320 protein-coding genes, 1 tRNA gene, 1 other RNA gene, 1 pseudogene, 2 riboswitches and 1 other annotated feature (1 of these 326 only partly in view) are annotated in these 333,563 nt (G+C 41.4%); of the genes and pseudogenes, 78 read left to right on the plus strand and 245 right to left on the minus strand.

Going from position 1 to position 333,563, the window contains the following annotated elements:
• On the minus strand, positions 1-719 hold the 5' portion of the coding sequence (locus M2369_RS04380) for a helix-turn-helix transcriptional regulator (protein ID WP_259253419.1). 220 nt of this gene lie to the left of the window's left edge; 719 of the gene's 939 nt are visible here — the first part of the coding sequence; the start codon lies at positions 717-719; its stop codon lies off the left edge, out of view.
• 83 nt (positions 720-802) lie between these two features.
• On the opposite strand from M2369_RS04380, the gene M2369_RS04385 reads away from it, so the two are divergent.
• Positions 803-1,447 (plus strand): FMN-dependent NADH-azoreductase, encoded by a 645-nt coding sequence (locus tag M2369_RS04385; RefSeq protein WP_259253420.1) that lies wholly within the window; start codon positions 803-805, stop codon positions 1,445-1,447.
• Positions 1,448-1,525: 78 nt separating this feature from the next.
• Here M2369_RS04385 and M2369_RS04390 read toward each other — a convergent pair whose 3' ends face one another.
• The 24 genes from M2369_RS04390 to M2369_RS04505 form a co-directional block, all read right to left on the minus strand.
• Positions 1,526-3,385, minus strand: coding sequence for an alpha/beta fold hydrolase (locus M2369_RS04390; protein ID WP_259253421.1), 1,860 nt, complete (start codon positions 3,383-3,385; stop codon positions 1,526-1,528).
• Positions 3,386-3,442: 57 nt separating this feature from the next.
• Positions 3,443-4,009, minus strand: coding sequence for a TetR/AcrR family transcriptional regulator (locus tag M2369_RS04395; RefSeq protein ID WP_259253422.1), 567 nt, complete (start codon positions 4,007-4,009; stop codon positions 3,443-3,445).
• Between the two features lie 578 nt (positions 4,010-4,587).
• The gene (locus M2369_RS04400; RefSeq protein ID WP_259253423.1) at positions 4,588-6,339 is read right to left on the minus strand and encodes a DUF2075 domain-containing protein; all 1,752 of its coding nucleotides are present in this window, start codon (positions 6,337-6,339) and stop codon (positions 4,588-4,590) included.
• A gap of 3 nt (positions 6,340-6,342) precedes the next feature.
• The gene (locus M2369_RS04405; protein WP_259253424.1) at positions 6,343-6,681 is read right to left on the minus strand and encodes a nucleotide pyrophosphohydrolase; all 339 of its coding nucleotides are present in this window, start codon (positions 6,679-6,681) and stop codon (positions 6,343-6,345) included.
• 308 nt (positions 6,682-6,989) lie between these two features.
• On the minus strand, positions 6,990-7,136 hold the full coding sequence (locus tag M2369_RS04410) for a hypothetical protein (RefSeq protein ID WP_259253425.1): 147 nt from the start codon (positions 7,134-7,136) through the stop codon (positions 6,990-6,992).
• A 328-nt stretch (positions 7,137-7,464) separates the two neighbouring features.
• Complete coding sequence (sufB, locus tag M2369_RS04415) at positions 7,465-8,862, minus strand: Fe-S cluster assembly protein SufB (RefSeq protein WP_007500362.1); 1,398 nt, start codon at positions 8,860-8,862, stop codon at positions 7,465-7,467.
• A gap of 17 nt (positions 8,863-8,879) precedes the next feature.
• A complete protein-coding gene (gene sufU, locus M2369_RS04420; protein WP_008347017.1) occupies positions 8,880-9,326 on the minus strand; it encodes a Fe-S cluster assembly sulfur transfer protein SufU in 447 nt (148 codons plus the stop codon).
• Positions 9,316-10,536 carry a cysteine desulfurase gene (locus tag M2369_RS04425; RefSeq protein ID WP_008347019.1) on the minus strand — a complete coding sequence of 407 codons (1,221 nt, stop codon included), beginning with the start codon at positions 10,534-10,536 and terminating at the stop codon, positions 9,316-9,318. The genes sufU and M2369_RS04425 overlap by 11 nt, the downstream gene beginning before the upstream one ends.
• The gene (gene sufD, locus M2369_RS04430) at positions 10,536-11,849 is read right to left on the minus strand and encodes a Fe-S cluster assembly protein SufD (RefSeq protein WP_008347022.1); all 1,314 of its coding nucleotides are present in this window, start codon (positions 11,847-11,849) and stop codon (positions 10,536-10,538) included. Before sufD ends, M2369_RS04425 begins: the two co-directional genes overlap by 1 nt.
• Positions 11,850-11,867: 18 nt before the next feature.
• Positions 11,868-12,653: a Fe-S cluster assembly ATPase SufC gene (gene sufC / locus M2369_RS04435; RefSeq protein ID WP_007500355.1), complete on the minus strand. Its 786-nt coding sequence runs from the start codon at positions 12,651-12,653 to the stop codon at positions 11,868-11,870.
• Positions 12,654-12,864: 211 nt separating this feature from the next.
• Positions 12,865-13,002, minus strand: coding sequence for a YuzK family famiily protein (locus M2369_RS04440; RefSeq protein ID WP_162835676.1), 138 nt, complete (start codon positions 13,000-13,002; stop codon positions 12,865-12,867).
• Between the two features lie 215 nt (positions 13,003-13,217).
• Positions 13,218-13,586 (minus strand): carboxymuconolactone decarboxylase family protein, encoded by a 369-nt coding sequence (locus M2369_RS04445; RefSeq protein WP_003212803.1) that lies wholly within the window; start codon positions 13,584-13,586, stop codon positions 13,218-13,220.
• A gap of 309 nt (positions 13,587-13,895) precedes the next feature.
• On the minus strand, positions 13,896-14,717 hold the full coding sequence (gene metQ / locus M2369_RS04450) for a methionine ABC transporter substrate-binding lipoprotein MetQ (RefSeq protein ID WP_007500351.1): 822 nt from the start codon (positions 14,715-14,717) through the stop codon (positions 13,896-13,898).
• 14 nt (positions 14,718-14,731) lie between these two features.
• The gene (locus M2369_RS04455) at positions 14,732-15,400 is read right to left on the minus strand and encodes a methionine ABC transporter permease (protein ID WP_025207943.1); all 669 of its coding nucleotides are present in this window, start codon (positions 15,398-15,400) and stop codon (positions 14,732-14,734) included.
• Positions 15,393-16,418: a methionine ABC transporter ATP-binding protein gene (locus M2369_RS04460; protein WP_024719778.1), complete on the minus strand. Its 1,026-nt coding sequence runs from the start codon at positions 16,416-16,418 to the stop codon at positions 15,393-15,395. Before M2369_RS04460 ends, M2369_RS04455 begins: the two co-directional genes overlap by 8 nt.
• 155 nt (positions 16,419-16,573) lie before the next feature.
• Positions 16,574-16,682: riboswitch (SAM riboswitch) on the minus strand.
• Positions 16,683-16,784: 102 nt separating this feature from the next.
• The gene (locus M2369_RS04465) at positions 16,785-17,126 is read right to left on the minus strand and encodes an SCP2 sterol-binding domain-containing protein (protein WP_008347033.1); all 342 of its coding nucleotides are present in this window, start codon (positions 17,124-17,126) and stop codon (positions 16,785-16,787) included.
• 120 nt (positions 17,127-17,246) lie between these two features.
• Entirely contained in the window at positions 17,247-17,549 is a 303-nt protein-coding gene (locus tag M2369_RS04470) for a thioredoxin family protein (RefSeq protein WP_007500346.1), read from the minus strand.
• Between the two features lie 11 nt (positions 17,550-17,560).
• Positions 17,561-17,905, minus strand: coding sequence for a toprim domain-containing protein (locus tag M2369_RS04475; RefSeq protein WP_008347035.1), 345 nt, complete (start codon positions 17,903-17,905; stop codon positions 17,561-17,563).
• A 127-nt stretch (positions 17,906-18,032) separates the two neighbouring features.
• Positions 18,033-18,269: a YusG family protein gene (locus M2369_RS04480; protein ID WP_008347037.1), complete on the minus strand. Its 237-nt coding sequence runs from the start codon at positions 18,267-18,269 to the stop codon at positions 18,033-18,035.
• Between the two features lie 44 nt (positions 18,270-18,313).
• Entirely contained in the window at positions 18,314-18,697 is a 384-nt protein-coding gene (gene gcvH / locus M2369_RS04485) for a glycine cleavage system protein GcvH (RefSeq protein ID WP_008347039.1), read from the minus strand.
• Positions 18,698-18,763: 66 nt separating this feature from the next.
• Entirely contained in the window at positions 18,764-19,120 is a 357-nt protein-coding gene (locus M2369_RS04490) for an arsenate reductase family protein (RefSeq protein WP_008356673.1), read from the minus strand.
• Between the two features lie 110 nt (positions 19,121-19,230).
• Positions 19,231-21,012: an acyl-CoA dehydrogenase family protein gene (locus M2369_RS04495; protein WP_046344434.1), complete on the minus strand. Its 1,782-nt coding sequence runs from the start codon at positions 21,010-21,012 to the stop codon at positions 19,231-19,233.
• A gap of 14 nt (positions 21,013-21,026) precedes the next feature.
• Complete coding sequence (locus tag M2369_RS04500) at positions 21,027-22,202, minus strand: acetyl-CoA C-acetyltransferase (RefSeq protein WP_058336902.1); 1,176 nt, start codon at positions 22,200-22,202, stop codon at positions 21,027-21,029.
• Between the two features lie 12 nt (positions 22,203-22,214).
• The gene (locus tag M2369_RS04505) at positions 22,215-24,602 is read right to left on the minus strand and encodes a 3-hydroxyacyl-CoA dehydrogenase/enoyl-CoA hydratase family protein (protein ID WP_056408314.1); all 2,388 of its coding nucleotides are present in this window, start codon (positions 24,600-24,602) and stop codon (positions 22,215-22,217) included.
• 199 nt (positions 24,603-24,801) lie between these two features.
• Here M2369_RS04505 and M2369_RS04510 point away from each other — a divergent pair, with 199 nt between their 5' ends.
• Genes M2369_RS04510 through M2369_RS04520 form a run of 3 tightly spaced genes read left to right on the plus strand, consistent with a single transcriptional unit; the run spans position 24,802 to position 25,561 of the window.
• A complete protein-coding gene (locus M2369_RS04510) occupies positions 24,802-24,939 on the plus strand; it encodes a YuzL family protein (protein ID WP_008347049.1) in 138 nt (45 codons plus the stop codon).
• A gap of 10 nt (positions 24,940-24,949) precedes the next feature.
• Entirely contained in the window at positions 24,950-25,201 is a 252-nt protein-coding gene (locus tag M2369_RS04515) for a hypothetical protein (RefSeq protein ID WP_060698253.1), read from the plus strand.
• 12 nt (positions 25,202-25,213) lie between these two features.
• Positions 25,214-25,561 carry a spore coat protein gene (locus tag M2369_RS04520; protein WP_259253426.1) on the plus strand — a complete coding sequence of 116 codons (348 nt, stop codon included), beginning with the start codon at positions 25,214-25,216 and terminating at the stop codon, positions 25,559-25,561.
• A 31-nt stretch (positions 25,562-25,592) separates the two neighbouring features.
• Here M2369_RS04520 and M2369_RS04525 read toward each other — a convergent pair whose 3' ends face one another.
• The 3 genes from M2369_RS04525 to M2369_RS04535 all read right to left on the minus strand — a co-directional run bounded on the left by M2369_RS04525 (position 25,593) and on the right by M2369_RS04535 (position 27,340).
• A complete protein-coding gene (locus M2369_RS04525) occupies positions 25,593-25,844 on the minus strand; it encodes a YusU family protein (RefSeq protein ID WP_017359282.1) in 252 nt (83 codons plus the stop codon).
• 73 nt (positions 25,845-25,917) lie between these two features.
• Entirely contained in the window at positions 25,918-26,748 is an 831-nt protein-coding gene (locus M2369_RS04530; RefSeq protein ID WP_008347057.1) for an ABC transporter ATP-binding protein, read from the minus strand.
• A 145-nt stretch (positions 26,749-26,893) separates the two neighbouring features.
• Positions 26,894-27,340, minus strand: a complete 447-nt coding sequence (locus M2369_RS04535; RefSeq protein WP_171465740.1) for a YusW family protein — start codon at positions 27,338-27,340, stop codon at positions 26,894-26,896.
• Positions 27,341-27,453: 113 nt separating this feature from the next.
• Here M2369_RS04535 and M2369_RS04540 point away from each other — a divergent pair, with 113 nt between their 5' ends.
• A complete protein-coding gene (locus M2369_RS04540) occupies positions 27,454-28,296 on the plus strand; it encodes an oxidoreductase (RefSeq protein ID WP_081105448.1) in 843 nt (280 codons plus the stop codon).
• Between the two features lie 244 nt (positions 28,297-28,540).
• On the opposite strand, the gene M2369_RS04545 is transcribed toward M2369_RS04540, so the two are convergent.
• Positions 28,541-29,911, minus strand: coding sequence for a S1C family serine protease (locus tag M2369_RS04545; RefSeq protein WP_007500327.1), 1,371 nt, complete (start codon positions 29,909-29,911; stop codon positions 28,541-28,543).
• A 337-nt stretch (positions 29,912-30,248) separates the two neighbouring features.
• Between M2369_RS04545 and M2369_RS04550 the strand changes: the two genes are divergently transcribed.
• Positions 30,249-30,923 carry a response regulator transcription factor gene (locus tag M2369_RS04550; RefSeq protein ID WP_017359278.1) on the plus strand — a complete coding sequence of 225 codons (675 nt, stop codon included), beginning with the start codon at positions 30,249-30,251 and terminating at the stop codon, positions 30,921-30,923.
• Positions 30,920-32,251: a HAMP domain-containing sensor histidine kinase gene (locus M2369_RS04555; protein ID WP_017359277.1), complete on the plus strand. Its 1,332-nt coding sequence runs from the start codon at positions 30,920-30,922 to the stop codon at positions 32,249-32,251. The genes M2369_RS04550 and M2369_RS04555 overlap by 4 nt, the downstream gene beginning before the upstream one ends.
• 20 nt (positions 32,252-32,271) lie before the next feature.
• Here the strand turns inward: M2369_RS04555 and spxO are convergent, their stop codons facing one another.
• On the minus strand, positions 32,272-32,436 hold the full coding sequence (spxO, locus tag M2369_RS04560; RefSeq protein ID WP_096881830.1) for an anti-adapter protein SpxO: 165 nt from the start codon (positions 32,434-32,436) through the stop codon (positions 32,272-32,274).
• A 192-nt stretch (positions 32,437-32,628) separates the two neighbouring features.
• On the opposite strand from spxO, the gene M2369_RS04565 reads away from it, so the two are divergent.
• Positions 32,629-33,507 (plus strand): TetR/AcrR family transcriptional regulator, encoded by an 879-nt coding sequence (locus tag M2369_RS04565; RefSeq protein ID WP_017359276.1) that lies wholly within the window; start codon positions 32,629-32,631, stop codon positions 33,505-33,507.
• A 113-nt stretch (positions 33,508-33,620) separates the two neighbouring features.
• On the opposite strand, the gene fumC is transcribed toward M2369_RS04565, so the two are convergent.
• Complete coding sequence (gene fumC, locus M2369_RS04570) at positions 33,621-35,015, minus strand: class II fumarate hydratase (RefSeq protein WP_017359275.1); 1,395 nt, start codon at positions 35,013-35,015, stop codon at positions 33,621-33,623.
• An 87-nt stretch (positions 35,016-35,102) separates the two neighbouring features.
• Entirely contained in the window at positions 35,103-35,270 is a 168-nt protein-coding gene (locus tag M2369_RS04575) for a YvzF family protein (protein ID WP_017359274.1), read from the minus strand.
• Between the two features lie 113 nt (positions 35,271-35,383).
• Between M2369_RS04575 and M2369_RS04580 the strand changes: the two genes are divergently transcribed.
• The 4 genes from M2369_RS04580 to M2369_RS04595 are packed head-to-tail and all read left to right on the plus strand — an operon-like array spanning position 35,384 to position 39,413.
• On the plus strand, positions 35,384-36,808 hold the full coding sequence (locus M2369_RS04580) for a spore germination protein (RefSeq protein WP_008347079.1): 1,425 nt from the start codon (positions 35,384-35,386) through the stop codon (positions 36,806-36,808).
• Positions 36,795-37,889 (plus strand): GerAB/ArcD/ProY family transporter, encoded by a 1,095-nt coding sequence (locus M2369_RS04585; RefSeq protein WP_008347081.1) that lies wholly within the window; start codon positions 36,795-36,797, stop codon positions 37,887-37,889. The genes M2369_RS04580 and M2369_RS04585 overlap by 14 nt, the downstream gene beginning before the upstream one ends.
• The gene (locus M2369_RS04590) at positions 37,886-39,007 is read left to right on the plus strand and encodes a Ger(x)C family spore germination protein (RefSeq protein WP_041507750.1); all 1,122 of its coding nucleotides are present in this window, start codon (positions 37,886-37,888) and stop codon (positions 39,005-39,007) included. The genes M2369_RS04585 and M2369_RS04590 overlap by 4 nt, the downstream gene beginning before the upstream one ends.
• Positions 39,008-39,044: 37 nt before the next feature.
• The gene (locus tag M2369_RS04595) at positions 39,045-39,413 is read left to right on the plus strand and encodes a hypothetical protein (protein WP_259253430.1); all 369 of its coding nucleotides are present in this window, start codon (positions 39,045-39,047) and stop codon (positions 39,411-39,413) included.
• Positions 39,414-39,455: 42 nt separating this feature from the next.
• Here M2369_RS04595 and liaR read toward each other — a convergent pair whose 3' ends face one another.
• From liaR to M2369_RS04630, 7 genes are all read right to left on the minus strand, one after another.
• Positions 39,456-40,091 carry a two-component system response regulator LiaR gene (gene liaR / locus M2369_RS04600; protein WP_007500305.1) on the minus strand — a complete coding sequence of 212 codons (636 nt, stop codon included), beginning with the start codon at positions 40,089-40,091 and terminating at the stop codon, positions 39,456-39,458.
• Complete coding sequence (gene liaS, locus M2369_RS04605) at positions 40,088-41,152, minus strand: two-component system sensor histidine kinase LiaS (protein ID WP_007500303.1); 1,065 nt, start codon at positions 41,150-41,152, stop codon at positions 40,088-40,090. Before liaS ends, liaR begins: the two co-directional genes overlap by 4 nt.
• The gene (gene liaF, locus M2369_RS04610) at positions 41,149-41,913 is read right to left on the minus strand and encodes a cell wall-active antibiotics response protein LiaF (protein WP_007500301.1); all 765 of its coding nucleotides are present in this window, start codon (positions 41,911-41,913) and stop codon (positions 41,149-41,151) included. Before liaF ends, liaS begins: the two co-directional genes overlap by 4 nt.
• Before the next feature lie 30 nt (positions 41,914-41,943).
• A complete protein-coding gene (gene liaG / locus M2369_RS04615; RefSeq protein ID WP_045034575.1) occupies positions 41,944-42,813 on the minus strand; it encodes a LiaG family protein in 870 nt (289 codons plus the stop codon).
• 111 nt (positions 42,814-42,924) lie between these two features.
• Positions 42,925-43,590: a stress responsive protein LiaH gene (gene liaH, locus M2369_RS04620; protein ID WP_039168185.1), complete on the minus strand. Its 666-nt coding sequence runs from the start codon at positions 43,588-43,590 to the stop codon at positions 42,925-42,927.
• A 15-nt stretch (positions 43,591-43,605) separates the two neighbouring features.
• Positions 43,606-44,001 carry a hypothetical protein gene (locus M2369_RS04625; protein ID WP_135009695.1) on the minus strand — a complete coding sequence of 132 codons (396 nt, stop codon included), beginning with the start codon at positions 43,999-44,001 and terminating at the stop codon, positions 43,606-43,608.
• A 369-nt stretch (positions 44,002-44,370) separates the two neighbouring features.
• Positions 44,371-44,937 (minus strand): cob(I)yrinic acid a,c-diamide adenosyltransferase, encoded by a 567-nt coding sequence (locus M2369_RS04630; RefSeq protein WP_259253432.1) that lies wholly within the window; start codon positions 44,935-44,937, stop codon positions 44,371-44,373.
• A 189-nt stretch (positions 44,938-45,126) separates the two neighbouring features.
• Between M2369_RS04630 and M2369_RS04635 the strand changes: the two genes are divergently transcribed.
• A complete protein-coding gene (locus M2369_RS04635) occupies positions 45,127-45,873 on the plus strand; it encodes an SDR family NAD(P)-dependent oxidoreductase (RefSeq protein WP_039168189.1) in 747 nt (248 codons plus the stop codon).
• A gap of 232 nt (positions 45,874-46,105) precedes the next feature.
• On the opposite strand, the gene pdxA is transcribed toward M2369_RS04635, so the two are convergent.
• From pdxA to M2369_RS04735, 20 genes are all read right to left on the minus strand, one after another.
• Entirely contained in the window at positions 46,106-47,110 is a 1,005-nt protein-coding gene (pdxA, locus tag M2369_RS04640) for a 4-hydroxythreonine-4-phosphate dehydrogenase PdxA (RefSeq protein ID WP_138826415.1), read from the minus strand.
• Positions 47,086-48,432 carry a four-carbon acid sugar kinase family protein gene (locus tag M2369_RS04645; RefSeq protein WP_138278990.1) on the minus strand — a complete coding sequence of 449 codons (1,347 nt, stop codon included), beginning with the start codon at positions 48,430-48,432 and terminating at the stop codon, positions 47,086-47,088. Before M2369_RS04645 ends, pdxA begins: the two co-directional genes overlap by 25 nt.
• A gap of 25 nt (positions 48,433-48,457) precedes the next feature.
• Positions 48,458-50,242: a sigma-54-dependent Fis family transcriptional regulator gene (locus tag M2369_RS04650; RefSeq protein ID WP_160758010.1), complete on the minus strand. Its 1,785-nt coding sequence runs from the start codon at positions 50,240-50,242 to the stop codon at positions 48,458-48,460.
• A gap of 147 nt (positions 50,243-50,389) precedes the next feature.
• A complete protein-coding gene (locus M2369_RS04655) occupies positions 50,390-51,565 on the minus strand; it encodes a sialidase family protein (protein ID WP_259253433.1) in 1,176 nt (391 codons plus the stop codon).
• Positions 51,565-52,968 (minus strand): sodium:solute symporter family protein, encoded by a 1,404-nt coding sequence (locus M2369_RS04660; RefSeq protein ID WP_144679190.1) that lies wholly within the window; start codon positions 52,966-52,968, stop codon positions 51,565-51,567. The genes M2369_RS04655 and M2369_RS04660 overlap by 1 nt, the downstream gene beginning before the upstream one ends.
• Positions 52,969-53,039: 71 nt before the next feature.
• Positions 53,040-54,212, minus strand: a complete 1,173-nt coding sequence (locus M2369_RS04665) for an iron-containing alcohol dehydrogenase (protein ID WP_259253434.1) — start codon at positions 54,210-54,212, stop codon at positions 53,040-53,042.
• 4 nt (positions 54,213-54,216) lie between these two features.
• Entirely contained in the window at positions 54,217-55,119 is a 903-nt protein-coding gene (dapA, locus tag M2369_RS04670) for a 4-hydroxy-tetrahydrodipicolinate synthase (RefSeq protein WP_144666013.1), read from the minus strand.
• 180 nt (positions 55,120-55,299) lie between these two features.
• Positions 55,300-56,586: a heme ABC transporter ATP-binding protein gene (locus M2369_RS04675; RefSeq protein ID WP_259253435.1), complete on the minus strand. Its 1,287-nt coding sequence runs from the start codon at positions 56,584-56,586 to the stop codon at positions 55,300-55,302.
• Complete coding sequence (locus M2369_RS04680) at positions 56,583-57,641, minus strand: FecCD family ABC transporter permease (RefSeq protein ID WP_259253436.1); 1,059 nt, start codon at positions 57,639-57,641, stop codon at positions 56,583-56,585. The genes M2369_RS04675 and M2369_RS04680 overlap by 4 nt, the downstream gene beginning before the upstream one ends.
• Positions 57,607-58,557 carry an ABC transporter substrate-binding protein gene (locus tag M2369_RS04685; protein WP_159145106.1) on the minus strand — a complete coding sequence of 317 codons (951 nt, stop codon included), beginning with the start codon at positions 58,555-58,557 and terminating at the stop codon, positions 57,607-57,609. Before M2369_RS04685 ends, M2369_RS04680 begins: the two co-directional genes overlap by 35 nt.
• Before the next feature lie 171 nt (positions 58,558-58,728).
• Positions 58,729-60,120: a glycoside hydrolase family 28 protein gene (locus M2369_RS04690; protein WP_259253441.1), complete on the minus strand. Its 1,392-nt coding sequence runs from the start codon at positions 60,118-60,120 to the stop codon at positions 58,729-58,731.
• 20 nt (positions 60,121-60,140) lie between these two features.
• Positions 60,141-61,634 carry a UxaA family hydrolase gene (locus M2369_RS04695; protein ID WP_259253443.1) on the minus strand — a complete coding sequence of 498 codons (1,494 nt, stop codon included), beginning with the start codon at positions 61,632-61,634 and terminating at the stop codon, positions 60,141-60,143.
• Positions 61,631-63,082: a tagaturonate reductase gene (locus M2369_RS04700; protein WP_159159976.1), complete on the minus strand. Its 1,452-nt coding sequence runs from the start codon at positions 63,080-63,082 to the stop codon at positions 61,631-61,633. The genes M2369_RS04695 and M2369_RS04700 overlap by 4 nt, the downstream gene beginning before the upstream one ends.
• Positions 63,083-63,140: 58 nt before the next feature.
• Entirely contained in the window at positions 63,141-64,151 is a 1,011-nt protein-coding gene (locus M2369_RS04705) for a LacI family DNA-binding transcriptional regulator (RefSeq protein ID WP_217967838.1), read from the minus strand.
• Between the two features lie 67 nt (positions 64,152-64,218).
• Complete coding sequence (gene uxaC / locus M2369_RS04710; RefSeq protein ID WP_144666030.1) at positions 64,219-65,655, minus strand: glucuronate isomerase; 1,437 nt, start codon at positions 65,653-65,655, stop codon at positions 64,219-64,221.
• Between the two features lie 136 nt (positions 65,656-65,791).
• The gene (locus M2369_RS04715; protein WP_024719802.1) at positions 65,792-67,546 is read right to left on the minus strand and encodes a HAMP domain-containing sensor histidine kinase; all 1,755 of its coding nucleotides are present in this window, start codon (positions 67,544-67,546) and stop codon (positions 65,792-65,794) included.
• A 3-nt stretch (positions 67,547-67,549) separates the two neighbouring features.
• Positions 67,550-68,272 carry a response regulator transcription factor gene (locus tag M2369_RS04720; protein ID WP_017359250.1) on the minus strand — a complete coding sequence of 241 codons (723 nt, stop codon included), beginning with the start codon at positions 68,270-68,272 and terminating at the stop codon, positions 67,550-67,552.
• A 178-nt stretch (positions 68,273-68,450) separates the two neighbouring features.
• On the minus strand, positions 68,451-69,266 hold the full coding sequence (locus tag M2369_RS04725) for an ABC transporter ATP-binding protein (RefSeq protein ID WP_017368048.1): 816 nt from the start codon (positions 69,264-69,266) through the stop codon (positions 68,451-68,453).
• 21 nt (positions 69,267-69,287) lie between these two features.
• Entirely contained in the window at positions 69,288-70,310 is a 1,023-nt protein-coding gene (locus tag M2369_RS04730; RefSeq protein WP_007500263.1) for a FecCD family ABC transporter permease, read from the minus strand.
• Positions 70,311-71,363, minus strand: a complete 1,053-nt coding sequence (locus M2369_RS04735; protein WP_008347113.1) for a FecCD family ABC transporter permease — start codon at positions 71,361-71,363, stop codon at positions 70,311-70,313. It abuts the gene before it with no gap.
• A gap of 259 nt (positions 71,364-71,622) precedes the next feature.
• Here M2369_RS04735 and M2369_RS04740 point away from each other — a divergent pair, with 259 nt between their 5' ends.
• Positions 71,623-72,561, plus strand: a complete 939-nt coding sequence (locus tag M2369_RS04740) for an ABC transporter substrate-binding protein (RefSeq protein WP_159145111.1) — start codon at positions 71,623-71,625, stop codon at positions 72,559-72,561.
• A gap of 37 nt (positions 72,562-72,598) precedes the next feature.
• Here M2369_RS04740 and M2369_RS04745 read toward each other — a convergent pair whose 3' ends face one another.
• The 3 genes from M2369_RS04745 to M2369_RS04755 form a co-directional block, all read right to left on the minus strand.
• On the minus strand, positions 72,599-74,008 hold the full coding sequence (locus tag M2369_RS04745) for an amino acid permease (protein ID WP_035701368.1): 1,410 nt from the start codon (positions 74,006-74,008) through the stop codon (positions 72,599-72,601).
• Positions 74,009-74,200: 192 nt separating this feature from the next.
• Positions 74,201-74,379, minus strand: a riboswitch (Lysine riboswitch).
• A 122-nt stretch (positions 74,380-74,501) separates the two neighbouring features.
• A complete protein-coding gene (sspJ, locus tag M2369_RS04750; protein WP_008347117.1) occupies positions 74,502-74,645 on the minus strand; it encodes a small acid-soluble spore protein SspJ in 144 nt (47 codons plus the stop codon).
• Between the two features lie 82 nt (positions 74,646-74,727).
• Positions 74,728-75,156: a MarR family winged helix-turn-helix transcriptional regulator gene (locus M2369_RS04755; RefSeq protein ID WP_007500254.1), complete on the minus strand. Its 429-nt coding sequence runs from the start codon at positions 75,154-75,156 to the stop codon at positions 74,728-74,730.
• A gap of 170 nt (positions 75,157-75,326) precedes the next feature.
• Here M2369_RS04755 and M2369_RS04760 point away from each other — a divergent pair, with 170 nt between their 5' ends.
• The 4 genes from M2369_RS04760 (at position 75,327) to modB (ending at position 79,348) form a co-directional block, all read left to right on the plus strand.
• The gene (locus M2369_RS04760) at positions 75,327-75,818 is read left to right on the plus strand and encodes a metal-dependent hydrolase (protein ID WP_008347118.1); all 492 of its coding nucleotides are present in this window, start codon (positions 75,327-75,329) and stop codon (positions 75,816-75,818) included.
• 122 nt (positions 75,819-75,940) lie between these two features.
• On the plus strand, positions 75,941-77,791 hold the full coding sequence (locus tag M2369_RS04765; protein ID WP_259253465.1) for an LTA synthase family protein: 1,851 nt from the start codon (positions 75,941-75,943) through the stop codon (positions 77,789-77,791).
• 115 nt (positions 77,792-77,906) lie between these two features.
• A complete protein-coding gene (gene modA / locus M2369_RS04770) occupies positions 77,907-78,683 on the plus strand; it encodes a molybdate ABC transporter substrate-binding protein (RefSeq protein ID WP_259253466.1) in 777 nt (258 codons plus the stop codon).
• On the plus strand, positions 78,683-79,348 hold the full coding sequence (gene modB / locus M2369_RS04775; RefSeq protein WP_024719810.1) for a molybdate ABC transporter permease subunit: 666 nt from the start codon (positions 78,683-78,685) through the stop codon (positions 79,346-79,348). The genes modA and modB overlap by 1 nt, the downstream gene beginning before the upstream one ends.
• Positions 79,349-79,566: 218 nt before the next feature.
• Here the strand turns inward: modB and M2369_RS04780 are convergent, their stop codons facing one another.
• The 7 genes from M2369_RS04780 to M2369_RS04810 form a co-directional block, all read right to left on the minus strand.
• Positions 79,567-80,412 (minus strand): aldo/keto reductase, encoded by an 846-nt coding sequence (locus tag M2369_RS04780; protein ID WP_041507765.1) that lies wholly within the window; start codon positions 80,410-80,412, stop codon positions 79,567-79,569.
• 68 nt (positions 80,413-80,480) lie between these two features.
• Positions 80,481-81,350: an ROK family protein gene (locus M2369_RS04785; RefSeq protein ID WP_041091905.1), complete on the minus strand. Its 870-nt coding sequence runs from the start codon at positions 81,348-81,350 to the stop codon at positions 80,481-80,483.
• Between the two features lie 63 nt (positions 81,351-81,413).
• Complete coding sequence (locus M2369_RS04790; RefSeq protein WP_193803847.1) at positions 81,414-83,429, minus strand: Na+/H+ antiporter; 2,016 nt, start codon at positions 83,427-83,429, stop codon at positions 81,414-81,416.
• Between the two features lie 316 nt (positions 83,430-83,745).
• Positions 83,746-84,357 carry a trimeric intracellular cation channel family protein gene (locus tag M2369_RS04795; RefSeq protein WP_041507768.1) on the minus strand — a complete coding sequence of 204 codons (612 nt, stop codon included), beginning with the start codon at positions 84,355-84,357 and terminating at the stop codon, positions 83,746-83,748.
• 148 nt (positions 84,358-84,505) lie between these two features.
• Positions 84,506-84,919, minus strand: coding sequence for a disulfide oxidoreductase (locus M2369_RS04800; RefSeq protein ID WP_007500241.1), 414 nt, complete (start codon positions 84,917-84,919; stop codon positions 84,506-84,508).
• The gene (locus M2369_RS04805; RefSeq protein ID WP_017359241.1) at positions 84,916-85,602 is read right to left on the minus strand and encodes a DsbA family protein; all 687 of its coding nucleotides are present in this window, start codon (positions 85,600-85,602) and stop codon (positions 84,916-84,918) included. The genes M2369_RS04800 and M2369_RS04805 overlap by 4 nt, the downstream gene beginning before the upstream one ends.
• 146 nt (positions 85,603-85,748) lie before the next feature.
• Positions 85,749-87,848 (minus strand): heavy metal translocating P-type ATPase, encoded by a 2,100-nt coding sequence (locus tag M2369_RS04810; RefSeq protein ID WP_310503959.1) that lies wholly within the window; start codon positions 87,846-87,848, stop codon positions 85,749-85,751.
• Positions 87,849-88,270: 422 nt separating this feature from the next.
• Between M2369_RS04810 and M2369_RS04815 the strand changes: the two genes are divergently transcribed.
• From M2369_RS04815 to M2369_RS04825, 3 genes are read left to right on the plus strand one after another with little or no spacing between them, the layout of a single operon-like run.
• Positions 88,271-89,014: a metal ABC transporter ATP-binding protein gene (locus tag M2369_RS04815; protein ID WP_019743627.1), complete on the plus strand. Its 744-nt coding sequence runs from the start codon at positions 88,271-88,273 to the stop codon at positions 89,012-89,014.
• Complete coding sequence (locus tag M2369_RS04820; protein WP_007500236.1) at positions 89,014-89,886, plus strand: metal ABC transporter permease; 873 nt, start codon at positions 89,014-89,016, stop codon at positions 89,884-89,886. Before M2369_RS04815 ends, M2369_RS04820 begins: the two co-directional genes overlap by 1 nt.
• Before the next feature lie 13 nt (positions 89,887-89,899).
• Complete coding sequence (locus M2369_RS04825) at positions 89,900-90,838, plus strand: metal ABC transporter substrate-binding protein (protein ID WP_039168265.1); 939 nt, start codon at positions 89,900-89,902, stop codon at positions 90,836-90,838.
• Positions 90,839-90,875: 37 nt separating this feature from the next.
• Here M2369_RS04825 and M2369_RS04830 read toward each other — a convergent pair whose 3' ends face one another.
• Positions 90,876-91,424: a hypothetical protein gene (locus M2369_RS04830; protein WP_017368056.1), complete on the minus strand. Its 549-nt coding sequence runs from the start codon at positions 91,422-91,424 to the stop codon at positions 90,876-90,878.
• A gap of 88 nt (positions 91,425-91,512) precedes the next feature.
• Between M2369_RS04830 and M2369_RS04835 the strand changes: the two genes are divergently transcribed.
• Complete coding sequence (locus tag M2369_RS04835; protein WP_039168270.1) at positions 91,513-92,121, plus strand: TetR/AcrR family transcriptional regulator; 609 nt, start codon at positions 91,513-91,515, stop codon at positions 92,119-92,121.
• A 13-nt stretch (positions 92,122-92,134) separates the two neighbouring features.
• Here M2369_RS04835 and M2369_RS04840 read toward each other — a convergent pair whose 3' ends face one another.
• The 10 genes from M2369_RS04840 to M2369_RS04885 all read right to left on the minus strand — a co-directional run bounded on the left by M2369_RS04840 (position 92,135) and on the right by M2369_RS04885 (position 103,201).
• The gene (locus M2369_RS04840; protein WP_039168273.1) at positions 92,135-93,067 is read right to left on the minus strand and encodes a response regulator; all 933 of its coding nucleotides are present in this window, start codon (positions 93,065-93,067) and stop codon (positions 92,135-92,137) included.
• On the minus strand, positions 93,064-94,380 hold the full coding sequence (locus M2369_RS04845) for an ATP-binding protein (protein ID WP_259253497.1): 1,317 nt from the start codon (positions 94,378-94,380) through the stop codon (positions 93,064-93,066). The genes M2369_RS04840 and M2369_RS04845 overlap by 4 nt, the downstream gene beginning before the upstream one ends.
• A gap of 117 nt (positions 94,381-94,497) precedes the next feature.
• On the minus strand, positions 94,498-95,943 hold the full coding sequence (aspA, locus tag M2369_RS04850; protein WP_035701391.1) for an aspartate ammonia-lyase: 1,446 nt from the start codon (positions 95,941-95,943) through the stop codon (positions 94,498-94,500).
• A gap of 16 nt (positions 95,944-95,959) precedes the next feature.
• Positions 95,960-97,237 (minus strand): cation:dicarboxylate symporter family transporter, encoded by a 1,278-nt coding sequence (locus M2369_RS04855; RefSeq protein WP_007500222.1) that lies wholly within the window; start codon positions 97,235-97,237, stop codon positions 95,960-95,962.
• A gap of 242 nt (positions 97,238-97,479) precedes the next feature.
• Positions 97,480-97,677: a hypothetical protein gene (locus M2369_RS04860; RefSeq protein WP_056702742.1), complete on the minus strand. Its 198-nt coding sequence runs from the start codon at positions 97,675-97,677 to the stop codon at positions 97,480-97,482.
• Positions 97,674-100,115 carry a heavy metal translocating P-type ATPase gene (locus M2369_RS04865; protein ID WP_173408266.1) on the minus strand — a complete coding sequence of 814 codons (2,442 nt, stop codon included), beginning with the start codon at positions 100,113-100,115 and terminating at the stop codon, positions 97,674-97,676. The genes M2369_RS04860 and M2369_RS04865 overlap by 4 nt, the downstream gene beginning before the upstream one ends.
• An 84-nt stretch (positions 100,116-100,199) precedes the next feature.
• Positions 100,200-100,406: a copper chaperone CopZ gene (copZ, locus tag M2369_RS04870; protein ID WP_017368060.1), complete on the minus strand. Its 207-nt coding sequence runs from the start codon at positions 100,404-100,406 to the stop codon at positions 100,200-100,202.
• Between the two features lie 83 nt (positions 100,407-100,489).
• Positions 100,490-100,795 (minus strand): metal-sensing transcriptional repressor, encoded by a 306-nt coding sequence (locus M2369_RS04875; RefSeq protein WP_008347647.1) that lies wholly within the window; start codon positions 100,793-100,795, stop codon positions 100,490-100,492.
• Between the two features lie 97 nt (positions 100,796-100,892).
• Complete coding sequence (locus M2369_RS04880; protein WP_041507774.1) at positions 100,893-101,348, minus strand: DUF6376 family protein; 456 nt, start codon at positions 101,346-101,348, stop codon at positions 100,893-100,895.
• 254 nt (positions 101,349-101,602) lie between these two features.
• A complete protein-coding gene (locus tag M2369_RS04885; protein ID WP_058336929.1) occupies positions 101,603-103,201 on the minus strand; it encodes a histidine kinase N-terminal 7TM domain-containing diguanylate cyclase in 1,599 nt (532 codons plus the stop codon).
• 239 nt (positions 103,202-103,440) lie between these two features.
• Here M2369_RS04885 and M2369_RS04890 point away from each other — a divergent pair, with 239 nt between their 5' ends.
• Entirely contained in the window at positions 103,441-103,677 is a 237-nt protein-coding gene (locus tag M2369_RS04890) for a hypothetical protein (RefSeq protein ID WP_259253507.1), read from the plus strand.
• 52 nt (positions 103,678-103,729) lie between these two features.
• Here the strand turns inward: M2369_RS04890 and M2369_RS04895 are convergent, their stop codons facing one another.
• The 8 genes from M2369_RS04895 to M2369_RS04930 form a co-directional block, all read right to left on the minus strand.
• Positions 103,730-106,003, minus strand: coding sequence for a CDP-glycerol:glycerophosphate glycerophosphotransferase (locus M2369_RS04895; RefSeq protein ID WP_259253508.1), 2,274 nt, complete (start codon positions 106,001-106,003; stop codon positions 103,730-103,732).
• Between the two features lie 430 nt (positions 106,004-106,433).
• Positions 106,434-106,797, minus strand: a transfer-messenger RNA (tmRNA) gene (ssrA, locus tag M2369_RS04900).
• Between the two features lie 181 nt (positions 106,798-106,978).
• Positions 106,979-107,449 carry an SsrA-binding protein SmpB gene (smpB, locus tag M2369_RS04905; RefSeq protein ID WP_008347658.1) on the minus strand — a complete coding sequence of 157 codons (471 nt, stop codon included), beginning with the start codon at positions 107,447-107,449 and terminating at the stop codon, positions 106,979-106,981.
• Between the two features lie 139 nt (positions 107,450-107,588).
• Complete coding sequence (rnr, locus tag M2369_RS04910; RefSeq protein WP_024719828.1) at positions 107,589-109,928, minus strand: ribonuclease R; 2,340 nt, start codon at positions 109,926-109,928, stop codon at positions 107,589-107,591.
• Between the two features lie 19 nt (positions 109,929-109,947).
• Positions 109,948-110,694, minus strand: coding sequence for an alpha/beta hydrolase (locus tag M2369_RS04915; RefSeq protein WP_008347663.1), 747 nt, complete (start codon positions 110,692-110,694; stop codon positions 109,948-109,950).
• Positions 110,695-110,817: 123 nt separating this feature from the next.
• Positions 110,818-111,051, minus strand: a complete 234-nt coding sequence (gene secG, locus M2369_RS04920) for a preprotein translocase subunit SecG (RefSeq protein WP_003212746.1) — start codon at positions 111,049-111,051, stop codon at positions 110,818-110,820.
• Between the two features lie 187 nt (positions 111,052-111,238).
• A complete protein-coding gene (locus M2369_RS04925) occupies positions 111,239-111,529 on the minus strand; it encodes an AbrB/MazE/SpoVT family DNA-binding domain-containing protein (RefSeq protein WP_008347666.1) in 291 nt (96 codons plus the stop codon).
• Between the two features lie 37 nt (positions 111,530-111,566).
• Positions 111,567-111,800 carry a helix-turn-helix domain-containing protein gene (locus M2369_RS04930; protein ID WP_008347669.1) on the minus strand — a complete coding sequence of 78 codons (234 nt, stop codon included), beginning with the start codon at positions 111,798-111,800 and terminating at the stop codon, positions 111,567-111,569.
• 154 nt (positions 111,801-111,954) lie between these two features.
• On the opposite strand from M2369_RS04930, the gene M2369_RS04935 reads away from it, so the two are divergent.
• The 3 genes from M2369_RS04935 (at position 111,955) to catR (ending at position 113,294) form a co-directional block, all read left to right on the plus strand.
• On the plus strand, positions 111,955-112,359 hold the full coding sequence (locus M2369_RS04935) for a helix-turn-helix domain-containing protein (RefSeq protein ID WP_007500204.1): 405 nt from the start codon (positions 111,955-111,957) through the stop codon (positions 112,357-112,359).
• Positions 112,360-112,489: 130 nt separating this feature from the next.
• On the plus strand, positions 112,490-112,891 hold the full coding sequence (locus M2369_RS04940) for a helix-turn-helix domain-containing protein (protein WP_024719831.1): 402 nt from the start codon (positions 112,490-112,492) through the stop codon (positions 112,889-112,891).
• 82 nt (positions 112,892-112,973) lie between these two features.
• Positions 112,974-113,294 (plus strand): catDE operon transcriptional regulator CatR, encoded by a 321-nt coding sequence (gene catR / locus M2369_RS04945; RefSeq protein WP_007500199.1) that lies wholly within the window; start codon positions 112,974-112,976, stop codon positions 113,292-113,294.
• An 81-nt stretch (positions 113,295-113,375) separates the two neighbouring features.
• Here catR and M2369_RS04950 read toward each other — a convergent pair whose 3' ends face one another.
• The 4 genes from M2369_RS04950 to M2369_RS04965 are packed head-to-tail and all read right to left on the minus strand — an operon-like array spanning position 113,376 to position 116,833.
• Complete coding sequence (locus tag M2369_RS04950) at positions 113,376-114,065, minus strand: ABC transporter permease (RefSeq protein ID WP_008347676.1); 690 nt, start codon at positions 114,063-114,065, stop codon at positions 113,376-113,378.
• Positions 114,066-114,086: 21 nt separating this feature from the next.
• Positions 114,087-115,004 (minus strand): osmoprotectant ABC transporter substrate-binding protein, encoded by a 918-nt coding sequence (locus M2369_RS04955; RefSeq protein ID WP_259253513.1) that lies wholly within the window; start codon positions 115,002-115,004, stop codon positions 114,087-114,089.
• A gap of 13 nt (positions 115,005-115,017) precedes the next feature.
• A complete protein-coding gene (locus tag M2369_RS04960; protein WP_024719832.1) occupies positions 115,018-115,671 on the minus strand; it encodes an ABC transporter permease in 654 nt (217 codons plus the stop codon).
• Positions 115,672-115,684: 13 nt separating this feature from the next.
• A complete protein-coding gene (locus tag M2369_RS04965; RefSeq protein ID WP_056702777.1) occupies positions 115,685-116,833 on the minus strand; it encodes a betaine/proline/choline family ABC transporter ATP-binding protein in 1,149 nt (382 codons plus the stop codon).
• 269 nt (positions 116,834-117,102) lie between these two features.
• On the opposite strand from M2369_RS04965, the gene M2369_RS04970 reads away from it, so the two are divergent.
• A complete protein-coding gene (locus tag M2369_RS04970) occupies positions 117,103-117,639 on the plus strand; it encodes a GbsR/MarR family transcriptional regulator (RefSeq protein ID WP_017359221.1) in 537 nt (178 codons plus the stop codon).
• A gap of 54 nt (positions 117,640-117,693) precedes the next feature.
• Here M2369_RS04970 and M2369_RS04975 read toward each other — a convergent pair whose 3' ends face one another.
• Positions 117,694-118,329 carry a MarC family protein gene (locus tag M2369_RS04975; protein ID WP_024719834.1) on the minus strand — a complete coding sequence of 212 codons (636 nt, stop codon included), beginning with the start codon at positions 118,327-118,329 and terminating at the stop codon, positions 117,694-117,696.
• Between the two features lie 118 nt (positions 118,330-118,447).
• On the opposite strand from M2369_RS04975, the gene M2369_RS04980 reads away from it, so the two are divergent.
• Positions 118,448-118,912 (plus strand): hypothetical protein, encoded by a 465-nt coding sequence (locus tag M2369_RS04980; protein ID WP_096881867.1) that lies wholly within the window; start codon positions 118,448-118,450, stop codon positions 118,910-118,912.
• Positions 118,913-118,927: 15 nt separating this feature from the next.
• Entirely contained in the window at positions 118,928-119,392 is a 465-nt protein-coding gene (locus M2369_RS04985) for a GNAT family N-acetyltransferase (protein ID WP_017359218.1), read from the plus strand.
• 20 nt (positions 119,393-119,412) lie between these two features.
• Here M2369_RS04985 and M2369_RS04990 read toward each other — a convergent pair whose 3' ends face one another.
• From M2369_RS04990 to M2369_RS05050, 13 genes are all read right to left on the minus strand, one after another.
• On the minus strand, positions 119,413-119,694 hold the full coding sequence (locus M2369_RS04990) for a hypothetical protein (RefSeq protein WP_008347692.1): 282 nt from the start codon (positions 119,692-119,694) through the stop codon (positions 119,413-119,415).
• Positions 119,695-120,060, minus strand: a complete 366-nt coding sequence (locus M2369_RS04995; RefSeq protein WP_045034039.1) for a zinc metalloprotease — start codon at positions 120,058-120,060, stop codon at positions 119,695-119,697. It abuts the gene before it with no gap.
• On the minus strand, positions 120,057-121,454 hold the full coding sequence (locus M2369_RS05000) for a hypothetical protein (RefSeq protein ID WP_061420177.1): 1,398 nt from the start codon (positions 121,452-121,454) through the stop codon (positions 120,057-120,059). The genes M2369_RS04995 and M2369_RS05000 overlap by 4 nt, the downstream gene beginning before the upstream one ends.
• Complete coding sequence (locus tag M2369_RS05005; RefSeq protein ID WP_045034037.1) at positions 121,426-122,193, minus strand: ATP-binding cassette domain-containing protein; 768 nt, start codon at positions 122,191-122,193, stop codon at positions 121,426-121,428. Before M2369_RS05005 ends, M2369_RS05000 begins: the two co-directional genes overlap by 29 nt.
• A gap of 59 nt (positions 122,194-122,252) precedes the next feature.
• Positions 122,253-122,522 carry a hypothetical protein gene (locus M2369_RS05010; RefSeq protein ID WP_017368073.1) on the minus strand — a complete coding sequence of 90 codons (270 nt, stop codon included), beginning with the start codon at positions 122,520-122,522 and terminating at the stop codon, positions 122,253-122,255.
• Between the two features lie 280 nt (positions 122,523-122,802).
• The gene (eno, locus tag M2369_RS05015; protein WP_003212752.1) at positions 122,803-124,095 is read right to left on the minus strand and encodes a phosphopyruvate hydratase; all 1,293 of its coding nucleotides are present in this window, start codon (positions 124,093-124,095) and stop codon (positions 122,803-122,805) included.
• A 30-nt stretch (positions 124,096-124,125) separates the two neighbouring features.
• The gene (gene gpmI, locus M2369_RS05020; RefSeq protein WP_017359214.1) at positions 124,126-125,661 is read right to left on the minus strand and encodes a 2,3-bisphosphoglycerate-independent phosphoglycerate mutase; all 1,536 of its coding nucleotides are present in this window, start codon (positions 125,659-125,661) and stop codon (positions 124,126-124,128) included.
• Positions 125,654-126,415: a triose-phosphate isomerase gene (tpiA, locus tag M2369_RS05025; protein ID WP_017359213.1), complete on the minus strand. Its 762-nt coding sequence runs from the start codon at positions 126,413-126,415 to the stop codon at positions 125,654-125,656. Before tpiA ends, gpmI begins: the two co-directional genes overlap by 8 nt.
• A gap of 30 nt (positions 126,416-126,445) precedes the next feature.
• Positions 126,446-127,630 carry a phosphoglycerate kinase gene (locus M2369_RS05030; protein WP_017359212.1) on the minus strand — a complete coding sequence of 395 codons (1,185 nt, stop codon included), beginning with the start codon at positions 127,628-127,630 and terminating at the stop codon, positions 126,446-126,448.
• Positions 127,631-127,843: 213 nt separating this feature from the next.
• Positions 127,844-128,851, minus strand: coding sequence for a type I glyceraldehyde-3-phosphate dehydrogenase (gap, locus tag M2369_RS05035; RefSeq protein WP_007500174.1), 1,008 nt, complete (start codon positions 128,849-128,851; stop codon positions 127,844-127,846).
• Positions 128,852-128,882: 31 nt separating this feature from the next.
• Complete coding sequence (locus M2369_RS05040; RefSeq protein ID WP_008347711.1) at positions 128,883-129,920, minus strand: sugar-binding transcriptional regulator; 1,038 nt, start codon at positions 129,918-129,920, stop codon at positions 128,883-128,885.
• 288 nt (positions 129,921-130,208) lie between these two features.
• The gene (locus M2369_RS05045) at positions 130,209-131,594 is read right to left on the minus strand and encodes an amino acid permease (RefSeq protein WP_047945706.1); all 1,386 of its coding nucleotides are present in this window, start codon (positions 131,592-131,594) and stop codon (positions 130,209-130,211) included.
• 137 nt (positions 131,595-131,731) lie between these two features.
• Positions 131,732-132,925: an ornithine--oxo-acid transaminase gene (locus tag M2369_RS05050; RefSeq protein WP_259253521.1), complete on the minus strand. Its 1,194-nt coding sequence runs from the start codon at positions 132,923-132,925 to the stop codon at positions 131,732-131,734.
• A 209-nt stretch (positions 132,926-133,134) separates the two neighbouring features.
• Here M2369_RS05050 and M2369_RS05055 point away from each other — a divergent pair, with 209 nt between their 5' ends.
• Complete coding sequence (locus M2369_RS05055; protein WP_144666077.1) at positions 133,135-134,577, plus strand: sigma-54 interaction domain-containing protein; 1,443 nt, start codon at positions 133,135-133,137, stop codon at positions 134,575-134,577.
• Positions 134,578-134,608: 31 nt separating this feature from the next.
• Here the strand turns inward: M2369_RS05055 and M2369_RS05060 are convergent, their stop codons facing one another.
• Entirely contained in the window at positions 134,609-135,346 is a 738-nt protein-coding gene (locus tag M2369_RS05060; protein ID WP_041507789.1) for a FadR/GntR family transcriptional regulator, read from the minus strand.
• A 173-nt stretch (positions 135,347-135,519) separates the two neighbouring features.
• Positions 135,520-136,818 carry an RNA polymerase factor sigma-54 gene (rpoN, locus tag M2369_RS05065; protein ID WP_024719845.1) on the minus strand — a complete coding sequence of 433 codons (1,299 nt, stop codon included), beginning with the start codon at positions 136,816-136,818 and terminating at the stop codon, positions 135,520-135,522.
• A gap of 70 nt (positions 136,819-136,888) precedes the next feature.
• Here rpoN and yvfG point away from each other — a divergent pair, with 70 nt between their 5' ends.
• On the plus strand, positions 136,889-137,104 hold the full coding sequence (gene yvfG / locus M2369_RS05070) for a protein YvfG (protein WP_017359206.1): 216 nt from the start codon (positions 136,889-136,891) through the stop codon (positions 137,102-137,104).
• Between the two features lie 190 nt (positions 137,105-137,294).
• On the opposite strand, the gene M2369_RS05075 is transcribed toward yvfG, so the two are convergent.
• The 13 genes from M2369_RS05075 to M2369_RS05135 form a co-directional block, all read right to left on the minus strand.
• Positions 137,295-138,458 carry a DegT/DnrJ/EryC1/StrS family aminotransferase gene (locus M2369_RS05075; RefSeq protein WP_259253522.1) on the minus strand — a complete coding sequence of 388 codons (1,164 nt, stop codon included), beginning with the start codon at positions 138,456-138,458 and terminating at the stop codon, positions 137,295-137,297.
• Entirely contained in the window at positions 138,455-139,144 is a 690-nt protein-coding gene (locus tag M2369_RS05080; RefSeq protein ID WP_259253523.1) for an acetyltransferase, read from the minus strand. The genes M2369_RS05075 and M2369_RS05080 overlap by 4 nt, the downstream gene beginning before the upstream one ends.
• Positions 139,107-139,700: a sugar transferase gene (locus M2369_RS05085; protein ID WP_017359198.1), complete on the minus strand. Its 594-nt coding sequence runs from the start codon at positions 139,698-139,700 to the stop codon at positions 139,107-139,109. The genes M2369_RS05080 and M2369_RS05085 overlap by 38 nt, the downstream gene beginning before the upstream one ends.
• A gap of 20 nt (positions 139,701-139,720) precedes the next feature.
• The gene (locus M2369_RS05090) at positions 139,721-141,250 is read right to left on the minus strand and encodes an MATE family efflux transporter (protein WP_041507797.1); all 1,530 of its coding nucleotides are present in this window, start codon (positions 141,248-141,250) and stop codon (positions 139,721-139,723) included.
• 28 nt (positions 141,251-141,278) lie between these two features.
• Entirely contained in the window at positions 141,279-142,307 is a 1,029-nt protein-coding gene (locus M2369_RS05095; protein WP_052472204.1) for a polysaccharide pyruvyl transferase family protein, read from the minus strand.
• On the minus strand, positions 142,307-143,335 hold the full coding sequence (locus M2369_RS05100; protein ID WP_041507798.1) for a glycosyltransferase family 2 protein: 1,029 nt from the start codon (positions 143,333-143,335) through the stop codon (positions 142,307-142,309). The genes M2369_RS05095 and M2369_RS05100 overlap by 1 nt, the downstream gene beginning before the upstream one ends.
• Positions 143,336-143,362: 27 nt before the next feature.
• Positions 143,363-144,466, minus strand: coding sequence for an EpsG family protein (locus tag M2369_RS05105; protein ID WP_024719852.1), 1,104 nt, complete (start codon positions 144,464-144,466; stop codon positions 143,363-143,365).
• A gap of 14 nt (positions 144,467-144,480) precedes the next feature.
• Entirely contained in the window at positions 144,481-145,611 is a 1,131-nt protein-coding gene (locus M2369_RS05110; protein WP_041507799.1) for a glycosyltransferase family 1 protein, read from the minus strand.
• On the minus strand, positions 145,604-146,443 hold the full coding sequence (gene epsE, locus M2369_RS05115; protein WP_041507800.1) for a glycosyltransferase EpsE: 840 nt from the start codon (positions 146,441-146,443) through the stop codon (positions 145,604-145,606). Before epsE ends, M2369_RS05110 begins: the two co-directional genes overlap by 8 nt.
• Positions 146,444-146,445: 2 nt before the next feature.
• Positions 146,446-147,585, minus strand: coding sequence for a glycosyltransferase family 4 protein (locus tag M2369_RS05120; protein ID WP_259253524.1), 1,140 nt, complete (start codon positions 147,583-147,585; stop codon positions 146,446-146,448).
• On the minus strand, positions 147,551-149,425 hold the full coding sequence (locus M2369_RS05125) for a polysaccharide biosynthesis protein (protein ID WP_024719856.1): 1,875 nt from the start codon (positions 149,423-149,425) through the stop codon (positions 147,551-147,553). The genes M2369_RS05120 and M2369_RS05125 overlap by 35 nt, the downstream gene beginning before the upstream one ends.
• A 165-nt stretch (positions 149,426-149,590) precedes the next feature.
• A complete protein-coding gene (locus M2369_RS05130) occupies positions 149,591-150,274 on the minus strand; it encodes a CpsD/CapB family tyrosine-protein kinase (RefSeq protein ID WP_008347761.1) in 684 nt (227 codons plus the stop codon).
• The gene (locus M2369_RS05135; protein ID WP_024719858.1) at positions 150,264-150,995 is read right to left on the minus strand and encodes a YveK family protein; all 732 of its coding nucleotides are present in this window, start codon (positions 150,993-150,995) and stop codon (positions 150,264-150,266) included. Before M2369_RS05135 ends, M2369_RS05130 begins: the two co-directional genes overlap by 11 nt.
• A gap of 257 nt (positions 150,996-151,252) precedes the next feature.
• Here M2369_RS05135 and slrR point away from each other — a divergent pair, with 257 nt between their 5' ends.
• Positions 151,253-151,723, plus strand: a complete 471-nt coding sequence (slrR, locus tag M2369_RS05140) for an HTH-type transcriptional regulator SlrR (protein WP_007500131.1) — start codon at positions 151,253-151,255, stop codon at positions 151,721-151,723.
• Between the two features lie 259 nt (positions 151,724-151,982).
• Here the strand turns inward: slrR and M2369_RS05145 are convergent, their stop codons facing one another.
• The 4 genes from M2369_RS05145 to M2369_RS05160 form a co-directional block, all read right to left on the minus strand.
• Positions 151,983-152,207, minus strand: coding sequence for a phage holin (locus M2369_RS05145; RefSeq protein WP_008347764.1), 225 nt, complete (start codon positions 152,205-152,207; stop codon positions 151,983-151,985).
• Positions 152,208-152,352: 145 nt separating this feature from the next.
• Positions 152,353-153,249 (minus strand): iron-hydroxamate ABC transporter substrate-binding protein, encoded by an 897-nt coding sequence (locus M2369_RS05150; protein WP_007500130.1) that lies wholly within the window; start codon positions 153,247-153,249, stop codon positions 152,353-152,355.
• A gap of 16 nt (positions 153,250-153,265) precedes the next feature.
• Positions 153,266-154,267: a FecCD family ABC transporter permease gene (locus tag M2369_RS05155; protein WP_025208010.1), complete on the minus strand. Its 1,002-nt coding sequence runs from the start codon at positions 154,265-154,267 to the stop codon at positions 153,266-153,268.
• Positions 154,264-155,316 carry a FecCD family ABC transporter permease gene (locus M2369_RS05160; RefSeq protein WP_038475387.1) on the minus strand — a complete coding sequence of 351 codons (1,053 nt, stop codon included), beginning with the start codon at positions 155,314-155,316 and terminating at the stop codon, positions 154,264-154,266. The genes M2369_RS05155 and M2369_RS05160 overlap by 4 nt, the downstream gene beginning before the upstream one ends.
• 310 nt (positions 155,317-155,626) lie before the next feature.
• Here M2369_RS05160 and M2369_RS05165 point away from each other — a divergent pair, with 310 nt between their 5' ends.
• A complete protein-coding gene (locus M2369_RS05165) occupies positions 155,627-157,036 on the plus strand; it encodes a polysaccharide deacetylase family protein (RefSeq protein WP_024719862.1) in 1,410 nt (469 codons plus the stop codon).
• 16 nt (positions 157,037-157,052) lie between these two features.
• Here M2369_RS05165 and abc-f read toward each other — a convergent pair whose 3' ends face one another.
• The 3 genes from abc-f to M2369_RS05180 all read right to left on the minus strand — a co-directional run bounded on the left by abc-f (position 157,053) and on the right by M2369_RS05180 (position 161,036).
• Positions 157,053-158,612, minus strand: a complete 1,560-nt coding sequence (gene abc-f, locus M2369_RS05170) for a ribosomal protection-like ABC-F family protein (RefSeq protein ID WP_256688731.1) — start codon at positions 158,610-158,612, stop codon at positions 157,053-157,055.
• Positions 158,613-159,008: 396 nt separating this feature from the next.
• Complete coding sequence (locus tag M2369_RS05175) at positions 159,009-160,175, minus strand: macrolide family glycosyltransferase (protein ID WP_041507804.1); 1,167 nt, start codon at positions 160,173-160,175, stop codon at positions 159,009-159,011.
• Between the two features lie 168 nt (positions 160,176-160,343).
• Positions 160,344-161,036 (minus strand): ABC transporter substrate-binding protein, encoded by a 693-nt coding sequence (locus tag M2369_RS05180; RefSeq protein WP_259253525.1) that lies wholly within the window; start codon positions 161,034-161,036, stop codon positions 160,344-160,346.
• A 350-nt stretch (positions 161,037-161,386) separates the two neighbouring features.
• On the opposite strand from M2369_RS05180, the gene M2369_RS05185 reads away from it, so the two are divergent.
• Positions 161,387-162,289 (plus strand): beta family protein, encoded by a 903-nt coding sequence (locus tag M2369_RS05185; protein WP_259253526.1) that lies wholly within the window; start codon positions 161,387-161,389, stop codon positions 162,287-162,289.
• A 74-nt stretch (positions 162,290-162,363) separates the two neighbouring features.
• On the opposite strand, the gene M2369_RS05190 is transcribed toward M2369_RS05185, so the two are convergent.
• Together M2369_RS05190 and M2369_RS05195 are read right to left on the minus strand one after the other, a co-directional pair.
• Complete coding sequence (locus M2369_RS05190) at positions 162,364-162,945, minus strand: MmcB family DNA repair protein (protein WP_125589577.1); 582 nt, start codon at positions 162,943-162,945, stop codon at positions 162,364-162,366.
• Positions 162,946-163,094: 149 nt separating this feature from the next.
• Positions 163,095-163,170: transfer RNA gene (locus M2369_RS05195), tRNA-Arg, on the minus strand.
• A 253-nt stretch (positions 163,171-163,423) separates the two neighbouring features.
• Here M2369_RS05195 and clpP point away from each other — a divergent pair.
• The gene (gene clpP / locus M2369_RS05200; RefSeq protein WP_024719872.1) at positions 163,424-164,020 is read left to right on the plus strand and encodes an ATP-dependent Clp endopeptidase proteolytic subunit ClpP; all 597 of its coding nucleotides are present in this window, start codon (positions 163,424-163,426) and stop codon (positions 164,018-164,020) included.
• A gap of 55 nt (positions 164,021-164,075) precedes the next feature.
• Here the strand turns inward: clpP and M2369_RS05205 are convergent, their stop codons facing one another.
• Positions 164,076-164,654, minus strand: coding sequence for an LOG family protein (locus tag M2369_RS05205; protein WP_024719873.1), 579 nt, complete (start codon positions 164,652-164,654; stop codon positions 164,076-164,078).
• A gap of 136 nt (positions 164,655-164,790) precedes the next feature.
• Here M2369_RS05205 and M2369_RS05210 point away from each other — a divergent pair, with 136 nt between their 5' ends.
• Positions 164,791-165,132 carry a MazG nucleotide pyrophosphohydrolase domain-containing protein gene (locus M2369_RS05210; RefSeq protein ID WP_039169100.1) on the plus strand — a complete coding sequence of 114 codons (342 nt, stop codon included), beginning with the start codon at positions 164,791-164,793 and terminating at the stop codon, positions 165,130-165,132.
• Between the two features lie 29 nt (positions 165,133-165,161).
• Here the strand turns inward: M2369_RS05210 and M2369_RS05215 are convergent, their stop codons facing one another.
• Together M2369_RS05215 and M2369_RS05220 are read right to left on the minus strand one after the other, a co-directional pair.
• Positions 165,162-166,784, minus strand: coding sequence for a SulP family inorganic anion transporter (locus M2369_RS05215; protein ID WP_041507806.1), 1,623 nt, complete (start codon positions 166,782-166,784; stop codon positions 165,162-165,164).
• A gap of 37 nt (positions 166,785-166,821) precedes the next feature.
• Positions 166,822-167,403, minus strand: a complete 582-nt coding sequence (locus M2369_RS05220) for a beta-class carbonic anhydrase (RefSeq protein ID WP_096881889.1) — start codon at positions 167,401-167,403, stop codon at positions 166,822-166,824.
• A 553-nt stretch (positions 167,404-167,956) separates the two neighbouring features.
• Between M2369_RS05220 and M2369_RS05225 the strand changes: the two genes are divergently transcribed.
• Positions 167,957-168,934, plus strand: a complete 978-nt coding sequence (locus M2369_RS05225; protein WP_041508114.1) for a 2-hydroxyacid dehydrogenase — start codon at positions 167,957-167,959, stop codon at positions 168,932-168,934.
• A gap of 180 nt (positions 168,935-169,114) precedes the next feature.
• Positions 169,115-169,603 carry a ribonuclease gene (locus M2369_RS05230; protein WP_144679154.1) on the plus strand — a complete coding sequence of 163 codons (489 nt, stop codon included), beginning with the start codon at positions 169,115-169,117 and terminating at the stop codon, positions 169,601-169,603.
• A gap of 52 nt (positions 169,604-169,655) precedes the next feature.
• Here the strand turns inward: M2369_RS05230 and M2369_RS05235 are convergent, their stop codons facing one another.
• From M2369_RS05235 to M2369_RS05315, 17 genes are all read right to left on the minus strand, one after another.
• On the minus strand, positions 169,656-170,399 hold the full coding sequence (locus tag M2369_RS05235; protein WP_047945649.1) for an arylamine N-acetyltransferase family protein: 744 nt from the start codon (positions 170,397-170,399) through the stop codon (positions 169,656-169,658).
• A gap of 39 nt (positions 170,400-170,438) precedes the next feature.
• On the minus strand, positions 170,439-170,696 hold the full coding sequence (locus M2369_RS05240) for an HPr family phosphocarrier protein (RefSeq protein ID WP_008348124.1): 258 nt from the start codon (positions 170,694-170,696) through the stop codon (positions 170,439-170,441).
• A 26-nt stretch (positions 170,697-170,722) separates the two neighbouring features.
• On the minus strand, positions 170,723-171,673 hold the full coding sequence (gene whiA / locus M2369_RS05245; RefSeq protein ID WP_008348125.1) for a DNA-binding protein WhiA: 951 nt from the start codon (positions 171,671-171,673) through the stop codon (positions 170,723-170,725).
• 17 nt (positions 171,674-171,690) lie between these two features.
• Entirely contained in the window at positions 171,691-172,650 is a 960-nt protein-coding gene (locus tag M2369_RS05250) for a gluconeogenesis factor YvcK family protein (RefSeq protein WP_008348128.1), read from the minus strand.
• Entirely contained in the window at positions 172,651-173,538 is an 888-nt protein-coding gene (rapZ, locus tag M2369_RS05255) for an RNase adapter RapZ (protein ID WP_024719879.1), read from the minus strand.
• A gap of 39 nt (positions 173,539-173,577) precedes the next feature.
• Positions 173,578-174,042 (minus strand): 8-oxo-dGTP diphosphatase, encoded by a 465-nt coding sequence (locus M2369_RS05260; RefSeq protein ID WP_008348133.1) that lies wholly within the window; start codon positions 174,040-174,042, stop codon positions 173,578-173,580.
• 357 nt (positions 174,043-174,399) lie between these two features.
• Entirely contained in the window at positions 174,400-175,350 is a 951-nt protein-coding gene (trxB, locus tag M2369_RS05265; protein WP_029575420.1) for a thioredoxin-disulfide reductase, read from the minus strand.
• A gap of 234 nt (positions 175,351-175,584) precedes the next feature.
• Complete coding sequence (locus tag M2369_RS05270) at positions 175,585-176,958, minus strand: C40 family peptidase (protein WP_310503961.1); 1,374 nt, start codon at positions 176,956-176,958, stop codon at positions 175,585-175,587.
• Positions 176,959-177,322: 364 nt separating this feature from the next.
• Positions 177,323-178,783, minus strand: coding sequence for a tetratricopeptide repeat protein (locus M2369_RS05275; RefSeq protein ID WP_259253528.1), 1,461 nt, complete (start codon positions 178,781-178,783; stop codon positions 177,323-177,325).
• Between the two features lie 130 nt (positions 178,784-178,913).
• Entirely contained in the window at positions 178,914-179,543 is a 630-nt protein-coding gene (hisIE, locus tag M2369_RS05280; protein WP_259253529.1) for a bifunctional phosphoribosyl-AMP cyclohydrolase/phosphoribosyl-ATP diphosphatase HisIE, read from the minus strand.
• Complete coding sequence (gene hisF / locus M2369_RS05285) at positions 179,540-180,298, minus strand: imidazole glycerol phosphate synthase subunit HisF (RefSeq protein WP_024719884.1); 759 nt, start codon at positions 180,296-180,298, stop codon at positions 179,540-179,542. Before hisF ends, hisIE begins: the two co-directional genes overlap by 4 nt.
• Positions 180,295-181,032 (minus strand): 1-(5-phosphoribosyl)-5-[(5-phosphoribosylamino)methylideneamino]imidazole-4-carboxamide isomerase, encoded by a 738-nt coding sequence (gene hisA, locus M2369_RS05290; protein WP_039169085.1) that lies wholly within the window; start codon positions 181,030-181,032, stop codon positions 180,295-180,297. The genes hisF and hisA overlap by 4 nt, the downstream gene beginning before the upstream one ends.
• Complete coding sequence (gene hisH, locus M2369_RS05295; RefSeq protein ID WP_039169083.1) at positions 181,029-181,667, minus strand: imidazole glycerol phosphate synthase subunit HisH; 639 nt, start codon at positions 181,665-181,667, stop codon at positions 181,029-181,031. The genes hisA and hisH overlap by 4 nt, the downstream gene beginning before the upstream one ends.
• Positions 181,667-182,251: an imidazoleglycerol-phosphate dehydratase HisB gene (gene hisB / locus M2369_RS05300; protein WP_007500075.1), complete on the minus strand. Its 585-nt coding sequence runs from the start codon at positions 182,249-182,251 to the stop codon at positions 181,667-181,669. Before hisB ends, hisH begins: the two co-directional genes overlap by 1 nt.
• On the minus strand, positions 182,248-183,537 hold the full coding sequence (hisD, locus tag M2369_RS05305; protein WP_259253530.1) for a histidinol dehydrogenase: 1,290 nt from the start codon (positions 183,535-183,537) through the stop codon (positions 182,248-182,250). The genes hisB and hisD overlap by 4 nt, the downstream gene beginning before the upstream one ends.
• Positions 183,534-184,181: an ATP phosphoribosyltransferase gene (gene hisG / locus M2369_RS05310; RefSeq protein WP_259253531.1), complete on the minus strand. Its 648-nt coding sequence runs from the start codon at positions 184,179-184,181 to the stop codon at positions 183,534-183,536. Before hisG ends, hisD begins: the two co-directional genes overlap by 4 nt.
• A complete protein-coding gene (locus M2369_RS05315; RefSeq protein ID WP_017368113.1) occupies positions 184,174-185,349 on the minus strand; it encodes an ATP phosphoribosyltransferase regulatory subunit in 1,176 nt (391 codons plus the stop codon). The genes hisG and M2369_RS05315 overlap by 8 nt, the downstream gene beginning before the upstream one ends.
• A gap of 233 nt (positions 185,350-185,582) precedes the next feature.
• Between M2369_RS05315 and M2369_RS05320 the strand changes: the two genes are divergently transcribed.
• Entirely contained in the window at positions 185,583-186,374 is a 792-nt protein-coding gene (locus M2369_RS05320; protein WP_259253532.1) for a C39 family peptidase, read from the plus strand.
• 31 nt (positions 186,375-186,405) lie between these two features.
• Here the strand turns inward: M2369_RS05320 and M2369_RS05325 are convergent, their stop codons facing one another.
• The 7 genes from M2369_RS05325 to hprK form a co-directional block, all read right to left on the minus strand.
• The gene (locus tag M2369_RS05325; protein WP_035389623.1) at positions 186,406-187,047 is read right to left on the minus strand and encodes an NAD(P)-dependent oxidoreductase; all 642 of its coding nucleotides are present in this window, start codon (positions 187,045-187,047) and stop codon (positions 186,406-186,408) included.
• A gap of 87 nt (positions 187,048-187,134) precedes the next feature.
• Positions 187,135-187,563 (minus strand): Rrf2 family transcriptional regulator, encoded by a 429-nt coding sequence (locus M2369_RS05330; RefSeq protein WP_024719891.1) that lies wholly within the window; start codon positions 187,561-187,563, stop codon positions 187,135-187,137.
• A gap of 69 nt (positions 187,564-187,632) precedes the next feature.
• Positions 187,633-188,151, minus strand: coding sequence for an acyltransferase (locus tag M2369_RS05335; protein WP_024719892.1), 519 nt, complete (start codon positions 188,149-188,151; stop codon positions 187,633-187,635).
• A gap of 1 nt (position 188,152) precedes the next feature.
• The gene (ppaX, locus tag M2369_RS05340; RefSeq protein WP_259253533.1) at positions 188,153-188,803 is read right to left on the minus strand and encodes a pyrophosphatase PpaX; all 651 of its coding nucleotides are present in this window, start codon (positions 188,801-188,803) and stop codon (positions 188,153-188,155) included.
• A complete protein-coding gene (locus tag M2369_RS05345) occupies positions 188,800-189,744 on the minus strand; it encodes a nucleoside recognition domain-containing protein (RefSeq protein WP_113766917.1) in 945 nt (314 codons plus the stop codon). The genes ppaX and M2369_RS05345 overlap by 4 nt, the downstream gene beginning before the upstream one ends.
• 16 nt (positions 189,745-189,760) lie before the next feature.
• On the minus strand, positions 189,761-190,585 hold the full coding sequence (lgt, locus tag M2369_RS05350) for a prolipoprotein diacylglyceryl transferase (protein WP_024719895.1): 825 nt from the start codon (positions 190,583-190,585) through the stop codon (positions 189,761-189,763).
• An 11-nt stretch (positions 190,586-190,596) separates the two neighbouring features.
• Complete coding sequence (gene hprK / locus M2369_RS05355) at positions 190,597-191,529, minus strand: HPr(Ser) kinase/phosphatase (RefSeq protein WP_003212943.1); 933 nt, start codon at positions 191,527-191,529, stop codon at positions 190,597-190,599.
• A 176-nt stretch (positions 191,530-191,705) separates the two neighbouring features.
• On the opposite strand from hprK, the gene nagA reads away from it, so the two are divergent.
• From nagA to M2369_RS05370, 3 genes are read left to right on the plus strand one after another with little or no spacing between them, the layout of a single operon-like run.
• A complete protein-coding gene (nagA, locus tag M2369_RS05360; protein WP_041091636.1) occupies positions 191,706-192,896 on the plus strand; it encodes an N-acetylglucosamine-6-phosphate deacetylase in 1,191 nt (396 codons plus the stop codon).
• Entirely contained in the window at positions 192,896-193,621 is a 726-nt protein-coding gene (nagB, locus tag M2369_RS05365; RefSeq protein ID WP_193803867.1) for a glucosamine-6-phosphate deaminase, read from the plus strand. The genes nagA and nagB overlap by 1 nt, the downstream gene beginning before the upstream one ends.
• An 18-nt stretch (positions 193,622-193,639) precedes the next feature.
• Positions 193,640-194,365 (plus strand): GntR family transcriptional regulator, encoded by a 726-nt coding sequence (locus tag M2369_RS05370; RefSeq protein WP_041507821.1) that lies wholly within the window; start codon positions 193,640-193,642, stop codon positions 194,363-194,365.
• A 26-nt stretch (positions 194,366-194,391) separates the two neighbouring features.
• Here the strand turns inward: M2369_RS05370 and M2369_RS05375 are convergent, their stop codons facing one another.
• The 5 genes from M2369_RS05375 to M2369_RS05395 all read right to left on the minus strand — a co-directional run bounded on the left by M2369_RS05375 (position 194,392) and on the right by M2369_RS05395 (position 200,367).
• Positions 194,392-198,246 carry a lamin tail domain-containing metallophosphoesterase family protein gene (locus tag M2369_RS05375; RefSeq protein WP_259253534.1) on the minus strand — a complete coding sequence of 1,285 codons (3,855 nt, stop codon included), beginning with the start codon at positions 198,244-198,246 and terminating at the stop codon, positions 194,392-194,394.
• Positions 198,247-198,340: 94 nt separating this feature from the next.
• Entirely contained in the window at positions 198,341-198,727 is a 387-nt protein-coding gene (locus M2369_RS05380; RefSeq protein ID WP_024423577.1) for a phage holin family protein, read from the minus strand.
• The gene (locus M2369_RS05385; RefSeq protein WP_008348183.1) at positions 198,728-198,922 is read right to left on the minus strand and encodes a PspC domain-containing protein; all 195 of its coding nucleotides are present in this window, start codon (positions 198,920-198,922) and stop codon (positions 198,728-198,730) included.
• A gap of 6 nt (positions 198,923-198,928) precedes the next feature.
• Positions 198,929-200,020, minus strand: a complete 1,092-nt coding sequence (locus M2369_RS05390; RefSeq protein ID WP_076821163.1) for a DUF4097 family beta strand repeat-containing protein — start codon at positions 200,018-200,020, stop codon at positions 198,929-198,931.
• 11 nt (positions 200,021-200,031) lie between these two features.
• A complete protein-coding gene (locus M2369_RS05395; RefSeq protein WP_024719900.1) occupies positions 200,032-200,367 on the minus strand; it encodes a hypothetical protein in 336 nt (111 codons plus the stop codon).
• Positions 200,368-200,564: 197 nt separating this feature from the next.
• On the opposite strand from M2369_RS05395, the gene M2369_RS05400 reads away from it, so the two are divergent.
• Positions 200,565-200,795, plus strand: coding sequence for a hypothetical protein (locus M2369_RS05400; RefSeq protein ID WP_008348188.1), 231 nt, complete (start codon positions 200,565-200,567; stop codon positions 200,793-200,795).
• Between the two features lie 230 nt (positions 200,796-201,025).
• Here M2369_RS05400 and uvrA read toward each other — a convergent pair whose 3' ends face one another.
• The 3 genes from uvrA to M2369_RS05415 form a co-directional block, all read right to left on the minus strand.
• Positions 201,026-203,902 (minus strand): excinuclease ABC subunit UvrA, encoded by a 2,877-nt coding sequence (gene uvrA / locus M2369_RS05405; protein ID WP_039169061.1) that lies wholly within the window; start codon positions 203,900-203,902, stop codon positions 201,026-201,028.
• A gap of 7 nt (positions 203,903-203,909) precedes the next feature.
• Positions 203,910-205,895: an excinuclease ABC subunit UvrB gene (uvrB, locus tag M2369_RS05410; protein WP_259253535.1), complete on the minus strand. Its 1,986-nt coding sequence runs from the start codon at positions 205,893-205,895 to the stop codon at positions 203,910-203,912.
• A 290-nt stretch (positions 205,896-206,185) separates the two neighbouring features.
• Entirely contained in the window at positions 206,186-206,431 is a 246-nt protein-coding gene (locus M2369_RS05415) for a CsbA family protein (protein ID WP_259253536.1), read from the minus strand.
• Positions 206,432-206,715: 284 nt separating this feature from the next.
• On the opposite strand from M2369_RS05415, the gene M2369_RS05420 reads away from it, so the two are divergent.
• The 8 genes from M2369_RS05420 to M2369_RS05455 all read left to right on the plus strand — a co-directional run bounded on the left by M2369_RS05420 (position 206,716) and on the right by M2369_RS05455 (position 217,929).
• Positions 206,716-209,241, plus strand: a complete 2,526-nt coding sequence (locus tag M2369_RS05420; RefSeq protein ID WP_058336969.1) for a PEP/pyruvate-binding domain-containing protein — start codon at positions 206,716-206,718, stop codon at positions 209,239-209,241.
• A gap of 90 nt (positions 209,242-209,331) precedes the next feature.
• On the plus strand, positions 209,332-209,904 hold the full coding sequence (locus tag M2369_RS05425) for a TetR/AcrR family transcriptional regulator (protein WP_008348201.1): 573 nt from the start codon (positions 209,332-209,334) through the stop codon (positions 209,902-209,904).
• Between the two features lie 40 nt (positions 209,905-209,944).
• Complete coding sequence (locus M2369_RS05430) at positions 209,945-211,279, plus strand: MFS transporter (RefSeq protein ID WP_058336970.1); 1,335 nt, start codon at positions 209,945-209,947, stop codon at positions 211,277-211,279.
• A 268-nt stretch (positions 211,280-211,547) separates the two neighbouring features.
• Positions 211,548-212,531 (plus strand): YncE family protein, encoded by a 984-nt coding sequence (locus tag M2369_RS05435; protein WP_144679143.1) that lies wholly within the window; start codon positions 211,548-211,550, stop codon positions 212,529-212,531.
• On the plus strand, positions 212,528-213,214 hold the full coding sequence (locus M2369_RS05440) for a response regulator transcription factor (protein ID WP_025208049.1): 687 nt from the start codon (positions 212,528-212,530) through the stop codon (positions 213,212-213,214). The genes M2369_RS05435 and M2369_RS05440 overlap by 4 nt, the downstream gene beginning before the upstream one ends.
• On the plus strand, positions 213,211-214,629 hold the full coding sequence (locus M2369_RS05445) for a HAMP domain-containing sensor histidine kinase (protein WP_058336972.1): 1,419 nt from the start codon (positions 213,211-213,213) through the stop codon (positions 214,627-214,629). The genes M2369_RS05440 and M2369_RS05445 overlap by 4 nt, the downstream gene beginning before the upstream one ends.
• A 161-nt stretch (positions 214,630-214,790) precedes the next feature.
• Positions 214,791-216,905 (plus strand): ArnT family glycosyltransferase, encoded by a 2,115-nt coding sequence (locus tag M2369_RS05450; RefSeq protein ID WP_259253537.1) that lies wholly within the window; start codon positions 214,791-214,793, stop codon positions 216,903-216,905.
• Between the two features lie 31 nt (positions 216,906-216,936).
• Complete coding sequence (locus tag M2369_RS05455; RefSeq protein WP_144679141.1) at positions 216,937-217,929, plus strand: glycosyltransferase family 2 protein; 993 nt, start codon at positions 216,937-216,939, stop codon at positions 217,927-217,929.
• Positions 217,930-217,977: 48 nt separating this feature from the next.
• Here M2369_RS05455 and M2369_RS05460 read toward each other — a convergent pair whose 3' ends face one another.
• Entirely contained in the window at positions 217,978-219,327 is a 1,350-nt protein-coding gene (locus M2369_RS05460; RefSeq protein WP_008348215.1) for an amino acid permease, read from the minus strand.
• A gap of 75 nt (positions 219,328-219,402) precedes the next feature.
• Positions 219,403-219,627, minus strand: a binding site (T-box leader).
• 91 nt (positions 219,628-219,718) lie between these two features.
• The gene (locus M2369_RS05465) at positions 219,719-220,393 is read right to left on the minus strand and encodes an NAD(P)H-dependent oxidoreductase (protein WP_045033987.1); all 675 of its coding nucleotides are present in this window, start codon (positions 220,391-220,393) and stop codon (positions 219,719-219,721) included.
• Positions 220,394-220,613: 220 nt separating this feature from the next.
• Between M2369_RS05465 and M2369_RS05470 the strand changes: the two genes are divergently transcribed.
• Positions 220,614-220,979, plus strand: a complete 366-nt coding sequence (locus tag M2369_RS05470) for a winged helix-turn-helix transcriptional regulator (RefSeq protein ID WP_017357877.1) — start codon at positions 220,614-220,616, stop codon at positions 220,977-220,979.
• A gap of 8 nt (positions 220,980-220,987) precedes the next feature.
• On the opposite strand, the gene M2369_RS05475 is transcribed toward M2369_RS05470, so the two are convergent.
• The 3 genes from M2369_RS05475 to ctpB form a co-directional block, all read right to left on the minus strand.
• Complete coding sequence (locus M2369_RS05475) at positions 220,988-222,175, minus strand: PDZ domain-containing protein (RefSeq protein WP_024719912.1); 1,188 nt, start codon at positions 222,173-222,175, stop codon at positions 220,988-220,990.
• Between the two features lie 68 nt (positions 222,176-222,243).
• Positions 222,244-222,597 carry a swarming motility protein SwrAA gene (locus tag M2369_RS05480; protein WP_007500014.1) on the minus strand — a complete coding sequence of 118 codons (354 nt, stop codon included), beginning with the start codon at positions 222,595-222,597 and terminating at the stop codon, positions 222,244-222,246.
• Positions 222,598-222,941: 344 nt separating this feature from the next.
• Positions 222,942-224,390, minus strand: a complete 1,449-nt coding sequence (ctpB, locus tag M2369_RS05485; protein ID WP_046344575.1) for a carboxy-terminal processing protease CtpB — start codon at positions 224,388-224,390, stop codon at positions 222,942-222,944.
• Positions 224,391-224,543: 153 nt separating this feature from the next.
• On the opposite strand from ctpB, the gene M2369_RS05490 reads away from it, so the two are divergent.
• Positions 224,544-225,284, plus strand: a complete 741-nt coding sequence (locus M2369_RS05490) for a sulfite exporter TauE/SafE family protein (protein WP_017368130.1) — start codon at positions 224,544-224,546, stop codon at positions 225,282-225,284.
• A gap of 48 nt (positions 225,285-225,332) precedes the next feature.
• On the opposite strand, the gene M2369_RS05495 is transcribed toward M2369_RS05490, so the two are convergent.
• The 5 genes from M2369_RS05495 to M2369_RS05515 all read right to left on the minus strand — a co-directional run bounded on the left by M2369_RS05495 (position 225,333) and on the right by M2369_RS05515 (position 229,888).
• Positions 225,333-226,595, minus strand: a complete 1,263-nt coding sequence (locus tag M2369_RS05495) for a murein hydrolase activator EnvC family protein (RefSeq protein ID WP_041507836.1) — start codon at positions 226,593-226,595, stop codon at positions 225,333-225,335.
• A gap of 114 nt (positions 226,596-226,709) precedes the next feature.
• Positions 226,710-227,600 (minus strand): permease-like cell division protein FtsX, encoded by an 891-nt coding sequence (gene ftsX, locus M2369_RS05500; RefSeq protein ID WP_025208057.1) that lies wholly within the window; start codon positions 227,598-227,600, stop codon positions 226,710-226,712.
• On the minus strand, positions 227,593-228,279 hold the full coding sequence (gene ftsE / locus M2369_RS05505; protein WP_008348229.1) for a cell division ATP-binding protein FtsE: 687 nt from the start codon (positions 228,277-228,279) through the stop codon (positions 227,593-227,595). Before ftsE ends, ftsX begins: the two co-directional genes overlap by 8 nt.
• A 382-nt stretch (positions 228,280-228,661) precedes the next feature.
• Complete coding sequence (cccB, locus tag M2369_RS05510; protein WP_007500002.1) at positions 228,662-228,991, minus strand: cytochrome c551; 330 nt, start codon at positions 228,989-228,991, stop codon at positions 228,662-228,664.
• Positions 228,992-229,039: 48 nt separating this feature from the next.
• Positions 229,040-229,888 (minus strand): YitT family protein, encoded by an 849-nt coding sequence (locus M2369_RS05515; RefSeq protein WP_041091479.1) that lies wholly within the window; start codon positions 229,886-229,888, stop codon positions 229,040-229,042.
• Positions 229,889-230,077: 189 nt separating this feature from the next.
• Here M2369_RS05515 and M2369_RS05520 point away from each other — a divergent pair, with 189 nt between their 5' ends.
• The gene (locus tag M2369_RS05520) at positions 230,078-230,812 is read left to right on the plus strand and encodes an alpha/beta family hydrolase (RefSeq protein WP_041507837.1); all 735 of its coding nucleotides are present in this window, start codon (positions 230,078-230,080) and stop codon (positions 230,810-230,812) included.
• A gap of 17 nt (positions 230,813-230,829) precedes the next feature.
• Here the strand turns inward: M2369_RS05520 and M2369_RS05525 are convergent, their stop codons facing one another.
• The 24 genes from M2369_RS05525 to degS all read right to left on the minus strand — a co-directional run bounded on the left by M2369_RS05525 (position 230,830) and on the right by degS (position 252,899).
• Positions 230,830-232,623, minus strand: coding sequence for a M3 family oligoendopeptidase (locus M2369_RS05525; RefSeq protein ID WP_017368134.1), 1,794 nt, complete (start codon positions 232,621-232,623; stop codon positions 230,830-230,832).
• A gap of 124 nt (positions 232,624-232,747) precedes the next feature.
• A protein-coding gene (gene prfB / locus M2369_RS05530) for a peptide chain release factor 2 (protein WP_096881918.1) occupies positions 232,748-233,849 on the minus strand; the annotation gives its coding sequence in 2 pieces (ribosomal slippage) (positions 232,748-233,776 and positions 233,778-233,849; 1,101 coding nt in all).
• Positions 233,850-233,916: 67 nt separating this feature from the next.
• Positions 233,917-236,442: a preprotein translocase subunit SecA gene (gene secA, locus M2369_RS05535; protein WP_035701569.1), complete on the minus strand. Its 2,526-nt coding sequence runs from the start codon at positions 236,440-236,442 to the stop codon at positions 233,917-233,919.
• A gap of 198 nt (positions 236,443-236,640) precedes the next feature.
• Positions 236,641-237,204, minus strand: coding sequence for a ribosome hibernation-promoting factor, HPF/YfiA family (gene hpf / locus M2369_RS05540; protein ID WP_007499992.1), 564 nt, complete (start codon positions 237,202-237,204; stop codon positions 236,641-236,643).
• Between the two features lie 189 nt (positions 237,205-237,393).
• Positions 237,394-239,079, minus strand: coding sequence for a methyl-accepting chemotaxis protein (locus M2369_RS05545; RefSeq protein WP_024719234.1), 1,686 nt, complete (start codon positions 239,077-239,079; stop codon positions 237,394-237,396).
• A 33-nt stretch (positions 239,080-239,112) separates the two neighbouring features.
• Complete coding sequence (locus M2369_RS05550) at positions 239,113-239,493, minus strand: DUF8042 domain-containing protein (RefSeq protein ID WP_008348244.1); 381 nt, start codon at positions 239,491-239,493, stop codon at positions 239,113-239,115.
• A 13-nt stretch (positions 239,494-239,506) separates the two neighbouring features.
• Positions 239,507-239,848: a flagellar protein FliT gene (gene fliT / locus M2369_RS05555; protein ID WP_008348246.1), complete on the minus strand. Its 342-nt coding sequence runs from the start codon at positions 239,846-239,848 to the stop codon at positions 239,507-239,509.
• Positions 239,845-240,249 carry a flagellar export chaperone FliS gene (fliS, locus tag M2369_RS05560; RefSeq protein WP_008348247.1) on the minus strand — a complete coding sequence of 135 codons (405 nt, stop codon included), beginning with the start codon at positions 240,247-240,249 and terminating at the stop codon, positions 239,845-239,847. The genes fliT and fliS overlap by 4 nt, the downstream gene beginning before the upstream one ends.
• A 17-nt stretch (positions 240,250-240,266) precedes the next feature.
• A complete protein-coding gene (locus M2369_RS05565) occupies positions 240,267-241,781 on the minus strand; it encodes a flagellar hook-associated protein 2 (RefSeq protein ID WP_041507838.1) in 1,515 nt (504 codons plus the stop codon).
• A 17-nt stretch (positions 241,782-241,798) separates the two neighbouring features.
• Positions 241,799-242,140 carry a flagellar protein FlaG gene (flaG, locus tag M2369_RS05570; protein ID WP_007499987.1) on the minus strand — a complete coding sequence of 114 codons (342 nt, stop codon included), beginning with the start codon at positions 242,138-242,140 and terminating at the stop codon, positions 241,799-241,801.
• A 153-nt stretch (positions 242,141-242,293) separates the two neighbouring features.
• Positions 242,294-242,518: a carbon storage regulator CsrA gene (gene csrA, locus M2369_RS05575; RefSeq protein WP_008348252.1), complete on the minus strand. Its 225-nt coding sequence runs from the start codon at positions 242,516-242,518 to the stop codon at positions 242,294-242,296.
• Positions 242,512-242,946 carry a flagellar assembly protein FliW gene (gene fliW / locus M2369_RS05580; RefSeq protein ID WP_259253538.1) on the minus strand — a complete coding sequence of 145 codons (435 nt, stop codon included), beginning with the start codon at positions 242,944-242,946 and terminating at the stop codon, positions 242,512-242,514. Before fliW ends, csrA begins: the two co-directional genes overlap by 7 nt.
• 28 nt (positions 242,947-242,974) lie before the next feature.
• Complete coding sequence (locus M2369_RS05585) at positions 242,975-243,553, minus strand: DUF6470 family protein (RefSeq protein WP_041091473.1); 579 nt, start codon at positions 243,551-243,553, stop codon at positions 242,975-242,977.
• Positions 243,554-243,599: 46 nt separating this feature from the next.
• Positions 243,600-244,511: a flagellar hook-associated protein FlgL gene (gene flgL, locus M2369_RS05590; protein ID WP_008348257.1), complete on the minus strand. Its 912-nt coding sequence runs from the start codon at positions 244,509-244,511 to the stop codon at positions 243,600-243,602.
• An 8-nt stretch (positions 244,512-244,519) separates the two neighbouring features.
• Positions 244,520-246,040 (minus strand): flagellar hook-associated protein FlgK, encoded by a 1,521-nt coding sequence (gene flgK / locus M2369_RS05595; RefSeq protein ID WP_024719239.1) that lies wholly within the window; start codon positions 246,038-246,040, stop codon positions 244,520-244,522.
• 15 nt (positions 246,041-246,055) lie between these two features.
• The gene (locus M2369_RS05600) at positions 246,056-246,538 is read right to left on the minus strand and encodes a flagellar protein FlgN (protein WP_041507839.1); all 483 of its coding nucleotides are present in this window, start codon (positions 246,536-246,538) and stop codon (positions 246,056-246,058) included.
• Between the two features lie 18 nt (positions 246,539-246,556).
• Positions 246,557-246,820: a flagellar biosynthesis anti-sigma factor FlgM gene (flgM, locus tag M2369_RS05605; RefSeq protein WP_003213252.1), complete on the minus strand. Its 264-nt coding sequence runs from the start codon at positions 246,818-246,820 to the stop codon at positions 246,557-246,559.
• Positions 246,821-246,899: 79 nt separating this feature from the next.
• Positions 246,900-247,319 (minus strand): TIGR03826 family flagellar region protein, encoded by a 420-nt coding sequence (locus M2369_RS05610; protein ID WP_017357864.1) that lies wholly within the window; start codon positions 247,317-247,319, stop codon positions 246,900-246,902.
• A 56-nt stretch (positions 247,320-247,375) separates the two neighbouring features.
• On the minus strand, positions 247,376-248,098 hold the full coding sequence (locus M2369_RS05615) for a ComFC family protein (protein WP_259253539.1): 723 nt from the start codon (positions 248,096-248,098) through the stop codon (positions 247,376-247,378).
• Entirely contained in the window at positions 248,059-248,352 is a 294-nt protein-coding gene (comFB, locus tag M2369_RS05620; protein WP_008348267.1) for a late competence protein ComFB, read from the minus strand. The genes M2369_RS05615 and comFB overlap by 40 nt, the downstream gene beginning before the upstream one ends.
• A 64-nt stretch (positions 248,353-248,416) precedes the next feature.
• Positions 248,417-249,796, minus strand: a complete 1,380-nt coding sequence (locus M2369_RS05625; protein WP_159160162.1) for an ATP-dependent helicase ComFA — start codon at positions 249,794-249,796, stop codon at positions 248,417-248,419.
• Positions 249,797-249,915: 119 nt separating this feature from the next.
• A complete protein-coding gene (locus M2369_RS05630) occupies positions 249,916-250,758 on the minus strand; it encodes a DegV family protein (RefSeq protein WP_024719242.1) in 843 nt (280 codons plus the stop codon).
• Between the two features lie 211 nt (positions 250,759-250,969).
• On the minus strand, positions 250,970-251,659 hold the full coding sequence (gene degU, locus M2369_RS05635) for a two-component system response regulator DegU (RefSeq protein ID WP_008348273.1): 690 nt from the start codon (positions 251,657-251,659) through the stop codon (positions 250,970-250,972).
• Positions 251,660-251,723: 64 nt separating this feature from the next.
• On the minus strand, positions 251,724-252,899 hold the full coding sequence (degS, locus tag M2369_RS05640) for a two-component sensor histidine kinase DegS (protein WP_024719243.1): 1,176 nt from the start codon (positions 252,897-252,899) through the stop codon (positions 251,724-251,726).
• A 221-nt stretch (positions 252,900-253,120) separates the two neighbouring features.
• Here degS and M2369_RS05645 point away from each other — a divergent pair, with 221 nt between their 5' ends.
• On the plus strand, positions 253,121-253,789 hold the full coding sequence (locus M2369_RS05645; protein ID WP_017357860.1) for a YigZ family protein: 669 nt from the start codon (positions 253,121-253,123) through the stop codon (positions 253,787-253,789).
• Positions 253,774-254,871, plus strand: a complete 1,098-nt coding sequence (locus tag M2369_RS05650; RefSeq protein ID WP_007499958.1) for an LCP family protein — start codon at positions 253,774-253,776, stop codon at positions 254,869-254,871. The genes M2369_RS05645 and M2369_RS05650 overlap by 16 nt, the downstream gene beginning before the upstream one ends.
• Positions 254,872-254,909: 38 nt before the next feature.
• Here M2369_RS05650 and M2369_RS05655 read toward each other — a convergent pair whose 3' ends face one another.
• From M2369_RS05655 to M2369_RS05725, 15 genes are all read right to left on the minus strand, one after another.
• Entirely contained in the window at positions 254,910-255,977 is a 1,068-nt protein-coding gene (locus M2369_RS05655) for a glycosyltransferase family 4 protein (protein WP_024719245.1), read from the minus strand.
• 134 nt (positions 255,978-256,111) lie between these two features.
• Positions 256,112-257,308, minus strand: a complete 1,197-nt coding sequence (gene tuaH / locus M2369_RS05660) for a teichuronic acid biosynthesis protein TuaH (RefSeq protein ID WP_039169832.1) — start codon at positions 257,306-257,308, stop codon at positions 256,112-256,114.
• Positions 257,309-257,327: 19 nt separating this feature from the next.
• Entirely contained in the window at positions 257,328-258,083 is a 756-nt protein-coding gene (gene tuaG / locus M2369_RS05665) for a teichuronic acid biosynthesis protein TuaG (protein WP_008348281.1), read from the minus strand.
• A gap of 24 nt (positions 258,084-258,107) precedes the next feature.
• Positions 258,108-258,785: a teichuronic acid biosynthesis protein TuaF gene (tuaF, locus tag M2369_RS05670; RefSeq protein WP_024719248.1), complete on the minus strand. Its 678-nt coding sequence runs from the start codon at positions 258,783-258,785 to the stop codon at positions 258,108-258,110.
• Positions 258,786-258,846: 61 nt separating this feature from the next.
• Positions 258,847-260,313, minus strand: a complete 1,467-nt coding sequence (gene tuaE / locus M2369_RS05675) for a teichuronic acid biosynthesis protein TuaE (RefSeq protein ID WP_045033976.1) — start codon at positions 260,311-260,313, stop codon at positions 258,847-258,849.
• A gap of 39 nt (positions 260,314-260,352) precedes the next feature.
• Entirely contained in the window at positions 260,353-261,282 is a 930-nt protein-coding gene (locus M2369_RS05680; RefSeq protein WP_045033975.1) for an NAD-dependent epimerase/dehydratase family protein, read from the minus strand.
• A 14-nt stretch (positions 261,283-261,296) separates the two neighbouring features.
• Positions 261,297-262,634 (minus strand): UDP-glucose 6-dehydrogenase TuaD, encoded by a 1,338-nt coding sequence (gene tuaD / locus M2369_RS05685; RefSeq protein WP_045033974.1) that lies wholly within the window; start codon positions 262,632-262,634, stop codon positions 261,297-261,299.
• Positions 262,635-262,709: 75 nt separating this feature from the next.
• Positions 262,710-263,894 carry a teichuronic acid biosynthesis protein TuaC gene (tuaC, locus tag M2369_RS05690; RefSeq protein ID WP_259253540.1) on the minus strand — a complete coding sequence of 395 codons (1,185 nt, stop codon included), beginning with the start codon at positions 263,892-263,894 and terminating at the stop codon, positions 262,710-262,712.
• Positions 263,891-265,342 (minus strand): teichuronic acid biosynthesis protein TuaB, encoded by a 1,452-nt coding sequence (tuaB, locus tag M2369_RS05695; protein ID WP_205474742.1) that lies wholly within the window; start codon positions 265,340-265,342, stop codon positions 263,891-263,893. Before tuaB ends, tuaC begins: the two co-directional genes overlap by 4 nt.
• An 18-nt stretch (positions 265,343-265,360) precedes the next feature.
• Positions 265,361-266,020 carry a sugar transferase gene (locus tag M2369_RS05700; RefSeq protein WP_008348294.1) on the minus strand — a complete coding sequence of 220 codons (660 nt, stop codon included), beginning with the start codon at positions 266,018-266,020 and terminating at the stop codon, positions 265,361-265,363.
• Positions 266,021-266,218: 198 nt separating this feature from the next.
• On the minus strand, positions 266,219-266,788 hold the full coding sequence (locus M2369_RS05705) for a hypothetical protein (protein ID WP_019743577.1): 570 nt from the start codon (positions 266,786-266,788) through the stop codon (positions 266,219-266,221).
• Between the two features lie 144 nt (positions 266,789-266,932).
• Positions 266,933-268,423 (minus strand): N-acetylmuramoyl-L-alanine amidase, encoded by a 1,491-nt coding sequence (locus tag M2369_RS05710; protein WP_163116073.1) that lies wholly within the window; start codon positions 268,421-268,423, stop codon positions 266,933-266,935.
• 140 nt (positions 268,424-268,563) lie between these two features.
• A complete protein-coding gene (locus M2369_RS05715; RefSeq protein ID WP_259253541.1) occupies positions 268,564-270,054 on the minus strand; it encodes an N-acetylmuramoyl-L-alanine amidase in 1,491 nt (496 codons plus the stop codon).
• 21 nt (positions 270,055-270,075) lie between these two features.
• Positions 270,076-272,184 carry a SpoIID/LytB domain-containing protein gene (locus tag M2369_RS05720; protein ID WP_160757754.1) on the minus strand — a complete coding sequence of 703 codons (2,109 nt, stop codon included), beginning with the start codon at positions 272,182-272,184 and terminating at the stop codon, positions 270,076-270,078.
• A gap of 25 nt (positions 272,185-272,209) precedes the next feature.
• Entirely contained in the window at positions 272,210-272,533 is a 324-nt protein-coding gene (locus tag M2369_RS05725) for a hypothetical protein (RefSeq protein WP_024719258.1), read from the minus strand.
• Positions 272,534-272,715: 182 nt separating this feature from the next.
• Here M2369_RS05725 and tagU point away from each other — a divergent pair, with 182 nt between their 5' ends.
• Positions 272,716-273,639 carry a polyisoprenyl-teichoic acid--peptidoglycan teichoic acid transferase TagU gene (gene tagU, locus M2369_RS05730; RefSeq protein WP_259253542.1) on the plus strand — a complete coding sequence of 308 codons (924 nt, stop codon included), beginning with the start codon at positions 272,716-272,718 and terminating at the stop codon, positions 273,637-273,639.
• A gap of 56 nt (positions 273,640-273,695) precedes the next feature.
• Here tagU and M2369_RS05735 read toward each other — a convergent pair whose 3' ends face one another.
• From M2369_RS05735 to wecB, 5 genes are all read right to left on the minus strand, one after another.
• Complete coding sequence (locus tag M2369_RS05735; RefSeq protein WP_253718737.1) at positions 273,696-274,811, minus strand: CDP-glycerol glycerophosphotransferase family protein; 1,116 nt, start codon at positions 274,809-274,811, stop codon at positions 273,696-273,698.
• Between the two features lie 224 nt (positions 274,812-275,035).
• Positions 275,036-276,199: a CDP-glycerol glycerophosphotransferase family protein gene (locus tag M2369_RS05740; RefSeq protein ID WP_259253543.1), complete on the minus strand. Its 1,164-nt coding sequence runs from the start codon at positions 276,197-276,199 to the stop codon at positions 275,036-275,038.
• Between the two features lie 4 nt (positions 276,200-276,203).
• Entirely contained in the window at positions 276,204-277,229 is a 1,026-nt protein-coding gene (locus tag M2369_RS05745) for a ribitol-5-phosphate dehydrogenase (protein WP_259253544.1), read from the minus strand.
• On the minus strand, positions 277,222-277,938 hold the full coding sequence (locus tag M2369_RS05750) for an IspD/TarI family cytidylyltransferase (RefSeq protein ID WP_058336996.1): 717 nt from the start codon (positions 277,936-277,938) through the stop codon (positions 277,222-277,224). Before M2369_RS05750 ends, M2369_RS05745 begins: the two co-directional genes overlap by 8 nt.
• A 200-nt stretch (positions 277,939-278,138) precedes the next feature.
• Entirely contained in the window at positions 278,139-279,272 is a 1,134-nt protein-coding gene (gene wecB / locus M2369_RS05755) for a non-hydrolyzing UDP-N-acetylglucosamine 2-epimerase (RefSeq protein ID WP_135009622.1), read from the minus strand.
• Between the two features lie 269 nt (positions 279,273-279,541).
• Between wecB and galU the strand changes: the two genes are divergently transcribed.
• Positions 279,542-280,423, plus strand: a complete 882-nt coding sequence (gene galU, locus M2369_RS05760; RefSeq protein ID WP_008343198.1) for a UTP--glucose-1-phosphate uridylyltransferase GalU — start codon at positions 279,542-279,544, stop codon at positions 280,421-280,423.
• A 27-nt stretch (positions 280,424-280,450) separates the two neighbouring features.
• On the opposite strand, the gene tagH is transcribed toward galU, so the two are convergent.
• From tagH to tagD, 5 genes and pseudogenes are all read right to left on the minus strand, one after another.
• A complete protein-coding gene (tagH, locus tag M2369_RS05765) occupies positions 280,451-282,055 on the minus strand; it encodes a teichoic acids export ABC transporter ATP-binding subunit TagH (RefSeq protein WP_259253545.1) in 1,605 nt (534 codons plus the stop codon).
• Between the two features lie 19 nt (positions 282,056-282,074).
• Positions 282,075-282,902, minus strand: a complete 828-nt coding sequence (locus tag M2369_RS05770; protein WP_058336999.1) for an ABC transporter permease — start codon at positions 282,900-282,902, stop codon at positions 282,075-282,077.
• A gap of 131 nt (positions 282,903-283,033) precedes the next feature.
• A pseudogene (tagF, locus tag M2369_RS05775) lies at positions 283,034-284,227 on the minus strand (teichoic acid poly(glycerol phosphate) polymerase); the annotation flags it as partial.
• Positions 284,228-284,262: 35 nt separating this feature from the next.
• Entirely contained in the window at positions 284,263-285,693 is a 1,431-nt protein-coding gene (locus M2369_RS05780; protein ID WP_259253546.1) for an alpha-glucosyltransferase N-terminal domain-containing protein, read from the minus strand.
• A gap of 133 nt (positions 285,694-285,826) precedes the next feature.
• The gene (tagD, locus tag M2369_RS05785; protein WP_008343212.1) at positions 285,827-286,216 is read right to left on the minus strand and encodes a glycerol-3-phosphate cytidylyltransferase; all 390 of its coding nucleotides are present in this window, start codon (positions 286,214-286,216) and stop codon (positions 285,827-285,829) included.
• A gap of 371 nt (positions 286,217-286,587) precedes the next feature.
• Here tagD and M2369_RS05790 point away from each other — a divergent pair, with 371 nt between their 5' ends.
• Both M2369_RS05790 and M2369_RS05795 read left to right on the plus strand, forming a co-directional pair.
• Positions 286,588-287,358, plus strand: coding sequence for a WecB/TagA/CpsF family glycosyltransferase (locus M2369_RS05790; protein WP_045033965.1), 771 nt, complete (start codon positions 286,588-286,590; stop codon positions 287,356-287,358).
• 11 nt (positions 287,359-287,369) lie between these two features.
• On the plus strand, positions 287,370-288,557 hold the full coding sequence (locus M2369_RS05795; protein ID WP_259253547.1) for a CDP-glycerol glycerophosphotransferase family protein: 1,188 nt from the start codon (positions 287,370-287,372) through the stop codon (positions 288,555-288,557).
• Between the two features lie 17 nt (positions 288,558-288,574).
• Here M2369_RS05795 and M2369_RS05800 read toward each other — a convergent pair whose 3' ends face one another.
• From M2369_RS05800 to M2369_RS05855, 12 genes are all read right to left on the minus strand, one after another.
• Positions 288,575-291,205 carry an N-acetylglucosaminidase gene (locus M2369_RS05800; RefSeq protein WP_259253548.1) on the minus strand — a complete coding sequence of 877 codons (2,631 nt, stop codon included), beginning with the start codon at positions 291,203-291,205 and terminating at the stop codon, positions 288,575-288,577.
• Positions 291,206-291,522: 317 nt separating this feature from the next.
• Complete coding sequence (gene manA / locus M2369_RS05805; protein ID WP_110487149.1) at positions 291,523-292,473, minus strand: mannose-6-phosphate isomerase, class I; 951 nt, start codon at positions 292,471-292,473, stop codon at positions 291,523-291,525.
• A gap of 147 nt (positions 292,474-292,620) precedes the next feature.
• On the minus strand, positions 292,621-293,442 hold the full coding sequence (locus M2369_RS05810) for a carbohydrate ABC transporter permease (protein WP_259253551.1): 822 nt from the start codon (positions 293,440-293,442) through the stop codon (positions 292,621-292,623).
• A complete protein-coding gene (locus M2369_RS05815) occupies positions 293,439-294,410 on the minus strand; it encodes a carbohydrate ABC transporter permease (protein WP_259253552.1) in 972 nt (323 codons plus the stop codon). The genes M2369_RS05810 and M2369_RS05815 overlap by 4 nt, the downstream gene beginning before the upstream one ends.
• 57 nt (positions 294,411-294,467) lie before the next feature.
• Complete coding sequence (locus M2369_RS05820; protein ID WP_035702233.1) at positions 294,468-295,736, minus strand: ABC transporter substrate-binding protein; 1,269 nt, start codon at positions 295,734-295,736, stop codon at positions 294,468-294,470.
• Between the two features lie 99 nt (positions 295,737-295,835).
• A complete protein-coding gene (locus tag M2369_RS05825; RefSeq protein WP_243172971.1) occupies positions 295,836-297,257 on the minus strand; it encodes a response regulator transcription factor in 1,422 nt (473 codons plus the stop codon).
• Positions 297,251-298,693, minus strand: a complete 1,443-nt coding sequence (locus M2369_RS05830) for a sensor histidine kinase (protein ID WP_160757760.1) — start codon at positions 298,691-298,693, stop codon at positions 297,251-297,253. Before M2369_RS05830 ends, M2369_RS05825 begins: the two co-directional genes overlap by 7 nt.
• Entirely contained in the window at positions 298,690-299,691 is a 1,002-nt protein-coding gene (locus tag M2369_RS05835; protein ID WP_072367381.1) for a sugar-binding protein, read from the minus strand. Before M2369_RS05835 ends, M2369_RS05830 begins: the two co-directional genes overlap by 4 nt.
• A 70-nt stretch (positions 299,692-299,761) precedes the next feature.
• A complete protein-coding gene (locus M2369_RS05840) occupies positions 299,762-300,217 on the minus strand; it encodes a GNAT family N-acetyltransferase (RefSeq protein WP_259253560.1) in 456 nt (151 codons plus the stop codon).
• A 107-nt stretch (positions 300,218-300,324) separates the two neighbouring features.
• Positions 300,325-300,933 carry a bifunctional 4-hydroxy-2-oxoglutarate aldolase/2-dehydro-3-deoxy-phosphogluconate aldolase gene (locus tag M2369_RS05845; RefSeq protein WP_096881944.1) on the minus strand — a complete coding sequence of 203 codons (609 nt, stop codon included), beginning with the start codon at positions 300,931-300,933 and terminating at the stop codon, positions 300,325-300,327.
• Complete coding sequence (locus tag M2369_RS05850) at positions 300,905-301,921, minus strand: sugar kinase (RefSeq protein WP_259253562.1); 1,017 nt, start codon at positions 301,919-301,921, stop codon at positions 300,905-300,907. Before M2369_RS05850 ends, M2369_RS05845 begins: the two co-directional genes overlap by 29 nt.
• A gap of 86 nt (positions 301,922-302,007) precedes the next feature.
• Positions 302,008-303,018 carry a LacI family DNA-binding transcriptional regulator gene (locus M2369_RS05855; protein WP_058337009.1) on the minus strand — a complete coding sequence of 337 codons (1,011 nt, stop codon included), beginning with the start codon at positions 303,016-303,018 and terminating at the stop codon, positions 302,008-302,010.
• A gap of 257 nt (positions 303,019-303,275) precedes the next feature.
• On the opposite strand from M2369_RS05855, the gene kduI reads away from it, so the two are divergent.
• The 5 genes from kduI (at position 303,276) to M2369_RS05880 (ending at position 308,698) form a co-directional block, all read left to right on the plus strand.
• Positions 303,276-304,103, plus strand: coding sequence for a 5-dehydro-4-deoxy-D-glucuronate isomerase (kduI, locus tag M2369_RS05860; protein ID WP_017368169.1), 828 nt, complete (start codon positions 303,276-303,278; stop codon positions 304,101-304,103).
• A 4-nt stretch (positions 304,104-304,107) separates the two neighbouring features.
• Positions 304,108-304,881, plus strand: a complete 774-nt coding sequence (gene kduD, locus M2369_RS05865; protein ID WP_039165356.1) for a 2-dehydro-3-deoxy-D-gluconate 5-dehydrogenase KduD — start codon at positions 304,108-304,110, stop codon at positions 304,879-304,881.
• A gap of 104 nt (positions 304,882-304,985) precedes the next feature.
• On the plus strand, positions 304,986-306,452 hold the full coding sequence (locus M2369_RS05870; protein WP_061420385.1) for a spore germination protein: 1,467 nt from the start codon (positions 304,986-304,988) through the stop codon (positions 306,450-306,452).
• Between the two features lie 3 nt (positions 306,453-306,455).
• Positions 306,456-307,556, plus strand: a complete 1,101-nt coding sequence (locus M2369_RS05875) for a GerAB/ArcD/ProY family transporter (protein WP_061420388.1) — start codon at positions 306,456-306,458, stop codon at positions 307,554-307,556.
• On the plus strand, positions 307,553-308,698 hold the full coding sequence (locus tag M2369_RS05880) for a Ger(x)C family spore germination protein (RefSeq protein ID WP_061420391.1): 1,146 nt from the start codon (positions 307,553-307,555) through the stop codon (positions 308,696-308,698). The genes M2369_RS05875 and M2369_RS05880 overlap by 4 nt, the downstream gene beginning before the upstream one ends.
• 204 nt (positions 308,699-308,902) lie before the next feature.
• Here M2369_RS05880 and M2369_RS05885 read toward each other — a convergent pair whose 3' ends face one another.
• Entirely contained in the window at positions 308,903-310,300 is a 1,398-nt protein-coding gene (locus M2369_RS05885; protein WP_159160039.1) for a bifunctional glycosyltransferase family 2 protein/class I SAM-dependent methyltransferase, read from the minus strand.
• A gap of 295 nt (positions 310,301-310,595) precedes the next feature.
• Entirely contained in the window at positions 310,596-311,960 is a 1,365-nt protein-coding gene (locus M2369_RS05890) for a sugar porter family MFS transporter (protein ID WP_089374136.1), read from the minus strand.
• Positions 311,961-312,230: 270 nt separating this feature from the next.
• Here M2369_RS05890 and M2369_RS05895 point away from each other — a divergent pair, with 270 nt between their 5' ends.
• Positions 312,231-313,196 (plus strand): LCP family protein, encoded by a 966-nt coding sequence (locus tag M2369_RS05895; protein ID WP_061420397.1) that lies wholly within the window; start codon positions 312,231-312,233, stop codon positions 313,194-313,196.
• 335 nt (positions 313,197-313,531) lie between these two features.
• A complete protein-coding gene (locus M2369_RS05900; protein WP_259253567.1) occupies positions 313,532-314,413 on the plus strand; it encodes a Cof-type HAD-IIB family hydrolase in 882 nt (293 codons plus the stop codon).
• 55 nt (positions 314,414-314,468) lie between these two features.
• Here the strand turns inward: M2369_RS05900 and M2369_RS05905 are convergent, their stop codons facing one another.
• The 5 genes from M2369_RS05905 to pgsB form a co-directional block, all read right to left on the minus strand.
• Positions 314,469-315,692 carry a C40 family peptidase gene (locus tag M2369_RS05905; RefSeq protein WP_259253569.1) on the minus strand — a complete coding sequence of 408 codons (1,224 nt, stop codon included), beginning with the start codon at positions 315,690-315,692 and terminating at the stop codon, positions 314,469-314,471.
• A gap of 107 nt (positions 315,693-315,799) precedes the next feature.
• Positions 315,800-315,970: an extrachromosomal elements maintenance protein EdmS gene (edmS, locus tag M2369_RS05910; protein WP_008343253.1), complete on the minus strand. Its 171-nt coding sequence runs from the start codon at positions 315,968-315,970 to the stop codon at positions 315,800-315,802.
• Positions 315,967-317,133, minus strand: coding sequence for a CapA family protein (locus M2369_RS05915; protein WP_259253570.1), 1,167 nt, complete (start codon positions 317,131-317,133; stop codon positions 315,967-315,969). Before M2369_RS05915 ends, edmS begins: the two co-directional genes overlap by 4 nt.
• A gap of 18 nt (positions 317,134-317,151) precedes the next feature.
• Complete coding sequence (gene pgsC, locus M2369_RS05920) at positions 317,152-317,601, minus strand: poly-gamma-glutamate biosynthesis protein PgsC (protein WP_007497520.1); 450 nt, start codon at positions 317,599-317,601, stop codon at positions 317,152-317,154.
• Between the two features lie 15 nt (positions 317,602-317,616).
• Complete coding sequence (pgsB, locus tag M2369_RS05925; protein ID WP_007497522.1) at positions 317,617-318,798, minus strand: poly-gamma-glutamate synthase PgsB; 1,182 nt, start codon at positions 318,796-318,798, stop codon at positions 317,617-317,619.
• Positions 318,799-319,545: 747 nt separating this feature from the next.
• On the opposite strand from pgsB, the gene M2369_RS05930 reads away from it, so the two are divergent.
• The 9 genes from M2369_RS05930 (at position 319,546) to rbsB (ending at position 328,997) form a co-directional block, all read left to right on the plus strand.
• Complete coding sequence (locus M2369_RS05930) at positions 319,546-321,027, plus strand: spore germination protein (protein WP_259253572.1); 1,482 nt, start codon at positions 319,546-319,548, stop codon at positions 321,025-321,027.
• Complete coding sequence (locus M2369_RS05935; protein WP_061420403.1) at positions 321,017-322,114, plus strand: GerAB/ArcD/ProY family transporter; 1,098 nt, start codon at positions 321,017-321,019, stop codon at positions 322,112-322,114. The genes M2369_RS05930 and M2369_RS05935 overlap by 11 nt, the downstream gene beginning before the upstream one ends.
• Positions 322,104-323,246 (plus strand): Ger(x)C family spore germination protein, encoded by a 1,143-nt coding sequence (locus M2369_RS05940; protein ID WP_061420406.1) that lies wholly within the window; start codon positions 322,104-322,106, stop codon positions 323,244-323,246. Before M2369_RS05935 ends, M2369_RS05940 begins: the two co-directional genes overlap by 11 nt.
• Before the next feature lie 117 nt (positions 323,247-323,363).
• Positions 323,364-324,350, plus strand: a complete 987-nt coding sequence (locus M2369_RS05945; protein ID WP_061420409.1) for a LacI family DNA-binding transcriptional regulator — start codon at positions 323,364-323,366, stop codon at positions 324,348-324,350.
• The gene (rbsK, locus tag M2369_RS05950; RefSeq protein ID WP_259253576.1) at positions 324,347-325,225 is read left to right on the plus strand and encodes a ribokinase; all 879 of its coding nucleotides are present in this window, start codon (positions 324,347-324,349) and stop codon (positions 325,223-325,225) included. The genes M2369_RS05945 and rbsK overlap by 4 nt, the downstream gene beginning before the upstream one ends.
• The gene (rbsD, locus tag M2369_RS05955) at positions 325,222-325,614 is read left to right on the plus strand and encodes a D-ribose pyranase (protein WP_045033953.1); all 393 of its coding nucleotides are present in this window, start codon (positions 325,222-325,224) and stop codon (positions 325,612-325,614) included. The genes rbsK and rbsD overlap by 4 nt, the downstream gene beginning before the upstream one ends.
• Before the next feature lie 15 nt (positions 325,615-325,629).
• A complete protein-coding gene (locus M2369_RS05960; protein ID WP_056408344.1) occupies positions 325,630-327,111 on the plus strand; it encodes a sugar ABC transporter ATP-binding protein in 1,482 nt (493 codons plus the stop codon).
• 1 nt (position 327,112) lies between these two features.
• Positions 327,113-328,066: a ribose ABC transporter permease RbsC gene (rbsC, locus tag M2369_RS05965; RefSeq protein WP_008343271.1), complete on the plus strand. Its 954-nt coding sequence runs from the start codon at positions 327,113-327,115 to the stop codon at positions 328,064-328,066.
• Between the two features lie 13 nt (positions 328,067-328,079).
• The gene (gene rbsB / locus M2369_RS05970) at positions 328,080-328,997 is read left to right on the plus strand and encodes a ribose ABC transporter substrate-binding protein RbsB (protein ID WP_017368181.1); all 918 of its coding nucleotides are present in this window, start codon (positions 328,080-328,082) and stop codon (positions 328,995-328,997) included.
• Between the two features lie 231 nt (positions 328,998-329,228).
• On the opposite strand, the gene M2369_RS05975 is transcribed toward rbsB, so the two are convergent.
• Positions 329,229-329,846, minus strand: a complete 618-nt coding sequence (locus tag M2369_RS05975) for a flavin reductase family protein (protein WP_024718717.1) — start codon at positions 329,844-329,846, stop codon at positions 329,229-329,231.
• Positions 329,847-329,905: 59 nt separating this feature from the next.
• Complete coding sequence (gene alsR, locus M2369_RS05980; RefSeq protein ID WP_061420422.1) at positions 329,906-330,793, minus strand: acetoin biosynthesis transcriptional regulator AlsR; 888 nt, start codon at positions 330,791-330,793, stop codon at positions 329,906-329,908.
• A gap of 150 nt (positions 330,794-330,943) precedes the next feature.
• Here alsR and alsS point away from each other — a divergent pair, with 150 nt between their 5' ends.
• Entirely contained in the window at positions 330,944-332,644 is a 1,701-nt protein-coding gene (alsS, locus tag M2369_RS05985; protein ID WP_061420426.1) for an acetolactate synthase AlsS, read from the plus strand.
• A gap of 44 nt (positions 332,645-332,688) precedes the next feature.
• Positions 332,689-333,450, plus strand: coding sequence for an acetolactate decarboxylase (budA, locus tag M2369_RS05990; protein WP_370529243.1), 762 nt, complete (start codon positions 332,689-332,691; stop codon positions 333,448-333,450).
• Positions 333,451-333,563 lie beyond the last annotated feature (113 nt).

Below are 333,563 nucleotides of genomic sequence, written 5' to 3' on the forward strand. Positions count from 1 at the left end.
TGTTCCGTTAATCGACATTTAAAAGAGATATCATGATAGGTTTTTTCGTACTCGAGCTGCAGTGCTTTTAATGCTTCTTTCGTCAATGTGTCTTTCGTTTCTTCTTCGATCATCATGTCCGTCATACAATCACATCTGTAGATGCCCCACTTTTTATTCTGAACATCATATGCTTCGGTGAACCAAATCCCATTTCGATAAAACAACTCAAGAAATTGTAGCCTGATCCTTTTATGTTCATATTGAGTGTATGTCATCTTCACAATTTGATCTTCCATCATTGCCTGCAATATCAAATCCAAATGATTTTGTTCACTTACTGGCGCAACATGATAGTAATGAATGACATCCAACGTCTCCGTGATCCTTTGTTTTCTCTCATCAGACATTGTAGCAAACAGTTTTTGGCGAATTTGTGAGTAAGACTTTTTAAATGGTGTTGCTGACAACAGATCTAAGGCTTTAAGGGCGAAAAAAATGGCTTGAACTTCATCTATTTGAAAATAGATCGGAACCAATGGAGATTGATTCACGAGCCGATATCCTCCATGTCTGCCATTTTCAACATAAAAAGCTAAGCCCATGGACTCTAGCTCTTCCATATCTCTTAAAGCCGTACGTTTAGAAATGCCGAATTCCGATTCTAAATCCTTTAACTGAAATGAGTATTTATCACTTAAAAAAATAAGCTCTTGGTTTAAGCGTTCTGATTTTTTCATTTGATTTTCCTTCTGAAAAAGGTGACATCTTTTGTCATCTTTATATTTTATACTCAGTTTATCAAAAGAAAAGGAGCATGCATATGAAAACATTCATTATTAACGCACACCCTGATTTCACTCATCGAGAAAGTTATTCAAGTAAACTGCAAACACTATTTTTAAAGCAGTTTAAAGAAAGATTTCCTTATGAGGAACCTACCATTTTACATTTATATGGAACTGAAATTCCCCGTATCGAAAAAGAACAGCTACTAGGTATTTGGGAAAAGCAAGCATCTGAACAATCATTAACAGCTGCGGAGGAAAAAATCGCCGCTGCTTCATCTGCTTTATTGGCCCAATTCAAAGCACATCATCGAATCGTGATTGTATCACCTGTTCATAATTTCAATGTGACGTCACGTATGAAAGATTATATAGATAATATCTTTATTGCTAGAGAAACATTTAAATATACAGAAAATGGTTCAGTTGGTCTGATGACTGACGATTATCGTGTACTTTTGCTTCAAGCAAGTGGCTCAATTTTCACAAATAACGATCGGTACACACCACTGGAATTTTCACATCATTACCTAAAAGAAATATTTCAAAACTTGATGGGGTTTCATCAATTTCATATTGTCCGGGCACAAGGAACAGCGATTTTAGATCAAAAAACTATCTTACAATCTGCATCTGATGATATGACGAAAACCTTTGATGCGTTTTATGCACCTCGTTAATCTCTATTTTTTCAAGACCCAGAACGAAAAATTTTGCTCTCTTGTCATCAATCTTATTTTTTCGTTTTGGGGTGACTCCTATCTGCTAGTACAAATATTATTGATGACTAATGCTGCCGTTTCACTCGGATGGCTAAGAGGGAAATGGTGGCCATACGGAACAAAATCAACCTTCCCAAGATGCGATGGCGCAGAATATCCTCTGTCATACTCCCCCCAAATCATGTGTAAGTTATCCTTTGTAACTTCTTTAAAGTCACCTTGATCGGTTTTCAGTAATAAATGGTTAAGCTGAACCGTCGTATTTAAAATTCTAGGAGAAGTAAAGCTGTTTCTGATTTTTTCAATATAATGTTTAGGGATGCTCTCCGTGCTTTCAAACAAACCATTACTTAATAAATAACGCTCTATCATATTAGGAGTTGCTAATTTTAAAGACCATTTGTTCATCCATTGTGGAACATTTAGCGATTTAGCATTCTTTTTATCAACAGGCGGCTGAAGTAAAGTGGATGAATACTTCTTATCTATGTAGCCTTGTTCCAATGCTTTCAATAGAATAAACGCACCGAATGAATGGCCAATGAGATGTGCACCATTAGCCGCTTTCTCCAATAACTTTTTCACTACATTCAAATAGATATCTAGAAGATGTTTCTCTCGTTTAAAAGGAGAACGCCCCAAACCAGGAAGATCCAAGATCCATACAGGTTGACCTGTTTTCTCATGAAGCTCTTGTGCTAAAGGGAATAAATCTTCTCCATCACTCAATAAACCATGTAATAAAATAAACGGCTTCCCTTCTCCTTGTAATTGGTAAAGGGTGTTATTATCGCATAATGTTCGTTTAAATAAATGTTGGTGCTCACCATTTTGAGCCATCATTCGATAATCTAGATCCGCTACTACAGCAGGGAAAAATGTCATGACACTCGTCTTCTTAAACCAATCTTCTCCCATTATTTTTTTCACTGAAGCATTTGAGAACGTTCGTTTTGTCATAAAATTCAATCCGTCAGAAGGAATGTTTGTGAGTTTACTTACACCACTCTTCATGATAGCTTTCATCAGTGGCAGTGGGACAGAGATGCTAGGTGCCTTCATATTCATACTTTCTGACATAATACTTAATAGTCCAGCAACGTTCTGATCGTGCTCTTTGTCTTCAACAAGTGTATATGTTTGAATAGCCGGCTGCTCCAACTTGAAAACCTGTACAATAAACTTCGCAAACTCATCGTTTGAAATAAGTGGTAACCGATAGTCCTTACCTCCAGGAATCACCGGCATGAGCCCTCTTCGCATACTCTTTACAAGCAAACCCAATCCTGCAATTTGCTCTGTACTCCCTGTTTGACTACTACCAACGACAGTTGGCGGATTAATGACAGAAAGCGGATAACCTACTGCTGATGATGCCTGTTGACGAATATAAAGATCTGCTAAAAACTTTGTTCTCTCATAAGGATTTTTTATTTTCAAGTAATCGTTTCCTTCTTCAAACACGTCGATGGCAATCTTGCTATTTTGATCATCAAAGGGACTCATATAACCGACAACATGAATAAATTGTTGCAAACCCTTCGATTGATGAATACTTTTAGCTAACTCACTAATGTGTTTGGCGCCATTCAAAAAGACAGAAGCTGCCTCTTTACTGGTTGCTTGAATATCCATCGGGCCTCCTGCGTGAATGATCACATCCGTCTTCAATACCCTCTCTTTATCTTCAGGACTTAGACCTAAATCTATTTTCGTCAAATCACCTTCAACAAAGTGCATCACTGACTCTTTTAAAATACCTCTTTCTTGAAAAATGCGTGTTGCTTTACTTTTTGACCTTACTAAAAGAAGAATGTTCACATCCTCTTTCGCTAATTCCTCGACTAATTGCTTTCCAATAAAGCCCGTTCCACCCGTTAAAAATACTGTTTTCATGTGAAATCTCCTTTTTAGTACTAATCAGTACTAATTTGATGTAAAAAAAATGCTTCTTTATCGAAGCAAGTTAAATAAATGATCTGCTGTTTTTGTGATGACAGTGGCATCTTTCAATGTTTCTGAAATAAATAACGCTCCTTCAAGATTTGTCATAAAAAGTGATGCCACCTCATCAATCTGAATCGAATCTCTGAATTCCCCGTTCTCTACACCTTGTTTCAGTAATAGAGAAACTTTCTTTTGTAATCCTGTGAAAAAAAGACCTATTTTTTCTTTTATATGTGTGGCCTGTGCAGGACTTTGAATATAAAGAGTAATAAATGGACAGCCGCCCTTGTACTCTCTCGACTGAACTCCTTGTGATAATTGCTTTAAAAACAGTTGAATACGATCTTCAACTGAAAATTGGGTCTGAGACAGTACGTCATCCATTGCAGATTGATACATGTCAATCCAATAATCAACAACCCCTTCTAATAATTCTTCCTTATTAGAAAAGTGATAATACACATTAGACTTTGACACTTTGCTTACACGAACTAATTCATCCATACTTGTATAAGCAAACCCTTTTTCTAAAAATAAAGTTGCAGCTACTTCAAGTACACGTTTTTGATTCATTAATTTTGCCTTTGTCATAATTAGAACTATACAGTACTAATTTATTTAGGGCAAGTATTTATGTTTATTTAGAAAAAAGTTTGATGCTACAAAAATATAATGGCTTTAATGGGCCTGACTTCACGAACTAAATTAATCTGTCATTCCAGGAAGAACACTGTATACTTCTCCACATTTACATAAAAAAACACAACACCATGAAGGTCTTTAATTAACAAATGGTATCATAACGATATCACTCGAAATTAAATGCCTTCAAAAGCGTTGTGTTTCAATGTCTTTATTAACCGAGTCAAATCAAATTGTTAGTTCTTCCCCTAACCCGTTCGTTCAATAACAATTATTATCTTGATATTACTAAAAAAGAAGAAGACGAACTTAAAAAGTTCGCCTCCTACACTGAAAGGTAATTTCAACATGGCACGAATTTGGCATTGCGTTGCCATTGTCTGAAGTCACATAAAACAAGGATTTTACAGTAAGAACTCACGGTCGCCGCTGTGAGTTTTTTTCATTTTTTTAAGGTGTTCTTATTGAGATAAAGCACCCGTTAGTCAAGCATGCAAAGTATCAGGTACTTATTTAATCTCCAATACTTCCTCCATATACTTTTTAAATGCATCATTTTTCCAGAATCCCAGCCGAATCCCGTCAATTCCTCTAGTCATCAGAATATAGTAAATATTCAACACAAATAAGGTAAATTCATGTGCATTTTCAGGGCTTTCATCGTCTTTGGAGAACTTGCCGTTTACATTATGAAAATTCTCTGGATTGCCAAATAACCGTCCCTTTGCATCGACTTGAAGATCATTGCCGACTAAAACACCGACTTTATTCAAATCGATACCCTGGACTGCAAAGACGGAGCCAATCTGATCCTCAGCATCGGCATCCTCTGAATTAATCCAATTTTCTTGAGTGGAATTCCATCTTCGTTTGATATTTCCTTCATGCCAATGAGTGATTAACGGGTCTTTGCCATCAGCCTGCTTCCAAGGTTCAACTAATCCACCTAGCACGCGGTTTATATGTTGAGGATGAAAATTTCTGTCCTCTTCTACCCAATCAATTAGATTCTTTAAAGGTTCTGATTCAAAATATCCAAAATAAGCATCCTCATCATTATCGTGAAAAACAGCTCTGTTAAAATCAGAGTTAAAATTCGTTTCTTCTTCTAAAAGACCTGTATCCTTATACAAAAGATATTTTATGCCATTTACAAAATCCTCTGAAGTATAGTTCTTGCCTTTTGGAGCTTGGATTCTAAATTGCGTTTTTAAGAATCTCTTTTCAAATTCTGTGGTTGCTTCCTGAAATTGCTCACGTGTCATATTAGCAGGTCGAATAGCTTGCAATACATCATACATTAACACAATTTGACGACCTAATTTCTTTAAACACTCTAAGTGGTTCTCATCCTGGGTAAATCTACCTTTATACACACTATTAAAAATTGGATTTTGCTTTCCAAATTTTCTGGAAAGCTTATGAGATTCGTCAACAATTACAACTTCATAATTTTCATCCGCATTAATTAGTGATGTCGAAGTAGAAATTGTTAGGTTACTGTTGTTCATTCCATATACGCTAAAGATATCCTTTGCCGTTTTAATCCAATTAGGCTGCAAAACGACTGCTATTCGCTGATTAGGTTTTTCTTTCAAGAGTTTAGCGACCAAATGAGTCAGCAATACGGTTTTGCCAGTCCCCGCATCACCATTAATCACAAAGCTTTTATCGGGATTTGATACAATCTCCTTAATATAGCTTTTTTGCTGTTCTGTAATTACTTTGATTGGGCTATACTTGACCAGTGCTGCATTGCGCAACTTCTTTAAAGTCGGTGTGCTTACCCATCCATTAGGGTATAGAACTTTTTCCCAAAAAGGCAAAACCACTTCTGTAGCAACCTTTTCTTGGTCTCGGTAGGTATTGACGCTGATACCCTTATTTACATTAGTAATGTCATCATTGTCATAATGAACTAGTTTCTTTCTAGAGTTTGAATTCTCCGCCATAAAGTAGGTTATTAGCTGGCTTTCGACATCATATAAGGCTGTAGCACCATCTAAATAGACTGACCAAAGAATCATTACTTGGTCAAAATCTGCATTATTAAATCTTTCATCTTTACCATTGTAGTGTTGTTTATTCCGCACCATAAATTGTTTCGTTTGTCCAATGTAAACCTTTTTCGACTTCGAACCTTTATAGATATAAACGACATTCATATTTATAAGAATATTTTGTTGTGACTGGCGAAGTTTATCGAAATCTACTAATTCTCCATTTTTCACTTTCAATGTTATACAGTTGTACTTAGCCATTGCTTAATCCACCTCATCCAGTTCATTATATTTCTTTTTTTGACCAAAGCTTTTAGGAACTGGATATTTCTCAGCATTTTTAATCAATTTTCCTGCGATGATTTCATCAATATCAAATCCCAGATTATCAGCCATCATATAAGAGTAAATCAGCACATCTGCCAGTTCTTCTTTAAGTCGCTCAGGATTTTCTTTGGATTCTTCTGGTGTTTTCCATTGAAATAATTCCAATAATTCATTTGCTTCTAAAGAGATGGAAATTGCCAAATCTTTTTCATTATGAAATTGCCGCCAATTGCGCTCATCTCTAAATTGATTAATCCGCTGCATTGTTTCACTCATATTAATTTCCTTTCATTCCTTTCAGAAAATGTTTCCCCTATCTTGATTATTGAACCAGGTATAGTAGGTTTCTTTTCTAACAATCCTTCAATATTTATGTACATATTTAGTTTATGTTACGAACCTTCCTTCTTCAACTATCCTGTCCCTTTAATTCAATAAAAAGAGCAACTACATAAAATAGCTGCTAAACGATTGGAGGGGGTGTTTTCAATTAAAAATAACAAAAAGCTATTAAAAATAAATGACATATTAGGCTTAAGTCTTTCCGTCTAACTTCTCAAGCCTTTTGAACAAAACATTTTTTATTAACATCCTTTAATTTGGATTTTCGATATTCCATATAATCGGCTGAACGATGAACTTGATAGGATACTAGCCTTTTTCTTGTTTTCTGGTTTCTGCCGATATTGGCGATAATATGCTTTCCATCCTTCTTCAATCATAGTGTACATTGTTATTCCTCCTTTGCCCCCATACTGCCTGAACAGGAATTTATTGAATCAGCCGAATGAGATGGAGAAATCCGGCTACTGACTCTTTAGGCATACTCATGCCGTTCTACTGCTTGAATCAGGTGCAAGCCTTAAATATGCATCAAATCGTTTGGGGCATAAAACCATCAAAACAACTGTCGACACTTATCTTAATATTACTGAAAAAATTGAAGAAGACGAACTAAAAAAGTTCGCCTCCTACACTAAAAGATAATTTCAACCTGGCACAAATTTGGCACGATATGAAATCCTCTCAAACCCCTGATATATAAAGGTTTTTTATTTATTAACCAATAGAACCTTCCATCTCAAACTTAATCAAACGGTTCATTTCAACGGCGTATTCCATTGGCAGTTCTTTTGTGAATGGTTCGATGAAGCCCATGACGATCATTTCTGTTGCTTCTTCTTCAGAAATTCCGCGGCTCATCAAGTAGAATAACTGCTCTTCTGATACTTTCGATACCTTCGCTTCGTGCTCTAATGAAATGTTGTCGTTTAAGATTTCATTGTAAGGGATCGTATCAGATGTTGATTTGTTATCCATGATGAGTGTATCACACTCGATGTTTGAGCGTGCCCCCTCTGCTTTGCGTCCGAAGTGTACGATTCCACGGTATGTGACTTTACCGCCTTGTTTGGAAATCGATTTCGATACGATCGTTGAAGATGTGTTTGGTGCAAGGTGAATCATTTTTGCACCTGCATCTTGGTGCTGACCTTTACCTGCTAGGGCAATACTTAATGTCATACCACGAGCGCCTTCACCTTTTAGGATAACCGCTGGGTATTTCATTGTCAGCTTAGAACCGATGTTTCCATCAATCCATTCCATTGTTGCATTCTCTTCACATACTGTACGTTTTGTCACAAGGTTGAAGACGTTGTTTGCCCAGTTTTGAATCGTCGTATAACGGCAGTAGCCGCCTTTTTTCACGATGATTTCAACAACCGCACTATGAAGTGAGTTTGTTGTGTAAACTGGAGCTGTACAACCTTCTACGTAATGCACGTGTGCGCCTTCATCAACGATGATCAGTGTACGTTCGAACTGACCCATGTTCTCAGAGTTGATTCGGAAGTATGCTTGAAGTGGTGTATCTACTTTTACGCCTTTTGGTACGTAGATGAATGAACCACCAGACCATACAGCCGAGTTAAGCGCAGCAAATTTGTTGTCAGTCGGAGGAATGACTTTTGCCCAGTGCTCACGGAAGATGTCTTCGTTCTCTTTTAATGCACTGTCTGTATCTTTAAACACAATGCCTAGATCTTCAAGATCTTGCTTCATGTTGTGATACACAACTTCAGATTCATACTGAGCAGATACACCTGCTAAGTACTTTTGCTCTGCTTCAGGGATTCCAAGCTTATCAAAGGTTTGTTTGATTTCTTCTGGTACTTCATCCCAAGAACGCTCAGAGCGTTCTGATGGTTTTACGTAGTACGTAATTTCATCAAAGTTTAATGCATTTAAATCTCCGCCCCATTGTGGCATCGGCATGTTGTAAAAGTGCTCAAGAGATTTCAAACGGAAGTCGAGCATCCACTGAGGCTCTTCTTTCATACGAGAAATTTCTTCAACGATCTCTTTTGTCAGTCCGCGCTCTGAACGGAAAATGGAAACGTCTTTATCAGAAAAGCCGTATTTATATTCACCAACATCTGGCATTTTTTTAGCCATCCATTTTCACTCCAATCTTATGATTTGCCGTTATCTTCGGCAGATGCGCCTTTTTCAAGCGCCTTCCAGGATAATGTTGCACATTTGATGCGCGCTGGGAATTTTGCGACTCCCTGCAGCGCCTCAATGTCACCAAGATCAATGGAATCGTCGTATTCTTTTCCTAGCATCATATCGGAGAAAATCTGAGACATTTTCAAAGCTGTTTCAATATCTTTCCCTTTAATCGCCTGCGTCATCATAGAGGCAGATGCCATCGAAATCGAGCATCCTTCTCCTTCAAATTTCGCATCGATGACTTTTTCGTCTTCGATTTTCATCGTGAGACGAATGCGGTCACCACACGTAGGGTTGTTCATATCGACGACAATGCTGTCGTTTAACACACCTTTGTTTCTCGGATTTTTATAATGATCCATAATCACTTGTCTGTACAGTGTGTCTAAGTTTACATTAAAAGACATTCGTAAAATACTCCTTTGTCTTACGGAGCGCTGCCATGAGCTCGTCAATCTCCTCTTCTGTATTGTACAGATAGAAGCTTGCTCTTGCAGTCGCTGATACACCAAGCCATTTCATGAGCGGCTGTGCACAGTGATGTCCAGCACGAATGGCGACACCTTCCGTATCTAGAACAGTTGAGGCATCATGAGGATGGACGTCGTCTAAGTTAAACGTCACAAGTCCAGCTCGGTGCTGCGGTCCGTAAACCGTGGCACCTTCAAGCTCCTTAAAGCGCTCAAGTGCATAAGTCGCAAGCTGATGCTCGTAACGGCTGACTTCCTCCATTCCGATGTCATTTAAGAAATCAATCGCTTTTCCGAGCCCAATTGCTCCTGCAATAATCGGTGTTCCCGCTTCAAATTTCCACGGCAGCTCTTTCCATGTAGAATCATATAGATCCACAAAGTCGATCATTTCACCGCCAAACTCAGCAGGCTCCATATTATTCAAAAGGTCCTTCTTCCCGTAAAGAACACCAATGCCAGTCGGTCCACACATTTTATGCCCAGAGAAGGCGAAAAAGTCGCAATCCAAGTCCTGAACATCAATTTGCATGTGAGGGGTGCTCTGGGCACCATCGACGACGATAATTGCACCGTGATCGTGAGCAATCTTTGCGATGTCTTTAATTGGGTTGATGGTTCCTAATACGTTTGAGACATGTGTGACAGCAACGATTTTCGTTTGATGTGTGATGGTTTGCTTCACATCTTCAAGCGACAGCGTGCCGTCTTCCTGTAACGGAATATATTTCAATGTGGCGCCAGTTGCTTTTGCTGCCTGCTGCCAAGGGATGATATTCGCATGATGTTCCATATGCGTAATGACGATCTCATCGCCTTCTTTAAGGTTTGCTCTAGCATAGCTGATTGCCACTGTGTTCAGTGCGGTTGTTGTACCTCTAGTAAAAATAATCTCCTGGACAGAAGAAGCGCCAATGAATGCACGAACTTTTTCTCTTGCACCCTCGTATGCGTCCGTTGCTTTTGTGCCAAGGGTATGAACACCCCGGTGGACGTTCGAGTTGTAAGACCGGTAATACTCATTCATTGCATCAATGACAACTCGTGGTTTTTGAGATGTCGCTGCACTGTCCAAATACACCAAATCATGTCCGTTCACTTGCTGATGAAGGATTGGAAACTGCTCACGAACGTCTTTGATATTCATTATTTTACTTTCCTTTCAATCACAGAAACGAGCTGCTTTTTAACTCCTTCAATCGGGAGTTCTTTGACGACTGGATTTAAGAAGCCATAAATGACAAGTCTTTCTGCATCTTCTTTGGAAATCCCACGGCTCATGAGGTAATAAAGTTGAATTGGATCAACACGCCCAACAGAAGCAGCGTGCCCTGCTGTTACATCATCTTCATCGATTAAAAGAATTGGGTTAGCGTCACCGCGTGCTTTCTCACTCAGCATGAGAACACGAGATTCTTGCTCTGCATTTGACTTCGTTGCGCCATGCTCGATTTTACCAATTCCGTTAAAGATAGAAGATGCTTGATCCTTCATGACACCATGCTTCAAGATATACCCTTCAGAGTTTTTACCGAAGTGGATGATGCTTGTTGTGAAGTTTTCCGTTTGATTCCCGCGGCCAACAACAACTGATTTTGTATCACCGAATGTACCGTCGCCCATAAGCTTCGTTATGTTTTCAGACACAACGTCTCCATCATTCATCAGACCAAGCGCCCATTCGATTTTACTGTCACGGCCATTTGCCATACCACGTCTATTCACATAGACTGTCACACCTTCTGCAAGGTTATCCACTGCACCGTAAGTGACGCGGGCATTTGCACCCGTGAAGACTTCAGACACGATATTGAAGATCGCTTCTTCTGGTGTTGCCGTACTGATGTAGTTTTCGACATATGTCACAGCACTATGATCGTCTGCTACAACGATGACATGGTTGAACAACGTTGTTTCATCATTTTCATGAAGATAAACGGCTTGAATTGGTGCTTCAAGCTCTACGTTTTTCGGTACATAGAGGAAAGCTCCGCCATTCACTAAAGCAGCATGTAGAGCTGTTAGTTTGTGCTCATCCACTTTCACTGCATCTGTCATGAAATATTTCTTCACTAGGTCTCCATGTTCGCGAATCGCAGTATGGATATCAGTGAAGATCACGCCTTTGTCTTTTGCTTCCGTAGAAAGAGACAAGTATGCTGGCGTTTGATCACGCTGAATGTAGACTGTCTTATCTGTGTCCTCTAAATCAATAAGAGACTTCACTTCTTCAGGAAGCTCTTCTAAAGATCCAAATGGCGCACTTTCGACTGTATGCTGTTTGAAATTGGTTAAATTCCATTTAGAAATATTCGTTTTGTCAGGCTTTGGCATTGGAAGGTCTTCTGCTTTTTCAAGAGCCTGTAAGCGAAGGGAACTCATCCATGCCGGTTCCTGATGCTTCTCGGAGAAGCTTTTGACATAATCTTGATCTACTGATAATTTCGTTTCTAATGTCATCAATAATCCTCCTAACGCTTACGCTTCTTGACCAACAGTTTCGTCTTCAATTCCTAACTCTTTTTTAATCCAGTCATAACCTTCTGCTTCTAGACGCTGCGCGAGTTCTGGTCCGCCAGATTTCACAATACGTCCTTGCATCATGACATGAACGTGATCTGGTGTGATGTAGTTCAATAAACGCTGATAGTGAGTGATCATTAAGCAGCCGAAGCTTTCGCCGCGCATTTTATTAATTCCTTTAGAAACAACTTTCAGCGCATCGATATCAAGACCAGAATCGATTTCGTCAAGAATGGCGATTTTTGGTTCAATCATCATTAATTGAAGAATTTCGTTGCGTTTTTTCTCCCCGCCTGAGAAACCTTCATTTAGGTAGCGCTGTGCCATATCTGGGTCCATTTCAAGGAATTCCATGTTTTCGTCCATTTTGCGGATGAATTTCATGAGAGAGATTTCATCGCCTTCTTCTCTGCGTGCGTTAATAGCCGAACGAAGGAAGTCTGCATTTGTCACACCACTAATTTCAGATGGATATTGCATTGCAAGGAAAAGACCCGCTTGCGCGCGCTCATCTACTTCCATTTCAAGAACATCTTCGCCATCAAGCAAGATGCTGCCTTTTGTCACTTCATACTTAGGGTGGCCCATGATAGCAGCAGATAAAGTAGATTTACCTGTTCCGTTTGGTCCCATTACTGCGTGGAATTCTCCACCTTTTATTTCTAGGTTTACACCTTTTAAGATTTCTTTCCCTTCAATCTCAACGTGCAAGTCCTTAATTGTTAATGTCGAAGCAGTCATATATCGATACCTCCAAAATAATCATTATTCTCAATTTATTCTCATTCTAATTTTATAACAAATTAAAAGTGAATACAACACATTCACGACAAGCGTGAGAGGATGCTCTCAAAATTCTAACAAAAAATACAGGTAGATAAAAGGATTTATGTCGAAAAGACAGTTTTCATAAAGAAAGGACGGGAAACTATTCTCCCCGTCCCTTAGCTATTTAATAGCCTTGTATATTCATTTTTGCGAGCTGCCTTTTCTCATCTCGATAGGACTGCTCTCGTTTATATTCCACTTTCATCCTTAAGTCATGGTCTCTTTCGTACTCTGCATAGCTCATGCCATGAGCTTTATGCATGGCCTTTTCCATCTCGGCGGTATAATCCAATCCCAGTGTACTATGGTCCGAACAAATAATAAACCATTCCCTTCTTTGAGTGTAGCTTCATTGTATCAAAGGCACGCTGCTTCACTCAAAAGGGATATAGCGCGCTATGCTGGCATATTTTCTCACACAACCGGCTGAGAACGACTCAACTCCCTGAGATGGATAAATACCATCTTATCCTTCCCTTAATGCGTCTGTCCTCCAAATTCGTCAATACATTGCTGAACAACTGTGATGCCTTGACTTAGCGCAGCACCGCCGCCAAACGCTGCCGCCACACTGACGACCTCTAGCAAATTCTCTTCTGTTGCGCCTTGATCGAGCGCTCCTTTTGTATGATAGATCATGCAATATTCATCCTGTGCATGAATGCTGATGCCGAGGGCAATCATTTGTTTTTCTTTTTGTGTTAAGGAATCACTCTGAAAGCACTGCTCCGTAAATTCATTGAATTTCTTGCCAAACACCGGCATTTTCTTCTGAAATTCACCCATTGCCGTTTTATAATCCGTCAGTGATTGCTGCATCGATCCGCTCATATGTTGTTCATTCATCTTCATTCCATCCCTTCAGGTCATTTGTTCGTTTTTATTATGAGCGAGATTTGAAAAAATACACAAAAAAACCTCGCTTTGATGAAAGCGAGGTTGCAGATGATTGACAAAGGGCTAAAATGATCTTTATTTTAGCCCTTTGTCTTCTTTTTTCAGCGTGATAGAAAACCTTTGCAGTCTAGGAAGGGCGAGTACCGGAGCAGAGCGAATTTGACATTCGTGAGCACCGGAGCGCAGACCTGACAACGAATGCGAGGGTTTGTCTACACGTTGAAACCTCGCTTTGATGAAAGCGAGGTTTACAAGTTGTTATTCAGATACAGGCAATACTGCACCATCATACTTTTTGTCGATGAATTCTTTGATTTTATCAGAGTGAAGAACTTCCATTAATACCTTGATCTTCTCTGATTTTTCGTCACCTTTGCGAACAGCGACGATGTTTGCATACGGGTTGTTTTTCGTTTGCTCAAGTTCGATTGAATCTTTTTTCGGATTCAATTTATTTTGGATCGCATAGTTAACGTTGATAAATACTGCATCCCCTTCACTGTTTTCATAAGCTTTCGCTGTTAGTTCAGGAGCGATTTTTTTGAATTTTAGGTTCTTCGGGTTTTCTTTGATGTTTTTGACTGTTGCGTTGATTGTATCTACTTTTGGATCAAGCTTGATCACACCAGCATTTTGTAATAGGGCAAGCATACGTCCTTGCTCAGCTACGTTGTTTGTCATGATGATCGTGCCGCCGTTTGGAATATCTTTTACTGATTTGTATTTCTTAGAGTAGATACCGAAAGGCTCAAGGTGAACGGCACCAGCACTCACTAGGTTGTAATCTTTGTTTGATTTATTTTCTTCGTTTAAGTAAGGGATATGTTGGAAAAAGTTCGCATCCACTTCTTTTTCAGCTAATGCTTTGTTGTACATTTTATAATCGCTCAGTACTTTCACTTTTAGATCGTAGCCTTTTTCTTTTAGAAGTGGTTTTGCTTCTTCAAGAATCTCGGCATGTGGTGTTTTTGAAGCGGCAACCGTGATGGTTTTGTTATCGCTTGCGTTATTTGATGAACCGCACGCAGCTAAAATGCCTGCAAATGCTAGAAATAGTGCACTTAAAATCAATTTCTTCATGAATAATTCCTCCCTTAACGTTTATCAATTTTATTTGTAATCAAATCACCGATTATTTGAATGATAAAGACGATGATCAGAATAAACACAGTGGCTACAAGTGTGACATCTGTATTACCAGATTGGTATCCTTCCACATAAGCAAGGTCACCAAGTCCGCCTGCTCCAATTGCTCCTGCAATCGCAGTAGAGCCAATCAGAGCAATCGCTGTTACAGTAATTCCTGAAATAAGGGCTGGCAATGATTCTGGCAGCAATACTTTGAAAATGATTGTTGACGTTTTCGCTCCCATAGATCGTGCTGCTTCAATGACTCCTTTGTCTACTTCACGCAGTGCAATTTCAACAAGACGTGCGTAGAAAGGAGCTGAGCCAATGACAAGGGCTGGTAATGCTGCATTTGGGCCTAATATCGTGCCCATAATTAGTTTAGTAAATCCTAATAATAGAATGATTAATATGATAAAGGGAATCGATCTGAAAATGTTGACGACTGCGCCGATGACAGCATTAATTGGTTTGTTTTCCCACAAACCGCCTTTACTTGTCAAAAAGAGCAACAGCCCAAGAATGATGCCGATAGCAAAAGCAAACGCTAATGCAATGAGTGTCATATAGACCGTTTCACCCGTCGCGTTCCAAATAACCTCTAGATCAACGTTCGGAAACCATTTCTCAAACATGTGTCATCACCTCGATTTCAACCTGTTTGCTTTGGATATAGGCGATGGCTTTTTCAACTTCGTTCTCGTCTCCATTTATATGGATAAAGAGTGTTCCAAACGCGCCTTCCTGCGTTTGAGAAATCTTTCCTTGCAGGATGTTCACATCGACCTTGAAGGATCGAATGATTTCCGTGATCAGCGGCTGTTCGGCAGAATCTCCGATAAAGGACAACCGGACGACCTGACCTTCTTTTACTCTCTCTAGGACGTGCTCGATCGTTTCTTTTGCTTCTTCTGGTTCAGCAAGCTGTTTCACGAATCGTTTCGTCATTTCTTCTTTCGGCTGTCTGAAGACACGTAATACTTCGCCTTCTTCGACAATACGGCCATTCTCCATCACCGCCACACGGTGACAAATTTTGCGAATGACATGCATTTCATGTGTGATCAATACAATGGTGAGTCCTAGTCGTTTATTAATATCGGCTAAAAGCTCAAGGATGGAATCTGTTGTTTGTGGATCAAGAGCAGATGTCGCTTCGTCACATAGCAGAACTTTTGGGTCATTCGCTAATGCTCTCGCAATCCCTACACGCTGCTTTTGCCCGCCGCTGAGCTGAGAAGGATAGGCATTTTCTTTTCCTTCTAAACCGACCAATTTAATCAGTTCGTTTGCACGAGCTCTCCGTTTTGATGTTGGTACACCTGCGATCTCGAGCGGAAACATAATATTTTGTCTCACTGTTCTTGACCAGAGCAAGTTAAAGTGCTGGAAAATCATGCTGATTTCTTGTCTTGCTTTCCGAAGTTTCGCATTCGATACTTCATTGATCCGATTGCCTGCCACTTCAACGATTCCTTCTGTTGGCAGCTCCAGACCGTTTAATAGGCGAATCAGGGAGCTTTTCCCTGCGCCGCTATACCCGATAATTCCGAATATTTCACCTTTATCGATATCCAAGTTGACGTCTTTCACGGCATCAACATTTCCGCTTTTTGAATGATACGTTTTTGATACATTCTGTAAATGGATCACAGTCTGTTCACCTGCTTTCTTGCTGAATCTATAGGTTGCCATCACATACGTTCAATTATTCTTCCGACTGTTATGACGCTAGCCTGACGCCAGGTCAGTAAAAAAGACCTAACTGCAACGCAAGCAGAAAGGCCTTTTATATCAAATACGCCTTTCTCTCATCTTTCAAAGCATTGCGGCTTTGAGTGAATTGGCACCAATTTCAGCTATGCTGACGGTTGCCGGGTTTCATAGGGCACGTCCCTCCACCTCTCTTAATAAGAGAAAATATGTTGTTTTATGTGATGTTCATGTTTTTACTAACGTAGAATATCATGCTATCTGAGATATGTCAACGCTGTAAATCGCTAATTTCCAAGTAAACGACTACGTTATCATTTTTCGAAAAAAACCGTTCGTCAGCCAAAGTACTGCTTCTAGTCGAAGAAGTGCTCGAAATGAGCCTTTCACTTTCACTTGTCCTCTGCTGATCAGCTGCTGTAAGGACATGTCTCCATCTAATAATTGCAAAATCTCTTTTCGCTCACCATAAAAGATGAGATCCGATAACTCAATTGCAGGTAGTTTCTTCACTTCACCACGTTCATCCACAATCAATGTACAAGAGTCCGTTTCCGCCTCAAATGTAATCTTCAAGGATGATGATGAGAGCAACGGCTTTAACAATAATCGCTGCCCCGCACTTCCATGGGCTTTCACATTTTCCACATGTATAACCTCCCTGTCATTTGGTTATACATAACATTTCTCTACAAACATCGGCTTGTCCTTTATAAATAGCTCGACAAATTTTCAAATGAATTGCTTGAAATATGACAAAAAACCGCTTTATTTAGCGGTTTCAATCATTTCGTGAAGATATGGAACGGAGTGAAAGGCATAGCCTTTTTGCACGATTTCACCCTTTTTAAACAGGAGAAAGCAAGGGACACTTTCGATCTCAAATGCTTTCGCAAAACTTGGCGAGTAATTTAAGTTATTCTCATAAAAAGGAACTTCCGGCTGCATGGCATCAACCACTGCCAGCATCTTCTTTGCCAGCTGGCATGTTCCGCAAAATGGTGTATATAAGTACAAAAGAAATAAATCGTCCTCTATCTCCTTGAATTCATGCTCTTCAATCTCTTTCATATACGTCACCCTTATAAATATTTCGAATGAACATCAATGTTTGCAGCTAATAGAATAGATGCAATGTGGGCTGACGGTGAAGCGGCCACTTCGCGGTACGTTCTGTCGACAAAAAGATGCAGTGCTTCAGGGAATTCTTTTCGAAATTGCTTCCGCAGTTTGTCGCCAGCATCGTCACTGTCTGCTAATATGTAAACGTCTTTCCCGAATAAATCGTCCACAAGCTGATCCAGCTTCGATGTACTGATCGTGCCATTGGTGCAAATGATGGTAACAGGTTCACTTATGACTTCTTTTAGCTTCTGTTTATCTGATTTACCTTCTACAATGATGACCTTTTCTATCTCGACATTCATCACGATCACCCGGCCCTTTTGACGTTGATTCACTTCTTCCTTAGATTACAATCTTTCATTCAGGTTGTAAAGATTGGGCAATTGATCAACAAAAAGACTGCAGCACTCACTGCAGCCTTATCTGTGATCAGCACCAGCCATTTTCATCGTCACAATCTACATATTTTTCAGTCCCATGGGTCAATGTATCTGACAGACGATAAAAACGGTTTTGATCATAGGAATAACCTGATTTTAATTCATATTGATTTTCACTAATCATCGTACCAATCTCTTCGTTTTGATGGTAAAGCACCATGCCGCTCTCTTTGAATCGTCCAGTGACATGCTCTGTTATATCCACCTGTTCTTTTTGAAAAGACAAATTGGACACCCCCCATAAAGGTAGAGTGTCCAATTTCACATGAATTAGTCTTCTTTTGTCATTTCTTCATATTGCTCAGCAGTCATTAAGTTCTCGATTTCAGATGCATCCGCTGGCTCTACTACGATCATCCAAGCTTTTTCGTATGGAGAGTCGTTGACGAACTCTGGGCTGTCATCAAGCTCATCGTTTACTTCAACGATTGTGCCGTTAATCGGTGCGTATAGTTCAGAAACTGTTTTGACTGATTCTACACTTCCGAAAGGCTCGTCCGCTGTAATTTTGTCTCCTACTTCAGGAAGCTCAACGAACACGATATCACCTAGCTCAGATTGAGCAAAATGCGTAATACCGATACGCACCTTATCTCCTTCTACTTTGACCCATTCGTGTTCTTCTGAATAACGTAAATCTTTTGGTGTGCTCATTTCATACCCCTCCAGTCTTTTCTTACAATCTATATTGAAGATACCACAATCTGAATGAAAGTTACATCATTTCCAGACGCTTTTAAATGTATCTTCATTAAATCCAACTGTCACTCGTTTGCCGTCTGTTGTAATTGGACGCTTGATCAGCATTCCGTTAGACGCAAGTAATTCAAGCTGCTCGTCCTCTGACATTGCAGGAAGTTTATCTTTCAGTTGCAGCTCTCTGTATTTCTGACCGCTCGTATTAAAAAATTTCTTCAGCTCTAAACCGCTTTTTTCGTAAAGGGCTTTTAATGTTTCTTTATCAGGCGTCTCTTCGACGATATGTATGCTGTTGATGTCTTTATTGTGTTCTTCCAGCCATTTCTTTGCTTTTCGGCATGTACCGCAAGATGGGTATTCGTAAAAATCTAAAGCCACCATTTTCACCTCCTGCAAATAGTGACAACATTTTATCACAAAACATATGAAAAACCTAAATGTATGCTTACAAAAAGGTGCGACATGATATCCGCACCTTTTCAGCCGTCTTATACGATATATTTCTCTGCTTCAAAGATTCGTTTCGCCACTTCGCGCTTTTTGGCGATGACATTCATTGGCGTGAATCTTGTCAGCTTGCGAAGGGCTGACAGACTCATACGGAGTGAATCTCCTTCTTCCATGGCAATCAATGATTCTTTCGCATGAGCTTCAATCTTTAAAAAGGCTTCCTGCGTGAAAATTTGTGTATACGCAAGCTTTTGTGCATTTTTTTCTGTGCCTGATGCTGCGATTGCTTTTTCCGTACGCAAGACCGCCGACTCAGCAGCAAAGAGTTCATTGACGATATCTGCTATATTCACAAGGATTTCTTGCTCTTTGTCTAATGCTTTCCCATATTTCATCGCAGCCATACCTGCCACCATCAAGGCGATCTTTTTCGCATGGGCAAGTAAGTATTTCTCTTGATCAAGCGGCTGATCACCCGGCTCTTCCGGCATCATCATCATCAGCTCTTCCTGTAGGGTTTGCGCTTTTTGAAGAAGCGGAAGCTCTCCTTTCATCGCTTTCTTCAAGAAGGTGCCTGGCACAAGCAATCGGTTAATTTCGTTCGTTCCTTCAAAAATACGGTTAATTCGTGAGTCGCGATAGGCTCTTTCGACTTCGTATTCTTGCATGAAACCATATCCGCCGTGAATCTGCACACCTTCATCCACAATATAATCGAGCGTTTCAGAGCCAAGCACTTTACAAAGAGAGCATTCAATCGCATATTCTGCAATGGATTGCGCAATTTGTTTCCCATCCTTTTGCTCCTCGTCACTTAACAGACCCATTCTTTGTTCAAATAACCCGACTGTGCGGTATACAGCACTTTCCATGGCATAAAGCTTTGCCGACATGTTGGCTGCTTTTTCGCCAATTAAGCTAAATTGAGAAATTGGTGTTTTAAACTGCTTGCGCTGATTGGCATACTCTGCCGATAATTGAATGACTCGTTTTGATGCTCCGATTGTCCCTACAGCCAGCTTATAGCGTCCAATGTTCAAAATGTTAAAGGCAATGACATGACCTCTGCCTGCTTCACCAAGCAAATTCTCCTTTGGCACTTCGGCATCTTCAAGGATTAACGTTCTCGTCGATGACCCTTTAATGCCCATCTTTTTCTCTTCAGGTCCTGTTTTGACTCCAGGAAAATCCTTTTCTACGATGAAAGCAGAGAAGTGTTCACCATCAATCTTCGCATACACGACAAACACATCGGCAAATGCGGAGTTTGTGATCCATTGTTTTTCCCCATTGAGGACATAATGTGTTCCAGCTTCATTCAGGACTGCCGTTGTTTTCGCACCTAGCGCATCAGAACCTGACCCTGGCTCTGTTAGGGCATATGCCGCAATTGTTTCTCCAGAGGCGAGTCCTGGCAGGTACTTTTCCTTTTGCGCTTGATTGCCGAACAGCACGATCGGCAAAGAACCGATCCCGACATGGGCGCCGTAAGAAAGAGAGAAGCTGCCTGCTCTTGCAAATTTTTCAGTAATGATGGCTGAGCTGATTTTATCTAGCCCAAGCCCGCCAAATTCCTCAGGAACATCCGCACCAAGCAGGCCAAGCTCTCCAGCCTTTTTCAAGAGACGAACAGAATGCTCGAATTCATGATTTTCAATTTGATCGATGTGCGGAACGACATCTTGTAAAATGTAATCTTCTGTTGTTTTCCCGATCATTTGATGTTCATCAGAAAAATCCTCTGGTGTAAAGATATGCTCATAATTCGTCTCATCTATTAAGAAACTGCCACCCTTTTTTACATCTTCCATTGCTTTCATCCTGTTTTCCCCCTTTAGATCAATTCAAAAATGCCTGCCGCTCCCATGCCCCCGCCGATACACATCGTCACAATACCAAATTGTTCATTTCGCCGTTTCATTTCATGAATGAGGGACAGCGTGAGTTTCGTTCCTGTACAGCCTAGCGGATGTCCTAATGCAATGGCGCCGCCGTTGACATTTACCTTCTCTTCATCGATCCCTAAATGACGAATGACTTGAATCGCCTGAGAAGCAAATGCTTCATTTAATTCAAACAGCCCGATGTCCTTCAGCTCTAGACCAGCGATTTTCAACGCACGCGGAATGGCTTCAACCGGCCCAATTCCCATGACTTCAGGTGGTACACCACCAACAGCAAACGCTCTGAACTTGGCGAGCGGCTGAAGAGAAAGAGAAGATGCTTTTTCGCGATCCATCATCATGACACATGCCGCTCCATCACTCGTCTGCGAAGAGTTTCCTGCAGTCACTGTGCCTTTTGTTGAGAAGGCAGGTCGTAACGTTGAGAGAACCTCCTCTGTTGTGCCCGCTCTGACACCTTCATCTTGTGAGAACGTAAATTGGCGTTCTTCTAGTTGATTTTGCTCTCCTACCCGTCTTTCTGTCACATCAACGGGAACAATTTCATCTGAAAATTTCCCTTCTTGAAGTGCCTTTGCTGCCTTTTGATGGCTCCTCACCGCAAAAGCATCTTGATCTTGCCTTGTGACCTGATACTTTTGCGCCACTTGCTCCGCTGTGTGGCCCATGCTCATATAGTATTCAGGCGCTTGCTCTGCCAAAAGAGCGTTTGGACGAATGGAGTGACCCATCATTGGGACTTGCGACATCGATTCGACGCCTCCGGCCAAAATGGTTTCTGCCTGCCCAAGCATAATTCGTTCACCTGCATAAGCAATTGACTGCAGACCAGAAGAGCAATAGCGGTTAATGGTGATAGCAGGTACTGTATATGGCAAACCTGCTAACGCCCCAATATTCCGGGCCACATTCAGCCCTTGCTCTGCTTCTGGTGTCGCACATCCGATGATTAAATCATCGATTGTTCCATCATAATCACCGGCACGCTTTAGCGTTTCTTTTACACACAATGCGCCCATATCATCAGGTCTGACATATTTTAATGATCCCTTTTTGGCTTTCCCTACTGGTGTTCTTGCGCCAGCTACAATCACTGCTTCTCTCATTTTGACTCCCCCCTAGTTACGTAAAGGTTTTCCTTTAACAAGCATGTGCTGCATGCGTGCCTGAGATTTGACTTCCCCTACAAGACTTAAAAAGGCTTCTCTTTCAAGCTCTAATAAGTATTGTTCATCCACCTCTGTACCAAATGGCAATTTGCCGCCAGAAATGACATGCGCTAGTTTTTTCGCAATGGTCATGTCATGGTCTGAAATGTATCCAGACAATCTCATGTTTTCAGCAGCCAGCACCATTGCTGCGTAGCCTGTTTCCCCCATCACGGGCACCTTTCGCTTCAGAGGTGCACGATAACCCGCTTCATCAAGAGAAAGAACGAGTTGTTTCGCATCATGGATTAAATGATCACCATTCATGCTGATCCGGTCATTCACTCGGAGCATCTTCATATCACGCGCTTCCTCTGCTGATGTAGATACCTTTGCCATCGCAATGGCTTCAAAGGTTTGTAGCGTAGCATCTTGGATTGCAGTTGCTGATGGCTTTTCCGCTCCTTGCAGATGGCGAATATAGAGTTCTTTGTTTCCGCCTCCGCCCGGTATGAGTCCGACCCCCGCTTCGACAAGCCCCATATACGTTTCACTGGACGCTTGGATAGCGGCTGCTGGTAGACAAAGCTCCGTCCCTCCGCCAAGTGTCATACCAAATGGTGCAGCCACAACTGGACGGTCACTATACTTCACCTTCATCATCGCCTGCTGGAACCTGCGAATGACAAAATCAATTTCAAAGAAGTTGTCGTCCTGTGCTTCCATTAAAATTAAGGCGAGATTCGCACCAACACAGAAGTTCTTTCCTTGGTTACCGATGACCAGCCCTTTATAATTCTTTTCCGTTTCATCTACAGCACGATTGATCATATCAATGACATCAAGCCCAATGGCATTACTTTTCGAATGAAATTCAAGCAAGGCAACATCATCCCCGATATCGATCAAGCTTGCACCTGTATTTTTAAAAATGACATCGTGTTTCTTTTTCAATCTAGCTAACGAAATATTCTTTTCGTTTCCCTTTTCCTGTTCATAAGCACCATTCTGATAAAATGCACGGTCTCCTTCGGCATTTTCTTGATAGAATGTGTCATGTCCTTGTGAAAGCATATCTCGCACCCAGGTCGGGATGCTGTGCCCTTCCGCTTCCATTCGACTGACGGCTTTTTTCACGCCAATCGCATCCCACAGCTCGAACGGGCCATGCTGCCAGCCAAATCCCCATTTCATGGCGTTATCGATGGACTGAATATCATCCGCAATGTCGCCTTTTAGATGAGCTGAATAAAGAAGAACAGGTGCGGTCATATTCCAAAGCAATTGCCCAGCACGGCCATCTTGATAAATAAGCGCTTTCAATTTCGCTTTTGTCCCCTTTTGCTGCTTGGCAATGTCAATGCCCGGATCCTTTAGCTTTGTCCGTTCTCCGTATGTGAGTGTGACAGGATCAAGCTCTAAAATGGTCTTTCCGTTTTTTTGATAAAATCCTTGCCCTGCTTTGCTGCCGATCCACCCTTTTTCGAGCATTCTTTCCATAAACTCAGGCAGCTGAAAAATATCTTTTTCCTTTCCTTCTACCTGTTCATACACATTGCGGGCTACATGAGAAAATGTGTCGAGCCCCACCACATCAAGTGTGCGGAAGGTCGCACTTTTCGGTCTGCCAATAAGAGGACCTGTGACAGAATCGACCTCTCCGATCGTGTATTTGTTCTCAAGCATTTCACGCACTGTGACAAGAAGCCCATAAGTGCCAATTCGGTTGGCAATAAAGTTCGGTGTATCTTTTGCTTCGACCACACCCTTGCCAAGTACATCTTCACCAAATGTTTTCATATATGAGAGTACTTCTGGATCTGTTTCTTGAATAGGAATTACTTCTAACAGCTTTAAATAACGAGCTGGGTTAAAAAAGTGAGTGCCTAAAAAGTGGCGTTTAAAATCAGCTGATCGGCCTTCTGCCATTTTTTCAACAGAAATACCGGATGTATTGCTGGATACGATGCTGCCTTCTTTGCGGTGTTCGTCGATGAGAGAGAATACGTGTTGTTTAATGCTGAGCTTTTCAGTGACGACTTCAATGATCCAGTCAGCATCGTGTAATAAGGAAAGGTGATCTGTGAGATTTCCGGGTGTGATGTATGATAGGTTTTTGGCTGAAGTAAGAGGTGCTGGCTTTTGCTTTAACAATTTTTTCATTGCGTCTTGGCTTAATCTATTCCGAACACTAGGGTGATCAAGCGTTAGCTTTTTTGCCGTTTCTTCCTTTGTCAGTTCATGTGGCACAATATCTAGCAATGTTACTGGTATCCCGATATTGGCTAGATGTGCAGCAATGCCTGAGCCCATGACACCTGAACCAATGACAGCCGCCTTGCGAATATGTTTGCCCATAAATATCCCCCTAAACATTTTGAATGAACAGTCATTCATTTTTTGTCCAAAAAAAAGCAATGCCTCTTTCTTTATCTTAAAAGATTTTCCGAAACAGTTCAATAGCAGATTTCAAAAATTTACACATTCTCATGCGTCTTTCTTTACAGCGTATGAATTAAAGACGAGGGGGAATTGTAAGAATGGAGGTGATGTCCACATGTCTCGTTTGCAAAAGAACCCATCAAAAGCAGGCGTAAGTGCTGCAAGTGTGAAAGGAAACGCAGGTCCATCACAAGAAGCAGACCTAGGCGGTAAAAAGACCAGTCAAAATCAGCAATATAAAAAGAAATCGTAAGGAGGAACACATCTTGAACAACCAGCAAATGAATATGCCCCCACAGGTAATTTCAGTAAAGGATTCCTTGTACCTAGAGGATATGCTGAACTGGAATTTGATCGCGATGAAAAAGGCCCACTTTATGGCCGAGCATTGTCAGGATCAAACATTGAAACAAGAACTCAATCAAGTTGGTCAAATGCACCATCAGCATTACACACAAATACTTCAACATTTAGGCAGCTCAGGGCAAGGCCAGTCTTCTGGCTTTATGCAATAGGAGGTAACAGACATGGAACAGCAAAACCAACAAAAAATCGGGAATCCACAAACGCCGGTTCCAACAACGACAAACATGAACGATCGCGACTTGGTCACAGACCTTTTGTCGACTGAAAAATATATGACAAGCGGATATAACACAGCGCTCAATGAATTCAGCCATGAATCTCTTTACCAAGATATTCAGCGAATTGCGCTAGAAACACAAAAAACGCAAAGACATTTATATGATGTCATGTTCAAATATGGCTGGTACTCTGTCGAAGCCGCTGACCAGCAGAAGCTCCAGCAGGCACATCAGAAGTTCCAGCAAACACTGACAGATCAATCACCGTACGGATCATCACCCATGTCATAAAGAAAAACTGCCAGCTCGTACTGGCAGTTTTTTAACGGTCTTTATTGGCACGATGAGCTTCATTTAATTGCTTGATCCGCTGAATCGTTTCTTTGATGTCTTCTTTTGCCTCTGGATACGTATCATTAAAATGCTTGGCTAAAGGCGGCATGCTTTTGGCAATATGAGAATAGATGATCCACTGCGAGACATCTCTTTTCAGTTCCTCATTCGTTTCACCAAGCAGCAGCTCTGTATATTTATCAAGCAGGCCTTCGAGCTTTTCATCTAATTCATTTCCCATTTGTATTCCGCTCCTTTTTTTCAGAAAAAAGCCTGACTCTGCGTGTAACAGATGTCAGGCTTTTCACATACGATTATCTTGCAGCAAGAAATGTCTCAGCTTGTGCCTGTTGGACAATACAGCGTCCTCTGCCGTGCGGAATACATAACGGTGTTCCGAATAAAGGATCTGTTGTTACTTGGCAGTTCATATCAAAGACATTTTTCACAAGATCACAGTTAATGACAGTTTCCGGTCTTCCTTCTGCATAAATTGACTTGTCTTTAATGGCCACAAGGTGATGTGCATATCTGCAAGCGAGATTGAGGTCATGCAGAACCATGACAATCGTGCGCTGCTCTTTTTCATTTAAATCAAAAAGAAGATCCAGGATTTCAATTTGGTGCGTCATGTCTAAATACGTTGTTGGCTCATCTAATAGAATAATATCCGTCTCCTGTGCCAATGTCATCGCAATCCATGCACGCTGCCTTTGTCCACCTGATAATGAATCAACCGTTCGATCAGCAAGGTCTTCCATCTTCGTTGACTTCAGTGCACGATTTACCGCTTCTTCATCTTGCTTTGACCATTGCTTCAGCCAATTTTGATAAGGATATCGCCCTTGCTTGACGAGTTGATGTACCGTTAACCCTTCTGGCGCTTCCGGTCCTTGCGGAAGAATGGCGAGCTGTTTCGCCACTTCCTTTGTTGGTAATTTGGCAATGGAATGACCTTCAAGCAGGACAGAACCACCCATTGGCTTCATGAGACGGGCCAAAGAGCGAAGTAGCGTGGATTTACCGCATCCATTGCTGCCAATAAATACTGTGATTTCACCCTTAGGGATTGACACATTTAGTTCGTCTATGATCATTGTTTCTCCGTAACCTAAGCTTAAACCTTCAGTAGAAATGGCACTCATTCCGCTCAAACGCTCCTTTTCTCATCCAAATTTTTTATATTGAATATCGTCTATGTAGACGTCAAAGATCACTTATCTCAATTTAGTGTATCAGATTTAAGTGATCTTGAAAATCATTTTCAATTAAAAAATGAGAAAGTCTCGTTTACTTTTTCTTTTCGAATGCACGTTTTGTCCCATCTTCGAGCTTGATATCGACTCGTATCCGCTGATAATCATCATCTAAATTAAAAGCAGATAATAATTCATTGACATATGTTTCATTCAGCTTTGCACTAGGAATCGACATATCATTGAGCTTCATCTTCATTTCACGTAAAGCTTCTTCCCCTTCATAGCGGACACCATTCATATGATCTCGAATTAGTGCTTCTTCTCTTCCACCAGCTTGACGATAGGTAGCTTCATATAATTCGCTTTTTTGTCCATATTGTACGTGCAATTGCAAATGCTGAAATGGCAGTTCCTTCATTTGAACAGCTGACAGACTTTCAGCTTCTGCTTCATGTGGATGTTGTATTGGTTCGATTGAACGACAGCCAGACAGCATAAAGAACAGCACTCCTAGCAGTCCCGCCTTCTTCCAGCACATCATGTGTTTCCTCCTATTTCATAGCATCGTTTTTTATTCTTCTCCAAGCCCCTTTTCGTTATTCAATAAAACAGCAGACTATGGTAGATTAAAACAAAAAGGAGAACCGGATGATGAATAAAACAGCCATTGTGACTGGTGCCAACAGCGGTTTCGGAAAGCTCATCACATTGCGTCTTGCTCAGCAAGGGTACACTGTGATTGCTGGCGTAAGACAGGAAACCAATGCGAAAAAGCTTGCCGAAGAAGTAAAGAACGCCGCTTTATCCGAATCGATACATATTGAAGCATTAGATGTAACAGATACACAGTCCATTCAAGCATTTCAAAAAAGGCTTAATGCCTATGCTCCCATTCACCTGCTTGTGAACAATGCGGGAACGGCCTATGCTGGTTTTGCTGAAGAGGTGCCTGTTGATCAGTACCGTGAGCAATTTGAAGTGAATGTCTTTGGTGTGATGGAAATGACACAAGCAGTCCTTCCGTTGATGACGAGCGGTGCAAAAATATTGAATATGAGCAGTATCAGCGGACTCATGGGAATGCCCGCACTCTCTCCATATGTATCGTCAAAGTTTGCGCTAGAGGGCTATACAGAGAGTTTGCGAATTGAACTTGCTGCGTTTGGCATTCAAGCCGCTTTGATTGAGCCGGGTTCTTTCAAAACGAACATTTGGAACACCTCCATGAATGAGCAAATGACACCGCCCGTAGCAGGTTCTAAATACACAACTATTTATCAAAACATGATGTCCTATATAGAGGCGCAAAAAAACAACTATGGAGATCCCGGTGAAGTTGCAGAGCTTGTGGTTTCGCTTGCAGAGAAGAAGCGGCTAAAGAAGCTAAGGTATCTTGTGGGGAAAGGTGTTCGGCTTTCATTCATAGCAAAGCAGCTCCTGCCTTGGAATGTATGGGAAAACATTATTTTACGGACACTATCTTCAAAAAAATAGGCACAAAAAAACAGGTGGATCGATTATCCACCTGTCAGCGTGTAGACAAACCCTCGCATTCTTTGTCAGTCCTGCGTGCTGGTGCTCACGAATGTCAAATTCGCTCCGCGCCAGTACTCGTCCTTCCTAGACTGCAAAGGCTTTCTATCACGCTGAAAAAAAGAAGACAAAGGGCTAAAATAAAGTTCATTTTAGCCCTTTGTCAACAATCTAACAGGTGGATCGATTATCCACCTGTTTTCTTTTATTCGTTATCAGACTGCCCAAGGGTAATATCAAGATTTTTGTTCTTTCCATCACGAATGACAGTCATTGTCGTTTTATCGCCAATTTTTGTTTCTTTATAAAGGATTTCTTTCAGTTGTGAGCTGTTCGCTACATCTTTTCCTTTGAACTTGATGATGACATCTCCAGACTTCAAGCCTGCTTTTTGTGCAGGAGATCCTTTTGAAACATCTTTTACATAAATGCCTTTACCGATTTGTTTATCAAATAGGCCAAGTGTATTTTCCTGATACGTTTCAGGCACTTGCTCAAGGTCAATCATTTGTACGCCAAGGTAAGGACGTTCGACTTTTCCATTTTTCAACAGCTGATCTACGATCGGTTTTACATCGTTACTTGGGATCGCAAATCCGAGTGATTCTACTCCGCTTTCGCTAATTTTCAAGCTGTTGATGCCGATGACTTGACCGTCTGTATTGATCAGCGGACCGCCACTGTTTCCAGGGTTAATGGCTGCATCTGTTTGAAGCACATTCATCTCAACAGTTCCAGATGATGTATTGGCTTCAACGGTACGATCGAGACCACTAATAATCCCTTCTGTTACTGTACCAGAGAACTGTGCACCGAGCGGGTTCCCGATTGCGATGACTTTGTCCCCAGCACGAAGCTTAGAAGAATCTCCAAAGCTTGCAACTTTATCAATGCCGTCAGCATTTATTTCCACGACAGCTAAATCTGTCATTACGTCACTGCCGACAAGCTTCGCATCTTTTGTTTTTCCATCGTATAGTGTGACCTTTAATTTATTGGCACCCTCGACTACATGGTTATTTGTGATAATGTATGCTTTTTTGCCATCTTTTTTGAAGATGACACCAGAACCCGTTCCAGCTTCTGCTTCAGTTGAATCACCGCTAAGACCGAACGAGTTTTGTGTAGATTGATAGTTTGAGACCCCTACAATCGTCGGCTCTAAATCTTCTACCATATCAGCAACATTCGTCGCATTGGTGATTTGTTTTGTTGAGAAATTTTCAGATGAAGCCGGTTCGCTTGATGCTGTTTGGGTTTGAGTGTTTGCCGCTGTATCTTGTGACTGCGGTAAAAGCGGTGTAATGCCAAGCACAAGACCGCCTCCAATAATCCCTCCAAGAATAGGACTCAGCCATGCAGCCTTCCGTTTTTTCTCCTTTTTAGACGAACGGTCATCAATCACTTGAGGAGATCCGTTTGTCACCCTCTCCTGAGAGGCAGATGCTTCGTTTTCATGGTGGTGAAAAACGAGTTCTTTCTCTTTTTCTGGTTCTTCTATTTGTTTCTCATTCTCTTGATGTGCGTGTTCTTGATCATTCATCTTTTTCTCTTCATCTTCTCTTCGGAAATCCATCGCTTGCACTCCTTTGCATCATTTTCATGAAATGCTTCATTCATATGTCTAGACAGGACTCATGTCCTCTTAATGGCAATATCATTGAAAAATTCTTTATGACAATATGTCAAATTATATAATACTTATTCATAGAAAAAAAGCAAGGTGTGCACATTGGTGAAAAGCACCTATTCATTAGCCTTTTGTCTATGCCCTTTTTTCCCTTGAGCTTATCATAAACAAACATTATGGGATAATGATGAGAAGAATATGTGAAATTGTGAAAAAAGCGTGTGATTGTTGACATGCCGCCTTTGTATCCCGTTATAATGACGTTGAGAGGATGTGGAAGACTTTGTCGTACACCATTTATTTAGTTGAAGATGAGCAGAATTTAAATGAACTGTTAACCAAATATTTAGAGAGTGAAAATTGGAATGTGTCCTCTTTTTTAACCGGAGAAGCGGCACGCGAAGCAATGAACAAGCCCCCGCATCTATGGATTTTAGATATTATGCTGCCTGATACAGACGGCTACACACTCATTAAAGAAATCAAAGCAGCCTCGCCTGACGTACCGGTCATTTTTATTTCGGCACGTGATGCAGATATTGATCGTGTGCTTGGCTTAGAACTCGGGAGCAGTGATTATATTGCGAAACCCTTTCTTCCGCGCGAGCTGATCATCCGTGTGCAAAAGCTGCTGGAGCTTGTATATAAAAACAGTGACACACCGCAGCAAAGCGTCACACCCGTTTCTTCCTATATCATTCATGAGGACGTAAGAGAGGTGTATGAAGGAGATCAGCTGATTAACTTAACGTCTAAGGAATTTGATTTGCTGCTCTTATTTACCCATCATCAAGGACATGCCTTTTCCCGGGAAGATATCCTCGTCAAGATCTGGGGGCACGATTACTTCGGGACAGATCGTGTGGTCGATGATCTTGTCAGACGGCTGCGCAAAAAAATGCCTGACTTAAAAGTCGAGACCATTTATGGATTTGGCTATAGGATGCTAAAAGGATGAAGAACAAACCACTCGCTTTTCAAATTTGGGTTGTCATCTCTGGCATTTTACTCACCATCTCGATTGTCCTGATCATTTTATTTTCAAATACATTACGCAGCTTCTTTACGAATGAAATTTATAAAAACATCGAAAACGAGCAGCAAGTGTTAACAGAATACCCTCTGAATCGAGACGGCTCACCAAAGTCGACACCAGAAAACCGCTCGGTTCAGCACATTCTGATTCCGTCAGATGAATTAAATCAAATGGCTCAGTTTTTCCCGCATGCCTTTATTGAAAAAGTGCAGTCCTTTGTTAAAAAACAAAAAAGCGCAACAAAACGCTATTCTGAAGAAGTGAATGGTCAGCATATCTTTTTTGTGATCAAAAAAGTCTCAACAGGCAATACACAATATATTCTCTTGTCATATGCACCCGATTCTTATCGAGATGACTTGTCCTTTACACTGTTTAAACAGCTGATTTTCATCTTAGGAACGGTTATTTTACTAAGCTGGATTCCATCGATTTGGCTCGCCCGCTACTTATCACGTCCAATTGTCGCGTTTGAAAAGCACGTCAAGCGCATTGCACAAGAAGACTGGGACGATCCTGTGATTGTTGACCGGCAAGATGAAATTGGCAAACTGGGGCATACGATTGAAGAAATGAGACAAAAGCTCATTCAAAAGGATGAAACAGAACGAACGCTTTTGCAAAATATATCACACGACTTAAAAACACCTGTGATGGTCATCCGCGGTTATACGCAGTCTATTAAAGATGGAATTTTCCCTAAAGGAGATCTTGAACAAACGGTGGAAGTGATTGAAGGCGAAGCGGAAAAGCTTGAGAAGAAAATCAAAGATTTGCTGTATTTAACAAAGCTTGATTATTTATCAAAACAACATCCGGCGCATTCTCCCTTCCTTGTGAGTAATACAATGCTGGAAGTGGTTGACCGTTTACGCTGGTCGAAAAATGAATTGCAGTGGAACGTGGACTTAGATGATGAGGCTGCACTTGAAGGCGATCCAGAACAATGGAGCAAACTATTTGAAAATGTATTAGAAAATCAACTTCGCTACGCAAAAAGTAAAATTGATATTCATATGAAGCAGGAAGAGGATCAAATTCGCATCGTCATTCGTAATGATGGCCCTCCAATTGAAGAACACATGCTATCCAGCCTATACGAACCTTTTAGTAAGGGAAAAAAGGGCGAATTCGGCATTGGATTAAGCATTGTCAAACGAATTCTTTCAATGCATCAAGCGTCCATATCAATTGAAAATGATGAACTAGGTGTACGCTATACGATCACTGTTCCAAAGAAGAGGCTGTAGGTTTTACACCGCAGTCTTTTTTAGATGAATGAATACCCATTGAAATCACGGTATGTGGCTTTGATTTTCTTGCCAGCTTGATACATCCATTTCTTTTCAATGGTTGTCTCTTTCGGCATTTTGACTTTTTCTACTTGAATTCCTTTTGTTTTCAAGCGTCTAATCATATCATCAATTTCTCTCATGGAACATCATCCTTTCACATTTTTTGACCGGTTGGTCACCTTACTTTATAATATAAAGAATTACACTGTAAAAAACAAGTTACAATCTGATTAATTTTTGAAAAGTTTTGTCGTTTATGACCGATAAGTCACATCTCTTTGCGCACGTTTCCTAAGACATTTGTCTCTCGGTAAGAAAGGATGACATTCATATTGAAAAAGAAAGAAAAAATGATTATTGAGGCTGGTATGAAGTTATTTGCCAGCAAAGGCTATAATACAACGTCTGTTCAGGAAATTGCAGATGAATGCCACATGTCAAAGGGTGCGTTTTACCTTTATTTCAAATCGAAGGAAGCACTGCTTATTTCGATCTTGCATTACTATTACGATAAGGTATTTACCCGGATTCACGAGGTTCAAACAGAGGGCGGCACACCAAAAGAGGCCTACCGGAAACAGCTCACTGTCTATTACGATAATATTTTGCAGCAAAAAGATTTTATTAAAATGCAGCTAAGCGACAGGGCGCTCCCATTGAACGAAGAAACGCAGCAGCTCGCAAAGCAAATTCGACTTGCGACGATTCAGTTACACATTGATAACATTAAGCAAGTGTATGGAGATGCAGCCATTCCTTATATGGCTGATCTATGTTTAACGATTGAGGGCATGAGTCACGTTTACTTTGAGCTTGCCATATTATATGATTTTCAACTCGAAGCAGAGGAGCTTGCCGCAACAATGATTCACCGTATCGATGATCTAATGGGCGGTATGATGAAGCGAAATGACCATCCACTCATTTCTGTGGACCAAGCAAGCGACTGGTTCGGCCCTATTTATGAACGATCATTTGACCCGCTCACAGAATCACTATTAAAAGAATTAAGAGAACTGGCAGAAGCACATTATGAAGTGAAAGACGAGCCAGATTTATTTGAAGCGCTTGGCATTTTAGAAAATGAGTTAAACAAACAAAAACCAAGACAAGTCATCGTCAAAGGCATGCTTTACCAATTGAAATTATACACACCACTTCAGCCGGTCTCAGGCTCCTTATTACGCATTCTAAAAGAAGATCATTTATAAAACCCAGGGCTTGGTTGCCCTGGGTTTATGATTGTGACAAACAATCAAACTTCTTTTCTGTGATTTCAGGGAGTTTCCATAAAAAAACCAGAGGCACAGAGGCCTCTGGTGTCTTATTTTGCTTTCGGTGTCACCATTTCTTCTGGTTTCACAAACTCTTCAAACTGCTCTTCTGTTAATAGTTCTAATTGAAGGGCAGCTTCTTTTAGTGTTAATCCTTCTTTGTGCGCAAGCTTCGCAATTTTCGCTGCATTTTCATATCCGATGTGTGGGTTGAGTGCCGTCACAAGCATCAATGAATTGTTTAGGTTTTTCTCGATCGTTTCTAGGTTTGGTTCAATTCCAACGGCACACTTGTCATGGAATGAGTTCATACCGTCAGCAAGCAATTCAACTGACTGCAGGAAGTTATAGATGATGACCGGCTTAAATACGTTCAGCTCGAAGTTTCCTTGGCTTGCGGCAAAACCGATCGTTGCATCATTCCCCATGATTTGTGCGGCAATCATTGTTAAAGCTTCACTTTGAGTTGGGTTGACCTTTCCTGGCATAATGGAGCTGCCTGGCTCATTTTCAGGAATGATCAATTCACCAATTCCGCAGCGAGGACCACTTGCAAGCCATCTCACATCATTGGCAATTTTCATTAAGTCAGCTGCAAGTGCTTTAAGCGCACCGTGTGCATATGTGATTTCATCATGGCTTGTCAGCGCATGGAATTTGTTTGGTGAAGAATTGAACGTTTGACCTGTTAACTGGCTGATTTCTTCTGCCACGTATTTACCAAACTCAGGATGTGCGTTAATTCCCGTACCAACAGCTGTTCCGCCAATGGCAAGTTCTCTCATTTTTTCAGTAGATTCTAAAATCATTTCTTTTGAACGATCAAGCATGTACACCCAGCCGCTAATCTCTTGGCCCACTGTAAGAGGTGTTGCATCTTGCAAATGCGTACGGCCAATTTTCACGATCTCTTGGTATGCTTTTGCTTTCTCATCAAGAGTCGCTCTTAACTGGTCAATCGCAGGCAATAGCTTTTTGTACACAGCTAAAACAGCTGCCACGTGCATAGCCGTTGGGAATGTATCATTTGAGCTTTGGCTGCGGTTGACATCGTCATTCGGGTGAATGCTGAATTCACTATTTTTATCTTTCAAGTAAGCAGTTGCTCTATTTGCAACGACTTCGTTCATGTTCATGTTACTTTGTGTTCCACTTCCTGTTTGCCATACAACAAGCGGGAAATGCTCGTCATACTTTCCACTGATGATGTCATCACATACAGCAGCAATCGCTTCTGCTTTTTCACTTTCTAAGTTGCCTAGACGTTCGTTCGCAATCGCTGTGCTACGTTTCAAAATTGCAAACGCATTCACAACTTCCTTTGGCATTTTCTCAGAACCGATTTTGAAATTTTCTTTGCTTCGTTGTGTTTGTGCACCCCAGAACTTGTCCTGTGGCACCTTGATTTCGCCCATTGTATCTTTTTCGATTCTAAATTCTGTCATTATGTATCCCTCCATAGCTTCATCACTCAACTCTATTCTATACAAAAAACGAAAATCCTTTAAGCGTTTTCAATTAAAATTTTATCTTTATTTTAATTTTAGTTCAATATAAACACGAACATCTTTGGAATATTTGTATTTTGGATTTGTTTTTCCGTAATCTTTTGACGTATAAGTCACCTCATAATGCTTGTCAAACGACTGTAGAATAAGGTCGATCTCCTCTTTTGTTCCTGCTAAACGAATTTGCGCCATCTTCTTTCCTCCAACACCGTGATTCTTTCATATACCACAAAATAATGTAACACAGAATATTGTTTTTTCAAGCAGGTAATGCTAAGAAAAAGAAATTGAGGTGGGTGATCCATTTGAATCAAACTCCATTGAAAGAGCACTTATACGATAATCTCTCTGTCATTCTCCCTCAGTTAAAGGACATGGATGATTTGATCCATGAGAAAAAAACATTGCCTCATGGACAGGTTGTCTACTATTTATACATTAAAGAAATGAACGAAGCGATGCAGATTCAAACCTTCTTAAAGCTGCTATTGCAAGATCATGCCTCTCTAACAAAAGAGAAGCTAGAATCCAATTTATCGATGATGACTACCCGTACGGTAAAAACCTCTGAAGAACTAGTAGATGCTATTTTTCAAGGACATTGTGTCGTACTGATTAATGGATTTCAGCACGCTTATATTTTAGAAACACATGGAACGAAGAAACGCAATTTAGGAGATGCTACATCTGAAACCGTCGTAAGAGGACCAAAGATTGGTTTCATTGAAGATATCAACACGAACTTAGCTCTCGTCAGACAGCGTTTGAAAAATCCTGATCTCAAAACAGTAGACATGAAAATCGGCGAAAAGAAATACACCCAAGTATCGATCATGTACATTGACGGGATCGTTGAGCCCTCTGTTTTAAAAGAGGTAAAAAAGCGTCTCAAACAAGTCACCATTGATGATATACAAGACTCTGGCGTCCTTGAAGAGCTCATTGAAGACAATGTGTATTCTCCTTTTCCGCAAATTCAAAACACAGAACGGCCTGATAAAGTGGCATCTGCTTTAAACAATGGGCGCGTCGCCATCTTTGTCGATCATTCGCCTTTTATCTTAATTGTGCCTGCTTCCCTCGCGACGATTATGCAGTCACCTGATGATTATTATGAAAGATGGATCGCCGCCTCTCTTATTCGTTTGCTACGTTTTACGTCCATCTTTCTCACATTGTTTTTATCAGCCATTTATATTGCCCTTGTGTCCTTCCATCAAGGTCTTTTGCCCACAACTTTAGCTATTTCCATATCAAGCACACGAGAGAATGTCCCCTTTCCTCCTATTGTGGAAGCACTCATCATGGAAATGACCATTGAGCTGCTGCGAGAGGCTGGGTTAAGGCTTCCTAATCCACTTGGACAAACAATCGGACTTGTGGGCGGTGTTGTCATTGGGCAGGCAGCCGTACAAGCCCATATCGTCAGCTCCATTATGGTCATTATTGTCAGCGTCATTGCACTTGCATCCTTTACCTTTCCTCAATATGGAATGGGGATATCATTTCGTGTCCTTCGCTTTGTATCCATGTTTACTGCAGCTGCATTCGGTTTATATGGACTTGTCCTGTTTATGCTCGTCTTACTCACTCATTTGACAAGACAAAAAAGCTTTGGCACCCCATATTTTTCACCAGATTTTGTGTTCAGTTATAAAAATGAGGACAATTCCATCATCAGATTGCCTTTGAAAAATCAAAAGAAAGGGGAACGACATGGTCAATCATAAAGAGTCGATCACAAGCTATCAGGCAAGTGCCATTATCGCCAATACCACGCTAGGCGCAAGTATGATGATTCTGCCAAGATCAATGGCTCAAGCTGCGCCTACACCTGACGGCTGGATTGCACTCTTACTCATGAGTGTGATATACATTGTGTTCATTTTTGTCAATGTGCTCATGATGAAAAAGGTCTCCTTTTCTTCCTACTATGACTATACAAAAGAAGGACTTGGGAAATGGATTGGCTCACTTGCCAACCTGTTGATTATTATTTACTTTCTCGGCGTTGCCAGCTATGAAGTGCGAGCCATGTCTGAGATGGTGAAATTCTTTCTACTTCAAAACACACCTGTAGCCGTGACGATGATCAGCTTTATTTTGGTTGGTTTTTACCTTGTGATTGGAGGGATTGGTGATTTTGCCCGACTGTGCCCTTTTTTTCTGATTGTCACACTCATCATCTTATTTGTAGCCTACGGACTTAGTGTACAAGAGTTTAAGCTCGATAACCTACGGCCAGTTTTAGGAGAGGGCATTTCCCCTGTTTTCAATTCCTTGAATGCTTCGGCCATTTCGTTTGTCGGCATTGAAATGATGCTTTTCATGCCTGCCTATATGAATACGCAAAAACACACTTTTGCATATGGCTCCATCGGCTTTTTGATTCCTGCGATCATCTATATTTTCACCTATATTCTTGTGGTTGGTGCGCTCACGGTGAAAGAAACGGCGACTCTGACGTGGCCGACCATTGCCTTATTTCAATCATTTGATATTCAGGGGATTTTTATTGAACGGATTGAATCCTTTTTGCTGATTGTTTGGCTTGTCCAGCTTTATACGAGCTTTGTAGGATATACGTTTTTTGCTACGATAGGAGTCATCAAATTGACTAAATTCCCTAAAAAAATCGCGCTCGCCTTGATGGGCATTGTGATCTTCTTTGCCGCTCTTTTCCCAAAAGATGTTGATACGGTCCGAGACTATTTAACCTACGTAAACAACTTGTTCTTTCTTCTATTTGGTATACTCCCGTTTCTTTTATTTATCATCGTATTTTTCAAAAGGAGGCGGAAAACAGCATGAAAAAGAAAGCGGTTCTTGCGCTCTTCTCACTGATTCTATTATGCGGGTGCTGGGATAGTACAAATATCGAGGAGCTCAACATGGCAATTGGATTTGCTGTAGATAAAGGAGATGACGGACATAAATTGAAGCTGTCTATGCAGGTGCTCGTTCCGCAAAAAATTGAGCAAGAATCAAGCGTGAAAGATCCGACGAAGATTATTGAGACAAGCGGTGATTCCATACACCAAATTTTTCGTACAACGGCCCTAAAAACACACCGCATTTTTGCTCAGCAGCTGAGGGTTTATTTGTTTTCTCAAGACCTTATCAATGAAAATAATTTCGATTTGGTCATCAATCAATTCATTCGGGACAATGAAACACGAAGAGGAAGCCTTGTCTTTATGGCTTCTGAGAAGCCTGGAGATATGTTGAAAATCAATGACGACGGGCAGCCTGCCGCTTCCACCTTATACGATATTTCTTCGAATACAAAAACGACCATTCGTATGTTCAAGCCCGTTTCCTTAGGAGATATTTCTTCTGCTATGCAAAACAACGTATCCTTTGCCATTCCGAAAGTCAGTGTCAGTCAGGGCAAATTAATGCTGGATGGTGCCTCGATTATTCAGAACAAACGATTTCTCACCAACATCTCTCCTTTAGCGGTGCAGTCCTACAACCTGCTGACTGGAGATGCAACAGGCGGAGTGATTGAATTCCAATATGAACATAGCATTTATTCTTTTGAGATCTTTAAAATCAAACACAACATTGACACCCATAAAACAGCCAGTGGCAAATATGAATTTGATGTGTCAGTGGAGCTTGATGGAAGATTGTCTGAGGATTGGAATGAACGGGAAAATTCATTTAATGAAAAATACCTCCAAGAAATTGAGAAAGTCGTGGCACATCGACTGGAGGAAAATGTAAAAGATTTTATCGGGGAATTACAGCATGAGATCAAAGCAGATATTTGTGGATTTTATCAAAAAGCGAGTATTGCCTATCCGAAGGAATTCCGAAAAGAAGCAAAACATTGGGATGACATTTTTAGTGAATCCGATATTCGTTACAAGGTAAATGTGAAAATCCGTGACTTCGGGACTAAGGGCGCAACACAATCCTTATAGAGTATGTTAAAATGGTAAGAAAAAAAGGGTGTCAATCATGAAACGAGCTTTACTTTCGGCCGGCATTCTATTTTTGATTCTAGGAATACTTCTGTTAGTCGTGGTATTCATGCAATCAAAAGAAGATTTCTTCATTGAAGCCGACAGCTTTTCAAGCACATTTTTGATCGTGATTTATTATGGACAAACCCCTGCGCTCCTTCTGATTGGAGGCGGTTTATTTGTTGGACTTTCACAGATCATTGATTTGCAAGAGAAAAAAGCGGCAGTGGCAAAGGAAAGCGTCAAACTGCTTTCCGAGATGAAGAAAACCCTGGAAGACAAATCGGCCGAGGACCAGGAGGCTTTTCCAGTTCCTGAGCTCCATCAACTATCCGAACGTCCAATCACAGGACAGAAGGACTAATTTTGCGCATGTTCCAGCAGCTTTCATTTGAAAGCTGTTTTTTTATTGAATCAGCTTATGGCGATGTGCATACACGGCTGCTTGTGTGCGGTCTTCTACATCAAGCTTGGAAAGAATGTTGGTAATATGCGTCTTGACTGTTTTGATGGTAATAAACAATTCCTCAGCAATGACCTTATTCGATTTTCCATCGGCAATCAGCTTTAATATTTCCATCTCTCTTGCGGTTAACGAATCGTGCAGAATGGACCCATTTGATGAATGGCGGAGTTTGTTCATGACCTTTCCAGCTACTTTTGATTCAAGTCTTGGTTCGCCGATACTCGCAGACCTGATGGCATCAGCAATTTCTCCTGCTTTCGATGTTTTTAAAAGATAGCTTAAGGCACCAGCCTCAATAACTGGATACACTTTATCATCATCAATAAAGCTCGTCAGTACAATAATCCGGGCATCCTCTATTTCTTGACAAATTCTTTTCGTTGCTTCGATGCCATCCATGCCTTCCATAACAAGGTCCATTAAAATCACGTCTGGCTTTAATTCAACCGCTAGTTCTACACCTTTTTGTCCATCTGACGCTTCACCGATGACTTCAATATCCGCCTGTGCCTCTAAAAAAGCAGCAAGACCCATTCTCACCATTTCGTGATCGTCAATTAAAAGCACTCGAATCATCGAACGTTCTCTCCTTTTCCTTCATCAAAAATGGGAACCTTCACATCAATTTGTGTGCCTTTTCCCTCAAATGACATAATCTCTGCGACACCGCCTACTTCACTTGTTCTTTCTCGTATCGATTCAAGTCCGTAGGAAGCAGTCTTCACATGATCTGTTTGAAAACCAATCCCGTTGTCGATAATTTTCAACTGAACTTGACGGTTCCGAATAAGCAGACGTACTGTCACCTTTGTCGCCTTTGCATGCCTAAACACATTGGAAAGGGCTTCTTGCACAATTCGGAACAGATGGTCCTCCACCCCTTTAGACAGCGGAGCATCATCTTCTATTTCCCAATCAATATCAATTGGCTGCTTTGCCTGAAATTCATTGAGTAGCTCAATCAAGCCTTTTTTCAAGTCTTTTCCTTCAAGGGTGATCGGTCTTAAATGCAGAAGGAGTGCACGCATCTCATTTTGTGCATCGCCAGCCATTCGTTCCACAAGACGCATTTGCTTTAAAATCTTTTCATCCTTTTCCTTCATCCCTTCAAGAATCGCAGACGTCATCATCGAAATGGCGAATAGCTGCTGGCTGACTGCATCATGCAGCTCACGCGCTAGACGCTGACGCTCTTCTGAGACAACCGATTTTTTCATTTGAACCTGCCATTCAGCTCGCTCATTTGAAAGCTTTTGTAAGGAGGCTACTTGCCCTTCCACTCGTTTCGCCATTTCATTTAATTGATCTGCCGCCAAACCAATTTCATCATCACCTAGAGAAGGCAGTCTATAGGCAAAATTCCCATTTTCAAATTTCAAAATCGACTCTACAAGCTGATCCAACCGCTTCTTATGCTGATAGCCAAACACATGCCCCGCTGATACACCAATGGCGAGACTAATAATGAGTAAAATACAAAAAAACGGGATGCCGAACCACCGCGTAGACAGCAAAATCATAGGATCAAGCTGGTAATAAAAAAACATCGGGAGTGTCGTCATGATGACAACACCAAGCGAGATACCGACTGCAAGACGAACAGATTGCCACTGGATGCCTAAATGCAGTTTCCTCATAAGTACCTCACATCCACATCCCCAATCAGGAGAGAAATGGAGATTTTCACTTTTCGCTTGCTCTCATCATAATCATTTGTCATGACATACACTTTACTGCCGAACCCGCTTCTTTTTTCATCAATGATTTTCATATCACCAATTGCAGCCGAAGCACTCACACACACTTCAATATCCTGCGGTACATAAATATCGACATCTCCGATGAGCCCACTAATGACGATCGTGCTCTCTTCCTCTGCAATGATCGCCTTTGATAAGTCGATTTTGACATCGCCAATAAAACCTGAAATGGTCAAATCGCTTAATTGAAATGGTTTTTTCATCAGCCTGACTTCACCGATGAAGAAATCATGTTCTTTGCGCGGCTTTGTCTGGCTTTTTGTTTTCTTCTGATCGCCCTCTTTTTCAAGATTGACTTTCAGTGAAGGCTTTCCATCGTCTGATGATTCCTTTTTATCGACATCAAAAACAGGTTTGTTTTTCAATAAACGATAGCCCGCATAGATCAAAAAGGCAGCAAATAAATACCCAGTCAAACTAAACGTGATATTTAGTAGAAACTTCAAGAAGAGAAAGCCTGCAAAAATATAGGAAACCGAACCGAGCCAACGTTTAGATCGAGAGTGCAGCCAATAACCAGCTAGAGCAAAAAACACTGGCCAAAATAAGTCTGCCCCAATCCCAATAATTTTGAGAAAAAGATTTATACCGAAAATCACCACAATGATGCCTAAAATTTGATTTCTAGAAAAACGCAGTTGACTCGCCTCCTTCCTTTTTACGTTTGTTTACCGCAATTTTAAGTTTCCGCTTGTCATCTCAATATCGACTAAGTGTGTCCCTTTCCCATGCGTGCCGGTAAAACCTCGGCCTTCACTATCCGCTTGGTCAAAATCATACGAATGATCAATACGTCCACTCGTTTTTTTCACTTGGACTTTGAAATCTCCCTCATCTGGCAAGTTAAATTTCGCACTGCCTGATGTCATGTGAAAGTCGACTGGTGAATCAATTGTATCAAAGCTTGCTGTCAGCCTGCCGCTTGTCATGCCTAATTGCAGCTTTCCTTTTACATCTTGAATATCAGCACGACCAGAAGTGGCACCAATATCACTTTCCTTCGCATCAATATGAGACACTGAAAGTCTGCCAGAAGTCGCTTTGATTTCCACACGATTTGCTGAGAAGTTCTCAGCTGTGAGGTTTCCGCTCGTTGATTTCAGCGTCACATCTTGAAGAGACAGCTTTCCTTCGCCATTTACTTCGCTCACGCCGATTCCACCTGTTATTTTCACATCTTTATGATAATCTGTTGGAATTTTGACTAAGAGTTCTCCTTTTTCAAATGCAGAGAAAAACAAAAATCCTTTATTTTCAGCACGGACTTTGAATGTTCCGCCTGTTTGTTCCGCATACATTTTCCCTTTTCCATTCACAACCATCACAGAAATATCCGAACGATCTTCCGGCTTCACCTTGATGCGAAATCCAGAAAGAGAGATATCTAATTGTTCAACCTCATCCTTTTTCGCTGAAGCTGTTGTGACCGCTTTATCACGAGAAAAGCTCAAATGAAAGAGATCTCCATTTTTGAAAAGCATCCCAATCATCAAAAAAACACCAACAAGTATACAAATTAGACCAATGAACCGTTTCATTTATATCATCCCTTTATCCTTTGACCTTTTTATTATAAGGAAAAGCGAAACAGAAAGAAATCAAATAACGGAAGAAAAATCCTGTTTTTCTTCCGTTTTGACACATTTCCATTAGTTTGCCGGCTGTTTCTCAAGCTGCTTTGATCGCTTAAGCTTTTGCCATTCCTTTTCAACCTCATCAGCGTAATCAAGATGAGCATAAGCACCCTGATCGGCAAATTGTGCATAGCTACCCGCTTTTGTCTCCATTTCCTCTATACGGTTCTCCATGCGTAGAAATTCTTTATAAGCACTTTCACTATCAACCTTATTCATAGATTCATTCATATGCTGCTTTGCCTGTGCGGCATTGGCTCTTGCAATCAGCGCTTGCTTCTTGTCTTTAACATCACGCAGCTTTGTTTCTAGATGCTGCAACTGTTCTTTCAGCTCTTTCAGCTGTTTAACAGATTGCTGATAGGCTTCTTGATATTCGTTGTGCTTTTCTTCAAAATACTTCATTTCAGTCAGTGCTTTCCGTGCAAGTTCTTCTTCTCCTGCATGAAACGCCAGCTCCGCCTGTTTCTTTCGCTTATCAGCAAATTCTTCTGTTTCTTCTGCTTTTCTCAAGAAACCTTGCTGAATGGTTTGCTGTTTAATGATCGCATGCTTCGCTTTGGCAATATCGTCCTCCATATCACGAACATATTGATTCAGCATGACACGCGGATTCTCCAATTTATCTAAGCCTTCATTGACTGTTGCAACAAACATATCACGTACTCTTCTTAATACCATTTCATATTCCTCCCTTTATTTTTTCTTTAAAAAGTCTTCCCATTCTTGATCAAATGACGTGTGCATAGATTCTTCCATGTTCGGTTCCGTGTTTGGCTCCATATATGTTGTTCTGCCGGATGATTCCTTTGCAGATTCACCATTGATCATCTTCCAACCAAAGTAGAGAAGTACTCCAGCAAATGCGATTCCGAGTAAAAATGGCAGTGACTGTGCGACGAGCAATACACCGATAATAGAGAGTATGACCCCTGTTGTTTTACTGCCTTTATCATATTTTTTGACACCTACATAAATGAGCCACGCCCCAATCAAAGTCGGGATCAGCCCGCCCAATGAACCACCAAAGAAGATGGATAAACCGATAAACATCAGGATTGAACCGATGATGGTTTTACTTGTGATTTTCATCTTCATGCCTCCTTTCTTGCTCCTTGCTTTAACTATAGTCAAAAAAGGAAGCCGGCAAAACGTGTCGTAGATTGATCTTTGATTGCGACCAGAGTCGTAACATGGCTCAGACTGAGCGGTTGAATCTATAGAAAAAGCACTCTTCGACTAGAAGAGTGCTCTGATTATTGACAAAGGGCTAAAATGAACTTGATTTTAGCCCTTTGTCTTCTTTTCAGCGTGATAGAAAACCTTTGCAGTCTAGGAAGAACGAGTACTGGGCGCAGAGCGAATTGGACATTCGTGAGCACCGGCACGCAGGACTGACAAAGAATGCGAGGGTTTGTCTACACGCTGAACACTCTTCGACTAGAAGAGTGCTTTTCCTCATTAAGAACGAAACACATCTGCACTTCGTTCATATTCAACATCCGCTTCACCAAGCCGATGATTCACAATACGGGCGGCAGCAAATAAATAATCGGATAGACGGTTCACATATGTGAGCGTAACTGCTGGAATCTCATCCTGCTTTGCGAGTGTCACAATATGCCGCTCGGCTCTCCTGACGACTGTTCGCGCTACATGTAAGAGGGCAGCACCTTCCTGGCCGCCAGGTAAAATAAATTTAGTCAGCGGTGCGGCTTCTTCTACATACACGTCCATTCGCTCTTCAAGGACTGTGACAGATTCTTCTTTTAACTTGCCTTCTTTCGGTGGTTTCACCGCTGCTAAATCACCGCCGCAGTCAAACAGTTCATGCTGAATGACCATCAGCTCAGATAGAATATCTTGAAACAATTCGCCATGCTGCCTTAAGTTTGCATGGGCTAGTCCAATCAAACTATTCGCCTCATCTAATGTACCGTACGCTTCTACTCTTGCGTCATCTTTATCAGCCCGCCCGCCAATCAAGCCTGTTTGACCTTGATCTCCGGTTTTTGTATAAAGTTTCATTGAGGTTCCCCCTTATCCATTGCTTGTTCCTTTTAGTATACCCTGAAGTGGAAAAGATGTATTTGTTTTATTATGAAACACTTTTATTCAAAACCTCTTCATTTCCACTTTATATGTTGAATGATGAAACATCACATTTTATAATAAATGAAAGCGCTTTTTAATTATGACAGATGGGTGGGATGATAGATGACTTTACAAAACAAAGTAGCAATCATTACAGGTGCAAGCAGAGGGATTGGCCGCGCCATTGCGGAGGCATTTGTCTCTGAAGGAGCTAAAGTGGTGCTGAACGGAACGAATGAAGTGCTATTGCAAGACGTTTGCTCCTCTCTGAATAAAAAAGAGACACGCGCTGTTTCTGTCGCTGGTGATGCTAGTTTACCAGCGACAGCTGCCTCCCTCGTTGAGAAGGCAAAAAACCATTTTGGACAGATTGATATATTGGTCAACAATGCTGGGATCAATTTGCGGAAATCAACAGTCGATACATCTGTTGATGAATGGAAAAGACTAATTGATATTAATTTGACGGGTACGTTTCTCATGTGTCAAGCAGTCATTCCTGACATGATCAAACAGCAAGGCGGGAAGATTGTCAACATGAGTTCAACTACTGGCAAAACCCCTCATCACAATGCATCACCCGCTTACGGCGTTTCAAAGGCAGGTATCAATTACTTAACGATGCATCTTGCCAAAGAATTAGCAGCACATCACATTCATGTAAATGCTGTCTGTCCTGGGCCAATTGAGACAGACATGAGCAAACAGTGGAGTGATGAATACCGTAGATCTGTTTTAGAAAGAATTCCTCTGAAAACAATTGGAACACCGCAGCAAGTCGCAAACGCCGTTACCTTTTTAGCCTCTGATCAGTCAGATTTCATCACAGGGGAAACCATCAATATGAATGGCGGAACGTATATGAACTAAAGAAAGAGCCCCATTGGAAGGCTCTCAGATTGTTGACAAAGGGTTAAAATGAACTTTATTTTAACCCTTTGTCTTCTTTTCAGCGTGATAGAAAACCTTTGCAGTCTAGGAAGGACGAGCATCGGCGCGGAGCGAATTTGACATTCGTGAGCACCGAAGCGCAGGACTGACACCGAATGCGAGGGTTTGTCTACACGCTGAGAGCCTCCATTTGAAGGCTCTTTCTCTTTTACTATCGGTTCTCTCTCGTACCAGAAAGCATGATTGCCTGCCGAATGGCTTCTTCCATACTCGCAGAATCAGCCTTTCCTGTTCCTGCAATATCAAATGCCGTCCCATGATCGACACTTGTACGGATTATAGGCAATCCAACTGTAATGTTCACGCCTGATTCTAAGCCAAGCACCTTGATTGGCCCATGCCCTTGATCATGATACATCGCCACAACGATATCAAAGTCGCCTCTTGTCGCCCTAAAGAACAGTGTATCAGCTGGTAGCGGGCCAAATACTTGAACCCCTTCATCCTGTGCTCGTTCTACCGCTGGAATGATCTTCTCCTCTTCTTCTCCGTTTCCAAACAAACCATTCTCCCCGGCATGTGGATTAATCCCGCACACAGCAATTCTAGGTGCAGGGATACCAGATCGAACGAGGGTATCATGAGCCAGTTTAATCGTTGTGTATACACGCTCAGGATTGATTTTTAAGATGGCATCCATTAATCCGATATGTGTCGTCACATGCACCACTTTTAAATTAGGAGCTGCCAGCATCATGGCATAATCGTCCGTACCTGTCAGGTCAGCTAAAATTTCTGTATGCCCTGGATACATATGACCAGCCTTATGAAGTGCTTCCTTGTTTAACGGCGCTGTACAAATGCCGTCAATTCTACGGTCATTCGCAAGTGTAATGGCTTTTTCAAGATATCGAAAAGCGGCATTCCCTGCTTCTTTTGAAATCTCTCCTACTGGAATATCGCTTGTTAATAGATGAAGATCAAGACAAGGAACGGCACCAGATTTTACTTGTTCCGCTTCCTCTGGTTCTTTAATACTGACAATCTCCACATCTGTATTCACAAAATCTTTCGCCCTATTTAATATATGGGTGTCTCCAATGACAAATAGAACGGCTTCTTCATGTAAACGACTTTGCTGGAAGGCTTTTAAAATAATTTCAGGACCAACCCCAGAAGCATCTCCCATCGTTACAGCAATGATTGGTTTTGCCATTCGTCTACCCCCTCTATGTTTTTCAACACTTCAACCGCATGGAGCACAGAATCTTTTTGACCATATGCCCCTGCTTTTGTGACCGCATATACACTCGTATCAACGAGCCGCCCAAGCGGGATGCCGGGTTCAATTTCTTTCAACAGCTGAATCCCGCCTGCTCCAAGCTCATGGCATATCGCACGCGCCGTATCTCCACCAGTTAAAAAAAGGCGTTTCATCCCTGTTAATTCAACAATGTCTTTTGTGATCTTACCAAGACAGACAGATAAGGTACTTCCTACTTCTTGTCTTGTCATGCCATTCGCTTCACCGTATGCCAACATCTGTTCAACCATTTCTGGCCTTGCGTCTGTATAAAGGAGAATATCTTCATCCTGACGCATGAGCAGCTGATCCATGACTGATTTCCTTTCCCATGCTTCACGGCCGTTTAATACATTCAACGGGTTCACTTTCACCTCGAGACAATCGTGTTTTTCTCTTAAAAAAGCAAACTGCTCATTTGTTTTTTGAGAAGCACTTCCTGAAACGATGAGAACAGATTCATGCTTTTTTGCATGAGAAAGATTGCAGTGTTTCGCGACATAGGATGATAATGCGCCAGCGAGTCCGGCTGACCCGACCCAAAGCACTCTTTGATTGATCTTCATAAACAAATCAACGATCTGTGTTAAATCATTGTTCGTTTCTGCATCACACACAAACCATTGATGACCATGTTTTAATAAAGATGAAATGTCATGACTCGTTTCGTTTAGCTCTGAATAGACCGCTTGCTGCGAAAGATGTTTTGGCTTGATGTTTGTCTGCTCGTCAATTAAGTCTGAAATACTGGATGTCAGAACAGGCGTTTTTGGGTCCTTCGCTGCTTCTGATAGATGAACAGGCACACCCTCCACATAATGAATCCCATAGGCCGTAGATCTATTCGCATCGGGGTAAGCGGGGGCAATGACTGCCGCATCAAACCGGCCAAGATCCATTAGTGCCTGAAGCTCTACTCCTATATTTCCTCTTAACGTTGAATCTATTTTTTTAAAGAAAAGGTGCGAATCCCCTTGTAGAAACGGCTGAATCACTTGACTGACCTCATTATACGCTCTTTCAGAAGACATACTTCGTGAGTCTGTATCGACAATCAGTACATCTTCCTCCTTGTACCGGCTCATATCCTCAAGTGACGGCTGGAACAGCACAGAGGCTTTTAAACCGGCCTTCACAAATTGAACACCTGTATCACTTGCGCCTGTTAAATCATCAGCCACAATGATCACCTTTTGCTCTAAGTTCGCTCCTTTTTTTAATAGATCGTTTGTCATTTAGACACCTCGGTCTCATTGCATATTATTCCTTTAGCTTTCTCCACAGCGTCGTGCGGTTAATATTTAGCCGCTTTGCTGCTTTTGATTGATTCATATTTTCTTCTTCCAGCACCGTCCGAATGATTCGTCTTTCAATCTCGTCAAGCGTGCCATGTAAATAGCTGGACAGCTGTTTTTCTTCATTCTCAGAAGCAAGTTGCTCAATTGCCGGCTTTGCTTTACTCAACGTGATATATCCACTTTTTGTTGTCAGCACCAGTTCTTCCATAATCCGCTTGAACTGCCGGACATTTTCTCTAAATCGCTCGTTTTGAAAGGCGGCAATCACTTCTGCTGACAGCCCAACAACCTGCGTCCCATAAAGAGAATTTAATTCAGCTATAAATAACCGGCTCATATCCTCAATATCTTCTGCCCGTTCAGATAACGGCGGGACATGAATGACGAGCTCCTGCAAACACGTATATAGGTCTTCATGAAACGCCCCAGATTGCATCAATTTGAACAAATCAACTGTAGATGCAGCCATCCAGCGAATGTTCTGCTGATGATGACTAAGCTGCTCGGCCATGATGGGCTGCATAGCCATTGGGACACGATCAATATCCTTCAGAAAGATCGTCCCTTTTTGATGCACCGGAATTGCTTTTACATCATCTGGTTCCGCCAAACGGCTGCAATGCACCGTCATAAAGCTCTCATTTTTCCTCTCGCTCATTTGATGAATAGCGAAAGCAAGGCTTGATTTACCAGTTCCTTGTTCACCATAGAGACAAATCGATCGATCTGTTTGGCTGAACGCTTTTGCTCTTTTAATCACATCTTTCATATTTGAACTCTGCTCAGTAAAAAGAGCAAATGGATGTGCTGAATGAACAGGTGCGGCCAGCGTCCATATATGCTGACCCTCTCTATTGATCACAGCAGAAGGCTTCTCAATCGTCAAAAACAGCTCCCCTTTAGATAACAAGCTTCCTTTGACATGCCACACTTGCTGCTGAAAGGAGATTTGAGAATATCCACTTTGTTTTCCTTCTCGAACCGCTTTTACTGCTGGTTCAAGCGCCGGGCACCATGCCATCACATCAACATGAGACGTAAACGGTGCAAATAACCCTTTTTCTGTCCATTCTTTCATTTGCTGATTGATAAAATAAAGCTGATTGTGCTGATCAATGATCAGCATCCCTTTTGACTCCTGGTCAATCATTTCACGAAAGAGGCGCTGCTCAGCTGTCGCCTCTTTATATAAACGGTACATTTGTTTTGCTTGATGAAACGCTTCTTTGACAGATTCACGTCCTGAGGTAATGAGCATGCTTTGCATCCCCAACTCCTTGGCCGCTTTATCTGTAATCACATCCCCCAGCACAACCTGTGTCCCTTGTTCCTGTAACTGCTGTAAAAGATCCCACACTTCTTCCTCTTGCTGTATCGTATAAATATCAATTTTGATCCCGTATAACTCTCCGATGGTGCGTACACCTTGTGTAATATTTTCAAATCCAACTACTGCTTTTTTCCCTTGGTAATCTTTAATCAGCGTGAGGGCACGAAGCAAGTCGTAGCCTGACACAGGGATATCCACCACTGGAATGTTGACGTGCTTTTGAATAAGCGCAGCTGTCCCCCCGCGGCTCATAATAATATCCATTCCTTGAGCCTCGGCCTGTTCTGCCAGTGCAACACCAGACCTAAGATCTCCGACTTCAAGCTGGAATGTGATGCTTTTTTCGTCTTTGGCAAGGTCGATTAATACATCGCCTAATCCTTTATACGGCGCAATACCTAATACTTTTATACTCATGAAAAGGACCCCCCATTTTTTATCTCTTCATCGTGAGACATACGTTGAGGGAGTCCAAATGTTAGCAAATTGAGACAACCCTCCAAACATCAATTATAAATGAAGAAAATGAGGGTTACAATTCACGGAAACACTGATCCCTTGCGGTTACGACGTGTGATGAGTCCATTCTTCTTTCACACACACATACTTGATGGCCTGCCGGTAAAAAGTAAACGCAATGTGCAGACTACCATCTTTTCCTTCTGTGATGGATGGATAGGAATACTCTCGATTCAATTTGTCCTTTGAGTTGTTTGTCATGGCATATCCATCGCCAATTTCAAGGTTACGTCTGACGGGCCATGTCGCACCGTCATCCGTCGAGATGGCAAGTGTCATTGGCGCACGCGGTGTTCCCCAAAAGGCTGGACGCGCCTCTGTATCAACAGCCGTTCGTGTATCGCCTTCATCCTCAATCTCATCATACAAGGACGCTCTTCTTTCTGTTTGATCATCCGCATTGATATGGTTATAAACGAGGGCAAGATGACCATTATGGAGCACCGTAAATTGAATGGATGAGTTATTGTTTGGCAGCTCTGTTGCTCTTGGCTCAGACCATGTCCGTCCATGATCCACTGAACGGCTCATATAAATCGAATCAGCAAACCGGCTTCTAAAGAGGGCAAGCAGGGAACCATCCGCACATTTTCCGATATTCATATGAACACAGCCAGTACTGTTTGGCACAGTGACCTCTTCCCAGGTCTTCCCTTGATCTGAGGAAATCTTCACAGCACTGACATCACGGTTTCCTGTCCATTTTACGCCAGGAATCGTTTTACAATAGAACACCGGAAAGAGCCAATCATCATTATCCAATACAACAATAGGCTGTCGTATAAACGTCCCCGGCTGATCAAATAAAGTACCAATCTCTCCCCAAGTCTCTCCTCTATCCTCCGATAAACGATATCTCACAAGAGCTGTATCTTGATTGCCAGAAAGTTGTGCTGTATAAAGCAGCCACAGCCTGCCATCTTTCTCTTGAAAAAGAACTGGATTTTGTTCAGATCGTGTAGAATCATCAGACAGCTTCACAGCCTTCGTCCATTGATTACTTCCTAGCTTGAGCCTTGACATATAGATAGAGATATCAGGAATTCCTTCTTGCGTACCGCCAAACCATACACACAGCAAATCTCCATTATCCAGCTCGATGAGATTAGCCGCATGGTTTTGCACGCAATCTGTTGGTAGAAAGGCTTCTTTTCTTGCTGCGTCTTGTTCATTTTGTCGCAATTTTCCATCTATTTTGATCATGATGTCTTCATTTGTCATCATAATTCTCCTTTCAGTGATTGATCCTTTTTAGCTGGCGGGCTGATCCATCGATCCATCACCAGAACTAGGAAAGGAATGATAATGGCCACATACATATTATCGATTCCAAATGGATTATCGAGTAAATACCACACCGTCGTGGCGATGCCTGAAGCGGCAAGACCAATGGTTGCTCCTCTATTTGAATTAAAGTATGGCAAGTAAAAGCCCATTGCTGCTACAACTGCAATCGATGTTCGAAGTGCTCGTGTAAAAAAGGAAAGTGACAGCAACTCTGGTGCAAGTGCGACCCCCACAAGCGGCACAATCCCAACCATGACAGCTACATACCGAGTCACCTTCATACGCTGCTCTGGTGATGGTTTCTTTTTCGGTACATAAAAGTCATCAATAATTAACGTGGTTGTAGCAAGTGCAACCGTCGAGACACCAACAAAAATGGATGCGACAAGCGACGTTGCCACAATAGCGCTCAAAATCGGATTCATATGCTGTAAAAAGACAGGGAAAGCATAAATAGGGTCAATGTCTGGATACAAATAACGGGCTGAGATACCGATGATCCCGATCGCAATGGCAAGCGGCAAACAAAGGAGTGCTGCATACAGGGTCGATTTTTTCGCTTCTCGCTCACTTTTCGACGAGGTGATCGCTTGAATGATAAACTGCGTCGCAAAAATGGCCCCCATATTTCCTATAAACCAAGCTCCAATCGTTCCCCAACCGATGGTCCCATCCCATGTAAAGAAATGGTCGGGTAATGTTTGTTTCATTGGCTCAAAGCCTTTTGTTAAATAAAGGGCTACCCCTAGTGTAATTAAAATCCCCGCATACTTCACAATTGAATGAAGGATCGTGACCCATGCAACCCCCTTCATTCCTCCGAAAGTAAAATAAAATGTGCTCACAACCGCCGTGATGATGGCACAGGTCATTAAAGGAAGGCCAAGAATAGATGCAATGGCAGCTGAACCACTTAAATAGTTTCCTAGATTCACTAAGAGCAGGGCTGCAATCATAATGACAGAGACAACAAGCTTTGTTGATTTTCCAAATTTTTGATCAATAATACCTGAAATCGTGTATTGTCCTGTTCGATAAAACTTTCCCACTAAGAAAAAGGAAAAAATAAAAAAGGCAATAGCAACTGTGATAACAGACCATGAAGCGGAAAGCCCGTGTGTAAAAGCAGATTCAGCTGTTCCGACAGTTGACTTCGTTCCAATGAATTCACTCATTAACAAAATACCGACCACAATAGCTGGAAGTGACTTAGCGGCATTGTTAAATTCTGAGTTAGACTTACTGCGGAAACGCATCGTCAGCCAGGTCGTAAACAGAATATAGAGAATAATGACGATTAAAATAAATGTGATGACAGAACTGCTTAAGACATTCACTTAAAATCCCCCTTTGTGTGCAAGCCGTATGAAGCAACTTCTTATGTCCCATCCCAGTGACGTATGAAGTGTTAAACGTGGAGCAGTTTCATATAGACCTGTTCAATATCAGAGACAGACATCGGCTTCGGGTTGTTATCCATTAATCTCTTCACCTCCGAAGCAGCTTCAGCAAGTGCCGGCACATCTTCTTTTGACACACCGAAGGCTTTGAGTTGTTGAGGAATGTGTAAATCCGCTGTCCACTCTTCAATTTGACGAATCACTTGCTCTGCAAGCGTATGCTTTGATCCTTTCTCTTCGATCCCTATCACTCTAGCAATATCTTCAAGACGATCTTTGATATGGTCTGCATTAAACGCCGTAACATGAGGAAGCAGCATGGAATTAGCGACACCGTGTGAAATCTTGTATTTCCCCCCTAACGGATAAGCCATTGCATGAACAGCAGCGGTTCCGGCACTTGTGAGCGCCATCCCGCCATACATGGCACCAACCAGCATATCCTCCCTTGCTGTCATGTTATCCCCGTGATGATAGGCCTCCTGAATACTTGCTGAAATGAGCCTCATCGATTCGAGTGCAAACATATCACTAAATGGATTGGCTTTATTTGAAATATACGATTCAAGCGCATGCGTAAACGCATCCATCCCTGTAGCTGCGGTAATGGCTTTTGGCAATTTGAGTGTCAGTGCGGGATCTAAGATCACAAGATCAGGCAAAAGGTATGGGCTGACCATGCCAATTTTTAATTCTTTTTCCGGAAAGGTAACAATCGCGTTTGGTGTCACTTCTGATCCCGTACCTGAGGTTGTTGGAATGAGAATCGTTGGAACTCCTCTTTTTTTAACAAGGTTCGTGACAACGAGATCAGAAATTGGCTGATCATTCGTCTTTAGAACAGCTAATATTTTGGCCGCATCCAGCACACTCCCGCCACCAATCCCAATAATGGCTTCATGCTCCCCTTTTAAAAATGTCTGGAATACGTCCTCGATATTTTCTTCCGTTGGTTCAGGCTTAATCTCTGTGCTGATCTCACTCGCAATCCCTTTTTTCGCAAGTTCTGTTTTGATTTGATCAGCGTAACCAAGAGACACGATGGATGGCTGCGTTAAAATAAAAATCGATCTCAACTTGCTAAGTCCTAATAGCTCTAGTTTCTCCCCAAGGAGCTCTAGAGAGTGGGCGCCAGAAACAATGTGTGATGCCGTTTGAAAGTGATAATGTGATATTGTCATCTCTTCACGACTCCTTTGCTGCTTTTGCTTGTATCCGATAATTCTCCATCATGTTCACCACAGCTTCTAAAGCCTCGTCGGATAATGCTTTGACCGGGCTTTTTGGCGGACCTACAGGAATCCCTGAAAGTTCAGCTGCTTTTTTCAAAGGTGCTGGTAACGTTCCTAATGTGAATGTCGCTCTTAACGGCTGCAGCTGCTGCTGACATTGCTCACTTTGGTCAAGATTTCCTTGCTGAAACGATTCATAAATGCCAACGACGGTTTTGGGAAGCACATTTGCCGTTGCCGCCACTGCACCTGTTCCGCCTAGCTTCAATGTCTCTAAAATGAGGGAATCCGTTCCTGCAAGCACGACAAACTCTTCATCCTTTGTGACATCGAGATACGCTTTGATATTGGCAATATCTCCACTACTGTCTTTAATACCTAACACATTCGGTAGGACGCTGAGCCTTGCAACCGTCTCTGGCGCAAGTGACACACCTGTTCTTGATGGAATGTTATAAAGTAAAATGGGGATGGTCACATTTTCTGAAATATGACGAAAATGCTCATACAGCTCCTCTTGTGATGGCGCAACAAAATAAGGGGTGATAACCGACAAGACATCTACGCCTAAATCTGCGAACTTGTTTGACAGCTTAATGGTTGCCTCAGTGCTATTCTCACCTGCTCCCATGTATACAGGCACCCTGCCGCCCGCAGCCTTTACAACAGTTTCAGCAATTTGAAGCTTTTCTTCCTCTGAAAACAAATGAAATTCGCCGTTTGTCCCTAAAGCAAAGATGCCGTGCACACCTGAGTCGATTAAATGATCAATAAGTTGCTTTGTCACTTCTGGATGAAAATGCTCTTCTTCTGTAAGCGGTGTCAAAATAGCTGGAATGATTCCCTGAATGTTCAAATGATCCTCCCCTTCTAGTTGTTGCATTTTTAAACAACTAATTATTAAAACGCTTTCATGATTCTTATTATAAAAGTAATATGATTTATTTAGCAACATCTTTTTTCGTTTTTTTCAAATATTCAGTGGGTGACATAAGTAGATGTTGATGTTTTCAACAAAAAAAGTGAACCAACCGGTTCACTTTTTCATGGCATTCAATGTATGAAGAAGATGCTTCACTTTCAGTCTGACTCTTTCATGTAAATGAGCAGTATGCTCCTTTTCTTCTGCATTGGCAGCAGCGATACAAAGATGATGTACCTGGATACTTGTCTCTTGTTTAATGAAGTGCATCAGCTCGCCCATTAGCTGGACAGACGCACCATCTGATATCGTTCCTTTCAGCACAAGCCAAACGGACAGCTCTCCTTCTTGATGCATCCCATAAAGAAGGACATCTTCATCATCATCTTCAGCGGCGTATTGCTTCGGCCCATCAGATTGACCAAGAAATAAGTACCCTTCCTCATCATCCAGCATGTCATGGAGTGCTTCAGTTCCCGTTCCAAGGGACCGTGTCCAAAAGAAACCCCCGCTTTTCTCATGTGATGAAAGGATGCGCAATGGATGATGAGTAGAAAATGTCATTCCGTTTGCGCCATATGTTTTCCACCCATTCGCTAAGTTCAGCCTTGAATGTTCAGAGATGGACGCAGGTTCAATTACCAGCTGAGGGTTTGCCCGCAGTGGATGTTGGAGAGGTGTTACATCTGTTTCATACACCCGGTTCACCCGTTCGGTGGTCAACACATGATGCGGTTCTCCCAGCATGTCCAACTTTCCTTCATTCAGCAAAAGCAGACGGTCACAATACAAACTGGCAATGTTCACATCATGAAACACACCGATCACCGTTAAGTTAGAGGAAACCGTCTCTTGTTTAATCAAATCGAGTAACTCTTTTTGATAAGCTAAATCAAGAAAACTGGTTGGTTCATCCAGCAATAAATAGTCAGGGCACTGAGCCAGCGCTTGAGCTAAGTAAACCCGCTGCTGTTCTCCACCGCTTAACTCATGGATGGATTGATCCTTAAATTGAGCAATATCTGTTTGGTCCATCACCTTGCTGACAATCTCGATATCTTCTTTTGTAACAGATTGTAGCCATCCTTTCTGATAAGGATAACGCCCAAACTGGACCGTTTCTTCCACTGTAAATGAAAAGGCTTGATCGGTCTTCTGGGGAAGAACCGCCAATTTTTGCGCAAGTGCCTTTGGCCGGTAGGATTGAACTGGATGGCCACTTAGTGTTACTTGGCCGCTCTCAGGTGCTAAAATACCTGCGATCATTTTAAGTAGCGTCGTCTTACCGCTCCCATTCGGACCAAGGATGCCGAGGAATTCCCCTCGCTCCACTTCAAAACTCACGCCATGAATGACCTCTTTTTCACCATATCCTCCTCTAACTTCCTTCACTTGAATCATAGATGCGTCCCTCCTCTATATCTGCGGATGAGGATGATACCAAAGACAGGAGCACCAATTAACGCCGTAATGATGCCAATAGGCAATTCAGTCGGTTCAATGATCGTACGGGAGAGCACATCTGCTAAAACGAGAAAGGAAGCACCATTCAGCATCGACAAAGGCAGCAAATGACGATGATCCGTAATGGATAAAAGACGGATAAAATGTGGAATCACCAGTCCTACAAATCCGATCGTTCCTGACACAGCCACCGCACTTCCAGTCAGAATCGAACCAGCAAGCAACACCACATATTTGCTCCGTTTCACATGAACCCCTAACAGTTTTGCCTTTTCTTCGCCATATGTCATCACATTTAAATCTCTTCCCATCAAGATCAATGCAAATGTACCAATGAGGAAAAAAGGAAGGAAAAGAGCAATATATCGCCAGCCTCTCATAGACACACTGCCTAGAAGCCAATGAATAATCTCTTTTAAATCATCACCTGTTAACGCAATCATTAATGAAATGAGGGCTCCTAAAAAAGAGCTAAAGATGACCCCCGTCAAAATTAAAGAAGAAATGCTCATTCCTCGGTGAACCATACGGGCAAAAAAGAGGACGAGACATAGTGTGACAAGCGCTGTTGTCATACTCAAAAAAGGCAGTGTAAAACTGCCAAGCAAAGGAAACTGCAAACTGAAAAACAATGTGGCTACAGCCCCCACAGATGCCCCTTGAGATACCCCAAGTGTATAAGGGTCAGCGAGGGGATTTTTTAATAAACCTTGAAAGGCTGCACCAGATAACGCCAGAGCTGCTCCGACTAACGCCGCTAATATCACTCTCGGCAGCCGGATATTCATCATAATATTGCGGTCAATCGCATCAATGATTCCGGCCTGAATTCCAAATACTTCATGAACAAAAATCCGAAGTATAGAAGGAATGGGAATCCCTAAACTGCCAAATGAGATTCCCATTCCAATGCTCACCACAAGAAGTAAGACACTTGCTGTGTATGCGATGATGATTTTATTTGAACGTGTCAGGATAGATGCTTTTCGCAAGAGCCTCCACTCCTTCAACCAATCGCGGTCCCGGTCTTGATGCCAGATCCGTATTCAATTGAAAGACTTGTTTTTCTTTGACTGCTTTGATCGCCTTCCAGCCGTCTCTTTTTTTCAGATCAGCTAAACTTGCGCCATCAATCGTAACGATGGCATCAGGATTTCGTTTAATAATTGATTCTTCCGTCATTTGCACCCAGCCTGTTTGGTCGCCAGCAGCATTTTTTGCATGAATGACAGACAACATTTCGTCCATAAACGTTTGTTTACCTGTTGTATAAATTTCAGGCGCACCTGATACTTCGACAAAAACTGTTTTTTGTTTGTCTTTGGAGATGGATTCTGCTTGTTTTTTGATGTCATTCAGTTTTGATTTCATCTCGTCTACAAGCTTCGTTGATGCCTTTTTTACGCCAGCTGCTTCACCAATCATATTAATAGACTTATACACATCTTTGAAGGAAGCTGCATCATTAACAGTCAGCACTTGAATACCTGCATCTTCAAGCTGTTTAAATCCGTCTTTTGAACTCATTTGTGATGCATGTGCTAAGACAAGATCAGGTTTTAAGGAAATAACCTTCTCTACATTGAAATCAAGACCGCCAATCTTCTCCACCTTTTCTACTTCCTTTGGATAGTTGTCAAAGTCTGATCTACCAACGATTTTATCTCCAAGGCCAAGGGCATAGGCAACCTCTGTATTACTTGGAATTAACGAAACAATTCGTTTAGGCTGTTCTTTGATTTCAACTGTTTTACCAGCTGCATCTTTGATGGATACAGGAAATGCCGCAGCCGCTGTCTCTTTAGGCTTTGAACTGTTTGTTTTTTGGTCCGTTTCCGCACCTGCACACCCTGCTAAAACACCGATCACAAGTAACAATGATAGCCAAATACCAGTTAACTTCTTCATCAATAAACCCCCTGCTTTATGTACTGCTTGACGTCATCTCTTTCGTCAATTCTTTTCTAATTTCGGGAATATTATACTACAGTGCAGATAGGTTGTATATGTGATTCCGAATACGTCTTGTCTGTCCTTATAAAAGAAAAACAGCCTTTGACGTGGCTGTTTTCACTTCCGCTATTGGTTGATATGTTCACCATTAATGACAACTTTCTGAAATGAAGGAGATACTGCATGTTCCAATGAAAGAGGGTACGTGACATCGTCAATGACACAGTCTTTCATTTTAAAGTGTGTGACCGGGGAATGTGAGTATGCGGCGATCTTCACGCCATATCGTCCCCCGCTGCTTTTTAACCCTTCTACTTCAATATGACGGACTACAGGCCTATGCGGACCGGCATCCCCTTCCTCATACATCATGTCGATACAGACCACCTCATGCTTTAAGCTTTTCACTAGATTGTTTTTAAAATAGATGTGTTCAATGGTACCGCCCCTGACAGAGTTGGTCTTAATGCGCAATGCCCTGTCGAGGTTCGGACTGTCCATGACATTATCCTCTGCATATACATACTTGACGCCTCCAGAGATTTCACTCCCGATCGTTACTCCGCCATGACCATCACGCATCGTATTTCTACGAATGACGATGTTTTCAGATGGAACACCGATTCTCCGGCCGTCCTCATTTCTGCCCGATTTAATGGCAATACAATCATCGCCATTATCAAAATAACAATCTTCAATGAGCACATGTCGGCACGACTCTGGATTCACACCATCTGTATTTGGGCCATGACCGATGATATTCACCCCACGGACGATGACGTTTTCACTTAACACCGGATGGACTTGCCACATCGGTGAATCCTTTACTGTTACTCCTTCAATGAGAATGTTTTGGCAATTGTATGGCTGGATAAAGCTTGATCTTAAATAATGGCCTTCGCCAAACACTCTTTCTTCCACTGGTATTCTTTTTTCAGCCATTTCAAAAAGAAGCTGACGATCCCGATCTTGAGAGGGTTGACCATTTGTTCCATACTTCCAAGGCCACCAGTGGTGTTCATTCCCTCTCCCGTCCAGCGTGCCTGCTCCTGTAATCGCGATGTTTTCTGCATGATGGGCATAAATAAGTGGTGAATAATTATAAAGCTCAATTCCTTCATATCTTGTTAGAACAAGGGGGAGATAATCACGTGTATCTTGGCTGAAGCTCACATAGGCGTTTTCATGAAGATGAAGCTCTACATTGCTTTTCAATTCTAGAGCGCCTGTCAAAAATGTCCCTTCAGGAATCAGCACACGCCCTCCTTTCAAACGATGTGCATCATCGATGGCAGACTGAATAGCATTTGTCGAAAGCTCTATCCCTTTGTTATCTGCACCATAATGAATGACATTGAATTCACGATCTGGGAACTTTGGCGCTTTTATCTGCTTTAACACCTGATCTATGCCATTTGTTTCTTTGTCTTTTTTCCCTTGCTTTGCTAAACGTGCGAGTCCAATTCCTGTTAGTACTGTTCCTGCTGTCACATACATCAAATTCCGTTTTTTAGACATTTCCTCATCCCCCAGACGCCTTAAAGTGTCACACCTGTTTTAAAAATGGCCAGCTCTCTAAAATTGTTTTTTTCATGATTTAACAGCTTTCCACTCGCCACATCAATCACCGTGGCAATGAATTTCTCTAGCACCACATCTTCTGGTACATCTTCAAGCAATTCCCCCGCATTAAAGTCGATCCAATGTTTTTTTGTTTCATATAAAGCGGTATTGGTCGATACCTTCATCGTTGGAACAAATGTGCCAAACGGTGTGCCTCTGCCTGTTGTAAAGAGGACGAGCTGACAGCCAGACGCTGCGAGAGCAGATGAAGCAACCAAATCATTCCCGGGCGCACTTAATAAATTCAATCCTTTTCGTTTTAGCAGCTCCCCGTATGTTAAAACATCCTTTATAACGGAAGTACCCGCTTTTTGTGTGCAACCGAGAGATTTATCTTCTAATGTCGAAATTCCTCCTGCTTTATTTCCCGGGGAAGGATTTTCATATACTGGCTGTCGATGATCCATAAAGTATTGTTTAAAATCATTGATCATCTGCACAATATTGTCGAATGTCGCTTTTGATTCCGCTCTCTCCATTAAGATCGTTTCAGCCCCGAACATTTCCGGTACTTCTGTTAAGACGGTGGTCCCTCCTTGAGCCACAATGAAATCGGACAGTCTACCTAAAAGTGGATTTGCGGTAATGCCTGAAAACCCATCTGATCCTCCGCATTTCAAGCCAATTTTCAGCTCAGATAACGGAATGTCTTCACGCTGATCTTCTTTCGCTGCGTCATAAATTTCCTTGAGCAAAGCGACACCCGTCTCAATCTCATCCCCTACTTCTTGGCTTCTTAAAAATTTCACCCTCGTCTGGTCATACTCCCCTAATGTAGCTTTAAAATCCTCAATATCATTGTTTTCACAGCCAAGCCCTAGAACAAGAACCCCTCCAGCATTTGGGTGCTTTACGGCATTTTGTAAGATGGTTTTTGTGTTTTCATGATCATCCCCAAGTTGTGAGCATCCATAGTTGTGTTTTAATACTAACGCCGTTTCAAAAGGATGGATGCTTCCCCCCATTTCAGCGGTAAATATTTGAATGATTTGATCGGCAATGCCATTGACACACCCAACTGTTGGGACAATCCAAAGCTCATTTCGTATACCACTTGCGCCATTTTTTCGTTTATACCCTTTGAATGTCAGATTCGTTTTTTCATAGGGGTTTTCTGTTAAAGAAGGGCGGTATTCGTAATCGAGCTTACCTGATAGATTCGTTTTGATATTGTGCGTATGCACCCATTCTCCAGTCGAAATCGCAGTGGATGCATGACCAATGGGGTTGCCATATTTGATGATATTCTCTTTTTCTTTGATCTCAGCCAATGCAAATTTATGACCTTTAGCAACGGTTTCTTTTAAAATGATTGTATGACCTTGGTGCTGAAGCTCTTCGCCTTGCTCAAGCACTTTTAAAGCGATGCCAACATTATCTGAAGGATGAATCACAACAAAGTCTCTCATGCCTTCTCCCCCTGACTTTCATATTGAAGTATTTGGTGAACAGCAGCTCTCATGCCATTTTCATGTATGCAGGTGAGCTGCTCGGCTACTGCATCCTTCAGCCCTGCGATCCTCGTCAAATCCATCCCCCATAAAACTTCGTTTGAAAGAAGTTGATCGACCATTAATTCATAGGAATGGTCCACTTCCTCCCATGCTCCCTTCATGAATGTCATCACAGACTCATCATCCTTTATTTGATCTGCATGGACTTGATAAAAATAAATCAAACTGCTCAGTGAGAACATAAGCTTCGTAGGCAGCTGTTTTTTTAGCTCTATATAATCTAGAAGAGACGGGAGAATACGCGCCCGAAATTTAGATACACCATTTAAGGCTATATCGAGTAATTGATGTTTGACAAAAGGGTTGCAGAATCGATCCCAAACGGATTGTGTATAAAGAAGCAGCTCTTCTTCAGGAAGTGGCAAACTTGGCAGCACCTCCTCCTCAAGCATGCGGCGAATGAACACACCAACATGCTCATCATCCACCGCTTTTTTGACAGTGTCCAAGCCACACGAATATGCAATCGGCACCATCGCTGTATGTGCACCGTTTAAAATGCGAACCTTGCTCATTCGATAAGGAGCGATATCTTCCACAAAAAGTACGTTTAACCCTGCATCTTGAAAAGGAAGCTCTTTTTGAACAAACGGAGGTGCTTCAATGACAAACAGGTGGTAATATTCTGCCGTGACAAGCAATTCATCGATATACCCCTCTTCTTTTTGAACAGTCTCCGCTGCTTTCTGAGAAAAGCCTGGGACAATCCGATCAACTAACGTATTACAGAACGTGTTGGCTTCCTTGACCCAAGCCACAAAATCAGGCGGAAGATTCCACTCAGCTGCCATTGTGATCACATATTCTCTTAATCGATCACCGTTTTGTTCAATCAATTCACAAGGTAAAATGATCAAGCCCTTTTTCTCATCCCCAGAAAAAGCTTTGAAGCGGTGATACAAGAAGGCTGTCAGCTTTCCTGGAAAACTTACTTGCGGCCGATCTTCTAATCGGTCCTCTTTTCTTAACACAAGTCCTGCCTCTGTTGTATTAGAAAAGACAAAGCGCACATCAGGACTTTCCGCTACATGTAAAAAGGCTTCATAATCTGTATATGTGCTGATTCCCCTGCTGATGGATTGAATGACGATCCGTTCGTTCATTTCTTTTTGGTCATGAAATCCTTGAATACATAAAGTGTACAAACCATCTTGTTCATTTAGAGCGGTCACTGATCCTTTTCGAGGAGGAACAACCACTGCTCTTCCTTTAAAATCTGTACAGTCGTTTAGCTTCTGGATCTGCCAATTCATAAATCCCCGCATAAAGTTCCCTTCGCCAATTTGTAGAATGGTTTCAGGATATTCAGCCACTGGGTACACATCTTTGGATAATCGTCTCAAACGCTTTTCCTCCCCGTATTTTTTGCACACGTGAACATTTTTATTTAAAAGATGCTGATTACTGCACCTTTTTTACTGAATCTCTAATCATCAGCTCTGTGTGGACATACACTTTTTCCAGATGATCGTCTTCTTGCTTTTCACCGTTGATGACTGAAAGGATGGCTTCTGCTCCAAGCGCACACATTTTTTCAATTGGCTTTTTGACTGTTGTGAGGGCAGGCGTTGTATAAGATGAAAATGAAATATCATCAAAACCGATAATAGAGAGATCATCAGGACACCTTTTACCTTTTGCAAACAATGCATTCATCGCACCAATCGCCATGTCATCGTTTGAGCAAAAAAGGGCAGTTGGCGGATCATCAAGAGTGAGTAAGGCTTCCATTGATTCATAGCCGCTCTTCATATGATAGTCGCCTATGATCATGTATTCCTTCTTCATGGGTACATGATGGTCAATGAGTGCTTGCAAAAAACCAGCTTTTCTTTCCTGTGTGGATTTAAACCCTTCTTTCCCTTCAATAATGGCAATTTGTTTATGCCCCTGCTGAATGAAATAGTGTGCAGCTTGGTATGCCCCTTCACCATCATCCGCTAATATATTCATCACTTGATTACTTTCTACACGGCGATTCAGTACAATAATGGGAATGCCCTGCTTTTTCACATGATGGATAAACGCTTCATCATGCTCGCTTTGGCTCATGAGCAAAATACCATCATACCGCTGTTTATGAATGGTTGTGTAATCGTGAAAATCGTCAATTCCTCTTACAACCAAATGATAGTTTTCTGTTATCACACTGTTGACGCCTTTTAATGCATCAACAAAGAAACTTGAGGATGTGCCTTCTGTTAAACTCGTAAAAAACAGACCAATTGTATATGATTTTTGCGAGACAAGGCCTCTGGCATGGACATTCGGTGAGTAATTCAGCTGTTTTGCAATCGACAAGATGTTTTGTTTTGTTTTCTCTTTAATAAAAGGACTATTATTCAAAGCCCTTGATACTGTGGTATGAGAAACGTTTGCCAATTTTGCTATATCTTTGATTGTGACTGTCATGCTATTCCGCCTTTTATTATTTTTTATCATCTTATCATAAAAACGCTTTCATATTCTTGCTTTTTGTTCATATCATCTTGCTTTTATGCGGAAGTTCATTTGCCCGTTCAAATTGAAAATACTGCTTTGCATTTTCATAGCTGATTCCTTTTACCATTCCCCCTAGCAAATTGAGATCATTAGGCGCTTCACCTTTTTCCACCCAATCTCCAATGATGTCACATAACAGTCTACGGAAATATTCATGTCTTGTGTAAGACAGGAAGCTTCGTGAATCTGTCAGCATCCCTATAAATCGGCTGATCAGTCCGATACTGGAAAGTGCCATCATCTGCTCTGTCATTCCCTGCTTTGTATCATTAAACCACCAAGCTGTTCCATGCTGCATTTTCCCAGGGGTCTTTCCATCTTGAAAACTTCCAGCTATCGTTGAAATCACCACATTGTCCCTTGGATTCAAGGAATAGAGGATGGTTTTTGGTAATGCATGTGCTTGTTCTAACCGATCTAATACGCGGCAAAGAGGTTTTGCAATGTCTTCATCATTCATTGCATCATATCCGGTATCTGGTCCAAGTCGCTTAAACATTTTTGAATTGTTGTTTCTGAGCGCATTGATATGAAGCTGCATCGCCCATCCCCGCTGAGCATATGCCTGACCTAGTTCAATGAATGTGTGCGTTTTAAATTGAACCTTCTCCTTTTCCGTCAATGGATGTCCAGACATTCTTTTATGAAAAATGATCGTAGCTTCTTCTTCCGTCGTGTCTTCGTACGTCATTTCGTTGATGGCATGATCTGAAATCAAACAGCCCTGTTCATGAAAGAAATCGATTCGCATATGAAGTGCTTTTATGAAGTCTTGATAGGATTCGATCTGGATAGATGAAACCTCCGCCAGCTGCTGAACATACTCGATAAACAAGTCATTTGTGATATCTAATGCCTTATCTGGCCGAAACCCTGGCAGTACTTGCACAGAAAAGCCTTCTTCCCGCAGTTGTTGGTGATAAATCAACGAATCTACCGGATCGTCTGTCGTCACAACCGTTTCAACATTTGATTTCACAATGAAATCTCTCGCACCAAATCCGTCTCCTTGCAACTTTTCATTTACTTTTTTCCAGATGATGTCTGCGCTTTCTTCATTCAAAAGTTCTTCGACATCAAAATATCGTCTTAGCTCTAGATGGGTCCAGTGATAGAGAGGATTTCCAATCGTCATCGGAACGGTTTTCGCCCATGCTAAAAATTTCTCATAATCTGAGGCATCTCCTGTGATATGTGTTTCAGGTATCCCATTTGCTCTCATGGCGCGCCATTTGTAATGATCTCCGTAAAGCCATGCTTCGGTTATATTTTGGAACGTTTTATTTTCATAGATTTCTTTTGGACTTAAATGACAATGGTAATCAATAATCGGAAGGTTCTTTGCAAACTCATGGTATAGCTTTTCCGCCGTTTGACTGTTTAATAAAAACTGCTCATCTAAAAAGGCTTTCATCAAACTCCCCCATCTCTTATAATGATGAAAATCAATTTGTTCACGTTAACAATTTTATTGTAATCGTTTACAAAATCGATTTCAATCCTAAAACAAGAAAAAACGATCTCCTTTAGAAAAGAAAATCGTTTTTTGGCTATTTTACAGATGGTGTTTTCTTTAGGATAATCGCAATAGTTGTTCCTTGACCTAATTCACTTTCTACTTGAATATCGCCATCGTGCAGCAAGACAAGCTCTTTTGCAATCGCCAGTCCTAATCCTGTTCCATTTGTTGGATCATTCGTATTTGTCCCTCTATAGTAACGATTAAATAAATGATCCACCGTTTCTTGCGCCATTCCGCGTCCGTTATCTTTCATTTCGATCCGAACTTCATCATTTGTTTCAGATAGAACAGCTTGAATAAGAGTACCTTTCTGGTTATGCTTCACTGCGTTCGCCAGCAGGTTCTCAATGACTCGTCTAAACCAGGCTTTATCGATCTCAAACATGACACCCTCTGTTTGATCTTCAAAGGATGACATATAATCTTCAGAAAGCGTGCTTCTTGAAAACTCGTCCATAATGGAAGCTAAAAATTCACCAAGCTCCACAGGTTTTCGATTAATAGGCAATGCACCATTTTTCAATCGATACGTGAGGTTTAAATCCTCAATCAAGGTCGACATGTATTCTGATTTCTCACGAATGACTTGTCCCATTTCCATGACTTCTTCTTTGGACCATTGGTATTGATCTGATTCTAGCATTAATCCATAGCCGTAAATCGTGCTAAGAGGCGTTTTTAGATCATGAGACAGCCCTGCGATCCATTCTTCCCTTGTGGTTTGAATTTTTCTTCGGTTTGCTTCATTCTCTTTTAACGTATTGGTGAGCTGATCCATTGTTTTAAGGATATCCTCAAACAGCCGATACTCTCGCTTAATACGGCCCTTTTTATTTTTACTTACTGGAATACCTTTTCTATTTGTTGGCTCCTGCAATTTATTTCTTGATAAGAAAATCAGCCAGCGGATAATGTGATAGATCGGTAGCCCATAGCGATACGAGTACCATAATGTCATAACGATAATAATCGTAAGCGCAAGACCTGCAATCAAAAGCGTTGTATATTGGTTTAAAGCCTCTGTCTCTTTATCATAAAGCTCGTCTGGACTGTATACTTTGTTTGGCACCGAAACAATCATATACAGATCTTTATTCACTCTGATATAAGACAAGTCACTTCTAAACTCCCAAGGCTTTGATTGATACTTGAGCAGTTCAACATCCGTTACATTATTTTTTAAATTATTTTTGGCTCGGATACCTTTTAAGTATTTTCCTTCTTCATTAAACAGATGCACCGATCCATTCATTCTTTTCAAAAATTCTTTTGTTTCAACTGAATATTGAGACAATGCAGCCAGGTTTTTTTCATGCTGCTTGAGATAATTGGCTACCTTTGTGCTGTTCGTTTTAAATCCATATAAGACGATAAAGCTTTCTTGATCAATTTCAATTGGCCAGAAGTACATCTTGTAATCTTTAAATTGTCTTTTTTCAAAGATCTTGATCATTTCATCCTTTTGATAGGATGTTGGAATGTTTTTAGGGAGTTGATAGCTATAGACATTGCGTTTTTTGGAATCAATCACTTGTAGCCAGCCATCACGTTTTTCCACTGCTTGTTTGAGCTGATCATCGGCTTCCATTTTTCCATCCTCGTTAAAATAAAGCCAGCTCATGAGTGTATCTCCATCTGCCTTCGTTAAACCAGTTTCAGTCATATTCTCATAGCGTTTTTGAAAATAAAGATTTTCAGAGAATGTTTGCCCGATCGTCAGAATGACGATGACAATAAACATTTGTCCGACAAAGTGAAAGAAAAGTTTTGTTCGTAAATTCATAAACTATTGAAGAACCTTCACAGGTTGGGGAATGAACTTATAGCCCATACCACGGATCGTCACAATATATTCAGGCTGGCTTGGATCTAACTCTATTTTTTCTCTCAGCTTTCGGATATGAACCATGACGGTGTTGTTGTCACCATATGACGGAACACCCCATACTTTCTCATAGATTTGATCTTTTGAAAGTACCACATTCGGATGGTCACAAAAATACTTCAGCAAGGACAAAAGCTGAGCTGAGCAAGCCGTCACCTTTCCCCTTACTTTTAACTCGGCTGCATGAGGATGGTACGAGAAATGAGCATATTCATATTGACTGTGCGCTTCTTCCTGCTCCTCCTGTAAGGAGATATAAGTTCGGTTTAAGTGCGCCTTAATTCTAGCTACTAGCTCTAACGGATTAAATGGCTTTGTGATGTAATCGTCTGCACCTTGTGCAAATCCAGTCAATTTGTCTACATCAGACGTTCTTGCTGTTAAATAGAAAATCGGTGCCTTCGTCATCTTCCTGATGTCAGGCAGAACATCAAAGCCTGACTTACCGGGCATCATCACATCTAGAAGTAAGAGGTGGATGTCCTCGTTTTTGACAATATCTAATGCTTCATCTGCATGATAGGCTTTATAAATATGTTGAAACCCTTCTTTTTTTAATACGCGTTCAACCATTTTTACAATTGCTTCTTCGTCATCTGCAATCAATATTTTTGCTGTTTCCACGCATCTCTTTCCTTTCTAGCTATGATCTCTAACCGTATATTACCATTGTCCAAAGTAAAAAAGTACCTCTTTTCTGCATAAAAGCGAAAAAAGATCTACTGGAGAAAATGGCATAACAAGGTAATACCAAAAAATGCAAAAAAACCCGGTCATACATACCGAGTTTTTTGTCCATCTATTATCCGTTCACAGCTTCAAGCTTTCTTTCATGATTCATTAAGTCATATGTTAAACAGATCGGCTTATTCGTTCTCGGATCAAGAACAATTTCTGCATCGATGTGGAACACCTGACTGAGCACCTCTTTTGTCATGACCTCATGAGGCGTACCATCTTTAATGACTTTCCCTTGATTGAGGGCAATCATGTAATGTGAAAAACGTGCAGCATGATTCAGATCATGAATCACCATCAGCACCGTTCTGCCCTGCTCTCTGTTTAAGCGTTCTAATAGCTGAAGGATCTCCAGCTGATGAGCAAGATCTAAATACGTCGTTGGTTCGTCTAATAAAAGCAGCTCTGTTTCCTGAGCGAGTGCCATCGCAATCCATACCCGCTGACGCTGTCCACCGGAGAGTGCTTCAATTGGCCGGTCATGAAATGCAATCATTCCCGTCTCCTCAAGTGCCCACCTGATGATTCGTTTGTCCTCATTTGATAAACGGCCAAATCCATTTTGATGCGGGAAACGTCCATATGACACAAGCTCATAAACGGTCAGACCACTTGGTGCTTCAGGCGTCTGCGGTAAGATGGCCATTTGTTTTGAAATTTCTTTTGTTGGTGTTTGATGGATAGCCTGGCCATTTAAATAAACAGCACCTTGATGGGACTTCATAATACGAGACATTGTTTTTAAAATCGTTGACTTCCCGCACCCATTCGGCCCAATTAATGTCGTCACCTTGCCTTTTGGGATGCTGATATTTAAATCGTCTACAATCAAACGGTCATGATAGCCAATACAAAGCTTTTCTGTTTCAAGTGATTTCATCTGTTGTACTCTCCTTCCTCATTAGTTCGTTTTCATCAATAAGTAAATGAAGTAAGGTGCGCCTAAGGCAGAAACGACAAGTCCAACGGGCACCTCTGATGGAGCAAGTATGACACGCCCAAGTGTATCTGCAAGTAATAACAGCAGTGCACCAATCATAGCGGACGCCGGTATCATTCCTTGATGTTTCGGTCCAACTAGCTTTCTTGCGAGGTGTGGTGCCGCTAACCCTAGGAACGATATACTCCCTGCAACAGCGACACTTGCACCGGCTAATGCAACTGCAATCAGCATGAGAAAACTTCTTTCTTTATGAACTGAAATCCCTAAGCCATAAGATATCTGATCACCCAAATTCATGATATTTAAGTAGCGTGCCCTCACCATCGCTAATACAAGAAAAATCAGCATCCACGGCACGACTGATAAGACATATGTCCAGCTTGAGCCCCAAATACTTCCTGACAGCCACACAATGGCTTGGTTAAAATCATTTGGGCTCATCTTTAATTGAATGACCACAATTGCTGCCGAAAATGCAGCATTGATCCCAATACCAGTTAAAATCAATCGAACAGGCGTAATGCCCTTTTTCCACGCTAGCACATAAATGAGAAATGCAGCAAAGGCTGCCCCTGCGAAAGCGAAAAGCGGCAGTACAAATATCGTAAAATCACCTAAGTTCGACATCGAGCCCTGAAAGGCAAAGATAAACAAAACCACCGCAAAACCTGCACCCGCATTTACACCTAGAATGCCGGGATCAGCTAAACCATTTTGAGAAACACCTTGCCAAATGGCTCCTGATACAGCGATAGAAGCGCCAACAAGTAAAGCGATGACCATCCTTGGAAGTCTGAACTCGAATAATACAAGCTCATCCATTTCACTTCCGAGTCCAAAAAATGTTTTGAATGTATCCATCGGAGAAATCCGTATCTCTCCGGTATTTAAACTAATCAGGAACACAGCCACTATTGCTAAAAAGATCATGACCATCGTTCGTTTGTATTTCTTTTTCTTTGCCTGCTGCACCATTTCCATTTAAATTCCGCTCCTTTCACGTCTCGCTAAATATAAGAAGAAAGGAACGCCTATAATGGCTGTAATGGCACCCACTGGCGTTTCAAACGGCGCATTGACAAGCCTTGCCGCAATGTCTGCATAAATGAGCAAAATAGCCCCTAAAATAGCTGAGCAAGGGATAATCCAGCGATAGTCAACGCCGACCAAGAAACGCGTAACATGAGGAATCACAAGCCCGATAAAGCCAATAGAACCTGCAACTGACACGGCTGCACCTGTTAAAAGGATCACGACCAATATGCCAAGTACCTTGACTGTTCGTGTATATTGTCCAAGCCCTTTTGCTAATTCATCACCTAAGCTTAAAACCGTGATGGAGCGGGCAAGAATCATTGCGATGATCAGTCCTACAGCCGCAACTGGAATGATGATCTTAATATTGCTCCAATTCACACCAGCCACACCGCCTGCGTACCAAAAACTCATATCTTGCGCGACGTCAAATCGAATGGCAATCGCTGAGGAAATTGAGCTTAAAAGTGCGCCAACAGCCGTACCGGCTAATGCGAGCTTCACAGGAGTAAGTCCCCCTTTTGAAAGGGTTCCAACCCCAAATACAATAGAGGCGCCAAGTGCTGCACCCAAAAATGACCAAAGAATTAATGTAAAAGAAGATTGGCCTGGGAAAAAAGCAAACGCAATGGCAATCGCAAATGCAGAGCCATTTGTCACACCCATGATTTCAGGAGATGCAAGCGCATTTCTTGTCATGCCTTGCATGATGGCACCCGATACTGCTAAAAAGGCACCGACAAGTGCGGCACCAACTGTACGCGGCAGCCTTAGTTCCCTAATGATTTGATGTGAGGTTTGTTGTGAGTCAAAATGAAAGACGGCTTCCCATACCGTGTGTAAATGAATGTTTGCCGCTCCTAGCGATACTGATAAAAAAAGACCAAATGCTAAAGCAATGATTCCTATGATGACAACAGCTGCTGTACCAAAAGGCTTTGTCACAATATCTATCGCATCATCTTTAGCTGACAGCTGTTTATTCGATTGTGAGCCCAAAACCAGTCTCTTCCTTTCCGTTCATATCTATTCGTTATTAATGATAATGATTATCAATCTCGGAGTCTAGTATATCACTTTCTTCACGTTTTGAAATCCTTGTTCTGATAAATTTCTTTATTTTCATCAAAAAACCGGGAGAATTTCACCATTTTCATTTTGGTCATAAAATAGCCGATGCATTTTTTCTTCTATCATGTTAAGATATAATCGCGAATGAGAATCATTATCATAAACAATTGAATAGGAGCGAACTTTTGTGAAAAAACGAACTGGACTTCTTTTGATTTCCTTCATGACCCTTATGATTTTTACTGCTGCTTGCGGCAGCACTTCCAATAAAGAATCGGGAGCCAAAAAAAATGACACGATCACCTATCAAGATGTAAAGGGTGAAGTGAAACTGCCTCAAAACCCACAACGTATTGTGCTTCTGGCGGAAAGCTATTACGGAGATCTCGTCACACTCGGCAAAACCCCAATTGCTGCCACTGCGCCCATCTTTAAAAACCCTTTCTATAAAGGAAAAACAGATGGAGTGAAAAATATTGGAAAATCTCCCTCTGTTGAGAAAGTAGCCTCTTTGAAGCCGGATATGATCATTGCTTGGGGAGAAGATGAGAAATTTGATCAATACAAAAAAATTGCACCTACAATTGCCATTCAATACAATCAATATTCGTTTAAAGACCAGCTAAAAGAATTCGGTAAAATGACAGGCACATCAAAAAAAGCAACGGATTGGATCACAAAATGGGATGCCAAAATTGCTGAAGTGAAACCAAAGGTAACAAAAGCTGTAGGAAACAAAACCGTTTCGATCGTATCACCATTCGATAAGGGCATTTACATTTTCGGTAACACTTTTGCACGCGGTGGTGAAATCATTTATGACGAGCTGAAATTAAAAGCTCCGAAGGCTGTCCAAAAAGAAGCCATCGACAGTGGTGTCGGTTATGCAAACATTTCTCTTGAAAAGCTTCCAGAATTTGCAGGTGATTATATTTTCACAAGCCCATGGAGCGGTTCAAAAAGTAATGGCGATCAAGTGTATAAAAGCAGCATCTGGGCATCACTTCCTGCTGTCCAAAACAAACGTGTATTTGAAACAGATACAGTCGGTTACTTCTTTAATGACCCTGTGTCACTAGAAGGTCAGCTCGAATTTATTGTGGATCGATTAACATCTGCCTCATAAAAAAATACGTTTCTCCAATGCTGGAGAAACGTATTTTTTAAACTGTACCTTTGGCAAATTTTTTGGACATGAATGGGTAGAGTAAAATGCCAACTAAGAACAATCCAATACCAAGACCAAATGTTTTTAAATCAGCTGTGCCTGAAATAATGACCCAAGCGGAATACCCCATGGCCACAAGCGCAATGATCCCGTCTCTTGTCCGGTTTCCTTTTTGGAGCTCATATGTGTCACCTTGCATGATGACCTTAAAGCTGTAGATCGACGACACGATATACGGAATGAGATACGCAAGTGTCGCTGATGTTGTTAAGAAAGTAAAGGCTTCATTAATCGTACGTGACATGACTGAGAAAATAAACAGCTGTGACATGATATTTGTGACAGTCAAAGCAAAAACAGGACTACCTTTTTTGTTTGTTTTTGCAAACACTGCTGGGAAATCGCCAGCTTTTGCTGCTTGATAAGGGACTTCAGAACCAAGCAAAATCCAGCCAAGCATCGAACCAAATAAACAAATGATCGCAAGAAGTGCCATGACAATGCCGCCAGCCGGTCCGATAATGAGCTGAAGCACGTCTACGAATGGTTTATCAGAACCTTGCAATTGATCATGCGGCAGAACCCCCATTGTAATCAAGGTAATAATCATATAAATAGACAGTGCAATTAAAAGTCCTGTAATCGTCGCACGTTTGACATCACGTTGCGAAGAGGCTCTTCCTGATAAAATGACAGCAGATTCGATGCCGATAAATGCCCATAGTGTGGAAATGGCCGCATGATGAATTTGGCCTCCAAGTCCGAGCACTCCTTCACCACTTGCTGCTTCAACAGGGAAGTAATAATGTTCAAATAATGCGGTTTGGAATGCAAATAAGCCTGCGACAATAAAAAGGACGAATCCAAGCACCTTTGAAAAGGTCGTAATAAAGTTCAACTTACTTGCTGCACTTAAGCTTGTAATTAAAATCGTATGCGTCCCCCATAGAAGGATTGTACATACGATAAACGTTGTGAGCTGACCAAGTGTGATCGCTTCTTTTCCAAAAGTAAAGATCTCCGTTTTCACGGTTAAAATTGGGAAAAAGGTTGTTAAATAACCAGCTAGGCTTGTGATAATGGCGACATTACTAATCCAGCTTGCCACCCAATATCCCCAAACCATTGTAAAACCGGCTGCTTTTCCTTTTTTCGGATCTTTAAAAAGCGCTCTTGCATAGCTTTGTGGTCCAGCTGTCAGCTGCGGTTTATGAATGGACAAATGTCCAAACACAAAGGCAATCATCAGTACACCGCCACCTGTGACAAGCCATGCCATCGTCACACCTAAAGGACTTGCATGCTGGGCAAGTGTACTAGGCAGCATAAAGATGCCTGAACCTACCATATTTCCGACGACAAAAGCCGTCAATAACCAAAAACCCCATTTTTTTGTCTGTTCCATTTTCGTACCTCCGTTATATTCACTTTGGACCAGACCCGGCAGTATCTTCATTGATATATTTGTGAAGCAATGACTTGCATTCTTTATGTTCATGTTGGGTCACTTTCTTACCAGCATACCCTTTTCTTAGGCAATCAGAACATAAAAAAAAGCCTGAACAAAAGTCCATGCTTTTCAAAACATACACCTTGATCTCCGGATAGCCCTCCACGCTTCAAAGACGTGGCAGTCCTGCATTTGTTCAATGCAGACCCAGCATAAAGAAAGTTGGAGCTCTCTCTACACTTCGGCGCTGATGCCTTTTTTCTCATGATCAACGATTCCATCTCTCCCATGAGTGACTCATCATCCGCGCAACCTCTACCTCACTGAGACATAGCGTGAGGATTTCTATTCATTTTTACTACACGAAGGTTATCAAACATTCTCATATCTGTCAAAGGGAAAAACATAGAAAAAAGGCAGAGAAATGATTCTCCGCCTTTTTGTCAGCTTACTGATGGTTGTTTTTCTTCTTTTGGACAGCTTCTTGAAGCGGATCGCCTGCTAGTTCTTTACTTGCTTCTTCTAACAGCTGATCTACCTGCTGATGGTCTTTCTCGCTTTTCGCCTTTTTATCCTTTTGGAAAAATGACATCGCTATTTCCCCCCTTTTCATAAAATGCCTTTGCCTGTTTAATTTGTGCTACAGCGCTCAGCATTATACAAAGAGGAGCGGTTCATTCATCGTGAAAGGTCTGTCTCATTTTTTGCAAATACGTTAGAAAGGTCTTTAAGTCTTCCTCTGTGAAGTCTGACATCATATGCTGAATCACCTTTCCAAAAAGACGTGTATGCTTTTCGTAAATAGCCAGCCCTTTTTCCGTGGCTTCTAGCCGGACAAGGGAATGATCGTCCTTGTCCCGTTCTCTCTGAATGTAGCCTTGCTCACATAATTTATTGAGGGCTATGGAAGCGGCACCTGGGTTGAGAGAGAGTCTTTGTTTGAGCTCTTCAGCATGTGATACTTTTCCTTGTATCAATATAGAAAGAGCATATATCTGTGGAGGCGTGATGTCTTTTTCTAACTCAAGTAACTTGCGGTTTAATTTACGGCTGACTTCATAATGTACAAGAACAATTTCTTTTAAAATGTCTGCATTACTCATCCGAATCGCATCCTTATCGTTAGTGTCAACATGACTTCCTTCTTATTATAGAATGTTTTTCCAAACAGCCAACTATTTTATCCCATTTTCTTTAGAAATAAGCCTTGCTGAATGGATTCACCCTTGATATAGTGAGTACTTGAACAAAAAACAGAACAGGAGTACGCATCATGACAGGAAAAACACATATTATGGGCGGAATTGCCGCCTCCACAGCCGTCGCCTATTATTACGGATTCGAACCAGTGACGATGGCTGCTGCTGGATCAGTAGGTGCCCTCATCCCAGATCTATGTCATACGAAAAGCAAAATCGGCAGGAAATTCCCGCTCCTTTCCACACTGATCAGTAGTGTGTTCGGTCACCGCACCTTTACACATAGTTTATTATTTCTGCTGATCATTTATTTTATTGCGACAACATACATTCCAAATGACAGCCTCAGTACCGGGTTACTAGTTGGGATGGCAAGCCACCTCATCCTTGATGCAGGCACAGTGAACGGTATTAAATTTTTGTTCCCTGCAACCATGAAAGTACGTCTCCCCTTTTATGTCAAAACAGGCAGCACAGGAGAACAAGTCGTACTAGCTGCTCTGACCATTGTCACCTGCTATTACATGGCTGTCATTTGCGGAATATCCATCCCATTGCCGTTTTAGAAAAAGAAAAAGAGTTTTGCAAAAAAGCAGGATATGAATTGATCATTCCTCATTTTTTTAGTAGTTTTAAGATAAGTGTTTTTGCCTTGCAGCTGAATACAGAATGGTGAGGAGTTACATAAATGAAAGCGTTTTTCAAAAATCACTGGTTTTTAGTGTACTCCATCCTCTTTATGTGGATGAAAACATACATCATTTATCAATTCGGATTTCATATACGAACGGCCAATCTGTTTCACGAATGGCTGCTTTTGATCAATCCACTTAGCTTTTTGCTCCCTTTGTTTGGGATTGCTCTTTTCTTAAATGAAACGAAACAAAAGGTCTTTTTATTGACCACAAATTTTATTTTGACAGCCATTTTGATATCGAATACGATCTTTTACGGTTTTTATATTGATTTCATTACCATTCCTGTCTTATTTCAAGCAAAGAACATGGGAGATATGGGCAGCAGTATGACTGAATTGTTTCATCCGCTATTTATACTCATGCTGATTGATTTTGTGGTGCTGGCATGGCTTTTAAAACGGAAACCGCTATCACCAAAAGCGTCTTTTAAGACGATCAAAACATACTATGTGGTTTGCTGCAGCTTGCTATTGTTCCATGTCAGCTCAGCTTTGATGGACCACCCTCGATTTTTGACAAGCTCATATGATCGAGAAGTCATTGTACGAAACCTTGGGCTGTTTCAATTCCATTTGTATGACGGTGCCGCTCAAACAGCACGAATTGGACAAAAAGCCTTTGCTGACGAAGATACACTTTCAACAGTGGCAAACTACACAAAAGCTGATTACAGTGCACCGAATGAAGACTACTTTGGACTTGCTAAAGGCAAAAATGTCGTGTTCATTTCACTTGAATCAACGCAGCAATTTGTCATGAATCAAAAGGTGAATGGACAATACATCACACCATTTTTAAATCAACTTGCCAAAAAAAGCTTCTATTTTGATGAATTTTATCAGCAGACAGAACAAGGCAAAACGTCGGACTCAGAGTTTATCGTCGCAAACTCCCTCTATCCATCTAGCAGTGGCGCTGTCTTTTTCACAGCGAGTGACAACGAATATGACACACTGTACAAACAATTGAAAAAAGAGAATTATCAATCCGTCCAATTTCATGCGAATAATAAAACGTTCTGGAATCGTGATGTGATGTATGAATCTCTTGGGATTGACCGCTTTTATGATGTCGATTCATTTGATGTCAATGAACAGAATTCGACTGGCTGGGGCTTAAAGGATATCGACTTTTTTGACCAATCCATCGATTATTTAAAAAAGCTGAAGACGCCTTATTACAGCACGTTTATTACCTTAACCAATCACTTCCCATTTGAAATTGATCCAAAGGATCAGTTCATTGATGAATACGATTCGACTAGCACCATTTTAAACCGCTATGTGACCACCGTCCGCTATCAAGATGAAGCCATCAAAAGGTTCTTTGAACGAATGAAAGAAGAAGGACTATATGAAAATACAATGTTTGTCCTGATGGGAGACCACTATGGCATTTCAGAAGCACATCATGAGGCAATGGCAGAGCTGCTGAAGCAGGATGAAATCACACCGTTTGATGCGGTTAAACTGCAGCGGGTCCCTTTTTTGATTTACATTCCTGGGGTGACAGACGATGCCCCTCAAACCATTTCTGAAACAGCCGGTCAAATGGATGTCAAACCGACACTTCTTCATTTACTCGGCATTGAATCAAAAGATTCTATTCAATTTGGGAATGATCTTTTCTCCAATGAACGGACACCGTTCGCTGTGCTGAGAAATGGAAACTTTATTACGGATGATTATCTTTATACAAAGAACACGTGCTATGATCAAAAAACAAAACAACCTGTTGAAGAAGATAAAGTATGCCAGCCTTATATAGAAAAAGCCAATAAAGAGCTGTCTCTATCAGATAAAGTGATCAACGGGAACTTACTACGTTTTTATCAGCATTAAAAGCTGCCCTCTGGCGGCTTTTTCTTTTCTCTTTTCCTGAAAGCCTATGAATGGTCAAATAAGTTTGATTATAATAAAGGATACACATGATGTTGAATGATAAAGAGGTGTGATCATGAAATATTTATTCTTAACCTTCGTCGCCATCTGTTTGCTCCTGACTGGGTGTCAAACGGAGTCGACGTCACCAGATCAAAGCAAAAAGACAGAACTTGTGATTTCAGCGGCGGCAAGCCTGCAGGATGCTTTGAAAGAGATTGAATCTGCCTATGAAGATGATCATCCAAACGTGACACTCACGAATAATTTCGGGTCATCCGGCGCATTGAAACAGCAAATCGCTCAAGGAGCAAAAGCGGATCTCTTCTTCTCAGCAGCTGAAGAGCCTTTTGATGACCTTGTTCAATCTGGCGACATTGATCAGGATCATGCAAAGGATGTCATACAAAATGAGCTTGTCCTCATCGTGCCAAAAGAAGGTTCCTCTTCTATCAAAACCTTTCGCGATGTTGATCACATAAAAGGAAAGATAGCGCTTGGCACACCTGAATCTGTTCCTGCTGGTACATATGCAAAAGAGATTTTCACAAAACTGAATATATGGGATCAAGTGAAACAGAACGCTGTCTATGGCAAGGATGTTCGTCAAGTATTAAACTATGTCGAAACAGGAAATGTGGAAGCTGGTGTCGTGTATAAGACGGACGCGCTCGTTTCTCGCAAAGTAAAGATAGTAGATGAGGCAAATCAAGACATGCATTCCCCCATCATTTATCCTGTTGGCATTGTTAAACAGACCGATCACATGAAAGAGGCGAAAGCATTTTTTCAATATATCCAATCAGATCCAGCCGCAGCGATTTTTAAAAAGTACGGCTTTCAAGTGAAATAATGCCGATGCTGACCGAAGATTTTCTTTCACCTATCTGGCTGTCCGTACAAGTGGCTGCTTTCAGTGGATTATTGGCTGTCGTTTTAGGAACGTCCATTGGTTTTTGGATGGCGCGTACATCTTTCAAAGGAAAAATGATCGTGGAAACGCTCCTCATGATGCCGCTTGTCCTTCCGCCAACGGTCGTAGGATTTCTGCTGCTCGTTGCGTTCGGGAAGAACAGCGTGATTGGACAAGCGATTGAATGGATCTTCCATCAGCCTGTCATCTTCACTTATTGGGCAGCGGTCATTGCATCGACAGTTGTCGCATTCCCGCTCATGTATCAATCAGCGAAAGCTGGATTTTCTACGATTGAGTCAGACATTGAAGGTGCTGCAAAAGTTGATGGTGCGCGTTCTTTCCAGGTCTTTGCCTATATTACCGTCCCACTCGCACTGCCATCTCTTCTCTCTGGTGCAGTTTTAAGTTTCGCAAGGGCGTTAGGGGAATTTGGAGCGACTTTAATGTTCGCTGGCAACATTCCTGGGAAAACGCAAACCCTCCCAACAGCCATCTATGTGGCGATTGATTCTGGACGAATGGAACTTGCGTGGGCTTGGACGATTTGTATTGTGATCCTGTCTTTCCTCATGCTGTTGGCTGTGCGCCGAAGCAGGAATTAAAAAATCCCCTTCTCAAAAAGAGAAAGGGATTCAGATTGTTGACAAAGGGCCAAAATGAACTTGATTTTAGCCCTTTGTCTTCTTTTCAGCGTGATAGAAAACCTTTGCTAGTCTAGGAAGGACGAGTACTGGCGCAGAGCGAATTTGACATTCGTGAGCACCAGCACGTACTGACAAAATATGCGAGGGTTTGTCTACACGCTGAGGGGATTTTTTATTTATTCAAACCCTACCGTCATCGTTTCTGGATTAGACCCGACACGTTCGTTATTATTAAGTGCATTGATTTTTTCCATGTCTTCTTGTGAAAGCTCGAAGTCAAAAATGTCGGCATTTTGTTTAATGCGATCTTCATTGATTGATTTTGGAATGGTGACAACGCCGCTTTGCAGATCCCAACGCAAGATCACTTGAGCCACAGATTTGTTGTATTGTGCTGCAATTTCCTTTAATACGTCATGATCCAAAAGCTTTCCTTGCATCAGCGGAGACCATGCTTCAATTTGAATGCCTTTTTCTTTCGCATATTGTCGTAATTCTACAAGTGTCAGTTTTGGATGAAACTCCACTTGATTCACCGCTGGAACAACCTCCGCATCTTTTAACAGCTCTTCTAAATGCTGCACGTAGAAGTTGCTGACACCAATCGCTCTTACTTTTCCATCTTTATAAAGCTTCTCAAGCGCACGCCATGTCTCTTTAAATGTATCTGCATTTGGTCCAGGCCAATGAATCAAATAGAGGTCTAAGTAATCAAGACCGAGCCGGTTTAAGCTTGCGTCGCATGCAGCGAGTGCTTTGTCATATCCTTGATCTGTGTTCCATACTTTTGACGTAATGAACAATTCTTCTCTTTTTACGCCAGATTCTTTAATGGCTTTCCCTACGCCTGTCTCGTTTTTATAAACGGCAGCCGTATCAATGCTGCGATAACCGTTTCGTATGGCTGCTTTTACGGCATCAACCACTTGGTTGCCGTCCTCCACTTTGAATACACCTAAACCAAACCATGGCATTTCTACTCCGTTATTTAGTGTTACGGTATCATTCAAGCTTTTGACCATGTTAACAACCACCTTTTCATAGATTCCATCTTTTTCATTATCTCATGTTGCGTTTGAAAACTCTATTATCAGGCGTTTCTCTTCGCTTCAATCGCTAGTAGCAAAGCACCTGTCATACCTGCCTTGTCCTCAAGTCCAGGAGAGACAATGTATGTATCAAGCGGCGGCATGTCGACATAATCATTGACATACGCAGCCAGCTTCTCTCGAATGAGCGGAAATAGCTGTTTTTGCTTCATGACGCCTCCACCCATGATGATGCGTTCTGGGCTTAATATCAGCGTGTATTGCATTAATGCCTGTGCTAAATAATCTGCTTCAAGAGACCAAACTTCTTCTTCTTCGGTAAGCTCTTTAGCCGGCTTTCCCCACCTTGCCTCAATAGATGGTCCTGCCGCCAGTCCTTCTAAGCAAGTACCATGCGCCGGGCAGACACCTGCAAACTGATCTGATTCATGCTGCCTGACCAGGATGTGTCCCATTTCTGGATGTGAGTGACCGTGGAGAAGCTCATTTTTCACAACAGCCCCGGCACCAATCCCCGTACCGACCGTGATATACAGACAGCTGCTTAGCCCTTTGGCGGCCCCTTTTGTCAGTTCACCTAATGCTGCGGCATTGACATCTGTCGTAAAGGACACCGGTACACCTAGTTGTTTCTCCAGCTCAGGTATCAACGGGTAATGCTTCCATTCAACTTTCGGCGTATTCATGATGTAACCGTAAGAAGGATCGTCTTTCTGGACACAAATCGGTCCAAAGGAACCGACCCCTAATGCTGCAATTTCATGTTGCTGAAAAAATGGAATAAGTGATTGGATGGTTTTTTCCGGGTGCTCTGTTGGAATGGTTAATTCCTCTATGATATCCCCATGCTCATTGCCAATGGCACAACAGAACTTTGTCCCCCCAGCTTCAATCGCTCCGTAATATGTCATCCTGCCTCTCCCCCTGCTCGTCTCTTTTTTTCATCATAAAACAAAGGGGAGAAGTTGACAACATCATGTATTGGTCAGTAAGACTGCTTCCATGTCATTGATATATTCCCTTAAATGATGGGCAATATCACGATTGATTTCGCCATTTTCATATAAGGTTTGGATTTCATTACGAATCGTCTGTACGGCTTGGAAGTTAAGCTCTTTCTTCTTCCGGTCAAACGTACGATCCTTTTGCTGGAAGAAAGAAGGACCATGTTCACAGCGGAAAATCACTTGATTGTAAAACCCAATGACTTGATGACACGTTTGTTGATTGTCTTCGGTCATATGGTGCTTAATAGAATCCACCGCAGCTTCAGCCGTTTTCTTGCGGATTTGTTTATACGATTCCTCGTTTTCTAATATGCCGCTCGAAATACGCTGATGCGGGTGCCACAATTGAAGCCATTGTAGTAAGCGCAGAAACTTCACTTTTGAGAAACGAATTTTAAAGGAGTTGGAATAGAGCATTTCCAGCTCATGAAATCTCTCTTGCAGCTCATATGCTTCTTCTTTGTCGATTTTCTCTTCCTCAATCAACTGCTGAAGTTTCATCTGTTCTGCTTTAATACCATGCAGTCTGATTTTTCTCTCTTGTTTTCTCATACCAAACTGGTACGGTTCCCGCTGAATATTTCGTAGCTTCATTCGGAAATCATTGATGAGTGCAAGGGATACTTCTCGATTGTCCTCATTCATTCCTTCTTTTAACGTTTTAATGGCACTTCTCAGCAGCTTCCGTTTTGCGTGCTGAATCTTTGTATCTAAGTCCACATCCACTTGCTTATCTTTTTTCTCCGATAAAATAGGTAGTAGCACACTCGCTAAAATGAGTGTACATAAAATGACGCCTGCTGCGAGGAAAATAATTAAATGACGCTCAGGGAATGGTGAGCCGTCTGCAAGCGTAAACGGGATGGAGAAAGCACCCGCTAATGTAACAGCACCACGAACACCAGAGAATGTCATCAGCATGGAAGCACGCAGCTTCGGTTTTTTCGTGTTCTTCTTTTTCGATACACTCCAGTTCCCTGCCCAGAACAGCCATACCCATAGGAATCTGAGAATCATTAGACAGAATGTAATGATTAAAATGTAACTGATGACCTGCATATTATTAAAGGCTTCATCTTGGAAAATGACGGTCGATACATCAGGAATTTGTAATCCAAGTAAAACGAAAACAAGGCCATTTAAAATAAATAAAATAATATTCCACGTGTTTGAAGAAGCAATTTGCAGTTTTGCTAAATTCGCTTCCATTCGGTCTTGCTCGATGGCATGTGTCACACCACCGGCAACAACGGCTAAAATGCCAGATACGCCAATTTCTTCCGCTGCTAAATAAATCACAAACGGCGTGAGGATTTGCAGGATGATGTGCATTGTGACATCGTCCATGCCTAAACGGCGGAGAAAATAGCGGAAACGAATGATAAAAAACGACAGAATAAATCCGGTCAATAATCCGCCAGCAGCAATCAGAACAAAGCTAAAGGATGCCTCTGCAATGGAAAATGCCCCTGTAACCGTTGCTGCAATAGCAAATTTAAAAGCAACAAGTCCTGACGCATCGTTCATCAGCCCTTCGCCTTCCAGCAGTCTCATGATCCCCTTCGGCATATTCACACGGCTGGAAAGGGCACTTACAGCCACTACATCTGTCGGTGATAAAATCGCTGCAAGCGCAAATGCAGCTGGAAGTGGTATGCTTGGAATCATCCAATGGATGGTATATCCTGCGACAATGACTGTCGCAAATACGAGCCCTAAAGCTAATAGAAGAATGGGCGCTCTTAATTTCCACAGCTCGTCCCTTGGGGTACGCTTCCCATCATTAAATAACAGCGGTGCAATGAATAAAACGAAGAATAGCTCAGGATTTAAAGAAATATGTAAACCTGAAGGAAAAGCTGCGACCAATATCCCTAAACCCACTTGGATTAATGGAACTGGAATAAAGGGCAGAAAACGATTGATAATATTAGATGATGCAATGAGTGCTAGTAGTACGAGCACTGCCAAAAAAATCTCCACTAGTACATGTCCCTCCCATTTCATTTTTTCCGTCATGTTTTGCTTACATGCAAAGATGTGTTCATTTCTTTCTGATCCATCCGTTCGGTCATGAGCGTTTTTTTAGTATCCCGCAAAAAGCGAAACCAACACATAACAATCCATCTAGGCAAAAAAAGACTGAATCTACATATTCAGTCAAATGACAATATTTTCATCTCGTGTATTGTTCCAATGATGAATAAAGAACCTACTTTTATTTTACACGAAAACAGTTTGACCTGCTGACATCAAGCTCGAATAATACATAAAAAAAAGAGCGACATCGCCCTTTTCTTTACCCTTTATTTAAAAAATAAGACCTAGCGGGAAGCCGCCATTTGAATAAGTAGGAACAAACCCTGCATATGACAAGGATGACAAACAGCAGATATAAAGCAAACTCTCCTTGCGCTAAGCCGAGTCCGACGAGTAAGCCGCCAAGGGCTGCCCATACTGCGTAAATCTCTGCTTTTAGCACAAGTGGCTTTCGTCCTGCTAATAAATCACGCACAATGCCGCCGCCGCTTCCAGTCAAAATGGCTGCCACAATGACCGCACTGAGCGGGAGCTCTCTTTGTACAGCAAATAATGCGCCTTGAATCGCAAAGGCTGCTAAACCGATCGCATCCGAGAAATTCCCCCACGTGCTCCAGTGCTTGAGCAAAAGCTTTGGAAATAGGAACACGATCGTAATGGATACAAGGGCAATGGTAAACATTTTGCCCTGCGACCATAAAGCAGACACCGGAAGACCAATTAATAGATTCCGAATCGCTCCCCCGCCAAATGCTGTGACAATCCCTAAAATGTACACACCAAGAATATCGTACTCTTCTTCCATTGCGACAATCGCACCACTAATGGCGAATGCCACAATGCCAATAATACTTAACACTTCCCATGCCATTTTCCGCTTATCTCCTTACCATTGTCTGATCATCTAACACTCTCCCCTTAATGTATATCTGACACAAATGAAAAGCAATACAAATTTTCTTTAAATTTTATCTTTTTGCAAAAATAAAAAATAGCCTGCTTAAAAGCAGGCTATCTCCTCAATCTTCTTTTGCATTTAAAAGCAGCATACTAATGATGATCAGAATAAATGCAATGAGAGCTAAGAGTGGAATGGTGATAAAACCAAACCAGTTCAGATAATCAACGGAACAAGGAATACCGCTTAGACAAGGACGAATCGATGCAAAGCCTGGAATCTTTTGTTCCATATAATGATAGATGGAAAAGCAAGCACCAATCCCGGCCAAAGGGAGAACGTAGTACTTCACTTTGACATCGCCACGGAATGTAGCAATTCCAAGTAAAAGCACAAGCGGATACATGAAAATGCGCTGAAACCAGCACATATCACATGGAATAAACTTCTTTACTTCGCTTAAATACAGGCTGCTCATCGTCGCCACAATTGAGACGATCCAAGCGCTGTATAAGTAAATCAGTTTATTTTTCATGATTTTTTCCCTTTCAGCTCCTGATCAATTAATTCTTTGATTTCATCATAGTCATAAAAGTTTTGGACTTGTTTATTGTTAATGAAAATAGTTGGTGTTGCATTTACTTTGTATTGATTCACCAGCTGATCATCTGTGTTCAGCTGTGGCTGATATGTTTTCTTTGATAGGTTATCTTTCAGCTTGTCCGTATCAATTTTCGTTGTCTTCTTCGCCAATTCGGTGAGCTTTGCTGGCGTTACCCATTCTGCTTCACTATCTGGTTGTGCGTTGTAGACCGCTTCATGAAATGCCCAGAAGTTTTTCGGATCTTCTTTCCACACTTCTTCAGAAGCCAGTGCTGCTAATACCGCACCGTCCCCATGAACAGGCAGTGGTAAGTTAATAAATGAGAAGGATACATCGCCATTATCTATGTAGTCTGCTTTCAATTTTGGGAAAATGTCAGTCTCAAATGATTTACATGATGGACATTTGTAATCCCCAAACTCGACAACTTGCACTTTTGCCTTTTGATCTCCCATGACAGGCTGTCCTTTAATAGACGGCTTACTGTCGACTGTTTGTGCTTCTTGGCTGTTGTTGTTACCGATCACAACGAAAATACCGATGAGAAGAGCTGCAATGATGGTTAATATAACTGCAAACTTGATGGATGAAGATTGATTATTTTTTTTACTCACAAAAGCACCTACCTTATCTTTTTCATTCATTCCTTCACAAAGAAAAAGGATAACAGCTCAGGAAAATGCCATTATCCAACTTCTTCTATTTTAACAAGAGGGGGTCTATTATGAAAGACGCTATTCATGAATTTTTCCTTACAATTTTATTTCATGACCCTCATCGCATTTAAAACAGCCAGTACAGTGACACCAACATCCGAGAAGACGGCTTCCCACATCGTTGCAATACCGAATGCACCAAGTATGAGAAAGACGGCTTTCACCCCAAGAGCAAACGCAATATTCTGCCATACGATGGCTCTCGTTCTTTTAGCGACAGCAATAGCTTCCGCTACCTTCGATGGCTGATCTGTCATAATCACAATATCAGCCGCTTCAACTGCTGCATCTGAACCAAGTCCACCCATGGCAATACCTATATCCGCTCTTGCCAAAACCGGCGTATCGTTTATGCCATCACCAACAAACAATAATTTGTCTTGAGATGCTTTTTTCTCATACATGTCTTCGATTTTGGCGACTTTATCCTGTGGCAATAATTCAGTGTGAACTTCGTCAATGCCGATCTGCTGTGCGACTGCATTTCCTACTTGCGAAGCATCCCCTGTAAGCATCACGGTTTGAATGCCCGCAGCTTTTAGAGAAGATATCGCTTCAACTGCATCGTCTTTTACTTCATCTGCAATCAAGATCGATCCCGCAAACTCACCGTCTATTGCTAAATACACAACCGTTCCGCTTCGTTTTTCTTTTTCAAAAGCAATGCCCTCTCGTTCCATAAGGCGATGGTTACCTGCCAATACATGAGCTCCGCGAATTGTCGCTTTGATCCCATGACCCGCAATATCCTCGTAAGATTCGATCTGGCTCTCATCAAGAGACGCTCCGTAAGCCGCCTTAATCGATTCTGCAATCGGATGCGAAGAATGCGCTTCTGCCAGCGCTGCAAAAGAAAGCAATTCCTCTTCTGACCATTTTTCATTCGCTGCTTCGATATGAGTGACTGTAAAGTTCCCTTTTGTCAAAGTACCTGTTTTATCAAACACCGCATAGCGAACAGAGTTCAAGGCTTCTAAGTAATTACTGCCTTTCACTAAAATGCCTCGTTTTGATGCGGCACCAATTCCGCCAAAGAAACCTAATGGAATGGATACAACGAGAGCACATGGACACGAAATGACAAGAAAGACAAGTGCCCGGTACACCCAATCAGACAATTGAGCTGATGGGATGAGAAGCGGTGGTACAAAGGCAAGCAATAAAGCTAGCACGACCACAGCAGGTGTATAATATTTAGCGAACTTTGTGATAAAGTTTTCTGTCTGCGCTTTACGGCTGCTTGCATTTTCGACTAAATCCAAAATCTTCGTAACCGCTGACTCACTGAGCTCTTTTTGCACTTCAATTTCAAGAATGCCGTTTTGGTTCACAAATCCAGCAAGCACTTCTTTTCCTGCTTCCACATCTCTTGGAACAGACTCCCCAGTTAGTGCAGAGGTATCCACAAGAGAATAACCGTCTATCACACGTCCATCCAAAGGAATTTTTTCACCTGGTTTGACGACAATACGGTCACCAGCTTTGACTTCTTCCGGCTTTACCTTTTTTGTTTCTTGCCCCACTTTGAGGTTTGCGTATTCTGGACGGATATTCATTAATTCGCTAATTGATTTTCTAGAGTGGTTCACAGCTGCCCCTTGGAACAGTTCTCCAATTTGGTAAAACAGCATGACTGCCAGTGCCTCAGGATACTGCTGAATCACAAAAGCACCAACTGTAGCTATGGTCATTAAGAAGTTCTCATCAAATACTTGACCACGCACAATATTTTTCAGTGCTTTCAAGACAACATCTCCGCCAACTAGTAAATATGCGGCGAAAAACATGATGAACTTCAGTAAGCCATTGTCAGGTATAAAATAAGCTGCCGTTCCAATGACTGCACCACCAATTAATTTCAGTACAATCGTTTTTAAATTCTTTGTTCCATGATCGTGATCGTGGTGATGTCCTTCTTCTTTTGGTGATACACTCACATGAGGTTCAATGGACTGAACGGTTTTTTCAATACGCTTTGACATCGTTTCTTGTGCATCAGCATGTGTCACAGTTAATGTACCCGTCGCAAAATTAATTGAGCAGGCTTCAACCCCTTCGAGTTTGCTGACACCTGTTTCAATTTTACGTGCACAGTTTCCACAATCGAGACCGCTTAATACGTATTCATCCTTCATCTTTTTCATGTTCTCACCTTTTTCTATATAAGTAGCCTTCCCTGATTCAATCAAACCTATCAGCTGCTGTAGATATTATATATGAGCACATATTCATATATTGAATTACCCTTATTATATGAGGAGTTCTTACAAACTGTCAATCATTTATAAGCAAATGTTTGAGATTTTTCGTAATCAAGGATGTCACGTGAATTTTCAATAATCCATGCTCATGTCCCCTCTTCGTTGCATAACATAAAAACGATCGCTTGATGGGAATATTCAGCATTTCTCTTTACAAAAGAAGGACATACGATTAGAATAAGATAAAAGTTTCCTTAAGGAAACAAATTAGCGTTAGAGAATCATTTAATCCTTTAGTCAAAATTATTAAATGTATGCATATATTTTTAGGAAACGCAATTGATGATCGAAAGGGGCCTTAAGAGATGTCATATGCTTTAACAATCGACCGCCTGTATGTCTCATACCACGGACAGGATGCACTAGAAAACGTCTCTCTTTCCATACAGGAAGGAACAATGACTGGAATCATTGGTCCAAATGGTGCTGGTAAATCGACTTTATTGAAAGCATGTTTGGATTTAATTGAAAAGGATCAAGGCGACATTCGTTTTTTTGAACAACCCTTTAAACAAGTGAGAAAACAGATCGCCTATGTACCGCAAAGAAATGATCTAGACTGGACGTTTCCTATCCATGTACTGGATACCGTACTGCTTGGCACATACCCAAAGCTCGGATTGATCAAACGACCGAAAAAAGAAGACCGTGCCTATGCGTACCATTGCTTAGAAAAGGTCGGGATGCAGGACTTTGCCAAAAGACAGATTGGGGAATTATCCGGCGGTCAGCAGCAGCGTGTCTTCCTTGCGCGAGCACTCGCTCAAAACGCACAGCTCTTTTGTTTAGATGAACCATTTGTCGGAATTGATATGGCAAGTGAAGAAACGATGATCCGCATTTTGAAGGAATTACGAGATGAAGGAAAAACCATTCTGGTCGTCCACCATGACTTAAGTAAAGCCGATGATTACTTCAGCCATCTCGTTCTTCTAAATAAGAAGCTGGTCAAAGCAGGGCCTGTCCATGATATTCTTCGTCCTGAGGTCATGCTCCAAGCATATGAAACACAGCTGCCATTTTTAAAATCAGCAGGAGGAGACGCGTAATGGAATTCTTAACCGGACTTTTTGAATATGCGTTTTTACAAAAAGCGTTATTTACATCCGTTATGGTAGGGATCATCTGCGGCGTCATTGGCTGCTTTATCATTTTACGGGGAATGGCTTTGATGGGAGATGCGATTTCACACGCTGTACTTCCAGGTGTCGCCATCTCTTATATGCTCGGCATTAACTTTTTCTTTGGTGCGGTTCTAACTGGTGTACTGACAGCCATCGGCATCGGATATGTCAGTCAAAACAGCCGTATTAAAAATGATTCTGCCATCGGGATCGTATTCACTGCTTTTTTTTCCATTGGGATCATTTTGATTACATTTTTGAAAAGTTCCAGCGATTTATATCATATCTTATTCGGAAACGTACTAGCCGTTCGTTCATCTGATATGTGGATCACGCTTGGCATCGGTATTTTCATTTTGCTGGCTGTCATTGTTTTCTACAAAGAACTGCTCATTAGTTCATTTGATCCAGTGATTTCTTCCGTTTACGGTTTACCGAATCGCATGATCCATTATTTCCTCATGACCTTATTGACCTTAGTGACCGTGGCATCCCTGCAAACTGTAGGTATTATTCTTGTTGTTGCAATGCTTATTACACCAGCTGCCACCGCTTATTTATTGACAGACCGGCTATGGATCATGATTTATTTATCTGCTTTTTTTGGAGCAGTTTCAGCCGTTGTAGGACTTGGGCTCAGCTTTACGTATAACTTGTCGTCTGGTGCTTCCATTGTGCTGGTCGCGACCATATTATTCGGCAGTGCCTTTATCTTTTCACCGAAACAAGGGATATTGTGGAGATCCTTAAAATCGAAGCGAAAACGAACACAGTTAAAAAAGGAAGCGTCTATGTAAAAGGAGGACATATATGAAGAAGGTATTAGCAATCCGTTTGACCGCAGTATGTATTGCCCTTTTGGTCATCGCAGGCTGTTCTACTCAGCAAAAAAGTTCCGGAAAAGATGACGGTAAATTAAAAGTTGTCACGACCTACTCCATTCTTTATGACATTGTGAAGGAAGTAGGAGGACAGCATGTCTCTATTCACAGCATTGTTCCCATTGGTACAGACCCACATGAATTTGACCCACTGCCAAAGGATGTTCAGTATACGACGGATGCAGACCTTGTTCTATCTAATGGCTTGAACCTTGAAACAGGGAATGGCTGGTTTCAAAAACTGCTTGAATCGAGCGGCAAGGACGGGGATGATGCACCTGTAGCCGAACTGAGTAAAGGCGTCAAAGTGAAGCATTTGTCTTCAAAAGGGCTTGAAAGCCAGCAGGACCCACACGCATGGCTGAGTGTCGAGAATGGGATTCTTTATGCGCAAAATGCCAGAGATGCGCTCATTCAAGCAGATCCTGAGCATAAAGAGGATTACGAGAAAAATGCTGAAACCTATATCAAAAAGCTTCAAACGCTTCACGATGAAGCAAAAGACAAGTTTGATCAACTCCCAAAAGACAAAAAACTCCTTGTCACAAGCGAAGGGGCATTCAAATATTTTGCGGACGCGTATGGACTGAAAGCCGGCTACATTTGGGAGATCAACACAGAAAGTGAAGGAACACCTGGACAAATGAAGCGCATCATTCATTTTGTCAAAGACCATCAAGTTCCTGCCCTTTTTCTTGAAACAAGTGTAGATAAGCGCAGCCTTGAAAGCCTATCTGAGGAAACCGGAGTTCCGATTAAGGGGAAAGTATTTACGGATTCTATTGGCAAAGAAGGTGAAGATGGGGACAGCTACTATAAGATGATGAAATGGAATATTGACACCATTTATAAAGGACTGTCATCATAAGAAAAGACAGGTGGAGTAAATCCGCCTGTCTTTTTTGTCATCCTGCTATATTTTCCGGGTGTTTTTTCGGCCAAATGACGTAGCTGATGCTAATGATGAAATCAATGGTTAAGACCATCCCCCACACACTGACAAGCTGCATCAGAGATTCCGTTCGTTCTGGTGCTTGGATGAGATAGGTCAATCCATATAATAGCCCCGCTCCGATGACATAAGAGATGAAATGACGCGTCCAGCCCACCATTTCATACAAAGACCGCTCCTTCCCGTACTTGGGTTTCCCCTTTGGCTTAGGACCACCTGCAAAACGATAAGCAAACCGGGCATCCGCCCATTTCACCATTTGATGTCCAAAGGCCAGGCTCACACCAATATAAACAGCCGCAAGCCCGTGAATGACGCTCGCCACAGCCCCTTGCTTTAAATCTATATAAGTAGCCGCAAGAAGGATGAGATCTAAAACCGGCGTACAGACAAGAAAGAAAGCACCCCATTTTTTCTGTTTAAACACATAACGCAGTGTTAAGCCCATTAGAATAAACAGCCAAAAACCAATTTCACATGCCACAATCAATAAACCGACCAATTTCCCCACATCCTTTTTAATACGATTGTATTAAATAAAAAATAACACAACTGTGTTAAAAAAACAATAGCTGTGCTAAAATCAACGTATGCCAAAAATCGTCGATCACCATAAACAAAAACAAAAGGTCGCTCAAGCTGCTATGAGAGTGATTAAACAAGAGGGATTGGAAAGCGCTTCTGTACGAAAAATAGCCGTAGAAGCTGGCATTTCAGCCGGCTCTATGCGTCATTATTTTTCCACACAGCAAGAATTGTTTCTATTCTCCATGAATTTAATTCAGGAAAGAGTGAAGGAGCGAATTGCTAGGCTTCCATTAAACGGTTCAACAGAGGAAAATGTATTCACTTTATTGGAGCAGGTTCTTCCACTAGACGAAGAACGAATATTTGAAATGGAGGTGTGGCAGGCTTTTACAGTCAAGGCACTGACTGAACCAGATTTACAGCCGCTCAATGCAAAGATGTATGACGAGCTTTTTCAAACCGTTCAATTTTGCTTAATGAAATTGAAAGAGGATAAGCTACTGCTAGATCATATCGATCTTTTATTAGAAACTGAGCGGCTTTATGCGGTCATCAATGGGCTTGCATTGAATGGAATCGTACAGCCCCATCGTTTACCGCCTCAGCTCATGCGCTCCGTGCTGCAGATGCATCTTCAATCCATCACAAAAAAAGACATGCCCTCCTTATAGAGAGCATGTCTTTTTAATCTTCCATAAAAATACGTTTTGCCTCGTAATAAAGCACCTGTACAAATTTCTTCACATTGATACGTGTGTGCTCTTCTCTTCCACTTGTCTCTTTTGTGAGTTCACTCATTTTCTTACGCACAATGGTAAAATCGAAAAATTTTGATGCATAGTTTTCAAAGGTTGGGTGAGAAAAATCGGTTAACCCGAGCGAGGCGATGTGTTTCAATGATTGGTTGATCGCACGTCTTACCCGCTGTTCCGCTGCTTTTGCTTCTCTTGCGATGTCTGCTGATGTAAAAGGTTCGTTTAATTTATCCTCTGTGATGCCAGTAAAAATCACTTTTAATGAAGGAAAAGAGTCGTGCTGATCGGCATGTAACGCTAAATACTGATCTGTGAAAAGAATCATATCTAGTAAATCCTTAGACCCCTTTTCACCGACAATCCCAAGCTCCGCGAGCAAAAACTGACCTGCCTCTGCAAGACTTTTCCCGCGTTGCTTCGTTTTTGTCTGTCCGCGCTGCTGGAACTGCATGACCGATTTGAGCGAATGCTGAATATTTTCAATCGAGTGCTCTAAATGCAGCCGCTCAATCATGAGATGGAGCACACTTAAGACCTCTACTCGATTGATCGGCTTTGTCACATAATACTCGACACCGAGTGTATATGCCTGGCCGATGAGTTCCTTTGTTTCTACCTGTGACAGCATTAAATATTTCCCATGAAATTCATCCTTGATCGCTCGAATCGTCTCAAGACCGTCCCTTTCCGGCATCAGAAGATCAATACACAAGATATCAATATGCAAATCATTTAAGTAGCTCGCTGTTACTTCAGCACCATCCTCTGCTTCCCCTGCCACAATGCCAAGCTCTTCATCTTCAATGAGCTGTGCCAGTGAAGAACGAACAGCTTCATCATCATCAACAATAAAAAATCTCATCTCCCATTCCCCTCTTTTCTGCTGACTTGATCAATTGGTATCGTTAAAGTGAAAATCGTTTGTTGATTTGGGATACTCTTCATTTCAACACTTCCGCCAAGCTTCTCGGCTGTGTCTTTCACATAGGAAAGACCGATGCCGCTTGATGGGTTCCCGGCTTGGTCGTATTTTAAAGTGAAGCCCGGTTTAAAGATCACATGATGGTTACGCTCTTTAATGCCTGGCCCGTTGTCACTGATTTGAAAAATCACATCATTCTCTTTCCGCAAAATGGATAGTGATACCTCTCCATTCACCGGAATGGCTTCAACGGCATTGGATACAATGTTATTTAATAAAGATAGAATGGTATACACGTGATAAGCGGGATGCTGCCCATCTTCATCATAATGAAAAACGATTTGTTTTTTAAGAGATTCCGCGTAATTTTCATGGATACGAATCACAAGTCCAGCGATATGAGCAGGACTTGCATACTCCTGAAAGTTTTCCTCATGAATCAGTTTTGATAAGGCAGAAAAAATCCGCTGATTATCCTTTTTGATTTCGTGTACCTCACCTGCAATTTGTAGGGCTGTTTTTCCGAGTTTTTTCAAATCTAATGATTCCGTATCCTTTGCATGATGCAGAGATTGATACAATTGATATGAAGTAGCTGTAATGTGCTCAGCATGTGCAAGGGTTTTATAAAAATATGTAGATTCCGTATAAAGATTTGACAGCAGCATCAACAGGTGTTCCTTTTCCTTCTTCATTTGGCGCTCTCTCGCCTGTTCTTCGTATAATCGAATCATCGTATAACAAGCCAATACGAAAAAGCTTCTGAAAATCGCCAGTACAAATAGTTGAAACAGCGTTCTCACTGTTAAAATTTCATCAATGGCTCCCCTGAGTGCAATCATTTCGACTACACTTGCACATAGTTCCATGATGATCCCTGTTGCCCCAATGAGCCAAGGCTTATCACGGAAACGTCTGACCTGTAATACATAAAAAAGCGTACCATAGACGACGTAATACAGCAGGGAAGGAAATCTTAAAGAAACGGCCTCTTCCAGCGCTAAGTGGCCTGACACAGCGGTATCAAGAAGCACCCGGAATGCAAACACTGATCCCCCCGCAATGATGCCGCTTGCCCATGCTGGGAATTTTTTCATTTGAAGCAGGATAAAGAAAAAGACAACGGTTCCAAAGCTGACCCGAAAGCTATCCTCAAATGGATAAAATTTCAGCTCTCCCCCAATCGGAGTCAGAACAATGAGCATGATAATTAAATAAGGCTCTGTATTCAACCATTTTTTCAGTAGATTCAAACGCAGTCACATCCCTAATAATTGACGATAGTATACTATGTGAGCTTCAGAAAAACAAACAGTCCATGAAAAAACGCACACCGGACATTTGTCGGTGTGCGCTTCTCATGATGCCGCTTAATCTTCTAAACGATCCTTTTCTAAAAGTGATGCACCAGCAATACCTGGTTTCGTCATTTCAAAAGGATTTAAGATGACATCAAGCTCTTCCTCTGATAACACATCATTTTGCAGACAAAGCTCACGTACAGATACGCCTGTAAGAATCGCTTCTCTCGCAATTCGTGCAGCAGCTTCATAACCAATATGCGGATTGACCGCCGTCATGACACCAGCACTCTTTTCTACATATTCTTTTAATCTAGATTCATCTGCTTTTAGGTCACGCAAGCAGTTATCGACAAAGGATTCAAATACATTTTTCATCATGCTGAGAGACTGTAGTAAGTTGAATATTAAAACTGGCTCCATGACGTTCAGTTCAAGCTGACCAGCCTCTGATGCAAGGCAGATCGTGTGGTCATTTCCAATGACTTGGAATGCCACTTGGTTCATGACCTCAGGCATCACTGGGTTGACTTTCCCTGGCATGATAGATGAACCTGGCTGTCTCGGCGGCAAGTGCAGCTCACCAAAGCCTGCTCTAGGACCTGAAGCCATCAAACGAATATCGTTTGCCATTTTGGACATATTCATCATACATACTTTCAGTGCAGCTGATACTTCTGTATAAGCATCTGTATTTTGCGTAGCATCGACCAAATCTTCTGCTCCAACTAACGGCAATCCGCTAATGTCAGCTAGATAACCAACTACCTGGCGAATATATTTAGGATCAGCATTCAGTCCTGTTCCAACTGCTGTTGCGCCCATATTGACTTCATATAAATGCTGTCTAGACTGCTTGATTCGTTTAATATCACGAGCAAGAACCTTTGCATATGCACTAAACTCTTGACCAAGTCTGATTGGAACAGCGTCCTGAAGATGCGTACGTCCCATTTTGATGACATGATCGAATTCTTGCGCTTTTTCTGTCATGACTTGATGCATGTTTTCCATCGTATAAAGTAGTTTTTCAATCATATTCAATGTTGAAATATGAATCGCTGTTGGGAAAACGTCGTTTGTTGACTGCGACATGTTCACATGCGTGTTTGGACTTAGCTCAGTATAAGCGCCTTTTTCCTTTCCTAGTAGTTCAAGCGCTCTGTTTGCAATGACTTCATTGGCATTCATGTTCATTGAAGTGCCAGCCCCGCCTTGAATTGGATCGACAATAAATTGATTGTTCCATTTTCCTTCAATAACCTCATCTGCGGCTTGAACAATTTTTTCTCCAAGACCAGCATATAGTCGCTTTGTATCCATATTTGCAAGTGCGGCTGCCTTTTTGACAATCCCTAATGCTTTGATGAGTTCCTCATGAACATGGTAGCCAGTAATTGGAAAGTTCTCTACTGCACGTAATGTTTGAATTCCATAATACGCTTGAGTGTCTACTTCCTTTTCACCTAGAAAGTCTCGTTCGATACGAACTTGCTTGTCCTGTAGCTTCGTCATTTGAAAAGATCTCCTTTTACGCTGCTTTTGTTTGTTGTTTTAATTCCTCAATATACTTCTTCGATTTCTCTTGATCAAACACTTTTTCCCACTTAGACATGACAATGGCTGCAAGTGAGTTACCAAATACGTTAACAGTTGTACGAACCATGTCAAGGATACGGTCGATCCCAACGATGAAGGCAAGTCCTTCAAGTGGAAGTCCCATTGCTCCAAGTGTTGTGATCACAACAACGATCGATGCACCTGGTACACCAGCCATTCCTTTTGATGTGAGCATTAAGATTAATAGTAACGTAATTTGCTCATAGATGGAAAGAGGCATGCCGTACATTTGTGCAACAAATATGGCGGCAATGGATTGATAGATGGCACTTCCATCTAAGTTAAAGGTATAGCCTGTTGGGATAACGAACGACGTGATCGCTTTCGGGCAGCCGAACTTCTCCATTTTGTCCATTAATCTAGGCAATACAGCTTCTGAACTTGCTGTTGAGAATGCAAGAATGATTTCTTCTTTTAACACTCTAAATAGTGTAAAGACGCTTGTTCCAGCTAATTTTGCGATAATGCCAAGTACGACAATAACGAAGAATGCCATTGTGCCGTAAACGACAAGTACCAGTTTACCTAGCGGGAGAAGCGCTCCGACCCCGAATTTGATCACCGTCACACTGATGAGCGCGAATACACCAAATGGTGCAAACTTCATCACTTTATTGGTCACCCAGAACATCGCTTCGAGGATGCCCTCAAAAAATCCTAACACTGGTTTTCCTTTGTCTCCAACTGCTGCAATTCCTAATCCGAATAACACTGTAAAGAAGATTGTTGGTAATAGATCACCTTCTGCAATGGATTGGAACACGTTTGTTGGCACAAGATGCACAATCGTTTCAGAGAAACTAGCTTTTTCGGCAGAAGACTTAGATGTCTCTTCATATTTAGAGATATCGCCTTTCTCCATGTTACTCATATCAATTCCTGTACCAGGATGGAAAACGTTTGCTGCAAGCAGTCCAACTGCTAATGCAATCGTTGTCACAATTTCGAAGTAAAGAATCGTTTTCCCACCGAGTCTTCCGATGGTTTTCATATCGCCTACACCTGCAACGGCTACAATCAATGCAGCAATAACAATTGGAAGAACGATCATTTTAATTAAGTGGATGAATATATCGCCAATCGGCGTTAACACATTAATAACGGTTTCATTTTGATAAAATAGTGCTCCTACGACAACACCCAAAACAAGTGCGATGAGTATTTGAGAAGCTAACCCTAACTTTTTCATACGTGGACCCCCTTTTTTTGATAACGCTTTCTTTGTTGCCTAATCGCATCTTAACGATGAACCTACAAAAAACGACAAAAAGGAACAAAAAGAAGTGAATTTTTTATGAAAAATCTTTTAAAAGGTGGGTTTTTCCACAAAATTGTAAAAAAAAAGACTTCGCTTTTGGCGAAGTCTCAGGTTGTTGAGAAGAGCTAAAATGAACTTTATGTTAGCTCTTTGTGAAAGAAATCCATTGAAGTCTAGAAAGGACGAGCACCGAAGCGCAGGACTGACACCGAATGCGAGGACTTCGCTTCTGATGAAGTCTCATGTTGCATATGATCAGCTGGCGGCTCTTGAAGAGGAGAAAGTTCGACATAAATCGCATAGCCTATCAGTACAAAGGCTACATAAATCACAGCACTCAACGTCCACACCCATTTGACATTCAGCTTCATTTTGCCACACCCTCTCTGACAGGTTTCAATCGCTGTAATCTTAGTGCGTTCAGCACAACCGATACAGAACTAAAGGCCATTGCCGCTCCTGCAAGCCATGGTGCCAGGAACCCAAATGCGGCGACTGGTATGCCAATACAATTGTAAGCAAGTGCCCAAAATAGATTCTGTTTAATGTTTCTCATCGTTTTTCTGCTAAATTCAAGTGCATCTGCAATGGCATGGAGATCTCCAGTCATGAGCGTAATATCTGCCGCTTCCATGGCAACATCTGTACCTGTTCCGACAGCCATCCCGATATTTGCTGTTGCAAGGGCAGGGGCATCATTGATGCCGTCTCCAACCATCGCCACTTTTTTTCCTTGTTTCTGAAGCGCTGCAATATGAGCCGCTTTTTCCTCTGGAAGAACTTCAGCAATGACATGATCTATGCCTGCCTCACTCGCAATCGCTTCTGCTGTGCGTTTGTTATCTCCTGTCATCATCACGACGTGAATCCCTTGCTCTTTGAGACGAGCGACCGCTTGAGAAGAAGACGATTTGATTGTATCAGCAACGGCGACAATACCTGCTGGCTCGCCGTCAATGGCAATGAGCATCGCCGTTTTTCCTTGTTCTTCAAGCTCAGTCACAACTGCTTCTAGTGCTTCGCAGCTGATATGATGTTTCTTTAGGAGCTTTCGTGTGCCAATCAAAAGCTCATGTCCTGCAGCTCTTGCTTCAATTCCATGACCAGGATCTGCTTGAAAGGCTTCTACCTCGACCGCTTGGAGACCCCGATTCTTCATGCCTTCTGTAATCGCTCTGGCAAGTGGATGCTCTGACTGCTGTTCTGCCGATCCTGCTAACTGAAGCAGCGTATCTTCTGTCCAATTGGCATTGGCAGACGCGATCACATCTGTAAGACTCGGCTCCCCTTTTGTCACAGTCCCTGTTTTATCTAGCACTACTGTATCTAGTGATTGGGTTACCTCTAAGTGTTCTCCGCCTTTAAACAGAATACCTGATTCAGCTGCCCGGCCGCTGCCTGCCATAATAGAGGTCGGTGTAGCAAGACCAAGCGCACAAGGACATGCGATGACGATGACTGCTATAAAGGTTTCAAGGGCTGCTGTCACATTTCCTGGATCAACAAAGATATACCAAATCAGAAAAGTGAGCACAGCCAATCCTACAACAATGGGGACAAATATCCCTGAAATTTGATCTGCCATTCTTTGAATTGGTGCTTTTGAGCCTTGCGCTTGTTCGACGACTCGAATGATTTGTGAAAGAGCCGTTTCTTTTCCTACTTTTGTTGCTTTCACTTTCACAAATCCATTTTTATTGATGGTTGCCCCGATGACTGTATCTCCTGTGGTTTTATCAACCGGCAGACTTTCCCCTGTAATCATCGATTCGTCGATCGCTGTAGTTCCTTCGATGATTTCTCCGTCTACCGGGACTTTTTCACCTGGCTTGACGAACACAAGATCATTCACTTTCACTTCAGAAATAGGAACGGTCATTTCTTTCCCATCTCGCTCTATCACAGCTTCTTTCGCTTGTAAGCCCATCAGTTTTTGAATTGCTTCTGATGATCTCCCTTTCGCTCTTGCTTCCATTAACTTTCCGAGCACAATCAACGTAATCAGCACAGCACTCGTTTCATAATAGAGGGCCGCTTCATGTGTGCCTTGAACCGCTGACTGAATACTTTCATATAAACTATAGAAAAAAGCAGCCGATGTCCCTAGTGCCACAAGGACATCCATATTGGCACTTTTATTTTTCAACGCTTTATAAGCACCTACATAAAAAGGCCAGCCGACAATGAACTGGACGGGCGCTGCTAATGCGAGCTGAACCCATGGATTCATAAACGCTTCTGGCAGCCAAATAAACGATGTGAAAGAAAAATGACTGACCATTGCCCAAAGAAGAGGCATTGACAAAATCATCGAGAACAAAAAGCGTGCCGTTTGTTTCTCAATCGCTACTTGGCGATGGTCTTTTTTCCCTTCCTCTGCATGCTCTTCGGCTGGTTCAATTAATGAATACCCAATGGATTTCACAGCCTCTTTTATGTCACTTGGAGATACTTTCCCTGGATGATATGTCACCTGAAGTGACTCAAGCGCAAAGTTCACTGATCCTTGATCAATACCATCCATCCGGTTGACTTTTTTCTCAATTCGGTTTGCACAAGCCGCACATGTCATTCCCTCTATATCAAATTCGGCTTGCTCCATCACCACATCATAGCCAAGAGATTGAATTTTTTGTTTTAGATCCTCTGTTGTGAGTTGTTCTGTTTCATACACAATGTGGGATGTTTCAAGCGCAAAGTTCACACTGGCGTCGTCCACACCTTCCAACCTGTTCAAGCCCTTTTCAATGCGGCCTGCACAGGCGGCGCAAGTCATTCCCGTAATTTGAAAATCAATTTCTTTTTTCATTTATCTCACCTCTCCACATACTCCATGGGGGTATTGTTATTTTTAAAAAAATACGTGCTGTCTTATGCAGCACGTATGCTCATTTTATACGACATCATATCCCTGTTCTTCAATGACATCAGAGATCTGGTGTAACGTGATTTGATCTGGGTGAAAGGAAACCTCCACCTGACCCTTATCTAAATGGACTTTCACAGATTCAACACCTGCTAATTCTCCTACATTTCCTTCGACTGCTTTCACACAATGTCCGCAAGACATGCCTTGCACTTGTAGTGTTGCTTGTTCCACTTCTCATCGCCTCCATCAATCATTTTCTATTTTTACTATACCCTAGTAGGGTATCATTGTAAACATAAATGATCCGCTTTTTGCTACGATTTTGTCAGCTTCGTGAAGACATTCATTAACTCCTCAATGGCTTCATCCCCATTACCGCTCTTAATGGCATCCGCTACGCAGTGATGTGTATGCTTTTCCATTAATTGAAGACTCACTTTTTTTAATGCTGCATTGACAGCAGAAATTTGATTCACGACATCTATGCAGTAACGATCGTTTTCAATCATTTGCTGAATCCCTCGCACTTGACCTTCCACTCGTTTTAAGCGATTGATTAATTGCTCTTTTTCCTTCTCAGCTCTAGGCGAAGCGATATGTCTTTCTTCTTGTTCTGTCATCTGATCACCTTTTTTCTATCATACTTGTGTTACATTCAATTAAAGCATATCTTCACCTGAAAAGGCAAAGATATGCTGTGATCACCGTTTGCTTATCCTAGTTTGTTAGTTGTTCAATATCTTGCAAAAGGCTGACCGATTGCTGAAGCTGCTTCATGAGCCCTTGTTGATCCTCTAAAATAGCTGCAGCATTGAAGTTGTCCATTTTCAATTGCTGTAAATAGGTTTGAATCTCCTCTGACAGCACTTTATTTTTCTCTATGATTTGTGCATGCAGGTCTTCTGCTATTGATGGGGCTGTGAGGTCATTAAATTCTTGAATGTCTGCTTTCAATGATTCCAGTTGCTGCGTCAAATCTGCTCTTTTGGCAGCATCTTGTACAGCTTCTTCCGCAAGCTGTGGAAAATCCTCTGTGAATTGCTGAATATCTGTCACATACTCATTTGCCTCTGTGACATATGTCGTTGTATCGTTCACTTGGTCTAACAGTCCTGAACATCCACTTAACAAAAACGTACCGGTAAATAGAAACGCCATCACATATTGTTTCAAGATCCATCATCCTTTCATCTGTATGTTGAAACCCCTCATTTGTCCAGCTCCCAACCACACAGATGCAAAAAGATCTTAAAAAAAGCCAGACCTTTGCCTCATGTGTGATAGGCAAAGGTCTGGCTAACATGTTCATGCCGGAATGGCCGAGAAACAACGGATGTTTCTGTAATGACGACCAAACCGTAAAAGCTACTCCCCTTTAGGAAACCGTTCAAATGTTATATTTATCATATCTAAATGAAGGACAACAGTCAATGAGAAGCAGGCGGAAGATCCTGCTTTTGGTACAGCATATAGTCCGAACCAGTTGATGCATAAATCCGATTACGTCCTTGGCGTTTTGACATATACAAGGCTTGATCTGCCTCAAATAGAAGCGTTTCTAATATAGAGGGATCATTCGCTGTATGGGCGACGCCAAAGCTTGCTGTCACTCTTACTTTTTTCTCATCTGTCTGAAAGAAACTCACTTCAAATGAATGTCTCATCTGTTCCGCAATATGACATGCCTCTTCAAATGAATGATGTGGTAGACAAATGGCGAACTCTTCTCCACCATATCGGCCAAATAAATCATCCATCTTCAAATGCTGCTGACAAATGGACACAACATGACGCAACGCCTCGTCTCCAATATGATGTCCATGCGTATCATTGATTTGTTTAAAGAAATCAATATCAAATAGCAATATCGCAGTATCCTGCGCATCCTCTTCCAATAACATCTGCGTTCGTTCAATAAAGGAAGACCGATTGAAGATATTCGTCAAACCATCAATATATGCTCGGCGCTCCAGCTCTTCCTGCAATAGTCGCTGCTCCGTAACATCGCTGATCACAATTTGCCTGCCCTCGACTTCGCCTCTTCTATTAAAAAGAGAAGAAGCAGTGAGATGATAATAGAAGGGCTGCTCTTTTTCCCACATTAAATCATACTGTGAATGATCCTGCGGAGAACGCAGCCACTGTATAAACGCTGGCTCTTTGATGATCCCTGAGAATATATCATCGATTTTATAGCCGATTCCCTTTTTAGCGAGCACAGGAATGATCAATGCAGCCGCAGGGTTATAATCAATCAGTGTTCGGTATCGATCCAATAGAAGAACACCTTCTGACATATGTTCAAACACACGCTCCATCGCAATGGGAGAGAGCTTAAAGAGATGAAAAGACATAATCGCCCATAAGTAGAGTGCGTTGGTTAAAAACATCACCACTGGTACTGGGTCAATGTGAAAAGGCGTGACACCTAATAAATAGATAAAAGAGGTCGTGATCGGCAATAATATTCCAACGAGCAAGATCAGCACCTGTTTCAAATATTCTTTCTTCACACGTAAAAACCAAAGCAGCATAAAAATAGCGAGCATAGAACAGCCAAATGTATAGACCCCATGAATGATATACCAATAACCAATGGTAAAATCAGCTAATAAAAACCCGTCTACTGTATTCATCGTGATGCTTCGGTAAAAGAGTGAATGAAAAGAGTTGGTGAACACCAGAATGGTGGTTAAAATTGGAATCAGCAAGAAGAGAAGCACGCGGCGCTTTGTTACATATTGATGGAAACCAGTAAACTGCAGCACAATCATTAGGCTGAACGGTGCAATGAACGGAAGACCTATGTATTGAAAACTAACCCAGAATGTAATTTCTTGAGGGGTGCGCGCCAATAATTCAAATGTATGTCCAAAAATATAAATCGCAGTTGCTCCAGACATATACATAAACAATTGACAGCCAATATACCGATGGCGATTTGCATGAGCAATGATTGATAATATTACGGACAGAATGCCAGAAACACTCATGATCACAATAAAATGTAAAACAATCGAATCCATGTAAACGCCCCAATTTCAGTTATTTAGAACTAGTCTAATCTTACTATATATGAGGACGTCTCAAATGGGAAGATGTGATTTTGATTTGGTTGGCGGTTTTTTGGAAAGCGTTCGTCATTTTACTAGTCGTGGCGCCCCATCTATTCATTACTTCTTACTTAATTTAAGGATAAAGCATATTGTTGCAAGTGAAATATCTGTACAATGTGGAGATGAATGAAAAGGAGGCTTGATAGGAGATGACTTTTTTGATCATCATGGCAGGTTTGTTTATGCTGATTCTTTTAGAGAAGCCATTTCAAAAGAAACGATCTGGTCTGTTATTTTTGATGAGTTATTTGCTGCTGCTTGCGGTTTATGTGATTCAGACAACATTTGTGGAGATCATGTCGGATGGACTTTTGATGATGATAGCGTTGATTGTGGTTTGTCCTTTGTTTGTTCGAATGATCCAGTCTTTTCAGAGGAACGCTTGACTTAGTAATAGAAAAAACCTCTACTTGTCCCATCGCAAGTAGAGGTTTAACTTTAATGATTACGAGTAAATACTTCCTTCACCACTCGTTCACTTGCTTTTCCATCTTCTAGTGAACAGAATCTTTCATGGAATACATCGTATTTTTCCTTGTAAGCATCTTTTACGCTTTCAATGTTCTGAATGCTATGAAGCACTTCTTCAGACGTATACAATAACGGACCTGGCAGATCTTTTTCGACATCAATATAAAAACCTCTCAGCACATCTTTGTATTTATCAATATCATACGTAAAGAAAAGAATCGGCTGCCTTAGGTTTGCAAAATCAAAGAATACAGACGAGTAATCCGTGATAAGGATATCACTTGAAATATATAAATCATTGATATCATTATATTTAGAATAGTCAAAGGCAAACCCTTCAAACCCTGTTAAATCAATATTATCTGAAATGAAATAATGCATTCGTAAAATGATGACATATTCTTCGCCTAACTTTTCTTTTAACAAATTTAAATCTAAAGTGAGATTAAATTTGTATTGCCCCGCTTTATGAAATTCATCATCTCTCCATGTTGGAGCATATAAAATGACTTTTTTATCAGCAGGTATACCAAGCTTCGATTTAATCTTCACTTTATCTGCTTCTGTAAAGTTTTTCAGAATATCATTTCTTGGATAGCCATATGTTAATATTTTTTCTTTCGGATACATAAATGCACTTTCGAAGATTTTTTCAGAATATGGGTTTGCTGCAATTAGATAATCCCATTTTCGAGATTGTAAATAAAATTCTTTTTTATAATCGGGATTTGCAGATACTACATTATCCATATCAAATACTAATTTCTTAAGTGGTGTTCCATGCCATGTAGATAAGATAATTTGTTCATCTTTTTTATAAAGCGACTTTGGCTGTCTCATGTTTAAAACAAAATATTTTGCCACTGTGACATAGTAAAAATAGCTCCAGCTAAATCGCTTAATTACTTTAACGTTCTTGTGCTGAAATTCTTCTTCATTTGCCACCATTTCTTTATCATTCAGAATCCAAACATGCTTCCATTGATTTGGCTCATGCTCAAGAAGATATTTAAATATCGCCTTAGGGCTATCCGAATAGTTTCTTCCTAAAAAGCTTTCATAGACAATGGTGTTAGGTTTAATAGGCAATCTTGAGAAGAACAATTGTTGAACGATTCTTTGTCTCGCTCTCTTCTTTTTCGGTTTTATGCCCTGATACAGATTATAATAGAGAACTCTCTTTTTACTCAGACGATATGCCTTATGATAATTCCCGACCTTAATTGCATTAATTTCTTTTGAATGTCTTCTCTTCAGTTTGATTGGATTTGACTCTGCATTCAAAATGGTCTGACAGGACTGATAAATAGGCGTTAAACGTTGAATGCCCTCTTTAAACACTGGGCTTTTTACAACCTTATATAAATATTGGCTGATCGCTTCAAGCTTCACTTGTTTCACTAAAGCAAAATCGTCACATTGTTCGATTGATTTGCTTAATGTTCGGAACATTTCTTCAAATCGATGATCCTGTTCTTCCTGGGAAAGTGAAGGGAAATTGATAGGATCGTTATGGATCAGCTTATAGTATAGACAAATTGATGTTTCCAAAATAGAGAATGCATCTTGATAAATTTTCATTAAGAACGGAATATCACTATACAATGGTGCGCTTTCATCAAACTGTATTTGATTGTTCAACAAATATTTCTTTTGAACAACGAACCCATGTGATTTTAATTGATAAGAAATCTTCTTAAAGAACTTTTCTTTTGCAATTTCATGATAATGAGCTGATACAACATTCTCCTCAAAAAGCATCTGCATGACTTCGTTTTCATTTGCATCAACATTTAATTTTTTCAAAACATGACTTAAGTTATCCAACGTATCATGCTGATACAAAGCCTGCTTCTTTTCCTTTAATGTTGTGTTTCTGTCTACAATTGTCTTTTTCACTTTCAGCTTAAAAACATTCAATTGTTCTTGATCAATGATTTGCTTTGCATATATCAGCGCATTGGGATGTAAGAAATCATCAGCATCTAAAAATAAGATGTACTCTCCTTGAGCTTCTTCTATGCCTTTATTTCTACTAATGCCTGCATTTGTATGAGGTCCCATATTGATTGTTCTATAATTAAAAGTATAAGGCGCTAAAATTTCTTCTAGGTGTTGACTATCTTGATGGACCAAAAGTACTTCGAAATCTTTAAAAATTTGATCATCTAAACTTTTCATGCAGTTATCAGTATACTTTTTATTGGTATCCTTATAAGGAATAACAATAGTAAATAACATAAGATCCCTCTTCCAAATTTTATATAAACAACAATGTTTGATCTTTTCATCACTTAATATGATTTAAAAAACAATAAATATTATAACAAAAACGTGTTTTTATTCAAAAAAAAGATTCGTCTAAAAAGACGACTCACTAGAAATTCGTTTATCCAAAATGTTTTCATCTATACTTCTATGATACAACAATTTATCATACTTAACATAAAAAAACCACTGTTCTAGCCGACTTGAAATAAAAATAATAAGAACGTATTTTGTCTGTATGATAACATCCAGTTTTGTTTAAGATTCAGATTGTTTAAGTTTCTAATAGCAAAGAAAAATGACGCTGTGATAGCGTCATTTCATATAACCATTCATTTTTTAAAGATGCCAGACCCGCACCAAGGGCTTTCAAACCCTTGATACGACTACATTCTAAAAGTTTTGATGGAGACGGTGGGAGTCGAACCCACGTCCAGAGACATCGATTACTTAAGCGTCTACGAGCGTAGTCAACATATTTACGTGTTCACTCATCCTCATGCCTGCTGACGGGCGCTTGGAGAGCTAGTCTGATGGATCTCTTCTTACGTCCTCAGACGAAAACGTAAGCGTAGCCTACTTCATTGGGCTCCTCACAGACACATAGGCGATGTCAGGAAGAGCTCGCTGCGCTTATTAGGCAGCTAGTGCTAAGTTTTGGTTAAAACTTTTAGTTTTGCCAGTTACATTTAGGTGCGTGTTAACGAGATCGCCTCTCGGCTCGCAGCCTAAGCTCGAACCATCCCTGTCGAATCCGTAACGTCCCCTTGTAAAAGGGATATACGGGATGGAAACGTTCTTTAGCTTAACTGCTTCCGTATATGACTATTATAACAATCTCATCGCTCGAAACAACTGGTGGTTTCTGTAAAAAGACGACAATGATTGTTTACTGCATAACATATTGTAGCATAATGCTTCCGCTCTCAGCAAGCCATCTGCATGCGTCTAGAATTGCTTTTGCCGGTCACGGAAAGCACGCTCGATTTCACGTTTCGCATCTTTTTTCTTCAGATCTTCACGTTTATCATATTTTTTCTTCCCTTTACCGACTCCAATTAGCACTTTGGCAAAGCCATTTTTCAAATAGAGTTTAATGGGAACAAGTGAGTAGCCCTCTTCCTTTGTCGCACCAATCAATTTACTGATTTGTTTGCGGTGAAGTAGCAGCTTTCTCGTTCTGAGCGGATCATGGTTATAACGGTTCCCCTGCTCGTATGGGCTTACGTGCATATTGTGAAGAAACACTTCTCCCCGTTCGATTTTGGCAAAGGAATCTTTTAAATTCACTTTTCCTGCTCGAATGGATTTGATTTCAGTTCCTTGTAATACAAGGCCGGCTTCGTATGTTTCTTCTATAAAATAATCATGATTGGCTTTTTTGTTTTGGGAAACAACCTTTCCCTCTCCCTTTGGCATTGGCGTACACCCTCCTTTTGACACAGACACGGTCCAAATCGTACGGATTATTTTATCAAACAATCCAGCTTTCGACAATGCTGATGCCACGTGGTCAAAAAGCAAATAGAGCATGGTGCCCTATTTGCTTTTTGTCACGTTACTTTTTCTTTTTGCGCTTTTGTTTCGGTGCGTTATCAAAAACGCGTTTTTTCTTTTTCTTCTTTTTACGACCTGTGAACCAGTCGCCGCCTTTATCCTCTTTGCCTTTTTCCCCAGAGGCCTTTTGACCTCCGCGTCCTTTTTTGGCTGGTGGATCTGTCCGTTTTTTGAACTTGAAGTCTTTTGGTGATTTACGGCGAGTGCCTTTCATCCCGACGATTTCAAAATCAATGGAATGCTCATCTTTATTCACACTCACCACTTTGACAGTAATTTCGTCACCGATGCGATATACATTCCCTGTCCGCTCACCGATCATGGCAAAGTGCTGTTCATCAAAACGATAGTAATCGTCTGTCATGTAGCTCACATGGACAAGGCCTTCTATCGTATTCGGCAGTTCAACGAATAGTCCGAAATTCGTGACGGAACTAATCATACCATCAAACTCTTCACCGATTTTATCAAGCATATACTCTGCCTTTTTCAGGTCATCTGTTTCGCGCTCAGCATCAACAGAGCGGCGCTCCATTGTAGATGCATGATCTGCGATTTCTGGCAACAATTGACCCCATTTTTCAAGGGTCGCTTCGTCTGTCTTTTTCTCTATTAAATAGGTTCTGATCAGCCTATGCACGATTAAATCCGGGTAACGGCGGATCGGCGACGTGAAGTGTGTATAGAATTCGGTAGATAATCCAAAATGGCCAATGCTTTCTGGATCATACTTCGCCTGTTTCATAGAGCGAAGCATCACAGTTTGAATGACGACTTCTTCTGGTTGATCTCTGACAGCATCGAGGACACTTTGAAGTGCGCGCGGGTGAATGTTCGTTGACGTTCCTTTCACAATGTAACCAAACGTCGTCACGAACTCTAAAAAGCGCTGAAGCTTCTCAGGATTTGGTTCTTCGTGAATTCGGTAAATGAACGGAACATTCATCCAGTGGAAATGCTCGGCAACTGTTTCGTTTGCCACCAACATGAATTCTTCAATTAATTTTTCGGCAACAGAACGCTCACGAATGACTACGTCTTTCGCTGCGCCTTCATCATCTACAAGTACTTTTGCTTCCTTGAAGTCAAAGTCGACTGCTCCGCGCTCCATTCGCTTGTCACGCAGAATTTCTGCAAGCTTCTCCATCTCTTGGAACATTGGTACTAACGGCTCGTATTTGTCTAAAAGCTCTTCATCTTGGTCAACTAAAATCTTATTCACATCGGAATAGGTCATTCTTTCCGTCGTTTTGATCACACTTTGGAAAATTTCGTGTTTGACGACTTTCCCACTTCGATCAATGATCATTTCACAAGAGAGTGTGAGACGATCAACCTTCGGATTCAATGAGCAAATGCCATTTGACAGGCGATGAGGAATCATTGGAATAACGCGGTCGACAAGATACACACTCGTTCCGCGCTCATAGGCTTCCTGATCAATCGGCGAATTCTCTGTAACATAATGAGAAACGTCTGCAATGTGCACGCCGAGCTTATATTTGCCATCATCGAGCTTTTGCACGGTTACGGCATCATCTAAGTCTTTTGCATCTGCACCGTCAATCGTCACAATCGTTTCATTGCGCAGATCACGTCTACCTTCAAGGTCCTTTTCATCAATCGTTTCAGGTGTGTCTACTGCCTGCTGGAGCGCTTCTTCCGGAAACTCACCTGGCAGCCCGTGTTTATGAATAATCGACAAAATATCGATGCCAGGGTCATTTTTGTGACCGAGAATTTCCGTCACTTCACCCTCTGCGCTCATTCTTCCTTCTGGATAGCTTGTCAGCGTGACAACGACTTTATGACCTTCAACCGCTCCGTTTTTAGCGGATTTCGGAATGAAGATATCGTTTGTGATTTTTTTATCATCAGGAATGACAAAACCAAAGCTTTTCGTTTCTGTATAGGTACCGACAACCGTCTGAGTATTACGCTCCAGAATACGGATGACCGTTCCTTCTTTTTTGGTGCCATTTGATTTGTGGCTGACACGAACCATGACGGTGTCGCCATTCATTGCTGTGCCTAGCTCATTTGGCGGAATGAAAATATCATCCTGTCCAAACTCTTCTGGTGTCACAAATGCAAATCCTTTTGCATGCGCAGACAGCTTCCCTTTTACCAAGTTCATTTTTTCCGGTACACCATAGCGGTCGCTGCGGGTACGGACGATCAGTCCCTGATCCTCTAATATCACAAGTGCTTTGACGAGCTCTTTATAATCATCTGGATTGGTAATTTCCATCATGACTTCTAATTCCTGTACCGTTAATGGTTTGTACGCCTCTTCTTGCATAAACGCAAGTAATTCATCCATAAATTCTTCTTTTTGCACACTCTAACCCCCTATATATTTAAATTGACCAATCGAGTGATTCTAAGAATGCATATACATCCTGATGAACCTTCTCCCGCTCTTTATCAAGCGTGATAACATGGCCCGATTCTTCATACCACTTTAAATGTTTTTCATCTGTCTCTACTTCGTTATAAATAATGTTTGCACTGTCTGTATTAATCATATGATCATGACGTGCCTGAACAACAAAAGTAGGTGAATAAATCATGTCAACATTGTTTCTGACATCTGCAATGAGTTCTTGAAGAGCCTTGAGTGTACCCATTGGTGTTTTCTTGAACTCTTCCATCTCTTGCTCAATTTGATCCTCTGACTTACCCTCGAATTTTTTATAGTTACGGGCATAATCTAGTACACCCTGGTACATGACTTCTTCACTTTTTATGTACATAGGTGCACACATAGGTACAATTCCCTTTACAGGTACAGTGTAACCTAATTTCAATGAAAAAACTCCTCCGAGGGATAGTCCGCAGACCGCAATTTCCTCATAACCTTCGTCTTTTAAAAATTGATAGCCTTCTTCTACATCTTTCCACCAATCTGTAGGACCTGTATGAACAAGCTCCTCTGGCGGTACACCGTGTCCTTTGTATTGAGGTGCATGGCATGTATAGCCTCTTTCATTCAAATAACGCCCAAGCATACGAACATCGGCTGTATTCCCAGTAAAACCGTGAAGAAGAAGCACCGCTTTTTCTCCACCTTTAAACGTAAATGGTTTTGGTGTAACAACTTTCATGATGTGACTTCCTTTCCTTCTGATATGGTTTATATTTTCCACTTGTATGTATGAAACAAACACAAAAGAGTGCTGATAATAAAAAAAGGTCTGAAAAAAGATCAGACCTTCTGTTACTCGCGCCTACACGCCTAAATATGCCAATGCAAGTGTTAAGATGAAGAAAAGCACTGACAAAATGACAGTTAATCGGTGAAGAATCAAGTCAAGACCTCTCGCTTTTTGCTTACCGAAAAGCTGCTCGGCTCCACCTGAAATAGCGCCTGACAGTCCTGCACTTTTACTTGATTGTAATAATACAACGATGATAAGTGCGATACTGACAATTACGAGTAATGTGATAACAAATGCGTGCATGAAAACACCTCCAGACAAACTGGTACACATAACTTTATTTTACATGAAAACAAGGTGCATGTCACGAAACATCAAAATAAAGATTTCCTATATATTGTCGACTTTATATGTCATTTTGATTCAATTTCGCTCCAATGGATTGTATGCAGCATTTTTTATATGCAATTTTTGAGGTTAAAAAGCGTTTTTAGCGAGTTGCTTCTTCTTTTAAGAGCTGTTTTAATTCTACTAACAACCTTTCAGCTCCTTCAGGACTCAGCACGACGTTACCATTTCCATAGCTTTTGTTGTATTTCGTTATTTGGCCAGTTAATAAGCAGCTCTTATCTGCATCATATTTTTTCAGCATAATGGTTTGATCTTCGATGAAAATTTCTAACAGCTGCTCTTCTTTTATATTGAGTACCTTTCGCATTTCTGAAGGCAGAACAATTCTGCCAAGCGAATCGATGTGTCTTACCATTCCAGTTCTTTTCAATGAAGCCGCCTCCTTAATGATCATACAATGATTTCATTCATTGACTTTTGTCAACATCTTCATAGTAAAATAAATCTTCAAATTTTTTATCAAAGTAATGAATCATTTTACCAATGACAAGCTGTCCTGGCTTCCGGTGACCATTCAATACCCTGCTGAGTGTGGCAGGAGAGATGCCAATTTCATCTGCGAGCTGATTTAAAGACATATCGTTTTCGATCATATACTGCATCACAAAAGCCCGCCTGATCTGAATCTTTTCGACCATCATTACAACCTCCTATAGGATCAATATGTACAACATGTAGGACTCTCATATCTCCCGGATTCATTAACTTATGTCAACACTTTTACGCCCTTTCTATTTCCTTTGGTCAATGATCATACTAAAATAAGTCATATACTGAAATGTGAGGTTCGATGACATGAATCACTTTGGTGAACAATTACGCATTTTAAGAGAGAATAGAAAGATGTCTGTCAATCAACTCGCCATGTATTCAGGCGTAAGCGCTGCCGGTATTTCTCGGATTGAGAATGGAAAGCGTGGTGTGCCAAAGCCTTTAACCATAAAAAAATTAGCACGCGCTTTGAAGGTGCCTTATGAGGATTTAATGCTGCTTGCCGGTTATATTGAACAGGAAAAAGTGCATGAAATGAAACCGAAATATGAATCCATATTAAAAATCTATCAAACGGCGCTTCAAAAGGATGTAGAACATCTCCCTATTTTCGATGGAGACCAATGGGAAACACTCACCGCACAAGACATCAGCCAGCTGAATCAATACTTTCTCACGCTCATTAACCAAAAAAAGGCGAACAAATAGCGGGGCATAAACATAAGATACATCCACCATTAACTAATGTCAATATTTTCATGGTACACTTATTGCCAATAGTCAACAAATCGAGTACACTAGAGATAACTAATCTTTAACCATGTGAGGTTTTGAGTTGATGAACTTCGGTGCATATTTAAGAGCATTACGTGAGAAAAGGAAACTATCGGTGAACCAATTAGCGATGTATTCAGAGGTCAGCGCTGCTGGTATTTCTCGGATTGAAAACGGGAAACGTGGCATTCCGAAACCTCCTACAATTAAAAAACTAGCAGGTGCATTAAAAGTACCTTATGAGGACATGATGCAGGCTGCAGGGTATATTGAAGAAGCATCTTCTGCCTATGTCATAAAGGAAGAAGAAACGGCTTTTACCCAAATAAAAGAAGCAGCAGAGCACTATGAACTTGATGATCTTGAAATATTTAATGGGGACATATGGTCCACCCTTTCTAAACATGAAATAGAGGATTTAAACCGCTATTTATTATTTCTACTAAACAGCCGTTCGTCATCGTAAAATGTTTTGATCATTGACAAGCTTTTTGCGCCGATTTTTGACAGAATTACGGTATAATGGGTTCAGATTGGAGTGAAGAAAGATGAATCAATCTGATATGTGCCCACGGTTTGAAAAAGCAGTTGAGTTATTAAGTAAACGCTGGGTGGCACTGATTGTTTTTCAGCTTCTCTCAGGTTCACAGCGCTTTAGTGAAATCGAAGCAGCTCTGACCAATTTAAGCGGAAGGGTTTTATCTGAGAGATTAAAAGAGCTGGAAGCAGCAGGCATTGTAAAACGGGAGGTTTTTGCTGAAACACCCGTGCGTATTGAGTATTCATTAACTGATATGGGGCGCTCACTTGCACCCGTTTTTGAGGAAATTGCGAAGTGGTCCTCTGAATGGATCACACTTGAATCATAAATGTCTCCTGATGTGAGCCGCCTAATCATGATAAAAAAACCTCCCCTACAGATGTAGAGGAGGTTTTGTCTTTTCATGCATTTATGCGGACGTCATGTTTTTTTCAGCTAATGCCTTGCTTTCTTTTTTCTTGTTGGTTGGGCTTAAATAGCGTTCAAGCCAGCCCATGACAAGGTCAGCAATAATGGCCATGAGCGCAGTTGGAATAGCACCTGCTAAAATAATGGCTGTTCCGTTTGTCGCGTTTGATCCTCTGATGATAATATCACCAAGTCCTCCAGCACCAACAAATGTCCCAATCGCTGTAATACCGATTGCGATCACAAGTGCGGTTCTTAAACCAGCCATAATGACAGATAAAGCAAGCGGTAATTCAACCATTCTCAGCACTTGCCATTTCGTCATGCCCATCGCTTTCCCCGATTCTAAATAGGCATGCTCAATGCTGACAATACCTGTGTACGTGTTACGGATAATCGGCAGAAGCGAATATAAAAAGAGTGATAAGATGACTGTATTTGCACCAAGTCCTAATACAAGCATCAACACAGAAAGCATCGCTAACGCTGGAATGGTTTGAATGACATTGGTTATCGCGAACACCCAATTGCTCAGTTTGCGGTAATGCGCCACAAAGATGCCGACTGGTATTCCGACAATTGCCGCAAACAATACCCCATACGCTGACATGAGGAAATGCCGGTAAAATTCTTCTAACACATATGAACCGTTCTGTTGATAATACGCCCATAATTGCTGTAGTGTGTCCATCAGCTCTGACACCTCCCAATCTTACTCAAAGTAATTGTGTTTCTTTAGAAAATCTCTCGCAACAGTCGCTGGTTCTTTTAGTTCTCCATCGACTTGATAATTGAGCTCTTGCATTTGTTCGGTATCGATTTTTCCAATCAACCTGTTGATCACCTTGTCCAGTCCTGGATTTTCTTTTAATATCTTCTCAGGGACAACTGGTGATGCATCGTATGGTGGGAAGAATCGTTTATCATCTTTTAAGATTTTGAGATTATACGCTTTGATCCGGCCATCTGTTGAATAGGCAAGCACAATATCCATTTTTTCATTTTTCAATGCGTCATAGACTAGCCCGATCTGCATCGGAAAAGTGCTTCCAAATTCAATTCCGTATGTTTTCACAAACCCTTCGTAACCGTCACCTTTCTTTTTCAGCCAAATATTATCCACACCGAAGCGATAATTTTTGGCATTCTTTTTTAAATCAGAGACTGTTTCTAGGTTGTTTTCCTTCGCCATCTTCTGCGTCACAGCAAAGGCATACGTATTATCAAACCCATAGGAATCAAACCATTTGTAATCATAGCGTTTTTTGAATTCTTTCTGGACGATTTCCATTGCACGCTTTGGATCTTTTTCTGCATCCATTCCTAGCGTACTTGTTAAATCCGTGCCTGTATATCGTGTTGCTGAAATGTCGACATCCCCGTTTTCCATTGCTTTTTGCTGCACCGTATTTGAGCCTAAATTCTTCACAATGGTTGTCTTTTTATCTGTGTAATGCTCAATGATGTCTCCCACCATATAGGCCATAATTTCTGATTCTGTAAAGTTTTGTGCACCGATTCGCAGCGTGCTCCCTGAAGAGCCGGCTAGTCCAGGAAGTGAACAGCCACTTATGAATAGCAAGCATCCGGCAAGCAGTGCACTGATCCATTTTGTTTTTCGATTCTTCACATGAGCCAACTCCTTATGAAACTTCCTTCAATCCTTTTAAGCCTTCTGGTGTTACTTTTTTCTCAAGCTTCATCAATGTAAGGTCAATGATGACCGCTAAAATAGTGACAGGGATTGCACCCGCAATAATGTATTCCGGCTGGTAAAGCTGAAGCCCAATTAAAATGTAGTCACCAAGACCGCCTCCACCGATAAAAGCAGCAAGTGTTGTCCACCCAATTAAATAAATCGTTGAGGTTCTGACACCTGCCATAATGACCGGAACAGCAAGCGGCAGTTCCACAAGACGAATTTGTTCCCATGTCGTCATGCCAATTCCTTTTCCAGATTCAAGCAAGTTTTTGTTCACACCTTGAACACCGGCATACGTATTTCTTAAAATAGGCAAAACGGAATAGAAAAATAGCGCAACGATCGCAGGTATTTTTCCAACTCCCAAAATAGGAATAAAAAATGCAAGAATCGCTAAACTAGGGAGTGTTTGAAAGATATTCACGATGCCGATGACAAAACCGGCGCCTCTTTTCATTCGTGTAAGAATGACGCCTAAAGGAACGGCCACGATAATGCCTAACACAACGGCAATTAAAGAAATGTATAAATGCTCCCACATTTTTGTGAGGAGTTCCCCACCATTTTTCTCAAGAAAATCGATGATTTGATCCATGTGTACACCTCCCTTAGTTCATTTCAGTGACAGCCTCCGGGGTATCTTCTCCCCAAATAGAGTCATATACGACATCTACAAGACTTGCACGTGTGACGATGCCTTTTAAGTGCCCTGTTGCATCGACAACCGGTACATATTTAATGCCGCGTATTAAGATCTTTCGGACAGTATCTCTAAGAAGTGCACCTTCTTGTACTGTATAAAATTCTGTATTTAAAATATCGCCAACGAAGGCTGCTTTTCTGCGGTTTGCATCGATGGTTTCAATGTCGATATAGCCTTTCAGCACATGATTTTCATCAACGACAAGCAGGGAATCAACCCGCTTTTCTCTCATAATAAAGATGGCATCTGTCAACGTTTTTTCGACGGTAATTGTGACTGGGGACGTGTTCATCATTTGTTCCACACGTTCCATATTCGGGTTTGACTGAAGTAGGCGTTCTTTCCCGATGAATTCTTCTACGAATTCGTTCACAGGGTTACGTAAAATATCATCTGGCGTGCCCACTTGGACAATCTCTCCATCTTTTAAAATGACAATGCGGTCTGCAAGTTTAATCGCTTCATCCATGTCATGTGTGACAAATACGATTGTTTTATTTAACGTTTTTTGCAGTTTCTTAAATTCTTCCTGCAATGAATCTCTTGTAATTGGGTCAAGTGCTCCAAATGGTTCATCCATCAGGATTAAAGGGGGTTCTGCTGCGAGTGCGCGAAGAACGCCGATACGCTGCTGCTGTCCTCCACTGAGTTCATGCGGGTAACGCTCTAAGTATTCTGGCCCCATGTCGACGAGTTTGAGCAATTCACGCGCTCGTTCTTTTCTTTTTTCTTCCGGCCACTTCAGCAGCTTCGGCACAAGGGAAATGTTTTGTGCGATGGTCATATGAGGGAAAAGTCCAATTTGCTGAATCACATAACCAATTTCTCTTCTTAATTGGACTGGATCTTTTTTCATAATGTTTTCTCCCTCGATGAATATGTTTCCTGAGGAAGGTTCAATCAGTCGGTTAATCATCTTCATGGTTGTCGTTTTACCACAGCCACTCGGTCCAATAAAACAAATAAATTCTCCTTTTGCTATTTCTAAATCAATATTTTTGACAGCTTTTTTTCCGCCTTTATACGTCTTAGATACATTCTCTAGTTTCAGCAAATGAGACACCTCCAATTAGTCGGATATATATTTTCAGAAAATTTACACCTTATTTATTATAGTGCAAACTTTATAAAATAAAAAGTTTACGATGTGTTTGTATTGCATAAGATTTATTTAAAATTTTCAGTTAACGGCCTGATATGTACCGATCCCTCCTTTTTCCTCCAACTTACGAGCAAATACTCAATATTTATTGTTTTCATCAACAAACAGGTATATGATATATTGTGTTACAAATTGTCAGTCGTGAAGGGATGAAGCGGGGAATGGACAAGCAAGCGTTAGGCGCCATTCAAAAAGCACAGGATCATTATATTGAAAAAGCTGCCGAGAACATGAATGCCTTTGGTCTTTCTGCCACAGTGGGTAGAGTGCTTGGTATCATTCATATGAACCGTAAACCAATGACGCTCGGTGAGCTCTCAGAGGCGACCGGCATGAGCAAAACAAGAATGAGTCAAGTCGTTCGAGAAATGCTTGATTTGAATATTGCTGAAAAGGTTTATGAAAAAGGAATACGCAAAGATTTATACGACGTTGAGCAAGATCAATATCAAACCTTTATTTCATTGTTTGCAGCCAATTGGTCACGTGTTGTCAGCAAAAATCGCAAGGCACATAAGAAGACATGCAAGGAATTGCTGGAGCTGCTTGAACAAGATGACCTGCCAGAAGAAACAGTAGATAAAATCAATCTTCTTCTTTCAGAAATCAAGGAAAGTCTCGATTATTATGACTGGATTAGCCGTTTAATTGAGTTCTTTGAAAGTGAAGAAGTATTTCAACATGTGCCAAAACCTTAAAAAAGCTGTTTTATTTTACAATTTTGTAGAAAAAAACAGCTTTTTTATATACACTTATGACATCAGCATTGGGAACATCCCTTTGATGCCTGCGCCTATCATCTCAACTGCCACAACAGCTAGAATCAATCCCATTAATCGTGTCACGACATTCATCTCTGTTTTCCCCATTTTTCGCATAATGAAACTTGAATAATGAAATGCATAATAGGTCATGGCAAGTACGACCACAATGCCAATAAGAATCGCAAGCAGATGAAGCGTTACTTGGTGGCTTCCTGGGGTTAAGCTCATGACGGTCGCAATTGTACCAGGTCCGGCAATGATCGGAATGGCGAGTGGGGTCACCGAAACATCAGCCTTCTCTTTGCTCTCTGCCTTTTCATCCGAATGAGGGTTTTGAACATGTGATTCTTTTGCATTTAGCAAATTGTAAGCGATACCAAAAATAAAAATACCTCCGGCGATACGGAGTGCATGGATATCAATGCCAAACAATTTGAAAATGAGCCTGCCTGCCAAAAGAAAGGCAATCAAAATCATAAAAGACACAACAATCGCTTTTTTGGCCGTCTGGGATCGTTCTTTTTCTGAGTAGCCTTCTGTTAAAGTGATGAAAAGAGGCACGTTTCCAATGGGGTTTGAGACAGCAAATAGTGACACAATGACATGAATCATAAAGGAAATCAACAGACACCCTCCTTTTTTCATAGTGTCTGCTAATCTGATGCGAATATTCCCTTGTTCTGTTAAAACCTGGTTTGTTTTAACCGATGATAATAGAGGTTTAACGAAAGGGGAATAGAACATGAAAAAAAACATCACGATCATTGTCTTGTCTGTGATCATCCTAGGTGCAACTGGCTGGATTGTGTGGCAGCAGCAGTCGCTCACCGCATCAGAGAATAAACACCAACAAGAAATGAGAAAGAATGATGAGCAGCTGACACAATTAAAGTCAGAAGGAACGGATATGAAAGATGAAATGGATGGTCAAAAAAAGGAATTGTCCACCGTCACAAACAAGCTGAAGAAAGAAAAGAAGGCGCATCAAAAAGAAATCAAACAACGTAAAGCGCTTGAATTGAAAATAGACCAACTTCAAAAAGAACTGGCATCAGCGAAAGCAACGGCTCAAGCGAATAAGCAGGCAGCACAAACGACTAGGAAAGCAACTGTCAAAAAGGACCCAAATGTCACCCATCATCCTCCTTCTCAATGGGTGCAGGATCAATATGATTGGGGTGTTAAACAAGGGTATATCAAAGAATAGAGAGGATGAAATGATTTGATACAGATTCGGCCATTGTCTCATGATCAATCTGTTCCTATGGATCTTTTACTATTAGCTGACCCTTCAACTGAAAAAGTCCTTGCCTATGTACAATCTGGTTCTTGTTATGTTGCTTTTCATAAACAGGACATGATTGGTGTGTATGTGCTGACGCCACTGTCTCAGCAGACAGTGGAAATCATGAATGTCGCCGTGAAGGAGTCATGGCAAGGTAGAGGAATTGGGAAGCAGCTGATCCGCCATGCTATTTCAGAAGCCAAGGCAGCTGGCTTTCATACAATTGAAATTGGCACAGGCAACTCTAGTATTCAGCAGCTCGCCCTTTATCAAAAATGCGGTTTTCGCATGGCGTCTATCGATCACGATTTCTTTCTGAAGCACTATGATGAACCGATTTATGAGAACGGTATTCAATGTATGGATATGGTGCGGTTGTCACTCGTTCTTCAAGCAGACTGACTTCATTCAGCCTGCTTTTTTTATGTTCTGCTCTTTTTCACTGCATGAATCACATATTGAATCAAGAAGTAGAGAGCGGCACCCGCTAAAAAACAGACCACGCACCCAAAGAGCGTTGCCTCTGAGCTGAATTGATACTGTTCAATTTTCATGATATAAAATGGCATACCAAAGAGAGTTGGACTTGATTCAACATGATGAACCTCTAGCAGCATTAAAAATACTGGCGTCATAAACACAGCAAACACATAAAGCATCGCAAGCGTTAAGCCGCTAGAAAACGAATGAAATACTTTAACCATTTAGTTCTCTCCTTTCATCTCTTTTAAACTGGTGATGATATTTTTCCCGTCTGGGCAAGCTGGATGCAGCATCACTGTATTTAATAAAGAAAAAAGCAGCAATGGATGCGTCAATGGATGCCCCCACATGAAGAAAAGCACACCCGAGCAGATCACTGGAAACACAGGACCTGCAAGTGCCACCATCACATTAAAACCCGGCCGTGAAAATTTCTCATGAACAATCGACACGTGCTTCCAATCGATCATCACCACATAATCAAAGATGGGTCTTTTTTGAATTTTGTTGCACACCATCACCATCAGGATATGACCGAGTTCATGAATGAGCACAACTGCTATTAAGCAAAATAAAAGCGTCATCATCGCACAATCGGCCTCTTTAGCATGGCAGCATATATGAAGATGAAGAATGCGGCTGAACAAGCCATATAGGCAGTTGAGAGCAGCTGGATATTTGCTGAAAGCCACTGGACTAAAAGCATATCCAACATACTGAACACAGCAATCATCATCACGATCACAAACAGTTTATTAAATTCACTAATCTTCACGACAAACCCGACACATGCCGCCATGACAGTGATCAATAAAATGGACAAACTCGCCAAACCGTGCCCTTCACTTTCGACCCCTATCATGAAATAAGCAAGCCCGATATAGACAAAATAAATCAATACATTCATTGTGTAATAAAATAAAATTCTTGATAATAAATAGGCACCCTTTGATGTATTTAACATAAAAATGGCTCGCTGATGGAGATGATATTCCCTGCCAATCATCAGAGGAAGCATAATAAGGATCTCTTTTAAGGCAAACTGCACAATAAAAGCAAACAGCCAGCCAGTCTCTGCCGGAGTAAAGATCAATGGAAGACCTATCGTGAAACAGACAAGAAACAGGAACAAAATACCTTGTTCTTTAAACACAGCTGATCGGCTAAAATAAACAAGCTCCTGCCGCAGATGTGTGAAAAATGAAGAATCTGATCTGATTTTTTGGTAAGAAAACGACTTCACCTCTACCTTTAGCTGCAAAAACATTCGATTGACATAACAAGCCGCCAAGCCCTTCAGCCAAAACCACCCTGCACATAGAAAGATCATCATAAATACAAGATAGATAGACGGCCATACGTGAATCATCTCAACCGCTTTTTGAAAAAGGAGAAATCCGAAAGCACCGAGCGTCACAAATCCAATCGTTTGCAACAGTAAATGCTCTTTTGTTTTTGATATAAAATGGCTCACACCAATGCGTATCAGCATCCAAGAAGCAAGCGTATAGAGTGCCAATCCACAGCAAGTGATCCCTACCACAATGATCCAATACAAAGATAGTGTAACGCCGCTAATGATCAGCCCTAATAGGATGGGTAAAAAAAGCAGACCAAGCATGATGAAACAAAACAGCACCGGAAAGAAATACACACAAAGGACAAATGAGACACTTTGCATCGCACTATTCAAAAAGAAGAACTGATACTCTTGACGCTTCATTTTATGACGGGAAAAGACAATACCTGCTCCCAAAAGCAGCAGGGTCATTTTCACAAATTGAAGGTATAAAGCAACTGGTTCGTTCTCCCCTACTTGCATAAAAAAACGCAGGCTCATGACAACGTATATGGAGTAAATCAACAAGAAAAAAACGGCTACTGAAAGAAGCTGTAAAGGATATTTTTTGCCGAGCTGCTTGATTTTCGTTGTGAGCATGCCCCATTCTATTTTATGAAGAACGTGTCGTGTCCAAGTCATTGAGCAACCTCTCCACCTGCATATAGTAATCTTGATTCACTTCTTTATAAATATCCTCAAGTGCTTGATGAGGGAATGTTTTGTTTGTTTCTTGACGTGACATATCCAGCTTGATATCACCGTTTCTTAAGATCATGAGGTGATCATACAATGTCTCACCAAAGCCCAAATGATGGGTAGAAATGAGAATGCCTGCACCTTGATCTCTCAGCTTCATGAGCACCTTTTTTAAGATGATCATCATATCTGGATCAAGTCCATTTGTAGGCTCGTCGAATACATAATAATCACAAGGCCTGAGGAGCTGTGAAATGATTTGGGTTTTCTTTTGATTGCCATGAGACAACTGGGCAATTGGCTGATCCATATAAGGTCTCAGCTCAAAAAGATCGACGAAGGCCTCTTCTCGAGGTCCATTTCGTTTGTCTGGAAGCTGGAGTAAATGAAAATATTCTCTCGGCGTTAAATAATCAAACAAAGCATGATCATCAGGAATATAGGAAACATGTTCTTTCAAAAAGGAGATATGTGCTGAGGATTGAAAATTCAGCTGTTTACCATGCAAAGAGACAAAACCCGTAAATGGTGTCAGGCCAAACATAGACTGAATCATCGTGGTCTTTCCTGCACCATTATGCCCCAAAAGCAGAAGCATACGTCCTTTCTCTACATTTAACTGAATATCGCGGAGAGAAAAGGTGCGGCTATACGTTTTTTCTGTTAAGTGTAATGTCAGCATCATGTCCCTCCATTTATTTCAGATAGAACAGATGACCCCGCATCTGTTCTCACCATTTGTTAGAAGCCGCATTTGATTTTAATATACATGCCTAAAAATTTGAACTCTCCTAAAAATTTCGAGCCTTTTCCAAATGTTTTGCATGCCCAAATCAAAGCGGCAACTGTCACAATGCCTAAGATAGCGGCAAGGACATAAATCCAAAATGCATTTTTCTGTACGTTCTTAGAAGTTAGAATTCGTTGCTTCCTTTCATCATATGCCGCCAGTAGGTGAAGGACATACATGTACACGCCTACTGGAAAACGAAGGCTAAAAGGATTCAGCATCTCATCACCCCCTAATATATGTAAAATGATACCACCTCCATGCAAATAGCATAAGTTCAATTCAGATCATATTTTTAGTAGAGTTTTCATGATTTATTGCTTATAAATCGTCAAGCTCATCGTTTCTCCTCTGACTGAAGGATGATTTTTTACAAAAATAGGATATGACAAAGGAAGCAGAGCTAATTCTCTTGAGCCAGCTTTGCGTCTTTATTTCAACATAAAAAAAGCGCTGCGATACGCTCTTTTCAAAAGAGCGCACGCAGCGCGTTGCTTTACATTACTTATTCAAGTTGTAGAATGTAGCAATGCCATGGTATTGAGCTGTTTCAGCCAATTGATCTTCGATGCGAAGTAATTGGTTGTATTTCGCCACACGGTCCGTACGAGACGGAGCACCTGTTTTGATTTGTCCAGCGTTTGTTGCAACTGCAATGTCTGCAATTGTGCTGTCTTCTGTTTCACCAGAACGGTGAGAGATAACAGCTGTATAGCCTGCACGTTTCGCCATTTCGATTGCATCAAATGTTTCAGTTAATGTACCGATTTGGTTTACTTTGATGAGGATTGAGTTACCAACGCCGTTTTTGATTCCTTCAGAAAGCTTCTTCGTATTTGTTACGAACAAGTCGTCTCCTACTAGCTGAACCTTGCTGCCAAGGCGCTCAGTTAATAGTTTGTGACCTTCCCAGTCGTTTTCATCAAGGCCGTCTTCGATCGAGATGATTGGGTATTTCGATACCATATCTTCATACCAGTCAACCATTTCAGCAGATGTTTTCACAACACCTTCGCCTGATAAATGATATTTACCGTCTTCTTTGTTATAGAACTCAGAAGATGCAGCATCCATCGCAAGTTTGACTTCTTCACCTGGTTTGAAACCAGCTTTTTCAATCGCTTCTACGATTGTTTGAAGTGCTTCTTCGTTAGAACCAAGGTTTGGAGCGAATCCACCTTCGTCACCTACAGCTGTGTTTAAGCCTTTCGCGCTTAATACAGATTTCAGGCTATGGAAGATTTGAGCGCCCATGCGAAGTGCTTCACGGAAGTTCGGTGCACCTACAGGCATAATCATGAATTCTTGAATGTCTACGTTGTTATCCGCATGCTCTCCGCCGTTGACGATGTTCATCATCGGTACTGGAAGCGTTTTGGAGTTGAATCCACCAAGGTATTGGTAAAGTGGAATTTGTAAGAAATCAGCAGCCGCACGTGCTACAGCGATAGATACGCCAAGGATTGCGTTTGCGCCTAATTTCCCTTTGTTTTCAGTTCCGTCAAGCTCGATTAACATTTTGTCAATTGCTACTTGTTCAGTGACATCAAAGCCTAAAAGCTCTGGTGCAATGATTTCGTTTACGTTGTTTACAGCTGTCAGAACACCTTTTCCAAGGTAACGGTCTTTGTCTCCGTCACGTAGTTCTACTGCTTCATATTCACCAGTAGAAGCACCACTTGGAACAAGCGCACGGCCAAAGCCGCCAGATTCTGTGTAAACTTCTACTTCAACTGTTGGGTTACCGCGAGAGTCTAATACTTCGCGTGCATATACGTCAACAATGTATGGCATGTTTAATTTCTCTCCTTTTGAATCAATTTGTTATTTTTGAATCAATGATGTTCCTGTCATCTCTTTTGGTTTTTCAAGACCAAGTAAGTCTAAAAGCGTTGGAGATAGATCGGCTAAAATGCCGCCTTCTCTAAGCGTCGCCCCTTTTTTCGTTACGATGACTGGAACAGGGTTTGTCGTATGTGCAGTATGCGGCTTTCCTTCTTCGGTAATGAGCACGTCTGCGTTACCGTGGTCTGCCGTGATGATGGCATGTCCGCCTTTTGCTAGGATTGCGTCGACTACAGCTCCTAAGCACTCATCTACTGCTTCAATGGCTTTGATTGTTGGCTCAAGCATACCTGAATGACCCACCATATCTGGGTTAGCAAAGTTCAGAATGATCGCATCATGCTTGTCCGCATTGATGTCTGCAACAAGTGCATCCTTTACCTCATAAGCGCTCATTTCTGGCTTGAGGTCATAGGTTGCGACATCTGGTGAATTGATTAAGATGCGGTCTTCTCCAGGAAATTCTTCTTCACGCCCACCGCTCATAAAGAACGTCACGTGAGGATATTTCTCTGTTTCAGCAATCCGCAGCTGCTTCAATCCATTTTGAGAAAGTACTTCTCCTACTGTGTTATCCAAATTCACTGGTTTGAAAGCCACATAGCCATCTACCGTTTCACTGAAGTGTGTGAAGCAGACGAAGTGTAAATCCTTCGGATGTGCTTCCCCGCGGTCAAACGAGCGGAAATCTTCATTTGTGAATGTGTTTGAAATTTGAATCGCACGGTCTGGACGGAAGTTATAGAAAATCACAGAGTCGCCGTCGTTTACTTTTGCTACCGGCTCACCATTTTCTCTCGTAATGACAGATGGAATAACGAACTCATCGTAGATTCCATTTTCATAAGAGTCATCAACGACATCATAGATGTTTTGATAACTTGGGCCTTCACCATACGCCATCGCGCGATATGCTTTCTCCACACGATCCCAGCGCTTGTCACGGTCCATTGAGTAATAGCGTCCAGAAAGTGTTGCGACTTCTCCGACACCGATTTCTTTGATTTGTTCTTCAAGCTGTTTTAAGTACACTTTCGCTGTCTTCTGACCAACATCACGTCCGTCTAAGAAGCCGTGAATGTATACTTTTGTTAAGCCTTCTTTTTTCGCTAGTTTCAGCAAGGCAAAAAGATGCTGGATGTGGCTATGCACACCGCCGTCTGACAAGAGACCGAATAGATGAAGGGCCTTGTCATTTTCTTTTGCATAAGTCATTGCATCTAGGAACGTTTCGTTTTTCTCAAATTCCCCATCACGAATGGCAACATTCACTCTTGTTAAGCTTTGGTACACGATGCGTCCTGCACCGATGTTCAAATGCCCAACTTCAGAGTTCCCCATTTGACCTTCTGGGAGACCCACTGCCTCACCTGAAGCCGTTAAGGTTTGATGCGGGAATTCGTTCCAGTAGCGGTCGAAGTTCGGTTTCTTTGCTTGGGCAACAGCGTTACCGACTGTTTCGCCTCTTAAACCGAATCCATCTAAGATGATTAATGCAGCTGGTTTCTTACTCATATTGACCTTCCTCCAATAATTGAACGAAAGACTGAGGTTCTAAGCTTGCGCCGCCTACCAAAGCACCGTCAATATCGGATTCTGCCATATATTCTTTAATATTCGCAGGTTTCACGCTTCCGCCATACTGAATGCGAAGGCTGTCTGCCGCTTCTTGACCAAATTCGCTTGCAACCGTTTGGCGAATGTGCGCACAAACATCGTTTGCATCTTTTGCTGTAGAAGATTTACCTGTACCGATCGCCCAGATTGGCTCATAAGCAATCACAGATTCAGCGACTTGCTGCTTCGTTAAACCAGCTAGTGCTTTCTTCACTTGATCAGCGACAAGTTCGTTTGTTTTGCCTGCTTCACGCTCTTCAAGCGTTTCACCTACACAGATGATTGGAACGATGCCATGCTTGAATGCAGCATGTGCTTTTTTGTTCACTGTTTCATCTGTTTCAGCGAAGAATTCGCGGCGCTCTGAATGACCGATCACTGAGTAGCCGATGCCAAGATCTTTAAGCGCAGCAGGGCTGATTTCACCAGTGAATGCACCGTTTTCTTCAAAGTGCATGTTTTGCGCACCAATTTTAAGGTCTGTTCCGTTAGAAAGGCTGTTCAGCTTTTCAAGGAAAAGGGCTGGTGCACAGACAATAGATTCCACTTTGTCAGGAGATGGAATAGATGACTTGACTTCTTCAACGAAGCTTACAGCTTCACCAAGTGTTTTGTTCATCTTCCAGTTCCCAGCTATAATTGGTTTTCTCATGATTGACACTTCCTTATAGCAGTTTTGGTCTTATTTATCGTTTAATGCAGTCACACCTGGAAGTTCTTTGCCTTCCATAAATTCAAGTGAAGCGCCGCCACCTGTAGAAATATGGCTCATCTGATCGGCAAGACCAAATTTCTCAACAGCTGCTGCTGAATCTCCACCGCCAATGACAGAATATGTATCTTTTGCTTCTGCCAGTGCTTCTGCGATTGCTTTTGTTCCTTTAGCGAATGCATCGATTTCAAATACACCCATTGGCCCGTTCCAGACAACAAGTTTGCTGTTTTTAATGACATCAGCATACTTCTCTCTTGTCTCTGTTCCAATATCAAGTGCTTCTAGATCACTTGGAATTTCAGAGATTGGCACAATGCTTGTATTCGCATCATTTGAAAAGTCGTCGGCTACCAGAACATCTGTTGGAATCAGGAAGTTCACGCCTTTTTCTTTTGCACGGTCCATAAAGGATTTCGCTAAATCTACTTTGTCTTCTTCTAATAGAGATTTCCCTACTTCGTGGCCAAGTGCTTTGACAAATGTATAAGCAAGCCCGCCGCCGATGATCAGGTTGTCCACTTTATCAAGAAGACTTTCAATCACACCGATTTTATCCTTTACTTTTGCGCCACCGATAATCGCTGTAAATGGGCGATCAGGGTTTGAAATGGCTTTTCCTAGAACCTCAAGCTCTTTTTGCATGAGGAAGCCTGAAACAGCCGGAAGATACGCTGCAATACCAGCTGTGGATGCATGTGCACGGTGTGCAGCACCGAACGCATCATTGACATACACATCGGCTAAATCAGCAAACGCTTTTGATAATTCAGGATCGTTCTTTTCTTCACCAGGATAGAAACGAACGTTTTCAAGCACTAGCACATCTCCTTCTTTTAAGTCAGAGATTTGCTTTTTCACGTTGTCGCCGTAAGCTTCATCTGCTTTTTTCACTTCTTGTCCAAGAAGCTCTTGCAGACGTTTTGCTACAGGTGTCAGACGCAGTTCTTCAGTAACTTGACCTTTAGGACGACCCAAATGACTAGCTAGTAGTACCTTTGCGCCTTGTCCTGTTAAATACTCAATCGTTGGTAATGCTGCGCGAATACGAGTATCATCCGTCACTTTTCCGTCCTTCATTGGAACGTTAAAATCTACGCGGCAGAACACAACTTTACCTTTTACGTCAATGTCTTTTACTGATTTCTTATTCATGCTCGTCAGGAGATCCTCCTTTATTCTGGTTTCCTTACGCATTGGACAAGTCTCTCTTTATCCTTTTCCCATTTTGCCCTCATCAAAACGAGAAATCGTGCAGAACGGATAAATACAGAGAAAAAGGGAAAGGGATGCTTCCCCTTCCCTTGTCCGTCTTCATTATATCGTGTCTCTAGGAAAGAACCAAGTGAGTTCCTTCAGTGTGAGAAATTAAAGACCTTGTTTTGCAATGTAAGCTGCAAGGTCAACAACGCGGTGAGAATATCCACTCTCGTTATCGTACCAAGAAATGACTTTCACCATGCTGCCTTCCATTACCATTGTAGAAAGAGCATCGATTGTTGAAGAGTTTGCATTACCATTGTAGTCACCAGATACTAATGGCTCTTCGCTGTAGCCAAGGATTCCTTTAAGTTCTCCTTCAGCCGCTTCTTTAAGTGCTGCATTTACGTCTTCAGCTGTCACATCTTGATTTAATTCAGCAACAAGATCAACTAAAGAAACGTTAGGTGTTGGAACACGCATAGCGCCACCGTTTAATTTACCTTTAAGTTCAGGCAATACAAGTGAAACAGCTTTCGCAGCACCTGTAGAAGTTGGGATGATGTTTTCCGCAGCTGCACGAGCACGACGGTAGTCTTTGTGCGGAAGATCAAGAATTTGTTGGTCATTTGTGTATGAGTGAACAGTTGTCATCATACCGCGTTTGATACCAAATTTATCGTTAAGTACTTTTGCAAATGGAGCTAAGCAGTTTGTTGTACAAGATGCATTAGAGATGACATCGTGGCTAGCTGCATCGTATTTGTCTTCGTTTACACCCATAACGATTGTGATATCTTCTTCGTTAGCAGGAGCAGAGATGATGACTTTTTTAGCGCCAGCTTCTAAGTGTTTAGCAGCGTCTGCACGCTTTGTGAAGAATCCAGTAGATTCAACAACGATTTCTACGCCTTGTTTACCCCAGCTTAATTTCGCAGGGTCACGCTCAGCTGATACTTCGATTGTTTTACCGTTCACTACTAAGTTCGTACCGTCTACAGAAACCTCTGCATCTAGTTTTCCGTGAACAGAGTCATATTGTAAAAGGTGTGCAAGCATGTTAGCGTCTGTTAGATCGTTAACCGCTACTACCTCAACTTCAGGATTGTTTAATGCTGCACGAAATACGTTACGTCCAATACGTCCAAATCCGTTAATACCGACTTTTACTGCCATGATGTTTCCTCCTTTTATAGGTCACAATGTTTTATATTGAGGGATCTATTGACTCCCTTAATAACTCTTTTGCGGCTCCTTCGTCTGTGACGAGAACCGTTCGGCGGGGTTTTTTGAAATAAGCTTCAATGGCCCCGGCCTTTGATGATCCACCTGCAACAGCAATGATGTGTGGAATGCTTTCTAAATCATCTAGCTGCATGCCGACGGAGTGCACTTTGTGGACGACCTCGCCATCACGATTAAAGTAATAGCCAAAAGCCTCTGTCACTGCGTCATGCTCATCAATCTTTTTTAAATCTTCAGCGGGTGTGTTTCGTCTCATCGCCATTGTTTTTGCTTCACCGATTCCATGAATAAGCATCGTGGATGATTTAATCGTTTGAAGCACTTCTTTGACGGACGGCTCTTCAATAATGGAAGAGTAAGCACCTTCTGACAGCTGTCCTGGAACAAACAGCAGTTTGTAAGTACCGGAAGCTTTTTCAGCCATGTGGGCACAAATGGTGTTTGCCTGATTTTTTACATTCTCCCCAAGACCGCCTCTCGCAGGAACAAACATCATGTCGCGATTTTTGGCATCAGGGGTCATCATTTCGGCAACAGCTTCCATCGTCGTTCCGCCAGTGACGGCGACGATATTATTTCCAGTAAACCTTTTTTTCATACATTGGACAGCAGCTCTTCCCATTTCTTGCTTCACCCACGGGGATTCATCGCTGTCACCAGAAACAATGATGACTTCTTCCAGGCCTAATTTCCTCTTTAATGTATTTTCCAAAAAGGTTAAACCTAAAACGTCCTTCATCATTCCTTCAAGCATTTCAAGCAAAGCATGACCTTCAGTCGTCAGCATCATACCGCTCGTTTTGACATCCAGCAGATTTTGTTCCTTTAAGAACTGAACTTCAGCTCTTAAGATACGTTCACTCAGACCAAGACTTGTCGCAAGACTTCTGCGACCAATTGGTTCAGCTAATCTGATGTACTGCAAAATGTCGTAGCGCTTTTGCATAACTGTGAGAAGATCTGGTAATAATTTTTTTTGAGCTTCCAATAAACGATTCATGGCTAACGACCCTTTCTTTTCACGTTGGACTAAAAACGTCCCACTGTGACAAAAAACGTCCCGCCACAGCCAAAAAAAATCAATCCCTGCTTTCTTTAATTATTTTAACAGGATAATCTTGCATTTTCAACTCTTACAAACACATTTAGACAAAAAATAGACACATTTTGACCGATAACCTGCTTGTCATCTAGCTTTCCGCTATTTTATTTTTTTCAAACTATTTATTTTCTTCTATATTGAATGCATTTGTCTTTGAAAAGGTGCAGGCGGTCAAAAGCCGCCTGCTTATGTTTTCGGTATCGTTTCTTTCTCTTCATTAAACCGTTTCGCATCTTCCTTCGGTTTAATCTTGAGGTAGTAAATGATGTAGCAGGCGGCCATAAATGGAACTCCGCAATAAAGACCAATCCGCTGATCCTCAATAAAGAATAAACTGATAAGAACAATGCCAAATGCGATAAAGCCTGCTAATGGCACAAATGGATAAAAAGGCGTTCGGAAGACAAGATCCTTTACATCTCCGCCCTCTTTTATGAATTGTCTCCTAAAGAAGTATTGGGATAAACAAATCGACATCCAAACCACGACAAGCACCATACCCGAAATGGATATGAGCCAGACATATACCGTTTTTGGTGCTACAACACTCGTGAGCAGTGATAGAGCGGATACACCCATTGTCACCAATAAGGCATTGATCGGGATTTTACGTTTGGATAATTTTTTCGTGAAAACAGGTCCTTTCCCGTCTTTTGAAAGCGCCCAAAGCATACGTGATGATGCATATAATCCAGAGTTCGCTACAGATAAGACGGCTGTAATGATAATAAAATTCATGATATCTGCAGCGTATGGTATGCCGACCTTGTCCAACACCACAACAAACGGACTATCCACCGCGCCGGCGGTCTGCCATGGCAGAAGCGCTGCAAGAACCGCAATCGATAAAACAAAAAAGACCATCGTCCGCCAAATAATATTCCGAATAGAGCGTGGGAGTGTTTTTTCTGGATTTTCACTCTCCCCTGCTGCAATCCCTACAAGCTCTGTTCCTTGAAAGGAGAAATTGACTGTGACCATGGTTAATAAAATCGCAAAAACACCATTAGGAAAAAGTCCGCCATGATCCGTCAAATGGCGAAATAGGGGGGCAGGTTCCCCGCCTTTCAAATGAATCATTCCGAAAATTGCGCCAATTCCAATGATAATAAACAATAAGATCGCAGCAACCTTGATGGCTGAAAACCAAAACTCGGTTTCAGCAAAGCTGCGAGCTGAGATGGCATTGATGGCAAATAAGATGACGCTAAAGGCAAGACACCAAAGCCAAACTGGGATATCAGGAAACCACCTTTGGAGCAAAATGCCTGCTGACGTAAACTCCAGCCCAATTGTACATGCCCAGCTAAACCAATAAAGCCAGCCGATCATAAAGCCTGTGGACGGACCTATATATTTGGTTGCATACTCCTGAAACGAACCAGCTGTCGGCATCGCCACTGCTAATTCACCGAGACAGAGCATGACCAAATACATGAGCAACCCGCCAATGATAAACGAAAGAATGGCTCCCCCTGGGCCTGCTTGATGAATAATGAGTCCTGACCCAAGGAAAAGGCCTGTTCCGATAACCCCGCCTAAGGCAATCATAAAAAGATGTCTGCTTTTCATGGAACGCTCTAGTTCATTATGCTGTTCTGGCTTCAAATCCGCTTCCCCACTTTCACTCTTCTATTCATCAACCTTTGACAAAATTCGCCGTTCATTGAAAGAGAAAGGGAGAATTTGAAGGCTTCTCCCTTGATCATTTATGCTTGAAATAACGCTTGGATATGAGCAATTGCCCAATCCAAGTCTTCTTTTGAAATGGTAAGCGGCGGTGCAAATCGAATCACTGTCTCATGGGTTTCTTTGCATAACAGCCCTGCTTGCTTGAGCTTTTCACAATAAGGTCTAGCTGCCTCAGTCAGTTCCATCCCAATAAATAGTCCACGCCCGCGTACTTCCTTAATCACAGGACTTTGAATGCGTGACAGTTTGTCTTTGAAATATTGCCCAAGCTCCAATGAGCGCTCGGCAAGCTTCTCGTCGATTAAAACATCTAGTGCAGCAAGTGATACTGCGCACGCAAGAGGATTCCCGCCGAAGGTAGACCCGTGAGACCCTGGATTAAATACACCTAAAATATCACGGTTTGCGACAACACACGAGATCGGGAATACGCCGCCGCCAAGTGCTTTACCAAGAATCAGCATATCCGGCTCAATGTCTTCCCAGTCGCATGCAAACATCTTGCCGGTCCGCGCTAATCCCACTTGAATTTCATCTGCGATCAATAACACATGTTCCTTCTCACAGATCGCTTTTGCCTCTTTTATAAAGCCCTCAGGCAGCATGACAATGCCCGCTTCTCCTTGAATCGGTTCAAAGAGAAAAGCCGCTGTTTGCGGAGTGATCGCTTCGCGTAACGCCTCAATATCTCCATAAGGGATGAGCTTTATGCCTGGAAGCATCGGACCGAAACCTCTTTGATATTCTGCTTCCGAAGAAAGTGACACAGCCGTCATTGTACGACCATGAAAATTCCCGGTACATGCAATGATTTCTGCGCGATTCTCTTCGATCCCCTTGACATCATAGCCCCATCGTCTCGCTGCCTTTACAGCCGTTTCCACAGCCTCAGCACCTGTATTCATCGGCAATGCCATCTCTTTATTCGTTAATTTGCAAATCTTCTCATACCATGGGCCAAGCTGATCATTATGGAAAGCCCTTGATGTGAGTGTCACGCGGTCAGCTTGTGTTTTAAGCGCTTCAATAATGCGGGGATGGCGATGTCCTTGGTTCACTGCAGAATATGCACTGAGCATATCCATGTAGCGGTTGCCCTCAGGATCAGTCACCCACACTCCCTCAGCCTCTGAAATCACAATTGGCAACGGATGATAGTTCGCCGCACCGTATTGTTCTGTTTGATGAATCAATGCTTTTGTCTGTGTCATCGTGTATTCCTCCTTCTATATGCTTGCCTCTTTTGATTGGGTTCATCTTCACTCTTATATTATGCAAGGATCATGCCAACTTAGTGATCGCTCTGTATCTAGGATTGTGCTCATCTTTAACGCAAAATAATTTTGCATATGCAAATTTTTTTAGAGGAAACCGCAAAATTTTTCATGTAAAATAGAGGTAATGTCTGGAGGTGGCGCAAGTGAAAAAAGATCAGCATACCGCAAAGCTCGAAAATGAGATTGATCTATATAAACAAATGCTCGATTTAATTGATGTTGGGGTTCACGCCATTGATGAAAATGGTAATACCATTGTTTATAACAAAAAAATGATGGAGATCGAATCTTTAAAACGTTCTGATGTCCTTTATAAAAATGTCTTAGACCTCTTTGTGTTTCAGGATGAGATGCACAGTACACTTGTCCAAGCGCTGCGAACCGGGAAACAGACGGTTCATGCAAAGCAGACGTATCACAACTACAATGGAAAAGAAATCACAACGATTAACCATACATACCCGCTCGTTCGAGACGGTTTGATTCAAGGAGCGGTTGAAATTTCGAATGATGTCACGAAACTGGAACGGCTCATTCATCACAATATGAAGAAAAAAGGAAACACACGCTTTACATTTGATTCAATCATTGGGGAGAGTCCTGCCTTTTTAGAAGTGATTGAACATGCGAAACGAGCCACACGTACCTCTTCTTATGTGCTGATTGTTGGTGAGACAGGGACGGGGAAAGAGCTATTTGCACAAAGCATTCATAATGGCAGCAGCCGTTCATCTGGACCATTTATTACGCAGAATTGCGCAGCACTGCCTGATAACCTCATTGAAAGTCTGCTTTTTGGAACACAAAAAGGGGCTTTTACAGGGGCAACAGATCAGCCCGGTCTATTCGAACAAGCGCAAGGAGGTACACTGCTTTTAGATGAGATCAACTCATTACACCCAGCTCTTCAAGCAAAACTATTGCGCGTCTTGCAAGAGAAACGTGTAAGAAGGTTAGGCAGTACAAAGGAAATCGCCATTGATGTGAGAGTGATTGCTAATATGAATGAGGACCCTGTGGATGCGATCGCAGGTGGACGGATGCGAAAGGATTTATTTTACCGGCTTGGCATTGTCACCTTGTTTATCCCGCCACTCTCTGAGCGAAAAGAAGACATCCCCACATTTGTCATGCATTTTATTCAAAAATATAATGAACTGTTTCAAATGAATGTGAAGGCGGCTGATGAAGAGGTACTTGCCCTGTTCCAAGCGTATCATTGGCCGGGCAATGTAAGAGAACTGGAGCATGTGATTGAGGCTGGAATGAATATGATGATGGACGAAACATACTTAAGCATGCATCACCTTCCTTACCATTTCCGTTTCAAGCAAGGAGAAGGACGTCCTAGTGAACACATGCAGAAGAGTCCGCTTAATCTAGCAGCTGCAGCTGATACGTTTGTCTACACGAGCTCAGATCATACAACTGACTTCCAAACCCAAATGGAACGATTTGAAAAACAATACATCGTCCATTACTTAAATAAAATGGACGACAATATTTCACAGACTGCAAAGATATTGGGCATGAGCAGGCAAAGTCTGCAATATCGAATGAAAAAGCTGCATATTTCTCTTCAATAATAGAGCTGTGCCCTTATGTGGCAAAGCTCTATTATTGAATATCTGGCTTTCCTTCCTGTTCTTGCAGCACATCACCAAGAAGTTGTTCTACTGTTTCCAAATGTGTAAGCATCGCCCTCTCCGCTTCTTCTGGCTGCTTGTCCATGACAGCTTGATAAATACGTTCATGGTCTTTGTAAAGCTGACGTATGGACGCTTTTCTTGAAAATAACACGATTTTTCTCGTTTCCCGCATCGTTTCAATTAATAAGGATGAGACCTGATTCATTAACGCCGCCAGTAAATGATTCTTTGAGGCTTTAGCGATGGCAAGATGAAATGTAAGGTCTGCCTCTTCACCAATTTCTTTATGCGCTTCTGCACGCTTCATTTGTTCTAGTGCCTCATGCAGTCGATGGAGGTCCTCGTCTGTCCGCAGCAATGCTGCCTTTTTGACAGCACCTGATTCAATGATTGATCTCACTTCAAGAAGCTGCACGATATCCTGCTGCTTCATCAAAAAAGCAGGAGATAAACAAAATGTGAGCTGCTCAGGATCGAACTGCTTCACATATGTGCCTTCTCCTTGCTTCATCTCTATTAATCCGATCGCTTTCAAAGCGGACAGCGCCTCTCTCACAGCGGAACGGCTGACTTGAAAGTTTTCAGAAAGTGCTTGAACCGAGTCTAATTTTTCGCCCGGAAGAAGCTCCCCCGTTCGAATGGATTCGACTAATGCGTCCGCAATTTCTTCATATATTTTTTTCGTTTTGATTTGTTTATATTTCAATTGGTCTCACCTCATCACTGTTGTCTACCCTATCGGCTCATGCCCTATCTTATACTTTACCCCAAAATTCAGATCACACGTCTTCCCTTTTTTCAATTCTCAAGAAATCTTCTCTCACTCTTTCACTCATCAAAAAAGAAGCACGTGCCATTGTTTCTGGCATGTGCTTCTTTTTAATCATATCGCTTCCGCAGCGTGGAAGACGGAAGGTTCATTTGTTCACGATATTTGGCAATGGTTCTGCGAGAGACGCGAATACCAAAGGTTTGCTGAAGCTGCGTCATGATTTGCTGATCCGAATACGGTTTTTTCTTATTTTCTGATTGAATCAGCTCTGCAATGTGGGTCTTCACTGTGTAGCTGGATGCTTCTTCGAGCGAATGCCCTTCTAGTTTCGCTTGGAAAAACTGTTTCATTTCCATTAACCCATAAGGGGTCTGCACCATTTTCCCTTTGACTGTTCGACTCACTGTCGACTCATGCACTTGTAATATATCTGCAACCCGCTTCATCGTAAGCGGTTTCATTTTATGCTTCCCTGTCAGGAAAAAATCAGTCTGTTGTAAGATAATCTCACGAACGACATTTGTCATCGTTTGTTTTCTCTGCTTCAGCGCTTGAACAAGCCAATTGTACTGCTGATGCTTTTCCTTTAAATATGCATATGCTTCATGCCGCTTTTGATCTTGAATCATGGCGAAATACCCTTCATTCATTTCAATGTCCGGAAAAGCACGCTGGTTCAGCTCGAATGTGATGTGACCTCCCGCAGCTGTAATCAACACATCTGGTTCTATATACACATCCTGGTCTTCATAAGAGAAATGAAGGCCTGGTCTTGGTTCGAGAAGCGACACCTCATCTTGTATGGCTTGCAGGGTTTTCAACGGCATACCTGTTTTAGCTGCGATTTCCTTCCAAGCCTTCCTTGCGAAAAGAAAGAAATGCCCTTCGATGATCAGCTCTGCTTCATACCAGCGATCCTTTTTTCGTCTAAGCTGGAGCAGGATGCATTCTTGCAATGATCTAGCGCCAATACCGGCAGGCTCTAATGATTGAAGCTGATGAAGAACGGCCTCTACTTCTTCTGCCGAAGCCTGTAACACAGCGGCCATTTGGTCAACCGGTTCATTTAAATAGCCATTGGAATCAATGGACTCAATCATGAATTGAAATATTCTTTGATTCTTTTCACTTAAATTCAAATCAATGGCCTGTCTCTTTAAATACATTTGCAGGCTTTCTTTTTGATGCGTACGATACGGCTCTGTCATTCGATCTTGCGTTCTTTTATGATAAACTGGTTGATAGCTGTCCGTGTCTTTCCGCTCAATCAGAGGGTTCTCAAGCGCTAACTGATCAAGATACTCACCCAGCTCTGCACAATTCAATTGCAGCAGCGTAATCGCCTGCCTGAGTTCTTGCGTGAGTACCTGCTTTAATACTAGTTCTTGTTGCAGTTTAAGGCTCATTGTCTCCCCTCCCTCTCATCATTTTACATGAAGATTGACGGACCGTATATACGAAATAGGAGTGATTTCCATGTCTGAACTTTTTTCCGTTCCATACTTTATTGATAACTTAAAACAGCACATTGCCATGAATCAACATGAAGACAAGATTCATGCCATGAACGCTTATTATCGGTCGGTGGTTTCTACACTTGTGCAGGACCAATTGACGAAAAATGCTGTTGTCTTGAAGCGAATTCAGCATCTCGATGAAGCGTACCAAAAGGTGAAAAAAGAAAGCGAATAAATGGACGAAAAACAACACCCTTTCTCATGATTGCAAAGGGTGTTTTTCATGCAGGAAAAGCTTTTGATCCAGCTTCGATTTGTACATCATCAAAAAGCCGGACCGCCCTACAGTAAGCCATAGGTCATGATGATTCCATAAAATAAGGGATTTGTTAAAAAGAGAGGCAGGCTGCTGATGAACGAGCAGCCTATGTGGAGGATAATGCTTTCTTTTGCAGAGCGTTGTAAAGTGTATCAATGACAAGCTCCTGTTCCGCGTCTGTCATGCTTGTACCAGATGGCAGGCAAAGACCTGTCTCAAATAACAACTCAGATGCAGGGACTTCATCGGCTGTTGTATAAAAAGGACAACCATGAAAGAGCGGCTGCTGATGCAGTGGCTTCCATACACGCCTTGCTTCGATCTGCTTTTGTTCTAAAGCATCTATCATCTCTACTGGAGACATCTGTACATGATGATCAATGGTGAATGTGGTCAGCCAGCGGTTTGATGTGGTTTCTTGATATTCTGGCATAAATTGAAGGCCTTCAATATCGGCTAAAGCATCTTGATAACGCTCGAAAATGCGGCGTTTTTGCTGAACACGCTCCTCTAACACTTCCATTTGTGCAATTCCCACACCTGCGAGCAGGTTGCTCATCCGATAGTTATATCCCTCCTCTTGATGTTCATAGTGTAGGGCATGTTCTCTTGCCTGTGACGCGAGAAATCGGCAGCGGTCGATGGCTGCTTCATCATCACTGACAAGCATTCCGCCTCCTGATGTTGTAATGATTTTATTTCCGTTAAAAGAGTACACACCGAACCTGCCCATTGAACCGCTTTTTCTTCCTTTATATATACTGCCTAACGATTCAGCCGCATCTTCAATGATTGGCACATCATATGCCTCACACACCGCTATGATTTCATCCATTTTCGCACTTTGTCCGTATAAATGAACGACAATAACCGCACGGGGTCTTTTCCCAAGTCGTTTTGTTTCAGCGAAGGCTTTCTCTAACGCCAGCGGACACATATTCCATGTCTCTTTTTCTGAATCAATAAAAACAGGCGTCGCTTGTTCATATAAAATAGGATTTGCACTGGCAACAAATGTGAGAGTGGAACAAAAGACCATATCTCCCTTTTGAACGCCAATGAGTTTTAAGGCAAGGTGAATGGCTGCTGTCCCAGAAGATAATGCCGCTCCACTCTTCACGCCTGCATAATCCGCGACCACTTGCTCAAATTCATTTACAAGCGGTCCTAATGGTGCAATCCAATTGCTTTTAAATGCCTCCTCTATTTTCTTCTGTTCTTTTCCACTCATATGAGGAGGAGATAAGTAGATTCGTTTCCTGTCTCTCATGATTTCCCACCTTCTCTTCGATCTTTGATCTCAATTGCAGGAACGCCTACGGCGACTTTCTGATCATGTATATCTCGGGTCACTGCCGCTCCTGCGCCGATCACTGCCCAGCTTCCAATGGTTCTGCCAGGTATGACAGCAGCCCCAGCTCCAATATGAGCACCCTCTCGCACAGAGACACAGCCGGTGAGCACGGCTCCCGGAGAAAGGTGCGTAAAGGATTCGAGAAAGCAGTCATGTTCCACGATAGAACCGGTGTTGATAATGGCATGCTCACCAATTACTGCATCTGCTTGCACAACAGCCCTTGCCATCACAACCGTTCCCTGACCAATCTTCGTTGACGAGCTCACAACTGCCTCTGGATGAATCAGTGTGGCAAATGCCCTCTCTTCAAATGCGAGACGTTCTTTGATCCTCTGTCTGATTTCGTTTTGCCCAATGGCAATCAGCCATTGCATATCAGGTTTTTCCTCTCTTACCTTTTGACTCATAGAAATTGGACCATAAAGAGTACCGGTTTGAGTGTCAGCCTCCTCAAATCGATCGTCTAATACAGCACACAATGAGTAATCAGGATGCAAAAAAATCAACTCCTGAATGACCTTGCTGTGTCCGCCAGCCCCTATTAAGCCAATGGGCTGCTCTTTACGTATCGGTTCCTTTGAATTTTTCAGCTGTTGCATGATTTGGCTGCTGCACCCCTTCTGTTTTGATGACTTTCAGCAAGGTCATCCATAAGATTTTCATATCGAGCCAAAACGATTGGTGCTCTACATACCAGAGGTCATAGGTGAATTTCTCCTCCCAAGAGAGAGTATTCCTCCCATTCACCTGGGCCCATCCAGTGATACCAGGCTTGACAAGATGACGCTTCGCTTGCTCCTCTGTGTACATTTGTAAATACTCCATTAAAAGCGGTCTTGGTCCAACGAGACTGATTTCCCCTTTGAGTACATTGACAAGCTGCGGCAATTCATCAAGACTGAGCTTACGAATAAAGGCGCCGGTTTTTGTTAATCGAAGATGGTCTGGAAGCAGTACGCCATGTTCATCGCGTTCCTCGGTCATCGTCCGAAATTTATAAAGCATAAACGGCTGTCCGTACAGACCAGGCCGTTCTTGTCGAAACACCACAGGAGCTCCGATTTTCCACCGAATGAGTCCATAGATGAGAAGGAAAAGGGGGCTGCCTGCGATGAGCAGGGTCAAAGCCACGACCACATCTATTATTCTTTTCATCATTGCTTCTCCTTTCCACACTAGCGAGAGACAGAGCGTTCAATAGCAGCTTGTTTCACCTTACGCATGAGCTGTATCCGCTCTTGTTTTGTTCCTGCAAATTGATACAAATAGCCTAAGTAGAGAACGAAACATATTCCGCCAATACAAAATAGCTCCCACCATCTCGTCACATCATACACAGCCTGAATGCCGGCACAGATCCCCCATATAAACAGAGCCCCAAACAGCGGAACGACTGTATGTTTGTAAAAGATGGTACTTTTCTGTTTCGTGATCTTGGCTGTATACAATGGGAGAAAGACGATATTTTTCATCAATAAAACAACGGCCCCTGCTGATGCAATGCCATATAACCCAAGCTGAAGTAGGTGAGTCAGTCCATAGGCTAACAGGACATTGGAACCGCCTAATATGAGTGTCACAACCGCCGGCACTTTAAATCGGTTAAAGGCAGTCGGTACATAGGTCAGCGGTAAAAACATCAACGTGAAACACAAATAAGCCGCATGAATCATCAGCAGCCATTTTAGCTCCTCAAAGGCTGGTCCAAGCCATAACAGCATGAGCGGACCGGCAAGACCTCCTAACAGAGCCGCGGGGAATGCCACAAATAAACCACTCCATTTCATGGCATTGGCGGCGTATTGAATGAGCCCCTGCTCGTCTTGATTTGAATATAATTTTGTGATCGTTGGCGCAAACACAACCGCAAGTGTCCCTGCAAGGGTGCGCAATAATAATGGAAATTGTAAAATGGCGGCATACTGTCCAGTCGCTTCTGCCCCAATCAGTAAGTTGGTCATCAATAAATCGATTTGTAAAAACAACAAAATGCCCATTTGTTCAAATGAATGCCACACCCCTGATCGAACCAGCGTGAGACTTGAAGATAAAGAAACGTACCGCCACTTAAACGAAAACCAAGGAATGAGTTTCTTAAAATAATAGAGACCCATTCCCAAAGCGGCGAAACTCCCCATAACGGCTGCAAGCGGAATATGCCAAATGGCTGGTGTCGTCACGGTAAATAACAGCACAATCACAAGCGCCCTGCCAAACATCTGAATGGCCTGTCCAACACTCGATACATATAATTTGTTCGCATAAAACGGTGCCGCCCCAATACCAGACATGACGAAATTGAGCATAAATAAAAGACCCCCTAACACAAAGGCGATCTGTGTATCTTTTGCAAGATGAGCAGGCACATGGAGCCAGTCAACCAGCTGCTGAGACATGAATAGACAAAGTAAAAAAAGACAGATGGATAAAAAAAGAGAACTGACAAAATAGGAAGCGAGATAGCGCTGCGCTTGTTCCATCTCACCTTTATGAGCCGCAACAGAAAAAAAACGCACCACCACAGCACTTAATGAAGCCGTAATGACCGATAAATAATTGATCATATTTTGCGTCAGATGAATCAGACCAAACGCTTCCACTCCAAGTGTATGAACAATGTAAGGCGTTAAACAAACAGACATCAGCATCATCAAGAAAAACGTCATCACATTTGCACTGACATTGTAAAGAAACGCACGGTTCATGGTGATTTCACGCAGTGTTTAAGGGCCTTCATCCAACTTCCTCTCCCTTTTGTCCGCTTGTTTTCATATGCTGATGAATGGCCTTTTTCACCGCTTCCTCCGTTGGTTCCTTCAAAAGGGTCATAAACGGCAAGTGCGCTACCCATTCATATCCTTCCATGACTTTATGATCAAATGACCTGATGACAACACACGGTGTATGTGTGATCGCACAAAAGATCATGCCATGCAGTCGATCTGTCACGACGACTTGTGCCTGTCTCAACTGCGTCCATAGCGTGGATAATTCCTCTAAACGAGTCGTTCGATTCACTCGCTTACCAATGGTCGTTGTGATAAAACCAACTTGATCATACGTTTCTTTGATATGCTCCTGCAGTTGTTCTCGTTTCTCTTTCGTGAGATACGCCTCCTTATCCTCACGCAGACAAAGCAGCACTCCTTTACGGGTTTGACTCTTTGATGTTTCGTCTAATGTCAGGACCATATCAGGCTGTTTCCACACCTCTTTATTAGGAAAATGCTTCTTCATCCATTGATAGGTGGTTTGATCTCTTGCCATCAAGAGAAGCCTCGGGTGTTGCTGATATGCTTGAATAGCGCGGCGTTCTTCTCTTTTCCCTCTCTTTGTTTCTGTAAAATGAGCAGTAGCGGGCAGCTGAATGACGGGATAGGACTTAAAGGCGTTCATGATAAATTGTCTTGTCCATTCTTCATATCGATATAAATCGCCCATGTTGCCCCCGCCGATGATACAGACAATGTCCTCTGGGTGCCGCGCGTGCTTCAGCGGACGTGCTAGACGATACATCTCCTGCATGTCTACTTCTATGATTTGATAGTCTGGAAAGTGCTTTTGTAGAAAACAGCAGCTGGCATAGGCAATCGCGTGATCACCTAAGTTGTCATGTGCCGGCAGCAGCGTGAGAATGATTTTCTTCTGATGACGCAGCTCTGGAAATCTTTGGCGGCTCAACCTATATTGAAGTGGATACTTGACCTTTAAGAGCAGCCACTCTGCGGCATGTGCTTTTAATTGCTGCAATGTCACACTCATCACCCCGATTTTCTCGTTTGATATTCAATCCATTTTTGATAGCTTGAAGCTGCGGCAGAGAGCGGATACACCCACTGCATCCTAGCAAGGAATAAGATCATTCGCTTTCGCATAGTCAGCTTCGATGGTTCCACTTGTTTCACAGCCTTCTGAAAAGCTTCATGTGTCACCATTTCACGCATATGACCAAGCTTTTTTTGAAAGGAAAGGGAATTTTGGCTCTTCCATTCATTGAGCATACAATGCAGCGTATGATTCACGATAAAAAAATAAAAAGCCTTCTCATATGGTGTCAGCTCATCATGCTCTTTTAAAAACAAACGCTGCGCGTCATAAAACGCCAGTCCATGCTGAAAATACTGCTTTTGATATCGCTGGACAATGGATGACAAATGAACCCGGTAATAATAAAGCGGCTCATGAACAAAGGCAATGACACGTGATAAAGAAAAACAGCGCAGCGTGACATATTGATCTTCAATATTCTCAAGCTCACCTCTCAACGGAAAACGGATATGATGCTTTTCGATAAACGCCCGCCGATACAGCTTATTCCATGAGAATCCCGTGATCTCACCATGTAATAACGATTCTATTAAACTTGTCTTATCGGCTTCCTGCTGAGCTAACAGCGTCGTCGGTATGATCCGTTTTGACTGTTCAAACTGAATCCAATATTCACTGACAACAAGATCGGCACCGGTGTTTTCGGCTTCTTGATATAAAGCCTCACAGTATTGAGGAGCGAGAACATCGTCTGAATCAACAAAGGCAAGATACGTTCCTGTTGCTTCTTCTATGCCCCTGTTCCTCACCGCTCCCAGCCCTTGATTGGTTTGGTGTATCACCCGAAATCGCTCATCACGCGCAGCAAACGCTTCAAGGATGTCTCCACTGTGATCGGTAGATCCATCGTTAATGAGGATGACCTCTATATCTGAAAAGCTTTGGTCTGCAATCGATTGAAGACACTGCTCCACATATTGACTAGTGTTATAGACTGCGACCAATAGACTGATAGCTGGCATGACAGCAAGCCCCACCTTTCTTCAAATCTACTTTGTAAAAATCGTTCGGTACGGTAAAACAGAAGAATCAAACGGCATCAGCATGATGCTGTACAAAATATAGCAAACCGCAATTCCGATATACATAAAGAAATTGGTTCGCTGGTCAAAAATCCGTGTGAAATAAGGTAGTAAAATGAGCTGATACAGACCAAAGTAAATATGAAATCTTGCATAAATGACATCCTTCGTTGCAAGGATGCCAAACAAAAATCCAAGCAAGCAAAAATTCACAATATAATCACTCTCTGGGGTCAGCTCACGAAGTCGTTTTCGACAAAAGAACGCAAGCAATAACGGCAAAATCAAGACACCAATTTTCGTCACATTCATTCCATTCGTATTCGTTGTCAGCCACTCCTCGTAATGACCATAAGAACTCCCTTGCAGCATCACCACAAACACGGAGACAAAGCGGTCATACAGAGCAGTTAAGCCTAGAAAAATCATACATAACACAAGCATCATCCAAGACCACGCCTTTGTTCTGACGATGAAATAGACTGGAATCATAATGAGTGCCGAGGAATGAAATAGCGCGCATACAAGCACGAGCGGAAAATACCATTTCCACTGACCTTTGATGACAAACTGGATGGCATAAAAAAGAATCGCCGCCACCATATACTGCCGCATGCCATTAAACGAAGCGTAATAATGAAATGTGCCGAGAAATAGTAGCATACTAAGCTCAAATGGCCGTCCATATCGCACAAGTGTTTTGATAATAAAAAAATAGGTGATGATCCCAACTGTGATATACATGATTTGCGGCTCATGTGACAGTTGATTGAGCATCCATAAGATCAATGTAAAGCCCGGATCAGTGGCGGCCTTGTCTACACCGAATCCGAAAATATGCCAAGGCTTGTCATAGTTGACGGAGAACTCATACATTTGTCCATAGGTTACAAAATCAGTTCCTACTTTGTAGCGTATGCCCGCCACAATACAAAGAAATAAAAATGGAAAAAACACCAGAAGCTTGTTCGGCCGCCAGCCGCTTTGTATGGTATCATCACGTCTGCCATAAAATGCAGCAAAGCTCGACCATAAATAGACCATGATCATGTTCACCAAATAAACCGCCATCTGCCAATCCTTCCTTACAATCCATACACATTCATCACACGGGTGATGTTCTGTTTTACATCAAATCCTCTAAGGCCAAGCTGAGAAATAATCGTCTCCTGAAGAGGAGGGTCTGCATGGTAGGCTTCTAGTATGGCTTTCATCCACTCATGTGCTGAATCTTGCAAGGATTTCCGTTTCACAAGCCCACAACCTAAATCGACTTCCTTTGTGATATGATCTGAAATCACACATGGGAGTCCAGATGCCTGCGCTTCCACTAATACGAGAGGAAGACCTTCAAACAAAGACGGCATCACAAACACATCAAATGCTTTCATATACTGCGGAACCTCTGAGACAACACCCGTAAACACAATGTCTTCCATTAATCCTGCTTTCACTGCATATGATTCAACCACTGGCCGGAGCGGCCCATCTCCTATGAGAACTAGCTGAAAGGAGACCCCTTGTTTTTTCAGTGTCTGCGCTAATTCGATGAAAAAAACATGGTTTTTCTGCTCATGAAATCGGCCAATATGTCCAATGATCAGTTTTCTCTCGTGAAGATGGAGGTCTTTTTTCATCTTCACCTTCGCTTCTGGCTCCAACTGAAAAAAAAGGTCCAAATCAATCCCATTTGGCAAAATGTCCACTCGTCCATCGTGCATTCTTTTTTGTCCAAATAAAAAGACACCGGCATCTTCACCACATGCAACAAGCTGCGTAGAAAAGGCAAAGATCAGCTGACGAAATCCTTTGAGCATCAAATGATCAACCCGGCTAGGAGACTGTTTCCAAGCCGTATTATGTGAATGGCAAATGCGTATCTTCACACCTGCCAGTTTCGCAGCAAGGGCAGAAAAGCCCGTTTGAAAATCTGTATGTGCATGCACTGCCTGATAAGGTCCCGTTTGCTTAATCGTCTTCGTCAACGTTTTGACAAACGTCCATGGAGAGGACGCTCCAATACTTGGGACATAAAAAATCCGCCCGCCAAGCTGACGAATTTCCTCATCGTAATCACAGACATCCTTCCGGTGGGTAATGAAATCAAATTGAAGAACATTTCGGTCGATTGCACGATAGATATTCATGATCATCGTTTCTGCACCGCCTCTGTTCATTCCGCCCACAACATGAAGTACACGCTTTGGCTCACTCATCCCGAATCGTCCTCCTTTTCACCATAGATCCTCCAAGTTTCCGCTGATGATAAAACCTCATGATCTTTGGTGACATACAGGCACGGATGACCGGCTTAAGTGCAAAGAGATAATCAAACGGCGACAATTTTAATTGCTTGCATGCTTTTAACACAAGCCAGGCATTGTCCATTGAATATCGGAATTTCCGGCGCTGAAAGGCCGCTTCATCCTCCCTTACAAGGTATAAGGGCTCTTGCAAATTAAAGCCTTTTCTCCCCGTAGCAAAAAAACGAATCCAAAGATCGATATCTTCCATCCGTCTAGTTGTTTTTACAGAACGATAGCCATTTAAAGCCTTGTAGGCAGACGCTCTCATCATAATCGTCCCATGACAAAAAGGCGTTCCTCTTGCTAGCACCCTTCGATCAGGCTCTGAGACAAGTGCTCGAACGCCCTTCGCCCCTGACTCATCAAACACCGTCATCGCCGTACCAACCACATCATATTCTGGATGTGCTTCAAGGAAATGAACCTGTTTTTCTAATCGTGTAGACACTGATATATCGTCGCCATCCTGTCTTGCAATCAGTTCTCCATTCACTTCAGTGAGACAACGATTTAAACTGGCGGCAAGTCTTTGATTGTGTTCGTTTTGAATGAGGCGAATTCTATCTGGATCACGCATGGTATAGTGCAGCACTTTTTCATAGGTGCCATCTGTTGATGCATCATCACATATGATGAGCTCCCAGTTTTCATAGGTTTGACGAAGAATCGATTCAATGCTTTCTTCTACTGTCTCTTGGCAATTGTAAACACCCATGATAATCGATACTTTCGGCTGACGCATGCTCACATCACCTTCTCTTTTTGGTCCATATACGTTGTGTAAATTTCCTCCATTGCACTTACCGTCTGCTCCTGTGCAAATGCGTGAGCCATAGAACGTCCCGCTTTCCCCATTAGGTGAAGCTGGTCCTTTTTATGGTAGAGCTGTTGTAAATAAACGGCTAAACCATTCACATCATGCGTTTTGACTAAAAAGCCGTTCACTCCATGTTTGACAAGCTCACAATGTCCTCTATTTTCTGTTGCAATCACCGGCTTTTCAGCAGACATTGCTTCAAGAAGATTCATCCCAAGTCCTTCTCTCAAGCTGGTTGATACACATACATCGCTCAGATGCATCCAATCTTCGATGTGCTTGCAAAATCCCGCAAACTGTACATGTTCCTCAAGATTCAGCTGACAGACCAGCTTTTCATAGGACGACCGACTTGTCCCTTCTCCAGCAAATACAATTTTCACATATGGTATATTCCGATACACCTGCGCACAAGCTTTGATGAGCATTCCTTGATTTTTATTGTCATTTAATTCACCAGCACACAGCACGATAAAATCTTGCGTGGTAAAACCATATGCTTTACGAAGGCGGTCTTTTTCTTTGTCATCAACTGGTGCAAATCGCTTCATATCGACACCCATACCGGGGACATAATGCACAGCCGCCTTCTCTTTTGACAGACGATCGGCTCTTTCATAGTCTTCTCCATTAATGGTGATGAGTGCATCCGTATATTGAACGAGCCATCTCTCAACTGGATAATAAAGCAGCCAATTTTGAAGCGGTGCCCCCTTCCAAAAGTGAAACCCATGCGCTGTGTAAAGAACTTTCGTCCCTTTTTTGCGCGTCCCTTTGGCCGCTAGCCTGCCAATGACACTCCCCATCGGTGTGTGACAATGGATGAACTGATAATGCTCTTTTTCTAACAGCTTTTTCAGCTCCACATAAGCAAGCCGGTTGTGCAAATGAAAAGGGGAACGCTGAATCGGAATGGAATGCGCTTGATCCACATACGGTAGCTCCAGCTGGCCATTTGCCGCTGTATGCACTTCCCATCCTTGTTCCTGAAACCATCTGAAATACGGGAGATGGAACGCCTTAAAATGATAATCAACCGTTGCGCAAAACAAGACTTTTTTCTTCATTAGCAAGTGGCTCCTCCTCTCGTTGCATCGGTTCAGGCAATACATCATGCGACTCAATGGCGGCAAACAAGGCCTGTCTTAATTGATCGTCACTCATCATATTAAATTCGTGAATAAAGCGGTTCAGCACATACGGATCACCATCCAAGGCATGCCCGATATGGATTTTCGGGAAAATTTGCTCCTGTGCTTTTTCATGCTGGTTGAGTAACTCCTCGTACATTTTCTCTCCGGGACGAATCCCCGTAAATGTGATTGGAATCTGGTCTGTGGTGTAGCCTGAGAGGTGAATGAGGTTTTCTGCGAGGTCGACAATTTTGACTGGCTCCCCCATATCTAAAACAAAAATCTGTCTTCCTTCTGCTAGTGCACCAGCTTGAATAACAAGCCTTGATGCTTCTGGTATCGTCATAAAATATCTTGTCATGGCTGGGTGCGTGACAGTCACTGGCCCGCCTTTTTCAATTTGTTTTTTAAAGATCGGAATGACACTGCCCCTGCTTCCGAGTACATTCCCAAACCGGACGGCGACAAATTTCGTTTCACTGCTTGCCCCCATTTGCATAATCACCATTTCAGCAAACCGCTTTGTCGCTCCCATCACATTGGCAGGGTTGACCGCTTTGTCAGATGAGATGAGGACAAATGTTTCAACTCCGTGCTCATGTGCAGCTTCTGCCACATTTTTTGTCCCGATAATATTGTTTTTCACCGCTTCTTTCGGGCTGATTTCCATGAGCGGGACATGTTTATGCGCGGCGGCATGATAAATCATATCCGGCTGAAAATGACCAACGATTTCACTCATTTTTTGTTTATCTTGAATATCCGCAATTTGTGGATATAGGCTAATGCTGTCTCCATACAATTCTTTCAGCTCTAGTAAAATAGAATGAATGCTAAATTCTCCATGTCCCACAAGCACAATCGCCCGAGGGGAAAACACACAAATTTGACGACAGATTTCTGACCCGATAGACCCGCCAGCTCCTGTCACCATAATCGTTTTTCCTTTTAGGTGAACGGATAGACGGCTTGTATCTAATTGAATCGGCTCTCTTCCAAGCAAATCCTCTGGCTGTACATCCCGCAATTGATTCAGCGCATGGGTTCCTTTTAAAATCTGTTCCATTTCCGGCATAATCTGTGTTTTGATTCCAGTCGCTACACATTCCTTATATAGTCCTTTTAATGTGTGACTGCTTTTGGATGGAATAGCGATAATGATTTTTTGAATATCCATCATCGCAACAGCCGTTTGAATATGTTCTTTTCCCCCAAGAACAGGCAGCCCCATAATTTCAAGCTTATGCTTTGTTTTGTCATCATCAATGAAAGCGACCGGCTCAATATGTACATCACTCGACTGCTGAAGCTGACGAACGATAATGGTCCCGGCTGATCCAGCGCCAATGATTAGTGCCCGCTCCTTTTCAACTTGAAACCGCTTGGCACCATCATGAAACAGCCTGGATGCCATTCGTGATGCACCGATGAATAACACATGGAAAAGCCAGACAATAAATAAAAAGCGAAATGGCCATGTCTGCACAAAAATGTACAGCATCGTCATGGAAAATAAAAATGAACACGCAAAAGTCTTCATTAAAGAAAATAGCTCTCTAACCCCTGTATAAGCCCATACTTGCTTGTACACGTGAAAAATATACGAAAACAAATGGTGCCCGATCAGTAGACTGAGCGAAGAAATGACGAGCATTTCAAATGTATATACGGTTAACGCTGCCTCTTGGACAAATTGAAAGCCAAAAAAGACGGCAACTAAAATGAGATATGAGTCTAGTGCCACGATGATTGATAATCTTTGGGCGTAAGTCAACGCTCCTCCCCCTTTTTAAAACATCACTATTCTTACGTAAAATGGGCATCAAACCCGTCCTCACATCCCACTACCGATGACGAGCATCTAAGGCATATGTCATGCCCACAGCAGGATCGAGTGCCTCCGTTGTTAAAGATTAGGAGACATCACCTATCAATCTCTTTAATACATATAGTGCCTTCCCTTTTTCACTTTCTTGCCATTTAGCATCGCCCCAAGCAGTTTCCCTGTCGTACCCTCTAATACTTCTTTTGATTTCTTCACAGCGGCAATCTTCGTTTTACCGCTTAAAACCACAAGAATGCTTCCATCCGTCCGGTTTGCTAATATTTTGGCATCGGCTACAGGCAGAAGCGGTGTGGAATCAACAATCACCATGTCATACTGCTGTTCAATCTCGTAAAATAGCTGCTTCATCACAGAGGAGGAAAGCAGCTCAGCGGGATTCGGCGGAATGGTCCCACTCGGAAGCAGCTCTAAATGCTCAATCGGTGTAGGCAAAATGGCTTCTTCCAAACTGCAATTATTTAATAGCACATTGGTCAATCCGGTGTGCGGGCTTAGATCAAAATATTCATGAATGGCAGGTTTACGTAAATCAGCATCCATGAGCAAAACCCGTTTTTTCTGCTGTGCAAAAACAGCTGCCAAGTTTGCAGCCGTAAATGATTTTCCTTCCTTCGGCAAGGAGGATGTGACCAATATCGACTTCAACCTCGTTTGAATCGATGTGAATTCGATGTTCGTTCGGATCGTTCGGAATTGTTCCGCAATGACAGAGTGAGGATTTAATACAGAAATACAGGATAAATCTCTTTTTTCTCGTTTTTTCCTCTTAAAAATCAATGTTCTGTCCTCCCGTTATGACGGACTGCTTGTCTTTTTTTGCCCTCCTGTCTGCCTGCATCTGATAGACACTGCCGAGCGACGGCAATCCGATCTCTTCTCTTATTTGATGTGTTCGTTTCACCGTATCATCGAGTAAATTCATTAAGAAAATGAGTGTCATTCCCCCTAATACAGAGGCGCCTAGTGCCAGAACGATGTGAACGAATTTACGTGAGTTCATCAGTATCGTGTTGGACAGCTTGGCTTCAGACAAAACATTAATGCGATCCATATTCATGGTTTTTTTGATTTCTTCTTGCAGCACCTCTGTGGCTGTATTCGCAATGGCTACTGCCTTCGCGCGGTCCTCATCTTGTACAGAAATATTTATGACCTCTGACTCATTTTCTGTACTTGTGGCAATTTTGTGTTTTAATCCTTCCGCCGATTCTGTAAGATTGAGTGTTTCTTTTACTTTTTCAATAACGATTGGACTTTTTAATAGGACTTGAAAGGTACGTGTATATTGAAGGTTCATCTGAATATCGTTTAAATTCGCTTGTGCATCACTGCTTCGTTTATGAACAAGAATTTGAGTGGTTGCCTGATATACAGGAGTCGAGACATAGAACTGATAGTAGGCTGAAATGCCCGTTACGATCAGGACAATCAGGATCAGAAGGGCCATTTTCTCTTTTATGACAGAAAACAGCTGCTTAAAACCTATATTCTCATTCATAGATACCTCCCGATTTCATCATAAAAAGGTTATATATGGTTTCTTTTTGTTAATGATTGGATTATAAAAGATAATACCCGCAAAGAAAAATGTCATAATAGGTCTTATAGTTCTTTTTAAAGAACGAAATCGTTCGTTTTCTTTTGTTTACTTCCTGTTTCTTACGTTTTTGAATTTTATAAAGAACAATTTATTTCTTATAATGAACGAAAAGGTCGCAGAACGATTCGCCGGGGAGAAGGGAGATCATATATCGAATGATAGGAAAGGTGATACGCATTTACCGAAAGAGGAAAGGATACTCAATCCAGCAGCTGGCTGAAGATGCCCATGTCTCTAAATCATATTTGAGTAAAATTGAGCGTGGTGTCCATCGTAATCCATCTGTCCAGTTTTTAAAAAAGGTATCCTCATCACTAGACATTGATTTACAAGAGCTGTTTGATGCAGAAACGATGATGTTTCATTACGCTGAGGGCGGTGAACAGGAGTGGCGGGATCATATCGTTCATGCCGTCCAATCCGGCATGCCTAAAGAAGAACTGTATCAGCTGCTCCAAACCTACAGAAAGGAGCAGGAAGGAAAGACGTTACATGTCCATCATAGAAAGCTGACCGACTCAAATATGTCAGAATGGAAGCGTCTCATGAGTGAAGCAAAGGCCATTGGCTTAACCATCGAGGAAGTGAAAGCGTTTCTTACCAATATGGGAGAACACCGGGCGTAAGCCACTGAGATCAAACCAATTTGCGGGGAGAGGCGCTTGTCGCTTCGATGAAATAGAGCCTTTTTATATGAAAAGGCTCTTTTCAGTTTATGGACAAAGGGCTAAAATGAACTTATTTTAGCCCTTTGTCTTCTTTTCAGCGTGATAGAAAACCTTTGCAGTCTAGTAAGGACGAGCACCAGCGCGCAGGACTGACACCGAATGCGAGGGTTTGTCTACATGCTGAGAGCCTTTTTGCATTAGAAGGCTCTGTTTTCTGTTATTCTTCTTTTTTGGTTCGTGCTTTTTTCGTAATATCATTGTTCTTCCAATAGGCCCATAGTGATGTGATGCCAAGAAAGGCTAACGTAATGAATTGCTGCACACCTTCTTCATCAATTGGAATTGGGCTTTTTCCTGCAGCAGTGAGAGCGCTGTTCACAAGTGCCAATAAAAGCAGCACAAGCCTCGCAATAGTGCCTGCACTAATTTTTTGAACCTTCAACTGTAACCCCTCCCCTTATCCTTTCATACGGGCGATACTGCTCGTTCCCTCTCATATGTATGCAAAAAGCGAATGAATAGAAGAACGAATCAAAAAAAGAGACATCATTCCTAGATGCGGAATGATGCCTTGATTTATGTGCTGTTTATTTAGAGAACATCTTTTTTGCTTCATCCATTGCCATTTTGTTGCCTAGAGCTGAATAATCTAACCATGGCTGATCGGCAATCGGATACACTTGGTTTTTCTTCACGGCTTTTAGGCCTTTCCAAATTGGCGTCTGCTCTAACTGTTTGAATGCCTGCTGCGCCTTATCATCACGGTTCACGACGACAAAAATAGCATCTGCATCAAAGTCAGGAAGCACTTCTTGAGAAATGACTTCAAATGGACGTTTGCTGTCCAGTTTTTTCACACCATCTACAGGTGTCAGTCCTAAATCATCGTATAAAATTGGCCCCATCGGACGTTTCATACTAAATACTCGAAGCTCTTTTGCTGTTACACGAATCGCCATCACTTTTCCATTTCCAATCTTTTTCTGGATGAGTGATTTGACTTCTTTTGCTTCTTGATTGTAGTCCTTAATATATTGATCGGCTTCTTTTTCTTTATTGACGAGCTTGCCGATTTTTTTCAAATGATCACGCCATGTGCCATCATTTAAATTAAACACTTCGGTTTTGGCGATTTTCTTGTATTTTGATAAGTCTTGTCCAGCCAGTTCTTCATCGACGTAAATGACATCTGGTTTTAAAGCAAGCAATGACTCCATATCAGGATCTGCTGCGATGCCCAGCTTTTTCGTTTGGCTAAGCTGCTTTTTCGCATGTGGAAGGAAATCTTTTAAGTCTCCCCCTACAACAGAGCCAGCAGGTTTTATCCCGAGTGCTAATAAGTCATTTGTTAAATGAATCGACAAGGACGCAATCTTAGGTGTTCCGTTTTCATCTTGATTTGTTGTCTTCTTTGTTTCCTGTTGACCACAAGCGGCCAGAATCAAGAAACAGAGCGTTAAACCAAACACAAGTACTTTTTTCATGATGAGTTCCTCTTTCTTATTTTGTTTTTGTTAGTAAATAGAGAAAATAAGGTGCTCCGATAAAAGCCACAACCACACCCGCTGGGATGGCATTTGGGGCAAATATGGAACGTCCCAGTGTATCAGCACTGACCAAAATCAACAATCCAAGCAAAGCGCTAACTGGTAAAAAATATTGGTGCAGTGAGCCGACAAGACGCCTCGCCAAATGAGGTGCAACAAGGCCAATAAAACCAATTCCGCCTGTCATCGATACACTTGCACTTGCTAGACCAACAGCTAAGGTGAGAAGAAAAAGTCGTTTGCGCTCTACACGTACTCCGACACTTGAGGCGACGGCATCACCTAATGTTAACGCATTGAGTGTGCTGGACTGCATGAGCGTAAGCGGGACAAGACATACGATCCAAGGTAGGAGCGCAAGTACATGAATCCAGTCTCTTCCCCATACATTTCCCACAAGCCACCTTGAAGCGAAGGTGTATGTATCTTCATCCAGTTTCAATGACAAATATAACGTCAATGCACTAAACCCCGCAGCTACGGCAATTCCAACAAGGATCAGCCGGATAGGCACAAGCCCTTCATGCCTGTCGTACGCAAGAAGAACGATGACTGCCGCCGCAAGTAGGCCTCCACCAAATGTAAAGAGCGGAATGAGTAAAGATGGATTTCCTTCTAGTACGTGAAAATACGTCACAAAGATGATTAAGCCGAATGCGGCTCCTGCATTCAGACCGATAATCCCAGGATCGGCCAGTGGATTGCGGGATAAACTCTGCAAAATGCCACCTGCGATGCCTAGACCTATTCCAGCTAGTATCGTCACGACGATTCGAGGCAGACGATAATCAAACAGCACCGTCTCACTTTGGAAATCTCCAAAGCCAAATAACGTTTTGACGACAACGAGAGGACTGAGTTTCAGCGTGCCGGTATTTAAACTATACAGCACGACAGCCGCACTCAGACAAAGCAAAACGGCTGTCACGACAAGAGCACGCCGTTTCTCTTTCATGACAGGTTCCTCCCTTCTTTTCTGGCAATATATAAGAAGAAAGGAACACCAACAAGTGCCACCATGACGCCAATGGCAAGCTCTCTTGGCGGATTTACTGTCCGGCTGGCAAGATCAGCGAAGACGAGAAGCATTGCGCCTAAAATCGCTGACATCGGAATGACGAAACGATAATTGACCCCAACCAGCTTTCGTGCAATATGCGGAATGACAAGCCCGACAAACCCAATAGACCCAACCGCCGATACAGAAACGCCTGCCAGCAGAACCGCAGCTGCCATACCTAGTATTCGCACTTGCCGGGTTTTCACCCCTAAATTCGCAGCTACATCTTCACCAAGTGATAATAACGAGAGGGATCGTCCTAATAACATCGCCCAAACGATGACAATGAGAATGACTGGAGCAAGGATCATCAGCTGCGGCCATTTGACACCTGCCACACCCCCTGCATACCAAAAAGCCAGATCCTGACTGAGATCAAAGTAAATGGCGATACCTGAGCTTAGCGCATGCAGCAATGCGGCAACAACAGCTCCAGCTACAGTGAGCCGAAGTGGGGTCAGCACGCCGCCAGCCGCCCCAATGGCAAAGATCAGCAGTGTACTGAGAACGGCACCAAAAAAAGAAAATAACATCAATGCCGAATAAGGCATTCCTGGAAAAAAAGCAAAACAGAGAGCGACTACAAACATCGCACCGCCGTTAATGCCTAATATCCCCGCATCTGCCAGCGGATTTCTTGTAATGCCTTGCATGAGCGCACCTGCCACAGCAAACGCCGCTCCAACAAGCGCCGCTCCTAGCACACGTGGAAGCCTTAATTCATGAATGATCTGCTGCTCTGTTACATGAGACTGATAGTCAAACACAGCTGTCCAGACCGTTTGCAAAGACAATGACTTTGCACCGTAGGAAACAGCCAAAAACATAGCCGCCAATAAACCAATGACAGCTAGAAAAAACAATAAAAAGAACAAAATAGGTGATGATCGTTTTTGTTGAGATGTTCGCTTATCAGGCAAAATCGGTGTCATCCTTTTCTTCATTAAAAGTCAGTTTGAAAATGAGAATCATAATCATCAAAATTATAGCCGTCAGCCTCTGAAAAATCAATGTAAGGCTCATTTTTTTAATTATTGAAGGTATTGGTAGACGGCAAATAAGAGAATTCTTTTCTTCTGCTTTTTCTCGTTCTGAAAGACCTATCAATTTTTACAGTATTTTAATAGGAAAATAGTTGACATTCCGCATGAAAATCCCCTAAAATTACAAAAGTAAGTCAAATGTTATAGAAATATTACAAACAGATGTCAAAGGAATAAAGAATGACCCGTCATGAGAGGAGAATTGAAAGTTGTGTCAGTAAAGGGAAAATGGAGTATCATCCTATTTGCGCTTGCCATCGTCATTGGAGCAGTTGCATTCTTTCAAAATCAGCAAGCAAGCGGTACAGAGAAGAAAAATGTGAAGCAGGATACGAATTATAAAAATGTTGAAATTGTCACTCTTGTAAATGACGGGAAGTTTATGAGATATGCGGTGAACTATCCACTTTTTCATCAAAAAAAGCTAGATGACAAGATTCAAAGCTATGCGAATTCAGCATTAGAGCATTTCAAAAAGACATTTAGTGAAGCAAAGGACATTGATGAAAACAAACGGTTTGAACTGAATATTGACTATGACATGGTGCACTATGCAAAACAATCTGCTGCCATTTATTTTACGACCTACACATATACAGGTCAGCAAAATGGGACCACTCATCACGTCACAATCAATTTCGATTTTCAGAAAAAAGACTTTCTTGACACAAAAGATTTATTTCAACCAAAAAAGGACTATTTGAAAAAATTATCCTATATTACATACACGGAGCTTAAAAAAGATAAAACCTTGTCTAAGGATCTATCACTCCTTCAAAAAGGAACAGCCCCTACTGATCAAAACTTCAGTCAATTCGCCTTAAAAGAGAAATATATAGAGTTCTATTTCCCAGCTTCTCAAGTAGCCGCGAAGGACTTAGGTCCACAAACGCTGGCGATCAAAAAGACGCTGCTAAAAGATATCTTGAAGCCGGAATATATGAATAAGACCAAAAATCAGAATGAAATCAAAGAACCGAATCCAAAAAGAAAAGCCGTCAAGCTGCCGCAAAAGCCAAAGCTTGATCCGAATAAAAAAGCCATCGCACTCACATTTGATGATGGTCCAAACCCAGCCACAACTTCTACCATTTTAGCAGCGCTGAAGGAAAATAAAGGACACGCCACCTTTTTCGTATTAGGAAGCAGGGTTCAGTATTATCCTGGAATGCTTGCCGACATTTTAAAGGGCGGAAATGAGATCGGAAACCATTCATATAACCATCCTTTATTAACGAGACTCCCTCTAAAAGAAGCGGTCAAACAAGTAAAAGACACGCAGAAGCTGATTGAAAAGGCCAGCGGTTATACTCCTACGCACTTTAGACCGCCATATGGAGGAACAAATCCCGACATCAATCAAGCGGTGGGCATGAACGTTTCATTGTGGGATGTCGATCCTGAAGACTGGAAAATTCGCAACAGCCAACAGATCACAAGCCATGTTCTCTCACATGCAGCAGATGGCAAAACCGTACTCATGCACGATATTTATGACAGCTCTGCTCGAGCAGCAGTGAAGATCATACATGAACTCACCAAACAAGGCTACCAGCTTGTCACAGTCAGCGAACTTGAACAATTGAAAAAAGAACGAAACGAACAGACCCCTGTGCAGTAAACACAGGGGCTTTTTTTTATGACTCTAACAACTTCTTTCTTTTTAACAATGCTTGAAACGTCTCTTCAAGCTCACGAGAAGGCTCGATGCTTAAACGACTGAGCACTTCAGACAGCTGCATATCAATCAGCAAGAGCTCTTCTTCTTTCTTTGTAGCAGTTGGCTTTTCTTCCTTTTGTTTATATTCTTCATAGGTGCCATCAAAGCGTTCAATGGTACCCTCGTGCACATGAAGAATACGAGTAGCCACCTGCTCAATGAGCCGCCTGTCGTGGGAGACAAACACAACTGTGCCCGGGTAATCTTTTAAAAGTCCTTCAAGCGCTTCTACTGCCGCAAGGTCTAAAAAGTTCGTCGGTTCATCAAGCATCAGAACATTGGCATCACTGACGAGCAACTTTGCAAGCATCGTCTTCACTCGTTCCCCGCCGCTTAATACGTTCGTCAGCTTATACACATCGTCTCCCCGAAACCCAAGTCTCGCTAAAACGGTGCGAACGATCGTCTCATCTTGAATCGCCTGTTCCAGTGCATTTTGTAAGATCGATTCATCTAGATTCAGTCCTGAAAGATCTTGGCTGAAATAGCCAATCTTCACGGCTTCTGAACGAAAAATCCCGGGATGTCCGTTTACAAGCATTCGGAGAAATGTCGTTTTACCGCTCCCATTCTTCCCAATGATCGCGACTTTGTCTCCGCCTCTCACTTCAACATTCGCCTTTTTCCAAAGGACTTTATCTCCTGCCATGCCATCTACATGTTCGACACGAAAAATGGAGCGGCTTGCCACTTCCTTCATGGTGTGCTGCGTCATTTGAAGAGGCTGGACTTCCTTTACCTTCTCCACCTTTTCTAATTTCTCCATTCTTGTTTCAATAGATTTGGCTGTTTTTTGAAGCTTTTTTTGCTTGTTTGCATAATAAGGCTTTGCAATTTTAGGCCCCGAGGATTTCAGCTTTGGAGATGGCTTTGTCGCTTTGTCGGCTTTTTTCATTTTCTTTTGCAGTGCATGTTCTAACTGTTTTTTCTTTTGGGTATACACCTCGTACGCCTCCACGTGCTGGCGATGTTCGAGTTCTTTTTGCCGGGCAAAATCGCTGTAGTTGCCTTTGTATAGTTTGAGCTTCCCATCTTCCAATTCCCAAATGTCTGTACATAACGCATCTAAAAAAGCACGGTCATGCGAGACGACAATTAGAGCACCTTGATGATGACGAAGCTTTTCTTCTAGCCACTCAATATGCTCCGTATCTAAATGAGTCGTGGGTTCATCGGCTAATAAAAGGGCAGAAGGCCGGCTTAAAGCTCTTTCAATATAAGCTTGTGTCATCTCTCCACCACTTTGTCTGCCATCTCCTGTCTTTAGTTGAGGAAGCAGCGTACAAGTTGTAGTATGTGCAAATGTGCCGCTGTCTGGTTTTTCCCTCCCCGCTAGTACATGGAGCAATGTCGTTTTCCCACTGCCATTTGTCCCTACAAGGCCGATTCGGTCCCCTTGATGAATGGCAAGCTCCTCTATATCAAATAACAAACGATCCTTTCGAAATACTTTTAATTGGTGGGCTCTCAGTAACATCCAACCCTCTCCTTTCGTATCAGGAGACATGAAAAAGCCTCCCATTCTCAGAATAGGAGGCAAAATGGTGTACAAAAATAAGCGTATCGATACAGAATGACATGCGGTTCATCAAATGAGCACACATATCCCCCGTATCCATCACTTCAATCTTTGATTCCCAAGCTGTACCATCCTATTCCGAAGCTAAAAAATGAAAACGCAGCAAACATAGCAACACATATCGTTTGCTCACTGCCTTCGTTCTTTCATTTTGCTTACAGGTCATAGGATTAGTACTTCATTGCATTGGGTCACCCTTCCGTCGTTTGTTACGTATACGATAAAAGATTGGTTATTTTTTGTCAAGTGGGTTTCCTATTGAGACACGCTGGCCAACTTGGGTAAACACCTTACCTATTGCATCTGTTTCGCTTGCATAAACTGATCGATGACACGTAATGCTTTTTCTGTTCCACCTGCTGTTTGGAAACTTTCTTCAATCTTTTCAATCCCAGCACGGTATGTGTCACTTCCGAGTACACTCTCTACAGTATCTCTCAACTGCCTTGCTGTCAGCTGGTCTTTATCGAGTGCACGAGCAGCAGAGAGATCCGTCAGTCTTTTTGCCACCATCGGCTGATCTTTGTCAACCGGGATGACAACCATTGGAACATGATAATGAATACCTTCATTGACACTGTTCATCCCGCCGTGGGTCACAAACACATCTGTCAGTTCAAGGACTTCAAGCTGCGGCACATAAGGCTCGATGAGAAAATGAGATGGCGCTTCTTTTAGGAGAGACATGTCGATTTTTTCACCAGTTGCGAGAATCACTTTTCCATCAAAGTCGGCAAAGGCATCAATACACATATTAAAGAATGCTTCAGTATCTCCAAGAACCGTTCCCATTGAAATAAAGACAACCTTCTCCCGCTCAAGCGCTTCTAATGGGAAATCGTGCTGGTCAGCACGTTTTAGAAAACTCGGTCCAATGAAAACAAACGAATCATCCAATGCATCAACAGACGGCTGAAAATATTCACTTGTATACACCATATTCAGTTCGCCGCGGTTTTTCATGAATTGCATCAAATGCTTTGGCTGAACGCCAAAACGTTCATGTATTTCTTCTAACAGATGAGCCGCCTTCTCATCTTTTCTGTATAGAGGTGTATCAAAATGCGCCTCCTGCAGCACAAAAGAAGGATTCGAACCGATGCTTGGAATCTGTAAGTAATCCCGCACAAGCTCACCTGCTCCAAACATATCAAAATAGACCAAATCAAATGAATGCTGTTGAGAAAGAGTTTCCACCACTTCTAAAATGTCTAATGACGTTTGTAGCATGGCATGAAAAAATGGCTGCATGGACTCCAAATCGTCTTCTTCCACGCTTAATGTCCGAATATAATCTGGATGTATATGTATGTGAGCGCCTAAGCGTTTGATCCGTTTTTGATAATGTTCAGTTGTGACCACATGCACTTCATCACCTCGATCAACAAATGCTCTAATCATCCCTAACATTGGGTTCACATGTCCTTCAGCTGGGAACGTAATCATTAAAACCTTCGCCACAAGAATCCCCTCCTTATTGTCAATTCCCTTCCATGTTAATCTTATACAGTGATCGGGCTCAACAAATACGCCTGAAAAGGGGATAAATGAGTCTTAGGGCTAGTATTTTTAAGAGGATAGCAGAAAAAAAGACAAAGCCTCCTTTTTAAGTGCTTTGTCTTTTTTCTATTAATTTTTGAGCAGCATTTGTTTAAACGCAGCAGACTGTTTTTCAATTGAGATTGGATCAGCATAGATAAATTCTTTGATTGAATAGGTTAGAACATGTCCTTGTTTTACTGCTTTATTTTTCTTCCATACACCACTGCCTGTGATATCTAGATTAGGTGCTTTTCCATCCTTTGTTGGTACAAGTAAATAGTCACCTGTATACTCGTTCATCTCCTCTAATGAAATACCGAGATACCCTTCTTTTGGTAGAGCTTTCTCTGCTTTTTCAGGCAAACTGAATCCATACCCTTGATAGATAACCTCTCCTCCACGACCAAAGTCTGTACCAAATAAGTACACCTGCTTAGGCTGCACATCCATAATGGAGAACGTCTTGTCTTCACCAATTTTTGCTTTGACCTCTTTGCCGTCTTTTTTCAGCTGCTCGTCCATTTCTTGTATTTGTTTTTTGGCTAACGATTCTTTTCCAAGAATCTTTCCGATTTCAATATGCATCTCTTTAAAGCTATGTTCACTTGTTGTGAAAGTAATTGTTTTTGATATCTTTTTATATTTCTCAACTTGATCATTTTGTGAATACGCAATAATGAGATCAGGTTTCAGTTTGGCGATTGCCTCCACATTTTCTATCGGCACCCTCTTCACACCTGTTTCATCTAAAAAGGATGATTTAGGATAAACATCTGTCATGCCAACAGGTGTCACACCTAACTTTTTAAAATTTCCAAGCTGTGCTGTTAACACAACAATTCGTTTCGGTTTGTCTGGAATGGTGATCTCCCACCCGATTCCGTTGTATATGTACGTGTAATTGCTGATTGCTCTCTTTCTTCTTTCTGCCCGAATGCCACTAACAAAAGTTCAAGTAAGCTGATCAACCAGATCATTTTTTCAAATATGAAACCACCTTAAATTGAGAATGGTAATAAATTATATAAATGCTTAAAAATATTCTTTTTGTAAAAAATTACACATTAGTGTAATATTATGTATATGGATAGTTCTATAAGACTATCTAAATAATAATTGAGGTGAGATTAATGTATTATGCTACGCTTCGGCAAAAACAAGGGGAGAGGAGGGCTTTAAAGCAGCTTGTGGAATTCGGTAATGACGTAACAAATTTCGTACCTAATATTATAATTAAAGATGCTGATCAAAATAGTCTAAACGAAATACGTGCTAGTTATAATAACTTTGTTTTACTAGATGTGAGAGAACTTGATTCAGATGACATTGACTCATTGGAGGAACTGTTAGAACTTGATCAAAATGATAATTTCGACATCATGTATCCCGTTGAATATATTTTGAATAATAATAGTAAGAGAGAAAAAAATTATGTAAGAATTGATAAAAATGTAGTTAATTCTTTTTTCATTCAATGGTTAAAAGAACAACATAATAGTTTACCTAAAGGAGTTATGTTAGATTTTGAATATATTGATAGTGTTAATACTGAAATAGTCTCAAAATTTAAACCGATACTCGAAATATTAGATAATCATAAAATTATTATTATGAGTGGTGCCGTTCCACAAGTACTACCTGTTTCCTCTGAAGAAAATTATAGAATAAGTCGAATTGAAAAAGAATTATTTCATAAAATTAAAAATCATTCTAATAAAACATCTGATTTGTTCTTCGGTGATTATGCTTCAGTTAGCCCAAAATTAACAACTGGAGGTAGAGCTATAGTTCAAATAAAATATACTTTGGAGACAGAGTATTGGTTTGTAAGAAATGGGCTACGCCGAGGGAATTATGATTTTGTTAAAGTTTGTAGAGAGATATCAAGTGCAACAAATTTTGACCAACATAGTTGTTGGGCTGATTCATTCATACAATCAGTTATTAATAATAATGAAAATAAGGGTAATCCTTCTGTATGGAGCTCTATTGGGATCAATAAGCATATAGTAGTTTGCTTAGATGAATTATAATACAGAAGAGTATAATAAAACCCGCACTTCAATGAGTGCGGGTTTTATTATACTTGTGTTTAAAGGAAACATACTTAAAATTCAACATTCTTAAGTGAGTATCTCACTTGATTTTTAAGCTTTTTTCTTAGAGAGGTAGGCACAGTCTCATCTAGCTTTTTGATAACCTCTTGTTTAAAAAGTAACCTTATTGTACTCTTTGGCAATCGTTTTCCTAAATATTCGTCAGATTGTGCGATTCTTTTTATGTCTTTTGAAGTTAATAGTGATAAGAAATATTGCATTGAAAGGTTGGGATTCAATTTTGCTTTTCTTAAAAAAGATAAACGCACAGTATTGATTCTTGTTTTCTCAGCAACTATAATTCCCCAGTGTTCTGGAAGTATTTTATGAATAGTTCTTGAAAATTTTAGACCAACAACTATATAAATCATTTCAAAATTTTTATCGTATTCGGGAATTTGATTTGAGAGACGCTTAATTGAATCAAAATCACTTTTTATTTCATAAGCAACCACATGTCCATTTATAGCGACTATATCTGCTCGAGCTTTTCCTGACGGCAATGTCATTTCTTCTAAAACCCTACAGTTTTTATATTTAGATAGCCTAGAAATAAGAGATGAACGAATCTCTTTATCATCAAGTTTCTTCATAATACAATCACCTACTAAATATTCTATTTCATTGGCTCAAATTTATCAATTCCTTAACCAAAAGAACACAAAAAATAGTACGATTAAATTTTAACTAGAATGTACAAAAAACATCAAGGCTACTGTATGTATCCTTGATGTTTTTTGTACGCGCTCGGAGGGATTCGAACCCCCGGCAGACGTGGTACCGGAAACCACCGCTCTATCCAACTGAGCTACGAGCGCACGATATGTTTTTTAAACGTCAGCATATCAAATTATAAGGGAAATGCTGCAAGAAAGCAATGATTAATCGCTATCCCTGTCGATGCATTTTCTTCATTCCCATACATATACTCATATGATGGTTTGAAGTGGAAGAGTTTTGGGGAAAATGGATAGGGGTATTTGATTTTAGGTCAGCATTTTGTTTGACCTTTATTGACCAAAAATGTATCATTGAATTACATACTTACCTAAAAGGTGAAGGAGGAACATTATGAATTTAATACCTACAGTCATTGAGCAAACAAATCGTGGGGAAAGAGCTTACGACATTTATTCTCGTCTTTTAAAAGACCGTATTATCATGCTTGGTTCTGCGATCGATGACAATGTTGCCAACTCCATCGTATCACAGCTTCTCTTCTTAGAAGCCGAGGATCCAGAAAAAGATATCTCTATCTACATTAACAGCCCTGGCGGTTCGATCACAGCTGGTATGGCCATTTACGATACGATGCAATTTATTAAACCAAAGGTATCAACTATTTGTATTGGTATGGCTGCATCTATGGGTGCGTTCCTGCTTGCTGCTGGTGAAAAAGGTAAGCGTTATGCCCTTCCAAATAGTGAAGTGATGATTCACCAACCACTAGGTGGTGCGCAAGGTCAAGCAACAGAAATTGAAATTGCGGCAAAACGAATCCTTTCTTTACGCGATAAACTGAACCAAGTACTTGCTGAACGTACTGGTCAGCCAATTGAAGTCATTGAGCGCGATACAGATCGTGACAACTTCAAAACAGCGGAAGAAGCACTTCAATACGGACTCATTGACAAAGTCTTGACCCGTAATTCAGAAGAACAAAAATGATCACAAAACAAACCGTCTGCTCTTTGAACAGGCGGTTTTTTGTTATGCATCTGTTTTAAGACAGCTCCGTCCATTTCTGCTGAAGAGACGGTGTTTGATAGGAAGCCATCTGTGAAATCAATTCTTCTGGTTCTCCAGAGGCATGCAGCAATTGAAGGTGTGATTCATTCGAAAAACCTTCCTGTACACTGAACGTCACCATGTCGAGGAGCGGTTTGAAATACTGATTCACTTGATACAATCCGATTGGCTTTTGATGGATGCCAATTTGCGCCCAGCATAGCACCTCAAATAATTCTTCATATGTACCAAAACCACCTGGCATGGCAATAAACCCATCGGCCAGCTCGCTCATTTTCGCTTTTCGTTCATGCATTCCTTTGACTTCAATGAGTTCAGTGAGCTCTTGATGCACAACCTCTCCTCTAAAAAGCCCTTTTGGCATGACTCCGATCACTTGCCCGCCGTTTTTTAATACCTCATCCGCTATAGCGCCCATTAAGCCAATTCGTGAGCCACCGTATACAAGACGGATTCCTTGCTCTGCCATATAAGCCCCTAGCTCGACAGCTTTTTGTTTGTAGATGTCATTCACACCTGGATTCGAACCAGCAAACACACAAATCGTTTTCATCAAAACAGCTCCATCTCTCTCTATGATTTCTTCACCCACTCATTCTACTATAATTCATTGTAAAGAAACAGCCGCTCCATCTATATATAGTGTAAAATCAGAAGGTGAACACCATATAAGGAGCTGTATAAAGAGAATGCAAACAACTGAAATGGAAAAATGGATCAAAGATTTCTACAAAATGAGAAATTGGACAGAATACGGGCCGTTTATCAGGTTAGGTTTCCTGATGGAAGAAACAGGAGAACTCGCTCGTGCAGTCAGGGCGGTCGAAATTGGACGCGATCGACCTGATGAGAAAACACAGGAGGTCGCCGCGTTAAGAAAGGACCTTATTGAAGAAATGGGGGATGTCTTAGGAAATCTACTAGTTCTAGCTGATCTCTATGATGTAACAGTAGAAGAGGTCTTCTCTTCCCATCAACAGAAACTTACACAACGGTTTTCTAGTGAAAAAGAGCAGGTAAAAAGCACGTGACCGACATGTCACGTGCTTTTTTTAGCCTTTTATAGCTGCTGTGGTGAAATATCATCCGTTCGTTCAAAGAAATGCTGCTTTCCAATGTGATGGAAAAGACCGGTACGATGCAAAAGCTCTTTTGGCTGTGATTGAAGCCCTACAATCATCAATTTTCCATTGTGATGCTTTAATCGATTGGAAATGTTCATCAGAACCGCTTCTGCTGAGGTGTCCATATAATTCACTTTGTTCATAAGCAAAATGAGTGTTTTCGGCTTTGTCTGAACATGATCCAAAATCGAATTTTCCAATGAATCGGTTGTACCGAAAAAGAGTGGCCCTTCAATCGAATACATACTAATCCCTTTCTGATCGGTCTCCCTTTCTAAGGCAGCCGCCGTTTCGATTTGAGGAACAGCGACATTTGTGTGGATATTTGTTGTCTGGCTCATTTTTTTGATAAAGGCGATAAACGCTAAAATGAGACCTGCAGTCACGCCAATAATCAAATCACCGATGACCGTCAGCAGGAAGGTCACGACGAGCACAAGGGAATCCGCATTTTTGACTTTGACAATATTGATAAACTCTTTTTTCTCACTCATATTCCACGCCACAAACATCAAAATCGGTGCCATGGCAGCAAGCGGAATCATCGATGCATATGGTGCAAATAACATTAAGATGAGCAAGACGACGACACCATGCACGACTCCTGAAATGGGGCTTGCTCCGCCATTTTTAATGTTTGTTGCCGTACGAGCAATCGCTCCAGTCGCTGGAATCCCTCCGAAAAGCGGTGCCGCCATATTGGCAATTCCTTGCCCGACGAGTTCTTTATTGCTGTCATGCTTTGAGCCTTTCATATTATCAGCAACCATAGCTGACAAGATGGACTCCACGCCGCCCAAAAGCGCAATGACAATAGCCGGCGGCAGCAGATAAATTATTTTTTCAATCGTTAATTCAGGGAAAGCGAAAGTTGGCAGCTGACGAGGGATTTCGCCATATGCAGAGCCGATGGTTTCAACTTGTCCTTGAAAAAAGAGAACAGCTATAAATGTTGAAACGAGTAGACCTAATAGAGCACCAGGTATTTTGGGAATGTATTTTTGTGCCGCCAAAATCACGATGAGCCCAACAATCGCTGTGAGAATGGCGAGACTGTTTGCGGTACCGAGATGGACCACGATTTCTCTCATATTGAGGAAAAAGCTTTCATGCTTTTCAACACCCTTTAATCCGAGGAAGTTGGCAATCTGTCCTGAAAAAATAATGACAGCAATGCCAGCAGTAAAGCCGATGATAACCGGACGAGGAATAAATTTCATGAGCTTTCCTAGTTTGAATATTCCGAATAATACAAGCATGCAGCCTGCCATAAAACCAGCAATGAGTAAGTTTTCGATACCGTACTGGCTGACGATCCCGAATAAAATTGGAACAAATGCCCCGGTCGGTCCGCCGATCTGATACTTTGAACCACCAAACAATGAAATCAAAATGCCGGCAACGATGACTGTGTATAATCCGTATTCTGGTCCGACACCAGATGCAATGGCAAAAGCCATGCCTAAAGGAATTGCCACAACGCCCACGACAAGCCCAGCGATTAAATCGCGTCTAAATTTTGATGAATCATAACCTTCAAATCTTCCATAAAAACGCATGGTATGTGTTGGCCTCCTTCAAGTATGTGTAGATGATTTAGGTATATTGCGGGTCGATCTGTTTATCTTTTATAACGACATCCAGCTTTCCTGTTGCCGGATGAATCACTAGTCCATGAACAGCTACATCACTTGGCATGAGCGGGTGCTCTTTAACTAATTTCACACTTTGAGATACGCTCTCTTCCACTGAATCAAAGCCTGTCAGCCAGCCCTTTAAATCGACACCTGCGCTTTTCACAATGCTCAAACACTTTTCCTCAATTCCCCTTGCTTTTGCCTTTTCAAGTAAAGGGTCTGCCGCAAGGCCTGCCATTCCGCATTCATGATGTCCGACAATGCATACTTCCTCTGCTTTCAGCTCATAAATGGCTAGTAAAATACTCCGCATGACACTGCCAAATGGATGTGTGACGATGGCTCCTGCATTTTTAATGATCTTCGCATCACCGTTACGAAGCCCCATGGATTGGGGTAATAATTCCAACAGGCGTGTGTCCATACAAGTTAATATAACCAATTTCTTCTCAGGAAATTTTCCCGTCTTGAAAGGCTCATACTGTCTCTCTTTCACAAAGTCTTCATTGTGCTGAAGAATCTGTTCTAATGTTGATCCCATCCTGTCATCTCCTATCTTTTTTAAGTGATTGTAACGCCTTACCTGGCCTCCTTTTCCCTTGTGTGTTCTCAAGCATAGAGAAGAAAAATGATAGAAAAAAAAGAAAAAAATGAGAAAACGATGAGAGAATATGTAATCATTTTCTCTATTTTGCTCTTTGTTCCGCTTCAGCACAGGGGAGAGGCGGCTTTTGCTTACAAACGATGGCTTTCATTTCACCAAAAGACGATGAAATGGTTTAGTAGAAAATGACCATCCCGTTTAATACACTGCAAATATAATAAATTTTCTATCAAAAAGTCTCGATCTATTTTCCAGTTTGTCAGATTATCTCTCGAAACATCTAACATTTTTCTATGACTCATCTACTAATCACTCGTTTTTCTACATCATAAAAAGACATCAGCATTTACTCTTTCACTATAAAAATCTCTCCTTTTCCGTTATTTCAGTATATTAAATATTGAGCAGCTCATATTCAAACGTGTACTGCCAAAATGGTTGCTTTATAATAAAAAGAGAAAGATGACCATGTGAAAGGAGCGAGTTGATGATGAAACCACATATTTTTGTCGCCAAACCCTTACCTGCCGCTTTTGAAGACATGTTAAAAGAACATTGTACATATGAGGTATGGCAGTCAAAGGATCCGATCCCAAGAGATCTGTTATTTGAGAAGCTGCAGAAGGCTGATGGCCTTTTAACATCTGGTACGAAAATTGATCAAGATTTATTAGATCATGCACCCCAACTCAAGGTGGTGAGCAATAATTCAGTCGGTTATGACAATTTTGATCTAGAAGCCATGAGACAAAGAGGCGTGATTGGTACGCACACGCCTTATACACTCGATCATACCGTTGCTGATCTTGCCTTTTCGCTCATTCTCTCTTCTGCAAGGAGAATTGCCGAGCTTGATCGTTTTATCCGCGAGGGAAAATGGACAAAATTTGTTCAAGAGGAAGATATATTCGGCATTGACGTCCATCATCAAACGCTTGGGATCATTGGAATGGGACGAATCGGTGAGCAAGTAGCCAAACGAGCCGCTCATGGTTTTGATATGAACGTCCTCTATCACAACCGGAGCCGGAATGAGAAAGCCGAATCAGCATATGGCGCTGTATATTGTGCACTGGATGACTTGCTGAAGCAAGCTGATATCATTGTGTTAATCACACCACTGACGGATGAGACGTACCATATGATAGGAGAGCGGGAATTGAAATTAATGAAGCCGACAGCTTTATTCGTGAACATCTCCCGAGGAAAAACCGTCGATGAGAAAAGCCTCATTCAAGCACTGCAGGAAGGGTGGATTAAAGGAGCTGGTCTGGATGTGTATGAGCAAGAACCGCTTCAGGAAGATCATCCTTTCAAAGAGATGGACAATGTCACGCTTGCCCCGCATATCGGTTCCGCTACTGAAACGACAAGAGATCTTATGCTGAAACGAGCCATTCATAATGTACTTCATGGAATTGATGGCAAAGCCCCTGTTGATATTGTGAAGGAGCTTGCCTCATCTTAATTGAAAAAAGGCGCAGGGAACTGCGTCTTTTTGTTTACGTCATCTAGAGACAGTAGGTCAAAAAGCCTCATTTTTTCCAATCTCCTGATTCTTTACATTCTCTTCATATGCCGGTGCTATAATATGAGGTAGACAAGCATCAAGAGGACGGCATCCCATTTCCTTTTGAGGAGGATCAAGATGAAAAAAATAAGTTCGATTTTTACTCTGTTCGCTCTGATTGCTGCCATTCTGTTTTCTGGATTTATCCCGCAGCAAGTCCATGCAGAAACACCACTTACACCAACAGCCACAAATGAGACTGCTTCCGTACAGCTTGCACCAGACCTTCGTACCCTTGCCGTCATTAATACCTTTGATGGTGTAGCAGATTACTTAATCCGCAATAAACGACTACCTGATAATTACATCACCAAATCACAAGCGAGCGCCCTCGGATGGGTGGCATCAAAAGGAAATTTAGCTGAAGTCGCGCCGGGCAAAAGCATCGGTGGAGACGTATTCTCTAATCGGGAGGGACGCCTTCCATCCGCTAGTGGCCGTACATGGCGTGAAGCCGACATCAACTACGTCTCCGGTTTCCGTAATGCTGACCGCCTAGTATACTCAAGTGACTGGCTCATTTATAAAACAACCGATCACTATGCGACATTTACGCGGATTCGTTAATCATTGTAAAAAGACAGCCCTAAGTCAAAAGGGCTGTCTTTTTTCATACTGTTTACGGAAGCAGTTTTTGTACGTACTCTTCAAACGGTTGTGAGAGTGGTTTCTTCGATACTTCTTCCTGTTCATGTATCGTGACATGATCCTCTGTCACGATCACACGACCTGTTGGTGTCAGTTTGGATGCAAGCAGCCTTTTGTTAAAAGGAGAGGCTTCATTTTCATAAATCTCATGCCGCAATTGCACAAGTGTATCTTCACCGACTTCTTTTAATGTGAAAGCATAACCTGTTTCAGCACCTGCTCCCCTATCCAATTGGAGTAGATGGGTTCCTTTTTCTGTTTCCTCTGCGTTCACGCGAAAACGAAGGGACGGTGCTTCCACCCATTCACCTGTAAAAGGGACGGGCTGAAGGGGTAAATTCACACCAAATCCTGCATCAATGAGGTAGCGCTCATGGTGATGTTGAAGGACGATGGCTACATGCGTCCCATCCAGTGCCCACTTCTCTGCTTCTTTGTTATATACGGTCCCTTGAACGAGCTTTACGGCGAGACCTGCCTCTTTTAAGACATAATATAAGAGCGGATTGAGGTCATAGCAAAGCCCACCTCTGCTGCCTTCCAGAAGATGATGCTTCAAACCTTCTTGATCCAAAGCATAGGCGTGTTTACCCACCACAGATCTATTTTCAAAAGGAAAGGTATAAGCCATCTTCCTTAGTAAATCCGGTAATTGATCAAACGTAATGGACGCGGCTTCATATCCAATTTTCTGTAAAAAGGCTGATTGAATCACAACTTTCCCTCCTAAAAAAACTGAGCCCTTGAAAGAGACTCAGTTTTCTTGATTGATAAAATCCGTTAACGCATCGATGGCTTCTTGTTCATCTGCTCCATCAGCTATTAGTTTGACGGTGACCCCAGAGCTGATCGCAAGACTCATCAGTCCCATAATACTCTTCGCATTGACCTTTTTCCCATCTTTCTCTAGAAAAATATCAGCACCAAAACGATTGGCTTCTTGAACGAACAAAGCAGCCGGACGTGCCTGCAAACCCGTTTTCAGCTGAATTGTGACCGTTTTTTCCACCATATGATCTGCCTCCCTTTTTTATTTCCCTATTTGAGTGTAACAGCTTGTCCGTTTCTTAATTGTTCTGCAATTTGATCTAGCTTTCTTAAACGGTGATTAATGCCTGATTTGCTGATCTTGCCGCTTTCCACCATTTCGCCAAGTTCCTTTAGTGTGACTTCTTGGTAGTCAATACGCAGTTGCGCAATTTCACGCAGCTTATCTGGCAGGGCGTCTAGTCCAATCTTTTCGTCAATGAATTGAATATTTTCAACCTGGCGCAGTGAGGCACCGATCGTTTTATTCAAGTTTGCTGTTTCACAATTGACGAGCCGGTTCACAGAATTCCTCATATCTCGGACGATGCGCACGTCTTCAAAACGAAGCAATGAGTTATGAGCACCCACAACACTTAAGAATTCCGTAATTTTCTCCGCTTCCTTCATGTATGTGATAAAGCCTTTTTTGCGTTCAAGTGTTTTACTGTTAAGATGGAATTGATTCATGAGCTCACAAAGGGCATCATTATGTTCTTTGTATAGTGAAAAAATCTCAAGGTGATACGAAGAGGTTTCTGGATTATTCACAGAACCTCCTGCTAAAAAAGCACCTCTCATATAGGAACGCTTGCAGCATCTTTTCTTCACAAGTTCTTCTGAAATGTTGCGTTCAAATACAAATTGTTCCCCTAATATCTTTAGGTCCTCTAAAATGGTTTTCGCTCGTTCTACCAGTCTGACAATATACACATTATTCTTTTTTAATCTCATTTTTTTACGAACGAGCAGCTCGACAGTCACATCGTATTTCTTTTTCAAAAGGGTATAAATACGTCTTGCAATGGCTGCGTTCTCTGTCTGTATATCTAAAATCAATTTTCGATTAGAAAAAGATAATGAACCGTTCATACGGATGAGGGCAGAAAGCTCTGCTTTTGTGCAGCAGTCCTTCACTTCCAGATTAGTCAGCTCTTTTTTTGTTTCGGATGCAAATGACATCCTTGCCACCCCCATTCCTATTTTTTCTGATGCAGCAAATCGACAAGCAGCGCAGCTACTTTCAACGTATCATGACGAATCACATGCTGGTCATATGTAATAATTTCCCCAGGGATGACTTCTAGTCCCATGGCTTTGAGTACATCTGTGTCGAATTGTACAGGCTGCGCCTGTTCTTCTGCATATTTTGCTTTGATTTCTTCTGGGATTTCTTTATTGTTCACAAATATCGTATCGATAAATGGTCGGTCCATATGATCGTTTAGTGCCTGCACATGATCAGCTGCACTGTAGGAAAGCGTTTCCCCCGGCTGTGTCATGACATTGCAAATATACACTTTTTTCGCCTTAGAACGAATGACTTCTTCGCCAATATGTGGTACAAGCAAGTTTGGCAAGATACTTGTATACAAGCTGCCAGGTCCAAGGACGATCAAGTCGGCTTCACGAATGACTTGAATCGATTCTGGGAGCGGCTCAATCGTATCGGGTGTGAGGAACACTCGTTTAATTCGCTCACCATAGGTTGGAATTTTTGATTCTCCTGTTACCACTTGCCCGTTTTCTAATTCCGCATGAAGAACAACACTTGAATTCGCTGCTGGCAATACTTTTCCTCTCACATTTAAGACCTTGCTCATTTCTGTGACGGCATGAAAAAAATCACCGGTTATATTCGTCATCGCCGCAAGAATGAGATTGCCGAGAGAGTGGCCTGTTAAGTCATTCCCTTTATTAAAACGGTGCTGAAATAAATCTTCTACGAGCGGTTCGACATCAGAGAGTGCCGCAAGTACATTTCGAATATCGCCTGGAGGCGGAATATTCAAATCATGTCGCAGTCTGCCTGAGCTGCCTCCATCATCAGCTACCGTCACAATGGCGGTAATGTCCACTGGCTTTGTCTTTAATCCTCTAAGTAAAACAGATAAGCCAGTGCCTCCGCCAAGAATGACCACCTTTGGAAGTGTCGTCATCTATTTTCTGCTTCTCTTTTCAATGTCCCGGTGAGTGACATGAGTATAGTAGTCATTTTTAAAATACTCCGATAAGTAGTTCGCTAGCGTCACAGATCGGTGCTGTCCGCCTGTACAGCCAATGGCGATCACCAGCTGACTTTTCCCTTCTCGTTTATAGGACGGAAGCATAAAGCTGAGAAGGTCGATTAATTTCTCCGTGAACTTTTGCGTTTCACTCCACTTCATGACATAGGAACGTACTTCTTCATCGTTTCCAGTCTGTGGACGCATGCTCTCAATATAGTAAGGATTCGGCAGGAATCTCACATCAAATACAAGATCAGCATCAATCGGCAAACCGTATTTAAAACCGAATGACATCACATTCACTGTAAACACCTGCCCTTGGCTCGTGGCAAAGTGTGCGACAATTTTTTCTCGAAGCTGTTTGGGTTTTAAATCCGATGTATCAAAAATCATTTGAGCCCGGCCTTTTAACTCTTCTAACAGATCGCGTTCCATCTCAATTCCTTCGAGCGGCAAACCTGTTGTCGCAAGGGGATGAGAACGTCTCGTTTCTTTATATCTTGAGACTAGCACCTTATCGTTTGCATCTAAAAATAGAATCCTTGGTGTGATCCAGCCGATATCACTCATCTCATCTAAGGCAGCAATTAAGCTATCAAAGAATTCGCGTCCGCGCAAATCCATCACAAGGGCCACCTTGCTCATCTTTGAATTGGATTCCTTCATGAGCTCTAGAAACTTCGGTAAAAGTGATGGCGGTAAGTTATCCACACAAAAGTAACCTAAGTCTTCAAAGCTTTGGATGGCAACGGTTTTCCCCGCACCTGACATTCCTGTAATAATCACAAGCTGAATATCATCTTGTTTGTGCGTATTCATGCCTGCTCCCTCTCCTTCTTTATGAAAACGGTTCATTTATTAGTCTCCTTGAGGATCTAATCGATAAGCAATCAGCTCAAAATCTGGTGTATACGTAAAAGTGCCGTGGAGAAGTCCTTTCCCTTTCAACATGAAGTCAAGAATATGGGAATCTCCTGGAGCCATCGGCAAGCTGGGCACATCTTTTACATCATGCCATTTTAAAATGCCTTCCTCCGACTCTGATACGTTTTTTCCTGTAAAGGAATCTGCCATAAAGGTGAACATCATCCACTCTTGAACGATTTGATCACCTTCTTTTATGATAAAGGTAAACACGCCTTTTAGCTGCGGATTTAAAATATAAATGCCTGTTTCTTCTCTAAATTCTCGAACGACTGAATCCTTGACCGATTCTCCGCTCTCCATTTTGCCGCCAGGTGCTACCCACCAGCCTCGTCTTGGCTTTTGCAGCAAGAGAACTTGATCTTCGTGATGCAGCACACAATTGGTTACTCGTTGCATCAGCTGTCACCTACTCTTTTATGTCTTTTTCTTATTATACAGGTTCATCATGACTCCCACAATGAACATGCCCGTTCTTCACTGAAAACAGACAGGTTTTCGTATGAATATGGTGACGGGCACTTTATCTATTCTTTATTTTACAACATCTAACGGTTCTCCATGCGTCATTTGTGAACATCTCGTGAATTTCTGATTTTAAGCAAAAAAAAGGACACGGATTCACATCCGTGCCAAACATGTATTCCTTATAAAAGGGGGTCAATTACTAGTTTCATCATAACGGATAATTGTTTCACCCGTGTTACATTCCAGTTAAAAGCCCGTGACGCAATATTAAGGATTTACGACAGCTGTTTATTTCATTGCTTTTAGCTTTTCAGCAAGCTCTTCTACATAATGCTGTGCACTCTGTGCTGCAATACTTCCATCACCTGTTGCTGTGACGATTTGACGAAGTGTTTTCTCACGAATGTCACCAGCTGCGAAGATTCCTTCAACTTTTGTTTCCATTCTTTCGTTCGTCTCAATGTAGCCCTCTGCATTTGTAATCCCTAGATTTTCAAATGGTTTAGACAGCGGCAGCATACCGATGTAGATAAAGACGCCATCTGTTTTGAAGTCTTCTTCCTCACCTGTCACGGTATCAATTAATGTCACACTGCCGACTTTCCCGTTTTCTTCATTGATTTCTTTAACGGTTTTGTTCCACATAAAGTCGATTTTTTCATTATCAAATGCACGTGCTTGTAAGATGCTTTGGGCACGAAGTTTGTCGCGTCTATGGACAATAGTGACTTTAGACGCAAAGCGAGTGAGGTAAACACCCTCTTCTACTGCTGAGTCTCCTCCGCCAATCACGACAAGCTCTTTGTTTTTAAAGAAGGCACCATCACATACCGCGCAGTATGATACGCCGCGGCCGCCAAGTTCTTTTTCGCCTGGTGCACCGATTTTTTTGTATTCAGCACCTGCTGCAATAATGACAGAGCGTCCTTTGTATTCTTTGGAACCAGCTTTGACGGTTTTGTACTCTTCACCATCTACAATTTCTTTAATATCGCCATACGCATACTCGGCACCGAATTTCTTTGCATGCTCAAACATTTTATTTGAAAGTTCCGGCCCTAAGATGCTTTCAAAGCCCGGATAGTTCTCAACATCTTCCGTATTCGCCATTTGGCCGCCTGGAATTCCTCTTTCAATCATCAGTGTTGAAAGATTTCCCCGTGATGTATAAACAGCGGCTGTCATTCCGGCAGGACCCGCTCCAATGATGATCGTATCGTAGATTTTTTCTTCTGACACAACTGTCACTCCCTCTTCAATTGCTGCTAGCATTTCTTATTAGAATGCCCTTGGGTGATGCTTCCATTCATGACAGAGAGCATCATTTCCACTCTTAGCTTTTATTCCTTATCCATATCCTATTAAATCTGCGGGTAATAAGCGAATCATTTGCTCATATCTTCAAAAAAAGAAAAAGCTTCCTTAAACTGCTGTTTAAGGAAGCCTGTTTACGGTTATATAGTAAGTAATGATTTATTCAACGACTCTTCTTACAACGCCATTGAATGCTTTTTTCCAGTAAACGTTGCTCATAGAGTCAACTGAAACACCGCGAGAGCTATTATCGTTCAAGAATGTACCGTTTCCTAAGTAAATACCAACGTGTCCATTTACTTTATACGTATCAAAGAACACAAGGTCTCCGCGTTTCATGTCAGATGCACTTACAGCTCTTCCTTTACCTACAAGCGTATCTGTTGTTGTACCGCCAACTGGTCCAAGGTTGATGCCTGCTGATGCAAATGCCCAGCGAACGAATGAAGAACAGTCAAAACGACGTGCGTCAATATCGGCTTGTGATCTGCCGCCGCCCCATTTATATGGAGATTGTCCTACAATGGTAGAACCTGTGCTGATTGCACCTTCGATTCCGCCTACGTTATTGCTGACAGGTGATCCACCGCCAGAAGATGGCTTTTTGCTTGGTGAACTGCTGCTATTGTTATTTGAAGATCCACTGTTATTTGAAGAAGAACCGCTGTCGTTATTAGAGCTGTTGTCTTCAGCTTGAACAGCTGCTTGACGCTGCTGTTGTTTTTGTGCTTTTTCTTCTTTTGCTTTTTGAGCAGCTTCTCTTGCTTCTTTTTCAGCTTGTTTTTGAGCAGCGATTGTTGCGTCTTTTTCAGATGCAATGCTGTTTGCCTCAGTGTTTAACTCGCTGATTTGAGAAGAAGCACTTCCTTTTTGCTTTTTCACTTGCTTGAATAGCTTGTCTTTCTCATCAAGCTGTTTATTTAAGTCTGTTTGAAGTGTTTCAAGCTTCGCAAGCGTCTTTTGAACATCTTCAAGCTTTGTGTTTAATTCGTTTTCAGACTTTTGTAATTCTGCTTTGTCTCTTTCTTGTTCTTTAATGATTTCGCTGTCTGCGTTGATTAATGTAGATACAGCACCTGCACGGCTGATGAAATCGCTAAAGCTTTTTGCTCCTAGCAATACATCTATGTATTTCGTAGAACCACCGCTTTCTTGAAGCGCACGTACACGCTTTTTCAAGAATTCGTTTCTTTCTTCGATACGTTTTTCTGTATCAGCAATTTCTTTTTTCAGTGCTTTGATTTCTTTTTTTGTTTTTTCGTTTTCTTTTTGTTTTTCTTCGATTTGATCACTTGTTTTTAAAGCTTTTTCGTCAATTTCTTTTAGCTTTAGCGCAAGTGCCTCTTGTTTTGCCTCAAGCTTTGAAAGCTCTTCTTTTTTCTTTTGAAGATTCTTGTTTACCTCTGACTGCTTGCTGTCTAGTTCTTGTTTCTTTTGTTCAAAGTTCTGTGCATTTGCTTCATGAGTAAATGGAATAAATAAACCGCTCGCTCCAATCACCGAAGCTAAACCGAAAGTAATAAACTTTTTCACGTATAGTTCCTCCTTTGACAATTTCCCAAGCGACATGAGAAAGCAGCAAATTCTCTGCGACCAATCTGTGCTTCCTGTGTCTTTCTTCCTGATGATTCAGTCAGATGTTGACCAGATTGTTTCTATCACTAGGTGTTGCATTATGTATAGTAAAATATTTAAATATATGTCTTTGTTTTAATCCACGAGTTTCATTATACATGACACATCGACAAAATGAGCTAATATTTTTATTACATTTATGTTTCAAATAGATGTCGAGATTGTCATACTTCGCCAAATCCTAGCAAATCCCACCTTTTTATCCAAGAAAAAAGCATGACCTTTTCGGCCATGCTGCTGTTATCTGAATCTATTTACCTATTCAAACCATGAACGCACAAATAATATTCTCATATTTTGACAGCGTTTGAACGCTGATCTGAAAAGAAGCTGCGATCTCTTTTTTGCTGACAGCTGATTCTTCTTGTTCATTCATCCATAGATAATAAGAAGCTGCTGCCCATGCAATGGCATTTTTCTTCTCTACGCCTGAAGCGCGTGCTTGCTGAATAATATGGAATAACCAAAAATATGGCATGTGGCTATCAGGCTGCACCGCTTCTTCCAAAGCAGATGCCGCCTGTTTTGCGAAGACCGCATCTTCTGAAAACGATCGTTCTTCCATTTGATCTTCAAATAAAAGTAACTCAATAAACTGCTGTTCAAAGGCCGTTTTCGCAGCGCGGGAATCAAGAACAGATTGCAAGACGTCACGTTCACCTTTTTGTTTGCTAACATAGTAGGCAGTGAGTCGTTCCTCAATTGAAATCATTGGCTCAGACTCCTCTGGTTTATCTTGCCACGGCTTGATTTCATCTGCATCAATATCTTCTTCCACCATCTTATCCCAGACGGTTTGCGCCAGCGTTTTGTGCCCCGTATAATAGGCTGCACTTGCCAGCCAGTATAAAAACGTACTATCACCTTGGAAACCTGTTTTATACAAAGAATAAAGCCATTTAAATGCCCATTCAAATTCTCCAACAAGGGCAAATGTTGCGCCAAGCTTATAACGCTGTTCACTTAATATTGGATACACGTGCGTTAATTGCTTCGCTAACAGATTGACCTTTTCTTCTTCTTTTTCATAATGATAGAAAACAAGCTGATTACAAAGGGCATGCAGATTACCGGGATTTTCATGAAGGACCCGGTTCAACATTTCTTTTGCCTGATCGATTTGGCCAGAATAAAAATAGGCCAAAGCGAGATTATTATACGCTGACCAAAACTCTGGATACTCAACAATCATCTGTTCCAGCATCTCGATTGCTTCATCCAGCCTGCCGCTTTCTAGCAAATGGTTGGCTTGATCCTGCTTTACAATCAGATCATCCTGATCATAAGGGAAATCTTCATCAACATCGTCACTCATATCAAGCAGATCGAGGAGATCGTCATTTTCATCTGCAAATTCCCCGTCTTCTTCCAGCGCAGCATAAGCAGTGGCGCATCTATATGCCTCTTGAAACAAACCGAGATTCGCATAATTATTGGCTTTAAAGTAGTGACACTCTGACATATTCTCATCCAAGTGTTCAAGGATAAAATCAAGCAGTTCATTTGATTGTTGGTAATGACCCATTTCAGTATAAATAATGGCAAGCTGCGACAGCATTTCTACATTTTCAGGCTCAAGAACGATGGCCCGCTGTATCAGCTTACTTGCCCTAGACAGATTTCTTTCTCTATATGCTTTTAGACCTTTATGAAAAAAGTAATGCCCATCTTGGAATAGCTGGACGACTTGTGTGTGATTATTTTGAGAAGTGTATTTACTCACCGATACCCTCCATTTCGAACAGTGTACCGTGTGTAGTATAACATACTTCATGAGTCGTCACATAGAACAAAAGGAAAGGAAGGATTTGTTTTTCATTTAAAAGCAAAAAGCCGGGGGTACCCCCAGCTTTTCATTCCCCTTGATGGCGCTTTTTCAATACCTTTAATACATCATCAAGAGGCAGCTGCTGTTCACGTAATAACACAAGAAGGTGATACAGGAGATCTGCTGTTTCCCATTTCAATTCTTCTTGATCACGGTTCTTCGCCGCAATGATAACTTCAGAAGCTTCTTCCCCTACCTTTTTCAGGATTTTGTCGACTCCTTTTTCAAAAAGATAGGTCGTATAAGCTCCTTCTGGCATTTCCATCTGCCGTTTCGCAATGACCTGTTCCAGTTCATTTAAAATGGCAAAGCGGTCTTGTTCTCCCCTTTGCTGTTTCACGCCATCTTCTGAAAAACAGCTATAGCTGCCTGTATGGCAGGCTGGGCCGCTTGGTGTCACTAGAACAAGCAGGGCATCTTGATCACAGTCATAGCGAATAGATGTAACACGCTGGGTGTGTCCAGATGTAGCTCCTTTGTGCCAAAGCTCATTTCTCGATCTGCTAAAAAACCATGTTTCCCCTGTCTCTAATGTTTTTTCATAGGATTCTTGATTCATATACGCCAAAGTAAGAACTTCCTTGCTTTGAGCATCCTGTACAATGGCAGGAATGAGACCTGCATCATTAAAGATTAATTCGTTTGCCTGTTTCATCGTACCTTCACCCCGTGTTCTTTCAAATATGTCTTCACTTCTTGAATGGAGGTTTCTTTATAATGGAAAATAGAGGCTGCGAGTGCGGCATCAGCTTCACCTTTTGTAAAAGCCTCCAGCATATGCTGCGCATTGCCAGCACCTCCTGAAGCAATAACTGGCACTGTGACTGCTTCTGATACAAGCCTCGTCAAACGATGCTCAAAGCCCGTTTTCTCTCCATCGGCATCCATGCTAGTCAGCAAGATCTCGCCTGCTCCTCTTCGCACGGCTTCTTTCGCCCAGTCACTCACTTCTAAATCCGTTTGACGGCGTCCTCCGTGCGTATAGACCATGTATGCTTGTTTCTCTTCATCGTATTTCGCGTCAATCGCAACAACTATGCACTGTGAACCAAAAAAGTCGGCTCCTTCTGTTATTAGCTCCGGTCTTAAAACAGCCGCTGTGTTCACAGACACCTTGTCTGCCCCCGCTCTTAATATACGCTTCATATCATCAAGGTGGTTAATCCCGCCGCCCACCGTGAATGGGATAGCGAGAGTGGATGCAACTTGTTTCACCACATCCACCATTGTTTTTCGGCCTTCATGAGAGGCAGATATATCAAGAAAGACGAGTTCATCCGCACCTTCCTCGTCATAGATCTGCGCTAATTCGACCGGATCACCAGCATCCTTCAACCCTAGAAATTGGATCCCTTTGACCACACGCCCTTCCTTTACATCAAGACATGGAATGATTCGTTTTGTCATCATATGCTGTCAAGCCCTTCAAACGCTTCTGCTAAAGTAAATTGCTTTGTGTACAGCGCCTTGCCAATGATTGCACCAGACACACCTGTCTGCTTTTGTGCTGATAGCTTTTGCAGATCACCTACTGCACTGACACCACCTGAGGCAATGACTTGTTTGCCAGTTGCTTCTGCTAATCGAACCGTACTTTCCACATTTGGACCAGACAGCATGCCATCCATTTGAATATCAGTGAAAATAAAGACCTCTGCGCCTTCCTTTGCCAGTTCCTTACCGAGTTCCTCCGCCTTCACTTCCGACGTTTCAAGCCACCCTTCAGTCGATACAAAACCGTTTCGTGCATCAATGCCAATGGCAATTTTCTCTCCATATTGCGCCAGCATTTTTTTCACAAAAATCGGGTTTGACACCGCTGAACTGCCAAGAATGACTCTCGATACGCCATTGTTTAGATAGAATGCAACATCTTCTTCTGTCCGAATGCCGCCGCCAATTTGGACATTCACATCTAATGAGGAAGCAATCGCCAGCACATGCTCGTGATTCACGCGTTTTCCTGCTTTTGCGCCATCTAAATCAACGAGATGTATCCATTTCGCTCCTTCATTTGCAAACCGTCTCGCCATGTCTAACGGTGAATCTCCATAAATGGTTTCTTGGTCATAGTCTCCTTGCACAAGTCGTACACATTTGCCATTTCTCATATCAATTGCTGGATATAATGTAAAATCACTCATTTGCTCACCCTCTGTTCGTTTGCTAATTGAATAAACTGTTTCAGCAGTGCCATTCCTGTTGTACTGCTTTTTTCAGGGTGAAACTGCGTTCCAAACACATTCCCCTTTCCAACAATGGCAGGTACTTGAACGCCATAGGGCGCACTTGCCAATAGATCTTCTGGATTCATGCCGTTCACATAATAAGAGTGAACAAAGTATGCAAATCCTTCCGGCACACCTTCAAACAACGGAGAGGGCTGATGAAATGTGAGTTCATTCCAACCCATATGAGGTACCTTCAGCCTTTGTCCATCCTGATCACGATCCTTCAAAAGAACGACACGTCCTTTTAAAAGGCCTAACCCTTTTGTTTTACCTGCTTCTTCACTTTCTTCAAACAACAACTGCATGCCAAGGCAAATGCCAAATAACAGCTTTCCTTCCTGCACGACTTGGTGGATAAACGCCTCAAGTCCTGTCTGTCTTAACAGCTGCATCGCATCACGAAACGAACCGACGCCTGGCAAAATATACGCATCTGCCTTTTTCAGCTCCTCTACTTCAGAAGACACGATATAAGAAGCCCCTGCTCGTTCCAGTGCTTTTGATACGCTAAACAAATTCCCCATTCCATAGTCAATGACGCCAATCATTAGAGCATCCCCTTTGTCGACGGAATCCCTTTCACACGCGGATCAATGGTTGTTGCTTCATCTAAGGCGCGTGCCATCGCTTTAAAAATGGCTTCAATCATATGGTGGGTATTGGTTCCATAGTGAACGATCACATGAAGATTGATTCGTGCTTCAAGGGCAAATTTCCAAAGAAACTCATGAACCAGCTCCGTATCAAAGGTGCCGACCTTCTGACTCGGGAAATCAGCTCTCATTTCCAAATGAGGACGATTGCTTAAATCAACGACGACTTGGGCAAGTGTTTCATCCATTGGAACAAAACTAGAGCCGTAGCGCTTAATTCCTTTTTTATCCCCGAGCGCTTCTTTAAACATCTGTCCAAGCACGATGCCAATATCTTCTGTTGTGTGGTGATCATCGACATCTGTGTCTCCTTTTGCATCTACAGATAAGTTAAAGTGCCCATGCTTTGTGAATAAGTCGAGCATATGCGTCATAAAAGGGACATCTGTTTGAATATCTGCTTTTCCTTCACCATCAATCTCTAGCGCTAACGAAATGTTCGTTTCATTTGTCTGTCTCGCTGTTTCCGCCTGTCTCATTCTGATTCCTCCCGCTTTCTCGCTTCAATCGATCTTGCATGTGCTTCAAGCCCTTCTAATCTTGCAAAAGCCGCAATGCTTTCCCTATGTGTTTCAAAGGCTCCTTTGCTATATGAAATGATGCTCGTTTTCTTTTGGAAATCCGTGACGCCAAGCGGACTGGAGAATCTTGCTGTCCCGTTTGTTGGCAGCACATGGTTCGGTCCTGCGAAGTAATCCCCTACCGGCTCTGGGCTGTAACGCCCTAAGAAAATTGCTCCAGCATGCTTGATTTGACCAAGTAGTGATTCTGGATACGCCGTCAGCACTTCTAAATGCTCTGGGGCTAACTGGTTCACGATATCAACTGCACGATCCAAGGATTCTGTCACGTAAATATGGCCATAGTCTTGAATAGATTGTGCTGCTATTGATTTCCTTGGCAAAGTGTCCAGCTGCGCTTGCACCTCTGCTTGCACTGCTTCAGCCAATCCTTTAGATGGTGTCACCAAAATACTAGATGCCAATGCATCATGCTCTGCCTGTGAAAGCAAATCAGCTGCCACCTCATGTGCGGTTGCCGTTTCATCTGCTAAAACAGCAATTTCACTTGGGCCCGCAATCATATCAATGTCTACTTGACCAAATACTTCCCGTTTGGCAAGTGCTACATAAATGTTTCCTGGACCGGTGATTTTATCAACAGGCTGGATACTGTCCGTTCCATATGCAAGAGCAGCTATCGCCTGAGCACCACCCATTTTGTACATTTCTGAAATGCCCAGCTCCTTCGCTGCTACTAGTACAGCGTCAGACAGACGACCGTCTTTTCCTGGCGGTGTCACAAGAACAATTCGCTCAACGCCGGCTACAAGTGCCGGGATCACATTCATTAAAACAGATGATGGATAGGCGGCCGTTCCGCCTGGGACATATACACCGACCGCATCGAGCGGTGTTACTTTCTGACCTAGCATTGAGCCGTCCTTTTGGTGATAAAACCAAGAGGAGGTTAGCTGACGCTCGTGGTATGTTCGAATATTCCGGATCGCCGTTTGGATGATTTTGATCATCTCCGGGTCCAAACGTTCGTAGGCTTTTGTCTTTTCATCCTCCGTCACAAGTGGCTGTTCAATAGAGACACCGTCAAATTGCTTCGTGAAAGACCGTACCGCTTCGTCACCATTTTTTCTCACTTCTTCGATTATTCGCTGAACAGCCAATCGCTGCTCTTCCGTTCCTGTATCTAGAGAACGCTTGAGTGAGAGAGTGTCTGTCTCACCTTCTTGTATGTAGGTGATGTTCATGATGTTTCCTCCCCTTCTCCTTCGATGATTCTTGCCAGACGCTGCGCCATTTCATCGATTACCGCATCCTTCATTCGATAGCTCACAGGATTGACAATAAAACGTGACGTAATGTCACAAATATGTTCCGTTTCGACAAGTCCATTTTCCTTAAGTGTTTGGCCGGTGGAGACAATGTCAACAATTCGATCGGCAAGTCCGATGAGCGGTGCTAATTCAATGGAACCATTTAGCTTAATGATCTCCACCTGCTCACCTTGTTCTCTAAAATAAGAAGAAGCGACATTTGGGTACTTTGTAGCCACACGCGGCGCGACACCGCCCCAGCTGGCTCCTGGCAACCCCGCTACAGCTAAATGACATTTGCTAATGTTTAAATCGAGCACTTCGTACACATCCCGTGCTTCTTCAAGCATGACGTCTTTGCCTGCAATGCCCACATCTGCTACACCGTGCTCTACATATGTCGTCACATCCATTGGCTTCGCTAAAATAAAGCGGAGACTTTCTTCCGGTACATCAATGATTAATTTTCTTGAATCTTCGAATTCCTCCGGCAGCTGATATCCAGCCTGTCTTAATAGCCCTGCTGCTTCTTCAAATATCCGCCCCTTTGGCATTGCCATTGTCAACACTTTACCCATTTTGCTCTTCCTTTCTAGCGCCGATAAAATAAGTCACTTGCTCAAATGCCTTGGTCATGGCATCGATATTTTCAATACCTGCTAAGTCTTGGAGAACAATCCTTTTGCCCTTTGTCCGCTCTTTTTCTGCAAAATCAAATGCTTCAAGCCGCTGTTCTTTACTAAAAATCACAGCCTCTTGGGGCTCATTTATTTCTTTTGCGTCGAGCGCCTCAAGAAGACGGTCTAATCGAAGTCCAAAGCCTGTAGCAGGTGCGGGTGCATCAAAGTGAGCAAGCAATTGATCATACCTTCCTCCACTTCCGATCACAGACCCAACATGATCTGCAAATACTTCAAACAAAATCCCAGTATAGTAGCTCATATGACTGACCATGCTTAAATCCAAACGGATATATTCTGTACAGCCGTAATCTTCAAGTGTCTCCCACAGCGCCTTTAACTCCGCCAGCACTTCTTTGCCCTCTTGTGACACCACAATTTCTTCAGCCTGCTGGGTCACTTCTTGACCGCCGCGCAGCTCTAAAAGCTGGAGCAGCCTTGTTTTATCGATGGATGAGAGCGGCAATTGTTTGACATGCTGCCTGTATCCCACATAATTCTTTTCATATAAAAATCGGCGCAATACGTTCGCCCGCTCTGTATTTCCTAGTACATCTAAAAACAAGGTCTCAGCCAAAGCCACATGCCCGATCGCAATTTTGAAGGATTGAAGTCCAGCATTTTTTAATGCAAACACGACAAGCGCTATGACTTCAGCATCTGCACTAATCGAACCATCACCGATCAACTCAATACCGACCTGCTCAAATTCAGAAGGTCTTCCCCCTTCTCTTTCCTGTGCCCGAAACACGTTGGCTGCATAACCGACTCGAAGCGGATACGCCTGTTCGTGAAGCTTTGAAGCCGCCACTCTCGCAATTGGTCCCGTCATATCAGGTCTAAGCACAAGGGTTTGACCATTTTGATCAAGAAGCTTAAACAGCTGCGTATCTGTAATCGCCGATTGAACACCGACTGTATCGTAAAATTCAAGCGTTGGCGTTTCCATTAAACGATAACCCCAACCATTCATGACCTCTGTTAAAGAATGCCTAACTCTTTTCTTCGTCTCATACAATCCTGGTAATGAATCTCGCATACCATATGGTTTTTCAAACATGAACATGTTCTTCCGCACCTCCAACACATTAAAACAAAAAATTCCGAATCCTTTAGTTCGCTAATATGATAATATGCTAACAAAATAAAGTGATTAAATCAATCATTTTTATTTTCCCCTTTTTTTCCTTAATCATTTGTTCATATATTACATTAAAATGACACCTAATCCTTTTTGATCTCTTTGCTTTAGGAACATGCTATAATACTTAAAAATATTGAATAACACAGGAGATTACAGTGAAATTCATCCAGACATTAATCTTAACTTTGTTGTGCGCATGTCTTGTTTATTTCGGCTTTATTTACATTTCACAATTCGACCAAGTCAAGAAAACAACGTCACCGCAAGAAGCCAAAGAAAAAGAAAATGATACCGCACTAGCAGCAAAAGAAACACGTTCTACGAAAAAAACAGAAACAACACATTCTAGTTTAAAAGGAAATAAAAAAGCCATGGACGTCATCCTCTTTAATCAAATGGATGCACCAAAGCTTTATAACGGATGCGAAGTCACGAGCTTAGCCATGCTTCTTCATTACAGCGGCTATGAGCATATAACGAAAAACGCATTGGCAAACGAGATTAAGCGTGTCCCGCTCAATTATGAGAATGGCTTAAAAGGAGACCCTCATGACGGGTTTGTAGGCGATATGGAGAATGGGCCAGGTCTTGGTGTGTACCACGAACCCATTTATCAGCTTGCGAAAAAATATGCAGGTAATCAAGCGGTGGACTTGACCGGCAAGCCAGTCAAAAAGGCCATCTATCAATCACTTGAAAAAGGTTATCCTGTCTGGGTCATTACCACTTCGACCTTTGCCAAAACAGATAACATTGAAACATGGAATACACCAAATGGGAAAATAGATATCAGCTTTAATATGCATAGCGTCGTCATCACTGGCTATGACAAAGATCATGTCTACTTAAATAACCCTTACGGAGAGAAGAATCAAAAAGTAGATCGTGAACAGTTTGAGGATTCTTGGAAACAGATGGGCAGCCAGGCGATTATCATTAAAGCATAAAACCCCGCTAAATAGCGGGGTTTTTATTTTCTTATTCTGCTTCAGAAACCACAGTAAAACGTTCTCCAACATGAGCAGCTTGTTCTATCTCATCGACAAGCGCAACGGCGTAGTCAGCATAACTCACATAGCTGTCACCCTTTGAATTGACGATAAGATGGTCTTTGCCTTTCACATAAGCACCTGTCCGTTTGCCTGCTGGATTAAAGAAGGCTGCTGGACTTAAAAATGTCCATTTTAATCCTTCGGTCTTTTGAAGATCTTTTAAGTTTTCTCCTTGGTGTGAAGCAGTAGCAAAGTATTCCTTTGGAAACTCCGGTGTGTCCATCAGTCTAGTTGTTTTGGCCTCATCTACAAATAAACTTCCAGCACCTCCCACAACGATTAAACGCGTTTCTGGTGTCTCTTTCAAGAGATGAATGAGTTTTTTCCCTGCTTCTACATGAAGGTGCTCTTGTCCTGCTGGTGCACCAAATGCGTTTACGATCACATCAAAACCTTTGACGTCTCCTGCCTCTAAGTGAAAAACATCCTTTTCTAAAACAGCTGCTGATGAATTGGTCACTTTTTGTGCATCTCGAACGATTGCCGTTACTTCGTGCCCTCTCGATTGAGCTTCTTTTAAAATGTGTTGTCCTGCTTTACCTGTTGCGCCAATGATTCCAATGTTCATGTAAATTCCTCCTACAATATATTGTTATTTTGATCACTTAAGATGTAACCACGATAGTTACAACAGAGGTAAAAAAAATTGAATAGATCATCCAATTTTTTTGATTAAAACCTGCGTTAGTTCACTTAATTTGATCTCAGCAAGCACTTGCTCCATCGCACTTTGAGCACGGCACAAAATTAATTCTAATACAGCTTGAATATTTGCACCGATCGGACAGTCAGGGTTAGGGCTTTCATGAATTTGAAACAACTCTCCCTCATCCACAACTTCAACCGCTTTATACACATCGAGCAGTGTCATGTCATCTTCACTGCGATTCAATTGAGAACCGCCTTTGCCAAGACTCGTTGAGATTAGGCCTGCTTTTTTGAGCTTACTCATGATACGGCGAATCACCACTGGATTTGTATTGACACTTCCTGCGATATCCTCCGATGTCTGTAAAGAACCTTTTTCAAGTGATAGCAAGGCCAGAATATGGACAGCGACAGTAAATCTGCTGCTGATTTTCATGTTTTCTCACCTCTGTTGTAATCATTATAGTTACACCATGTTAGAATGTCAACAAAAAAGTCTGCCGAGCTACTCAGCAGACGAAGATTGACGTGCTTCCATTTCCTCTTTCGTATAAATCATCCGCATTGGATTTCCTCCAACAAAGGAGCCTGCCGGAACATCTTTGTTCACAAGAGTTCCTGCCGATACAATTGCACCATCACCAATTGTCACTCCAGGTAGAATCGTTGAATTTGCCCCAATTAAGACTTCATCACCAATATAGACTTCCCCAAGCCTATACTCTTTAATCAAATACTCATGGGACAAAATGGTCGTGTTATAGCCAATCACACTATTTCGACCGACAGTGATTTTCTCAGGAAACATGAGATCGACCATCACCATTAAAGCAAACGCCGTATCCTCCCCGACTTTCATTCGAAGGAAGGTGCGATAAATCCAATTTTTCATTCCCATAAAAGGCGTATACCTTGCCATTTGAATAAAGATAAAGTTTTTCACAACCTTGAGAAAGGGGACCGTTCGATAGACTTGTCTAAGCGAATTGACCCCTTTGACAGGATAACGATCTGTTTTTCTCAACTTAATCAGCTCCAACAATCGCCAAGAGATCACTCATTTTCTGCAGTATATAATCTGGGCGATGCTTTAACAGGGCTTCTTCTCCCTTAATAGACCAAGCAACACCTGCTGTTTTCGTCCCTGCCGCTTGACCAGATAAAATGTCGTGATAATTATCACCAACCATGATCGCCTCATGCGGATCACTGCCGAGCTTGGATAATGCCAGTTGAACTGGTTCTGGATGCGGCTTTTCATTTTGTACATCATCAAGTGTGACAATGACCTCAAAAAATGGCTCCAATCCAGTCAGCTTTAATCCCATTAAGACCGTATCACGAATTTTTGTTGTCACAATTCCGAGCTTAAATCCCTGATCCTGAAGAATTTCCAACGTGTCTAACACCGTCTCGTACTCCGTCACAAGCAGGTCATGCTGTTCATGATTAAACGTTCGATACATCTGAATCATGTCATCTGTCAGATTCGGATCCATTGCAGAGAATGTATCAAATAATGATGGACCAATGAAATGAAGGATATCCTCACGGCTGTATTGACCAGGGTAATAATGATCAAGCGTATGCTGAAATGAAGCAATAATTAATTCATTTGTATTGATTAATGTGCCATCTAAATCAAATAACACTGTGTTAATAGTTGATTGGTTCATATAGCTTCCTTTCTAACAGCTGCATGTTCCCGCCTCCGCCAAATATAGCTGATGGCAGCTGTCAATAAAATAGCAGAAATAAGGCGAATAAGAAGAAGCGGCCAGACTGGAATACCTAAAGGAATGAAAATCAGTGTATCTTCGACCACCGCATGACACGCCACAAGGAAAATGAAAGCAAGCGTTAAATCCTTTTTGCTGACACCGTCCTCTTCCACTGCTTTCATCATGACGCCTGCCCCGTAGGCAAGACCAATGGTTAAACCAGCCACCATCGTCATAGACGTATTTTCTTTCATTCCAAGCATTCTCGTAAAAGGAGACAGCCACTTAGACAGCGTATGGAGCCACCCTAAGTCTCTCATGAATTGAATGATGACCATGAGAGGAATGACAATACAAGCCAGCTGCAGCACACCAAGAACAGCTTTCTGTAAAGCAAGAAGTACGATCATAAACCAGCTAGAAGGCACATCAGCCGACTGAGCAGCTGTCAGCAAACCATATTGCGCCGGCTCCTCGCCTCCCTGCCAAACGAGGTGAATGACAATTGCTGACACGACGGCAAGACTGATTCTCACCAGCAAAATGACAGACACCCGTAGCCCAACCTTCGCCGCCACTGTTGATTCGATGATTAAGTTGTGACAAAAGGAGAGCATGACCGCTAAAATGAACACTTCCTTCACAGGCAGCTCTAATGTCAAGATGGCTGCAATACCCGCATACAAGTTCAGCATATTTCCTAAAACAAGCGGAATGGCCGCTTCCCCTGAAAGACCAAACAGACCCATAAATGGACGGATGAATTGTATAATCCAATCCATTACAGGTGTATGCTGTAAGATACTAACGAGAATGGTAACCGGAAAAATGACTTTTCCAAGTGTCCAAGTTGTCGATAACCCTGCTTTCAAGCCGTTTTTCCATGTCTCCCCCATCTCTTATCCCCCTTGCTTAATTTGATGAGTTGTTCTCTTTATACGGTATAGTTGCATATCCCTTGATTCTTCTAAACACAATCAGCAAAACAGCCACTGCAAATATGGCAATTGAAATCATCTGTGCAATTCGAAGGTGCTCAGTCAGCATTAAGCTGTCTGTTCTCATTCCTTCAATGAAGAAACGACCGATTGAATACCAGATTAAATAAGACAAGAACATTTCGCCTCGACGCAATGATGTTCTACGTAATAAGATTAATATCAAAACGCCTGCGATATTCCATAATGATTCATATAAGAACGTAGGGTGATAGTAGGTCCCGTCAATGTACATCTGATTAATAATAAACTCAGGCAGGTGCAAATTTTCTAAAAAGGCTCTTGAAACAGCCTCACCATGCGCTTCCTGATTAATAAAGTTCCCCCAGCGCCCGATGGCTTGCCCTAGTAAAATACTAGGCGCTGCGACATCGGCGATTTTCCAAAAGGACACCTTCCTCACTTTAGTAAAGACAATCGCTGTCAGCACCGCCCCTATCAGTCCGCCATGTATGGCAATTCCGCCATTCCAAATCTTGATGATTTCATTTGGGTGCTGCTGATAATAATCCCATTCAAAGGATACATAATAAATTCGTGCACAAATAATGGCGATAGGAATGGCAAATAAGATGAGATCAATAAACATATCTTTATTGATTCCTCTTTTTTCACACTCCCTTAATGCGAGCCAGAGTCCAAGCAGGGCTCCGACACCAATAATCACACCATACCAATGAACCGAAATAGGTCCGAGCTGAAAAGCAATCGGATCAATTGGTTGAATTGCTTCATTCATATAGACAGCTCCTATTCATCCTGGCCATTGTCTTCAATGACATCGGCAAGTTTACTTGTAAATTGTTCCGCTGCATTATGTCCCATTCGTTTCAATCTGAAGTTCATTGCAGCTACCTCGATGATGACCGCTAAATTTCGTCCCGGACGTACAGGGATGGTCAGCTTTGGTACATCTGTATCGATGATCCGCATTTTTTCTTCCTCAAGTCCTAAACGGTCATACTGTTTGCCTTGTTCCCAAAGCTCAAGGTTCATAACAATCGTAATTCTCTTATAGCTTCTGACAGCGCCCGCTCCAAATAAGGTCATCACATTAATAATGCCTAATCCACGGATTTCTAGAAGGTGCTCAATCAGCTCTGGTGCGCTTCCAACTAACGTATCCTGATCCTCTTGCCTAATTTCCACGCAATCGTCTGCAACCAGCCTGTGTCCTCTCTTCACTAATTCTAAAGCCGTTTCACTTTTACCTACGCCACTTTTTCCAATTAACAGCACACCTACACCATATACATCTACGAGTACGCCATGAATCGCAGTCGTTGGTGCAAGCTTGCTTTCTAAGAAGTTCGTTAATCGACTCGAAAGTCTTGTCGTTTTTAAGCTTGAGCGTAAAACCGGCACTCCATTTTCGTTTGAAGCTTCGATCAATTCCTTTGGTACTTCACGATCTCGTGACAAAATGATGGCAGGAGTAATATCTGTACAAAGAGACATCATTCTCTGCTTTCGTTCGCGTTCTGGGAGCTGTTCAAAAAAAGAAAGCTCTGTCTTCCCTAAAAGTTGAACTCTTTCTTTTGGGTAATATGTAAAATATCCAGCCATTTCAATACCTGGTCTGGAAAGATCACTGATTGTAATGGGACGATTAATCCCTTCTTCCCCACTTACCAGTTCAAGATGAAATTGTTCCATTATGTCCTTCGTACGAACTTTCGGCACGCTTCTTCCTCCTTTTATCGCAGGCGTTTCAGAAATACAGCTCTATTTTATCACTTTCAATGATGAACCCAAAATAGTATTTTATCCTGATCCTGTTTCATCACATTTACTGGTATAGACAACTATACTTAAAAAAGGTAAACTGAATCTAACGACGAGAATAAGGGGGCACAATCATGAGCAGTTCTTTATTGCTCTCCAATATTCATATTGTGACAAAGACAGAAATCATTGAAAACGGTTTTGTCGGTTTACGCGATGGCAAGATCGACTATATTTCAACATCACCGCCGACAGGAAATTATGAAAAAGTATATATTTCCCGGGAAAACTTTTATTTACTCCCCGGAATGATTGATATTCACATCCATGGGGGATATGGTGCAGATATGATGGATGCGACACCAGAAGCCATGAATACACTTGCTGATCACTTACCCGCAGAAGGAACGACAAGCTTTTTAGCAACAACCATTACACAAAATCACCAAGAGATTGAACAAGCACTTAAAAATGTCGCACAGTGGAGACCCTATAATAAAAAGCAGGCTGGAAGTCAGGCACAATGTTTAGGCATTCATCTAGAAGGTCCTTTTATTTCTAAAGATAAAGCTGGAGCGCAGCCTGCTCAATGGATTACACAGGCTAACCTTCCTCTTTTTGAGAAATGGCTGAGTGCATCAGATCAGCTGATTCGAATTGTCACTTTTGCACCTGAGGAAGATACTGATTTTGCATTCCTTTCCCTGCTAAAAGAAAAAAATATCATTCCTTCTATTGGACATACAAATGCTCCTCATGACATGATTGAACTAGCAGCAAAGCACGGCGCGCGTCATGTCACGCATCTTTATAATGCGATGAGTTCATTTCAGCATCGTGAGCCAAATGTTGCAGGGGCTGCGCTTACAAACGAAAAGCTTTTGACTGAGCTGATTACAGATGGCATTCATTCACATCCTCTTTCCGTAAAGCTTGCGTATTTGGCAAAGGGTAGTGAACGTTTGATCATGATTACAGACTCAATGCGTGCAAAAGGACTTGGAGAGGGAACCTACGAATTTGGTGGGCAGACGGTGACAGTCAGCGGTGAAAAAGCATTGCTGGCAGATGGAACACTTGCAGGATCGATTTTACAAATGAAAGATGGGGTCAAACGTATGAGACAGATCACACAATGTGGATGGACAGAAATTGCTCAAATGACCTCAACAAATGCAGCCACTCAGCTCGGGATCGATCATCAGCTCGGTTCGATCGAAGTTGGAAAACTAGCAGACTTGGTCATTTGGGATGAATCTGGCGAACTCATGATGACGATCTGCCATGGACAAATCGTTTATGAAAAAAAGGAGGCCACACACTGATGAACATCATCGAATTTGCAGATAAAGATCAATTAGGAAAAGCAGCAGCTGCTTTCATTGCACGTACCATTGAATCAAAAACAGATGCGGTTCTCGGTTTGGCAACTGGCGGCACACCAATCGACACTTATAAAGAGTTAATTCAGTTGCATCAAACAGAACAATTGTCTTTCAAACAAGCAAAAACAGTGAATCTGGATGAGTACGTGGGAATTGATCCAAATCATGAAAATAGTTATATGACTTACATGAAGCGTCATTTATTCGACCATATTGATCTCCCATCAGATCAATATTTCCTCCCCAATGGTGCTGCTGCTCACTTGGAAGAAGAGTGCTTAAGGTATGATCAGCTCATTGAAGATTTAGGGGGCATTGATCTTCAGCTACTTGGTATCGGACAAAATGGACATATCGGGTTTAATGAACCTGGTACTCCCTTTGACTCAAAGACGCATGTCGTCCAATTAGATGAACACACTCGCCAAGCCAATGCAAGGTACTTTTCTTCTATAGATGAGGTACCTACACATGCCATTACAATGGGAATTGCAAGCATTCTTTCAAGTAAAAAAATTCTCCTTCTCGCATCAGGAAAATCAAAAGCGGACGTGATACAATATTTAGAACGAACAGAGATTCACCCAGACTTCCCTGCATCTGCTCTGAAACTTCATGAAGATGTGACGATTTTTATTGATCGAGAAGCTGGTTCACTACGCTAAACACGAGAGGATTTTCACATGTTTATTGATAAGCAATCACCTATCCCCATGTACCATCAGATTATGGAGAACTTGAAAAAGCAGATTGAGGATGGAACGTTAGCACCTGATACACTCATTCCTTCTGAAAGAGAATATGCCGAACGCTTTGGTATTAGCCGAATGACTGTCAGACAAGCCTTATCGAACCTTGTGAACGAAGGATATTTATACCGGCAAAAAGGAAAAGGAACATTTGTTAGCCGAAAGAAATTTGAACAACCGCTTCAGGGCTTAACAAGCTTTACAGAAGATATGCGTCAACGTGGGCTCAAAGCTTCAAGTCAGTTGATTGATTTCAAAAAAGTCGCATGCCCAGAGCACTTGCTGCAATCATTACAGCTGTCGAACAGTGAAGATGTCTATGAATTAAAACGAATCCGCCTTGCAAACGATGAACCAATGGCTATTGAAACGAGTTATATTCCTGAAAAATTTGCTGGCGAGCTCACAAAGGACCATTTAACTGGATCTTTATATGAATATATAGAAGCGAACACAGGTCTAACCATTGCCCATGCCAAGCAGGAGCTTGAAGCCAATGTTGCTTCAAAGGAAGAAGCTAACGTGCTTTCTATTTCATTAGGGGACCCTGTTCTCTCCATTGCAAGAACAACTTATTTTCAAAATGACCTTCCATTCGAGTATGTCATGTCCGTTTATAGAGGGGATCGATACAAGCTCACTCACACAATGGAAAGATAAAACTGTGCTCCTGAAAGCACAGTTTTTTATTTCCTAAGAAATGTTGATTGATCATCATTTTTTGTATGAATTTTCCATATAGGCGAAATCGCTTTCCCTTCGAAACGGTCTTTTGCGACAGTGTACCAATAATATTCTTGATTTGGCTTTAACCCTTTCCATTCAAAGGTTGCTTTTTTACCACTTTTCACACCTTTGACTTCTCCAAGAAGAACGTTTGTGTAGACATTCAATTCAAAATAATTGGTTTTAACGGATTTCATTTTTGGTGTTAAATCGACATCAATTGAAAATTCATCTTGATCCCCATACGTTTTTGGATCATAAAAATGTTCTTGATTCAAGTAAGGTGAGTATGTGGTGAAATGAAGCTTATTTTTTTCTTGATCCGCAGTGATCAGCCGCATAAAACCTTGACCGCCTTCAGGACCTGACTGGTAATCTGCAAGGATTTGATATACTTTTCTGTCCACTTTTCCATCATGATCATCGTCAATCTCATCTACTTTTCGGCTGGCTCCGTGGTAGTGGCCACTAAATACTGCGACAATATTTGGGTGACGCTTTACCACTTGATGGAAGATCAAATCTCCAATTGGGCTTCGATTGCCGCTCACTAACAAATACTCATGGAAATTTAAAATGACAATGCGATCTGGATGTTCAGAAATGACTCGATTTAACCAGTCAATCTCATTTTGCTTGATCCCCCAGCCCATATACACCATCATATAATCATTGCCACCAGCAGAGATAAGATCATAATGACCTCGATTGTTTTGATAGGATTCACCGTAATATGGCTTGTCTTCAAAGCGTTTCGCTCCAAAGTATCTCCCATATTCCCTATAATGGCCGTCTTTGTGTCTGACATCATGATTACCAGCTAATACACCGTAAGGAATCTGATGCTGATCTAACACACGCATAAATGTATCGGCACGATTCCATTGCTTATCCTTTGAATCATCCACAATATCACCTGTATGGAACACATATTGAATATTTAATGGGTCCCTTTGATCTCTGATCCACTCGACCATTTTTTTGAAGATATGAGGATAACTTCTGGCATAATATTGAGTATCAGACATCCACACCATCTTATAAGGCTTTAACGTCTTACTGATCTCATCTTGTACAAGCAAATCAAACGTTTGATTTTTCATATACTGTCTGACTGACAGCAGCCCTTTCAGGTAAAATTCCTTTTCATCCTTGGCAAAGTGATGAGTGATTTTATCCCACTTTTCTTGCTGATGATTCCAAGCGTACATCGTTACCTTTCTCCCTGATAATGAGCTTCCTTTCCATACAGCCTCGACAACATCCTTTTCACGTACATCGTGATGAACCTTGATTTGAAAGCGATGATAAGGAAAATGCTGTAGATCTTTCGTTTCCACTGATTTACCATCAGCAAATGCAATGCGATTTCTTTCTCGATCAGAAAAAATCATTTCCCCTGTTTCATTTAAATGTTTTGGCGGCTCTGTTTCCGCTGCATACTTGAAAATCTTCATGGACGGATGCAGCGATGTATATTGATAGGCACGGTAAAAGGAGTAATCTAACTGATCATTAGTAGGATCATTGGTTAGCACTGTTTGCTTAGATGATTCCTTTTTTGTCCTATCTGACACTCTCTCTGGCGTTTCAGGGTGTTCATGTACCGTCTTAAAAACCTTTTTCAAAGTTGATTTGTTTCCAGCGGCATCTTTTGCTTTTATCTTCAATGTGTGCTCCCCAGGTTCTAATTCGCTAGAGGACGTTTGATAAGGCAAAGAGATCGGTTTTCCATCTAAATATGCCTTCATCTCCGCTATGTCACTCCAACGATCCGTCACCTTTGCCTTTAACGTAAAGACGCCTTTATATTGGTCATTTGCCTGTATATTACTCTTGATTTTCGGACCCGTGTTATCGACTTTCACACGTACAGATTGAGATTCGTCTGCGGTTTTAGCCTGAACAACATGTACTCCTTCTTTCAGCCTTCTTGTATCCCACTGAATATAGCTTGAAGCATATGCTTGCTTCGGGATTTGAAACTGAAATGCTCTTACCTTCTTAGCGCTGCCACCGTCGCCCATTTTCCATTCCTCATGCTGGCTCGCATTTAGAGGCAGAATTTGAGTTCCATTCGATAAAATCATCTGGACATTTTTCAATTCAAAATCATCGTGATTTTCTCCAGGAAATCGGTCAAACGGCGATGACTTCGTCCCAGCATGGAATGATATCGTTTGTGGACCTGCCTTTTCTAAGTGTTTTTCTGGTATTGGTATCGTATAGGTGCGATACACTTTTGTCGAATCATCAAAAATGGAAAGTAAGTGCTTACCTATAGACACACCATTCTTAAAATATAAATTTGTCCCTTTGACATCAAATGCAAGATATGGATCTGCTTCAAGTGCAGGGAATACTTGTCGAATCGGTTTTCCATCTATCATTAATTTTATGCTTTTTTTCTGATCTGCTGTTGCTTTTAAGTGAAATACGCCTGAAACCGTATCTCCTTCTTCTACATTCAATCGAAGGCCGTGAGCTTTGCTTACTTGTTCCACATCAATTGTTTTTTTCATTGTCATTGCTTGATTTTCGCCGTCAGACGCTTCAATCTGATATTCCAATCGATCTTTACCGATGAGCTCAGGTGAATAAATAATATAGTGAAACAGCCGATCATTATGATCCTTTTGAAGCAGCACCTCTTTAAAATCTTCATGACGATTGGTTCGATATCGCAATTTGACCGTTTTGACGGACTGATCATCCTGCACATCTGCTCTCATTTCAATGCCTTCAGTTGGTTTTATCGGTTGATTGTCTGTCATATCTTCAATCACAGGTTTATGAACATCTTGTGATATTTCTTTTTTTTCAGTTGGAATTTGTGCTTTTAACACTTTTCCGGGTGTTGGCTCTTCCTCCACTTTCGAGATCAGCTTCATTTGTGTCGTACCATCCATTGGATACTTGAACAGTAACGATCTGTGCTCGCTAAACAATGAAGGCTTTAAACGATAGGATGCCGACGATACCTCTTCTCCTATATTTGTTGTGATAGAAACAAGGCGGGATTTAGAATTGGACAATCCTTTACTCTCAATGACCGATAGTTGCTCGCCCTCTTTTAAATGGCTTTTGTACATCGCATTAAAGTCCGCTACCGTTAAATGCTCCTGCCCTTTTTTTCTAAGCCAAAATACGTACGGCTTTCCAGGAGAAATGGTAATAGGACTTGTGTGAAATGAATATATATCATCCATCTCCACGCCTTGCGCTGGATTGCGATAGCGAAGCTGGTAATGTCGAAGTGAAATGGGTGCATGTGTTGTGTTATACACCTCGATGAATTCAAAAGCATCCTTGCCTTTGCGGTTTTTTGAATTCACGACGATTTCTGTCATCAATAGCTCAGGAATTTGTGAGAGATCCTCTTCAAATCCGTTTAAGTGAACTGCTTGTTCGGTTGTTTTGATGACAGACTTCTGCGTCAGGAATTCTGTATAGTAATGAACTGTTGGATTCCACAATTGATCTGTCGGGATTTTCGCTGTGAATTCTGGTTTCATCCCCGGCAATCGTTCCATTGGGATCAATCGATATCCTAGCTCATCACTCTGTTTATAGTACAAGTTTGCAGACAAAATTTGCTCTGACTGACTAATAGATGCCCTAAATTGAAGATCACGTTTTTTTCCTTGAACCGGACGGACATCTACTTGAAATTGATCAAAGATAAAAGGTGAAAAGGGCTTATTTCGTATGTTCACTTGTGTTTGTGTCAAAGATCCTGCTGAAGCAGGCTGACTGAAACAAAAAAGAATGCTCAAAAAAAGCAAAAGAATGATTTGTCTGCTCACATTCACCATCGTGCACCGCCTCCCTTCGGATATTGTGTCTCCTGAAGACGGTTTTTATGACAGATGGAACGGGGAAACGATATAAATTCACACAAAAAAACCGTTAGCTTTTTTTCGCTAACGGTTCCACGATTCCTTTTTGTATGAGCAGATGGAAAATGGATAAAATGACAGCCATCCAAATGGCCGTTCCAAACCCATCAATGTTAAAACTATCTCCCATAAAGCTTGAGGTCATCATCAGTGTGATGGCATTAATGACAAAGAGGAACAATCCTAGTGAAAGTACTGTCACTGGCAGCGTTAAAATGATCAAAAACGGCTTCACTAAAATATTGAGCAAGGACAAAATAATACTTGCTACAATCGCTGCGCCAAAGCCTTCAATATACACACTACCAAGGCCTGGCAGAATGCCTGAATCAAAATATCCAGCAATGACGATTAAAAGTAATGCATTGACGAGAATACTAACGATCCATCTAAGCATTTAGTTAGTGCCTTCTTCCGGAACAACAAAATACCAGATGAAGTAGATCAAGAAGATCGGCATAAATGCTGTCATAAATCCGATGATCACCGTTAAAATACGAAGCAGGGATGCATCGACACTTAAGTATTCAGCAAGTCCACCGACAACACCCGCTATTTTTTTATCTGTCGCTGAACGATAAAGCTTCTTCATGTAGAATCACTCCTTGTCTGATTGGTGCTTTACTTGGATTGAGCCTGTTTTTGTTTCTGCAAAAATGGATATATTGTGCTCCGCCTGTTGATTGGCTTTGATCATTTTCTCTTTTTGCAGCGTTTCATTTTTCTCTTTAATCATATTTGCATCAAGCAGCTCATGAGAGATCGATCCGAGATTGCTTTTCAGCTCCGCAGTCACTGCACAAGCACGCGGAATCTGAACGTCCACACTGCCTGTTGTCGTTTTTGCATAGATCGAACGGCATTTCTCATCTGACAGCTGAACAGCAATGTTCCCATTGAAGCTCTGTGCATCAATTGATTCACTTTTCCCGCGCAGGTCAATGAGCCCATTAATGGTTTCTACTTCAATCATACCACACTCGTGATCAGCCAGTTTGATTTGTCCATTTGCTGTTTCAATTCCGACTTTTTCTGCTTGTAAAGAGGCAAAAGAGACGACGCCATTTGTTGTTTTTGCAGCCAGTTCTTTTGTCTTTAGCTTTTCCCCGCGAATCGGTCCATTAAACAGTTTGACTTTGATTTTATCGTATTGGATACGTGGTACATACAGGGTGACATTGACCTTCATGGTCTTCTTTTCAGTTCGGATAAAAAATTTGTCCCCTTCAAGTCCGCAATCCAGATGTTGAAGAAATTGATGTCTTGCCTGCTCTCCATCCTCTGCACGGTAAATTTTCGCATGACACTCTGCTCGAACATCCCCATCATCCCAAGGCATCAAATTGAGACTGCCGTTTGCCAATTGAATATCTAAATGGGACAGTGCCGCGTCTTTGAATTGAAAAATGTGTTCAACGTCGACGGACTGTCCAAAGTTCAAATCAAGATCTACATCTTTGACCTTTTTCACCGCCGAATCTAACCATCCAAACAGCTTTGCACCGAGGTTTTCAGTACCAGTTCCTTTATTCTCTGTGCCAGCTTTTTCTTCATGAAAGGTATGATCAGCCGTTGATTTTTCTAGTGAAATGGACTGATTTTCTTCTAGTTTTTCAAGCAGCGTAATCGCTTCTTTTGCAGATAATGTCCCGTCTTCTACTAATTTTAAAATGCGTTCTTTTTCATTCATACAAAGCCCTCCTACGATTTGATGGATTGAAGCACTTTAATACCTTGAATGATATTCCAAATGACAGAGATCAAAAAGCCAATGGCGACTAAAAAGGACAAGATAAGTACAGTGAACACTGGAACGAGTGAGTCGCTTGCCTGTGTCGTCAATAAAAAGGGGATAGATCCAAAAACCAGCAGCACACAAGCTGCGACTGGCAAAACATGTGACCACAATGCACGCAGCGAATGCCGTTTCGTTTCCTTTTGATCCACTACAAAATATGCCACGATCGGTACAATAAACGGCATGAAAAATACACTAAAATAACAAATAGATGCAATGATCGACTGATCTCTGTTCATATATATTCGCTCCTTCATGATGAAAATTCCTTTCTAACTCATACGTTTATGGCGTATAAAAAGTTTCAAACTCATTCGATTTACATATGACCTTAGACACAAATTATTTCTTTTTGCACCTAAGTGTAGATTCTTCATGGATTACCCTTTAAAATATGTTGAAAAGATGGTGATTATCATTATAGGGGGTAATTATTTTGACAGATCATCATAATGCTAACCACACGGCACAAACGCTTTTAGACCTTATACAGAAACAGAAAAGCATGAACAGCGATATGATCAAGGAGCTAGAGGCCATTCATCCGTCTCATCCGAAGTATGGTGATATCCGTTATTTAAAAGTACTGCTCGATAGTAGCAGCACTCATATTTTAAAGGATTTAACGCACCTCAGTAACTTAATGCCAAAGGAAGATGTGCAATAAAAGGAAAACCCCTCTTTCGGAGGGGGTTCAGATTGTTGACAAAGGGCTAAAATGAACTTGATTTTAGCCCTTTGTCTTCTTTTCAGCGTGATAGAAAACCTTTGCAGTCTAGGAAGGACGAGTACTGGCGCGGAGCGAATTTGACATTCGTGAGCACCGGCACGCAGGACTGACAAAGAATGCGAGGGTTTGTCTACACGCTGAAACCCCTCTTTCGGAGGGGTTTTTCTTTATGAGGATGTCACACTTTCTGTTTCTTTGACTAACTGTTTCATTCGCTCACGATCACGCTCTAAAATCGGTTTTAAGTATCGACCGGTGTAAGAAGCTTCTTCTTTAGCAATGTGTTCAGGTGTTCCTGAAGCAATAATCGTTCCTCCACCAGCACCGCCTTCTGGTCCTAGATCAACAAGGTAATCGGCTGCCTTAATAATATCAAGGTTGTGCTCAATGACCAATACCGTATCCCCGTTTTCGACCAAGCGCTGGAGCACTTTTAACAACCTAGCAATATCATCCACATGAAGACCCGTTGTCGGTTCGTCTAAAATATACAAGGATCTTCCGTTTGAACGGCGGTGAAGCTCAGATGCCAATTTCACACGCTGCGCCTCTCCACCAGACAATGTCGTGGCAGGCTGCCCAAGTGTAATGTATCCTAATCCAACATCAAAGATCGTTTGCAGCTTCCGCTTAATTTTCGGGATATTCTCGAAAAATTGAAGTGCGTCCTCTACCGTCATTTCAAGCACATCGGAAATATTTTTCCCTTTATACGTGACCTCTAACGTCTCGCGGTTATAACGTTTCCCGTGACACACTTCACAAGGCACATATACATCAGGTAAAAAGTGCATTTCAATTTTAATAATGCCATCTCCACGACACGCTTCGCAGCGTCCACCTTTCACGTTAAAGCTGAATCGCCCTTTTTTATAGCCTCGTACCTTCGCTTCATTGGTTTGCGCAAAGACATCCCGCACGTCATCAAATACACCTGTATACGTAGCAGGATTGGATCTTGGTGTACGGCCAATTGGAGATTGATCAATATCAATGACTTTGTCTAAGTGATCCATTCCTTTGATTTCTTTGTGCTGTCCTGGCTTCGCTTTTGCTCTGTGCAGTTTTTGGGCAAGGGATTTCAATAAAATTTCATTCACAAGTGTACTTTTCCCTGATCCTGACACACCCGTCACAGCGGTAAAGACACCTAAAGGAAACTTCGCATTCACGTTTTTAAGGTTGTTTTCTTTTGCCCCTTTAATTTCAATGAAGCGGCCGTCAGGCTTTCGTCTCTCAATCGGAAGCGGGATGAATTTCTCACCAGATAAATATTGTCCAGTCAACGATTTTGGGTCCTTCATGACTTCTTCTGGCGTTCCAGCTGAAATCACTTCTCCTCCATGAACCCCTGCACCTGGTCCAATATCAATGAGATAATCAGCGGCAAGCATCGTATCTTCATCATGTTCTACGACAATCAGTGTGTTTCCGATATCACGCATGTTTTTCAATGTTCCAATCAATCGGTCATTATCCCGTTGATGCAGACCAATCGATGGTTCATCTAAAATATAAAGAACGCCTGTCAGTCTTGATCCAATTTGTGTCGCCAAACGAATCCGCTGCGCCTCCCCGCCTGATAATGTGCCAGCAGACCGGCTTAATGTCAAATAATCTAATCCGACATTATTTAAGAAGGATAAGCGCTCTTTGATTTCACGTAAAATGAGCTGGGCAATCTGCAAATCTTTCTCAGACAACTCAATTTTCTCATAGAAATCAAGGGCATCAGATACAGACAAATCGGTCATTTCTCCGATATGTTTGCCATTGATGAGAACCGCAAGTGTTTCTTTTTTCAGGCGATATCCTTTACAGGTCGGGCATGGCTGATTGGCCATATATTTTTCCATCTGTTCCCGAATATAATCGGAGCTCGTTTCCTTGTAGCGCCGTTCAATGTTACGAAGCACACCTTCAAACTCAATTTCATTTTCACGGACCTGGCCAAAATCATTTTCATATTTAAAATAAATCAGCTCAGAGCCGCTACCATATAAAATTTTATCAAATAAATGCGCCGGAATATCTTTTACTGGAATATCCATGTCAATTCCATAGTGTGTACATACCGCCTCAAGAAGCTGCGGGTAATATTGTGAGCTTTGAGGCTCCCATGGGGCAATGGCATGCTGACGTAAAGTCAAATCCTTATTCGGAATCACAAGCTCTGGATCTACTTCTAGTTTAGAACCAAGCCCATCACAGCTTGGGCAGGCACCGAAAGGGCTATTAAACGAGAACATTCTTGGCTCAAGTTCCCCAATAGAGAATCCGCAGTGCGGACAAGCATGATGCTCACTAAATAACAGCTCCTCTTGTCCAATCACATCGATCATCACACGACCTTCACCAAGTCGGAGTGCCGTTTCAAGAGAATCAGACAACCGTGCAGCCACGCCTTCTTTCACGACAATTCGATCAATCACCACTTCAATGGAATGCTTTTTATTCTTTTCAAGCTCGATCTCTTCTGACAGGTCCTCCATCTCGCCATCAACTCTGACTCGAACGTAGCCCTGCTTCCGAATTTGATCAAGTACTTTCACGTGTGTTCCCTTACGTCCAGATACGATCGGCGCAAGCACTTGTAGTTTCGTTCGTTCTGGATACTCTAAAATACGGTCTGTCATTTGCTCAATCGTCTGTGATGTAATTTCGATCCCATGAATAGGACAAATCGGTTTTCCGACTCGAGCATATAATAGACGCAAGTAATCATAAATTTCTGTAACAGTCCCAACGGTTGATCGAGGGTTTCTGCTTGTCGTTTTCTGGTCAATACTAATCGCTGGAGAAAGCCCTTCAATCGCATCTACATCTGGTTTGTCCATTTGACCGAGAAATTGACGTGCATAGGCTGACAGTGATTCAACATACCTGCGCTGACCTTCTGCATAAATGGTATCGAAGGCAAGCGACGATTTTCCCGAACCAGATAAACCCGTAATGACCACTAGCTGATCGCGCGGGATATTGACATCAATATTTTTAAGGTTGTGGGCTCTTGCCCCTTTCACCTCTATTCGTTCCATAGCCATCTGGCATTCATCCTTCCGCTTTTAGCTCTAGCAATAGATCTCTTAATTCTGCTGCTTTTTCAAAATCAAGCGCTTTTGCTGCATCTTTCATTTCCATCTCGACGTTTTCGATCACTTTTTCTCGTTCTTTTTTGCTCATTTTTGACAACTTTGGTGCTGCTTTTGTTTCGTATTCTTCCGAATCCTCATGTACTTTTGTTGCCTTGATCACATCTCGAATCTTCTTATGGATCGTTTGCGGAGTGATACCAAATTTCTCATTATACGCTTCTTGCTGCTCACGTCTCCGCTTTGTTTCTTGTATGGCAATGTCCATTGATTTCGTCATATTGTCTGCATACATAATAACCCGGCCTTCTGCATTTCTTGCAGCACGGCCAATCGTCTGGATGAGGGATCTTTCTGAACGTAAAAAGCCTTCTTTATCCGCATCTAAAATCGCCACGAGCGACACCTCTGGAATATCCAAACCTTCTCGAAGAAGGTTGATCCCAACAAGCACATCATATTTTCCGAGACGTAAATCACGAATAATCTCAATCCGCTCTAGTGTCTTAATTTCTGAGTGCAGATAATTGACCTTGATTCCGATTTCTTTCAGATAATCTGTCAGATCCTCAGACATTTTCTTCGTTAAAGTCGTCACAAGCACACGCTCATTTTTCTCAACCCTTGCATGAATTTCCCCAATTAAGTCATCGATTTGTCCTTCAATCGGACGGACTTCAATGATTGGATCAAGCAAACCGGTTGGTCGAATAATTTGTTCCACAACCTCTGGCGTTTTCTCAAGCTCGTATGGGCCAGGTGTTGCGGATACATGCACAATATGGTTAATGTGTTTTTCAAACTCAGCAAATGTGAGTGGTCTATTATCAAGTGCTGACGGCAGACGGAATCCGTGATCAACAAGCACTTGTTTTCTTGCCTGGTCCCCATTGTACATGGCGCGAATTTGCGGGATGGTCACGTGTGACTCATCGACAACAATCATAAAATCATCCGGAAAATAATCAAGCAATGTGTAAGGTGTTGAACCGGGCGGACGTAAGGTGAGATGTCTTGAGTAGTTCTCAATCCCTGAACAAAAGCCCATCTCTCTCATCATCTCAAGGTCATACCTTGTCCGCTGCTCAAGACGCTGTGCTTCAAGTAGTTTTCCGTTTTCACGAAGCTTTTCCAACTGTTCCTCAAGCTCTTTTTCAATATTAATAATCGCTTTTTCCATCTTTTCTTCTCTTGTGACGAAGTGAGATGCTGGGAAAATAGCAACGTGGTCACGATCACCGAGAATTTCTCCAGTGAGAGCATCTACTTCACGAATACGTTCAATTTCATCACCGAAAAACTCCACTCTGATACAATGCTCATCTCGTGAAGCAGGAAAAATTTCAACGACGTCTCCTCGAACTCTGAAGGTTCCGCGCTGAAAATCTATATCATTACGAGAATACTGAATATCCACAAGCTTACGCAGCAGTTGATTGCGTTCAATTTCCATTTCAGTTCGTAAAGACAGCACAAGCTCTCTGTATTCTTCAGGAGAACCTAAGCCATAAATACAGGACACACTGGCAATGATGATGACATCTCTTCGCTCAAATAATGAGGATGTGGCGGAGTGTCTTAGCTTATCGATCTCATCATTAATACTGGCATCCTTTTCAATAAATGTATCAGTTTGAGGCACGTACGCCTCAGGCTGGTAATAATCATAATAACTCACAAAATATTCAACAGCATTATTCGGAAAGAATTCCTTAAACTCGCTGTATAATTGTCCGGCAAGTGTCTTATTATGCGCAATGACAAGTGTTGGTTTGTTCACTTCTTTGATCAGGTTAGATACAGTAAAGGTCTTTCCCGTACCTGTAGCACCTAACAGCGTTTGATGCTGTTTCCCCTGATGGATGCCCTCCACAAGCCTTTCAATGGCTTTTGGCTGATCTCCTTGGGGCTGATAGTTAGAAACTAATTCAAAGCGGTCACTCACATCAAAGCCTCCGTTTCGTTACGAAATCTATCTAATGAATATATTATCATAAAAGAACACAAAAATACGAACTAAAGTTCGTGTCTGACTTGATTTTTATTTCCAATACAACCATACCCTCTCTGCCGTGGCTCATAACCCTCTAAAGAAACCTTCCTTTCAGTATGGAACATTTTGGAGCGAGATATTCGATCAGCAGAAAAACCACAAAAAAGAAAGCTGCACTCACTAGAATCGTAAGCACAGCTCCTGCAATCAAAAACATTTTCTTTTCATCAAGAGGGATCACATCAATGATGTTTTTCAGCCTTCTCTCTTTTTTCGACTTCTTTCTTGGCCATAAACAATGCCCCGGCCACTAAAGAAATAATATCTAATCCTACGATAAAGTAGGTTTCTGTATAGCCTTTCATATACGAAGCAAATAAAAGCGCTACTGTTAATGCAATGCCAACGTAATGATTATAAGTAACCTTTGAAAATAAAATAACGAGCAAGAAAGGAAAAACAAGTGCAAATATGGCTTTTGTAATCACAAAAACCCTCCCTCTACATGGTCTACTCCCTTGATTATAGTAAAGATTGGCATAATGAACAATTCACAGTTTTCAATTTCAGCTTTTTTCTTCTCGGTTGAAGACTTTTGATATAGATGAGGAGGAAAATTAGTGAAAACGTCCCCTTTCTAAAGATAGGTCTTTACGTCTTTGACAGTTACATCCAATAAATTCTATGATGAAAATGATAGTGCGCACTATCATTTTAAAAAACAAAAAGAGACAAATGAAACCATTGGCTATTTGGATAAGGGGGCATTCCCATGTATTCAGTATTATTTCATGCGGCTGAAGAATCCGCATCACTCGCAGGGGCAAAAGGCGTGAATTTAATTAAATTAAACAATCACGGACTGCCAGTTCCAGATGGATTTATTATTAAAACGAACAGCTTTGCAAGCTTTCTTTCATATCACAATTTCCATCCAACTGATCAAAATCTTGCCCGAAAAATCACAGAAGCTTCGTTTCCTTCACAAATGGAGACAGAATTACTTTCATCCTTTCAATCATTGTTGAAAACATATCCATCCGTTGCAGTGCGATCCTCTTCTGTTGCGGAAGATCTTGAAGGCGCCTCCTTTGCAGGTCAATACGAGACCTATTTAAATATCAAAACAAATGAAGAATTCTTGCAAGCCGTCAAAGAATGTTGGTCGTCTTACTTCGCAGCAAGAGTCACAGAATATAAGGAAGAAATGATTGAGAACGAGGAAGAGATGCCGCTCATGGCTGTTGTTGTACAAGGCTTGATCCATTCTGACATCTCTGGTGTCATCTTTAGTGAGAATCCTGTATCAGGAAAAACAAACGAAGTCATGATGACTGCAAGCTATGGACTAGGAGAAGCCATCGTCTCCGGCCTTGTGACGCCAGATACATTTATTGTAAACAAAGAAACGTACTCTATTGAAAAATCACTAGGAACAAAAGAAGTGCAAATTGTCCCCTGTCAAGAGGGCGTCGTTGAACAACCCGTAGGTGAGGAGATGGCTGGCCAATTTTGTCTTCGAGATGATCAATTGATCCAAATCACGAAAATGACAAAACAAGTAGAAGAACTTTATGGACATGGAGTAGATATCGAATTCGGCATGTCAGATGGTACTTTTTATTTACTTCAAGCAAGACCGATTACTGCTTCTTTTTCCAATACAGCAAATGGCTCCTCAGGTGCAGCCTTTCAAATGAAACCTGAAGAGCTGCAAGACTTCTGGATCTCAATGGACGATCATATGCCTGGACCCACAAGTCCTCTTTTTTCAAGTTTGATCATACCTGCTTTAAAAAACGGGATGAAGAAAAACGGAGAGAAGTATCAAGTACCAGACCTTAATATTAAAGATATCAAGCTTTATAGAGGTCATTTGTATTCTTTACCGTCCATGCCAGAAGCGTCAGCGGAACCAGTTTTTGACGAGAGCCTATTCGAAATGTTTCCTCGTTTAAGCGAAAGAATGTATCGCATTTTAAAGCAAAACTTGTTCCCATTATACGAAAAACTTGATCAGCAAATCACTCAACCGCTAACAATTGAGGAAGCCATTAATGGCTTTCAAGAATTAAAGGAGATTTATCTAAGAGCGTATGACGACCATTTTGATATTGTCATACCTCAAGTCATTCTATCAGCGATCATTGAAGACATGCTTGTCACATATACTGGGGATCAAACACAAGTCGTTCTGCTGCATGAAATGATGATAGGTGTGATGAACAAGTCTCTTGAAACAGATCAAAAGCTATCTCACTTGGCAAAAGACGTTCTTCAAGATTCCGAGCTTCTTCAGGCATTTAAAGATCATTCAACGAATGCTGAACTATTATTTGCCCTCAATCACACAGATAAAGGAAAAAACTTCATTTCCGACGTAGAAGCTTTTCTCCAAGTCTATGGTTGGCGGTCTGTTAAAAGCCATGATTTCACAGAGGAAACATGGGTGGAAAATCCTGAATTTGTCTTGGACATCATTAGAAACAACATTCGGTATCAATCTGATTTTGATGAAGAATTTGCACAAGCCGTGATCAAAAGGCAAGAAACGTATGAACAGTTTATCAGTCAAGTGACAGATGAAGCGTTTAAAACAAAATTTGAGGAACTTTATCATTTTGCACTCCATGCAGCCAATATTCGAGATGATCATCACTTTTACATTGATGCCATGTTAGATGCAAAAGCGAGACTCTATCTCTTAAAAATTGGTGAACTTCTTGTTCAAAAAGGAGCGATCCCTCATCAAGAAGACCTTTGGTATCTTTACGATGATGAAGTACTCAATGCGCTCACAACTTCGACCACATACGATTCGATCATTCAGCAAAGAAAAATTGAAATGAAGGAAAATGAATCCATCCAACCACCAGCTTATACAGGAACGCCTTCTGAAGCTGAATTGCAGCAAGTAGAAAGAATGCTCGGTTCGCTAAGGGAAAATGAAAACAACACAGACGATGCAATCTATGGAATTGGTGCATCTAGCGGCATTACTTCCGGAAGAGTCAGAGTCATTACATCTGCTGATGAATTTTCACAATTTGAGAAAGATGACATTTTAGTTTGTAAAACAACGACACCTTTATGGACCAGCTTATTTAGAGACGCAAAAGCAGTCATCACCGATTCTGGCGGCATTTTGTCCCATTCCGCTATTATCGCTAGAGAATATATGATACCTGCTGTCTTAGGTACACGGATCGCAACTGAAAAACTAAAATCTGGTGACCTCGTGACAGTAGATGGAGCCAATGGGCGTATCCAGTTATTAAATCAGCATTCACGGGCATAGTCGTCACTGTTTGGATCATATTGGCGGTCACAGATTTTATCGGTATACTTACTTTGTTGCAAACACATTCATAACCTGAGGTGAGTATGCTTGTTAAAATCAACAAATCAGCGGATCATTCGCGCAACAATGGAATTATTGTCTGAAAAGGGCTATCAAAAAACAACGACAAAAGAAATTGCGACAAAAGCGAATGTAAGTGAAGCGACAATTTTTCGTAACTTTAAAAACAAACGCGGCGTGATTGCTGCCATTATGAAAATGAAATCAACACCGACCAAAACCCTTGAAGCTGAATTTAAAGACGATTTATACACCGATTTAAAATTTCTCGGTAGCTATTTCCTTGAAGATTTGACTTCAAAAAAAGAATTTATCTATATCAGCATGAGAGAACCCGCTATGTTTAAAGATTTAACAGACCATGAAAAAATTTATCCTCAAGAATTGAGAGACATGCTGATTCATTATTTCAAAAAAATGAGTGCTCAGCATCGTGTATTAGAAGGAAAAGAAGACATCTATGCTGATATATTTATTAGCACGTATTTTGGCTTTTTCATTCAACAGCTAGAGCAAGACATTCAGCTTGTTTTAACACAAAAAGAAGACTTTATTGAGACATGCACACACATTTTCATGAGAGGAATTTCTCCCACTTAATTGGGTGAAATTCTTCTTTTTTACAAAGGTGGTAAACACATTGAATCTTAAAAAAGAGAACTTGATCATTTATTCTTTGCTGCTTGGAGCTATTTTAGTTCCAGTCAATTCAACCATGATCGCAGTCGCTCTATCATCCATATCAACTTATTACGAGCAATCCATATCAAACATTACTTGGGTGGTCACAATTTATCTAATTGTCATGGCAGTCACTCAACCTATTGCGGGTAAGCTGGGAGATATATACGGCCACCGCAGCATGTATTTAGCTGGTGTGATACTCTTTTTGGTTGGCTCCATTGGATGTGCTTTCGCACCTAATCTTGCTTTTCTTATTAGCTTCCGATCAATTCAAGCGGCAGGCGGAGCTATATTAACACCGAACAGCATTGCTTTAATTCGAGCAACAGTATCACATGAAAAGCTTTCTAAAACTATGGGTTTTTTCGGTTTTGGAGCGGGAATTGGTGCCGCACTTGGACCTTTTATCGGCTCTATTCTCATTCAGAGCTTTGACTGGCATTCCATTTTCCTAGTGAATATACCATTTTTGATTCTCACACTTGTGACAGGCGTTTTTATGATTCCGAAGATGAAACATACGCGTTTACAAGCCAATGTAGATATCATCGGTTCGTTATACTTAACAATCGGGATCGCCACACTCATTTTGTTTACTAAAAGCCAATTATTAAACGAATACATGATCTATGGCGTTCTAGCGGTCATTTCCATTCCTTTATTTTTCAAACACGTACGGAAAGTTACAAATCCCATCATTGATTTAACATTATTTAAAAACAGTACCTTTACGAACGCTAACCTTTCTATCATGCTTAGTAATTTTGTGATGTACGCGATTCTTCTCATTATGCCGCTGTTTATGGAGCAAAAACTCGCGCTTTCTCATACACAAAGCGGGATTTTCCTTTCGATCTTTTCACTCTGTATGTCTATTAGTGGATTACTCGGGGCAAAGCTCCATCCAATAAAAGGTGCCAAAAAAATGATTCGAGTTTCATTTCTCTGTCTTACTTTATCAGGTGTTATGCTGATCACACTAAGCAGCTACCCAAATTTACCACTCCTTATCATCACATTAGTCGCTGGGGGGATCTCATCAGGTATTGGCATGACTAGCATGCAGATGGCTTCTTTAACATCTGTTGATCAGAGTTTATCCGGCTCTGCATCTGGGATTTTTTCTACCTTTAGATATTTCGGAAGTATCATTTCATCTACTTTAATTGGTATATTAAGTGGTTTTCAATCTTTATTTATCATATTAATGGGCGCAGGTATTCTTGGTTTCCTCCTCTCTCATCGTCTAAAAACGAAACCCACTTCTCATTCATCTGAACACTCTGCTTAATGACTCCCTTCGCTCTATTTAGGGCGGGGGAGCTATGATTATTTGTTACTGTAACCGATTATGGATACAATGATCAAACTGTGAAAATGATCTTTTACTCATGAAAAAATGTCATATAAATAGACGAAAAAGAAATTTCAGCTTTCATTTACCTCTACTTCCCCACCTAAAAACTTCTTTTCATATCTTCCAGCATTCATAACTTCGATTTTTTTTCACAATTTTTGTGTTATGCTTTTTGAAAATAGAGCACCAAAGGAGCAGAAGGATGAAACGAGTGAAATATTTTTTAATATGCTTGCCAGCTCTACTATTTTTCCTAGCAGGCTGCGGAAAAGACCAGCAATTTACGCCCCCTGGCAGCTCTCAATCAATTGCTGTCATTTCTCAACTAAAAAAAGCCTCCTTTTCAATCGTTGATTTACAAAAAAATAAAATTGTCTCTTCCGTTGATTTAAAACATCCTCTCACTGATCTTGTTCACATCAACAAAGACGTGATCATTGCATCAAGTAAGGAAGGACAATCTCTTATAGAAATCAATTTAAAAAAAGGAACAGCAGCGGACTATATGAATGTGAATAAAGGTCTGACTTCACTTGCGTATGATGCGGATACCAACACTTTACTTGTGACCGATTCAGAGAAAAATGTCGTTTATTTTATCGATACAGTGCACAAGAAAATTAAAGCAACTGTGAAGACCGGGACATTACCCTCTTCTATGGCGTTGTCTTCTTCTGGAACGTTGTTTGTTTTAAATGCAAAAAGTCATTCTGTTTCAGTCATTGATATTGAAAAGAAAAAAAAGATACGAACGATTTCCGTCCTAGAACGGCCATCTGGCATTCATTTTGATGGGCATTCCATTTGGGTTGGAGGACACGGTAAACCGGGCACATTAAATAAGAGCATTTTTGCTTACGACCCTAAAACAGGTAAAAAACAGCGAGAAATCAAACTAGGTGTTATGCCAGTCGCATTTTTTTCAGAAAAAAACTCTTCTACTTTATATGTATTATGTCATGGAGACCATACACTATATAAAGTAAATACCGAGAAAAACAAACTGCTTTCCTCTGTTGAGACCGGTCAAAATCCGAATTATATCACTGCTGATTCCTCATCTATATATGTCAGTAACTTAGATGACAATTCAGTATCCGTCATCGACAAACATACATTTATGTTGAAGAACCGACTGAACATCCCAGCAGGACCTTATGCTATCATGTTGGAGGAAAAGAAATGAAAGAACAGATGAATATTTTAATAGTAGATGATGAATTAGATATGCTTGAGTTAATCGGATCCTTTTTGCAGAGACAAGGCTTTCACGTGATAACTGCAAATAATGGCACGGGCGCCTTACATCAGCTTGAAAAAGAGGCCATTGACCTTGTTGTATTGGATATTATGATGCCAGATATGGATGGATTCGAAGTCTGCCAGCGCATTAGGCAAACCTCTCAAATCCCCATTTTATTTTTAACAGCTAGAAGTTATGAAGAGGATCGCATTAAGGGGCTGGAAATTGGAGCAGACGACTACATCATGAAGCCTTTTAGTCTACGTGAGCTTGCAGCTAGAATTGAAACGACATTAAGACGAATTAGAGGTCTTTCTTTAAAGCGCAGTCGAATCATGATTGGTGACTTGGAGATCGATCAAGATGGCAGACAAGTCTATCTCAAGCAAGAGCCCATCAATTTAACAAGAAGAGAATTTGATTTACTTATGTTTCTTCTGCTCAATCAAGGCCAAGTCTTTTCCCGTGAACAGCTCTATCAAAAATTGTGGGAATCACACTCACCTAGTGGCTCTTTAAGAACAGTCGATACACATATTAAAACACTAAGACTGAAATTAAAGGAAGCGGAACGGTATATTAAGACCGTTTGGGGTGTCGGCTATAAGTTTGAGGAGGACAAATGAAGCCATTATCCATTAAAAGGAAAGTGCTTTTCTTAATCCTTTCCGTTATAGGCATCGTTGCTGCCTCAGCTCTTGCCCTGACTTATTACTTATACCAGCACTTATATATAGATAAACAGATTGACTCTTTAAGTTTACAAGGAAAGAAGCTGGCAGAAATCTATCACAAACACGGGAAAGACACATATTTTACTGACAGAATGAAGTGGGCAAATGACTCAAGTCAGGCAAGTGTTATTTTTACTGATGATCCTATGGAGCTTTCAAGCGGTATTCCTTTCGATACGAATACAAACGATAACCTCATTACGTTTAAAGAACGCCAAAAGCTTCTTCAGGGGAAAACAGTTGTGTTAATTAGAGAACACCCCCAGTTTCATCAAGATATTCTCGGAATTGCCATCCCTGTGTTCTCAAACAAAAATGATTTATCAGGAACCATTTTCCTCTCTATGCCTTTATCTGATGTGTATGAACCGTTTGTTCAAATTCGATTAACACTTGGCATCTCTATTTTAATTATCCTGCTTTTGATTTTCTTTATTGGATATAAAAGTTCTAATAAAGTCGTAAGGACGATCAATCAAATGAAAGAAATTGCAATGGAAATGGAATCTGGTGATTTTTCAAAACGCATGGCTGTGACCAAAAAAGGGGATGAGTTAAATCAGCTGAGCCGTTCCTTTAATAAACTGTCCTCTACCTTAGAAAAAGTTGAACAGCATCGCAGAGAGTTCCTTGCCAATGTCTCCCACGAACTGAGAACGCCTTTAAGTTATATGAAAGGCTATGCTGAAGGAATTGAAGAAGGCATTATTGATCAAAAGAAAGGCATGCAGATTATTCAAGACGAATCCACACGATTAAGCCGGCTCGTACATGACCTTCTTGATCTCGCACAGTTAGAGGGGGAATCTTACCCACTAACGATGGAGCCGATCGTCTTTGCGCAGCTTATTCATGATGTTCTTGATCAAATGACATTCATTGCTAGTCAAAAGAGAATCTCGTTCAACCGAGAACTTGAAGAGGACTGTATTATTTATGGTGATAGCGATCGACTTGAGCAAGTCATTCGTAATTTATTGGACAATGCCATCCATTACACGCCTTCAGGAAAATCGATTTCGATTGAATTATTCGTTCACCAACAAACTGCTGAATTGAGAATTACAGATGAAGGCAGCGGAATTCCAAAAGGAGATCTCCCTCATGTCTCTGAGCGTTTTTATCGAGTGAATAAAGCCCGCACAAGAAAAGATGGCGGCTCTGGTCTTGGACTAGCCATTGTTTATCAAATTATAAAAAAACATCGTGGCACGTTCGTTCTTCAATCTGAACAAGGCCTAGGTACGACCGCTATTATACAATTACCAAGTGCAGAGACCTCTGAAACTCCGCCTGTCTCCTCATAAAATAAGATGACATCATAAGATGACATCTTAAACAAAACAGCTCTTTCCTAGAGCTGTTTTTATTCAACAGAAAAATAAAGAATTGGCCTTTTTTTATTAACAATTTATTCATATTTGCTTGTTACACTTTTTTCAAGTTAAGAAAAAGGAGTGACAAGCTTTTGATTAGACGCTTTCAGAAATTTGATCTTTATTTATTTTTCATATTGATTTTATCTGCCATTTTAAACATTTATAACATTTGGAACGACGATACGGTGAACGCTTATTATACAGCGGCGGTCACAAGTATGATGCAAAGCTGGCATAATTTCTTCTTTGCTTCGTTCGATCCCTCAGGTTATGTCACGGTGGATAAACCACCGCTCGCCTTCTGGCTGCAAACGATCAGTGCCAAAATTTTTGGCCTGCATGGCTGGAGTGTGATCTTACCCCAAGCTTTAGCTGGCATTGGATCTGTTTATTTAATCTACCGCCTAGTCAAACCTACATTTGGTCAGGCTGCTGCAAGACTGTCAGCGCTTATTATGGCGTGTACACCAATCGCAGTTGCTGTATCTCGTACAAATAACATTGACAGCTTACTCGTCTTTATTCTTTTACTCGCAACAGCCATGATGTTCAAGGCTGTGAAACAGCAGAAAGTGCTTTGGGCGATTGCTTCTTTTGCAATGATCGGTGTCGGTTTTAATACAAAAATGCTACAAGCGTATATGATTGTACCGGCTCTCGTCCTGTTTTACATCATTGCCTATCGAACGACATGGAAGAAAAAGTTGTTATCGCTGATGATTTCAATGATTGTTCTTTTAGGTGTATCTGCTTCATGGTCTATAGCGGTTGATCTCACTTCCAAAGACAATCGTCCTTATATGGGATCAAGTCAATCGAACTCAGCACTAGAATTAGCCTTTGGTTACAATGGTCTGCAGCGGTTGACTGGTCAACAGTCTGGCGGAGGAGGCGGCACAAATCAGGGTGAGGGACAGCCACCTTCACAGCAGGGTGATCAGCAAAATGACAATAATTCATCCACCATGCCTCAGCCGCCATCGAATGGAGCTCAAAACAACTCAGACAATTCAAACCAATCATCCAGTCAGGAACAGCCTTCCATGCAAGGACCACCAAGCAATGCAAACGGCACAACACCACCTGATATGCCATCAGGCGGTAATGGTGATGGACCGCCAAGTGGTGGGGGCGGAAAAATGGGAAGTGGTTCTGGCATGTTTGGAACAGGAACAAAAGGGCCATTACGTCTGTTCCAATCTGAACTGTCCGATCAAATCAGCTGGCTGCTTCCATTTGCGCTCTTTGGTGCGATTGGTATCTTCTTCTCGACAGCCTTTGAAAGAAGACGTCTCAATACAAAACAAAAAGAAACACTATTTTGGTTAGCTTGGCTTATACCTGTTGCTGCATTTTTCAGTGTAGCAGGATTTTTCCATCACTATTATTTAATCATGCTGGCACCGCCAATTGCTGTATTAGCAGGAGCCGGATGGGTGTCTATGACTCAATTGTTTCAAACGGGAACTGGCTTTAAAAAATGGCTACTGCCAATTGCGATATTCGTCACAACCGCATTTGAAATCTTTATCCTATCCACATTTACAAGCACAATCGGTCTTGGATTAAGCATTGCAGTCGGTATCATTGGTATTGGAACGATCCTTTCTCTACTTTTGATAAAAGGGAAAGAAAAACTAAAACAATTCATGTCTCTCATTGCCATCCTTGGGATGCTGATCGCACCCCTATACTGGGCAAGCACACCTCTTCTTTACGGAGGAAACAGTATGCTGCCAGAGGCTGGTCCTCAGCTTGCAACTTCAAGTGGCAGCATGAGTTCACAAGTCAATGAAAAGCTGATCAGCTATCTGGAGAAAAACAATACGGGAGAAGAATTCCTATTCGGGACAACAGATGCAACCACTGCTTCGCCTTACATTATTAAAACAGGAAAAGCTGTTATGGCATTAGGTGGATTTAGTGGATCTGATAACATTCTCACGCTTAATGAATTCAAACAGCTCGTTAAAGACGGCAAAATCAAATACTTCTATCTTTCTGGTATGAGAGGCGGCAGCTCTGACATTCTCACTTGGATTCAAAAAAATGGAAAAGAAGTATCTGCTTCTAAATGGCAGAACAGCTCTACATCCAAAACGAATCAGCAAACAGACAGCCAACAATCAAAACAAAATGATCAGTCAAATGGACGAATGGGCGGAATGGAGAGCGGTACTCTTTATGAACTATCCGTTGATTAATTCATCTATTAAAAGGGAGGAACGATGACTGATGGAAAAGAACATACAATACTCTGTTGTAGTCCCAGTGTATAATGAAGAACTTGTGATCCATGAATCGTATCAGCGCCTCAAGACCGTCATGGATTCGACGGGAGAAGCATATGAGCTTCTCTTCGTCAATGACGGCAGTATGGATCGAACAGCTGAACTGATTAAAGGGTACTGCCAGACCGATCCGCATGTGAGACTTATTGATTTTTCTCGTAACTTTGGGCATCAAATTGCCATTACAGCGGGAATGGATTATGCAAAGGGAGAAGCTGTCGTAGTGATTGATGCGGATTTACAAGATCCACCTGAATTGATTTTAGACATGATTGAAAAATGGAAGGAAGGCTATGAGGTCGTATACGCGGTCCGCACGCAACGAAAAGGCGAAACAGCTTTCAAAAAGTACACGGCTTCCCTTTTCTACCGAGTGCTACGTCAAATCACCGAAGTAGATATTCCTATTGACACCGGCGACTTTAGATTGATGGATCGTAAAGTGTGTCATGAAATGAAAAAAATACGCGAGAAAAACCCATTTGTCCGCGGATTAGTGAGCTGGGTTGGCTTCAAACAAATTGCGGTAGAATATGTTCGGGATGAGCGGTTGGCAGGAGAAACAAAGTACCCTCTCAAAAAGATGCTCAAGCTCTCGATGGATGGGATCACATCTTTTTCTTACAAACCTTTAAAGCTAGCCAGCGTAGCAGGTATTGCCCTTTCAGTTATTGGCTTCATTTCGATGTTTCTAGTTTTATATTTAAAGCTTTTTACAAACAGCACCATCACCGGCTGGAGTTCATTAATTGTCATTCAGCTATTCTTTAGCGGGATCATCCTCTTTATGTTAGGCATGATTGGGGAGTATATCGGCCGAATCTACGATGAAGCCAAGGACCGGCCGCTTTATATCGTCAGGGAGAGCTATGGCCTTCAGGCAAAGCCACATCCCGTTCAATCCCCTGTCCACTTCAAGCAATATAAACAGCATTAAAAAAAGCGTGCGAGACCCTTCAGAAGGTCCTGCACGCTTTTTAATAAATTAGACGGCTGTTTCAAACCGTTTTCTGTTAATAAAGAAAGAAAGTGTAATGATTAAATAAATGCCCATGGTGACCAGCGTTTGAACAATTGGTGTATTGAATACAACGCCGACAAAAATGGCCATGATCGCAATAACGGAAAACCACGTTGTGAAAGGATACAGCTTCACGCGATATCCGCCTGGCTGTGCGACGCTTCGAGATTTCAAATGACCGACGGCAATGATAAACCAGATGAATAGAACTGTGTAACTTAAAGAGCCCATTAAGTAATTAAACGTTTGACTTCCTACAAAAAGAGAAATCAATACAGCTGCATACAAGGTAGATGTACATACAAGGATGGCTCGAACAGGCACCTGCTGTTTTGACAGCTTGGAGAATCCTTTCCATACACGGCCATCCATTGCCTGTGTATAAAGCACCCGTGATGAAGCATACAAGCCAGAGTTCATAGAAGACAAAATCGCTAGTAAGATAATACCATTCATGATGTCACTAGCATACGGTACTCCGATTGTTGCAAACACTGTCACAAATGGACTTACTTGCTCATTGTTGACTTGATTCCAAGGGATTAAGCTGACAATGATAAAGAACGGCAGTACATAAAAACCGATGATGCGTACAAACGTACTTTGAATGGCCTTTGGGATGACTTTTTCAGGGTTTTTTGTTTCTGCTAAAGTGACCCCAATCATCTCCGTCCCACCATATGAATACACGACAACCAGCATTGCTGCAATTAATCCGCCAGTACCATTTGGGAAAAATCCACCGTGATCCGTTAAGTTAGACAATCCAGGTGCTGCATGCTGTCCGAATGAGACAAATAGCATGGTAAATCCAATGATAATAAATAAGATGATGACAGCAATTTTAATAGAAGCCAACCAATACTCTGTCTCAGCAAACATTTTGACTGAGCAAACATTAATGATTGTGACTACAAGTGAAATGATTAACACAAGCATCCAGATTGGCACTTGTGGGAACCAGTACTGAATAAAGATGGCCGACACAATCGCTTCTGCTGCAATATTCAGCACCCACATCTTCCAATAGATCCAGTCTAAGAAATAGGCCGGATACTTTCCTAACACAGGTTCAATCAAGTCACGGAATGTTCTTGCTCCAGGTCGTGCAACGGTCATTTCGGCAAGTCCTTGCATAATAAATAATAAAATAAGACCACCAATCATGTATGCCAAAATGACAGCAGGACCCGCAATATCAATGGCAGAACTGCTTCCTTTAAACAGACCAGCACCGATGGCACCGCCAAGCGCAAGCATCATAATATGCCTTGATGTCATTGTTCGTTTTAACTGCACATGTTCCTTTTCCATTTTCTATAGCTCCTTTAAATTTGAATCTTCAGACAAATATGAGATAAAAGCATATAAAAAGGCCAGCCATCTCCTGGAAGAGACGACTGACCTTGCAACCGCGTTACCACTCTTATTGATTCAGCCATGGCTGAATCCAACTTAAAACCCGATAACGGAGGTCACACGTAAAGACTTACTATTCATTCAGTCTTACCGCTCTTTGAGCGAGTTCAATGATTCGTTTTACTGCGTTGCACCGACCCGCAGCTCTCTTAAAAAACGGATGTTCATTTACTATTCTCAAGTCAAAGCGTTTATAGTCAAATTTGTATATTCGTCAAAGATTTTATTTTTTAAATATACTGACTAACCACGCAATTGTCAACAGCCTTTTTCAGACAAACAGCGATTAACGAATCCAAACAGCTACTTCATCCATCGGGCGACGTGTTTTGCCGCGTTTTGGCTCAGTGACACGATAACCGAAGGCTGCCATGACAGAGATGTCGTATTGACCATCCTCCAGTAACCCTTCTTCTTCTAAGATACGATGGATGTGATCGTAGCTAAATCCTTCAACTGGGCATGAATCAATGCCGATCTGTGCCGCAGCTGTCATCATGTTACCTAAGGCAATATACGTTTGTTTTGAAGCCCAATCAAATAATGTACGGTCATTTTCTAGTAGATGAAGATCGTTCTCTTGGAATTCTCTGTAGCGCCCCTTGACCATTTCAAACGTTTCGTCTGTCATTCCTTTGATTTGCTTGTTGATGTATTCTGCATATGCTGAATCATAGCGGGCATCTGTTCTTGCCAAGATGATCACAAAATGGCTGGCAGTTGGAAGCTGCTTTTGCGCCCCCCATGTATACTCTTTTAATTTTTCTCTGAATGCTTCATTTTGAACAACGAGGAACTTCCAAGGCTCAAACCCTACAGAGCTTGGAGAAAGTCTTCCTGTTTCTAAAATAAATGCAAAATCATCCTCTGGAATCTTTTTCGCTGGGTCAAACTCTTTTGTCGCATGACGGAATTCATACGCCTCAATGATTTCTTTTTTTAATAGCTCTTTGTCTCGCATGTTATTCATCCTTTCTAATGAACAGGTGTGTTCCCACAATCCAATTTCTTTCCATTCCCTAATAGAAATTGTTATGATAGGAAAACAAACAACCCGAATGTGTGATGTCTATCTCTATGGTAAAAGAAAAGCTTCCATTGATTCAAGTACGCACATTTTTGTTCGTTAGGTACAAACATGTTCATTTATGACCATTTTCGTTTAAGAAAGGAATGTTGAGATGAGTGCACCATCCAATCCAGTCAGTATTGTGAATCATGGCTGTCCCGTGTCTATCACTACAAATGTCATCGGAGGGAAATGGAAAGGCGTCATCCTTTATCATTTGACTTGCGGTCCAAAGCGTTACAACGAAATACGCCGGCTTCTGCCAAGAATTTCGCAGCGTGTCCTGACGTTGCAATTACGAGAACTTGAACAAGACGGGATTGTTCACCGTGAAGTCTATGAGGAAGTTCCTCCTCGTGTCGAGTATTCACTGACTTCTCTTGGAAATACGTTAAAGCCCATTATCTTTGCCATGCGTGAATGGGGCGAATCCTATGGAAGAGAAACGCGCCCAAAAGAAAAAAGCTGCCATCTCTAGCAGCTTTTTTAAGATGAAATCGCCGTTGGCTCTTGCTGAGGATCGTCCTTCACAAACAGGATACCAAGCTGGTGATGCTCCCCTTCGTAAGAGGCGCGTTTCTCAAACCTTGTCTGACCATTGAGACCAATGATCTCAAGCTTTGTCAGAGCACGATTGGTTTGTAGTGCTTCATAAAATTCTGAAACGGTTTTGATCTCGATTCCATTGACCTTTGTAATAATTTCTCCGATCTCAAGCTTTAAATCAGCCGCAGGGGTATTCGGAATGATACCAAGCACCATAAGCCCTTGATTCCGCTTAGAGAAAAAGAATGGTGCAGCGTTGTCATTCGCCCTCTGCTTCCATGATAAAAAGGCTCTTCCTGCAATCGCTAGAACAACAGCTCCCCACGCAATCGGCTCAAACCAAATACTTGCCGCACCTACTACAGCAACAACTAGACCGAGCATCATTATTCGGCGTGACGTAATTTGAATACTCACAATTGGCAGCGATCCTTGAATACGCTGGCCAAAGCCGATGATGTACGGGATCACAATAAATGAAAAGCTTTGATCGTGCACTTGAAGCACAGGCCACCATGGCAGAGAAGAAGTCCATTCACCTGCCGGCATCAGCAAAACAAGTGGTAGAAGCCACAGACGGTTTGCTCGCTGCTGGCCGATCAAAAGTCCTCTCGCACTCATCACCATTGCAGGCGATGTACGTAAATGCGCCGTTCGATAGGCTAAGATGCCTTCGGTCATTAACAGTAGCCCTAACAGGATCACAACGGCTGATGCATTCATCATTGAAAGCTGCGGCAGCCAAGAATGGCTCACTTGAACAGACATCAGTCCAAATGCCGCAATAAAACTGAAACCGAGTGTGTATGCAGACGAAAGCGCACTCGCCTTAAAGAATAAAGAGAAAACGATGGTCATCGCTGCAATCAGCACGATGAATCCAGGCGGAAGGGAAATCCCTAAGCCTACAGATATGATCGATAGACAAATTCCTGGAACCCATCCTTTTGAATATGTAAATTTCAGTTCATCGTAAACATCTTCTATTCTTGTTTGAAACGCTTTTCTCTCCCGCTTTACGCGGATGTAGCCATATAATAGGCTGATTAATATCATAAAATAAAAAAGAGGATGGATTAAAAACAGACCGACCGCTTTTAATCCGGCTCCCATCCACTCCGAGCTCATTATCGTTCACCGCCCAAGTCAAGCATTTTCTCTTATTCTATCAAATAAATCGATGCTTGACATCAGGTTTATTTCTCCTGATTCATCCAAAGTGTGACATTCGACAGTGAAAAATCTTTTAAATAGTGATTTACATCTACATCTAGTATGCCGCCGAGAAGCTGCATGGACCTCTTGATGTCGGTTAAGTTTATACCAAGTCTCTTATGATTATCCATTAAATAATTGAAGTATATCTCAGCACAGTCTTCATCGATCTCGTCGACTGATTCTACCGTTGTGTAATTGACCAAGTACCTGCTTAACAGCATGAGTAGACTTAATGCCTTTGTAGCCGAAAACGTCACATCTTTCGTACGACTCTTAAGCTCCTCTACCAACTCGTAATATTTTTTCTCTCTCACAATACTTGCCCTTTTCAATTGTGTACCCCCATTTACTAGTTCTTTTAAGAAAAGCGCAAACCTCGGTACAGCTCAATGCTTAAGCTGAATATCCGCAAAAAATAAAATATTTAAAATGAGTGCTACTTTTTATTGTAAGAATTATTTATGTAACATACAACTTTCAAAAGTTTCATTTTCATGACATGTTTAAATCAACAGAAAGTCTCTTATATAAATATGTTATCGGGTAAATTCGAAGGAATGTTATGTTTTTTGTAAAATAAATGAATATATTTCTCGATATAATATATTTTTAAGAATAAATTATTACATGTTCGTAACACTAATGAACCAAAAAAAAGAGGCATTTATTCGCCTCTTTATTTTTTGAGATATAGTGCTTTTAGTGCAGTTTGTAGCTGAAGATCATTCTTTTCATAAGATTTCACTTCATCTACCATCTTGTTCATCATTTTCGCTGTCTTTAAATCAATCACACCTGATTTTTCGAGATTGTATGTGCTTTGAAATGCGAGTACAGCCTTTTTCGTTTCTTCGTCAAAATATCCATCTACTCTGCCAGGGTCAAATGACAACCCTTTTAACAATGTCTGTGCTTGTCTGACTTCTTCATTGTTCATATCAAGCTGAAGTGGTTCTTTCAGCTGGAGCGGGCCAACGGTGAAGTAATCTGGTTGATGAATCGCAATGGTCGGCACAACGCCTTTTTTGTGAATCCAATTCCCTTTCGGTGTCAGCCACTTATACAGCGTTAATTTAATGTTACTTCCATCTCCCATTGGTACCGCCTGCTGCACAGTCCCTTTACCAAAGGAAACGTCACCTACCACTTCATACTTCCCTGCTTCTTTCATGGCACCAGCCAGAATTTCAGAAGCGGATGCACTTCCTTTATCAATTAAGACATTGACCGGGTATGGTTTTTGTTCTTTTCGTTTTGAAAAATATCGTTTTCGATCGCCATTCCGTTCTGCAATTTGAATATATGGCTGATCCTTTGTGATAAAATGTTTCAAAATGTCTTCCACACTTTGTAGATAGCCGCCAGGATTTCCTCTCACGTCCAGCACAAGGCCTTCCATGCCCTTTTTCTCGAGCTTATTCAAGCTTGCCGTGAAATCCTTCGCCGTATCTTCAGAGAAGCTAGAGATCGCAATATAGCCTGTTTTATGACCATTGACCTCTTTCATTGAAGCCGTTACGGTTTCAAGCGGAATTTCTTCTCGTTTGATATGGAATGTTAGCTCTTTTTCAATTCCATTTCGTCTGATTTTCAAGGCGACAGACGTTCCTTTTTTTCCTCTTATTTTCAGTACAGCATCGTTTAGGCTTTTTTCTTTCATCGACTCACCGTCAATGCTGATGATTTCATCTTTCGGTTTCAGACCCGCCTTTGCCGCAGGGGATTTTTTAAAGGCAGAGACAATGATAATCTTTCCTTCATCCATTCCAACTTCTGCCCCAATTCCTTCAAATGAGGAATCAAGTGAATCCGAAAATTGCTTTGCGGTTTGCTTGTCCATGTATACTGAATACGGATCATTTAAGGTTGAAAGCATTCCTTGTATGGCACCTTCAAGCAGCTTTTGACGATCCACTTCCTCTACATATTCATTCGAAATGAGGTCATAGGCTTTCTCAATTTTCTCCATTCCGTTTTCCTTCGCTCGATCACTTGATTGAGCTTGTCCAGCCACTGCAGCAGCCGCTTTCGGTGACTCCGCTTGAGTCGCCTCTTTATGCGTCATAACCCCTGCACTGATGATGAGAATGACACTTGCCATGATGGATGCGATTTGTTTTTTCATATTTGGCCTCCTTCTTCAACTCTTCCTGATGACCTGAGTTATTATATGCCAGAAGAAGGGATTTCATGTAAAGACATTCTCCTAAGGAGGCTTGACTAATCATTTCAATAGGTGTAATTTTTATTTTGTTACGATCGAGAAGGAGTCTTCGCTATGTATATTATATTGACGATGCTTTTATTAGGAATTTTACTAGGTTTTGTAGGAGCTGGCGGGGCTGGTTTTGTCATCGCATTGCTGACGTTAATCTTTGATGTACCAATCCATACTGCACTTGGGACATCTTTAGCTGCTATGGCATTTACGACTTTATCTGGTGCATACAGCCACTACCGGGAAGGAAATATCCAGCTCAAATCAGGTTTGATTGTCGGTGCACTAGCTTGTATTGCTTCATTTGCCGGAGCAAAAGTGGCTCCTTTTATTCCAGAGGATAGCTTGCACTATTTAACAGCTGGTATGCTCTTTTTATCTGCTGTTTTTATGATGATCAAATTGTTTGTCCTAAAAGAAGATGCTGAGCAGCAGCCGCTTTCTTCACGCCAATTGCTGATCAGGGGCATTATATTAGGCCTTGTATCAGGGATGCTTTCAGGGATGTTCGGTATCGGATCAGCACCATTTATTCAAGTGGGGCTTTTGATTTTGCTGAAGCTGTCTATTAGACAAGCTGTTGGCACAACGATGCTAGTGATTATTCCAATCTCTATTGGCGGTGGAATTGGCTATATTTCAGAAGGCTATGTTGACTTTATCCTGCTCGTTCAGATCTTAATCGGTACCGTATTAGGGGCTTTTATTGGGGCAAAATTTACACGCCTTGCGCCGAAACCTCTCTTAAAATCCGCTGTGCTTTTAACACCTATTATTGCCGGATTACTGCTGTTATTTTAACTTCATCTACATGAAAAAAGCCGATAACATGATGTTATCGGCTTTTTGTCAGCGGATATATTGCGCTGGATTGACTGCATTTGATTTCGCGCCATTCCATAATCCTTTATGAATTTCAAAATGAAGATGCTGGCCATAAGACTGACCTGTGTTGCCCATATATCCAAGGAATTGACCTTGCTCGACTCTTTGACCTGTTGACACACTTCTTGTTGAAAGATGAGCGTATACCGTTTGATACGTTTGGCCATTGATGTTATGTGTAATGAACACCACGTTCCCATAACTCGACGAGTAGCTTGAGTTCGTGACTGTTCCAGATGCGGCTGCAACGACAGATACAGTGCCTTTTGCAGCGATATCTAATCCGTAATGCTGTCCGCCAGAACGTCCGCCAAAGCCTGATGAGAAACGGCCTGCAGCTGGTTTAATGAAACCTGAGCTACTTGCTGGTGTATCTGACACTTGATCAGATCCTCCACTTGGTGCAGGTGCAATTTTTTCAGCAGCTGCTTGTTCTGCTTTCTTCGCTTCTTCTTTTTGACGACGTGCCTCTTCAGACTTTACCGCCGCTTTTTGATTCGCTAAAATTTCTTGTTCATTTTCAAGCTTTCCTAGTTCATCATGTGCATGTTCTTTTTCTTCAGTTACATGACCAAGGACTTTTCCTTTTTCTTTTTGCTGTTTAGATAGGTCCTTTTTCAACGTTTCAAGCTCTTTCAAAGATGTTTCAAGTCCACTTAGCTGTTTATTTAGCTCTGCTTCTTTTTGCTCTACTAGCTCCAAATCATTTTCGTGTTCTGTAATCATGTCTTTATCTGCTTCGACGATGGTTGTAACAGCTCCCACACGACTGACAAAATCACTAAAGCTACGAGCACCTAGCAGCACATCTAAATAGTTGATTGTACCGCCACTTTTTTGCATAGAACGAATTCGATCTTTGAAAATCGCTTTTCTCTTTTCAATTCGCTCGTTGATGACTTCAATTTCTTTTTTTAGTTTTTTGATCTCTTGTTTCGTCTGTTTGACCTCTTTTTCTTTTTCTGCGACTTTTTCAGTTGCGGCACTTACTTTTTGGTCAATTTTTTCAATTTCTTGCTTTAGCTTTGATTCTTTCTTTTCAAGCTTTGCCAGTTCTGATTTCTTTTTCTTCAAGGTTGATTCAGTCTTCGATGTTTTCTCTTCAATTTGTTGACGTTTTTGATCTAGGTCTTCGTATGCGAATGCACGATTTTCGTTCCCTGGAATGTATAGCCACGTTGTTCCAATAAACGCTGCCATTCCAGCCATTATCAGCTTTCTTTTCAAAACGATATTCCCCTCCCATGACAACTGTCGACATGAAGAGTCGACCGGATGAATTGGATCAACCGGTCACACCTTCTATAGAATCTTCGAGTGCTGCCATCAATATAAATAGATTTATACTTTCAAGAATTTACGGATGGACGTTAAACTTCCCCACACACCGATAATGGCACCGATCAATAGAAGGATCAGTGATACTTGATAGACAAACGGATTGTATGGAAGCATTGAAATAAATGAACCTTGTACCCTTGGCGCCACCCAGCCGACAGCATAATGATATGTGCCAAGCAATACAGCGATTGGTATAATCGAGCCAAATACACCAAGTAGTAATCCTTCGATGAAGAACGGCCAGCGGATAAACCAGTTCGTTGCACCTACTAGTTTCATAATCTCAATTTCTTTACGTCTAGCAAAAATCGTAATTTTGATCGTATTGGAAATCAAGAACATCGCTGTAAATAAAAGCCCAATAATAAGTGCGATGCCGACATTACGCGCCACTCCGACAACATTAAAGAGTCGGCTGACCTCTTCTTTTCCATAAGTGACTTTATACGTCCCTTTTAGGTTTTCTAATTTCTTCGCTACTTTTGGTGTATCGTGAGGATCTGTTGTTTTCACAATAAACGCATCATTTAATGGGTTTTCTTGATCAACCAGTCCCATAGATTGTCCATTTTCACCAAAGCTTTTAATGAGTGCTTTTAGTTCATCATCCTTGGATGAGTATTTCACATCACTGATTTCAGGAATCTTCTCAATTTCTGCTTTTAATTCATCCTGCTGCTTTTGATTCGCAGTTAAATCGATGAGAACTTTTACTTCTACTTCTTTCTCAGCGTTCGATGCCATGTTATTCAAGTTGAGCATAATGACAAGAAAAACCCCAACTAAAATCAAAGTGACAGTGACCGCACTAATTGATGCAAATGTCATCCACGTGTTTCTTCCAAGTGAACGGAAGCTCTCACGTAAATGCCGCGAGAGAGTTTTAATCATAAATTCCGTACTCCCCTCTTGCTTCGTCACGCACAATCATTCCATCTTCGATTGCAATGACGCGTTTCTTCATGCTGTTTACAATCTCTTTGTTGTGTGTCGCCATGACGACTGTTGTTCCGCGGTTATTAATCTCTTCGAGTGTCTTCATGATTTCCCATGAAGTATCTGGATCAAGGTTTCCTGTCGGTTCGTCTGCAATGACAACCTCAGGATGATTGACGATCGAACGAGCGATCGATACACGCTGCTGTTCACCGCCGGAAAGCTGATCTGGAAATTGACGAGCTTTGTGCTTTAATTGCACCAAATCAAGTACCTCAAGCACTTTTTTCTTAATAATACTTGGCTGTTCACCAATGACTTCAAGAGCAAATGCCACGTTCTCAAAGACCGTGAGACTTGGAAGCAGTTTGAAATCTTGGAATACTACGCCAATTTCTCTTCTCACATAAGGAATTTCTTTTTCCTTCATCGAGCCTAAATCTTTGTTATTAATTAAGATTTTCCCTTTTGTTGGCTTCTCTTCACGATACATCATTTTAATGAACGTGGATTTACCAGCACCACTGGGACCAACAACATACACAAACTCTCCTGGATGGATAGAGACATTGATTCCATTGATCGCCTTTACACCATTAGGATAGATCTTATAGACTTCCTTCATTTCAATCATGTAATCACCTAATCTTTTCTTATTCGCTGTCAAACAGCTTATCATGATGTTCTGACACTTCTCGTCAAAAAACGTTATGTATGGTCACGCACATACCCTTCGATACGCACAAGCAATTTATGTCCTTTTCATCCAAAAAGATGAAAAAATTGAATCGTCTAAATTTCAACAACTCCAATTATACGTCATGAATCGACGCAATGGTATTACATTTATATTTCAAAACTTATAAATAAAAGGTAAATAGAGCAATCAAAACCGAAAAACGTGTCTTTTTACCCTTATTTTTTAAATAAAATTTAATATAATACGTTTTCATACTATCCAAAAGTCTTTTTCTACAAATAGAAAATAAAAAAACCTTGTCGATTAGACAAAGGTTTTATTTTTTCTCTGCAAGCCATTTGGCGACTTCTTTTGCTTGTTTTTCATCTACCATTCCGCTTGGCATAGATCCTTTACCGTTCTGGGCAATATCTGCAATTTGGCTTTCATTATATTTCTTCCCGACTTCTTTCAGGCTTGGGCCGCCTCCGCCAGATAAGTCTTTTCCATGACAGCCAATACAGTTTTGCTGATAAATCTCTTCACCACTGCTCACATTTGAAGCACTTTTACTGCCTTCTTTGTCACTGCTGCTTGAATTTCCTCCACAGGCCGCAAGTACAAAAAGCATAGCGACAAAAAGAAGCGTTAATCCGCTCTTTTTCATGTATTTCCCTCCCTTACAATCATTTGGTCAACGTTATTATATCCTTGTTTACGCCCTTTTAAAACCCTCACCAAGCACCTCTTTTGCATCCATGACGATGACAAACGCTGATGCATCGATCGCTTTTACCACTTGTTTCAACTTTGTGAATTGTGACTGCCCTACCACACACATTAAAATAGGCCGGTCATGGTCGGTGTACCCACCTACTGCTGAAATCTTCGTTACACCACGATCAATTTGATCAAACACCGCCTGTCTGACCTCATCCTCATGGTCCGTAATAATCATGGCCATCTTCGAGTGACTAAAGCCAGCCTGAACCACATCAATCGTCTTACTAGAAATGAACACTCCGATCACAGCGTACAGTCCTTCTTCAATCCCAAAAACAGTCATGGCCGCCAAAACAATCAAACCGTCCATCATCGCTAAACAAGTACCTAACGTCAGCCCTGTATATTTATTGATGATTTTGGCCGCAAGTGCCGTTCCTCCCGTTGAACCATTACCGAGGAAAACGAGCCCAATTCCGATCCCAATCACTACACCGCCAAATATTGCGGCGAGCAGTGCTTCATGGGTGACAGGAGCAATGTGTCTTGTTAAGAACACCATTAAAGGTAAAAAGACAGAACCAACGAGCGTTTTTACCCCAAATGTTCCACCTAATAAATAAAAGCCTGCAATAAAGAGCGGAATATTGAGACCCCATTGTACATATGCAGCTTCAAAACCGAATGACTGCATAATGGTACTGATTCCGCTCACACCGCCAGCAGCAATCTGATTTGGTAATAATAACGTATTAAAGCCAACCGCCACGATGGCTGATCCTATTAAAATGAGTACATAATTTTTCACTTCAATCCAAAGTTGAGAATGTTCCTGCTTCATGTCTTTCTTCCTCCGTTACTTCTGAATGCACACCTATTTTAAGCCCTCTCATTCAGATTGTAAATAACAGCCAAATGCAGTGCTAATGGATTAATACTTTATCACACAGCCGGATCAGCGTACTTGCCGTTTGGCAGAAGAGTAAATGATGGTATATTTAATATGTACATGAGAAAGAAGGGACATACGATGAAGAAAATACTGAAGGTCACCGGTATTACATTACTTGCACTCATCATCTTAGCTTTTGGTGCTTTCTATACATGGAGCCGCTTTACATATGGACCATCGGAAGCGTTAAAAAAGCAGATGAAGATTGAGCAGGTCGATCATAAAAATGGGGTATATTCATTTGAAGCATCAAAAAGCGATACTGGCATCATTCTATATCCTGGGGCAAAAGTTGAACCTCTTGCTTATGCCTATCTAGGGAATGCGCTGATGAAGAAAGGCTATTCGGTCTTTATCCCAGACATGCCATTTTCCTTCGCGATTTTTAATACGAAGAAGGCAGAGGATATCCTCAAAAGTCATCCAGCCATCAAGCATTGGTACATTGGCGGACATTCGCTAGGCGGGACAGCTGCCGCTATGTATGCAGAGAAAAATCAAAGCAAGCTGGACGGCCTCTTTTTCCTTGCCTCCTATCCTGCATCAGATGATTTGAAACAGGCTTCCTTGCAAGTATTATCTATTTCAGGCGAAAAAGATGGGCTGGCGACACAAGAAAAAATCAAAAAATCGAAAAAACAGCTACCTTCTCAAACGGTGTACCATGAGATAAAAGGCGGTAATCATGCTCAATTTGGCATGTATGGCAAACAAAAAGGGGATCAGCCTGCAGATATTCCAGTCCTCACGCAACAAAAAGACATCGTTCAGACGATGCTGGAATGGTTAAAACCAGCAAAAAAGCTCCCGTAATGGGAGCTTTTCATTTTTTATGCCTTCGTCGCTTCTAAAAACTCTTCAGCATCTGCCACAGCCAGTGAAATGGCCTCTTCCCAAAATGCTTTTTGAGTCAGGTCGACACCTAGGTGCTTATATGCCAAATCTTCTACAGTCATTGACGCTGTATCTTTTAATAGCGCAATATATTTCTCTTCAAATGATGCCCCGGCTTGCAATGCTTTCGCGTAAATACCTAGCGAGAACATGTACCCGAAGGTGTAAGGGAAGTTATAAAACGGGACCCCTGTAATATGGAAATGCAGTTTAGACGCCCAGAAATGCGGATGGTATTCATCTAAAGAGTCACCAAAGGCTTCCTTCTGTGCTTCTACCATCAACTCATTCAAGCGGTCAGCTGGCACTTCTCCTTGTTTGCGCTCTTCATAAAAACGTTGTTCAAATAAGAAGCGTGATTGAATATTCATAAAGAATGCCACACTGCGCTGCAGCTTATCCTCTAGCAAACTGAGACGCTCTTCTTCATTGGCCGCCTCTTTTAATGAAGCATCTGCCACAATCATTTCTGCGAATGTCGACGCAGTTTCAGCTACATTCATCGCATATTTACGATTTAACATCCGAACATCCTGCATGACTTCCTGATGGAACGAATGACCAAGCTCATGTGCTAGTGTCGCTACATTGGATGGAGTCCCTGAGAAAGTCATAAAAATACGTGATTCTCCGCTATCAGGGAAATTCGTACAGAAACCGCCCACTCGTTTGTTTGGGCGATTCTCAGCTTCTACCCAGCGTTCATTAAAAGCTTTTTCAGTAAAAGCAGCAAGCTCTTTTCCAAACCCTGCGAAATGCTTGATAATAAAAGCGGCTGCGTCTTGATAAGAATAGGTTTTTGTCTCACTTCCAATAGGCGCTCCCACATCAAACCAGCTTAGTTTATCAACCCCAAGCATGTCAGCTTTACGTTGTAAATAATCAATGAATGGCTGTTTATGTTCATCAATGACAGACCACATTGTATCGAGCGTCTCTTGTTTCATCCGGCAAATATCAAGGGGCTCTTTTAATATATGATCCCATCCTCTTGCTTCATATACTTGTAGACGAAAACCAGCGAGATGATTGAGTGTGCTTGCAAACAAATGTTCATCCTGTGTCCATGCATGTTCTAAATTATGATACACGGCTTTTCTTACTTCACGATCTGAATCATCCATCGCATTTTCTGCTTGGCCTACAGAGATCATTTGTGTTTCACCATTTTGCTCAAATGGAATGGTAATTTTGTTCACCAAGCTAGAATAAAGTTCATCCCACGCATGATACCCATCTACTGCTAGTTTTTGAATGAGTGTTTCCTGTTCAACAGGCAGCTGATCTTTCACATGTTCTCTTCGTTCATTTAATATGTAACGAACATCTGAAAAAGCGGCTGAATCCATTAATTCTTCCCACTGGCTAGTAGGAATCTCAGCAAGTGATTGATCAAACCCTGCTAGAATGGTTCCTAATTCAGCTTCCAGCTTGGCAATAGACCCTCGGAGACTGCCCGCCTTCATATCCTTTGTATTTTGAGATTGTAGACAGGATACAAATGAACCTGCTTGCGCTAGTTTTTTATATGTGATTTCATACGTTTCAAGGACAGCTGTTAACTTTTTTTCAATTTGTGTATCTTCTTTTGAAAAGGCATCTACCTTTTGTCGTAACTCATCTAATAGCTGCTGAATGTTTTGCAGGTATGTCTTAAATTCTGGTGAAGAACTGCCTCCTTTAAAAAAGGCATCTAAATCCCACGTCTCTTGTAATGGTTTTAATCCCAAATTATTTCCCCCTTTAATTGCTAATTTCATCATACAAAGGATATAGAGTCAGTATGGCATATGTATTCCTTTATATTCATTATATTTTCTCACAATAAAAAAAACCCGGCAAGAAGCCGAGTTTTTATGATAATTTTGAACGTAAATACGCATCGATAAAGGAATCTAAATCTCCATCCATCACCGCTTGAACATTTCCCATCTCCGTGTTGGTACGATGGTCTTTCACAAGAGAATATGGGTGGAAAACATATGAGCGAATTTGGCTTCCCCAGCCAATTTCTTTCTGTTCTCCTCTGATTTCATCCAATTCCGCCTGCTGTTCTTCGATCCGTTTTTGATAAAGCTTAGATTTCAGCATTTTCATTGCACGTTCTCTGTTTTTGATTTGGGATCTTTCCGTTTGGCACGTCACGACGACATTTGTTGGGATGTGTGTGATACGAACCGCAGAGTCCGTCGTATTGACGTGCTGACCCCCTGCACCACTTGCACGATACGTATCCACCTTAATATCCTCTGTACGAATATCGATATCAATTTCTTCATTAAATTCTGGCATGACATCACAGGAAACGAAAGAGGTGTGTCTACGGCCAGATGAATCAAATGGAGAAATACGGACTAAACGATGGACACCTTTTTCTGCTTTTAAGTAACCGTAAGCGTTATGTCCTTTAATCAGTAATGTCACAGACTTAATTCCCGCTTCATCACCAGGAAGGTAATCAAGTGTTTCGACCTTAAAGCCTCTGCGCTCTGCCCAGCGAGTGTACATTCTGAGTAGCATAGAACCCCAGTCCTGTGATTCAGTACCACCTGCACCTGGGTGAAGCTCAAGAATGGCATTGTTTTTATCATAAGGTTCGCTTAAAAGAAGCTGTAGCTCAAATTCATTAAACTGCTTCGTTAAGTTCTTCAGCTCTTTTTCAAGCTCTGCATGAAGCTCCTCGTCATAATCTTCCTTTAATAAGTCATGTGTCATTTGTAGTTCTTCATGCGATTCACTGAGTTCATGATAGGAGTTCACAGAATCCTTTAGTGCATTGGCTTCATTGATTACCCCTTGAGCCTTTTGCTGATCGTTCCAAAAATCAGCCTCTGACATCGTCGCTTCAAGCTCTGCGATTTTGACTTCTTTTGTTTCTAGGTCAAAGAGACCCCCTAAAATCAGCTAGCCTGCTAGCCATATTTTCAAGCTCTTGTCTAATTTCTACTAATTCCATATCCTTCACCTCATAGATGTATGGGGGCTGACATGAATAGAAAGAGGTTTTCACCTCTTTCCATTACTTATTCTGTCTTCCCATGACAATTTTTATATTTCTTGCCGCTTCCGCAGTGACACGGTGAGTTTCTTCCGATATCCACCACTTTACGCACCGGCTTTTTCTTCACTGTTTTCTCCTCATCGCCTTCTTGAGGTTGATGAGCAGTTGTTTGTCCTTGAACGACTTCTTCACGTTCTAGGTTGTTTTGGATTTCTGATTTTAGCACATATTTAGCGACGTCATCTTCAATTGAAGCGACCATATGCTCAAACATCGCAAAACCTTCCATTTGATACTCACGAAGCGGATTGGTTTGTGCATATGCACGTAAATGGATTCCTTGACGCAGCTGATCCATTGCATCGATATGATCCATCCACTTAGAATCTACTGCACGAAGAACGATGACTTTTTCAAATTCACGCATTTGTTCATCGCCAAATGTCTCTTCTTTTGCATCATATTTCTCTTTAATCCGCTCCATGATGAATTCGGTGATCTCATCTGCTTCTTTACCGAAGATATCTTTGACCGAAATGGCACCTTCATCTAAATAGTTCGTGTTGATTAATTCAACAAGACCATCCAGTTTCCATTCTTCTGGAAGTTCTTCTTTCGGCGTGTAAGATCCAACAGCCCGCTCAATAGACGATTGAATCATATTGATCACAATCGATTTCAAGTTATCAGAATCGATGACTTCAAAACGCTGTTTGTAAATAACTTCACGCTGTTGACGAAGAACATCATCATATTGCAGAAGCTGCTTACGGGAATCAAAGTTATTCCCCTCAACACGTTTTTGAGAAGATTCAACAGCTTTTGAGACCATTTTACTTTGAATTGGAGTAGAGTCATCCATACCGAAGCGATCAAGCATCGCCATTGTCCGCTCTGCGCCAAATCGGCGCATCAATTCATCTTCCATTGAGAGATAGAATTGAGTAATCCCTGGGTCTCCTTGACGACCAGAACGACCACGGAGCTGGTTATCGATACGGCGTGATTCATGACGCTCTGTCCCAATAACAGCAAGACCGCCTAGTTCTTTCACACCTTCGCCAAGCTTGATGTCTGTTCCACGTCCCGCCATGTTTGTCGCAATTGTGACGGCACCTTTTTGTCCAGCTTCCTCAATAATTTGTGCTTCACGCTCATGGTTTTTCGCGTTTAACACTTGATGAGGGATGCCTTTATTTTTAAGCAGTTTTGAAATCAATTCAGATGTCTCAACCGCAACAGTTCCGACAAGGACCGGCTGTCCTGTCATATAACGCTGTGCGACGTCTTCAGCTACTGCTTTAAATTTGCCATCCATTGTACGGTAAATTAAATCAGGTCTGTCATCACGCACAACCGGTTTATTGGTTGGGATTGTGACAACTTGCATATTGTAAATGTTACGGAATTCCTCTTCTTCCGTTTTCGCTGTACCTGTCATACCAGATAGCTTTTCATACATACGGAAATAGTTCTGGAACGTAATGGTTGCAAGTGTCATGCTTTCATTCTGCACTTCAAGACCTTCTTTTGCTTCAATGGCTTGGTGCAGACCTTCACTATAGCGGCGTCCTTTCATTAAACGTCCTGTGAAGGAGTCAACGATGACGACTTGACCATCTTCCACAACATAATCAACGTCTTTTTGCATCGCAACATGCGCCTTAAGAGCCTGCGCGATATGGTGGTTAAGAGCAACATGTTTGACATCAAACAAGTTCTCGATGCCAAATGCTTTTTCCGCCTTCGTCATTCCGCTTTCAGTCAGCTGTACACTTTTTGTTTTAATATCATAAGTGAAATCGTCTTCTATTTTTAACGTACGAACAAAGGCATTTGCTTGTACGTAAAGTTTCGTCGATTTTGCAGCTTGTCCAGAAATAATAAGAGGTGTTCTCGCTTCATCAATTAAGATGGAGTCAACTTCATCGATGACGGCATAATGAAGTGGTCTTTGAACCATTTGCTCTTTATACAGCACCATGTTATCTCGTAAATAATCAAAGCCAAGCTCATTGTTTGTTGAATACGTGATATCAGCAGCGTACGCTTCTCTTTTTTCATCTTTGTCTAAGCTGTTTAAGTTTAAGCCAACCGTTAAGCCAAGAAATTCAAAAATCTTGCCCATTTCCTCTGCATCACGACTTGCCAAATATTCGTTGACTGTCACAATGTGGACGCCTTTTCCAGAAAGAGCATTCAAATAAACAGGCATCGTTGATGTCAACGTTTTACCTTCACCTGTTTTCATCTCAGAGATATTCCCTTCATGTAGGGCAATCCCCCCCATGAGCTGCACCTTAAATGGGAACATTCCTGTCACGCGGCGGGAAGCCTCACGAACCGTTGCAAATGCTTCAACCAAAAGGTCGTCTACAGATTGTCCTTTTTCAAGTTTTTCTTTAAATTCGATCGTTTTATTTCGTAAAGCCTCGTCAGATAATTTCTCAAAATCTTGAGCGAGAGCTTCGATTTCATTTGCCTTTTTTTCATATCGGCTGATCGTACGTTTCGTAGGATCAAACACTTTGTTTAAGATTCCAAGCATATAATAACGCTCCTCTATTTCATGCAATTTTTCGGCATGTCCAAAAGTTTGACAGGTCCATATTTACCTGTATTTATCATACCATACCTTCCTTGATTTCCAAAGAATTTGCAATGATTTAGCACAAAAAACCCGCCCCTAATGAAGGGAGCGGGTTTACTTTTTTTAGGTCATTTTCGGATCAAAAGGAACGAATGATTAAGCGTTCGGCTCAATGAGTCCATATTTACCGTCATTTCGGCGGTATACCACATTGGTCAAATTTGTCTCAGCATTTGTGAAGACAAAGAAACTGTGACCTAACATGTTCATTTGGAGAATGGCCTCTTCGCTATCCATTGGTTTTAAATTGAAGCGTTTTTGTCTGACGATTTCTGTTTCATCAATCTCTTCGTCATCTTGAACTGCTACTTCGGACGCACCGTTTCCTCCAGCAAATAAATGCTTTTTCGCACCTTGCTCACGGAATTTACGGTTCACTTTCGTTTTATGTTTTCTAATTTGACGTTCTAATTTACTGGTTGCTAGGTCTACTGCATTGTACATATCCTCATTATGCACCTCTGCTCGAAGTGCTAGATCAGTCATTGGAATGGTAACCTCAACTTTAGATTCTTGATCGTTGTAAAATTTCAAGTTCACGTTGACTGAAGCATCAACATCTGACTCAAAATAACGCTCCAGCTTTCCAATTTTTTTCTCGACATGATCTCTTAGTGCAGGTGTTACTTCGATGTTTTCTCCTCGGACATTGTAATTCATGTAAAGAACGCCTCCTTTAAAATTAAGGATATGTAAACTTATTTCTACTTTTCCCTCCTTTTCTCCTGCTCAAACGTAAAAAAAATGTGAATTTTTATTGAAATTTGTCGAATCCTGCGGTGCTTCAGCTTTTACTTGATAGGTGATGAATATATATTCGATTAATTCTTGAAAAAGACCATCGCACTGTTAAATCTTGAAAGATGAAATAGATGTTTTCAGTGATTGAGACAAAGATTTTAAATCTTCCGCAGCTGCTTTCATTTCCTCATTCGCCGCTAGTGATTCTTCAACAGCCGCCGACATGTACTCTGTTTCCTGAGAATTTCGCTTGGCTCCTTCTTCTATCACACCAATTGTTTGAGAAATTTCTTCTGTGCTAGCTGAGATTTGCTCTGTCGTGGCAGAAAGCTCCTCTGCTTTCATCGAGATATCACGGATGGATTCCAGAATTTCTTGAAAACTCTGTTCAGACAATTGCGATACTTTCACACCTTCTGCTACATCTCGTTCCACTTTCGTCATAGATTGAGACGATCTTTCAGTATCTTTGTTCACGTTGGCGAGTAGCTGACTAATTTGATCAGTCAGCTGACTTGATTCTTCCGCCAGCTTTCTGACTTCATCTGCAACAACCGCAAAACCTCGTCCATGTTCCCCAGCCCTTGCTGCTTCAATGGCTGCGTTTAAAGCAAGTAAATTTGTTTGATCTGCAATGGCATGAATATTCCCCAGCAGGTCTTGAATGCCGGTAAACTGTACTTGTACATTGGCCATTGTAGAATGATGTTCATTCACAGATTCCTTAATAGAACTCATTTGTTTCACAAATTGTTGAATGAGGGATGCGCCCTCTTCAGCCTTTTCAGTCACTGAAATTGAGTGTCCCGAAACATCAGACGTATGTTCAGCCGCATTATGCATACCAGTCGAGACTTCTTGAATCGCCGAAGCTACTTTTCCTACTGCATCCGATTGTTCACGTGAAGCTTCACTGACCTGTTCAATCGAGCTAGACGTCTGTTCACTAGCCGAAATGGTTTGACTGATGGTTTCTTCAAATTGAGCAGCAGAATCAGCTAATTGCCTTGACCCGTTTTGCACCTGTAAGATGAGCTGACGCAAATGAGCTGTCATTTGGTTAAAAGCCGTACCGAGCTGGCCAATTTCATTTTTAGAGGTTACTTCAATTTCTTCAAGTGTGAGGTCACCATCTGCCATTCTTCTTGCTGCATGTGTGACAGAGACAATCGGTTTTGTCATACGATGAACAAACCTTGTGCCAATGACTAAAAAGCCGACTATAATCGCTGCGCTAACGAGAATAAGCGTCAGCAATAATTGGTTACTTTCTTCATTGAGCTGACTGATTTTTTGATCACGCTGTTTCAATTGTGTTTGAGCAAATTCTTTTGTAAAGGTATGTATTTCTTGTTCGATAGGTTGTAATTCTTGACTGAGGCGGGTGTTGAATTCTTTTTGATTTTGCATATTCAATGAATTAAATAATCGATTTGTTGAGGTGTAGTAAAGGTAATTTTTTTCGGAAATTTGATCTAACAGATTTTTTGCTTGTTTAACGGTGCTCATTTTTGATGCTTCAGCTGTTTTCTTATTGATTTCTTCATATGTTTGCTCAATCTTCTGTAAATTTTCAGCATCTTGAACAACCACATACGTTTTAATTTGTGCTTCCTGCTTTTGTAGCAGTGCCTCTAATTCCAGTGAGGTCTGGTACAGCTTTACTTCTTTGGTGAGGAGTGCTTTATACGATTGATCTGTTTTGTAATAGATAAAGCTAGAAAATCCTAAAATACTGACAAACAATACACATATGACAATAAGCCCAAATAAAAATTGATTTTTTAGTCTCATAAATTCCTCCGAATGGTCTGAATTGAACAAAAATTAATGAATGACATACGGCCTCATACAGGCATGTATTTCATCCATCCACTTTCTATATTCAGGTATAAAATATGATGTAAGGAATGACTGGAAGTGATTTGAAGGGAATGTATAGAAAGCTAGTATATCGAAACTTAAAAAAATTTGGTCAAACGATCGAATCGTCTTGGCAAAGTGCTCATTTTCAATAATCGAAAGCAGAAGCGGATGTGTTGTCTCTAAATGAAAGAAGGCATGGATCAGATCATTAAAGATCCGATCCCCTTCTGTTTTAGCGAAATCCTTCTCAATTTCATCTAAATATTTTAGACTCTCTTCTATCGTATATAGAAGGTCATAATATGTGGTTAATAAAATATAGTCATCTGAACGATACGCCACAGGTCTCACCTATTTATTTCCGTTTATCGTAGTATACGCCATCACTTGTCATGGGCTGATACGGATTTTGATAATTCAGCTGTTTTGTTTTCTTACGTTGAATGGCTTGAATATCTGCCTTGATCCCATTTTGAATCTCCGTTAATTGCTTGGCCATCAGTTGATCTGTTTGAATGATTTCTTTGATTTTCTCTTTTTCTTGAACGGAAAGCTCATGTTGAATGTCTCTCATTAGTTCGTCTCTCTCAACTAAAAAAGCATCAAAGTCTTCAACGAGTGTCTCACTTTGCGGGTTGGCCTCTATTTCCGCTGCCATTTTTAACGTTTGGTCGTGCAGTTGGTCCACAATACTCATAGAGATCCTCCAATAGAGTGGTGACGCCCTTTTCGATCGGTTTGAATGACTTCCTTCCAAGCATCTCGGAAATCAGTCACATATTGCTCTACTTCATTCAGGATCTCTTCGTCATTTTGCAGATTGGCTTCAATCAGTCTTCGATAGATGTAGTCATACATACTTGCCATGCTCTTTGATACATCATACGTACGATTTAAGGTGACATTTAATTCTTGGATGATGTTTTGAGCCTTTTTCAGGTTCAAGTTTCTCATTTCAGCATCTTCTTTTTGAATGCCATGCTTTGCTAGTCTAATAAACTTTAAGCATCCTTCATAAAGCATAAGCGTTAACTCGGCCGGTGTTGCGGTCTCAATAGAATTTTTCTGATAGGCGGCATAAGGGTTCTGAATTGCCATATGTTATAAACCTCCAATTATTGTCCAAGCAGTTGAGAAAGATAGCCAGATTGGTTGTTTAGCTTTTGAATCGCACTATCCATGGCGTTAAACTTTTTGTAGTAACGAGCTTCTACCATTTTTAAACGGTCTTGGAATGTGCTCATTCGTTGAGTCAAAGAATCAAGGTCCTTACCAAGTCCATATTCCTTTGATGCCATTGTTGTGCTACCAGCCTTTGTTTGAATGCTCTTTGAGAAGGCTGATAAGGAATTTTTGATACGATGAATGATTCCTTGTTCTTTATATTGCTGCTGCGCTTTATCTTTATCTTTTGAATCTACATTTAGCGAACCTGACATAAATATTTGACTAATCTTCTGTGGGTCTTCTTGAATGGCTTTTCTTAGTTTCGGTTCATCAATGACAAGCTTTCCGCCATCTTTATATTTATCTGAAGTGGCAATTCCGATTTGTGTCATGTGAATTTTATTCCCATCACTTGTCGTAATATCAACATAAAAATCACTTCTTAATTTAGATGCACCAGATCGTAAAATTGAATCACTTCTCAGCAAGCCTGACTTCGCAGTCGTTTCCCATAGCTCGACTTCTTTGTCAGACATGGCTTTTTTCTCTTCTGCTGTTAATGGATAGTAGTCTCTATTTCTTTTTTCATTGACTTTACCATTAATCTCTTCAACAAGTTCATTGTATTTATCAACGAATTGTTTGATTTTATCAAAGATGGCATCGACATCTGTTGAAACGTTCAAACTGACAGGCTTATCTGTTGTTCCTTTAAGTTCATATGTGATACCAGCCTGCGTGAAGGTATTATTGTTATTTTCCATTTTGAGACCATTAATTTCGTATTGCGCTTTCTGCCCTTGAGTAGTCGCAACTAATTTATTATCTCCATCCACTTGGAAGCCTAATTGCGTTAAAAATGAAGCAGAATTGCCATCCGCTGCCTTAATACTGACACCTTCACCAGTCGTACGGGAAGTCAGAGCGATTGTATCCACGTAGTTGGTCCCATCAAAGATTTGACCTTTATAAGCCGTGACACCTAGTTGAGCGTTGTTCAATTTTGACACGATTGTATCAAGGGTATCTTTATCAGTCGTATTAATGGTCACTGTTTTGGGTGTCGTAGAATCTGGTGTCGTCACCTCAAATGTGAACGTACCGTTTGCAGCAGTAAATCCAGATGTGCCAGAAGATTTGAATACGGAAGCTGTCGCTAGTTGAGTCACATTAATCGAGCCAGAGGTAGCATTTGTTGATCCAGTTGCTGTGACAGCAGATTCATTGGAGCTTGTGACCTTTTTTGCGCCATAAGTACTCGGATATGTTAAATTTAATTTGGCAATGAGATCATCTAATTCTTTGACCTTTGAATTGATCTCGCGGTAGCTGTCTCTTTGCCATTCAAGTGTTTGTTTCTGGCGTGTCATTTTATCAAGCGGTGCTTGCTCAGTTTTCATTAGCTTTGAGACGATTTCATCAATATCAAATACATTTGAAAATCCAGTAATTCGATTAACCATTGTTTTTCTCCCTTCAATTACATTCTTTTATCGACAAATAAACCGACAATCTCTGTCATTGCCGCATAGAAATCAAGCCATTCTTTGGAAGGAATCTCTCTAATGACTTCTTCGGTTTGGTTATCTACGACTTTGACATAATATTCATTGAGTTTTTCATGTAATTCAAATTGAAGATGAAATTGAGTAGGTTCAATCAGCTTATTTGCTCCTTGAAGCGTTTTCTCAATTTCTTCTTTTGAAACGACTTTTCCATTTGCTTGTAAATCAGTGTTTGCATTGTCATTTTGATGATTCGTAACACGGGTTTGAAATGCATCAATCAGTGGCTCTAGCGAAGTCAACTTACCAACAGACATAGTTATTCAGCTCCTGTGCTTTAATCTATCTTTTATATCGGCTTTGAATTATTAAATTAAATATAGATGGACCGATTTGTTAAAGTTTCATATAGATGGTGTACTTCTACGGTTTCACACGGAGGAGGATAGACAAATAGGATAAAAAAATCCTCACTTTTTTTGTGAGGATAATTGAGAAAGTAGATCAAAGGACAAGCTAGCAGCACGGCTGTTTTCTTCTTGAATAGACAGGTATACTTCCTTCCTGTGAATATCAATATGCTTAGGAGCCTCAATTCCGACTTTTACTTGGTCGCCTTCAATCGCAATAATTTTAACTTCAATATCGTCGCCTATTTGAATCGATTGATTTAATTTACGAGATAGAACTAACATGAGGAAGCCACCTCTAGCGAATGTTTTGTATGATAGGCTGAATCATGCAAAATGACCTGCTTGGCTTTCATGTTTTTCCGATTCACAATAATAGGCGCTCTTAAATTGGCTGTCGTTTTTTCAATAGAAGATCCCATTGTTAAAATAACCATGACTTCCACATCATTGGCATCTTCCACCCCAAGAATGTCTACAACCGATTCTTCTAAGTCAAATTCATATTGATTGAAGAACAAAAATGGGCTGCTGACAATAAAGCCTAGTTCTGCATTTTTCAAAGATTGAAGAACTAAAAATGGGGATTCTTCTGATAAAGGTAAAATGACAAATTGTTTTTGATCCAGAAATCCTGGTATCCCATTAGAGAAGTGAATGATTTGCTCCTCTTTAATCGTCACTTCTCCATGGTATTTTGTTTGAATGATCATAATTCACGACCTTTTTCATTTTTCTTAACTATACCTTATCACCATTTTGACCTGTTTCGTCAACTTCTATTTTTAATTCTGGGTATTGTAACATATCAATATGAACTTTACCTGGCTGGTAGTTAACAATTGGTTTATGAGGTGTTGCCTCTATAATAGCTTTTTGCGGCTCCACATCAATTTTAAGTTCAGATGGCTGATAGTGAATTTTTACACTAAAAAATGAAGGAATCACACCGATGTTGAATTGTTTTGCTGGAGGACTGCCGTTGATTTTCGCAAACTCAGCAATCGCATTCCCACCATTCTCGATCTTGATGAGTTCACTTCCTTCTTCCGCTCTACGCCCCATTCCTTCTCCAATCGCACGTTTCCCCTCAGCCGCCCATTCCTCTGAACGCCTAAAAATCGACTTAATATCCATATCGGCAAATGCCTCGGTTTGATCTATGGTTAATTTCGACGGTGTCCTTGTGATATTCATGACAGCTCTTGGCTGCTGAATGTCAAGATCCGCTCTTGGCTGCTCTACTTCTTGCTTGGAAGGGGTTGTCGACATTTGCAGCTTTGCATAAGTTTGCTCCATTAACAATCTAGGGATTTGCATAGGTTCACCTCCATGATGCAAAAAAGCACCCAACGGATGCTTTTTCTTATCTTAAGAAATCGACAAGGGATGGCTGAATCACTTTAGCTGTCGTCGCTAAAGCAGCTCTATTCACAGTCTCTTGTTGAAGAAGATCAAGAATGGCTTTTTCACTTTCTACATCTTCGGCATCTGATTTAGCCTTTTTCAGCACTTCAAATTGCGAAGTCAAACGGCTCCCGACTAAGTCGATACGATTGGATCTAGCCCCAAGATCTGAACGCTCAGCACTCATCACTTCTTTAAACTGATCGATATTTCCTAATGCATCATCTGAATTTGTAAACGTTCCATTTTTTAATGAGTTTTCTAAGTCAGTCAGCATTTCAATGACATTTTGACCACTGGCAGATTGCCCACCAAAAGCTGAAAGAGGATTTGAATTCACATTTAATGTGATTCCATCAGAAATGTTCGATTGAACCACGTTTGCATCTGTATAGTTTTCAAAGTTAAATGTAAACGTACCATCTGCATTCTCTACAACTGGTTTAACATTTGTATTCGTCCCATTAAAAACAAACTTACCTAACATCTGCGTGTTCATTGCATCAATGATTTGATTCTTCATCTGACCAATTTCTACCCCGATAGCAGCTAAATCTTCTGGCTGTTTTGTTCCATTGGCCGCATCGAGTACTTTATCTCGTATATTTGACATGATATCAATTATTTCAGTGACACTTGTTTCAGATGTATCAATCCAGTTTCGTGCCTCATTTAAATTAGTTTGGTATTGCTCATTTCGAAACATGGCTGTACTATACTGAAGACTTTTCACTGCTGCAACAGGATCATCAGACGTTTTTGTGAAACGTTTTCCAGACTGTGCCTGCTCATTAATTTTAGAGAGTTTTTCATAACTTTTACTAATATTTCGAAGTGAATTTTGAGAAATCATACTTTGCGTGACTCGCATCCGTTACCCTACCTTCCTACGACTCCCATGCCGTTTATTATTTTATCTAATACTTCGTCTTGCATCGTCATAATTCTTGCTGCTGCATTATACGCATGCTGAAATTGGATCATGTTCGTCATTTCTTCATCTATAGATACAGCACTAGTTGACATCCTGCGTTCATTGGCTGAATTCACAAGAGCTGCTGAACTGCTTTCAAGGGTCATGTTCTTTTTAGCTTGTATCCCCATTTCGGCAATGACATTCTGATAGTAATCCTGAATTGTTGTGGTATTTCCGCCGATTGGTAGCTTTAAGTTTTGAATATTAGCTAATTTCGTAGCATTCGAACCATCACCTTGCGTTTGATTAAGAGATGCAGCAATGTTATCTGTCGATGCTAAAATCACGTCACTCACTTTGATACGGGCTGCCAAGCCTTTATTCAAATCATTGTTATTCTCAATATCGAAAAAGTCTTGTCCACTTGTGCCATTTAACGTGTACCCTTGCTTATGGACATCGTTAAAAGCATCCATAAATACTTTTGCTACTTCATCCAGCTCAGCAAGCATATCCGGGTACATGCCTTTTTCAGCTCCATTAGACATGTAGCCATACGCCTCAACAAGTGCTTTTACTTTACCATTCACTTGTAATTGATCAGCTGCGATGGTTGTCGTTCCAAATTGGAGTGAGTTAACAAGTCCTGTCGTATTATCATAGGAAAGTTGCAATTCAGATTTTTCATTGGTAATGCCATTTAAAATTGTTCCAGCAGATTGTCCATTAGCACCGATAATATCGATGTTAACGGTTCCTTCAGCAATTTCCAGAGCATTTCCTCCAGAAGGGTTGTAGCTCACTTTAATATCAACAAGTGAGGAAAGCTGATCTATAAGAGCGTCTCGCGTATCATAAAGATCATTGGGAAGATAACCATTTGGCTCAACTGTTGCAATCTGTTTATTCACTTCATCAATTTGAGTTAATAGGGTGTTCACATTTTTTGCCGTTGAATCGAGTTCAGTTTTTAAATTCTTTTGTATCGTTGTTAAAGAAGAATTTAGCAGGCGGAATTGATCTACTAAAGCCTGAGCACTTGTCTTAACAACTGTACGGGCTGAAGCAGTATCAGCATTTTTCGATTCCGATAAGACTTGTAATGATTTCCAGAGGTTATCAAAGGCTCTATTCAAGCCTTCATCTGTCAAATCATTCATCACTCCTTCCATTTGTGAAAGAGCATCAGACTTCGTCGCATAATAAGACAAGTTATTGTTATGATCTCTATACTGAAGATCTAAAAAGCTGTCTCGAATTCTTTCAACAGTTCCAACTTGGACACCTGTCCCCATTTGGCCGTATGTCTTGCCATCATAAACAGAAATCACTGGGTAAGGATTCTCTGCTTTAAAGGTAACTCTCTGTCTTGAGTAGCCATCAGTATTTGCATTGGATACGTTGTTTGATGTGACATAAAGCCCTGCACGCTGGGCTGTGATTCCTCGTTTTGCCGTTTCTAGTCCCATGAATGTAGAACCCATAGATATCCTCCTTGTTTACGCCTTTGAATCAAACAAAGCCCTATGCTGTTTAGGCTTTGAACTCTCAAGACCATTTTGTCCGTAATTCATATTTTCTTTGTTAGGATTCACAAGATCGAATGTCAGTGAAATAAATTGAAGTGACTGCTGAATAAGCTGTTTGTTCAGTTCGTTTATATCTTTCAGTTCCACCATGATGTCATTCAGCTTCTCATATAACGAAATAAGCTCTTCTTGATCCGTTCCTGTAGCTTTTTCGATGCATGCGGTGATTGTCGGCGATTGATCACTTTGTAAAAATTGAACTGCTGCTTCAATCCGCTTTTCTTCTAATTGTGAAATGGCCTGAATATATTTTTGCTCAAGGTTCAGAACCTCTGAAAGAGCATCGATCTCATTATTTTTCAGCATTTCTGTTTTATTCTTAGACAGCTTTAGAAGCTGTTCATGTAATCCGTAGAGACGGTGCAGTTCTTCAATCATTATTTTTACTGACATTCACGCTACTCCCTTTTGTTATTGTTGTTTATAAAAATTCAACATTTTATCTGCAATGCCTTTTGTATCTACTTGATATGTTCCGGCTTCAATGCTTTTTTTAATTTGGTCTATTTTATCTTGACGTTCTTTCATGATATTCGGCACCTTTTGCATTTCGATTGCCTTTTTAGAAATTTCGACTTTGTCAGTTGATTTTGCTTGATTCGATTGCAACGTTTGTTTCTCATATGTTTTCTTGTAAGGATTTACTGGTTGTGTTCCATATCGATTAATTTTCACGGGATTCCTCTCGCTTTCCGTTACAGTCTGTCTTGATTCTATCCATTTTATCGACCAAACTGCAACTTAGTTTAGGGAATCAGTCGTTTTTAGGATTAATGGCATAATAGGTGTCTTTTTTCCTAGATTCAATCTCCCTTTTACGCTCTTCTTCTTGGTCCATTTGGCTGATTTGCGTCTTTATATCCTTTTCACAATGGCTACACAGCTTGTTTTTTCTGATCGGTTGGCCGCATCTTTCACAAGGATAATTGATATTCGGGAATTGACTAATTTGAAGTCTTTTCAAACGGATAAATTTCAGGATTAATTCTTCATCAACTTCTGTTGCGTCTACTATTTCAGCAATGGTTGATTGTCTATTACTTTGCTTACGCAAGAATTTATAAACGATATCAAAAGAACGTTCTTCTTCTTCAAAGCATTTGTTACAAACCGTTTGGATGGTGGTTTTTAAAAATAACTGATTACATTGTGGACAGTTTGCCAATTGATTCATAACCAAAACCCCTTACGTTATTTTCTTTTCTTAATATCGGTTGATTGTCATGATTTTTAACTACGAATCAACGTAAAAGAGGAAACACTTTTGGCGCCTGCATCTTTTAAAATTTTTGCTGCATGATAGACTGTCGCCCCAGTTGTATAAATATCATCGATTAATATGACATCCTTTAGAACGATCGGGTTTGACTGCCTTAATTGGAACAAATTCTGTTGATGTAAACGTTCATTTTTTCTTTTCTTAGACTGTTTACTTTGATGTACTTTTATAAGTGGCTCCAATATAGGTCCGCCAATCATGGAAGCAAGCATCATTGACTGATTGAATCCTCTTTCCTTTAATCTCTCTTTACTCAAAGGAATTGGGACAAGGACCGGTTCTTTGATTGAAAAAGAACGTTTAAACGCTGACTGTACATCTTTTTTAAATAGATCAGCTAAAGCCGTATCACCTCGAAATTTAAATCGAGCTAGAATATCTTTCATAAAGTCGTTGTAAGCATAAACAGACCGATTCATTACAAGAATCTCAGCAAAATCTCGTCGTTTATCCCACCTTGAACAATCCTGACACAATTGATCATTTGATTGCGCTCTTCCGCATTTGGGACAAGTAGGACCTTGAATCTTCATCAGGTGGTTCTTACATGCTACACATAAACGATCTTCATTTAATACTAGGAATGATTTCCATGTAAAAGCAGCCACAAAATGGCTCTCACAAATTGGACAAATCAACGCTTTTCTTTGTTCAACGGCAAATGATTTTCGCACCTTGGATATGTAGTGACCGTTGAAGCAGCTTCTGTCAGAATAACGAGCATCGCCGTATTTTTCTGTTTATCCACCATCTCGGATTTACTGTAGGATATTTTATCGATATCTGTTATATATTGCGGTTTCACTTGATTTAGAGAAATGGCTAATACATCTTCTATACATTTTTCACAATGACAAATCATGTTTAATTGGTTGAGATATTGATAGAGAATTTCTTTAAGTAGTATTTCTTTTGCGTTGAGTAGCATATTTTGTCTCTCCTGCCATTTGTGTTTTGTGAATATAATGTACCATGATTTAGTTGAACCCACACTATTTTTCAGAAAACTCTTCTTCAGCTGTATTATTCATTTTTACGATATGTTTCTTTGCTTGTTTCATACTTCTCGTTAAACCAAAATGAAAAAAGTACACGTCTCCGTTAAAAAAATCTGGATGTCTCCCTGCTCTACCAGAAATTTGGACAAGTGCACTTTCTGTAAAAATAGGAGATTCCGCACCTAATACGCCCACTTGAACATCTTGAATCGTAACGCCTCTTTCTAGAATAGTTGTTGTAACCAATACATCGTACCTATGATCTCTGAAATGCTGGACTTTTTGCTTCCTTTCTTGATCATCCGCAGAAACACCCTGTACATTTACATCTTGACCTTGAAGAATATGAGTTACCTTCTTCATAGTAGAAATAGAAGGAACAAAGAGTAACACTCTTTTTTTCTTTGTGATATGTTCATGCAGCCAGTTCATTGTAGATGCTGGAAGCCGATTTCTTTTTAATTTCTTTTTCCAATCTCCAACCCATTGAAATGTTGGTACAGGCAACGGTTTTTGGTGGAAGCGCAGAGGAATTTTGATCGCTTCTAATTGTCTACGAGCAACATCTTTTTGCATTTTTTTAGATGGTGTGGCACTTAAGTAAATTCTAACTCCTGTTTTTTTCATTGATTTTAAAACAGCAAACTGAAGCCGTTCATCCATTGAATAAGGAAAAGCATCGACTTCGTCTACAATGAGGACATCAAAGGCGTTTTTATATCTCATTAGCTGATGGGTTGTAGCGATCATAAGCGGTGCCATTTGAAACCTTTGAGAACTCCCACCATAAAGTGCAGCTATATTCAGTCCTTGAAATGCCTTTCTCATTCGAGGTTCAAGCTCCAGTACAACATCGGTTCTAGGCGTCGCAATACAAACACTCATTCCGTTATTTAGCGCATATTTTATTCCATGAAAAAGCACCTCCGTTTTCCCCGCACCACAAACAGCCCAAACGAGCAGATCAAATTTGTTTTGGATTGCTTCTACTAGCCTATCGGACGCTCTCTTTTGCCCTTTAGAAAGCTCTCCCTGCCATGTTAATTCAACTTGTCTTGTTTCTTTCTTTTGTGGACCCGTCCATTCGTAGAGAAAGCCACATTCGCTTACTTTTCCCAGCATGATGCAGGATCTACAGTATACACAGTCTTTTTTACATGTTTCACACGGAGAGAGGGCAAAGTAGCGCTTGTTTGATACACCGCACCGGCAGCAGATCAAACCACTCGCCAACCTATCGACAGCAGGTGTTCTATGGATAAATCCTTGATTCTCCAGCCACTCCAATTCGGACTGTGTACATTGACATTCAACAGGAAGAAGGTGCCTTGATTGTAGCTTGTGACTGAGTTCCATTGCTTTTTCCAGATTCAATTTCACGCACTACCTTTCCATTCATGTTGACCCATTATGTACAAAGAGAAGGCCTTTCGTCTAATTGTAAAAATAGAAAAACAAATCCCCTTTTCCATGAGAAAAGGGGATTTTGATATCTACCTGATGATCCAGCCAAGTGCTAAAGAGCCTTCGCCTAGATGAGTGCCAATCACGGCACCAAAGTAGCTTTTATAAAATTCAACATGAGGATACTTTTCTAATAAGTGCGCAATTAATTCATCTGCTTCTTCTTCTCTATTACCATGTATCAGAGTTGCTCTCATTGGAACACCACGTGATGCATCTTCATCAAATAATTCGAAAATACGTGAAATGGCTTTTTTGCGTGTACGAATCTTCTCAAAAGGGACAATTAGCTTGTTGTCAAAATGCAAGATAGGCTTTACCTTTAAGAGGCTTCCAATAAAAGCCTGAGCACCATTTAATCTGCCGCCACGTTGTAAATGAGTTAAATCGTCTACCATAAAATAAGCTCTTTGATTTTCTTTTAGATAATTGAGATGGGAAATCACTTCTTCTGGAGAAGCACCACCTTGGATTTTTTCAGCAGCTTCTAACACATAAAAACCTTGCGCCATACAGCTAGTCTCTGTATCAAACGGATAAATGTCGATTCCGTCAACTAGTTCATTCGCTGAGGCCGCACTATTGTATGTTCCACTAATTCCGCTTGACAGATGTATACTAATCACAGCATCATATGTTTCACTAAGTTTTTCATATAATTCTATAAGTTCACCGAAAGCAGGCTGAGAGGTTGTTGGAAGATCTTTATGTTTCTTGACTTCTTCATAATATGTCTTCCAATCCATTTCTACTTCTTCACGGTATGATTCAGTACCAAAGATGACATTCAGAGGGATCATATGAATATGATGTTTATCACGTAGTTCTTGTGGTATATAAGCAGTACTGTCTGTTACAACGGCTATTTTCATTCTTAAATACCTTCCTTATCCGTTAAGTTGCTTTTTAAAAAAGAATGATCATTGTTTTTCACTAGATTTATAATACTAATCAAAAAAGCTTGCCTAATCAATAGGCAAGCCCGCTATATCCGAAAAAGACTCCTTACCTGCCTATCATTGCTCTCTAACTTGAATGTGAGAGAACTAAAAACAGGCGAAAAAGGAGTACTTGTCCGGAACATTATCTCATTTCTACCCAGCCGTTTTTAATTGCTACAACAACAGCTTGAGTACGGTCGTTTACATTCATTTTTTGCAAGATGTTACTCACGTGGTTTTTGACTGTTTTCTCACTAATAAAGAGCGACTCACCAATACCTCTGTTGCTCTTTCCGTCAGCTAACATTTGAAGAACTTCACATTCACGTCTTGTTAAAATATGAAGTGGTCTGCGAATTTCAGGATATACCTCGTGCTGTGGATGTGCTGAAACGCCGCTTGTTGCTAAGCGTCGGAATTCATTTACTAAGTTATGAGTGACTTTCGGATGTAAATAAGAGCCTCCGTCAGCTACTACTTTTACTGCTTCAATGAGGGTATCTGCATCCATTTCTTTTAACAAGTAGCCTCTTGCTCCTGTTTTTAATGCATGTGTCACATAGTTTTCATCGTCATGAATAGATAGGATAATGACTTTTGATTCGGGATAAAGCTCTACTAGCTGTTTTGTAGCCTCCACACCATTTACATTCGGCATATTAATGTCCATAATGACAACATCCGGATGATAGTGTTCTACGATACGTGCAGCTTCGTCACCGTCGTCTCCTTCTGCAACTACTTCAAAAGTAGGTTCAAAATCTAAAATCCGTTTGACACCTTCACGGAATAATTGGTGGTCATCGATAATTACAATATTTACTTTAGTCACAAGCTACGCCTCCCCATGTTTATTGTTCTACACCTGAACTTTATGGTCAATATGTCTTTTGTCTCTATTTTACAATTTTATTTTGTAATGTTAACGGTACTCTAATCATGATGAATGTCCCTAGACCTATTTTTGAGTCTATGGTCATTTTACCTTCTAGCAAGTCTACGCGCTCTTTCATACCAAGTAACCCAAAGGATTTGTTTTTATTTGTTTTAACATCCTTCATATCAAAGCCTTTTCCATCGTCTTTGATAATTAAGGTGACAAAGTCTTTCGTCACTTCAACCTTCACAGAGATTTCTTCAGCTTCAGAATGCTTTAAAGAATTTGTGACAGCTTCTTGGGCTAGTCTAAACAGTGCCACTTCGAACTGAGAAGCAATTCTTTCATTTTCTGTATCCCCTAGGCATTGGAACGTAATTTTGGTTTTTCCATCATATTCTTCAATTGTGTTTAAGTATTTTCGCAGTGTCGGAATGAGACCCAAATCATCTAAAGCCATCGGTCTTAAATCATAAATGATTCTTCTCACTTCGTACAGTGCATTTCGCACATTCTGTCTTAGACTTCTAATTTCTTTAAAGCCTTCTTCTGTTCCACGGTCTCTAAAAATTCGTTCAATTAGTTCTGAACGCATCATCACGTTTGCCAGCATCTGAGCAGGTCCATCATGGATTTCTCGTGATACCCTTTTGCGCTCTTCTTCCTGGGCTTCAATAATTCTTAGTCCAAAATCTTGTTTTGCCTGAGCATCTTCAAGTAAAACACCGACCTGACGTAAATCTTGGTTCAAGTAGTTGAGAACGACCGTGATCTGGCTCACAAGCGTTTCTGAACGTTCAATGACATCTTGTAAGCTTAACAATCGTCTTTCGAGATCATCTCTTCTTTCCCTCAGCTGTTTTTCGCGCTGCTGGATCATGGTCAATTCTACTTGCAGGTTATGTGCTTTTTCATAGGCTTCTCGTATTTCTTCTTCGCTGAATTTGTTGAAGTTTCTGCTGACCTCAGATAATCGATTTCTAGCATGTCTCGTATGTACTTCTAGTTTATCCCCAAAATCAATTACTTCGTTGACTTGCTGTTTAATTTGCTTGAGCTCTTCTACTAGGCTTTCATATTGTTGACGGGACTGTTCGCCGATTCTAAATACTTCGTCCTTACTGCCATCAACTGTACTTAGCATTTTCATGATGATTGAATCCAATAACTTCGGATCCATTTTAGGTGTTGTCATGGCTTTTCCCTCCCGTAACAGTGATGTCATCTTTTTTTATTATAAATGTCATTGATCTGCATTTTATGTCGAATTATAATGAAAGAATGCGTATAAATCATGAAATTTTTATGACGACCCTTTTTCCGCTCCTATCATCATAACAAAATACGCTGTAAAATTCTAAAACCAATGCAAATTTTCTCTAGCCTTACAATTTGCTTGTCAGGAGGGTATGTCTTTTGCTGAACCGCTATCTCACAGTAAAAAGCCGTGGCGAGCATGAGATCGTCATTGAAAAATCACGTTTTATTTGTCATATACAACGTGCTGTCTCAGAAGAAGAAGCACAAGCTTTTATACAATCCATAAAAAAACAACATTGGAACGCCACTCATAATTGTTCCGCCTATTTGATCGGTGAACATGATCTGATTCAAAAAGCAAATGATGATGGTGAACCAAGCGGTACGGCAGGTGTACCCATGCTTGAAGTGCTAAAAAAACGCAAGCTGAAAGATACAGTAGTTGTCGTCACTCGTTATTTCGGCGGTATTAAGCTAGGTGCCGGTGGATTAATTCGCGCGTACGGAAAATCTGTGTCTGAAGCAATCAATCATGTTGGTATGGTAGAACGCTGTTTAATGCGTACGATGCACACAACAATAGATTATACATGGCTTGGAAAGGTAGAGAATGAGCTTAGAGCCTCATCTTTTCAGCTAAAAGACATCCATTATGCAGAAGATGTGATTTTTGAAACGTATGTAGAAGAAACACAAACAGAGCAGTTCATTGAATGGATGACTGAGTTAACTAATGGAAAGAGTGTTACTAAAGAAGGCGAATTGATTTATTTAGAAAAGGACGTTGGTCCGATAAAGGAGACAGATGAATGGCACAACGAGTAAAAGTGCGTGTACGAAAGAAAAAGAGTAAGAAGAAAAAGATTTTCAAACGGATTCTGGTCTTATTTTTGCTTCTCTTCATCTGCATGGGCGGATTTGCAGTTTATAAGATTGTGAATACACTCCAGGCTGCTGACAAAACTTATGATGAATTAGAGCGTGGGGAGAAATCGAAACTCCGTGATGCTGTTATTGATATAAAGAAAAAACCTTTCTCTGTCCTATTTGTTGGTATAGAGGATTACGCCACAAATGGTGATCACGGCCGTTCAGATTCACTCATCGTCGCAACGATTAATCCTCAGGATAAAACGATGAAAATGGTCAGTATCCCCCGTGACACACGAGTACAGCTTGCTAGTGACACAACGGGAAATAAAGTAAAGATCAATGCGGCATTTGCTAAAGGCGGTAAAGACGAAACGATTGAAACTGTCGAACAATTCTTGCATATCCCAATTGACAAATATGCAACAGTGGACTTTGACGGTTTTAAGGATGTCATTGATGAAGTTGGGGGAATCGATATAGACGTTCCATTTGACTTCAATGAAAAAAGTGACGTCAAAAAATCGAAAAAGATTTACTTTAAAAAAGGAAATATGCATTTAAACGGGGAAGAGGCACTTGCTTATGCGCGAATGAGAAAACAAGATCCACGTGGTGATTTCGGGCGTAACGATCGTCAGAAACAAATCTTACGTGCCATGATTGATCAAATGGCGAAACCGCATAACATTGCAAACGTGGATAATATCGCAAAAGAAGTAAGTGATCATATAACAACCAACTTCCGCATCACAGAAGGACTTGCTCTACAGCAAATTTACAGTGGTTTTAAAGGAGACGATACTGAAACACTATCTATTAAAGGATCAGACCTTTATCTAGGACCAAATCGAACATACTTCTTTGAGCCAGATCAAACCAACTTGGCTGAGGTGCAAAATGAGTTAAGGACACATTTAAAGCTTCCTGCTGAGTCATCGTCCTCAACTGAAACAAATACACAAACCGATTCATCTTCTGATGCAACAGGGTCAGCCGATACACAGGCCCCTTCGACCAGCACATCAGGACAATAATAGGAAAACAGCCCGTTCCTTGGAAGCGGGCTGTTTTTTTATTGTCTTTTGACCATTCGTTTGTAGAATTTCGTAAATGGTTTAAACTCTTCGTTCACCAAACCAGTGACTTCAGCGATAACTTGCATAAACATGACCAGTAAAAAGATGATGATCAATGACAGCCAAATGGTGGCACTTGTCAGCAAAATCGCGCTTAAGCTGAAGACTAAGCCAATCATGTAAATCACAATCACTGCCATTCGATGTGATAAGCCAAAGGCCATCAGTCGATGATGGATGTGTGATTTGTCAGGTGATGAGATAGGCTGTTTATTCAATATTCGTCTTATGATCGCAAAGGTCGTATCAAAAATAGGCACACCTAAAATAATTACAGGGACAACAACACTAAACAAAGTAACACTTTTGTACAATCCTAAAAGTGACAGGACCGAGATCATATAGCCTAAAAATAACGAACCTGTATCACCCATAAATATTTTTGCTGGATGGAAGTTATAAAAAAGAAAACCGATGGTACTGCCAATGACGACAAGAGATAACGAAAGAATCAGGATCTTGTCCGCAGAAAATGCCATGACGGCAATCGTGGTTAAACCGATAACCGAAATTCCGGCAGCCAGTCCATCTAATCCGTCAATTAAATTGATCGCATTTGTAATCCCAACAATCCATAGTACAGTCAGGGGATACGCCATCCATCCTAACTCCAGTCGATCTGTTAAGAAAGGAACAGAGAAAAAGTCCATTTTTAAGCCCGTGCTCACGATTAAGCAAGCAACGAGAACTTGCACAAGAAATTTAAATTTTGCACTTAAATTATATTTATCATCAAATATACCTAAAATGACGATGAGTACAGCGCCAACTGATATAGCTGTAATTTTATTATGTAGAAACAGCCCGCCTGCTAGTGCTCCAGCCGCTACCCCAATAAAAATCGCCAAACCGCCCATTCGAGGCATTACTCTATCATGAACTTTTCGTTTATTCGGCTGGTCCACTGCACCAATCTTAATTGCAAACTTTTTGACGATTGGTGTCACAATTAAAACTGTAGCCAGAGAGACAAAAAACGCTAATAAGGCGCGTTCGTAATCCATAGGTCAGTCTCCTTCTAAATTGAAATCTGTATTTTGTATATTGGCCGCTCTTTCCATTATACAATTGAATATAGGATGATCACAAGCTCCCCCTAAGAAGAAGAAACAAATAAAAACGCACAATCCTGAATGAATTATGCGTTTTCTTTAATATTCGTTAATTCCACCATGTTTGTGAACAGTGCGTGCCAATCTTTTTTCTTTGCCCGGCTTTGTCTTAGATGTCTGCATTTCATGTCATCTTTTTTACTGATCACTTTCTGGCAGGCTTCTACGAAGAGAGCTGGATCTTCGCCCTCTACATATTCATACACATCATTCTCTTTTAGCCTTTCCGTTGATGGAAGATTTAAACCAACAACAGGGATTCCGGCTGCTAAAAATTCATACAGCTTGAGCGGAAAAACCGCTTGATTGTAAGGAGACTGTTTGTATGGCATCATCCCTACATCAATTAATTTCATATAAGCAGGCACTTCTTCTGGTGCGACTGCTCCTGTCCATAGGACATTGGGCAGTTTGAGTGCATGCTGAAAAGATGGATCTCCATTCGTTCCATCCGGACCGACAAATAAAAATGTCCAATCTGGCTGCATGCGAGCAGCTTGAGCGATCATGTCAAAATCGAGCTTCGGCTTGATCCCACCTATAAAGCCAAGAACCGTTCCCTCTCTTCCCTCTAGCACGTCTTCCCTGCTAGGGAGGTTGCTTTTTGCAAACACATCATACTCGACGCCATTTTCCACTGTAAAGACATCTTTCGGTTCACCCATGAGCCTTTTTTTGATTTGATCATGTAAGTATTGTGAAGAGCATGTAATGCTGTGCGCATATTTAATAATGCGGTTTTCTGCTTTTACAATGACTCGCTGTCTCATATAAGAGAGAATGTTGTTTTTTCCGCTGATGGGCTCTCCCCACAGGTCACTGCAATCATACACAATATGTTTCCATTCAAATAAAGAAGATAAGAGCGGAAATCCCGGAAACGTATACCATAAACAGACGGCTATGCCCTGCTTTTCTTCTTGACGCAAATGCTCAAGAAGAGGAGATAATTTATGAAAATAAAACATATCTTGATAACGGCCAAAGCGAAAAAACTTGCTCTTGAGCACATCAGGAATGGTCATTTGCTTCATTCGATCCGTTATAGGCTGAAAGGGAGCTGAATGACGAGTGGCAGATGGGCATACCCAGATGACCTCTTTCGTTTCTGGATCAGATGCAAGAAATTCCGCCAGTCGATGCCGTCTGTACCTTAGGCCATCGTGTCCCCATTCTCCCGTTGCGACAATCACATGTATGATCGACTCTGCTTTCACCTTCATCACCTTTTTTCCCTTCTGTTTATAAGCGCTTTTTGACAGCATTTGTGGCATAGTGCATAAAACACCAAGATGCTTTCACAAAATGAAGCTGCTCAATTTCTCTGTAGACAAACCATGTTTTTTTCGCTGCTTTCCACTTGTTACTAGAAATCGAGTTTCCCACGATGCGATATTCACTGAGCGGCTCACTCATTCCATAGGCAGTAAATCCTTTTTTTAAAATAGAGAGCCATGTGGCTAAGTCCTGCCTTGTTCGAATGTTTGGCATTTCCACGTGTCCTACTTGTTGAAGATCGAGCATCACCGTCAAACAGCCGATAATCGTATTTTTTAAAGCTTCATTGTAGTTCAACTGAGCCGGCGCTGTGACGGTTTTTTGTAACGGCTCTCCATTTTCTGAAATGATGTCATATGCCGTGAAAGTAAAGGCATGATCATTTTCTAACATAAACTTGACCTGCTTTTCGAGCTTTGTCTGTTTCCACATATCATCGCTATCTAAAAAAGCGATAAAGCGGCCTTTCGCCTGTTTGATGGCGGTGTTTCTAGCAATAGCGGCTCCCCCGTTTTCCTCTAAATAAATGACGTTGATTCTGTCGTCCGTCTGACTTAATTCCCCTAACAACTTCCTTGTGCCATCTGTTGAGCAATCATCTGCAATGATCAGCTCCCAGTTGGAATAGGTTTGGGCAAGGACGGAATGAACTGTATCCGTTAAATAACGTTCCGCATTATACGCCGGTGTAATAATTGATACTAACGGTTGATTGTTCACCTAAGACTCATCTCCAGTTCATCATTAAGATTCTTTGAACACTTCAGGTAACACCACAAACATAAGCGAGATGCTAAGGCCAATGACAAGTCCAAGCAGTGCTCGTTTTTTCGCTGACATGCCTTTGCCTGCTTCATCAAGCACTTGGGCAGGATCGACAATCTTTGCCTGCTTCATCCCGAGCTTTGTCGATTCCAATTCATATAAAAATCGTTCTTTATCGACCTTGGAGTCATTGCTGACAGATTCATCTTCAAGAGCGGATAGTCTCCTTTCAATGACTTGCTGTCTTTTCGTAAATAAGGCTTTGTCCTGCTTTAAAAATGTATCTGACACTTGTTTCACTACCGCCAAAGCTCGAGCTTGATCAGCATCTGTAAACGACAACTGCAATTGTGTATCGGACTGGTTCGTGAGAATCAAACGATTTTTCACATCCTGCCTTTCTTCTTCCTTTACATCACGGAGTGCTTGATTCAGAAATGCATCACTTTTTAATAGAGATGTCACTTCTTCCATATTGTTATACACACCGTCGTCATATTTCCCAAGCGTCAAGGTCACAGCAGCTGTGTAACTAGACTGTTCTACTGTCCCCTTGGCAAAAAAGAAACCAAAAGCAGCCAATACAACGGGCAGCAGCACAAGCCAGACGATATATTTTTTCATTCGCTTCCCTATTCTTAACATAAAACCAGACATGCTCATTCTCCCAACATTGACGTATTTGCTTTTTCACTAGTGTAGCCATACAAACTCAGCATCACACGTTTGCCCACGGCTTGAAGCGCTGTTTATTTTTCATGATATTGACCGCTGCGATCACTAGACCTAGAAACACCCAGTGGAAATATAAATTCGAGACCGAACTCGGACTGATACTTGAGACGAGAAAGCTCAGCATGGCAGCAAATAGACCTTCAATGATCATCTTGGCTGATCTCGTGTCAGCCAATTGGTATTGTTTGTACAGTGAGAACATGAGATAGGCATACACTGAGATATAACCTAGCATGACGGCAAACCCAAAATTCGTCATCACCTCTAGCAGCCAATTGTGAACTTCCACGACCTGATCTGTATCAAAGATAGAAAAGTGAGCTAAGTAATAAGACACATTGCCCGCTCCGACTCCGAAACCGTATGAATTCGTAAAGAAATACCAGGCGTTTTTGATTAAATTCGCCCGGGCAATGTTGGACGGAAGTGGTTCGCTGAAAGAATGAGCGACCTGAGAAGCGAGAAACAAGTCATAAAAGACAGAATAGATTTTGGCTGAAAAAATGGCGATACAGATGATAACAAGCCCGCCTGCTGCCATGATGGACCACTTTTTTAAAAAGCGAGGCATCAACAGCCATACATAGATTGTAGCTCCGGCTAATATGCCAAGCAAGCTGGCGCGCGATTCTGTTAACAAAATGAGATACAGCGCTAAGATGGCTCCTAGTAATCCGAACGCTTTGATATAACCATTTTTCATTTGGCGCATGCACGCCACATATAAGAAAAAGCTAATAGATAAAAAAGTCGCAAAATCATTTTGGTTAAAGAAGACAGCTGTAGGATAGTGCTGTTTGTATGCTGGTCCAAGATACAATGAGGTATTCGGTAAATGGTTCAAGGTCAAGTGATTATAGAACCCGATTCCCATCACAAATACGGTCATGACTAGCCAAATACTATAAAAAGTCACGATCTGATCCATTCGCTGAATGTACATGACCACAAGAAAGACAAAACCCATTCCCATCGCAAGAAGAGACATATATTTCAGGCCGTCTGTGACCGAATGAGCCCAAAGCAGTGAGATGAGTCCGTAAAGAAACCATACAGCGAAAAAACCAAGAATGCCTTTAACGCGAATTTGCTGCCACTGGGATATGTACGTTCCTTTGTCCCTCATCCGCCATATGAATAAAGCAAAGACAGCCAAGAGCATGATGCGGTAGAGAAAGAGACTAAAGAATCCGGCACTGATAGAGAAAAAAGCGTTATTGAGAAATGTTAATGCAATCAAAAGGTAAATGGCTGACATGAATATGTGCTCACCATTCATGTAGAGCTTCATACATATAGCAGCCGCTATGAGCACCACAATCAAAACCGGAATGACCACCATCTTCTTTAACCCGATAGGCTGCGTGGATGCCATTTGTACAAGCCCGATACCTGCTGCTAATAAAATACATCCGATTATGATTTGCCATGCTGTTTGTTTCACACTCATACCCTTGTTCCTCCTAAGCAACCCATCCGATTTGAGGGATTAAGCCTTTACTTCCTGTTCATAGTAGGAAATGGTACGAGCCAAACCTTCTTGTAAACTCACAACAGGCTCCCATGCTAAGACTTGTTTCGTTTCCTCATTTTCCAATGTACTATGCACAATATCTCCTGCACGCTGAGGCTTATAAATCGGTTCAAGATCTGATCTCGTGACTCGCTTCATCGTTTGAAACAGCTCATTCACCGTGATGGAATGACCACATGAGATATTTAAACAAACGTTTGATTGAGCTGTTAAAGCTGCAACATTCGCTGCGGCTAGATCGCCTACATAGATGAAATCTCTTGTTTGTTCCCCGTTTCCAAAGATGAAAGGTGCCTCATGCTTTGCAAACTTATCAGAAAAAATTGAGACAACACCGCCTTCACCAAGTGCGTCTTGGCGCGGACCATATACATTGCTGTACCGCATAATACAATAGTCCACATCATAGAGTGATTTTGCCATCTGTAAGTATCGTTCAACTGTCAGTTTCGACAAGCCATAAGGTGAACCAGGCTGCAGTGGATGAGCTGTGTCGACCGGCAGATAGACTGGGTCTCCATAGACTGCTGCCGATGAGGCAAACACCACTTTCTCCACCCCGGCTTCAGCCGCTGCTTTGATCACATGCAGCGAACCTTTAATATTGACCTCTTCGTCGTAGACGAAATGTTGAACCGAAACGGCTACACTCACTTGCGCTGCAAGATGAATGATATAATCTGGTGCAATGTGTTTGATCAAATCGACCGTTTCTGATTTTGTGACATCTGCTTCAATGCATTGTACGGAAAGATGAGCGATATTTTCCTTTGATCCAGTTGAAAAGTTATCAAGAACGATGGGCTCATAACCTTTCTCTAATAAAGCCTCTACCGTATGAGATCCTATAAATCCACTTCCCCCAGTTACCAATACTTTCTTCATCCAAGTTCCCCCTATTATTGTGCCTTCGATACCAATTCTGTTTCCCATACGCCTGGGCGGCCGATGGACTGGTAAATAAATCCTCTCTCTTTCATTTCTGCTGGATCAAACAAATTCCTTCCATCAATTAAAATGGGAGAACGAAGCAGCTGCTTGATCTGATCCTTATCCATCTTCTGTACGTCATCCCATTCCGTTAAGATGAGACAAGCATCTGTATCTTTCACTGTTTCATAGAGATCATTGCTGAAGACCGCCTGCGGGCCAAGCTCTCTTTCTGCTTCTACATAAGCAATTGGATCATAGGCTTTGACAAAAGCTCCGAGCTCTCTCAGCATTGGGATAATATCTAGTGCTGGGGCTGAACGCATATCGTTTGTATTTGGTTTAAATGCGAGCCCTAAAACAGAAATCGTTTTTCCTTTAATATCACCGAACACACTCATCAGTTTGCTGACAAGATGGGCTCTTTGGTGGTTGTTTGTTTCAATGACAGATTCGATCAGCTTGAACTTGTAGCCAGCTGTTTCAGCAATTTTGAGAAGAGCCATCGTATCTTTTGGGAAACAAGAACCACCAAATCCAATGCCTGCTTTTAAAAATTTATGCCCGATCCGGCTGTCTAACCCAACGCCTTCGCTGACTTTTTCCACATCAGCACCAACTCTCTCGCAAATGTTCGCAATGTCATTGATGAATGAGATTTTTGTGGCGAGCATGGCATTTGCCGCATATTTAATCATTTCTGCACTTTCTAGATTGGTCTCAACTACTTCTGTTTGAAACGGATCATGCAATTTTTTAATGATCGTGGATGCATGTGCGCTTGTAGAGCCAATGACCGCTCTCTCCATATTCATCGTATCTTGAATAGCTGAACCTTCCCGTAGAAACTCTGGATTGGAGACGACGTCAAATGGATATTTACTGCGTGAAGCCTTTTGAACAATGGCTTGAACAAGACGTCCTGTTCCAACTGGCACTGTGCTCTTATTCACGATGATTTTGTAGCCATTCAGGTGTTCCCCAACCGTTTGAGCCACAGCTTTCACGAATGTTAAATCCGCTTCCCCCTGAGGTGTCATTGGTGTTCCTACAGCAATATAAATAATCTCTGATTCTCGAATTGCAGCGGGAATATTGGTTGTAAAACACAATCTTCCCTCTTCTGTATTCTTCTCAATCAATTCCTTTAAGCCCGGTTCATAAATTGGAACGAGACCGCTTTTTAAGCTGTTGATTTTTGATTCGTCGATGTCACAACAAATGACTCGATTTCCGATATCAGCAAAACAAGTACCCGATACTAACCCGACATATCCTGTTCCAATCACAGCAATTTTCTTCAACATGTTTCATCCTCTCAGTAAAAGCATATTGGTCGTTCCAAACTGTTTATCTATCAGTCTTTGCACATTTCATCCTGTTTAAACGGTGGATGTTGATTGATTCAGCACCTTTTCATATTGCTGAATCAGGAGCGTAGCATTATGTGATGATGAATAATCTGTATGGACGATGTGGTGAAGATCGTTCTTCACTTGCTCGTTCCATCTATTTTCATAAAGATAAGCGTGAATCGCTTCTTTTAGCTGACTCGTTGAACGCGGTTCAATGAGCAGAGGTTGATAGGTAGAAAATAGTGATGGCAGACCACCAACCCGTGTTGCGATGACAGGCAGTTTTAAAGCGAGCGCCTCAAGGACGACAGTCGGCATTCCTTCACTGTAGGATGGAAGGGCAAACAGGTCAGCTGCCATTAAATAATGTTTGACTTGTTCATTCGGCACCTGCCCCGGGAGTATAATGGATTCTCCCGCCCGTTCGGCCAGCTCCTTTGCGAGGGGTCCTTTTCCGACAAAGACGGCTTTTACACCCTCCATCCCGCTGACAGCTTCCGCTAATTCAAGCAAACCTTTCTCTTTGACTAAACGGCCGACAAAAACGACGAGCTTGTCGTGAAGTGGTAAACCAATCTGCTTTCTGATGGCTGTTTGATCCCCCAGTGTTCTAGAAAATGACTTGAGCGGAATTCCAAGCGGGAGGCATTGTGCATCCACCTCTGTCATGTCATGTGTTTTCTTTGCCAGCTCTTCACTCACTGTGAGAACAGCAGACGCCTGTTTTACTGCTCCTTTAAAGGCGGCAAGCGCCCCTTGGCTATAGGTTGGATAGACGTTCACATCACTGCCGTGTAAGGTCAGAAGATAAGGGATGTTTGCTTCCTTTTTGATCACAGCTGCTGCGCCGCCAGACGGCATGGCAAAGTGCGCATGGATGAAATCCGGTGACAGTTCATAACGCTCCATTGTGCGCAGGACAGAAGCTGCGATTCGTTTACTCGGCTGAGCCCATTTTAGCTGTCCAGGCAGCGCTGTATAGGGCGGTCTGTAAACCGGCACGCCGCACCTCACTTCCTGCTGGGGAAGATCTTTTCTCTGACGATAGGAAGCTTTAAGCATCCGTAAGATGGGCGGATTGACAGGAGTAGGACAAATCACGCTCACTTCTACGCCCTGTTTGACCAGCTCCTGCACTTGCGTTTCATGGAAGACGCCTTCACTTGGATGTTTTTCACTAGGATATACACTTGTCAGCCATAGCACCTTCATGACGAACGACCTCTTCTCCATAATTTCCCTGCCATCTGCGGATACATTTTGACAAGTAGCAAGCTATATAAAACCGCACTTAAACCAATCGTCAGTAGTAATTGAAGCAGTATATCCGCTGATGTCAGCTTCATCCCTTGATGAACAGTCACTGCGCAGGCGGCCATTAACAACGTCATGACAGCAGGCTTTACGAGTGATTTTACATACACCTTCATATCTAGCTGAATGACATAAGCCATCAGCCACCTGCCGACAATGAAGTTCAGCAGACTGACCCCTGAGTAGACCCAAGCTACAGTCAATAGACTGCCAGTATGGACTCCTGCATATAAGACGCATCCATATACGATGAGCATGCCTGTATCCCAATAAAATGCTAAGTCAGCTCTCCCTTTCGCAAGAAGGATGGAACCATTTGGATTCATCAGCACACGGAGTAGACCGACAATGCACAAAATATTCAAAACCGGGACCGCCACTAGCCATTTCTCTCCAAACACCACTTCTATAAAGCTATCTGATACGGCAGCAAGACCAATGAGTAGTGGAAAACTAATGAGTGCAAGCATATTCGTCATGCTGAGGAAGCCCTCACGCAGCCTAGAGTGATCACGCTGACTTTTTGCGAAAACTGGGAAAGCCACTCTCGTCACAATCGGGTTAATTTTCAGCACCGGAATTGTGACGATTTGATAAGCCAGGCTGTAAATCCCTAAAGCTTCTGCTCCAAGAAACCGTCCTATTAAAATCATGTCGATGTTTGAGCCTGCCCGATTGACGAGTCTTGACGCAAGCTGGAAAGCCCCGAAGGAGAAAAACTCTTTCACTTCCCCTAATGCGAAAACGGATGCTGGGCGCCACTTCTTCCAATAAGCCGCTGCATACATGAGACCTTTTCCTGATTGAAGCAGCACTTGAGAGATCACATAGGCCACAATTGGATTGATAAAAAAGGCTAGGATAAGTAGAACAATCAGCGAAATGATCGTCGCTATCGTCTCAATCGTACTTAAGGTTTTAAAGGCTAAATCTTTCTGCATCATGTATTGGTACTGCTGACCAATTGGTGCAATGAGAAACATGATTGATAATAACTTGAGCAAGCCTTCCAGCTCAGGTCTGGCATAAAAGGCGGCAATCAAGGGACTTGCGAGGATCAATACACAAAACAAGAGAATTCCCGTCAGCAAGTTGATCCAATATAATGTAGATAATTGACGTTCCGTCGTTTGTTCCTTTTGAATGATCGCAGCACCGATGCCTAGATCAAGTAAAATCTGTGTAAATATTGTGACAGTTGTGATCATGCCAACGAGTCCAAATTCTTTCAGTGACATTACGTTTCCTAAAAAGGCGAACTGTGCAATTTGGATGATGGTAATGATCAATGCGGACAAGCTTGTCCATTTTGCTCCGCCCAGCAGGCGATTTTTCATACTTGCCATTTCTCTTCCCTACTTTACTTATCTGGCTCCGTCACCAGTCACGATGACTTTTAACGTTTTTACCATAATCTTCGTGTCGAGAGAAAATGTCAAGTTTTGAATATACTGTAAGTCGTGTGATAATTTTTCACTTGGACTCATTTCATATCCCCCATTTACTTGAGCAAGACCAGTCAGCCCCGGCTTCACTGTCAGTCTTTTTGTAAAGCCTGGAATCGTCCGATTAAATTCGGCAGTAAACATTGGTCTTTCAGGACGTGGACCTACAATACTCATTTCTCCTTTTAACACGTTGATAAATTGCGGCAGTTCATCAATTCTTGTTTTTCTGATGAATGCCCCCACTTTGGTGATACGAGGGTCATTTTTTTGCGCCCATTTCGCTCCTCCGCTTTCTGCGTTGGTTCTCATCGATCTGAGCTTCCATAATTTAAAGTAGACACCGTCTTTTCCGACCCTTTCCTGCATATAAAAGGCTGGCCCTGGTGTTTCTAGCTTAATTAAAAGGGCAAACAGTAAAATGATTGGCGTACTCAACATCAATCCGATGAACGAGAACACAACATCTATGAAACGTTTTGCAAATAAATATCGAACCATATGTTCTGTTAAAGCAAAAGAGTGGTTTCTTCTCACTTCATATTCTCTGTAAAGGTTCATCGCTTTCTCTGCGCTCACTGACCTGCACCTCACCATTCAAAGTAGTTGTTGTGTAAAGAGATGTTCTATGAAAGTCAGTTTAGCAGAGCAACATTAAGCAAATGTAAATGGGCTGTTAAGTCTTGTAAAAGTGTGTTAAGAATGTGCCCTTATATCAAGTTATGCCCTTTTAAACGTAAAAAAGACCCGCATTTCTGCGGGTCTACGTGTCTTTTTTTATTTTGCCTTTACGGATTCGATCGTCTTCAGTCTAAGCGTTCCGTTTGCATCTTTTGTATAAGTTACTTTCACTTTTGATTCTTCTTTTAGGCTGTTCACTTGTTTAGAAAATGTATTTCCGAATTGAATGGCTACTTCTTTTCCATCAATGTTGACAGCAATTGTATGTCCATCAGCCAAACCGACATATGTGCCTTCTTTGGTGACTTCATTTTTCTTCGTTGTAGATTCTTTTTTTGTTTTAGATTCAGCTTTTGACTGATCGTTTGTCGTTTCTTCTTTTGTGATTTCCTTACTTGAGCTTTCTTTTGCATCTTCATCAGATTGACCTGCTTGGTCTTCTGTTTGAGCAGCTGTTTCTTTGCTTTCATCATCTGCTTTTTCACTTGCAGACTTGTCTTCCGTCTTTTCATCTGTTGCATTTTCTTTCTTTTGATCTGCTGCTTCAGTTGTTTCTTTTTTGCTGTTATCCGTATTGTTATCGTTTGACTGATTTGATGTGCCGCATGCTGTGAGCATTACACCTAGAAGTAAAACTAAAAACGGCATTGTGATTAATTTTTTCAAGATCGTCACCTCTTCATGATTTGTCGATTTGCTGTCATTGGAAGGCAAATACGTGAAAAATCCACCCTCTATGTTTCGATTATAACAAAAATAACCTGAAATGAAATGTATTTTTAACTTGACATATCATTCATCCGATCTATTTTATTCAAAATATTGAGATACACCTGCTGCGATTCCTGAAGCCAGCCGCTCCTTGGCAGTCGTTGATTTTAATATACTGGCATCAATCGGACTGGTTATGAACCCCGTTTCAAGCAAGATGCTGGGCATTTTTGAATACTTGATCACGTAGAATCCTGCTGTCTTCACACCGCGATCTCTTGTGCCAAGGGCTTTCACCATCTGGGGCTGTACCTTTTGTGCCAGCTTTAAACTATTGGCCGAAGCATACGTCGCATCATAATACGTTTCTGTTCCATTTGCAGCGCTATTATCATTTGCATTGGCATGGATGCTGATGAACACATCCGCACCAGCCTGTGACCCTTTGCTTACACGTGTTTGCAAGGAATCAAATGTATCAGATGTTCTAGACATGACCGTCAGCGCACCCGCTTGTTTGAGCCTTGCTTGCAGTTTTAACGCAACATCCAGATTAACATTTTTTTCAAACAGCCCATTTCCTACCGCTCCAGCATCCTGCGCACCATGACCTGGATCAATAAAGATGGTTTCACCTAACACATGATTTTTCAGCTGTGTGATCACACTGGTTCGTATGGTTGATGTTCCGCCCAACACTGTAAATGTTGAAATCTTTTTAGTCCCAATGACACGACGAATCGCATCTGGCACTGATTGAGCGTCTGTAAGAAGAAGGGTTTGCCCTTGCTTGGCTGCCGTACTTGCCGCAGCTGCCGCATCGGCATATGCATAGCCGTTACTCATATACGTTTGGGTTGTCTTCATCGGGTATGTTTTCGCAATTTGGGCTGCCACTTCATACCGATTGGCTCCGCTGATTCTCGCGGGTGATGGCAGCTTTTGATAGGCTGCTTGATTGACACTTGTTTCCCCGCCAATCACAATCGTCCGTTTCACCGCTTTGCTTTTTAATAGATTGGCTGTTTCCTGCCGCAGCCCTTTTGCATCGGTTAATAAAATAGGAAAGCCCTGTTTTGCAGCATATGGAGCAATCGCCACAGCATCTGCATAAGCAGAACCATTCACAATCACAGCTGTATCAACACTCTTCATTTGCTTAGCAACGTTTGCCGCCAATTCATATCGATTCTTTCCTTGTATTCGCGATACGGATAGATTCATTGCTTTTAGCTGCGCTACGACTTTTTGAGAAATGCTTGCGGTTCCGCCAAGAATGATGACACGCTTCGTTCTCAACTGCTGAAGACCTGACTTAGTTGCACCTGATAGACTGCTAGTATTCGTTAACAGCACTGGGGCTCCTTGCTGAAAGGCATACGGCACAGCACTTAGCGCATCAGCATAAGCTTCACCGCCTACTAAAACAACTGTAGGTGCTGTCGACCAGCCTCGTTTTGCAGCGTTAACTGCCACCTCATATCGATTACTTCCCTCAATCTTCGATACATTGTGCTGCGCAAATGCTGATGGTGCATATAAACATAGTGAAACCACAATTAAAACAAAACATTTGATATAAGAACGCATGAAGTCAACCTCCTTGGTTTTGAACCCTTCATCATGGAACCCAGGAAACACTTCATGTACTTTTGAAAAAAGGCTGCCGAGAGTCGTTTCTCGAGCAGCCTAAGAGGTGTATCTTCGGCACCCCTCATTTGTATGTTTTCTTATCTAAAATAGCCTGAAACACCGCTTGAAATACCTGACGCCAATCGATCTTTATAAGTAGCGGATTTCAAAATATTTGAATCAACTGGACTGGAAACAAAACCAGTTTCTAAGAGAACACTTGGCATCTTAGAATATTTAATGACGTAGAAGGCAGCTGTCTTCACGCCACGGTCTCTTGTGCCTAATGCACTGACCATTTTAGGCTGAATATTTTGCGCGAGCTTCAAGCTGTTTGTGGCCGCATATGTTTTGTCATAATACGTTTCAGTTCCATTTGCACTGCTGTTATCATTTGAGTTCGCATGGACACTGATGAAGATATCTGCATTTGCTGACGCACCTTTGCTCACCCGTGTTTGAAGACTATCGAATGTGTCTGATGTTCTTGACATGGTAGTGAGTGCACCAGCATTTTTCAGTTTAGTGTTCACTCTCTTCGCTACGTCTAAGTTTAAATTTTTCTCATAAAGACCATATCCTACAGCACCAGAATCTTGAGCACCGTGGCCAGGGTCAAGGAATACTTTTTTACCTACAACCGGGTTCTTTAATTGAGATGCTACAGTATTCGTCACTGTCGTTGAATTTCCGACTACTGTGAATTTCGATATGTTTTTACTGCCGATAATTGACCGAGTATGGACAGGCAAAGTTTTCTCATTTGTTAATAAAAGAGCTTTCTTTTCTTTCGCTGCAATGCCAGCAGCTACAGGTGCAGAGGCATAACCAAAGCCTCTCGCAACATACGTATTGCTCGTACTTAGTTTATACTTAGTCACAATCTTTGCTGCAATATCATAGCGGTTAGCACCCTTTATTCTCGTTGGCGACTTTAGCTTGTTGTATGCTGCTTTGGTAACATACGATTCGCCGCCAATCACAATTGTTTGCTTAATATTACTAGCTTTTGCGAAAGTTGAAATTTCAGAACGAAGTCCCTTTTTATCTGTATATAAAATTGGGAAACCTTTTTGTGCAGCATATGGCGCAATCGCAATCCCATGCGCATACGAATGACCTTCTACAACCACTACACCAGCTGGTTTTTTCATTTGCTTTGCAATATTCGTAGAGATTTCATATCTGTTCTTTCCCGTAATTCGTTTTGTTGAAATCCCTAGTTTTTTTACTTGATTGATGACATTATTTGAAACACTTGCCGTCGTTCCAATCGCAATCACATTTTTCGCTTTTAATGACGTTAATCCTTTCTTCGTTTCTGATGAAAGGTTTTTACTATTTGTAAAAAGAACTGGCGCATTATGTTGATACGCTAAAGGGACAGCTGCTGTTGCATCAGCGTAAGCTTTTTTCCCTACTAGCACAACGGTATTCGCTGTTCCCCAACCTTTTTTCGCCACATTGACAGATAAAGAGTAACGATTTCCCCCATCTATTCGTGATACAGAATTGTCCGCCGAAGTTGTTGGAACAATAATGAAAATGGCGATGAGGCTGAGGATGGCTGTTTTGATCATTGAGCGCATCTTCTGTGTCCTCCCTTAACTTTAATAATTTGTTAGTTTTGTACCTGGATAGTAGAACGAAAGTATAGAAGAATACGAGTTTCCAGATTCAGCTCTAGCTTTGGCGCCGTATTGACTCATCCCAATGCCGTGACCATAACCTTTTCCTGAAATCGTGAAATCATTTGTATTATTCTTTACTGACGCAAACGTACTTTTCACCTTTGTTGCGCCCATGACTGTTCTAAACTCTGTCATTTTCATACTTGCCGTTGTACTTTTGTTCACTGTATACGTACCTGTTTTGTTTTTCAGATGGTAATTCAGTTTGATTGAAACGGTCTTCGCACGCTGACCTTTTGTTTTTCCTGAGAATGTCAGGCTTGAAATAGATGCAATTCTCATGTCAGATGCAGCTGTTTCTTTATTTTTCAACAGCCATGATTTTAAACCAGCAAGGTCGGCAGCATTGGCTTCTTTTGCCTTAGACCACTCAGAAGCTGCTGTACTTGCAGTCAACGTAGTGCCTAATTGCTTTTTAGACAACTTCAGTGTCCACGCATTGACAGGATCTTTTGTGTCCTGCTTGGCGACTAAGTATGGCAGTGCATTTCCCCATACTTCTTCACTCGCCTCAGTGTATCCACCATTACTAGAATAATAGGTGGCTGAAATAAGTTGATTGTTGTATTTTAGAACCTTGCCTTTTGTGGCATCAACAGCTTTTGTCGAATTTGTGTACCAGTTATATCCTCCATATACTTGGAAGGCTGTTGTATCAGGTACGACTTTTCCAATACTTTTCACTGAATACGTTCTAGCGGCAACTGCTTGTGCTTTTAATGCCTCAACATGCCAGCTTGCAGGCATTTCGTTTGGCACAACACCTTTTAGATAGTCTTCAAATGGAATATTTTCATTAGTCGGCCTGATATATCCTGATTCAATAGCAAAGTTGATGTTCCCTAAGTAAGGCTTCCCTGCGATTTGAAGGACATTTTTGGTTGAATATTTCTCAGGAACAACTCTTACTGTGTTATATGTCTTAATACCTTTTAATGAAATTTTTCCGTTAGAAATATTCAATTGGTAGTTTTGATTTTTTTTCAGATAGACTTGTTTGGCTAAAGCGTTTTTGAGCGTATCTGAAAGCACACTTGAACTGCCTGCTATATGATATGTATGTGTGCCGTTTTCTTTTAAAAGTTTCTTTAAAGAAGAAGAGAAAGAATCTTTTTTGACATAAATCATAGTACGATTGTTTTTCGCTGCTAAAAGTGACATAGGAATTGCATATTTTGAGCTAGAACCTTTAGCAAGATATACTTTATCTACATTTAACTTTAATTTCTTGATGATGTTAACAGAAAGTTCATAGCGATTTTCACCACTGATTCGTGTAACTTGTGATGTCTTTTTTAATTGTTTTTCTACTTTTTCGCTAATGCTTTTTGTACTTCCAACTACAATTACCTTACTAGGAATCTTATAAGTCGGAATTGAATTTTTCTTTGTTAATAAGATTGGATACCCATTTCTAGCTGCATAAGAGATCATGGATGTCCCATTCATAAAGGAAGCCCCGCCAGCAACAATTGCCTGCTTATAACTCCCCATCTCTTTGGCTACTTTTTGAGATATTTCAAATTTATCTTTTCCACTTATTCTTCTAATCTTCCCGTACTTTTTTAAGGTTTTCTCAGTTGTAGACGAAATACTTTTTGTATCCCCAATGATTAAGATGTTATCGGGTTTCATTTTTTTAATTTGGTTCTCAGTTGCTTTTGTTAGCTTCGCAGCACCAGAATAAAGAATTGGTGCATCTAATTTGTAAGCCAATGGAGAAACGGTCATTGCATGATCGAAAGCATCCTTATTTACGACAACGATAGTTGATGGATTCTTCCAGCCAGAATCAGCAATACTATTGGCTACTTCGTATCTATTATTCCCCTCATATCTTTTCGTCACAGCAACATTGGATCCTGACAGCTTGTATTCCCCAGTTGTTGAAATATCCATGCTTGTTTTGTTTCCTATATAATTAGACAATTTCACTGAAATTGTCGAGCTGGCCATGGCAGACTGAAAAGGTGCAATTAATAGTGTCATTGTCATGAGAACGATAAGTGTAATGCCTGTTTTCTTCAATTTTGTTCATCCCGCCCATCTTTTTTTACTTCTGTTTTTCAATCTTTTGAATTTCTTTTTGACCATTGTCATTGATAAAGTAAGAGATTTCTACTTTGTCACCTGGTTTAAATTCATTTAATACATCTTTAAAATTATCCGTAAATTCATAGCTTAAGGTCGTATTCACTTTTTTTACTTCGACTGTATGTGCATCAGCCATTCCAATAAATTCAGCTTTTTCTTCCAGCACCTGAGGAGTTGAACTGCTTGTCTTGTTTTCTCCTGAGGATTGCTCAGCCGTTCCACATGCTGTGAGCACGATACCTAGTAGTAGTATTAAGAACGGTAAAACGACGATTTTCTTCATTTTTTTCACCTCATGTCTTTGTATCGTCTTATAACTTAATATTTTAAGGTAAATTTAAGGTTTTTTGAAACCTTTTTTTTGTTACAACGTCTATATCTAGGTTCAGAGTAAAAAAATAACTTGTTTATCAAGATTCGTAAACCTATAATCATGGGAGAATGAGAGAAAAGGTGAGGGACAGAATGAGAGCAGAAAGAAAAAGAAATAAGAAAAAAGCACTTTGGATTATTTTATCTATTATTGGCTTGTTTGTATTAGTAACGGGCGGCTATGCCTATCATCTTTGGAATACAGCCGCATCAACTGTCGCAGGCATTCAGGAGAACTTAAAGAAGTCAGATAAGCGTGACAAAGATGTCGATTTAAGTAAAAAAGACCCGATCTCCATTTTAGTCATGGGTGTTGATGAAAGAAAGAATGACCGCGGCCGTGCAGATACATTAATATACATGACAGTGAATCCGAAAACGAAAACAACTGAGATGGTGAGTATCCCCCGCGATACATATACAAAGATTGTCGGAAAAGGCACAATGGATAAAATCAACCACTCCTACGCTTTCGGCGGTACACAAATGGCGGCAGATACAGTAGAGGAACTGCTTGATGTACCTGTAGATTACTTTGTAAAAGTGAATATGGAAAGTTTTAAAGACATTGTCGATACACTTGGCGGGATTACGGTGAACAGCACGTTTGCTTTCAGCTATGATGGCCATTCATTTGGTACAGGAGAGATTAACCTGAACGGTGATCAAGCCCTTGCCTATACAAGAATGAGAAAGCAAGATCCTAAAGGTGACTTCGGCCGTCAGGAAAGACAGCGTCAAGTTATTGAAGGCATCATTGCAAAAGGGGCTAACATTTCATCTATTACGAAATTCGGTGATATGTTTAAAGTCGTTGAAAATAACATGAAAACGAATATGTCCTTTGACGACATGTGGACGATGATGAATGATTATCGTGATGCAAGACAAAATGTGAAACAGCACGAGCTGAAAGGTACAGGCACACGAATCAATAATATTTATTACTATCAGCTTGATGACAGCAGTTTAGCGAAAGTGAAGAAGGAATTGAAGGATAGTTTGGAAGCTTCGTAAATAAAAAACACCTTTCTCTAAGAAAGGTGTTTTTTATTATGAAAGAATTATCCTTGCTACTCATCGCCTTCTTTTTGTTTTAATAAAATCGCATCCACTACTCTTTTACTCGATTGACCATCCAATTCATCAAAGAAATAATGCACAAATGAATCTAACTTTTCGAATTCATACTGATTGTTCTTAACAATTGAAACGAGTTCATGACAAGTTCTAGCTAGTGGGCCCGGGATAAATGAGAAATATTCATAATAAAAATCACGAGTTCGAATATACTCGTCCACATCATAACTAAAAAAGATCATTGGTTTTTGTAGCAAAGCAAATTCAAAACAAACAGATGAATAGTCAGTTATCAGAACGTCTGCAATTAACAACAACTCATTGATCTCTCTAAAATCTGAAAAATCATAGAAAAATTCACTATATTGATATGGAATATTAATTTTATTTTTAACAAATGGATGAATTTTAAACAAGAAAATATATTCGTTATTCAGCTCTTGATAAAGCTGATCATAATTTAATACTTCGAACGGATAATAGGCGGATTGCTGGCCATTTCCTCTAAAAGTCGGGGCAAATAAAATCACCTTTTTCCCTTTTAGAAAAGGATATTCTTCATATAAACTTGATCTAACTTCAGCTTTTTTCGCTTCATCGAAAAAGAAGTCTGTTCTAGGAATTCCTGTGGCAATGACATTTTCAATATCTACACCAAATCCCTCTGCATAATGCTTACGGATATGATCAGAACTGACAATGACTTTCGTATAGTTCCTATGATTTTTAGATGTCGGCGATGGGCCTCCTGGTAAACCTATACGGCTATAACCAAATGTCTTAAATGCCCCCACTGCATGCCATAATTGAACGAGATCAGCATTTTTTCGGATCTTTAATGGATAGATGATTGGATAAAAATCATCTATTAAAATGTGTCGGCTTGTAGCAAAATGATAAGCCATTCGCACATATTCTGTGATACTTTTTTTCGTATTAATGCTTTCTTTTAAGAAAAACTGAAAATCAAAGGTTTCTTCTCTATCTAAAAGCTCTCGATAGACAAATTCAAAGTTTCCTGATAAATCAGTACGACTATCTGATGCGAAAGTGATTTTATTCAGTTTTACTGGCAGGATACAAAATAGTTGATATAAGATTTGAAACATAACACGCTTCATTTTACGAATTATACGATTTTCATATTTCATAGTCGCCTATATTAACCTTGATCAATTTCTTGGAGTTTGTGTGATGATACATAAGCTTTTTTTTCTTCTCCATCGTAACAATGAAATGATATTTCAATCTTTTCTCCCCTGATAAATGTACCACCTTAGTCGAATAGATATCCCGCTTTAGGAATTTGTTTATATTTCCTAAAATCCCTAGCTTAAATTTCAAAAACTCTCTCCCCTTCATTCAATAAGCTTAGTATAAGTGAAACAACACGCTCCGTAGAATGTCCATCACAACGATTCATGAACCGCTTTGAAAATGAACGAAAATCAGTTTGTGTTTTATCCAAACTTACATTTTTCAAATCCTCTATTAAAGGCTCCATTTTCGTTCTAATAGGTCCTGGTGCAAACTCATGAAACGGGTAATAAAAGTCTCTCTCTTGCAAATAGTTCTCTAGATCGGGACAATAGAAAAACATTGGCTTATTCAATAGACTATATTCAAATATAACTGATGAGTAGTCTGTCACCAATACATCAGAAAGAATCATTAACTCATATAAAGTAAACTTCTCAGATATATTTTCTTCTCCAAATGAAGTTTTTTGCATATAAGGGTGTACATTGATGAACAATTCATAATGCTGTGGATCTAAATGTCTAAAAAGAGTTTCGTGATTCAAAAGAAAATGTTCCCCATGCTGCTTATTAACTCCTCCCCTATAAGTTGGAGCATATAGCACTTTCACTTTATTCTTCAATTCTGGGTATTCCTCATGAAACCTCTTTTTCACTTCACAAATGTACTTTTCTGAATAAAAAAAGTCAGTTCTTGGAACTCCTGTCGCTAATATTTTTTGCTTAGGCATATTAAACGCTTCAGAAAACGGAACAATTGCTTCTTCTGAACTCACAATTACAAAATCATAATTTGAATGAACAGGAACTACTTTTAAATATTCAGATGAAGGTCCCCCCTGCTTATCTTTAATGCTGTGACCAAATTTTTTAAAAGCACCACATGCATGCCAAATTTGAACAACCTTTGTTTCCGACCGCTTTTTAATTAAATAAAGAGGATAATAGTAATCATCTAATAAGAGCACCTTGCAAGTAGCAATATGATACAACGTTCTCAATAAATAAATAATATAGAGAAACTTACCTATCAACCCACTCTCCGACTTTCTGAATAATAGAACAATTCTCAAATGGGGCTGTTTTACCAATTCATTATATACGTTCTTGAAATTTTCATTTATTTCATTATCTCTATAAGAAGCAATCACAATTTTTTGCGGACTTACCGGAATTAATTTAGAAAAGACTGTGTAGACTATTTGAAAAAAAACTTTCACAATTTTTGTCATATACATTGTGTTAGATTTCCCATTTCATGATTGTTTTACCCCATGAAGAAGTCAAATCTTCTTCAAATGCCTTTCCAATGTCCTCTATGCTTCTCACAGTATGGACTGCTCCAATTAATGTCTCCAAATAATCTACAATTTCAGGAAATTCATTTAGTAGATTAACAGTATTAACAAAGTCTTTACTGCCACTTCTACTGCTTCCAATGAAAATAATCCCTTTTTCGAGAATCATTCTTGTTGCTACCTTCACAGGGTATTCTGACACACCTAATAAAGCCACAGATGCCTCTGGCTGAGTATAATCAATGATTTGTTCTATTGCAGTTTCACTGCCACGTCCACCGACACATTCAAATGCATGATCGACTCGAAGGTCTTTTGGTATGTCATTAATTTGGTATACTTCATCAACAAAAGAGAAATGCTCTAATTTATATTGGTTCTTTCCAAAAACGTATACTTTACAAGAAGGATATCGTTTTTTTAGTATTAAGGATGTAATAAATCCAAGGTTCCCATCCCCCCAAACACCAAACAAATCTCGCTTTTGGTGAGCCACACTTTCAAACCTACTCATTGCATGGACAGCAATTGTAATTAATTCAATAAAAGCAGCTACATGAAGGTTCATTTGCTCTGGAAGGGCTACAAGGCGATCCGGATTCATGAACATATAATCTTGCATGAACCCATCATATCCACTTGACCTGAAATAGCTTGTGCGCAGGTAGTTCTCCGCAATAAATTGATTTTCTTCATTTGGAATATTTGGAACCATCACCACATGTGTTCCGACTTTAAAAGCTCCTGTAGGGTCATACATTACTTTTCCAACACCCTCATGAATAAGCGCCATTGGAAGCTTTTTATCCATTGCTTCCTTACCTCTTGTTCCTGTAAAATAGCGCTGATCCGCAGCACATATTGACAAGTGAGTTGGTCTAACAACAACCTGACCAGAAGTAAATTCCTTATCCTTATAAGTCACTTCAAATTGTCTAGCAGAAACCAATCGATATGTTTGATTAATCATTTTTTATGTTCTCCTGTAAAATAGCATTCGCGACTTTCAGATCGTATGGTGTCGTTACTTTTATATTAAATACCTCACCTCGGACTAAATTCACTTTTTGCCCTGCTAAAATACAAATTTTACAAGCATCTGACAGCACCTTTTTCTGTTCCTCTGTTAGTTCGCCATAAAGACGTTTTAAGAGAGAGATCTTAAAACTTTGAGGAGTTTGGCCTTGATACATGTTGTCACGTACAGGAATATTCGTGATATTTGCTCCATCTTCTGAAGTTACAATTGTATCTATAGCAGGGATAACAGTGTCGACAGCATCGTGTTCTAGAACGGCATTTATATTTTCCTCAATAATCCTATGGGTTAAAAATGGTCTTACTGAATCATGTGTAACAATAACATCGTCATCATTTAGCCCATACTCTTTTTCAATAAAACGAACCCCGCTCATAATCGATTCGTTTCGATCTATTCCACCCTCAATTACTACTAATCTATCATCAGCATGTATGTATTTTTCTAGTATATTCTTCGTATGATTGATCCATTCTTTAGGAGTTACAATAATAATTTTTTCAAAACGATCATTTAATAGAAATTTTTCAACAGTGTGAATAATGATAGGGCGATTATTTAACGGCAAGAACTGTTTTGGCATATTTACATTACCCATTCTAGAACCTTTCCCGCCAGCTAATATTTCTGCATAAATCATACTTAATACCCCTCTCAATCATGTCAAATAAATAAAAATGGCAATATTTTAATATAAATAGATTGTAAATTACATTACAAAGAATCCATTCATATCTTAATATATGCCATTATAATACCACATTTTTATATTTTTTTAATTATTGATTTAGAATTTGTAACATATATCGACAAATTTTTCTAACATATAAATGGTCATTTTCAAAATGACTGCGGCTTGACATCCGTTAATCCATAGTGATAAAGAAGCATTTCAACAATTCGTTTCGATGCTTGTCCATCACCATATGGGTTAGAAGCCTTCGACATGTTATCATACTCTTGCTTGTCTTCTAACAGCTCTTTTGCCATCTGATAAATGGTTTCTTCATCGGTTCCTGCAAGCTTAAGCGTACCAGCTTTCACGCCTTCAGGACGTTCTGTTGTATCACGCAGCACTAATACTGGCTTTCCTAAAGAGGGAGCTTCCTCCTGCACACCGCCTGAATCCGTTAAAATAAAGTGTGAGGCAGCAGCAAAGTTATGGAAATCAACTACTTCAAGCGGCTCAATTAAGTGCACACGATCAAGATCACTGAATTCTGTCTGAGCAGCATCACGAACAGCAGGATTTAAATGGACAGGGTATACGACTTGAACATCTTCAAATTCTTCGACAACACGGCGAATCGCTCTAAACATGTTCTTCATCGGCTGACCAAGATTTTCTCTGCGATGAGCCGTTAATAAGATCATTTTATCTGTGCCTATTTTCTCTAAAATAGGGTGTTGATACTGCTCTGTAACCGTTGTTTGCAATGCATCAATTGCTGTATTTCCTGTTACAAAGATGGTCTCTTCTTTTTTATTTTCAACTAAAAGATTCTGCTTTGCCTCATGTGTCGGCGCAAAATGAATATCGGCTATATTTCCTGTCATTTGACGGTTCAATTCTTCTGGAAACGGTGAGTATTTATTATGTGTTCTTAACCCCGCTTCAACATGACCTACTGAAATTTGGTGATAAAACGCAGCCAAACTTCCTGCAAAGGTTGTCGTTGTGTCTCCATGAACAAGCACAATATCAGGTTTTTCCTCTTTGAATAATTGATCTAATTTCAACAGTGCATTCGATGTGATTTCAGATAATGTCTGGCGTTCTTTCATAATATTCAAATCGTGATCGGGCTTAATATCAAAAGCTTTCAGCACTTGATCAAGCATTTGTCGATGTTGAGCCGTCACAGTAACTGAAGATTTAATTTGTGGATGTTTTTTTAGCTCAAGGACAAGGGGTGCCATTTTAATCGCTTCAGGCCTCGTCCCGAATACAGTCATTACATGTAATGTTCTCAATAGTCGATGCCTCTTTTCTTCTCAATTATTGTATGTTGTTCATTATACAAAAGAATAAGAACGAATCCTAATCATTCTATTCTTAATCTTTACATCACCTTTACTCTTTTCAACATGAATATTTACACAAGTTCTTTACAATTGGTTTTAAATCTTTCTCGTAAATCATTTGTCATTTCTATCATTTGTAAGTTACACTTTATGAAAGATGAAAAATGAAGGTCATGTCACATCATTTTTTTCTATATGTAAGGAAGGTGCAAAGTTCATTGAAAAAAGTACGTAAAGCCATTATACCAGCTGCAGGTCTCGGGACACGTTTCCTCCCTGCCACAAAGGCTATGCCTAAAGAAATGCTACCAATCGTTGATAAACCAACCATTCAATATATTATTGAAGAAGCTGTTGAGTCAGGAATTGAAGACATTATTATTGTCACTGGAAAAGGGAAAAGAGCCATTGAGGATCATTTTGATTTTGCGCCAGAGCTGGAGCGCAACCTTGAAGAAAAAGGAAAAAGTGAACTTTTAGAAAAAGTGAGAAAATCCTCTAATATTGCTGATATTCATTACATCCGCCAAAAGGAACCTAAAGGACTCGGACATGCCGTTTGGTGTGCACGCAACTTTATCGGTGATGAACCCTTTGCTGTTTTATTAGGTGATGATATTGTCCAAGCCGAAACACCTGGACTTCGCCAGCTGATGGATGAATATGAAAAAACCCTTTCATCTGTAATTGGTGTTCAGCAGGTAGCGGACAGCGATACGCATCGCTACGGGATTATTGATCCTCTTACCCAAGAAGGCCGCCGCTACCAAGTGAAAAACTTTGTTGAAAAGCCACCGCAAGGAACCGCACCATCCAATTTAGCCATTCTAGGGCGCTACATTTTCACGCCAGAGATCTTTATGTACCTTGATCAACAAGAAATTGGTGCAGGCGGAGAAATTCAGCTGACAGATGCCATCCAAAAGCTCAATGACATCCAGCGTGTATTTGCCTATGATTTTGAAGGAAAACGATATGATGTCGGAGAGAAGCAAGGTTTCATTGAAACGACGCTAGAGTTTGCCCTTCAAGATGAAGAGCTCAAGAAAAAACTCATTCCATTTATGAAACAACTTCTTGAAAAAGAAGAAGTGAATTAAAAAAAGCTGCCGGCATCGGCAGCTTTTTTATTTGGTCGCTGAAACGGTCAGCGTATGCTGTTCATTATCAATGACAAACAGGTTATTTTCGCCCTTTACTGCGAACTTCGTTTGTTTCTCATTCATCCAGACATTCTGTGTTGTCAGTCCAAGTGTTGAAGGAGAGATAGGCATGATCTCGCGGAACACCATCGTATTCGCCTGACCATTTTGAATCACATAATCGGTTTTCTCAGTGGTCAGGCGCTCAATAATATCGCCTTGCTCACTTTTGATCGAGCTAAGTGTTTGCATTCTTTGCTTCAGCACAGACTCTTCTTTTCCAAGGAAAGAAAGTAAGTACTCATACGAACCCGCAGATGCGGGTGATACGTAGGAATTGAACTGTGCTGGTCCAATGGATAACGACTTCAATTCATCTGCGTTTTGTAGCGCATCTGGTTGCACATAATATGTCTCTGATGCTATTTTGATTTGAACGACTTGTTTATTTTTAGCCACAGCCTTTACTTCTTGTCCAAACGATAATGTGACGTCTGCCTTTTTTTTCATGGCCCTGTCTGTATAAACCGTCAATGGATCTGCCTTAACTATGGCCTGTTGATCAATCTTTTTCATATCATCAGAGGCACCTTTCGTCTCATGGTTCGTTGACTGGGGCGCCTCTGTTTTACCCGAAGAAATTGCACCAAATGTCGCCAGTGTACGCAGCGGACGATCCGAAAACATAGAAAGGGCAAGTAAGATGGTTAAAACAGCTATTATGGTGACTTGAAACGCCGGTCCGAAAAAGGAACGTCGTTTTCCAGTGTCATTATACCTCGTGACCTTCTCTGTCGTTTGTAGGCCTTTTCGACCTTCCTTCTGTTCTGATTGATATTTTTGTTTCTCTTTCTTGGAAAGCTTGTTAAACCAATCAACAAACTCCTTATACTCTTTCACAACCTTTTTCGTATCATCAAACATACGAAGTTCACCATAATGCATCCAAGCCACCCGATCACAGATTTTTTGGATTTGACTAATGGAGTGACTGACAAAAAAGATCGTCTTTCCTTGTTCTTTGAATTCGGTGATACGATCCACACATTTTTGATAGAAGGTTTGGTCTCCTACAGACAGTGCCTCATCAATAATGAGGATATCTGGATCAATATGTGCTGATATGGCAAAGCCAAGACGGGATTTCATTCCGCTTGAATAGCTCTTTACAGGCTGATCAATAAAGTCTCCAATATCCGCAAACTCTACGATTTTTTCATAAAGATCATCAATTTCTTTATTTGTCAGGCCCATCATTAAGCATTTTAAACGAATATTGTCTTTACCGCTCAACTGATTGTTCAGCCCTGCCGCAATAGCAATTAACGAAGGCTGACCGTCCATATCAATCTCACCACTTGTCGGTGGAATGATTTTCGCTAAGAGGTTCGACATCGTGGATTTCCCAGACCCGTTGATCCCTACAAAACCAATCGTCTCTCCTTCATAGACATCAAAAGACACATCACGAACGGCAAAGAAACCTTTTTCATTTTTATTTGGTAAAAACAGCCCTTTGATCTTGTCCGACTGTTTTTTATATAGGACGTATTGCTTGGATACGTTTCGAAACGAAACCTTTAGTTTCATCGTATAATCTCCTTACTTTTTAAAGAAAATCGACAAATTTATCCCTAAATTTCATATGCAGTAATGAACCGACTGTTAAAAGAAGAAGCGTAATCAGCCAGAAATAAAGTGTATATTTGACATCATGGAAGAACCATTCTCCCTTTAACAAACTATTTCTGAAACCATCAATAATGTAGAAAAGAGGATTCAGTCTTAAAATATCTCCTATCCATGCTTTGTCTCCAGTGAGCTTCTCTGAGATATTCCAAAAAATTGGTAGCAAAAAGAAAAGTAAACGTGTCACTGATTGTAAAAGAAATTGATAGTCTCTTACGAGTACACTAATTGTTGAGTTAAACAAACTAAACGAAAACATAAATGCGATCATACATATAAGGTAGTAAATATATTGTAGCCAATGCGCGTCAGGATATATGCCATAAGAAATAAGCACAATGAGATAGACACCCATCATGACAAAATAGCTGAATAAGTTGGACATAATGACCACAGACGGCAGCGCACTAATCGGAAAATTCATTTTCGATACCATATTAATGCGTTTAAACACACTGTTTGATCCATCAAGGATCGTCGGACTAATGAAGAACCACGGTATTAATCCGGCAAGCATCCAGATGATAAATGGAATCTCCATGCCTCCAATGACAATTGGCTGTCCTCCGCGAATGCCTAAACCAAAAACAAACCAGTAAGCCAGCATTTGAATCAATGGATTTAAAAACTGCCATAAAACACCTAAATAATTCATCTGATATTTTGATTTTGTTTCATAAACAGCAAGTCGCATGATCAGCGGAAATGAACTGATTTGCTCCTTCAATATCGTCAACATTGCGTTCATTCTAATCTTCCTTAGATATAAGTTTTTGGAATTACTTTTTTTAAAAGCACCGCTCATAATTGTAACAGAAGTTGATGAAGATTTCACTTTATATCATGATAAAAGGCTTACAAGCCATTAGCTGTAAGCCTTTATCTTGTTGATTTGATCTTTTCAAATACCGAGTCGACAACACGCTTGGATGATTCTCCGTTCTCCAAGTAGCAGAATTTCTCATAAAATGATGTGAATGAAGCTGGTAATGTAAAGGTCGATTTCTCTGTCTCTTTGATCCAGTCAATCACACTTGCTGTTTCTTTCACAAGCGGACCAGGTGCTTCTTGTTCAAAGTCAAAATAGAACCCTCTTAGTTTGTCGCGATACGTTTCGATGTCTGGAACATAGAACAGCATTGGACGCCTAAGGTTTGCATAATCAAAGAACACGGAAGAGTAATCTGTCAAGAGTAGGTCAGAAATCATATAAAGATCTCGAATGTCTTCGTAATGGGAGAAGTCATAAGCAAAGCCTTCATATGGTCCGAGATCAAAGTTTTCCGCTACTAAATAGTGCATACGAAGGATGATGATATATTCTTCTCCGATAGATGACCTCAACTCATGCAGATCAAGGTCCAATTCAAATTTGTACTTTCCAATTGTATAATATTGATCGTCTCTCCAAGTCGGTGCATAGAGGATGATTTTTTTATCAAGAGGCAGGTTCATCTTTTGCTTCAGCGCTCTTATCGTTCCTTCATTATTCTGATTGTACAGAAAATCATTTCTTGGATACCCTGATTCAATCATGGTCTGTTGAAATTGGAACGCACGTGTAAAGATCTCAGTCGAGTATGCATTAGGAGATATAAGACAATCCCATTTCGATGCTTCTTTCGTGAAATTCTTTTTATATTTCTTCGTGTTTGCTCCAGGAATATGAACTTCGTCCATATCCACAGCCAGTCGTTTTAAAGGCGTCCCGTGCCATGTTTGCAAATAAGTTGTGTGGCCTGGTTTTGGAATCCATAGCGGCAAACGGCTGTTTACAACCCAATACTCGGCTCTTGCCATTGCAAGAATCCATTTAAACGACAGACGATGAATATAATAGATGCCCTTTTCTTGAAACGGTGCTTCATACCCTTTTTTAACGCTCCAAATCAACGTATAGTCAGGGTGATTTTCTTTCATATACTCAAAAATAGCACGCGGGTTGCAGCTGAATTGTTTTCCATTAAAGCTTTCAAAAATAACCGTTTTCTTTTTTGGCTGCAGTTTACTGACACCCAAAAACAAGAGTTTAAAAACGATGATATATAAAATTGTAACGATTTTTTTCATTTTCATTCACATGCTTTCACAAAGATACAGTTCGTTCTTTAATTGATCTTCCAAGAGTAGTAACCATTTTTCGTTTGGTAAGACCACCCATCTATTGACGAAGGTTTGTTGGTGAGCAGTTCTTCTTCCACTTCTAAACGCTGTAATACCTCTTGATGATGTGTTTTTGACTTACTTCGGATGTAAAAATCGACATGTTTCGTTTGATTGAGTTCGATCTGTTTCTTTGTTTGAAAATGACCAATCGGGAAAATCACTTGTTGATTTTCGTTGATGGTTTGAGAAATAATTTCAGCACCATTGACTCGATCAAATCCTGCAAAATCTATTTCTACCTGATCCGCAATGTTCATTTCACCTTCCATCTCAAGCTGCAGATGAAGGACATGATGCTCAGAGCTTACATCACGCAACATCCATCTTGCATGTTCCACAACACTTCTTAGTTCTTCTTTAAGTACTCGATTATCAAGCATATTCTGAAGAGCCGCTCCCCAAGAAGAACCATCATCCTGTGGCAATAGATAAAAGGAAGATTGTTCCCCTAAAACGTTTTCGACATCTTCCTTATGTTTCGGATGACAAAAGAAAATAGCATCTACTTGCTGCTTCCTGATTTGTTTAAATAGTTCTTCATAATGAGTGTGCAATTGACGGGGATTTTCCTCATAGTGTGCGTCATGCACAAAAGCAGCATAAAATACTGAATCGGATTTTTCCATTTTAAACAGATCTTGATCTATCTCTCGATCTTCTGCAATCATCAATTTCATGCGTTCATTTTTTGTTTGAATATCAGATAGCCATTGCTGTACGATATCGGATTTTTTCACAAATGTGGTGATGCCTGTCTTCTTGTACCAATTAATATGCCTTACTGTATTCTTCTTGGCACTTCCAGAATATATGGTTTCCATGTAGATACTTCTATCATCTCTAATGAATTCTTCCAGAAAAGGGACACCCTTATGCGGAACATAGTGAAGTACTCTTCGTAAAGCGCCATGTATATCGTATTCTTCCCGTTTCATCAATTGCTGTTCTTCATTAAATTGATCTATATACAGAATGGGGGAAGAAGGTAGTTCGTATCTTGTCACTTGAACGGTTGAGTTGTCCTCAGATATAAAGACTTCATTAATCGATTCCGATACGGTACCTGTAATAAACTCCGAATAAACCCTTTTACTCCCGCTCTCCGGTAAAATATAGTGTTCAAATACATTCAAGATGGAAATTTGAGGGTGAAAATTCTCCTCTAGGCTTCGAATATCCCCCTTTACATTTACATCAAAATTCAAAGTTAAGATGGTAGCTCGTTTATTCTTCTCAGCCAATGATTTTAATCTTAAGTTTAATGAATCCGTTAAGGTGTTGTCCTGTTTTGGCACATCCCCCATAATAAAGTAGTAGTCCATGTCAGGAATTTCAACCGATTTCATTGTTTCATTTAGTTCAGGTTGATCCAATGTGTGTTCACCTTTTTTCTTCATCCAATTTTGAAACACAGGAAGCTCTTCTTATAAAAATGATCACTTGCTATGTATTTTACATGAAAAAGCACTTCTCACCAAAAGATAAGAAGTACTTTTTTTCAATCTATTATAGTCCAGCAATTTCTTCCTTAATTTGTGTTGTCGAAATACCTTCTGTTCTCTTCAAGTAAACGACTTCGCAATGCTCTTTCAAGAAATCAAATTTACCTTCCCAGTCATCCCCCATAACAAACACATCAATGTCATGTTCTTGTACGTCTCGGACTTTTTGATCCCAGCTGTTCTCTGGAATGACTTCATCTACATAACGAATGGTTTCTAAAATCAGCTTGCGATGCTCGTAGCTATGATAAGCCTTTTTTGATTTTTGTAAATTAAACTCATCTGTAGAGATGGCCACTACTAAGTAATCTCCAAGCTGTTTTGCACGCTCTAGCAGCTTGATATGCCCCCAGTGTAATAAATCAAATGTACCGTAAGTAATAACTTTCTTCATTGCAAACATAAACTCCTTTCTTTATTCCTTATTCGACTGCTTCAAGCAGTAATGTTTATCCGTAATCCTATTCTCATCGGTCATGTTTTTTCGCTCTTCGGAACCTCATTATATCATAATGCCTAAAAAACGTTAAGAAAATGTAAAGACAAACTATTTCCAATTTAATGGATAAAATAGTGAAACTGCGTCACTACAGTATTTCAACGTTTTTAGAGACTAGTTGTTTATTAAAATGTCATGAAATTAAAAGGATTGTAAAGTTATTGTTAATATTTCATGGAGCAACTGTGATAAAATGATCTGTAGGTTAAGAATGAATTTACAATGATCGTACAATAGATAACAAAAAGAAAAAGGGGGTTTATACAGTGGAAACAGAAGTGGTCTCTAACCTTTCTTATGTAAATGGCGACTTAGACGAATTTATTAGTTATATGAACCAACACCACCTTTCACAGCGAAGAGGCGCAATGATTGCAACGGTGAATCCAGAAATAGGCTATGCAACTATGAAGGATCATGCATATCATAAAGTCATCTCTTCTGCAGACTATGTCTTACCTGATGGTGTAGGTGTTGTCTTGATGTCACGTCTTATAAACCATCCGTTGAAATCAAGAATTGCAGGCTTTGAGGTCTTCATGTCTATGCTTGATCTCGCAAACAAGCAATCTAAAAGTATTTTTTTATATGGTGCGAAAAAAGAAGTGCTTGAGGCTGTCAAACAGCGAATTGATACGGAATATCCGAATGTGGTGATTGCAGGCAGCTGTGATGGTTATCAAGCGGATAAACGGTTTGTGGCAAAACAAATTGCTCGTTCAAAAGCAGATATGGTGTTTGTTGCTTTAGGTTATCCAAACCAAGAGAACTTTATTTATGAATACCGTCATTTGTTCCCGCAAGCTGTTTGCATCGGTTTAGGCGGAAGCTTTGATGTATTTAGCGGAACGGTGAAGCGTGCACCACGCTGGATGATTAAAACAAATACGGAATGGCTGTACAGACTCATTGTCAATCCGTGGAGATGGAAACGAATGCTGAATATTCCAAAGTACGCTTTTGCCGTATTAAAAGAAAACAAAGGGAAAAAGCGCTACTATCCTGAGCAAGTAAAAGATCAGACGAAGCAGCTGTGAGAGACTGATACATGATGAATATACGCTCAATGATCATCTCATGCTATGCAGCTTTTGTTTCTTTTGCTGGATGGCTCATGAGCGGCGTGAAACCTCGTGACAATCAGGTGACGCTGCTTGTTTCATTCCAAGAGAATGCAGCTGCTCTCATTGATACTTATCAAAAACAGGCGAATATGACAATGAAGCTCACTGTCCTCTATACGAAGCATGCTTCCGTGATAGAAAAGGACGTGCCTCATGTGTCATTTCGCTATTTTCATGAAAAAAATCCCATCCATCTCATTCAATGTATCTATACGATGCTAAAAAGCAAAGTCGTCGTCACAGATAATTATTTTCTGATGACAAGTGTGCTAAGAAATAGACCTTCTACTACTTGTATTCAAGTGTGGCACGCCAATGGTGCTTTGAAAAAGTTCGGTCTTGAAGATGCTTCAAATCATCACCGTAGTTCTCGTGATCTGCAGCGTTTCAAGCGGGTCTATGCGTCTTTCGATTATATCGTTACTGGCTCAGATCACATGCGCGAGATTTTCAAAACTTCATTTGGCGTCAACGACGATCGTTTTTTGCCAACAGGTGTACCCTTCACAGATGCGTACTATGATGAGCGCCCTATTTCCTTTCAAACGGATATTTTTCCAAAAGGCAAAAAAGTGCTGCTGTATGCGCCGACCTACCGGGACTTTGCAATGAACGGTCTTGTCTTACCTTTTTCTAAAGAACAATTGCAGAGTGAGCTGAATGGCGACTATATTCTGCTCGTCAAACTTCATCCTGCGGTGAAACATTTAGCCAAAGCAGAAACAGATGGCGAGTGGATCTTTGATGTGTCCGATCAGCCGCTCTTTCCATTGCTCTCTGTATGCGATGTCCTGATTACAGATTATTCATCCATTGTGTTTGAATATGCGCTGCTCCGAAAGCCTGTTTTGTTCTTCACTTACGATCTAGAGACTTATCGCACAAAACGCGGCTTAGTCGAACGTTATGAAGACATCATTCCAGGAAAGGCTTGCGTCACTCAAGATATGCTCTTAACGGAGCTTAAGCAGCTAAACGAATCAGCCAATCAAGACTTATTGAAAACCTTTGCTGAGGAATGGAATCAATATTCAAAAGGGAAATCAAGTCAGCAGCTTCTTTCCTTTATTGAACATCAGCTCTTACACAAAAAACGTCCGGCTTCTCATTAAGAAGCACGGACGTTTTTTTATTTGTTATACACGGGGATATCATAATACAGCGTATAGTTATCAAGTAAGTTATACAAACTATACATACGAGTGACCTGTTTAGAAGCCCAGCCAATATCTGTTGCATATTGGTGAGTGGCTGTCGCAGACCAGCGCATTTTGTAAATGGTATCTTGTTTGTATGTGGCATTATTGATGTAGCTGTTGCCAATGAATTTTGCCCCGCCAATAATGGCTGCCTCTGGTGTGAACCATTGCTGTTCATACGCATATTTTGCTCCGAGGTAATTCGGGTTACTGTCATATGCACCAATGCCATACATGTTGTACACGATTCTATCATTAAACTTCGTACCGTTCGCTAAAATGGAACTGCCGTTGCCTGTTTCAAGCAATGCATGTGAAATGAGATAGATTTCGTTAATATGATACGTTTTTGCTGCTGTGATAAAGGCTTGTCCTTTTCCGGCAAGAATGCCTTTCCCTGCTAAAATCTTCGTATTCACTTCAGTCGGATTGAGATTTGCAGCTTCAGAGAGTTTGAGAAATTGAAAATAAGATTGAGTGCCCTCCGCGATATTCGCTGGGTCTACATATTTTAATACTTCTGCTGAACTCGCATTTCTCCAGCCAAGGCTGATCTTGATCCAGTTGCCTTCTTTTCCAAGCTGCTTCACTTTTGTCCCTTTGTTCAGCTGTGCGACGATGTTGCTAGCCGAACTTGAATCAGGTGTAGAACGTACATTTAGCCCGTCTGTATTCACTGTGGACGTCGCTGGGTCTACATATGTCGCATAGACGTAGGCTGCACCATCTGTCTGCGGCGACACCTTCATTTGTTTGTTTACCATCTCATTGACTGTGAGGTTATAATTCGTCTGCATCACCATTGGACCATTTTTGATTTTTGTCGCTGTGGCTGTCCAGCCGTATTGGCTTTTCACAAAAGCAATGGCCGCATTCGCATTTGGTAACCCTGTAAACTGCTGTGTGATGTTGATTTTATATGCCGGTTTTGTCGTTGTTGTATAAGCAGCTGGTTCATTTCGTTTTTTGAAGAATGTCATGCCTTGATCTCTTAAGGCAGCAGTCGAAATAACCCCTGTTTTGATCTGATATTGACCATAATCAGTTGCTCCCGTTTTTTGAGCGGCTGCTTTCATTTTTTGTTTGGTTAAATAACTTAAGGCTTGATTCAGCTTTGTCTGATTCACAGTTGCCTCTGTCGTAATACGGTATTGCTTAACAGCTTCTGTTAATGTTTTTGTACTGCTAGCAACTCCATTTTTTTTCATGATCTCTTGTGCCTGCTTTACTTTGCTTTGATCATATACAGGAGTTGTCATTAGGCTGTATGCTTTACTGACGGCTTGTCCCTTGCCTGTTGTGATGCTGCTTGTCACCTTTTGTGCTTTTAAGTATGCAGCACCTTTATTTACTTTTGTCTGATCCGTTGCTTGATTCACGACAAGTCGATACGTGCTATCAGATGCTTTGCCTGTTTTTTTCGTTGTGGCGGATACTTTTTTCTTTTGGAAAAATGCCGTCGCTTTTTTCGCTTGATCATCGCCCAAAAGATTCCCAGTCACTACTTGATATGGCTGTGTAGAGGAGATCTTTTTAGACGTATAGCGCCATTTCTTTTTCTTGAAAAAAGCAACTGTTTTTGCGTAAGTTGTGTCATTTAATTGATTGAGCTTTACGATATAATTTTTCGTTTTCCCTACTCGCTGCACAGTACCTGACGCACCAGCTTGTTTTTTAATCTGAGCCGCCGCTGAGGCTGCTTGCTTACTGTCTTTGAAATAGCCTGATTCCATGCTATATACATTTTTAACAGCTCCAGCCTTCTGAATCTTTCCGCTGATTTTCGCTTCTTTTTGCAGCTGGGTCAGAAGGGTTTGCGCTTTAGACTGATTCGTTTGTGCAGCAGATGTGACGATGTAATACGGTTTGCCTGCTGCTACCGTTTGGAGTACTGCTTTTAAACCAGATTCCTTTTGAAAACCTTGCAGGATGGTATTTGCCTTACTCTGTCCGACAATATTGCCTGAGATCAGCTGATACACGGTGCCAGCTTTGTTTTCGGTTTGATATGCACTAGTGACTCCGGCCTGTTTTTGTAGTTCGGTTTGAATATTTTTGACTTTCGTTTCAGAATCAATGGCTCCTGAAATGACCTGATAAGATGGTCTACTTTGATTGATAGCTTCATACGTGCTATTGAGTCCTGATGTTTTCGTCAGCTCGAGCGTCAGTTTTTTCGCCTGACTTTCATCGTTGATTGGATCAGATACGATTTTCTGTAAAGGAAGGCGGTCACCTACTGGAGACACCGTACCGCTCATGCCTAACTCTTTTTTTAATGCAGCGGCACTTGCACTCGCTGCTGCTTGTGAGTCATATCCTGAGGCAGTTAGCTGATAAGTCGATGTATTTCCTGACGTTTGATAAGTGGCTGTCCACTTCTTATCCTTTTTCAACGTGTCAACCGCTTTTTTGACTTCTGCTTCTGTTGTAAATACTTTTGAGGTGCTAATCGTATAAATGGATTGATCGACATAGGAGGCTGCTTGCACTTCTTTGCCCGTGTGTAATGTCATACCAAAGGCAGCTGCGAGTAACATAATCTTGATGGTTTTTTTCACGGTCCCTGTCCCTCTCTTAACTTTGCATAATAGTCTACTAATCTCTTTATCGACAAAAACAAGTCTCTTTCAAGTCCTTTATGCAATAGAAAAAAAGAGGACTCCCGAAGTCCTCTCAAAATTGACAAAGGGGTAAAATGACTTTATTTTACCCCTTTGTCTTCTTTTCAGCGTGATAGAAAACCTTTGCAGCTCTAGGAAGGACGAGTACTGGCGCGGAGCGAATTTGACATTCGTGAGCACCGGCACGCAGGACTGACACCGAATGCGAGGGTTTGTCTACATGCTGAGAGGCTCCCTCGAAGTCCTCTTTACCTTTATATATGTGACACAATCAGTTCACAAGATCCTTCAATGGTGAAGTTCCCTGTTTCAGCCGGCAGGATAAAATGGGCTCCTTTTGGCAGCGGATATGTATGTCCATTATGCTCTAAGGACCCTTCCCCATTAATAACGCTGCACAGCAAAAACGAATAATCTTGCGATAGCTCTACTTTTTGATCAATTTCCCATTTATACACAGAGAAATATTCTGCTTCTACAAATGTTCTAATGGTCACCCCTGGACGAGTTTCTACTGATTCATCTGCATAACCGTCTACATGAGGAACCGTGGTAACATCAATGGCCTGCGTGAAGTGAAGTTCACGTTCATGGCCATTTTGGTCTTTTCGTTCATAATCATACACCCGATAGGTCGTATCTGAACTTTGCTGCGTTTCGAGAACCAGTGTGCCTTCACATAGCGCATGAATGGTACCGCTTGGCACATAATAAAAATCGCCCGGCTTAATTTTCACTCGCCGCAAAAGGCCTTCCCAATCTCCGCTGTTCATCATGGTCACAAGCTCAGTTCTCGTCCGTGCATTATGACCATAGATCATTTCTGCGCCTTCTTTGCAGTCAATGATATACCAGCACTCTGTTTTCCCAAGCTCGCCATTTTCATGTCTTTCCGCATAATCATCATCTGGATGAACTTGAACGGATAAATCTTGGTTTGCATCTAAAATTTTGGTTAAGAGCGGGAAGCGATCGCCTTCTATTCCCCCAAACAATTCTCTGTGATTGTCCCATAGTTCGATCAGCGTTTTCCCTTTATATGGACCGTCTTGCACGACACTTGGTCCGTTTGGATGAGCAGAAATTGCCCAGCATTCTCCCGTTTGATCAGAAGGAATATCATAGCCAAATTGATCCCTTAAGGCTGTACCTCCCCATATTCTCTCCTTCAATTCAGGCAGTAAAAAAATTGGTGACTGCTTCATTCAGGATGACTCCTCCCTTTGCTACCCTTTGATAATCCTTGCCTAGCATGATGAAAACTAGCAAGTCTCAACTTTTATTATGACGCTATCTAAAGAGAAGTCAATCCTTTCAGTACACCGAATGAAAACGATAACAAGAAAATCAATTTACCCTTTGACAGAGCCTGCAAGAAGCCCTTTCACAAAGTATTTTCCGAGTAGAATATAGACCAAAAGTGTCGGCAGCGCAGCCAAGATGGCACCTGCCATTTGAACATTCCATTGCACAATTTGACTGCCTGATAAATTTTGCAACGCAACCATGACCGGCTGATTCTCTGCCGTGGTCATAGTAACCGCAAATAGAAACTCATTCCACACATTTGTGAACTGCCAAATGGCAACCACGACAAACCCTGTGATGGAAAGCGGCAGAATCATATGTCTGAAGATCCCGATAAACCCAGCTCCATCCATCTTCGCTGATTCAATCATTTCATCAGGAATGCTCACATAAAAATTGCGGAACATGAGTGTTGTGATTGGCAGGCCATATACGACATGGACAAGCACAAGTCCCGGAATGGAGTTATACAAGCCGATTTCACGTAAAAATTGAATAAGTGGAATGAGGATACTTTGGTATGGAATAAACATACCGAACAACATGAAGGTAAACACCACTTCTGATCCTTTAAAGCGCCATTTAGACAGCACATAGCCATTCATCGCACCTAATACAGCTGACAATAAGGTAGCAGGAATGACTAGATAAAGAGAATTCATTAAATTGGGTGATAACTTTTCAAAAGCGATTTTGTAGCTTGAGAAATCAAGTGTAGATGGAAGCGACCACATTCGCTCAAGGGTAACTTCACCTAATGGCTTTAAGCTTGTGACGAGCATGACATAAACAGGCATGAGAAAAAACAAACTGCACAGTATTAATAAAGCATAAAGAACTGGGCGGACAAATCCTCTTGAGGTCATGATGAAGCCCCCTTCCGGCTAGACAGGAGATACGGCACGATAAAGACCGCAACAGAAATCAACATGACGATCGCAATGGCGGCACCACCTGCATAATTGTTTCCTCTAAAGGTCATTTCAAACATATAAACACCTGGCACATCGGTGACAAAGTTTGCACCTGGTCCTGTCATCGAGTAAATCAAATCGAAGATCTTTAAAGAAATATGTGCCATGATAATGACGACGCTCGCTGTGATTGGTTTTAACAGCGGGAAAATGATTTTCCAAAAGATTTGCCATTCAGTTGCGCCATCCATTCTAGCAGCCTCTCTCACTTCCTCTGGAATGCCTCTAAGACCAGCCAAATACATCGCAAGTGAGAACCCTGTCATCTGCCACACAGCAGCGATGACAACTGCAATCATTGCTGCCGGTACACCAAACTCAATTTTTCCCCAGACAAATCCAGCTAAAATGTTCGTATCCGTGTACCACTTGGGCTGGATGCCGAGTGTTTTTAAAAACAGATTCACCCCAGTTGATGGATTTAGGATCCATTGCCACACAACACCTGTGACAACAAAGGAAAGGGCCATCGGAAAGAAAAAGAGATTCCGAAAAAGTGATTCCCCCTTGATCTTCTGGTCTAGTAAAATGGCCAGTACAAGCCCAGAAGCAATGACTGCTCCAATAAAGAATAATGTAAAAAAGACCGTGTTTCGAAGATCTGACTGAAAGCGAAAATCTTGAAACAGCATGACATAATTTTTCATACCTGCGAAAGAAAAATCAGGAACAAGCGAGGTCCAGTTCGATAATGAAACATATCCTGTCCAGCCAATAAAGCCGTAAACAAAAATGAATAATAAAACAGCTGACGGTGCTAAAAATAGCAGGGCAAGCAGCTGGTCTCCATTCCATTTTTTCCGAACACGTCTCACTTTTGCTGCTGGTGTTTTTGTGATCGGCGATGTGTCCATGCGCATGAAGCTACACTCCTTTTTTAAAAAAGAGGCGGTGCCTAACGGCCGCCTCTTTCATCTTTATTTCATTGAATCTTTTAAAGAAGAAACGAACTGACTGCTGTCTTTTTGTGTCACGAAAATATTGACGGCTTGGTTCGCCTTCGTGACAAAACCTTCTTCAGCAGCTGAGCCATGCGCAAGAGACGGTGCCAGCTTTGACTCTTTAAACGCCTTCATTGCCGATTTTCCATATTCATCATATTTTGATACGTCTGCATCCACACGTGCCGGTATTGACCCTTTCAACGGATTAAACGCATCCTGTCCTTCCACAGATCCTAAGACAGATAAGAATTTTTTCACGTTTTCTGGCTGTTTGACACCCTTCGGCAGTCCGAATGTATCCGTGATGACCATAAAGCTGCCCTCCGTACCAGGAGTAGCCACGTATCCAAAGTCTTTATTCACCTTCAAATCTAGATCATTTACAAAGTATCCTTTTGCCCAATCACCCATGACATTCATTGCAGCTTCCCCTTTTGCCACGAGCTGTGAGGCATCCTGCCAGTTACGCGAGCTATGATCGTCGTTGACGTATTCGAGCATACGTCCAAAGATGTCTGCCGCTTCCTTCACTTTTGCATCATCCATTTTTAAGTCGCCCGCCCAAAGTTTTTGATAGTCATCTGCACCTAGTACACCTAGAAGAACGCTTTCAAACAAATGAGTCGCTGCCCAAGGTTCTTTATCCCCAAGCGCAAGTGGAGTAATCCCTTTTTTCTTTAAGGCATCGGCTGTTTTGAAAAATTCATCAAACGTCGTTGGTGGCTGTAAGCCCTGTTCTTCAAATACTTTTTTGTTATACCAAAGCACATTTCCTCTGTGAATATTCACTGGAACGGAATAGATTTTCCCGTCTTTGCTCACAAGGTCAATCAGTGATTCTGGAAATTTATCCTTCCAGCCTTCTTTCTCATAAAGGTCATCCAGCGGCTCCATTTTACCTGCGGCTACCCAGCTCTCATTCAGCTCTGCTCCCCCGTGTACTTGGAAAGTAGCTGGCGGATCATCTCCTTGCATCCGGCTTGTTAGAACAGCCTTTGCATTCGTACCAGCACCACCAGCGACAGCTGCATTTTCAATTGGAATGTCTTTATTTTTCTCCTCAAACAATTGAATGAGTGCCTTCAGCCCGTCTTCCTCACCTGCACCAGTCCACCAAGAGAAAATTTCTAGTTTCTCCGCTCCGCCCTCTTTTTTTGCATCTGAGTTCGTCGATGAACTGCAAGCAGAGACGACCAGCATACAGAGTGCCAATAAAGTAAAGCCTAATTTAAACTTCATCATGGATCCCCCATCCCTATTTTGTAAGCGTTATCAAAATAAGTATACTGGCAGATCCTTGCCTTTTTTCAGGCAAACTTCTTCACTTTTTTATGAAATTCTTCATTTTTTTACGACCTGTTTTCGATATTCCTTCGGTGAACAGCCAACCATTTTTTTAAACACACGACTGACGTAATTCGGATCAGTATATCCTGCTTGATAGGTGATTTCTTTTAAACTAAGCGAACTCTCTTTCAGTAGCTTCTTCATTTTATCCATCCTACAGGTCGTCACATATTCTTTAAATGTCAGACCTGTCTCATCCTTAAAGCGTTTGGTGAAATACGTCGGGCTTAAATCAACATAGGCGGCCGTTTGCTCCAGCGTGATATGTTCGCAAAAATGTGTTTGAATGTATCGTTTCGCCCGTTCTATATCATTCACCGTCTGGGTTCTTGCTTCATACAGATCAAATAAATGTTCACAGCATTGGCGGCATTCTGTTTCTGTGGTGATAGCTAGAATCGGCACATCTGCACGAAGTCGTGATTTGAGTAAAATGAGCAGCTCTTTCACATGAGAAATGGTTGCCCCTTCTAATTGGAAGGCATCATAGTAAGCAAGAGCATCATCTCTTCTCCCTTCTTCTAGTGCCAACATCATGTCATCGGCAAGCTCAGGCAAGTTGATCAATACGTAAGATTGTCTATCTGTATAGTAAAAGCCATAACGAACAGCACCGTCATCTTTTTTTCGCTGATAATAGGAAAGCTTCGCTTCTGCCGCACTTTTCTGAAGTTGAAGTGGATTTGAGACAGGATGACCCATGCCAACAATGACAGGGGAATGCTGCTCGCTTGTCATGGCAGCGCGAATGGCTTGCAGTACATTCGCCTTTAGATGACCAGGTGATTGATGGCTGTAAATCAAGCATGTAAACAGCTCACCGCTCACTTTGATAGGCACTGCTTGAAAAAGAGCAGACTCCTGCAAATGATTCAGGAGTTGATCCCCGCCTGTCCGCTGAACAGCGATCACTAGACCTGCTTGAAAATCCGGAAACAGCCGCTCAAACGCTGTGGAGGAATAAGATTGACCGTTCAACACATGAGCTTCCAGCCATTTTGACTGCTGATTGACTTTCTCCGCCTGCCGCAGGGAGACCTCCTGCTGAATTTCTGCCGCAACAGAACGAATCGCTGTAATGGTTTCATCTTTATCAGCTGGTTTGACAAGGTATTGTTTGACCCCTTCCTGCATGGCTTGCTTGGCATAATCAAACGTATCGTAGGCTGTCAGCATAATAAATTTAGTATGAGGACAGCTTGCTTTGATCTGTTTGATCGCTGTGAGTCCATCCATGCCTGGCATCTGAATATCCATGAGCACAAGGTCAATTGGCTTAGACCGCGCCAATTCCACCGCCTTTTTTCCATTCGCAGCTTCCCCTGCAATATGACAGTCTGGCAGCCATTCGGTCATGAACTTACGCATCGCCATTCGTTCAATTTTTTCATCATCCACAATCAGCACGTTCAGCATGCTCGTTCCTCCTTGATTGGTATTGTCAATTGAATGGTGGTCCCTTCGTTTGGCTTTGAATCAATTTGAAGGGCATCCTGCACTCCGTAAAACAAACGAAGCCTCGACATTACATTTCGAAGACCAATTCCTGTCGAGTGACCTTTACTACGTGTGTCTGGATGATCTTCTTCCTCTTGCGATAGCAATCTCTTTTTCTCTTGATCACTGATGCCAAGTCCATTATCCCGAATCCGAATCATGACAAAGCCATCATCTCGATCAATAGAGAGCTCTACAAGCCCCCCCTCTTCTTTTGGTTCTACCCCATGAATAAAGGCATTTTCGACAAGCGGCTGCAATGTAAGGCTCGGAATGTGAACAGATAGACACGACTCATCTATGGTCGTTTTGCATGTAATACGATCGGAAAATCTTGTTTCTTGTATATGAAAATATTCTTTTACCACTTTCACTTCTTGTTCTAACGTAACAGATGTGCTGAGAGGAGATAGCGAATACCGCATCAGCGTAGAAACGGATTGTATCAATCTCGATGTCGCATCAGCTGATTCTAAGTACGCCATACGTGAAACGATGTTTAATGTATTAAATAAAAAATGTGGATTCATTTGATTTTGCAGTGTTTTCAGCTTCATGTCTTTAATTTTCTGATCTAAAGCGGCCTTTTGTTTCATCTCTTCAATCATGACCTTCATCTCTCGCCGCATTCGCTCAAAGGCATGATTTAACACAGAGATTTCGTCTTTTGATGACACATGCAAATTCGGACCATCAAAATTTCCTTCTGATACTTCTTTGGCACTTCGAGATAGATGAACGATCGGTCTTGAAATTCCGCCCGCAATGATATAGGCCATCCATAAAGCGATGCCTATCGATAATGTAAATAGACATAGAGTAAAAAGCGCATACGTTTGATGTCTTTTTTGAAGGGATTGGTAGAGTACTTGATACTCAGATAATTCATCATCCAAAAGGGTCATTGTCTGCTCTTGGATATAAGAGGACACGGTTCTTACTTCTTTCACACTTGCAGCATATTCTTTGATTTTCCCTTCTTTGACATGATTCATTGTCGCATCACTTTCGTTTATGAGCGTCCGCATCATATATTGATATTTTTCAATGGAGGGGATGGCGGCATGAAGCCCTGCATCTTTGAGCAATGCTTGATCATATGATGTCATTTTCTGTTTTGATTCAGCATACCCCTTGGCAAACGCCTGATCCTTTTCGATGGCAAAGGCGTTGACCTTTTCATACATCGTTTTTGCCTCTGTCGAAATATCATTCAGCAGGAGAAAGGAACGAAAGCTCTTGCTATATTCTGATGTGATTTTTGAACTGCTCCAATACACAAAAAAAGCGGCCACATTACCAAGGAGCACGAGAATTAAAAATGCCAATAATAATTTACTTCGTATTTTTCTCATGGCTGAACCCCCTGTGGTCTTTCTGTTTGATGAAGGGGCAGGTCTCCTCGCCGAATCACACTCGTCCCTGTGTACTGCAGCGGTTCTTGTTTATCCCCTTGCTGCAAACGAACAAGAGATTCAACCGCTTGATAGCCCATTTCATAAGGGTGCTGTACAACCACTGCATCAATTTTCCCATCATCCAGCGCTTGAATCGTATCAGGCAGAGTATCAAATGCGAGCACATAAACATCTTTAGACGAATGATATTGCTCTGTTGCTTGAATAATGCCGACACCGTCTAATGCGCTTGTTCCATAAAATGCGGTGAGCTGCGTATGATCATTTAACAATTTATACGCAGCACCGGAAGCACCTGATTTCGTAATCGCCGACTCTTCTATTCCAGCAATATGAATGCGTTTTTCACCAGAAACGGCATCTCGAAACCCCTTCACGCGAAGCTTCTGGTGAATCGCATCAAGCCGTCCCGTCACAATGCCCACATACTGTTCGCCTTTTGTATCGGCGATGAGTGCCTGTCCGGCGATAAAGCCAGAATAATAGTTATCTGTTCCAACATACACTTGACGCTTGCTCCCCTCTGCATCGGTATCGACTGTGACAACATCTATACCTTTCTCTCTTGCTTTTTGAAAGAGCGGTTTGTATCTCTTTGCATCAAGCCCTTGCGTCATAATGCCATCCACATGACCAGCAATCGCCATATCAATGGTTTTCAGGTGATCATCCAAATCAGCCTGCTTTGGACCTAGGTATTCAAGATACACCCGATGAACTTCCGCCGCATCAGCAGCTCCCTTTTGCACCAATTGCCAATATTCATTATCAAGTTCCTCTGGTACAAGAACAAAGTGATATTGATAAGTTGATACCGTCTCATCGGAAGCGCTTTCAATTTTAACTAAATCTTGACCTAATACAGATAAAAAAAGAACAGATACGACACAAAATGTGAGAAATGCGCCCATTCCGAACAACTTCGACCATTTCATTCACATTCTCCTCCTTCCATTGTTGCCGCATAAAAAAAGAGCTGCTTATAAAAGCATACTCTCTCGACCTCTATAATTCCTTTGTCATAAATAAACTGTTCGGATCTTCTTGGTATGAACCAAAAGGCGGACAATATTGAAATCCAAAACTTTCATATAATTTTCTTGCCGGTTCAAAGAAAGCAATCGCACCTGTTTCAAGGCTCACTCTTTTATACCCCCGCCGCTTCGCCTCTTGGAGAAGGTGGGTCAACAGATGCTTCGCCACGCCTTTTTGCATATGGGCTGCTGCCGTCCTCATCGATTTGAGTTCACCATGTTCACTTGATAGCTCCTTGATGGCTCCGCAGCCAAGAAGCACCTCTCCATCCCTTGCACTCCACACTGTGACATCATGTTTTTTCAGATCGTCTAACGGAAGGGCATGAATGCTTTCTGGCGGTGAATGTTTTTTCATCTCTTCTAAATGAGCTTTAATCAATTGTTCAATTTGACCATCTTTTAGTTCATCTTGTTGAATGTACATATCGACCTCCTTTATGCTCATTTTACGTGAAAAGAAGCGCCTTCCCATCTTTTATGTCAGATAAACGAACAAACAACCGGCAGTCATCAGCCGGTTGTTTATGTGAACTACATGATGGTGGAAGAAAGAACAGCCTGTAATTCTTCTGCTGTACTGCTTTCAAGCTGGCTGCCGACACCTACTGCCACGGCTCCTGCTTCAAGCCACTTTGGCACATCGACTGGATGAATGCCTCCTGTTGGGATGAACTCAATCTCTGGAAACGGACCTTGCAAATTTTTCATATAGGACAAACCGAAGGAGCCGCTCGGAAAAAGCTTTAACACGCTGTATCCATTTGCTTTTGCCTGCATAATTTCACTCGGGGTCAAAACACCTGGAACGTAGAGTGTATCGTGAAAAGATAGGTGCTCTCCGATAGTAGGAAGATATCCAGGGCTAACGATGAATTGAGAGCCGGCTTCAATGGCTGATTGTGCCTGCTCAAGCGTTGTAATCGTTCCGGCTCCGACAATCAAGTCGTGGTCATGCTGGTAAGATGCAATGATTCGCTCTGCATTGGGCGTGGTATATGTCACTTCGATGGCCCGCACCCCTTTTTTCTTTAAACGACCAATCATCTCTATCCCGTCTGCTTCACTACCTGCTCTGACCACCGCAATGAGTTTACAAGCTGCGAGCTTCTCTTTAACGCTCATACTTGCTGACTTTCCCATACCTCTCATCTCCCTTCATATCGTGTCGCCTTTGATATCGTTTGGCTTCTTTTATAAATGCCTGAAGCTCCTCACGAGTCGGCAGTCCCTCGTGATCTCCTGGGGACATGACTGCAAGTGCTCCAATGGCATTGCCTCTTGCAACCGATTTTTCATATGATAATCCGTCCAGCAGACCGCTCATCACTCCCACTGCAAATCCATCACCAGCTCCGACTGTATCCACGACATGAGACACATGGAAACCATCCACTACACCTTGGCCGGATGCACTTTTGAAATAGGCTCCTTCCGCTCCCAGTTTAATGACCACAAGCTTGACACCTTTTTGTAAATAAACATCCGCAATCGCTTCCGGCTCATGACATCCTGTGAGTCTTTGACCTTCTGCAAGCCCTGGGAAAAACCAATCTACTTGAGCAGCCATCTGGTTCACCGTATGAATCATGTCTTCTTCCTCTTCCCATAGTTGAAGTCTAAGGTTCGGGTCAAAGGAAATGGTTTTTCCTGCTTCTTTCATTTCTTTAAGGGCATGAAAAGAAAACGCTCTCATTTCACTAGACACAGCAGGCGGGATTCCGGTCATATGAAGATGTCCTGCCTGATGAAAATAAGTGGACGGGAAATCGCTTGGGTTCAATGTGCTCGCAGCAGAGCCTTTTCGGTAGTACGTCACATCAGGGTCTCCATCGATGACTTTTGATTTAAGCAATATTCCTGTTTTGGCTCCATCATTTGAACGGAGTACTGCCTTCGTATCGACCCCTTCTTTTTGAAGCTCTTCTAAAATAAATGTACCAAGTGAGTCCGCCCCGACCTTGCTCATCCAGCCTACGCTAAAGCCTAATCTTGCCAAGCCGACCGCAACATTACTCTCTGCACCAGCAAGTGCTTTTTGAAACGTATTCACTTGGTGAAGCTCGCCAATTTCTTTTGCATAAAACATCGCCATTGATTCCCCAAATGTGATCACATCCAATGCTTTCACTCATTTCTCCCCTTTCTTGGTACCGGTTTCAAAACAGTTGAAAAAGAGAGAGCATGCACGTATGTATACTCTTCTCTGCCTAACGTTTATAAAGATTTTCTCACAATGATTTCTCCATCAAGTTGAATGGTCTGGGGTGCACTCTTATCCCCTTCAAGACGCGTCTTGATTTTTTGCATCGCCGCTTTCCCCATCTCATGAGATGGCTGCGCCACCGTAGTGATGCCTGGCCCGATCAGCTTATACCATTCTGTATCATCAAATCCGGCAATGCCTATCTCCTCAGGAATCTTTACCCCAAGATCGACAAGTTCACTGATGAGCTTCAGCATGAGTAATCCATTGCCTGCTAAAATCGCTTTTTTCTGATGGCTTGATTGTAAAAAACGACAAATCTCATCTCGCATTTGTTCCTTTTGCTTCAAATTGATTTCTGCAATCATAGGTGTCTTATGTTGACTCATGGCCGTCTGTTCATAGGCTTCTTTTCGTTCTTCACGAGGACTAATCCCATCGACCGGCTCAGTAAAGAAAGCGATATGTTCGTAGCCTTTTTCATACATTTGGTGAAGTAGACGAGCCGTGATGTCACGGTTATTCGTTGTGACGGTATCGACCTTGAGTTCAGGTAACTTACGGTCAACAAGAACAATCGGTACACCGTTTTGCTTAAAGTCTTGCAAAATGTCATTGTTTTGACCCGTCGTATTAATGATCAGCCCTTCAATATAATGCGCATTCAGCTTCAGAAGCATTTCTCGTTCTTTTTCTGGACGATTATCTGTGTTGCACACCATGATGCTGTATCCATATTCATCACAAATCTCTTCCACACCACGAAGTGTCGCAACAGAGAATGGATTCGTAATATCAGCCACAATAAAACCAATGACCTTGCTCTTTCTTACTTTCAATCCTTGGGCAAGCTGACTCGGACGATAATGGAGCTCCTCAATGGCTTTTTTAATCTTTTTTACCTTTTCAGGAGAAATTTCATTTGTTCTGCCATTGATGTATCTGGATACCGTTGATTTTGAGACACCTGCATATGCTGCAACTTCGTTAATGGTGACTTTCGTTTGCTTTTTCTCTTTCATACAAAAAACTCCCAAGATCGATCTTCTTATTCGTTTCGAAACCGATTTCAAATAAACTTAAAAAAATCATACCACAAGTTGAACTGTATCAGAAGATTTTTTTCATGAACATGAAGAAAAAAAGCTTTTATACAATTAAAGAAAGCGATTTCAAATTAACGGTTGACGCCGCTCTCTTTTTCCTCTAGAATTTTCCTTGAAACCGATACCAAATAAAACAATCATATGTTTCAGATGGAAAGGGAGGCTTATCTCAAATGGAAAATCGTTATGCTGTACATCCTGAGCAGGTCAAGCGTTTTACAACAGAGGAACTTCGTCGTCATTTTCATATTCCGACACTCTTTGTCAGTGGTGAATTGAAGCTATATTATTCGCATGAGGACCGTGTGGTGATTGGCGGTGTTATGCCGACATCAGAACCGATCAAGCTAGATGCCGGTGACTTTTTACGTACAGAATATTTCCTTGAAAGACGGGAAATTGGCATTGTGAATGTCGGCGGCCAAGGTACGGTTACAGTCGATGGTGAGTCATTTGTGCTGGAGCATAAAGATTTCTTATATATTGGACTTGGACACGAACATGTACAGTTTGCTAGTTCATCAGGTGAGCAGGCCAAATTTTATCTTGTGTCAGCCACAGCTCATAGAGCGTATCCGACACAAAAGGCTGCGATTGCTGAATTAACACCGAATCATTTAGGGGAAGCATCCGCCTCAAACGTACGGAATCTGTATCAGGTCATTCATGCAGACGGCATCCAAAGCTGCCAGCTTATGATGGGCATCACTCAGCTTGAAACCAATAACACATGGAACACGATGCCTGCTCATATACATGACCGGCGGATGGAAGTGTACTTATATCTTGATATAGAGGAAGACGCACGTGTCTTTCATTTTATGGGGGAGCCATCTGAAACGAGACATCTCGTTGTAGCAAATGAAGAAGCCGTCATCTCACCTGCCTGGTCCATTCATTCAGGCTCAGGTACCGCAAATTATTCATTTATTTGGGCAATGGCGGGAGAAAACTATACGTTTAAAGATATGGACTTTGTCCCGATGGACCAGCTGAGGTAATGAGATGACGACGACATCATATGTAGCGTCCCTCTTTTCCCTCGAAGGCAAAACAGCTCTTGTCACAGGTCCTGGAACTGGTATTGGGCAAGGTATTGCCGTAGCGCTTGCCCGTTCAGGTGCAGATATCATCGGCACCTACCACCATACGCCGCTTGATGAAACAAAAGAACTTGTCGAACAGACCGGCAGATCATTTCATGCGATTCAAGTAGACTTTGCAGATCCTAAGTCCGCAAAGCGGGATGTTGATGCCCTTTTAAAACAGCATTCAATTGATATTTTGATCAATAATGCTGGGACCATTAAAAGAGAAGAGGCCGCTCAATATTCAGAGGAAAACTGGCATACTGTGATGGATGTGAATATCAACAGTCTCTTTTTCCTCACGCAAAAGGTCGGACAGCAGATGCTGAATAAAGGGCAAGGGAAAATTGTCAATATCGCTTCCCTTCTATCATTTCAAGGCGGTGTCTTTGTTCCCGCTTATACAGCAAGTAAGCATGCTGTCGCAGGTTTGACGAAAGCTTTTGCAAATGAATGGGCAAGTCAGCATATTCAGGTCAATGCGATCGCGCCTGGTTATATTGCAACCAATAACACGCAAGCCATTCGTGACGATGCGAACCGGAATGAAGAGATTCTGAAACGAATCCCCGCTGGACGCTGGGGACGGCCTGAAGATCTAGCAGGTGCTGCCGTCTTTCTCAGCTCCCCTGCCTCCGATTATATGAACGGTCATATTTTAGCCGTAGATGGCGGCTGGCTGGCGAGATAAACATGTGAAGGGAATTCCTATTTTAGGGGATTCTCTTTTTTCTATTTGCATAATTCTTCTCCTTCCGAGTCACTCTATAAAAAAAGACATGAGGGTGAGGTATTATGAAAAGTCGTATTGAACAAGATATAGAGTCCGTCATTCAGCGTGTCAAAAGCTTTGCCGGCAAAAGTGATGATATCGTGTTCCACTCTTTTTCATTTGGTCCTTCCGCTGTCTCTGCATGTCTCGTGTACGTTGAAGGACTCACAGAATTTGAGATGCTTTCCAAACAAATCATTTCACCTATGCAAAAGGAACTGACCATCACCGAGGTCGACCACACCACACTTTCTTCCCTTTCTAAAACGTTCTTTGGTATTCAAAATGATGTGCTGGAAGATATGAACCTTGCCATCGAGCAGTTATACAGCGGCAGGACTATTTTATTTGTGGATAGGGCCACTCAAGCGCTTGCGCTCCATACCAATCTTTTTCAATTTAGAGAAGTAGAGGAGCCGCAATCAGAAGTCCTTGTTAGAGGACCAAGGATTGGATTTATTGAAAATCTTGAAAAAAACACGGCATTGCTTCGTGAACGGGCAAACGATCCGAACCTTGTCATTCAAAAGGTGAACATAGGTACTCGTAACAAGAAATCTGCTGCTCTTGTGTATGTTCGTGATATCGCAGACCCCAAACTAGTAGATGATGTATTCTCTCGCATGAAGCAAATCAAAATGGATGATATTCCTGAATCCGGCTATATTGAACAGTTGATTGAAGACAGTCATATCTCTATTTTTCCGCAGATTCAAAATACAGAACGTCCTGATCGGGTGATTGCCTCTGTGTTAGAAGGAAAGGTGTCTATTTTGCTCGATGGGACGCCGTTTGCCCTCATTATGCCGATGACTCTCACTGCCTTGATGCAATCACCGGAGGATTATTATCAAAGATGGACAAGTGCGACTCTTTTGCGTTTGCTCCGTTATATTGCCGTGCTTTTGACGATCTTTTTACCGGGACTCTATATCGCCCTTGTTTCCTATCATCCTGGTTTATTACCAACACGAATGGCACTTACCATCGCAGGCAGCCGGCAAAATGTGCCCTTTCCTCCTGTAGTGGAAGCCATTTTGATGTCGTTTACGATTGAACTGCTGCGGGAAGCTGGACTTCGTCTTCCTAGGGCGATTGGGCAGACGATTGGACTGATTGGCGGCGTCATTATTGGACAGGCGGCTGTCCAAGCCAACATCGTCAGTGCCTTAATGGTCATTATTGTGTCTCTGACGGCACTAGCCGATTTCACTGCTCCATCATATGATTTCAGCTTCCCCTTACGCATTCTGCGGTTTATGGCGATCTTCAGTTCAGCCATGTTTGGATTATACGGCCTCATCATGTGTTATTTATTTGTACTTTGTCATTTGATGCAGCTAAAGACCTTTGGTTTTGACTATTTCACACCTGTTTTGTCTTCACCGTTTTCAGATTTAAAAGATACGTACGTTCGTTTACCAATAGGGCTATTTAAATCGAGACCGAAAACAGCCAAGACAAAAAATCTCAAAAGACAAGGAGAGTAAACGATGTACAGAGCTGAGAAGCTATCATTGTTACAAGTCACCATTCTGTGCAGTTCTACAATGATAGGCGCTGGAATTTTAACCATTCCTCGCAGTTCTGCCAATTCAGGATTCCCTGATGGCTGGATCATTGTATTAATACAGGGAGTCATCTTTGCTTTCGTTGCTTTTTTGCTAGGTTGGATTGCGGAGAAGAATGCACCGGATACCATTTTTGAATCGAATACAAAAGGAGCCGGTGCCTTCTTTGGCACGATCTTTAACCTAATGCTGATCGGTTATTTACTAGCCATTGTTGGCTTTGAGGCGCGTGTACTGGGGGAAGTGGTTCAATTTTTTCTGCTCGAATCGACCCCCATGACAGTGATTGTGATGATTTTTTTACTGGTGGCCATCTATCATTTAAAAAGCGGAATTTTTCCGGTAGTGAAAATGGTGACATATATTTATCCGATGACGATGATCATTTACGTTGGGCTCATGCTGTTTAGTTTGAAAATATTCGATTTTGATTACTTACGCCCGGTAATGGCACACGGGTTTAAAGATTTTAGTAATTTGTTCTCTCAAACATTTATTCAATTTACAGGCTTTGAAGTCATTCTGTTTGTCGTACCGCTTGTCTATAAGGACAAATGGTCAAAAGCGAAATGGGCAGCAGCGATCGGTGTAGGGATCACCACACTTATTTACTCCCTCACGCTCTTTATTGTGATTGGCTCCATGACGGTTGGAGAAACGATGTCACTCACATGGCCCACCGTTTCACTCATTCAAGCGCTAGAACTTGAAGGGGTTTTTATTGAACGATTCGATATTTTCTTACTGACGATTTGGACATGCCAGCAGTTTATTTGTATGCTTGGCTTTTTCCAATTTGCCATTAAAGGGTGTCACACGGTCTTTAAGACGACCAATATCACGAGGTTGCTATGGGTGCTGTTTTTCTTAACCTCTGCACTCTCTCTTTTTCCGAGAAATATCAATGAAGTCTTTTACTACTCGACTTTACTCGGCTATGCGTTGTTCGCTGTTTTAGCCATTCCTTTTATAACAGCTATTCTGCTCATGATACGTAAAAAATGGGGAGGTCGTTCTGCATGAAAAGGCGGCGTTTATTGCTCACCTTTCTGTCTTGCTGTCTTTTGCTTTTATCGACAGGCTGCTGGGACTTAAAGGATATTGAGAAATTATCGTTTGTGCGCGGTGTTGGCATTGACGAGGAAGATGATAACGGAGTCAAACTCACCTATCAAAACCTTGTCCCTAAAATGGGCGGAACACAAGAAGCAGACTCCCCTGGCTATGTGAATGTCGTTTCAAAGGGGAAAAATGTACTGGAAGCAGTCAGCAATGTCGCTTTGAAGGACCCGCCGATTTACAGTGATCACCTCAAAATCTTTTTGTTTGGCAAAAATCAAGCCGAGCATCATGATATTCAAGGGACACTCAACCACTTTATACGAGATGATGAGGTTCGAAGAAGCAGTTACCTCCTAGTGTCACGGCACGAAGCATCAAAAGTCATCAATCAAAAACTAAAATCACAGCAAAGAGTTCCAGTCGAGCATATTTTTGAAACATCAAAAAACCGGAGCTTTAACGGGAAGATTTTACTGCCAACACGTATTGGTCGAGCGTCGGATTACTTTCAGATGGGTACAAGCTTTCTTGTCCAGAGTGTGGATGTCGTAAACGGAGAACTCACCTATGATGGTGCAGGCATTATCCATGGAAAAACACGAAAGCTGATAGGATTCATACCAGCAAAAGATGTCCAATCTTTAAACTGGGTCATGAATCGCATCTCAGGCGGAGTCGTACCCGCCACCTACAAAGGCTTTCCGATTACGTATGAAATCAAGAAAGCAAAATCCAAGATTGAACCCTATCTGAAGAACGGAAAGGTTTCCTTTAAAATTAATGTTCAAACAAAAGGAAAACTATCAGAAGATCAATACCCCCCTGAAAACTCATTCGATGAACAGTACATCAAACGATTTGAGCGCATTTTTGAACGCAAAATCAAAGAGCGCATTCAAAAAGCTGTCCACCACATGCAAAAAGAAGTTGGTGTTGACCCGATCCTTTTAAATCGGCAGGTGCGCATCAAGTATCCAGACTTTTGGGATCAGCACCGCAATGAATGGGATACACTATTTCAAGAAGTAGACATTGCATATGACGTAAAAGTGAGCATTTTGAACTTTGGTGCAGAAGGCGCAACGAAAAGCTTTAAATGGTAGCACAAAAGGCGGTCATCCGCCTTAGATGGTTGACAAAGGGCTAAAATGAACTTTGTTTTAGCCCTTTGTCTTCTTTTCAGCGTGATAGAAAACCTTTGCAGTCTAGGAAGGACGAGTACCGGAGCGGAGCGAATGAAGGATTCGCGAGCACCGGCGCGCAGGACTGACAAAGAATGCGAGGGTTTGCCTACACGCTGAGGCGGATTACCCGGAGGGGGAACCGCCTTTTTTACGTGCAACGATCAAAAGCTGATAGAGCGTCACTTGATCAGATAATGCTTTTGTTTGAAATCCAAGTGACTCTCCTACTCTCGCCACTTCGTCAAAAAACAATTGAACGTTTTGATCAATTGGCACATTGATCGGCTGTTCAATCACGCGATGAAACAAATGGTCTGGAAAGAGCGCCCGCATTGTGTTTGGTGTGAAAAATCTCATATGTGTTCGATCTAAAATCCCCACATCTTGATACGTAAAATCACCTGCCATTAAAGGCAGCAGCACTTCCGCATGCATCATATTAGGTAAGCAGCAAATGATCACGCCACTTGGTTTTAAAGACGCATGCGCATGAGCTATCAACTGCCATGGGTCTGACACATGCTCTAACACATCAGAAAAGATCACAGCATCAAAAAAAGCTTCTTTCTCTGACCAAGGATACGCCTCCGCTTTTGTCTCAATCACTTCTTTGTAATACGCCTTTGCCATCTCTGCTTTTAATGCATCCGCCTCTATTCCGTACATGTCAACGGACTGCCGGTTGATCAGTTCAAGCCCTGTCGCCCCAGCACCGCAGCCAACATCCAGCACACATACGGCATCCTCAGGGAGCAGTGCTGCAAAATATGGATGGGGCGTTATCAGATTTAAATCAATGCCCCATTTATCTAAAAAACGAAGCCTGTTCTCCGCAAACAACGTAGAGATGTTCGTTTCTTCATTGGCATTGAAGGTAGCATGACCGTGATGATGCACAAAAGAATCATGGACGATTTGCAGCTGGTACCCCTTCAGTAATGAGCGCAGACAAAGGTCATCATCCTCAAATGATCCATATACAAACCGCTCATCAAATAACCCTACATCCTCGATCAGCTCTCTTTTGACCAGCAGACAAAAACCAACAAGTCTATGCACATATGTTCTTTGACCTTTTTGCGAAGCCGTATATGCCTTCGCAAAGGCAGGAAGCTCCTTCACATCTGTGTAAGATGGCTGAACGAGCTGAGGACCACTCACATAATTGGAGACAGGGCCTACCATGCCAATACGATCTGATGCAAAAAGGGCTTCTCTTAAAGGCAAAAGCCAGTTTTCGGTCACAATCGTGTCGTTATTTAAAAAAAGAAGACTATCTCCTGTTGCTTTTTTCGCCCCTTGGTTACAGCCCTTGGCAAAGCCTTGATTCTTCTCGTTGTCAATCAACACGACATCTTCCAGTTGTCTCACATATTCCTTTGTTCCGTCTGATGAAGCATTATCCACGATAATGAGTTCATATTCATCACGCCGAGTATGCTTCTTGATACTGTCGATACATTTTTTCGTTAGGTGCAGTTCATTGTACGTCAGCATCACAATGCTCGTTTTTCCTTTCATCTCATTTCCACCTTTCGCCCGCCTGTTCCATATGTATGTCATAGGCAGCACGTTCAGAAGATGAGTGATTGTCCTTTCTTGATTAAACGTTTGTTTAACAAAGGGCTAAAATGAACTTGATTTTAGCCCTTTGTCTTCTTTTCAGCGTGATAGAAAACCTTTGCAGCCCTAGGAATGACGAGTACTGGCGCGGAGCGAATTTGACATTCGTGAGCACCAGCACGCAGGACTGCGGGCGAATGCGAGGGTTTGTCTACACGCTGAGACCAGCTGCCTCATGCAGCTGGTCTTTTTTTCATACCGTTTCCCCTTCGTCATTCACGACGGCACGGTTTCTCTTTTTTAAATCTTCTTCAATCTCTTCAAGACTTTTCCCTTTCGTTTCTGTGACTAAATATTTCACAAATAAGAAGGCACCTATGCCAATGGCTGCATAAATAAGGAAAAGGTTACTGATGCCAATTGCACTTAACAAGGTTGGGAATGTGAGCGAGATGATCAAATTCCCTGTATGCAGTAGGAAGGTCGATACCCCCGTACCAATTCCCCGGACATGTACCGGGAACAGCTCCGGCAGCATCACCCATACGACCGGGCCCCAGCTGACAGCAAAAATGACGATGAAAAGTCCTAAACATATAATCGTCGTCCACCCTGCAGCTGTTGATCCCTCGAAAAAACGATTGACCACTGCTAGAACAATCAAACTAAGAACCATCCCTACATTTCCAAATAGGAGTAACGCTTTCCGCCCGACACGATCAATGATTTTAATCGCAACAAACGTCATGACAACATTGACTGCACCAATTCCTACAGTTCCTAAAATGGCTGCTGAATCGCCAAAGCCGACACTTGTGAATGTTTTTGGTGCATAATAAATGATCGTATTTGTCCCAATAAACTGCTGTAAAAAGGCTAAACCGACACCAGCAATTAAAGCGGGGCGCACCCATGGCTCGAGTAATTCCTTAAGACCACCTTTTTCTTCACTTTCTGCTTTTTGAATATCCGCAATTTCGTCTTCAACTTCTTGCTTGCTTTGTCTAAGTTTTGACAATATTTCTTTCGCCCGGTCCGCCTGTCCTTGGACAAACAGCCAGCGAGGACTTTCTGGCATAAACAAAATACCACATAACAAGAGAACAGAAGGAACAACGGCAATTCCAAGCATCAGACGCCATGCCTCTGCATCTGCTAAAACGTAGTTCACAATATAGGCAAGAAGAATACCAAATGTGATCATGAGTTGGTTTAATGAGGAAAGTGCCCCTCTTGATTCCTTTGGCGCAAGTTCAGATAAATATAATGGAACAATCGTCGTCGAGCATCCGACAGCAAGTCCTAGCACGATTCGGAATAAGACCATGACCTCCGTATTCGGTGCAAGGGCTGTTCCAAATCCGCCGATAATAAATAAAATGGCTGCGGCGATTATCGCTTTTTTCCGTCCGAATTGATCTGTCAGTTTTCCAGAAAGAGAAGACCCGAGCATCGCCCCGATTAAAATCGAGCTGACCACAAGTCCCTCTGTAAATGCATTTAAACCTAAATCCTCTTTCATAAATAAGATAGCGCCAGAAATGACACCTGTATCGTAACCATATAAGGCGCCGCCAAGTGCGCCGAAGAAATAAAGCCACCCATTCCGATTTTTCATGATCATAACCCCTCTTTTATCTATGTAATGACTGGATGTTTCTCTATGAAAAATCATTTTCCTCACTTCCTGTCATTTCAAACATTTCGATGTTTTATGACAAATATATTTCATTTGCGTATCATTGAAACTTTTTTAGATAAGGAAACGTCAATTAAGCGTTAGTGAAAAAAATGTCGCACTATATCCCGTTTTAAGGTATATTTGTTTTAGTTTGTAAGCAGGAAGAAGGACATCTTTACTATAAAATCATAGCGAGGGTTTAAATATATGGATCAAACAAGAAGTAAACGCAAAGGCAAAAAGCGTTTAAAACCATGGGTGAAAGTCACTCTTTTTATTTTTGGTATTCTTTTACTGACAACCGCTTCTGTCACCGGCTATGCCTACTATAAAGTGACATCAGCTGCGAAAAAAGCACAAGTCTCTCTAGACCGCGGTGCACAATCTGTCAAACGGATTGAAGCATTTGATCCTGGGAAAGACAGCTTTTCTGTCTTGCTGCTTGGCATTGACAGCAGACCAGGCGAAACCGTCAAACAAGCACGAAGCGATGCAATGGTATTAGCGACAGTAAATCGTACGAATAAAACCGTGAAATTATTAAGTATTCCAAGGGACTCATATGTTAATATTCCAGGTCATGGTTATGACAAAATCACACATGCACACGCATTTGGTGATGCAGATCTCACGGTGAGTACAGTTGAGAATTTACTAGATATTCCTGTCGACTTTGTGATTGAAAGTAATTTCAAAGCATTTAAGGAAATTGTGAACGAATTAAACGGTGTTTCCGTTAACATTAAAGATGAATATGTTGTGAAACAGATTCTTAAAGATACAAAGGGCAAAGTTCAGCTGCAAACGGGTACTCACACACTAGATGGTAATCAAGCTCTCGCTTATGTGAGAACAAGAAAAGCAGACAGTGATCTCATGCGTGGACAGCGTCAAATGGAAGTTTTAAAAGCCATTTTCGATAAATCAAAATCAGTAACGTCTATTCCGTCTTATGACAATATCATAGATACTCTAGGCGATAACGTCTCAACTAACCTGTCAATGAAAGAACTAGTCGGTCTTTTCCCACTACTCACTTCATTGAAATCTGTTGATACGATTCAACTAAAAGGAACTGATTACCAGCCAAATGGCGTTTATTATTACCAATTGGATCAAAACCAACTGAACGAAGTCAAAACGGAATTGAAGAAACAGCTTGAATTATCATAAACACAGAAAGCGTCCTTTTGGGCGCTTTTTATGTGTTGCGCTTTTTCTTCTTTTCAGCGTGATAGAAAACCTTTGCAGTCTAGGAAGGACGAGCACCGAAGCAGAGCGAATTTGACATTCGTGAGCACCGGAGCGCAGGACTGACAAAAAATGCGAGGGTTTGTCTACACGCTAAAAGCGTCCTTTTGGGCGCTTTTTCTTATATCCTTGATCAATTGACCATTTTTGTTTAGCCTTAAAGAGAGGAATCCACGATCCGACTCTTTCATGAGAATGAAGGAAATCGTACATACTTTGAAGAGGCTATTGCATGAATGAAGGAGGATATAACAGCAATGAAAAAAATGATTGCGATTGATTTAGACGGTACACTCTTAAATACGAAAAGTGAAATATCTGCTCAAAACCGGCAAGCATTGATTCGTGCGAAGGACGCTGGATATATTGTGACCATTTGTACAGGGCGCGCGACTTTTGATGTAAAAGAGCTTCTTGGGGATTTGGACATTCCCATTATTGCGGCAAACGGAGGAACTGTCCATACAGAAGGGTACAAGCTCTTCAGCAGAATCACCCTTGATCAAGAAGCTGGAAGACGTGCTGCAAAGGAATTAGTGGAACGGAACATTTATTTCGAGGTCTATACAGACGATGCCCTCCTTTCCCCATTTGATGGAAAAGAAAAGCTCAAAGCTGAATTTGATATGATCAAAAGCGCCAATCCTAACGAGGATGTAGCTGATTTATGGGAAGGGGCGATGACTCAATTTAAACAGTTTGGCATTAAACCTGTCGATGACATCCGTCAAATTTTTGAGTCGAATGAACCAACTTATAAATTACTATGCTTCTCCTTTGATATGAATAAGCTACAAGAAGCACGAGATCTTCTTTCTAAGATGCCTGAGCTCTCCTTGACCTCATCTGGAGAACATATCATTGAGGTACTGCCAAAAGAGTCAGGTAAAGGACATGCCCTCAAAAAACTTGCAGCCCATTATGGCGTAGACCGATCCAATATTTATGCGATAGGTGACAGCCCCAATGATCTATCCATGTTCGATGAAGCAGGACACAGGATAGCGATGGGGAATGCGGTGGATGTCATTAAAGAAAAAAGCACCTATATCACAAAAGGCAATCATGAAGATGGCGTCGCCTATTTTATTGATCTGCTTTTACAGAATCAATTTCAAGAAAAAAAGACGCTTGTCTGATCAGCGCCTAGTGAGAAGTCGAGAAGTCCGATCCGAGCATTGATCGGGCTTTTTCTTATTTTTTAATTCTAACAGCCGTCTCATATTTATCCTTCCAATACGTACTTGTTTTCATATTGGTAATGACAACGCCATTTGAAACCGTCACATGAATGACTTGATTTGAACCAGCATAAATGGCTGGCATCAACGAAGTCCCTTTAAAAAAGACAAGATCTCCTGGCTTTAGTTCCGATCGTTTCACAGGTGTGCCTGCTTTAACTTGTCCCGATGCATAGCGAGGCATCTCAATTCCAAGCACTTCTTGATAGATATACTGCGTGAATCCTGCTGTATCAAAGCCTTGCTTTGGGCTCGCACCACCTTTTACATAAGGTACTTCTCCAATATACGTAGCAGCTTTTGATACGACTGGGGCTTCTTTCGCTAGTTTCAACTCAGTTAATCGTTTCGCACCTGTCCATTTCTCACGCCAATACGATTCAGACAAATAAGAAATCGTCACACTTTCCGAACGGCTCGCATGAATAAAGCGGTCTCCTCCGATGTACATTCCTACATGTGAAATTCCTTTTTTATACGTGTTGCTAAAAAAAACAAAGTCTCCAGGCCGAATATCGTCTCGTGCTACTTTCTCTCCAACCATCCATTGCTGCTCAGCACTTCTTGGTAAATAAATCCCAAGTGATTTTTCAAACAAATATTGTAAAAAACCTGAACAATCGAATCCTACTTTTGGATCTGATGCCCCGAATACATAAGGGATTCCTAAATATTTCATCGCATCTTTCACCAGTTGATCATCCGACATCTCTTGGGAGACAGGCAGCCGTTTGACCGCATAGAACCGATCGGTCCAATATTTACTTTTGCTGACATCTGTTTTCACCACCCCTTGACTGAGTGTGATGTGGATCACTTGATCATTTCCAGCGTACAAAGCAACATGTGTAGGGATGTCTTTTGTTTCTTCAAGACTGCGAAAATAGACAAGGTCTCCGGGCTTCGCTTTTCCCCATGATACGTTTTCACCGATTTGGTATTGATCGATCACCTTTCGCGGCAAATCAAATGCACCTGTTGTTTTGTATACATATTGTATAAAGCCAGAAGCATCAAAGCCCGTTTTCGGATCGATTCCTCCTTTATGATAAGGCGTACCTATCAGCGTTTCCGCTTGTTTTAAAGGAGATGTTGTTTGAGCAGACACCTCTGTTTGAGACATAAACATGAGTCCTACAATGGCACATCCTCCAAGCAGTATTCCTTTCCATTTCATCCTCTCTTCCTCCTTTCTTTTATAGTTTCGACATGACCCCTCTCATTTTACACCTTTTTCCGTCAAAAAAAGAGCACGCCTCGCGTGCTCTTTTCATCATCATTTCTTTATTTACTCGCTTCCGCTTTTGACTGCTTTTGCTGCTCAATTTTCTGCATTTCAACCGAGATCTTTTGTTTCTCATGATCTGTGAGGCTGTCGCTAAATTTAAAAGCAGACATAAAGACAAAGACTAAAATTAACGCAACAAACGGCCAGCTTGCTTTAAGGAATTTCATTTTTTATCCTTCCCCTCGTTTTCTTTTAATGTTTGAACTTTATCAGAATGATCGACTTCAAAGAGAATATGTCCGTCTTTTTCTTTCCAATCCGCATTCGTGCCATTTGTCAGCATACGGATAATCGATTTTGATTCAAGAGATCCTGCTTTGACTGGAGCAGGTGTCGCTTCTTTGATGTACATTGGAACCACTTCAAATGTCGCTTTTCCATCTTCATTCAGATGATACTGAACAATGGCAGAATCACGTGTTCTTGACCAGCCTTGGTCAAAAATAAAGTTCCCCAAGCTATAGAAAATCGCTGTTCCGTTATAGACTTCCATCGGCTCAAGAACGTGCGGGTGTGCACCGATAATGATATCAGCACCAGCCTTTGACATCGCTCTTGCCAGCTCTCTTTGTCTGTCGTTTACTTCATTGTTATATTCCTGTCCCCAGTGCGCATGAACAACAACGATATCTGCCTTTTCAGCAGCTTGTGAAATCATCGGAATAAAGATAGATGGATCAGCTGGCAGAATACCTGCCTTGCGATTTGTTGCTTTAAAATCTTTTCCATATACATCTGTAAAACCAAGGGTAGCGATTTTAACGCCATTCACTTCTTTGTATGAAATGTTCTGCTTCGCATCTTTGACGTTGCGCCCTGCCCCTGTATAATCCATGTCAGCTTTTTCAAAGGCATCAATCGTGTTATTTAAGCCTTTTTCACCGTAGTCTGCTGCATGGTTATTCGCAAAGTTTAGTACAGAGAAATTCAAATCCTTTAACGCTTGTACAGAATCTTCATCTGTTTTCAAATGAATATTCTTTTGTGCTGCCTGTTCCTTATCTGAAGCCACTGGATGCTCAAAATTCCCTGTTACATAATCTGATACATCAAAATACGGCTTCGCATAGCGGAACAGGTGCTGCTTTCCATAGCGGTCTGTTACTTTCTCTACATTTCTTCCAAACATAATATCTCCGACAAACGAAGCGGTCAGGATGTTTTCTGGATTCTTTTCTACAGTTGGTACTTGTGCTTTCCCGATAAATGTAAATAGAAATGTACAAGCAATGACAATCGGTAAAGCAATCAGTACATGTTTATTCGTCTTTTTCTTTTGGTTCTTTGTGATTTTCAGCAGCTTTTCCTGAAAGCTCAATTTTTTATTCATCATTGGACACACCTTATCTTAAAATAGATAGTAAACATACATGATGGCAAATGTTGCACCACTTAGAAGTAATGTGCTTCCAAGGGTAATCGTAAGACCTTGCTTTTGAATCGTATTCGCAATCAATCCAGGCACGATGATTCCGATTCCACGGAATTCTGCTATTTCAAACGGAACCACTGGATAGAAGAAATCAAATATGAGCTTTAGGGCAATTCCTGTAATCAGCATCGCCGCAAACTTTCTGCGTCCGTACAAAATCATAAATTTCGATAGACCAAAACGAACGATCACATATGTCAGCAAGCTGACAGATAAAACAACTAAAATGAAGACTGGCTGGTTAAAGACGAGCGCCAGATAACCTGGAACAACCAACCCAGCTGGTACGATTCCTGTTTTTTCTGCAAAGATTAAACTGAGTAGAACACCTAAAATTAACGAGATATAAAGATCTGATCCGAACATTTTCTATATTTCCTCCTAGCTGACAAGCTGCTTAATTTTGTATTCTTGAATTTTTTCGATTAAAGGTTCAGCGGCGCCGTGAATATTGCCGACTCCATAAACCACTCGATTATGAAGCTTTTTCTCAAGCATGTTCATAATTTGTTCTGTAGATTGATATTCAAGGTTGTGTAAGTGGTCAGCCGGAATTTTTCCATCCTCAAATGCCTTCACAATTGGATCTGTCGTTTCACCAATTAAGACAAGATCACTTGCTTCAATATAAGGAAGTACATCCTCCGCAAACTGGATCGTTCTATCTACGCGATCCGCACGACAGTTCATGATAATAATCGGTTCATCTGTTGGATACCCAATTTCCTTCACACGCTTCCAAATGTTCAATGTAGATGCTGCGTCATTAGCCGCAAATCCATTTACAAAATGTCCAGGTGTTTTTGCGTCCATTAATGGAAGAATTCTCATCGCTCCTGGATCAGGCGGCGCATTTAACATCCCTCTGAATGCCGTATCTTCATCAATTCCCAATGCTTGTGCGACACCAAGTGCAAGTGAAGCATTATCCGGGAACACCATGTACTCAAATTTCCGTAAATACTCATCGGTAATCTTGGAATTATCTGCAACAATCACTTCAGTATTGCGCTTTTTCGCAATCTCTTTAAAGAAATCTGTATATTCACTATCCGTAATAACCAAGTGCCCATTGTAAGGAATTGTCGCTGTAAAGGCTTCAGCTATTTCATCAAGAGTTGGTCCCATCACATCCATATGATCTTCAAGAACGTTTACGATCACGCCAATATTCGCTTGAAGCAGCTCTTCCTGAAAGATAATTTGGTAATCTGGATTCACCGCCATACATTCACTGACGATGGCATTTGCTCCTCTTTCAACGGTTTCTCTCATAACTTCTTTCTGCTCTCCGATATTTGGTCCTTGCGGTTTCCTTTTAATCGGTTTCTCTTCTGGCGTATCCCAATAAATCATTCTTGCATCCGTTCCTGTTGTTTTGCCGACAGTTTTATAACCTGCCTCCATTAAGATACCGGTTGTCAATCTTGTAACGGTAGACTTTCCGCGTATACCATTAATATTGACGCGTACCGGCAGGGCATCGATATTTTTCTGATGACGCTTCTTTTCAATAAAGCCAATCCCTAACATGATGACACAGGCTATAACGATTAACCACATCGCTTATCTACATCTCCTTTTTTTATGAGTGTGATATGTAAATTCAATCAACAGTATATAGGTTCAGCATAAAATCACAATCGGTATTATGTAACATAATCTTTCACTTCCTCGTATGCCAAATTCCTCTAATCAGAAGGCGTATTTGCCTATCTCACGCTCAAATGAAAAGGCCAAAAGACGGACAAAATGACGACTGAATTTCTGCTTCAAACAAGAGAAAGCGTTACCATCATACAGTGGAAAATCTTTTGTCCTTTTCTCCCTAAATTTTTCGACAATTATTAAGATGTATTTTGAATCAATGTTTTAAAGCCCTCTCATCTCTATGAAATCAGTCATATCAGCGCTTTAAATGAATAGTGCGTGTTTTAGAATATTTTATATTTTTAAATGAACAGGTTAGAAAGTCATCCTCATTGGTCAGAACGCTATGTGTTGACCTATGACAAAGGTCACCTCTCAAAAAATCAAGTCATCTGCTTATTTTCAGGTCACAAAAAATTGGGATAAGATGTCAAAGATTAATCATTTTGTTATAGACTCTTTTTACGATATTCACTCCTTATGACCTAAACAATGAAACATTATTCATTTCTTTTTATCAAGATTCATCATTTCTTAACATTTTTAATGTGATTTTAGTTGAAAGTTGTCGGTGCGTGTCATGCTTTCCCTAAAGATGACGCATAAAATCATCTTCTCGGCTTACACTATGGTTAAAAAATCTGTGAGAGGAGGCTAAAGATGCCAAATACGAATGAACAAACACGCTTACACTTTTTATCAGGTGGTTTTGAGGAAAAGATTCGGATTCTGAAAAAAGCATTTCAGCAAAGCGCTGATTTTGAATACCGGGAATTGATGGTGAATGAAACGAAATCAGTGCTGTTTTTTATTAAAACAAGAGTGGATGAAAGTAAATTAAACAACTTCATTATTGGCAACTTGCTTGGCCCTCCTGGAAAACAGGACTATGCAAAATCTCTTAGTACACTCGAAACAGGTGACTTGACGCTGATTGTCGACAGTATTATTGCCGGAAGTATTGCCTTCCTTGATGAAAAATCCGCACAGATTAAAATATTTGCTGTTGGGCAGCCGCCGCTGCGTTCCATTTCTGAACCTTCTTCTGAAAGTATTATTGCAGGCGCACATGATGGATTTGTTGAGAGTTTAGATACCAATTTATATTTGCTGCGTTCACACTTAAATGATCGAAAACTTGCAATCCAGTATCATAAGGTCGGTACAAAATCTGAAACAAAGGTTGCGACGGTTTATATTTCTGATATTGCCAATCAAGAAAAGATAGATGAGGTTAACAAACGAATTTCTTCTATTAAAGTAGACACGCTGCTTAGCCCCGGTTCTATTGTAGAGGCGATTGAGGATGATTCGTATTCCATCTTCCCGCAGCTTATTGACACAGAACGACCTGACAAAGTGAGATCCGCCATTCTTGAAGGAAGAATTGTCGTCTTAATGGACGGCAGCCCAATGGCTATCATTCTGCCTATTACGTTCTTTAGCTTCTTTCAATCACCAGATGACTACAATAGTCGCTGGATTCCAGCTACGTTTATTCGTATTCTTCGTTATATTGCCTGTATCATCGCTGTGATTTTGCCTTCTTTTTATATAGCAGTCATCGGCTTTCATTATGAGGTAGTCCCGGATGAATTAGCGATTACGATGAAAAATTCCATTATCGGCATTCCTTTTCCGCCTTTAATAGAAGCTATGCTGATGGAGATTACGATTGAGCTCATACGCGAAGCTGGGGTGCGTCTGCCAAAGCCAATTGGACAGACCATTGGGATTGTAGGCGGTTTGGTCATTGGAGATGCGGTAGTAAAAGCTGGGCTCATTTCGAATGTTCTTATCGTTGTGGTCGCCGTGACCGCTGTTGCTTCCTTTGTTCTTCCTTCGTTTGAAATGACGTCTACCATCAGGATGCTGCGTTTTCCCCTCATGTTCATGGCATCGATGTTTGGGTTTATTGGCATTTCATTCGGCCTGTCGATCGTCCTGATGAATTTATGCCGCCTTGAATCACTAGGTGTCCCGTATTTATCTCCAGTAGCTCCATTTAACTGGCAGGACTTAAAAGACACTGTGATTCGGTTACCGATGTGGATGTATAAAAAGCGCCCTGTTTACTTAAATCCAAAAAAGAAAGAGCAAATTGAAAATTTGAGAGGATGGAAAAATCAAGATGAAAAATAAAATATCTCCATCTCAAGCTGTCTTTTTTATCATTCAATCTCAAATTGGTGTCGGTATTTTAGCCCTGCCTCATTTGCTCATGAAAGATATGGGGCAAGATGGCTGGATGGCTATCATTTTGGCATGTTTTTTTATCCAAATCATCAATACCATTTTTATATATATCATTCACAAATATCCTGAGACATCATTTTTCGAGGCGTTAATTGAGGTTTTTGGAAAATGGATTGGGCGAATCTTAGTGGCTCTTTATACAATTTATTTCGCCTCAGTCTGTATTGTCGTTCTATCTATTTTCACGAGAATTCTGGGTATATGGGTTTTACCACTTACACCCAATTGGGTCATCAACCTACTACTCATGATATCCATCCTTTACATCGCCAAGGAACAAATTACAGCGATTGTCAGATTCAACTTTATTCTGACTCCTTTTTTACTCTTGTTGTCTCTCATCATGCTGTATTCATTAAAAGGAACCAATATCGACTACCTTATGCCCTTTTTCCAAACGGACTTCTCTCAATTTCAGCTTGGATTGAAGGATGTTGTATTATCTATGAATGGATTTGAGATGATTCTGATCATTTCTCCACTGATGAAAGGCACCATTAAAGCGCGATACAAGGTCATGACCATTGCCAATATATGCACGACTCTTTACTACCTATTTATCACAGTGATTTGTTTTATGTTTTTCAGCCCGATTGAGCTTAAAATCATTCCAAATCCTGTTCTTTATCTGTTAAAAACCATTTCGTTCGGTGTGATTGAGCGAACAGACTTGATCTTTCTCAGTTTCTGGGTATTTATCATTCTTGCCACACTCAGCAATTACCTTTACTTTTGTGCGAATGGCGTGGCAAGTATTCTTAAGAAAAAAGAACACAAAAAATATGTCTTTTATTTTGCCATTTTGATCTATGCGGCTAGCTGTTACCTTGCAACCGATAATTTTAGAATTCAGCGTTTTAATGACTTTACCACCATTGCGCAATATTCATTTATTTACACACTCCCAATCTTTATGGCCATTATCATCTTTATCAAACATCGCAAAGGGAAGGTGAAATCACATGCGTCATAAGTACATACTGACGTTGCTCATGTGTGTGTCTCTCATATTCATGCCTGGCTGCTGGGATCAAAATTTATTAAAGAACATCTCTCTTGTGTTAACCTCCGCTGTTGATCAAGGAGAGGATGAAAATGCAAGATACTCGATTACTTATCGAAAGGTGCAGCAGTCTCAAAGTATGGAACAAGGAAATACAGGTAGCTTTTTAACCACTCTTCTCACAACGGAAGCCCCTACTTTAAGAAAAGCGAGAACCAACTTCAGCCGGATTGTGGATCAAAAAATAGACATGTCGAAAATGCGGGTGATGCTGATCGGTGATGAATTTGCCCAAAATCGTCTTCTGCCCTACTTAGATATGTTTTATCGTGATCCAAAAAGTCCCCTCCTCGCAAATCTTGCCGTTGTTCAAGGGGGGACCTGTGAAGAAGTGATTAACTCGCTGCTGAAGGAAAAACTCATCGTGAGTGACTATTTAAATAACTTGATCACAACCGCATCACGCTCCTCCCAAGTAGCACCTAAAAACATCCAAAGTATTCGATCTAAGATGCTCCAAACTGGAGAGGACTTCACACTGCCGTTAATCTATTTTGATCAATCGAAGAAATTAATCAATGTCAAAGGGGTTGCTCTATTTGATAATGAGAAGAAGAAAGGCGAGCTGTATGGTCAAGATGCGATTCTGCTCACCGTAATGGACGGGAAAATGGGCAAGTATGCGAACTTCACTAAAAAAGTGAGAAGTGACATGAAGTCAAAAGAAAACAATTACATCACCATCCAAGTCACTGATGTGAAGAGAGACATCAAGATTCTGAATCCTGATCATCGAAACTTAACATACTCACTCAAATTTGAATTTAATACTTCTGTCCTTGAGTACCCAAAAGATAATCTAGATACAGATAAAAAAATTGAAATGCTCAACAAAAAGCTATCAGTCATTTTGACAAAAGAAGCAGAAAAAATTGTTGCTGCCCTGCAAGATGCGAATTCCGATGTGCTAAGCCTCGGCAGAAAATACAGAGTCAGACATTATGATGAGTATATGAAAATGAATTGGGTCACCGATTATCCAAAAGTGAAAATCATCCCAAAAATCAAAGTGAACATTACCCAAACAGGCATTATTAGTTAAGAAAAGGAAGACGACCTCTTTCTTTTCTTTTTTTATTTTTTTAAGATTGTTTTTTCAATGCTTTCGTGATAATCTATCTGTGTAAACGGTTACACATTGATGAAGGGAGGCACTCCATTGGCTACAATTAAAGATGTTGCAAAAGCTGCTCAAGTGTCTGTTGCAACTGTTTCACGCGTGCTCAATGATACTGGATACGTCCATATTGATACGAAAACCCGTGTGACACAAGCGATGCAGGAGCTAAACTACTTCCCCAATGAAGTGGCACGATCCCTTTTTAAAAGAGAATCAAGATTAGTTGGTCTCATCTTACCTGATATCACAAACCCCTTCTTCCCTCAGCTGGCTAGAGGCGTTGAGGATGAGATTCATGCAAACGGTTTTCGCTTATTATTCGGAAACAGTGATGAAGATCGGGAGAAGGAAATGGCCTATTTACAAACCTTTAAGCAAAACCAGGTGGTCGGTGTCATCGCTGTCACAAACGAACCTGAATCGGATTTGTACAATAATGATGAACTGCCTGTTGTCTTCTTAGATCGTACCGTTCCAAATGCGCCTTCTGTGTTTGCAGATGCTACGGCAGGCGGGAAAATGGCTGCAATGGAATTAATCAAACGCGGCAGTCAGCAGATCACATTGCTAAAAGGGCCCGCTCATCTTCAAACGGCGCGGCAAAGATTCAAAGGCGCACTTGATGTTCTGACTGAAGAAGGTGCTAACTTTCATGTGATGTCTAACGCTTCTTTTTCTTTTCAGGAAACCCGAAAAAGCGCCAAGGCTCTTTTCAAGCTGTACCCTGAAACAGATGGCATCATTGCCAGCAATGACATCGTCGCAGCAGCCGTCGTACACGAAGCGCTTCGTATTGGAAAAGCCATTCCAAAAGACGTCCAAATCATTGGATTTGATGATATTCCGCAAAGTGAACTGCTCTTCCCTTCTCTATCAACGATCCGGCAGCCTGCCTATGATATGGGGAAAGAAGCCGCAAAGCTGATCATTAAAGCCATTCAAAAACAGCCAATAGATCAAGCAGTTATTCAAATGCCCGTCTCTTTTATTGAACGAGAGACCACAAGAAAGGTGGATTCACAATGAGTCAAATAGTTGTCGTAGGAAGTTGTTCCATGGATCTAGTTGTCACATCGAATAAGCGTCCCAATGCAGGAGAAACCGTCCTAGGTGAATCATTTAAAACGGTTCCTGGGGGAAAAGGAGCCAATCAAGCAGTAGCAAGCGCAAGGCTCGGTGCAGATGTATATATGATCGGCCGAGTTGGTGATGACGCATATGGTCAGGACATTATGAGCAATTTGCAAGCACAAGGTGTTCGCACCACCTATATGAAACCGGTTACCGAAATGGAAAGCGGAACAGCTCATATCATTTTAGCTGAAGGAGATAACAGCATTGTTGTCGTCAAAGGAGCAAACAATGAGGTAACACCTCATTATGTAAAAGATGCGCTTTCTTCTATTGAAAATATCGGAATCGTCCTCATCCAGCAGGAAATTCCTGAAGAAACAGTCGAAGCCGTCTGCACCATTTGCAGCGAGAAAGGGATTCCGGTCATCTTAAATCCCGCACCAGCTCGTCAAGTTTCTCAGCAAATATTAGATCAAGCTGCCTATATTACTCCAAACGAACACGAAGCAGCTCTTATGTTTGATGGACTCACCATAGCAGAAGCTTTGCGACAATATCCAAACAAATTACTCATTACAGAAGGAAAAAATGGGGTTCGTTACTTTGATGGATCAAAAGAAGTGTTGGTACCGGGCTATCCTGTGAAAGCCGTCGACACAACAGGGGCTGGCGATACCTTTAACGGCGCTCTGGCTGTAGCACTAACAGAAGGAAATTCCCTATACGACGCACTTGCCTTTGCCAACTTAGCCGCATCTATCTCAGTCACAAAATTTGGTGCCCAAGGCGGCATGCCAGCAAGAGAAGAATTGGAGAATAAGAAATGAAGAAAAATGGTATTTTAAATAGTCATATCGCCAAGGTACTTGCTGACCTTGGTCATACAGATACGATTGTCATTGCAGACTGCGGCCTGCCCATTCCAGAAGGCCCGGTCAAGATCGACCTTGCATTATCCATCGGCACACCATCCTTTCAGGAGGTTACTTCCCTTCTTCTTGAGGAAATGGCCGTTGAACACATCACGATCGCCAGTGAAATCAAAGAAGCCAATGAGAGAGATCATTCATTTCTAAAGAAAGCGTTCTCACATCCGTTAGATGAAGTCGATCACGAGACATTTAAAGACATGACCAAACAGGCAAAAGCAGTGATTCGAACGGGTGAAGCCACCCCATACGCAAACTGCATTCTTCATGCCGGTGTCATCTTTTAAAAGGAGGAGCCACTTATGAACATTGAAATGCATAACATCCATAAGACCTTTGGAAAAAACACCGTTCTCGCCGGGGTCTCCTTTGACCTCGTCACAGGTGAAGTCCATGCACTAATGGGTGAAAACGGGGCAGGAAAATCAACGTTAATGAATCTGCTGACAGGACTCTATTCCCTGGATCAAGGAACGATTCAAATCGACGGAAAAGAAACCGCTTTCAAAAATCCGAAAGAAGCCGAGCAGAACGGGATTGCCTTCATTCATCAGGAGCTGAATATATGGCCTGATATGACGGTACTTGAGAATTTATTTATCGGGAAAGAAATCTATACAAAACTTGGTCTTCTAGACACCAAGAAAATGAAAACCCTCGCCCAAGCGCAGCTCGACCGATTGTCTGTCAACCTATCTCTCGATCAAGAGGCAGGAAGCTGTTCTGTCGGCCAAAAGCAGATGATTGAGATTGCGAAAGCGTTAATGACCGATGCAAAGGTCATTATTATGGATGAACCAACAGCTGCTCTCACAGACCGTGAGATTGAAAAGCTATTTCAGGTCATTGAATCACTCAAAAAAGAAGGCGTTTCCATCGTCTACATTTCTCACCGTATGGAAGAAATCTTCGCCATCTGTGACCGAATAACCATCATGCGTGACGGGAAAACGGTCGATACGAAAGCGATACCGGACACGAATTTCCATGAAGTCGTCAAAAAAATGGTCGGCCGCGAATTAACTGATCGTTACCCTGAACGCACACCTTCTACTGGTGATACCGTCCTAGAAGTGAAGCAAGCAACGAGGAAAGGCCGCTTTCAAGATGTCAGTTTTTCCGTCAAAGCTGGAGAAATTGTCGGTGTTGCAGGCTTAATGGGTGCTGGCCGGACGGAAATGATGCGGTCGCTCTTTGGACTCGATCCCCTGGATCAAGGAGAAATTTGGGTTCATGGGAAAAAGGCTGTCATTAAAAAACCAAGTGATGCAGTCAAACTTGGCATCGGTTTTATCACGGAGGATCGTAAAGATGAAGGACTGATGCTGGATGCATCCATTCGGGAAAACATCGGCTTGCCTAACTTAGACAGCTTCTCTCCAAAGGGGCTGATCGATAAGAAAAACGAGCAGGACTTTGTTGACCTTCTCATCAAACGACTCACGATCAAAACCGCTTCATCTGAAATTTCTGCACGCAGCCTGTCCGGTGGAAATCAGCAAAAGGTCGTCATCGCCAAATGGATCGGCATTCAGCCGAAGGTACTCATTCTAGATGAACCGACAAGAGGTGTCGACGTCGGGGCGAAACGAGAAATTTATCAGCTCATGAACGAGCTGACGGATCGAGGCGTTGCGATTTTGATGGTCTCCTCTGAGCTCCCAGAAGTTCTTGGAATGAGCGATCGAGTGCTTGTCATCCATGAAGGAACCATCAGCGGAGAATTAAGTAAAACAGAAGCTACACAAGAACGAATTATGACACTAGCTACAGGAGGGAAGTAACATGAAACCACTTACTTCAAATGGACGATTTGACCACATCATGCAAAAGCTTGGGCCATTCTTAGGACTCATCATCCTTGTTGCCATTGTTTCTATTTTAAATCCGGCCTTTTTAGAACCATTAAACATTTTAAACTTACTCAGACAAATCTCCATTAACGCCCTCATTGCCTTTGGCATGACGTTTGTTATTTTAACCGGAGGAATTGATTTGTCTGTCGGTGCCATTCTAGCGCTGTCTAGTGCTCTGACTGCCGGCTTTATTGTATCTGGTTTGGACCCGATTCTTGCCATCATCGTTGGATGTATCATCGGTGCCATCCTTGGAATGATCAACGGTCTTTTAATCACAAAAGGAAAAATGGCTCCTTTTATCGCAACACTTGCGACGATGACGATTTTCAGAGGATTGACGCTTGTTTATACAGACGGAAACCCTATTACAGGGCTTGGCTCTAACTATGCATTTCAGCTATTTGGCCGTGGATACTTCTTAGGGATTCCTGTTCCAGCGATCACCATGCTTCTCACCTTTATCGTTCTTTGGGTCTTGCTTCATAAAACACCTTTTGGCAGAAGAACGTATGCCATTGGCGGAAATGAAAAAGCAGCCCTCATCTCAGGTATTAAAGTACCACGCGTCAAAATCATGATTTACTCATTAGCCGGCTTTATGTCTGCTTTAGCAGGTGCGATCTTAACATCTCGTCTCAACTCAGCCCAGCCAACAGCTGGTACGTCGTATGAACTTGATGCAATTGCTGCCGTTGTACTTGGCGGGACAAGCCTATCCGGCGGAAGAGGGCGAATTGTCGGCACACTCATCGGGGTACTCATTATCGGGGTCTTGAACAATGGTATGAACTTACTTGGTGTTTCATCATTCTATCAGTCTGTTGTGAAAGGGATTGTCATCTTAATTGCAGTCCTACTCGACAGAAAGAAATCTGCTTAAGGAGGCAGCTGCTATGAAAAAATATGTAATCCTGATCGTGACTCTCTCATTATTCATGCTTTCTGCCTGCTCGCTTGAACCGCCAGAGTGGGCCAAATCAACAAAGGATGGCAAGAAAAAAGACATAAAAATCGGACTATCGATCTCGACTTTAAATAACCCATTCTTCGTTTCTCTTAAAAACGGTGTGACAAAAGAAGCGAAAAAGCTTGGCATTGAAGTTGTCATTGCCGATGCACAAAATGATTCAGCCAAACAAACAAGTGATGTAGAAGATTTAATTCAACAAGGGGTTGATGCATTACTCATCAATCCCGCCGATTCCTCTGCCATATCAACGGCTGTCGAATCTGCGAATGCTTCAGACATACCGGTCATCACATTAGACCGTTCGGCAGAAAGCGGAAAGGTTGAAGCGCTCGTTGCTTCCGATAACATCAAAGGCGGCGAAATGGCAGCTAACTTTATCATCGACAAAGTCGGTAAAGGAGCAAAAGTGGCTGAACTAGAAGGTGTACCAGGTGCTTCTGCGACACGTGAACGAGGAAAAGGTTTCCATCAAATTGCAGACAAAAAGTTAGATGTCACAGCAAAACAAGCCGCTGACTTCGACCGGACAAAAGGGCTCAACGTGATGGAAAACCTTCTTCAAGGAAACCCTGACATCAAAGCCGTTTTTGCCCACAATGATGAAATGGCACTTGGCGCACTAGAGGCCATCCAAAGCTCTGGAAAAGACATTCTTGTCGTCGGTTTCGACGGTAATGAAGATGCACTCAACTCGATCAAAGCAGGAAAACTATCTGCAACAGTCGCGCAGCAGCCAGAGCTGATCGGTCAACTGGCAGTCGGCGCTGCTGACGATGTATTAAAAGGAAAAAAGGTAGAAAAAAATATCGCCGCTCCATTGAAACTAGAACAAAAGAAATAAACACTAAACCCCCGATAGCCTCGGGGGTTTTAGATTATAGACAAAGGCTGAAATGAACTTTATTTTAGCCTTTGTCTTCTTTTCAGCGTGATAGAAAACCTTGCAGTCTAGGAAGGACGAGCACCGGAGCAGAGCGAATTGACATTCGTGAGTACCGAAGCGCAGGACTGACAAAGAATACGAGGGTTTGTCTACACGCTGGACCACCGATAGCCTCGGGGGTTTTAGATGTTATTCCGGCCTCTTCAGTACAAATGGCGTGCCTAAATGGGCATAATCATTACCTGCTAGGCGCGCGACTGGCTTTAATTCATTCGTAAAAATATATCCTTTTTCCGCATCATAGACGGATTCATCTAAATGCGCACACACCACCCGGCCAATGATATGATCGACTGTGATCTCCCCTTCATCATTTTGAAAGGTCAGATGTTTTTCCAGCTGACATTCAAAGCGAATGCGTGCTTCCTTGATTCCTGGCACTGACACCACGCTGCTCTTCACTTGATGAAGACCGGTACGAGTCAGCTCACTCTCTTCCTCTGGCAAAGTAGCAGCTGTTTCATTAATATCTTCAATCATCGCTTCATCACTCACATGGACAACAAATTCTTCCCTGTCGATGATATGTTTTGCTGTATCTTTCATCTCTCCTTGACGACGTCCAATAGAAACAGCGATCAGCGGAGGATGGCCGCTGATGACATTAAAGAAACTAAATGGTGCAGCATTGACGACTTCTTCTTTAGAAAGGCTTGTAATAAATGCAATGGGTCTTGGAACGACGGAACCAGATAATACTTTATATGCTTCTTTTCGTGACAACTGATCCATTTGTAATGTAATCACTTCAGACATGCCTCCTCTTGTATGTAACGACATCATACCATACCCCGTTCTCTCTTCCCTTATTCCGGCTCAGTGCGATGGAGAATATGATGGACAAGATGAAACAATGCCGGATTATGATTTTCTCGTCTATAAGAAATGGTCCATTCCGCGAGTAGCTGCTCACCTTCAATTGACCGATACACCACATCTAAATTAAATAAACGCCGGGCCGATGTTGGAATGATAGCAATTCCGATTCCCGCTGTGACAAGCCCAATGACCATTTGATATTCTGCTGCTTCCTGCACGATATTGGGTGAAAATCCGTACTTTTCACAAAGTAGGACAAAATGCTGATAAAGGGACGGCCATGATTCCTTTGATAAAGAAATAATCGGCTCATCACGAATATCTTCAATCGTGACTGCTTCTTTTTCCGCCAGCGGATGGTTTTTCGGAATCGCAAAAATACATTCACTTTGCTTCATTAAACGACTGACCAATTCTTCTTGCGGTGATGTAGGATGCAAAAAACCAATATCAATCTCACCATTCAAAAGCGCCTCAAGCTGCTGCGGGACAGAGAGCTGTTGCAGTTCAATACTGACAGAGGGGTACCGCTCTCTGAATTCACGGACAACTGGCGGCAGAATATCATATGTCGCTGTACCAACGAAACCGATGATAATCTTCCCAAGCTCCCCTCTTGCCGTATGCCGAGCATGATCAACGGCTTTATCAAGCTGATGCAGCACCCCCCGGACCTCATGTAAAAAAACCTTTCCAGCAGCTGTTAACTCCACCACCCGTTTAGACCGGTGAAACAAAGGAAATCCCAATTCTTCCTCAAACTGCTTAATTTGCTGACTAAGTGGAGGCTGTGTCATGTTCAATCGTGCGGCCGCTCTGCCGAAATGCAGCTCCTCCGCGACTGTGACAAAATACTGCAAATGTCTCAGTTCCATCCTTTCACTCCTCAAACACTTATTCGTGAAACATATTAAAACTACGTTAAACATATATTGGAAAATTTATTTTGTGAAATGTATAGTAAATCATATCATGAAAATATATTTTCATAAAAAATTTTACTTGCCGAAAGGAGTGCGGGGTAAATGAATTCTCAAACACAACCCCTAACAAAACGAGGAGCAGAGTTGATTGTCGATACGCTCATTGCCCAAGGTGTGACCCATGTTTTTGCGATTCCAGGTGCAAAAATTGATGCAGTATTTGATGTATTAAAAGACAGAGGTCCAGAGCTTGTGCTATGCAGACACGAACAAAATGCGGCATTCATGGCAGCAGCTGTCGGTCGTTTAACTGGCAAACCAGGCGTTTGTCTCGTTACATCAGGTCCTGGCGCATCCAATTTAGCGACAGGTCTATTAACAGCCAATACAGAAGGTGACCCTGTTGTTGCAATCGCTGGAAACGTCATCCGTGCGGATCGGCTCAAACGAACACATCAATCACTCGACAATGCGGCATTATTCAAACCAGTGACAAAATATAGCGTTGAAGTACAAGACGTAAACAATATACCAGAAGCATTAACAAATGCTTTTCGCGCGGCACAAAGAGGTCAAGCTGGGGCAGCATTTATCAGCTTTCCACAAGATGTCGTGACCGAACACACCACACAAACACCAGTGTCTGCTCACCCTTCTCCAGAACTAGGTCCTGCACCGGATGCTCTCATCAGTTCGGCCATCGCCAAAATTCAAAATGCGCACTTACCTGTTGCAATTGTGGGAATGAAAGCTAGCCGTCCAGCTGCGGCAAATGCGACAAGAACATTATTAAAAACACTTGGTATCCCATTTGTCGAAACGTACCAAGGAGCAGGTGTTCTCTCAAGAGAGCTTGAGCCTCAATATGTGGGCAGAATCGGTTTATTCCGTAATCAGCCAGGCGACCTTCTCATTGAGAAAGCGGATGTGATTTTAACTATTGGCTTTGATCCAATCGAATACGATCCGAAGCATTGGAATTTGAAACCGCAGCAGCGTCAAATCATCCATGTGGATGACATGCAGGCAGATATTGACCATTTCTATGAACCGACGCTTGAGCTTGTGGGCAATATATCTGAAACGGTGCAACATCTAGCCCACGACAGCGTTCCACTTTCATTATGCAAAAAGAACGTAGATCTCGTCACAGAATTACAAGAGCTGTTAAGTGATATCGAAAAAACACCAGAAAGAGAAAGTCATTTATCACACCCGCTGGATGTCATTCATACGTTGAGACGTATCATCCCAGATGACATGAAAGTGACATGTGATATCGGATCGCACGCCATTTGGATGTCTCGCCACTTCCGTGTTTATGAACCGAACACGTTCCTAGTGAGTAACGGAATGCAAACACTTGGTGTGGCATTACCATGGGCGATTGCAGCCTCCATATTGAATCCAGATGAAAAGATCATTTCAGTCTCAGGTGATGGTGGTTTTCTCTTCTCCGCCATGGAATTAGAAACAGCCGTGCGCATGAAAACAAATCTCGTTCATCTCGTTTGGAACGACAGCACATACGATATGGTGGCATTCCAGCAGGAAATGAAGTATGACCGTACGTCTTGTGTTGAGTTCGGTCAGATCGACTTAGTGAAATATGCAGAAAGCTTTGGAGCAACTGGATTACGTGTCAACTCACCTGAAGAGCTTTCAACTGTCCTTCAAAAGGGTATAAACATAGAAGGACCCGTTATTATTGATATTCCGATAGACTATCAAGACAACCCAGACCTCGCCAGTCAAAAATGGCCAGAAGTCTTTCGTGAAAAACACACAACGAACGTCAGATAAGACTTCGATACATTACGTTAAAGGAGTGAGCGGATATGGGTATGATGCACCCAATGAATCAACAAAATAACACAATACCGCAGGACAAAAAGCAAGAGGTCTATCAAGTATCAACCATGACCTCCTTGCTGGAAGCCGTATACGATGGAGATTTCTCCCTATCACATATTCCCGAGCATGGTGATTTTGGCATTGGCACATTCAATCAATTAGATGGGGAACTAATCGGCTTTGATGGCGCTTTTTATCGACTGCGCTCTGATGGAACAGCCACACCAGTAACCGATCAAGATTATTCACCATTCTGCTCTCTAGCATTTTTTGAAACGGACATCGTTCATCGAATTGATGCACCGATGACGTCCAAAGAGCTAGAGGAAGAAATCGACCGAATCTTACCGAGCAAGAATGTCTTTTATGCGATCCGCATCGATGGGTCATTCAAAAAGGTTCAAACCCGTACGGTTGAAAAACAGGAAAAACCTTACGTTCCGATGGTGGAAGCAGTCAAGTCACAGCCTATTTTCGATTTTGAAAATATTCGCGGAACGATTGCAGGCTTCCGTACACCACAGTACGCACATGGCATTGCGGTAAGTGGATATCATCTCCACTTTATTGATGATGATCGAAGCGTAGGCGGGCATGTATTTGATTACACTGTGGATCAAGTGACCATCCGAATTTCCCAAAAACGTCACATGAATTTACACCTTCCAAATACGCAGGAGTTCTTCCAAGCAGACATTGATCGTGCTGACCTTGCACAGCAAATTGCTAGTGCGGAAAGCAGCCCAGAAAAATAAAATGAAAACACCCCGGTGATGGGACTGACCCCCGTTTTTGAGACAGGGATCAAAACACCTTTATACAGCCAATTGCCGATAGTTTATCGGTGATTGGTTGTTTAGTTTCGTTT

The organism is Bacillus sp. JUb11 (genome assembly GCF_024807925.1).
Taxonomy (GTDB): Bacteria; Bacillota; Bacilli; order Bacillales; family Bacillaceae; genus Bacillus; species Bacillus altitudinis.

Bases quoted from the DNA above. Each gene is read 5' to 3' on its own strand.
- M2369_RS05230 (WP_144679154.1), top strand. From the start codon at position 169,115: ATGAAAAAAATAAGTTCGATTTTTACTCTGTTCGCTCTGATTGCTGCC.
- whiA (WP_008348125.1), bottom strand. From the start codon at position 171,673: ATGTCATTTGCATCCGAAACAAAAAAAGAGCTGACTAATCTGGAAGTG.
- M2369_RS04540 (WP_081105448.1), top strand. From the start codon at position 27,454: ATGAATAAAACAGCCATTGTGACTGGTGCCAACAGCGGTTTCGGAAAG.
- flgK (WP_024719239.1), bottom strand. From the start codon at position 246,040: ATGGGTTCTACATTCATGGGACTAGAAACGGCAAAACGAGGAATCACA.
- M2369_RS04960 (WP_024719832.1), bottom strand. From the start codon at position 115,671: ATGGATCAAATCATCGATTTTCTTGAGAAAAATGGTGGGGAACTCCTC.
- M2369_RS04825 (WP_039168265.1), top strand. From the start codon at position 89,900: ATGAAGAAGGTATTAGCAATCCGTTTGACCGCAGTATGTATTGCCCTT.
- M2369_RS05610 (WP_017357864.1), bottom strand. From the start codon at position 247,319: ATGAATCAATTGGCAAACTGTCCACAATGTAATCAGTTATTTTTAAAA.
- rapZ (WP_024719879.1), bottom strand. From the start codon at position 173,538: ATGAATACGCACAAACAAGATGATATTCAGCTTGTGATTATTACAGGA.
- tpiA (WP_017359213.1), bottom strand. From the start codon at position 126,415: ATGAGAAAACCAATTATAGCTGGGAACTGGAAGATGAACAAAACACTT.
- M2369_RS04990 (WP_008347692.1), bottom strand. From the start codon at position 119,694: ATGGTTAAAGTATTTCATTCGTTTTCTAGCGGCTTAACGCTTGCGATG.
- ctpB (WP_046344575.1), bottom strand. From the start codon at position 224,390: ATGAAAAAACAAATCGCATCCATCATGGCAAGTGTCATTCTCATCATC.
- M2369_RS04875 (WP_008347647.1), bottom strand. From the start codon at position 100,795: ATGACAGAACAAGAAGAAAGACATATCGCTTCGCCTAGAGCTGAGAAG.
- M2369_RS05050 (WP_259253521.1), bottom strand. From the start codon at position 132,925: ATGACACAGACAAAAGCATTGATTCATCAAACAGAACAATACGGTGCG.
- M2369_RS04505 (WP_056408314.1), bottom strand. From the start codon at position 24,602: ATGGGCAAACATATTCGCAAGGCGGCTGTCATTGGTTCAGGTGTCATG.
- tuaH (WP_039169832.1), bottom strand. From the start codon at position 257,308: ATGAAGGTGAAAGCAGAGTCGATCATACATGTGATTGTCGCAACGGGA.
- modA (WP_259253466.1), top strand. From the start codon at position 77,907: ATGAAATATTTATTCTTAACCTTCGTCGCCATCTGTTTGCTCCTGACT.
- gpmI (WP_017359214.1), bottom strand. From the start codon at position 125,661: ATGAGTAAGAAACCAGCTGCATTAATCATCTTAGATGGATTCGGTTTA.
- M2369_RS04555 (WP_017359277.1), top strand. From the start codon at position 30,920: ATGAAGAACAAACCACTCGCTTTTCAAATTTGGGTTGTCATCTCTGGC.
- tagD (WP_008343212.1), bottom strand. From the start codon at position 286,216: ATGAAGAAAGTTATTACTTACGGTACATTTGATTTATTACACTGGGGG.
- M2369_RS05880 (WP_061420391.1), top strand. From the start codon at position 307,553: ATGAAAAGGCGGCGTTTATTGCTCACCTTTCTGTCTTGCTGTCTTTTG.
- M2369_RS05045 (WP_047945706.1), bottom strand. From the start codon at position 131,594: ATGAAAAGCAGACATCTTTTTATGATTGCCTTAGGCGGGGTTATCGGA.
- kduD (WP_039165356.1), top strand. From the start codon at position 304,108: ATGACGACGACATCATATGTAGCGTCCCTCTTTTCCCTCGAAGGCAAA.
- M2369_RS04650 (WP_160758010.1), bottom strand. From the start codon at position 50,242: ATGAGTATAAAAGTATTAGGTATTGCGCCGTATAAAGGATTAGGCGAT.
- hpf (WP_007499992.1), bottom strand. From the start codon at position 237,204: ATGAATTACAATGTCCGAGGAGAAAACATCGAAGTAACACCTGCACTA.
- uvrA (WP_039169061.1), bottom strand. From the start codon at position 203,902: ATGGCTATGGAACGAATAGAGGTGAAAGGGGCAAGAGCCCACAACCTT.
- M2369_RS04665 (WP_259253434.1), bottom strand. From the start codon at position 54,212: ATGACAATATCACATTATCACTTTCAAACGGCATCACACATTGTTTCT.
- M2369_RS04840 (WP_039168273.1), bottom strand. From the start codon at position 93,067: ATGAGATTTTTTATTGTTGATGATGATGAAGCTGTTCGTTCTTCACTG.
- M2369_RS04455 (WP_025207943.1), bottom strand. From the start codon at position 15,400: ATGTTTGAGAAATGGTTTCCGAACGTTGATCTAGAGGTTATTTGGAAC.
- M2369_RS05465 (WP_045033987.1), bottom strand. From the start codon at position 220,393: ATGCGAGACAAAGAGCTATTAAAAAAAGAAATCATTGAGGCGTATGAA.
- M2369_RS05185 (WP_259253526.1), top strand. From the start codon at position 161,387: ATGTATTATGCTACGCTTCGGCAAAAACAAGGGGAGAGGAGGGCTTTA.
- M2369_RS04685 (WP_159145106.1), bottom strand. From the start codon at position 58,557: ATGAAGAAGTTAACTGGTATTTGGCTATCATTGTTACTTGTGATCGGT.
- rbsB (WP_017368181.1), top strand. From the start codon at position 328,080: ATGAAAAAATATGTAATCCTGATCGTGACTCTCTCATTATTCATGCTT.
- M2369_RS04410 (WP_259253425.1), bottom strand. From the start codon at position 7,136: ATGTACACTATGATTGAAGAAGGATGGAAAGCATATTATCGCCAATAT.
- M2369_RS04755 (WP_007500254.1), bottom strand. From the start codon at position 75,156: ATGAGTAATGCAGACATTTTAAAAGAAATTGTTCTTGTACATTATGAA.
- M2369_RS04520 (WP_259253426.1), top strand. From the start codon at position 25,214: ATGGAACAGCAAAACCAACAAAAAATCGGGAATCCACAAACGCCGGTT.
- flgL (WP_008348257.1), bottom strand. From the start codon at position 244,511: ATGCGAGTCACGCAAAGTATGATTTCTCAAAATTCACTTCGAAATATT.
- M2369_RS05325 (WP_035389623.1), bottom strand. From the start codon at position 187,047: ATGAACATTGGAATCATTGGCGCAACAGGTAAAGCAGGACAACACATT.
- M2369_RS05315 (WP_017368113.1), bottom strand. From the start codon at position 185,349: ATGTTCATGTTTGAAAAACCATATGGTATGCGAGATTCATTACCAGGA.
- M2369_RS05225 (WP_041508114.1), top strand. From the start codon at position 167,957: ATGAAACCACATATTTTTGTCGCCAAACCCTTACCTGCCGCTTTTGAA.
- csrA (WP_008348252.1), bottom strand. From the start codon at position 242,518: ATGTTAGTTCTATCTCGTAAATTAAATCAATCGATTCAAATAGGCGAC.
- M2369_RS05815 (WP_259253552.1), bottom strand. From the start codon at position 294,410: ATGCGCATGGACACATCGCCGATCACAAAAACACCAGCAGCAAAAGTG.
- hisB (WP_007500075.1), bottom strand. From the start codon at position 182,251: ATGAGACAGGCGGAAACAGCGAGACAGACAAATGAAACGAACATTTCG.
- modB (WP_024719810.1), top strand. From the start codon at position 78,683: ATGCCGATGCTGACCGAAGATTTTCTTTCACCTATCTGGCTGTCCGTA.
- M2369_RS05330 (WP_024719891.1), bottom strand. From the start codon at position 187,563: ATGAAAATCAGCAGCAGATTTACTGTCGCTGTCCATATTCTGGCCTTG.
- M2369_RS04835 (WP_039168270.1), top strand. From the start codon at position 91,513: ATGCCAAAAATCGTCGATCACCATAAACAAAAACAAAAGGTCGCTCAA.
- M2369_RS05375 (WP_259253534.1), bottom strand. From the start codon at position 198,246: ATGGTGAATGTGAGCAGACAAATCATTCTTTTGCTTTTTTTGAGCATT.
- abc-f (WP_256688731.1), bottom strand. From the start codon at position 158,612: ATGTTACTGAGAGCCCACCAATTAAAAGTATTTCGAAAGGATCGTTTG.
- M2369_RS05715 (WP_259253541.1), bottom strand. From the start codon at position 270,054: ATGCGCTCAATGATCAAAACAGCCATCCTCAGCCTCATCGCCATTTTC.
- M2369_RS04780 (WP_041507765.1), bottom strand. From the start codon at position 80,412: ATGGTCAAAAGCTTGAATGATACCGTAACACTAAATAACGGAGTAGAA.
- M2369_RS05155 (WP_025208010.1), bottom strand. From the start codon at position 154,267: ATGAAAGAGAAACGGCGTGCTCTTGTCGTGACAGCCGTTTTGCTTTGT.
- metQ (WP_007500351.1), bottom strand. From the start codon at position 14,717: ATGAAGAAATTGATTTTAAGTGCACTATTTCTAGCATTTGCAGGCATT.
- gap (WP_007500174.1), bottom strand. From the start codon at position 128,851: ATGGCAGTAAAAGTCGGTATTAACGGATTTGGACGTATTGGACGTAAC.
- fliW (WP_259253538.1), bottom strand. From the start codon at position 242,946: ATGATCATTCAAACAAAATACCATGGAGAAGTGACGATTAAAGAGGAG.
- M2369_RS04395 (WP_259253422.1), bottom strand. From the start codon at position 4,009: ATGAATCAAAAACGTGTACTTGAAGTAGCTGCAACTTTATTTTTAGAA.
- hisIE (WP_259253529.1), bottom strand. From the start codon at position 179,543: ATGAAACAGGCAAACGAATTAATCTTTAATGATGCAGGTCTCATTCCT.
- M2369_RS04970 (WP_017359221.1), top strand. From the start codon at position 117,103: ATGGACAAGCAAGCGTTAGGCGCCATTCAAAAAGCACAGGATCATTAT.
- M2369_RS05010 (WP_017368073.1), bottom strand. From the start codon at position 122,522: ATGCTGAATCCTTTTAGCCTTCGTTTTCCAGTAGGCGTGTACATGTAT.
- M2369_RS05160 (WP_038475387.1), bottom strand. From the start codon at position 155,316: ATGAAGAAAAGGATGACACCGATTTTGCCTGATAAGCGAACATCTCAA.
- M2369_RS05240 (WP_008348124.1), bottom strand. From the start codon at position 170,696: ATGGTGGAAAAAACGGTCACAATTCAGCTGAAAACGGGTTTGCAGGCA.
- M2369_RS04530 (WP_008347057.1), bottom strand. From the start codon at position 26,748: ATGAGTGCCATTTCTACTGAAGGTTTAAGCTTAGGTTACGGAGAAACA.
- M2369_RS05085 (WP_017359198.1), bottom strand. From the start codon at position 139,700: ATGAAAAGAATAATAGATGTGGTCGTGGCTTTGACCCTGCTCATCGCA.
- M2369_RS05490 (WP_017368130.1), top strand. From the start codon at position 224,544: ATGTATATTATATTGACGATGCTTTTATTAGGAATTTTACTAGGTTTT.
- M2369_RS05770 (WP_058336999.1), bottom strand. From the start codon at position 282,902: ATGAACGCAATGTTGACGATATTGAAGGAGCAAATCAGTTCATTTCCG.
- M2369_RS04815 (WP_019743627.1), top strand. From the start codon at position 88,271: ATGTCATATGCTTTAACAATCGACCGCCTGTATGTCTCATACCACGGA.
- M2369_RS04725 (WP_017368048.1), bottom strand. From the start codon at position 69,266: ATGAAATCACTTGAAACAGAAAAGCTTTGTATTGGCTATCATGACCGT.
- M2369_RS05740 (WP_259253543.1), bottom strand. From the start codon at position 276,199: ATGTATATGACAAAAATTGTGAAAGTTTTTTTTCAAATAGTCTACACA.
- nagB (WP_193803867.1), top strand. From the start codon at position 192,896: ATGAACATCATCGAATTTGCAGATAAAGATCAATTAGGAAAAGCAGCA.
- M2369_RS04995 (WP_045034039.1), bottom strand. From the start codon at position 120,060: ATGATGACGCTTTTATTTTGCTTAATAGCAGTTGTGCTCATTCATGAA.
- M2369_RS05260 (WP_008348133.1), bottom strand. From the start codon at position 174,042: ATGCAACGAGTAACCAATTGTGTGCTGCATCACGAAGATCAAGTTCTC.
- hisF (WP_024719884.1), bottom strand. From the start codon at position 180,298: ATGATGACAAAACGAATCATTCCATGTCTTGATGTAAAGGAAGGGCGT.
- cccB (WP_007500002.1), bottom strand. From the start codon at position 228,991: ATGAAAAAGAGCGGATTAACGCTTCTTTTTGTCGCTATGCTTTTTGTA.
- M2369_RS05080 (WP_259253523.1), bottom strand. From the start codon at position 139,144: ATGCAACAGCTGAAAAATTCAAAGGAACCGATACGTAAAGAGCAGCCC.
- M2369_RS05795 (WP_259253547.1), top strand. From the start codon at position 287,370: ATGATGAATATACGCTCAATGATCATCTCATGCTATGCAGCTTTTGTT.
- M2369_RS05040 (WP_008347711.1), bottom strand. From the start codon at position 129,920: ATGAATCGTTTATTGGAAGCTCAAAAAAAATTATTACCAGATCTTCTC.
- liaR (WP_007500305.1), bottom strand. From the start codon at position 40,091: ATGATTCGAGTGCTTTTAATTGACGATCACGAAATGGTGAGAATGGGT.
- M2369_RS04535 (WP_171465740.1), bottom strand. From the start codon at position 27,340: ATGTGCTGGAAGAAGGCGGGACTGCTAGGAGTGCTGTTCTTTATGCTG.
- M2369_RS04440 (WP_162835676.1), bottom strand. From the start codon at position 13,002: ATGCATAAAGCTCATGGCATGAGCTATGCAGAGTACGAAAGAGACCAT.
- M2369_RS05515 (WP_041091479.1), bottom strand. From the start codon at position 229,888: ATGAAGCAGGAACATTCTCAACTTTGGATTGAAGTGAAAAATTATGTA.
- M2369_RS04795 (WP_041507768.1), bottom strand. From the start codon at position 84,357: ATGGCATGGGAAGTGTTAAGTATTATTGGCATTGTGGCATTCGCCATT.
- M2369_RS04765 (WP_259253465.1), top strand. From the start codon at position 75,941: ATGAAAGCGTTTTTCAAAAATCACTGGTTTTTAGTGTACTCCATCCTC.
- M2369_RS05000 (WP_061420177.1), bottom strand. From the start codon at position 121,454: ATGACTTGGACACGACACGTTCTTCATAAAATAGAATGGGGCATGCTC.
- M2369_RS05935 (WP_061420403.1), top strand. From the start codon at position 321,017: ATGAAAAATAAAATATCTCCATCTCAAGCTGTCTTTTTTATCATTCAA.
- M2369_RS05135 (WP_024719858.1), bottom strand. From the start codon at position 150,995: ATGAATGAGAATATAGGTTTTAAGCAGCTGTTTTCTGTCATAAAAGAG.
- M2369_RS05655 (WP_024719245.1), bottom strand. From the start codon at position 255,977: ATGGATTACGAACGCGCCTTATTAGCGTTTTTTGTCTCTCTGGCTACA.
- yvfG (WP_017359206.1), top strand. From the start codon at position 136,889: ATGTCTGAACTTTTTTCCGTTCCATACTTTATTGATAACTTAAAACAG.
- M2369_RS05220 (WP_096881889.1), bottom strand. From the start codon at position 167,403: ATGGGATCAACATTAGAACAGATTCTTCAGCACAATGAAGACTTTGTG.
- M2369_RS05870 (WP_061420385.1), top strand. From the start codon at position 304,986: ATGAAAAGTCGTATTGAACAAGATATAGAGTCCGTCATTCAGCGTGTC.
- slrR (WP_007500131.1), top strand. From the start codon at position 151,253: ATGATAGGAAAGGTGATACGCATTTACCGAAAGAGGAAAGGATACTCA.
- M2369_RS05440 (WP_025208049.1), top strand. From the start codon at position 212,528: ATGAAAGAACAGATGAATATTTTAATAGTAGATGATGAATTAGATATG.
- hisH (WP_039169083.1), bottom strand. From the start codon at position 181,667: ATGATTGGCGTCATTGACTATGGAATGGGGAATTTGTTTAGCGTATCA.
- M2369_RS04715 (WP_024719802.1), bottom strand. From the start codon at position 67,546: ATGAATTTACGAACAAAACTTTTCTTTCACTTTGTCGGACAAATGTTT.
- M2369_RS04935 (WP_007500204.1), top strand. From the start codon at position 111,955: ATGAATCACTTTGGTGAACAATTACGCATTTTAAGAGAGAATAGAAAG.
- rpoN (WP_024719845.1), bottom strand. From the start codon at position 136,818: ATGAGCCTTAAACTGCAACAAGAACTAGTATTAAAGCAGGTACTCACG.
- fliT (WP_008348246.1), bottom strand. From the start codon at position 239,848: ATGAGTATTGTGGACCAACTGCACGACCAAACGTTAAAAATGGCAGCG.
- tuaF (WP_024719248.1), bottom strand. From the start codon at position 258,785: ATGTCTGGTTTTATGTTAAGAATAGGGAAGCGAATGAAAAAATATATC.
- M2369_RS04635 (WP_039168189.1), top strand. From the start codon at position 45,127: ATGACTTTACAAAACAAAGTAGCAATCATTACAGGTGCAAGCAGAGGG.
- M2369_RS04655 (WP_259253433.1), bottom strand. From the start codon at position 51,565: ATGACAAATGAAGACATCATGATCAAAATAGATGGAAAATTGCGACAA.
- fumC (WP_017359275.1), bottom strand. From the start codon at position 35,015: ATGACAGAATTTAGAATCGAAAAAGATACAATGGGCGAAATCAAGGTG.
- M2369_RS04625 (WP_135009695.1), bottom strand. From the start codon at position 44,001: ATGAAAATCACAAGTAAAACCATCATCGGTTCAATCCTGATGTTTATC.
- ftsX (WP_025208057.1), bottom strand. From the start codon at position 227,600: ATGATTAAAACTCTCTCGCGGCATTTACGTGAGAGCTTCCGTTCACTT.
- M2369_RS05885 (WP_159160039.1), bottom strand. From the start codon at position 310,300: ATGAAAGGAAAAACGAGCATTGTGATGCTGACGTACAATGAACTGCAC.
- M2369_RS05735 (WP_253718737.1), bottom strand. From the start codon at position 274,811: ATGTTTCAAATCTTATATCAACTATTTTGTATCCTGCCAGTAAAACTG.
- M2369_RS04525 (WP_017359282.1), bottom strand. From the start codon at position 25,844: ATGGGAAATGAATTAGATGAAAAGCTCGAAGGCCTGCTTGATAAATAT.
- M2369_RS04705 (WP_217967838.1), bottom strand. From the start codon at position 64,151: ATGACAGTCACAATCAAAGATATAGCAAAATTGGCAAACGTTTCTCAT.
- M2369_RS05930 (WP_259253572.1), top strand. From the start codon at position 319,546: ATGCCAAATACGAATGAACAAACACGCTTACACTTTTTATCAGGTGGT.
- rbsK (WP_259253576.1), top strand. From the start codon at position 324,347: ATGAGTCAAATAGTTGTCGTAGGAAGTTGTTCCATGGATCTAGTTGTC.
- M2369_RS05960 (WP_056408344.1), top strand. From the start codon at position 325,630: ATGAACATTGAAATGCATAACATCCATAAGACCTTTGGAAAAAACACC.
- rbsC (WP_008343271.1), top strand. From the start codon at position 327,113: ATGAAACCACTTACTTCAAATGGACGATTTGACCACATCATGCAAAAG.
- M2369_RS04385 (WP_259253420.1), top strand. From the start codon at position 803: ATGAAAACATTCATTATTAACGCACACCCTGATTTCACTCATCGAGAA.
- M2369_RS05205 (WP_024719873.1), bottom strand. From the start codon at position 164,654: ATGAAAACGATTTGTGTGTTTGCTGGTTCGAATCCAGGTGTGAATGAC.
- M2369_RS04500 (WP_058336902.1), bottom strand. From the start codon at position 22,202: ATGAGAGAAGCAGTGATTGTAGCTGGCGCAAGAACACCAGTAGGGAAA.
- M2369_RS05030 (WP_017359212.1), bottom strand. From the start codon at position 127,630: ATGAATAAGAAATCAGTAAAAGACATTGACGTAAAAGGTAAAGTTGTG.
- nagA (WP_041091636.1), top strand. From the start codon at position 191,706: ATGAGCAGTTCTTTATTGCTCTCCAATATTCATATTGTGACAAAGACA.
- M2369_RS05650 (WP_007499958.1), top strand. From the start codon at position 253,774: ATGGCACAACGAGTAAAAGTGCGTGTACGAAAGAAAAAGAGTAAGAAG.
- comFB (WP_008348267.1), bottom strand. From the start codon at position 248,352: ATGCTACTCAACGCAAAAGAAATACTACTTAAAGAAATTCTCTATCAA.
- M2369_RS04890 (WP_259253507.1), top strand. From the start codon at position 103,441: ATGACTTTTTTGATCATCATGGCAGGTTTGTTTATGCTGATTCTTTTA.
- ppaX (WP_259253533.1), bottom strand. From the start codon at position 188,803: ATGAACCAATCAACTATTAACACAGTGTTATTTGATTTAGATGGCACA.
- rbsD (WP_045033953.1), top strand. From the start codon at position 325,222: ATGAAGAAAAATGGTATTTTAAATAGTCATATCGCCAAGGTACTTGCT.
- M2369_RS05250 (WP_008348128.1), bottom strand. From the start codon at position 172,650: ATGACGACACTTCCAAAGGTGGTCATTCTTGGCGGAGGCACTGGCTTA.
- M2369_RS05820 (WP_035702233.1), bottom strand. From the start codon at position 295,736: ATGATGAAGTTTAAATTAGGCTTTACTTTATTGGCACTCTGTATGCTG.
- M2369_RS05565 (WP_041507838.1), bottom strand. From the start codon at position 241,781: ATGGTTAATCGAATTACTGGATTTTCAAATGTATTTGATATTGATGAA.
- M2369_RS05150 (WP_007500130.1), bottom strand. From the start codon at position 153,249: ATGAAAAAAGTACTTGTGTTTGGTTTAACGCTCTGTTTCTTGATTCTG.
- M2369_RS05915 (WP_259253570.1), bottom strand. From the start codon at position 317,133: ATGAATAAAAAATTGAGCTTTCAGGAAAAGCTGCTGAAAATCACAAAG.
- M2369_RS05075 (WP_259253522.1), bottom strand. From the start codon at position 138,458: ATGAGAGACAGGAAACGAATCTACTTATCTCCTCCTCATATGAGTGGA.
- M2369_RS05840 (WP_259253560.1), bottom strand. From the start codon at position 300,217: ATGTACATTCAACAAGATGAACTAAAAGATGGTCAAATTGAACAATTG.
- degS (WP_024719243.1), bottom strand. From the start codon at position 252,899: ATGACAACACCTAAAATGGATCCGAAGTTATTGGATTCAATCATCATG.
- M2369_RS05180 (WP_259253525.1), bottom strand. From the start codon at position 161,036: ATGACAGATGTTTATCCTAAATCATCCTTTTTAGATGAAACAGGTGTG.
- M2369_RS04760 (WP_008347118.1), top strand. From the start codon at position 75,327: ATGACAGGAAAAACACATATTATGGGCGGAATTGCCGCCTCCACAGCC.
- edmS (WP_008343253.1), bottom strand. From the start codon at position 315,970: ATGAAATTCCTTAAAGCAAGCTGGCCGTTTGTTGCGTTAATTTTAGTC.
- M2369_RS04495 (WP_046344434.1), bottom strand. From the start codon at position 21,012: ATGAAAGCAATGGAAGATGTAAAAAAGGGTGGCAGTTTCTTAATAGAT.
- M2369_RS04470 (WP_007500346.1), bottom strand. From the start codon at position 17,549: ATGAAAGAGATTGAAGAGCATGAATTCAAGGAGATAGAGGACGATTTA.
- budA (WP_370529243.1), top strand. From the start codon at position 332,689: ATGCACCCAATGAATCAACAAAATAACACAATACCGCAGGACAAAAAG.
- M2369_RS04585 (WP_008347081.1), top strand. From the start codon at position 36,795: ATGGTCAATCATAAAGAGTCGATCACAAGCTATCAGGCAAGTGCCATT.
- M2369_RS04980 (WP_096881867.1), top strand. From the start codon at position 118,448: ATGAAAAAAAACATCACGATCATTGTCTTGTCTGTGATCATCCTAGGT.
- kduI (WP_017368169.1), top strand. From the start codon at position 303,276: ATGGAAAATCGTTATGCTGTACATCCTGAGCAGGTCAAGCGTTTTACA.
- M2369_RS05215 (WP_041507806.1), bottom strand. From the start codon at position 166,784: ATGCGTTTTTATGGAAGATTTGAAGGTTATGATTCATCAAAATTTAGA.
- M2369_RS04390 (WP_259253421.1), bottom strand. From the start codon at position 3,385: ATGAAAACAGTATTTTTAACGGGTGGAACGGGCTTTATTGGAAAGCAA.
- M2369_RS05420 (WP_058336969.1), top strand. From the start codon at position 206,716: ATGTATTCAGTATTATTTCATGCGGCTGAAGAATCCGCATCACTCGCA.
- hisA (WP_039169085.1), bottom strand. From the start codon at position 181,032: ATGAGTGATTTTACATTATATCCAGCAATTGATATGAGAAATGGCAAA.
- M2369_RS05460 (WP_008348215.1), bottom strand. From the start codon at position 219,327: ATGGAAAAGGAACATGTGCAGTTAAAACGAACAATGACATCAAGGCAT.
- sufC (WP_007500355.1), bottom strand. From the start codon at position 12,653: ATGACTGCTTCGACATTAACAATTAAGGACTTGCACGTTGAGATTGAA.
- liaS (WP_007500303.1), bottom strand. From the start codon at position 41,152: ATGAGGAAACTGCATTTAGGCATCCAGTGGCAATCTGTTCGTCTTGCA.
- M2369_RS05455 (WP_144679141.1), top strand. From the start codon at position 216,937: ATGGAAAAGAACATACAATACTCTGTTGTAGTCCCAGTGTATAATGAA.
- M2369_RS05110 (WP_041507799.1), bottom strand. From the start codon at position 145,611: ATGAGTGAGCCAAAGCGTGTACTTCATGTTGTGGGCGGAATGAACAGA.
- M2369_RS05090 (WP_041507797.1), bottom strand. From the start codon at position 141,250: ATGAACCGTGCGTTTCTTTACAATGTCAGTGCAAATGTGATGACGTTT.
- secG (WP_003212746.1), bottom strand. From the start codon at position 111,051: ATGCACGCATTTGTTATCACATTACTCGTAATTGTCAGTATCGCACTT.
- sufB (WP_007500362.1), bottom strand. From the start codon at position 8,862: ATGGCTAAAAAAATGCCAGATGTTGGTGAATATAAATACGGCTTTTCT.
- tuaD (WP_045033974.1), bottom strand. From the start codon at position 262,634: ATGTTGAAGAAAATTGCTGTGATTGGAACAGGATATGTCGGGTTAGTA.
- M2369_RS04745 (WP_035701368.1), bottom strand. From the start codon at position 74,008: ATGGAACAGACAAAAAAATGGGGTTTTTGGTTATTGACGGCTTTTGTC.
- M2369_RS04885 (WP_058336929.1), bottom strand. From the start codon at position 103,201: ATGGATTCGATTGTTTTACATTTTATTGTGATCATGAGTGTTTCTGGC.
- M2369_RS04785 (WP_041091905.1), bottom strand. From the start codon at position 81,350: ATGACATATTACGGAGCGATTGAAGCTGGGGGGACAAAGTTCTGTTGT.
- catR (WP_007500199.1), top strand. From the start codon at position 112,974: ATGAATCAATCTGATATGTGCCCACGGTTTGAAAAAGCAGTTGAGTTA.
- M2369_RS04820 (WP_007500236.1), top strand. From the start codon at position 89,014: ATGGAATTCTTAACCGGACTTTTTGAATATGCGTTTTTACAAAAAGCG.
- M2369_RS05545 (WP_024719234.1), bottom strand. From the start codon at position 239,079: ATGAGACTAAAAAATCAATTTTTATTTGGGCTTATTGTCATATGTGTA.
- eno (WP_003212752.1), bottom strand. From the start codon at position 124,095: ATGCCATACATTGTTGACGTATATGCACGCGAAGTATTAGACTCTCGC.
- uxaC (WP_144666030.1), bottom strand. From the start codon at position 65,655: ATGAAAGCCTTTTTAGATGAGCAGTTTTTATTAAACAGTCAAACGGCG.
- M2369_RS05585 (WP_041091473.1), bottom strand. From the start codon at position 243,553: ATGCAAATCCCTAGATTGTTAATGGAGCAAACTTATGCAAAGCTGCAA.
- M2369_RS05005 (WP_045034037.1), bottom strand. From the start codon at position 122,193: ATGCTGACATTACACTTAACAGAAAAAACGTATAGCCGCACCTTTTCT.
- M2369_RS05475 (WP_024719912.1), bottom strand. From the start codon at position 222,175: ATGAGCTCGGAGTGGATGGGAGCCGGATTAAAAGCGGTCGGTCTGTTT.
- alsR (WP_061420422.1), bottom strand. From the start codon at position 330,793: ATGGAACTGAGACATTTGCAGTATTTTGTCACAGTCGCGGAGGAGCTG.
- clpP (WP_024719872.1), top strand. From the start codon at position 163,424: ATGAATTTAATACCTACAGTCATTGAGCAAACAAATCGTGGGGAAAGA.
- lgt (WP_024719895.1), bottom strand. From the start codon at position 190,585: ATGAATGAAGCAATTCAACCAATTGATCCGATTGCTTTTCAGCTCGGA.
- M2369_RS05855 (WP_058337009.1), bottom strand. From the start codon at position 303,018: ATGAAAGAGAAAAAGCAAACGAAAGTCACCATTAACGAAGTTGCAGCA.
- hisD (WP_259253530.1), bottom strand. From the start codon at position 183,537: ATGAACATCACCTACATACAAGAAGGTGAGACAGACACTCTCTCACTC.
- M2369_RS04860 (WP_056702742.1), bottom strand. From the start codon at position 97,677: ATGAAGCTGAATGTCAAATGGGTGTGGACGTTGAGTGCTGTGATTTAT.
- hisG (WP_259253531.1), bottom strand. From the start codon at position 184,181: ATGGGTAAAGTGTTGACAATGGCAATGCCAAAGGGGCGGATATTTGAA.
- M2369_RS05835 (WP_072367381.1), bottom strand. From the start codon at position 299,691: ATGAAATGGTCGAAGTTGTTCGGAATGGGCGCATTTCTCACATTTTGT.
- M2369_RS05105 (WP_024719852.1), bottom strand. From the start codon at position 144,466: ATGGCGGTTTATTTGGTGAACATGATCATGGTCTATTTATGGTCGAGC.
- sspJ (WP_008347117.1), bottom strand. From the start codon at position 74,645: ATGTCATTTTTCCAAAAGGATAAAAAGGCGAAAAGCGAGAAAGACCAT.
- tuaB (WP_205474742.1), bottom strand. From the start codon at position 265,342: ATGGCAAGTATGAAAAATCGCCTGCTGGGCGGAGCAAAATGGACAAGC.
- gcvH (WP_008347039.1), bottom strand. From the start codon at position 18,697: ATGAGCACACCAAAAGATTTACGTTATTCAGAAGAACACGAATGGGTC.
- M2369_RS04595 (WP_259253430.1), top strand. From the start codon at position 39,045: ATGAAACGAGCTTTACTTTCGGCCGGCATTCTATTTTTGATTCTAGGA.
- M2369_RS04730 (WP_007500263.1), bottom strand. From the start codon at position 70,310: ATGGAAATGGTGCAGCAGGCAAAGAAAAAGAAATACAAACGAACGATG.
- M2369_RS05100 (WP_041507798.1), bottom strand. From the start codon at position 143,335: ATGCCAGCTATCAGTCTATTGGTCGCAGTCTATAACACTAGTCAATAT.
- M2369_RS05390 (WP_076821163.1), bottom strand. From the start codon at position 200,020: ATGAATGAAAAAGAACGCATTTTAAAATTAGTAGAAGACGGGACATTA.
- tuaC (WP_259253540.1), bottom strand. From the start codon at position 263,894: ATGAAGGTGCTATGGCTGACAAGTGTATATCCTAGTGAAAAACATCCA.
- M2369_RS05845 (WP_096881944.1), bottom strand. From the start codon at position 300,933: ATGGGAAAGTCAGCAAGTATGAGCGTTAAAGAGAAGCTCGCAGCTTGT.
- M2369_RS05810 (WP_259253551.1), bottom strand. From the start codon at position 293,442: ATGACCTCAAGAGGATTTGTCCGCCCAGTTCTTTATGCTTTATTAATA.
- tagH (WP_259253545.1), bottom strand. From the start codon at position 282,055: ATGAAACTAAAGGTTTCGTTTCGAAACGTATCCAAGCAATACGTCCTA.
- pdxA (WP_138826415.1), bottom strand. From the start codon at position 47,110: ATGGCAAAACCAATCATTGCTGTAACGATGGGAGATGCTTCTGGGGTT.
- M2369_RS04575 (WP_017359274.1), bottom strand. From the start codon at position 35,270: ATGGCGCAAATTCGTTTAGCAGGAACAAAAGAGGAGATCGACCTTATT.
- M2369_RS04950 (WP_008347676.1), bottom strand. From the start codon at position 114,065: ATGGACACACTACAGCAATTATGGGCGTATTATCAACAGAACGGTTCA.
- aspA (WP_035701391.1), bottom strand. From the start codon at position 95,943: ATGACGAAGCTACAGGACAAGCAAGTTCGTATCGAACGAGACTTTCTA.
- pgsC (WP_007497520.1), bottom strand. From the start codon at position 317,601: ATGTTCGGATCAGATCTTTATATCTCGTTAATTTTAGGTGTTCTACTC.
- M2369_RS05445 (WP_058336972.1), top strand. From the start codon at position 213,211: ATGAAGCCATTATCCATTAAAAGGAAAGTGCTTTTCTTAATCCTTTCC.
- M2369_RS05630 (WP_024719242.1), bottom strand. From the start codon at position 250,758: ATGAAAATAGCCGTTGTAACAGACAGTACTGCTTATATACCACAAGAA.
- flaG (WP_007499987.1), bottom strand. From the start codon at position 242,140: ATGTCTGTTGGTAAGTTGACTTCGCTAGAGCCACTGATTGATGCATTT.
- M2369_RS04940 (WP_024719831.1), top strand. From the start codon at position 112,490: ATGAACTTCGGTGCATATTTAAGAGCATTACGTGAGAAAAGGAAACTA.
- M2369_RS04915 (WP_008347663.1), bottom strand. From the start codon at position 110,694: ATGAAAGTTGTTACACCAAAACCATTTACGTTTAAAGGTGGAGAAAAA.
- M2369_RS05745 (WP_259253544.1), bottom strand. From the start codon at position 277,229: ATGATTAATCAAACATATCGATTGGTTTCTGCTAGACAATTTGAAGTG.
- M2369_RS04645 (WP_138278990.1), bottom strand. From the start codon at position 48,432: ATGACAAACGATCTATTAAAAAAAGGAGCGAACTTAGAGCAAAAGGTG.
- M2369_RS05750 (WP_058336996.1), bottom strand. From the start codon at position 277,938: ATGATTTATGCAGAAATATTAGCTGGCGGGAAAGGTTCTAGAATGGGT.
- M2369_RS04855 (WP_007500222.1), bottom strand. From the start codon at position 97,237: ATGAAAAAGTTAGGGTTAGCTTCTCAAATACTCATCGCACTTGTTTTG.
- M2369_RS05380 (WP_024423577.1), bottom strand. From the start codon at position 198,727: ATGCTTAGATGGATCGTTAGTATTCTCGTCAATGCATTACTTTTAATC.
- sufU (WP_008347017.1), bottom strand. From the start codon at position 9,326: ATGTCTTTTAATGTAAACTTAGACACACTGTACAGACAAGTGATTATG.
- fliS (WP_008348247.1), bottom strand. From the start codon at position 240,249: ATGGCAATTCAGAACCCTTATGCCGCCTATCAGAAAAATTCTATTGAG.
- M2369_RS05435 (WP_144679143.1), top strand. From the start codon at position 211,548: ATGAAACGAGTGAAATATTTTTTAATATGCTTGCCAGCTCTACTATTT.
- M2369_RS05470 (WP_017357877.1), top strand. From the start codon at position 220,614: ATGAGTGCACCATCCAATCCAGTCAGTATTGTGAATCATGGCTGTCCC.
- M2369_RS05900 (WP_259253567.1), top strand. From the start codon at position 313,532: ATGAAAAAAATGATTGCGATTGATTTAGACGGTACACTCTTAAATACG.
- M2369_RS05600 (WP_041507839.1), bottom strand. From the start codon at position 246,538: ATGTCAGTAAAAATAATGATTGAAGAACTGCACCGTCTCTACGGATTA.
- liaG (WP_045034575.1), bottom strand. From the start codon at position 42,813: ATGAAACGGTTCATTGGTCTAATTTGTATACTTGTTGGTGTTTTTTTG.
- sufD (WP_008347022.1), bottom strand. From the start codon at position 11,849: ATGACATTAGAAACGAAATTATCAGTAGATCAAGATTATGTCAAAAGC.
- M2369_RS04865 (WP_173408266.1), bottom strand. From the start codon at position 100,115: ATGAAAAAAGAAATTGATTTTCAAATTACGGGAATGACTTGCGCCGCC.
- M2369_RS05825 (WP_243172971.1), bottom strand. From the start codon at position 297,257: ATGCTGAACGTGCTGATTGTGGATGATGAAAAAATTGAACGAATGGCG.
- M2369_RS05890 (WP_089374136.1), bottom strand. From the start codon at position 311,960: ATGAAAAATCGGAATGGGTGGCTTTATTTCTTCGGCGCACTTGGCGGC.
- manA (WP_110487149.1), bottom strand. From the start codon at position 292,473: ATGAAGCAGTCACCAATTTTTTTACTGCCTGAATTGAAGGAGAGAATA.
- M2369_RS04895 (WP_259253508.1), bottom strand. From the start codon at position 106,003: ATGTTATTTACTATTGTTATTCCTTATAAGGATACCAATAAAAAGTAT.
- M2369_RS05210 (WP_039169100.1), top strand. From the start codon at position 164,791: ATGCAAACAACTGAAATGGAAAAATGGATCAAAGATTTCTACAAAATG.
- smpB (WP_008347658.1), bottom strand. From the start codon at position 107,449: ATGCCAAAGGGAGAGGGAAAGGTTGTTTCCCAAAACAAAAAAGCCAAT.
- M2369_RS05370 (WP_041507821.1), top strand. From the start codon at position 193,640: ATGTTTATTGATAAGCAATCACCTATCCCCATGTACCATCAGATTATG.
- pgsB (WP_007497522.1), bottom strand. From the start codon at position 318,798: ATGTGGTTAATCGTTATAGCCTGTGTCATCATGTTAGGGATTGGCTTT.
- ftsE (WP_008348229.1), bottom strand. From the start codon at position 228,279: ATGATTGAAATGAAGGAAGTCTATAAGATCTATCCTAATGGTGTAAAG.
- M2369_RS04930 (WP_008347669.1), bottom strand. From the start codon at position 111,800: ATGATGGTCGAAAAGATTCAGATCAGGCGGGCTTTTGTGATGCAGTAT.
- epsE (WP_041507800.1), bottom strand. From the start codon at position 146,443: ATGCGTCAGCCGAAAGTATCGATTATCATGGGTGTTTACAATTGCCAA.
- M2369_RS04405 (WP_259253424.1), bottom strand. From the start codon at position 6,681: ATGAGTGAAACAATGCAGCGGATTAATCAATTTAGAGATGAGCGCAAT.
- M2369_RS04695 (WP_259253443.1), bottom strand. From the start codon at position 61,634: ATGAGAGACTTTGTTGTGATTCATCCTTCAGATAATGTTGGCATCGCT.
- M2369_RS05905 (WP_259253569.1), bottom strand. From the start codon at position 315,692: ATGAAATGGAAAGGAATACTGCTTGGAGGATGTGCCATTGTAGGACTC.
- tuaE (WP_045033976.1), bottom strand. From the start codon at position 260,313: ATGAGTGTGAAACAAACAGCATGGCAAATCATAATCGGATGTATTTTA.
- liaH (WP_039168185.1), bottom strand. From the start codon at position 43,590: ATGGTATTAAGAAGAGTACGTGATATGTTTGTTGCAACAGTCAATGAA.
- M2369_RS05190 (WP_125589577.1), bottom strand. From the start codon at position 162,945: ATGAAGAAACTTGATGATAAAGAGATTCGTTCATCTCTTATTTCTAGG.
- tagU (WP_259253542.1), top strand. From the start codon at position 272,716: ATGAGAGCAGAAAGAAAAAGAAATAAGAAAAAAGCACTTTGGATTATT.
- M2369_RS05895 (WP_061420397.1), top strand. From the start codon at position 312,231: ATGGATCAAACAAGAAGTAAACGCAAAGGCAAAAAGCGTTTAAAACCA.
- M2369_RS05680 (WP_045033975.1), bottom strand. From the start codon at position 261,282: ATGAAGAAAGTATTGGTAACTGGGGGAAGTGGATTTATAGGATCTCAT.
- M2369_RS04690 (WP_259253441.1), bottom strand. From the start codon at position 60,120: ATGTCTAAAAAACGGAATTTGATGTATGTGACAGCAGGAACAGTACTA.
- M2369_RS05830 (WP_160757760.1), bottom strand. From the start codon at position 298,693: ATGAGAAAAATACGAAGTAAATTATTATTGGCATTTTTAATTCTCGTG.
- M2369_RS05520 (WP_041507837.1), top strand. From the start codon at position 230,078: ATGAAGAAAATACTGAAGGTCACCGGTATTACATTACTTGCACTCATC.
- M2369_RS05095 (WP_052472204.1), bottom strand. From the start codon at position 142,307: ATGAGTGTGACATTGCAGCAATTAAAAGCACATGCCGCAGAGTGGCTG.
- M2369_RS04475 (WP_008347035.1), bottom strand. From the start codon at position 17,905: ATGAATGTCGAGATAGAAAAGGTCATCATTGTAGAAGGTAAATCAGAT.
- M2369_RS04810 (WP_310503959.1), bottom strand. From the start codon at position 87,848: ATGAAAAAGATGAAGGATGAATACGTATTAAGCGGTCTCGATTGTGGA.
- spxO (WP_096881830.1), bottom strand. From the start codon at position 32,436: ATGAGAGAAATTGATGATATGATTAGACGCTTGAAAACAAAAGGAATT.
- M2369_RS04510 (WP_008347049.1), top strand. From the start codon at position 24,802: ATGTCTCGTTTGCAAAAGAACCCATCAAAAGCAGGCGTAAGTGCTGCA.
- M2369_RS05875 (WP_061420388.1), top strand. From the start codon at position 306,456: ATGTACAGAGCTGAGAAGCTATCATTGTTACAAGTCACCATTCTGTGC.
- secA (WP_035701569.1), bottom strand. From the start codon at position 236,442: ATGCTTGGAATCTTAAACAAAGTGTTTGATCCTACGAAACGTACGATC.
- M2369_RS05120 (WP_259253524.1), bottom strand. From the start codon at position 147,585: ATGAAGAAAAAAGTCTTGTTTTGCGCAACGGTTGATTATCATTTTAAG.
- M2369_RS04445 (WP_003212803.1), bottom strand. From the start codon at position 13,586: ATGAATGAACAACATATGAGCGGATCGATGCAGCAATCACTGACGGAT.
- M2369_RS04675 (WP_259253435.1), bottom strand. From the start codon at position 56,586: ATGATTCAAGTGAAGGAAGTTAGAGGAGGATATGGTGAAAAAGAGGTC.
- M2369_RS04425 (WP_008347019.1), bottom strand. From the start codon at position 10,536: ATGAATATCAAAGACGTTCGTGAGCAGTTTCCAATCCTTCATCAGCAA.
- M2369_RS05940 (WP_061420406.1), top strand. From the start codon at position 322,104: ATGCGTCATAAGTACATACTGACGTTGCTCATGTGTGTGTCTCTCATA.
- M2369_RS04800 (WP_007500241.1), bottom strand. From the start codon at position 84,919: ATGAAAAATAAACTGATTTACTTATACAGCGCTTGGATCGTCTCAATT.
- M2369_RS05345 (WP_113766917.1), bottom strand. From the start codon at position 189,744: ATGGGGGAGACATGGAAAAACGGCTTGAAAGCAGGGTTATCGACAACT.
- M2369_RS05710 (WP_163116073.1), bottom strand. From the start codon at position 268,423: ATGCGTTCTTATATCAAATGTTTTGTTTTAATTGTGGTTTCACTATGT.
- M2369_RS05395 (WP_024719900.1), bottom strand. From the start codon at position 200,367: ATGAACAGAGATCAGTCGATCATTGCATCTATTTGTTATTTTAGTGTA.
- M2369_RS04400 (WP_259253423.1), bottom strand. From the start codon at position 6,339: ATGGCTAAGTACAACTGTATAACATTGAAAGTGAAAAATGGAGAATTA.
- M2369_RS04590 (WP_041507750.1), top strand. From the start codon at position 37,886: ATGAAAAAGAAAGCGGTTCTTGCGCTCTTCTCACTGATTCTATTATGC.
- M2369_RS04630 (WP_259253432.1), bottom strand. From the start codon at position 44,937: ATGAAACTTTATACAAAAACCGGAGATCAAGGTCAAACAGGCTTGATT.
- M2369_RS04545 (WP_007500327.1), bottom strand. From the start codon at position 29,911: ATGGATTTCCGAAGAGAAGATGAAGAGAAAAAGATGAATGATCAAGAA.
- alsS (WP_061420426.1), top strand. From the start codon at position 330,944: ATGAATTCTCAAACACAACCCCTAACAAAACGAGGAGCAGAGTTGATT.
- M2369_RS05385 (WP_008348183.1), bottom strand. From the start codon at position 198,922: ATGAAGAAGCTTTATCGTTCAGCGACAGATAAAAAAATAGCGGGTGTT.
- M2369_RS05725 (WP_024719258.1), bottom strand. From the start codon at position 272,533: ATGAAGAAAATCGTCGTTTTACCGTTCTTAATACTACTACTAGGTATC.